A 423,245-nucleotide genomic window follows, 5' to 3' on the forward strand; every position below is an offset into this window, starting at 1 on the left:
TACCTAGCCATTTTAAAAATTTTCGCATATTTTCGGGTAACCTCGCTTTTATTCATCATCGTTCGGCTTTTAAAAGCATACCCTTCCTGCAAGTTATCTGTCAATTCGCGTCGTTTTGTTCCAGGGGCTTTGTTCGTACTGGTTATACCTTATCTTCAGGGTTATTTGGTGTCGATTTCACAGCTTGAAGGTCGTCTGGATACCAAGGGTTCAAATGGACAAGCACCTCATATACCCGCGGCTCCTGCTTCATGACGGCCCGCTTGATCAGCCGGATAATATCGTGTCCTTGCTGAATCGTCAGAGAAGCATCCACTGAAGCACGGATGTCCACGATAATATAATGACCGTGCTCGCGGGCACGAATGCGGTCAATACGCTGAACCTCGGCTACACTCAGTGCGGCTGCTGCGTAGCTTTCAATTTCCTCAGTTGCAATCGCCTTCTCCATCAGCACATCTATGGACTCGCGTCCCATTTCCCAAGCCAGTTTCAGAACCAGCAATGCCACTACGAATCCCGCAATGGGGTCACCGTAAGATAAAATCGAAATATCCCAATGTTCCCCGATCAGTCCTAATCCGATCCCCAATACAGCGGCTCCAGAGGCATATACATCAGCGAGATGATCCTTTGCCGTCGCAATAAGACCCTGACTATTGGCCGCTCTGCCAATACGAATCGTGTAGATATACAGCCACTGCTTCCAGAGCAGGGAAATAATGGCCGCCACCAATGCCAATATATGCTCCTGTGGCATCGGTTTGAACAGCGCAGCAATGGAGTGATAGCCGATAAATATACCTGCCCCGAACAATATGACTGCCACCACACTAGCACCAATGACTTCTGCCTTGCCGTGACCATAGGGATGATCCTCATCTGGCGGTTGGCTGGAAATTCTCATCGCTCCCAATGCCGTCGCAGAAGCAATCACGTCCCCGGCGTTATGCACACCATCGGCCACCAGCACCTTGCTGTTGAACATGAGCCCTGCGATTATTTTAATGCCAGTTAAAAGGATGTTGCTAATCAGGCTGACCCATGCCGAGACCATGGCACGCTTGCCCATATCCTGTTCCTGCATGATGTATAATCCCTCCAATTATCTTTTAAAAGGTATCTCTATCCGCTATTAGGTTATTTTAAGGCAGCTTTCATTGCTCTTTATCTTATGATCCTGTTCTTGCAGCGACATAGAAGAAGATTATAATAGCCCCGGAGGATGAGCCTCCCCGGGGCTATTATGATAACCATCACGGAGCATTCTATGAGAATACCCCTATTTTATCTACCGGACCGACCACGTCGGCCTCCTTGACCTTGTCCGCCACGTCCGCTGCTTTGGCCTGCTGAGCGGCCTTGGCCTCCGCGGGCAGAACCACCGCTGCTGCGATCATAGCCGCCGCGTCCGCTGCTTTGGCCTGCCGAGCGGCCTTGACCTCCGCGGGCGGAACCACCGCTACTGCGGTCATATCCGCCACGTCCGCCGCTTTGGCCTGCCGAGCGGCCTTGGCTTCCGCGGGCGGAACCGCCGCTGCTGCGGTCATATCCGCCGCGTTCACTGCTGCCGCGGTTGGAGCGGCGCTCGCCGCTTACGCCGTCACGACGACCGGACTGTTCGCGGCCGTTGCGGCGTCCGCCGCCAGCATCGTTGCCGCCAAAGGAGCGGCGGTCACTTCTGCCTGAGCGGTCGCTTCTCCCCTGCCGCTCAGCTGTATCGGGAGCAGGTCCACGCTGCCCGCGACCCTCACTGCTGGTGAACGTGACACCAGCAACTTTCTGGATGTTCCGAAGCTCAGGAACATCCCTTGGCGTGGCGAGCGTCACCGCAACGCCTTTGCCTCCGGCACGGCCGGTACGCCCGATGCGATGGATGTAGCTTTCAGCATCCTGCGGCATGTCATAGTTGAAGACATGCGTGACGCCTTCTACATCGAGGCCGCGTGCGGCTACATCCGTCGCTACGAGCAATTGAAGTTTCGCTTCACGGAACGCCTTCATTACTTGCTCCCGCTTGTTCTGGGACAAGTCCCCGTGCAGCTCACCGCTCTCGAACCCCATTTCCTGGAGCTCCTCATTCAGTTTAGCCGCCCGGCGCTTCGTACGGCAGAAAATAACTGCCAGATACGGACGATCTGTATTCAGTATATCCACCAGTGCCTGTTGCTTACCACGGTCTGTTGTTTGCACAACAACCTGACGTATTTGGCTCACTGGAACGGAAGAAGCAGATTTCACTTTGACATCTACGGGTTCGTTCATATAGACACGAGCCAGCTTGCGAATGCCGGCTGGCATCGTGGCCGAAAACAGCATCGTTTGTCTCCGGTAAGGAACCTCCTGAAGAATCGTCTCCACATCGTTCAAGAAGCCCATGTGCAACATTTGGTCAGCCTCATCCAGGACCAGCATTTTAATGCCGCCTAGATCGAGCGTGCCGCGTCTCAGGTGATCCAGCAGTCGCCCAGGTGTACCAATAATCAGTTGTGCGCCACCTTTTAGTTTACGAAGCTGACGCTCCACGTCCTGCCCTCCGTAAACAGCTAGTAGAGATAAACTCGGCTCCGCAGCAGCCAAGCATTTTGCTTCCTCTGTGATCTGGAGCGCCAATTCACGCGTAGGTGCAATTACGAGCGCCTGCGGGTGCCGCTTGTCCAAATTCAGCTTTTGTAAAATCGGCAGTAAAAACGCAAGCGTCTTCCCCGTTCCCGTATGTGCCTCGGCGATCACATCCTGACCTGCCATCAACAGCGGAATGGACTCCTGCTGTACAGGTGTTGGCGTTGAGATTCCCTGCTCTTTCAAGGCTTCTACCCAATGTTGCTCCACGCCTAATGCTGTAAAGTTCTTCAAGTGGTATTCACTTCCCTTATCTGTATTCAATATGTGTCACGTAAAATAGGTTCATATGCCATATGACATCTATCGTTCCATAGTTCAGAATTCCCATTTTTGCATCGGTCCTCATTCTCCCCTTTTCAGGAAGGGAGCATATCCGTTATCGTTGAATTTGTTCATGTAACTCAACATACGACCGCAAGGCGGCTCAGGCCGTTCTATAATGACTTTCCTAGTATACGCGAAGTTGAACTGGTTTCCAAACGATTTTAACGAATAACGCAAAAGGTGAATTCAATGACCATGTCATATATTATGGTAGGAGAATTGGTAATTCATAAATAAAGGATGGATGCTTGTGGTAAACAATCTGCATTATAATTTCATAATGACAGGTTCCTTATCGGAAAAGCACACTTTGTTTGCCGAAGAGTGCTTTTCTAACCTGTTCGATTGTTTCGAAACGCTCCTGAATATATCAGGAATCCGTAATACCCGTGTGTCTATCTATCAATCGAAGAAAGCCAAACACGGTAAGATTCATTGGGACAAGCAGGAACTGCTCCGCATTGTAACCGATGATGAATTAACTCCTTTGATGCTGGTTATCGAGGCTCCCAGTATCAAATCGTCTTATAACAAAGGGACAACGCCGGAAGTGTACATTCTTTTGTCCAATGACCCTATGGGTCAATCTCCCAACAATTGCGGGATGCTTGTTTCGATCCGTCAGGACGTTTATGAACGTATTGACCAAACAAGCGTCGAAGATGTTATGCTGCAGCTCAGCCAGTTAATAAAAGCAAACAAACTGTTACATAGCTCACGTAACTTTTATGCTGGCAGCAAGGCACGCGCCATTATGGATATTCTTCCATTTATGCTCGAAAAGGATACCCCGGATATGAGGCATGTTTTTCAATCGTGGACTCCATTCCCATTACCACACACTTAAACCATCCGTCATACCATTAACCCTAGGAGGCTGCAATTTATGCAAATTCAAGTTCACAACGTTGAAAAAAAAGAAAGCGAATATCTCATTCATTATCAAGCCGGCGGAGCACTGCCGTTCGTTCCGCATGATGTTGTCCTGATCCATGGCAAACAGTATTTTATAGGCACCATTTTGAAAGTAGAGCCCGAACAGGTCCTTATCCGTATCAATCCAGAATATGAAGACCAGCTGACAGGGTCCATCGGACTGGAACTGGCTTTCTCTCCTACCGTTTCTATTCAAGGTGCAGACCGCATTGTCGAAAAGCTCGGCTATTTTCCTCCCTTTCACTATGATCGAATCACGGCTGCCAATATGACAAAGGATCAGATTACGCTGACGATTGAGCTATCCCCCGCTAGCGTACTGCTCCCTAAATCACCGGATCTAGAGCCTTCGGCTGAGGCACCTGTAATCCCCGAAGCTCCAGCCCAGGACATTCCACGCTATGCAGTGACTTTTACATTTCTGGAAACTAAAGAGCATGTATTAAGCCCTGTAGAAACAGAAAATATCATTTTGCAACTTGACTTCCGTTATGAAGAGGCTGATATGGTCGTTGACATCGATGCCTTGTCGGGGCTGTCAGGCAGCTTTCTGTGCAGAGGCATCCGTGCAGAGATTACGGAACTTCATGAATAAACAAGAAGCCCGTGAGCTGTTGCGCTGTCATTCTTTTATTCATGATGATCTGGAGCATCCCAAAATGCGAAGCGGATTTTTAGGGATGCTTCGCCCCTTCCAGGGCGAACTGATCGAGGACAATTTTCATGAACTCATGACTATCATTGAAGTTCTGGCAGATGAGTTGGAGAAACCATCCATAGAACGAGAGTTGATTGCCGCACTGTGGGGGATTTGCCAATATACACGGGCATGGGCGTTGTATCCTGATGGTATGCTGCAGCGAAATCATCTGCTGACCGTAGAGCAGATTAGTACCCTTGATGATTGGATTGATACAATCTCCTATGCAGTTATGGTGCTGCTAGAGGGTGGCGGGACGGAAGAAGCTTTCTCGAACTACAGACAACGAGAGTAGGTAATACACAATGCCAAAAAGTAACCTGGCTAAGAAATGAGGGAAGCCTATGTCCATACAAACCGATGATGACGGAAAGACGTTCTTATCTATTTTCCCTACTCTATCGTATGAAGATCGATTAGTCTCATTACGCGAATTAACAGCAATCCCCCAGCCTGTGGAGGACACCATTGCATTCCTTTTGCAGCTTGTGCAGCAATCATCCGAGGATGATCTGCTTCGTATAGAAGCGCTGAAGGTCATCGGACTATATGCAGATCAGAGCCAGCAGCCGATGATCATGCGAGGAATTCGCGAACTGCTGTCCAAGCCTGCTGAAGATGATGATGTACGAAACGCAGCTTTACAAACTTTGGCGTGGATGCCTTGTTCAGAAGCAGAGCTACGTATAGCTTTGGACTTAATCCGCAGTGATACATATATCTTAGTCAAGGGGGCCGCTTTTGCACTGCTCCGCGCACATAAAGCCCACCCTTTCGCACAACAGGCGCTGAAGCAATTATTGCAACATGAGGAATTCGGCGCATCTGCCCAGCGTGAGCTGTCCACATAATCGACAACCAAAGGAGAATCACTCTACTTATGCGTGTAAGAATATTTATATTCATTTTGATTATCGGAGTTATTTGTGTGCCTGCCTATTTCATTATGAGCAGCTTTGGATTATTTCAAAATGAGAAGGTGCTTGTACATTACAAGCTTGCCCTTGAGGTAAAGGGTAAAAAATATGATGCCTGGCCTTTAATCAGCAGCTATACCGCGATAGATAAAAAGGGGGACCATCGTCAGCTCTACTATCAGGCGGAGGGCTCAGGCATAGAGTATCTGTTTCAACTTGCCTACGGAGAGTATGAACTCAAGCGCTCCAAAGAAAATCCTTTTCTGGATGGGGGAATCCACTATACCATGGACCATCCTGAGTATGTACGTGAGGAAAAACAGTATGAGAACGCCAACGACTATACGGAGTTAACCCATTATTACAACCAACAGGAACAGGTTATTTATACTTACAATCCTGAGGCCAGCCTCGACAAAACCTACGTGCGCTCCATCATCACCGCTGGAATGACTCGCACCACTGGTAATTCAAGTAGACCGGTGAAGGATGATTATATCAATATCAGTAAGCTGTTTAAGGACAAGCTGGGAGTAAATGTGAAGGTAGATGTGGATGAGGACAACAAAATCGTTACCCTGTCCATGTCATAATAAAACGAAAAAAAAGGAAGGCGCTACAAATGACAGAAACACACTATACTAAAATAGGCCCCGCATATTTGGAGGGTTGGGTTGTACCCGAAACCCCGGAGGCATGGGTTGAACAAGAATGGACAGGCAAGCTCCGTTCACAGGTCGGAAATACGAAATTTCACATTTTTTACTATGGAGAATTCATGGACGAGCTGATCGCTGTAACAGAGTTTGCGCCCCAGCTCATTATTGCAGAAGATGCAGTCACAGGTGAGCAGATCGTAATTTTTGATGGAGCTCGTCATGGTTACGATGCACTACTGTGTGAAGTATATACAGAAGAACAGCGGAACAATCGCACTCCCCTGCTACCTTATCTGGACGATGACGGTGAGGATACCTTTGAGGTGACTGTGACTGCTTTTTATAATGTTGATTGGGATGACGAGTTTGCAGATGATGTGGACGAGAACGGACAGCTGGAGCTGATCAGCGGCGAGCGGTGCGATTTTGAAGAGGCCAAGCGAAATGGTTTTGATGCGATTAGCATTACGATTACCAGCGCTAAAGGTCTAAAAACAGAGATCCTTCAGGAAGAGCTGGCCTGACGATGGTATTTAAAAGAATCAAACATCAGGAAGGCGATATTTTTGTTATCCCTCTGCATGACGGCCGATTTGCGGTATGTCAGGTGATCTGCGCACTATATGGTAGATTCAAAAAAGCGTTCTCCTTTGGTGTTCTATCCATAGGTCAGAATCAAGCCTACGAGGGTGAAGCTACATATCTCTCATTCACAGATTACCGGGGCAGATTCGAGGTCATATTCACCGCCACCCAAAATCTGACAAGGGGGATATGGCCCATTATCGATCATCGCCCTCTATCTGAGGAACAACAGCAGCTAAAATATTTTAATTGCGCGGGCCATCTGTATTACGGGGATGAATATGTACGCAACCTGGAACTAAAAGAATATAATCAATATCCTGTAATGGGCGTGGCTGGATATGAACTGGTACAGCAATATTTAGCCCAAGCATAAAGATAAAAAGAATAGCAACTTAAAGAGCCACCTTAAAGTTCGAAAACCAGGGTGGCTCTTTAACGATTTAAAAGGGTTCAAATGTATAAGGGAATGATGTACGATGTGTTCCCAAAATCGACTTTACGCGTTCAGCATCCAGCAGCGCTTCGACGAAGCTATACAAATCCGGAGCTGCATACCGAAAGTTGCCCCATGTGCGCAGATTAAAAGCATAAATCGGGAATTCACCCCATTCATCAGGCGATTGAATATCCCAGACCAGCAGGTCATTTTCTTCACTGAAAGCGAAGGGAACCGCATGCTCCAATAGTTCCGGGAAACCATCTGGCTCCAGTGCCGCTTTTTGTAAAACCTCCTCCGATTCCAGTAAATCATCAAACCAAGACCGCCAGTCATGGTAACGATGAAGCCATGAATCCGGGTGATCACCAAGAGGAATATGGATGCTCCATAGGCCGCATAACCGCCCGTAGCCGAGAGTTTTGACGTAATCTATATAGGAAGGCGGAAAGCCCCTGCCGTTTTCAAAACGATGCTCCATAAGAAATTCCTCATCATAGTAGGTCTGGAATTGTGGACGCTGCAAACCTGTAAAAATACTTATGTTCGCCCTCTCCTTTCGCGCATCTTTATTCACCTTTTCACTCTTAGGCACATTGAAAAGGCCTTTTTCAAGTGTTAAAATGGGAATAAGATGTATATTCTAAAAAAGAGTGAAGATGCGTCAACATCCTCACTCTTTGGCAACAGCCGCTTTTAAGGGCGGTGGCTGCAAGTTCACGGTATTCGAAATAGACCGGTTCCTACCACGGGCGGTCTATTTCTTTTTATGGAAGGAAAGAATCAGAATCACCAACGTTGCGAATTGAATCATCAACATTAAGGTGTCTTTAACCTCCACAGGCCTCACCTCCCTCACAGGAGACTAGCCGACCGCCCATCTAAGCCATTCTGTTGTTAAGGAATATTATAACATATGATATATAAAAAGTACGTTTTTACGCTCTTTTCGAAAAGGAGGAACGAACATGGAGCAAAAACGCTTCAAAGATGAATATGGATATAAATATGACTTTGCCGCCGTGATCTGGAGAGGGGAACAGGTAGCTGTCCACTGCCCTCGCTGTCAGGGCCAAGCTTTTATTTCTAAACCGAAGGAAGACTGTTATTACGTTGTTCGCTGCTCACATTGTTACTACACATTCCAGCAGCCAGAATCGTATAAATTCTATGCACGCGGCGTATGCAGCCATTGCGAGCGATATTTTAATATCGAACTTCATGATGACCGAACGGTTGCTCATAAAAATACGAATATACTCTGTCCGCACTGTGAGACACGTAATCAAGTTCCGGTACATCGTATGCAGTCACGTGAATGGCATACGGACGTGATCCAAAATGGAAAAGATCCCATTTTCCAGCTCCAGCTATATTTCCTTGATTATTATCGTGGGAAACCAGTGTGGGCTCTTAACCGGATACACCTAAATTATCTACTCTCCTATATCTCTGCCGAGTTGCGAGAAAAACCCACACCCGGTATGATGCGTACGGCTTCCCATTCCATTCCCAAGTACATTAAGGATGCCAAAAGTCGCCAGTCCATCTTAAAAATATTACAAAAGCTACAGCATAAACAAGCGTCTAAGGGAGAGCATTCCAAACATGAGTATACAAACTTTTAATAGCCTTGAAGCACTGGTCAAGACCGTCTGCCAAACCACCACCTACAATCTTGGCGGGAGATAGCGACTGTACAGGATGTCATTGAAGTGCTGCACCTCAATAGAGGGGAACCGGATATTCATCGCATCGCGCAGGGACTACGATATGATCTTGAATATGACGCTTTTATGGAATAAACTTCTCCAGTAACTCTTTCACCTCAGGGGCAGCCTGCTTCAGGCTGTTTCTTAGTTTCTTCGCGCCACCCCATATACGATAAACGAGCACCTCTTGTTTGTAGTCCTCCAGCTTCTCAAGTACATCTACTAACGTCTTCGCCTGCTCTACACTTTCAATGCCAGCAGATTTCAGTGGTTTGGCAGAATCATTCCCTGCCAGAAGAATCCTTGTCCACACGGGGATCGTATCGGGTGTCAGTCCATGTTCCTCAGCAAATACAGCAGCGTAACCGTCCTGAACCGACTGGTGCTCACTATCCACCAGTTTCATATAGCGATTCACCAATGAAAAATACTCCGTTTCTTTTAGACCTAATCCCATCACCACATAGGTTCCCGGCATCACCGACTTTTCCCCCGGTTCTACATCGTTGTACCACTTGAATTCTTCCATCACATTCTCGGCATATTCAGCAAGCAACGGGTGCAATGAGGGGTATTCAAGTGCATTGGCGAAAAAACGATGTAATGCAGATTTGGCCAACTTGGGTACGGGGAGATAGTTTTTCACTTTGCTTTTGAACTTCATGCCATATTCCCTGGTAAAGCCCTTCCGTAAAATATCACATAGATATACGAGTGCTTCTCTGTAGCTCTCTTCTTCCTCAGAACGAATCTGAACCTCCAGTGTCTGCAAAATATCATTCGCTTTACAGGTGACCCGTTCGCTTGTATATGACGCTGGAATTCTGCCTGATCCGTTCTTAAGCCACTGGGCTGCCTGATTTGAACCCAGTTGTGCTGCAATCTCCAAATAATTCTGCCTTGCATCGGCATCGGTCGAACCCACACGCATCGCGGTGAGCAGGAACATCTCCATGGCGGGGGCAGGAATATCTGAAGGAAGAATATCGGACTTTACCGTATACTCCAGCCCGTAGTTTTTTTCCCGATCTGCGTATTTGGCCAAAAATTCATCTTCAGCCCAATGCACTAAACCTCTACTCAGCTGATGCCTCCATGCTTCCTCCCGTTTGCGGCTGACCTTCACCTTTGCATCCATTCGATTCAGCAGCTCATTCACCCGCTGGGCGTCTATAGGGTACAAATGAGGATCAAGCAGATGCCTTACCAAGAAAAAATCGTCCTCTTCCTTCGGAATAGCTTTACTGGCAGGGTTCAGCTTGTGCTCCACAAACTGTTCGATCGAGGCTAACAGGTGCAGCCGCTTATCTTCGTTCAACAACGAGAATGTAAAATGACTAGCCTTATTCTCCAGGACCACTTCCAGATGAAAATCTAACCGATAACTAAAGAACATAGAACTGAATTCATCCGATTTAAATAACGCCTCTACCTTTTCCCTTAAAATAGGCATCCATTCATCCTGCACCTGTTGGAGTGTGACCCCCTCCGTAAAACCAGGAATATCCACATCTGGTCTACGATGATCCCAATCAAACGGTTCATAGGTATCCACCCATAATCCGTCTCTCTTACAGGTAACCTTTAAATAGTTATGAATCCCCTCGTGAAGAACACTTTTAGTCTGGAATTCGGCGATGCGCTTTTGCTCAGAAGCGTATGTCTGGTCAATCTCCTCCAAAATTGGATCGATGTAGGCTTGTACCCCTGATGTCATGCGATGTGATCCCCCTTTGTACCCTGACAAATTGTAGTTCTTACATAATTAAGATAGACTAATCTTTAACTATTTTATTTCCTGATTATAGCATATCTCTCATTTACATTTGGACTCCATCCCTATAGATTGAGTGCCGGAAAGCAGGTGTATTCTACATGTATTGGGTTTCCACACAATACACCCCAGTGGCTGCTGATGAACTGACAAGCTTCGAACATACCTATGGCATAACTTTGCCCACTCCCTATGCTTCATTTCTCACCCGCTACGGGCCAGGCACTTATTGCGGTCTGCTAGTGATTGAACGACCTGATCCCCTACTACTGCAAGCCTATGCGGAGTACGAACTGTGGTCACATGATGATAACTGTCCGATCACCGCGCAACAGCTCGGCGAGTGCGTGGTGATCGGCAGCTCCATAGATGGGGATTTCCTAGCGGTGCACCCTCAGGTCAAAGGTTTGCTTTGGCTACCGCGACATGCGGAGGTCATTACTAAGAAGCCATTCGATGTTCAGGCCCCATTTACAGATACACTGGAGGATATCCTACGGGATGAATTCGGAAGAATAGAGCCATTCCCTCGTTATTTCGAACCTATCAGTCTGGGTAGAGCCGCAACATTTCTGTTATTTAATCCACCGGAGACGGCGGAAGCTTACAGTTCAGCCATCCCGAACGATCAAGCCTTGCAAATAGCTCCAGCCTCTATACCAATATTGGCTCAGCGTTTTAAGCAGCATTTTGACTCAAATCTATGGATTGAAAACGAGCATATTTGCTTGGCCTTTCTTCAGTCTCTTGGCGGATACGTACGTTTCAATTATGCATATGGACGCGAAGTGGCGATCATTTATGAACCTAAAGCGATAGCCCTACATGATGAAATTCTATCATTCTTGCAAAAAGAACATTGCCAGGTTGTAGAGTAAGAGGAGGACAAATACAGATGACAGTACATTTTGCACATATCTTAGACAAGCTCGGAGGGATCGCTGATCGTCTGAGACAAGGTGGGATGCCTGACGTGGTATACCAATGGACGAAGGGGATTTCCGAAGAGGGACTGATTGAGCTGGAGGAACGGTTGCAGACCCCTTTGCCTGCCTCTTTGTCTGAATTAATAAAGCGGTGTGGCAGCTTACATTTGCTATGGTGCCTCCCTCAACACTGTATTGTAGCCGATGAAGCGGATTGTTCATATGAAAGCGGCAATGACCTTAAACAAGAACCGAATATCCTTGACGATATTACAGGAGAATTTGGCTGGAATCATGAGTATATAAGCTATTTTACATCCTATGGAGAAAACACCGACTCAGCAGCGGACGAACAACGATATCTAATTTTAAACTACAACGGTGCCGGTGATCCGATCCTGCTGGATAGAGCGACATCCGCAATAGAGCCAGCAGTGTTCTGTTATGAGCATGAGGTGGACCAGTTCACGCTGCTCGCAGAAAGTCTACCTGCCTATATAGAAACCATGCTTGCCTTGCACGGGTTATGGCTGTGGGATTGGTCTAACGTGTCAGACGAGCATGGTATTCAACTAGACAGCCCGCCGTTACGGTTGTGGCAGCGCTGGTTGGACACGTTCTGTACGATGAAGCTGGAGGATGCCCAGTCGCTGGAAACACTGATCCATTACACCACCATGCATGGCGTAGATCACCCAGCTGTACTCCATGCTTTTCAAGCCTATGATCCAAAGGATATTTTTCTTGCCTGGAAGCAGCGTATTCAGCATAATCCAGCGCCATTTGCTACATGGGCATTTTTTATTGGGGAGACCGCAGGGATTGGGGCTGCTGATTGGGTCCGCTCTTTATGGAAGCCGGACACGAACGCTGCGCAAGCCTGGAATCCGTCCGCTTCAATTAACATACACGCTGAGAGGGCATTTGTACCGACACGTGCCTATCTATCCGCCCGCTGTCTGCCCGAGCAGGAAGGATTGGAGAATGTTTATGATGATCTGATGCAGCCTACGGGGAAGGATGGCAAATTAGATGGATACACTGTTAGCGGGCAGTTACAGCATTTTCATTCACCACAGGTCATTGACTGGATGCGGGACAAGGTCAATCATCCGGTCGATGGCTGGGCAATCCTGTTCGCCTACTCCCGTCCTGCAGCTGAGCAGGTGATTGAATGGCTATCTGGTAGTGAGCTTCATCAGAAAATTGCAACCGAAGCGCTGGATATCATGATTCAGCGCGATCTGCTGCCCACTCTGGAAGCAGACGTTTGGGCTAGCATCTCAAACCTGCTTCATGCTTCTTTACAACTCGTGATGCTTAAAAAAGATAAACGTCGCATTGAAGCCGTGCTTGAACAGCTTTCAGATTTGAACCTTCGTTAACATCGGAATCGACGTATGCAGACTTGTATGTAAAGGGGTGTGAGGATAAAAAAATTAGCCGCTGCATCAGCGGCTTAATCCTCGAAAAAAAGTATCTATAGTAAATGAAATCAATTCATCATTTGATTTGGCCATAGGAAGCTCAAAATTCAGGAGGAGAGAAGTCAGTCCGTGCAACATACTCCATACGGATCTAGCGATCAGGTGCTCATCCCCTTGAATGATACACCCCTCCTCCATAGCAGCTTTGAGTCCGGTCTCAAGCAACTCAAACCCTTTAAAGCGCCCACTGTCTATGAGGCTAACCAAGCTTACAGATTCGAGGTCGCTGATAAACAGGATGTTGTAGTATTCCGGATTAGCCATGCCAAAACGGACATAAGCATCAGACACTGTTTTCAGGGAGTCCAGCGCATCCAATCCCGCAGCCTGTGCTTCCTCGGCACGCTGCTGAAGAGCCTTCAGGAACAAAGCATTCCCTTCTAGCAGCAGTTCACGGACAACCGCTTCCTTATTGGAGAAATAATGATAAATTGTTGTTGGTGAATATTCGATCTGATCCGCAATTTTACGCATGGAGACTTCAGCATACCCTTGATTCAAAAAGAGCGAGCGGGCAGCCTCAATGATTTTTCGGCGAATCTCACTGCTTTCACGTTCTCGGCGTTTGATATGTTTCATGAATAGATATACATGCCCTTTCTGCCTATCCCAATTTGGCGGCAATACGATCAGCTTCCATTATACCCGAGTTCATAGCTCCTTGAAACCCGCCCCCGGGCTGTGTCCAGGCCCCTACCAATGACAGACGGTTCACTGCTGATTTGTGCTTTAGTCTGTTTATACCAGACTGCCGGACTGTTTGTGCATAACCATAAACAGCTCCGCCGGGATTAGCGGTATAGCGCTGCATTGTGCGTGGTGTGCCCAACTCGGCCACCACCACCTTGCTGCTAAAACCAGGATATAGCTGTTCAAGACGCTCCAATATTTGCTGTGTCACTACTTCTTTTTTGGCTTTATATTCGGGCCTTGCGCTAGGCCAATTCTCCAATCTATCCAAAAAAGTTACGGCGATGACACCCTTCCCCGGTTCATTGAGCGTAGGGTCCAGAGCGTTATAATTAGTGAGCGTCCAGTTGCCTTTCGTATACTGGCCGCTCATCATGGCTTCATAATCCGTCTCCGAATCCGGCTCGTTACATAGGATTAAGTCTTCTTCGGTGATTCCAAGCTCGCGAGGCTCGCATGATAGTCCTAGGTATAGCTGAGTGAGAGATGTGCCAGTCTCTAGTTTGGTTACAGCCTCCAGCTCACGACGAGCAGCATTATGATTTTCCAGCAGACGACCATAGGTATGATGAGGACTGATACCTGACACAACCCAGTTGGCTTTATATACATCCCCCTTTTTCAGACGAACACCAGCTGCCTTACCGCGTTCAAGTATAATCTCAGACACCTGGCTGCGCAGGTGGACTTCTCCTCCAGCTGATTGAATAGCATCGACCAGCGCATTGGATAAAGCCTGTGCACCTCCCTGAATGTAATACGTTCCCTCCAAATGATAGCCAATCCAAGGAATGAAAAAATACAAGGCCGCCAGCCGCTTTGGAGGCAAACCATAATAAGCCCATAGGGCGGTGAAAAATTCCGTGAATCGGTCAGATAAGCCAAACTGACTTATAGCCTCCCAAGTGGTCATTTGCGTCCAGCGGAAGAAGGTGCCTGCTTTGAGCAGACCCACCATCTTATGCCAGGAAGTTAGGGAAGAATAAGCAGAGAAACCCGTTTCAAAACGGCGAATACCTGCGAAAAGCTTGTCGATGGCTGCTATCTCAGCAGGAAACATGTCTTTGAGAAGCTGCATATATTCCTCCACATCGGACGGGATATCAATAATCTGCCCTTCCCAGCGGATCGAGTAAGGGTGCTTTTTGCGGAGAGGAACGATTCGCTGGTCCACATCGCATTCCTTTAACATTCGACCGAAGCTGCCTTCTTCGAGTCCGCCAACGCCGTGCAAGGCGACGTCAAAGGTATATCCTTTTCTTGTAAATTCAGTAGCAAAGCCACCAGCCAAAATATGACTTTCAAATACAGCTGTCCTGTAACCTAGTGCAGAAAGTCTTGCTGCACAAGACAATCCACCCAGCCCTGCACCAATGACAATAACATCAAAATGGTTCATGATTTCATCTCCCTTGTTAACATCGTTATATAAGTTAACAGTGTTAAGTTAAGAAAATTATATACTACCGTATCCCTGTTGAGAAGGAAAATATTTTTATAAAACATTCGAAAATGTAGCGCTTTCACTTGTCAGATTCCAGGGAGGATGCTATTCTTCAAGTGGGATTGTTACTGAAAAGGCAAAACCCGAGTACACTTGTACCCGGAGTTTGCCTTTTTTTTGATTTGTATGAGTTCCACAGCATACAGTCAGGCATCCTGAGCATATAGTAAGCGCTTTAAAAAAACAACAAAGGAGATTATCTTATGCAAAAGAGACGTTTCGCCCTTGTTCTACTATCTTTCGTGTTCCTGCTTACGATCTTTTATCCATCCTCGAACTCTGCCGCAGCAGCAGCCGATGTTCCAGCACCACAGGCCACCCTGCTTACTGAGGTACAGCCTCTGGGTGAGGTTGTTTCAGCCGTTGTCCTGAAATACAGCACCAATATTGACGGAGCATCCCTGTCCACATCCAGCTTTCAGGTTCAATCTGTACTCAATGATGTATACACGGACAGAACCGTGACCGGTGTGTATACCAACGATACCGGTGCCATCACTAACCGCAGTACTCATGGCAAATATGTCGTGATCGAGCTGGATGCACAGGATAAAAACGCAAGCACCCTTACTTACGATTCAACAAGCGCAGTCAACCGCATCAATCCGTTGAACTATTACATTAGCCAAAAGAAGGATATTGCAACTTCAAAGAAAACAGTCGTTCCAGCCTCCGCACAGGCTATAAAAGCAACCGATAAAGTGACACCCATTGTAGACGATTTCCAAAAAAACACTTTTGAAAACAAAGCCGGCTTCAAACTCAACTATTTTACATTTGAACCTAAAGTAGAGCCCGGTAAAACCTACCCGTTGGTTGTATTCCTGCACGGAAACGGCGAACGCGGTGATGGAAACGGGGTTAACCTGCTAGCGAATGCTGGTGCAGTCACCTGGGCTTCTCCGGAGCAACAAGCCAAGCATCCCTCCTTCGTTATCGCTCCTCAAAGCCCGATTGACCTGGAGCATAAATTTATTTGGGCAGATGAACCGCGCAACAGCGCTGTTGCCGATTTGGTACGTGAAACGGCCCTGAAATATCCGATCGACACCAACCGCATCTATATCGTAGGTATTTCTCAAGGTGCCATGGGAACATGGAGATTGTTAGAAAAAAATCTTGATCTGTTCGCTGCTGGCGTACCTATTGCTGGTCTGACCAACTATGAAAAAGCGGTGAACATGTATGCCCCTGTTGACCCTGCACACGTTGAAGTATTGAAAAATGTTCCGATTTGGGCTTTTCATGCTGCAGACGATACGACAGTAAGTCCTAAGAACTCGGAAGAAATGGTTGCTGCCATTAAAGCACAGAACGGAAACCTCATTCACTTCACTGAATACGAAGCAGGGATGATCAAACCCACAGGACACTTCTCCTGGGTTCCGGCTTTACAAAATCCAGATATGATCGAATGGCTGTTTGCACAAAAGAAATAAAAAAAGACACTTGCCTCCCTGTGTACCACCATCAGGAAGGCAGGTGCAATATTAAAACGAGGAGACTAAAAATTTTGACACTGGTATTGCATTTGCAGTTAACTTGAAGCTTGTTACTTCGCGCGCTTCGCAGCTTTGATCGTTCTCAAAGCCCGCCTGCGCGTGATCTTATTCGGACTGCTGAGCTGTCTTCTGGCAGTAGCCACATCCGTTTTAGCCATGTGTAAAGCACCATCCTATTCACTTAGGCTCATATTGGGAGTCTGTGCCTCGATTAAGAAGTTACAAATCTCCCTTTCCCCATATGAAAGAAGCGTCGGGACAGCGAGCCCAACGCTTCTTTATGCTTAATAGCAACTTATACGGTGATTAATTAACCTTTCCGCCCTCTACAACCAATTGATCCGTAAAGCCTTCTCCGTAAACAGAGGTTAGTGTGTCCTTATAGGCTTTATGGACAAAATTTTCCTTACCCAGCGTAGCCAACTCGTTGTTGATCCAGTCCAGCAGTTCCTTATTTCCCTTCGCTACTGCGGGGGCGATCGTATCTTGACCACCGAAGGCTGGAATGCTTACGGTGAAGCCGGGATTGGCCTTGGCCCAAGCGATCAGCTCTGTATTATCATTCGCAATGGCGGCACCACGTTTGTCTTTGAGAGCTGAAAAGATTTCGGTGTACTGGTCGAATTTGAGCAGCTTGATGTCAGGATAATTTTTTGTGAAATAAGTTTCAGCCGTCGTTCCCTTGGCAACAATCAGCTTTTGATCCGAACCCTTCAATTGGTCGATCGTGGTGATTGGAGCGTTGTCGGGTGACGCAATACCAAAGGATAATTTCATATACGGGTTAGCAAAATCGACTTTTTCTTTACGCTCATCGGTCACAGTAAAGTTAGCCATGATGATATCTACCTTGTTCGACTCCAAATAGGCAACCCGGCTGGCGGCATCCACCAGAACGAATTCCACCTTGGACTCGTCGCCCAAGAGATCTTTGGCAAACCGTTTCGCAATATACACATCAAACCCCTGATTCTTCCCTTCAGAATCTACGTAGCCAAAAGGCGGCTTATCCGCGAAAACACCGATTCGAATCTTGCCATTCTTTTTAATGTCCTCAATTGAAGCAAATTTAGCCGAACCCGAACTACCATTGGTGTTTCCAGCTCCTGCACATCCCGCCAAACCGACGAGCAGCAAGCTCAAAGCCAGTAATAACGTTGTGAACTTCATTCCTTTTCTCATCTGTATTCATCCCCCTGTTTATATCGTTTCGTACTGAAATATATCCAGAAAGTGCTGGGCACGCTCTGTTTCCGGTTGGGTAAAAAATTGCTGTGGCGTGGTCATTTCACATATCTGTCCTTGATCCATAAAAACAATACGATCTCCTACCGACTTGGCAAATCCCATTTCATGCGTCACGATAATCATGGTCATCCCCTGCTGAGCTAGCTCTCGCATGACATCCAGCACCTCTCTGACCATTTCCGGGTCCAAGGATGCGGTGACCTCATCAAAAAGCATAATCTCAGGGTTCATACACAGAGCGCGCACAATTGCAATGCGTTGCTTTTGCCCGCCTGATAATTGTCGTGGATACGCATCCTTGCGGTCCAGCAGACCGACTCGCTCCAATAGCTGCTCCGCTTGCGCAAGCGCCTCCTGCCTGTTTCTCCGCTGAACTTTAAGCGGACCGAGCAATATATTTTCCAAGACCGTCATATGCGGAAACAGCTCATAGTTTTGGAACACCATTCCGATATGCTGCCGCACCTCACGCCAATTCACTTTTGTATCCGTCAGATCCTGTCCTCTGTAGCGGATATCTCCGCCCTGGACCGGCTCTAGACCATTAAGACATCTAAGGAGCGTGCTTTTTCCGCATCCCGAGGGACCGAGAATAACCACAACTTCCCCTTTCCTTACGTCCAGACTAATCTGCTGCAATACTTTTCGGTCGCCAAAGCTTTTTTCCAGTCCTCGAATTTCCAATAAAACCTCAACAGCCTCTCCCATGACACCACCCCATCCTGCTAATTTTGCCATCTACGTTCAAATCTTTTGGAAAGTCTGGATAACGGATAGCATACAAGAAAATACAATATAAAAATAAAACCATACACCCAAAAGGATGCCGAAGGCGCCTTAATTACACCAAGTTCAATAATCTGCTGCCCGACCTTGACCACTTCCACGACACCGATCAGCACCACAAGTGACGTGGTTTTGATCATGCGTGTCGCTAGATTAATAGAACCCGGGAGCATGCGGCGCACCGCCTGGGGAATAAGCACATGACGGTATAATTGCCAATAGGTCAGCCCCAATGTCTGCCCGGATTCCACCTGATGCTTGGGCAGTGATTCCAACGCACCTCGTACGATGTCGCCAATTTCCGCCGCTCCCCACAGACTGAATACGATTACTGCCGTCAACTCTCCGCTGATATCCACATTCAGTAAAGGCGTAAATCCAAAATACACGACATACAACCATACCAAAATCGGAATAATGCGGAATGTCTCCAAATAGAATCTCAGCACAAATCGAATCGGTCTTGATTTTAAGGTGCGCAGCAGACCCATCAGAATGCCTAGCAGCGTACCAATAATAATGGAAATTAATGCAATCTCCAGTGTAACGAGCAATCCCCCTAACAGACGCTCGAAATTCGATCCCTCAAACAGCACATTAATCCCCGAACTCAGCATATCGCACCTTCCTTTCCACCCACGTCAGCAGCATCGACAAAGGTAAAAGCAGCACGAGATATGCCAATACCAGCAGAATCAACGATTCTGTCGTTTTGTAGTACATGCCGATCAGGTCTTTGGCCACATTCATCAGATCCAATAAAGCAATGGCACCCACAATGGAGGTCTCCTTGAGTAGAAAGATCGCGTTCGCTCCCAAGGACGGAATACTAATGCTAAATGCTTGCGGCAAAATAACATATCTCGCCAGTTGTATTTTGGACAGTCCGAGGCTCAACCCGGATTCCGTTTGGGTTTTACTCACGGCTTCAATTCCACCGCGGAACGCCTCAGCCATATAGCCCCCGCCCAAAAAGGTCATCCCCACAATGGCACACGTCATTTCGCTCATGTGCAGACCAATTTTCGTAAACCCGTAATACAGAAAATATAACTGTACAAGCAGCGGCGTATTCCGGGAAAGCTCGATATAAGCTACAATGATTCCGCTAATTCCTTTCACCCTGTAATACAGCACAATGCTGCACAGCAAACCGACGACTAGTGAAAACAGAATAGCAAAAAAGGCAATCTTCAACGTCAGCCACATGGCTTCTCCATACAACGGCAAGCTTTCTACAATAAACTCCCAGTCTAAGTTCATATGTACATACCTTTCAATTTTCAATTATTCCTATGTACTTGCTATGCTTAATAACAACGATTGTATTCCTGTCAAATTATTACGTCAATACTTTGATGAAAATTTGTCATATTTATCTATGATTTAGAATGAAAACCGCTATTTCATTTCAGAAATAAATAAAAAAAGTCCGAAATGGAGGGTTTCCATTTCAGACTTTGCTTTGCACTATACGATTCATCATACGATCGGCTCTGTAACTACAGGACCGCCGAGCTTCTCTACAATTAAACGGCTTTCCTCATTTAACCCTTGCAGGGTAATAGATTTACCTGAGTTTCTGTATTTTTGCAGCACCTTGCCAATGGCAGTAACCGCCGAGTGATCCCACACATGTGAATGGCTGAAATCCACTACAACGCGCTCCGGATCATGTGCAGGCTCAAAATGATCGACAAAATGAGTCGTTGAAGCGAAAAACATCGGCCCCCTGACATGGTACACTTTGGCTTCATGATCTTCAGTCGCACTGATACGGATTTTAGCCATTTTCCAGCCAAAATGCAAAGCGCTCAACAGCACACCTACGATCACACCCTTGGACAAATCATGCGTAGCCACCACGATGATGACCGTGACCACCATAATAAACGTATCTGCTTTGGGAACCTTGGCGATGTTTCGGAGCGATTTCCAATCCACGGTTCCGATACACACCATGAACATGACTCCCACCAATGCGCCCATGGGCACTTCCTTTACAACCCCGCCAAGCACGAGCAGCAAGAAGGCCAAGAACACCCCTGCCGTGAAAGTCGACAGACGTCCTCTTCCCCCTGAGCTGACATTAATGACGGATTGTCCGATCATGGCACAGCCACCCATCCCCCCAAAAAAGCCATTTACAAAGTTGGCAATCCCTTGCCCGCGGGCTTCCCGGTTTTTATTGCTTTTCGTTTCGGTCATTTCATCCAAAATACTGGCTGTCAATAGTGATTCCAATAGTCCAACCAGCGCCATCGTAAAGGAATACGGCAGCAAAATCCGCAACGTGTGCCACGACCACTCAATTTGCGGCAAATGAAATGAAGGCAGCGAGCTGGTTAGCGTACCGATGTCTCCTACCGTTTTGACATTCAATCCAAATACATACGTAATGATCGTCATGATAATAATTGCAGTCAATGGAGCAGGAACGCTTTTCACAAATCTCGGTAAAATATACACAATGAGCAAAGTTCCTGCTACCATGGCGTACATGATCCAATTCGCTCCATGAAAGTGGGTAAGTTGCGCCATAAAGACGAGGATCGCCAGTGCATTTACAAACCCGGTCATGACCGGCTGTGAAATAAAGCTAATAAAGCGGCCTATTTTCAAAACACCCAGCAGCACCTGAATGACCCCAGCTAAAATGGTAGCTGCAAACAAATACTCCACGCCATAATCCTTGACCAGACCAACGACCACTACAGCTACAGCCCCGGTTGCTGCCGAGATCATCGCTGGCCGTCCGCCTGCAATAGAAATGACAATCGCCATCGAGATGGAGGCATACAGTCCGACCATGGGGTTGACACCTGCAATGATTGAGAAGGCAATCGCCTCTGGAATCAGCGCTAGCGCCACGGTCATGCCCGCAAGTATATCAGCCCGGATATTGCCGAACCATTGTTGTCTAAAATTCATACAGTTTCGTTCCAGCCTCCTATATTTACAGAGAACAGCATCTTGACCCGCAACCCGATATGGCTCTGGGCATCCGTCCAGCGGTCAATCGCCAAGGCTCTCCTATCATTCAGCTCGTCTCTCTCAAACGAACCCGCTCCGTTATATTCAGTCCATCATTATAACGCAAGGGATTCTTAGAGACGAATGATTTAAAGGGCTGTTTACAGAAAGAAAACCTCCATTTACTTAAAATATCACTCGTTTTCTTCATCTAATTCGTTTTCTTATATTTAAATTTTTTGTAATTTCAGCACAAGCTCCGCTAGGGATTCAGCAATCTCAGAGTCCGCTTGGTGTTGAAGCAAGCCCTCAAAATCAGGTAGCGCTTGCTTTAGTAGCCTACAACTATAGTCATAGTAGCTCCAAAAAGCCACCGGATCATAGCCGCGTGCTTCTTCCTCTTCCCACTCCAGTTCATCTTCTTCGGGGTCGCTGTCTGCTGGCCATAAATACTTCTCATCTAGCAGCCTAGTCAAGGATTCCACAGACTCCTGTGAGTCGGCTTGTAGATCTTCCATGTCTAATGCTTGAATAACCGTATGATACAACTCTAGCTCACTTAGTGTGATATCCTCCGGTCTTCTCGCATGCATATTCCGCAATAAGAATAGTAATGCCCACGGGGTAACCTGCCACAGTGTGCCTTGATGCTCTATCAGATCAGCGATGGCTGCATACTCCCCATTGGATATCAAATGCGGCAATTCCGTGCCTCTACTATAAGGAGTAGTCAGGCGGTGCCACGGTACATCTGCGATTTCAAGAGTATTCATTGAGGCAGTGTTTATTTTATGAGTGTCCATGACGCCTCCTTGTAGTCGGTATCTAGAATCTTCCTGATTTAAAAATAGAGTACAGTAAAAAGGCAACCATTAAGAGCGCTACGACAAAACCAATTTCAATCGCAGGCACGTTCCACAGCAAAGTCGCCTGATGATTTAGCGAAGAACCGATAATCAGCCCGACCATAATAATGCTGAACGCTAACAGCACAATACTGAATGACAGGCGATTGCTGATCTGATCCAGCTTGCGCAACAGCTGTTCCAGCTCGGGTACGGTAACTTCCAGTTTAAGCTTACCCTTGCTGATAATTGAGGTCAGATGCCTTGTCTGTCTCGGCAGCTCCATCAGCGTCTCCACCAGCTCAGCTGCACCACCCAACAGCTTGCCCCGAATACGACGACCACTGAAGCGTTCCTTCAGCAGCTTGTTACCAAAAGGCTCAGCTAATGCAATAATACTGAGGTCGGGGTCCAGATGCTCTACAACCCCCTCCAGGGTCAGCAGCGCCTTGCCAAGCAGCAGGACGTCCGATGGCAACCCAATTCGATGGCGCTGGGCTGCGCCAAACAGGTCGTTCAAAGCATCGCCAATGCTGACCTGTGAGAAAGGAACCTCCGAGTAATCTTCGCGTATCTTATCCAGATCGGCACGGAGCGCATTCAGATCGGTATCTGGTTCAACCAGCCCCAGTCGTTCGATGGCCCGTACCATGGCATCGGTATTTTTGCGCATCAGGGCGATTATGAGGGAAGCGAGGTGATTTTTCATTTCTTCGCTTAGCCTTCCCGCCATGCCAAAGTCCAGATACGCCAGACTTCCATTATTCAGGACAAGCAAATTCCCCGGATGGGGATCGGCATGAAAAAAGCCCTCTATAAAAATTTGATGCAGCATGCTGTTGACCAGCTGCTGCGCCAGTTCTTTCAAGTTATAACCACGGCCCAATAGCTCTTCACGACTACCCAAGTGAGTTCCCTCCAGAAACTCCATGGTCAGTACACGTGAGGAGGTATGGTCCCAGTATATTTTCGGAATATAGATATGTGGGTCCTGCTCAAATTGGAGCGCAATCTTCTCTGTGTTACGGGCTTCATGGTTGTAATCCAGCTCCTTAATGAGCGATCTCCCCAGCTCCTCCACCATCTGGCGAAGCTGATAACGCTCCACCCATTCCCAGCGCTTGGCTGCCATTGCGGTCAATTCCCGTAAAATGTCCAAATCCCGCCGGATGATGCGATTAACGCCTGGACGCTGGATTTTAATGGCGACCATTTCGCCGCTGTGCAGCTTGCCCAGGTGCACTTGCCCGATCGAGGCAGCCGCCAGCGGAACATCGTCAAAACGAACCAGCATGTTCTCTAATGACGTGTCCAACTCCTGCTCCAGAATGCCACGGGCCGTGTCAGGCGAAAAAGGCGGTACCTGGTCCTGAAGCTTAACCAGCTCACGAATAATAGGCTCTGGCAGCAGGTCAGCACGTGTGCTGGCCAACTGTCCAAGCTTGATGAATGCAGGTCCCAGATCCTCCAGCACAAGCCGAATCCGTTCACCCAGCGTTTTGGCTTCGGGGGTTTCTCTCGTCAGCCACTTGCGGGGCAGGGATAGCAGCTGGAACAGTCCCATTTCTTCCACCATATAACCAAAGCCATGACGCGCCAGCGCCATGGCAATTTCCCGGTAACGACCGGCATGCTTCATGCGAACGGCCATTTTAATCCAACCGGTTCGCTTCTTCAGCGTCACTCGAACCCGTAAGCGCCGCCTTTTCTTTTTCCAGCTCCGCTACCTGTTTTTCCAACAATGCCACACGTTGCTCCAAACTTGTGACATCATTTTCGGTAGGTACTTCCAGCTCCTGCAAAATGCGGCTAACCTGCTCGCGGATCATGGTTTTGAATTGTCCCTGTTCCTCTGCCCCTCGTTCGATCAGACGATCGACCAGCGCTTTGGATTCCGAGGGTGCAAGTTCTCCCCGATTTACAAGCTCCTCAACAGCTTTCTCCACCTTTTCTTTGCTGACAACGGTGAGGCCCCACCCCAATGAGATGGCTTTTTTGAACAAATCGCTCATAATATACCCTCCCCTACCTGTGATTACCTATAGTATAACCTGAAAAGGGGAGCCGCATAAAGCTCGCGACTCCCCTCTCCCAATGGATGGAATAGTTATGAATATGATTAGGCTTAACCCGGAAAACGTCCGGCCCATTTAGCAGCCTGAAGCAACAGCTTGCGGTATCCCTCATGCTGGAAACTTGGCTGATTATGTCCAGGCATCAAGTAGACGACCCGGCCCAGACCATAGGACAACGCCCATGCAGCCGGCCACCACTGGCCTTCGTGTTCGTATTCCATCAACAGTGTCTTTTCAGTGAATGGATCAAAATCAAAACGATATGGCTCCTCTTGAATCTCGAACGGCTCAATTCCTTCCATAATCGGATGATCCGGCTCCGTTACCTTGAAGGAAAGCAGCTCCGCTGCCGGATGCCGCAGGAAACGTGCTCCCATGAGCTGTGCGATTTCGTACCGTCCTTGCAATGTGATTCCGTTATGCAGCACAAGCAACCCACCTCCGCCGCTGACATAGGACAGCAGTCCTGCTGTTTGCTGAGGAGACAGAACCTCCTTGCGGCTGTCACAATACGAGATGCACAGATCGAATGAGGCTAAATTTTCCTTAAGCAGCATTTTACGATTCTCACTGCATTGTACCGTCATCGAATCTTGTAAAATATGGCTAATCTCTTCGTCCACCCCTTGTAGCGGGTGAAACTCCGGATACGAATAATCTCCTAGCAGCAATGCTTTTCTTTTTTCCATCAAAAATCCTCCTTGCCTGACTTGTATATAAGGACTTTAAAGGCGGCCCCGATTTCTTGTTTGTGGGGGCAAAACGCTCTGAAAAATCCGTTTGGCCCTCATCTATTTTCCATAACACCGCCATCATTGTCCGAGCTACGGCATATATAAATAATTCTACAAACGGCCTATTAAATCCTTTAGCAGAAGATTATAGCATATATGTTCGCTCTGAATACACTTGTTCAAAATTTTCTAAACGTGACGCTGGCGATTCGGCCCGTTTATGGTATACTCGTAAGAAAAAAAGTGCGTCCAAGCATCTTTTATCATAAAGGACCGCTTTTGTAAGAATTCTATGCTTGCGGTTATAGAATTGTTAAGAATTTCTTTTAAGCTTATACATTCTATAAATCTTAAAACACTGGGGAGGTTGCATGAATGAAAAGGACTGGAATGACCCGGCCCTTGGACAGCTTGGGACGAATTGTGCTTCCTAAAGAGTTGCGCATGACGATGGAGATTGACATCGGCGATCCATTAGAGTTTTTTATTGAAGACCAAACACTCATGCTCCGTAAGTACAAATCAACCAATTGCATATTCTGCGGTTCCGTTGATACCAACACCTATTTTAAAGACCAGTTTATCTGCGATGCATGTGCTACCTCAATGAAAACGGAAGATTTAATTCCGGTCACAGCGACTGAAACCGAGTCACCTCCATTGAAGCAAAATATGCATATGAAAAAGATTTACCAGCGCACGGATGTTATTTTGGAGAAAATGAGAGAGCTGATGGAAGAACATCCGGCATCTTCACAAAAACAGCTTGCTTCCATGCTTGGTGTGAGTCAGGGAAGGATTTCCCAGCTGAAAAAGCTTATGTAGATGAATCGTCCAAAAAACAATGTATACGCTTCCATGTTATGTAAAATCTGATTCTCTTATACTTAGAACAGCCGGACCCTTATGGGGACCCGGCTTTTTTGTGTTTTAGTGGTACGCTCGGCATTTTTCAACCCAGCGTGCTGCTGCCTTGGGGAGAGAAGCGAGATGAATGTGTGTGTAGGCTGCCAAAAGGTTCCCTTTGGCAAAGCCTTCGCTCTGGAGTCCACGCATCCCTTTGGTTTGATAGGCAAAGGGATAGGGGGCAGCAGATTCATCATAGCTCATGACAGAATAATGAAATTCGTGTCCCCGAATCGTCTCTCCAGCCTCCAACAGCAAGCAATCTTGCAATGCAGTTGCTTCCCGGTATCCCAAAGCAGCCCGCTTCTCCTGCATGCGGACATCCGAAGGGATCACCCCAGCCATGTGGTAGGTGTGACCCGCCCGATCCGTAAGTGTCCGGGCCAGTACCATATAGCCACCGCACTCGGCGAATACAGGCATATCCCGGCTGACTGCAGCGCGAATATCTTCCAAAAAGCCTGTATTGGCAGCGATATCTGCCGCAAACTCCTCGGGAAAGCCGCCGCCCAAATATAACCCGTTGGCGCGCTCAGGAACGCGTTCCCCCGCCAGCGGACTAAAATAGACAATCTCTGCTCCCGCCTGACGCAGCAAATCCATATTTTCCGGGTAGTAAAAATTGAACGCCGCATCTCTGGCGACGGCAATGACAGGACGCTCCCCGGCCGCAGCTTCATACTCAGCTGTTGGATGCCGATCCGGAGAAAATAATCGGTGCTCTGGCAGGGTGAGCGGCGAAGCCGCATCCGCCAATGCCCGCAGTGCATCCAGATCCGTACCTGCGCGGATCAGCTCTGCCGCCCGTTGAAAAAGCGGCTCCAGCTCGCCGCGTTCTACAGCAGGCACCAGGCCCAGATGACGTTCAGGGATATCCAGCCCGTCATCGCGCTTTAACCAGCCGAGCACAGGGATGCCGCATTCCTGCTCGATCGCCTTTTTGACCATGCCGTAATGCCCCTGGCTACCGCAGCGATTTACGATTACGCCCGCAATGTGCAGCTTGGGCTCCAAGCGCTGAAAGCCGAGCACGATAGCGGCCGCGCTGCGTGCCATGCTGCGCACGTCGACGACCAGCAATACCGGGCTATCCGTCAGCATGGCAATTTCGGCAGTCGAACCAATATTGCTGAGCGGGTCCTTGCCGTCATACAACCCCATGACGCCTTCAATCACGGAGAGATCCGCGCCTTCGGATGCGCGGATAAAGGTTTCACGCACCGTATCTGGCGAGGTCATCCATGAATCGAGATTTCGGGAAGGCGTTCCGGTCGCGGCTGTATGATAGGTCGGATCAATATAATCCGGACCGCACTTAAACCCCTGCACTCGCAGGCCGCTGTCGGCGAACGCCTTCATCAGCCCGAGGGTCACCGTGGTTTTGCCCGCACCGCTTCCCGTACCGGCAACAACGATACGGCTTCTGCGCACTGGAGTAGACAGATCAGGCTGCTGTACAGTCTGCTTCATATCGTCATTCATAAGGCACCCGCGCCACAGACAACGTCATATTGCCGCTTTTTTTCTTCTCCAGCAGCCAATGGTCTGCACCGGAAGACAACAGGGCTGAGGGTTCGCTGACCCCATATGCCCCGGTGTATTTGAAGACGGTCTCTGATGGATTGGGAAGCTGCACCGTATTCAGCTCTGACGGAGTGTAGGTCACCAGCTCCCAGCCGTATTTGGCGCAGAGGGCAAGCAAGCCCTCTTCATCCTTTTTCAGATCAATCGTGGCCATATTCCGTACGCTTTTCACAGACAAGCGCAGCTCTTGCAAGGTGTCCAGCACACCTGTCTCCAGCTCCTCCAATGCAGTTCCCCGATTGCAGCCAATACCAAGCACCAAGCTTTTGGGACGGTACAGCACGCCATTTGCAAGAAACCTCTCCTCTTCCTCAGGCTCCAGCAAGCGGTCACTTACGACTAACGCGGCGTTGAACGGCTCATGTGCCGCTTCCGCCATTGAGGCATATACCTTGATATGCGCAGGTACAGGCTTGTCATAACGCCACCAGTTCCGTTCGCCCGTCTCTTGTATGAATGCAACAGGCTCCTCATTCACAACAGCGGCGCTCACAGGCGTGGCCTTGTCGAAGCTATCGACCACCCAGCCCAATTCCCGGCCCAACATATCCACCGGAATCGTGCCCTGCACGTCCGATGCGGTCGTGATTACCGGACGTGCACCCAGTACAGCGGCTACATGACGGGTTAATTCATTCGCGCCGCCTAAATGCCCAGACAGTACGCTGATGACATGTTCTCCGCGATCGTCAATGACGACCACGGCTGGGTCTACCTTTTTATCCACCAAAATCGGTGCAATCATACGAACCACCGCACCCAGGGAAATAAATAAAATAATACCGTTATACTGTTTGAATAAATCCGGCAAGATTAGCTTGACCGAACCTTCGAACAATTGAATGCCGCGCTCCTGTTCGTCGCCACGTTCAAACTTGGACATGTAATACACGTCCGTACCCGGAAAGCTGGCTCCCAAATTGCGGACCATTTCGACTCCATGCTTCGTGATCGCCACAGCGGCAAATGGATTACTCACCAGGCTTCACTCCCTTCCGGTAGCCATGGGTGAACGACTTGTCATACAGCTTGGAACGATGCGCGTCCTTGTCCACCAGCCCGGGGTCGAGCGCCCAGCCTGCCAAAATCATGGCATGCATCGTAATACCCGCTGCGCGCAGATCGGCTGGCAATTGGGCAAGCGTCGTGCGCACGATCTTTTGGTCCGGCCAGGTTGCGCGCTGCACAACTGCTACAGGCGTGTCCTCGCTCCAGCCGGCCGCCAGAAACTCAACGACCACCTTCTTCGCCAGCGTTGCGCTAAGGAACAGCGCCACTGTACAGTGGTGGGATGCCAGATCACGCAGCTTTTCTCGATCCGGTACAGGTGTACGGCCTTCGGCACGCGTCAGAATAACCGTCTGCGTCAGATCAGGCACAGTTAGCTCTGTACCCAGCACAGCCGCAGAAGCAAAGACCGAGCTGACGCCTGGTATGATTTCATAGGCTACGCCGCGCTGCTTCAGCAGCACCATTTGCTCCAAAATCGCACCATACACTGCCGGATCACCTGTATGTACACGGGCTACACTGCGTCCAGCCTGCACAGCCTCGCTCATAATCTCAACCTGCCGTTCCAAATCCATGCCTGAGCTTTGCAGTACCTGTGCCTCGGGCTTGGCAGTAGCAATCAGCTCGTCGTTCACCAGTGAATCCGTGTACAACACCACATCAGCTGTGCGTAGAATCCGGGAGCCTTTGACCGTAATCAACTCCGGGTCGCCGGGGCCTGCTCCTACGATATATACCTTTGGCTCCAACGTCATTTGCTCACCACCATTAAACTCAAATATTCAAGCTCCTGTCCGCGCAGTTCACGGGCGTTGCGCCATACCATTTCATAAGGAGACGTGACTTTGGTAATGACAGAGGCACAATCCCCAAGCTTGAGCTCGTCCAGCACATCCAAAATCAAATCCAGCACCTTGGCAACCTTGATAAACACGACTGTATCGTGACTCTCAATGGCCCGCTTCATCGCTTCTCGATCCTCCGTAGCCGGAATAATACCGACCTGCTGGTCTCCGTCTGCCAAAGGTAATTCCAGCGCCGCCGCTGCTCCCAATACAGAAGAGATGCCCGGAATAGATACAATCGGCACCTCGGGATGAAGATCCTTCATCAGACGTGCCAAGTGAATAAAGGTACTGTACAGATTGGGATCTCCTTCTGTGACAAAAGCTACATCCTTCCCTTGACTCAGAGCCTCCCAGCAAGCAACCACCGTTTTGTTCCACTCCCGCTCCAGTACAACCGGGTCCTTGGTCATTGGAAAAATGAGCCCCAGCATCTCCTTTTCCTCCGGGTTCACGTATAATTCCACAATTTCGTGGGCATACGATTTGCCTCCCCGGCGCTTCTTCGGATAAGCCACAACTGCACATTCCTGAATCATCCGGTACGCCTTGACCGTGATCAGCTCGGGATCACCCGGCCCCACGCCTACGCCGTAAAGTGTTCCTATTCCCGCCGTATTCATGCTGTCTCTCCCCCTCTTGATTACCAGCTTACTCCCCTGCTGCTCCGTCAGCCACGTCTACCGGCGGCTGTCCTGTAATGACATATATCGGATTGAGTCCGTCAAAACGAGTCATATTCAAAATCGGCTTGCTACGCGCTGTTTGCAGTAACGTCACCGAGGTTTCGAGTCCTGCGGCTTGCATCGCCTTCATACCGTCATGCAGCGTCTCAATGGTTGCAGCATTTACTACAATTCGCCCGTCCTTACGCAGACGGGAAGCGCACAGACGGATCAGTTCTGCCAGTTCTCCTCCGCTCCCGCCGATAAACACGGCATCCGGGTCTGGCAACTCATCCAATCCGGCAGGCGCTTTGGCATGAATCACTGGAAAATCAGTGCGAAATTTGATCTTGTTCGCTTCCACATTGGCGAGATCGCCTTCATTCTTCTCAATGGCGAACACTTGCCCGTACTTGGCCAGCCGCGCACATTCCACAGCTACAGAACCCGAGCCTGCGCCGATATCCCATACGGTGCTTCGCTCGGTCAATCGCAGCTCGGACAAGCTGAATACACGCACTTCACGCTTCGTGATCAGCCCTTTTTCCGGCTTGCGCTGGTGAAATTCAGCATCCTCAAAACCAAATCCCCGGCGGGTTGCTGGCACGTCTTCTCCCTTGCGACGGCGCAAAACAACCACGTTCAGGGGTTGGAATGTCCCCTGCGCCATCTCTTCCAGCGTATAATGCCGATACACCTCATCCGGTCCTCCCAAATGCTCACCGACAAAGGCATCATATTCCGTCATGCCAAAATGCAGCAGATAAGCGGCAACCGCGGCGGGATGATTACGATCATCCGTCAGCAACGCGATCTTGTTCTGCCCATCGATCCGTTGCGCTAAACCAGTCATCGGACGACCATGTACACTTTCCAGCACCGCATCCTGCCAGCTGTCACCGAGACGTGCAAACGCCAGTTGAACCGAACTGAGATGGGGTAAAATATCCAGGTGTTCAGCCCCCAGCTTGGCAGACAAATAGCCTGCAATTCCAAAAAAAAGCGGATCGCCTGACGCAAGCACGACAATATCCTTGTGCTCACGCAACCGTCCCAATTCTTCTACCACGGCGGATAAGCCGCTCTTTAATGTTCGTTTTTCTCCTGTAGCTGCCTTGAAAAAAGCTAGCTGGCGCTCGCCACCGACCAGCAGGTCAGCACGCTCAATTTGTTCCAGCGTTTCCTGCGACAGACCTGCCGCTCCATTTTCTCCGATACCAATGACACGGATCACTCTACTCACCAACTCTCGCCCTCCCCAGCACGTTCCCTTTCAGCGTTACCAGTACCATTTCCACGGTGATTCCACCACCTGCATGCTCCAGGCAATGCTGACATCCATAGGTACATAACTTTTCAAAAAAGCTCAGCGCATTCGCTTCGGTCATCATATCCGCCACCTGCGTAGCTGTATTCGCCTCAGCCACTGCCACTGCAAGCGACTCGTCCACCCCTGCTTCACGCGCAACCCTGGCCAAAAATCCAAAGTCTACTGGAGCACTCTTGGAGTGAACCATCATGACACCCTGAGCAACCTTTGACAGCTTGCCAGGCATACCGACGAGAATAATCTTTTTCATTCCCAATCGTTTGCCATGCTTGACTGCAAAGCCGACAAAATCCCCCATCTGAATAAAAGCTTCTTCCGTTAACTGGTCATACATTTGCATCGCATATTTTTCACTGCTGCCGCCTGTGGTCAGGACAATTTCCTCGCAGTTCATCGCTTGGGCAACCGATATAGCCTGCACCACGCTGGCTTTATACGCTGACGTGGAAAACGGAACGACCACACCGCGTGTACCCAGGATGGAAATCCCCCCAAGAATGCCAAGCCGTCCGTTCAGTGTTTTCTTGGCGATTTCTTCGCCGTCCGGCACACTAATGACGACCCGGACCCCTTTGGCCGATCCATGCTCCTCAAGCACGCCTGAGACGGCCTCCATAATCATCCGACGCGGCACCGGATTGATCGCTGCTTCCCCGACAGGCACAGGCAGGCCGGGCTTCGTTACCCGTCCGACGCCGACGCCGCCATCCAGCTCAATACCCGGCTCCTCGCGCCAGCTAACAGAGGCGCTAATTTTCGCCTGATGCGTGGCATCCGGGTCGTCGCCACCGTCCTTGATCGTCGTGCAGGAAGCCTCGTCCGCGTCCAACACAGGCTCGATCAGCTCAAACGCATGATCGAAGCCCGCAGGCAGCGATATCACCGCTTCCTTCGGCGGTATGCCCGTAATGAGCAGTTGCACCGCTCCTTTGGCTACTGCAGCCGCACAAGCCCCCGTCGTAAAGCCTGACCGCATCGGCTTGTCCGGCGCGGGAGCTTCACCACTTTTCATCCGTTTGGGTTTGCTGGCGGACGCCGCTTCCTTTTCCATGCCAATTCCTCCTTAACCTCTGCTGCTGATCATGTCTAATTTCATTTCATGATACAGCAAACGAACAACCGCATCTAGCGGACAGCCATTAAGGAGATGGCATTCAATGCCGCTACCACAATCGTACTGCCACCCTTGCGTCCAATATTCGTGATGAACGGAATATCCAGCTTGCGCAGCTCGTCCTTGGATTCTGCCGCCGATACAAAACCTACGGGCATGCCAATCACCAGTCCGGGTTTAGCCGCTCCTTCTTTCACCAGACGAATCAGCTCCAGCAACGCTGTCGGCGCATTCCCGATCGCATAGATCCCACCTTCGCTGGCCTGAATCGCTTTGCGCATTGAAATAATGGCACGTGTCGTGTTTAGCCTTTTGGCTTCTTCCATCACGTCCGGGTCAGATATGTACACATGAACATCCCCGCCAAATTGACGGATGCGATCCTTGCTCAGCCCTGCCTGAATCATTTGCACATCTGCCACCACCGGCTGCCCTGCGCGAATAGCTGCAATTCCGGCTTCGATTGCTTTGGGATGGAATACCATGCTGCGCCCCAGCTCAAAATCAGCAGATGCATGAATGACACGCTGTACAACGGGATATTGCTCTGCTGTAAATGGATGCTCTCCCAATTCTTCTGTGATCATCGCGAAGCTTTTACCCTCAATCTCCTGCGGCTGCACCGTTAGCGGCTTAAAGTCTGTTTTAAAATCCATGGTATCGACCTACTCCTTATGGAAAATTAGTTTAGGAAAAATAACTGCTCGTGCAATGAAATACCAGATACTTCTATTAAAACGCGTATTTTAAGATGACTATATTTTAGATACATGCCAGCAGTTGTTCTGGAGTAACTGAACTTGCAGGGCTTTGACTCAACTCAAATTGAAGTCTTCCCTGTGGCTGTACGAAGGGCGTTAATTACTCCGTCGAAATGATCAAATACCGTACCAAACTCTACTTCCGGTCTGGAAATCAAAATGACGTGAATACCCAGGTCCAAAGCAGACTGAACCTTCTCATCCACTGCTCCGGTGCGTCCGCTCTCCTTGGTGACCATCACGGTCGTAGCAAAGTGCTTGTACAATGCTTCGTTCATCTCACGCGAAAAGGGTCCCTGCATGGCAATAATATTTTTTTGCTCCATCCCCAGCTCTCCGCATTTCTCCATATTATCGAGGCGCGGCAGCATACGTGCAACCAGACGAATGTCCGGATCTCCAAGCAAATGCTTGGTGAACGTGCCAAGCGTCTTACTGCCCGTTGTAAGCATGACAGAGCCTTTGAGTTGCTTAGCAATTAATGCCGCCTCTTCATAGGAAGGAACGATATGGAGCAACGGATGATTGTCATACACCAGTCCCGTCCGCTCGTAGCGGATATAAGGAACTCCAGACTCGCGAGCAGCAGTCATCGCATTCGCATGTGCTTCCTCTGCAAAAGGGTGGCTGGCATCAACAACAGCCTGCATCCCCTTCTCCCGAATCATTGCCCCCATTTCATCGGCTGTCATTCGGCCTGTACGCACGTCCAGTCCTGCTTCGGACAAACTGGCCGCCGCGCTTTCGGTTACGACTGAGGTCAATATGTTAAAGCCCATGTCACGAATTTGCAGCGCCAATTCCCGTGCATCGCTCGTTCCACACAGCATGAAAATCATGAGCCTTTCACCTGCCCAGCTACGTTCACTACAGAAGTCGTATGATCATGGTCATGCTCTTCATGGTCGTGAGCATGCCTATGCTCATGATCGTGCGCGTGGTGATGTGTATGGTGCTCGTGATGATGATCATGCTCATGTGTATGATGATGGTGATCATGATCGTGATGGTGGTGGTGATCATGCTCATGCTCATGATGATGATCGTGGTCATGGTCGTGGTGATGATGGTGATGCTCCTGTGCTTCCAGACGGAACTGGCAGTTATCACAATTAGCCGTAACCTTACCGAACAAACCTTCGTTAGCCCGCTCTAGCACCAGCTCAACCAATTGAGGATGGAAACCAAAATATCCGCCCATTTCCACCTGTAATGCAGGGTGAGCCTCAGCAAATTCCTGGGTCATTTCTTCGATGCGCTTAATCAGCACACCCGTGAACAGAAAATACGGAAGCACGATAATCTTTTTGGCACCCAGTCGTACGCAACGCTCCAGACCGTCTGGAAAAGAAGGTTGCGTCACGCCGATAAAGCTGCTTTCTACCCACGTATAAGAAAGCTTCTCCCACAGCATACGGGTGATTTTGAAAAAGTCACTGTTTGCATCTGGATCGCTACTTCCGCGTCCTAATACAAGTACTGCTGTTTCTTCGTTGGATACCTCGGCAGATGCCTCGACCGCGCTATGCATCCCCGCAGGAATTGCAACCGGACGGGTCTCTTTCAAGCGATCCAGCAGTATGCTAACGATTTTCTCGTGAACGCCAATCGGGCGTCCGTATACAAATTCCACCTGCGGATATTTTGCCTTTGCCCGATCAATAGCCATCGGAATATCAATTTTGGCGTGCACTGCGGCGAACAAAATAATCGGAATAAGAACGACACGCGTCGCCCCTTTCTCCACACACGCCTGCACTCCTTCGCCAATACTGGGCCGTGCCAACTCTAGAAAACAGGTTTCTACACACGTACCTGGCGCCCGATCTGCTACCGCCTGTGCAAATTCCAGTAGTTCCTGATTGCCCTCTGGGTCCCGACTTCCATGTCCAACCAACAATATTGCATCCACTGCTGTTTGTTCCTCCTCATTTATAGGGATAGCCTACAGACGCCCTATTTTATATATATGCTTGTATCCGGTTCATCAAGCCTACCAACCGACTAATCACCACAAACCGCGTTCACTTCTACTGTTGCCGGCGCATCTTCATGCCGGAAACCGGCAACGATGCCTACACGTTTGAAAAATTTATGAAAACGCTCGTTCGGATGCCCTTTTTCTTTGTATTCAGCGATAATATTCTCCACGATGTCCGTAATCTGGTCACCCGGAATCCCTTCCGCTACAGGCTGAGCGGCATGAGCATTGCGACCAAACTTTTTGCCGCCGAGAAAAAGATCGTATCCTCCCTTGCGATAGACGATTCCGATATCCTCCAGCACTGCTCCATAGCAAGCCATGCCGCATCCGTTCAAGGCAATACTCGTTTCCTTGGGCGCCTGTAATCCACCAAGTACAACCTGTAGATGCTCAGCCACAGGCACAGCGTCATCTTTCTCCATATTGCAGAAGTCGCACGCCTTCACCTTAAACACATCGCCGATCGGCATGACAATGAATCGCTCATCCCGTAGCCGTCCGACTAGTTCCTCGGGGTCTGTGCACGGCACGCGCAGCACGATTTGATGATCTGGCGTGTATTCCAGCTCACCATCATCACCCGCTACGTCAGCGAGCAGTGCCATCTGCCGAGCGGTGAACTTCTTGTTTCCCACACCAGGGGAAACACCTACCTCAAACAGCGCAGGCTTGCCAAAGCCGCCTGGCGCTTTCCCAGCCGCAGCCCCTGCTCCGGCCTCTGCTGACGTTCCGGCGGCGCTCACGACAGCAGGCGCTTGCCCGCTCCAGCGAGCGTTGGCCTCGCCTGGCAGCTTGCCACCGACAGCAAGGCGGCCGAGCGCCTCTGCGGCCAGTGATGCCCCGGTTTGCTTCGCAGGCGTAGCCTGCACGGCAGCCATCGCTTGCGGGCGTGTCTGCGTGGCAACCGCAGCGCCGCTTGCGGAGGGCCCGGTGGGCGCAGTCAGTGCTGCGCCCACCTGCGGTGTATCCAGCGCGCGATCCTCTTGCGCGCCCAGCGACCACGGCTCTGCTTCCGTACGAAGTCTCTGATGCGGCTTAAGCGCTTGCTCAGTCGTATCCAACGTGTATTTGCGCTGATAGCCGCGCGGAGTCACGATTAAGCCGTCATACACTGTCGTTGAGGAATTGCCGATGATTACGGTCGTCAGCATCCCAATATCATGGTTCAGCATATCTTCCAGCGTCGTTACAATAACCTGCTGACGTTCACGATAAGCACTCTTTACCAACCCAACCGGAGTCTGCGGATCACGGTAACGGAGCAAAATGGACTGCGTCTCCACGATCTGGCGGGTACGCCGGCCACTGCGCGGGTTGTATAATGCAATTACAAAATCAGCCGAAGCCGCAGCTTCTACACGCTTCACGATCGTTTCCCACGGGGTCAGATGATCACTCAGACTGATCGTGCAAGCATCATGCATCACCGGCGCCCCCAACAATGAAGCACAGGATTGGATAGCCGAGATCCCCGGCACGACTTCTACCTCAACTCCGTCCTCGCGGCGCCAGCCTTTTTGCATCAGCACTTCGTACACCAGCCCTGCCATGCCATAGACCCCCGCATCTCCACTGGAAATGACGGCTACCTTCTTGCCCATCTCTGCTTGGCGAACCGCCTCTTGTGCACGGCTCACTTCCTCTGTCATCCCTGTGCGTACAATCTCCTGACCATTTAGCAACGGACGGATCAAATCAACATAGGTGTTGTAGCCGATAATGACCTCACTTTCAGCCAGCGCATCCAACGCCCGTTTTGTGATATGTTCCATATCTCCTGGTCCAAATCCAATCACCAGCAATTTTCCTAATGGGCTCATCGTGCTCCTCCTATTCATCCTTTTCAGGGCAGCTATACTAACTAATTCATTAATTTATGAACATCTATAACTCGAAAAACCCCATCCTGCCCGGATGGGGTTCCTATGTACGTATCTCTCTCATCAGACGAAACAGCGTAAGAAGACAGTTCTTGTCTCCCTCCAACCTGCCGTTGTTTTCCATCTGTTTTGTTTACGCTTCAAACGCTGCTGCACGTTCATATCCACGCAAACCTGTAACCAACATGGAAAAAGCAACGTGTGCCTGATTTCCTGATTTTCGTACACCCATCCTCTCCGCGAAGGTTAACGGTGCATACAGATCAAGGTAGGTCTCCTGGCTTGGCATCAACGGATTCTTTCGTCTTCCCCGTTTTGTACGAGTGACCATTTTAAAAGAATCCTCTTCCTTACAGTGGCGGGACCGCTCGGGATTTGCACCCGATTCCCTGTTACCCTTTGCTCAATCGCAAAGGCACCTTGTCTGTCCGCTATTTGATTATGGGTCTTATCATAACCTTGCCTCAATCAGTTGTGCAAGCACGAAAAAAGCTTTATTTTAAGTTCTCTGCTTTATTTTTTAACATATGCAGCAATTCGTCCGGGTCCGCAGAGATACTCAGTAGCGCTGGATGATCAGCTCCGGTAAACCCTTCCTGAACGCTATGACGTACCATTTCTACCAACGGGTCAAAATATCCATTTACATTTAGCAGCCCAATAGGCTTGTGGTGAATACCAATTTGCGCCCAGCACAATACCTCGAACAGCTCCTCAAAGGTTCCCAAGCCACCCGGAAGGGCTATAAATGCATCGGCCATCTCGCTCATTGCCGCCTTACGTTCATGCATGCTTGCTACCTCAATAAACTCGGTAACTCCCCGATGTACGATCTCTGCATCAAATAACAGGGTCGGCATAATACCGGTGACCTGACCGTCACCCGCCAGCAGTCCATCCGCCACCTCACCCATCAGCCCTCTGCTGGAGCCACCATAGATCAGACGGATATGCTGGCGAGCCATGGCTTCCCCCAGCTTGCCTGCCGCCTCTACATATACCGATGAATGTCCAGGTCTGGACCCGGCAAATACACAAATAGAATTCATTAACGTCTCAGCTCCTGTCCTCAAGTATCATGCATCGAAACTTATTCATTATATTAGACAAATATTTTCGCTATAACAAAAAACTTTATCGATGCATGTCCAACAAAAAAAGATAAAGACCTCGCAGGCCCTTATCTTTATTTTACGCTGGATTCGTAAATATAAGTTCATTTTCAGCTTACAGCACTATCGTTGTCTAACTCATTTCAAATGACCATTCACGCTCTTCAAGCCGTAGCCATGCACCGAGTCACTATGCTCAAAATATTTGCCCAGCTCCACCATCATCGCGCCCATGCGCTCTTCAGTTGGGAACACAATTCGTTCAATTCCCTCTTCCAAAATGGATTGTGCGGTCACTTTGCCTACCGATACAGCAATGACATCTTCACGAAAAGCTTCCAGCAAATCTTCAATTCGGTTGTGCTCTCTGGCATATTGGGCCAAAAAACGGATTTGCGGGCCACTCGTGAACGTGACAGCATCAATCTTACGCTGGATCACATCGTCCAGCAATGCCTGCAATTTTGCTTCTTCAGGTGGGATATGCTTATAAGGAAGTACTTGGCGAGTCACTGCCCCCTGCTCATTCAGCCACTCTACCAACCGGGGGGCCGGATCTCCATGCAGTTGCAGCAGCACTTCCTTCCCCTTCAGATCATAAGGGACAAAGGCTCGTGTCAGCCCGATCAAACTTCCGTCCTCGTCCCGTACTGCTGGCGTAAAGCCACGCTTTTTGAGTCCATTGACCGTCTTGTAGCCTCGTGCCGCAATGTTGGAGGATTGCAGCAGCTCTATAATTTGCTCAGCCACGCCCATGTCCTCCGCCATATCGAACAGAGCGTCCAGTCCCATACCTGTCGTAAAGATGTACCAGTCCGGAGGGTTCTTCACCCACGATACAACAGCGTTGCGCAGCTCGATGTCATCCAGAAAAACCGTGCCCTGGGCTGGGCGCTCTACCGGCTCTCCTCCCATCTTCATAACTAACAGCGCCATTTCTTCTGCTTTACGGGGACCGGCAAGAGCGACTCTCTTACCTGTCATGCGTTGTGCCATGCTGTTGCCTCCCTTGTAGAAGTCGTATTTCTTTCTACCAAGTATACAATTAGAGAGACAAAAGACAAATAAGAATTACTTTTCCGCTAAATACAGTAAACTTATAATTGGGCGTGTCCTGTTTCACTTCCCTGCGGGCCTTCTTTCTGTTCACTTCTATCCCTCTCCCTGGTGGATGATGACTTATCGTTATCGTTCCCTTTAGATTTGGGTCGAAGCAGCATCCATAACACCAAGGGCATGAATACAAAGAAAATGACCATCACCGCAGTCCATTCCCGGCTGAAATCATAAATTTGTACTGTGTTGGAAAACAACATAAACGAACAGACATAACCTAACAAACCTACGGGCCATACCATCAGACTCCCCCAGGCATGAGTAAACATACGCTTGATCGCGAGACTGGTAACGTACAGGTCAACTCCAATCTTTATAAGAAAGGTTGGTACGGTCAACGCTGCTACGAATAAGTCGAATCGATCCAGAAAATCGGTTAGCTGCAACTGACGTACCAGTTCATACGATGGATAAAACAGCCGTGACAAGATAGGCACACCAATTACCAACTCCGACAGCAATACCAACAAGATCATATAGACAGTTCCGGTCAAATGCCCAAACCACGCACTACGCCCATTATAGCTCTTTCCCGGGAGGACAAAGGGAACGATCATGATATCGACCATATATCCCATCATACGCCAGCTACCCTTAATCACTCCCTCTACTTCCGGATGTAAATAGGGTCTCAACATTGAAAAATCCATATTACGGCCGAAAAAAAGCGGCATAGTCAGCAGTGTCACAATCAATAACGGGACAAAAATCTCCGCCATATTGACCATGGTGCTTATTCCGCCTTTAGCCATAAATACCAGAGTCAACAACAAAATAAGAGAAGTGATCACAATCGGAGTCAGCGGCAAAAGCACCACCTCTACCAGATCGGTAATAATCCTCAAATCCCGCGCAAAAATGATGAGGAATAAAATAAGGTAGATCGCAAGCAGCGCACGCCCCAGCACAGGGTGAGAGCTTACCATCGCCTGCATCAAATCCTGATCAGGGAAACGGCGTTTGAGTTTCAACATCGCCCAGATCGGCAAGCATAGCACGATAGCCGCAATTACACAGGTCCAGTAGGCATGCTGGTTCGCGTAATCTGCTGCCTGCGCCGGAGCATGTATAAGGGTTATTCCGCTCTCCATCAATACACCAAGCAGCACAATTTGTCTGGTTGTGAACTGTTTCATGCAGGTACATCCTCCTTTTGCCCGCAGGCATCCATTACACGATTTACAACGTAGAGGGGAGCCACATATCAATGAAACGAGCCACCCATGTAGCCACATAAATACTGCTCTTTGTCGATGTGCCGTAAATCCAGATACCAATGCTAATAACATACAATACGCGGGAGACCCAGCGATTGACGGCGGGTGCATTGCTAATACTTTTACGGTCAACCAGATACATAAAGAGCATAGCCAGCAATAAAGGCCATAGAAATACTTTATTCATTCTGGATTCGCTCCTTTTTGTACCCGAACGGTTTGGTGACCGCGCCGATATTCTCAATATGCACGACCGGATCTATGGTGATTTCCACCTTGGGATAGAGTTGATCCCATTGAGGTTTAATCCGTTTCCATTCCTCCGGGTGACTTGTAATAATAGCCCTGCCCAAGCCAAGTACATCTGAATGATACTTTTGCTGAATCACATGGACAGCCGCTCCCAGTTCCCTCTTGATCTCCTCAACTGTCTGCTGCTCCAACCACTTCAAATTCTCTTCGTTGGAAATATCAAAATCCGTCTCATTTTCCTTCACATTCCCATTGCAGTCCAGTCGAACGGTCATTGCAATCTCATTCCCCTGAATATGGGGTTTAATATTGACTCTATTTTCAATGAGATGGACAGATATGTAACCTTTACCCTTGGGAGGAGTGACAAATATCTCTGTCTCCTTGGCTTGCTCCATACCCAACAGCAGAAAGCGACTGAGGTGGTTATCAATAATCCCTGTTACCCTATCTTGGCGAAAGACAGCCAGTCCATCGATCTGAATATTTGTCTTCCTGTCTTTAAGGCTAGCTGGTCCATTCTTCACCAGAGACATTACTGGTACCACTGGATCAATGCCATCCAGCAGAATGGAATTCATCAGCAGCTTCACGGAACGAGGTTCTTTCATATAGGAAAAGTTGAGCTCACGTATCATTTCCGCTGGATATTGCTCAATCGGAGCATCTGCCTGAAGCATCTCCATCGCTGATCCCTTCGTGATAACAATCAGAGAAGACAGACGGTTTTGTGGAATACGTGCAATAACATCCATCATTTTGCTAATTCCCTCTCGTGCCAACGCCTCGCCGAACAGCAGCACCCGTCGATGAGAGTAATTCAGCGTCCGCGATACCTCCCGCTGTTCCTCGGCGATTGCCCCCCGAAAGCTCGGGCCTGTTTTGGACTCTAGATAGTATGACTTCGTACCTCTGGTACCTCCCCCTCCTCCTGTGCTGCCCGAAGAACCGAGCTGTCCAGGCAGAGCAATTTGCATCGTGATCCGGTATTGGTCACCTTCCTTATCCAATCCAGTACCCATGACAAAGGCCACATCATTCACTTCACGGCGATCCCAACATCCTCCCAGAAGAACAGAACAAAGCAGCAGACAACAGAGCACAGCCACTTTACGCATTTGTTGTGTATTTGATGTGGGCTTCATCACCATCCCTCCTCGGTTTCAGGCGATCCATTCATCTTTTTCTTCTCTCGTTTGTTGTTGTCCCTACCAATCCAGGAAGGACGTTTGACCATTTTCCACCAAGGCGCACGGACGATGATATCCTTCTGATCCGTATGGTTATACGGGCTATACCCACTCATATAAGGAACGCCAAACGATGTTAGCTTGGTTAAGTGCGTAGCAATCAGTGTTGTCGCAATAATGATGCCAAACAATCCAAATAAACCGGCCATCAGCATGATTGGAAACCGCAGCAGACGAACCGTGATCGCGAAATTAAAACGCGGTATGGTAAACGACGCAATACCTGTGAGCGACACAACAATGACTATGGGCGCCGATACGATCCCAGCCTGTACTGCGGCCTGCCCAATAACGAGCGCGCCGAGGATACTGACGGCCTGACCGACCGTTTTGGGGAGACGAATCCCTGCTTCCCGCAATGCTTCAAAAGAAACCTCCATCATCAACGCTTCCACCAGAGCCGGAAAAGGGATGGATTCACGAGCCGCCGCAATACTCAATATGAGTGTCGTCGGTAGCATATCCTGATGATAGGTCGTCACCGCTACATATAATGCGGGCAGAAAAAGAGCCATGAAGAGAAAAAGAAAACGAATCCAGCGCACCATATTACTGATGAAAAAGCGCTCGTAATAATCTTCGCTCGCTTGCATCATCTGCCACATCGTGACTGGTCCTATCAGGGCAAAAGGCGTTCCATCCACAAAAATGGCAAAACGTCCTTCCAGTAATTGCGCGGTGACGGTATCCGGACGTTCCGTGTATTCCATTTGCGGAAACGGCGAGAACGGATGATCTTCAATCAACTCCTCGATATATCCAGTCTCCAGAACACCATCGATTTTAATATCGCTGAGGCGTTTTTTAACATCCTCCACCATCTTCGGATCTATAATCCCTTCGATATAGGTAAGGACAACGCTCGTTTGCGTTTCTTTTCCGATGGTCATGCTGTACATTTTGAGCTTGGAGGTCTTCAACTTGAATCGCAGCAGTGCCGTATTCACGCGAAGTGTCTCAGTGAAGCCCTCACGCGGTCCGCGAATAACCGCTTCCGTCTGCGGTTCCTCCACGCCACGGCGGACGCCCCCCTTGGCACTGAAAATATACGCACGAGCCGTGCCGTCTACGAACAGAGCGGCATTGCCATCCAGAATCGCTGCTGATACCATCTTCCATTCGTCCATCGTTTTGGTCTGGGACATGGATATACGAGTCTCATCCAGCGGCTCCAATTTGCCGTTGACTTCAGGGTCCTTGAGCATCATGCCCAAGATGACGGGCCGCAGGATATGATCCTGCAAATCCTCTGATTTTACCGTACCTTCGAAATAGGCCAATAGCCCTTTTCGCTCAGGAGAAATCATGAGCTCTCGGTAGACAATATCAGAGCATTCCTTGAAAATATCACGCAATGCAACCAAATTGTCTTCCAGACTGCTGCGCAGCGGCTCTTCCATCCATGAAGACTCAGGCTGCCCTTGGGGTACACGAGAATTTCGTGGTTTGCGATTAGCGGCTGGAATCGCTCTCCGGCTCCACGGTAACTTTGGCAACTTGGGAAAGCGTCCTTTCTTCATTCTTATTCCTCCCTTTACGAATGAACCGAACACGTAACATGACCTATAGGATGTACCAGCCTGCAAAGGATTATGTATCCAATGCGCTCATCATCTTGAATGCATAACAAAAAGACCCTGCAATGATGCAGAGCCTCTGAAAGCTGATTATAATTCGGACATGAGTGATTAAAAGAATAATTAGTCTCCCCAATAGTCCTCGGGATGGTATTCAATTTTAGAACCGGCTTCGAACGTAAGCTCACCGAGCTGACCATGATACTGCACACTTTCCGGGGTCACGTAATACCAGTGCTTTACTACGGGTCCACCATCTGCCGGCGTTACAAAACGAAAAACGTTCAGTTCCTCGCTGAATCGCACAATCGCCTCTGCCGCCTCGCGCGGCAACTCTTGAAGCGTGAAGCAAAACACGCCGTCTGCCAATTCCAAATGACAATCGAAATGCTGCCTACGGCTGTCAGCAAAGCTGCGCCCTGTAACGGCATGCTTGATCAGCCATGTTTCCTGCTGCGCCATTGTGCGCACCTCCTTTTAGGGCAAATCAATCAGCATATAAAAGACAGCATCCTCTGCTATCAATGATAGCTTCGGTTCTTCCTCTATACGAGCAGAATCGCGCCCTTGCAGAATATGTTCACCATTCACTCGCAGCGAGCCCTCAATGACGAACAAGAACACGCGCCGACCCTCGGCCTGTGTGAATTCGACTTGTTCCTCTGGTTGAAGCTTGCTTAAATAAATCGTTAAATCCTGATTGATTGCAGCTATTTCGCCCTCCGTGCCTGGTACACGCTTTCCAGCAACGACAGGCAGAAGCTGACCGGGAAGACGCTCAGGGTTGAACGCCGTAGTCTCATAGGACGGTTCCAGTCCTCTTGTATGCGGGCTAAACCACAATTGCAGCAGATTGACATCCTCGGTTTGCGAAGCATTGTGCTCCGTATGAATGATGCCATGGCCTGCTGACATTCGCTGGATGCCTCCAAAACGGGTCACCGCCACATGCCCACGGTTGTCTTCATGGCGCAACTCCCCAGACAGCACAATGGAGACAATCTCCATATCACTGTGCGGATGCGCTCCAAAGCCCCGACCTGGTGCAATGACATCGTCATTGCAGACACGCATAGGACCAAACGCTGTATTGTTCTCATCCTGATACTCCGCGAATGAAAAGCTGTGACTCCCCCGCAGCCATCCCTTATCGAAGCTGAACCGGGAAGACGCCGGATATATTGTAAACATAATAGCCCTCCTTCAGGATGAACAATGAGATCCAAATCCCTCTCATTGTACCTGAGCCCAAGCGATAAAGCTACGTTTCTGTCTGAGTGGTAATCTCATCTATAAAAGACTGCAAGGTACTGGTCACGAAGGCCTCCTTACGGCGGATAAACACCGTTGTCACTTCATTGTAAGGCTCTGGGATGGCATGACCGCACACCAGACCTTGAGCCACCAGCCCGCTGATCGAGGATTCGGGAAAAACGGTCATTCCAATGCCTGCCGCTACACTGCCGATAATCGTCTCAAATGTCCCAAACTCCATGATCCGCTTGGGGATAATTCCTTCCATTTTGAGCCAGGTCTCCAGTCTTCCCCGATATCCGCAGCCTTTTTTATATACCAGGAGCGGACGAGTTGCAAAATCGTCCACGGAAAAGTCATCTCCTTGAGATACAAGCACCAGCTTTTCCTGAAAGACATCAAACTGTTCAATGAGCGGATGCTTGACCGGTCCGGTCACAAAGGCTCCATCCAGTCGCATTTCTGCAACCTCCTGCACCAGTGATTCCGTAACCCCCGCCTTGAGAGACAATTCGACATCCGGATACTTGCTGTAGTAAGCATGTAAAATGGCCGGAAGAGCAATGACAGTCTCCACGATACCAATCTCAAGTACCCCTGAAGGTGCAGAGGTGTTCTGAAACGCATGCTTCATTTCCTCAAATTGCGATAAAATGCTTTTCGTATATTGCAGCAGGCGCTTACCCTCGGCATTGAGGATCATCCCCCGCTTATGTCTATAAAATAAAGGGGTTTTCAGTTCCTTTTCCAGTAGCTTGATTCTGGCCGTTACATTGGACTGGACGTAGCTAAGCTCGGCTGCAGCCTTGCTGACACTGCCATGTGCAGCCACCGTCTGGAAGATGTTTAAATCGTTCAGATCCACTACTGTTCCTCCTTATCGTGAAAGGGCAAGGGCCAAAAAATTGACGCACCTTGTCACTTATCATCATTTTAAATGATCATAATGTTTATTTTCAATCATTTTACCAACAGATTCCTATCCTTTATGATGTGTCCATAAGATATGTCCGCTGAGACCGGCAAGGAGGAGCTTTTGTACACCATGAACAAACAGATCATGACCGGATCTTTATTATGCCTGATCGCCAGTATGTCCTGGGGGGCCATGTTTCCGGTGTCGCACATCGCATTACAGCATATTAATCCACTGTATTTTTCATTTTTACGCTATTTCTCGGTTACACTCATATTAGTTGTGCTATTGTGGCTCAAAGAGGGACGGACAGCATTTCGCTTTGAGGGCAAGGGCAAGGTATTGTTGTTCTTTGGAACTATGGGATTTACCATTTATAATATGGCTGTTTTCCAGGGACAACACGCGATGGGGGCGGCAGGCACCCTTGTAGCCTCCATTATGGAAGTGTTAATGCCGATGATTTCCATTGCAATGGTGTGGATCATGACCCGTAAAATGCCTCCAAAATATACACTAGTCAGCATGGTGATTGCGCTGGCTGGAGCCTTACTGGTAATCACGAACGGCAAATGGACCTTTTTCACACTTGCCGGACAACATTTGCTGGCACTGCTGCTTATTTTTGTAGGCGTCGTCGGATGGGTCGTCTATTCCATGGGAGGCAGTCATTTTGCTGGATGGTCTACTCTTCGATATTCAACCTTGACCTGTCTGCTTGGAACTCTGGTTTCTTTCGTTGTCGTGACATGTGCCTCTGTTTTTGACTGGATTACGGTGCCGGATTGGCAGCACGTATGGTCAGTCAAATACGAAATGAGCTTTATGATCCTGCTTCCAGGGCTAGCGGCCTTACTTAGCTGGAATGCCGGAATCCGCAAGCTGTCTCCACTGAACGGAATTCTATTTATTAATTTTGTACCGATTACCACACTGGTACTTATGTATTTCCAAGGTTATGTCATTAGCCATTATGAACTGTACGGCACGGTATTGGTCATCTTCGCGCTGATTTTGAACAATATGTTTCAGAGAAGCTCTCTGCGTACATCCAACAGCTCACGGGGTGTCCGTTTTCGTCTGAATCGTCGCAAGTCATTCAATAGTGACTTCTAACCCTGCGAACCAAAGTGATGATAAACATCAAAAAAGCGTCTGGATACGGAATAACCTCCGATATCCAGGCGCTTTTTATCATTTATGATTTTTCTTCAATCTGGAAACGTCCAACCAGTTCGCGTAGCTCTTCTGCCATCTGGCTCAGGTCTGCGGTGGATGAAGCAATTTCCTCTATGGAAGCAAGCTGTTGCTCAGCCGCTGCTGAGATCGACTCGGTGTTGCTCGCCGCCTCGTCCGAAATATGGGAAATGTCGCTCATAATATCCACGACACCTACGGTCCCCCGTGCCATTTCCTGAGTCACTCCGGTAATGTCATGGATATGCCCCATCGCGCGTTCGACAGCCTGACTGATTTCCGCAAACGAGTGCTCGGACGTGGTTACCGAATTAATACCTTCGGATACCCGTGCCCGTGCTTGTTGCATCGCACCCAGCGCATGGTTCATATCCACCTGCATCGCTTCAATGCGCTCCGAGATCAAGGTAGCTGATTTGGCAGATTCCTCAGCCAGCTTGCGTACTTCTGTAGCAACCACGGCAAATCCTTTGCCATGATCCCCAGCGCGTGCGGCCTCAATAGATGCATTCAGTGCCAACAGATTGGTCTGTTTGGCGATACCAGATATAACACTGATAATATTCACGATTTCACCAGAACGCTCACTCAGGGAGTCCATAGCGTGTCCAAGATCATGAACAGTCTCGTCGATATCATGCATTTTCTGTACAGCCTGCGTAGCAGCCTTGCTGCCTTCCTGTGCCGACTCGGCATTCATTTTCACATGTTCAGATACACCCACCATGCGCTCAGACACATCCGCTGCTTGCTGAGCCAGTCCCTCCATACTCACAGAGCCATGCTTGACGCTTTGCAGCTGACGTTCGCTGCCTACAGCTACTTCTTGAATAGCAATTGTGACATGCTCAATGGCTTGGGTCGTCTGATCTGCACCCGCAGCAAGCTCCTCTGCCGAAGAACTTACCCGGTCTGTCGTTTCACGCACGCTTCGAATCATCGTGCGCAAACTGTCCACCATGGTTTGAAAGTGAGCAGATAGTTCGCCTACCTCATCTGTTTTTCCTGTTTCCAAATCGCCCGTCAAATCTCCTTCACTGATTCGTTCTGCTGATTTTTGCAACTTACGAATCGGAACCAGAACCGAACGGGTAATCAGGAAAATCGCGATAAGCGCAATCACCAGCGAGGCAGCCAGCACGAAAATCGTTACATAACGCATGGCAGCGGTGGCATCGCTAATCTCGGATACATAGAAAGTACCTGCAATTTTCCAGCCGGTATCCTTATTCGTTACATAAGTTAAATATTTTTCGCGACCTTCATACATATAGTTAAAGCTCCCGCTTGGCGCAGTGTACAGCCTGTCAAGCGAATTATCCTGAGGTAATGAACCCGCTTTAGCCGTAGGATGGACTACGAATTTCTTCGTGTGATCCAGAATGACGATATACCCCTCCTGGCCCACTTTGATGGAGGCCAGTTTACGTACACTTTCCAGATTCAAAGAGATCCCGATCACGCCAGACTGGTCGGCAAGCGTCCGAGATACGATAACTACAGGAATACCTGATGAATTGATGATTACAGGGGTGATCGCTACCTTGCCCGGTTGCTTCATCGCTTCGATGTACCATGGTCGTGTGCGAGGATCAAATGTGCCTTCATCCTTTTTGGGCACTCCACGGATCATCAGCCCTTTCGGTGTTCCCACGAAAATATCCTTCGCGTCTTCGTGCAAGCCTATGTATTGGATCAGCTTGGGCTGAATCAAGGGACTGTTTGGCCCATCAATCATCGAACCGTCGAGACGTTCCGCCAAATATCCCACATCTTGAATTTTACTGGCGATTGCATATTCAATCACAGAGTTAGCCGTCGTTACCCCCTGATTTGCACTGCTGTGCAGCTGTTTCTCCATCGCATTATACGATGATTTATAAGTCGCAGCGGAAATGCTTAAACTCGGAATTAGCAGAACAAGTAAAAAACCTAAAATCAACTTGTTCCTGAGTGTCCATATGGTCTTTCTCTTTCGCGTTATTGCCATGTATCTTTTTTCCCCTTTGCTCAAAAAGCGATATTATTTCATTACATTCCATGAAAGTTATATCGGCAGAAAGTAGCAAATCATTTACAAGGAATTTTCATAAAGGAGCAAAACAAATACCGCGTCCTATGCTACTAAGGACGCGGTTAAATGAATATTTAGACCTGTACGTTACTATTTTCAGCCTTTTTACGGCCAAAAAACTGATCCACTGCCAGAAAACGCCCACCGACAAGGGCTTGTTGAAGACTGGTGAACAGAATCAGCAGATCAAATTCAATTGAGCCAAAAGGCTGTCCTTTTTTAGCAGTGAGCAATACGCCAATCATTACAATGGTCAATGCTACTCCAGCCAATCGTGTTCCGATACCCAGAACGAGTGCAACCCCCCCGACTAGCTCAACTGTAGCGACCACTGGAGCCATCCAGCCAGGGAGTCCAATGCTCTGGAAGAAGCCGGAGGTTCCGTCTAGTCCCTGAAATTTTTGTGCACCGTGAACGATAAAAATAACCCCTGTAAAGATTCGTACCAATAATAGTCCAATATTCGCAAGCGTTTGATTCATATAAGCTCATCTCCTTTAAGTTGTGTACAGATTAGGTAATTACACTACTATATGTAGTGTAATGCATATGAAGAATCGGCAGCGCAGAAGGCGCCACCCTTTAAGATAACTTTTGGCCAAACTAGATTAATGCCAGTGTAAACATAAGTGTCAGCATAATTAGTACATAGCCTGAAAACATAATGGAACGCCAAGGCATTCGAATGATCGGCTCTTGCTGAGGATCAAGAATGCGTGAAATCCGATAATTAATGGACGTTTCTGCAAAAGAGGAACAAGTAGCGGAGTTTACCAGACGGGCGTTCGCAGGTGTCATACTCAGAAGCTTGAGCAATGCGCTCCCAATCCCAACCGGTGAACCGGCTCGTTGAATCGCTTCGTTATCTGCCAAGATTTCACGGGCCGTCTTGTATTGGCTAGTAATATGACGTAGCACCGGCAAGTAAAACAATTGTGTAGCACACATTTGCAGGAACCAGGTCTTCAATGGATCATAATGCTTCATATGATACGCTTCATGGTATATGACTGCCTCTTCCTCATGCTTGTCGAGTACCGACAACAACGCAGAGGATAATACAATGCGTGGCTTCCATAATCCCATAGTGAAGGCAGCAGGTTTGGCATAATCAATGACCCAAATCCGGTCGGTCCCGAGTTCACGATATCGTTCACCCAGTTCTTCGGTCAGCGGTAGATCACGCATTCGATGCAATTTACGGAAAGCCGCCCTGGTAGCCATACACTGTCTGACCGCTTCTCCTCCGGCGATACCGAAGGTAACCAAAACTAGCCCGCTGAGTGCATCCACCATGTAGCCGATTCCGTAGTGCTGCAACAAACTTCTGCAAATTTGAAACACGTTAAAATTCAATTTCCAGCCGAAAACATGCTGCCCGGCATACATGCCCATTTGTACAAGGGCGAAACTCGAAATCAAGGCGCCTGCTGTAAACAGTAATTTAGAACGTGTTTTCCACATCGTCTACATATCCTTTTTCCATTGTTTAATTTTTTGTTCCAAACGTTCGATCAGAACCGGATCCGCTACCTCCAGAGCATCAATCATATGATTGACAGCAAGCGGACCAAATTCATCTACCAACTCGTGACTCAGTTCTTTGGATTGCTCATCCATAAACTCTTCCCTGCTTAACACAGGACGGTATAAGGACGTTCTGCCACGTATACTTTTACTCAAAATCCCCTTTCCTACTAAACGGTTCATCACCGTCATCACCGTATTGAAGTTAAAGTCCCGATCCCCCTCCAATGCGGTCTGCACTTCTTTGATACTCCGATCCGAAGTGGACCATAAAATATCCATGATTTTGGCTTCCAGCGGTCCGAAAAATCGGTTAAGCCCGGTTTCGCCAGCTTTAAAATTCAGTCGTTTCATAAGAAGCACCTCACACTACTGATTGTAGTGTATATATCCTGATAAAGTCAACCATCACACCTGGTGTCAGCTTCAGAGACTATATACAAACCGCCGAATGGTCTACATCCGGCGGAAATTCATCAATGTTCATAACCTTCGTTTAATCTGCCAATCTGTATCCTACACCTCTTACGGTAGCAATATATTCGGGCTCTGCAGGCCGATCGTCCAGCTTTTTGCGCAAGCTTTTGACATGCACATCCACAACATTGCTGCCGCCAACAAAATCGGTTTCCCAGATATCATGCATCATCTGCTCCCGGGAGATCACTTTTCCTTGAGCATCTATCAGCTTCAACAGTAAATCGTATTCTGTTTTGGTCAGATTCAATGGATTCTCTTCCTTATATACCAACATTTTATCACGGTCAATCCAGATGTCCTTGAACACTGTACGACGGCTGGTTTGCGCTGCCTGACGGGAAACCACTGGATGACACACAATCATCCGTTCAATATCATGCACCATTTGGCTGGATGCCAGCGGCCATATCAGCACCTCTTCCGAAGGAAGCAGCTCATTCGCGTGTACAGACATCCGATCCTGAACCACATACATGACTGGTGTGTCCTTCATATACTCATGTTCAAGGTCATTGCGAATATTCAGCAATTCACTCCGTGGATCGGTGGCGGTCAAATCGTAAATCAAGAGATCGCTCCCCAAATGACGCTGTACTTCAGGCTCCCAGCGATGGAAGACCAGCACGTCAAAACACGCATCTGACAACGTACGCACCACACCATGAACTACACCCGGTACGGAGCTAATCAAAATGATGCGGCGTGTCGTCGGACAATACAGGGGTTCATTCGAAGGGACGGTCTGCACCGCAGTTGTAGACGGGGCAGACAGCAGCGATGTCCAACTGCCCTTCACGCGTCTAGGCATGTCAGCAACCTTAATGCGATTTGTTACTTGATTCGCTTGCTTTGGCATTCCTTACACACTCCTCCGAATACGACATGGGCATGGGCAATGGTATATCCCGTTTCATGCGCAACCGTATCAATCCAATCGTGTGGGACTTCACTCATCACTTCATCTACCCGTCCACATACCTGACAAATAATATGCTGATGATCGTCCATCCGGCCGTCATAACGACTAGCGGCTTCCCCGAGTTTCAACTCACGGATTAATTCTTTATCCGTTAAATAACGTAGTGAATTATAGACCGTTCCATAGGCCAAATTATATCCGCGCTCCATCAACCGATTCATAACATCGGCAGCAGTAGGGTGATCGTGGGCTTCACGGACCACATCATACACTGCTTGGCGCTGCGAAGTTAAATTTAAAGTTCTCATATCGCATCTCCCTTAACCAGTACAGATTATATTTATTCTAAGCTTATAATCACATTAAAAATTAATTTAGAATAAGTATAAATCTTAATTTATTTCAAGTCAATGGCATCGGATAAATCGAGCCGCTTTGCAACACAATGTATACAGGAGTACATGCTTAGCTTGTTTATAATTGGAGGGATATTTTATGAAGATATTGTGGATATTTACGCTTTTCATGCTGCTCATGCTCGGAACAAGTATATCGATAAAATGGCTTTTCGGTGCGCGTCATCCTTGGGAGCCTATTTCATTGGCTTTTCGCACGATGCGACCATCAGAATATATCGTCCTGGCAGGAATGCTTATCGTGTTCTTTATATATGTGGGAAAAAAGCCAATAGGAAACGCATTTAGCTTCCTGTTCTCACAATGGTCACGTTTCCTCAAAGTTTCTACTACTTCCTCTGCTTCTTCGCAAGAGAGCCAGCAGAAAGAACAAACAAGGGATAACGTAAACAAGCAATAAATGAAAGAACAAGGACACTTTAAAAAGCTCTCCGATGATCCACCGATGTTTTTTTGTCGGCAAGACGATGACTCAAGAGACATTTTCCTCTCCTTTTTTATTCCGGGTCTTTCTCAGCCACGACACGATTAGCAACAAGATAGGAAAAAATACGGCAAATATCGGAAACAGCCATTTTAGCACTAACTCGCCTGTTTGAAGGTGATCTTGATAGTTCAGTGCCATCAATACACAAGAGACTAACATGATCAGACCAAATGGCAGGATCAATTTATGGTAAGGTATTCTCATTACATCTTCTGCGGCTTTAACCGCGGCATAATAGAAGATGAAAATTTTAAAAAAATCAAAAATAATAACGCTCATCACGCCGATGACATCGATTCTATCGATAAAATCAGATATTTCGACCTTGCTGATCATCGACAGTAGCGGGTAAGTCGCCCGTTTGAACACATCCTCTCCCAGTGCAAGCACATTGGACAGTGTAACCATAGACAGGAGCAGCCCTCCGAACAATATAGCAGAGACCCCTACCCCGTTGGCACGATAGTTCTTTTTTAATGTGGGGAGAATCATCGCAAACGTAACCATCTCGCCGTACGGTAGCATCACGGCTTGCGAATAAACAACTTGCCATATCGGCTGCCAGCCATGCTCTGCTATGGGCAATATATTGCCCATATCTACAATGCCTGCCAACAAAATTAATATATTCGTAGCCAGGCCCAGCAGCAGTAGCAAAATCAACATGATGATGGCCGTCCGGCCTGCAACCTCAATTCCCAAATACATCACATACATGACAAGTCCAATCATTAAGGCACAAATGACTGTCAACGGCGTATGCTGAAGTGTCCGGTCGGCAATCAGGATCCCCGTGTCCCGAAGATCCCGCGCTCCGCCGTAAAGAAAAAACACGATATATATAAAAGCAAGCACGCTCCCTGCTTTCTTGCCCAAAAGAGCTCTGCAGTACTGTGTCATGAGCAAGTTGGGAAAGCGTCGGTGAAGGCTGCCATAGCATACAAAAAGCATTGCTCCCAAAACCGTGGAAATGAGGATGGCGATCCATGCATCCTTGCCCGCATTCCTTCCGGGAATAGACATCATAGATGTGCCCATCTCAAACAACACCATAAGAGAGATCATCTCTTTTGCACCTATCTGTACCTTTTTTTTCATAGCCTTCCCTCCTCGTTCTATTTTTCACTAATCTGGTTCCCCCTTGGAATATGGGTTAGTACGCGACTGAGTGTGTTTCAGTATAGAAGTCACTTGAATACGAACGGTACTTTCCGCAAAATAACGGCTCCAATCGGGAGAAAGCTTCTTCCATTGTTGGGGATGGCTCCTCTCCAGCGCGAGGCCAAAGCCTATTACATCGCTGCGAGTACGCTGAATGTCCCTGACTGTTGAAGCGATCACTTTCTTTGTCTCCTCTGACCATTGCTCCTGCAGTCTTTTCATCGCCTCCGGACTCTGTAAGTTAATCGAGCACTCAGCCTCCTGTACTGCCCCGGTCTGTTTTAAGCTAATCACAAAAATAGGCTCTCCTTGCTCCATCCGAGTGTGTATATTGGTTGCAGAAAACAAGGTTTCGATGCCAATGTTTTCCTTATTCTTACCACAGCTCAGTGTTGTTTCGGCACTTTTCACCTTGTTGTTGATCATAGACAGTCCAATGGCCTGGTCATCGTCCAACCAACGGACAAGCCGATCCTTTTTAAACACCCCCATTCCGTTAATATGAACAATAGCTTTCGGTAAAATATTGTCCACATTGCTCTTGCTTGGGGCCTGCTCCAAATTCCCATTGACCCCTATGCCCGTCAGCACAGGACCGCCACCCTTATGAGACATGCTGCGAATGACATCGTCGATAGTTACCGCGTAATCCCCGGCATACAAACGCTCCGATGTTTCCAGCTTTCCTGAAATATCATTGGCAGGAATACGGCCGATCGCGGTCATGATTGCCAGTACATCCTTCCCAGTATTACCACGTGCCACCAGCATTTTCACCGGCAGTCGGATTTCTGTAGACCTTTCCAGAAAATCTATCGTATCGCCGATTCCAGCCCGCGCCAGCTTTTCACCAATAACGACCAGTTTGGTATGCGCCAAAGAAATGACCCGTGGAACCCTTTGTGAGGCTCTGCGGAGCGCTTGAAACAGACTTCTCCCCCTTTCCCGATACAAAACGACTGGGGTAGCTCCTCTCGCTTTGGCCCCGGCGATTTCATCTGCCACGATCACCTGCAGGGAAACCTCATAATCCGACTCCCCATCTGAATCAATACTTATAGCCGATACTACTGCTCTTTGGTTCAACTCCACAGAATCCCAGCAACCGGATAACAATGGAGTGAACAGTAGCAAGACCAGACACAGCCCCCCTATTCTTCTCTTAAACGTTACTGCGCTTTGTTCATTCCTCTTCCCCTGATACACCCTGATTGCCCCCCTCCTGCATCGGTGTGGTTTTATCAGAAGGGGAAATCCCGCTTCCATCCTTCATTCGTTTCTCATTATTAGACGTAATGCTTTTAGGGCGTTTCTTCATCATCCAGAATGGGAGTCGCAATACGGCATCCTTTTGACTCTCCAGCACAAAAGGACTGAAAGGCGCCATGTAGGGCACCCCGAACGAACTCAGACTGTTCATATGAGCAATTAGTGCAATCAACCCCAATGTAATGCCGTATAGGCCCATGGACGCAGACAGTATCATGAAAATAAATCGGCACAATCTCCCGGCTACTGCCATGTTATAGGCTGGGATTGCGAAACTAGCTATCCCTGTCAGGGCTACTACAATCGTGAGCAGCGGGGTGACAATTCCGGCTTCCACGGCCGCTTGTCCCAACACAAGCGCTCCTATAACGGATACCGTTTGACCACCCGCACGGGGCATTCGAATACCCGCCTCACGCAAAATCTCAAAGGTGACCTCCAGAATTAGCGCCTCTAGAAATGCCGGAAAAGGAACGGATTCCCGCTGAGCCAATATGCTGATCAGCAATGGAGTCGGTATCATTTCATAATGATACGTTGTTAAGGCAATGTAGAGAGAAGGCCCCAGAATAAGAATAATGAAGCTGATATATCTAATGAGGCGAACCACCGTCGCCATATCGTAACGCTCTTCATAATCCGAAGAATTCTGAAAAAATTGGGCAAATATTGTGGGCATCACCAATACAAACGGATTTCCGTCTATAATGAGCGCCACTCGGCCCTCCATAATATTGCTGCTGATGGTATCGGGTCTTTCCGTGTTAAAGATCGTCGGAAATGGAGTGAAATGATTTTCCTGTATCATCTCCTCAACCATGCCGGACTCAAAAATTGCGTCAATATTGATGCTTTCTACCCGTTTACGAACCTCATCTACGACGCGTGGATTTGCAATATTCTTCATGTACAGCATGGCCACATTTGTAAGGGACGTGCTTCCCACTTGGAACATCTCAAGTGTAAGATCGGAGCTTTTAATCCGGCGCCGAACCAGAGAAATATTCGTGAACAGGGATTCCACAAACCCCTCTTTTGGTCCTCTGACGACTGTCTGGGTGGTTGGCTCACTGACCGCGCGTGTCTCTCCTCCACGCGTACCGCACGCAATCGCTTTTTCACAGCCTTCTAATAGGATGATCGTGTCCCCCATTAGTAGTTGTTTCATCATGGAACTCCAATCATCGCAATCCTTCACTTCTCCCAGCGCAAGCGCATGACTCTGTATTTTTGTGTACAGCGCTTCTGCGCTCTCGACCTCAGCAGCCACTTCAGCAGATGGGCTGCTAAGCATGGATTTCATGATGAGTTCATTCACCGTATCCGTCTTGGCCATACTATCCAGAAACACAATAGCGGCCGGTACATCCGCCCTGAGGCCCACTTTAAAGCGGCGAATCAGAAAGTCCGGGCTATCTGACGTCAATTCCTTAATTTGCTGCAAGTTGGTTTCCAAACAAGCCTCTATTTTTAAAAAGCGCGGAGAATTTCCATTCTTCTTATCCACACCCGATTTTCTATTATGTTTGCGATAGGGATAGCGAATCATGAGCAAACCTCATCTCCAAAATGGTAGCCGCACACTACCTATTTCCTAATTATTGTATCTTTTGAGTATGCTCAATCTCTTCCTGGTTATGCACCACGTACGTAATCGAAACGTTACAAGTCAACCCAACGTAATAAATTCCAATAAATTTTTTTGTTTTTTTAAGCCTAATGTCAGTTCTTTTTGATAAAATGAAGGAATATGCCTCTCGGGAGGGTTATCATCTTGTTCAGTACGTTCTTTGTAAATACCTGTATCCTAGTCACCTTTTTGTACATAACCGGTCTTATTTCGCAGAGGTATAAAATCCGTCTACACACCTTAACGCGAAAGGTGCATTGGATTGGAGGCGCTCTTTTTGGGTGCTACGGCATTGTCATCATGTACTACTCTATTCCAGTAGGTTTTAATACCATTGCTGATCTTCGTCATCTGGCTATCGTAGCTACCGCAACCTATATTGGCGGCCCAGCTGCGCTTATGGCAACGCTTTTTATATGTGTAGGCAGACTCTTGCTGTTTGGTATCAACAATCAATCCATCGTAGGCGCTGTTTTTATGCTGCTTGCCGGTCTGGGGTGCGCTATACTGTCACATTTGTCCTGGTCACGTTTGCCCAAGCTGATTATGATGAACATTTTTGCTTTGGGCTTTATATTTTGTTCCCTCATGGTTAATTTGAGAGATCTTGACGATGTTCTGCATGTTTATCCACTCCAGTTCTTCATTTCGATGGTTGGTGGATGCCTTCTGTACCTCATTGCTGAGTCCATCAATACATCCAATGAGCTATTACTCCGCCTGGAGCGTACCTCCTATACAGACCATCTCACCAATTTAAGCAACCGAAGGCAGCTTGAATTTTCATTGGAGGAGGAGCTTCCTCAAGCACGTCAACGGCATGAGCACTTATCTGTACTGGTGTTGGATATTGACCACTTCAAGGAAGTAAATGATACCTACGGACATGCTGCAGGCGATGCCGTGCTGCGTCAGCTTGGGCAGATTTTAATGGAAAAGTGCCGTGCTAATGATGTAGTCACCCGCAGCGGGGGAGAGGAATTCACCGTACTTTTGCCAAATTGCGCTTTTCGGCAAGCGCTACGCATAGCTAATCAGATTCTTAGTGGAGTAAATCAGTATGAATTTGTTTTGGCGGACGGGCTCATCCTTAGGGTTACAGTGTCCATCGGGGTGACCACCTTCCCTGGTACAGGAGAAGATATATCCGGAGCGGCCCTGCTGGAACAGGCAGACAAAGCACTATATGAAGCTAAAAAAGCAGGACGTAACCGGGTTTGCTCATATGAAATATAATTTGAGGCAGACCCTTACACAGAAATAGCCGATACAACCCTCTTTCGAGCGTTGTATCGGCTATTATCCTTTTAAACGAAAACATATTAATCACTTTTGGAAGAGGACTTTACATTCTGATCGTCAGTATGACTGCAATTTCCCAACACGAGTGATGTACGCTTGGCGAGCGAGGCAAGCGTATAAGATTCCCATACCTCCAGCATGCGTCGTTCGCTCTCAGCTAAAATTTCGGATACGGCCGTCGCCAACTCCTCACAAAAGGGGTTGGTCTCCGGTTCATGCATCATACCCGGGAAAATGGGATCACATATTTCAATGGCGTGGTATATGTCGGCAAGTGTAATATGATCCGCTGAACGGGTAAGCACATAGCCTCCCTCGCGCCCTTCACGTGCTGCAATCAAATTGGCCTGCACAAGCCGCGTCAGCACCCTGCGCACCAAAGTAACTTCGCAATCAATGGAGCGGGCAATGGAACCACTGGCACAAAGCTCGCCGTGTTTTTCCAAATAGACAAGCGCCTTTACCGCAATTCCAAGCCATTTGGGCGTTGCGGTGCGTAGTCTTTTTTCACTATTCAAATGAGATGACACCCCTAAGCTGTATGAACTTCGTTGAATGCATTGTACGTGATGTCACATATAAGTTCAAGCCTGAAAGCCGGAACCCTCTGGATTGCTAGCACCCAAAGTAAAATGACCTAATCGCACTTCCCCACGGAGCGAAAGATACACATCACGGATACCGGAGACTGATGGTAACCCTTCGGAGAACGTCACCCATGCTTGTGCTCCTCCTGTATTGCCCACGTTCATACGTGCTACGGCTTGGCTGTCCAGTGTATCCAAATGCAGCTCGATTGCTGCATCACGGCTGTTGCCTGACACGCGGCACTGAAGCTCAGCCACACTCACTGTATTCATGTCTACGCCATGAAAGGCGATCCAGCCGGGACGTTGCGGTGAACGGGGACGTACACAGGCCTCCTTTTGCTCCTTGCTTTCATCCAGCAGGATATTGAAGCAATCATCAAAGTTTTCAGCTCGGGTCCTTGATCCGGCTTGTCGCGGTGGAATGACTTCACCCCGGACATACACAGAATGCTCCAATCGAATATCCGCGGAGGAGGCACCTGCCAGCAGGGTATATTCGCCTGATTCCACGCAATAGCAATCCCGTGTAACATCCCAAATCGCCCAATCTTTCACCCGAACTGTAAAAGAAACCGTTCGTGTCTCACCGGGTTCAAGGCGGATGCGCTCAAAACCGCACAAGGTCTTCAATGGGCGCTTTACGCGCGAGGCTTCAGAGCGTACATATAGCTGTACAACCTCTTCGCCAGCAGATTCGCCCCGGTTCGTCACATCTACCCACACCTGGAGAGTATCCGCAGCGTCAAGCGCGGCCATAGATTTAACGTTATCCTTATGAGCATCTGTATGCAGATTGCTATATTCAAAGGGCGAGTACGTTAGTCCGTGTCCAAATGGATACAGCGGTTCACCTTCAAAATATTGATAGGTTCGACCGCTGCGAATGATATCATAATCCTTGATATCACCCAATTGATCCTCGCTTTGAACCCAGGTCATGTTCAGACGCCCTGCTGGTGCGTAATCTCCAAACAATACATCCGCTATGGCTGTACCATGTTCCTGTCCCGCATGAGATGTGTATACGATCGCTGGAATATGCTCTTGAAGCCAAGGAATCGCAAATGGATAGCTACCCGTCAAAACCACAATCGTATTCGGATTGACGCGATATACTTCCTCGATAAGTCGTTGCTGGGATGCTGCCAGTTCCAAGCCTGGGCGATCATTCTCTTCCTTTCCGTTAATGAGCGGATGATTTCCAACGAATACAATCGCTGTATCTGCCGCTTGCGCAGCGGCTATCGCTTCCGCTAAACCATCCGATACCGTCTCTATATGGAAAGTCGTATGGTTTGAGTCTGTAGCGCCAGATGCAGGAGATGCGGACTCCATCACCTTTAACGAGCCTTCCACACCTGCGCTCACAGGCTTGCCGTTCCATGTAGTCCACAGATATGCTCCTTGCTCCACTGGAGTCAGTCCAAAGACCTCTTTGACATACCAGCCATACGCTTCATTCGCTGTCACGCGGAGCGTCTCCTCATCGCTCGTCACATAGGTACCCAGATGTTCATCATTCAGCGTCACACTGCCATACCCCCAATCCGTCATAGTCAATACGGTTGGCTCTTGATCCTGGGACAGGCACATGTCGCCGGAAGAATTGACTGTTAACTTCGCGCCGTCAGTCGCCGCCGTTAAGGTCACACGGTCTCTCGCATCGGAGTACACGACGCGATCCTTCGCGCTCTCACTTTCCAGCTTGGCGCAGATCGCCTCCAGCGGTGTAACCCGGTAAGGTAGCGTACCTGAATACCAATCGCGATATACCTCATTGGCATGTATACCAATGACCGCTACTTTGCCGCACCGGGCAGGGTTCAATGGCAAAAGTTTCCACTCATTTTTGAGGAGTACGATCTGCTCCCTCGCTGCACGCAACGACAATGCACGGGCTTGCTCTGTCATTAAAGCCTCCTCCCCGATGGAGGCATAGGGATTGTCAGCCGCTGGGTCAAATTCGCCCAAACGAAAACGAACACGGAACGTATGGAACAATGCACGATCCAAATCCTCTTCTTGTAGCGATCCTTGCTGCAAAGCTTCTCGAATCGCCTGCTTGGAGAGCTCCGCATCATCCGTAATGCTGTCAATTCCTGCGCGAATGGATTCAGCCACGCCTGGCGTGTGGGAGTCGTAATATTGATGGTCATTTGCAATCCCCATGACATCACCCGCATCACTTACAACAAAGCCGTTCATCCCCCATTCGCCCCTGACAATATCGTTAACACCGTGGTATAACGTAGCAGGCGTCCCGTTAATCAAGTTGTAGGAAGTCATCATCGATTGGGCTCCGCCTTCCCTGAAAGGCTTCTCGAAAGCTCTCAGATAATACTCTCGCAGGTTCCGTGGGTCTATGCTGGAGGAGCCGACTCCCCGGTCCACTTCATTGTTGTTACCGAGAAAATGTTTTAGTGTCGCGACCGCTTTCAAATATACTGGATGATCACCCTGTATTCCCTTGACTAGCTCCTTCGACAATTCACCCGTCAAATACGGATCTTCTCCGTAGGCTTCCTCATTCCGTCCCCATCTTGGGTCACGTTCCATATCCACTGTAGGCGCCCACAGAGTCAGGCCGTTCAATTTCGGATCACGACGATAGTAGACACGCGCCTCATCTGCAATAACAGAGCCGATTTGACGCATTAACTCCGTATCCCACGTACACGCCAACCCTACAGGCTGAGGAAAGGAAGTTGCCTCCCCCAACCAGGCGATCCCGTGTGCCGCTTCCGTACCGTGCTTGTAGGCTGCAACCCCCAAACGTTCAATAGCCGGCTGGTACTGTAGCATGGATTCAATCTTTTCCTCTAAGGTTAGTCGCGACACGAGATCCCGTACACGCTCGTCCAGGTGAATTTTCGGATTTTGAAATAAATATTCGATACCCGTTGTTTCATGACTCAAATCCGCCATCTCCTTAACTTAATTATGATACTAATAAGTCCTTTTATGAAAGCGTTTTAATATATAATAGCGAAAAAGGAGTACACCGGCAACAATACCGAAATCATCCTAAATTGGATGAAAGGTAAAACGCAGCATAAAGAAAAAAATTGCATTTTCCCTTTCATATGTAAAGCTAAAAATAATATTTTTTGGTATAATCAGGATATCTCATTGAAGGAGGAAGCGCTGATGAAAAATACGGGAATGACACGGCCTCTAGACCAGTTGGGGCGAATCGTACTGCCTAAGGAAATGCGCACCACAATGGACATCAATATCGGGGATTCGCTTGAATTCTTCGTAGATGAAGAAGGATTTGTATTAAGGAAATACACAGGAGTTTCCTGCAAATTTTGCGGCGCAGTGGATCATTTAACTTATTTTCGGGACAGCTTTATTTGCGCTGATTGCATCCAGTTATTAAAGAGCGATGAACATGTCCACGCTACAGGCAATGATGCCCTCCAGGCTCAAGAGCATACAAAACCGCCCCAAACGAGCACAACCTGGCAACCTAAGCAATCCAGAGTGCAGCAAGGTGAAATGGTAAAAAAGCTCCGCAAGCTGATTCAGGAACATCCGGATCTGCCACAAAAAGCGTATGCAGAAATGCTCGATATTTCCCAAGGCCGGGTATCCCAACTGAAAAAGCTGCTCTGAACCTTCTAAAAATTGATATTCCAATATTATATACTATGTACTTGCAAGCCTACTTATTTCGTCGCAATGGCGGTGGCCAGGTATAGAGTAAGGCGCATATCTGTGGATGTGTCCCTTATTCTATACCTGGCCTTTTTATGCCTTCCGCTTCTATCAATGTGACAATAGTCACATACTCTCAATGTTTACGTATATACAATATATAGATCGAAACAATTGGTTATCACTAGATATCATCAATATGTTGTTTTTGTGAAAAATATATATTTTTTACTATATGGAGGGTTTTACGATGAAGGTGCTGGAAGAACATCAATTATACGACATCGGCGAGCGGGTCATTGGGGCACAAGATCTGGACATGCTGCGGGAGAATGCAAATTTAAATGGAGAATCATTTAGCGGCAAAATGAGCAAGCTCGGCTCGGAATATGCCAAATGGTATGCGCGTCTGCGTGTGCTTCCATCTGAATTGAGGGATGCCATCGACCAAGGGTATGTATATGTTCACGATTTGGACCAATATGCGCTCGGAACTACAAATTGTATCTTCATCCCTTTTGGTCGTTTACTGCAAGACGGTTTTAATACAGGCAATGGCTCCGTGCGCACACCGCAAACGATTATGTCTGCGATGGCACTGGTCGCCATCATATTCCAGTCTCAGCAAAACAGCCAATTCGGTGGTGTCTCTGCCAATAAAATAGATTGGGACCTTGCCCCATACGTTGCCCGTTCCTTCCGCAAGCACCTGCGCAAGGGACTCCGACTGTTCGAGGAAGAAATAGACTCCAGTTGGTCTGATGACGAACTGCATTTAGCCAATACCCATCTGCAAGAAGTCTGTCCTCGTTCGTATTCATTCGCCTGTGAGGAAACGGAAACAGAAACCCGGCAGGCTGCTGAATCGCTCATTCATAACCTGAACACTATGAGCAGTCGGGCAGGGGGGCAAATTCCGTTCACTTCACTGAATTACGGGATGTGTACGTCTGCTGAAGGCCGGCTTGTTTCGCAATCTCTGCTGGAAGCCACAATTCGCGGACTCGGAAGCGGGGAAACTCCTATTTTTCCACAGCATATTTTCCAATGTAAAGAGGGAGTCAACCAGGCAGAGGGCGATGTCAACTACGATCTGTTCTTAAAGGCGGTCGAGTGCTCCAGTAAGCGGATGTATCCCAATTTTGTGAATGTGGATGCTACCTTCAACCTGCCTTATTACCGCGCAGATGACCCGGATACCATCATTGCCACGATGGGCTGCCGTACCCGCACCATTTCTGACCGTTTCGGTAGAAACCGTCAGAGCGGCAAAGGCAATCTCTCATTTAATACCATTAATCTGGTGCGGCTTGGGATTGAATATGGCATTTGTACAGGCAAACGTCTGACACCTGACCGGGATCGCTTTGATGCAAAATTAGAAGAAGTTATGCGAATTGCAGTAGACGGTCTAATCCATCGCTATCATATCCAGACCAGCCAGCCAGCCAAAGCTTCGGACTTTATGATGCGCGAAGGGGTATGGGAAGGCGGAGAAAAACTGGAACCTGATGAGAAGGTAGGAAGTCTCCTAAAGCACGGTACACTTTCGATTGGTTTTATTGGGCTGGCTGAGTGCATGAAAGCATTATATGGAAAACATCACGGGGAAGATGATGCTGTATACCGTGAAGCACAGCGAATCATCACTTCCATGCGCATGTATTGTGATCGAATGAGTGAACACTATAATCTAAATATTACATTGTTCGCGACACCTGCCGAAGGTCTGTCGGGCAAGTTCACATTGCTCGATCAACGTGACTTCGGAATTATCCCTGAGGTCAATGACCGGGAATATTACACGAATTCCTTCCACATTCCGGTGTATTACAAGCTCCCTGCTGCTCGTAAAATCAGCCTGGAGGCTCCGTTCCATACTCTATGTAATGCTGGTGCAATTTCATACATCGAGCTGGACGGTAATGCGCGGAATAACCCGGATGCGTTTCTTAAAATTGTTCAGTACGCGCTGCATCAGAACATCGGCTACTTCTCCATCAACCATCCGGTGGATCGTTGTACGGAATGCGGCTATGAAGGAATTATCGGGACAAGCTGTCCTCAATGCGGCACAGATGAGGAACACACGCACTTTCAGCGTTTGCGTCGGGTAACCGGATATCTGACAGGAGATTATACGGTTCGTTTCAATGCTGCCAAGCAAGCCGAAGTTCGCGATCGGGTGAAGCATAAGTGAATTTGTGCGGCTATATTCTGGAATCTCTAAATGAAGGATACGGCCTGCGCACCGTTGTATTCATTAGCGGTTGCCGCCATGCCTGTCCTGGTTGCTTTAACCCAGCTTCATGGAGCTTTCGCGCAGGGGAGCCATTCACGTCCGAACGTCAACAGGAGGTCATCCGTGATATCATGGATAACCCGTTGTTGGATGGACTGACTCTCTGCGGGGGAGACCCTTTTTTCTCAGCAGCAGAATGTTCGCAATTTGTGCGTGACTTCCGCACAGCTTGTCCGGACCGAACTGTATGGGCCTACACGGGCTTTGTTTACGAGGAGCTGCTCCTGGATCAGGAACGACAGGAGCTAGCTCTTTTGTGTGATGTGATTGTGGACGGTCGTTTTGTTGAACAGCAAAAAGACCTGACCCTCCCCTTTCGGGGCAGTCGTAATCAGCGTCTGGTAGATGTGAAAGCCAGTGTACAAGCAGGTTACACCGTTTCATTAGCTTAGAGGCGAAGTGCTACTTAACAAGATGCCCTATAATGCAAAAAGGACAAGCTTCCACGATGAGTTGGGCTTGTCTTTTTTTGATATATCTAACTGATTCCACACTCATTTCGATTACGGTTTCTATTGCACATCCCGTGAGTTTCACTTATGATGGTGAGCAAGTATACGAGTGCATAATTATTCGTCATACCTAATCGCATAGCTTGGAAATAGGTGTCTGTTCTAATCCAGCTCAGACTTAAAAGGGAAGCCGGTGCAAATCCGGGACGGTCCCGCCACTGTAAACGGGGAATGTTCAGCTGCTTAACACCCACTGGTCCACAGACCGGGAAGGGATGCTGAACGTCATGATCCGTAAGTCAGGAGACCTGCCTATTTTAACAACATCGCAGTACCTACGGAAGATAGGGAGGTGTTAAGAGCAGTCGCCGTATTTTTGAATTTTAATCACGGAGGCATTCTTTCCCCTACTTATTTTTAGCTTTGGGGACGGAATGCCTTTTTTGGTACGTAAAAATAAACTGGCTACGCCTTAGGAGGAAACAATACATGTCTATTAATGAACAGCCTTCATTGTCCGGTTTAAGCAGTAGTAATCTGGGTTATCCGCGTATCGGCGGAAATCGGGAATGGAAGAAAGCACTGGAACGCTTCTGGCAGGGCAGTATTGACGAAAGCGAACTGCATCGTGAGATGAAGAGATTGCGTCTGGAGCATCTGAGCAAACAGCGCGACAAAGGCATTGACCGCATTCCTGTCGGCGATTTCTCCTATTACGATCACATGCTGGATACATCCGTGATGTTCGGTCTCGTACCCGAACGGTTCAATTATCGTCCCGTAGGTCCGGTTCCTCTGTCCGTGTATTTCGGGATCGCACGTGGGCAAAAAGGGGCTGCCGCCAGTGAAATGACTAAGTGGATGAATACGAATTACCATTACATCGTTCCCGAATTGGCAAACGTGGCTCCGGTGCTGACTGAAAATAAACCCTTACTGGCTTATCGTGAAGCAAAGCAAGAGTTAGGCATTGACGGTAAACCAGTTCTTATCGGTCCCTATTCATTTGTTGTTTTATCTAAAGGTTATAATCGTAAGGATCTAGGCGCTATTATACGAACCTTCCTGCCTTTATACGCCCAAGTTCTGTCAGAACTAGCCGCTGAAGGCGTCCAATGGGTTCAAATCGATGAACCTGTCCTTACCACCTCATTCCCGGTAGAGGATCTGGAGATAATTCAGGAGGTCTATGAAGCTTTGACCCAAGCTGCACCCTCCTTGAATATCATGCTGCAAACCTACTTTGGTAGCCTGGATCATTATGAGCGCCTGACTAAACTTCCGGTACAGGGGCTGGGTCTTGATTTTGTATACGATGATGGTGAAAATCTTCAGCATATATCACGGCATGGCTTCCCCAAAGGCAAAACGCTGGGTGCTGGTGTCATTGACGGTCGCAATATATGGCGCAGCGACCTGAATGCCGTGGCTGCACTGTTGAGCCAGTTAGCAGAACAGATCCCCGCCACACAGCTTATCGTGCAGCCATCGTGCAGTCTGCTGCATGTACCGGTCAGTCTGGATGCAGAGCACAAGCTGGACCGAGAGTTGGTGCATGCACTAGCCTTTGCTGATGAAAAGCTAGAGGAAATCGCGATCTTGACGGCTGCACTTGGCAAGCACGATCCCTCTGCACTTGCCATGCTTGAGCAAAGTGCAGAGGCGGTAGCCCGCTTCAACAGCTCAGCGGCAAGGGTACAGACAGCTGCCGATCTGGCCGACCTGCTGGCAAAAGAGCCCCTGTCACGCAGCGTTCCTTTCGCCGAGCGTCGTGTAATTCAGCAAAACAAGCTGAAGCTGCCCCCACTGCCTACGACGACCATCGGCAGCTTCCCGCAAACGGCCGAGATCCGCAAGGCCCGTCTGCACTATCGCAAAGGTGAATGGTCTGCCGAGCAATATCGGACGTTTATCCAACAGCAGATTAAGGAATGGATTGATATTCAAGAGGACATTGGCATTGATGTGCTTGTACATGGGGAATTTGAGCGGACTGACATGGTAGAGTTTTTTGGCGAAAAGCTCAAAGGCTTTGCTTTTACACAGAACGGATGGGTGCAATCCTACGGCTCCCGCTGTGTCAAACCGCCAATTATTTACGGAGATGTGTCGTTCGATCAACCTATGACCGTGGAGGAGACGGCATTTGCCCAATCGTTAACCTCCAAGCCAGTTAAAGGAATGCTTACAGGTCCTGTGACCATTCTAAACTGGTCCTTCGAGCGCAATGATATTCCACGCAGGCAAGTTGCTTTGCAGTTGGCACTGGCATTACGGGCCGAAGTAGAGGCACTCGAACAAGCGGGCATCCGCATGATTCAAGTAGATGAACCCGCAATTCGAGAAGGGCTTCCGTTAAAAAAAGAGCAACAGCAAGCCTATCTGGATTGGGCGGTTCAAGCCTTCCTTGTGACCACGGCCACCGCTCAGCCTGCGACCCAAATCCATACGCACATGTGCTATTCCGAATTCCAGGAGATGATCCAATCCATTTCAGACATGGATGCCGACGTAATCTCTATTGAAACCTCTCGTAGCCACGGTGAACTGATTGTTAGCTTTGAGGATCAGATTTACGACAAGGGCATCGGTCTGGGTGTATACGATATTCACAGTCCGCGCATCCCTGATGTATCAGAAATGCTAGGCATGATCCAGCGCGCCTTGCGTGTGCTGCCGTCGGATTTGTTCTGGGTTAATCCAGACTGTGGTCTGAAAACCCGCACCAAAGAAGAATCTGTTGCCGCATTGCGGCAAATGGTACAGGCCGCTCAAGCAGCCCGAGCCACGCTGTCTGTATCCAACTAATATTATTTTCGTATCTATTCACGCCATCCTGTTCTGTTAACCATATCCTCTTCCCTCTTCCGGTCTTACTATTCAAGACCAGAAGAGGGACTTATTCCAAGTCATATAATGTATATGCACCTTGAATACGATTGACTTTCATCTGTTTCAGGTGTACGCCTAAGCCATGTTCTCGATCCCATGAACAGCTAAAATTCAAATATAGCTCATCCTGTTCTGATGAGTCGGAAATCAGCATAGATACGGGCTGTATTCGATCCGACAATTGCTCAGATCGTTCCACATAAGGCGCATATTCATTAGGGTCCTCTCCCCATAAGCTGTATGCCTTCCGATACTTTTCCACGATGCCTACATAATAATGGTGTATGGACTCCAACACTTGAGGATGAATGACTGACGAGCATGCCATATACTTCTCCCATGTCTTTTTCTGAAGCTCCGTAGGTTCTTCTATAGCCTGTGCCTGTTCTTCAGAGTCAGCTCCCACGATAAATTCGACTTCTATCTCCGATGGCTGCCCGCAAAAATCAAGATGTACCCTACCACGCAGTACAACCTCCTCCGACACATCCCAAGCCTCATCATCCTGTTCCAGTTCTCTGTACCAGTGTTTCCAGCCCATCCTTTATCCACCTCTTTGTTTTAGGTAATCTTTAACTCTATTGAATCCTTTACAATTTATCATTTTAATGAATGAAATTAAAGCAACATCCGGTTATTGGGCCCTGTCGAAATCGAGTAATTTCCAAATAAGACTACTTTATTCTACAAGATTCGCTATCCATGTAAGCCTTCAAGAAAGAAAATCAGCCCATTTGGACTCGAAGTTTTATTATTAAAAATTTAGTACCTTGCATTAATCAGTACATGATGTTAAATTATACCTGTCTATTGTTCTATAATTAGTACCCGTGACAAATTAAGCACAAACACACGTTTCTTCCCCTTATTCCGATCGACACCTATGAATTATGATTACATCAGGAAGGGAGCATCGCTCGTGAATGTGAACATCCAATTCAAAAAAGGGGTACTGGAACTATGCGTTCTAGTTCTAATTGGACGTAGAGACCGCTATGGCTACGAGTTGGCTCAAGCCGTCTCCCGTCATATTGAAGTAGCAGAAGGAGCCCTATATCCACTGCTCCGCCGCCTGGTATCCGAAGGATACTGCACAACGTATTTACAGGAATCGACCGAGGGTCCCCCCCGTAAATATTATCGGCTGACCGATACCGGTAGCCATTATACAAAAATGCTGATACGGGAATGGAATGATTTTGTCCATCATGTCGCAAGCCTACTGGAGGAAGGACATTCCGATGAATAGAAAACAGTTTCTTACAGAGGTGGAGCAGCGTCTTTCTCCTCTCCCTGCAGAGGTACGCCGTGAACTACTTAGTGATTTGAGCCAGCATTTTGACTACGGCTTGGTCAATGGACAAAGCGAAACCGAGATTGCTCATCAGCTAGGTAATCCAGAGGATATTGCCCAAGAAGCATTGAAAGAAGTTACCAATGTAGACTGGAACGTTTCTCCTCCACTTCGCCAAGGTAGCTTCGCACGCAATCTTTTTACGTTCTTAGGGCTGCTGTTTCTTAATTTGTTGATCTCCATCCCAATGATGGCTACCCTATGGGCAGTATGGGCTTCATTGACCATAGTAGCGGTCACTTTCGTTGCAGCCCCTCTTCTCGCCGTCACGGATTATGTGCTTAACAGCACCTTTTACCCGACTAAATTCTTTTTCTCCATCACGTTAACGGGTATGGGGCTATTGCTGTTGCCTGGAGTACGTTATCTCCTGCTCCTTATGGTAAAAGGCACAGTTCAATACTGGAAATGGAATCAGATTACCCTGAGGGGAGCTTACTAACAACATGAATAAAAAGTGGTTTATTGCAGCAGGTCTGTGCATTGTCATCGGTGCAGCCGGCATGGTGGCCTACGGTGCCCCATGGAGTCAACAAGTCATGATGATTAACAAAGAATGGACGTTTACACGTGGTCAGCTTCAAAACCTGAAAGTGGACAGTTCTGATGATGTCTCTATTTTGTTTACTCCTGGCTCTGGTGACCAAGGTACAATACGCATTAGTGGAGAAGTTCAGACAAAAGTCGCCGACCAAATTCATAATGCCCAAATTGAGAACGGTAAGCTTACCATTCAATCGGAGCCGGCCCCTTCCTTGTCATTCTTTTCGATCACTCCTGATTTGGATCAGACGATAACTGTAGAGATGCCTTCTGGGGAAGCCCTAGCTGATCTTCAGATAGATGCACATTCAGGAAATGTAAAGCTCCAAGATGCCTCTGTGAAGAATACTTCTATCGCTGCTACCTCAGGTACTGCCGAAATCACAAACCTCCGAAGTTCCCATCTGCTCGCTAATCTAACATCTGGCAACTTTATAGCCAATCAGCTTACAGCAGATATGGAGCTAAAGCTTACTTCAGGAGATGTCACTCTCCGCGACTATAGCGGTAACGGCCATCTTTCCCTAACCTCAGGCCATTCTAATATTACACAAAGCACCGCATCCAACCTGGAAGTGAATTCTGATTCCGGTGACGTAAATATTAAGCAGGCTCCCGATTTTAAAGGTGTCTATAATGTTCACTCTGACTCTGGAAGCATAAGTACGCCCGAATCTGTCCCCGGCGCCGTGAGCGTAATCAAGGTCGAAACCACTTCAGGCGATATTCATATTTCCAAATAGAGGGCGGTTACACGATGCCTCATCGGGTCAAAGTTTGGTTCGAGGGGTTCAACCTAGTATAATGAAACCATGTGCTCAGATGCACAACTACATTATATTTAATAAGGAGGAGACTGGATGGAACTTAAGAATAAGACAGCCATTATTACAGGAGCCAGCAAAGGAATTGGTAAGGCAATTGCCGAAACCTTGGCCAAGGAAGGCGTTAATCTGGGGTTAATCTCTCGCACATTGAGCGACCTGCAAAAGCTGCAGGATTCACTGGGGAGTACATACGGCGTAAAAGTGGTGAGTGCTGTTGCAGATATATCGGATCGAGCACAGGCCGCTGCCGCTGTAGCTTCACTGGAGCACGAGCTGGGTGCCGTTGATATTTTGATCAACAATGCAGGCATCGCTACCTTCGGCACAGTCGCAGATATGGACCCTGAAGAGTGGGAACGTATTATTCGCGTAAACCTGATGGGAACCTATTATGTTACACACGCTGCTCTTCCAAGCATGCTAGCTCAACAGAGCGGAAACATTATTAACATTTCCTCCACAGCAGGGGAACGAGGGTTTGCAACAGGCTCGGCCTATTGCGCATCCAAGTTTGCTTTGATGGGCTTCACGGAAGCACTGATGCAGGAAGTTCGCAAATCCAACATTCGTGTCACCGCGCTGACGCCAAGCACGGTCAATACAGAGTTGGCGGCAAACGCGGGATTGCCTATTGGTGACGAGGACCGCATGCTTCAGCCGCAGGATTTGGCCGACCTGACCTTAGCTGCATTGAAGTTGCCCCCACGAGTTCAATTAAAAGTAGCCGGTATTTGGACAACCAACCCACAGTAATTCGACATGACATCTTAGATCCATTGGCTGTATCAAGCTCCGGCAGACGTAATTGTTCGTCATGCCGGAGCTTTGTTTTAGCATAGCTATACCAAAACAAACTGTAATATAAGCGCTTTGTACTTCCAGCATACATAACATACATTTCCTACAACCATAAGCGCATTCCAAGAAAGGGGAAAAATGATGAAGAACACAGGAATGACACGACCATTAGACCATTTGGGACGCATTGTGCTACCCAAAGAACTGCGCACATCTATGAATATTAATATTGGAGATGCCCTTGATTTTTTTATTACACCAGAGGGACTGATGATTCGCAAGTATACGGGGGTTTCTTGTTACTTTTGTGGTGCCGTTGATCATTTAAGCTATTTCAGAGATCATCTGATCTGCAAGAGTTGTATTGAAAACCTGAAGAGCGACAATCCTTCCAGCCATTTGAGTGAAGAACATCCTGCCCAGCCGAAGAAAAGAAGGAGCTACAGAAACCAGAATGAGCTCCTGAATAAACTAAAGCAGCTCATGGAGGAGCACCCTAATGTATCCCAAAAAGACTTAGCTGAAATGCTGGAATTGTCTCAAGGGCGCGTGTCACAGCTTAAAAAGCTACTTCTTTAAATATTCCGTCCATCTCATTTGTTCTAAATAATAAAAAAGAGCCTGACGGCTCTGGAATCATTCATATTATGCAATGTCAGACTGCTCCATAACCGGGACTCGATAGGCAAGCAGTGACTCGTCTATTACGGCAGAAATAAACGTCGCTTCTATTTCAGGCACCAGTCGAAGCGCATAGTTCCATGCGTTTTCCTCAATTTGCAGCGCTAGCCGTTGCCGGGTCCCGATGCTGTTCTCTTGCTCCATCGCATCGGAGAGACCCTCTAATTCAGTATCGGCGGCGTGCCCGATCTCATGCGCAAGCACAACCGTAAAATACTCCTCAACACGATCCGCGCTGCCGAACATCTGTAAGCATTGTGTTTCAATAACATCCGTATACATGGTAATGGTGTGAGCATGCATGGCATATTTGCCCCCAATCAGTCGTCCACCAGGAAAACGTTTCTCCAGCTTGACTGTTACGCCTATAGCAGCTCGTTCCAAAAGCTCAGCGACAATGCGCTCTGCCTGATTTCTCTCCAACTTAGCTTCGCTCCTCAAACCAAGATATATAAAGTTATATTTACGATAAAACTTATGAAATTATGAGTGTGCTCATACAATACACAGTACGATATTATACCTTTTTACAAAGGAGAATACCATGCCAGAAGATTATTATATAGGTTGGGGAACGCTTGCCCTGATTAATGCCGGCTTGGCACAGACCAAAAATCGGAGCGGGATTAACTGGTTTGCGCTCTCACTACTGATAGGACCAATCGCGACCCTATTGATCGTTGTATGGGATAAACCGGAGTCCTGATCCAGCAATCAGTCCCCCGTTAGATTATGAAGAATGAAAAGGGCATCCTTGCGGCTTTTGTGCCAGCGCTGTTTCTATTGATGTATTAGCCTGTCTTGTCATATATGGCTTTTCCTGAACTCCGAAATTCGGTTTCACAAGCCGATTATCGTAAGAACTATGAAAAATATGCGTGGTTGCTGGGGATAATGGTGGGATCAGCCACGTCCAATTACCTGTCAGCGCACGACCAGCCTCGGCTTCCCGTTCCTCAAATAATTTGAATTGTGCTGCTGCGGTATGATGGTCAACAATGCTAACCCCCGCCTTTTTAAAAGAATGCAGCACAGCAATGTTTAGCTCCACCAGCGCCCGATCACGCCATAGCGTTGTTTCACTCGTCGTATCCAGTCCCATCAGTTTTGCCACTTGTGGCAGCATATTATATCGGAAGGGATCCGCAAAATTACGGGCCCCGATTTCCGTTTCCATATACCAGCCGTTAAATGGAGCTGCTGTATAGACGATACCGCCAATCTCCAGCGTCATATCCGAAATCATAGGCACAGCATACCAACGTAATCCCAGAGAGGTTATACTTGAGAGTTCCGGATGCTCAATAGGCACCTCCATCACCAAATGCTCAGGAATATCAAAGAGCTCAGGAGGCTGCCCCCCCACTTCGACAACCAGTGGCAATACATCGAAAGCAGTCATCGCTCCTTGCCACCCCATTCCCCTACAAGCATTGGTAAAATCGACTGAGATTGGATCTCCGATGATCCCTTGATCCGTTTCATAGCCAGCGTAGCGAATAAGCTGATGGTTCCAAATACGAATATTCGGCTGTCCCGGCTGGGAGGCGTGAAATACAGTAAGCGTAGGCTTAATTTTACCGCCGTTCGTTCCTATACGGATATGCTCCAATAGCTCGTGAACGATTTGCGTCGCGTCTGATGCTCCACGTGCATCCCTAACTAAGAGCTTGTCCCAAAACAAGCGACCGATACAACGATTACTATTCCGCCAAGCCATAAGTGCCCCGTGCTTTAACTCTTCGTAAGTATGCTCGTACGTTCCAGTAGTCTCTATGTCATGACGAATATCAAGGAGCCGGGCCTCCGCATCATCGCGGCCTCGGCCCAGCTCCTCATAACATGCATATATAAACTGCTCTGCTTCTTGCAAAAGCTGTTGTTTCCCTTCCATAACTACACCCCATCCCGGTAGCCCGCTTGCTCACGAGCCTGTGGTCTTCCATGCTTCTTCGTCATTATACTCCAGTAGCAGGCTGGAACCAACGGGATGTATATCTTGTTCACCTGATCTCCATATTCGTGGAAATGGCCCCCAGAAGCTTATCCCAAATATGCGGTAAGCATCCAGATATGTTTATCGACCTCTTCTCTCAAGCCATTCAGAAGATCCTCTGTCGCTTTATCCTGTGCCGCTTCTGCTGCTTCCATACCATTCGCCAGTTCAACAGTAATTGTTTTAAAATCAGCTATAACGGACTTCACCATATCATCAGCTGTCTGCTCGCCTGCGGACTCCTGAATAGCTGACAGTTGCAAATGCTCTTTCAAGGTTGCAGCAGGGCGACCACCGATCGCCAACAAACGCTCAGCAATGGTATCCAGATTAGCTGTTGCTTCATTATAAAGCTCCTCGAATTTGGCATGCAGTGTGAAGAAATTAGGTCCTTTCACATACCAGTGAAAATAATGCAGCTTCGTGTACAGTACAGACCAGGTAGCCACGTGACGGTTCAAAGCCTTGTGCAGTTCTTGAATAGCCTCTTGTGTAGGTGCGTTCGTATGATTTAATGTACTCATGTGTAAAATCCCCTCTCGTTATCATTCATAATATAGTTGGAGTGATGCTTGGATACTCGCTAGCCGTAGTGTCTGATTTTCTTCCAAATCCCATGCGTGAACTAAAAAATATTTAGCAATTAATTTAGACTTAATCTAAATCCTGTTTTAATTATAACACTATCTATCTGTTTTGCAAGGCTTTATTATGGTTAAATTATGAAGATTGCATGAATTGATTGTCAGGCAATGCTCTATACCAATCGGAGCTGAACTCAATAGCCTAACCAAGACAAAAAAGAGCCACCCCACAGAGGGATGGCTCTACTATTATTCTTGTATTTCCGAAGGGTTCACAATCAAGGATACAACCTTGCCTGCGTTTACATCAATCAAACCGTGATCGGTAATTTTTAAAGCCGGACTAACTGGCAAAGAATGAGTACTCAGCGACATGATTGGATTGTAATGACGATATCCCAGCGACAGCAAGGCTGAACGCAGCTCCTTCACATGGGCAGCCACCATTTCCAGCGGTCCCTCTGTCAAAATTCCACCCACCGTTAACGGTAAATGGGACAGCACCTTGCCATTTTCAACTACGCAAAAGCCCCCTTGGCTCGATAAAACCGTATTCGCGGCCAATATCATATCTTGCTTGTTATGTCCCACGACCAACAGGTTATGATTATCGTGCGAATAGGTGGTAGCCACCGCCCCGCGTTTAATCGTATCTCCCCCGATCAAACCGTAAGCACGGTTGCCGTTCTTGCCATACCGCTCAAACGTAGCGATGAGTCCATATTCACCATGTTCCCACACCAGTTCACCCTGCTCTACTTGAGCAGGTGCAATTCGTTCGCTTGTAAAAGTTGATCCATCCTTAACCATCATAATTCGGCATGAATGTGTGCCATCAGCTACATCCAGCTTCACAGTAAAATCCTGCTCTGTAAGCGGATTAAGCTTTACACTTTGATAAAAGTGTTCGGGGAAACGGCATTTTACCTGTGCCTGATGGTACTCCTCAAATTTATCAAATACCTTATGACCATCCTTATAGACCTGCTCTACCTCAAACTGCTCCAGATCCGATAACAGTACAAAGTCGGCTATTTTCCCTGGCGCGATTGTCCCGCGGTCATGCATGCGCATCCGTGCGGCAGGAGTAAATGTAGCTGCATAAATCGCATCCTCAGGCTTCATACCCATTCCGATCGCTTTACTTACAATATGGTTCAGATGCCCTCGCTCTACGAAGGAATCCGGCATTACATCATCCGTTACGAAGCAAAAATGTTGTGCCACGTTCTCCTGAATGAGATAGTCCATTACCTCAGGAGTCATGGATTTTTCCTGGATTTCAATAAACATCCCGGCGGCCATCCTTGCCTTCATACCTTCAATACTCTGGTGGGTATGGTCTGAGCCTATTCCTGCATAGATCAACTGATGCAGATCCAGATCAAGCAACTGCGGCGTATGGCCTTCAATAATAAGTTCCGGGTAGTGCTCACGAACATGACGTAAGATGCGGTTCGTCTTGCTTTCCGGATCACGAATGACATCCACATAGTTCATAATTTCACCCAGGCAGATCATCTCACCCGTCTGCAACAAAGCATCGATCTCAGGGATATCAATCTCGCCCCCTGAGGTTTCCAAAGGCGTTGCCGGAACAGAGCTAGGAATCCCGTAAAACATATCAGCCACGCAGTCCTTGCTGGCCTCCATCATTTCCTGAATGCCTTCCAATCCGAACACATTCGCCATTTCATGCGGTTCCGGTACAATGGTCGTGACCCCATTGCGAATGAGCCCATAGGAAAAGGTTGCTGGGGTCACCATTGTGCTTTCGATATGCAAATGGATGTCGATCAGGCCGGGAATCATATATTTCCCGTGCCCTTCGACAATTTCAGCAGCCTCAAAAGATTCCAGACCACGCTGACCGATATACATAAACTTGCCGTCAAGTATAGCCACATTGCCTTCCTCGAACGTCTTGTAGTAACTATTGTACACCTTAACTTGTAAAATCATTTTGTCTGCACGCATGATGTATCTCCTTCATCGAACCCGCTGATTATTGGACCAGCACCATTTTATCTGCCGGAAAATGCAAGGTAACCCGTTGACCACTCAAGTAAGGCGTATCCATTTCCTGATTAGCCGTAAAGTTCCCCTTCGCCGTCTCTACCACATACTGATAGCTACGCCCCAGGTAAGTACTTACCTTAATAATACCGGGAAGCTCATTTTCCCCTGTCTCGTTGCCTTCTGTTCGAATGACCAAATCATCCGGGCGAATAGCCCCTTGACGAGCACCCGCTTGGACTGTGCCCTGATTACGCACTACACTGAACGAAAGGTCGCCTGTATTCAGTCGAATACGTTCTCCTTCTTCCGTACGCTCGTCAAAGTTTAGAAAATTATTAAACCCGATAAAACGGGCAACAAATTCGGTCGCCGGATATTTAAAAATGGTCGATGGAGCATCTAATTGCTCGATGTTCCCCTTATTCATAATCGCAACCTGGTCAGAAATCGAAAAACACTCCTCTTGGTCGTGCGATACATACACGGTGGTGATGCCCAATTCCTGTTGAATACGGCGGATTTCTACACGCATATTCACACGCAGGTTAGCATCCAGGTTACTCAAAGGTTCATCAAACAACAGCAGATCAGGCTCAATTACAAGCGCTCGCGCAATCGCGACACGTTGACGCTGCCCGCCAGATAATTCGCCGGGGAAACGCTTTTCGAATCCCCCCAGGCTAACCGTATCCAGCATAGTCATAACACGTCGTTTTACATCATCTTCTTTTACTTTACGTAACCGCAAACCAAAAGCAACATTATCAAAAACCGACAAATGCGGGAAAAGGGCATAACTTTGAAATACAAAACCGAAGTTCCGTTTGTTCACTGGAACCCGGGTATAATCTTTATCACCAAACAAAAATGTTCCCTGTTTAGCTTCGAGAAATCCTGCAATAAGACGAAGCGTAGTCGTTTTGCCACAACCACTCGGTCCGAGCAACGAGAGCAATTGTCCTCGTTCGAGCTGCAAATCGAAATCCTGCAAGATCAGTTGGTTGTCATAAGCGACCGAAACGCGATCCAGAGTAAGCAGTGCCATAAGGTTGAAGCCTCCATTACCTTTTAGTGAAGTAAGACAGTCCCATCAGTCGTTCGATCAAGAACATCAGGATACCCGTTAAAATCATCAGCATAACCGAAATCGCTGCAATCGTCGGATCAAAATAATTTTCGACGTAAGTCAGCATTTGAATAGGCAGGGTGCTGAAGCCCGGTCCTGTCATGAAGACGGAAATGTCGACATTGTTGAATGATTCCAGAAAGGCAATCAGGATAGCCGCAATAATACCTGAGCGGATGTTGGGTAGAACTACCTTGAAAAAGGTTTCCAACCGTCCAGCTCCCAGACTAAGCGCTGCTTCCTCAATCGCAAAATCAAAGTTAGACAAGCTGGATGCAATGACCCTTATAATGAACGGCAACATAATCACCGTATGTCCGATCAAAAGTCCAGCGTATACTGGCAAATGATACACAATAATCAGATAGCGCAGCAGTGTAAAACCAAGCACAATACCTGGTATAAGCAACGGGGAAAGGAACAAGGCATTCAGTGCATCCTTTCCACGAAACGAAAACCGACTAAGCGCATAAGCGGCTGGCATACCGATAAGCAGCGCCAAGATATTGCCCAGCAGAGAGACGACAATCGACGTTTTGAAGGTGGACATAAACAAATCCACTTCAAAAATATTTTCATACCAGCGCAAGGAAAAGCCCTGCGGAGGAAATTTTAATACCGTGCCCGGCTCGAAAGAAGTGACCGATATGATCAACAGCGGACCGAGCAGAAAGATGAAGACCAGCAGGCTAAAGAAGCCTAGTCCATAATGTTTCTCCCGCATATCCACCTACCCCTTCGGATTGAGTTTATGGGCCGCCTTATTTAAGAGACCGACCACGATAAATGTAATAGCAATCATAATTGTTGCGATAACAGAAGCTAAAAACCAATCGTTAAGCGTCATTGCATTTTGATACAAAAATGTGGCGATAACCCGCTGTTTTCCTCCCAGCAATGCTGGGGTCGTATAAGCTGTCAGGCTGCCCACGAAAACAAGAATGCTTCCAATGATCAGACCTGGAACAGACAGCGGGAATACAATTTTACGGAATGCGCTGAATTTGGAGGCTCCAAGACTCTGAGCAGCATGGACAAGATCACCGTCGATATTTTCAAGCACACCAATCAGTGAAATAATCATCAGCGGTAAAAACAAATGAACCAGACCAATAATCATCGCTGCCGGAGTGTACAAAATATTCAGCGGCTCATCCACGAGTCCTAAGCTGATTAACACGTTGTTTAATAACCCCTTGCGACCCAAAATGACCATCCAGCTGAATGACCGGACTACAGGACTCGTCAATAAGGGGAAGATAGCCAGCGCGAGCAAAATCCCTTTACGACGCGGGGCCTTTTGTGAAATATAATAAGCTGTCGGAAAACCGAGCAATACGCATACGAGGGTCGTTACGACACTGACCTCCAGCGTAGTCAGCAATATTTTCAAAAAATAAGGGTCCTTGAAGAAATGGAGATAGCCTTCTAAGGTGAATGAGCTGTCCTGTACGAAAGTCGAACCGATCGTCAACACAATCGGAATGACCATGAACACCGCCAGAAAGAGCAGACCTGGCAGCAGCAGCCAATACAAGTATGTTTTCTTCATGGGTAGCTCCTTGCGGTTATCAAAATGTTATTCCTTGTTCAGCACCTGGATAAACAGCTCCAGAAAAGCTTCACTGTCCACCTGTTCGCACACATTCATATTGGGACTATGATTGAGGCGGTTCTGCACATCGCCTACCGTTTGTCCGTCACATATGCGACTGGAGGTTTCCACATCGACATATAACAGCGAGGTATCTACTAATCTCGAATTCAGCGCGACCCCAACAGCAAGCGGATCATGAAGCGCACACGCTTTTACCCCGTTGCGTTCTTCATAACGCTTGGTATAAATAGCCGTGCTTTCAGCTACATAATCGCGAATCTCTGGGCGAGTCAGACGAGCAACATGATCGGCAGTCAGCAGCGCCTTGCGTGTTACATCCAGACCGACCTGTATCAATCGGCCAAATCCCGCGTGAAATACGATCCGTGCGGCTTCAGGATCAGCATACATGTTGTACTCCGCTACAGGTGTAATATTGCCGCACCCGTGAATAACACCGCCCATAAAAATAACTTCATGGACGTGATCCGTCAGATCAGGACGCTTCAGCAGCGCCAACGCCAGATTGGTGAGCGGCCCGGTGCAAATGAGCGTCACTTCTCCGGGATGAGCCATCACGGTATCAATGATGATATCCGGTGCAAAACCCTCGGATGCAGAGATGGCTGGGATTACTCCACTCAATGCGCCTCCAATACCGTCTTCTCCATGAACACGGTGCTCGTGCAATCCTTTACGTATTAATGGAGCCTCTGCCCCTGGATAGACCGGGATATCCGGTCTATCCAGCAAGTTGAGGATTTTGCAAGTATTCAATGTTGCTTGTTTAAGTGAAACATTACCGCATACCGTAGTAATCGCCTGAATATCCAGCTGACCACTTTTGGCCGCAAGTAAAATACCCAACGCATCATCAATGCCTGTATCTACATCTAATATGATCTTTTTCATTATTGTGTAACTTCCCGGTTCCAGCGATCTGTCCATGCCTTGATATGATCATTGACGAATTTCATATCCAGCTTGGTCAGCTTGTTCACTACATCTGTACCGTACGTAATTCCTTGAGTATCCGCACCGGATAGTACTACCTGCGTGTTCACCGGAGAATCAACTTTTGCCTTGGCGGATTTTTCTTGAACTTCCTTGCTCAGCTGCCAGTTGATAAATTCCTCAGCCAGCTCCTTCTGGTCGGAGCCTTTCACTACATTAATCGTGTTCATAACTGCATAAGCACCCTCACTAGGAGCTACGAATTTCGCCCCTGGCACGGCAGCCTGCAAATCTTTGAAATACATTTCCATAATCGGACCGCCTGCAATTTCCTGCTGACTAAACATGTTCACGAATTCGGACGTTTTACTATAAAACTTAACGATATTCGGGCTCAGCTCTTTCAGTTTTCCGAAGGCTTGGTCTTCATTAAATTCCTTGCTACCCGCTACTTTGGAAGCCGCATCTACCATCATCGGTCCAGCAGTTGCCGTAATATTCGGCAGAGTCACATTTCCTTTGAATTCAGGACCCCACAGGTCGGCCCAGGAGGTCACGTTCTTTTTCACCAGCTCCGGATTATAGGCAATACCGAGGCGTCCGACTGTATAAGCAGGGCCATATTCCTCACCCAGCGGTGCTTTGGCAATATCGTAAATTTGGTTCAGGTTCGGCACCTTACTGCGATCCAATTTCTCAAATAACCCTTGTTGAATTCCCTGTTGGGCATAATAATCAGACAGATAAATCAGATCGACGTCAGTGCTGCCTTGGCTGATTTTGTTCAACCGTTCGGCATTATTTCCGATTTCTACAACAATATCAACGTTATGTGCCTTTTCAAATGGCTCGTACACTTCTTTATTAAAGAAGTCCTCGGAGAAGCCCCATGTGGAAATAACTAGTTTCTTTTTTCCATCAGCTGAGCCATCTTTACCAGCTGTCTGGCCACCAGTAGCATTGCTGCCGCAACCTGCCAGTACCACAGATGCCAAGGTCACAGCCATAAATCCTTTAAACCACTTTTTCATATGAAACTCCCCCTATTTTTTATTCTGCACACCTTATAACACAAAAAAGAAAAGTACTCTTGTAAAACAAGAATACTTTTCTTCGTAAACAAAGAATAAGTTGATCCCGCTGTGCGTTATAACAGGTTCTCCCCTCAGATAGATCCGAAGCGAAAAGCCGAATATCCAATTTTATTAGGATTCTTTCAGTATGATGTTCGTAATGGCCCACTGCGTTGCTGAATCATAGTCGCGCAGTAAAGCTTCTATATCGAGCTCCATATCCTCAATCAGCTTCTCGCGAAGTCTCTTCTTATACAGCATGGACATTCGGAAATCCACTTCCAGCTTCAAGCCGGGGGCTTCCACTTCCAATGCCGCCGAGCGTGGAGAACGCCGGTGCTTCGCTACAAAGGTAACAATGTTGTTCTCAACGGTGGCCCGCAACAGCGTGGTCCCGAAGCCGAACAGTTCCTTTGAAACTTCATTGTAAATCTGGCACATCCGCTTTTTGCTTTCATTACTGTCGAGCAGCGTCATGAACCCACCCTCATCAGCATATTACGTACAATCAATCTTTTAACACGATAGATTATACATAAATATATGATAAATAGCAAACAAAAATCCCTAATTCAATAACATATGTCGCGAAAAAACGAACAATATGTCGAAGTTTGTAGCTTTGCGGCATTTTTATACTCACTGATCTCAAAAATCTCGGTTTAGATCCATCCTACCAAAGAGCCGATAACAACGAAAGGAAACAAATCACTATTACCATTGATCAGATCAAACTTACATTAACTGTAGACCGTACAACAATGCTCCAAAATATCAGCAACCTCAACCTGTAGCCCCAAAGGATGCTATCATTGCCATTTCGGGGGAGATAATTTTCTCTACTATAAATTTTTTCTACTATAATATGTAGGTTTAATGTAAACACATTAAACCGTACCCCGCAGAACTCTCCTAGCGGTTGTACGGTTCATTTAAGTTATGTAGCTGACCACAGCAGCATAATGTTAGCTATGATATATGCCTGTCACCATTGTGCTGCCCGCTTGCGTCTCTCCTCACGCCGATCAGCTTCTTCCATTTTGCGAATATAACGCTTTAACTGCTCTTTATGATCGTCCAATTCCTGCAGGCGTACAGTTGTCCCTTGGAGAAACGCCTCCATTTTACGTGTTAATTCAGCAGCCGATTCACCTCGCCAGTCTTGCAGACGACCATATATGTTTTTCATCTGCTGCTCCTGATGCTGAAGTCTTTGCTTTAGCTGCTCGCACTGCTGTACAGCCCTCCGCAGATCCCCCAGGCTCAAAGATATTCTGCTCATCTCTTTCGCCTCCCGTTGTGTTCTTCCAGCTGCTCTTATTATTGATCGGCCATCGTAAATTCCTGGCCCTTGCGATCAATATACTCGGCTATTTCTGTAATCGATTCCTGATACCAGCGATTAATTCGATCCAGTGTCACCGTTGCACTATGCGCAAGCGGGGTCAAAGACTGACTCTCACTTGTTCCGATATGAGCCTGAAATAACTGAATGGACGCTCGGGTATCACTAGAAAATCCATGCAAGCTAGAACGCATCTGATTAGCTGCATGCTTTAGCTCCTCGGGTGTTAATTGAATTGTGCCCCCATTTTTGTTGCCCACAAAATAAGCCCCACCATGAACGCGGCCATTTTGTTGGCCTGCTCCCATCAAATTCACACCTAGCCCATGAGCAGCAAACTGTCCAAGGGCACCCCATTGTCCACCGTAGCGTTCAACCAGATCGCCCATGACTTGCTTGAGCTCTGCCTGCGCAGCCAGCATCTGCTCGTACGCCTCCACCCGCGGATTACCTTCTACCAACTGTCCGTCCATGGTGTACAGCGGATTGCTGATACTGCCGTTTTCATCAAATGTGAAATGATCCATGCTATGCGTCGCTTCACCCAATACCGAATTATAGAACTTGGTAATTGCATCTTGCTGCATCATAGGCAACGTAATTGGGACATAAACAATGGGAGTCCATTTGGGTCCCAAAAAAAAGTTGGCCCACTTATTTTCTCTTTCGATCGGCAACGAAACAGGAATTGTGATTTTGGCTTCATTAGCCGTCTTATAATCATTATTTATAAAGTAGGTTGTACCCACATGTGGTTTTGCATCTTTAACCCCTGAACCGATGGTATCCTTCGGATTGACATAGGCAACATTCGTCTTTTGAAAATCGCCGTTTTCCACCTTCTTTTGAAGATCATCCGATAAAAGATGGACAATGCTTGGTGCATTATAACTGACCGAAGACAGCCCGTTCCGTACCGCCACATATTCTGCCTCCGCTCCTCCCAGAGAATGGCCTGTGGTAGATATTTCAGCAGAGGGGTATTCCTTTTTTACGGCATCATATAGATTTTGGGCTTGTGTGAATTGATTATTCTGGTACTTTTCCTCATATTGAAGAAATGCACTTTGTACTTGTGGTGGGAGTTTAGCCACTTCTGCCTTATTATTTTCATAATAATGATGGGCTTCTTCCAACGTTTTTGCGCGTCCTCCGACGACATCGCTGATGTCCGTCCCCCAGTCCATCGCCACGCTCCACTTGGGTCGATCTGGAGGTTCTGTCCCTCTATAACCGATGATTACCTGATTGGTTTTTTCGTTATGGAACACAGTCGCATCGAATCCAGAACCGTTAGTGTCATGTAATAGTTTATCGTCCAACTTAACAGCTTTCCAACCAGGTATGCTTTCACTCTCATAAGCCTTTACATCATTACTTCGCAAATATACTCTTTCTGCTATGTGCCAATAAGTCTCATCTGTGATATATTGCATCTTTTCCCCACCTTGTTTAATTGACCTATATATTATAAAGTTATAAAAAGTTATTACTACCAAAAAAGGAGAAAGATAATATGAAAAAGAAAATCGGGGTTTATACCCTTATTCTAGTTTCCATCCTTGTAGGAGTTTTCTATTACATACAGTACACATCAAATGCAGAAAAAAAAGAACTTGTCCAAACTATCGCCCTGCCTCTTGGGAAAGAATATATTAAACAATACTATAGCGCAGACTTCATTTTGAAAGATTATGAATTCAATGGCCCTTATGTTAATTCTACGGTTTTCCTTTATGGATATATAAAGGGGCATGAGGGTCAAACAGTCTCCATCACCTATGACTATAAAAAAAAGGAAATCATAGATGTGAGTGGCCCCGGTTGGTTCATTGATAGCCGGAATCCCGAAAAGAACACTCCTTAATTATGGAAATTAAAGTATTTTCACAAAAAAGCGTCTGTCATCAATCTCTATAAGGGAATACATTTTTCCAATCTAAGGAAGTAAAATCATTATAATACCTCCCATTTACTTGGGGTATAGTTAAAAGTAAAAATAAGTATAAAGTCGTTGGTTACTGCATTTCTGGTCGCGGTTCATACCTAATAACGATTAGGACTTTGTAACTGTATGTTAGAAGAAATTTGCATATATGAACACAATTTTTAGACGTTGTACCGAGCTGATCCTTGTATTAAATAAATGAGCTATCCTACTGTTAACATAATAAAAAGCAATAATGTTCTGAGTTTATAGTAAGGAGATACTAAGGAGAAGAATTCAACTTGAAGAAGAGAAAGGTTTGGGAAAGCATCTTTATAGTAGTTTCAATCCTTGTAGGAATCTTTTATTACATGCAATATACAGAGGATGTACAAAAAGAAGAGTACGTCCAATCTGGTATACCTATTGGAAAAGAATATATTAAGAAGTATTATAATGCCGAGTTTATATACAAAAATTACGATTTTATTGGCGGCTATGTTAACTCTACCGTTTATCTTCGTGGCTACATAAAAGGGCATGAAGACCAGATAATCTCAATAAATTACGACTATAAGAAAAAAAGGTGCTCTACGTGACTGGACCGGAGTGGTTCATTGACAGTCGGAACCCTAGAAAAAATTCAGATTATTGAATCACAATTGTGAATAAGGCTCCTAAGGAGCCTTATTCACTCGTTGCCTGACTTATTAACGTTTTTCACTTTGAGCTAGAGGCTGATTTACATAAATAAAGGGATATTCGCCTTTGCTTATTTTACGTTTCCATTCTTGGACTATATCTTCCTGGGTCGGCGCTTTCTCATTTACAATTGCTCCTGTAACTACTTTAGCCATGCTTTCCCCTTCTCTTGGTGGTTTTATTTACTGCGTCTTTATCTTTTCTCCAGTCATTTTAATGTTACCGTCCATCTCGACTAAACTTGTTTTACATTTTAACCCGATGGCATCTTTTGCTGTGACTTGAATTGTGTTCCCCGCATTGAATACCAAATTCCCATCAGCCTTAACACGGATGTCCTTTTTACTCCGCAATTCGATGCCGTGGTCATCCAACAGTCGAATGACCACTTCATCGTCGTTCCCCGTGATTAAAATTTCATTTTTCTCAAAAATAATAGCTTTGCGGTACTTGGTCATAAAGATCTTCGTGGACGGGTCCTGAATAAAGTCGCCCCCTTTGGATCTCTTGCGGATCGAGTGAGTTACAATGGCGTCCTTTTCTTTAGCGGTCGGAAAGTATATGTCTACAAAGTCAAATAGCTCCGGCATGCAGTACCATCCTGTATTCCCTTCCGATGTATAAAATGTAGCCGTTGGGAAAGCATAGGTTTCCTTGACGTTCGACTTGACCTTATCCATTTCGTAAAAGAAAACCTTCACGTGGTCCTGCTCGATTCCAATAACCTTCGATTTTAACGAGATGCCACGAATACTTTCATTTACCATCAAATCCTGCTTCATTCCATCCAATGTAGTCAGTACATATTCATGCCACAAGGCGCTATGGCGTATAAACGCAACCGATTGCAGCACGTATAATGCTTTCCCTTTAAATTTAACCTCCGCCCCAATTTGCAGCAGGACATCTCTAGCCCCTGTCGTTTGTACTTTATAATATAAAAGGTTGTCATCCTTGCTGGCTCCTGGTTTGGTTTTTCTGGTCATGGAGTAGTTATACTGCCTAAGCTCACCCTGATTGACACCATCCGGTAATCCAAAATAAAACTGAGGTTTTTCACCAACCGGATCAGGTATTAGTCCCCAACCGAGCCGAGACGCTATACGTTTCAGAAACAACCAGTCCGTCTCATCAAATTGCATCGTAAATTCCTGTAAAAGTTGATCCTTCAAGCGGCTCGTACAATTGGCTTTGGGATAGGATTTGAGCACGTGTTCAAGCAATGCTTGCAGCTTCATCTTTACATTTTGAAAAGATTGTCTATGCGGTATTTCATCCATCTGGCTTGTATAAGATAGAGCTTCGACAACCAAATGAGCTACATTGGATACCATCTTGATTCTGAACTGCGTGACTGGCCCTCGAAATAGCACACTCTGGTTATGATCGTCATTCATATAAGAAACAACTAACTTCGCCCCTGCTTCCATATGATCTGTATATTCTTCCATTTGAGCACCCGTTAACACACCTGTCAAAATGACCTTCACATGCTCATTCATTTTCTGTACAACTTTAACTTTCGGATTTTTAAGAGATAAAACTGTTACATTATACTTGATGATTGGATATCCCATGTTACCGCTCCTCTTTGTCGGTTAGTTTACGTTTATCCGTTGTTTGCTTACGTATTGAATGACATCCTTGATGGTTTGATTATGTCCCTGATCGTTAAGAGTCTCATCTAATGCAGGAATTGTGGTAAAAGTTTTATTTTTTTTCTGAAAATAAATGTCCGCTATAAGGAATGGTTTTGCACCATCTGGTCCAGTGCCCGTTTCATAATAAGCAATAATGATAATGTCTTTTAAACCATCCTTATTTACATCCCTAAAGGCTACCGCTTCTATGCCCTCATCAGCATACCACCATTCATTTCCATACATATCTGGAAATGAATACACAACTCGCTCCTGGTCATCTAATAGAAAAAAGTAGTTTTTGGGGATTTCATCTTTCTTTGCTTGAGTTGATACAAACCGTACTTTCCCAAAGCCTTCGAAAGTAGTTTGAAAAGACTGCGACTCTTCAATTTCATATTGGTCGGTATTCAACTTTTCACCGCCAACTGTGGAAACAGACTGATCCTTAACAGAACTTAGCTCACTCCATAGTTCCTCATCCTGCCTGATATTCTCTGGAATTTGTGTCAAACGAATTTCATACTCCGCATGGTCCCCTACCACATGTGCCATAGGCACACTCATCCCCAATGAATCATTTGTGAAATAACTAAACGATTCCATTTCTACTTCCGCAAGCGAACCTTTGGTTACATCCGCATTTGCTAACAATTGAATCAAATCATCTTTTGTGAAATCACCAATTAACCCTTGTTGCTCCGGCTGAACAGCTGTAATCTCTCCGCTTTTTATAAGCTCAATAAAAGGTTTCTCGACTTTTATCAGATCTCTCAATCTTATTCTTGAAACCTGCTTCATATCCAGGTTCGTGGTATAAAACATATGAGTAGGATAGGCTGCGTCCTTCATATAATGAATACCCGTATATCGAACACTCAAGAATCGTTCACTTTGTCGTTTGATCTCATAATCAATTTCGACATGGACTCCGGCATTGGAATCCGCATAGTTTTGTAATCCTTCTAAAGCATCAGCCTTAAGAATTTGGTTTAAGGATTTCTGCTTTGCAATATTCTTGAGTTTTGTAATTTGAGGGTATTTAATCACGATCCCATTTTTTGAATATTCCTTTTGAATGAGTTCATAACTTTGCCGTTCACTATAAGTATTTAAGGCGGTGCTATATTCGGAATCAATACGGACTTCTCCACTTTTGGAGAACTCAATGATAAGGTTTTGTTCAGAGTCATCACTGTTTATTAAGAAACCATCGCCGTGGTCTAAAACTCCGATACTCATGCTATCATGTTGTCGATTCTCTAAAATAAACTCATCTATATCCTCGTTCAATTCCCACGCATCCGGAAGCTTTATCTTATCTGTTACTATTTCTTTCTGTGTCCATTTTTCCCCGGAGAATTTCCACAACGCAACAAATACGGGATCTGGATGATATATTGAAACATATCCCCCTAACAACAGCTGTATTCCCTTGTCTGAATCCCGAACCACGAAGTCTGTAGTCAATTCTGGCCCGCCATCCTCAATCATCTGGGCATGTACAAGTCGTTTCGTACTCCACCACTGAATAAATGTGTATTTATCTCCGATCGTACCTGTCACCGTTTTAGGTGCTCTATAATTCATAACCCTAACGTTTAGCTGCCCGCTTTTTAACGGAAACGATTTTGTTAAGATAGTGAGATTATTATCGAACTTTTCTACTAATTCTTCATCCTTCATCTCTACACTTTCAGGCTCATTTAACAACGAACTAAGTTCCTGTGTGAACTCCTCAAGCTTTTTTTGTCTGGTATCAGAATCCTTATTTTCATCGTTGACTATATGGAGTTTTTTCACTAGCGTGTCCAGCTTTTTCGAATAGGAAATCGTTTTATCGTCATTTTGGAGAGAATGCGCATGATTTGTTTCAGTTGCTGGAGAATCCTGTACCTTCATGCACCCATTCAGCACCACACAGGAAATGAATAATAACAGGACGCAAGAAGTTCGGCAGTACTTCAAGTAATTCATGCTGGATATCACACTTTCTACAATTTATCGTTCATCTCTATACTCATAATCTTCCACTTGCCTGATTGCTTTTCTAACGTAAAAACAAGTCCCTTGTCTTTTTTCTCTTCACTTGAATTACTTCTTACTAAAAAGATCCGCTGATTAGCCTCATTAGCAATCTCTTTTATGTTCAGATCTAATCCCGTATAGTCCATAGCCGAAAAATCTATGATATCTTCAAAATGATTTTTCGGGCTTGCTGACAACGCAGTGAATTCCGCCATTTCAGGCAAGTGTATCAAGAAGCGATTCATAAGATAATAATCTTCCAAATAATTTTGGATAATATCTTTAGGAACCGTGGGATATACAAATTTTTTATTTTTATTTTCATATAGGACTTTTGTTTTTTCGGGTCCGGTGCTGTCGAATTTATGATATGTTATTATCGTATGTTGTTGAGTATCCTGAAAACGGTAGTAACTCACATCCTCATAAACACCATCTTTATTAATATCCTCCAGCTTCCTGATTCCTTGCCCTGTTGCTTCTGGATAATTGTAATTCAGACTGTTAATTCGATTATGATCCAAAGCAAAAATAGAGAAACCTTCGGCCTCATCCACTTCGCTAGTGGAATATACTACGATAAACTTTTGTTCTGTTTGATCCAGCTTCATGATCTTCATGTCTGTATTAAGATGGGCAACTATAATTGGGTCCTCTAATTTACCAATGATGTGATAGCCAGCATCCTCCCGGACTACAAATACGTTGTCAATCACCCCTTTTTCTAACCCAAAAGCAAGCACGTATTCCGGCTTTCCATCAAGGTCCAAATCTTCTCTTAGCATTTTCTGAAGCTGCTCATTTGGGGGTTGGATTTCCTTTATAAACTGATCTAATGTGTTAGAATCTGCGACGTAATTTCCATTTCTTTTATTTTTCGGATTTACATTATTGCTAATTCGATCTTGTTTTTGAGCAGCAGACTCTGGCTCAGTCTCAACTTTTTGCCCTATCACTTGAGTGCTTGGTTTCGTGGGGGCAACTGCCTGCTGCTTCTCATTCGTAGATTTTTCGGAACATCCATTTAGTAGCAGGGCGATTAACATGATTAAAAGTAGTATTATATTTTGTTTTATAAAGTTCATTTCAAAAAAAGCTCCCTTTTCGCATTACCTATTGCACGTTTATCCGTTGTTTGCTTACGTATTGAATGACATTTTGAAGTGTTCGGTTATGTCCAGTTTGATTGATACTCTTATCCAATTCAGGGAGGGTAGTGTATGTGTTATCTTTTTTCTGAAAGTAAATCCCTGCGACAGGCAGTGTCTCTATTCCGTGTGCATTAACTCCGGTGATATAATCAGCAATAATAACAATATCCGTACGTCCATCCTGATTCAAATCCTTAAAACTTACTGCTTTGATCCTATCAATCATTTTACCGTTGTTACCATAAAATTCGGGAAATTCGTACAGGATCTTGTTTTCCACATTTTTGTCACTGTTAACTTCCAAAAAAAACTTTGCTTGAATCAGATCATTCGTATCCTCATCTTTTAAAGTGGATATAAACTTTACTTCTCCCCATCCATTAAGAGTGGTGGTAAATGATTGTTCTCTCTGAATAGTATATGGTTCTAGATCAGGGTCGGGCTGAGCATCCTCTTCTACGTAATCACCACTACGTTGCTGCTTAACAGATTTTTCCATGTTATATTCAATAAAAATATTATTTACTTTCTCTGTTTTAGTATCCCAATTAATACTCAAATGTTGGCCATCTTTGGAGTAAATTACATTACCATTCTTCACAATACTTGGTTGTCCGTAAAGTTGTAGTACTTCGCCAAGTGTATCACCAATCTTCAATCCTCTTTTTGTTTCAAACTTGGGATTTTCCAAGCTCACGGCTACTAGATAGCTTTCACCATCAACCTGTTCCTCCCCTTCAAATTCGATCTTAGATAGAACTACAAATCGAATTTCTGAATCTTCATAGTTAGGATAAGATAAGTTCCATCTTCTGTAGATTCCATTCCCACTAATATATCCTCGATTGAAGCTATCGTATCCCTCACTGTAACCCCACTTATGGATAAGTTCTTTAATATCCGTATTCTTATCAATCTTATGTGATCGATATGAGACTTCAAAGTCGTCGTCCTGAAGGGACTTTGGATCGGCAGATACAACATTTTTGGCTTTGTCTGTTCTTTTCTCTGGATAGTAGCTAGTGCTTTCTTGCTTTGCTTTAGCAGTAGCTGTTTTCCCATTGTTATAAGTATTGATGTCTGAAAGACTGCATGCGGTTACTCCTAAAGCCAAAAAAATCAATATAATAAAATAACCGTAACTTAGCTTGTACACTTCGTTTCCTCTTTTCGAGTTTTAACTTATCGTTCCCCCGTTACCGTCCACTCTCCATTTCCATGACCCCCACTATCTTGGGCATTTTGAAGTGCTTTGAAGGTAATAGCAGGAAGTTTTATACCTTCTGCGCTAGCAATATTTTGAGCTGTGCTTTTACTCATACTTGATAGATATAAGTCATAATTATCGGCCTCTTTATTACTTAGTTTGTTATAAATGGATCTTACATCCTCTCCCCATGTACCGTGACCGGCATACGGCCCATAATCTACTCTTTTCGAGTTCATTCTTACAATCGGTGTTTTCCAACTGCAGTATTGGTATATATCACCTTTACCTTTAATCCCCTCCAAATTGTTGTTTTTAACTACAACTCGTCTAAATTCCTCACCATAGTAAATATATCCCAATACTTTGCCAAATATTAAATTATGTGCCTTCACCAAATCCTTTGCATAATTAGTCTCGACACCATGCTGACCATCGGCTGCTCGATTTGTACTACTCGTATTGAAGCTTCCCGTCCCTTCCTGAATAATAATAGCTAACAAAAGACGTGGGTCAATCTGAATATGATACGTTTCTTGTATGCTTTTTGTAGCTTCCCACAAACTGTGCAGCTTTTCCTGATTCCATTTCTGCCTAGTAAATTTTTTTGAACTCTTTTTGAAATATTTCTCAGCTATAGAACTGCCGTTATACTGGAATTCAGCAGGTATCCATTTTCCAGCCGGAGTCTTTACATTCGTTTTTGTAGCTTCATCTTTCGATTCGGTGGTAACAGGTACTTCCGGTGGTGCTTTAGTACTCGTATCGATCAAACCTAGTTTCTCGCGAATAGCTCGTCCCGCTTTCTCAGCAGCTAACTTTTCCATGATATCTCCACTTGCCTCTGCAGTCATCCAACGAACGGTTTCTTTTTGCATTTGCTCTTGAGCCCATTTGGGGAACGTAGCCATTTCACGTAATTTGCTTCGCAGCCCCTCTGCCAACTTTTGCGCTTTACGCATACCAACCTCGTCACCATTGGCTTGAGCAATATACCAATCTTCTTTGTATTTACGCATCCAGGTCTGGGCCCAGTCGGGGTAATTTAGTTTTTGTTTTTTCTGTTCTGCTGCAAGATCAAATGTCTGTGCTTTCCTGTGTGCATTAGCAGTTGTTAAAGCTTTCAACATAGGAGTTGCACCAAACGTTGGCTCTTTCCATTTCATATGTCTTCTCCTTTGTTAGGAATGCTAGAAAAGTCGTAGATCAGATATACATGTATCCTGATATTTCGTTCCACGTTCAACCGATAAAATAGTAAGTTTAATAAATGAGGTATAAATGGGTTCTTTAAAATTCTGGCGTGCGTTAAATTCATTTAATACCAGAGAGGAACCGTCTGAGAATTGCAACTTTAGTTTCTGAACTCGATTGTTTTCCCGATAACTTTTTTCAGACTTAGCATATCCATTAATAATTTGGATGCCATTTACCTTTTGTAAAGAGCCCAGATCTAATACAATTGTTTCTCCTTCCGCGTTGCCCTTCACGCCTTCACACCATGCAGTAGCTTTATTCCCATCCACCAGATTTTTGGCATCATAAGACTGGCTACCTTCACTTGATAGAGTGGATGAAGCCTTGATTTGATGCACTTTTATTTCACTTTCATATTTAGAAAAGTCATTAGCGGTATAAAACCACTGCACAGGTGTTACCATATTTCCATCAATTGTAGTGATGGGTGCAGCCTTACTTTCAAAGCCTGTGTTTATATTCAGTTTATAATTGGACGGTGAGTCTAACTTTTCAAACCATAACTTCGACCCATCGCGAGACATTAAAGGTCGCTCCATCCCTTTGCCTAAAAAGCGCTTCTCTCCATTACTTACATTTAACAGGTACGTTTTAGTTACTGACATAGAATCAAAGGAATAGATTATTTTATCTTTCTGAACCCATTGGTTAACTATCGCCATACCAGAATCTATATGGATTTTCTTAAGGATTTTATAATTTGATATATCAAGAATGACAATATTCTGCTGGCTGTCGGTAAAACAAAATTGGGTACTATCCGGTGAAAATTGTCCTTGATAAATATCATCTATATCTATAGAACTTGCATCTAATTGAATAGCTGTTGATTGATTAGTTAACGTGTCATATATATACGCTCCATCCTTATCCTCATATAAATACTTAGTTAAATCAGGGGAAATTACTGGGCGGTTATAAGGTAGCCTGAATTCATTTGCTTTCTTACCCGAATCTAGATCATAAATCTGTATTATTAATTTCGCTTCTTCAAATAAATCTAATACGAATGCGATTTGACTCCCATCTTCTTGGATTCTCCCTACCTCTACATAGGAATTTCGATATTTCTCTTTATCCTTCTTTGACTGTAGGAGACTAACCAGTTTCTCGGCACTTAAGAACCGTTCGACTTTTGCCCCTTCCAGCTGAACTAAATATGTTACAGGATCTTCTTTGCCTTCTTCTTCCGTTAAAACCCACTCATTCTTTTCATTCTCTTTAGCAAGTTCCGCTTTATCACTTTTATTAGATAATGCCACCGTTTCTGAAACTACACCTTCCGTTTTCGAAGAAAAGGAATTGGGGCCTTTTGCAGAAGCATTACATGCTGATAATACTATTAAAAAAATAATGACTAATATGTTTTGGAATATCTTCACTTAGATCCTATCCCTCCGATCAAGAATAGCTAGGCCTTTTATAGGATTAGGTTTTTCGTTCAATGAATTTTTCACCACGCCTACTGAACTCAGAAATTTTATATACTCGTCTTTATGGATCGTTATACAAGCTGTCGAAGTCGGCCTACCTTTAGTATCCGTATTATAGCCTTTGTGTATATTTACCCCCTCTGCTATGGTATCCTTTTTTTGGTTTCCTTTGGTTGCCGGAACTGCTGCGCCATCCCGAATACGCAAAGCAGGATAGGAACGCTGATGCAATCCTCCTACAAACTCATACACTCCATCTTTAACCGTCTTATCCTTGCTCTCATAATCAGGAAGTGTGCTGGTATTTTTGCTTGTGTACTTAATCTCACCGTCTATCACCACAATAGCCATCGCTCCATACCGACCTTCTGGATGATCCAATTGTTTGTGACTATAAGAACCATCTCCTTCAAAGAAAAACACAAGGGGTGCGTTACGGTTCGAGGAAAATTTCTTTTTAATAATGCTGTTATTCGTGTAATCGTTTATTCTGTACAGAGCTCGAGCCTGATTACCTTTTATACCCTTACTACTTATATAGTTTTCAATCGTTTTCACCGCTACCAATCCATCTTTATAATCATTAGGATCAAGTGGCTTCGGTTCTTCCTTCGTTGGCTTTTCAGGAGTAGTCGGCGGCTTCTTGCCCGGCTCCGTTTTCGTTGTTTTCGTTGTTGTCGTTGGAACTGTTGGCGTTGCAGCCTTATTCACCTTAGGCCATGGAAGAATCCCATTGGCTACTTGATGCAGGTATACGGCCAGCACATCACGACCATATCCCTTATTTTCTAGGCCGTATTTTTTCGCAAAATCATGCAGCGCAGCGTTAAGCTCCTTATCCCAATCGCCTGTAGTTGGTAGCTTGTACGAGAAGCTGTCTGGATACTTCTTGGCAAGCTTGTTCAAATTATCTCTGGCAAGCAGGCTGTTCACACCATACTTGCTACGCAGGGCAGCCGCTTCCTTAGCAATAGCCTTTTGATCGGCGATGGTCAACTTATGGGCCGCATCTGCGTATTGTCCGGACAGCTCCTCCAGCCGATTCGCATCCTGATAGGATTTGGCTGAATGCCCACGAATCAGCTCGTTGATTAGCACGTTGTCACGCAGTTGGTTGGCGAGAAGATGCATCTGCTTTTGCTTGGTTTTATCGTTGGCGCTGTGCGCTTCCCACCACTGGGACGTGTATTCATGCATTTGCACTCTGGCCCAGGCAGGCATACGATCTATTTCTGCCACCTGTTGGCGCAATTGCTTGGCCTTAGCTGCTGCTTCCTTGGCTCCCTTTTTATCCCCTGCTGCCACGGCTTTGTAGTAGTCCGTTTTATATTGCAAAAGCAAATTCTGCACCCATTGCGGATACCCTTTTCCCTTCAATTCTTGAACCAGAGATTTATAGGCTTTCAGTTCGGCATCAGGCACCTGACTTTTCATAAACTTACTAGCCTTGATATGAAGTGTTCCATCGGTTCGGATATAGCTGGTTTTGCAAGTTAGAGATATTTCGCGCGTAGCGTTCATTTGTACTTTTTTGCCGTGCAGCACCAGGTCTGTATCGGCGTGAAAGGTGAGATCATGGTGACTATACACGTGAATACCGGATGCAGGGTTTAAGCGTACAAGTATTTTTTCTTTCTGGGTGGAGAGGGCTAATTCCTTATCATCGAATCTCGCCACTTTTTGTGTTTTGGTATGGAACAGCTTTCTTGACGGCTGGCTGATTTCATCTCCTTTGTAGTCTCTCTTACGTAGGGATTGAACTACACGAGCTTCCTTTTCATTGTTGGATGGAAAATACAAATGGACATGATCCCCCAGCTCAGGCATGCAATGCCAACCGATCCCATCACCGGTATACATGGTGGGATAAGAGAACCAGCACCCTCCGACTTTGGGCTGTATAGAATCCACGGACAAGTGAAGTTTAACGGATTCGTTTTCACTATTTAAATCAATAACTTTCCCTTCAATAGAGGTACCTTTAATAAACTGATTATGTATAACCTCCCTCGGAATACCCTCTTCTGGAACGAGAACATAGTCATAGGTCATAATACCTTGCTTCATCTCTGCATGAACCTGATCAATAACCCAATGCTTCCGTCGAAACAAGACTACATCTCCAAGTTCAAAACGTTTCGTATCCTCCACTTCAGCATATGTATACCGGGGGCCTGACTTTGTTTTTTGGAGGGAAAAGTTAATGCTGCGTAGTTCACCTTTCACCTGTTCTTTCGAGGTACCTAACCATAATCTCGGGTATACGGATGTAATCTCGGCAATCAACCCAGAGTGTAGATGAGAGGCCATTCTTTTCAGAAACTCCCAATCACTCTCCCCATACTGAATAGTAAAGCCGCCGAGCTTTTGATCGCTGTCTGTCAGGTCAATAAAATCGCCATGTGGATAGGTATCTATAAGTTCCCGAAACAATTGATAATACGTCAAGTTCCCGTTTTGAAAAGAACGATTTTTCCGTTGTCGATCCAGTATATATGTAAAAGAGGCCGCCTCTATGTACATGTGATATACACCATTTTTAAATCCAATGCTAATATTGGTGACGATTCCTTTAAAAATGCTCACTGTCCCTTGATCTTCATCTATCTCGTATACCTCTAGCACATCTTCATCATGCGCTAAACCATCATACTTAGCATGGTCCTCATCCGGTATGAGAGCAGTGATGTACACTTTGCCGTGCTCATTTACCTTCTGTGTCAATTGAATATCCAGTAGCCGGACGATTTCATACGGTGCATTTACTCTAATATTGCCATAAGTCAGCACAGTTCCAGCCAGTCCCATCTTCTTCCCCCCGTTTGCTCTTCACGTGATGCAAATCCTTGTAAGCTGCTAGCTATTCCTGCCCATCTGTCATGAATGAAATTTTGCCACACCACATGCATAAATTCGTAGAGCAGCTCATCAGGGCAGGAGATTGATCTACGTATACATCTCTTTTTCCATTCAACCAAGGCATAGATACACTCGGTTTGCAGGGCTGAGGAATGATTTTTCCAGAATTACCTTTGTTAGCAGAAGAAACAACAGGATTATGCATACTACGGCACATTCCGAAAGATGAGATATGCGTCTGCGGGTGAAAATCCTGAATATTTCCTTGCAACTTATCACCAATACTAATCCCTCTGTTAGCCGAAACACTAAACCTGCCCGAATGACTTCCATAGGTACACTGTATCTGTGCTCCATCCACTATATAGCTCTCACTCATTCTCGGATTCCCCTTTATATAAACGGACTCTCTGTTTCGACCTTATGTAATTTCATCCCTGTCAGATTAAACTTCAACATGCATTCAGCCACATCTAAATCTACAATGATATGCTGATCGGCATGCTGAACCCTGAAAATCTTATGATTCTCCAATGCATGTGCATCTAAGACGATTTTCCTTAATGTGCCGTCTCTATGATATTCACTAAGTGGTGATAAACACCTCAAGCTAGGCGGCTGAGTCAGCCAATACCTCGTTTGCTGCATTCGCTGCATATCGGCAAAAACAACCAGCTTCCAGCTTAACCCGGCTTGATATATATCAAATATCTCCTTTAGTTGTTCAGAAACGATGGGTACTGGATGCTCTATAAAATCAATATAGTCCGCATCGCCTGATACATAAAATTGCAAAATAGACTCTTCATCAGTACACGATGAGCTGTCTGCCCATTCCAATAGCTGCCTGCGATTCATTTCTATTGGATATGTATACTCTGTAATACGATTATCCTGTTGAATCATGTAGTACTCCATAAGCTGTTGAATACACCGCCTCACTGATTCCTTTATACTCCCCTATTCTTATTTCCAAATCGTTCTCGCATTTCAACGCCTCGAATTCAGGAAGTTGTACAGCCTGCTGCATAGCGTCCTTGGCTAATTTCAGAATATACTGATGAAATTCCCACGCAGCCTGAAGTACAAATCGCTCGACATCCGGCTGAATAACCTTATTCATATAAGGTTTTCGAAGCTGACTCAATTCATCCTCCAGTTCTGCCAACAGTCCGAACGCCCAGCCTGCATCATAGGTTCCACGATAAGGTAGAGGATCAAAGTACCAGTTCGCACCATAGACCTCAATGACATAGTTATAAATGCGCTCCCTTAGATACGTGCGCCTCATAGAATAGGTAATGTATCCAATTGTTGTCTTGTGCGCTTCTGCAGAATTGGCTTGTAAGCAAATCGATTGAAAAGATTGGATAAAAGAGAAGATAAGTTCCTCTTTTCTATGCTCATACAAGACCGCTACCTGACGTAATTTCTCATGCAACATATCTTCTGCATAGGTCTTATGGAAGTGATCTAGGGCTTCCCGTCTATTCATAATCCCACCTCTGAACCTATTATATAGAATATTTACATGATATTACTGGTTCCATCCTCCTATTTTATTACACAATTTTCATATCATGAGATTACATATGAATTTATGAAAACAGAATGAAAACAATCATAGTTTTTCGTGAATGTGTAATAATACAAACAAAAACCTTCCCTGAAAGGCTAGCATTCGGCCTACGACATGAAGTTTTGTGCAAACGAATAGGTAATTGGAAGTAGTTAGACTCAGGTTTATAACGAAATAATGATGTATAATTAAGGATACGCTCCAACAATACATTCAGAGAAACAGGAATGGGGTACACAAACTATTAGAGTTTTGATCACCACCACTTTGCATCAAGATTGGAGACATATGACTACTTCACCTACAGGTTTTTATAATAGTATTCAAGAGGCTACCACGCATGTCATTGATGTGTTGAGTGATATTTTACATGTTAATACCATTTTTATTGCCGCTAATGACGGGGTTACCAATGTAATTGTAGATTCATTTAACCGGGAAGAAGTGCTGGTTCGTAATGGAGAGGAGCTTCCTTTTGAGCTTAGCTATTGCAGTCTGGTGCTGAACCATTCCGCGGATCACCTCACCATTTCGGAAACGTCTACTCATCCGCAAACACGTGATTTAGATGTGACTAAAACCATTGGAAATCACTCATTTACGGGAATACCCATACGTATGAAAAATGGCCAGGGGTATGGAACCATTTGTATTTTGGATGCGCCATCTGCACAATTGACTGAAACAGAAATGAAGGCTCTCAAGGCTATGGCTGTATTTCTGGGTTATGTGGTTGAACTGGAAAAAGACAAGATCGATGCAGAAGCTTCTTCCATGAGCAAGCTGGATTTGATTTCTTCCCTGAGTAACAAAATTCGTTTTTCGCTCACTGAAATATGGGGAGCTACGGATCTAATGATGACCACGGAGTTAACAGAGGAACAACAGCAATATATGAGTATTATGGAAGCAAGCAGTCGCTCGCTCATGATGCTGTTAAATAATATTTTGGATTACAGCAAAATTGAATCCGGGCAAGTCGATGATATTGAAGATCCATTTGATCTGAGAATGATGATGGAAAATGTGTTGAGCTTGTACACAGAAGTAGCTGCGCAACGGAATCTGGAATTGAGGTTGGATTGGAATCTTGCCAGCTCGCCTATTTTTATCGGGGATGAGGCTAAAATTCGCCGTATGCTGATTAATTTGGTAGATAATGCAGTGAAATTTACAAGCACGGGATCAGTCACCTTATCTGCAAATACCCAGTCCGTGACCGATGCGCCTGAGGCTAAATTGGAAGTAAGGGTAAAGGATACGGGGATTGGTATATCTCCAAATCAACTAAAAATGTGGCTGGAGCATGACTTCGGGCCCTCTCCCTCCTATGGTAATCCCGGCTTGGGTTGGCAGATTATTAAACAGTTGTTGAAACGAATGAATGGTACAATGACAGGGGTTAGCGAACCTGGTAGCGGGACGGAGATCAAGCTCCAGTTCACTCTGAAAATATACCAGGAGTCAGCCTGAAACAGCAGTAGGTTTGCAATCATATGGGGCGCAGATTATAGTAATAAAGCCCGTGACGGATAACGTCACGGGCTTTAGCTATGAATACATACTAAACAGTATGATCACTTTAGGCCACACGCCTGTAAGCCATTGGACTTAATAACGTTTGGGAGCAGCCAGCTTGGCCAAATCCGCCATATACGTAAAGAAGGCTTCCGGGTCTGTATCATATACCAGGTTCACGGGGCGTCCATCCGCCTGTTCCACCGTTCTGCCCTGACTTGGGCCTTCTGCAATAACGCTGCAATGCACCGTCTTTTTCTTGACAATGTCCGGGCGTCCTACAGATGCAGTGGTCAGTACATCCCACAGGTAATAGGTTGAGTTTGTCTCGCTATACACGAGCGGAGGACATCCTGCGTAGCAATTGCCCAGGAAATCAATGCCCTCATATCGGCGCTCGGCAGCCCAACGATTGCGTACTGCTGGGGTTAAAGGCACTTTGCTTGTGCTTTCCAACGCCACCAGATCAATGGTGATGCCGCTTTGCCATACCCGATAGGCCGCTTCCGGGTCCCAGAACACATTCCACTCTGCGGTACCGTCATGCTCCGGCTCCTCTACATTCCCTTTTTCAAAGGTGCCGCCCATCCATACCAGCTTTTCAATCTTGGCTTCAATATCCGGTGCTTCATCCAGCGCACGAGCAAGGTCGGTTAGCGGTCCAGTGAATAGCAACAACGTTTTGCCTTCAGCTCCGCGTACCTTTTCGATCAGATGCTGATGAGCTGGCAGAGATGAAAGCGGCGCTTCCATTCGTCCTGATTCATTCAGCACGGGTAATGCATCTACATAAAAGGAGTGTAAACGCCAAGCGGCAGGAAACGGATTTTTACCGCGTGAATTAGACTTGGCGACTTCAACAGGGCCTTTAGATTGTCCAAAACGATCAATAATTTTGCGGCTGGCATCCGTCGCTGGCTCCAGGTAACCATCTGCTGGGATAACCGATACTCCGGTCAAATGAACCTGCTCCATCTGAAGCAGCATAAACAGGGATACTAGATCATCCACTCCACCATCATGATTAAAATAAACGTTTGTCTGACTCATCTGTCTCTTCCTTCCTTTATCCCCGTAAAACAGGCTTGTTCTTATCGGCAACCATCCTTCATTATGCCTGATCGCTCTACAGGAGTAAATGTGCGATAGCGCCTGGATGAGGGATTTTTTTGTTGGCTCCATGCTTAATAAAGGTAGAAATGTGTGTAATAACAGGGTAGAATCATAGGTCATAATCGGAATCGTATGAAGGAGAGATGCATATGACAGCCCGAACCCTAGAAGAGTTGGAACAGATCCGCAAAGAGTGCAAATCCATGGTAATGAAAAGAGCGGCAGCTTCAGGAGGAGCTGTATTGGTCCCAATTCCGGGGGCTGACGTTCTTGCTGATGTCGGCATTTTGATGCAGCTACTGCCTGCCATTAATGAAAAATTCGGATTATCCGAGCAGCAGCTGGATGGTCTGGATGCGGAAACCAAGTCGATGGTGTATGGCTTTATCACTTCAGCCGGCAGCAAGCTGATCGGGCGACTCATCACCCGAGAAGCGATCGTGAAGATTTTGCAGAAAATGGGCATTCGAATCGCCACCAAGCAGGTCAGCAAGTTTGTCCCCCTACTGGGACAGGGACTAGCCGCAGCGATTGGTTTTACTGCGATGCGGACTATTGGCAATCGGCATGTCGATGATTGCTACGAAGTGGCCAAACGTCTGCTGGAGCAGCAAACAGCCGCAGATACGGCACGTAACTGGACGGTACCACAGCAACCTCTAGAACCCGTAGGAGTTAACCATTTGCCAAATCAGAATCTGGACGCAGCGATTCCGCTACTACCGGCTTCCCATAAAGATTAAACTTTCAGATTTAGTATTCTTCCACTTCTCAGCACGGGGTAACACAGGTCAGAACGCTCCTGTATCTCCGTGCTTTTAGCCATCCACCTTGGCCCCATAAGAACGTGCCACTGCTACGGCCTGCTCGATATCCAGCTTGGCTCCGGTGATGTTCAGATCTTTAAAATTGACGCCATCCATCTTTGCACCGCGCAGGTCTGTTCCTTGAAGATGGGCTTTGTGCAGCCTGACCTGGGTAAGATCCGCCTCCCGCAAATCTGCCTTTTCCAGATTGCACTCAGATAAGTCCGCTTCTTTGAATCGTATTTTTCGCAAATCCTGTTTTCTTAAATCTGCATGACGTAAGTTCGTATAAGACCAGTCTCCGCCCGTAATCGTAATCCCATCCATATTGGCTCCCGCAAAATCTGAACCTACCAGCTTGCAGTTATCAAACCGAACCACAAACAGGTTCGCGCTGGTGAATAGACAATTGGTAAACGCCGACTCCTTGTAGTGAGATGCATTCAGGATAGCCCCAGTAAAATCACAGTCCACAAAGGTACAGCCTTCTACAAGAGACTCATTCATCTCTACACCCCGAAAGCGACATCGGGTAAACTCGCAATTCCTCCACTCGCCTTCTCTGGCATCCATCGCGCCAAAATCACGGGCTTCATAAACCTCATCTGTATAAAAGAACATATTCCGTCTCCTATTCCTTATTCCCGACACCAGGAATTCAGCATTTCGGCAACGACCGCTCAAAACCATTTTTCATTTTTCCAAGTAAGCCCTTCATCATCTTATGATCCTGTGGCGTAAACTCGGACATACACGACTGGATGAGCTTCGTATAATAAGGGACTATTTTGCTTAACAACTCTCGTCCTGTCTCTTTTAATCCAACAGTCACCATCCGTCCGTCACTCTCGTGGGCCACGCGTTCTATCATTCCATCTCGCTCTAGACCGTCGATCAATCCCGTCATGGTCCCGCGCGTGACATCCGCTTTTTCCGCTAACTCCGATGGTGTCATGCGATGCGGCGCATGGCAATGCAACAGGCTAAGAACGATAATCCGACCCTGAGAAGCCCCCAACTTGGTCAGATCTGTATCCATCTCTCTGAAAATACCGTTAGCCAAGCGCGCAAATGTCACAAAAGTCTCTATATTATCTACTTCGGCATCCTCATGTCCAAAGCTACGCAGCACCCCGCGTATGGAGTCATTATGAAAATTAAAATTCATAGTCCATCCATTCCTTCCTTAATCCCGCTTGTTCCGCCAAACGGTAGCTTTTCCATTCATCTGGCAACAAAGAAGCATAGGGTTCCTTGGCAAAACGATCATCTACCAGGACCAGCAGCCCTTCGTCATGCTCTGTGCGAATAAGTCTGCCACCTGCCTGAAGAACCTTATTCATCCCCGGATATACATACGCATAGTTAAAACCATTCCGTCCCTGTTCCGAAAAATAATCACGCAGCACATCCCGCTCCGCTCCAATTTGCGGCAAGCCGACGCCGACGACCACTACCCCATTTAAGCGATCACCTGGTAAATCGACACCTTCAGCAAACACACCACCCAATACGGCAAAGCCAAGCAGAGTACGCTCCTGCCCAGGCTGGAAAGCTTCTAGGAACTGATCCCGCTCCGGTTCGGTCATGCCTGGGCTTTGTACCAGCGTATCTGCAGACACGCCCCGAAGCATGAACTCCTCATATACCTCTCGCAAATACGGATAAGACGGGAAAAACACAAGGACGTTCCCTTTCCGCTCCGCCACCAATCCAGCCAGCATATCCGCAATCGCCCCTTTGGAACGCTCACGGTCCCGATAACGGATGGAGAGCGGCAACAGACGTACATCCCATTGCTCCTGATGAAAAGGGGAAGGGACCTGTAATGTATAGTCTTCCTCGCTTGCTCCGAGCATGTCCCGATAATAAGCAAGCGGTGTCAACGTTGCGGAAAAATAAATAGCCGAGCGGTAATTCTTTACAGCTTGTCCCAGCAAGTGTGAAGGATCGAGGCAGAACAGTTTGACCCTCACCTCACTGCGACCTGCTTCAATATAAGTGACGTAACGCTCATCGTATAAAGCAGCCATTCGCAGCATATTTTGGGCGGTGAAATACGTATCCAGAAGCAATGCATATGCCGTCCCCTCACTGCTTGCACGGCTTGTACTGCTCCCTGTCACCAGTTCGCGTTCAGCGGCTTCCACAAAAGGCACCAACAGTTCCAGCACCTCTTGCGGTGCTGTTGATTCCACTGCTTTCCCTGTATCTGCATGCAGCTTGCGCAGCGTAATCATCTGTGCGTTCACTGCACTCGCAGCTGCAGCAATCTCCGGGTTTAGCGACTTAAATTCTCTTTTCAGTTCCAAAAAAGAAGATTTCAGGATTTCCGCCGAAAACATGTCCCGGCCGCGTTCCACCAGATTGTGTGCCTCATCCACCAGTACAACACCTTTTCGTTTGTGCTCCTCCAGCAATCTTTTCAGAGAAATCCGTGGATCAAAAACATAATTATAATCACTGATTATACCATCCGAGGCATACGCCACATCTAGCGAAAACTCGAAGGGGCATACCTTATGCTTGCGCGCATAATGCTCAAGCACCGTCCGCGTCATTAGCGTCTCATTCGCCAAAATATCGGACACCGCACCGTTGATCCGGTCGTAGTAACCCTCGCACATGCTGCATACCCCAGCATCACAATCATGTTCATCCTTAAAGCAAATTTTATCCTTTGCAGTTAGCGTCACTACATGCATATGCAGCCCCTGGGTCTGCATTCGGGCATATGCCTCTTCAGCTGCTGCGCGAGTCGTGGTACGAGCCGTTACATAATATACTCGCCTAGCCAGCCCTTCGCCAATCGCCTTAATCGCAGGAAATAAGGTGGATACCGTTTTACCGATACCGGTGGGCGCTTTGGCAAATAGGTTGACACCTTCGGCAATCGTCTTATACACCGAGCCCGCTAAAGTTCGCTGACCTGAACGATACGTGTCAAAGGGAAAATCCAACCTAGCAATACTGGCATCCCTCTTCTCCGCATGCGCTCTCAGCAGGAATGCATATGGTGCATAACCAGCAATCATTTCCTCAGTATAAGCTTCCAACTCTGCAAAGGATAACATCCGTCTAAAGCGACAAATATGTTCACTGTGTGCCTGTACATAAGTAAGTTGAACCTGCATGGAATGATGCTGCTCCTCACGAGCAATCATATAGGCATACAGAAATGCTTGCGCCCAGTGCACAGGCTGACCGTCTCCCTGAATATCTTCGAGGGGCTGAGAGATCGATTTAATTTCATCCACCGTCCATACACCATCCAGCTCAATCAATCCGTCACAGCGGCCCTCAATGACAAATAATTCACCTTCATATGAAATTTCTGTACGCAAATGTACCTCTTTGCGATCATGCTCCTTGTAACTCTTCTGGATAGCCTGATGCACGCGAGTTCCTTCCTGCATACTGCTATTCGAGCGAAAACCGCTCTGAATGCTGCCACTCCGATGCACATATTCCACAAGTGGACGCACCGAAATGTGAATTGGTTCCTTCATACGATCACCCGTTCCGGTCATAGTCCTTACACTGTACCACGTAGATCAACGAAACGTAAGGGACATAAGAATCGTTTGTGGTCGATGGGTATTCATTCACATCTACTTTCTACCGAAATATAGAAACGAGGCCTTTTACTTTATTCCCAACGATACTACAACTCACATTACAGCATAAAGGACAGGGATATGTTAAAAGAATTAATTAACAATTTTGCGTTATTAACGAGCTTCTTATTCTTCGGAAATTTATTTTCCCGGAAATATGAACGTTACCTGACAAATCATGCACTCATTCATCAGATATTAAACGGTTTAATGCTGGGCGTGTTTGGCATCCTGTTAATGATGACCGGTTTATGGATCCGTGGGCATTTTGTGGTTGATCTGCGCCAATTGGCGATTATCATATCTGTTTATATAGGAGGATCGGTATCCGGTCTGCTGACCACCCTGATCGTCATCCTGTATCGTATTTACATCACAGGGGGATGGACGGATATTACTCTGACTGTTACGGTTAATTGCTTCATGACACTAGTCCTTTCACTTATCTTTATTCGAGAAAAAAAGCTAGCACTCGGCAAATGGATGTCAGCCGTGCTTGGGGCTGTTGTTGTGTCGCTGTTATCCGCTTTTTACGTGGATAATTCCCCCAACCTAGAATCTATGATCATAGTCACAACTGTGAAGATTCTTGGCGGCTTGTTCACTTATTTTATGATGTCCCATATCAAAAAAACAGAACGGGCTATTCATCTGCTGGAAGAGGCCGCGAACCGCGATCATTTAACCGGGCTATACAGTCCGCGTGCTTTTGATGCGCTGTTCGAAGAGGTACTTCATGCTTCCAAGACTACAAAAAAACCCTTTGGACTCGTAATGCTAGATATTGACCACTTTAAAGAAATTAATGATACGTATGGCCATTTGAACGGAGACGCCGTCTTAAGCCAACTGGGAATTCTGTTAAATCGGGAATCTACAACAAGAGCATATCCCTCCCGTAAAGGCGGAGAGGAATTCGCAATTCTACTCGGAGATTGTGATACCGAAAAGGCGGCAAGCTTTGCCGAGAAGATTCGAAAAGCTGTGGAAAATGAATGTTTTCTCTTGAATGACGGAACTATACTCTCCTTAACCGTATCCATCGGGGCAGGCAGCTCTCCTGTTATTGCATCGAGGCGTTTATTGGAAAAAGCAGACGAGGCATTGTATGAAGCCAAACGATCAGGACGCAATCGGGTAGAACTGGCAAAACCATAATTATTAGTCGCTAAATGTCAGGAAAGCTGGATTAATGTTAATAAAAAGTGGTAAAATGGAAATAACATCGTTATCAAAAAAACTTCTGCCGCTAGTGGAGACATGCCTTACAATCGACATGGGGGGTGGGCTTTGTGAACCTCGAACAATTGGAAAAACTCATGGAAAAAGAGCGTCGTGAACTGAATCGCATGGCTGACTTACACGGATTAAAAGATGAACGTGTATTGGACAAATCCTCCAGGCTTGACCGTATTATGGACAAGTACCTTCACACCAAGCGCGCAATAAACCAAACACACTCCTAAAAGCAAGCTACATCGCTGCCCCTCAGGGCAGCTTTTTTATGATCTAAGCTGCATCCGTCCTTCTCATCGACGACTCCCGCCATATTCTGTCCGCAACAATCGCTGTGTGAAGGATATCCACTCTCTGGCCGCAAAGGACAGATACCGATCGTTTCGCCAGATCATCCCCAAATGCCAAGGAATGACAGGATCAACGAGCGGAAGAATACGCAAACGTTCGGAATCCAGATCCCGGCATATCGCCTCAGGCAATAACGCTACTCCCAGGTTGGCGGCAACCATCTCGCTGATCAAATCCCATTGAGAACTTTCGTAGACTACGCGCGGCTGAAAGCCAGCACGAACACATTCGGCAATGATACGGTCATGCAGCGTAAAATCCTCACGGAACAGCACAAATGCCTCCTCTGCTAACGCAGATAGCGGCACCTCCTTGCACTCAGCTAATGCATGCGTAGGGTGAACGAGCAAATTCAGCTTTTCCTCCACAAATAGAAATGTCTCGAACATATCTCCAACCGGAGGCAGCACAATTACGCCGATATCCAGTGCTCCAGCTTCTACGTCTTGCTCCACTTTTTTAGCCCCATCCTCGAACAATTGAATAGTCACATCGGGAAAAGCCTTATGAAATTCACCAATGACACGCGGAAAAAAGCTAGACCCGACCATAGGAGGCAAGCCGATGCGGATATGTCCTTTTTTCAGATTCATCAAATCACTCAGTTCCGAGGACAGGCTCTGAAAGGACTTTACAATCGCTTGTGCCTGAAGCTCAATGACCTTGCCCGCATCCGTCAGTACGATTCTTTTTCCAATGCGATCAAACAAAGTAACTCCCAATTCTTCTTCCAGGCTTTTAATCGTCTTACTAATCGTCGGCTGAGTAATGAACATGCTCTGGGCTGCCTTCGTAAAGCTGCGCAACCGCGCGACTTCCAGAAAATATTGCAAATGTCGGATATCCAAAGCTACACCTTCTTCCATAGATAAACGGAATGGACTTCATTCTTTATATGCATTTTACTCATGAAAGCTTGTGATGTAAAATTTCATTACAGTTTGAAAATAACGGATCTCAAAGATAGGAGACTTTATATATGAAAAGCTTCATACGCGGTGTCCTTCAGATCGCCGTCCTGATGGCCTTTTCGCTCATCCTGAACGCGCTGGTCTCCTGGCTCCACCTGCCTATACCTGGTAGTATCGTCGGTATGCTAATTCTCTTTGTTCTGCTGCAAACGGGTGTGGTTCGACTAAGCTGGATCGAGGTCGGCGCAAACTGGTTGCTGGCCGAACTGCTATTATTCTTTATTCCCTCCGCTGTTGGTGTTATGAATTATTGGCCGATGCTGGAACACGATGGCATGAGTATTATGCTGGTCGTACTGCTCGGCACCTTCCTGGTGATGGCCTGCACAGGTATGATCGCCAGTCTGCTTGGTAAACGAAAGGAGCATAAATCATCATGACCGGTCTTCTATGTATTGTATTGACACTCGCTATTTACTGGATGGCCAAACGCATGTACCGTACACTGCCCAAGGTGTATATGTCCCCATTGCTCATTACACCTGTTGTTATTATTTTGATTTTGACACTGACGGGTGTGAATTACCGTTCTTATAATTCAGGCGCTCAGTTGCTATCCATGCTGCTACAACCAGCTACGATTGCATTTGCTGTCCCTTTGTACCGATATTTCCCTGTGTTAAAGAAACACGCAGCCCAAATCGTGCTGAGCGTGTTGTCTGGATCTGTCGTAGCCGTGCTGTCCTCCATGGCGCTCGCCAAGTGGATGCATCTGGATTCCTCGCTGCTGAGCAGCCTGATTCCTCGCTCCATTACGACGCCTATAGCGATGAATGTATCGCAAACGATTGGCGGTAATCCGACAGTCACGGCTGTATTCGTTATTCTGACCGGATTGAGCGGTCTTATTATCGGTCCGATGACCGTCAAGCTATTCCGTATCGAAAATGAAGTTTCACGCGGGGTATTGCTCGGCACCGGCGCTCATGGTACAGGTACCTCCAAAGCATTCGAATTCAGTTCGCTGACAGGTACCATCTCCAGCATCTCGATGGTGCTCGCCGCTCTCTTTACCTTAGCGGCTGCGCCGTTCCTGTTCCACTTGATGCTGTAAGCCATCTGTATAACAAAGAAGCAGCGATTCTCTTATGAATAGAGAATCGCTGCTTTTGTTTTGTAGGCCCTTTTTATTTAAAGCAGTGATGCTATATCAGATGGCTTTAACGGCGCCAGGTTCGGCCTCTACCTCTACAGGTGTCACCGCTTCATACAGGTAAGCATCCAGCTCAGTCGTATATTGGCGTTCTTGCTCAGGGCTCCAGCCTGCATGTTCGGACATCAATGCAACGGCAGCTTCCTTCCAACGCTTCACCTCGTCAATCTGAAAGAACAGCGCTCCAGTTCGGCGTATGAAAAAGTCAGACGGTGTCACTGTCATTTCCTGTTCCATCGCGTACAGGAGCGGAACACGTACTTCCACAGGCAGCGCCGCTTCCGTCTCGGTGGCGTTCTTCATGCTCCGTGTCGCTATGGCAAACAGTCGCTCCACGTTAGAACCATAGCGAACAGCCCATGCTCTGGCGGTTTCCGGCGATAGGCCGAGCGCGGCGCCCGCTACGGCTTGCTTGCTCACAAAAGCGCCCCAGCCCGCCGAGCCGCCTACACTGCCGCCCGAAATCGGGATCTGTCTCGTGCGGCATGCCCGAAAGCTCTGCCCATGCAAGCGGCCCAGCTCCCGTACCGCACGATCCACGACGAGTTCGGACATTTTCCGGTAGCCCGTCAGCTTGCCGCCTGCAATCGTGATCAGCCCTGAACGGGATTCCCAAATTTCGTCCTTGCGTGAAATTTCTGAAGGGCTTTTACCGTCTTCATAAATAAGCGGGCGTACCCCTGCCCAACTGGATTCCACGTCTGTAACCGTCAGCTTCACATCCGGGAACATCCCGTTGATCGCCTGAAGCACATACGCCCGGTCTTCGGCAGTCATCCGAGGATGCGCTGTATCTCCCTCATACACCGTGTCGGTTGTACCTGCATAGGTTTTTCCGTCACGCGGGATCGCGAATACCATGCGCCCATCCGGTGTATCGAAATACACTGCCTGTTGAAGCGGGAATCGCTCACCATCGAATACCAGATGGATCCCCTTTGTCAGGCGAAGCACCTTGCCTTCTTTGGAGCGATCCATTTCCCGCAACGTATCTACCCAAGGCCCGGCAGCGTTAATGACCAGCGAAGCGCTGATTTCGTATGGTTTCCCCGTTACCCGATCGGTTACACTGGCGCCGCTTATTCGTCCGCTGTCATACAGCAGCTTGTCAGCCTTGGCATAGTTCACAGCCAGCGCCCCTCGTGTAACGGCTTCCTTCATCACCTCAATCGTCAGGCGAGCATCGTCTGTGCGGTACTCCACATAGCTGCCGCTTCCCTTCAGCCCTTTTCTCTTCAGCAAAGGCTCGCGCTCCAGCGTAGCCTGAATGTCCAGCATGCGGCGGCGCTCACTACGCTTCACGCCAGCGAGAAAATCATACACTAGCAGCCCGACAGAAGTGGTAAACGCATTAAATGTGCCCCCCTGGTGAAAAGGAAGCAGCATACGCTCCGGAATGGTCACATGAGGACCATTTTCAAATACGATAGCTCGCTCCTTCCCGACCTCGGCTACCATCTTCACTTCAAATTGCTTCAAATAACGAAGACCGCCATGCACCAGCTTGGTAGAACGACTGGATGTGCCTGCTGCAAAATCCTGCATTTCCACCAGCGCTGTCTTCAAACCACGATCCGCCGCATCCAGCGCAATTCCCGCTCCTGTAATGCCGCCGCCAATAATTAAAATATCAAAATGCTCACGCCCCATACGTTCTAAAACAGCCGTTCTCTCCTGTGCAGCAAATCCTCGTTCTCCCATCATCTATCCCTCCAATTTCGTACATGTCTGCTATGCAATCTGACGCCTGGGATCATCAAAAGGTACAAAAAAAGACCACGAACATCGCTGCGGCGGATGCCGAGCGGTCCATGGTCTCTCCAAGTCTCCTGACGAGTATTAACTTATTGATATCGTAGCATACACAGTACACGATGAAAAGGGAAATATGCCTGCGTTTATTGCAGGTCGTTCCCCACGCCAAGCCAAAGGTCGCGCTCCTTGCTTATTATGTAGGTAGCCCACATGATTCAAAAAAATTATCGCTTATAGTGCTCAAACAGTTGTTTATTGGAGGTCGTAACTGCTGCAGCACCCGCTGCCAACGCTGCCTCCACATCCCCAGGGGTACGAATAAGTCCACCAGCCAAAATAGGAATCCCCGTGCGTTCACTGACCTCTGCGATCATCGGCGGTACAACACCGGGCAGCACCTCAATATAATCAGGGCGCGTTTTTTCCACCAGTGCGTAGCTTTTTTCTAGCGCAATCGTATCCAGCAGGAACACTCGTTGTACAGCAAGAATTCCCTTTTTTTTAGCGGTTGCAATCACCCCGGAACGGGTTGAGATAATCCCAAATGGCTTAATCTCCTGACACAAATACTCAGCGGCATACTCGTCATTTTTCAAACCTTGCACCAGGTCGGCATGCAGAAGCATCTGCTTGTTGCGGCTCCTTGCCATCTGATACAGGTTGCGCAGTTGCGCTACATGCGTATCCAGAAAAACAGCATACTCATAAGAGCTGTCCAAAATATCCTCCAACTGCTTCATATGCTTAGCTGCAGGTAAAATGCGTTGTCCCTGAAATGGCATGGATATCCCCCTTGGGCCGAATGTCATTTGAAACTCGTTCAAATTTTATATTATCACTCTGTTCGACGAACGTGAAGCGGTTTCAATGGGGATATGTATAAAGGCTGCTCTCCCTGCTTTTAGCATCTGCGGGAGAAGACAGCCTTATCCGTCAGAGGACTCGATCAGATCACAAGGTGGGATCCTAGAATTGTTTTATACGAGACTAGCCCTCAAACCCTTGGCGCAGCCACGAGGTAGCCAGCATGATCGCACCGCGCTTAGCTGCGGTTTCCGACAATGGGTTGAGCATCACAAAGTCATGGATGATGCCCTGAAAGCGTACAGCGGTCACATCTACCCCTGCTTCACGCAGCTTGTTCGCATAGGCTTCACCTTCATCCCGCAGCACATCGGCCTCGCCTGTAATAACCAGCGCACGCGGTAGCCCTTTGAGCTGGTCCATAGTGGCACGTAACGGGGACGCCGTGATTTGTGCTCGTTCGTTGGGATCCGTCGTATATTGATCCCAGAACCATTGCATCCCTTCACGGCTCAGGAAATACCCTGTGGCGAACTCATGATATGATTCCGTATCAAAAGAAGCATCCGTCACCGGATAGAATAACAACTGCTGCCGAATAGCAGGACCACTGCGTTCTTTGGCCAGCAAAGTGACAGCTGCCGTCATGTTACCACCGACACTATCTCCGGCGATCGTCAACGTGTCGGGCTTCAGCCCATGCTCGCGCCCATGCTGTGCTACCCATTGAACGACCGCGTAAATCTCCTCAATCGCCGTCGGATATTTGGCTTCAGGTGACAAGCTGTATTCCGGGAATACAACGGCTGCCTGTGAGCCTACCGCCAGTTCACGAATCAGTCGGTCATGCGTATGAGCGTTACCGAATACCCAGCCTGCTCCATGGATATAGACGATGACCGGGAGATCACCTGTCACCTGTTGCGGACGAACAATTCTAACCTTCACCTCACCGCCAGGACCACCTGGAATCGACAGATCCTCTAGGTCTGCCGCAGGTTTATCTGCTGGACCGGATTGAACCTCATTGACCGTTTCACGTCCTTTTTCAGGTCCCAAATCATACAAGAACGGAGGCTTGGCATTATCGTCTGCGAATTTTTGCGCTGCGGGCTCCAGCTGTACCTTTTTACTCATATCGTTTCACTCTTCCTTTCTTATCTGCGTTCTATATCGTTCCAATATGCTTTAAATGTACTCATTGCGTTCACCTTATATTTAAACGAGTTCCTCTCTTTCCAATCGGAGGACCTTATTTTGCCCAACAGAAGAGCTTGACTTTTATTTTATATTGTAACTATAATAGTTACATATTTAAGTTCAAGGATGAACACGCAGTTAAAGAAGTGAATTTCTAAATCATATTTATAGGAGGATATACTATTATGAAAATTGCAGTTATTGGTGCAGGCGGTAAAGCGGGAAGTAACATCGCAAAAGAAGCATTAGACAGAGGCCATGAAGTCACCGCCATCGTGCGTGACCCGGCTAAAGTAACGGACAAGCGTGCTGCTGTAGTACAAAAGGACGTTTTTGATCTGAAAACAGATGATCTGAAGGGTTTTGACGTTGTTGTTAATGCTTTTGCCGCTCCATTCGGACAAGAGCATCTGCATGTAGATGCAGGTAATGTACTGATTGAGGCTCTCCGCCATGTGTCCGGTACTCGCCTGATTGTCGTAGGTGGTGCAGGTAGCTTGTTTACGGATGAGTCCCAGACACTCTTGGTCAAGGATACTCCTGGTTTCCCTGATTTTGTATATCCAACGGCTCATAACCAAGGAAAAAATCTGGACATTCTACGCGGTACCAGCGACCTGAACTGGACGTTCATTAGTCCCTCCGCGGAATTCGCTCTCGGCAAACGTACAGGCTCTTACCAAGTGGGCAAGGACACACTGCTGGTTAATTCCAAAGGTGCAAGCTATGTCAGCTATGAGGATTATGCTGTTGCCGTAGTAGACGAAATTGAAAAACCACAACATCTGAATCAACGCTTCACTGTCGTATCCGAGTCCTAATTCTGCAGCTGAACCAAACATTCCAACATAAAAAGACCCTTCTGGTTCACTTTCCATCCTGCTTGGAAAATGATCCTGAAGGGTCTTACTGTAGGTCTAGTCCGTCCAATCTTCTACTTTTCAACTTGAATTACAGTCTTCCGATCACTAAAGCATAGCTTAAGAACTGGAGGTGCAGCCAACGTCGTCAAAATAACGGCAATGATAACTGATGTAAAATACTGCTGTACCAGCAGACCCGTCTGCAACCCGGTGGTTAAGCCAATGCTGACAAAAAATACAGGCACAAAGATGGAATAGGCGATGGGCTCCACCTTTTCTTCTACAACCTGCTTAAAGCTTGTTTGCGAAATGGCAATCCCGGCAGCAAAAGCTCCGATAATACCCGCCATACCCATCAAATCTGCAAAATACGCAAAACCGAAGCAAATAACCAAAGCAGCCGTAATCACAGCTTCTGTCACTTTGAGAGGGGCAAGTATTTTCATAATCCATGGAACAACGAACCAGCCACCCAGAATAGCTACCACGAAGAAGATCAGCTTCTTGCCAACAAGAAGTCCCAGCGAGGTTTGCCCACCCATGCCGAATATACTCATCACTACCGCAAGCAGCACTACGACAAGCACATCATCCAGTACGGCTGCGCCCAAAATGGTCGAACCTTCTCGAGTATTCAGCTTGTTCATATCCTTGAGCACCTGCACCGTAATGCTTACGGGAGTAGCACTCAAGACAATCCCCAGAAACCATCCTTCAAATCCAAAGGCTTCACCAACTCCAAAACCACAGAGCAACGGCAAAATATGTGTCTGACCTGAAAAGAACAACGCACAAATAAAAAGGGGAACCCGAAATATAGCACAGGTTCCCCTAAAAAAGACATAAAGGAGCCTTGGTGATAGGCTCCTCGGGTAGTTCATCTATTCATTTGATGTTGTCGGCCATACTTGCACAAACAAGTAATTTTATCTTTTAATTATATCTTTTCTGCAAGCCCATGTAAACGTATGGTGTCAACTTTCTGCTTTTTCTACATACCGTGCACAGTATTCATGATCCAACATGCTCATCAAAATGGAATCATGGTATTGATGATTGTAGAATAAAGCATCCCGCTGCACACCTTCACGCTTAAAGCCTACTTTTTCATAGCAGCGAATGGCTCGTTCATTAAAATCAAATACATTCAGCTCAATCCGATGCAGGTTACAAACACCGAACCCATAGCCCAGCATGAGTACAAGCGCTTCGGTGCCATAGCCTTTCCCCTGATTTCCTTGCTCATTGATCGCAATACGGATGTTGGCGCTGCGATTCAGGCTGTCCATATCTTGCAGCGCAATATCGCCGATGACACGATCATCCTCCTGAAGTGCAATGAGCAACAGCAGGCTGGAGGTATCCTGCCCTTTAGCTTCAATATAACGGGCAATTTGCTCCTTGGTAAAGCTTCGCTGTGTGCCCGTCAGCCTCCGTACTTCCTGATGGAACAATGTATTGTAGTATAACTCGGTGTCCTCCACGTTAATGGGACGCAGGTATACCCGTGATCCTTCAAGCAATCGTGCCACAGGCGTTACGGACGAAGAATTTTGAGTCAACTCGATCACTCCTATGCTAAAATATAAAAATTTAAATTTCTATAATGGAAGCAAACGATTACGCCAGGTCGGCATTTTGTTCAGCAGAAGGGATGGGATCAGCGAGAGACTCCCGCCAAATTACGGATTGAAGCAGTAGTCCTGCTAAGCCCAGGATTCCTACGGTCATGCCGATCCAGACAAAAGCCGTCCCCGCCCCTGCTATTCGGATCAATACTCCCCCGGCAAGCGGCGAAATAACCATGATCGCTCCAATGACGGTACTTTGAATACCGAAGACACGTCCCACCATATCAGCAGGGGTTTTGGCTTGTAATATGTAATTCTGGGTGATAATGTACAGCCCGTTCCCCACACCTAGCATAGCCCCGATCGCAAGCAGTACGGGGAGTCCTGTCCCGGGTTGCGCCCAGCCTAAAGCGGCAATCGCTCCGCCAACCAGCACATACCCTCCGCCGAGTCCCCAGCCTGCGCTTACACGATTCAGGTGATTCAGCACAAGCATACAGCCGACTGCGCCAGCACCTATAGCTGAAACCAGCCAACCGAGCAGCGATTCGTTGCCCGGGGCGAGCACGCGCAGCAACGTAGGGAACTGGTAGTCGATCATAAGAATGGCGATCAAGCCGAACAGTCCGAATATGAGCGTGTGCAACAGCATTCGACTGCGCCAGAGGAATGCCCAGCCTTCCCGCCACTGGCTGATAAAACGAGATGCGCGAGCAGGCTCTGCCTGCATCTTGGCATCATCAGCCTCATGCGCTGTAAGCGATGCCGACTTTCCTGGCTGCTCGTCAGCAAGCGCTTGCTGGTCCGGGCTGGCCAGCGCCGGACCGATGCCACGCAGCGGCAAGAGCAGCAGGCCGGAGCAGAGACGCAGCAGTGCATTCAAGATGATGCATGCTTGCGGGGACAGCACAGCCAAGGTCATGGCGCCCAGCAAGGGCCCCGCGACTTTGGAGGCCTGATTGACCAGTCCGTTCAGTGAGGTTGCACGGAAAAGGTCGCTACTGGCGACTACTGTACGGGTCAAGCCTTGCTGTGACGGCATTTGGAATACACCAGCCGCTGCGCGCAAACCGAGCAAAGGCAACAGCCACGCCGGACCTGGGACGGCGAGAATCGCCAGCGTCAGTAAGGCGATAGCTGCATCGCAGATGATCATCAGCCGCGCCTTCTGTACCCGGTCGGCTAACGTACCTGCAATAGAACCGAGCAGCAGACCCGGCAGGGCCATGACTACCGGAATCAGCGCAATCAGCATGGGGTCGGCTTCCCAGCGGTAAGCAACCAGCACCTGAATGGCGATAGCATCAAACCAATCGCCAAAGGAAGCAGCCGTATGGGCCGCAAACATCCGCCGAAAACGACCATTACGCCAAATACTGGGCGTGGATTGCAACTCTTTCTCTTCCTTCATTTCTATTCACCCTGCTCTCATTTTCTGCTTCATTAGCAATAAGAACATTCTAGCGGGTCTTTATCAGAGGAAAATCAGACAGCTAAAAAAAGTCAGGCCACAGAAAGGATCTGCTCCAGCCAGCGCTTTAGCGCCGAACGATGCAGTGTCAAACAATTGTCCCGGTCAAGCTGATCGTATTGAGCCGCATACTTCTCTTCCAGCATGGGATATGGGCCGCAAAGCTTCAAGAAACTGCGAATTTGACTAACCGCTTTGATTTTTAGCAGTTCCTGTTTCGCCATATCAAGAGTGCCCAGTCCCTCATCCATGAGCCGCTCAGCGTTGTCCACATCTCCAGTACGCAACAGCATAAGTCCACGCAGCATGCGATAACGGCCCAGTTCGCGCAAATACGGAGCCACCGACAGCATGCCTTCCAGACGATCAGACAGTTCAGCAACCTTTTCCATATGATTGGCAACCAGATGCATGTACATCTCCATCAGCGCAACCGGCATCACAAATTTATCGAGATCATCCCGCTCCATGATCATGAAGGTCAATGGCAGGCCTTCCTGTGCGCGTTCTGGTTGTCCATGTTCCACATAAGCCTCCAGAATATTGAGGATGCGCAATTCCCGCTCTTGGTCACTGGACAGCAATCCGCTGGTGAACGCACGTTCACAAAGGGCTAACCCGTGATCCGTAACCGCTGCTGTGCCTGTATATAGCAGCAGCATCCAATACAAACGGTCTGCGGGTGCAAAATCCTCTCGCTTTAAAAACCAAGACACATCCGCCTGCACAAAACGGATATACATTTGATAATAGGCCGACATTTGGAAACCCAGCTGTTCCTGCTGTTCAGCTAGTGCTACGATGGAATCTCCCTGCCCCAACAGGTGATACTTTCGGAAAAGTCCATGAACGGCGTCCTGCACTTCCTGATCGTGCAAAGAAGGATGATTCCGTGGTTGTATGTCAGTCAGGGTCAAGCTGTAGCCATACCCTCTAACCGTATGAATACGAAGTCCAGTCCATGCCTTAAGTTTTTTGCGCAATCTGTAGATATGATCATCCACGGTACGCTCCACTGGATATTCCAGCGGCCACACACGATCCAGCAGTTGTTCCCGGGTGAACACCTGATTCCGGTTATCGTATAGGAAGCGCAGCAACGCAAACTCTTTAGCCAACAACATAACACGATCTGCATTATAGACCACGCTATAGCCATCTGCATCAAATTGCAGCCTGATCATCCACCTCGCCTCCGACATATCGTTTCTTGGCTGCACCCAGGCCTATAAACATAAGCAGCACACTCAGGCACAAGAGTAAAAGCAGCGGAATTGTCCAGCCCTGTGTCGCATCATGCAAATAACCGAATAGTGTCGGTCCTGTCGCTGCCAGCAAATAACCAAAGGATTGCGCCATACCTGACAGTTCTGCGGCCTGCTGCGGTGTCCGGGTCCGCAAATTAAAGAACATCATGACTAGCGGGAAAGCAAAACCACCTGCTATTCCAATACAAATAACCCAAACCACACTCCACTGTGTAGCCCCGAGCAGAAATCCACCCAGACCGATAAAATAGAGCACTGCCATAATCAGAACCAATAGCCGCTGATCCTTCACTCGCGCCGCCCAAATAGGAACAATAAAAGTAAATGGCATTTGTGAAAATTGCAGCACAGACAGCATCCATCCCGCAGTCTCTGAATCCATTCCCTGTCCGCTCATCATTTCGGGAAACCAGGCAGCAGGAACATAGAAGAGAGCAGATTGCAGCCCCATGAACAGCGTCACCTTCCATGCCAAAGACGATTTATACACATTCACCGTTCGGGCGGATACTACCGCTTGATTAGCTGTTCGGCGCACCTTAAGAAGCTGGGGCACCCAGAGTAAAATACCTACGACGCCAATAATCGCCCAGATCCCTAAAGCACCACGCCAGCCCATTCCTCCATTCAGAGCCAGCGGTATACTCAGACCGGATGCTGTTGCAGCGACCACATTCATGGATACGGAATATACGCCGGTCATCAGGCCGCTATTGCGAGGGAACTCTTCTTTGATCAAGCTGGGCAGCAAAACATTGCACACAGCAATAGCCAGTCCCAGCATCGCAGTCCCGACAAATAATGCAGTCACCCCCAACGTCGAGCGCACCACAATACCTGCGGTCAACAGCAGCAAGGCTGCAAAAATAACAAGCGGCGACCCGAAGCGGCGCGACAGTTGGGCTACAAAAGGCGACAACAGTGCAAAAGCAAGCAGCGGTAATGTCGTTAACAGACCACTTAGTGTATTTGAAATATGCAAAGAATCCTTAATCAAACCGATAAGAGGTCCTACCGAAGTAATCGAGGCGCGCAGATTGGCACCTACCAGGATGATCCCTACGGCTAGCAGCCAAGGACCGGCATGCCACAAAGATTTGTATAGCAAGGCTCGTTGGTGTTGCTGTGAACTCATCTCTCCATTCTCCAATCTATCTGTGTTATGCTCAAAGGCTCCAACCAAGTGTAACGGCTGGAGCCTAGGCAATTTTTTATCTCATTAAATTATAAAGGCATTCGTGCCATATGCATAGGACGGAATCGACATGGCATCCCAAATCTTCATGTACAGCTTAACGCTTCATCATGCAAAAAAACTGCCTAAAAGGACGAATTCCTTTTGAGGCAGCTTTCAGTCCATGACTTATATGTGGTCAGCGCTGCTTAACGTACCAGCCAGCCGCCATCCACCGCCAAGATATGACCGTTCATGTAGTCCGAACCCTGACTGGCGAGGAAAACAACAACCCCCATCAGATCAGACGGATCGCCCCAACGACCCGCAGGAATACGCGACAAGATTTCTTGATTGCGGTTTTCATCCGCACGAATTGGAGCGGTATTCGCCGTAGCAATGTAACCAGGAGCAATCGCGTTAATCTGAATGTTATGAACCGCCAGCTCGTTTGCGAATGCCTTGGTCAAGCCAGCTACTGCATGCTTGCTTGCTGTATAAGGCGGAACGAACTTGCCGCCCTGGAAAGCAAGCATAGAAGCGACATTGATAATCTTCCCGCTTTTTTGCTCTACCATTATCTTCGCCACTTCTTGGCTCAAATGGTATACAGCATTCAGGTTGATTTCCATAACAGCGTCCCAATCTTCGTCTTTATACTCCAGCAGAGGAGCGCGGCGAATCGTACCCGCATTATTGACAAGGATATCAATTTTGCCAAATTCCTTGATGCACTCTTCTACAAGCTTTTTAAGGGATGCTTTTTCAGTTAGGTCGGCTTGGTGAAAGGCAAACTTCACACCCGTCGGCTCCAGCAGACGTCTTGTTTCTTCATAATCATCATTGTTAGCTACAATGAACAGGTTTGCGCCTGCTTTGGCCAAAGCTACGGAGTATCCTTGACCCAAACCAGTGTTGCCTCCTGTTACAATCGCTGTTTTACCTTTGAGACTGAAAAAATCCAATGAAAAATGGTCCAGACCCATGCCTACGCCTCCATCACACATTAGTATAAAACCTATATTTTCTGAAGCCTACAACGCTGCACGTACTTCTTTATATTTAGCTACATAACGGGCTGCATTTTCTGTGATCAAGTCGTAGCGACCTTCCTTGGCTGGAGCCGTCAAATTGCCTCCAATTCCCACGGCCACACATCCGTTACGCAGCCAGGTTTCCATATTGTCCAGATCAACGCCACCGGTTGGCATAATCTGTACGTGAGGCATTGGCCCTCTAACAGCCTTAACAAAGTCCGCACCCATCGTATTGCCCGGGAACAGCTTCACGACATCACTACCCAATTTCATGGCTTCCTTGATCTCGTTCAGCGTCATACAGCCTGGCATATAAGGAATCGCGTACAAATTGCATAGCTTCGCTGTTTCCTCTTCAAAAGCAGGACTCACGACAAACTCTGCTCCGGCCAGAATAGCAATTCTCGCCGTCAGTGACTCCAGTACAGTTCCTGCACCAATAACTGCCCGGTCCTTAAATTCGTCTTTCAATCTTCGAATGACCTGATCCGCATCCGGTGTCGTGAACGTAAGCTCAATATTATCCAAGCCGCCTTCAATACAGGCTTTGGACATTTGATACGCTTCCTCTGCCGTGTTTCCCCGAATGACTGCAACAACACCAACCGAAGTGATATGTTCCAAAACTTTCTTTTTCGTCATGTTCCTGATCCTTTCCACGAATGGGATGGCCATGGTTCCTCAGCCGCTTGCAGGTCTACGCTCCAATGCAAAAACCGGATTAACGCAGCTCGCTCATGGCTACCTGATCCATGTCTTTATATGTTTTATTTTCACCGGCCATGCCCCAAATGAAGGTATAGCTGCCTGTAGCCGCACCGCAATGGATAGACCAAGGCGGAGAAATAACGGCTTCATCATTTTTCATGACCAGATGGCGCGTTTCGTTCGGCTCACCCATTAGGTGGAACATTCTCGCGTTTTCATCCAGCTCAAAGTAGAAATACACTTCCATGCGACGGTCATGAACATGGGTCGGCATGGAGTTCCACACACTGCCGTTCTCTAGTGTGGTCATACCCATAACCAATTGGCAGCTTTGAATGCCTTCATCATGGATAAAGCGGCGTAACATACGGTTATTGGCTGTTTCTTGCGAACCCAGACTTTCAGACGGCACATCAGCAAAAGACTGCTTTGTCGTCGGGTACGTGGTATGGGCCAAGGCTGAAACGATATAAAATTTCGCCGGCTTTCCACTGGAATCGCTTTCAAAGATCAACTCCTTGGCACCTTTACCTACGTAGAGGCAGTCTTTTATGGCCAGCTCGTAAGTTTCACCATCCACCTTGACCGTACCGCTGCCGCCGACATTAAAAACACCCAGTTCACGACGCTCCAAGAAAGTTTCCGCTTTGATTTGATCGCTGCCTTCCAGTGCAACAGATTTATTCACGGGATGAATGCCCCCGATAATAACACGATCTTCATGCGTATAGACCAGCTTTACTTCCTCAGGTACAAAAAGCTCCTGGATCAGATAGTGCTGACGCAACTCTTCAGTTGTAAAATGCTTGGCATGTTCGGGATGAGTTGAATAACGCATTTCCATAAAAACATTCCTCCTGTTTAGATAAATTTTTTTATCAACGGAATCATTATAAAAGCGGTTTCTAACTCTACTTCTTAGCTAGAATTGTAATAATTATCTAAGATGGTGTCAACCCAAAACTTCATCATTCCTAGGAAAAGCCTTAATATTCGCGATTTTTTACATGTTTTTTACCTTTTGATAAACAAGGACATATTTTTTTATCTATTTTATCCAAAAAGTTTTTAGCAAATATATCAACTTACTCATTGTGAAAAACCGATTTATGTGATAATTTCATTTTATTCAGGCGGTGCATACGCTTACAGATTTAGTTTACTAAACATAAGGAGGAATTCAAATGACCGCAACATTGGATGCTGTTACCTTTGGAGAACCTATGGCCATGTTTTACGCCAATGAAGCAGGCTCTCTGGATGAGGTGCGTTCATTTACCAAAGCGCTGGCTGGGGCGGAGACGAATGTTTCGGCTGGTTTGTCGCGTTTGGGACTAAGAGCAGGACTCGTGACCAAACTCGGGGAGGATACATTCGGCAGGTTCATTGCCGATGCACTGCGTCAGGAGAAGATCGACACTCAAAATGTCATGTTTACCAAAGACCGCTCTACCGGGATGCTGATTAAGTCTAAAGTTACCAGCGGCGATCCTGAGGTCGAATATTTTCGCAAGCATTCCGCCGCTTCCACACTGAGCATCGCTGATTTTAACGAAGCTTACTTTGCCGAGGCTCGCCACTTGCACTTTACAGGTATTTCTGTCGCACTTTCCCCTGAATGCCGCGACTTCGCCCGCCATGCAAAGCAGTTTATGAAAAAGGCAGACAAAACCGTATCCTTTGATCCTAACCTCAGACCTAAATTATGGGCTGACACGCAAACGATGGTGAAGGCAATTAACGAAGCGTCCGAGGGTTGTGACTGGCTGCTGCCAGGCATCCATGAAGGTAAAATATTAACAGGCTATACTTCGCCTGAAGATATCGCTTCGTTCTACCTCGATCGCGGCACCTCGCTGGTGATCATCAAGCTGGGAACCGAAGGCGCCTATTACAAATCCGCAGATGCGGAGGGGTATGTCAAGCGTTTCCGGGTTGATCATGTCGTAGATACCGTCGGCGCAGGCGACGGCTTTGCCGCAGGTGTGATTAGTGCGCTGCTGGAGGGCTTACCCCTGGCTGAAGCGGTCAAGCGCGGGAATGCACTTGGTGCGCTGGCTGTCATGTCAGCCGGAGATATGGACGGCTATCCGACACGAGCCGAACTGGAATCCTTTTTGCTCAGCGCCAGCACGAATTAGACCGGGTTTATTCCCCGCATAACCTTTACCGCTATTAGCGCAAAGTCAACAAGGCCGAATTCAATGTCAGCCTTAACTTCCAATAGCCCGTGTTCGCATTTGTGTACCTGAGCAGCATACGCATACTCAGATCGCACAATGGAATACGGGCTTTTTTTATAATAGATGTCAGAATGCCGTCTACAGCGTTTTGATGGATTCTCCGCGATGGATATCCGGCACAAATCGGTAAATAATCGGCACTGACTCGCCGCCTTCTTCAATGCTGGACAGCAGCGTTTTTGCCGCCTGCCTCCCCATATCCGCAATCGGTTGTGTAATGGTCGTAATCGGCGGATTATAAATATGGGCAAATTCCGCGTCGTCAATCCCGATAACGGACAGCTCTGCCGGAATACGAATGCGGCGGGCATTCACATACTTCAACACCTCAGCCAACACAATATCATTTCCGGCCAACAGCGCAGTCGGCGGCTCTGGCAGTTGAAACAGTTCTTTCAGCGTCTGCTGGATTTCTTCTCTCGGTACACTGTGCATATATTCATCACGAGAAGGCAAGCCATGCTCCTCCAGCGCCTTCTTGTATCCGCTGAGCCGCTCCACTCGGGGAGTAATCCGATTCAGGCCAAGGGGCAAGGTAATCAGCGCAATTCGCTCATGCTTGTGAGCCACAAGCTCCTGAATCGCCAGCTTAACCGCCATTTCGTTATCCAGCAGCAGACTGCGCGTATTGACACCGTCCACCAAACGGTCCAAAAACACCAATGGATATTTCTCACGAATGAGTTGGTTGTAAATGTCTGCATGCTTGCCTGTCGGGAAGATGATCAAGCCGTCCACTTGACGGGCCTTGAGCATCTCAATATACTGGCTTTCCTTATCAGGATTTTCATCGGCGTTGCAAATGATCACCTGAATGCCAAAGCGCTGCAATTCCTCCTCAATCGCACGGATAGATTGGATCGACAGCGTATAGTCAATGTTGGCTACAATAACTCCCACCATAAATGTCCGGTTTTGCTTCAAGCTGCGGGCCAGCCCGTTAGGCTGATAGTTCAACTCTTGAATAACCTCCGCAATCCGGTCTTTGGTCTGGTCACTCATATATTTATATCGTTTGTTCAGAAATTGCGAGACCGTGCTTTTAGACACTCCCGCCCTCTGGGCAACATCTTCAATCGTCGGCTTCTTCATCGGTACACTCCTTGTCTTTCATGTACTGCGTTAGTGCAACAAAAGTATATCTTTTTTTTAGTAAATTTACCACACTTCTATTTATGAATGCCATTATGATATGTTTCGAGCTTACTTGTACAGCAACATTTCCGCCTATTCCGTTTTCCATATATCATTTTTGATTTTCTACTATTTCTTCTCTATGCAGCAAAAAGAGGCAGCTCAAGATGTTCTCTTGAACTGCCTCCACGTATATAACTCTATCGAAAGGCCAGGTTCCAGCTAACGCAACGCTAAATAACTGCTTGGGTTAGTGTGCCGGAACAGGCGTTGCAGACTGATCTGGTGTATCGTGCTCGACCAGTGAATGCTTTTCCCATAACCGACTTCTCCAGCGGGCATACATGATGACAGCACGAGTCCACTCATCAGCAGCAATCGCCAGCCACACGCCAGCGAGTCCCATATCCAGCTTGAACACCAGCAGATAGCCGAGAGGCAAGCTCATACAGACCATGGAGATCAACCCCATATAGACCGGGAACTTGGCATCTCCAGCAGCACGCAATGAGTTAATGATGACGATATTCGTCGTCCGTCCAGTTTCCAGCAGAATGCTAAGTAAAATAACCTGCGCACCCAAACGAATAATTTCAGGGTTCTCCGTAAACAAACCGAGCAAGGGAACACGGAAAAAGATAACCACCGCATCAATAATCACAGTCACGAGTAGCGCCCATTTCACACTGTTCAATACACGTTTATAAGCCGTATCCTTCTCTCTGGCTCCCACGAGCCTTCCCACTACGATAGCCGTTCCCATACCGACGGCCATACTGAACAAGTAGATATAGCTCGAAATATTATTCGCATACTGGCGTGTTGCCATCGCTTCTGCACCCAGATAAGTCACGTACAGTGTGAATATGAGCTGACATGACTGATACATAATAGACTCCAGTGCGGATGGTACACCGATGCGCAATATTTTGGAAATGAACTTTTTGGACAAGTGAACGTAATATTTCCACTCGACACGCACCTCAGTGACCCGGTACATCAGCCAGAAGAAAATTAAGAGACAAATAAAGCGGCTACCGACTGTAGAAATAGCAGCACCTTCTACACCAAGTGCAGGCATGCCCCAATGCCCCAAAATCAAAACATAGTTGCCGACCACGTGGATCACGTTCATAAAAACCGATACATACATCGTTTCTTTGGTAAAGCCGTGCGTACGAATAGTCGCCGCCAGCGAGTTAATCAATGCCTGAAGGAAAATGGCCCCCCCGACGATACTCATATAGGATTCTGCGTAAGTCAGAATATCCCCCTGGACATTCAGCCATTGCAACATATGAGTACCGAACACAAGAAAAGTTACGCTAAGCAAAAGACCTACCATTAAATTCAAAGTAATGGCCGTACCCGTCACCTGGGCCGCTTCGACTAGTTTCTTAGAACCGATATATTGAGCTACGACGATAGCAGCGCCGTTGCCGATAACCTCCAGTACAAGGATGGCAATTGAAATAATTTGATTGGATGCGCCCACACCCGACACTGCATTATCCGATACAGAGCTGAGCATGAATGTATCGACGCTTCCCATTAACATAAACAGGAACAATTCAAGGAAAATAGGCCATGTCAAACGGAACAAATTCAGTTCCTTGGCTTCGGACAATACCGAACCCTTTTTTAGTGCTCTAGTTGTCATTCATTCACCTTTCTTCATAGAATATTTAATGATCAAAGGGTATGTTAGCACAGTCATTCTGAAAATACATCCCGTTTACGTAAAATGATTTGAAAAATACGTAAGAATTCATTTATCACCTTCTTTATATTTGATTATCGAACTTTATTGAAACAAGTTGTTGCAAGAATATAGCCATAATCGGTCCGCTCGATGTCTTGATGAGCTTAAGGTTATAATAGGATACGAGCTTGTGAGCATTGCCGCTGACAGGCTGTGCAGATTGTTGTATGCTTTCTAAGCATAATTTGTAAATTAGAAATGGAACATATAGGCCATTCATAGGCTTAAACGGTAATAAAGGAGGCTTTTATAGATGACTCAGTCATTTCAAGCCCTTGTCGTCGATCAGACACAGGACGATGAAGTTCAAGCAGAGGTACGTTCTTTGGAAGCTGCCAGTTTGCCTGCTGGAGAGGTATTGATTCGTGTCGCTTATTCCAGCATCAATTATAAAGACGGGCTTGCCGCCCGCAAGGATGGCAATATTGTCAAAGCCTATCCATTCGTACCCGGCATAGATTGCTCGGGAACCGTTGTTTCATCCGAGGATAGCCGCTTTAGCGAAGGACAAGCGGTGCTCGTTACTGGCTACGGGCTGGGTGTGTCTCAATTCGGAGGATTCAGCCAATATGCTCGGGTGCCTGCGGACTGGGTAGTTCCGCTTCCAGACGGACTCACGCTGAGAGAGGCGATGATTTTCGGGACAGCCGGATTCACCGCAGCCCTGTCGTTATATCGGCTGGAGCAAAACGGCGTTGCGCCGGATAAGGGCAAAGTACTCGTCACCGGTGCGACGGGTGGTGTAGGCGGTGCAGCCATTGCTTTGCTGCACAAGCGGGGCTATCATGTCGTGGCCAGTAGCGGCAAGGCCGAATCGCATGATTACCTCAAGGCGCTTGGGGCAGCCGAGGTTATTTCGCGTGAGGAGGTTTACGACGGTACCGAAAGCATCCGTCCGCTAGGCAAGCAGCTGTGGCAAGCGGCTGTTGACCCTGTAGGCGGAAAGCCGCTCGCTTCGCTGCTCAGCCAGATCGCCTACAATGGCTCGGTTGCCGTGAGCGGCCTGACGGCAGGCACCAAGCTGCCTACGACAGTGCTGCCGTTTATTTTGCGCGGCGTAAATCTGCTGGGCATAGACTCTGTCTTCTGCCCCTATGACACCCGCGCAGCGATTTGGAAGCACCTTGGCAGTGATTGGAAGCCGGAACAGCTGGAGCGGCTCGTTGAGCGCGAAATCGGCTTGGCTGATCTGCCAAGCGCGCTCGAAGACATCCTCGCCGCCCGTTCGCAGGGTAGAACGATTGTACGGCTGGCTGATTGAGCGGAAGGTTGTCCGCAAGCTATCCGTTGTCGTTTTTTTGCAAAAAGAAGTGTTCATTCCGTAGGGTCTAACGATCTAGCAATAAAACCTATAAGAAGCCTGTAAATCTGTAGTTATGAGATTTACAGGCTTCTTTTTTTGTGTGATACGCTTCTTTTTTACGTGTGATACATTGGAGAGAAAGTGAAATACACTCAGATGCGAGCCATCTCTTTTTCACATCCGAATGAACCTTTTGGAGACTCCAGTTGTTATATAGGTAAACTGCACGAGAAAGGAGAGCCATCCTTGGAGAGTAATCGGGAACTGTTTGATCTGTATCAACGGGATGTATACCGAACCTGCTACTACATGGTCCATAACACCTCGGATGCAGAGGATTTAACGCAGGAAGTGTTTATCATCCTGTTTCGTAGCAATCGTGAGCACATCGAGCAACTGAAAGCCTGGATTATGAAAATCACGGTCAATCATTGTCTGAACCATCTTAAACGCCAAAAAAGCCTGCATTTGAAAGTATCGGCCAATCCTCATCTTTTTACTGGGACAGAAAATAAGCCTGTGGACAGGCAGGTGGAGGATCGCGAGTCGGCGGAGGAATGGGCGGTTTATATGAACCGCCTTCCGGCCAAAATCCGCGCTGTGCTGACACTTCGCTATATGCACGATTTCACACTGGCGGAAATATCCAAGTTGCTGGAAATTCCGCTGGGAACCGTCAAATCCAGGACACACAAAGGGCTAAAGTTAATGGAGCAAATACTGCGGGAGGCTGGCGCACAGATTCCCACGATGGAAGGAGAGAACTATGAACAACGTAGAAAAGGCATTGAAGCGTAAGTTAAATGACGATTCTGCATTGGCTTATCCTAACTTTGATGAGATGTGGAATCGGATGGAACAGGCAGGACATACAGTTCCAACGCTAACCGACGTTTCCGATTCATTTACTCCACACCGGCATAGAAATTGGCGGAAAGTAGCTATCGCCGCCTCGCTAAGTGCACTTCTCGTTGCCGTTCCCGTCTATGCCGCCATCCATTATAACTGGGGCAATCTGCTGTACGGAAGAAGTGGAATTGAGACGGCGTTAGCTCAAAACCTGGGGCAACCGTTGGAACAGTCTGTCACCAAAGACGGAATAAAGCTGACGTTGCATACCGCTATTGTCGATGAGAACCGGACCGTGATTCTGTACAGTCTGGAGGTCGGAAAACGCGCAGACAACGAGTTTTGGAATGTTAAAGGTGTATCACTTAAAAATGCTGCGGGAAAAAGTAGCGCAGGAGAGTATAGCTTCCAGCAATGGGATGAGAAAAACCAACGCTATAACGGCTACTTTGAAAGTGATTGGACACCGCAGCAAGAAACAGAGAACGTGCGGCTGACCGTAGATCATATGGAGCTCACCAGCGTTCAAGAACTGGATTTGCCGCTCGATATCACATCGCCTCAAAAACAAACTTTCAAGCTGGATCGTAACGGCTTACAAGATATGAAGATACAGGTGTTCGAGCAAGGAAAAGATAAACTGATGTTGGCATCAGCGATTACTTTTGATTCGTCTATACCAAAGGAATGGGATAATCCGCAAATTATCGCCTACAAAGATGGGAAGCCTGTGAAGCCTCAATCTGGAGGGACTTTTGGTACACCGGGTGAGAACGGAGAATACACGGCTCAGCAGTATTTTACTAAAGGCGATATACCAAAAGGGCAGACCAGTTTCAAGCTGCAATATGCACAAACGGAGAAAAGTACACATGAGCCCCTAAACTTTGACTTACAGTTAAGCAAGAAGAAAATGGAGAGCGGTACAATAAAAAGTGTGCTGAATACTCCATTAGAGAATGGCAACCCGAATTTTATGCTGGAACAAATGATTGTTACACCGACACAAATCCGTGTCACGATCAGAAGTGAAAAGAAATTCGCCATGTTACCTTATCAAAAGTATTTTCTTTCTGTGAATGGCACAATATTAGAGGGTAATCGCTGGTCTTCACCTGATCAGGACCACGATCTGAATACGATCCGTTTTGAACGGCCGGCCAACATTGTGATTAACCGGGATACTCCCATTACTTTTACCGGCAAATACAAGGTCACGACCCATTCGGATGACAAAACACCTCAGCATTTAACTGATATTTCAGAGCAAAAGCAGACACTAACGACGCAAATCGGGGGCTATCCTGTAAAGTGGACCTACTACAAGCAAGGATCGGACTTATTTGTGGAAACTGAAAGCGAGGATGCTCACTTTGGGGGGATCAACCAGACACATATTGGTCTGGGGAAGGAACGAATGATTGGCAAGCCGATCACAGCCAACTTTGCCGGAGATGGCAATAACAAAGCAGTGGATGTCTACAAAAACTTCAAGGAAAAGGAAGCTTCTATTTATATGTTCTACTATACAACAGACGACCCGAAAGCCGAGACGACCGTACCCTTGCAGCCTTTGACTAACAATAGCAAAACATCCAAATAGACAAAGCTATAAAAAGAAGGTTCTCTATACCTGTGTGATTAACGGTATAGGGAACCCCTTTTTATTGGTCTAATGAACCCCTGTCTGCGGCGAAGCTGTGATATCCCCACCTTACTTTACAGAGCCTTGCGTAACACCATTGATAATCCATTTTTGTGCAATCAGGTAGACAATAATCATTGGCAGCAAAGCCATCAGGTACGAGGCAAAGGCCAGATTAAAGTCGGTATTGAACTGCCCCTGAAATACATACTGAACGAGCGGCAATGTATATTGCTCCGCATCGCTAATAATAATGAGCGGCAGCAAAAAGTCATTATATGTGGACAGACAAGTGAGAATCCCCACCGTAGCACTAATCGGCGCCATCAGCGGGAATATAATGCGCCAAAATGTCCCCCATGTCGTCGCACCATCTACCGTGGCCGCCTCTTCCAAGGCTACCGGAATGGAGCGAATATAACCCACATACACGAAGACATTAAACGCCAAGCCATATACCGTATGCAGCACAATGAGGCCCACCAGATTGGTCATATGAAGTCCCGAGGCCAGCTTCACAATCGGCAGCATGATGATCGGAAACGGAATAAACATAGCGCTCACAAAGTAAAAATATAACCCCTTGAAGAAACGCCGCTGCATATTGCGGGCAATGGCGTAAGCAACCATGGAATTGGTGAGCAAAGTGAGTACGACCGTCGAGGTCGTCACCATCACACTGTTCCGAAAAGCGCTGAAGAAATGGGTCATTTCCACTGCACGACTAAAATTCTCCCAATGCAGCTCCGTTGGAAAGGCAAAGGCGGAATGCGCCATCTGCTCAGGACTTTTAAGTGCAATCGTCACCGTCATATAAAGGGGAAACAGGATAAATATTGTCCCCAGCGCAACCAGAATCAGCACAGGCCAGTTAGTACGTCTGCTTGTTTTCATCAGTTATCCATCTCCCTTCTCTGGAGGAATCGCAGCTGTAAGATGGAAATGATCGCGATCACAATAAAGTAAATCACTGAGTTAGCCGATTGATAGGCAAATTCCCCGCCTCTAAAGCCTCCAGTGTATATCAGATGGGAAATCGACTGCGTGGCCCGACCCGGTCCACCGTTCGTCAAAGCCACGATCTGATCGAATACCATCAGGGAATTTTTCATCGCCAATACCATATTGATCGTAAAAAACGGAGCAATCAACGGAAAGGTAATGCTCCAGAATTCACGCCATTTACCTGCACCGTCCAGATTGGACGCCTCATACAGACTGGTCGGGATCGTTTGCAGCCCTGCCAGATAAAGAATCGTATTAAAGGCAATGCCCTGCCATACGGCTACGATGACCACCCCCACCCAAGCTAACTGCTCACTTCCCAGGATGTTTGTCGATAATGAACCGATGCCCAAATTCTGTCCCCAAATCGTAAACACGTTCGAGAACAGGTAATTAAATATGTAACCTACGATCAACACACTCAATATATTAGGCAAGAAATAAATTCCGCGAAAAAAATTGCGAAAACGTATTTTAACGTTTAGCCCCATGGCTATCAGCAAGCTGAGAATATTAATCGCAATGGTAACCACAATCGCAAATTTGAAAGTAAACCAGTATGCGTTACCCACATTGTCATCCTGAAACAAATTAATGTAGTTCTTAAATCCGACAAAGTCATACTGATGGCCGAATCCATTCCAATTGGTAAGCGAATAATACAATCCCTGCAGGGCAGGCAAGGTTAAAAACAGAAAAAACAATAGCACTGCCGGCACCGTCATCCAGTAAAAAGTCGTTAGTCGCTTATTCATGTCTCATCCTCCTCTCCTATCGGCGGTTAGCTACCTTGTTCCATTCCCGGTCGAGCTTGGTCAGATAGGCGTCGATGTCTCCGTTTTGCAGGAAGGCCTGCACAATAGAATTCAATTGGACCGCTTTGGGAATATAGTGATCGGCGAAATCAATGACACGGCCTGACTTAAAATACGGCAGCAGCTCTGCCACACTCGGGTCATCCTGCGTGACCCCCTTCACTGCTGAAAACAACGTTTGCTCCGTAATGTATTGCTTGCTGTTCTCTGGCTTCAATAGGAAGGCAATAAACTCTTCAGCCTCCTTTTTATGCGGGGTGCTTTCTGAAACGGCTAAAAGCGTGTCTATACCAGACACCAGCTTGACCGCCTTTGCGTCATTCCCCGTGGGTAACGGGAAAAATCCGAGATCCACTTTCGGGTTGGCTTTGCGAATTTCAGATATAGCCCACGAGCCCTGAATGTACATCAGTGCCTGCCCGTTAGCGAAAGCACGGTTACCGTCAGCATAGTTTTTGCCAAAATTATCACTATGTCCGTATTTCAGCAGCTCCAGCTGCTTTTCCGCAACCTCGTGGTACTTATCCTGAAAAGTGACCTGATTCTCACGCCGTTGCAGAAAAAAATCAATACCCACCAAGTTCGGACCCAGGGCATTAAGAGGGAGATTCGTTTGCCAATCATCTTTATATGTAAAATAAAACGGGATTTTGCCGGCAGCCTTGATCTTTTGCGCCATTGCGATCAATTCATCCCACGTTTTGGGCACCTGTAATCCCATTTCCTTAAAAAGTGTTTTGTTATACATCACACCGTTCGCATTCGCAGCATAAGGAATTCCATACACAGGATCGACTCCGGTCACATCCTTAAGCATTTTGAGATAAATCGGGTCTACTGTACGTGGTAATTCCGTATTCGCTAGATCCGCAAAAATACCGCTCTGCGCCAAAATGGAGTAAGTATCGGTCGCCCCAAGCCCCACAATGTCAGGTACATCGTTTTTGACCACCCGGGTCAATAACACCGTCTCAGCCTCTGGCGGATTAACCTGTGTCACTTCAATACCAGGATGCTCCCGATTGAATTGTGCAATCAGCTTGTCAAATGAACCCTTGGCTTCCGGCTTATTTTGAAAAAACTCAATTTGCACTTTGCCTGAATCGTCACTTTTATTGCATGCGCTTACAATAATTGCTAGCACCAGGATTGCCGCTACTGTAGATAGCCTTTTGATCCCATTCCACATGCTTATACCTCCTTTTCTACTATGTCAATCTATGCGGGACTAGACAATTAATACCCGTCCCTTGCAGAAAAGAAACGATACACCGTATTTCAACCCTCAACGTCCGTATAAAAAAAAGATCCAGCTAACCTCCGAATGGTTGCTTGGATCTTTTCTATTTGTATAGTACCAACTATAAAATTTATATTAAAAAACTCGTTTTTGCCACCGTACACAACTAATAATAATGCACACGACCAACATTCCCCCTGTACACATCCAAAATTCAAATGAGTTGTCAATCCTTAGAGCAAGCAATATTTCGCGAAACGGGTCCATTAACATAATAAGCGGTCTAGACAATTTAAAGAGGTATACAGATAAAACCAGAATTGATAGATAAGCAAACAGGGGTCGAGATACAAATAAGCATACAGCGCTGCTCAACATGAGCTTCACCAAGCACACCATAAGCAGTATAAGATAAAATGTGAGTATGTAGGTTATGGCATCAGACAAGGTAGAAGGTGTTGATGCACCATATTTCAAGAAAGTAGCGCTATGCGGGAAAAGAAACCATCCTGCAAGCACACTTATAAACAAACCTGTCCCAACGAAAATGACTGTTGTGATCGATAGTGCGAGCATCTTGGCAAGCCAGAACCATAAACGACGATACGGACGCAACATGTAAAGCCTATACGCCCCTGAATAAAGATCACCACTCAACTGATCCACATATAGGATAGGTAACATCGCCAAAGTTAGAAATAAAGCAACCTCACTCATCATTAGCCATGGCAGGTTTAAATTATTGACGAGCATGCTTCCTTCGCCAAAACGGAAGATCTTTGTTCCCGTCATTTTATAGCTCCATATAATCGCTACAATTATTAAAATATAGGCTACGTACAACGAACAAGTGGACTTCCGCTTCCAAATTCGTTCCATTTCACTGTGCCAGATTCCCAGCATCAAGCAATCCCCCTAACACAAATAATCATTGGCTACAAAGCGGCGATATGCACCCCATGTAAACAAAACAAGATATACACTTACAACGGTAATGATGGCCCCATTCACAGATAAACTTCCGATTAAAGAATTATTCAATCCCGTATGCTGCAGATATGGAATAATCATAAATGCGACCACATCATATAGGTATGGAATATGAGAAACAAAGGATGCCAATTTTAGATACAGCGGATCAAATAACAGAGAAGCCAAATTGTATACCATGCAAATACCGATAGCATATGTAACACTCTTGCTATACATAGCAAAAAAGCAATACAAGGAACTTATAGCTAATAGAGAAGCAAGCGCCCAACCGTAGTATTCAAGTATTTGCAGTCGCTGTAATATGGATAGACTCGCGTCACTTAAATGATATGAATATCTCCATATCTCAGCGATTACTTGTGATGAAATCGCAAATACAAGGAGAAGAAACAAGATAGAACTATTCAGAACTAGCAGCTTACTCCAAAAAATCTGACCGCGAGTAAACCGACGCATAAATAATAGCCGCAGCCGTCCACTTTGAAATTCCTCAGTAAACACAGCAGCAGCTAAAGCAGCCACAGCACTGTTGCAAAATAAATATAAATTCTCCTGCAGACTGGTGAGTATAAAATTCTGGTGTAGCACCTCTATTGGGACATTCCGAGTACGCAAATAATATAATCCTGTCGAGTAGGCTAGCACAGGTGTACATAAAACCATAAGCCAGAACCACTTCCGCTTCCACAATCGTTCAAATTCACTTTGTATCAATCGCTTCATAGTCCCATTAACCCCATAAAGGCTTCCTCCAGACGTTGGCCTTCCTTTAACAGATGATCAGCAGGTCCCTGCCAAACTAGCCTGCCCTCTTTAATCACGATAAGTTCATCGCACATCTGTTGCAATTCGTCCAGCAGATGACTGGAGATGAAAAAGGCATAATTCGCAGAATCACGCAAAGCAAGCACAATATCTCGCAATTCTCTCATCCCCATGGGATCAAGACCATTAGACGGTTCATCCAGCAACAAAAGCTCAGGAGAACCCAGCATGGACTGTGCAATACCTAGTCTTTGCTTCATCCCAAGCGAATAGGTTTTTACCTTGTCGTCGCCCCGCGTTTCTAATCTCACCTTTGTAAGCAATTCCTCGATATGTGCCTCCCGATCTGAGGATGCAATTTCAGGGTGCAATCGTGACAAATTACGCAGAACCTGCCTGCCTGTCATATAATCAAAAAAGACTGGCGATTCAATAATGGCCCCCACCTTGGACAGTGCCTTTTCCCGATCCGTGCGTACATCATATGAAGCTATCTGTACAGAGCCGCTGGTCGGCTGCATTAATCCAGTCATAATACGCATCATCGTTGTTTTGCCCGCTCCATTGGGTCCGATGAATCCATAAATCTTCCCTTTCTGAAGCTTGAATGAAATGTCATTCAGTAAATGTCTTTTCCCCATTTTTTTTGTTACCTGATTGACCTCCAGTAAGAAGTCCGACATATCGTTTCCTCCATCCCATGATTGATAGGTATGATTACGAATAAGTATAAAGTCTATTTAATAATGATTAATATCGCTTGCATAAAGTAGAAAATATCACAAGTTGCGAAATGTAAACAAATTACTTTCTATGTAAAATAAAAATATAACCATTTATTAATATCAATTTATTTAAATATATGGTTATTATATTTTCACGCGCTCATTGATCTTTACCATATAAAAATAGCCCATCAGTAGGCGCGCTACCTCAGGGCTATCGGACTAATAAAACATATATCTTTCCTTTGTCAAGCTGAAAGGAAGAATCGTGATGTTCATCACAATGCTTCAATATTAGAAAAACATTTTACACCTGCTGTTTCAGAACAAAAATTGATGGCTGTTCTGCACATAGCGGTGCATTGCCATGCCAAACTTGTTACTTGAGGTTCTACTGAACCTTTAGACTTGTTAATTTGTACATCCAAATCAAAAATATTGTTTTCCATTTTTCCCAAACTCCTCTCAATATTCATCTTTAATAATAAATTCAATGATTTTGTGTAATCTAAGAAGCTAATTATATGAAAGATATATCTCAAAAGATCGTCACCTATCGAAACATCCTCATATGCCATTTTCTTTATATGGTTAGCACTTTATTAGGCATTATGCTGAAAAAAAATCCTGCAAATAACTAACCAGAACTTCTTGTATCGAGTATAAAGAAATATATGCTAATACATAATTATATATAGCTTAAATTATGTATATTCAAAACCTATTTGGTGACTAACTTATTGTGAATTCAAGGTTGGAAGATATACTTCAATATTCAAGATGCATAAAAGGTATTATCAACGAATATCAAGCTTAATTAGCAAGAGCAACATGCAGACTCCAGTGCTTCGAATCCAATAAAAGCGATGATGAGTCCTTTTGGTATGCCTTCGGACGTATCAACAAATAGTCGAACAATTTCCCGAACTTACAGAATTCGATTACGTATCCGCATAAAAACAAACGGCGATCCCAACCGCTGTCGAAAAATAATTCCCTAGATCAAATTAAGTTTTAGAACCACACCATGACCAGATCGTTATTGCAAGAAATCTTCATATATGACAATGCGAAAAATCTTATGTGTGATCTTAGTTGACATTATAAAAATTTATGTAACAGGAATTATTCACTTCTTACAAATAAAACAATATCACATGTTGCAAAATGTAAATATTTTACCTTATATGTAAACATAAATAATAAAAAATTATTATAATGCATTAATTTAAATATATGGTTGTTATATTTTCACGCTTTCATTAATCTTTACCATAAAAAAATAGCCCCTCAGCAGACGCGCTACCTCAGGGCTATCCTTACAAAATATACGTTTGCCTATCTTCAGCAACCAGCCTACCACTTACTCTAGTTCAATCCACTCGCCGAGCAACGTGTCCAGCTCCGCTTGCAGCTGCTCGCGCGCATCCCACAGCTCCGTCATGCGTGCTGTGTCGCTGCTCGTGCCGAGCAGGTCCAACTCGGCATCTGTCGCCGCCAATGCAGCTTCCTTGGCGGCAATCGCCCGCTCCAAGCGCTCGCTGGAGACAGCGGCCGAGCGGGATGGCTTCGCGGCTTTCGCACCGCGTGCCTCGTCCCCGGCATCGGACGCCCCCAAGCGACCACCCGACCCGGAGCGAGCACGGCTCGCACCGGCTTCAGTGGTCACTCCTGGTCGCGCAGCCGTCCCTGCGCCATTGCTGGCTGCATCGGCAGACGCAGCCAGACCCGAGCCCGAGCCGCCGCCAGATGCGGCTTTACCTGCAGATGCCGAGCGTACGCCGGCATCCCCTTCTCGCTGCAAGCGAGCGTTTTCCAGCTCACGCTTCTTCGCGCGGTATTCATCGAAGCCGCCCAGATAGGAGGCTAGCTTTCCAGCCTCCAGCTCCCAAACGCGCCCAGCCAGCTTGTTCACAAAGTAGCGGTCATGGGATATCGCCAGCACCGTTCCCGTGTAGGTGTCCAGCGTTTCCTCCAAGGCCTCGCGAGAGTCGATGTCCAGATGGTTCGTCGGCTCATCCAGCACCAGCAAATTCGGCTTTTTCATGACCAGCAGCGCCAGCCTTAGGCGGGACCACTCTCCACCGGACAGCATGCTCACAGGCTTAAATACATCCGCGCCGTAAAATAAATACTTCGCCAGCTGTCCGCGCGCCTCGCCTTCTTCCAGTCCTGCTTCCTCCTTAAAATAAGCAAGCACCGTCGCCCGGCTATCCCGTTCTCTCTCTTGTTGCGCCAAATATCCGTACTCGACGCGCGCGCCCCATTGGACCGTGCCTGTATCTGCGCTTTCCTGACCAAGCAACAGCTTGAGCAGCGTCGTTTTACCTGCGCCGTTATCGCCTAACAAAGCTACCTTTTCACCGAATTCTAGGCTACCCGTAGCCCCGTTTAATATCTGACGTTCTCCATAGGCTTTGGCGATTTCTTCAAACTGAAGCACCCGGCGACCGGAACGATCCTCCAGTTTTAAGTTAAACTCCGCTCCCTGCGGGTCCAGTACAGGCCGCTTCACCAGTTCCATGCGCTCCAGCGCCTTGCGGATTGAGGCTGCCTTTTTGAAGAACTTTTCGTTGTCGCCATTGCGCCCCCACTCTTCCAAACGCCGAATGGCCTCCTTCATCTTTTTGATCCGCTTTTGCTGTTCCTTATAATCCTCAAATTGCAGCAGCAGACGTTCTTCCTTTTCCTTAACGTAGCCGCTGTAATTCGTATAGTACGTAAAGGCCTCGCCATCCTCCAGTTCGATCATCTTGCCAGCAACTCGATCCAGAAAATAGCGGTCATGGGATACAACCACACAGGCCCCGGTGTAGCTCTGCAAAAATTGCTCTAGCCATTCCAGCCCTTTCAAATCCAGATGGTTGGTTGGCTCATCCAGTAGCAGCAAATCCGGCCGTCCAATGAGCTGTGATGCCAGCGCTATTTTAGTTTTCTCTCCGCCCGAGAGTGAACCGAATTTGCGCGTATACATAGCTTTCGGAATACGCAGCCCATCCGCTACCTGATCTATATTGGCATCCATTTCATAGCCGCCGTTACGCTCAAACCGCTCCTGGAGGGAAGCGTACGTTTGCAGCAGCTTTTCCAACATCGCCGGGTTCGCTGCCACAATCGGATCTGACATTTCCCGTTCGAGCGTGCTCATCTGATTACGGCAATCCTTCAGCTCACGATAGGCGTAAGCCAGTGTTTCGTATACGGTGAAGTTTTCAAACTCCGCCGGGATTTGCGGCAAGTAGCCGATTTTCGTATCTTTGGCAATGACAAGCTGCCCTTCATCCGGGCGGGACAAACGTGCAATCAGGCGTAAAAGGGTGGTTTTACCGCTTCCGTTGCGACCAATGAGCCCCACCTTTTCTCCCTTATGGATATCAAACGTTACACCATCTATAATCAGATTGGCAGCGTGGTATTTTTTCAATTGTTGACCGTTTACAATATACATGTTCAGGCTCTCCTTTATTTAGGAAGACCCTTACCCAGGTAACACAAAAAGAGCCGCAGGAGCAAGCCCGCGACTCTTCGGAAGATACAGCAATCCGTTCGAGCTAAGGTAGGCGTCTTCTCGCGATGTTTACAACCGTATGATTAAAATTGGACAGACTTCTCCCGTTGTATGGAAAAGCATGAACAATGCCAGCCATAGCAATCGGCAGCTGGCTAATACGGTTGTTCAGCATCTCGTGATTCACCTACCTCACCCCCTTCTTCATAATTGGAAGTAGTATAACATGTTTTTTTGAATAGTAAAAGGGAGAAATATCCTACTAGGCTATGAGACGGAGTGGTGTCCTCTGACTGTCTGCGATGTCCCCGCTCTCGTAATCGAAAATACGCCGCAGACAAAAGCAACAATCACAAATGCCCCGCCCACCCAGGCGTTCGTGGCCACAGAAGTACTATTCTCAATCACTACCCCTCCCAAGGCAGAGCCGAGGGCGATCCCGACCTGGAGTGCGGAGAAATTAAAGCTTTGCTGAATACTGCCTGATTCGGGTGCATTTTCAATAAGATAACTTTGCATTGGGGGCGACAAGGCCCAGCTCAGGATTCCCCAGACGATCAGAAGCGGTACAAACACATACATCGAGTGAATCGAGAACGGCAGCAGGAACATCACAGCGATAAACACACCTACGACAATGAGAATGCTTTTCGCTGTGCCGAATCGATCGGCCAAAGAGCCGCCAATAAAGCCGCCGCTCACTGCCGCCAAGCCAAAGACAAAATAGGCTACACTCACCCACGAAGCGTTCAAGCCCATCAGGTTTTCCAAAAACGGAGTGAAGTACGCATACAACGTGTAGTGCCCCGCCAGTGTCAGCGTAGTGACCAGATGGGCACTAATCACTTTAACATTTTTCAAAGACTTCAATTGCTCACGCATAGGCACAACATGCTCTGTCGGAATCCGTTCCATAAACATGTTCATAATAATCATAGAAACTACGGTCAACAAGGCAATGATCAGAAAAAGCACCCGCCAGCCAAACGCATTTCCAATCAGCACCCCGGCTGGAATGCCGAGCACGATGGAGGAACTTACCCCCATGGAGATCACACCAAGAACGCGGGCTTGATAAGCTTTGGACACCACTTTGACTGCAATGGTTAGTGACAATGTTACAATCAATGACCCACTTGCAGCAGTAACAATACGGGATACAAACAACACAGCATAATTCGGACTCCAAAAAGCCAGCAGACTTCCTATAATAAAGATGAACATCGACCATAAGTACAGTCGTTTTCGTTCAATTTTGGCAGTCAACGCTAACAAAGTCGGCCCGGCAATAGCATACACGAGCGCATAGATCATGATAAGCTGCCCTGCTGTACTTACAGAGACGTTCAAATCCTGTGCAATCTGGGGCAGCACGCCACCGATAATTAACTCCACCAGACCTACCGTAAAGGTCGCAATGGTTAAAATAACTACTTTGAAGTTCATTACATTAGCTCCTTTGCTGTCATGTAAATCCCTCGTATTACGCAAAAAAATCCTGACCACAAGAAATGTACAAGACGTACACTTTTTGTAATCAGGATTTATCGGTTCCTGGTAGAGACCCTCAAACCATATTATTGAGGTTATACAAATGGGGCATTCATTTATTACGCTTCACGAAGGTTATAGCTATTACTATAAAGGAGCCTTTAGCTAAGTTCAACCCCTACAGCCGCAAAAATTCGCTCATGGCACGATCCGACAAATAGGGTAAATACTCATGACCATATTCGTGATACACAAGCAATTCCTTGTCCGATACGATTTTATTGTACACTGCAAACTGTGTGGAAGGTGGGCAAACCACATCCGATAGCCCTGTCACGAATAGCACCCGCCCCCGAATACGGTCTGCTAAATGTTGAATGTCGATGTAGCCTAAGCGGTGAAACACTTCGCTCTCACGTACATGATTGGGATCAAACCAGCGAAAATAATAAACCAGTTCCTCATAGGCCGATGTCGTGGCATCCAGTGCCCAGGCTCTTTTATAATCCGACAGGAACGGATATACCGGCACAGCCACCCGAACACGCGGCTCCAATGCAGCGCAGGCAACCGTCAAAGCTCCGCCTTGGGAGCAGCCAAATGCACCGATCCGTTCAGGGTCCACCTGCTCCATAGACATTAAAATGCGCACTGTCTGTACCGTATCCAAAAATACATTGCGGTAATATAGTCGATCCGGGTCCGGGTCGTCAATCCCGCGGATAATATGACCACGAACCGTCGTTCCCTGAACCTGCAAATTGTCCTCAGACAATCCGCCTTGCCCTCGGCAATCCATAGCCAGCACAGTGAATCCGTGTGCCGCATAGCTTACCTTGTCGAACCAGTCGCCACTATCGCAGGAATACCCATGGAACATCGCCAAGGCTGGACCTTGTTCAGTAAGATGCTTGGGACATGCCAACTTCCCATGGACCCTCGCCCCGCCCACTCCAGTAAAATACAGATGGTAACACTCCACCAGCGGAGAGACAAAATCGGCAGGCTCCAGTGTATATTCCAGTGGCTGTCGTTCCAGCTCCTGTAGCGCCCGTTCCCAGTACATATCAAAATCCTGCGGCTTTGGATTACTTCCCATGTACGATTGTAGCTGCTGTAAAGACATATCCTCCGGCATGTAAATTTCCTCCTACATCCGGCCGGACTCACGGTCATCTGCGACTACTTCATCTGTTGCGATGACATACTTCATAATGTCAGCTACCGTCGTGTATGCGATACCTACATACGTATCAGCGGCTCCATAATAAATTGCAATTCTTCCGGTGTCTGCATCATGCAGCGTAGCACACGGGAACACCACATTCGGCACAAAACCTCGCTCTTCGTACCATTCCTCCGGAGTCAACACGAAGTTGGAGGAACGATATTTAACTTTGGACGGATCATCCAAATCAAGAACGGCTACGCCCATGCTGTATACCAGCCCATTGCATGTGCCTGTCACCCCGTGGTAGAACATCAGCCAGCCTTCGGTCGTCTCAATCGGTGCAGGTCCGCCGCCAATCTTCACCGATTGCCACCAGCCCTGACCGCCCTTGCTCATTACATGACGGTGCTTGCCCCAATACACCAAGTCAGGACTTTCGCTCAGGAAAATATCCCCGAACGGCGTATGACCACTGTCACTCGGACGGGATAGCAACATAAAGTTTCCATTTAGCTTGCGAGGTAACAGCACTCCGTTGCGATTAAACGGCAAGAACGGATTTTCCAATCGTACAAAGCTTTTGAAATCCTTCGTTTGTGCGATCCCCAGCGCTGCACCATAAAAATCTGTACACCAGATGATATAATACGTGTCTTCTACTCGAACCAGACGCGGATCGTAAGCATAATTAGGCTGATAATCATTCCCTTCCTCATCAACCAAATGCAAACGTTCCGTTTCAATATCCCAAGACAACCCGTCGTCACTCCAACCCAAGTGTAAATGTGGGCGTCCATTAATCGTCTCAGCTCGGAACACTCCTACAAACCGTCCCTCATACGGTGCTACTGCACTGTTGAAAATACGGGCAATCCCAGGCACAGGATTCCGACCAATGACTGGGTTTTCAGTATGTCTCCATACCGGAGCCTCGCTGCCTTCCGGCTTATCCTGCCACGGCATTTTCGACAGGCTGTCTCCTACAATTCGTACATTACCTACATTCAAATCCACATTCAATTTATTCATATTTGACTCTCCTCTCACCTAGACACTTCATTTTATTTTTTCTATTTCACTGAGCCCTGTGCAAATCCGTTATAGATATATTTTTGTAGTGATAAAAATGCAACCAGCGTCGGAATAATGGCAATAATGATGCCCGCGCTAATGACCTCCCATTGCGATCCATAGGGCCCTTTAAACTTAAACAGTGCCGTCGATATCACCTGAAGGCTTGTTTTGGGCATATACAGGAACGGGGTATAGAAGTCATTGTAGATATTAACGCCCTTGATAATAATTACTGTCACAATGGCAGGCTTCAGCAACGGCAAAATAATGCGCCAGTAGATGGTCAAATAGGAAGCCCCATCTAGCATGGCCGACTCATCCAGCGCCACCGCGATAGATTCCAGAAACTGAAGAAAAATATACACGGCAATAATATCAGTTCCCAAATACAGTAAAATAGCTGCCCAAGGCGTGTTAAACAGTTCCAGCTTGTTAATGATCTGGAAGGTCGATACCTGTGTCGTCACCCCCGGAATGAGCGTAGCGAGCAAGAACGCACCCAACATAAGACTCTTACCTTTAAATTTAAAACGATTCAAAATATACGCGATCATGGAGCCAGTCAGCGTAGCCCCGATGATGGAGATCAGCAATATAAAGGCCGTGTTCACAAATCCGGTTAGCATATTGCCATCCACAAAGGCTTTGGCATAGTTCGCCCAGTTCAACCAGTTGACCGGGGGAGTCAGAGGACTGGTTGCCGCATATTCAGCCTTCGTCTTCAAAGATGCAAACAAAATCACAACAATCGGCAGCAGAGCAATGAACGCACCTAGTAATAGCGCGGCGTATTTGATGCTGTTGGCCAGTATTCTTTTCAGCTTATACATGATTAGTCCTCCTCTCCCCGAATCAGCAAGCGCTGAAGCAGCGTAACAGCAACGACGATCAACAGCAAAACAACTGCCATTGCCGAGGCCAAACCAACCTTGCTGTACTTAAATGCCACATCAATCGTCTGAATGACGAACGTTTTGCTGCCATTGGAGCCGCCGGTCATAATGTAAGGAATATCGAATGCACTGATCGCGCCGCTAATCGCCAAAATCAGGTTTAGCTGCAAAATCCGCTTGATGGTCGGCAAAATAATAGAGCAGAACTGATGCCAGCGGTTGGCTCCGTCGATATCAGCTGCTTCATACAGATCACTGGATATGGAGGAAATCGCACCTAGAAACACAATAAAGTTAAAGCCCATGTATCTCCAGATCGACGTACCTGCCAGCGAAATATTAATAATCTCCGGGTTGCCCAGCCACAGCTTGACATACGATCCCAAGCCCACTGCCTGAAGTAGTGTGTCAAGGGTGCCGTCTGGCTTAAAAAAGAATAGAAAAATAAAACCAATCGCCACCCCATTCATCAGGGAAGGGAAGAACAAAATGCCTTTAAAGAAATTTTTAAACCAGGTTTGAAAGCTGAGAATGGTTGCAAAATAAAGAGCCAGACCCATCTGTACAAACGTGGCTACAAAGTAATACAGACTGACCTTAAACACCGAGAAATACTCGGGGTCGGTAAAAATTTTAATATAGTTTTCAAAGCCCACATATTCCAGACGCTTACTATAGCCGTTCCAGTCCGAAAAGCTGTATTTAAACATATTGATCACCGGCAAGTATGCAAAAGTGACCAGCAGCGCCAGCGGAATAAACGAAAAGGCAACAATAATCGCTAATCTTTGTTTGGAGTAACTGAGATTCGAAAATTTAAACATGCTGCACCTCCTGGCTATCCGTCATCGACTGTCATATCAATCTTTTCTTATGATCAGTTCGGATGGCTATTTCGCTTCCTTGGCTGCCACCTCAGCACGCGCCTTCACCCATGCATCGTTCAGATCCTTCATAATGTTGTCGTACGATTCCGGGCGGTTACCCACCGCTGCCTCAATAATGCGTTTCTTGAAATCAGGCTGCCACAAGCCGATTTCTCCTGTTTTATCGATTTTATCGACAATTCCTTCCTGCCCCTTCGGAGACGGAGTGAGAGGCTCAAAAACAACTCCCTCTTTCTCATACTGCTTCAAAATGGCAGGCATTTCGGCACCTTTCAGTGGACTAATGCTGCCTGCCTGCTCTACGGCGTAGTTGGATTTTTCGGTAAACCAATCCACCCAGGCACGGGCCGCCTCTTTATTTTCACTGTTTACGTTAATACCGAGGTTAAAATCACCTGCCAATGGTACAAGTACCTTGGAAGCATTCGTCGGGAAAGGCATAAAACCGATATCATCCTTGTTAGGAGCTACGTTTTTAATCTGATCAATCGCCCAAGAGCCGAGGACCATCGTACCGATTTTGCCTTGAGCGAGATCCGCCTTGGAGGTCTCCCAATCCGTAGTCGTTGGATCTTTTTCAATCAGGCCATTTTTCGCTGCATCGTATAGAACCTTGTACAGCTCATAGTGAGGCTGGCCCTTCGTGAAATTATCATCTGTAGTCGGTTGTGTGACATTCACGTATTCCTTCGTACCTGCCACTGTGGCCAGACTGGACTCCCACTGAGTCAGTGCCCAGCCAGAGGCATAGTTCGTAAACAGCGGTACTGCCTTGGTTTTGTCTTTAATTTGCTGTAACGCTTTCAGGAATTGATCTGGTGTTTTCGGAATTTCTGTGATTCCTGCTTCCTTGAACACTTTTTTGTTATAAATCACGCCAGAGTAAACCATCGCAATTGGGATACCGTAGCTGTTACCATTCACTGTACGTTCTTCAATGCCGGTATACTTGTTTTTCATTTCGTCATAAGTACCTAGTGGCTCGAAAAAGTTAGGCAACTCTTCGATTGGTATGCTGCCAGGAATCAGCAACACATCTCCGTAATCCCGGGTTCCCATCCGAATTTTAATTTGTCCATCATAATCGGCCAATGCCTGAAAATTGACCTTCACGTTCGGATAAAGTTTGTTAAATTCCTTGGCATAATCCTGAAATACGGTATCCACAATATCTGTCCGCTGTGTGATCACCGTAATTTCCCCTTCCGGACCCTTCGGATCAGAACCGGCAGCTGGCGTTTCCTTCTTTGAGCTACAGCCAGTAAACAGCCCCGCTACCAATAGCACGGATAGCAATGACATCAAAACCTTGGACAACTTCATGAGACGACCCCTCCTGTTGTTTTTGAATAAGGTTATCGTTAAACTAACAAAATCATTCTATTATGTTAGCGCTTACTGTGTCAATTACAATATTTTTTCGTAAAAAAACATCTGTATATTATGTTAAAACACAAATTTAGTATGGTTGACAGTTTATAAATACATAGATAATATACCTTTTGTAAGGTTAACGATAAACTAATAATTTCATTTTCCGAAGGAGGCTTTGTCTCTTGGAAACACTAGTGCACGAAATTAGACAGGAATGGCAGGAGCACATACTCCCATTCTGGCTAGGCCTGAAAGATGAAGAACATGGCGGATATTATGGCGAGGTAGACGTGGATCTGCACACCCATAAACAAGCGGACAAAGGTGGCATCGCCACTGCGCGGCTGCTCTGGTCTTTCTCAGCAGCAGCCCGTGTAACAGGGGAACGTGCCTATGCAGATGCGGCACGACATGCTTTCACTTTCCTGCGAGATCACCTGCTTGACCCATTACATGGGGGAATATACTGGATGGTGAACTACAATGGGCAACCTGTGGATACGTGTAAGCATGTTTACGCGCAGGCATTTGCCATCTATGCGCTGGCAGAATATGCACGAGCTACGGATGACCCGAATGCATTGCCACTGGCAATGGAACTATTTCACCTTGTGGAGCAAAAGGGGTATGATCCTGCTCTACAAGCATACGGTGAGCAATATGATCGATCTTGGAACGCACAGCCCAATGAACTGCTTAGTGAAAATGGAGTCACCGCGCATATTACTATGAATACGCATATCCATGTTTTGGAAGCGTATACCCAATTGCTGCGCGCTCAGCCAAACGACGAGGTCCAGGCTGCACTGAGGAACGTGCTGGATATTTTATACCAGCGTGTTTACGATGCTTTCGCTCGGCGGTTGGGAGTATTTTTCGATCGCGAATGGCGCTCACTGCTTGATCTGACCTCATATGGTCACGACATCGAAGCCAGCTGGCTGATGGAGGACGCTATGAATGTGCTGAATTATCATCCATCCAAGTATGTGAATATGGTGCTGGATATTGCCAGCGCTGTAGCTGAGCAGGCTATTCAGCCAGACGGATCGCTTATCAACGAGCGTGAGGGAGAGCGGGTAGATACTTCACGTATTTGGTGGGTACAGGCCGAGGCAATGGTTGGCTTTTATAATGCGTTTCAACGGACACAAGATGAAAAATATTTGCAGATTGTACGAAATCTATGGACTTATACCCGACAATATATCATCGATCCACGCGCCGGAGGCGAATGGTTCTGGTCAGTTCAAGCCGATGGTAAGCCTGATGCGAGAGAGATTGCAGGCCCTTGGAAGTGCCCATATCATAACAGCCGATTTTGCATTGAAATGCTGGAAAGGATGGAAAAACAATGATTCATAGCAAATACGACGAGCTGCTAGCGCAGCAAGAAGAACTGCTTACACGCCCCAATGAGGTTAAAACCTCCTTTTACAATGGTATCTACGAACGCTACCTCTATCCGGTGCTCACACGTCATCATGTTCCCATTCACTGGCGGTTTGATCTGGATGCCCAAGCCAACCCCTTTTTTATGGAGCGACTGGGTGTAAATGCAGCATTGAACCCTGGAGCGATCTATCATGAAGGAAAATACATTCTTGTTTCGCGCACCGAGGGGCTGGACCGAAAGTCGTTTTTTGCCTTGGCAGAGAGCGATAACGGTATTGATCAGTTTCGGTTCATTGACGCTCCCTTAGTGTGGGATGATATCGACCCGGAAGAAACCAACATGTACGATATGCGGCTGGTGAAGCATGAGGACGGCTGGATTTACGGGATTTATTGTTCGGAAAGAAAGGACCCTGACGCGCCACTCCATGATACCTCAAGTGCTGTCGCTCAGGCCGGACTGGTCCGCACTCGTGATCTTCGCACATGGACTCGGCTTCCCAACATCACTACCCAGTCTCCGCAGCAACGCAACGTGGTCCTGCACCCTGAATTTGTGAACGGTCAATATGCCTTCTATACTCGTCCCCAAGATGGGTTTATTTCCACTGGCTCAGGCGGAGGAATCGCGTTTGGTCTCTGCAAGGATATTACACAGCCCGTCATTGAGCATGAGACAGTCATTGATGAGCGTTGCTATCATACGGTATACGAAGTCAAGAACGGGCAGGGCCCTGCCCCGATCAAAACGAGTCGCGGCTGGATTCATATCGCTCACGGGGTACGCAATACAGCTGCCGGGCTGCGATATGTGCTGTATACCTTTGCCACCAGTCTGGAGGACCCTACGCGCGTCATCGCCAAGCCCGGCGGGCATTTTCTGGCTCCTTATGATGAGGAACGCGTGGGTGATGTTTCGAATGTTATTTTTTGCAATGGAGCCGTCGTTAATGAACGAGATGAAGTCTTCATATACTACGCATCCAGTGATACCCGTATCCACGTAGCGACAACCACCATCGCCCGACTGGAAGACTACACCTTCAATACACCGTCCGATCCATTGCGTTCTCTCGGCAGCGCCGCTGTCCGCCGTGAGTTGATCCATCGCAATGAAGCGTTATTGCAAGCACGTACCCGTCCTTCCCAGCAGATCTAAGCCCGTAAGCTTTATCATGATTACGGAACCATGTATACTATCCATAGAACAACTGTTACCCGCAGGCTAATTGTTGTTCTATGGGCAGCTATGCTGCCAATCCTTGTATCTATACAAAGCAGCTGCACGGCTAAGCTCATTGAATTTTCTACAAGCGGATAAGCTATTCATATTCACCTCAGCATTTTGCAACCAATTATTTGGATGTGGGCAAAGTGCTTATCTTTTTAAAATTGGAAGGCGGAACAGGAATGAAGAGCAACGTAACGATGCGGGATATTGCAGATAAGCTGGGAATAAGCAGCGTGACCGTGTCGAAGGCGCTCAATGACAAGGATGGGGTTAGCGAGGAGTTAAAGGAACGCATTAAGACACTCGCAGGCGAAATGGGATATCGTTTCAATACCGTTGCCAAGTCCATGAAGGAGGGGCTCACCTATAACATTGGTGTGGTCATCCCTGAACGTTTTACCGGTCCTGGCCAATCGTTTTACCTGCACATTTATCAGCAAATTTCACGGGCACTGGAGCCATACGGCTACTACGGTATCCTTCACATCCTCCATCGCGAGGACGAAGAACAGCTTAATCTGCCACGTATCTATTACGATCGTAAGGTGGACGGCTTTATTCTTCTGGGACAAGTGAGCAAGCCATATATTGAACTGGTACAAACCATGGACCAGCCTAAAATGTTTCTCGATTTTTATGATGAGCATGCCGATATCGACTCGGTGGTGACAGATAATTTTTACGGAGCCTACGAACTGACTAACTATTTGATCGCACAGGGGCACCGGGATATTGCTTATGTGGGGAATATCTATTCCACCAGCAGTATTCAGGATCGTTTCCTCGGCTACTATAAATCCTTGCTGGAGCACAGGCTGCCCCTCCGTAACGAGTGGGTACTCAGTGACCGGGACGACGAAGGATCTTATGTTGAAATGGAGCTTCCTCAGCCTCTACCGACTGCCTTTGTATGCAACTGCGATCAGGTCGCTCACAATCTGGTGCACAAGCTGATGGGTCTGGGATACCGCGTACCTGAGGACTGCTCCGTGGTCGGCTTCGATAACGATGTATACGCCACTCTTATTGTTCCGCAACTGACCACCGTCGGCGTAGACATTGAGCAAATGGCACGTACAGCGGTGGACTCAATGATGAAAAAAATAAGCCATCCCGGCAGTCGTTTTGGCAGAGTCCTTGTACAGGGTCATATTGTATATCGTGATTCTGTGCAGTCCCTTGAGAGGTCATGATCCGTGAATATTCCACAATCAAAAACCGCTCTGCATATCGCTGGAGCGGCTTTTGACGTTTATAAAATTTGCAGCGTGATCATCGGGTTTGCCCTTCAATTAAGAGCGCTGAGCGACAAAGGAATTACCCGCCCGATTGAGAATCGGCAGCATCCGCATTTCCTGCCCCATCGAAGCTTGGCACAGTGGACAAGCCGGCTCGCTCAAAAAGGTGAAATCCGTTCTCATCCATCCGTTGCAACCCTCGTTGGTACACGACCAAATAGCCGTATTTTCCTCTGGAATGACTTCCGGGGCCTGGCGTCTATACATGTATATCCCCCCTCGGTTGTTATAGGGGAACATCCCCTGTCGGCATACTGTTAATTCCCTCCTGTGCGGGTATTAATATGCTCCAACCTGCGAAAAATATGCGTATTTTACCAAAATTCTTATTTGCGGATAGCCTTGGTCCAGAAGCCGCCGTGAAATTGCTTCGGCTCCACCGTAATGACAAAAGCCTTGGGGTCCAACTCCAGAATGGATTGATACAGCTTGTTCTGGTTTTTCCGCTTGGCCAAAATTTCCATCACCAGTCGTTCTCCATCACGTCCACTGCCCAGCCAGGCTGTAACGCCGTAGCCTTTGTCCCGCAGTGCATTGGCTATTCCTCCATTAGTCTCATTGCTGATCACCTTTACGGTGACATAACCAAGCGCTATTTTTTCCTCAATCCATGCCCCAATAAGAATACCCAATGCGTAGCCTATAGCGTATACCGCCAAACTTGCCACATGATCCAGATACTTAAGCACGACATTCAAGCCCAATACATAGACCGTAACTTCCACGGTGCTAATAAGCGCAGCAATGTACTTCTGTCCTTTCAGCGTCAAAATCATGCGCAGTGTATACGCCGATACATAGATGAGTTGAATCACGAGAATAAACAATAAAATCTTGAGCATATGCTCACTCCCCATTTCACGATCTAATTAACCCCATATCCAACATTATACCCCTGCCTGCGATCTACAGCCTAACGTTTCGTATTACCCTCGCTCGGGTAATGACTAACTACAGCATGCTGAATGAGAGTTTGATTATATAGAGGAGGGCTAGACCATGAAGGATAACGGAATCAGCGATAAAATCAAAGGTAACGTCAATAAAGCTAAAGGCGAAATCAAGGATCAAATCGGGAACGCTACGGATAATAAGTCCCTGCAAGTCGAAGGTAAATTGGATAAAGCCAAAGGTCATCTTCAGGAAACAGCAGGCAAGCTGAAGGACCATAAATAATTCAACTTTTGAGACTTTAACGGACTTTCCTACGAACAAGTTTCGCTGTCTTGTGCAGCGGACTTGTTTTATTTTGTTCGGATACTTTTGGAAAAATATTTACGCAAACAGGGCAACTTTTGCAGTCGCTTTTGCGTCTAACTAGTATAGGCATAACCAATAACAACTCTTCCAACCTGTTGGATTTTGCATGTATTAATGTTACTCTAGTCTATGTATCACGCTATAATTCTTAAATAAAGGGGTAGACCGACGAATGAAATCATTGAAGTCCATGAAGAAACCAGTCATCATCACTGCCGTATCGGCCTTGGCCATCTCCGGGGCTCTGTTCAGCCAATCTACATATGCTGCACAAGTAACTAAGCCGATCCAAGCAGTATATAACAATATTAAAATTATCTACAACGGAACCGAGGTTCCTGCTGATGCTAAAACAGAACCATTTCTGCTGGATGGCGTGACGTATATCCCGTTGAAGCTGGCAGGTACAGCGCTGGATAAAAAAGTAACATGGGATGGCACCAACAAACGCGTGGTCATTGCTGACAACGGTGTTCCTATTGATCAATCTACAGTTACAGCATTGAATAACCAAATTTCAACCCTGACGCAGGAACTGAACACAGCGAAAGCAGCGAACACAACGAAAGATGCTACCATTGCTCAATTGCAAAAAGACAACCAGACGCTGAAAGATGAAGCGAGCAAAAATAGTTCAAGCACCTTGAAAGATCTACAAAAGCAACTGAACAAGGATTACAGTGATTCCTACAACACGAACTCGGATATCACACTGGATGGTAACAAAAGCGATATTGACGTGACCATCGAAATGACCAAGTCCAGATGGGATGACCTGTCCGACAGCAGAAAGGAAAGCTACCTGGAGGACATCGTTAAGGACATTTTGAAAGAGTACAAAGATGCCGATATTGACGGCACAGTGAAGAACTCCAGTAATAGAGATAAATTGGCGACCTTTTCAACCAACAGCAGAGGCGATGTAACGATTAAGAAAGTGGCTTCTTCTCTGGATACTAGTAGTATCCAACGTTCTTTGACTGACAAATACGGTAACTATGCAGGTGTTGGCTTTGACTTCACCGTAAGAGGCGACAGCAGTGAAGCTAACGTAGATGTATATGTAAAAACTGATGCTTGGAACAACACACTTACTAATACGCAAAGAAACTCCCTAATAGAGAACGTCCTTTATGAGCTTAAGAATAGAAACTCGGTATCTCGAGTAGTGGGTAAAATTAAGTCCAGCGAAAACAGCAACACGATAACTTCGTTCTGAAATCATACTTTTCAAAAAAAGCGACAGAGGCCTTACGGCCTTTGTCGCTTTTTTTGATGTACAACCATTATGAATTCAATTATTGAATCAGCCTGCCTACGGAAGTGATATACTTTATATAATCATTATCAGCATCAATTGTATCGATATTCATTGTATAAACCAAATGACCAGGGCTGGTTATTTTGACTTTGTGAAATGAACCAGGTTTAGAATAAGGGTCTACAGTATAGGTCTCTTTGCTATACACAATCATAGGATTGAAGTCAACTTTCTTGAAGACGGGCGATAATCCATTCTTATACGTAGCATAAATATTTAATACGCCCTGCTTTTGATCCCAGTCAAAGGAAGTAAGACCAAATGCATTCGCATCAATGACTTTGGCCAAGTCTTGTCCCTCGAACCTCATAAGAACTGGGCTTTCCGTAAAACTGTCATGCCTTATCTTCAATAAGCCCCGCTTGGAATCCCACTCCATCTTCGTATCTGTATCTTTCAACAAAATGGATACTGGCAAAAACATCACGTTGCTTTTCATGATGGGGACTGTGTCCATTGTCATCAGCTCACCGTTAACCGATATTTCAGGTGAATCGATTATAGTCGTTACATTACGCCCCAAAATATCAACAGAAGCGGTTTTGCTCGCTGCATTGTAAGTTACTTTACCACCCATTAGCTGCTTGAAGCGGTATAAGCAATCTCCCCTTCGTATCCACAAAAGGTGAGGCAGGATAGGTGTATAAAACGTAATGGTCATTGACCTTCAAGTGTATGGGGGTCTGAGCTTGAGCTGATGTTGAATTCGAGTGTACAGTAGCAATACTAAATAAAACCATAAGGCATACGAACAACCTGATTTTCATAATATCCTCCTTTGTTCATAAACAGCTCAAAGATACAACTGTTTTGTTTATAACTAACGTACCTCCAACAAGACATATAGTCAACCAAAATTTATAATCCCTACCTAATTATAGAATATTACACCTTCCATACAATCATTTAATTCATAAATACATTAATGATATTTATAAATATAAAATTATTTAATGCTGAAAGCAGAATATATCACTGTATTCCAATTAGAAAGGGGAAAATGTATATGATGAGAAGTTTTGTTAAGCGTAGAGTCAGGTCGAGCATTGCACTAGCATTCACTTTATTATTAGCAATCGCAAGGCGTACCATCAGGCACAATGGATGCCGCGGCAGCGGTGCCGAAACAGAACAATAAGCAGGATGTGCCCACCTTCTCTAATGTATCGGTTCATGATCCTTCGATTGTCAAAGACTGTGACACTTATTATGTATTTGGGTCGCATATCACCGCAGCAAAGTCCAAAGATCTCACACATTGGTCCTCTTATACAAACGGTTACAAGACGCCTGGGAATACTCTTTACAGAGATTTATCATTTAAGATTATCTATGAATGCGTAAACATCGCTAGTGTCAAAGAATGAGAAAAGAGAGCGCTAAACAGCGCTCTCTTTCAATAATTCATATAAAATGTAATGAATATTAATAGGCCAAAGCAAAAAGTCCTTTGATGTGGGACAAGTAACGGATGTTACTGCCTTCTTTCATCAAAGTAGCTACAGCGCCTTTCAGTTGGGTGCCATTCGCGCCTACAGTACCGATCGCGTCTGTTCTTCCCAAGCTGCCCAGTGTACCGGAGAATACTGGTGTGAATTGTTCCATTTTCGCTCCATTAAAGTAAGCAAAAAGGTTGTAACCCACGGTTTCGCCCATTTGCCAAGCCAACTGTGCAGTTGGAGGGTATGGACGCTCGCCTTCACTTGGGAACACTACTGCGCTGTCGCCAGCGAGGAAGATATCTTCGTGAGAAGTCGATTGCAATGCGCCATTCACCGTTGCGCGACCGCGGTTTACTTCGATACCGGATGCGCCAACCAGTGCGTTACCTTGTACGCCGCCCGTCCAGATCAGTGTGTTCGTTTTGATTGAACGTCCGTCTTTCAGGAGAACTTCGTCAGCTTTCATTTCTGTAATCGGAACACCCGCTACGATTTGAACGCCACGTTTCTCAAGGCTTGTTACTGCACGATCAACCAGTGGTTGAGGGAAGCCTGCCAAAATAGATGGTCCAGCTTCTACGCAATACAAGCTGATATCTTCGTAGTTGATGCCCTTTTCACGGCACACTGCAGGCAGTTTGTCGGCATATTCGCCCACCAGCTCAACGCCTGTCAGACCGCCGCCACCGATAACGATGGTAGCATCCGCTTTGTTACCGGATTGCTTGTAAGCATCCAGACGAGCTTCCACATGTGCACGGATGCGATTGGCTTCTGCCACTGATTTCAGTGTGAAGCTATGCTCTTGCAGCCCCGGAATACCGAAATATGCCGTTTCACTGCCCAGGGAAATAACGAGAGCGTCATAGCTCAATGTAGCACCACTGGCCAGGGTTACTTTCTTATCGTCCGGTTTGATTTCGGAAACCGTATCCACTTTCAGGATAATATCCTTGTTACGCAGCAGTTTTTCCAAAGGAAGCGCCACAGCTTTTTCGGCAATCGTACCTGCAGCCAAACGGTGCAGTTCCGTAATAATTTGGTGCGACGCAAAGCGGTTTACCACTGTAATGGTTGCTTGGCTAGCGTCCATATGCTGGCGTGCTGTAAGAGCGGCCAGCAAGCCGCCGTATCCGCCGCCCAAGATCAAAATTTGCTTCGACATGTCCATCCTCCGTTCTCGATCAGGTAATTATTTGCTTTCGCGTTGGCGCTCATTCAGAATATCCAGGAAAGCCTGGCTGAAACGCAGCGTTTTTTGTACATTAGGATCTTTAAGCATTTTGAGCAGGCCAAACAGACCTACACTGCCATCCGTAGTTTGTACACGGTCATTTGCTTCAATTGCAGCAGAAGCCAATCCTTTAGCTGAATCTGTAACAGGCTTCACAAACTCACCCATGGAGTTTTTCATATCTCCGATAAAGACAGGGTCAGTTGCCAGACTGCGTGCTACATCATAAGCATCGGTCATAAAAGTAACCATTTCAGTCAACTTTGGCAGATTCTCTACCAGTACGGTCAGCGATTGCTGAACCTCCGGTTTCATCAATTGGTCCAATACATCCCGAGACTCTTTGGTAGCTTCTTGTGTTACGGCCACCTCTTGTTGGTTTTCAGACATGCGTGAACGTCCTCCTTTACTGTGAAAATAGAAGTCCATTCCTTTCTCGTAACCTGTATCATAAACTCTAGCAATAAAACGTTAATGAATTCGCCCTTAAACATGCAAGAAGCACAGCTTAAACTGGCCTATACCCTAAAGGGCAAGACTGGTGATCGCAGATGCCAATTGTATATTGCCTGGACGTTATTCTGTTGTTGTTACTGCTGCGGAATATCTCACGAAGCGCTCCCTCGTGACTACAACAGGACGAAACGGAACCCTATACCTCTATATTACACCTTTCACAACCCAATCGTCGAAGAAATTTTAAATTTGCACAAATTTCTGCAATTTTTTTATTGTTATTTTAGATAAAAATTAGAATAAGCACGATTTTTGTCTAAGTTTACCTTAATAAAGAGGGTATTTTGTACTAGAAATGGATAATAGAGAGAGTGAGTTTGGTCGATTTCCTAAGAATCGGTCTTGGTGTGCAAGGTGTCCTCAGAAGCCTCGGGGTTCTCGGGAGCAGCGGGAGGCTCGAAATCATTAGAATTCGGTAGCGGTACGCCAGACTCGATGAATTCCTCTACATCACGGGCAGCTTTAACTTGATTGCACTCGTTGCAGGCACATACACAATTTACCGGCGTGGTATGCCCACCTTTAGCCCGAGGAAGTAAATGATCAATTGTGTCGCCATAGCCTCCGCAAAAAAAGCAGGTATAGCGGTCACGTTTAAGCACATATTGGCGGAATTCCTTGTTGCTATAAAGCCTGCGGACCGTGTACGGATTTACAATCACCGCCATGCGTTCTCTGACCAAAGTCATCGCCAGATCAAGCTCGATCTCCTGATACCAGCGTCTCCCTTGGTCCGTTTTGCCCCTTAGCCGAATCAGGCCGTTGCGATTAAGTCGCAATGCATGGGTATCCGCAGGCTTCAGTCTGCTAAGCAAGTGACGGACTCGCTGCCGATGGCGCTCGCGTGCTTTGTCCGTGATGGGCTTTCTGCGAGGCCGCTCAGACTCCATAGAAGCCAGCCCGGACGCCTCCAAAGGATGCGCAGATGTATCTGCTTCAAGGCTACGCCGTCCCGCGGGAGCAACCGGGGGCTTCGTGCCCTCTTGGGAAGGAGCGGACGTAACCGCTCGTTCTTGCGGGGCTAACCCCCGGCAGGAACGGCAAGGACCACGCCGGGAATAAGGACCCGCCCGGCGACCGGTTCTACGCTGAAAATCCGTTAATGGCTTTATCTCCTGACAATACGTACATTTTTTCATCAGCGGTTCTTTTGCTTCATCCTTATTCTGCTGTGGATTTTTCACGTCTATCTCTCCTTCCCTCTCTTGTTCAAGTTTCATGGTTTGCCTGAAATCCGATCTATTGCTAAGTTACACTTATTTTAACGTTTTCACGTTTTCTTTTCTAGGTATTGAGTCGGTCTGGTCACTCCAGGTATAACAAATTTTAATGATTTAGCATACGTTATACAACGATCCATGTCCTGCATCCACATCATATTAGCCATCAGACGTTTAGCCCCCCTCACTTGGTGGGTAACTTGTTATATATGAAGGAGGGACGCATATGAAAAGGAACCATACGATGATGCAATTTTTCGAGTGGAATGTCGAAGCTGACGGTTCTCACTGGAAAAAGCTCGCTCGCCTGGCACCGGAACTGAAGGCCAAAGGAATTGACGCGATATGGATTCCACCTGTCACCAAAGGCCAATCGCCCGAGGATACGGGTTACGGCGTCTATGACCTTTATGATCTGGGCGAATTTGACCAAAAAGGTGCAGTACGCACCAAATACGGCACCAAGGAAGACCTGCTGGAAGCTGTAGCGGCCTGTGTTCGCCACGGTGTTGCCGTCTACGTCGATCTGGTCATGAACCATAAGGCTGGTGCGGATGAGACCGAGGTATTCAAGGTTGTCGAGGTCAACCCGGATAACCGCAACGAGGTCATTTCTGAGCCCTTTGATATCGAAGGCTGGACTAAATTTACATTTCCCGGCCGACAAGGTCAGTATTCCACATTTCAATGGAATTTCGAACATTTTAACGGAACGGATTACGATGCAAGTCAGGACCGGACAGGAATCTATCGCATTTTAGGCAAAAATAAAAACTGGAGCGATCATGTAGATGATGAATTCGGCAATTATGATTATTTAATGTTCGCCAATATTGACTATAATCATCAGGATGTGCGCAAGGAAATGATTCGCTGGGGCAAATGGCTGGTGGACACCCTGCAATGCAATGGATTCCGTCTGGATGCCATCAAGCATATCAATCATGAATTTGTACGGGAGTTTGCCACAGAAATGATTAAAAAGCGTGGGCAGGATTTCTATATGGTAGGCGAGTTTTGGAAACCGGATCTGGAGTCGTGTCAAAAGTTTCTGGATACCATTGATTATAAAATTGACCTGTTCGACGTATCCCTCCACTACAAACTACATAGCGCTTCCTTGGGTGGTAAGGATTTCGATTTAAGCACCATTTTCGAGGATACGCTGGTTCATACCCATCCCCTGAACTCGGTTACTTTTGTCGATAATCATGATTCCCAGCCGCACGAAGCGCTCGAATCTTGGGTGGAGGACTGGTTCAAGCCCAGTGCCTATGCACTCATCCTACTGCGCAAAGATGGTTATCCTTGCGTATTCTACGGGGATTACTACGGTATCCGGGGACAAACGCCTGTGAAAGGCAAGCAGGCTGAGCTAGACCCACTCCTATATGCGCGGTACCACAAAGCCTATGGTGAGCAAAAAGATTATTTTGATGATCCCCATACGATTGGATGGGTTCGTCAGGGTGTCCCTGAACTGCACGGCTCCGGATGTGCCGTGGTGATTACCAACGCAGGTGACGGGGAAAAGCGAATGTTTGTGGGTAAAAAACGTGCCGGGGAGAAATGGATCGATTTGACCGGACATCACGATCATACCGTACAAATCGAACAGGATGGCTACGGCATATTTCCCGTTCGTGCCGGCAGTGTATCGGTATGGGCACTTCCTACTGAGGAAGACAGCCTGGATGCAGAGGATACTGCTGCGAACACTTAATGTGTATCAACAACAAAGAGGACAGGATGCAAGCAAGCGTCCTGTCCTCTTTGTTGTATGGGAAGTCATTCCGTCACCTTGCTTTGGTTGGCCACCGCCTGTTTCTTTGCCTCTACATGACTCGGATCACCAAGATAGAAGCGCCGGATAGGATCGATATGATCATCCAGCTCATACACCAGTGGAATGCCTGTGGGAATGTTCAAATCCAGCAGCGAAGTCTCATCCAGATTTTCCATATACTTGATCAAGGCCCTTAAGGTATTACCGTGTGCAGAAATAATAACCCGGTCCTTTTTAAGAATCAACGGCACAATCCGTTGCTTCCAAAACTCACCGACCCGATGCACAGTATCTTCCAGACTCTCCCCGAGCGGCAGCTCCTCCGGCTTGATATGGCGATAGCGCTCTTCCCGATGTGGACTCCGTTCATCCTGCGCGTCCAACATAGGAGGTCGCACGGTCAGGCTACGCCGCCAAATATGAACCTGTTCCTCGCCATATTGGACGGCCGAATCCAGCTTGCTAAGTCCCTGAAGAGCACCGTAGTGGCGTTCATTCAGCTTCCATGACTTCTGCACAGGTATCCACAGATGATCCAACTCATCCAAGATATGATACAACGTGCGGATTGAACGTTTTAGCACAGAAGCAAATGCCAAATCAAACGTATACCCAGCCTCCTTGAGGATACGTCCTGCCTCGATGGCTTCATGAGTTCCCTTTTCAGTCAGATCGACATCCGTCCAGCCTGTAAACAGGTTTTGTTGGTTATACACACTTTCTCCATGCCTCACCAGCACCACTTGATACATTTATTTCACTCCTCCCCTGTCTATCCTCTATGTTTACCCAACTTCTATGTATTTAACGTAAAATGCATTTTTTAAACCGCTTCTTTTATACAAAAAAGGACGACATTCAGCCGTCCTTCTGTTCTCGCCCTACTTAATTATATGAAGTCATTGCAGACCTTAGTCTCTCTCGCTAAATTTGGCTAACAAATCCAATATTCGTACATATAGCCACACTAAAGTTACCAGTAATGCAAAAGAGCCATACCATTCCATATATTTGGGTGCGCCTTGATCAGCTTGTTCCTCAATGTAATTAAAATCTACGAGCAGATTCAAAGCGGCTATGATGACGACAAATAAACTAATGCCAATACCCACCCAGCCCGTTTCATGGATATACGGAACATTCATACCGAAAAAATTCAAAATAAAGTCAACCAACGTCACCAGAAAAATCGCCATCGTACATAGGACAACAAATGAGATAAAGCCACGTGTCACCTTGATGATTCGTTGTGTATACATAAAGAGCATCAAGAACAAGATACCCACAGTCAGCAAAATGGCATTAACTACAATTCCAGGGTACTCATATTCCATAAAAGCAGAAACGCCACCTAAAGCAAAGCCACTCAGAATCGCATATACAGGTGCAAGTAATGGAGCCGTTTTTGGAAAAAAGGATATCGCAAGTGCTATGCCTGCCATCCCAAAAAGGCCTGCCGTCATCAACGATAGCACCTCTATGGTTCCTTGATAGGTCATATACCAGGTAATACTGGCAGAGACGATGAGCAGGACTAGCAGAAGCAACGTTTTGTTCACCGTTCCTCCGATAGTCATACGTTGTTCGCTAGCTTCTCTTTCATCTTCACGCAAAAAGATGTCATCACGTAAAACCGGGTTGCTAAAGCTCATACAGGGTACTCCTTTTCGATGTGTTATTTACGATGCCATATGTATATATCGGTACAACCTGAAAAAAGTTTCAGAAAATTTCCAAACAATAAAAAAAACCCTAACCTTGCCTTTCGGCAAAGCTAGAGTTAGAGGGTCAAGTCGTTACAGATTAAAAATCAGCAGTAGCAATTTGGATGGTACCTGTTACTGCTCCAGCTGGAGTAGCTTGGAGAGCGGCTACCAGCAGCAAGGCAACTTCTAACGTAAGACTATTGCCCGCCGGAATAGTATAAGTGATCACAGGAGCGTTAACACGGGTAACCACAAGATTCACCGGATTGGCACCGAAATTATTCACGGTAATTGTAGCATTATTACCGCCTCTCAGGTTTTCAAAAAAAGATTCACCTACACCAGCAGCAAGATTGTAAATTTGCGAAGGTAAAAGGATTGCCATAGAACTCACCTCCCTTGCTTTTGATAGTGTATTCTATGCTTCAAATCTATGAACGTAACGTTAAGTGACTCAGTAATAAGGCACAATTTAAAAGATTCGTAGATTAAAGTATCCTATATATGTTAAAAGGAATCTACGGAATACTCCTTTTTAGATCATGGAAGTCTCAGATGGTATATCATATTTTAAGTCTAATCATGATAAAATACATACCATAATAGAAAAGGTCCAAGGAGGATAACCACATGAAACAGGAACTGATTGACCGCCTGACTACCTATGTTCAGGTAGATACCCAATCCGACGAGAGCAGTCACACTTGCCCCACTACACCCGGCCAGCTCACATTGGGCAACCTTCTGGTAGACGAACTAAAAGCCATCGGCATGACAGACGTAACCATTGATGAACATGGTTATGTGATGGCAACTCTCCCCTCCAATACGGATAAGGAGGTTCCCGTCATTGGTTTTCTGGCCCACCTCGATACGGCTACCGAGCTCACTGGAGCAGGAGTGAAACCACAGTTGACGGAAAACTATGACGGGGGCGATATCACACTGAATGCCTCGCTTGGTGTAGTCCTTTCCCCACGTGAGTTTCCCGAATTGACTCAATATAAAGGCCATACCCTGATCACAACAGATGGTACCACCCTACTTGGTGCAGACAATAAAGCTGGCATCGCAGAAATCATGACAGCGATCCACTATCTGATAGATCATCCAGAAATTAAACATGGCAAAATTCGCGTTGCTTTTACACCAGACGAAGAGATTGGAAGAGGACCAGAACGCTTTGATGTAGCCGCTTTTGGCGCTGAATATGCTTATACAGTAGACGGTGGACCACTTGGAGAGCTGGAATATGAGAGCTTCAATGCCTCAGCTGCTCATGTTACCATTCACGGTGTGAACGTGCACCCCGGTACGGCAAAAAACAAAATGATCCACGCGGCCAAAATCGCTATGGAGCTGCACAGCAGATTACCTGCGAATGAAGCGCCGGAATATACAGACGGGTATGATGGATTCTATCATCTGTCGGAGTTTACAGGCACAGCAGAACAAGCCAAACTGCACTATATCATCCGTGATTTTGATCGTAAGAGCTTTGAGAACCGGAAAGCTTATTTGACGAATATCGTAAAAGAGCTCCAGGCTGCCTATGGAGAAAACCGGATTACGCTGGAGCTGAGAGACCAGTACTACAACATGAAAGAGAAAATCGAGCCTGTCAAGCATATCGTCGATATCGCTCATGAAGCAATGACGAAGCTGAATATTGAGCCCATTGTTAAGCCCATTCGTGGAGGTACAGACGGTTCACAGCTGTCCTATATGGGACTGCCTACACCGAATATTTTTACAGGTGGGGAGAACTACCACGGTAAGTACGAGTATGTGTCAGTGGACAACATGGTGCTTGCTACCAAGGTGATTGTAGAGATTGCACAATTGTTCGAGCAGCGCGGCAAGTAAACCGCTTATACACACAGCACTGACACGTTCAGATTAAATACGAAGGCATATCGTTTCGATGTGAAACGATATGCCTTTTTTTCTGAAATGTCCATTTTTCTTGAAACATTCGATACCTTTGTAACTTTTATCCGTCTTTAGACCGACAATAATATAGGACTATAAAAAATATACTTAGTAAAGAAAGGTAGGTCCTCCACTTGAATACAATAGATGCATTAATTGCTGCCATCCCCTATATACAACAGATTATGCGGGAGAAGGTTACCCTTGCCCTCTTCGACCGCACTCACGTTCTGGCTTATAGCCAATCGGAGGGTATGGACCTTGGCTTTGAAACAGGCTCAGAGCTGCTTGAGGGCTACAAAAATTTCACCATGCTTAAAAATGGACATGAGGCCAGCTTGACTCACATTCCGGCTGAAGTACTGGGATATCCTCTTGATATGATCAGTATTCCTGTGTTTGACGATAAAGGAGAAGTCATTGCGGCTTTTGCCGCCTCCTATAATTTGACCAATAAAAATCAACTGGATCAAATCGTATCTGAAAACCGCTCCGTTACCGAGCAGCTCATTGAGATGGTGCAGCAAGTAACAGCGCATTCGCAGGAGTTACAAGCTACCAGTGAACACATTTTGAAGAACACCCAATTTGCCGTACAAAACTCGGGTAAAATCAATCAGGTTGCTGTATTCATCAAGGAAATTTCCGATCAAACCAACCTGCTTGGACTCAATGCCGCGATTGAAGCCGCACGTGTCGGAGAAGCAGGAGCCGGCTTCGGTGTCGTTGCTCAAGAAGTACGCAAGCTATCTGTAGAGTCCAAAAAAGCGACGGTCGATATTGAGGGAGCTCTAAAGGATGTACAGAACTCCATTCGTCAAATGGAGCAGGAAATAGAGCAAATTGTTGCTTCCTCTCAAGAGCAGGCGACTCTGGTAAGCACTTTTACCGAGGTCATGGAGCGTATGCAAAAGACGAGCGAAACGATGCAGTATCTAGCCGATAACCTGACTTCCTATATTGTAAAATAAATAAATGATGTATTAGCATGAGAAAGGGGAGCCCACTGATCCGCAAATTGCGTAAAAGTGTGCTCCCCTTATTTACAAAATCCCTACTGGGTCAGACGATCGAAACCCGAAACTCAAACAACACTAAGAAACGCTCAGACCATAGTTATCGAGGTTAATGCCTTTTTCATGATGAAGCGCCCTTAATAAAATGGTTTGATATTGCTCTTGCTGTGACGGTGTTGCCTCATCTCGAAAAGTCTCGAACAGTGCAACCAGTGTCCTGAAATCAGCATCCGTTTCTACACCAACAGAGAACTTCAGAGAAACAAGAATATAATTCAAAGCAACGATGTGCTGCTTCTTTTTTAGATGGTAAATAGCTAATTGGCTGACCAGTTTTAAATAATATACTCGGTTTGCTCTATCTTCATAACCTTCAAATATCTCAATATCATCGGCAAACTCGTTCAGCAGGTCGTCAATATCCCAATTATTCAAGTTAGCGGCTTCGGCAATACCCACCATTCCTGGTAATAGCTCCTCGTCATTGTCGTGAAGAAACTGAACATATTCCGATAAAAGCTCCCTCTTCCCCAAAAGTAAATCAATCGAATATAAATTGGCCTTGGCGAGAAAACGGAATCTTTCTACTTCTTCGTGACCGCTTTGATCCAGCCCCATAAACCAGCCCATTTCGCTATACTTCATAATATAATCTCTGGCTTTCTCATACTGGCCTATATTCTGATAATAAATCGATTTCGCCAGATAGCTGTAAGCATAATAAAATACCAGCGGGTGTTTGGTGTCCAATGTTTCGTACTTGCCGTCCGCAGCATTTCTCAGTTGGGTGTGATACAGGCTTTCAGCCAACGAATGCATATAATCCGCAACCTTGTTTGCTTCATCCCAATCATTATGTGTGTAGCTGATTCTAAACAACTCACAAGCTTTATCAAGTTCGTGGTTGTCCGACAACAAATAAATAGCTCCCCTATGATTCAGGACCTCTTCCACTAGACTCCGCCTCCCTATCCTGAAAATTACGGTCACCCCTAGCCTAGTGGCTATTCTTCAGGGTAGTTATGCTGTTAGCTTCCCTTTTTACATACCAGTATATTGCAAATATAGTCAAAACCTAACTTGAAGTCAATTCAATTATCTGTACATTCATTCTTTTGCAACCTGACATGGATGTGTACACTTACTGGTCACGAATAGATGCATTTTATTATCGGAATAATGTTAAAGAGGACAAAATGTTGGCTCTCTTATGAGCGGTTTTTATGATCTATAGTATCGTCAGGGTAACTACGTTACGAATTAGTGCGTACTTTTCAACCGAATACCTGGGCCTTACAATCAAACCTGTGCACGAAAGCAAAGTTATAGAGTACAGCCCAACAAAAGCATGTACCTGTTCATCCAAATACAATTCACTTAAGGAGTGAAGTTAATAACATGGAACTTCAATTGGCTTTAGACTTAGTAGATATCCCGCAAGGGATTGCATTGGTAAAAGAAGTGGAATCGTATATTGATATCGTAGAAATCGGTACGCCGATTGTCATCAATGAAGGACTTCATGCTGTAAAAGCAATGAAAGAGGCATTTCCCAATCTAAAGGTGCTGGCTGACCTGAAGGTTATGGACGCAGGGGGCTATGAAGTGCTGAAAGCTTCCGAGGCTGGTGCAGATATCGTTACGATTTTGGCTGTAGCTGAAGATGCAACGATTAAAGGTGCAGTAGAAGAAGCTAAAAAACAAGGCGGCAAAAAAATCCTGGTGGACATGATCGGTGTTAAAAATCTGGAGCAACGTGCGAAAGAAATCGATGCTTTAGGTGTTGACTACATCTGTGTGCATACTGGCTACGATCTGCAAGCGGAAGGACAAAGTCCATTCGAAGCATTGCAAACCGTCAAAAAAGTCGTAAAAAACTCCAAAACAGCCGTAGCTGGCGGTATCAAGCTGAGCACATTGTCCAAAGTAGTACAAGCTCAACCGGATCTGGTTATCGTAGGCGGCGGGATTACTGGCGAAGACGACAAAAAGGCTGTAGCTTCGCAAATGCAACAGCTCATCAAACAAGGTTAATCCCCATGGAAACCTCTCAATATTTATCCGAGGTTATCAAGGAACTGCAATTCGTTCCGCAGCTAATTAGCGATAACGAATCAGAACAGCTGATCCACTCCATCGCTGCTGCGAATAAGGTATTCGTAGCAGGGGCGGGGCGATCAGGGTTCATGATGCGCTCGCTGGCCATGCGGCTCATGCATATGGGAATTCGAGCTTACGTAGTTGGGGAAACCGTAACCCCTGGTTTGACTGAGGGCGATCTGTTGATGATCGGTTCAGGCTCTGGTGAAACCAAAAGTCTGGTCTCCATGGCAGACAAAGCAAAGAAGCTCGGGGCCTCACTGGCGCTGCTTACCACTTCGCCCGAGTCCAGCATCGGCAAACTGGCTGATATCATCGTCAAGCTGCCCGGTGCACCTAAAGACCCATCCAACAAGGATTACCAGACGATTCAGCCTATGGGCTCGCTATTTGAGCAAACCCTGCTGCTGTATGGTGATGCATTGGTGCTCAGAACGATGAAGCTGCGCAAGCTGACCTCCGAATCCATGTTTAGTCAACACGCTAACTTGGAATAAAACTGCTTTTATCTTTACGATACAAAGACAGGCTGTACATACGTGTCCGAGCATGTATGTACAGCCTGTTTTTGTGTTAAATGAGGTAAAAGCTTAGCTTTGTACTTCTCTGTCTCACATCCTTTATTCGTTACTCTCTGCCGGCAGCGGCGGCACTTTGGATGGGTCAACCAGCGCCCAATATGCATATTTGGCCTTTAACCGTTCATCGAACAGCAGCGGCTTATCCAGCCGGGCAATCGGGAACGTACTGAGCCATGTATTGCCATCATCCGTTCCCCAAATCGTCACATTGCTGATATGCTCCTGCTGTCTTGTAAACATATCAAATAGTGCTTGATAACGATAAGCCTGACGAATCAGCATGGCTTCAGGGATCGTTTCGTAGCGATCCGTATCATTGGAGTAGAGGCCCATATCCAGTTCCGTAATCTGATTATCCAGCCCAAGTGAAGCAAACTTTTCGATGGATTGCTCGATTTCGGCAATAGCAGGAAACTCCAGGCGGATATGTGTTTGGTGACCTACGCCGTCAATCGGGACGCCTTTGGCCAGCAGGTCACGCACCAGATTGTACAGAAAATCCCGCTTCTTCGGTTCATGGGTATTGTAATCGTTGATGAACAACCGCGCATTCGGACCCGCCACTTCCCTTGTGACACGGAACGCTTTTTCAATATATTCGGTACCTGTAATCTGGTACCACTTGCTGCGGCGCATCCCATCCGGCTGGTCAGGATCAATGACCTCATTCACCACATCCCAATCGGTAATGACTTTTTTATACCGAGCGGCAACAGCACGAATATGCGTCTCCAGGCGGTCCAGCAAAAGCTTTTTATTCTCAGCAGTTGGTGTCATCGGCTGTCCATTTTTGTCCTTAAACATCCAATCCCCGGTCTGGTTATGCCACACCAAGGTATGGAAACGAATTTCCAGACCATGTTGTCTGGCAAATTGCACAATTTGGTCTGCTTCCTCCCAATGGAACTGCCCCTCGGATGGTTGCAAGGAGGCAGGCTTCATCGCATTCCCTGCTACGACGCTGTTAAAATGCTTCTGTACCAGTTCTCCGTAAGCTCCCTCAGTCTGAAAAGCCTCAATCGCTGTGCCGATGCTAAACTGTCCCTGATATAATCCGTGCAAAGAGGGAATGTCCTTTTCAATCGCCAGCGGCGGCACCAGGGACAATTCGAAATCATCCATATAAAAGGAAGACGTTCCTTCTGGCGATTCCAGGTACATAGAAACGGCATCTGCATCATGTGCGAATGTATACGTACCAGACAAATGGATCCATCCTCCTGTCGCGATCGTCGTATCACCTACAACCGTTTCATATGCACTTTGTCCTTGATGATCACGCTGTACGCTGAGCCTCACCTTGGCAGGCTGCTCTCCCGACACCAGCTTCACCCAGGCACTGACCGTATATCGGCTGCCCTTTTGCATCGTGGTCGTCACGTCCAGCTTGGGGCCGGCATATGCCTTTTGTCTGCCCGTTGTCAGCAGACTGTACGAGCCGGTCCGTGCATCAGCATTCGAGACCTGCACGGTCTCGGCTCCCAAGCGGGATACCCATCCTTGGGCTGTACCATCTTCAAACCCAGATACGATCCCACTTGTAGGATTCGTCCGTGTTACTGATACCTGCCTAATTTCCACCTCATCCACATAGTAGGCCTGAGCGGGATTCGAGTTCTCCACATACAGCTTCAATGCATTCATCTCCCCGGTAAAAGTATATCTCCCCCGGAGTTTGATCCACGATGTGCCTGCTGTCTCCGCCTGAGCTACGGTCTTCCATGTTGTAGTCCCGCCTGTTTGCTGCTGCTCTATCGTGAACTTAAGCACGCTTGGAATCGCGGCATTGCCATCCAGTTTCACATATCCGCTAATTTCATATTCCAAATCTGGCAGTAGCAGCGGCTTCACATCCAGTTCTGCCCCGTTCCAGGCCGCCGTACGGGCGGTTGCCTTCAGACTGTGTGTGCCGCCATATGCCGCTTCCGTGACGGATGCAATTTGGGTATAAGCTCCCCGTGGCTTCCAGCCGTCGCTGTTTCCTTGCTCAAATCCATACGTTTTAACGGTCATTCCCGCCGATCGCACCGTGTCCGAAAAAGACGGGAAAGGCTCCATAGACGGAGCTGCCTTCGCTACAGACGACCCCCACCATCCGATAGGCGATAACAACAGCACTCCAGCCAGCACCAGACAAAAAGGCGTATACCAACCTGACCGCAAAGCAATCCCTCCTGCACTCCAATTTTCAAATTCATATTTGGCACCCTTGGATTCCAGTTGCTTGCGGATTAAAAATGGCTCCTAAAAAAAATGTAAAATATCTACTATCCTTTCACGCCTCCCAGGGTCATACCCTTCACAAAGTATTTTTGTAAAAACGGATAGACTAAAATAATAGGCACTGAGGCGACAATCGTCATTGTGGCACGAATAGAGGTTGGCGTAACTGCCTTCGCCAGATTTTCTGACCCTGAAAACTGGCTGGCATAATCCTGAGCGTTAACAGACGTATTGGAATTTTGCAAAATTTTCATCAGCTCATATTGGAGCGTGCTCCACTGCTCATACGACGAATTGTACAAAAATACATCGAACCAGGAATTCCATTGCGAGACCGCCGTGAACAACGACACCGTTGCCAGCACCGGCACACACAGGGGCAGAACGATACGCATAAAAGTAGCAAACTCCCCGGCCCCGTCAATACGCGCCGACTCTAAAATCCCCTCTGGCAAGCCCTCAATAAAGGAGCGAATGACTATGACGTTAAACACCCCGATTAACCCCGGTACGATGTACACCCAGAAGGTTCCCAGCATCCCAAGCTCACGAATCAAGAGAAAATTGGGGATCAAGCCACCGCTAAAATACATCGTCAAAATAAAAGCAATCGAGACAAATTTGCGCAGCACATATTCCGGCCGGCTAATCGTATACGCCACCATTGCGCAGCAAAACACCGAGGTCACTGTACCGGCGACCGTACGTAATACAGAAATCAACGTAGCATGGAAAATCGTCGCTTCCTTGAATACAAATTCATAATTGCTCCACGTGAATTCCCGCGGCCACAAGTAAATCCCACCCCGAATCGAGTCATTCGCTTCATTTAACGAAACCGCCAGCGTATTTAAAAATGGATACAGCGTGAACACCATCAGGCACAGCATAAACACGACATTACACGCATCGAAAATCCGATCCGAGGGCGCCCGAAATCGCCCGTGTATGGTCTTCCCTTTGCCCATGACTTCCTCTCCTTTCTAAAAAGTAGTCTAGCCCAGCACTTAAATCCATTGATTATTCTTAGCTTGTTGGTGCCGTTACTTGGAACAGTCATTTTGAGTGTTTATATCAGTGACAATTGGAGTGAATTACGTGGATTATTATTAGTAATATAGAAAGTCATATTTTAGCTGTTTGATGAGGTCTTGTTGAGGTCCGCGAAGCGGCCTGTTAAAAATCCACCGACCTTCCCTGTAGAATGCATGAGCACGCGTCATCACCACCACTAGTCCAGTCCTAAAAAACAAGCGATAGCGAAGCTGAGCCACCATCATGACGCAGTTATTACAAGGAAGCGCGAGTCACGCGCCTTTCTTAAGCTCTTCCCTGCCACTACCCTCAGTTCTTAAAAAAGTGACTTTACAGCGAAGCGACGACGCCCCCTCCCAGAAAAACTCACTCCTTTTTCAGAACAACCTCTCCTCCCCTAACCGCTTCGCAATATGATTGGCACTAAACAACAATATAAAGCTAACCACTGTTTTGAACATTCCAGCAGCAATGGAAAGTGAGAAATTGCCCATCTGAATACCATATTTCAGTACGAAAATATCTAAATTTTCCGAGTAATCCACGTTCATGCCATTGCCCAGCAAATATTGTGGTTCAAAGCCTGATTCCAGCAGATTACCAATGTTCATAATAAGCAGGATGATAAATACCGGCTTTAATCCCGGCAAGGTCACATGCCAAATCCGCTGAAACCGCCCTGCTCCGTCCATCTCGGCCGCTTCATACTGCGAGGGATCAATCGTGGTCATCGCGGCCAAATAAATGATGGTATTCCAGCCAACATTTTTCCATACCTCCGACGCACCGAGAATGCCCCAAAAGTAGCTTCCCTCACCCAACCAGAGAATAGGTTCCTTAATGAGTCCAAGCCACATCAGCACCTCATTGACAATGCCGCCGTCCGCTGATAGCGCCGTACTAATAATGCTGGCCGCAACTACCCATGAAATAAAATGTGGCAAGTAGCTGATCGTCTGCACCACCCGCTTGAACACAATCTGACGAAGCTCATTCAGCAAAATTGCTAGGGTTATAGCGGTGACAAAGCCCAGCACCAGATTAATAAAGCTCATCGCCAGCGTATTGCGCATCACCCGCAGAAAGTGCTCATCCTGAAATAGAAAACGGAAATGCTTTAATCCAACCCATTGCTGATCAAGCAGCCTGCGGGCAGGCTTAAAATCCTGGAAGGCAATCGTCCAGCCCCAAAGAGGTAAATATTTAAAAATAAACAGCCAGATTAAAAAAGGGACGGACATCCATACGAGTGCACGCTGCTGGTTCAGCTTGTGTATAAATCCCCTAAAGCCGGTTCGCCGTGAGGACGGCAAATAGCCCGAGGAGGTCGTAACGGGTGGCGGTGACGTGTAGCTCATAGCTGCTTCCTCCTTTATTTTTTCCCGACCGTCTTGATTTTTTTGGCAACCTCCTTCGTGATCAGCTCCTCAAAAGCCTTCACATCCAGCTTGTTAAACTCGGTGGTGTATTCAATCCAAATGGCATCGAACTGTGCCGGTGCAGACAGCACCAAGCGCGGAAAATATTTGCGCTGCAGGTCTCCTTTCTTTTGCTGGAAGATCTGCGCAGGCGAGCCTTGGGCAACCTGAATGCTCCAGGCTGGGAACCATGGACGCTCGTCAGGTGCAGAAAACATCTGCGAGAAAGACTCTACACCGTTCGCTTTAAGTAGCTTTTTATCACCTTCGGTATATGACATCCGCGCAACCTCAGGCTGCCGTCCGGGGCTAGCCGAGTTGCCGTCGGGTAAGGAAGAACCGTTACCGTACCGCGGCCAGCTGTATTCAAAATATTTGAATCCAAATGAGTCACGGAACGCATCCTCACCTGTCTTCTTAATTTGCTCCTTGGTCCGATAAAAGCGCCCTTTTTTATCTACATCATAGGTTTCACCTTTGATCCCCCAGTTGGATAATATCTGATTTTCGTCGGTTAGCAGATTGTTGAAAAATTTGATGATACGTACCGGGTCCTTGGCACTGACCGTAATTCCAATGCCTCGGTTATTAACAAATGACGACGGATCAAGATACTGATCCTTTATATTCCTGTCGTATACAACAGGCAGCCCTACATATTCCAGATCATCATTACCGGAACGCTTGGAAGCCTCCTGCAGGTTATTTAGAGCCTGCCCTGCCTGCCAGCGGTAATCGAAAAAGCCCAGCACCTTACCCGAGGTCAGCTTTGCCAAATATTGATCGTAATTGTCTACAAAGGAGGATTTATCGAACAGGCCCTCTGCGTTAAGCTGATTCAGTTCCTTCAGATACCGCTTCGTGATTTCTTTATCTCCATAATCCGTCGCCTGGTGTGTTTTCATATCAATAATCGTGCCGCCATCGTTGGGATAGCCTGCCAGATGCATCGGCGCATTCGTAAGCGCATAAAACCTATCCTGCGTGGTTAACGCCAAGTACCCGGTTAATCCCTCGTCGGCATGCTTTTTCGCATAGTTCCGAATCAGAGCCAAGTACTCATCTAACGTTTTTATTTTTGGATATCCCGCCTCCTTCAACACTCTGCGCTGTATCCAAAAAGCTCCCTGCTCTATGTTAGGAGCAGACAAATAATTACCGACCACCGCACTGAACGGCAGGAAATAGATATTCCCATCCTCCGCTTTCATCAGGTTGTAGTACGGTCCGTATACACGCTTGATATTGGGTCCATATTTATCGATCAAATCATTCAGGGGAATAAAAGCCCCGGCATCCAGCAATTTATCAATCGTGCCATCTGGTACAATCACGTCTGGGTAATCATTACTGGCAATAAACGTGCCAATCTTCGTATTCGAATCCCCTACCAAATGCTCCAGCTTCCAGTTCACGCCTGTCTGATCTTCCAATATTTTTCCGATCCGCGTTTCATTGGTATTAACGTCCCTTCCCGCCGTGGCATTAAAATACGTGAATGTGACCTTCTCCTTGCTATCTCCCGACGCAGGTTCCTTACCCGAGCTCCCTGAGCAAGCAGTGATCATAGATGCCATCATAACCATTACCAGACTGATGATTCCAAACCTTTTGCTTGTCATGTCAGACCTTCCCCTTTCGGCCTATTTTGTCGATGGTGTGTGAATATCGTACGGACGTCCCTTGAGCAGCGGGTTTCTCGTACACCTTAAATTGTAAGCACTTTCATTTTATAAAATGCCGTTAGTTCTGTTCACCTGTCAATCTAAAGGTGTTGCTTAGGAAACTATAGGTCCCGATCCGCAGGAATCATGATACGAATCTCCGTCCCCTCGCCGGGTGCACTGCGAATGATAAGCTTAAAGCGGTTCCCGTAGTAAAGTTTTAGACGATAGATGACATTTTGCAGACCTATACGCTCACCCATTTCCTCCTGCCTTTGCATGTAATCATATAAACGCTGCACCTGTTCCGCAGACATACCCACCCCATTATCCCGAACCGTTAGAATAAGTTGTCCTTCCTCATGCCCGAAAAGGATCTCAATGCGTCCCCCATGCTTTAGCGGCTCAATGCCGTGGATGCTTGCATTTTCAACTAGCGTCAGCACGACCATCTTGGGAATCAGATGGTCCAAGTCTTCAGAGCTTGCCTGTACCTCATACTTTATTCGCTCACCAAAGCGATATTGTTGGATTTCCAGAAAACATCGGATCAACTCGAGCTCTTCCTGCAAAGTAACCCGATCCTTGTTCCAAACCAGCGAATTGCGAAAAATCCGCGCCATATTATGGATAATGCGAGCTGTCTCATCCTCATGCTTTATCAGGCTTCGCATGCGGATCGTCTCCAGCGCATTGAACAGAAAATGTGGATTGATCTGGCAGTGAAGTGCGTTCAACTGGGCATGTCTACGCTGAATCTCCAGATTTTTTCGCTGAATATCGGCCACATAGACATCGTTAATCAGTCGTTTGATTCTCAGTGTCATCCGATTAAATTCACCTGTAAGCTGTCCAATTTCATCACTGGACTCCGTACCGGGAATAAGTTCAAAATGTTGATTTTTCACCTTTTTCACATGTTTCAGAATGCGACGAAGCCGCACGTTCAGCGAACGTGTAATCCAGATAATGATCAAGGTGGGCAGCAGCATATTCACGCAGGTTAACAAGAGCGCAAAATTGCGAGGTTCCTGCATTTCATACAGCACTTCATCCCTTGATACTGCGGCCACAATGCTCCAGCCGTTCAGATTATTCGTAAGCACATAGCTGGTCTTGAACTCCATGGTGTTCTCGTTCATCTTGAGGGTACTATAGGCCACGCTTTTATGGTTTATATCAACCTTGGGATCATTTGTGTATTCGATTTCTCCCCGTTCATTAAGCAGGAAGAGACTTCCCTGTAAATTCAGATTATTGAAAATCTCCCGAATGGACGACATTCGCAGCTCTATTTTTAGTATTTTTTCACGACCACTTGGGGAATAAAAATAGTTCATCCGTCGAATCAGGCTGAAGGGATGTATCTGCTCGTCAGTACTTTCATCGGCACTGTCATCGGTACGGACAAATATAGGCTTGGACTGGCGTCCAGGCGGGATTTTGGTATACCATGGGAAGCTTTTGACCCTCTCATCTATAAAGCTAATTCCCCCGGAATTCAGCAGCGTTGAATTATCAGTGTAGATCGTAATTCCACCTACAGAATGGTACACAGGGCTGTAAGTACTGTTTAAGATACGACGCAAATAAGTGTCATAAACAGCAATATAGTCAGCAGGGTGGGAATATGTTTCTTCCAACACCTCATTGAGTCGATAATCGGTATAAAAGATAGACGAGATTTCCATCGCATCTTCAAATTCCCGATAAAATTCAATTTTTGTTTGTTCCAGCGCGCGCGTAATATCCTGAATTCGCTGTTCCTTCACATTTTGCGAGGTAACATGGTAAAAGATCAGGTTAGTCAGCACTATAGGTGTAAAAACACAGAGGAAATAAAGCAGCAGCATTTTATCCCGCAGCCGTATATGATCCAGGATAGTTATCAGCCTCTTCATTCGTCGTTCCTCTCTGGATCGTGCCCAGCATTCAGGCTATTGCGGTATTCACTTGGCGTGACGTGCGCCGTCTTTTCAAACTGAGTCACAAAATAATCTGAACTGCCGAAGCCCACGCGCTCCGCAATTTCATAAATACGCAGATCCGTCTGCCGCAGCAGACGTTTCGCCTCCTGAATACGCAGTTTCAGCAGGAATTCGTTAAAGTACACACCGTATGTTTTTCTAAACAATTGACCGAGGTATACCGGATTCATGTAAAAGCGAGCCGCAATGCTTTTCAGACTTATATTCTCGGCAGCATGCTGCTCAATGTAAGCACGGATGTGCTGGATTCCTCCTTGCTGACATTCCTTGCGCAGAGTTCCAATATATTTCCCACTTTCCTCGGCAAAGGCTGTAAACAATCGCTGCAATTCACCCAACGACAGATTCATATCCTGCCAGTTGATCATCGGTTCCAGCGACTGAAGTAAACGCTCATTTCCCTGCATGTTTTGAATAACCCGCACAATACTAATAACGCATTGATGCAGACTCATTTTCATAGCCTCAGGAGCATAATACTCTTCCCGAAAGCTGCTAAATAAATGACCTACGGTCGCACGCAGCTCTTCTAGTTGGAATTCCTCGACCTGCTCTGTCAAGCTATCCAGTATGTCCTGATGAATGTTTTTATAATGAAGGGGCGGCATTTCATCCTGCAAATAGACAACAATACCGCTATGATCATGAATGTATTTGTGGAGCACGGCTTCCTTTGCACTGGCATAGGACTGCTGGATATCCCGCAACTGATTCACAGGACTTCCCGCATACACGAACACCCGACTTCCCATCCGGTCTTTTAGTGACTCCATCCCCTCAATCTCTTGCTGTAGCGCTTTCATAAAATTTTCTAGCTTGGCTTCAAAACTCGCTAAAAAGAAGTCAGGCACGATAAGTCCAACCCGATTACGATGCTCATGGACATAGAGAGGGTACTTGCCGTCCATTAAACGATGAAGCGCTCGCTCTATAAGCTCCCTGAATTGGAAAAGCGATAGCATGACACCATCGTCACCAGAGCGCCAAGGATGCTGATCATTCAGCTCGACGAGTACATAGTATATATACGTGGCTTCTCCAAGCCGCAGCTGCTGCTCCCAATGTGTCACCACTGCATCATCCACTTGATTCATCAACATCATCTCTAACAGCCCGCCTGTACGGTGGTTCTGATATCGCTGCTCGTTCTGTTGTTCACGATGCAATCTTTCACTCAGCTTGCGCAGTGTAGCCGAAAACTGCCCATCATCAACTGGCTTGAGAATAAAGTCATGAACTCCATAGCGAAGTGCCTGCTGCGCATAAGTAAAATCACTGTAGCCACTCATGATAATAAAAGCAGGATGTTGGGTACTCCGTTCGAGTACAGAACGAATCAGCTCTAATCCATCCAGCACTGGCATACGAATATCGGTGATGATCAGATCCGGATGAAGACGACTGGTTAGCTCCAGTGCATCCTCACCGTTATCAGCTTCTCCCACGATTTCAAAGCCACAGGTTTCCCAATCGACAAGTTGAATCAGCCCTTTGCGGGTGAATATTTCATCATCCACCACAATGGCACGATGCAGCTTCATAATCTGCCTCCTCCTTTCGATGAAACACCAATTTATTTGAGTTGACTACTTCGCGAGCCTTGTACGATATCCCAGCTGGAGAAAAATGGCCTTTAAAACGTATTGTGGCACTTCGGAAGCCGTTTGTACAGACGGGATTTCATCATAAGGTTGTTGAAAAGCGTGAATGCCGTAGCCTGGTGTAGCTTGTAGATGAACAGGCATCGGGCTTGCCACAGGCACAGTAATCCTGATAGACGGGGATGTGGAGCCTATTTCGGGGTGTGATTCTCCAATACAAAAGCCGCCTGGTCATTTAAACCAAGCGGCTTTTGTATGTTTGGAGTTTAGAGTTTAGACTAAGATTTCTCTACTTGCATTTTTTATATATTTTTTGCATAACTTTCACTTGGTGTTTTGGTCAATACCACATGTAGGCTAGAGTTTACCTCCCCACCACTGCGATAGGAAAAGTGCTCATCTCCGGTAATATGGATCATATCCCCTTGAACAACTTCTGTTTCTTCCCCATTCACAGTGACAACACCGGTGCCTTCAAGAACGAGCAAATATACATTTGCTCCTGGATGATTATGTGTTGGCAGTTCAGCATGAGGAGTAAAGTTGAGAATAAAAATGACATTGTCGGCTTCCTTATGCACAATTCGTTTTGTAAATGCAGCTTCTTTATATTCCTGAAATTGAACGAGGTTTACTTTTTCCATTGAGTTCACTCTCCTATTTGAAAATCAGACTGTGTCTATTATTGAACAATAGAACCATCCCCCTTCTTGTGATTGCAATCACAAAACGAAATTTAAGGCATAAATATTTTGAAATATTCAAAAATTTGATTTCAATCATCTTTTTCATCATCACAACCAACTAGAATCGAATTGTATTAGACAAACCAAAACAACAGGAGGTCATTCCTATGAAACCAGGATTCAAGCTGGCAAAGGATATTTATTGGGTAGGGAAAATCGATAATCGTGAGGTACCCTTTCACCGTCTTACATTATCTAAGGGTACAACCTATAACGCATACTTATTAAAAACTGGAAAACCAACCGTCGTGGATACCGTAGATATGGCGTTTGGTAGAGAATTTGCCGAAGCTGTAGCCGAATTGATCGATCCATTGGATATTGAATATATAATCATCAATCACACAGAACCCGATCACTCTGGCGGATTAGCAGCACTTGCTTCCAAGGCAACAAACGCCACCATTGTCTGCACTGAGATTGCCGTTCCGGAAATTCAGCAGATGTATAAGCTCCAGCATCGGAACTTCCTCGTCATCAAGGACGGGGATCAACTGGATATTGGAGGCAAGACACTGCTGTTCAAGGAAACGCCTTACCTCCATACAGAGGAAACCATGATTACGTATTGCGTGGAAGATAAAATCTTGTTCCCTTGCGATATTTTCAGCACACACGTGGCTGTAGAGCATCTATTTGCCGATGAGGCCGGTTTTGATATCACCGAGGACTTTATCGGATACTATCAGGCTATTATTCATCCACATCGCAGATATGTGCGTACATTGATCGAAGCTGTATCTGACTTGGATATTGAAATGATCGCCCCTTCCCACGGTTTCGCGATCCGACATGATATTGCCAAATTTATTGATTTGTATGCATCCATGAGCAACGAAAGCAAGGAGGATAAGAAAGTAGCGATTGTTTATGCCACCTTAAAAAATAATACTAAAAAAATGGCAAACATTCTGAAAGACTGCTTTTTGGAAAACCAAATCCAAGTGGAGCTATGGGATGTAGATAAGGCGGATGAAACCGAAATATTAAATAGTATTGCCTCAGCGGATGCTGTTTTCGTCGGTAGCTCGACCAAATATGCCGACATGACAGGTAAATTGGAGGATCTGCTGCAACAAATGCAAAAAATGAATCTGGAAGGTAAGCTTGCTGCTGCCTTTGGTTCCTACGGCTGGAGTGGTGAAGCCATTGAAGTCGTGCAGGATTACTTGAACGGTACTAATATGAAAGTCCAAAGCACTTCAGATGTAATTAAATCAACCGGTATGACCCATGTGGAATTCCCGGTACGCATTCGCTTCTCTCCTACAGAAGATGAAAAAGTGAAAAAAATAACAAATGCCGCTGAATTTGTCTCAGATCTGCTGCTTAGTGCTATTTGAGCACAGAAAGTTTAGAAAGAAATAGGAGAGATGCCGAATGGATAACCAACATTACGTTATTATTGGAGGCGGCGTAGCCGCTGTCAACGCGGCAAAAGCGATTAGAGATCATGATGAGCTAGCCGAAATTTCGATCTACGGGGAAGAATCCTCCCTTCCGTATAACAGAGTCAAGCTTTCCAAGGCACTATTCACTGACTTGCACAGCGACAAAATCCTGATCAAAAAGGAAAAATGGTTTGCCAGTCAACGAATTCATGTCTATTCAAGCATCAAGGTTACTGCGATACATGCAGCCGATTCCACCATCGAAACAGTTAACGGTCAAATCGTTGCTTATGACAAGCTGCTGCTGTGTACAGGAGCCCACAACCGTAAGCTTGTGCTGGACGGGGCTTCACTAAGGAACGTTCACAATATTCGTTTTAGACAAGATGCCGACAGCCTTAAGGCGAAGCTACAAAAGGATGACCGGATATGTATCATCGGCGGCGGTATTCAAGGCGTGGAGACCGCCTGGTCCTTTCAGCAAGCAGGATATGCCGTAACCATTCTGGAAGCTTCGCAACGGCTTATGCCCCGCCAGCTAGACGAAAAGGCCTCCGCTATTTTGACCCGCCGAGTCATCGAACAAGGCACCCAGGTACGCCTTGGCCAAGGCGTAAAGCGTATTATAGGCACGGAGCATGTAGAGAGCGTTGAGCTACAAGACGGCGCTGTTATTCCCTGCGAGCATGTCGTGTATTCTATCGGCATTGTGCCTAATACGGAGCTTGCGCGCCAAACCGGCCTTGATATTGGGCAAGGTATTTTGGTGAACGCACAGATGGAGACCAGCTACGCCAATATTTATGCGGCAGGTGATGTGGCCGAGTTCCACAATAGAGTGGATGGATTGTGGGAAAGTGCTATGGAGCAAGGGAAAATTGCTGGCACGAATATGGCGGGCGTTTCCGCAGCTTACCAGCGTCCCATCTCTGTCACCCTGTCCAACAGCTATGAATGCCCCTTGTTTTCCATCGGTCTGGTAGATGAGCAGGAATGCGACACCAGCCTGACCCGTGAAAATCAAGTTTCTTATACACGTATGTTCATACAAAACGGCTCTATCTGCGGCGTGATTGGCTTCGGTGATGCTCTTGCTTCACTTCCATTTAAAGCAGCCATTGTCCAAGGACTCAGTCCAGATGCACCAGAGCTTACAAAAATTTTAGATGACAAGGAGAACTAAAGATGAAAAAATATGTATGTCAACCCTGTGGATACGTTTATGACCCTGCTATGGGTGACCCAGATGAAGACGTTATGCCAGGTACAGCGTTCGAAGAGCTTCCGGAAGATTGGGTTTGTCCAGTCTGTGGTGAGGATCAGGGCCATTTTGCCCCTATAGATGATACAGAATAATAAGAGTACGCTATACTTTTTAGTTTCCGGTTGATGAATGGAGTGAATGAATGTGAATGAGATGTCCTGCCCCTGCCAGTGCGAACAGGAGCCCTGTGCCCGCAAAGTGCCTATCTTTTCCTCTTTGTCCTGCGAAGATTTGTGCAAGGTTAGCTCCATGATCCGGCACCGCAAATATCAGAAAGGCGAGGCCTTGATTGTCGAGGAACAGGCTTCCGATACGTTGTACATTATTAAAAGCGGACACGTCAAGCTTTTGAAAATGACCCCTCAGGGAAAAGAGCAAATTCTGCACATTCTGACAACTGGCGATTTTTTTGGTGAGTTGAACATATTTAATAGCGACGAGCTGAGCAATTTTAGTGCATATGCCCTAAAGGATACGGATATTTGTATGCTCACCAAGGATGATATGGAGGAGTTGATCCGCAACAATCCAGATATCTCCTTGAGGCTGCTTAAAACGATTACCAAACGCTTGGCACATACTGAAAACCTGGCTCAAAGCCTGGCTACCAAAGACCCGGAAATCCGTATCGCCTACATGATTCTCGAACTCGGACATAAATACGGCAAGCCGAACGGCTCCTATATTAAAATAAATCTCCCCCTTTCACGCGAAGAGATGGCTAATTATGTGGGTGTCACACGTGAAACCATCAGCCGCAAATTCGGCAAATTTGAACAGTTGGGGATTATTCATACCAAGGGTACACGAGAGCTTACCATCTGCGATGTACAGAAACTGAACGAATATATGGATTGAAGTATAACAGCTTACTCTTTATAAATAAGCAAATGGAGAGGAATAGATATGGCGGCTTCCGAAACAAAGGCAAGGTATGGAATCTGGCCAAGGAAACGTCTCGGGAGAAGGAATTGGCGGAAATTGATTCGAGACAAGGTCGTTCCTTTGGTGGACAAGTATGGTGCTAATCTCGACGAGGTGCTTGAACAAGCCATCTTGACTGGATGGTTTTTGCCACAGCCGAATCCCATGGAATTCTATGTGCTGGATGTTCTGGATTTGGTGGTTGATTTCGGATCCTCGGAACAGGTAGCCGCATGTGCACACCGATACATCCGTCATTTATCGGAGGAAATGCAGGACACCTTCAGGAAAGATTATGAAGCCTATCAAAGGGATGAACAGGCTGCAAGCACGATAGCATTCCGCAAGTTGATCCCTCTTATGGTGGAGAGAAACATTTCCTTGCCGCAGTGAAAAAATATTGGCGGGCTCGTATATATAGCAGGAGCAACTGGATCAGCTATAAGGAAGTCCGGCGGCTATGGGCCACTTCTTGTGCCCAACGGAAAATGAATGTGAATTAAGGGCGATCACCTGTGCGGTGACCGCCCATCACTCATTCTGCGGATAAAAAAGCTATATTTGTGGCCTTGGGAAGCGCAGCCTGAGCTGTAGCCGGCCTGGAGCAATCCCACACCACTTTGACCAAATACCCAAACAACAGCACGTTTAGCAATGATGTCACACACAAAATAATACCGTAATGATCCTGAGCATTAGAGCTATAGAAAATATCAAAGGTGTTCAGGAAAATCGTAAGACTGAATCCACCCGCGAGCCACAAAAATCTGCGATCCCGCAAATACAAGTACGCCAGTACAGCTAACGCCGCCGCAGGGAACAAGTATCGTTCATGCATGCTGGAGGCGAAGGTAAATACACCTGCAATGAGTACCAGTGCAGCAGCTGCCGCAAATTGTGGTTTCCGACTGCGGATATACATCCACCCTGTAAACAGAGTCACCAGCACAATACAGATCATGCCCCACGTATGGTAACTGAACAGAAACAGCGTGGTAGTGTCCTGCGTATAATTGCCACCAATGAGTGCAAAGAAATTATACGCGTTCACCGAAGCATATGGATACTCTCCAACCGTTCCCTTGTATAGATCAAGCAGCCATAGCGGCTTCTGCCCCCACGAAAATGGCAATATGACCAGAATGGTTGTCACAACGGCGCCGCCAATGGATAACAGCCAAGGCTGTATTTTGCGCTGTCTCAGCAGTTCGAAGAACAGAACCGGCCCATAAATAATGCCCTGTGGCTTCATCAGTACCGCTATCGTAAATAGTACAGCGGACCAGCCGATTCGGTTTTCCACCAACAGCACAATCATACCCACAATCAGCATGGTAAAGAAAGAATCTACCTGTCCCCAGAAGGCCGAATTGATAAATATAGCCGGGTTAAATACGTAGAATATAGCCAATCCGAGGCTCACTCCATAGCCGACCCGTTTGCTTGCCAACCGGTACAGCATGTACGCTGTCACGATATCGGCTAATATATTTGGAAGCCGCAGCAATACGGACATATAAGGGCTAAAAGCATCCGTAGTACCGATTTTACCGATCACATATAAGATATAAATATAGAACGGTGGATAATCACTGGAACCATTCGTGTAAAAGCCTGACAAGCTATCCGCTGCGGTCGTAGCCCAGTTTCGGAACAGCATTAAATCCATGTGGCCCGAGATCCATGGGGTGATCGCCATTCTTAAAAAGAACCCTGCACCCAACACGGTCCACAGCATCAGTCCCCGGTTACGTTCCCCGAGCTTCCATTCTTGAGCCCGAAAACGGTATGTAATAAAGACAAATGCACCGAAGAACAAAGCGGCGAAAATCGCCAGCGGAGTTGCATAAGCAGATGAAGAATTTCCATTTCTTCCACCACCCATACCACCGCCAGGACCTCCCATGCCCATTCCAGCTCCGTTACCAGACATGCGACCGGGACCTCTGTGCTGTCCGTCTCTAGCAACACCGTTGCCGTCCGTTGCAGACGTATCATTCCCGGCCTTTGTACCTTGGTCACCCGATATGGATGGGTTTTCAGTAGTGGAGTTGGTCGTCTGGCCTGTCGTCCCCTGGTTCTTGCTGTCAGCAAAGCTGTTCGCCCCATCCGTAGATGCTGAGGACGAATTTTGTTGACCTTGTCCTACACTTCCTGTTCTACGGTTCCCCGCAGTCTGACCGTCAGAGGAACGTTGCCCCGGCCCTCCCATACCTCCGCCTGGTCCTCCTTCGAACCCGCCGGATGAACCTTGCCTAACTACCACAGACTGAGATGCGGAACTGCCTGAATAACTCCATAACGATACGATACTAACGGCAGCACACAATATGAGACTAAATAGAAGTATGTATTTCAGACCGTTCACTTTCCAAACGTTCAAATCCGATGCACCTCTCTTTATTTCTATTTTCCTCATATTGTATCTGCCTTAGCTTAGGACTTTGTGAGTTCTGGCTGAATGTTAGCTGAAAACGGAATCATTACACTGAACACTGCTGCTCCATCTCCATAATCGCGCTTTCTAGCTGAGATTGTGGGTGCTTCAGCATGTTGCCATGGCCGACTGCTAATAAAGAAGGGCTGAAAGACGCCAGCTTTTTGGCGCTTTTCAGCGAAACATCCTTGTCCCAGGTAGCCAGTGCCGGAAAAGGAAACAGTGGCTTGAGCTTTCCCGCCACCGCGACACCACCTCGAATCTGGAAGGCATCGCCTGCAATTAACGCACGGGTACGGGTATCCAAAAATGCCATCGAGCCCGGCGTATGTCCCGGTGCGCTGATCGCCAGCAGCGAACCCACGTTATCCCCATCCTCTAGTAAAATGTCAGGCTGGGTAAGGATATTTTTTGGCACGCTGCCCCGAATAGGAGTGTCCGGTTCGCCTGCCTCCAACGATACATCCCCCTTCAGAAGCCGAGCATCCCGCCTTGAGATGAATACTTTCGCCTCAGGATATCTTGCCTTCAATTTATCCAAAGCACCTACATGATCTCCATGCGCATGGGTAAGTACAATTCGTATAATCGGCTGCCCAATCCGCTCCGCAGCCTGTTCAATACCCTTAGCACTGTATGGCAATCCGGCATCAATCAGAGTAAGCCCCTCCTTTTCCTCCACCAAATAACAGTTCACCGGGAACAACCGAGGCATAAACGTCAATTGATACAGGTGCTGCACCTGAACGATACGCATTTTGTCTCATCTCCTTGTTTTCATTTAAACTAATACTATTAGTATTATAATTAATATAATTAGTCAAAATCAAACTTTTTTCGTATATACCCGCGGAAACGTTATACAAAAGGCAAAAGGCAGACCCGGAATCCTACCTCTGGGTCTGCCTTTATTCATATTATGCATATACCGTTCAGTCATCAGCTTTACCGAATGGCCTCAGCGATAGGCGTACTGCCGGACACCAAATCAATCGCACGACGATACGTTTGCTTTTCCTCCAGAACTGCTACCACCGTTGCCGCTACATCCTCTCGTGGGATGGTATGGCTGGTGAGATCTCCAATGGTATCAACCTTGCCAGTACCAGCATCATCTGTCAGCCCGCCTGGACGAAGAATCGTGTAATCCAGATTGCTCGCTTCCAGCAAGCGATCTGCATAATGCTTTGCCACGTAATATGGCTTAATCGACTCAGGCCATTGCTCCCTGTTCTCTGCGTGTAGAGCGCTGACCATAATGAAGCGCCGGATACCCGCTTGCTCAGCGGCTTCCATCGCCTTGACTGCTCCGTCAAGATCGATGAGCAGCGTTTTATCCGCTCCTGTGTTGCCGCCGGAGCCTGCCGTGAACACGACAGCATCGCTGCCTTGTATAGCTGCGGCAATTTCACCTACCGTCCCTTCAAGGTCAGCTACTACCGTTTCTGCTCCCAAACGTTCAAGCGCTTCCGCCTGATCCGATTTGCGGATCAACGCCTTTACGCGATGTGGTCCATGTTGCCCCAGTAGGCGAACGAGATGTTTGCCTACTTTTCCATTGGCACCAATCACCAGTACGTTCACTCAAATCCCTCCTGATATTCACAGTCTCTCGTCTACAGTAGACTGATATATTTTACCCTTTGAGTCCAGAAGGCAATCGTATGGCTAAATCAGGTTGAATTCAGTTTTTATCTGAAGGCTCTCCCTCTCGCTTTTGCTGCAACACACGAAGACCTGCGCAAAAGGTGTCCATCATCACTTCAATACTCTGATCCACATCTACAGGTAAACCAAAACCGCCCTTTGGTTCAAGCGAGGCAAAACCATGAAGAAGACTGCGGAATCCCCTCGCTGCATGAATGCAATCTGCTTCGTTGAAGCCGTAGCCACTGGATAGCACGGTAATGACGAGCTCCGCTACGCGATCTGCAGCGTGTCTCAGCTCGATATCATTTCGGTCGGTTGCATACAGCATCGCTTCATACAAACCAGGCCGCTCGCGCGCATACTGCATATACGCACTCCCCATAGCAGTCAGCGCATCTTCGCCTGCTCGGCCTACGGCTGCGCTCATCAATGCTTCCTCTAATTTTCCGAGGCTATGTAATGCCAGCACTTGACGTAATCCGTTCAACCCATTTACGTGGTTGTACAAGGATGGGGGGCGAATATGCAGCTTTTGCGCCAACGTAGTGAGCGTGACATCTCCCATCCCCCGTTCATTGGCAATATCCTCGGCAGCCGCCAGGATATCTTGTAGCTTTAGTCCATTTCTAGGTGACATCATCCTGTCCCCTTTCGTTGAATTCCTATGTAAGGTCATTTTTATATACATATACAAACTAAATTCTTATTCTATCTTAACTAATCATGTTAGTTTATACAAAGAAAGTACCGTTTGCAAACAGCTCCATATCCCAGCCCTTTTTTAGAAGAAGAGCCTGTAGGATATTACTGGTATAATACAAAGAGATGATAAAGCCGATCTGATATTTTTTCCGATTCCCTGCAAAGGAGCTAGCTATATCTATGGAGCCCAAGCCATTTCCAGCTATTGAGTTTAACCATGTCACCAAATATTTCACCGGGTCGGGACAACAACGTGCTGTCCTGAACGGAATTACGGCAAAAGTCTCTCGCGGAAAAATCACGACCCTGGTCGGTCCGTCAGGGTCTGGCAAAAGCACGCTGCTTTCACTGTGCAATCTTTTGCTAACATCGGATGAAGGAGAAATCAGCATCCTTGGTAAGCCTATAACCGAGTGGGAGATCCCTGAACTGAGACGAAAGGTAGCATTGGTTTTCCAAGATGCCCCCATGCTTCAGGGTACGGTCCTCTACAACCTCCAGACCGTAGAGCGGCTACATGGTAAGGTACTGGAAGATCCAGTTGGCCTGTTAGAGCGCGTAGGACTCACTCGTGACCTGCTGGAGCAGAAGGCGCAAGAGCTGTCCGGCGGACAAAGACAGCGCCTGGCCCTGGCGCGGACGCTCGCGAATCGCCCGGATATTTTACTACTGGATGAGATTACTTCCGCACTGGACCCCGCCTCAGTCAAAGAGGTTGAGGAACTGCTGCTTCAAATGAACAAAGAAGAGGGAACAACGATGATCTGGATTACGCACCATATGGAACAAGCCCGCAGGGTAGGTCACGAGACATGGCTGATGATCGACGGAAGACTGGTTGAACAAGCGGATACAGAGGCGTTTTTTAACGCTCCACAGCATAGTGAAACCCGCAAGTTTGTAGCAGGAGAATGGCTATGACGATTGTTGCTTTGATTCTTTCTCTGGGTTTTGTATTTATTGCCATCGTCATGTCCAAGTCCTTCAAACTCGGTCTGGACCGAGACATTATTATTGCTACGATCAGAGCATCCGTTCAGCTACTGGCGATTGGATATGTGCTGCATTTGATTTTTGGGATGCAAAGCTACGGATTTATCGTATTATTCATTCTGCTGATGATCACTGTAGCTTCTCAAAATGTTGCACGCAAAGGACGTTTTATCCCCCGTCTCATGTGGAAGTCATTTCTGACGTTGCTATGTGTGGAAATCGTAACACAGGCATTCCTGATTGGCCTGCACATCATTCCGGCGACAGCCCGGTATATGATTACGATTAGCGGGATGATCATCGGCAGCTCCATGATTTTGTCCAGCCTGCTGGTATCACGGCTCAAGTCGGAAGTCCTGCTGCGCAAGCCTGAAATCATGCTCATTCTCGCTCTGGGGGGAACACCTCGACAAGCCATCTTCCCTATACTGAAGAATTGCATACGTTCCAGTATGATTCCCACCATTGAGGGTCAGAAAACACTCGGGCTTGTTCAGCTTCCCGGCATGATGACCGGACAAATCATCGCAGGCGCCAATCCGATTGTCGCCGTGCGTTTGCAATTGCTCATCGTATTCACGACTATGACCTCTGCCATTTTGACCAGCGTGCTGCTCAGCCTGTTCATTTACCCGACATTATTTACCCGCCAGCAACAACTGCGCACAGAGTCATGGGAAGTCTGATAGAGACGGGTATACCCAGTTATTTACCAACCATTTTCCATTTATCAAAATAAAATAGACATGTTTAATTCCTGACACGAGGGTTAATAGATACACGTAGACGCTTTACTAAAATTCGATGAGGAGTGATTGAACATGGCTAACAACAACCAAAATGGCAAAATGAGTCGCGAAGAGGCAGGACGTTTAGGTGGAGAAGCTACTGCTAAAAATCACGACAAAGAATTTTACCAAGAGATCGGCGAAAAAGGTGGCGAGGCCACTGCTAAAAGTCATGGCAAAGACTTCTATCAGGAGATTGGTGAAAAAGGCGGCGAAGCCACTTCCAAAAACCATGGCAAGGAGTTCTATCAGGAAATCGGTCGCAAGGGCGGTGAAGCCCGTGGCAATTCAGACCAAAGTGATAGCGACGGGAAAATGAGCAGGGAAGAAGCAGGCCGTAAAGGCGGCGAAGCTCGCGCCCGTCAGCGTAAAAATAACTAACGATAGACCAAAAATATGCTGTCGGTGCGATTGCAATGTAAGGCACAGACTGCATACGGTTATGAAGTATAGTGAATGTTTATGTTATAAAAGCCTATCTGCCGGTGTTCCGGTAGGTAGGCTTTTTGTGTGAAAACTACTTTCATCATCCGACCATACATCTTACAATATACATATACAGGATAAATAACCAATCATACATATTTTATTGCGGATGAAAGAACGGAATAATGTAGATTCTTTTTCTTATGTCACCTGACTTATACATGAATTATGGGGGTGCACGAATGTTGATTACAAAGAATAAAATAGCTGCATCTATTTTAAGTGTTATATTTTTTTCACTGATTTTTAGCTGGCTTTATTTTTATTCAGGAATTCACCATGCTGAAACTGCCAAATTAGTTAAAATTACAGACGATTACTTAGTTGTACAGAGAGATGCTTCTAACGGAGGCGGATATAAAGAATTATATATTTCCTCACAGTCTATAATCCCTCCTCTGGTTGTAGGAAAACAATATTATTTTGTGTCTGATCAAAAGTACTTTCAACACCCATATATCTGTTATGTAGAGGAGTAAACAGAACAAAACAAAAGTGTTGTTCATGCAACTCAAGTCAAATATTCCTGCATTCCGGCTGTTAAGATGGAGTCGAAAGGAGGGAACCCTCGTGTACGAATGGAACGAAATGGTCCAGCTTATGATTGATTGGATTGATAATAATCTTACCTCAGCGCCATCGTTGTTGAGAATGTCCGACCAGCTAGGCTATTCACCTTATTACTGTACAAAGCAATTTCATTCTCTGACAGGAATGACGTTAAGGGATTATGTATGGATGCGCAGGATTAGCCGGGCAGCCCTTGAACTCCGGGACAGCAATGTCCGCATCCTCGATGTTGCCGTAAAGTATGGGTTTTCTTCACAGGAAGCTTTTACACGAGCATTTGTAAAAGCGTTCGAGGTATCCCCGGCTGTATACCGGAAGAACCCCCGGCCTATTCCATTAGCCATTCGCGCTGAGGTGTTCTCTCCTTACCATTACCATTTGAAGGAGCGGGATAAGATGGTTAAGGAGCATTTACAAGAAGCTGAAGTCAAAATCGAGCATATACCAGCACACAAATTTATTGGGATCTGGGATATCTCTTCTCGAAACTACGGTGATTTCTGGAGAAACGGTCATAATTGTGATGAAATTTGCGGAACTCTGGAAAGCATGTCTCACCTTAAGCTTCCCGGACAATTGGGTCAAACCGCAGGTTGGTTCTATCAGCATGGTCAAAAGGGTTATCTGTATGGAATACCGGTTGCTGCTGACTACACTGGAGAGATTCCAGCAGGTATGGAGTGCCGAAACATCCCCGAATCAGATTATCTGGTGTTTTTCCATCCACCCTTTAACTATTTAAAAAACAATGGAGATGTTATGAGAGTGGTGGAGGAAAAAGCCTGGAACTTCGACCCACACAGTATGGGGTATGAATGGGATGAGGAAACGAAGCAGGATTATCAACGGCATTTCCCTGAAGGATACGGCTACGCAGTGTTACGTCCTGTGAAAAAAGTGTAATAAAAAAATCCCTAGAAGCCGCCACGATCTCAGGATGCTGGTAATCGTCTCTCGGCTTCTTTTTTAAAAGGAAAGGTGTAGACCATGAAGTCCTTTCGCTTTTGGTTGTTCCTAGTCTCATGTATAGTTATCGCTATAAATATTACGGGATATGACAACTATAATATACTTTTGGCTATGATTAGCCCGTTGGTTTGGATGCATGAATCTTTTCAATTTGTGCGAAAAGCACATATCCCCATAGCCCTTGTGTACTTCATTACAATAAGTTTCTGGTATCTCATAGGATATATTATCGATCGTTTGATTAAGAAATTGAAAAAATAATTACTTGAAATGATCTTCTAAATCATCATCTACCTTCTCAGGCTCATACTCGACTGTTTTATAGTCAGGTGAAGAAGGAATCATATTGACCACAACATTCCTCATTTGTAGCTTGTACATTCCTTCTTCAAAAGCAAGAATATGCTTAATAGGAGGTAACTCCATATCCTCATACTTCGTGATCGAAGAAACAACAATCTTGGAAGGATTAGAATCATCCACAGACAGGATACGATAATCAATCGGTGCCCCTTGGGCTTCTAAAAAGTCAAGCCGTGCCCGCTCTGTTTTAAAACGATAATCATCAGACAGTGAAAGCATCTTATCGTAGTCGCGATTCATAGAAGCGTTCATATATTCTGAAAATGTAGAGACAGCAGCCTCTTTGGGCTTATCAGGAAGTTTAGGAGGTCTTATCCTCTCCAAAACCAGTAGCCATTACGATCAAAGTCCCTCCAAGGACAACTAAACAAGCCCACTTTTTATGTAGTGCAATTTTCAATTAATAAAACCTCCCTCATTGTAAATTTCACCGTTCACTTTCAGTCCTACACAGAGATGCTGCTTATCAGAATAAGTCAATTTTTGCTTAGATGCTAGTTGATAATGTTTATATGTATAGTCTCGTTTCTTAAAGTACTATCTACGGTCGCGCCCATAGCCTCTGAAACCCATCTGAGAGGCACCATCACACGATTAGGTGAGACTGGCATAACAGGCGCATTAGGCATTATTTTTTCTATATCATTTACATAAGCTACTTTACTTCCGATAGTTAGACGTACAATTTCACCATGATCTGAAAGGATTGTAACCTCCTGCTTTTCTCTATTCCAGCTTACACTTTCGCCCAAACTCTCGGATACAAATCGAATAGGAACATATGTTGTATTGGTTGCTCGTTCGATATAAGGGTTTGCATCAGATATGACTTCAACATTGTTTACTGTAAGGACAAGATTGTACAAATATTTAGGAAGTGCAGCATTGGCTCGATCTACGATTACAAAGAAAATCACAGCAAAGCATATGGTATGGACTGCTTTCTTCAACGTATGATATCTCCTTTTTAAGTAAAAACAAATTTATAAAACTCATTGAAACTTGAAAATTCTGTGGAATAGACCATGCAAATAGCCAGCATATCACAAGAATGTATACCTTGACTAAAATCCTACCATACCCACCAAGTACTTCCAAGTTCATCCACGGACATGCGGGTCTGATTTGGGGTAATACCAGCATCGTTGTCACCAAGTGCAATCTTATGGGTATGTTGGAAATTAATTAATAACATCGTTGTACTCGTTTTGCGCTTCGGTAATGGCGAGCTTTGAATACACCTTTCTAAAGCCACGTTGAACAAAATGCCGTATTTATGACTTGGGTAGGTTCAATTTGAGAGTATTGTTGTTTGTGATTTAGATAACATAAAGTTAACCTTATTCATAAATAATGTTAATTTTATGTCATTCATCGCTTCAATTGCTCTGATATAATTTCTGCTAGGTAGATGAGTGCCGTTTTTTGCTTTCAGCATGTGGATCAGATAAGCCTACAACGGTTACGCGAGGTGCGAGCGAGCCTCCCAGTACACAAGTAACAACCCAACCGGAACAAAATACTGAGGCAAAACTGATAAAAGCATCGGAAAATAAAGAAAAAGTATCGCCCCATTTGTTATACACAGCAGTGAGGATTACTCGCTGTATGGAAGTAGCTTTTAGTACATGGTGATATAAAAACGATGGAACAGGAGATTTTAATCCATACGGGGATTAATTCAGTTAGCAAGCGAGTAAACATGCGAAAACATAACTTTATAGTAGGAGTGTGAGACATGAAAAAAACATTATTGGCTTGTATTATGATAATGTTGATGCTGGCATCTGCTTGTGGAAATGTTGAAACAACGTCAAATCCAAATACCTCCAGTGAGCCTAAACCTGAAACGAAAGAGTCTATTATTCCAAAAAACACATCCGAAAATTGTACTGTAGAACGTAAAAGTTTGGATAGTGAAACTGAGAAATATTTCTATGGAACTTGGAAAGTTGAGAAGCTTTTAGGATTTGCAAATTCATATAATGATGCTTCTGAATATCCAACAGGGCAAAAATTTATTGGAGATGAAATTATAATTAAAAAAGACTTTTTTTCATCAAAAGGGCATAAAAATTATAGTAATTATCAATATGAATTAAAAAATCCATTATATGAGATTACAGCGACATGCCATAACTCTGACTCTTTTTATAGATTATATAAAATAGATATCCCAGACTTAAATATAAATGATGTAGTAAAAGCAATAGATATAAGTGACCCTTCTACAAAACTTAGCATACCTGTAAGTGTAAGTTTTTTTGTTGTTAATAACGATAGGCTGATCTTGTTATCAGAAGCAACTATTTTTGAGCTTAAAAAAATGACTGATTAAATGAATTAAGGTTATGTAATAAGTTCTGTGATAATAGAATTGAAAATATCCTGGACGGTAAGCATATCCTATAAGCGATTCTGAAAATGCCTGTGAATATAATTTTTTTAAAACAAGAAAGGTCAGCCTTTATGCTGACCTTTCTTGTTTATATCGTAAAACGATTAAACTATAGTGTATATACTGGATATTTATGGGCATACTTTCTACCTTTACAAAATAAAGTTGCTTCTTCATTTCTTCTTTTTTGTAAATTTCTATCATATGAAAATGCTTTGCTGACTAATTTTGAACAAGTATCAATTTGACTTTGTGAAAGTGGACCAACAAAAGTTGGATATATATGCGCATTGGCAAGCATAGCTTTTACATCATTGGTTTTTAGCACCCCAGGACCTGCATTAAAAGTGAGCGAAACAAGTGCATCAAACTGAGATTGTGAAAATTTATGACCGCTAGGAAGTACCAAGTTATTTACTGCCGCTACAGCACTTGCAGTATCATCAGCAAAAAAAGTATTTGCTTTAGACTGAGAAATTGGTGAAGTATAACCTAGATTTAAAGATTTTGATAGAGCATCCGCTTGTGCTTGGGTTAGAAGAGAATCATTTGGATTACCTGTTGTATTTTTAGTATATACTTTAGTCTTTGTTATCAAATGTCCCCAACCAACAGTTGGGTAACCATAAGGATCTCCATAAAATTTCAAGGAAAATCCCTCATGTTTTTTGATCAGGTTTGCTCCATCTGTGCCTAAAGAGAAATTTGCCATAATAATCACTCCTGAAATTAATATTAGTTGAAGAACAATAGGGAGGAATCATAGACAGAGCACCATTCCCAAGTTTTCTGCAATGCCGTATTGTCTTCACATATATATAAAGAGAAATGAGTCTCTTTTTTTACAACCACTCTCCAAATTTTATTTCAATTCACTAATATCAAAAGTTTGTATAACCTCAATCATTTTGACATAGAGTTCCTGTTTTAAATCATCTCGATGATCGGCGGGTACTTGTCGCAAGGAGGCTTTGATCTTTGGTGTAAAAGATTCTAGGATATGTAATGTTGCCTCCTGATTGTGGTGGTGCTGTGCTTGTACTAAAAGTTCGGCCAACATTAAATCACCGCTTTACGTTTTTTTGTATTTCATTCTTCAAGCCATTAATGGCATCGCTTAGATCAGATATTTTTTTTTCAAAACGAATAAGTAGATACAAAGTAATTGCAATCGGGAAGCCTAAATTAGCAATATAAGCAGCAATGTCACCCTCCGTCATAATTTATCCCCCTTCCGTTATTAAGCTGCGCAATTTAGTTAGAGCTTTTAAGCGGTGTTTCGAGACATTTTGTTGGGATACTCCCAATATTCTGGCTATTTCCTTGTCATTTAGTGCTTGTACGTAAGCAAAAGATAAAATCTGTTGTTGTTGTGCTGAGAGGGATTCATAAGCTTGGTAAAGCGAGTGATCCGTAATGTGATCTTTTAAATTTGGTGGCACAGATTCTGAATCATGAACAGAAAGTAAGACAGATTCTAGGTTTTCATCGTTGTCTAAAGCCAGCGGGAATCGGCTGTCCTTCACTCGTCTCTTTTTGTCATAATTGATAGAGTTATAGTGAATAAGATTGGCCATATACTTGATAAAACGACGATTTACCTCATCATCCTTATTCAATATAAGCCCCCCCTTCTTTATGAAGAGATTGTTCCTACTTAATAAAGAGAAATAAAACCGTGTTTTTACAACCAATTCCCAAAATCAAGAACAAATGTTCCTCTTTTTATTATTAATAGAACCAAGGTCAAAGTCGTATCTAGGTAGATCAGGGAAGGCATGGAGGCGTCACGTCCGCTCTGCGTTGTTGCGCTCCCATCAAGCAGCCATGCATAAAGGCAGCAAAAAAAGAACTGGCATACGGTACGCCAGTTCTTGAAATAGAAGACACCAAAAAGGGTAAACCTCCTAACCAGTCCAACACTTTGTAAGTGTGTATTGGACTGGTGGATATGCACACGTCAGCTTCCAGCAATTAGCTCAGCGTATAACCGCCATCTGGGAACAGCACGTTTATTCAGATGAGCTTTCAGGAGCTACGCTCTTACGGTAGGATGTCGGCGACTGACCGGACCAGCGTTTAAATTGCCTGCTAAAATGTGCAATATCTCCATAGCCGAGCAGTTCAGCAATTTGCTGCACCGACCATTGCGGATCAGCCAGCAGCAGCTTGGCCTCATGCAAAACAAGCTCGGAGAGATACACTCGCGGAGATACGCCAAAAACACTACGGAATACACGATTGCAATGGGACACGCTAATACCAAGTTCGGATGAAATTCCCTCAATCCCATCCTGTTTTTCCGCCGAGCCTGCCTGCCTATAAGGCTGATTGACCCTGCCCTGAAGTCGACTGGCAATCTGATGGGCAAGCTCTGCCTGCACATATCCACGCCCTGGTAGATGAGCAGCTTCACTGGATACTGCCTCCCACAGCGTTGCGAACAGTTCAAATACAGCAGATTGAATCCGCATACGCTTTGCCACCGAATCACCACTTATCCCCATGTCTTCAAGCGCGGAAAGGTCAAGCAGCTTACTCAGCGCTGGCCCCATCTGCTTCGCCACCGCGCCATCAGCTGGAAAAAGCACTTGCTCCAAACGACTCAGGAGCGAAAGAAACAATTTATCATCAATGTCGAAATGCATGCAAAAATACGTAAACCCCTGCCCGCTACTGCGGCTGGAGTGGACCATTCCCGGGCGCAAAAGCATCAGATCACCCTGTCGCTGAATAAAGCTGTGACCATCCACAACCATGACCTGCTCTCCCGCAAGCACGATATTAATTTCATATTGCGGATGTTCATGTGGTGGATAATTCCAGTCTCTTCTGACACTTCGTGTATGGATGGCAAATAGATTGACCGTAGTCCGCACATCGGGAAAAAAGAATTCCTCTCCGGCGACCGTAAGGTCTGGATCATGGGGACGCTTCGGTAAACGTGGTGACGACATGTTTTCCCTCCTGGCTCATTTACATCGCTATCTCCAGTATATCGCTTTCAGCACGATTTGGATAAATAGTTGAGCGATTTGACAATGGTTCCTCGGCACATGTCATGCTAGGCTCTAATTGAAGCTAATCAACGTTACATTTTATCATGAAAGGGGTTTCAATAGATGTCGAAAAACATATTTTATAACACGCAGCATGCACCTATCGGTTCATTTTCCAGCTTTACACTGGGGTTTAAGGGGAATCGCGGCGGACTTGGCCTGGAGCTAGGCAAACCTGCTGATGAAAATGTATACATCGGACTACAATCCAGGGATGGCGGATCGTATGAGGCGCTTCCTTTTTTCGCATCCATACAGGATGAAAGTACTCGCTACGATGTGGAGAAAAAGGATAAAAAAACAGAGCCTTTGCTCGTTGCCTTTGCCGACCAAGACATCACCCGTGAGCTAAAAGCAGGAACCGATACATGGCAGGCAGGTGATTTGACGTTCCGGCTGTACTCTCCCGTTCGCCCGGTGCCCGAACCGGGAATTGCGGGCATAGATGAGCTACGGGCAGCATTGGTTCCGGCAGTATTTGCCGAGCTGACGATCGATAATACACAGGGCACTGCTGCACGAAGAGCCTTTTTCGGCTATCAAGGCAGTGATCCGTATAGCGGCATACGCATTATAGGGGAAGACCCACGCAGAGACACTATGGATTCTCCTCCATTGGAGGAAAGACTCACAGGTATCGGTCAAGGACGAAGCACAGCTATTGTGACCAACAGCAGCGAGGCGGTACCTGCCAGCGGATTTGCAATGGAGAAGCTGCTTGGGGAAACCATGGCCGATAACTTATCCTTTGGCCTGGGCACAACAGGTGCGCTCCTGATGGACGTTCCCGCAGGGGAAAAGCGCACGTATACCTTCGCCATATGCTTTTATCGCGGCGGCATTGTGACAACAGGCATCGAAGCATCATATTACTATACCCGGCTGTTCAAGGATATTGAAGATGTGGGAAGCTATGCGTTGAAGCATTTTAACGACCTGACCGCAGCCTGTGTTCAGGGGAATGACTGGATCGAATCAGCCAGCCTGAGCCCAGATCAGGAGTTTATGCTCGCTCAGGCGATCCACAGCTATTACGGCAGCACCCAATTGCTCAGTCAGCAAGAGGATGGCGAACCGATCTGGATCGTGAACGAAGGCGAGTACCGGATGATGAATACACTCGATCTGACGGCGGATCAGCTTTATTATGAATTGATTTTGAATCCATGGACGGTACGCAACGAGCTGGAGTGGTTTGTCCAAAGGTATAGCTATCGGGATGAGGTACGTTTCCCGGGAGAGGAACATACCCATCCAGGGGGGATCACGTTTACCCATGATATGGGCGTGGCTAATGTGTTCTCCCGGCAGGGGTACTCCTGTTATGAGCTGGCAGGGATTGACGACTGTTTCTCTTATATGAGCCACGAGGAATTGGTAAACTGGCTTTGCTGCGCCACGGTATATATCGAGCAGACACAGGATCAGTCATTTACGGCACGTATGCTGCCTGTCTTGTGCGACTGCTTCGAAAGCATGCTGCGGCGAGATCATCCAGATCCGGCCCAACGAAACGGCTTAATGGGCCTGGACAGCTCAAGAACCCGGGGAGGTGCAGAAATTACAACTTACGATAGTCTGGATGTATCCTTGGGTCAGTCCCGCAATAACATTTATTTAGGCAGCAAATGCTGGGCGGTATATGTTGCGCTGGAAAAGATATTTGCCTCAAAAGGGCTTAGCTCCCTTTCGCAGGAAGCCGGCTCACAGGCAGACAAATGCGCAGCGTCGATTACCGCTCACATGACAGACAAAGGCTATATTCCTGCAGTCATTAAGGAAGGCAACGATTCGCAGATTATTCCTGCCATTGAGGGATTGATCTTCCCTTATTTTACAGGATGTGAAGATGCGCTTAAGCCTGATGGGCGGTTCAGTGGATATATCCAGGCACTTCGGCGCCATTTGCAAACCGTACTCGTACCGGGGGTTTGTCTATTTGAGGACGGAGGCTGGAAGTTATCCTCGACCAGTAACAACTCCTGGTTAAGCAAAATTTATCTGTCACAGTTTATTGCTCGTGAGCTGCTGGAGCTGCCTTGGCAGGAAACGGGGCAAGCGGCTGATGCAGCCCATGTCTCATGGCTCCTGCATCCTGAAGAATCCTATTGGTGCTGGAGCGACCAAATGCTCTCCGGTATTGCCCACGGCAGCAAATATTACCCACGCGGAGTTACCGCTATTTTGTGGCTGTATGAAGGCAAAGGGAATCGACTGACTCTCCCCCAGCATATGAGTCAAGATGAGAAGCAACATGCCTGAAACGAACGAACCCTCACTTGCGCAAAGGAGGTCCAAATCAAATATGAGCAAGCGTATGGATATGCCAAAAGAGAGCGGCTATGACGCCTGGCTTCACTACCGCCGTGATCGCCATGTGAAACAGATGCCTGCTTGGTGTAGAGTCATCGTGGTTCATGAAACAGATGATGAAGTGCTTCAGACGGCTGCGAGCGAGCTCCAGCAAGGTTTGGCCTCCATGTTCGGACAGCAGCCGAAGATAAGTACCGTTCCTGCCCATGAACCCTTTGTTGCGCTGGGTACGTTCCAGGATCACCCATGCGTAGCAGAACGTTTTAGCGCAGAGGAACAGGCAGAAGTGAGCGCAGAAGGCTACCGGATTCGCGGGGTAGAGGTGTCGGAGCTTGCAGGTTTAACTGGGCAAGATCACGCTGATATCAAAGGACGGTGCGTTACAGTCGCGGGCCAAACCTCCAAAGGGGTATTGTACGGGGTCTTTCATTTGCTGCGCTATCTGCAAGGCGGACTAGACGGCAAGCTGAAGTCCACTGCCAAACAATCATTGCATGCTCCCATTCTAGACCTATTGTCTAATCCAGCTAATCCCATTCGTATGATCAATCACTGGGATAACATGGATGGGAGCGTTGAACGTGGATATGCTGGGGCGTCTATTTTCTACAACAACAATGCCTTTACTACAAATATGGAGCGCCTCCGAGACTATGCCCGTCTACTCGCTTCTGTAGGCATTCAGGCGCTGTCCATTAATAATGTGAATGTCCATCAGGTGGAAACCGAGCTGATTACGGATCGGTTTTTACCCGATGTGGCCAAGGTAGCTGCCATCTTTCGCGCCTATGGTATCCAAATCTACTTGAGCATTAACTACGCCAGCCCCATTCAGCTTGGCGGGTTAACCACAGCCGATCCTCTAGACCCCGATGTCGCTGAATGGTGGCAGACCAAGGCCCGGGAGATTTACGCAGCCGTTCCCGATCTGGGTGGTTTTGTGGTCAAGGCCGACTCTGAAAATCGGCCCGGGCCCTTCAGCTATGGACGCCATCACGCCGATGGAGCCAATATGCTGGCGGATGCGCTACGGCCCTATGGTGGACGTGTGATTTGGCGTTGCTTTGTCTACGACTGCAAACAGGACTGGCGTGACCGCAAGACGGATCGGGCTCGCGCAGCCTTCGACCATTTCAAACCGCTGGATGGACTGTTCCGGGATAATGTCATTTTACAGATTAAAAATGGCCCTATGGATTTTCAGGTGCGCGAGCCTGTCTCCCCCCTGTTCGGCGCGCTGGAAGCCACTCAGGTACTGCTGGAATTTCAAATTGCGCAGGAGTATACCGGACAACAAAAGCATCTATGCTACCTGGTTCCGCAATGGAAGGAAGTGCTCGACTTTGACACCTATGCACAGGGAAAAGGCTCTACCATCAAGCGCATCGTGAGTGGCGCTTTGCATAACAGCAGCAATTCCAACTCCCATCGTGGCAAGGCTATTGTCCATGCAAACAGCGGTAGCCTTCAGGAAAAGCCAACGCATCATATTCCTAAACCCACGAACTTTGGAATAGCCGCTGTTTCTAATATTGGTGCAGACACCAATTGGACCGGACATTTGCTCGCCCAATCCAACCTTTACGGCTACGGCCGATTGGCATGGGACCCGGATCTATCCGCAGATGAAATCGCGGATGAATGGGTTCGGCTGACATTCAGCGGCCAAGGTAAGGATAACGGTGATACCGAGTTGATTCCTACCATTAAGCAAATGTTGCTCGATTCATGGAATATCTACGAGTCCTACACTGCTCCTCTCGGAGTCGGCTGGATGGTCAGTCCCAATCACCACTATGGGCCAGATGTAGATGGATATGAATATTCGATGTGGGGCACCTACCATTTTGCCGATTGCTGGGGAATCGGGGTAGATCGCACGACTGCGACGGGAACAGGCTATGCAGGACATTATTTTCCTCCTGTTGCCGGGATCTACGAATCTATAGACAGCTGTCCAGATGAGCTGCTCTTATTTTTTCACCATGTCCCTTATACGCATGTGCTCCACTCCGGACAAACGGTCATACAGCACATTTATGATACTCACTTTGAAGGTGCAGAACGTGCGGCACATCTTCATGCAACATGGATTAGTCTGCGAGAGCAACTACATGAGACAATCTACGAACAGGTGCTGACACGGCTTGAACATCAGGCTGAGCACGCCGAGGAATGGCGGGATCGAATCAATACGTATTTTTATCGCAAAAGCGGGATTCCTGACGAAAAAAATCGCCCTATCTATTAAGCAGGTAGTTCATGTTTGCTTGTATACACACCGGGATTTGCCTTCCCTATTATAGCAATCCATAAAAGACACACGTCTTACTCAGACCCGTGTCTTTTTTTGCATGGCCTAATTTATGCACACGGTTGCTAACGAAAAATGTCATATTTGTCCACCTTTAATGTGCAATAAATTCTTCTATTTTGTGCAACCGCTTGCTTTATACTATTTTTGTAGACGTTTACAAAATGTTGTCGAATTAGACTATGCTTTGGGGAGGATGATCGGTTTGACCTTATATCGAAGTCTATGGAAAAAAGGGTGTATGCTTCTACTAAGCCTTGTGCTGTCTCTGACCGCCTTCATTGGCTCACCCTCTAATACGGCGAGCGCTGCGGTTGCAGAGGATTTTCAGGCTTCCGTCATGGGACCGCTGGCGAAAATTAACGACTGGGGTTCCTTCAAAAAACAGCTACAAACATTGAAAAACAATGGCGTGTATGCCATCACTACTGACGTCTGGTGGGGCTATGTAGAAAGCGCAGGAGATAACCAGTTCGATTGGAGCTACTACAAGACCTATGCAAATGCCGTGAAAGAAGCGGGGCTGAAGTGGGTCCCTATCATCTCAACGCATAAGTGTGGAGGAAATGTGGGAGATGACTGCAACATCCCACTGCCAAGCTGGCTGTCGAGCAAAGGCAGTGCAGATGAAATGCAGTTCAAGGACGAAAAAGGCTATTCCAATAGCGAAGCCCTTTCCCCATTGTGGAGCGGAACCGGTAAACAATATGACGAACTGTATGCCTCATTCGCTGAAAACTTTGCCGGGTATAAAAGTATCATTCCCAAAATTTATTTGAGCGGCGGTCCTTCTGGGGAACTGCGCTATCCGTCCTACTATCCAGCAGCAGGGTGGAGCTACCCGGGACGAGGCAAGTTCCAAGCTTATACTGAAACAGCCAAAAATGCATTCCGCACAGCTATGAATGACAAGTACGGATCATTGGACAAGATTAATGCTGCTTGGGGCACCAAACTTACCAGCCTTAGCCAAATCAATCCACCGACCGACGGGGATGGATTTTACACGAATGGCGGGTATAATTCCGTGTATGGAAAGGATTTTCTGTCGTGGTACCAAAGCGTACTTGAGAAGCATCTAGGTGTCATCGGGGCAGCTGCCCATAAAAACTTCGATTCTGTGTTCGGTGTCCGGATCGGGGCCAAAGTTTCCGGTTTGCACTGGCAAATGAACAATCCTGCCATGCCGCACAGCACAGAACAAGCGGGTGGATATTATGATTACAACCGTCTCATTCAGAAATTCAAGGATGCCGATCTAGACTTGACATTTACTTGCCTAGAGATGAGTGACAGTGGCACAGCACCGAATTATTCGTTGCCGTCCACCCTGGTTGATACCGTCTCCTCCATCGCGAATGCCAAGGGTGTTCGCCTGAATGGTGAAAATGCACTCCCGACAGGCGGCAGCGGCTTCCAAAAAATCGAGGAGAAAATCACGAAGTTCGGTTATCACGGGTTTACGTTATTACGCATCAACAATCTCGTCAACAATGACGGCTCACCAACCGGTGAGTTGAGTGGATTCAAACAATATATCATCAGCAAAGCCAAGCCTGACAACAATGGCGGTACAGGCAACAAAGTAACGATATACTATAAAAAAGGCTTCAACTCGCCTTACATTCACTATCGTCCGGCTGGCGGTAACTGGACTGCTGCACCCGGTGTGAAAATGCAGGATGCCGAAATTAGCGGCTATGCTAAAATTACTGTCGACATCGGTTCTGCTTCCCAATTGGAAGCCGCTTTTAATGACGGCAATAACAACTGGGACAGCAACAACACCAAAAACTACTCGTTCAGCACGGGCACTTCTACGTACACGCCTGGTAATAGCGGCAACGCAGGAACAATCACTTCAGGCGCTCCATCGGGCGCGAATCCTGGGGATGGCGGCGGTACAACTAACAAAGTAACGGTATACTACAAAAAAGGCTTCAACTCACCTTACATTCACTACCGTCCGACTGGAGGTAACTGGACTGCTGTGCCTGGCGTGAAGATGCAAGACGCCGAGATTAGCGGCTATGCTAAAATTACCGTCGATATCGGCACTGCCTCCCAATTGGAAGCTGCTTTTAATGACGGCAATAACAACTGGGACAGCAATAACACTAAAAACTACTCTTTCAGCACTGGAACTTCTACCTACACACCCGGCTTGAACGGAGCTGCAGGATCTATCCGAACAGGGGCACCTTCAGGAAGTACGATCAGCGTAGTGGCTTCCACCTACGCAACCAACCTCAACGAAGTGGCGGGACCTATCCAAACCGAAAAACTTTCGGGTGTATCCTTAAACGTAAGCACTTCTACCTATACACCCAACGTTAACGGAGTTGAAGTAACTGCTCAAACGGAGGCGCTTTCGAGCGCCTTCACCTCTATAGATCCGGGTACCCTCTCCAAGCCCACTCCCCTTGGCACAGACTGGAGCAAACAAAGCATTTATTTTATCATGACAGACCGTTTCAGCAACGGGGATACATCTAACGATAACTATGGTGGCTTCAATTCCAACAACAACGATCAACGCAAGTGGCATGGTGGCGATTTTCAAGGTATTATTAACAAACTCGACTACATTAAAAATATGGGATTTACCGCGATCTGGATTACACCGGTAACGATGCAAAAAAGTGAATACGCTTACCACGGCTATCATACGTATGATTTTTATGCGGTTGACGGACATCTCGGAACAATGGACAAGCTCCAAGAGCTGGTTCGCAAGGCACATGACAAAAATATCGCTGTGATGCTGGACGTAGTCGTGAATCATACGGGTGATTTCCAGCCAGGGAACGGCTTTGCCAAAGCTCCTTTTGACAAAGCAGACTGGTATCATCACAATGGTGACATTACAGGAGGGGACTACGACTCCAACAACCAATGGAAAATCGAAAACGGTGATGTAGCTGGACTGGATGACTTAAATCATGAAAACCCTGCTACCGCCAACGAGCTTAAAAACTGGATCAAATGGCTGCTTAATGAGACAGGCATCGATGGACTGCGGTTGGATACCGCCAAGCATGTACCAAAAGGTTTTCTAAAGGATTTTGACCAAGCCGCCAATACCTTCACTATGGGCGAAATTTTCCATGGCGACCCTGCTTATGTGGGGGATTACACCCGGTATCTCGATGCCGCACTAGATTTTCCGATGTATTATACAATCAAGGACGTGTTCGGACACGATCAATCCATGAGAAAAATCAAGGAACGCTATTCCGATGATCGTTACTATCGCGATGCCCAGACCAACGGTGTATTTATCGACAATCATGATGTAAAACGTTTCCTGAATGACGCCTCCGGCAAGCCGGGTGCTAACTATGACAAATGGCCACAGCTCAAAACTGCTTTGGGCTTTACTCTGACATCACGCGGAATTCCAATCATCTATCAAGGCACTGAGCAAGGCTTTAATGGCGGAGATGACCCCGGCAATCGGGAGAATATGGTTTTCAACTCCAACCATGACTTGTATCAGTACATTGCTAAGCTGAATAATGTGCGCAATAACCACCCTGCTCTGCAAAACGGCGGCCAAAAGGAAAAATGGGTGGACGACTCCTTTTACAGTTTTCAGCGCTCTAAAAACGGTGACGAGGCCATCGTATTTATCAACAACTCCTGGAATAGCCAAACCCGCACGATTGGCAACTTCGATAATCTGTCCAACGGAACTCGCCTGACCAACCAGCTAAGCAATGACTCCGTTCAGATTAACAACGGTTCGATCACTGTGACTCTTGCTCCAAAGGAAGTTAAAATTTTCACCAAGTAAACAGCGTTATTCAGTTACATTGGTTATTCAGATGTGCTAAAATAAATGATAGAAGGATATACTAAAAAAAGAGCAAGGATGCTGGTAACATCCCTACTCTTGGCAACAGCCGCTTTGAAGAGCGGTCGGCTGTTCAAAGGCGATCTACAGAAATAGACCGTTTTCCCCTTGAGCAGGGCGGTCTATTTCTTTTTGTTTTGGTTCAGCGCAATAACAATGGTAACGATTAATCCGATCAACGCTACTAGTAGCGTGCCGAACATCATCATTAATGTCAGAGCATCCTTAACCTCCACAGGCATCACCTCCCTTCCGGGAGACTTAGCCGACCGCCCACCTAAGCCATTCTGTTGTTACTGGAATTATAGCACGTAAATCCGTCCTTAAGCGACAACATTTTACATACTTATCCAGCCAATCTTATGCAAACACTCATCGTCTTTTTCTGCTTACACACTCTACTTTGTCTCTATACGGGTATAGCTTCTTAACGCCAATAAAAGCCCCAGCACAAAAATGAAACAAGTACTGATGATTCCTCCAGGAACATTCGTAAATGTTCTGCCCAGTGTGCCGTGTGGAGAAAACAATAACGGCACGGTCCATGGATAAAAGGTATTTCCAGGTGTATTAACCAAAACAAAATTTAAACACATAACGGTACACATCCCCATAATGGCGGGCACAAATTTTTTCCATCGTATAGCGAAGAACGTAATGATCGGGACGAGCATAGCGTGCATAATAATCATTTTAGTGAAGATTCCAAGCTGATATATAATGATTTCAAAGGTTAGTGGTCTGTCCGTAATTAACATACCCAATAGCGCAGATAGCCCAAATGCCAACAGAAGGCTAACAGCGATGTACATATAAATAACAAGCAGCTTGCTGAAGTAAAGACGATTCCGGCGAACCGGGCTTGTAAACAGGGCCATATGGGTCCTCTCTTGATATTCTCTCGCATAGATATAGCAGGTCAAAATATAATAGCTCATATACCCAGTCAGAAAATTAATAAGAGTAACAATACTCATAAAATAGTCATTCCAACCATCACGATCTATCGAATACTTGGGACTACCCGTGTAACTACAAAATTCCACCACAATGGTTAATACTAAAATCATTACACTCAACAAAAGAATCTTAGTTCTTTTCAGCTTCAAGCACTCTGCTTTAAACAGGGCAAACATAGCAAACCTCCTTTGAAAAGCTCTCTCCATCTAGCCCCTTCTTTGATATGCCCATAGGGATAAAAACAATCCAAGAAGAAAGGTTACAGATAAACTCAACCACGCAATGGGAATATTGACGTGTCTAACCGTGCTCCCTTCATTGGGAGATAAGAGATAGGGCACAATCCACGGGTACCATTCACTTTTGCACAAAAAACTCAAAAATATAGCAGTACAAACTAAGAGCACAACTACCATGATGCTTTTCCAACGTATAGCAAAAAAAGAGGCGATCGGAATCAACATTGCATGCATCACACACATTTTGGAAAATACTTGAATCTGGTATACCCAGATAGTCATCGTTAAAGGTCGATCTGTAATGAGCATACCTAATAATACAGATAAAAACAGAACGAAAAACAAGGATATAATAATAAATGCATACACAACGGCCAATTTACTGAAATAGAATTTAACTCTAGTAACAGGCGTAGTAAACATAAATAGATGTGTGTTTTCCTGATACTCTCTTGCAAAAATATGACCGGTTAATATGTAGTAGCTAATAAATCCGGCTGCAATATTGACTAAGAAAACAATATTTGTAAAATAGTAGACCCAACCCAGTCTATCAATTGAATACCTATAAAAAATAGCACTCAAAGCGAATTCCAGCAGTACAACAGCCAGCAATATAATATAGCTTAACAAGAAGGCTTTAGAGCCTTTAAGCTTAATAAGTTCTGCTCTAATCACGTCGCCCACCCTCTCCTGAAATGAGAGTCAGAAAGTACTCTTCTAGCGTCTGCTTTGTGGTATGTATCTCATAGACTGAAAACTGATGATCTATTAACTGTCTATTTAAGGTGGCTGTATTTTCAATCGGACTATGAATTCTTAGTTGTTGTGAGGATAACACCTGAGATTGTAGCTGCTCTATATGTTTTTGTAGAAATGTTTGTGCTGCATCTGCATCGTCTACCTTTAGATCTGTATATTGCTCAAAACCTTCCTCTAACTGACTCAGTCGATCTTCCGCTAACAGTTTTCCATTATGTATAATCCCGATGTGTGTAGCTAACTGCTGGATTTCGCTCAAAATGTGACTGGAAATAAGAATGGTTTTCCCTTCTTCCTCGCACAATCGCTTCAATAGCTGACGAATTTCCTTAATTCCAGATGGGTCCAGTCCGTTCGTCGGCTCATCCAATATAAGCAACTCAGGGTCATGAACAAGCGCTCTTGCAATCCCTAATCGTTGCTTCATTCCCAGAGAAAAATCTTTGAACTTCTTTTTTCCGGTGTGCTCTAATCCCACCGTAGTTAAGGTTCGTTCAATTCTCCCATCATCCTTCACCCCCATATACGTACAGCAGATTCTAAGATTATCGCGAGCACTCAGGTTTTCGTATAAACCAGGCGTTTCGATGATCGTGCCAATCTTAGAAAAGATAAACGGATAGTTTTGCTCCAACCGCTCGCCAAATAAAAAAACCTCTCCACTTGTAGGCTCAATCAGCCTCATCAGCATGCGGATGGTTGTCGTCTTGCCAGCCCCATTTTCGCCTAGAAAACCGTAGATACTGCCGCGTTCTACATGTAAGGAAATATCGTCTACAGCTATCGACATCCCAAACTGTTTGCGAAGCTTTTTCGTTTCGATAACATACTCCATTTCTTTTATCCTCCTATACACGCCAAATACAATTATTATACAAATTACATCATCCACAAAATGTAAGAACGATCACATTTATTCATTTATCAATCATTATCCTGCTAAAAACAAAACAGGCACCCGACGAAGCGTACACTTCGTTACAGGTGCCTGTTTATATATAAACAACGTGGGATTACTTAGGCCTCAGTAGCCACGTTGATATTGTTCAGGTACAGAGGGCTTTTCGCCGCGCAGCGCTACCGCTGCATGAATCGCCCAATACGGATCGCGCAGCAGTCCGCGTCCCACAGCGACCAGATCGGCATCCTCATTGCCGATTACAGACTGCGCCAAGGCTGGGTCATCCAGTACGCCAACGGCGATTACTGGGATGTTTAGTGCCTCGCGGATTTGACGAGCAAACGGCACTTGGTAGCCAGGATAGTTGCCTGGCTTTCTGGCTCCAGCCGGGCCTTCTCCGCCCGAGCTGACATGGATCACGTCTACGCCTGCCGCCTGATATGCACGGCTCAGCTCTATGGCATGATCCACATCGTATCCACCATCTACGTATTCCACCGCGCTGATGCGGAAGATTAACGGCATACCCGCAGGCATTTCCTTGCGTACAGCCTGAATAACCTCAACGCCGAAACGGGATAAATCCTTACCATACTCGTCATCCCGCTTGTTCGTAACTGGAGAATGGAATTGGTGAATTAGATAACCATGTGCACCGTGAAGCTCAATCGTATCCACGCCTGCTTGAACCGCCCGCCGGGCGGCGTCTGCAAATTTTTGCACCATGCCATGCACTTCCTCCGTGGTCAGTGCGCGTGGCTGCTTATAATTTGCATCCGGGTAGGCGATGGCCGAAGGAGCCACCGGCTCTGCTGCATCCTCAGCTTTACGGCCTGCATGAGCAATCTGAATGCCTACCTTGGCTCCGTGCGCATGAATACCGTCAACCAGCTTCTTATAAGCTGGGACATGCTCGTCTGACCACAGTCCCAAGTCATAATCTGTAATCCGTCCGTCCGGTTCTACGTCCGTCATTTCTATAATAATCAGACCCGTGCCTCCGATAGCTCTGCTCAGGTAGTGAACATGATGCCAATCATTCGGAATTCCATCCTTGGCCGTCACCGAGTATTGGCACATGGGGGCCATGACCACACGATTTTTTAACTCCAAGTCTTTGATTGCATACGGTGTAAACAACGAAGTTTTCAAAACGCTCATCTCCTTTTTCATCTCTAACACATAACTAGAAATACACTCCAAATTACACGGTCTATTATAAGCACAATCGGCACAGTCCAAACGAAACAAAGAGATTCCCCAACCGGAGTATCCCTCGTATTTGTACCGTGCAGTCATTATGTATACGTAATGTTGTTAGTTATATTGCACACAATCTATTATCCACAACTCAATAACTTTTTGCAAGTAAATATTTAAATATTATTAAATATTTTTTTGTCTGCATTTTTGACGGCTCTTAGCAATAACACAAAAAGACGCCCGTAAGGGCGCCTCTGTGAAAACCAATCTTATTGTGCCGAACCTAACTGCGTCCATGCCTTCTCAATCTCTGCAACCGCCTGATCCTTGTTCATGTTACCACTGATATAAGCCTGCATCAGTTCACCAAATTTTTGGTGGAATGTGTCCAGCGAGTAGTTCACAGACAAATCACCGGATTTGGATGTTTTCAAAATACTTTCCATTTCCTTAGGCATTTCCAGATCAGGAAGCGGCGCATCCTTAATTGGAGGAATTACCTTCGCTACTTGGGAGAACCAGTTCTTACCGTATTCTGAAGTGTACAGCCAGTTGAAGAATTCAATGGTTTCCTTGGATACTTCGGAATCCTTGTTGATACGCAGTGCCTGATCGGCACCCGTAATGATGACCGATTGATCCGCTTTGTCACTTACCGGATATCCCATAATGCCAATCTTGAGATCCGGATTAATTTTCTTGATCGCTTCCTCATCCCATGCACCTTTGCCCGTCATAAACGCAGCTTTACCAGAGGCAAAATCACTCACTTCTGCATTGCTATCCCGTTCCAGCGGCTTATCTGTACCATGTTTCACCGTCAGATCAATGAAACTAAAGAAGTTGTTGTACAGCAATGGGTAGTTCTTGATTTTCGCTTTACCTGCAATAAAATCATCAACAAGCTGCTTCGGCTCTACCCCGGCATCCTGCGCTGCAGCATCAACATAGTGTTGGAAAATGTGCTTCCATACCCACCACTCTTTATAGGCATTAGCAAATGGAGTAATGCCCTTCGCCTCTAGCTTGGTAACGGCATCCTGCATCTCCGCAACTGTCTTCGGCGGGGAGGTTATTCCAGCCTTGGTAAGCAAATCTTTGTTGTAAATTAACGCAAACAGGTTTCCCTTGACTGGCAATCCCAGCACTTTGCCGTCACTGGAAGTCATATTCGCCCGGACGGCATCCGTCATGGCTGCTGCCAGCGGTTCATTGGTGAGATCCGCGCTATAATCAGCATAGGTGTCGATGTCGCCTCCAGCCGTGGTCTGGAACACATCCGGTGTACTGCCTGAAGCTATTTTTGACTTAAGAATCGTGTTGTAGTCTGCCTGCATGATCTCCAAATTGATCTTCACATTAGGCTTGACCTTTTTATACTCCTCAATATACGCGTTAAAAGCATCAGTATACTCCGGTGAGGCTGTAAACATGTTTATTGTAACCGTTTTCAAATCTTCTTTGCCGCCAGTGCTTTCTTTAGCCGCGTCTGTGCCGCCGCTGCTTCCGCATCCGCTCAACAAACCGACCGTCAAAAGCAAACTGCCGGATAACGCCATCATCTTCTTTAACATGGATACTCCCCCATCTGTTTGTGATCAACGTCCATGCGCTCATTCTAAAAAATATAGCCTCATTTAAAAAGGCAGATTAGTGAAGCGTTAAGGGTAAAAAAGTGGTTTATTGCAAGCTCACGCGATACTCCGACGGTGACACCTGATAATAATTGCGAAAAGCCTTGCTGAAATAGTTTTTATCCTTGTACCCGAGCATATCGGAGATTTCCTGAATTTTCAGGCTGGAATCACCCAATAGCTCCTTCGCCTTGTCCATTCTGACCTTCTGTACATATTCGTGAATGCCGTAACCAAATTGCTGCTTGAACAACTTCATCAGATATTCCCGGCTCAAAAAGTAGGTTTCAGCAAAAAACGAGATTTTGATATCTTCAAAATAGTAGCGGTCAATGTACCTTTTGATCTCTGTAATATCAAAGGGCTGGTTTCCCGCTTGAACATGTTGGACCCCAGCAATGTAAAGCTCCAGCATCCGGTGTAATCTCTGACTGTAGTCGGCAAAGCTCGTAAAATCAGCAGACAAATCGCCTTCAACCACGCGCCCCAGTTCCCCAAAGGTTCCCTCCTGATTAGACGCGGACACAGGCGTACTCAGCTCAATTGCTGCTTCTCTTAGTAAAAAATGAAACTCTCGCATCAATCGATCCGCATCCTGTAAACGGAAAGCAGGGCCTGATGCCAATTGTTTCAACAGATCGCTCAGCAGCACTTTTGCCCGGTTGGCCTGACCGGTCTGAGCGTCCTTTTGAATCGACAACAGCCGATCCGTCCATGTCATTTCCTCTGATAAACCTATTTGTCGAGGCACCGTATGGAGTATAGATTCCCCCTCCAGCTTCAACACATCCGTGCTGTGAATGAGCATCTTGGCATCCCTATAAGCAGAAGCCAGCTCCACTACGTCAGTACAGAGCTTGCCCACTCCGGCCGCTACCACCATACTGAACAGCCCGTGCAGGTTCGCAACTGCCTTCTGGGCCACTTGTGCCAATAGGAGAGGCATATGTTCTTCTTGTCCTGGCGCCAGGGTACAGACCGAAACGATCTCGCGTTCCCGTCGCGGATGGGAGAAGCTAAAACAACGCAATCGTTCATCTGATGTCTGCGCTAATACATTAGTTATAGCAAAATCCATCAGTTCAACATCGCCATGAAAGCGCGTTCTGCGGATCTCATTCCTGTTCAGCAGCTTCAGCACAATGACTCCAAAGCGGTTTTCCGGCCGATCCGCTCCAATTAAAGGGAGTAACGCGGTATTCGCCTGCCTTTTAAAACTACCATCCAAAATGGATACATACAGCTTCTCTTTCAGCTTTGGCAGTGACATATTTAGCGTAATGCTCTGGCTAATGAACTCGTCCTTGCTTTGCTTGCGGCTTTCCAGAATGTCCACCGCCTTGCGCAGTGCCTGATTCAGATCTTGGCGGTTGATAGGTTTGAGCAGGTAATCTACCACCCGCGATTGAATCGCTTGTCGCGTAAATTCAAAGTCGTTGTAGCCACTAATGACAATGATCAGTAGATGAGGATGTGCCTTTTCGATCACACGAAGAAATTCAATGCCGTTCATCTCCGGCATTTTCATATCCACCATCACGATATCGATAGGGTGCTGACCGAGTAGCTCCATTCCCAACCTTCCATTCGTCGCCTCATAAATATGTTCGACACCCAGATGATCCCAGTCTCCAACAATACGAATGGCTTCACGTAGCGGTTCTTCATCATCAATAATTAGTACGTTATACATGGCTGACTCCTCCCCGGGGAATTTGCATTCTCATTTCCGTTCCCGTTTCATCCGTGAGTATGAATAATCCCGCCTGATCTCCATACAAAAGCTTCAACCGTGTGTTCAGATTTTTCAAGCCAATATGCTCGCTCTCCCGCTCCTCCCATTTTTCATGGAACGAATCGAGCACCATTTTCAGCTTGTCCTCTGAAATCCCAGGTCCGTTGTCCCTGACTGCAATTGTAGCGTCTGTAGTACCCGATTCGGCCGAAATGACGATCAGAATGTCACTTGATACTTTCTCCAGCGCATGTTTAATAGAGTTCTCTACCAATGTTTGCACGGATAGTCTCGGAATCGGCAGCTCCATCAGCGTATCCTCCCATACCACCTCGACTTGGAGTCTCGCCCCAAATCTTGCCTTTTGCAGACCTATATACCGTTCAATATGCTTGAGTTCCTCGCGGGCAGCTACGATATCCTTGCCATTGATGGAATACCGCAGAGTTTGGGCCAATGCATCTACCATATCCGCCATGTCGAACATCTTCCGCTTTAGTGCCTGTGTGGATATGGCTTGTAAGGCATTGTACAGAAAATGGGGATTAATTTCAGCCTCCAGCGCCTTGAGTATGGCATTCTTTTCGACCAGCTTCATGCGGTAGCGCTCATTAATAAGTTCTTCGGTTCTTTGGACCATTTCGTTAAAATGCAGCGACAAATATGCAATCTCATCATTCCCCTTCACAGGAGCCCTTGCCCCAAAATCCCCGGTACTAAACCGTTTCATCTGGGTAGATAGCTTATGTAAAGGTCGGGTAATGGCGTTCGAGGTCAATGTCACTAAAATAATAGATACACCTAAAAATAAAGCTCCGATGACATAGCTCCAATTCCGCGTGGTCGTAGCCGCTTCATAAATTTGGCGGTACGGTATGGGCTTGATGAGCTGCCACCCGTTCTTTTCACCAGCATCATAAATGACCAAATACTCCTGATTGCCACTGCGATCTGACCACGTTACTCGCCCGTTTCCTTCCTCTCCAATCTGAGCCAATACTCCAGAATCACGCATTCGTTCATACAACGGAAGGCTATTCACATAAAAGGAAACCCGTTTAGGGCTGAGCAGCATCAGTTGGTCCCCCTCACCCAGTGGGACATTCTGCATGATTTCATCAATAGCGCTTGTATTGTAATAGAAGGACAACACTGCCTGCGGGTGACGGGATGCAATCGATCTCAGCACTCGATGGTAAGCCATAAAGCTGGCTTGTGGCGCCACATAGCCCATATCAGAGCGGGACCCGACAAAGGATTGAAAAGCTTCGTTAGTGGTACTGGCCATCGCCTCTTTATACCAAGGAAGCTTGGGAATATCCGTGTTTATTCCTTTGCGTACTGTAATATTGTACGTTTCCCTAGTCACCACGTAGTATTGATGCCGGTCCGCCACATACAAATAGATCGCTTCCAGATCATTGCGGGAATAGAACATGTTGCGCAGGTAATTCTCAATGACCATTCGTGCAGCATAATCCTGATTCTCATTGGCAATCGCGTTCATGATATCGTTATAGCGAAGCTGCGGAAGAGCCAGCTGCTGCATCCCCTCCAGGTAATCCTCCAAATTCTGATTGACCAGCAGCAGATTATTTGTTGTGCTGGCGATGCTATGATTAACCGACTCCTTTTCAATCATCTGATAGGAAATAATCGTGAGTGAGCCCACCACCAGGATAATCACCGAGGTAAACAACAGAATGAGCTTGTTCACTAATTTTTGTGTCATCCGCCTCCACATGGATTGAAGAAATGTTCCTACATGCCCTGACATCATGATAATCGCCCCTTTTGAAAGCGTACACATTTTTACCCTCAACTGTTTTCTTAAATCCATTGGTCCGGCCCTAGGGGCTGTCCTATACTTTCATTATATCTTAAACAGCCTGGAGCGAAAGACCGGAAAATGCTGAGAAAAAGAGGTGCGTTATGCTGAGAAAAAGGGGAACACGAGGCGACAAGGGCAGTAAGCTAGAATTTGGTTTATTCACACTGCCCGTAATCTTGTGCATTACAATTGCATTTTATATTCCGTTTTTGATGACGATACGCTATTCCCTGACCAAGTGGAACGGCATATCCAAACATCCGAAATTCGTAGGTCTGGATAACTTCAAGCAAATCTTGCTCGGAGATGCTAACTTTGCACATGCAGCCTGGTTTACGGTTAAATATGCCATTCTATACATTGTATTAGTAAATGTGCTGGCTATTTTGCTGGCGCTCGTCCTCGACATGAAGCTCAAAAGCTCGGCTTGGCTACGCGCGGCTTTCTTTATTCCTTATATCCTCAGCCTCGTCATTGTCGGCTTTATATGGAAATTCATCTTTATGCAAGGCTTCGAGTCACTGGGACACAGTACAGGCTGGGGTATCTTCCAGCTCAGTTGGCTAGGCGAGGAAGGGCTCGCGTTTATTTCCATTCTGGCGGTATCCATTTGGCAATCTATTGGCTTTTACATGGTCATTTATATCGCAGGCTTGCAATCGGTGCCTGAGGATCTAAAAGAGGCTGCCATCGTGGACGGAGCAGGGCCGATTCGGAGATTTTTCAGTATTATTTTACCGATGCTCGCACCTTCGATTACGATCTCGGTCTTCATGGCACTGACCAACTCGATCAAAGTGTTCGATGTTATTTTATCTCTGACTGGCGGTGGGCCGGGAGGCACGACATACAGTATTGCGTATGATATTTACCGAGATACGTTCCAGAACAATCTGTATGGCTACGGAACAGCCAAAGCCCTGATCTTATTCGTTGCAGTGCTGGTCATTACGATTATTCAATTGTCTATTTTCAAACGCAGGGAGGTTGAAGCCTGATGCAACGCAGCCGTACGGCACGTATTTTGCTGGAAGCGGGCATGATTGTATTATCACTGTTATTTTTGTACCCGCTGTTTCTCGCCATTAACAATTCGTTCAAAAGCTTTGCTGAGGTCATGACCGACGTCATTGCACTGCCCAAGCAGCTTTCGCTGGATAACTATGTATACGTATGGAAGTTCATTGACTATCCGCGCTTATTTCTGAATAACACGATCATTACCTTGCTCGGGCTGGCAGGCATCGTGCTGATATCCTCCATTGCTGCCTATAAGCTGGCACGGACGAAAAGCAAGTGGAGCTCCGCCATTTACATGCTGTGCATCATGCCAATGCTGATTCCATTCCAGTCTATTATGCTGACCGTCCTGCGACTGGCAAAAGACTTGAATTTGGCAGACAGCACTTGGGGACTTGGCCTGCTGTACTGGGGTTTCGGAGCCCCGCTGGCAGTGTTTATCTATCACGGCTTCGTGAAAGGCATTCCAGTCGAGATTGACGAAAGCGCCAAGATCGACGGAGCCTCAGGCTTTCGGCTTTTCTTTTCCGTCATCTTTCCGTTGTTGAAATCGGTCACCGCCACCATTGTTATTATCGACGTGATGTGGATATGGAACGATTTCCTGCTTCCGCTGCTCATGGTCAACGGTTCACCTAGCACCAAAACGCTTACCCTGGCCGCCTATACCTTCGTCGGGCAGTATACATCTGACTGGCAATATGCCATGACCGCGATGGTAATGGCTGTGCTGCCCTCCATTATCGTATTTATCTTTCTGCAAAAATACATTGTTAAAGGCGTAGTGGCCGGGGCCGTCAAAGGCTGAGGCAACTACACCCTTACAGATGACCCAAAGAAGACTTGCGTAAACTTTACGCAAGTCCTCTTATCTTCGTGATGCTAAGCTCGCATTACGGCACTATTTATGCTTAACCCATTGGGCGTTATCGATCGGCCAAAAAACCACATCCGCACGTCCAACAATATCCTTGATGGAAACAAAACCAATAGCACGGCTATCCCTACTATTATTGCGGTGGTCACCCATCACAAAGATATACCCCTCAGGAACCTTAGATTCGGTAATGGTCCCATTGGGAAAGTCCACATTATTATATAATTCTCCCTTGGCATGAGCATCTTGGATAGCTTTTTGAATGTATGGCTCCTCTACTTTCTTACCGTTCACATAAAGATGATCACCTTGATACTGAATGGTATCTCCAGCCACTCCAATAACACGCTTAATAAAGTCTTTTTGTTCCTTCCTCACATGGAATACCACAACCTCACTTGGCTTGGGATCACGAAAATCGTAAATCATCTTATTCACGACCACCCGTTCATCTGTCTTGAAGTTCGGTTCCATAGATGCTCCCTCGACAATAAACGGCGCAAACAATAACCAACGTATAATGAACACGAGCACAATAGCTACAACAATTGCTTTGAGCCAATCCATCATCTCATGTTTCACTCGCGGTTGCTTTTCGTGTAATGCTTCGGAAACTGAATTCGTCAAATGCTTCCCATTCTCCATGCACTAAATCCACCCTTTCTCACGGTTTTATTTCTATTATATGTATTATGTTTAAGTATAATCAAATTTTGCCAGTCTAGCGAAACCATATTTTTAGTTGAAACAAAAGTGTGAACTTTTTTTCACATTAGCAAAAAAGCAATAAAAAACTGTTGATGCAAACGTTAACATATATTACACTGTGCATATACTTCTTAGAGCGTTTTGGACTTATGATAGGTCAATCTGTTCCCTCGGGAGGTGTCCTGCCTTTTAATGGAATGACAGCATGAGCCGCTTTTATATGTGCTATCTTCTTTTAAAATATGAGCTCAAATAAGGAGGAATTTACATGTTTAAACGGAATGATCGTCCAAAAAACGGATTTAACGCTTTAAGACTCGGTGTTTCTTTTGTTTTTGCTTCTTCTTGCCTTCTTGGAACCGCCTACGCAGATGTCCCATCCAATAACCTTCCCTCTTCCACACTTACAGAGGAGGCAGCCAGTGCAACCAATCCAGCAGCTGTTTCTACCACGTTAGCGGCAGGTGATTTGTATGTGGCTCCAAATGGTAACGTGTCCAATCCAGGCACCATTTCTAGTCCTACCACCCTCGAAGCAGCACTGACACAAATTGCCCCTGGTAAAACGATCTATCTGCGTGGTGGTAACTACGCCTACTCCTCAACGATTACAATTCAGCGTGGAAATAACGGCAGTAACGGCTCACTCAAAGGGTTAGTCGCTTACGGCAGTGAAAAGCCCGTACTTGATTTCTCTGCTCAGGCCTTTGGTTCAGCCAATCGGGGACTTCAGCTTAACGGAGACTTCTGGCTTGTCAAAGGTCTTGAGGTTAAAGGTGCCGGAGATAACGGTATCTATATCGGCGGCAGCAATAACCGGATTGAAAACGTCGAGACTCACCACAATCGGGATACCGGGCTCCAGCTTGGACGTTACTCCCCTAACGCCTCCAACAATGAGTGGCCTTCAAACAATTTGATTTTGAATTCCTACTCTCACGACAACGCCGATCCTGATAATGGCGAGGATGCCGATGGCTTTGCAGCCAAACTGACTGTAGGACCAGGCAACGTGTTCGATAACTGCTTGGCAGCGTACAACGTAGACGATGGCTGGGATCTGTACAGCAAAACGGAAACAGGACCTATCGGTGCCGTAACCATTTTGAACAGTGTGGCCCATCACAACGGGCAAACCTCTGACGGAACGTCTACTGCGAACAGTGACGGCAACGGCTTTAAGCTGGGTGGAGACAAGATCAAAGTCAACCACATTGTCAAAAACAGTATTGCTTTCCAAAACAAAAAGCATGGATTCACCTACAACAGCAACCCTGGCACAATTACGTTGACCAATAATACGTCGTGGGACAATGGACAAAGCAATTTCGCCTTTGACAAGGGTGAACACGTGTTCATTAACAATCTCTCTTTCGAGGGAACAGCAAGTGACAAAACAAGTGGTACAGATCAGGATAACTCCAACGTCTGGTGGAAAAACAAAAAATCGACGAATGCCAAAGGCCTCGCAGCCAGTGCAGATGACTTTGTGAGTCTCGTACCTTCCATTACTCGAAATACAGACGGTTCCATCCAGCTTGGTGATTTCCTTAAGCTGGCCAAAGGAAGCGATCTGATTGGTTCGGGTACTCCGAGCGGAAATATAGGGGCGCGGTAATAGCTCCAACTCATCAGGACGCCTGGCCCATCTACCAACCTAGACCATTCTGCATAATATAGCGACCGGTGATTGTCCTCATAACCAGACAAAATATGAGGTGAACGGATCATGGAACGGAAAATCACACTGAAACATACACTTGCCTATGGAAGCGGTAACATGCTGGGAAGTGGTGCACTTGCTATTAGTGGTGCATGGTTAATGTACTTTTATACAACCTTCTGCGGACTATCTCCTGTTCAGGCCGCAGCCATCTTCTCTGTTGCCAGCATCATAGATGCGGTCAGCAATCCGATCATGGGCTTTATCAGCGATAACTTTCACCGAACCCGCTTAGGCCGTAAATTCGGCAGACGCCGTTTTTTCATCATGTTGGGAATCCCGCTGATGCTCGTGTATCCGATGCTTTGGATAGATGGGCTGGGCTTCTGGTACTACCTGAGTACGTACGTGCTGTTTGAACTGGTGTACACCTCTGTCATGGTGCCGTATGAAGCACTAGCGTCCGAGATGACCCGAGACTTCGGCGCACGCTCCAGATTGACTGGATGGAAGGCCATGTTCGGTAAAATTGCCAATTTTGCCGCTGCTTTTATCCCTGGTCGCTTTATTGCTGCTTACGGCAAAGACTCTCCATTGCCGTTCTTGTATACGGGTCTCGTTTTTGCAGCAATCCTACTGATTGCCATGGCATTCTTGTACAAAAACTCCTGGGAACGACCAAGCGAGGAACTGCAAAAGGAACTGGAAGGTGAAGCTCCGCTTTCCTTTATAGATTCCATGAAAAAGTTGTTTGTCGACATTTCCTCTACTTTCCGGGTCAAGACATTTCGTCATCATCTCGGGATGTACCTGGGCGGCTTTTCGGCAGAGTGGCTATTTACTTCAGCTTTTACGTACTTTATTGTGTTCTCCTTGTTCCAAAGCTCTGAAATGGTATCCAATCTGAACAGCTTTAACTCTGTCATTCAATTGATCTCTACCTATTTCTTTATCCAATTCTGTGTGCGTAAAGGGTTTCGTATGCCTTTCATCGCCGCACTTGTCGTCGTTTGCTTTAGCGTAGCCGGTTATGGCCTGCTCTATCTCACAGGAGCCTCTAATACAATGATATGGCTATATGTCATCACCCTGTTCATGGGGCTTGGTACAGGTGGCGTCTACTACATCCCTTGGAACCAATACACGTTCCTTGCCGATGTGGACGAAGCATTGACTGGTCGTCGCCGGGAAGGTATTTATGCGGGGATGATGACTTTTGCCGGAAAAATGGTACGGGCCGTAGTCGTCTTTATTCTCGGCTGGGTGTTGCAGCACTTTGGCTTTGTATCCGGAGCTGAAAGTCAGCCAGTCTCTGCTCAGCACGCTATCTTTTATGTACTCGTGGTGGGTACAATCGCCCTCGCGATCATCGGTATGATGGCTTCTGTGGTGATGAAGCTGGATATTGACAGCCACAAGAAGCTAATCGCGGAGATTGACCGCCTCAAAAATGGTGGCTCCATGAAATCAGCGAAGCCGGAAGCTCGCAAAGTGTTCGAACAGCTGACAGGTTTCAGCTACGACCGGTGCTGGGGCAACAATAACGTGGGCTTCAAGAACAAACCCGTTGATCCCAAGACACATACTCCATCTATGTAAACAGCAATAACAATTACAGATTAAACTTTACTGAAGAGGTGACTGTATCATGGCAAATTCAACATCGCAACCAACAACCAATCCTACAAAAACAGGTTCCTGGGCTGTACGTATGAGCGAGTCCGTGCTTAAGCGGAGTCCTGAATTTTTTGAAAAATGGGAATATGACCATGGTGTGATTTACAGAGGTCTGGAGTGGGTTGGCGAACTGACAGGTGATCCCAAATATATGGAATATATTAAAAAACATATGGATCACTTTGTGGATGAAAATGGCGTGATTCAGCGTTATAAAGTAGATGAATACAATATTGACCACGTGAATAACGGCAAGCTGCTCTTCTCTTTGTATCGTGCCACAGAGGATGAACGTTATAAAAAGGCAGCCTTCCAATTACGCAGTCAGCTGGAAAAACATCCTCGCACCAGCGAGGGCGCATTCTGGCATAAACAAATTTATCCGTATCAAATTTGGCTTGACGGCTTGTACATGGGTGCCCCGTTTTATGCTGAATTTATCCGCGAATTTGGAGACCCGTCAGAATTTGACGATGTGACCCTGCAATTCAAGCTATGCTACAAGCATACACGTGATCCTGAAACGGGTCTGCTCTATCATGCTTGGGATGAGAAGCGGGAACAGCATTGGTGCAACCCGGAAACAGGCTGTTCCAAAAATTTCTGGGGCCGCTCCATGGGCTGGTTTGTCATGGCACTCGTCGACGTGCTGGACTACATCCCGGAAGATCATGCAGATCGTCCCGTCTTGATCGATATGCTGAACGAAACACTGGAGGCCTTGCTGAAGGTGCGTGATAAAGAAAGCGGCGTCTTTTATCAGGTGCTCAACCTAGGCCATGTGAAAGGCAACTATCTGGAAGCATCTGCTTCCTGCATGATTCTGTACGCTATGGCTAAAGGTGTTCGCAAAGGTTATCTGCCTGAGCATTATCGCCAAGAAGCAGAAATCATCCGTAAAGGCATTATTGATGAATTTATCACGATTACTGAAGAAGGACTGGTGAATCTGAACAAAACAGTGCAAGTAAGCGGTCTGGGGGGTAAAGATCGCCGGGATGGTACCTTCGCTTATTATATTAGCGAGCCAATTATAACTAATGACCCCAAAGGGATTGGCGCCTTCATTCAGGCGATGGGTGAAGCAGAACGCATCTAAATGATGCGGACTATATACTTTAGATAGCACAAAGGACGGTGGCGATGTGCCCCCGTCCTTTTCTCATATATATTCTACTTCATAACCTTAAATTCATATCCCTGTTTCTTCAGATATTCTATAATTTGCGGCAATGCTTTGGCTGTCTCTTCTTTACCATAAGTGTCATGCATGAGTATAATAGCTTTTTCCCGGCCTTTGACTGACCTCATAAACTGGTTGATTAGTGCGGGTGCCTTCTTGGACCTTCCCTCTGCATCCTTCGTTAATACATTCCAATCTACTTGATGATAATCCTTTTCAAGTAAAATCTTATCCAGAGCAGCCATTCCCTGTGGATCTCTTCTGTTCCATGTCATGTGTCCCCCGGGGAATCGGATCATTCTGGTGGAGAATTCGGGTCCTAGTATTTTTTTTAGAACCTGATTGTTCCGCTCGATCTCCTGCATCACATGATCCGTGTTTACTCGTCTGTTCGGATATAAATACTTGTAATTATGTGAGTACGTATGGTTTCCTATCGCATGACCCTCTTTGACAATTCTTTTGATAAGATTCCTGGTATGCTCATTTTCATTGGCTTCTTTACCTACAATAAAAAAGGTTGCCTTGACCTTCTGCTTTTTCAGAATGTCCAATATTTGAGGTGTGACCGTCACGGATGGGCCGTCATCAAAGGATAAGTAGGCCACTTTTTTACCATCAGCTCCATCAGGCATCTGTCCTAGCATTTGCTGTTTTAAATATTTCTCGACGAAGGCACCATCTTCTACACCGGGATCATTTTTTGGAGGGACCACTTTATCCTTTGCCCCTACGCCAGCTTTGGCATTGGAAGAGTCCTTGGATACAGCATCTGTTTTTTTAGCAAGCTCCTGTGTCGGTGCGTGTGATTTGCTATCCGTAACCTTTATCGCGATAAAAGTAATACAACCTGCCACAAATAATACAATAGCAATCAGCATCAGCCTTCTTCTGTTCCTCTTCAAGCGATGCTCTCTTGTTCTGCTATGTGAATAACCCTTTTCCATTAGATTATGTACCTCCACACTAAAATAAGAAAAACCACCAGAGCAGGGTGAAAGCGCACCTTAGAACGAGCATTGGAAAAACTCTGAGGTTTAGCCGATGAAAGTTTAAGGATGCACTTCAACCAGGGGATGAACAACCTACTCCCGGTGGTTTCTTATCTTGCATTAGCATAATTTATAAATATCATTGCGGTTTATCAAGATTGCTTCGTTAGGGCCTGAGCCAGCAAAGATGCATAGGCTTTCGCACCCTTAGGTTTTAAATGTACTCCATCATGCTCAAAATATGAGTCTTTACCGGAACTTGCTGTATACCAGTCAATCATTGTAATTCGCGGATCTTGGGATGCAGCCTCGGCAAGATGCTTGTTTACAATGCTCTCCCAGGGCCTAGGCACACGGGTATTCACAAGTATAATACGCTTTGCATCCTTCAGGCTGGCGAGCAGATCAGATAACTGGTCTTTGGTAAAAGCGCCGTTCGTGCCCAGTTCAATAATCACCGTCTTGCCTAGCTGGCCGTTCTGTCTCAATTGCTCCAGCACAGCAGGTGCTTCCGTCATTTGACGGCCGATCCGTCCATCCACAACAGCCCCCGGGAAGTATTCCTGAATGTACGACTGTACATCGAGCATAACGGAGTCTCCAATGGCGGTCACGCTTGAGCCATCCCCTGTTACAGGCGTATCTGGTTTGGACTCCTTCGACTGTGTCGTAGCAGCCTCCGTAGTACTAGTCTTGACTGCCGTGTTTTTAGGCATCTCGGCTTGGGACGGAGGCTTACTGTCCTTAGCTCCTTGAGGTGTAGTGGCTATAGGCTCCTTGGAAGCAACGGACACCGTTCCGTGAAGCGGCGGCATCGCCTTTGCCTTGGCAATTGGCTTCTCATCACTGGCTGCTGCCTGCAATGTCGCATCAGGAGATGCCGCGTACAGGTGAACGGTACCTACACCAATTCCTATACACAGCATTGCTGTTGTCGTTGTAGGCACCCATCTCCACCGCGCTTGTTGCCGAACCGCTGAGCGAATTCCCGCCATCCAGTGCCGGAATCCTTCGCGCCGAATCGGTTCCTCCATATATTTATACGAGAGAGAAGCCAGCAGTACGGTAGCTAGCAATTGTAAAAAGATACGCAGCACATGCACACCATCGGTATCCACCTGAGGTGTCGTTAGCGTGATAACCGGAACATGCCATAGATACAGTCCGTAGGAACGGGCCCCGATCCAGCGCAGCGGCTTGCGTCCAAGCAGACGACCGAGATGGCTCACCGGGTGTGCCAATGCTGCGATCACAATAGCAGTGACCACTGCAATCCCCAGCAAGCCACCACGGTACAGAGACGGGTCGTATTCATTCGAGGCCCACGCCCAGTGACACAGCAGCAGTAAGCTAACTGCACCGACGCCATCGAGAAGCAAGCGCGCCTTGGCAGAAGCATGCTCTTTCAGCTTGCCACTTGGCCATACTAAGGCCAGTGCCGCACCAATCAGCAGAGCGAAGCCGCGTGTATCGGTGCCATAATATACCCGGCTCGGATCACTTCCTGGTACGTAAATCACGGCCATCAGGAGCGCCGAGATTAACGCCAGACAAGTCACCCATCCGGCCAGTACAATACGCTTGGGCATGTACTTCAGCCCAAGCGCCAGCAGTAATGGCCACAGGATATAAAACTGCTCCTCCACTGCCAGCGACCACAGATGTCCAAGCGGAGAAGGAGGGCCGAAACTTTCAAAATACGAAACCTGGTGGAAAATAAACCACCAATTGCTCATATACACCAATGCGGCAGGTACATCTCCGCGCAAGGCTGTAAGCCGTGACGGATCGAAAAGCAACGAGCACAGGACAATGGCAGCCACAACTGTCAGCATGGCAGGCAGCAACCTTCTGGCACGACGCACCCAGAAATCTTTCATTTTAAAACTATGATATGTATCCCACTGACTGACCAAAATATCTGTGATCAGATATCCAGACAAAGTAAAAAATATGCCTACACCCAGCAACCCACCCGGCAACCAATCCGGATTCAAATGATACACAATGACTGCGATGACCGCCAGCGCTCTTAACCCATCCAAACCTGGCATATAACGACGTTGTGGCGACAACCGATTAGACTTCATTTCAGCCGCCGTCCTTCTTGCAAATTCCAACTTCCTGTCTGTTTCAATGCTCTTCTGCCCTTTCCCTCTCCTGCACATCGTCTGTCGATGCCCTGTAGCCTTTTCATTCATTATATAAAACTTCATAATCGCAATGATTTCATTGAAGTTAAAATTAATGACAATGTTTTTATTATATCATTCCTTTCCACACTTAGGTAACCACTGATAGATATACAAAAAAAGGCATCTCTTCCCTTAGGAAGAAAATACCTTTTCAAGTTCGTATCTATTAAAATTTGATGATCCCTGAAGTATGAAGGAAGACCAACAACATCAGGATCGGTGCAACATACCGAAGACCGAACAACCATACACGGAACCAGAGAGGTTTGAGGTTGGCATGTTCGCCAGCGGTTTTCCAATAGTACCCTGTGAATATAACAATCAGCAAGCCACCGAGCGGCAAGAAAATGTTGGATGCTGTGAAGTCAACAAAGTCAAAGAAGGATTTACCCCCCACCTTTAACTCTGGAACTAACCCCATAGACAACGCAGAAGGAACGCCCAGCAACAGACACAGGATTGAAACGATAAGAACCGAGCGAACCCGGCTCCAACGGAACCGTTCCATAACATAGGCCACAGGTACCTCCAGCAGGGATACCATCGATCCTAATGCTGCAACTGCCAGTAATACGAAGAACAAACCACCGAAGAAAGCTCCGAAAGGCATGGCAGAGAACGCAGCCGGCAAAGCAATAAAGACCAAAGACGGTCCTTGGGCAGGGTTAATACCAAAGGAGAAGGTTGTAGGGAAAATGATCATACCTGCGATAAACGCATAGATTAAATCCCCGCCACCAACTGCCAGCATGGCTCCACCCAGCGATTGTCGACGATCCACATAAGCACCATATGTGACCATAATCCCCATCCCCAGTGAGAGGGAGAAGAAAGCATGTCCCAAAGCAACCAATGCAGACTCAATACTCAGCTTAGAAAAGTCGGGATTCAAAAAGAAGGATACACCCGCACCAGAACCTGGCAGCATGAGAGCGTTAATCATCAACACGAGCAGCAGGATAACCTTAGCAGGAATCAGAATTTTATTGAACTTCTCAATTCCGTTCGATACCCCTAGGGTAACTACGACTGCTGTAAATGCAAAAACAATTAACAACCACACCAACGGTGCATAGCCAGATGAAAAAGAAGCGAACTGTCCAGCAAAATCATGATTTGAAAACAGACTTCCGCTAAATGCTTCTACAGCATAATGCAGTGTCCATCCCCCTACAATGGCATAAAACGACAAAATAACAAACGGCACGATAACAAACATAATGCTCATCTTGCCCCAAATTGGATGTCCGCCTACTTTCACCATTGCAGAGGCAGCACTTCCTCGACCTGCACGTCCAAGCGCAAGCTCTGCTAAAAGTACAGGTAAACCAACAAGCAACAGGCAGACAATAAACAACAAGAAAAACGCAGCTCCGCCATATTGTCCGGTAATATACGGAAACTTCCAGATGTTACCTAACCCTGCCGCGCTCCCGATCGCTGCCAGTATGAATCCAGCCGACGAGAAGCGTTCATTTTTATCAGACAGGTTATTCTGCCCCTTGCCCAAATTCATTGTATCCCCTCATTCTCTCTACTTACGCATAAACTTGAGCATGCGTACATAAATAATTTTTTCTCATTATAGCGTAAGTAGGATGCAAGGTCATGCATAAATTTTCACTATTTCCGGATTTATTTTCATAATGCTTGATATCTACACAATACTACAAAAAACTACATTTTTTCTTCCGTATCCTTCTTTGTAATGGTCTCTCCCATACGATTGGATACCTTTTGGTAAATATATGAAATGGCCAGCAATACAACCCCAAAGGAGAAATAGGCTACAATTGTACTTCCCGACGTTAGCAGGTGTAGATCGTACAAAAGCAGCTTACCCGTCGATAGCAGGGTCAAGCCCAACCCAAACCGGCGGATATAGACCACTCGTTTGAGGAAGCCGTATACAATATACAAAATAGCCAGCAGCAGATACACCAGACTGAACGCAAGGCCCGCGTCTCCCAGATGGAACTGAACCCCGAGAAAGGCGGTAATGATCCCCAGCAAATATACACCCATAATGACCGGATACATCTCATTACTTCTATAGTGCCGGGTCATCAGTGCGTTTAGGAAATCCCTGCTGCTGAAGAATACTAGTGCATTAAAGGCTGTTAGTACAACCAATGCTACATAATCCGCAGTCGTATTTTGTGCGTAATCTTCATGCAAGGTAGGAATCGTTACGGTAACTACCAGTGCCAGCACGTAGCCTATGACATACAACGCCAGACTATAGTATTTAATCACCCGATCGTAGAGTAGCTTCACTTTAGGCAGGAAATAAGCAAGTACCAGTGATACGCAGGTGAACAGCAATACCTTGTACAAGGTGTAATGTGCAAATTCATCGGATACGACGATGTTATACCAATGCGCAGCTTCATACAAAAGGTAGAAGTACACATTCACCAAAGTTGCATACTTAAAACCTTGCATGATATGCATTTCGTACAAACGATTGTTTTTGAAAGCATTCGGCCGGCTAAATTCAATCGCATAGAAGACAGTAACGATCAACATTCCCAGTGTAATGAGCGTATATTTGAGCCCAAAATAATCCGTCTCAAAGCCTGACAAGAGATATATAGGGAAATCGATGAAAAAGAATGCGCCCAGACACAGTGCTAGAATACCCCAGCCTGCACGTTCCAATTCTTTTAAGCGATAACGATGTCCACATAATGTGAGAAGTACTGCCTCGATTAACCAGCCCATGGACAACCATCTGACTCCAAACTGGAACGGAATCATGAGAATAGCAAAGGTCAGTGAAGTCGCATAAAATAGAACTTTGGTTTGTTTCTCCTCTGGAATATATCGACGAACCCATTGGCCCAAGCCCCCATACACCAGGCAAAAGACGAGTGCCAGCAAGCCTTTGTAATCATCCAGACCTGCATCGCCGAATAGAGAATACAGAACGGAACAGCTCACGACTGTATTCAGAGCCAGCAGGGAGAAATCCAGCCAGGATAGTTTTGTTTTGAATCGGAACGGCACCCACAGTGTCATCCCGAGATACATTGCAAATGTAATGATTGCATACAGCATGCTGGCTATGGTGCTGTCTGATAACCATGCGAGAACAACCATTAATGGGGTATTAAGCAGAAAGCTGATATATTGCACGATGACCCACCGTTTGCGGAAGGATACGAGTAGAATCAGCAAGTTCAGCAGAAATAGATAGCCCATCGCGATGTACACGGCGTTTCCTTCCAGCCCGTTTGCTGCCATATAGGAGAATAACGGGAGATAGCCCCCTACTAAACCAAAAGAACATATTGTTCGAGATTCATATCTTAATGACAACAGCACAGCAGTGACCGTAACGAGAACGGACAAGCCTATGCCTGTATACATTCCTATGATTTCTAGCAAAAAGTAGCTATAAAAAATGGACCCGTACAATACAGAAATACCGCCGCCCAAAATACCGAGCGCAAAGGTCTGCTTCTGCTTGCGATACAACCACTCGCCGCCGCCCAGCATCAGTGCTCCTAGCAAAAAGAAGGCTACGCCCTTCATATTTCCGGTAAACCAGTTCGAGTATGAGTATTTAAAAGCGGCCCCCACACCCAAGATAATGAGCAAAATCCCGAGCTTGTTGATCCAGTTCAATCCCAGCATCATTTCAAACTGGTTCTGCTTCATACGCTTCTGCATTGTTTCTTCGCTAATCTCTTCTTCTTCGAGCTGCTGGAAATCGTTTGCCGTCTGATGAAGCAACTTGTGCTCGGCCTCCTGGAACCGCCTGCGCTGCTCCATGATCCGATCACGAATCTCCTCTGAGAATAGTCGCAGTCTAGCGACGATCTCGTCCTGATCTTCTTTAAGCTCATGAGTGGTTTGCTGAATAAGCTGGTCCACCCGGTTTTTAGCCCCATATTCAATGGATGTCAGCCGATTTTCCCCTTCTATCGTTCTAGAAGCAAAATAGGTCTCCAGCTTTTCCCGCGAAATGCGAATCATATTCGCCTTTTCGCTCAGCATTTGCTCCGTCAGCGCAGTACGCAGTTTACCATTTTCCTGCTCAATATGTCGTACCCGCTCTTCCAGCTGACCGCAGCGGGCCTGATAATCCTCGAACTTTTTTCGCAGCACCTCACTCTCCAGAATGATATCTGAAGCTTCGTAATCTGCAATTAATGTTTGATACTCCTTGAGCAGCTTGTTCTGTTCTTGGCGGATCGTATGTAAACGATCTTTAAAATCCTCCATGTTCTCCTCCATTGCTGTCGTTTGGTAATCATTACATTTTACATGAAATTAAAATAGCATTATAGAGACTATAGCCCATTTTGAACGCTGAATTGAAGCAATTACTTAAATATTCTTCCAGTTCCATCATTGCAGATGAAGTAGAATGGATATACATAAGAAATAAAGCCTACCTTTCCCCTTCGCAAACATGAAACCCAAATTATTTACAGTGTGTATTTATTTTTTATTGGAAGGATCATGTTGAAAAGCGGAAGTAATCCAGTTTGCAGACTCGCGCTCTTGATTAACTTGCCAAAAATCCGTATACTAACAAAAAAGCAAACGATATTGTGCCTGTGAAGAGCATCCAACTCGGAGGCGTTTACGCCAAGGATTATACGTTAGTGTACGAAATGGCGATATATTCCTAAGTAAACCGGACCCGCCCGTTAAAGCGGAGCAAAGTGGATTGGAGAGTCATGACATCTGTCATGCTGTCCGGTCAATTTGGGTGGCACCGCGAGATCAAAGCGCTCCTCGTCCCATGTGGATGAAGGCGCTTTTTGTATTTTTATCCGAAAGGGAGTGCGGTGTCATGTTAGATATCAAATGGATTAGAGAGCATCAAGAACAGGTTCAAAGAGCAGCAGACGACAAAGGAATACAGGTATCGGTCGCGGACCTGTTGACCCTGGATGATCGGAGAAAACAGCTGCTTCAGGAAGTGGAACAGCTTCGTCAGACGCGCAATCAGTGTAGTCAGGATATTGGGGCGCTAATTCAGACCGGGAAAAATGAACAGGCGGTTGAGGCCAAGCGTCAGGTCAAGGAAATTAACGGACGGCTAGATCTTCTGGAGGCACCGCAACAGGAAGTAGAGCAACAGTTTCAACAGCTCTTGCTTCTGATGCCTAATATCGTATCGCCAGATACGCCGCGAGGCCAATCAGATCAAGATAATGTAGAACTGGAACGGATCGGGACGATACCCGACTTCGGATTTGAACCCAAGGATCATATGACGCTCGGTCAGCTTCACAACCTGATCGACGTGCCTCGCGGTGTCAAAACAGCCGGTACCCGTAACTACTATCTGACGGGAGCTGGGGTCGCTTTGCACCGGGCTGTGCAGCAGCTTGCTGTTGATCTGCTGACCGAACGAGGATTTCAGCTGTTGGACGTTCCATTAATGGTACGCTCGGAGGCAATGCGCAGCACGGGCTTTTTCCCGCTCGGGCTGGATCAGACATACCGCATCGCAGGAGAGGATCAATGGCTTGTAGGCACCTCGGAAGTTCCGCTGGTCGCGTATTACAGTGGCGAAACTGTGGACGTTACGGACCCGATTCGACTGGCAGCCGTATCCATATGCTTCCGCAACGAGGTCGGCTCGGCCGGAAGGGACGTACACGGACTGTATCGTGTACACCAGTTCGCCAAGGTGGAGCAGGTCATCATCTGCGAAGCAAGCCTAGACGCTTCAGAGCAGATGTTTCAGGAGATTACGCATAATGCAGAAGATCTGCTTCAACTGCTGGAGCTGCCTTACCGTAAGATGGCTGTCTGTACAGGCGATATGTCGCAGAAAACCTACAAGCAGGTGGACATTGAGACATGGATGCCTAGCCGACAAGCTTATGGAGAGACGCACTCGTCGTCCCAGCTGCTTGATTTTCAGGCGCGTCGTTCCAACATCCGGTATCGTAATGCGGACGGCAAGCTACAATATTGTTACACACTCAACAATACAGCGGTCGCTTCGCCCCGGATTTTGATCCCATTGCTGGAGCATCACCAACAAGAGGATGGTTCGATCCGTATTCCAACAGCTTTACGCCCGTATATGCCGCAGCATATAGAATTTTTGTGTCCCCCTACTTTATAAAAGCATGAGTACACTAAGAAGAATTAGTAGCTAGTGAGTAGCGTCCAATGAATAGGATTTCCCATTGTAATCATTGCAAAAAGAAAGACGAAGGATAGCTTTCCTTCGTCTTTTTAAATATTTTATTGTGCATCTGCTTCCCATGCGGCTGCAGGGCCAAAAAATTCGTAGTGGATATCCGATACAGGGATATTCCACTCCTTCAACAGCCCGTATACGGACTGCATGAATCCCTGAGGACCACAGAAGTAATACTGAGCGTTACGTTCCGGTACCACGGATTGCAGCCAGGCCAGATCCAGATGTCCTTCCTTATGAAAGGCCTGAGCTAGCCGATCCTGCTCCGTTGGTCTGCTGTAGCACCACCGAACTGCGGCCTGTGCATGTGTAGCGACTAGCTCTTCCACCTCATTACGCAGAGCATGGTTATCTCCGCTGACTGCTGCGTGGACAAAAGTGACCGGCCGATCCGGAGCAGTCTCTACCAGGGAAGCCAGCATGCTGACCATCGGGGTGAGCCCGACTCCACCGCTGATCAATACAACAGGTCTGCGATCTGTCCGATCCAGCGTAAAATCACCTGCCGGTGCAGATACTAATAGTACATCGCCTTCCTGCACGTGCTCATGCAGATACACAGATACTTTGCCCGCTGGACGAGACCCTACAGCATCCTCTCGTTTTACGGATATCCGGTAGTAAGGTTGTCCTGGTGCACTAGAAAGGCTATATTGACGGATATGGGTATTATGTTCACCCGGAATCTCCATCTTCAAGCTGATATATTGCCCAGGCTCGAATGCAGGCAGCACCTGTCCATCCTGCGGCACCAGGTAAAAGGACGTAATTTGGTTGCTTTCCTTAACCTTTTTTTGTACAACAAAGTTCTTAAAGTCTGACCAACCTCCCTGCTGCTGTTCAGCCTTCTTATACATTTCCGCTTCCACATCTATAAACACACTCGCGATCACACCATAGGCCTCGGCCCATGCGTTGATGATCTCATCTGTTGCCGCATCCCCCAGCACATCCTTGATCGCAGCGAGCAGATATTTTCCGACGATCGGATAATGCTCTGGCTTAATTCCCAAACTGCGATGTTTATGTGCAATCTGACGAACCACTGGAAGGATTTCCTCCAGACGGTCAATGTGCTGTGCAGCCGCATATACAGCATTGGCCAGCGCACCCTGTTGACGTCCTTGCTTTTGATTAGCGTGATTGAATATATTGAGAAGCTCAGGATGAGCCTCAAACATTAACTGGTAAAACCGCTTGGTAATTGTAGTCCCATGTACCTCCAAAACAGGTACAGTCGATTTGATCGTTGCAATGGTTTGCTCACTTAGCATTGTTGTATCCCTCTTCTCTCCAAAATAATGATGAACAAAAGGTGTTACAACATAGCTCCCTTTTGTTAACCCTCAATAAAAGCAAGTATACCCACATAAAGTAACCCTTTATGTGATTCCAGTCACTTTAAATTTGAAATAATGTGAACATGTCAATGACAAAACGCACAATCATATACATTTTCGGTATAGATAATAGCACATTTACAAGTAAGAAAAGAAGGAAGGCTCCCTTTAAATTATTCGATACTATCCCCTCTTTCATTCAGTGCCGAATCCAATTTCTGATTGGAAAGACTTCAATTTATTCCACTTGTAAACGTTTCCAACTAGGATAAAATCGTAGTTGAGGTGCCGGACAAGCTGTTCGGGCCATCCTATTTATATGGGAGGCAGATGATATCGTGAAGTGGATGTATAGCAAATGGCTAGGCATATGGGTATGCCTTATTCTCATGTCTGTGGGTACAGGGCTTCAACCTGATACTGCACAGGCTAGTGCGACAGATGTGACCCAAGCAACCTACGGGGCCGAGGCTAACCAGGCAGTGAATGTTTTGGACGCTACGCATACTGAACTATCTTTGAGCACAACAGCAAGCACTGCCATTACGAACGGAACGAATTGGAAAGATACCGCAGGCAACCCGATTCAGGCGAATAGCGGTAATATCCTGAAAGTAGGCTCCACTTATTATTGGTACGGCGAGCATGCCGAAAACTGGAAGTTTGAAAAAGTGAACGTATATACCTCGACCGATTTGAAAAATTGGTCCTTCCGCAGCAGCATTCTCACCAAAAATTCCGCCCCTGAGCTGAATTCAAGCAAGATCGAGCGTCCCAAAGTCATTTACAACAAATCCACCGGTAAATATGTATTATGGGCACACTATGAAAATGGCACGGACTACTCACTCGGTCGCGTAGCTGTCGCTACCAGTGATACACCCGACGGGAATTTTACCTACCAAGGCAGCTTCCGTCCACTGAATTACGAGTCCCGTGATATGACAGTGTTCACAGATACCGACGGTAGCGGCTACCTCATTACAGCTTCCCGTAAAAATGGCGGCGCCAACGATACGATGGCGATCTTCAAGCTGACAGCTGATTATACGGGCGTGCAGTCGTTCGTTGGCTGGATTTTTGAGAATGGTTATCGTGAAGCGCCTGCTGTTGTGAAAAAGAACGACACCTACTACCTGTTCACCTCGCAAGCATCCGGCTGGTATCCCAATCAGGGCGCCTATGCAACCGCCAGCTCTATGACTGGGAGCTGGTCTGCTTTGTCGCCCTTCGGTGATCCAGCGGCTTATGGATCGCAAATCCACTCCATTGCCACGATTACAGGCAGCGCAGGAACCAGCTACATCTATATGGGTGACCGCTGGAACCCGCTCAATCTGAGCGACCACAAATTTATTTGGTTGCCACTGACCTTGAATGATGCTAATAAAACAGCAACTCTCAATTGGTACAGTAGTTGGGATCTAGATGCCGCCACAGGCAAGGTCATCCTGCCGTCTCTTGTGAATCACGCGCAAGGCAAAACGGCGACTGCCAGCTCAGCCGCATCCGCTTCTCCAGCTTCACTGGCGAACGATGGCAATCCCCAAACCTCATGGAAAGCTACATCTGCATCCTGGCCTGCATGGTGGCAGGTCGATTTGGGCAGCACCAAGACGATTAGCGAAGTGGATATTTCATGGTTTATGTACAAAGGATCTGAAGCATATTATAAGTATAAAATCGAATATAGCGCGGATGGTGCTAATTATTCCACCATTGACCGCACAAGCAATACCGCATATGGCTTTACCAGTGACAAAGTTAACTTCCAAGCCCGTTACGTGCGCATCAATCTTGTAAATGCGGTTTTATTTAACAATCCAAACAACTGGTACACCCCAACGGTCCATGAAGTCAGATTGCTTGGTCATTAACTTGCTTCATTAAAAAAGAACAGGCAGGAGAATCCCATATTAGATAGGCTTCTTCTGCCATGTTTGCTTTACCACCTGTTTCGTACTCATTCGCTCAACGTATCCGATTTACTGTGGTAAACACAAATTTATCATACCGATGCCGTGAGAATGAGTATTCAAACGGTATACCCGTATCCAGATAACCTACCTGCTCAATTTCTAAAACCGGATCATCCGCACCACAATCCAAATGTTCCCAATCTAGCTCGGTCGACTTGGACGCACGGATGGTACGATGTGAACTGACAATATTAAGGCCCAACTCCTCCTTAATATGTTTGTACACTGAGCCGTGCAACACCTGCTCGGTAATACCGCTGATCAGCTTGGTAGGCATGTATGTGCGCTCTATCACATACGGCTCGCCTTCTACAATACGCAGACGGACTACATGATACACAGGAGAATTGGCATCAATAAATAGATGCGCCGCTACCTCTTCAGATGGAAATTGAACGTCAAAGGCTATGATTTTACTTTTGATTTCTTTCCCGCGCAGTACGTTAGTCAGCCCCAGCATTTCATTCACAACGACATTAACCGGACCATTGTAGACCGATTTGACGATAAAGGTTCCGTGTCCTCTTTTACGATTCAACAGCCCTTCCGACACCAACGTATCCAATGCCCTCTTAATCGTCATCCGACTTACCCGGAACTCACTGGCCAGTGAAATTTCGTCGGGGATCGGATCATCACTGCTATAGGTCTTATCTATAATGCGCTTCTTGACCTCTTGTGCAATCCGTTGGTATTTATTCATCTGTCTACCACCTGTACTAAAATTTGTTTTATGTCAGCATTTTACCAAAAATATCGGTAGCGCTGGTTCTTTTGGTTCTGCAGGCGGGGACATCGAGGTATTATGGTATAAGTAAGTATACCGAACAATATACTTTCTCACCAGCAGTATACAGGGTAACTTGGCTTGGTGATAAAAAAAGGTGGTCCAGAGGACCACCCACCACCTTAGAATCCGTTATTTTCGATCACTTGTTTGAACCAGTGCCCACTCTGTTTAACGGATCTTTTGCCTTCGTTCTGAAGGTCGACAGATACGAAGCCATAACGATTTTTATAAGCGTTCGTCCAGGACCAGTTGTCCATAAATGTCCATAAGTGATAGCCTTTCACATTGGAGCCTTCTGAGATGGCCCGTTGGACCCATTTGAGATGCTCACGGATAAAATCAATGCGATAGTCATCATGGATCATGCCGTTCTCATCCCTGAATTTTTCCTCGCCTTGAACACCCATTCCATTTTCTGAAATGAAGCATTCAATGTTTCCGTAATTTTCTCTGACATTGGTCAGAATGTCGTAAATGCCCTTCTCATAAATCTCCCAGCCTCGCATCTCATTCATCTTACGACCAGGCATGGCGTAATAATCGAAGAATCGTTCCGGCACAAAAGGTGCATCTGGATTCGGCAGACTTTCGCGAGCCTTGACTCTGCGCGGCTGATAATAGTTAATCCCCAGCAGGTCCACAGTGCCCTGACGTATAATCTCCCGATCTCCGTCTTCCATGGTTGGAACGAATCCCTCTTGGCGTAACAACTCCACGAGCAAAGGATTAAATTCTCCCGTCACAGATGGGTCTAAAAAGGAACGGTTAAAGAACGCATCGCATATTTCAGCAGCCTGCACGTCTGCCGGGTGCTGACTACGCGGATAAGTTGGCGTGAGGTTCAAAATAATACCAATTTCCCCCTTATAGCCTCCCTCTCTGTATGCCTTAATGGCACTCGCGCTCGATAACAGGGTATGATATCCCACCTGTACAGCTTTCCCGAAATCCACCTCATTTGGATAGTGAAAATCGTACAGATAGCCGCCTTCCACCGGGACAATCGGCTCGTTATGTGTAAACCATTTGGCTACACGATCTCCGAATAGTTCAAAACAAGTGTTAGTGTAATCCACGTAAGCTTCGACCGTCTCCCGGTTTACCCAGCCTCCTTTTTCCTGTAAAGCCATCGGCAAATCAAAATGATACAGATTCACAAACGGCTCAATCCCTGCCTGATTCAACTCTGCAATGACGTCATTATAGAATTGAACCGCCTTCTGGTTCAATTCACCTCTTCCTGCCGGAAACAGGCGTGACCAGGAAATGGAGAACCGGAAGGAGTTATGACCAAGCTCTTTCATGAGTGCAATATCTTCTTTGTAACGAGTATAGAAGCGGGATGTATCGCCAGGTCCCACCCCGTCATAAAAACGGTTTGGCTCCTGCTCAAACCAATAATCCCAGATGTTCGGTCCTTTGCCGTCTCCCTCCACGGTTCCTTCTGTCTGGGTAGCTGAGGCTGATGAGCCCCACCAGAAGTCGGATGGAAAACGGTATTGAATGGCTTGCTGCTCGATATCTTTCATTTCGGTATGATTCACAGCTCTACTCCTCTCTCTTTTCCAATGAACAAACCGCTAACCCAGCAGCTCATTCACTTTACATTCCAACAGTTTGATCCTTACCTGCAATGGCTGCTTGGTTAAGCTCCTCTTCCTGCTCTCTACGGACGTTCATCCGATCAATAAATTTCAGGAATGGGAACCAAATGACAAAAACGACAGCCATATTAAACAACTGCAGTACGCCTCCCATTAGAGATCCCGTAGCCATCATTCCACTAAAGAACAACGGCATCGTCCAAGGAACCTGTATTCCGTTAGGCGGCGGTACAAGCCCGGTGGACATCGCGAAGTAAGTAATCAGCGTAACGATCATTGGAGCAATGACCCATGGGACAAAAATAAGCGGATTCATCACAACCGGCAAACCGAAAATGACGGGTTCATTGACATTGAATAGACCTGGTCCAATGGCCAACTTACTGACCTGCTTCAATTGCTTGCTCTTTAGAAAGATCAGAATCGTGAGCACGACTGCCAGTGTCATACCTGTACCACCGATACCTACGGTATAAATATCCACAAACTGCTTGGTGATAATATGCGGCAGTTCTGCTCCTTTGGAGTACGCTTCGTAGTTTTCAAGTGCCAGCGTATTCCAGATCGGTTCCATGACTGAGTTGATAATAATCTGACCATGAAGCCCAAAGAACCATAAAAGCTGAACAAAGAAAATAGCAATTAATGTAGGTATAATACCACTGCCCAAATGCACCAGAGGTGCCTGTACAGCATGATAAATCAGATCATGCAGGTTATTATGAAGAGTCAGTGTAACTACAATATTAACGATCAAAAATATGCCCAATGTGATACACGCCGGAAGCAAAGCGGCAAACGATTTGGCAACAGCTGGCGGAACGCCTGGAGGCATTTTGATAACAATGTTCCGCTGTGTCACTCTTCGGTAAATTTCAGCAGCTATAAAAGCTACGATCATGCCAAGGAACATGCCTTTGGCCCCAATCCGATCCAAAGGAATGACACCAGCAATCGTGGCACCGTTTTCTTGTGTCAGCACAAACGGGGTGAGCATCAAGAAGCTGACCAACGCGATCATGCCGCCGAATATGGGCTCGACCTTATAACTTCGGGATAAATAATAGCCGATCCCAACAACCACGAATAAGGTCATGATGTTCAGGGTGGCACTCGGCGCAATGTTCAGCAGACTGTTAAAAGTCGCATAATTACCGTCGCCCATCCAACCTTTTAGAAACGGCAGATTGATAATAACGACAATGATGGAGCCAAAAACTGTTAATGGAAATGACAACATAAATGCATCACGCAGTACAGTAAGATAGCGGTTGTTGTTCAGTTTACCGGCAATAGGTATCAGTATCCGGCTTAATTTTTCAAACAAAGCCTATTCCTCCCCGCGAAGTGACTTGCATCCATAGGGTTGCAAGCATTTCATGTCCCAAAATTCACAATTTTACAGGTCCTGCTATAAACTTCTGGATTTGAACAGCTCCAGCAGTTCCTTAACCAGATCCTTCATGGTAACCGTGGACATCAGATGATCCTCGGCATGCATCAGAAGGAGCGAGAAGGGAGTTTGAGTACCTCCCGCTTCCTTCTTAACCATTTGAAAATGGATATCATGTGCAGCACGTAAATCTTGCTTGGCTTCTTTGAGCAGTTCGTCCGCGCCTTCTACATTTTCATTTCGGTATTCAGTCAGTGCTTGAATTACTTTACTGCGAGCGCTTCCACTATGAAGAATAAGTTGGAAACTAATTTGCTCTTCCGTCAATTCAGCTATATTAACTTTATCCATTTTTGCGTTCCACCAGCTTCATGGCTTGTTCGTAGGCTTTCTTACCGTCAACCATTCCGTAGGCCATCATGTCGATCACTTCTACATGAATCCCATATGGAGCTGCTTCCTTTTCCAGTTGTCCTTTAAGAAAACTCATTTGCGGGCCAATCAATACCGCGTCAGCCTTAGCCATATCCTCTGCCGCCTGATCTTGACCTACTGCCCAAATTTCAGCCTCATCTCCAATGGATTTAGCATATTCCTGCATCTTGGTAACCAGCAAACTTGTAGACATACCTGAGCTGCACGCCAGTAAAATTTTCTTCATGATTATTCCTCCCCTTCAAGGTCTTATTGGATATTAAGTAATAGAAAACGTTTACAGCGTAATTATAAATCCATACTTTTGATTTGTCTATACATTTAATTTATATGTATAGGCTTTTTTAAAAAAATGACACTTTTTCTTCTTTTTTTCTTGAACATGAGCGTGATCTGTTATCTTTAATCTCTCAATACTAATCATTTTCACTATGAAGGTTATGCCTGATGATATGTTATGGAATTCTAAAAAATGTTAACATGAACTTAACGGTGCGAGAGCCGAGCCCCCCGTACCCAAAAGAATAGCTGAGGTGAGTAGAGATGAGTAGAGATGAGAAGAGTCAAAGTAAAACCAAGCAAGAGTTGGACCGGATCGTGTTCATCGGTCGCACGTTTGAAGAGTACGTACAAATGTTCAATTTGCACATTTCTGAACTTGTAGGTAAAAAAATTTTGGACTGTCCTGCAGGCGCATGTTCGTTCACCGCTCTGGGCTGCAAAGCCTCGCTGAACGTCACCGCAAGCGATATCGCCTACGATCACAAGGTTGACGATCTACAACGAAAAGGTCAACTGGATATTACCCATGCAATGGAAACACTAGAACGTGCAAAAGATAATTATGTTTGGAGCTATTATGGAGATGTGCAAGAGCTTAGCGAGCAGCGCCGTCAAGCACTCCAGGATTGCACACAGGATATGAGGAAGCATCCAGAACGCTACGTTTCTGCGATGCTTCCGGAGCTTCCCTTTGGGGATGAACAGTTTAACATCGTGCTGTCCGCCCATTTTCTGTTTATGTATAGTGATCGACTTGACTATGAGTTTCATAAAAATACGATACACGAGCTACTACGAGTGGCCTCAGAGGAAGTCCGTATTTTTCCACTGACCGATTTAACGGATACTCGTTACGAACTGCTAGATCGATTGATTCTTGAGCTGGAAGCGGAAGGCTTACGAGTGACGGAGGTCAAAGTCCCGTACGAGTTTATGCGTAACGGCAACTCGCTGTTGCGTATCCGAAAGATATAGGACAGCTTTAGAGCTTTCACACTGAAAATTAGAAAAATTTAGAATACCAAGAAACATTCCTATATTTTTTTCGTCTATATTATGGAAGACCTTACGTATGAGGGCAGAATTTTCGAAAGCCTGAAGTTAAAATCAACTCACAAAGGAGCTTATGCATGTTAAAAAAGTTAGGATTAGCTGCATTAATTCTGGTGACTAGCCTCTCCATTACGGGAACAGGCTGGGCCGCATCCAGTGCAACAACCATTGAGGTTTCCAAAAGTCCACTGGATTACAACATTGCTCGCCCGCTCAGCGATGGTGCTTTTCATGATGGCTTATTGGCTGCCGAAACATCTGCTGGAAGCCTTGTGTATTACAATACCAAAGGAGCAAAAGCTTTCTCTCTTCCTGCCGAGATCAAGCCTGTTGGTGAGGATTTTCATGAGCAGCGCGCTGTAGTTAAAAATACAAAAACCAATCTCTATGGATACATTAATACCAAAGGAACACTGGTTATTCCTTGCCAATATGCCGAAGCTCATTCGTTTAGCGAAGGCAAAGCCAAGGTCACCATAGCGGACACCAAAGAAAATGCCATTATAGATCGAACAGGAAAAATCCTTTCTCATTTTAAAATAGATGGGGATTCGGAATATGTACTTACAGACGGCCTGGCTCTTGCCTATGCCCCTAACACTGGGAAGATTGGTTTTGTGAATACTTCCGGTCAAGTAGCAATTCCTTATCAATACAAATACAGCCGTAGTTTCTCGAATGGCCTTGCTATTATTCAGAATAGCAAGGGTCTGTACGGTTATATCAATACGGCAGGGAAAGAAGTCATTCCGCCTCAATATCAATCCGGTGGGGACTTCTCGGAAGGATTGGCTCCAGTCCAAAATGCCAAGGGTAAATGGGGATTCATCAATAAACAGGGGAAAGTCGTGATTCCCTTTAAATTTATGGATGCACAGGATTTTAGTGAAGGCTTAGCCAGTGTGAAAAATGCGAAAAATGAGGTTGGATTTATTGATAAAACTGGAGCATTGGTCATTAAATATCAACAAAAATATGATGTTGCATCTCCATTCAAGGAAGGCATTGCTTTAGTCGGTAAACAAACAAACTCATCTGTCTCAGACGGAAAATTCGGTTACATCAATCGCCAAGGCCAATTGCTAACTAAACTTGAATACAGATCTGAATCTTCTTCCTTCTCTAATGGCTATGCAGTTGCTTTTATCAAACCAGGCAAAGCCTTCATTGTATCTAAGCATTCTGTTTCAAAATAAAAAAAGACCCTGGAAGCAGATCCACACCATCTGCCTCCAGGGTCTTTTAGATTGCCAATATTTTAAATCCTCTTAGTCGTGTGTGTAGAATTTCACTCCAGGCAGATCAGCTGCCACCCAAGAATAATTAATAGTATTGCTGTTGTAATTTTTGGTCCCCGCCTGAGCAATCTGTACTTCCTTCAAGATCGTGATGGATGAACCCTTCGGTCTGACGACCACGACATGACCATGCCCATCTGCTTTTTTGATCCCGATCGTAGGATACCCGAGATTTGCTCTATTTTGAGCATCCTGAAAGGTTACAGAGGACCAGCCCGGTGCCTTTTTGTTCAGTAAATCATCAGCCATTTGGTTGGCTAAGCCACTCGGCAAGGGTGCCGACATCGCAGACATGACATCTTGCGCGAAAATATTGCATTTCGTTCCACCTACCGGTGAATACTTTTTGTTCGTTTCCACCTTAAAACCGTCGATTACAGATGCGTATGTGCTTGCACTTCTAGCCATTGAAAATTCCCCCTGATTATAAGTTGTAGAGGAAATGACGGAGTCGCTTGAACATCTGAATGGCTTCACATTCAATTGATGTTGGCTTCGATTCCCTCTCAACTATTAGGGTGATTTTCGGCTTACTTTAACAACGCAATATCACAGAAAATAAACTATATTTTTATAATGTATACCCCTTATTGTTTAATCAGCGCTTAGCTGAAGGCTTTCATCACTGATTAAGGTTGGAACGATAAGCTCAGGAGTAGTCGCTGGCTTAGCCTGTGTAAAATAGTCTGTAATCCCTACCATTAAAGCAATGCCGATAAACAGCACAATCCATTTATGATTCTTTTTCATCATCTGTGCCTCTCATTCTTCACTGCGTCCATTCAGCCACTTGAACCAGTGGAGCAAATGTCTGAATCGGTATTCGTGCTGGGAAGCGTACGTCCATACCTCCGGCTCTTCACCCGGTTCCCTCCAGACGAGCATGGAAAAGTGACCTTCTTTCTCGCTTGCAACCGATAGCAGCGAAAGACGATCATCCCCAAATCGGTAAGGTGCCGATTCCACCCAGTAATTTCGCATATCGCTGATCCAGCTGCGAAACTGCTCAGTAGCTGCGATCCGTAGCACTTCATTAGGAAGAAGCAAGTGCTCATGGATGTCCTTCCAATCCCCGGCATATTGGTACCGCGCTGCTAACATTGGACTGAGTGGTCTGGACTTGCCTAGAGCCAACGTTGGCATACTGGTGACGGGAACGACTGGTCCAATACGCTGGATAGCACAAGCACGGGCTTCCTCCTCACTCATTCCGTAGGACATAGCCTCTACGAGAAAATCGTTCCGTCTTACACCAAATTGATGTCGGTAGTGTGACATTTCAACCTGTAGCTCTAGTGCCATACCTTGTAACGTATCTGTTCCAATCATTCCCCAAACACCTCTCATTTTAAAATATAGTCGTGCAATTCTCGTTGCGCTCGATACGTAGCCCAATTGAATTCTGGCCAATCTGATTCTTCTCTCGTCATGCTCGTAAAGCGGGCTTGTAAAAACTCATCCAGCGTTCCATGTTCCTTGCGGCTAAAATCAATCAGCAGCGGAATCGCATCTGCTGATAGCTCACTCAAATATTCCTTGTCTATCACCGATGTTGTGCGATACCGTTCCAGATTATTTTCAGCTATCCGTACATCCATGCCCACATAATTAACGACAACATAGGCGATCAGAGCGAGTACAATATAATATTTTGCCAGCGGAAGCTGACGGACATGAATACGCACGGCTGCAATGAGCAGCAACAAGCCTAGAAAAATCATAAACGCGTGTACCAGATAGCGGGTATACGTATAGCCGTATGCTTCTTCGTACATGACCAGTCGGGTATATCCTGAGTACAGCATCACACCCGAACAACCTACGAGTAGGTACAGCAGGCCGCTGTTCAATGTTTGTGCTATCCCTGAGCCAAATTCAGTCCACTTCAATACACTGATCATCAGCACAAAGTTGATACCTGTGACCATTACCAGCTCTCCGAACCCTCTTCTCGCATATTCGGCATACGAGGTTCCTTCTGGCAAAGCACCCTCCCATGCGCCAAACAGATATCCAAACTGCAGCACGACGAACACAACATACACCAGGTTCATAGCAATCAGCACTGTAGCCGTAATGACAGGATCAAACTTGATCGCGACTGGCTCGTGGTAAGGTACTGTGGATGATGGCTGAACCTCTCTCTCCGTTTTCCGCGGAGCAGGCTGTACGAATCCCCACAAGTAACAGAAGAAGCAGAAGGTGAAAAAGCAGGCCCAGATTAGCCGCAGCATGCCACTTCCAAAGGACAGCGTACCGATCCACTCAGGTATGCCGGATAACAAATTTCTGAACATCCCATCTGCCGAAGCCAGTAAAGATATGATGATGAACAGCAGGGGCAAGGCGATAAGCAAACCGATCGTCACTTTACCTAACACACGTTTACGCTCGTCTTTTACATTCCGAAAGGCTGCCGTTTTGGCCATCCGAAACGGAGTCACGATATGACGAAAGTTTTGATAAAACCAATGGCTTAGCGCCTGACCGATAATCCCCGGTTCTGACCATCCATGCCTGTTCTCCCCAAACAGCAGCACCATATGTATGCTAATCAGAGCAGGTATAGCCAGGGCATTTAGCACATAAAAGACCAGGTTATTGAACAGCACATATGTCAATGCCAGCATGAAAATGATCACAAATAGCAAAAAATTTATCCATGAACTTGGCTGGAAACGATCTCGATTAAAGGCATACATATAAGCATAAAATACAGCAACAAAAATAGGCATAGACACGCCCAGCCCATGTCCGTAGAACAGATATTGATGAACCAGTGCCAACACAATGGCGCCAGCAAAGGCGGACAACAACGACGGTTTTGGCAAAGACGTTCCACTCAACTTGTCATGCATGGTAAATACCTCCACAACTATGCTTTATAACCCTTATTGTAGATGATAAAATAAGAAGATAAAGAGAAATTAATCGAAATAAAATTTCCTATTTTATAAAAGCGGGTGCGCTTTTAATCAAGCATAGGGGAAACGGAGCATGCCTGAATGAAACTTCACGCCCAATTTTTACAACTTCACTCACATGCAGCTGACGACAGAGACGAGAACCATACGATAGAGACTACGCTGGATGAGTTGGCGGCTATTTTTGACTGCACCCACCGCAATGCCTTAATGATCGTTCAGAAAATGGAGCAGCACGACTGGATCCAGTGGACTCCCCGCCGAGGCAGAGGCCGCCGTTCCAGTCTGCGCTTCCTCATTCAGCCGGAAGACATTGCCGTGCAATCCATGATGCAAGCCATAGACCGCCATGATATCAAACGCGCGCTGGATGAAATTCGAGTTCACTCGCGGTCCTCCACCATGCAGGAGCATTTACAAGGCTGGCTGCTGAATTATTTCGGGCATCATGCGGAGGTTCGTAGTGATCAGCAGCAGATCGACACGCTGCGTCTGCCTATCCGTCAACAGCTCTATACGCTGGACCCGTTGTATTTGAACTGGCTTGCCGAGTCCTTCGTATCCAGCCATGTCTTTGACGGGCTGGCCCGCCGGGCGAACGAGAGCGGTGAAATTTTGCCGGGACTGTCCCATGCTTGGGAGGTGGATATCACTCGTACGCAGTGGACCTTTTTCCTGCGTAAAGAAGTGCTGTTTCATAACGGCAAAATACTGACCGCAGAAGACGTCGTCTATACCTTTGAGCGATTGAGTCGAGCGCCGGGAAGGAGACTGTACCATTTTATTGTGCGGCAAATTCAGCACGTTCAGGCGTTAAGTCCGACAATGGTACGTTTCATACTAAAGGAGCCGAACGAGCTATTTCTATCCTTCCTGTGTACCAGCCGGGCTGCGATTGTGCCGCGTGAACTTAATCAGGTGGGTGAAGCCGCCTTTGGCGTCCGTCCTATCGGTACGGGGGCTTTCAAGGTCACGGAAATGAACGAAAGCCTGTGTATACTGGAGGCTTTTGCTCCTTATTTTCAAGGCCGTGCTCATCTAGATCGGGTAGAAATCGTCCAACTCCCGTGGGCGACTAAGCTGGAATCGTCGGAAATGGAGGATACCGCTTCTTCTTTTCACATTATCCATAATCCTATACTGGCAAGAGACACAGATACCGCATGGAGTCAGATTCACTCGGCGGCTTCGGTACGCAAGTTTATCACATGTAACACATACAAGGATGGACCACTGCGCAACCCGGAAATACGTGCTCGCATTGTAGCATGTCTGGATCCTCGCCCCCTTCCTTCAGCAGGGGATTCATCTAACGCCAACGACGCATTCGAACCACTGGCGACGCTGCAAATTGCCACCATTCCCGAGTATAGAGCAGATGCGGAACGGGTTGCGGCCCAGCTCAAATCCTGTGGATATACCTGTAGCATCGTGGCCGCACCCATGAATGAATTCAAAAGCTCATCTATTCGGATGGAATCAGACTTGATCATCTTCTCTCTGTTTCGGGATCGTGATGAGCAACTGCGCCTGTTTGATCTGTATCTCAATGTATCCGGGCATGTGGAGCCGCACAGCCGTGTGGATATCGAAAGACTGCTGCGCGAAATTGCACGGGAAGCCGATCATACCGTGAGGGCACAGCAATTTGAGCATATCGAAACTCGGCTCATGGATGAGCACCAATTGCATATTTTATATGAAAAGCCCGTTCAGACGGCCTATCTTCCTTCTGTGCGCGGCGTATCTTTTAACAGCCAAGGCTGGGTCGATTTGCGTCATGTCTGGTTTCCACCTGCCCAACCTCCGACTCCGCATTCTTAACGGCAACAGTCCCCTTCAGATGCGTGTCCACATCAAAAAAGGTATCCTCTTTTTCATAAGAGAATACCTTTTTTAACGTTATCTAGACCTTCTAACCCAATGTTTCAGAGGATGACAATGCCCATCCCCCCAAACCATGACTTTGGACATCGCTAGGGTCCTCCGTAGGAGGGGCAACGGGCGGAAAATTCAATAGGATAAAAACATTAAATGCGAGCAGAGAAAAAACGATCTTTTTTATCATGGATGTACTCTACCTCTCCAAGTAAGTTTCTATACTCCTCTTTGTCCTCAGAAGTGGCAGTATGCCGATACTTTTCAAATAGTCCTACACATTTGATGGTGACAGGATTACCATTGAGCACGACGGAATAGGAAAGGCTTTCGAGTAAGAATTTCATACCCTTGGAATACCGATGTTTGTTGAGATCATAACAAGCCATCTCAGCCAAAAATCGTGCATAAAGATCTGCTGACATTTGCTCTGTATAAGTGCCTACGTTGGTATGCTGATCTGCAAATGCCTCAATTTGTTTCTCAAAGTGTTGCAGTACATGATCTACATTAAAATCATAACGGTTGGCTGCTACCATTATTTTATGTAACCCGACCAGAATTTCACCCTCATTTTTTTCCAAATAATCTACGTACTGCGGAATCACATCCAGACTGCCAGACATCAACTGATACAAATACCTATTGGCCTCAGCCCAGTTGCTACAAAGAGCCTTCAAATGCCGGGCTTCTTCTGTATCCTCTTGCACCCAGCTCAAATCAGAATATAGAGATACATATTCCAGCGCCTTCTGGTAATCCCCGCGCTCATCCCACACCCCGGCACGCAGCACGTAAGAATATACGATATACATAAACAAAGGACCCCTAGGTTCCTTGCCACGCTCTGATTTTTTGGTGTTTCCGTATTTTTGCTCGTATTGTACTTTGGCTTTTTGAGCCATTTTTTCAGCAAACCATTCTACTTTATCCCAACGCCGCAAGGAGGCATACGTATTAGCCAAGTCTCTTAGGGCATCCAATTGGTCTGCCTCACCCAACCGCTCCACAAAGCTTTCAAAATGTGTGGCTGCCCATAAATTTTCATCCTGGTCATCGCCAATGGCAATCGTAAATAAACGGTATTGGCAAAGCGCCAACCGCTCCGAATGTTGATACTTCTCGCTTTCCGCCACATTTTTATAAATAATGGCTGCCGCCTCGAACCTGCCTTCGCTGAATAATTCCTCCGCTGTCTCAAACAAAGCCGGGGCGTATATGAGATAATCCATCATAAACTCCACGACTTGCTTAATACAATCCAGTTTGTTCAGCTCTGCACAGCGATGCAAAAAGGGACGAACCCTTCGCCAATTCGGCGCCGTATTCCGTATAAATTCATCAATGTAGAGCTCATAGAGGCTCCCCTCTTCAAGCCCCATGCCCGCAGCAATTCGGTCCAGCAGCAGCATGGCAATCGGCCGGTTGCCGTTAATAATGGCACTGATCGTACCTGCATTAATACCTGTGTTCTCCCCAAACTTACTAATCGTAATTCCTTCTCGTCTGATATACTGCTCCAGCTCTGCGCGAATAGTGGTTGTTTCCTTCAATTCAGGCACCCCCAGGGATAACTTGCATGTTTTCAATTCAAAAAAAGAAAATTCCCGTGAATATTGCCTTAATTATACAAAAGAAAGCCTACTTAGCCAACCGCCCAAGTACATTTATATCAAAAAATTCAATAATTCTCCGAATTATCGTATACTACAGGAGGTAAGCTGAACGGCTACAACCAATCGGTCGCAGGAAAGGATACAACAAATGGATAATACCACCACAACAGAACAACAAATTGCACAATGGATGGTCGCGCAGATCCGTGAAGTGGGCACTCTAAAACAAGAAGATGCCATTGCATATGTACGCTCTGAATACGGAGAGCAGTATGTGTTTATAAGCGAGCATGGTCATGTATCTTTGGAAAAAGAAGTAAAAAAGGCATTTCGCAAGCTACATGGCGGCCGAATTGCCTGGGATCGTGATGCATTTCTCTGGGCCTGGACTTAACAAGCAAAAGCATCTGCAATAGGCAGATGTTTTTTGATGATTTAACCATATATCCTCTGGAGTCGGCTAATTTCCTCCTTCACAAACTGTCGGAGTGTTGCAGGCTCCACGATTTCACCCCGGCCGACCCATTCCATAGCATCGCGGCAGGCCGCTTCGTAGCTATACATGTTGACAGTCAAAATGAAGTGACTGCCTTCCTGTACAGACTGGATAATTTCCATTCTTTTCGATAGAATTCCAGCTTGCTTCCTAGTTGTCCGGATCAGAACAGGATAGTATTCTTTTTCTCTACAAAGCTGCATAAAAGCGCTTTCTTGACTTGTCCAATAATATTCCAGTGAAAAATCCTCAGGAACCTCAAAGACTTCAGCAGACGGCTGAACCTCCATAATTCGCTCACACTTAAAGGTCCGAATCTCCTGCCCGACTTCACAAAAGGCAATCAGATACCAATCTCCTTTTTTCACCACAAGCCCATAGGGATGTACATGGCGAGAAGTGCAAGAGCCGTCAGGCTTCTCATATTGAATTGTTACTTTATAAGACCTCCACACTGCGGCCCTCACGGCTTCCAGGCAAGGAATCCCGACACGTTCCGTCCACCACGGTGTATCATCAAAATAAAACCGCGCTTTGGCTTTTTGAATATCAGACTGATAGGGGTCCGGCATCGTCTGTTCCAGTTTGAGCAGCGTATTTTTCAACCTCAAACCCGATTCCGTGGACCCGCCTGTATAAATGCCCATCCCCGTTAAATACAACTGAATGACGTCCCCGCCATTCAAGTTTTTCAGGTTCGCCGTATAACCCTCCATTAAATAAATTCCGCCCTTCGGACCGGATGCGGTAACAATCGGAACTCCAGCTTCAGCCAGCAGGTCGATATCTCTGTAAATGGAGCGTACAGAGGTTTCCAGTGCCAACGCCAATTCCTTGGCCTTCATTCTCCCTCTAGATTCGATACATAATAAAATCGCGATTAAACGATGCAGTCTCACAATCATACCTCCACAATAGATGGTTAACCTGAAATGAAAAGTTGATGCAAAGATTGTTGACACCCTGTTGGCAGTATTAGGTGTGTAGCATAGAAGTAGAGGGGTGTAACGGATGATGAATATTGGAATTTTAGGGACGGGATTCGGCGCGTATCATGCCTCATTGTTAAACAACCATCCCACGGTAAATAGACTCATTGTATTTGGAAGGAACGAAACCAAGCTGCAAAAATTGAAAGAGGAGCTAAACGTAGCGGAATGTCTGATTCCATTGGAGTCGGCCGTAGCAAGCACTGGAAATGGACATTGAGATCAAAAATAGGTTAGAGCAGACTCGGCGTTAGCCGGTATGTAGCTGGTATCTACGGAAGTCAGCTTCCTATAAGGAAGCTGTATCCGCAGGCAGGGACACTTCGTCCGCGTAGTTCGTTGCCATAATCTTGGCTACCCCGGCCGGATCAGTCGTCTGACCCAACGCCCACATCATTTTCGTCACCAGCGCTTCTGTTGTCATGTCATACCCTGGAATAACACCCTTTTCCAGTACCTTCTGTCCGACCTCATAAATCGTCAGATCCCCGCCCTCATAAGGACATTGAGTGGTGACGACAATACTCATACCATCCTTCATCAGCTCTTCGATTTTACTAATCAGGCTTCTTTCTTTAAAAGGCACGCCCCCCATGCCAAAGCCCTCAATGACGATACCTTTATAGCCCAAGCTCTGAATAGCATCGAAAATCGCCGGATTCGTGCCCGGAATCAGCCTGAGCAGAAATACCTCAGAAGCATACCTGTCATTGTAGGGGTGAAGAACAGCACCACGATTTGCAAATACGCCCTCCGTATAGACCACCTTGCCGTTCTCCACGAGGCCGATGTACGGATAGTTAATACTCTCAAAAGCGTTATAGCTGCGTGTTCTGATTTTCGAGCTGCGGCTGCCGTTGATAATTTTGCCATTAAACACGACAAAAACCCCTGCCACCTCGCCACATGCGGTCAGGAATGAGTCGATTACATTTTTTTTGGAATCACTGTGCTCCGCCAAAATAGAAACCTGCGAACCTGTCACAACGACGGGTTTGTCTACAGTGCCCAACATGAAGCTCAGGGCTGAAGCCGTGTAAGCCATCGTATCCGTGCCATGGGCGATAACAATACCGTCGTATTGATCGAGCGAACGATGTACCATCCGAGCGATGGAGGCCCAATCCTCTGGTTGTGTATTGGTGCTATCAATGCTCATCAGATTGCAGGCATCAATCTCGCAAATTTCCTGAAGCTCCGGAATTTCAGCCAAAATATTTTCAGCCGATTGGGTCGGAGTCAGGCCGTTTTCCTGATAAGAAGAGGAGATTGTTCCTCCGGTATTAATGAACAGAACCTTTTTCATATGCCAATGTTCCTTCCCGATTACAACTTCACTTTATTGTTCTTAGAATTTATCATGAATAAGGGTGATTAGCTACTTTGCTAAAGAAAAGAATTTTGAAAGTAAGGCTAAAAAAGCACGACAGACAAGCGCCGGCTTTCCCATCTCCCGCAACTTGTCTAGCGTGCTTTTTACGATAGCTGCAATGAATCTACAGCACTGTACATACCTTTAACCCGTTCACGTACTTTTATGACAATGCTGGTTGCTCCTGTAACGTTCTTTGCCCCAAAGCTTTGCCCAGGAATTGCCGTGTCCGTTCTTCCTTCGGATGATTGAAAAACTGCTCCACCGGCCCCTGTTCTACGATCGTACCATGCTCCATCAGCACGACCCGGTCGGCTACATCCCTCGCAAAACCAAGCTCATGCGTGACAATAATCATCGTATTGCCTTCACTCGCCACCTTTTGAATCACGGACAGCACTTCATCCACCAGCTCAGGATCAAGCGAGGATGTCGGCTCATCGAACAACAATACCTGTGGATTCAGCGCTAAAGCCCGGGCAATCGCCACACGCTGCTGCTGTCCGCCCGAAAGCTGGGCAGGATAATAGGTCATACGATCCTTTAACCCGACCTTTTCCAAAATGCCTTCACTGATCTCCCTCGCCTGCTTGCGATCCATCTTTTTCACGCTAGTCAGACCAATCATCACATTATGGAGTGCGTTCAAATTTTTAAACAGCTGATATTGCTGAAATACCATTGCCGTTGCCATCCGCAGTCCGAGAATGTCCTTTTTTCCAGCCTTGGCCGCGTCTACCTTCAGACCGTCAATTTCAATGATCCCGCTAGTCGGCTGTTCCAGAAAATTAATGCTGCGCAGCAGTGTGGACTTCCCCGATCCGCTTGGCCCCAGGATGACTACAACTTCTCCCTTGCCTACCGTCAGGTCTATGCCCTTTAACACATGATGCTGCCCAAAATGCTTATGAATTTGATGAAGTTGAATCATGCCCTTACTCACTTCTTTCGTATATTCGAATACGCTTTTCCAGCACAACAAGCCCGCGCTCAATAATGATGCACACCAGCCAGTAGATCAAAGACACCGCAACATAGACCTCGAAAAAAGCTAACGCTCGCGCGCCCATAATTTTAGCCTGTCCCATCATATCGACGACACCAATCATAAAAATAAAGGACGTATCCTTCACTGTGCTGATCAGCGTGTTTCCCAAATTGGGCAAAGCCACCGTTAGCGCCTGCGGCAATACAATTTTGAGCATAATCTGTGTTTGGCTCATGCCGATCGAATTGGCAGCCTCAAATTGTCCACGATCGACCGAATGAATCGCTGACCGGAACGTTTCCGACAAATATCCTCCCAGGTTCAACGAAAATGAAAGCAACGCAAACAGCTCGGGCGGAATGACGTAGACATTGAATTGCTGTAAAAATCCATACTCACTCTGAAAATAATACAAAAACTTCGGTATTCCGTAATATACGAGAAACAACTGCACAATGAGCGGTGTTCCCCGGATATACGAGACATACAACGTAGACAATGGTGCCAAGACAGGCACCTTATATATCCGGATTAAGGCCGTAGCTAATCCAATGATCGCACCCAGCAGCATGGAGACAAATGCAATCCATAATGTAACGGGGAGATACTCCACGATCTGGGGAAGGCTTTTCAGCATATAATCTAGGTCAAACAGCTTTTCCATAGGAACCCCACTTTACCCTTTACATTGTGATTATTGAGGAATGAATTCTCCACCTGTCCATTGTTCAGACAACTTTTTCAGTGTTCCGTCGGCTTTAAGCTCTTTAATAATCGGGTCGATTTTAGCTTTTAGCTCCTCACCCTGCTTATCCTTTTTGAACACCAGGTTAATGTTATCGCTTTGTACCGGCTCGCCCACAGCTTCCACCTGCAAGCCTTCCTTCTTGATCGTTGCTGCCGCCATCACTGGGTCATTCACATAAGCATCCACTCGGCCATTTTGCACGTCTTGAAGGTTATCGGATGAAGTGCCTGTATCATTATATTTCAAAATAATTTTGTTCCCGTGCTTCGCATTATACTGTTCCAGCAACTGCGTATAGGAATCGCCCACCGAGGCGGCTACCTTCTTACCTTCCAAATCCTTGAGGGAGTGGATATCCGTTCTACCCTTTTTCACAATAATAACCGACTGAGCGGAGAAATAGGACTCATCCGAGAACAGATACTTCTTCTCACGTTCAGGATTTTTGGCAACTTCATCTGCGATGATCTGAACTTTATTCGCATCCAGCGCAAGGAATATTGCATCCCAGCCCGAAGGTACAAATTCAATCTTATAGCCGTCCAGCTTCTTGTCGATTTCCTTAATAACTTCCACATCGTATCCAGTCAGCTCATTTTTATCATTCGTAAAGGCAAACGGCGGGTAGTCATTTTGTGTCCCTACATAGAGTACCTTATCCCCCGATGCCGCTTCCTTCGAGGAGCATCCACTCAAGGCACCTGTTAATAACACAAGAGATAGGCCAATCGCTGCTACCCAAGCAGATTTCTTCATAAGTGACATCCCCTTTTAAAATCCAAGTAATTTACTATGATTTTATATTATAACGAGTTATTTAAATAATACAACAGCTAATTTCATTTCGAATGTCTAACCAGACGCTGTACAAAAAGAACCCCTTCCGGGACAGTTGCTATCCATGAAGCGGAAGACGGTCTGCTGGATGTACCAACGTTTGAAACAGCATTCGCGTGTATTCATGCTGCAAACAGTCTTCATCCCATTCTTTGAATATTTCCACGATCTCTCCCTGAACCATAACGGCCACACGATCACAGAACGTGCGGGTAGATTGAAGATCATGGGTGATAAAAAGATAGGACAGCTGACGTTCGAGCTGCATTCTTTTGAGCATGTCCAGCACAGAAGACTGGGTTGTCACATCCAGATTGGCCACGGATTCATCGAACAGAATAATTTCGGGTTCAACCGCCAGCGCTCGAGCAATGCATACCCGCTGTTTTTGCCCACCACTCAGCTGTGTGGGGTATTTCCCCAGACTGTCAGCCTCCAACCCTACCGATTCCAACAGGCAAAGGCAGATATCCAGTGCCCTTACTTTTCGCTCAGGGAAATAGTTACGGATGGGTTCCATTAAAATATCTTGAATGGTCATATGGGGATGCAGTGAGGAGGCCGAGTCCTGCGCAACCAACTGAATTCGTCTGTACAGATGAATATCTCTCATCCTTCTGTTATGTATGGGCTGATGATCCAGCCAGATTTCCCCCGAGGTCAACGACTCCAGACCCAGGATACACTGTGCCAGCGTGCTTTTGCCACTTCCGCTTTCTCCAACCAATCCCAGGCATTCTCCCTGTCGTAACTCCAGACTCACTTTCTTTATAGCCTGCTGCTCACCCTGTCCCGCGTGGAACCAGCCTTTTCTTCGTCTGCGGACAGGGTAAGCTTTGGTGACGTTTTTCAATTCCAGCATTACGGTTGCACCCTTCCTTCCGGGGTCATCTCCAGCACCCGATCTGCTATACGGCTTATCCCTTGGCGATCATGCGAAATCAACAAAATCGTAAGATCGAAATCTGTTCTCAACTGTAACAGCAATGCCAGAACTTTGTCGCGGTTGATTATATCCAGCGCTGTAGTAGGCTCGTCGGCAATAAAGAGACGCGGACCAGAGCTTAACATAGCAGCCAGCAGGACCCTTTGGCACATACCTCCGCTTAGTTCAAAAGGATAAGATGACAGAATATGCTCGGGGTCGGCAAAACCGACCTTGCGGAGCAGAGAATGCAAATAAGCTTCCTGCTCTGGAGTAGTGCGGCCTACAGCCAGCTCCGTGGCACGGTTTAGCACCTGCCGCATCCGTGACCTTACGCCCTGTGATTGGGGCTGCTGCGAGACAGTGTGGGACGGGGCAGCACCAGCTTGCCCCCGCTCCCTCTGGGCGTGCACCAGGCGCCGCCCGTGCAGTCTAAGCGTATCCGTCAGCTGCGCGCGGACGGTACGGATCGGATTCAGCCCGCTCAGCGATTGCTGGATGAGCAAGGCAATATCCTCACGGCGCAGTCTTTGCCAGCGCTGTTCATGGAACGGGATAATGTCCTCCCCGTTATAGTAGATACATCCTTGCGTAACACCAACCCCTGGGTCCAGCATACCCGCGATTGCGTGTGCGGTCAGGCTCTTACCGCATCCACTTGGTCCAGTCAGGGCTACAATTTCCCCTGCGTATACGGAAAAGTTCACATTTCGTAGTAGCGGCTTGTCTTCACTTGTTCTTACACCTGTGCGGCAAATTCCCAAATGTTCCACGTGTAACAACGGTTTTTGCATGTACGCTTGCTCTATCGTGTTCTTCCGCCCCGTCGCTGGTCGCTTATCCACTATTTCGCTGCCTCCTTTTCCGAAAAATGGTCACCCAGAAGCTGGCAGGCAAGCACAAACAGCATAATCGCCAAGCCCGGGAAGATCATAACATGCGGGGCCACCTGAAAATACGAGGTTGCATCATGCAACATCACACCCCACTCTGGCTTGGGCGGCTGTACGCCCAGTCCGAGAAAGGAGAGTCCGGCAATCATTAACACCACGCGTCCGATATCCCATACCGCATAAACCAACATTTGCGGCCATACTTGTGGCAATACATAACGTCTCAATATGCGCACATGTGAATTGCCGGACAAACGTGCATATCGTACATAGTCCTCCTGGCAGGCTTTTTGAACCAAACTACGAATAAATCGGACATATCCCGCCCATCGGACTGCAATAATCGCTAAGGTCATGTTGACGAAACCTGGTCCCAAAATACCCACAATCGCCACACTTAAAATAATATCGGGAAAAGCCAGTACGCCGTCGATCCCCCGCATAATCAGCTGATCCACGCGTCCGCGCACATAACCTATGAGTAAGCCTATGGGCAGACTGATGAACAGAGTAGCTACCGTAATCGCACATGCGATTAACACGCTCGTTCGAATCCCGTAAATGAGCCGTGACAGCACATCCCGACCCAGATGGTCCGTACCAAAAGGATATTTCCGGCTAGGTGGTGCCAAACGGTTCAGAAGGTCCACATGCAGAGGATCATGAGGAGCAGCCCATGGAGCCAGCACTCCGAGCAGCACAATCAAGCCAAACAGCGCGCCCCCTGCCAGCAAGCTTCCTCTACAGGAAAGCCGTATCTTTTTCATTTGCAGCTTCCCCCTTAACGCAAACGCAGCCTCGGATCTATCATTGTCTGGACCACATCCACCAAACATTGAACACCTACAATTAAAAATGCAGCAAACATAACATATCCCTGAATAACCGGGTAATCCCGCTGCGTAATCGCATCTATAAAATACTTGCCCAACCCTGGCCATGAAAAAATGGTCTCTACGATGACGTTACCTGCCAGCATAAATGATAGATTCGTACCCAACAGCGTAATCATGGGCAGCATAGCATGTTTAAATAGCTCAAAAAAGAGAATATGCATACGGGAAAAACCCCGAGCCCTCGCTGCCTTCACAAAGTTCCGATCACCCAGCTCCAGCATTTGAGCACGCAATACACGAGCTTGCACCGTTCCCAATCCTGCACCCAGCGTCAGCGCCGGGAGTACTAAATGCGTCCAGTCCTCTCTTCCCATCGATGGGAGCCAGCCCAGGTGAACGGAAAATAGATAGATTAGTAGAAAACCAAGCCAAAATGAAGGGATCGACGATCCCAGCAAGGCGAACAGCCTGCCCAGACGGTCCAGTGGACCGCTCACCTTTAACGAGGCGGCCAGCCCCATTCCAAGCGTAAGCACCGTCATGACGGCAAAACCAGCCAAAGCTAGCTCCACCGTAGCAGGCAGTCTGCTCCACAGTTCGTTGAGCACCGACTCCTTGGATACATACGAGGTTCCCCATTGTCCCGTAAACACATCCCTCAGCCAGTTCACATATTGAATATGAAGCGGCTCATTCAAGCCCAGTTCTTCCCGCAGCGCCGTTAAGGCCTCCTCTGAAGCAGGAACATTATGCGCGGTGAGCAAAATGGTAGCAGAGTCACCAGGGGCCAGCCTCATCAGCACAAAAGTCAGCGTGGATACAATGAATACAATGATGGGCAGCTGCGCTACACGTTCCAGTATAAGACGGATCATAGGATACGTAGCCCGTTATTCCGCAATATCGGATTGCGCTGTAATGTAGTAATACTCGATCGGATGCGGCGTAAAGCCCTCTACTCCTTTTTTCACGCCAAACACATTGTCAGGGTGCACAATGAACGACTGCGGCAAATCTGTATTGATTATATTCAGCGCTTGCAGTGTTACCGCATCTCGCTGTGCGGTATCCTTTGCCAACTTCAGGCTGTGAAGAATATTCTCCAGCGGTTTGGAAGCATAGCGGCTTACATTAGATTTACTTGTAGAGGAATAGAACATGTCCATAAAATACTGCGGCTCCCCTGTATGGGCCGTGAGCATGCTGTACATAGCAAAATCCCAATCGTTTTTGGTCAATGCCTCATCGATATTTTCCACCTTGCGAATCTTGACCTGGATTCCCTCATTCAGCAATTGGCTCTGGATTACCTCAGCCATAACGGATAGCTCCGGACGCTGAGGGAAAGTCAGCAGTGTAACCTCGAATGGCTTGCCCTGCTTGGACCATGTGCCTTGGGCATCCTTCTGCCAGCCATCCTTGGTTAACAGCTGCTTCGCCGTTCCGTCTAGCGCTTTACGCTCAATCTTACCGAAGGGAAGAATACTTGAAAACGGGCTGCTTGCTTCCGTACCGAAGCCTCTCATCACGGCGCTCACAATGGATGCGCGCGGAATCAGACTGTCTACCACCTTACGGTTGGTCACATCCTTGAATATAGGCGATTCCATGTTGTATACAATCATATGGGTACGCAAGGACGGAGCCGACAGCACTTGTAGCTTATCGTCCTTTTTCAGTACCTCCGCATTATCTACCGGAATATCCGTCGCTACATCTACCTCACCGGATTGCAGCGCCATCAGGCGCGAATTACCGTCTGTAATGAATTTCATCGTTGCTTCAGCCAATCGAGCCTTTTCATCCCAATATCCGTCATAACGCTCCACGACCAGGGACTGATCCTTGTTGAAGGCTTTGATTTTAAAGGCACCTGTCATCGCAGGATAGCTCTGCTCATCTTTCATGGATGCTACGTCCAGCACGATCGTTGAGGGATCAGCCAGATTGGATGCCAGCGCTGCATTTGGCTGATTTGTTGTAATTTTTAGCGTCAACGGCCCGCTGGCCTCAATGGACTTCACATCAAGTAAATCCTTCGCTAGATGGCTTTTCTCAATAGAGCGCAGCAAAGATGCTTTTACACTTGCTGCATCCATCCTTTTTCCGTCATGAAAAGTGACTTTATCCTGTAAGCTGAACGACCACACGTTGGGACTGTCCTGCTTCCATTCCTTGGCTAGCCAAGCCACAGGCTCCAGCTTTTCATTCAAACGGACCAGCGTCTCACCGGCACCAGAACGCATCACATCCCAGCTATTGTCCCCGTGCGGATCAACCCCTGATGGTTTCCACGTATACGCCATCACCAGCTTTTTATCTGATGGAGTCTGTTGTGCAGAAGAGTTCTGACCCTTGCCCGACCGATCCTCCGTCTTGGTGGGTGTGCCACATCCTGATAGAGCCATAACTGTCAGCAGCAGCATCAAGCCTGTACATATAAACCACAAACGCCTGTTACGATTGCTTATCATTCCACATCTCCCCCTCTATCTGGTTAAATCCTATAAACCTACGTAAAACGCGAAAAAAGCATTCCCGACCACTTGAGCAGCAGTCAGAAATGCTTTCATTATAAAATGTCAAAACTCACCTCAAAGCCAACTCCAAAAAACATAGAAGGGAGTGGATCGGTTTCAGACATTCCGTATGTAGCACGTCTAACCACCTTCCCAGCATCCCGTGGGTCTAACAGTGATGTCAAAACAGGCAGGTCTCCTGACTCCAGGCTCATCTTTCAGGCCTTCCCGGTCCTTCACAGTTCCAGTGGCTGTTCTGAAAGCTCCAGCAGTACCCTGCTGATGCCTGTATACAGTGGCGGGTCCGTGTCGGAATCTACCGAACTTCCCTTTTAAGTGAACACGTTCAACAACCATCTACTTCGTCTCAACGAAACCCCGTACATAGAGTTGTCCGGCTCGCACCTGTTTTCTTCCTCTATTCCTTTTTATTACGATTTAGGATTATCTTATTTTGTTGCTACTGGCTTGTCAACAAATGCAGCGCAATAATTTAAATTTGAATAATATAGTGTGAATCAAAACCATGGCTATTCATTGCTTGTCCATAATTGAAGGTATGTCTCAACGTTGTGTGCACGCAATTCACGTGCTAAAATTAGGTATAGAGATAACCACCGTATCCGTATACTAAAAAGAGCCTTCGCCGCGCCAACGACAAAGACTCTTAGGACTTGAAAGGCTGTGGATCACCACCACGGTGCGCTGCATAACTGAATGTTAATGCGAACGAAACCCACCGTTAGGGGCCAACCTAATTACGCGGTGGGTTTTCGCTTGTTCCGAAATTTCCGACGCAGCCAGCGATAAAGCTTACGAATACTAAACACCAGGCTTAGTAACGTAACCACCCAACGCAGTACATCCTCAATCCCCCATTTTCATACAGAAAGAGGGTTTTATCAATAACTTCATGCTGCTTAATAGATAAACTGTTATGGATAACTCCATGCCAAACAGCCAGAAAAGAGGCTGCGTCCTCTCTCCGGCTGTTTTTATCTATTTCCTATTCGTCAAACCTTCTGTGGAACTTCCGAAACATTTACACCTTGGGCTGACTCTCTTTGTTTTCTCGTCAAAACGATGTTCAAGACAATTGCCATAATCGAGCCCGATACGATGCCGTTTTGCAGCAGCATTTTGGCAAAGCTCGGCAGCTGGTCAAACATTTGTGGCAGAACGGCAGAGCCTAGACCTACAGCAATGCTGCATGCTGCGATCAACAGGTTGCTTTCCTTCCGCAGATCTACTTCTGACAAAATGGACATGCCTGATGCAGCAACTGAGCCAAACATGACGATCATCGCCCCGCCCAGCACAGCGTTAGGAATCACTGTCGTCAAGGCAGCCAGCTTAGGCAGCAAACCAAGGACGACCATGATACCACCCGCAGCAAAAATAACGTTACGCGATTTGACGCGAGTCAACGAGATCAGACCCACATTTTGCGAGAAGGCCGTGTAAGGGAACGCATTAAAAATACCGCCCAGCATAATCGCAAGCCCTTCCGAACGAAGTCCATTGACGATTTGCTTTTGCTCTACCTTTTGATCAATCGCCTTACCCACTGCCAGATAAACCCCCGTAGATTCGACCATGCTGACAATATTCACGATAATCATCGTACATACTGCCATAATGCTAAACTCCGGTTTGCCAAAATAAAACGGCTGCGCAACACTCACCCATGAAGCGTCTGCTACGGCAGCAAAATGCACCATTCCCATCGCATAGGCAACTACAGTACCCGCGAACAGACCAATAAGTACGGAGATCGAACGTAAAAAGCCCTTGGCTACTCGATTGACAAGTAGAATCACCAGTAGTGTAACCAGCGCCAGCAGCAAATTACGCGGCTGTCCAAAATCCGCGCTGCCCTGGCCGCCTGCTACATTGTTCATCGCCACCGGAATAAGGGATAGACCGATAATCGTAACGACCGAGCCAGTAACCACCGTTGGGAAAAAGCGTAACAGCTTGCCATATAGCGGTGCCGCAAGCACCACAAATATACCGGACAAAATGATGGCACCGTACGCTGTCGCCAGATTTGAGGTCGACGCAATCGCGATAATGGGTCCTACGGCCGTAAACGTACAGCCTAAAATGACAGGAAGTCTGCTACCGAAAAAACGTGTACCCATAATCTGTAGTAACGTAGCAATCCCGCAAGTGAACAGATCAGCCGCCACTAGATAAGCCATCTGGGCTGGCGTCAGGTGCAGCGCTCCCCCTACAATCAGAGGAACGGCAATGGCTCCAGCGTACATCGCCATGACATGCTGGAAGCCCAGCGCAAATAATTTTTGTTTACTTAGCATCCGACATTCTCCTTAACAGGGGGAATCACCGCGCCAGCTTCCTCTATAAAATGAACCTCGCCTGGTGCCATGGAACCGATACGCGCAAGAGAACGTACGGCAATGCCTCTTTGCTCCAACAATCCACGGCCTTCCTGAAAGCTCTTTTCAATTACACAGCCAACTCCGGCCAGTTCTGCTCCAGCCTCCTTCACAATATCCGTAAGTCCGACTAATGCTGCACCAGTAGCCAGGAAGTCATCTACAATCAGCACATGATCGCTAGCATCAAGATACTTTTGGGAAATGCTCACCTGATAGGTTTCCTGACGAGTAAATGAGTGAACTTCTGCGAAGTATACCTGTTCATTCAGCGTGATTGCCTTCTTTTTCTTCGCATAAATGAACGGTACCCCCAAGGCAATAGCCGTAGCCATCGCAAATTGAATACCGCTAGCTTCAATGGTAAGCACCTTGGTAATCGGGGCACTGCCGAACAGGCGTGCAAACTCCTTGCCAATTTCCAGTGCTAACGCTGTATCCACCTGATGATTCAGAAAAGAATCTACCTTTAGCACCGTGTCGGATAAAATCTGTCCTTCTTGACGAATACGTTCTTCCAAAGCTTTCATTATGCGAATATCGCTCCTCTGTACTTTAAAATAGAATAAAACCTGCCAAAATCAAAAAAGGACAAGCTCCCTTGAGTTGTTTCTCAAGTGAAGCCTGTCCTTGGGGTCGTAATCCCTGACGGATTGGCGCACAAATAAAATGCCCGCATTCATCCGAAGCTGATGCGCTATCACTCATAGTCGGATGATTACAGTGGTCATCCGGTAGAAACTTTTGGGCCATATCCCCAATATTATACGAGTCATATGAAATTGATATCTTGTATACTACACCCTCTGGCGGGCGGTTTCAAGACTATTTTTCATACAAACAGCGGCATTTGGGGAACCTTCCACAATTTGAGTATCGCAGCGGCACACCGATTCCTGTTCGAGGTATATATATAATAGAAAGCAAATATCAAAATACAAAAAACAATATAAAACAACATCTAATTTTACTTTTATTTTTAAATTCAAAAAGAAAACAAAAAATAATATTTCCGTTTATGTTGACTACACAGACAAACGGAAGTAGTATGGAGTTAGTTAAGAAATAAAAGGCAGACTTTCAGGCTGCCAGGACTTCATCCATGCAAGGAGATTGGATATGAACAACTATCTTGCTGTTGATATTGGAGCTTCAAGCGGAAGACTCGTAAGTGCCACTCTAGAAGGTGAACAAATTCACTTGCAAGAGCTTCATCGGTTCAACAACTCCTTTACTGAAAGGAACGGACACGATTACTGGAATATCGATAATCTTTTTGATGAAATCATCCAAGGACTACGAAAGGCTAAGCAAAACGGAATTGACTCCTGTACGCTCGGGATTGATACATGGGCTGTAGATTACGTCCTACTTAATAAGGAAGGCCGCCGCATCCATGAGGTGTACGCTTACCGCGATGCCCGCACACTGCATGCCTCCGACAAGCTGCACCAGCTCATGAGCCGAGAAGACGTATATGAAAAAACGGGCATCCAGGAACTAAATTTTAATACCCTGTATCAATTGTTCGTTCATGATCGGGAACAACTCGCTCATGCAGATAAAATATTGATGGTTCCCGAGAATTTGATGAGGATCTACTCTCTCTGCTCCAGCTTCGGCGCGATCAATTTTCGGAGCTGGCTGAGCCTGGACGCGTTCTGGGCCCCATCCTGCCGGAGCTTATTCAGCAATACGATCTTCCAGACTGCCAGCTCATTCTTGTGCCTACGCACGATACTGCCTCGGCAGTTGCTGGTGTTCCATCACCGCGGGAGGAATCCTGGGCCTATATTAGTAGCGGAACATGGTCGCTACTGGGTATGGAACGTTCCCACCCCTTGAATACCAAGACAGCCATGCAGGCGAACTACACCAATGAGTGGGGCGCTTACGGCACGTACCGTTTTTTGAAAAACATTATGGGCTTATGGATAATTCAGGAGGTTCGAAGAGAAGGAGATTCTGCACATAGCTTTGCCGAATTGGCCCAACTGGCTTCAGCAGAGACGCCGTTTGTCAGTCTTGTCCTCTGCAATCAGTCCTCATTTTTAAATCCAGACAGTATGACCCTTGAGATTCAAAGATTCTGTGAAGAGACCGGGCAGCCTATCCCGCGCACACCTGGCTCGCCCGCCCGCTGTATTTTTGACAGTCTGGCCTTAAGCTACCGGGATGCCTTATATGAGCTACAACGTTTAACAGACGAAACGATTACCAGGCTGCACATTGTCGGCGGAGGCGCTAACAACGAATTACTATGTCAGCTAACAGCCGACCTTTTAGAAATTGAGGTTCAGGCAGGACCTTCCGAATCGACGGCTATCGGCAATATTGCCGTGCAATTAATCAGCTCTGGTGCTCTTGAAGATCTAAAAGCTGCTGGTCGGACCATAGCCAACTCCTTCCCGACTCGGCTATTTGAGCCGCAACCCGTGCAAGGCATGGAAACGCTTCTGGATCGCTGGGAATGCCTCAAGATACAAACAACATCCCCTACTCACATATCTCAATAAAGGAGTAAAGTCATGAACGAAGCCATTGAAGCGAGTTATAACGAAGCGAAAAAGCTGTATGCCCGCCACGGTATTCAGGTGGATGACGTTTTACGGAAGCTTTCACAAATCAAAATCTCACTACACTGCTGGCAGGGAGACGATGTGCAAGGTTTCCTGTTCAAAGATAAACAGCTTAGCGGGGGCATTGCCGTAACAGGCAGCTACCCGGGTAGAGCAAGCACGCCTGCTGAGCTGCGCCAGGATTTAGAAAAAGCCTTATCGCTCATCCCTGGCAAACACAAGGTCAATCTGCACGCGATCTATGCCGATACCACAGAACAAGTAGATTTGGATCAACTGGAGCCACGCCATTTTCAGAACTGGGTAGACTGGGCCAAACAGCATGGGCTTGGACTTGATTTTAATCCGACCCTGTTCTCTCATCCCAAAGCGGAGGATGGCTTCACACTGAGCCACAAGGACTCGGATATTCGCAATTTCTGGATCACACACTGTAAAAAATCGCGTAGGATTGCAGAACACTTCGGTAAAGAACTCGGTCAGCCGTGTGTCACAAACCACTGGATGCCAGATGGTTATAAGGATACTCCCGTGGACCGTCTGGCTCCAAGAGAACGTCTGCGGGACGCCCTGGACGAGATTTTTAGCGAGGAAATTAGTGAAGATTACAACATCGATGCGGTTGAAAGTAAACTGTTCGGCATCGGTTCGGAAAGCTATGTCGTCGGCTCTCATGAGTTTTATATGGGTTACGCCCTGACACGGGGTAAATCTATCTGTCTCGATTCCGGCCACTTCCACCCGACGGAGGTCATTTCGAACAAATTGTCCTCTGTGCTGATGTTCACCAATCAATTATTGCTCCATGTCAGCAGACCTGTCCGTTGGGATAGCGATCATGTTGTGACGATGGACGACGAATTGCTGGACATTGCCCGTGAGCTGGTTCGCGGCGAGCTGCTTTCCCGCACTCATATCGGTCTTGATTTCTTCGATGGCAGTATTAACCACGTAGCTGCTTGGGTCATCGGCACACGCAACACCATCAAAGCGTTGCTTCGCGCCATGTTAGAACCGATTGAAGAATTGAAAAAAGCTGAAGAGGAAAGAGACTTCACGACACGCCTTGCCCTGGTCGAAGAGTTTAAATCCTATCCGTTTGGGGCTGTATGGGATTACTATTGCGCTCGAAATGGCGTTCCCGTTCGTGAGGAATGGCTAACCGAAGCTAAGAACTACGAACAACAGGTCCTGCTGAAACGGTAACTACTGCATTGATCAGCTTATATTCATATTATTCTAAGGGAGAGATTATCCATGACTACTGTGTTGGAAAACCAAAAAGAACGAAAATCAGGACTGGATATCCCATTTGTTCGCGAGATGGCGGAAATTACGCAAAACATGTGGAAATTCGGCTGGGATGAACGCAACGGAGGCAATGTAAGTTATATTTTGGACGAAGCTGAGGTTGCCAAATATATAGATATCGATCATGTTATCCGTACCATTAAACCTGCTTTCCCAGTGAATGAACTGGCAGGCAAATATTTTATCGTTACTGGATCAGGAAAATACTTTAAGAACGTCATTGCCGATCCGGAAGCTAATCTGGGTGTTCTGCGTGTCTCTCAGGATGGGGAACAATTGGAACTCCTGTGGGGCCTCAAGTATGACGCGGTTCCTACCAGCGAATTGCCATCTCATTTTATGAGCCACATTGAGCGCTTGAAGGTCGATCCTAACCATCGGGTTGTGATCCATAATCATGCCACCCATGTCATTGCCATGACCTTCATTCATAGTCTGGACGAAAACCAGTTCACCAAAACGCTGTGGGAAATGTGTACCGAATGTATCGTAGTCTTTCCAGACGGTATCGGTGTAATCCCTTGGATGGTGCCAGGCTCCAGCGAAATCGGCCGCGAAACAGCAAAAAAAATGAAAGATCACCATGCGGTATTGTGGCCTCATCACGGCATTTTTGGAACAGGCAGCTCCATTGATGAAGCGTTTGGTCTGATTGAAACGATTGAAAAAGCAGCACAAATATATATGCTGATTGCTCAGCACGATATCAAGCAACGGATTACAGATCAGGAATTGGCCGATCTGGCTAAAGCCTTTAATGTTACTCCAAAAGAAGGAATCCTGAACGTATAGACATAGGCTAATCGTGCAGCTCAGGATTCTATAAGGCTTCACGGCTCATCCCAAACTAGCCATGGAGCCTTAATTATACATATCAGAATGTCGCTGGATTCGTTTGTTTCATCGATGACTCGATCTGACAGCAGGTTTAAGCAATCTCCTCTAGAGATCATTTTAAATTTATAACCCTAAATTCCAATGAATTAACTTGTAATTGTACCTTCCTTTATATACAATAAAATCAAAATCCCCTTATCTCCACCAAAGGAGAGGTGACAATGATGAGAAGAACCAAGAACGAGGATCACTTCGACATCGTGGAAGACCATTATTTCACAACAACCGAACTGGAAAAATCGAGCGCCATTTGGCCGGTCAGACTGGGTATGGATATTTCGAAAACAAGCTGTCATGTCGGCCCTAAGGCTGTCCCTTATTTTTATTTTATTTTTGTACTCGAAGGTCAGGCTGAGTTCATTTATAAGGAAAAGAGTTATCGTGTCCAAAAGTCCGATCTATTCTGTTTTTTTCCGCAGCTTGTTCATGAATACTACACTGATCAAGAGCACCCGTTGCAGAAGGTATGGATCGCCTTTGAGGGACCCAAATCTCTGGCGCTGCTGGAGCGGATCGGGATTGACCCCTCTAAGCCATTTATAGCTAACGCATTAAGCGAGGAGATCCTCGAACTGATCTCCAACCTATTTTCCATCGTCAACGACCACAGCAAAGAGGGCAGCGATCTTGCCCGCTTAATTACACTGCACCAGATTTTCGAGGAGTTGTCCCGCAACAAATCTAGCGTGCTGCGCAACTTTGTGTGCTCTGATTATTGGCTCCAGCAGGGGAAGGATTACATCGAAATGCATTATTGTGAACGTGTTACGATTGAGCAAATTGCCGAGCATGTAGGTGTGGATCGTGCGCATTTTTCACGTAAATTTCATTCCACTTTCCTCATCTCCCCCGCCAAGTATTTGCAAACCCTCAAGATTAACGAAGCCAAAAGATTGCTGGAACAGACCACATACAACTTGTCGATCATTGCCCAATCCATCGGTTATACCGATATATCCACCTTTTCCAAGGCATTTAAGAAAACAGCAGGAATCCCACCCCGAGAGTATCGCTTCCTTCATCAGTCCCAGCAAGAGATCCGCACTGCCAACGCTTAGTTGAAATCCCATTAAAGTTATAAGAGAACCACCATATACGGCGGCTCTCTTTTTTATGACCTGATCCTAATTTGTACTTGGTTCTGAGCCCTTTCAACGATATAATAAGCATCAAACCAACAGGAAAGGTACGTGAATTCCATGCTGCGATTCAACGCCATACGTACAGGTTATCTGCTGGGCATCTCACTGATACTGGCTGCAATTATTTATTTCTTCGCCTCTAATTGGGGTGGACTAGATCGGACAGTCAAAATTGTGCTAGCTGTTGCGCTTATTGTTTTGTTTTACGGCTTGTCTTTCGTATTTGCACGTATACGTGCTGTTCCCGGGCAACAAGCCTTTCTGTCCAATATATTTCTGTTAGCAGGCTGTGTGGCCTTCGGTGTTTCCATCGCACTACTCGGTCAAATCTACAATTCCCATGCGGATAGCTACGTGTTGTTTGTCATTTGGTCGGTGCCGGCTTTACTGCTTAGCGCCATCACCCGCTACAATCCTTTTTATATGCTATCTTATGTGTTGATTCATCTGGGTGTATGGCTTTATTTTTATCCAACGATGCAAAGTACGACTTATACCCAACTGGAATCGTTGTCCATCGCTGGACTGTTCGCAGTGGTCAATCTGGTGCTATTTCTATTGACATTCCTTCATCGTATACGTTCTGCTCCATTACTATATATGAGCTTTACCGTTCTCCATATAGCTATGTTGGCGATGACCAACTCCTTTGCATTCGATGGATATGGCCTGATCATGAATATACCGCATATCGCTGTGATTGCTTTAGGATTCTATATATTTATCAAGGTGCGGCTGAATAAAACGCTCCTGACCTTAAATGCATTGGCGCTCTCTGCTTTTGCTGTCTTTAAGTTTATAGAGCTTGCAGAAGCGTACTCTTCATCTCTGTTCTTTGTTTTCGGTTTGATTTTTGTGGCATTGCTACTGACGGGTAACGTATGGTTTTTCCGTTATTTAAATCGCTTGGGAAAACCGTCTCCGGAGGCTGGAGAAATACCCAATGAGAACAAAGAAGAGATCGCGAAATCCGATGCGCAGACAACTGTCTCCGAAGACCGCAGTAGTGAATGGATCAGCAAAACAGTATCCCGTGTCATCAAAGTGGTTGGAGTATTAATTGGAAGTATCTCTCTCATCGGACTGATTATGATTAGTACGAACGTAAACCATACCGAATATGTACTGCTGAGCGTGTCCTTGTTGCTGATGATTACGATGATTGCCATACCGGAATCCAAATTGGATTCTGTAGTCCGTTATACACTGCTAACCATCAGCTATATTACAGGCCTTGCGGCCATTGTATGGTCGGATCAGACGCTGCTCTCGGTATTATTTCTGGTCGTTTCCATCGCCGGATGGCTTCGCTCCAAGGGGAAAAGACAGCGATTTTTTGCTTATACTTTTGTGAACCTGAATATAGCAACTGTTTTATTTAAACAGTATCAAGAATGGGATGGTTGGAACTGGACCTATAAGTTCATCATCTTCACCCTGTTCGTTCTCAATGCCGTGTTATATGGAATAAGCCACTTTAAACCCAAGACAGAGTTAAAAGGGCATCTTCGGGATAGCTCATTATTTTTTAGCTTATTGTTCCTGTTGTGGACGACGTTCTTCGAGGATGTCATTCCACACTCTTATATGTCCATTAATATTTTTTATTTTGTTATCGTTACTTGGATGGTCTTTACCTTTATCCGTCACAAACAAAAATCGGAGGCCATTACAAGCATCATATTCTGGTTTATTTTTATCGGCTTCAAATACTATGATTTATTGTGGACGCTGCTGTATAAATCTTTTACACTGGCGCTGCTGGGCATCATTGTGCTCGGAATTACCTGGTGGTTCGATCGACGAATGGCCCATAGCGGCAAAGCAGCATTCGATGCCGACCACCGCAGCTTTAGCTTCATGCGCTTAAGCCCGTTACTCATTGCCATCGTCATCGTGCTACAGCTGGGGATTATCGGCTATCAGACGGCGAGGAGTGAAACCCTGCTCGCCACAGGTGCCTCCGTTAAGCTCAAACTGGCTCCTATAGACCCGCGTTCCCTGTTGCAAGGGGATTATGTAGCACTGAATTACGATATCTCTACCCCTCCTTCCAAGAATCCTCTTCAGGAGGATTGGAACCGAGGCAAGGTTAAAGTCGTTCTCACCCCAGATCGTCAAGGGGTATACATCGCTGATCGTCTGTATCAAGATGGTGAGAAACTTGCCCCTCATGAGCTTGTTCTCAATGGGCAATGGAATGGTTCTCGTATTCTGTACGGTATTGAGAATTATTTCATTCCTGAAGGAACCGGACGTACTGTTGAACAGAACGCTCATTACGCCTATATTCGGGTCAGCCGCAATGGAGACGCGTTGCTGGAACGTCTGACGGAAAGCTGATCTGGATTAGCGAAGGGGTAGAGAGGTAGAGGTAGTGAACGAAGCGGGGCTTTAAAAATTTACTCGTACAAAAAGCAGGCTGAACCAGGCCGCTCCATGGCTGGAGCATAACTCGGTTCAGCCTGCTTTTTCTTTTGTAACAATAGAGGAAAACTCCTTAGGGATAACCTTCTCCAAAAGTTTATCCTCGTTTATACCCCTCTCGACCATGCCACGATTTCTTTAATATCCTGCGGCTGAGTCCGACAACAGCCACCAATTATACGTGCCCCTGCTTCATACCATTGACGGGCACTCTGTCCGAACGTTTCTGTACAAGTATGGCCATGCCATGTCTTGGTGAGCGGATCATATTCCTCCCCGAGATTGGGATATACCACCACCGGCTTATCCGTATGGCTGTGTATTTCGTGAATAAGGGATGGAATAAATTTGGGCAACGTACAATTGATCCCTATCGCAGCCACCTGCTCGTGCTCATTCAGCCACTTTGCACATGCGGCGGCAGACTCGCCATTACTGATGTGCTGCTCATCCTTTGCACTAAAGCTGATCCAGGCATACGTGCCGGGGAATTCCTTCAGCAAGCGGGCAATGGCCTTGGCTTCCACCAGACAAGGTATCGTTTCACAAGCTAAAATGTCCACCCCAGCCTCAATCAGAGCTTTCATGCGCGGCCTGTGAAACTCCATAAGCTGCTCCTCGCTTAGCTTATAATCGCCTCGATACTCTGACCCATCAGCGAGAAACGCCCCATAGGGTCCGACAGAAGCCGCAACCAGCGGCTTGGGACGATGCTGCTGACTTGCAGTAGCCGTCATATCGGTCCAAAACTCATCTCGTGCCTGTACAGCAATCTGCACCGATGACTGAATTAGCTTCAACGCCTCATTTTCGCTCAATCCGCGCTCAACATAGCCTTCCACGGTGGCCTGATAGCTCGCCGTAATCGCACAGTCTGCCCCAGCCTCAAAGTAGTCTCGATGGACACGCTTGATTGACTCCGGATGTTCGTGGAGTATTTTGGCGGACCATAAGCTATCGTTCAGATCATGCCCATGACGTTCCAGTTCAGTCGCCATTGCGCCGTCCAGCACGATTAGCTGAAATTCGTCCAGTATACGTTGTATCGGATTCATGCGGCCCCTCCTGCTTGTCTCTTCCCATTTTACCCACTGTCTAGGTTGGAATTAATTTTTTATATTATAGCATGTCGTATTATCAAAATGCTGGTTAATCACAAAATTACGAATGAGAAGCAAAGATATAATCAAGGAAATAACAATAACTAAAACAACCAAAATAATAATCATAAATTGTAGCGAAACTTTGAATTGTCGTCTCGGTTTCAACTTACCTTTTAACCGCACCCTATCACCCAATTTCTATATCAAGCTCTCCATTGGGAAGAAGAGCCTATCTATGCCCCTATAATTCCTTTTTATTCGACATTGTTTGACAATTTCCTTCTTATTTTGTAGGCTTTACGCGCCTCATCGACAATGAACACAGCCTTTACAGAAATAAAACTTTATGCTGAATAAGGAAAGATCAAATCTCCATAATAAGGACGTATACCTAACGAAAGGGAGGATCACGGATGATTGACAATCTCGAAAGTAATTACGACTGCGCTCACGCAGGACAAGACCTTCATCAGCTCAAACAGGAGCTTGCCGCGCTCCAGGCACAAGGGGCCAACGACCAGGCATCCAAGGAAGCCATTCATCGGCTGGAGAATCAAATTTCGTTCATACTGAACAAATGCGATATTAACCACTAGTTGCGTTTGCTGTTTAGTCAAATAAAAAAACAAAACCGGCTTGCCTTTAAAGACAAGCCGGTTTTGTATGCTCAAGTTTATGCACAAATAAGTACAAACTTCACAAAATTCCTCGTATCTCATCCAACGACTGTACCTTTTCCTGCTGCATCCATTGTTCAAGCCCATATACCAACTCTGCCCCTGCATGTAAATGGACAAAATTATACGTACCCACCTGAATGGCGGCGGCCCCTGCCATCGTGAATTCAATAATGTCCTCCACTGAGCTGATCCCGCCCATCCCGATCACGGGAATCGATACCGCCTGCGCTACCTGGTGAACCATACGCAAGGCAATCGGCTTGATTGCCGGGCCGGAAAGACCTGCATACGTGTTGGCGAAAACACTGCGCCGCCGACGTATATCTATTTTCATTGCAGAAAAGGTATTGATCAGCGAAACGCCGTCGGCGCCTTCTTCCTCGCACATCACCGCCATTTGCGTGATGTTCTCCGCATTCGGCGACAGCTTGACGATCAGCGGAAGCGCCGTCACATTGCGGACCTGCCGCACAACTTCCCGTGCTACCTCTGTCTGGATACCAAATTGCATTCCACCCTGCTTCACATTGGGGCATGAAATGTTCAATTCCAGCATATCAACGCCTCTGCGGCTCATTGTACGGCGTTTTTGTGCATTTTCCGTAATCATAGCTACGGCCTGAACGTATTCCTCCAGATTGGAACCACCGACGTTGGCAATAATAGCCGTGTTCCAGCGAGTCATGTCATCCAGCTCATCCTTCAAAAAGGCCGCCACGCCCGGATTTTCCAATCCTACACTATTCAGCATACCGGATGCTGTCTCATGTATTCGTGATCCCGTATTACCTGCCTTCGGATGAAGGGTTAGTCCCTTGCCGACAATGCCGCCGAGTAGTTCGGGAGAATAGAACTCCGCAAACTCACGCCCAAATCCAAATGTACCCGATGCCATGATAATTGGATTTTTGAACGGTACACCCGCAATATTACACGCCATGGAGATCATCGAACTCCACCTCCTCCACCGGGAATACAGGCCCTTCCTTACATACCCTCCGATTGCCTCCGCGGGTACGCATGGTGCAGCCCAAACATGCGCCAATACCGCAGGCCATGTGTCTTTCTGTTGAAATATATAAACGGGAAGATGTACCCGCCGTTTTGAGTGCGAGTGCTTCCAACATCGGAGTTGGCCCGCAGGAGAACATATTCGCATAAAGAGCCGGATCGACCTCTTCGACGATGCTTCCTCCTACCTTGACCTGCACAGATGCCGCCGCAGCCTCAAACGCTTCAACCCCGAAGGCATGCTGTGCAAACCCCAGATACACGTGTGCTTGCGGGTAATATTTTGCAGCTAATAACAAAGGAGCTGTACCCATGCCACCGCCGATCAAAGCCAAACTGCCCTCAACCTGCGGAAATCCATTTCCGAATGGTCCATCCAACTGAATCTCCTGACCAGGCTGTAACTGGGAGAATAGTTTGGTTCCCTCTCCAACGACCCGGTATAAAAAGGAAATACTCTCTTCGCCGATATCATAAATGCTGATGGGTCTGGGCAGCAGTGGATAACCTGTCCCGCTGCGCAGCATGTAAAACTGCCCCATCTCCCCTTTAAATTTGCCCTCTATTTTCATTACATAGATGCCCGGAACGAGCGCCACATTTGAAATTATGTTCGCCATATAACCCCTCCACTAACCACTCACTATAACGCAAAAACAGCAACTGTTACGTGACTATTTTCACATTTATAGACGGCGTTTCATTCTATGGCTCATCCATAAAAAAGCGTACTCCTGTTAGAGAGTACGCTTGTGTGTTTAACTAATCGCTTCGCGCTCCGCATTGCGGCTACCGCCCGCATCCTTGCGAATTTGCTTACTACGCAGCTGTCCGCAGGCCGCATCAATGTCGACTCCATGCTCTAGTCGAACACTACAGCTAATGCCTTGCTTTTTCAGCACATCATAGAAGCCAGTGATGGACTCCGACTCACTCCGCTGATATTGGCTATGCTCATCCACCGGATTGTACGGAATCAGGTTTACATTGGCCAGATTACGACGATGGCCCACCAGCTCAGCCAGTTCAAGCGCATGCTCCTTACCGTCATTCACATCCTTCAGCAAGATGTATTCCAGCGTAATCCGGCGCTTCGTTTTGTCCAAATAATAATCAATCGCCTGCATGAGCTTCTCAATCGGAATCGCCCGGTTGATCTTCATAATGCGAGTACGAATCTCATTATTAGGAGCATGAAGCGATATTGCCAGATTAACGTGTAGATCGGAATCTGCAAATTCAATGATTTTATCGGCAAGGCCACTGGTGGACACAGTAATATGCCGCGGCCCAATCGCCAGCCCTTTGTGATCCTTAATGACCCGAATGAAATCGGACAGGTTCACAAAGTTATCAAACGGTTCGCCGATACCCATGACTACAACGTGACTGACTTGGTCGCCCGGACGTTCCTTGTCTAGATACAGCTGCACCTTCATAATTTGCTCTACGATTTCACCGCTGGAAAGGTCACGACTCTTCTTTAACAATCCGCTCGCACAGAAGCTGCATCCAATGTTGCAGCCCACCTGCGTCGTCACACATACGGATAGTCCAAATTTATGCCGCATTAATACCGTTTCAATTAAATTACCATCCTGCAAGCGGAACAAAAACTTGACCGTCCCGTCTGCTGACTGTTGCTTCACGTGTTCTTCCAGAGTTTCAATAGAGAAGTGCTCTGCCAACAAGCCAGTACAATTCTCATGCACCTCTGTCATTGCCGCAAAATCAGTGACCCGTTTCCGGTACAATGCGTCCCATACCTGTAATGCCCGAGATTTTTTATGTCCATGCTCCATGAGCCATGCTGTCAATTGGTCTAGCGTTAATCCATAAATGGATTCCTTTTTCATGTTCGATCCTCTTTTCACAAACGTTAAAATTCGTATTTCTATATATAAATCCTAGCTATCACGACTCGTCTCAACTATCATTGCATCATAGCATGTTTGAGCGCTCTGCGCTATTCAAACACTTCTTGTATTGTCCCAAATTTTAATTATGAACACAAGGGGGCAGGCTGACGATCCTGTTCAACAAAAGCACGCAAAGACAGGATGACGGACACCGTGAATGATATGATTACAACCAAGGAAGGTGATGTGGTTGGAATGGTTGCTTCGGATCAAGAACGCACTCGACCTCATGGAAGAGAGAATGCAGCAGCCCCTCGATATTGATGAAATTGCAAAGGTGGCCTACTCGTCGCCCTTTCATTTTCAACGGATGTTTTATATGCTGACTGGCGTTACGATAGCAGAATATGTGCGTAAACGTCGATTGACCCTGGCTGCTCAGGAATTGAGTTTATCTACCACCAAGGTACTGGATGTTGCGTTCAAATACGGATATGATTCCCCCGAATCTTTTTCTAAAGCGTTCCGAAAGGTACACGGTATTTCTCCCTCTGAGGCCAGAAACCCGGGGGTGAACCTGAAGGCCTTTCCGCGCATCACCTTCCATCTATCGCTGAAGGGAGATCAGGAAATGGATTATAAAATTGTAGAGAAGGCGGCCTTTACGGTCATTGGCAAATCCATTCAAGTCACCACTAAGAACGGTGAAAATCTTCGGGAAATCCCAAAATTCTGGGATCAGCTTAACGCAGATGGCACCTCAGATCGCATTCATGCCTTGGGGACAGGCGACGATATACTCGGTATCTGTCTGGACATGAAGCATGGTGAGGAAACGTTTAGCTACTTCATCGCCGCAGAGGGCAGTGAAGATGTGGCAGCCTCGAACGGATTAGAAGCCAGAACCATTCCGGCTGCAACCTGGGCTGTGTTTACATCCATCGGTCCTATGCCTCACACGATCCAGAAGGTATGGCAAAGAATTTTCCAGGAATGGTTCCCTGCCAGCAACTATGAACATTCAGGCGGTCCCGAGCTGGAGGTATATACCATGGGGAATGCTCATGCTGAGGACTACCGAAGTGAAGTATGGATTCCAGTTACGAAAAAATAAACAAACGAACCGGCTGCCTATTGCAGTCGGTTTGATATTGTGTGCTCAGGACAATTGCCCAAGTTCCTGCTTTAATACGGAATATAGCCTTGAGCTTGCCAGCTTCAACGGTGCCTCAGTTGCTTTACACAGAAGACCAAAGGTCATATCAATCAAGCTGCCGCTTAATGGCCTCACTGCTGTTCCTTCCGGAACAGGATCGACTAGAATTTGTGGCACAAGAGCAATCCCTAATTCACATTCCACATAGGATTTTAGAGCCGTCATGCTGCCAATTTCCATCGTGTCTAACGTGGTTATTCCATATTCCCTCATGACCATTTCAAGTTTGCGCCGATAAGGACAAATGGACGACGTAATAAGCAGGCGATGCCCTTGCAAATCTGCGGGTCCAATGTACTCCTTTTCTGCAAGAGGGTGACGTTCAGGCATCAAGACTACAAAATTCTCCTTAAATAAAGGTTCAAAATATAGCTCTGAGCCCAAATCGGGAGCGGAGCATAATGCGATGTCTACGTCCCCTTGGAGAATACGCTCGCTTAATGTAGGGGTATTTCCGAACTCTACAGAAACCCGAATATGAGGATAATGGGTTAAGAATCGTTTTAAAATTTCGGGGAGCCGGTAACTGGCGGTCGGTTCGGTCACTCCTATACGAATGTCCCCTGCGGTTCCCCTTTGCAAGTTCTCCATATTTTCCTGCAATTGCTCCATGTCTTTTACAATATGCAAACTTTGCTCGTACAACATCCTGCCCGCTTCAGTTAACTTTATTTTCTTGCCCCGTTCAATCAGTTGAACTCCCAGATCGGATTCCAGCTTCTGTATTTGCATCGTCACAGTGGATTGTGCATAATTCAACGCTTCCGCTGCACGCATAAAACTTCCGTAATTCACAATCATCTGAAATGTTTTGAGTGCTTTAATATCCATTCTCTACTCCCATATCACTTGCTTAATTCAGGTTTATTGAATTATAAGTTCATTTAATTCAATTATACAAAATATAATATACCCTCTACAATGATCCATATTAGACCATATTATGTTTCTCATATAAAACTAACGAGTTGGATAAGGAGCGGTATACATGGATTTATATCAAAAAGTAGCCCTGGTTACAGGTGGCGGTACAGGAATTGGGAGAGCGGTATGCATGCAGTTGGCGGGCCGAAAGGCTACAGTTGTCATCAACTATTCCCGTTCTAAAGACGATGCAGAGGAAACCGTACGTATGATACTGGAACAGGGAGGACGTGCAATTGCATTACAGGCAGATGTTTCCCAGGATGAGGAAGTTCGAGCAATGGTCGAGCAGATTGTTCAGCAATACGGAACAGTTGATGTATTGGTGAATAACGCCAGCATTACACATCATATTCCGATGGACGATCTAGAGTCCGTTACAGAAGAGGTGTGGAATGATCTCTTGGCTGTCAATGTGAAAGGCATGTTTTACTGTGCCAGAGCCGTAGCTCCTTATATGAAACATCGTCAACAAGGAGCTATCGTCAATCTGGGAAGTATAGCTGGACAAACAGGATTAGGTTCCTCGCTCCCCTATGCAGTATCCAAAGCAGCCGTCCACGGGCTGACCAAATCGTTAGCACGATCACTAGCACCTGATATTCGAGTCAATTGCATCGTGCCAGGCGCGGTGGCGACCAGATGGTGGGCAGGTAGAGAAGAACAAATGAAACAATTGGCTCCCCATCTGCTGTTGCAGCGCATTTCCACACCTGAGGATATTGCCAGCATGGTCTGCTCTGCCCTGGAACAGGAAGCCATGACAGGCCAGATCATTACGGTAGACAGCGGACAGACGCTATAAGAATGTTAAGCTTCTAGACAAAAACAGGCATCGTTTATCTCAACGATGCCTTGAAGGTTTGCAATCCTATTCCTCAATGGTCTGCTTTTAAATCCAAGCCAAACCTCTTCAACTCAATAAAAACACCTTCCAGTCGCTTCCCTTTCTCCGTTAACGAATATTCAACACGCGGGGGAACCTCGGGATAAACCTTTCTTTCTAACAGACCGTTGTCTTCAAGTTCCTTTAGGCGTAGAGAAAGCGTCTTGGGACTAATTCCTTGCATGGATTTCTGAAGCTGGCTAAATCTCAGTGTTCCTTCAATCAGCAGGTCACGAATAATTAAAAAGGTCCATTTGGTTCCGATCAAATCAAGCGTTTGGGCAATAGGGCACGGCTGGCCTGGTATTCCTTTCGTCAATTCAATAGGTTCTGGGACATGCATAGGAACTCCCCCCACAAAAAAATCTCCTAAACCCAATGGTATCACAATAGTTCCTTTTAGGAAACTATATGAATTAAATATCACTACTTCCCTAAATGAACTTACTACATATACAATATCGACGTAGCCAATAACGTTTTCTCTACTACAAGGAGGTGAAGAGTTGAAAAATATATTAATCATTAATGGTCACCAAAAGTATGACTCTTCTGAAGGGAATCTAAACCAAACTTTGATGGACCATATGGTGCGTCTCTTAAGTGAAGAGAACAAAGTCAAGACAACAGTTGTTCAGAATGGTTATACCATCAGCGAGGAACAAGAAAAGTTTGTCTGGGCCGACGTGGTCATTTACCAAACACCTATCTATTGGTTCAGTGTTCCTGGATTATTAAAGACTTATATGGATGAGGTCTATGCTTACGGTGTATTCTTCACAGGTTCTCGCAAATATGGGAGCGGAGGTTTATTAACCCACAAGAAATATATGTTCTCGACAACCTGGAATGCCCCAGAAAAAGCTTTTAATGATCCAACTCAATTTTTTAAAGGCAATAGCCTAGAGGCTGCACTCTGTCATTTGCATTCTGCACATGCATTTCTCGGTATGGAGCCTTTAAAAAGCTTCGCATGCTACGATGTCGTTAAAAACCCAAATATACCTCAATTTATGACTGATCTTGCTGCTCATCTGAAAGCCGTATTCCATGAGTAACACATCCAGCTAAACATTAGGAGGAATTCCAATTGCAAAACCAAAAAATTGTGATTATAGGTGGAAGTTCAGGTATTGGTTTAGAAACAGCTAAGCAAGTCATTTCACTAGGAGCAGAAGTGGTAATCGCCAGCCGCTCCGAAGATAAATTGCACAAGGCCAAAGAAATGCTGGGCCCTCGTGCAACAATCTATGTACTGGACACGACAGATGAGCAACAGGTAAAGTCTTTCTTCGAAAAAGTGGGCACCTATGACCATCTTATTGTTAGCGCGGCAGAAACATCCGGCGGGTCATTCCTTCAATCAGAAACAACTGCAGCCCGCCAACTCTTCGAAAATAAATTCTGGGGCCAGTACTATGCAGCTAAATATGGGGCTTCCCAACTCTCAAACCAAGGCTCCATTACCTTATTTTCAGGAGTGGTGGCATACAAACCTATGATCGGCTCCTCAGCGCTTGGGGCTGTGAATGCAGCGGTTTCGAATCTTGGTCAGACTTTGGCGTTAGAGCTTGCTCCTGTTCGCGTGAATGTCGTCTCCCCTGGCATTATTGATACACCTTCCCGCAGCAAAATGCCTGAAAATGCGCGCAATCAGTTCTATAATACAGTGGCGAATAAGCTCCCTGTGAACCGAGTCGGACTTGCGGAGGATGTAGCACGAGGTGTACTTTATTTGATTGAAAATCAGTTTGTGACCGGGACAATCCTCCATGTGGATGGCGGACATATTTTAACCTAAAAGCTTCGTCCATGATCGGTTAGTCGTACAGCAAAAAACGAAGAACGCTCCTCGCATCTTTGCTTGGGCGTTCTCCTTCTTTTCTTATCCATGAATAGTTTAAAACACTTTATACTAATGATGATGAATACGGCGTTTATTTCTCAAAATAGTGCGAATCATCTTATGATTCGGGAGCTGCCTGAATAACATATGCCCGGGATGCGGATTGGCCTCGATAATCCAGATTTGACCGCTCTTCTCAATAGCAAGATCGATGCCCAGCTCGCGAACCGGATGATTTTTGTCAATCGTGTCAGCAATAATTCTGGAAAGCTCGATGACCTGGTCCAAAATCTCTTTCATTTTCGCTCTGTCGTTTTTGAAAACCCTTAAAAGCACTTTGGACAACGGCGCCGCATGCCCCCCCTTCCTATAATTAGTAACGACTTTCTGAGGTGCAGCGACACGGCCGGTTATCCCTGAGATCACCCATTCCGATTCCGGTTTCTGCATATACACTCTGGCATCAAAAATGGAACCTTTGTACTTGGCTAACTTGAGTCCTTGCTGTACCAAATAACGACGATGAGGTTTCCGGTATCTTCTAATGGCTCTTCTTACAGCGTGGGACCTAACGATTCTGCGACTGGAGCCACAACGAACCTCATATCTCCTCCCTATCTTTTTTGCGCGTATGATGCCGGTTCCTCCACTCCCATAATTAGGCTTGATGAAGACCGTACGGTAGGTTTCCAGCATCCGTAAAGTCCTTGCATTCGTAATCCAGCGGGTTTCGGGCAAGTGCGAGCATAAAATGGGATGTTGTCGCATTTCCTTGTATTGAATCATCTTTCCAATGGGCACGAATATCCCTCGATTCTGTTGGGTTTTTGCACACACTACATGAATATGCATCTATATTCTATCTTGGTAACGGCGAATGCCACAGTTTGCTATGAAGAGGCAAATCTCCTACTCTAGCAGTCCCCTTAATTTAATTTTTAAAAAAAAGAGTATCAAATGACAAAAATGAATATTTGTCATTTGATACTCTTTGTGTTATCCTCACTTCAGGGAGGTGACTCACACGGTAAACCAACCGTGTCTCTATGGAAAAACCCTCAGACATTTTGACCAAGGAACAGATTCTCATTGCGACAGAAGACACTCTTAGGCGATTTGGTGTAGCCAAAAGCTCCGTGACCGATGTTGCTAAAGTATTGGGAGTAAGTCATGGCACCATTTACCGACACTTTAAAAGCAAAGCCGAGCTTCTTGAAGGTGTGACCGAAAAATGGCTAAATGAAAAGATTATCGATCCATTAACGGAGATATGTCAGGATTCATCTGTGCTGGGAATACCACATTTAAAACAATATATACAGACCCTGATCGAACTCAAGCAGTATTATGCCCGCGATGACGAGGAAATGTTCGAGATGTATACCCGTGTCACCGAGCAAGCGGCGGATTTAATCGACCAGCATATCTCCCACATTGTGAGCCAGCTCGCTGACATTATTGTGCGTGGGGGCATCACAACGGATCAGCCGGCCCAATTGGCACGTACGCTTTTTCATGCCACAGCTCGTTTTCATCATCCCGCACATGCTTACGAATGGAAAAGTCCGGCGACTCAGCGGGAGTTTTTGGAAGTGTGGATGCTTTTAGAAAAAGGGATATCTTAAACTATATAGAAAGAAGGTCAAACACATATGAAGCATTTGGATGGGAAAGTAGCCATGATCACCGGCTCCTCCAGAGGAATTGGACGTGCCATTGCCGAGCAGCTGGCTGATTTGGGTGCTAATGTAGTCGTCAATTATGCCAGCAGTGCGGACATTGCTAAAGAAGTAGTGGCCGGCATTGTTCAAAAAGGCGGAAAGGCCATAGCTCTCCACGCTGATCTGAGCAAGATGAGCGATATTGAAGCCTTATTTACAAATACGATTGCCGAATTTGGCAAAGTGGATATCCTGGTTAACAACGCTGGGCTGATGATTACCAAACCTCTGGCTGAGGTGACCGAAGCTGATTTTGACCAGCAGTTTGCACTGAATGTAAAGGGTACCTTCTTTGCCTGTCAGCAAGCGATGAAATACATGGAGAACTACGGAAGAATCGTGAACCTGTCCACGTCCGTGATTGGACAAATGTTTCCGGCCTATAGCGTGTATGCGGGTACAAAAGGCGCGGTGGAGCAATTTACCCGTCAGCTAGCCAAGGAGTTCGGAAGCAGACAAATTACGATCAACGCCGTGGCTCCCGGTCCTGTTAACACAGAGCTTTTTCAAGCAGGAAAAACAGAGCAGCAAATCGAAGGCATGAAGAAAATGAATGCTATGGGCCGTCTCGGTGAACCGGAGGATATCGCTGATGTGATTGAGTTTCTGGTCAGCGCTAAATCGCAATGGGTCACCGGGCAGACCATCCGCGTCAATGGCGGGTTCATCTAAAAGCTGGAATACATGAAATGGAGGCTATACACGTTCATGATATTACACAAAGGCGAGACTTTATTTCGACAAGGGGAAACTGGCCCTTTATATCACTTAAAGAGCGGCTTGTTAAAAATTATCCGAGTCCATGAGGACGGCTCACAAATTTTAGTTAATGTAATTGTGCCCGATGAAATCATCCCGCATCACTCTCTCATCAGTCCCAATCCCTATTATGGTACCGCGATGGCGCTGGTCACCTCAGAGATTGAGGTTCTGTCGCAAAAGGAATGGTACCTGAAGCTGGAGCAAGATCCGGCCCAATGCCGAGCCATCGCTTTGCAGCTACAGGATAAGCTGCGTATGATGCAGCAACGAATTGACCAGCTCACGGAGGTATCGCCTGCCGAGAAGCTTCGGAAGCTCCAACGCTGGTTCCACTCCTACATCGCACCCGCTACGTTAACAGACGTGCTGACGCAGGAGGAAATCGGGCAGTTCATCGGGCTGCGCCGAGAGACGATTAACCGGCTATTGCGTGCTTCAAGCGCTCCATCTGCGAAAGATGGTGACGATAATGCATCTCGATGAGTCTAAACCACTCTCCCGCATTCAACGCACCAAATCCAGGATGAGGGGAAGTAGACGACCCTGTTGATTTCTCAACGGTTGGCTCAATCTCTCTCATTTTACGGATCACCACGTTCAATCCTTCTGCAATCTCTTCTTTGCTCGTCGGTTGAGGGGGAGTATACTGCGGAGATGGTGGGACTTGAATACGTATGGGTGGATAGCTTCCCAAGTTAAATGCGGTTGTGCCCGCCTCCGTTTTAGTCCCTTTTTCCCCATTAGACTGTAGACAAAGCTCTATGTTCCTAAGATGCATATAAAGAGCAGAGTTCACCAAATGAAGATACATTTGTCCAAGCGACCATTGTCCCTCCTGCGGTGTGTACTGCAATTGCTCTAGGGTAAAGCTGTCCAATTCAAGAAGATAGTGCTGTGCCGTTTCTTCAAAACGCTGTAATGTTTCGCTTGTATTCATATAGTAAATGCCCCTCTCTATCAAAGTAGCTTTACTATACAAGAACGCTACTGACAGCATTATGTCAGTAGCATTTCAACATTTTTTCTACTTCTGTTCGGACACGCTCGCGAAGCGATTCAGGCTCCAGCACCACCACATCTGCGCCCCAACCAAGTATCCATGATAGTAGTTCCTCTGGGTGCCTAACACGGAGAAATACATGGATTCCATCCTCACGCTCCTCTATGGACTCCATATAAAAATGGTTCGCTTCCTTCAATTTATCTATAATATCCGAACGGGCCTTTAGATGAACATTGATGTGGCGGTCATCGACTTGCTTATAATCCTGCAAATTAAAATCAACAGGCAACTGATAACTATCCTCTAGCATGATCAGATCGTTCATACGCGACAAACGGAAATGGCGCAGCTGCTGCCGCAATTCGCATTGTCCAATCAAAACCCACGAACCATGAAGCAGAACCAGACCATAAGGGGCGACCACACGCACACTTTGGCGATTCCCGTCAGCCTCTGGCATTTTTTTGGAGTAGCCAAACCGAACCTTCCGTTTATCCAATACAGCAATACGCAGTATCTCCAAATAGGCTTTCTCTGTATGGTTTGTTCCTTTACCCTCCGCCAGCAGTCTGATCGTTGTCCGCACCTGAGAAACTTCCCTGCGAACGCTCTCTGGTAAAATAGCTTCAATTTTCCTGCGTGAAGCTTGTGCCTTCATGCCATAGTCTGTATCAAATTTTTGTTCGACGAAATCTGTCCCGATTAGCAGTGCCACAGCTTCTTCTGCAGTAAAGCTTACAGGTGGCAGGAAGTACCCCTCCATCAGGGAATATCCAATACCCGGTGCCCCCACAATCGGTACGCCAGATTCGCTTAGCGCCTGAATATCCCGATAGATCGTTCTTACACTCGTTTCGAAGATCGCCGCTAAATCCTCGGCCCGTAAAATATCCTTACGCTGCAACTCTAGCAAGATGGCCAGCAAGCGGTCGGTTTTATTCACACTACATCGCTCCGTCTTTAATAGGATCTAAAATGCACGAATATAAAAAAGCAATAAGGGCAGTGCACCACTGCGGCTTATTGCTCTTTTTTCATAAAACGTAGTCGCTTCTCTTTACTTATAATACACTTTTTCAACGTTATATTTAGCCTTTTGCGAATTGATGATGTAGGTTTCATAAATTTCACGATCTACCGCATCTTCCACAATACAGACCTCAATAATTGCTACTTCGTTCCGATAAGCCTTGATCGGAGAGACGTTATCTTCAAAATGCTTTTTGATTCTGGGTCTGAGCTTTCTTGCTTTACCAACGAACAGCAATTCCTCCTGTGCGTTGTAGAACATAAAGATACCCGCTTTATCTCTAGGGATCAGATGGAAATCTGTAAAGCCATAAATGTGGCTAAGCTCAGGGTTAGCCTGTTTGGTAATTGTGATATCCGGAATTGGGATCGTTATATTAATCACTGTGTCACTTCCTCATTCTATATAGGTGTAAATATTACCACAAAGATGAAGTTAACACCATTCCATAACATTATAGAGTGTCCCCCGGGACAGGTTTCGTCGTTCTTCCCGCCATTCCTTCGAGCGCCCAGACAAGCCCCCCCACAGCAAGGGTGGAGACGACCGCTATAATTGCTGTTCCGCCGACATGCAGCAGCAACACGGGAACCCACAGCAGTCCAAGTATCCGATGGATGGTTCGCATCCACTTGTTACGTACCTTATTAATATAGAAGCCGTACCCGGAGATAGCCAGTATAATGGAAAAAGCCGCCAGTCCGGAAAAGGTTTTGTGATCTTGAAATTTAGTAATCAGGAAATAGGCACCGTGAACAGCAATAAGAATCAAGGTCGCCCAACCCAGCAGTTTATGCAAGGAATGAAACAACTTCCCGGCTTTTCTAACCAACATTGACGGTGATCTCAGCTTCTTCTTAAACCAGAACCAACAGAAAGATGCCGCTCCAAGGAACACAGAGATCGTACCTAAGGTATTAAATATTTCTCCATTGCCCCCACCACCTTTTCCGCCGGGACGTCCGCCCATGTGCTCTGGTAGATTGCCGCCTCCCGGAGGTCGCATGCCAGGCTTGCCACCGGAAACCGAGGACATGTAGTAATAGTAGATTACGAGTAGAGCCGCTACCGTAACTGCGATGATTGCCGGAATCCAAACCTTCTTTTTCATTTTCGTTTTCATTAATTATGCATCCTCCCCGGGAAAATTGCCTTGATTGTACCCGGTCAAGCTGAAAACAAGATTAAAGCTGGCTGAAAGTATCCCTTTTTGGGGTATATAAAATCTTACAATGATAACAATATATATAAATTGTTATCAAAGAGGTGTTGAAAAATGAAACAAGATGAAAATCATGCCACCTTTCCACAATTTCCAGAATCATATTGGTTAGCTTCAACGGATATCCCCAGTTTTCCCAAGCCTAGTGAAGATATTCAGGTGGATGTTGCCATTGTAGGTGCGGGGATCACTGGTATCACCACTGCTTATTTACTTTCAAAAAAAGGGCTAAACGTCGCGGTCGTCGACGCAGGGCGGATACTTCATGGAACAACGGGCCATACAACTGCCAAAATTACCGCACAACATGATTTGATCTATAGCGAGTTTCTCTCCCATTTTGGTAAGGAGAAAACCAGGCTCTATTACGAAGCCAACCGCGATGCTCTGCAATTTATCAGACAAACGGTAGAAGAGTATCATATCGATTGTCAATTTACAGAAGAAGACGCCTACGTTTATACATGTGCAGATACGCATGTAGAAAAAATCGCCGACGAATATAAAGCATACAAGGAACTTGGCATCCCAGGAAGGTATGTCGAACAAACGCCTCTACCCTTTTCAACTAAAGCAGCTATTATGATGGAAAATCAAGCTCAGTTTAATCCTGTTCCTTTCTTAAGGTATCTGGCTAATCAAGTCATTCAGCAAGGCGGAAAAATTTATGAGCAGACCACCGTTGCTGGTGTGGAGCAAGGAAACCCGGCCACCCTTAATACCAGCGACGGATATAAAATAACCTGCAACCATGTCGTTTCCTCCTCTCATTTTCCGTTCAATGATCCAAACGCTCTTTATTTTGCGCGATTGCATGCCGAGCGCTCTTATGTATTAGCCGTCAAGACCGACAGAACCTATCCGGGCGGTATGTACCTAAGTGCAGAAACTCCAAAACGTTCGCTTCGCTCCGTCCTAATAAAGGGTGAACCGATGGTCATCATCGGTGGCGAAGGCCACAAAACGGGCCAGGGAATCTGCACATTTCAGTACTACGAAGCATTAGAAAAGTTCGCAGAGCAAACATTTGGGTTAAAGGAAATCGTCTATCGCTGGTCGGCCCAAGACTTGTACACGCTAGACAAGCTCCCTTATATTGGGCAGGAACTATCCGATGTTTCTAACATCCTCGTTGCTACGGGCTATAAAAAATGGGGGATGACGACAAGTGTCGCGGCAGCTTTATTAAATACGGATCTGATAACCAGAAAGGAAAGCCCGTACCGGGATCTTTTCACCCCCTCAAGATTTCATGCAGACCCTGACATTAAAACATTTGTAACCCAAAATGCGAATGTAGCGAAGCACTTGATTGCCGGGAAGCTGGAAATTAGCTATAAAAAAGCCGAAGAGCTCCAGCAAGACGAAGGGGCAGTCATCCGGGTAAACGGCAAAAGGGCGGGCGCATATCGAGACCCACAAGGAACATTACACCTGGTGGACACTACGTGCACCCATATGGGCTGCGAAGTCGAATGGAACGAGGCGGAAAGAACATGGGATTGCCCTTGTCATGGCTCACGCTATTCATATCAAGGTGAAGTCATTGAAGGGCCGGCTAAAAAAGCACTTGGCAAGGTTGAGTCCGAATAGCACGACCCTTTCTGAATAAACCTAGTTATGCTGGACAATATACCTTTCAGAGTCATAAAAGTAAGGTGATCCTATGATAAGCCAAGTCCAAATCAAAGCTATTGATATGCATGAGCAAATTTCAACGTACATGATTGAACGTGGCTGGTATCACCCATGGAACGTAAACGAGCAGCTATCGATGGATCTGCAAAATATCAACACTGCATTACAAGCTCCAGTTTTTTTGTAACAGGATGCCGTGGGCATTATACGAAGCACGTCTTTGCTTATCTATGAAAACGACAAAGCCGTCCTTCACGCCAATTGGTGTAAAGACGGCTTTGTGAGTTATATCATGATCCTATTATTCGGCTTGCCAATTTGGCATCCGCTCTGCCGGGTAACGAAGGCCTGCGGCCATGCCTTTGGGGATGATGGCGTTAATCGTCTCCATTTCTTCTGTGGACAAGTCTACATCAACTGCTCCTGCATTTTCCTCTAAATACTTAACCCGTTTGGTGCCAGGAATCGGTACAATTCCCTCTTGCGCAAGCAGCCAGGCCAAAGCCAGTTGAGAAGGTTTGACCCCTTTTTGAGCAGCTAGGTCCTTAACATGCTGCACCAGATCCAGATTCTTTTGGAAATTTTCAGGCTGAAAACGCGGCACAGTGCGACGGAAATCATCTTCTGCGAAATCATCAAACTTCTGAATTTGTCCGCTCAAAAAGCCGCGGCCAAGTGGACTGTAGGCCACAAATTCGATGCCCAGCTCCTTACATGTCGGTATAACCTCATCTTCCGCTTCCCTGCTCCATAAGGAGTATTCCGTTTGCAGTGCTGTAATCGGATGTACCTTGTGAGCGCGTCTGATCAGTGCAGGAGACGCTTCAGATAGCCCCAGATAGCGGACTTTTCCCGCTTGGACCAGATCACTCATCGCCCCTACCGTTTCTTCGATAGGTACATTGGGGTCGACACGGTGTTGGTAGTATAAATCAATCACATCTACGCCCAATCTTTGCAGGCTGCGATCACATGCCTGTTTTACATATTCGGGACGGCCGCTTACCCCCATAAATGCACCATCTTCCCCGCGCATAATCGAAAACTTGGTAGCTAACACCACTTCATCACGCCGGCTGCGCAGAACTTGGCTAATCAGTTCTTCATTTTTTCCCACACCGTAGGTGTCGGCAGTATCCCAAAAGTTGATTCCCAGCTCCAACGCACGATGAAGCGTTTTGATTGATTCCTGATCATCCAACTCACCATAATACTCGGACATTCCCATGCAGCCCAGCCCTAGAGCAGATACTTGAAGGTCGCTGTTACCCAGTTGTTTCTTTTTCAATTCTATCACTCCTAAATTGTCAGAATAGTTACGTATTTCCTAATCACCACGTTACATCCCGTATGTTACTACTTAAAGTTAACTTCAAGTCAAGTGGGATTTCGACATGCTGTTTTCATTTTGTAATTATGTATGAACAGAAGCGCTTCATAGCTTCTGAAAGAAGGTAAAGAAATTCATTTACAGTGCTAAGGCCTCTTCTGTAATCTTTTTGATATCAATGGATGATGGCGTCTCTTCCTTAACCATATCTGGCAGGATATGTTCCAAAAAATATTCGACGCATTTTAATTTAATATTTTTGATTTTTACAAGCGCATTGCGATACATCACGACAAATTCCTTTTCGGTATTCCCTCGCTGAAGCTCGGCAAACGCTTCATACACCTGATCCATTTTATCCGCAACCTCTAGAATTAAGCCTTCAACCGAATCATCTTTACCCTCTCTTAACTGTTTGCGGAAAATCGCTTTAAAATCCTCTGGAATATTCTCTTCAATAAAATACTCAATCATGCCTTCTTCGACCTGCTGGATTAATAGCCGCAGTTCCTTGGAGGAATGCTTCACAGGCGTTTTAATGTCTCCAATAAAAATCTCCCCGTAATCGTGACTGCTGGTAATCTCGTATAGCTTTTTCCAGTCAATTCGGACACCGTTTCTCTCTTCAATATCAGCCAGCGTTTTGGCATATTGTACTACTTTCCAAGAATGAGCCGATACACTATGTTCCTCGAATTTAAACTTGCCCGGACAACGAATAATTCTTTCCAACTCATTAAGCGATCGAAAATAGGTGTGAATCCCCATCCATACATCCATCCTTTAAACGTTATGAGATTGCAGATACACACCAACTATAAACCTCAACTATTAACAGCAGATTATCGCAACATCAAGTTGAATCGATCACATATAGCACATACACAAATTTTGCTATACACTTTATATAAAAATGTAAAAAGTGGTGAAATCATTGTTCAAAATCTTGCTGATTGAAGATGATCAAACTTTGTTCCATGAAATCAAGGACAGGTTAACTCAATGGGCCTATGATGTGTATGGAATCCAGGATTTTAGTAAAGTCATTCAAGAATTCACAACGATAAAGCCTGATCTGGTCGTGATTGATATCCAGTTGCCGAAATTTGATGGCTTCCATTGGTGTCGAATGATTCGATCTCACTCTAACGTCCCGATTATCTTCTTATCATCGCGCGATCATCCTACGGATATAGTGATGTCAATGCAGCTTGGGGCGGATGATTTTATCCAAAAGCCCTTCCATTTTGATGTACTGATTGCCAAATTACAGGCGACACTTCGCCGCGTATACAATTACAATACAGAGCCCACTTCCCTCAAAACCTGGTGTGGTGCCACAGTCGATTACGAAAAGAATATCGTGACCCATGAGGCAGGTTCCATCGAATTAACCAAGAATGAAATTTATATATTAAAGCTGCTGATTGAGCAAAAGAACAAAATTGTCTCCCGGGAGGAGTTAATTAAAAGCCTATGGGATGATGAACGCTTTGTCAGCGACAACACCCTGACTGTCAACTTGAATCGCCTGCGGAAAAAGCTGGATGAGCTGGATTTGGGCCGTTTCATTGAAACGAAGGTGGGACAAGGCTATATGGCCATCGAAGAGGCACCTGCCTATGATTAGAGCATACTTGAAAGAAAGGCGGAGCTGGATTGCATTATTTGTATGCCAACAAATGCTGATCCTTCTCATCGCTTATGTGGATGCGGCAATCCCGTTGACGCCGATCCTGTATGTCGTTTTCTTATCTATGTTGGTTTTTTCGGTTTTTCTAATCGTCCGCTATCCCAAGGAAACCAAGTTCTATCGGGCCCTGGAGGGATGGGAGGGTTCCCTCGAATTAACCGGCATGGGCGAACCTGAGAGTCCGTTTGAGCGAATTATTGAACACAAAATAATCCATCAGACCGAACGATTACAACAGATCATCTCGCAAAATCAATTGACCCTCGAACATGAAAAAGATGAGCTGTTATCCTGGATTCATGAGGTAAAAACACCTTTAACCGCCATGCATCTGATGATTGAGCGACTGGAGGACAAATCTCTTAAGGCTCAGCTAACCTATGAATGGCTGCGAATTCATTTATTGCTGGACCAACAGTTGCATCAGAAGCGCATATCTTTTATTGAAAACGATTTGTATATTGAGCAAATAGATCTTAAATCTCTCGTTTTTAAAGAAATCAAAGCATTACAGTCATGGTGCATCCAAAAGGGGATCGGTTTTGACATCCTGCTTGAGCAAATGGAAGTGCTGAGTGATGCCAAATGGCTGGCTTTTATCATCAGGCAGCTCTTAACCAATGCCATCAAATATAGCGATGCCAGTGATATTATCATTCACAGCTATGAACAGGGAGACCGAATACAGCTTGAGGTTCAAGACTTTGGGCGCGGAATTGATCCGAAGGATATACCTCGCATTTTCGAGAAAGGTTTTACATCCACAACCCAACACTCTGATCATACTTCAACAGGCATGGGGTTATATTTAGCGAAAAAGGCAGCACAATCCTTGCTCATACATATAGATGTGCACTCCAAACCGAACACGGGTACTACCTTCACTTTAATTTTTCCCAAACGAAATGATTTTGTAAGTATGCTGAGCATGTGACAGAGATGTCACATGCTTTTATGTATTGTTCGCCGATTCAAAGGAAAAACATCAGCGCGGTTTTTATAATAAGGCTACAAGAACAATAAGGAGTGCATGAAGTGAATATTTTAGAAGCCCACAAAATTCATAAAACCTATGGTAATAAGCTAAATATGCAGGAGGTTTTGAAGGGAATAGATATCGTCATTGAAGAAGGGGAATTTGTCAGTATTATGGGAGCCTCTGGCTCAGGTAAAACCACATTGCTAAATGTCCTTTCCTCCATTGATAAAGTAAGCCACGGTTCCATTAAAATCAATGACATCGAAATGACGAAAATGAAAGAAAAGCAACTGGCTGAATTCCGCAAACAGCATTTAGGCTTTATTTTTCAAGAGTATAATCTGCTGGATACGCTCACCGTGAAGGAGAATATCCTTTTGCCCCTATCTATCACTAAAACGCCTAAAAAAGAGGCTAACCGAAGATTTCAGGAAGTCGCTACAGAACTGGGGATTTATGAGCTCAAGGACAAATATCCCAATGAAATCTCGGGCGGACAGAAACAGCGTACATCTGCGGCTAGAGCGTTTATCCATGAGCCTACGATTATTTTCGCCGATGAACCTACGGGGGCGCTGGATTCAAAGTCGGCTTCCGATCTATTAAACAAGCTAGGTCAGCTGAACCGAAAGCGCAAGGCCACGATTATTATGGTCACGCATGATCCTGTCGCAGCCAGCCATTGTAGCCGCGTCATATTTATTAAGGATGGGCAAGTATATACCCAGCTTCATAAAGGCATGCAGGAAAGACAAAGCTTCTTCCAGGATATCATGAAAACTCAAGCGGTCTTAGGTGGGGTTCAACATGAACATTAATGTACTCATTCTAAAAAATCTGAAAAAAAACCTGAGCAATTATTATCTCTATGTTTTTGCTCTCATTTTCAGTGTTGCGCTCTATTTCGCTTTCGTCACCATACAGTACGATCCCTCCATGGACGAAGTGAAGGGCTCTATTAAAGGTGCAGCTTCCATACGGGCAGCCAACGTTTTACTGGTTGCTATTGTCTGCATTTTCCTGATGTATGCCAATAATATTTTTATAAAGAGACGAAGCAAAGAAATTGGCTTATTTCAATTAATCGGGATGACAAAAAGCAAAATCTTTCGCATTTTAAGTGCTGAAAACTTAATTTTATACTTTGGTTCTCTTTTCGTTGGAATTGGAATTGGATTTTCTTTTTCCAAATTAGTGATCATGATCTTATTTAAGACGACAGGCGTCGAAGCCATTGCCACTCTATATTTCTCTATCCAAGCACTGACCCAAACACTCATCGTTTTTGTTGCCATCTACTTGCTGATCATGGTCATGAATTACTCTTTTATCAAAAGACAAAGTATTTTATCTTTGTTCCGAGTAACCTCAACTACCGAAGGGAAAATCAAGAAAATAACGATTTTTGAGATGGTCATCGGGATCATGGGCATCTCGCTTATCGCTTTGGGATATTATGTTTCCTCCAGATTATTTGGTGGTGACTTTACCTCCTTAAATGAACTATTTATGGCGATGGTATTTATTTTAGGTTCTGTCATCATCGGAACACTTCTTTTTTATAAAGGGTCCATCCGCTTTATTTCCAATATGATCAGAAAAAGCAAAGGCGGCTACTTAAACATTCATGAGGTACTGTCTCTCTCATCTATCATGTTCCGCATGAAATCTAATGCTTTGTTGCTGACCATTATTACAACCGTATCTGCACTCGCCATTGGGTTGCTCTCCTTAAGCTATATTGCCTATTATTCTGCCGATCAAGCAGCTGAGGAGAATGTACCTTCCCATTTTGCGATGACGAACATACCAGATGCAGAGAAATTCAAGACTTTACTTCATGAGCATGATATAAAGTATCGAGAAAAGAAAATTGAAGTGATTCAAGTCAGTGTAAACGCAGCGCAAATCATGGAGACTCCGCCGAAAGATCTAAATGTCGGTGCGGATTCCACGATACTGCCTGTCATTAGCGATCAATCTGTGGAGGATACGGATGTATCTCCAGGACAGACGATTTTAACAGGCTATAATGATTTTTTACAGAAATTTATGTCCTTGAAAAATTTTGGTCCCCTGGATTTGAAGGGAAAAACAGAAGTTATACATCAACAATATGTAGGTCTAAAAAGGGATTATGTCATTCCTTACTATTTTACAGTCGGAGGACTACCCACTGCCATTGTAGACGAAACCATCTTTGAGCGGTTAAAGAAAGACGTAAATCCTAAGATTCAGAAGAAGTCATCCCTATATATCGGAATTGATATATTAAATGCAGCACAGATCAAAGAGGCCGATCGCCTGTTTGCAGCTGCGAATTTTAACGATCAACAAACATCACAGCTTGAAATGAGCAGCAATCAGAAGAGCAATATGGGAGTGATCATGTTTGTAGTTGGCTTTTTGGGACTTACTTTTCTTATTACATCAGGCTGCATCCTTTATTTTAAGCAAATGGATGAGAGCGAAGACGAAAAGTCCAATTATACTGTGTTGAGAAAGTTGGGGTTCACCCAGAGCGACCTGCTGCGAGGCATTAAAATCAAACAACTCTTTAACTTCGGCATTCCGTTAGTGATCGGTCTATCACACAGCTATTTCGCCGTCCAATCTGGCTGGTTCATGTTTGGAACCGAAGTTTGGATGCCTATGATCATCGTAATGGTGCTATACACTGCCTTATACTCCATTTTCGGGGTGCTATCCATTCTGTATTATAAAAAGGTCATTAAATCCGCATTATAATCGACCAAAATTCAAAATGTCCCCTGGCAAAAGTGCCAGGGGCTTTTCCAAGTATTTGAGCATTTTCGTTCCTGCGTGTACAATAAAATAACTATCATCGTAACCCCAAAGGGGGAGAGCTTATATTATTATTCATCATCAATGGCATCGGCATGGCAGCAAATATTATACTCGGTTCCTCTGTAGGGGTGGCTATAATCGTAGGCATCGTCTTTTTCCTGATCGGCTTTCCTGAGTTTAAAAAATCGCCAAAGCTCACGAACAAGGCTAAAAAAGACATCACTTATATTATGTCAACACTATTAACGCTTGTGATATTCGTAGTTATCGTTTCTTGGAATATTCATACTTCAGGTGACCTGTTTCTTGAAGGTCCGCTAACACCGCAGATGAAGCTTCACTGGGGGCAAAAGGTATTGATTCTAGGATTGGCAGAAGGTCTATGGGCTGTCATTAGTCTAAAATGGCTGTTGCCCTTCTTTTTTGATCCACTGGACCTCAGTAAGAAGCAAATCCTCGTTTTAGTGAGCGGGATTGCATTTAGTGTGGTTTCAGGGATCTATGCCGTGCTTGAAGCAAGCTAACGCAAAGGCGCAAATCCCTCTACTTGCTTCAGAATCTGCTCAATTTTTGCGCAAGTCTCCGATTGCAGCGTCACCTCGACTGCTTTCACATTTTCCTCGATCTGTGCTGGTTTAGTAGCCCCAATCAGTGCAGCGCTGATCCCCGGTTCTCTCAAAATCCAGGCAAGCGCAAGTTGTGACAGGGTGACACCCAAGTCCTTTGCCAGCTGATCCAGTTCCTGAACACAGCTCAGGATGGTGTCGTTCATGTAACTGCTGATGACGTTATTGACAGACGCATCAGCTCCGCGGCTGCCCGTCGGCATAGGCTGTCCCGGCTTGTATTTACCCGTGAGGATGCCTTGGGCCAGCGGCGAAAATACAATCTGACCGATGCCTACCTGCTCGGATACGGGAAGTACCTCATGTTCGATATAACGCTCGAACATATTATAGATCGGCTGATTGGCAATCAGCGGGCGCAGATTCAGCCTTTTCCCAATGCCATAGGCATCCGTGAGCTGGGCGGCACTCCATTCACTGACCGCAGCATACAAGATCTTACCTTGAGCCTGAAGATCATCTAGCGCCCGCAGTGTCTCTTCCAACGGAGTTTCTGGATCATAACGATGGCAGAAGTAAATGTCGATATAATCCGTGCCGAGGCGCTTTAGACTCGCCTCACATTGCTCCATAATGTGCTTGCGAGACAATCCCCTGTCATTGGGACCGGAATCCATAGGAAAGTACACCTTGGTAGAAAGCACATAGCTCTCTCTGCGATAAGGCTTCAATGCCGCTCCCATAGCCTTCTCACCTTTTCCACGGTTATACGCGTTTGCGGTATCAAAGAAATTGATGCCAAGTTCAAAAGCTTTGGCAATACAGGTATGAGCAGCTTCCTGCTCGGCGGCTGTACCGTACGTTAGCCAACTTCCCAACCCGATTTCACTAATTTTAAGACCGCTATTGCCGACATTTCTATATTTCATATCTACTCCTTCTTTCATAAGAAGTTTACATTGATATATTTTAGCATGTAAACCCTTTCATTAAAACAAATAATAAGGGTCTGACTTCATTACTGCTAAGCCTCTATTTATGGTGAAGTTGGTTACCTCATTTGGCTTTTCCGCATTGTAAACGCTGATAAAGCTGTGATAAAATATAGTTAAGAAGAACACAATAAATAAAGAGCAAGGATGCTTGAACAGCCTTGCTCTTTAGCAACAGCCGCTTTTAAGGGCGGTCGGCTATGGATTTAGATCAGTGAAGAAATAGACCGTTTACCTTGTCCGAGGGCGGTCTATTTCTTTTTGTTTTGGTTCAACGCAATAACAATTGTGACGATAATCCAATTAACGCAATAACCAGCGTCCGAACATCATCATTAATGTCAGAGCATCTTTAACCTCCACAGGCATCACCTTCCTTTGCAGGAGATTAGCCGACCGCCCATCTAAGCCATTCTGTTGTTAAGTAATATTAACCATATGGATATGTTATCAGTAATAATAAAACTCTCTTAAATCCCATTCGGAAAAAGCGCATCATATGCAGGACAAGGCAGTTTGTCGAGAAACTCCTGAAGCTGCTTCGGCTTATTTTTGTAAATATCCTTTAAGGACGTTCCGTTATAAATATTACCGATGACCACTGGATGACATAGTTCACAGATTAGGATATCACCGTTCCCATGAAGATGAAGCTGCTTCTTACCGTCAACACAGTTGGAAAAATAAACACCTGGCTGCTCCTTGAACCCCAGCGCCTCAGCAAAACGGTCCATACAGGTGAAATACAGCACGGTATCGTCCTTTTTATGTGCGATGAGGTCATGCACGGAACGGATGAGTGCCGCCTTGGTGGAGATAGCGTTCCAGTTTGTATGATCCATCACGATGCTGTTTTGGATTTCATGGATGCGCACACCGAGTTCGTAGACTTTTTTACTGATCGCTGGCATGTTGTTCTGCGTCTCTTCAAAAAGCAAAGTCTCCAGCACTGTTTCCAGCTTGGCTTCGGTACACAACCGAATATTTTGCACGATTTTCTCATACATACGAGGGTGAACATGATAATAGGCTGCATATTTATCGGCATCCGTGAAGTTGAAAGAGATATGAATATTGGAAAGTCCCGCGTCACGCAACTTCTCAATTCGTTCAGGGCTGAGCAAACTCGCATTGGTATTGAGCTGGGTAGCAATTCCCTTGCTCGTACAGTGAGCCACGATGTCCAGACAATCCTCATACTTCAGGGTTACTTCACCCCCGGACAGTCGCACACGCTTTAACGTTGGAATATCATCAATGATACCTATGACCTCTTTGCTGCTGATACATTGTCCATCGTTCCGCTGATATGCACAGCAGTAATCACACTTGAAGTTGCAATTAGAGGTAACCCCGACTTCCAGCCCCTCCAGCTCATAGATACCCGGCTTCTCCAGTTCAAGTGCTTTATATTTATTCTCTATACTCACTTTCTTATTGTCCTCCCGATCTCAGGCTTGTGTCTTGAATTCCCTTGAGATTATACAGAATGGAAGCAGTTCAGAGATATGACATTGGTAACGGTAGGAGTATAAGAGCAGAAAATGACTATCTAAACCATCATAATAAAGGTCATCCTTCACATTTATGTGCAAAGGACGACCTTTATTAGATAAACGGATTATTTTATAATTCCAGATAATTTGATATGAATTTTCGAAGTTCAAGATCATATAATTTATGTAGGTTAATATTGTGTCTTTGATCCTAGGCTTCTTAAACTAATTAATAAACATTCACAGTCATTGATCCTTTTACATTCCCTTTTACCCGCACTCGATAATCTTTACCGTCCATATGCTCCCAATGTAGATAAGAGGTACTACCCACATCAGCTGTTTTAGTCATACTATTGCTTCCATACCATCCTCCAGCCCAAGAGTCATAATACTCCATTCCTAAATCATAAGTTGAATTACTACCAGTATTCCTAGAGCTTGTTGAAATAACCTGAATACTCTCGCCATTGCTCACTGGAATATTACGTGGAATTTGATAATGAGTAGTTACTTCATAATTTGCGGACCATTTGAACCCTGTACTTGAAGGTTGCACAGACTGTAAAGTTTTTTCATCATGGAGTGGAGCATTATAAAAAGTGGAATAGCCATTTTCAGGCCCGTATTGCTGATCTAGTTGCTTTTCATAGTCCGACTCAGCAAAGGCTGCTGACGGAATGAGCACACTCCCTAAAAGAGTTGCTACCAGTACCTTTTTCAAAGCTCTATTCACTAACATAATATCATCCTTTAAATTGTTTTTTTGATCACATATGTTATAATACATAGAATATACCAAAAAGGAAGGTGAAATATGGTAAAAAAAGTTATATTCTGTCTTATTGCTGCTATACTACCTGTAGGATTACTCTCTGGATGTGGTCACCCCCCGTCTGTTGATAATCAAGTACCTGCTACTACCAAGCAAATAAAAAAAGAGGACCCCAAAAATGTGGAGGTTTTCCAACCTGTTAAAGATTACTTGGAAGCCATAAAAAAGAAAGATAGCGACAAAGCCCTTAGTCTACTCTCTAACAAATCGTCAATTCCTCTAGAAGAATTCCGTCAATCGGTTAAAGCAAGCTCAGTATCTTCTTTCACCATTGTTGACAGTAAAAAAATGTCTAATGACACCTATAAAGTCCTTACTCATGTAATACAAAAAGGTGAAGAATACGATATGGTTTTTCTATCCAAAAACACAGATGGCCTGTGGCTAGTAGAATTAAATACAGATAAGTCAAAGGATAATTTAACTTTTGATTAGGCATTACTTCTAGCACACAATCCCCTCCACAATTGTGATCAATATGTGAACTGGGCATAGTTCTCATTTCCAAATCCATACTGAGTATATCTGTTGGTAATGGAGGCGGAAAAATTATGAACAAAAGAATGAATCTGCTGATGTTCAGCGGCGATTATGATAAAGCAATGGCTGGGCTGATTTTGGCCAATACAGCTCGGGAGCTGGATGTCGAGGTTACGATGTTTTTTGCGTTCTGGGGATTATCATTGGTTCGTGATCCTGATAAAATGACGCTAGAGGACAAGACCCTTTACGAGAAACTGATGGATTTGATGACTCCCAAAGGGCCTGAATCCATGCCGCTGTCCCATATGAATTTTAGCGGTCTGGGCAAGCTGATGCTGACGGAAATGCTGGAAGACAATGAGGCACCGAAGCTGATTCATTTCCTGAAAGGAGCCCGGAAGAAAAACGTCAAATTTTATGCCTGCAAGCTATCGGTGGATATTATGGGCTTTAAACCGGAAGAATTCATACCTGAACTGGAAATTATCGAGGCCAAAACGTATCTGAAGGATGCGCTCGAATCGGATATGCAGCTTTTTATCTAATATATACTCATGCCTTATCCTACTGTTGGATAAGGCTTTTTATTTTGACTAAATGATGACATTCGCCCATTTTTTTTAACCTATTCTGGCCTATCTACGTACCCTAAGAAGACAGAACGACTTGGGAGGCGCCGTATGCTCATGGCTCGAATCGGAAGTAATAACTGTAGGTATCAGCCTTCTAACGAGGCTCATTTCCAAAAGTATCGCGAAAATACAATCGGTTATCACCAGACCTTTGAAACTCCATATGGGCTTAAACAGCTGATTTATGCGGATTGGGCAGCCAGCGGTCGCCTGTATGGACCCATCGAGTCGAAAATAGCTTATGAATTAGGTCCATTCGTGGCGAACACGCATACGGAGTCTAATTTGACAGGCACTTTGATGACCCAAGCCTATGAAAAGGCGAAACAAATCATTAAGAACCACGTTCATGCCAACGAACATGATATCATCCTATTCGCCGGGTCGGGGATGACAGGTGCGGTGAACAAGCTTCAGCGACTATTAGGATTGAAGATACATGAAAAATTAACCTCCCTCTACCCCATCACCGAAAAAGAACGCCCCGTTATTTTCGTTACTCACATGGAGCATCATTCCAATCATATTTCCTGGGCAGAAACCATGGGAGAGGTGGTGTGTATCCCTCCGGGTGCTGATGGAATGGTTGATCCAGCTCATCTTGAACGACTGCTGCTTCAATTTAGGCATCGCCCGGTCAAGATTGGTGCTTTTACCGCCTGCTCCAATGTTACAGGCTTCGAAGTGCCGATTCACCAGCTATCCCGCAAAATGCATGAACATGGCGGCGTATGCTTTGTTGATTTTTCAGCAAGCGCACCTTATACGGAAATCGACATGCATCCTACAGATCCCCTTGAGAAACTGGACGGGATTGTATTTTCTCCTCACAAGTTTCTTGGTGGCCCCGGCACAAGCGGCGTTCTCATCATGGATTCGCGGCTGTGTCTCAATTATGCTCCCGATCAGCCCGGAGGCGGCACGGTAAGTTGGACCAATCCCTGGGGGGGATACGAGTATAAAAATAGTATTGAAGCCCGTGAGGATGGAGGGACACCCCCTTTTTTACAGGCTGTTCGAACCGCATTCTGTATTCAGTTGAAGGAACAAATGGGATACAACCGCATATCGGAGCGTAAAAAGGAGCTGACCTCATTATTGCTAAAAAGCTTGAGCACCATACCCGGTCTGCACATTTTGGGGGGAAGCAGCCAAGATCGGCTGGGAATCGTTTCTTTTGTTATCGGCCATATCCACTATAACCTGATTGTAAAACTGCTAAATGACCGGTTTGGCATTCAGGTCCGAGGTGGCTGTTCATGTGCTGGCCCCTATGGACATTATTTGCTCGGTATCGACCAGCAAGCATCTAAGCAAATGACAGACCTGATCCATACGGGAGACTTATCACGGAAACCAGGCTGGGTGCGTCTATCGCTCCATCCCATGATGACGAATCAGGAGGTCTCCTATATGGTCTCCGCCATACGGGCTATCGTGGAAAACATTAGGGTCTGGCAAAAAGATTATACCTATCAACCGCAATCAAACGAATGGCAATCTATGAATGAACATAACAAAATAGACATCGGCAAATGGTTCAATTTTAGTGATTAAAAGACTTCTGTCCGTTCCCCTCTCTCAAAATCCTCATAGGATACACTGTAAGATTACTATATGAGGAAAGAAGTGACGACAATGGGTCTTAATTTTCGTAACAGTACTAATGCCGCTATCTATATTGCTTACGCTTATCCAAACTTCAGCTGCAGTCCTGTTAACTATGCCAAGATTGGCTGGTATCGTGTAGATCCTGGGCAGACAATAGAGGTTTGGAGTGGATATGCCGGAGGTAATACGTTCTATTACTATGCCGAAAGTAGCTTTGGACGCACATGGTCAGGCTCCTATTTTACCCAGCTTCCTAGCCAAGCCTTCCATTGGTGTTGGAACGTAGGATGTACAACCTGTAGAAATTTAGGTATGCGGCGGATTCCTGTAAGTTCAATCTACGCAAGTTACACCATCAACCTGATTACCAGCTCTAGCCAAAGCGCACCTCAAGCTGGGAATATCCGCTTAGCCTTGCCTTCCAAACAAAGCACAAAAGGCTCCTTAATCGTAAGAATACCTAGAAAGGCTAAAAAACTAAAACAAGGAAAACCTTTATCATCCAAGCGTGTTGCCGTACCCACAAAGCTGAGAAAGAAATGATGTAGAATTCCAAAAAGGCAATATGGCAGGAGATCTAAAGCAGAACTATTTTTTATATTAAAAGGAGCGACCTTATCGCTTATGGTCTGCTCCTTTCTCTTTTCTCTATGCTGAGTTCAATCCGCTTATTTGCTCTCGGATTCCCACTTGGTTATCTCCTCACGAACCCGTGGCGCTACCTCGGTTCCCAATAGCTCAATAGCTCTCATGACATCATCATGCGGCATCGTGCCGACAGGTACGTGCAACAGAAAACGTGTAATGCCTACTTGCTTACGGAGGTGAATAATTTTATTAGCAACCGTATCGGGATCGCCTACATACAATGCCCCTTCAAAGCTACGCGCAGCATCGAAGCTGGAACGAGTGTAAGGTCCCCACCCGCGTTCACGCCCAAGCACATTCATGCTCTGCTGCGTGGAGGGGAAAAACTTTTCCGCTGCAAGCCCGGTCGTTTCCGCGATAAAACCATGGGAGTGGGACGCAACCGGAAGCAGCGATGCATCATGACCTGCGTGCTTAGCTGCCTTTTTGTACAATTCCACCAAGGGTGCAAACTGCATCGGGCTGCCTCCAATAATAGCAAGCACCAACGGCAATCCAAGCAAGCCCGCACGAACCACAGATTCCTGATTACCTCCACTTCCGATCCATACTGGCAAAGGATTTTGCACCGGACGCGGATATACGCCTAAATTGTTAATTGCGGGCCGATGTCCGCCTTTCCAGGTGACTTTCTCAGATTCCCGTATTTTCAATAAAAGTTCCAGCTTTTCATCAAACAACTCATCGTAGTTGTCGAGGTCATATCCAAACAACGGGAACGATTCGATAAAAGAACCCCGACCTGCCATAATCTCAGCTCGTCCATTCGAAATACCGTCCAGTGTAGCAAAGTCCTGAAACACACGCACCGGGTCATCCGATGAAAGCACCGTCACCGCACTGGTTAGGCGAATTCGCTGGGTCTGTGCCGCCGCCGCAGCCAGTATAACCGCCGGAGCAGATGCGGCATAATCTTTACGATGATGCTCCCCCACACCGTACACATCCAGCCCTACCTGATCAGCGAGCACAATTTCCTCGACCACTTCACGTATCCGTTGTGCGTGACTGATGGCCTCACCGGTTTGGGGATCCGGCGTTGTTTCTACAAATGTACTTATACCTATTTCCACTTATCCTACCCCCTATTGTATGTTTCGTTTCGTTCACATTCGGTCGTTGTTGAAACAAATCATTTTAAAAACCGATATCTTTATATTGAACCTTTTTCGCATCTTTTTCAAGCTCTCCTTTTCCAAGTCTGAAAATCAGGCGAGAAAAGTGCCAAGATTCGCCGCAGGAAAAAATTTCTCTTTGTCGAATATGGTATGGAATAAAGAAGATGGCTATCCCCACACCATGAAAACAACAAGGAGGCACTTACACTATGGCTTTTGTTATTAATAATTTAAAGGATAACAGCAATGTTGCCATCACTGATCAATTAGGTGGATTCACGGTACTGGAATACATAACAGATTTGAGCTGCACCTCGGTTGCGGAGGCGAAAGACAATTACTATATGAGCAAAAGTAACATGCGTCGCAAGCAGCTCATGATTGAAATCAACAACAGTGAGATTATGATGAAGGCAGGAGCGATGCAATATACTGTGGGCAACATGGAAATGACTACGGGTATAAAAGGTGTCGGAGGCTTAATGCGAAACTTGGTGTCCGGTGCTGTGACAGGGACAGGTGCCATTAAGCCGCACTATAGAGGCACAGGTACCATCATGCTGGAGCCTACCTACCAATATATTTGGCTTATTGATGTCGATCATGATGACATTGCCATCGAAGACGGATTGTTTTTAGCTTGCGATACCACGCTGGACATATCCGTCGTTGCACGCAGTAATCTTTCTTCTGCTGCACTGGGCGGAGAAGGGTTATTTAATTTAAGCGCCCGTGGAAAAGGAGTGCTGGCACTTCAAGCGCCGATCCCTTCTGATGAAGCAGTCGTTATCGAATTGCAAAATGATGTGCTCAAGGTGGATGGCAACTTTGCCCTTATGTGGTCCAACACCCTACAGTTCACCGTCGAAAAATCAGGGAAAACCAAAATGGGCTCGGCCGCTTCCGGCGAAGGGCTGGTTAATGTATACAGGGGAACCGGAACCGTATGGCTAGCACCATTGTGACACCTCTGTGGGTCTGAGCGTTGGAAATCCAATAACGCCAAATGCTAATAAAAAAGGAGAAGCCGAGGGCCTCTCCTTTTTTATCTTCATGAAGCTGAACAGTTGGAACTGAACAGTTTCTCTGCTGTACACTTTAATTCTTTTTAACAAACTCAGATTTTAGCTTCATTGCTCCAAAACCATCAATTTTGCAATCAATATCGTGGTCGCCTTCTACCAGACGGATGTTTTTCACTTTGGTGCCAATTTTTAGGACGGAAGAGCTTCCCTTCACTTTAAGGTCTTTAATGACGGTTACAGAGTCGCCATCCTTCAGAATGTTACCATTCGCATCTTTGACGACTTTTACATCTTCGCTGCTATCAGCGTCTGACTCGGCAGACCACTCATGAGCGCATTCCGGACAAATGAACAGACTGCGGTCCTCATAAGTATATTCTGAATTACACTCGGGACAATTTGGTAAATTAGACATCGTATTATGTACCCCATTCATTTTCAAATTCTACTGCTGTGCTCATCTTCTTTAAATAGATCAAGCTTGCCTCCAAGCCTACCTTGGAGTTTCAGTTCCATACAAGTATATTGGATAATCAACAATGATGCCACTCATGAATATAACTAAAAGGATGCCAACCTTTCTAGGCAGCATCCGTTTTTAAGATTCGTTTATTATGCTTGGATTTGCTTGATCAGTTCACTAATTCCTTGCTTAAGCGGCGTCAGCGGACGTTTCAACAGCTTCTCGAAGTCATTGCTTACGACATCCAAGGCTCCTTCGCGAATCGCTTGTTGAATGCCGACCACAATAGGGATGGCACCTTCCGGGACTCCCGCACCGAGCATAACCTCGGCATACGCTGCATCGTCCACCTGCTGTACAGGAACGTCTTTACCCAGAACCTCAGCAAGTATCGCTGCCAACTCTTCTTGAGTTATCGGCTTACCAGAAAGCTCGTAGATTGTATTCTCATGCCCTTCGCCAGACAACACGGCCGCAGCCGCTTGCGCATAATCGGCGCGGGCAGCCCAACCCACTTTACCGGACCCTGCCGAAGTTAGCCATGGAGCTCCCGCAAGTACAGATTGGATCGTGCCTGCTTCATTCTCAAGGTACCAGTTATTACGCAAGAAGGAGTAAGGAATACCCGACTCGCGAATGAATTCCTCCGTAATACGATGTACGGGTGCAAGGAATAGAGTGCTGTCAGCGGCATTGGCCGCACTAGTATACGCGATGAAGCCTACTCCCGCACGCACAGCAGCATCAACAGCTGCTTTATGCTGACGGATTCTAGTATCATTATCCCCGTCTGCAGATATAATCAACAGCCGATCTACACCGGCAAATGCTTGATCGAGCGTTTCCGGTTTATCAAAATCGCCATGACGAACGTCAACGCCACGATTACGTAACTCTTCTGCCTTTTCCGGATTTCTTACGCTAACAATAAGATCTTTTGCCGGGATAGATGCAAGCAATGTATCTACCACAATGGAACCCAGCTGCCCTGTTGCTCCTGTTAATGCGATTTTCATACGAAATCCTCCATTCAGTATTTTATTTACTTTTATATAGTAACTAAAAATATGATACATGTCTAATTTAGAGTCTAAAGGTATGCTTTTCGGGTAAGGGTTGGTAACCTTGGTAACCCAAACCCTTCCTAAAGAGAGGAATATGTATATGAAGAATGCTATGGTCATTGTAAATCCCTCTTCCGGCAAAGAAGAATCCCTCCAACATGTCAGAAACGTAGAAGACATTCTATATAAGCAAGGATACGCCGTTACAATCAAAGAGACGGGACAAAAACTTGATGCCACCCGTTTTTGCATCACTGCATGTCAGGAGGCTTATGATCTTGTCGTTTCCCTTGGTGGAGATGGTACGCTTCACGAAACCATTAACGGTTTCATGGATCAAGATCATCGTCCAAAACTGGGGGTCATCCCTCTTGGGACCGTCAATGATTTTGCACGTGCCTTACAAATTCCACTAAGTCCCGAACTGGCAACCCATGCACTCACTTCTACTCGCGTGAAAGCCGTGGATATGGGACTCTTAAACAGACAGATGTTTGCCAATGTTGTTGCCACTGGCTCGCTTGCCGAATCGCTATCCGCTGTGTCGTCAGACGATAAATCCATGTTTGGCACATTGGCCTACTTTAAAGAAGGCATGAAAGAACTGATCAACCATCCTGCCCACCCGCTTATCGTCCGCTACGATGACAAGACCTGGGAAGGCGAATCCCCACTCTTTCTTGCTGCCTTAACCAACTCAGTTGGCGGATTCGAGAAACTGGCGCCCGGGGCTGCCGTTGATGATGGCCTACTTCACTGCTTTATTTTCAAAAGCCTCAATATATTGAACACAATGACAGCCGGCATATCCTTATTTTTAGGCAACCTGAAGGATCATAAAGATGTCGTTTACTTTACCGCAAAGCATGTAAGTGTCCGTTCCGCAGCATCGGTCAGTACGAATGTAGATGGTGAGGAAGGACCATCTTTGCCTATCGAGCTGGGTATTATACCGCGTCATATCGAGGTGATTGTACCTGAGGAGACCTAAGTAATACAGTGCCCGTCTCAGACCCTAAGGCTTACACTCGCTCCGTTTTCCTCATAGATTAAATAGGTACGTTGTACATATATTTTTGCCGACTTGGGATTATAGTTGTCATGCTCTTCAGCTTAAGCTGGGTAAATCGTTGATTTGCATTCTGCTTCTCACCGTTTTCATCTTGGTTAGCTGGGGTAAGTACTACTGTACCGTAAGCAGCCCTTATCCTAGAAAACAATCTTGAGGAGGCGTTAGAGATGTCAGAGCACAATCATGTTGTAAATAAGGAAGGCGAAGTGGCCTTGAACAAGGTGGATGACGCACTAAATCGGATAGATGACAGCAAAAAGGATGACATTTTGGGCAGCTTTGATTCATTCAAAAGTTATTTGAGCGACAAAATTGAAATGGCTCAAAAAATCGGATTGAATGAAGAAGTAATGGCAAAAGCAGCGGAGAAGATCGCGGGATATCTGGCAGCCAAGGAAGAACCGCGAAACAGCGAAGAGAAGCTCCTTCAGGAATTATGGAAGGTAGGAGACAAAGAGCAGCAGCACGCGCTTGCTCATATGCTAGTACGCGTAGCTCAATCCTCTTAGGAATAGATAATGTATGAAAAATGATATCTTACTATAAAAGAGCAGTCTGTCCTCATCCAAGGATAGACTGCTCTTGCGTTTACTATCGTTGAAGCGCGTTCCAAATTCTGCGAACCCCTTCGCGTATCTCGCTTTCATGTAGATGTCCATAGCCCATGAGCAGCCGGTTCCCTTCAAGCTGTACCGCAAACACATTTTGGCTACGGAGACAATTCAGTAAATCCTCTCGGAACAGAAACTGAAACTCTGCTACTAAATGTAGACCCGCCGCTCGGCCGCACACTCTGTACTGCCCTGCAAAGTGCTGCTCAAGGCTATTGATCAGCACTTGACGACGCTTGGCATATACTTTCTTCATCTTATGTATATGATTATGAAGGAGTCGCTTCCTGATATACCGACTCAACACAATTTGCTCCAGGCTCGCCGTCTGGTAATCTGCCAGTTGCTTCAAACGGATAAAATCAGCAACTCGTGATGGTGGAAGAACAATATAACCGATCCGCAAGGCAGGAAACAAGATTTTACTAAACGTCCCAACGTATAGTACCCGTTCCGGGTCCAGACTTTGCAAGGAGTGAACAGGTCCGCCATCATATCGGAATTCACTGTCATAATCATCCTCGAGCAGCAGGCACCCTGTCCGGGCTGCATACTGAATCAGCTCGATCCTTCTCTGGATTGGCAGGATGCCTCCCAAAGGGAACTGGTGCGAAGGTGTCAGATATGCCAGTTTGGGGCACCCTTTTTGCGGTAAATCGGCTGTTAGCATTCCCAAATCATCCACAGGCATGCTTCGTAGAGTTGCCCCTGTAGCCGACAAAATCCTTCTCAAATCTTCGTTCGTCGGTTCCTCGACCAGAACCTCGTCGCCCACGGTCAGCAGCAGACGGGTGACCAACTGAATCGCTTGCACTGCTCCGCTCGTGATTACAATATGTTCTGGTCTTGCTTTCACTCCTCTGGTATGAACCAAATAGTCGGCCAGTTCCCTTCGTAGCTCCAGTTCTCCAGCAGGGTCGCCATAACCCAATGCGAGATCAGGAGCCTCTTTGCATACGCTCTGAAGCAAATCGGCCCATGATTTGCGTGGGAACAAATCCAGTGCAGGAAGGCCTGTCCGGAAGGAAATGGTCGACTGCTCATTTGAGCATAGAGCATTCATTGCAGGCTCTGGCATTTCAACAGGCGGTGTGGATACGTAACCCGGAAGAACAGCCCCCTCGGCTACATAGGTGCCTGAACCCGGGCGTGCAATGGCTAAACCTTCAGCCAGCAGCATTTCATAAGCTTCGAGAATAACATTACGGGAGACATTCAGCTGTAAGGCCAGTACCCGAGTCGAAGGAAGCTTATATCCTGCCCGCAGTTCTCCGGTTAAAATTTGATCCCTTATGGCCTGATACACCTGACGCAGCATCGGAACTGTCATATTTTTATCGATAGAGATCCACATAGGCTGCCTCCTCAAGCGGTACTGTCAAAAACCTGTTCAATTGGATCTACAAGTGCCCAATTTCTATTGCTACAGTATATATCAATATCTGTACAAGAGGTGACATGAAATGAACAAGCCTACCTTTTCGACTTACATGGAATTAGTGGTTGCAACCTTTATCGTTGGCAGTTCTGTGGTAGTAGGTAAACTGGTCGTAATGCAGCTGCCTGTCTTTTTATCGCAATCAGCCAGTCTAGCCGTTGCCCTTCTATTCTTAGTGCCCATAGTGTTCATTAAGAAAACCTCATTTAGGATCAGTAGACGAGATGCACTAATTTTGTTCATTCAAGCCTTGATCGGCATGTTTCTCTTCCGGGTTCTGATGCTATACGGGCTGGCCTACTCCTCTGCTTCCGAAAGTGGAATTCTAACAAGTTTGACCCCTGCTATCGTGGCCCTTCTTTCATATGTACTGCTGAGAGAAAAAATTTCGCTGCGTCCCAGACTCGGCATTGCCTGTTCGCTGCTCGGTGTTTTGGCACTGCAAGTGCCTCATCTAGCAGCACTCCGGTTTAATACCCCCAATGCAACCTCATTTATTGGCATGTTGCTTGTTCTGTTTGCTGTGTTCGGGGAAGCGGCACTAACGGTATTACGCAAAATGCTATCCAGCGATGTCTCTTCCCTGCTTGGAACCATGTACATAACACTCTTTTCAATGCTTATGTTTATGGCATGTTCTTTCGGGGAAGCCCGACAGTTCGATTTTAAACAAGTTAGTACAGGGGAGATTGGACTTGTCTTGTATTACGGTATCTTTGTCACAGCATTATCCTACGTTTTATGGTTCCGGGGCGTCTCAAGGGTACCGGCTAGTACGGCCGCTGTATACACGGGATGTATTCCCGTTAGTACACTGCTGTTGTCCTATATCATCCTCCGTGAATCTTTCTCATTTGCTCATCTGGCAGGTACAGGCTTTATCTTCCTTGGTATCCTGCTCATGTCACACCATAAACGCCGCTGACTCTCGTAACGCCGTTCTTAAAAAAGAGGCTCCCTACTGTAACTTCGGGAACCCCCTGTTCTTAACGCATAGTATTAATGTACCTGACCCAACAATTCATATGCATCTTCCTTTGTAGTAACCGCCAGAAGCGCCTCTCTAAAACGATCATCCATCAGTTTACGGGACAGCATTTGCAGCACCTTGAGATGTGCATTATCCTTGCTATTACGCGGAACAGCAATCATGAAGATCAGTTTCGCTTCACTTCCGTCCAGGCTTTTCCAGTCTACTCCGCTCCGCTTCACTCCAAAGACCACGCTTGGCTTCAGAACAGCTTCCGATTTGCCGTGAGGGATGGCAATATTCATTCCAATGCCTGTCGAACTTTCCTTCTCTCGATCCAATATGGCCTGTTTAAAATCACCGGCGGAACTTACGGCTCCAGTTCTCTCAAGGGTTCCGATCATTTCATCAATCACGGCATCCTGGGTCGCTCCTTCCAGGTCCAGATTAATCAGATCCATCGTTACTATATCCGTCAACTTCTCAATGTGAATCGCTTGCGAAGATACTTCCGGCTCGCTATTTACAGTTGGTGAAACTGATGGGGCGGCGGCAGTTGTAGTCATCGTAGATTGTTCCGTTACTGCCGCAGAATTTTCAGATATCGCCTCTCCGGCAACAACCGGATTGGCCGTTGTAATATCTCTTTTCAACAGGCTCACCAGAAGAACCGAGACAGCTGCGCCGACAATAACGGCGATGAAGAACATCAACACATGGTCCACCGCACCAAGGACGGCTACAATCGGTCCACCATGTGCTACCTTATCTCCTACATTCCCAAGCATCGCAATGACCGAACCGACCATGGACCCTGCCATGATGCTGGGAATAACCCGCAATGGATCTTGCGCTGCGAAAGGAATTGCCCCTTCAGTAATACCGAATAGCCCCATTGTGAATGTCGCCTTCCCAGCTTCACGTTCCGCCGGTGCAAATTTACGTTTGTTGATCATTGCTGCAAGCCCCATGCTAATCGGTGGAATACAAATGGCAACGGCGATCGGCCCCATAATTTCGTAATTCCCTTCACCAATCATAGCCGAGCCGAATAAAAATGCTACTTTATTGACCGGACCCCCCATATCGAAGGAGATCATCGCTCCTAAAATCAGTGCCAATAGAATTGAACTTGTACCTTGCATACCTGCAAGCCAACCTGTTAAGGCTTCAAACAAATGTGCGACTGGAGAACCGATTATAAAGACAAAGATTAATCCTACAATTAAAGATGACAACACAGGGATAATGATAATAGGCATTATCGGCTGTAACGCTCGCCCAACCTTCAATTTCCGAATACCCAGTGCAACATAACCCGCCAGGAAACCAGCGATAATTCCGCCAATAAATCCCGCTCCCGCTTCACTTCCATAAAAACTGCCATTCGCAGCAATGAATCCGCCAACCATACCAGGTGCAAGCCCCGGTCTATCCGCAATACTCATCGCAATGAATCCAGCCAGGATGGGTATCATAAAGGTAAACGAAGCCGAACCGATATTCTGAACGGTCTTCCAAAATGAACCGTCCGGTATTACCAAACCGCCTGGTGTCTTCTCACCGCCAATCGTCAACGCAATGGCAATAAGCAAACCCCCGATGACGATGAAAGGCACCATATAGGATACACCATTCATTAAGTGGCGGTAGATAGGATTTTGCTTCGGTTTGTTCTCCTGCGAGCTAGCATCGGAGACACGTGACTCTGCCTGGTACACAGGCACATTCCCCTTCATCACCCGCTGGATCAATTCTTCCGGACGACGAATCCCATCCTGTACTCCGACGACCAGCAGTTTCTTGCCGACGAAGCGATCTTTGACCACCGTCTTATCCGCTGCAATAATAATGCCATCCGCTTCACGGATTTCCTGCTCAGTTAGTTGATTCTCCACTCCAATGGAGCCTTGTGTCTCAACCTTCATCTCGATACCCAGCTTAGCTGCTGCCTTTTGCAAATTCTCAGCTGCCATATACGTATGTGCAATTCCGTTAGGACATGAGGTAATCGCTAAGATCTTCATAGTCATTCCCCTTCTCTCTGATGTTTCCGCTTACATTCATAGTATAACCGCCTTTTTTGAGGTTATCGGGCGAACTTTTTACCGGAACTTTCGGAAAAACAGAATAATAACGGCAAAAAAACAGGACTTATCTGTAAGTCCTGTTCCAAAATAATGCTTTAAATTTAGTTTATCCCTTTAGCTTTCCTAACAGTCTCATTGCATCGGTCTCCTTAGATAAGGCATGAACTAGAGCTGGCTGCTCACTGATTAGGGACAATTCCTTAAATAACCGCCGCATTTCTTCCCGCCCATCCTGTTTTACCGCAAGCAAGAACACAAGCCCCACCTTCTCGGTTCCCCAAATAAGTGGTTTCTTTAAGGTAGCGATTACAATGGAGGATTGTCTTATCCACTCAGAGCCGCCATGCGGGATGGCTATGCCTCCTCCAATCGTCGTAGCTGACATTTTCTCTCGCGCCAATACACTGTCCACATAACCTGTCTCCACATATCCCTTGTCCTCCAGTATTTGCGCCAGCTTGGAAATCAATTGTTCTGGACGCTGCACTTCTTGCTGAGGAAAGACTAAAAAGGGTGTTGTGTACTTAAAAAACACAGATTCATCTGCCGCTCTAGATTCCGGCTCATCCAGTCGTCTGATTACTTGCTCCAGTTGGCGCTCATCCTTGGCATCCAGTAATGGAGAGACCAAAATGTGGGGAACGCTCAGCTCTGGGAGAGCCACGGTTGTAATGATGAGATCCACCTCCTGGGTTGCCAGATAATCCTTGACTTCTGCCTTCGAAAGGGTCGTCTCCACATGTACAGCCGGAAACTTACGCTCAACCTTTGTGCGAAGCAACTGAGACATACCGATGCCCATGTGACACACGATGATGGCCCTCTGAGGATGGCTCTCCTTCTGGTGAAGCCGCTCCACAGAAGCCTGAAAATGTAGCGTTAAATAAGCCGCTTCCTCCTCAGGGAACGATAACCCGATCAAATTCCCTACCTCTTCCAGCGTAATAATAACCCGATCGAACATGTAAGGGTACATCTTCTTGATCTCAGCCAGCATAGGATTGGACACCGTCAACCCATACTGAAGCCGATTCAGGGTCGTATATAAATGGACTTGCAGTCCTTTCAGCAACATCTTATCCCTGGAAAAGTCAATCATATTCAGCTCTGACATCCGCCGGATTAGCTGCTCAATCATTTTAGGCAAAAGCGGGTGACTATCGGCCAGATCGCTATACTTCCCCTGTCTATCCTCTTGCTGATAGCGGAATTTTCCGCCCAGCAAATGCAGCGTTAGATAGGCCGTTTCTTCCTTGGAAAAAGGTACGGAAAACAGCTTTTGCAGCTGCTGTAAAAACGAAGTTGCCCATGTAAATTCAACTTTCTCCTGCAAAAAGACAAGGTCTTGCTCGGAGAGAGAGATAGGTTGCCCCAGCTTGGTTCGTTTGACCATTAAGAGAATATGGAGCATTAAACCCTCAAAAGTTTCGTCCGTAAAGCTGAGTCCGTGATGTTTTTGAAATGCTTTTAATTCATGACTAATGGTCGCAATCTCGTGCGGCTCAAACTGCTTGCGCATCATCTGTCCCGTTAACTCAGGACTATCAATCAGCTGGTTCATCCGCGCCAAAGCGATCCGCTTGTTTTTCTCTGTGCCTTGGATGGTCAAGCCTACGCGCTGCTTGGTGACCAAGGCAAGATCAAAGCTGTGCAGCCAGTCATCTATCTTTTCCATATCTCTGCGAATCACCGTTTTGTTCACATAATACTGGGAGGCCAAATCTTGTATAGTTACAGGCTTGGCATCCATCAAGAGCCTATAGGCGAGATGCAGCATCCTCTCCTCATCCGATTTATGCTGGGCTGTACGATCGCCTGCATACAATCGGTGGAATAAATCAGCCTGCTCCGCTTCACTAATCTCCAAATAAATGCCGCGCCCCGGTCTTCTCACCAGATTGGCATGGGAGTGCTTGACCAGATATTCTTCAATTACTTTTAGATCATTTCGGATCGTCTTTTCAGAGCAATCCGTTTGATCAGCCAAATCCTGCACTAACCAGAGTCGGTTCGATTCAGTTAACAACTTGCGGAAAATTTCTACTTGCCTTTGGTTCATTCCAATCTCCCATCTTCCAACATAAAGAATGTTCAGGCACATCGGGTTATATTTTATTAGCTTTATATTAGCTTATCGATATACTAATTGTAACCCTACAGCAACATACGAGTATATAATAAGACAATCCCAATATACTGGATTTTCAGTAGGAAGAACAGTGATCACCTATTTGAGATGCAATGAAGTCAGCATGGAACAGGACGATTTCGCGGCACGTTTTTTCGGTCCAGAGGGCAATTCACGAAAACACTCTTTCCTTGCCATGGATGGAGATCAGCCGATCGGCTTAATTCTCGGCGGTATTCGGCAGTTTGACGGGTACAAGACCATGCGTTGTGGCACGCTGTGCATCGCTCCGACTTACCGTGGTCAGGGTATTAGCGACAAGCTACTGGAATTGCATAAGCAAACAGCCATCGCCGAGAACTGCCAGCAGCTATGGCTCGAAGTCATTACAGATAATCATCGGTTTCTCCCGCTCCCTCATCCTCGTACATTGTTAAAGAGCTTGTGTTCGACGATAACGATTGATATATTCTGATTTAAGCAGTGCGCACATGTAAAGATCATCATATTTCCCGCACGTAAATTCATACTGAGACAGAATTCCTTCCTGCCGAAAGCCTGCTTTTTCAAGCAAACGCAAGGATTGTGTATTCTCCGGCTCTACTAGTGCCTGAATGCGGTTCAAGAAGAGGGTATTAAACCCATAATCGATTACTGCTGTAAGTACCTCTGACATTAATCCTTGGCCCCAATAGGCTCTGGACAATTCATAACCCATTTCTGCTCGGTGATGGCGTTGATCCCAGTTATGAAATCCGCAGGAACCGATGATTTTACCTTCCTTCGTTTGAAGAGCCCAGCGGATTCCCTGATCTGTCTCAAAAATCCGATCATACCAACGGATCTCATCCAGTGCCTCCTCTTCAGACTCAAATGGGCTCAGCCCGTAGAACTTCATCACCTGCTCATCTGAAAAGTATTCCAACATGTCCTTGCTGTCCGTTGCTACCATTTTTCGTAATACAAGGCGTTCGGTTGTTATAACCGGAAACTCATGTTTCACATTCTCACCACCCGTCCCCTTGTTAACCTTTCCCAGATTCTCTTGCATGCCTACACCTCCTAAGTTCAATATTCGATTATCATTGCTTGCTTCTTCTAATTATAAAGTAAATGAAAGAATGCCTCTAAAGGAATATTTATATTTAGTTCCTTGTTTATAAAATGTTTTCCTAAACATGGATGATGAAATGACCGTTATATAAGGAGGATGTTTTTAAATTATGGATTATTAAAATGAGGTGTATGATTTGGAAGACCAGCACTTACCACAGACTTCACAGGCAACAGCAAGAGAGAGGTACATTCGGCATGGGCAAAATTATGGAGAAACAAACAGAATGGCCGAAATATCAAAAACCTACGGTTCGTCTATTTTGTTTAGACGTTGGGGAGCAACCCTTTTTGATTTCATATTTTTTGTAATCGGGTATTTTTGTTTCTTTATCTCCGTCATTCAAATAACAGACAGATGGCTGTTGCCCTTAGCAATTGCCACCCGTTGCATTCTGATTATAGCTTTCTTCTGCTATTATTTGCTTTTGGAGGGTTTCACAGGCTATACGCTTGGCAAATTCGTTTTTCGTATCAAGGCGGTTAACGGAGAAGGAAAGCCTCCTGGTTTTCTTAAATCACTCATTCGCACGCTACTCAGGTTAATAGACACCAATCCGTTGCTAATGGGTTCCCTACCTGCTGGTATCAGCGTGTTAGTGACTGCATCAAGACAACGAATTGGTGATTTAGCTGCAGGTACATATGTCGTAAAGGTACGGGATTTAGAGCCGATTAGCAAAAAGGCAATGAGATGGTCGCTCTTCATATTTTTTACCGCCATGGTGATCTTGGGAGCTTCGTTTGTAAATGCCGCTTTTATCCTGGAAAACCACTACAGTCTCCCTGAAGCTCCAGTAACCAAGCAGGAGCAAAGCTATGTAAGTAAAGATGGGCGATTTCAGATTTCAGCCCCGTTAGATTGGTCAACAAACCCGGACCAGGAAGAACAAGAAGGTATTGCGATATTCAATCCGTACATTCAGAAGTCTGTTATCGTACTCTCCAGTTCAAAAGAGAAATTAGGTAATGTGACGCTCCAGTACTACACAGAGAAAGTTCAAAACAACATGACTAAAATGTTTAATCTCTCTACAGTAGGGCCTTCATCCAACACCACGATTCAAGGATATCCGGCCATTGAGTTCACAATTAAAGGACAGAAGGATGTAAACCATTATGTCACTCATGTAGCCATTATTGAGACTGAAAATAATTTCTACAAGATCATCGCGTATACACCTGCATCAAAATATAGCCGTTTGAAGAAAGAACTTCATGATATTACCTATAGCTTCCGTGAGGTTCGCCCTTAGACAGTGTGACGGCTGATGAAAGAATGAGACACAAAAGACAGGTGCTCCTGGATTGGAGCCCTGTTTTTTGCGTACAACTATTCTTCACAACTATGATAAAATAGGCTGACATGTTCGGCGTCCTGCTTTATTATGTTGTTCAGATGCACAATAAATTGGAAGCCCTTTCAAATATGAAATGCAGTAAAACACCTTACATCATGAGCTAAAGGAGGAATCCTGATTTGTTTCCGCTCTCCGAAAGACAAGCCCAAGACATCGTAGACAAAATGATGAAGGATATTCCGTACAACATTAATATTATGAATGAACAAGGCATCATTATTGGCAGCGGCGAGCGTGAACGAGTTGGAACTATTCACCAAGGAGCTGTTCAGGCGCTCGAAACCGGGAAAATGATTGAAGTATGGCAGGATAGGCACTATGAGAAAAAGGGAACCAATGAACCGATTGTTATCCATCATGAGCTAGTCGGTGTCATTGGTATTTCAGGCAATCCCGACGAAGTGCGTCCTTTTTGCAATATTGTTAAAACTACGGTGTCTCTCCTGATTGAACAGCGTATTTCCCTGGAACATCTGGCCCACGAGGCTAACCGCAAAAAATCTGTACTGGAGATGCTGCTAAATCATCAGGGAGCCTACACCCAAAAAATAAAAAAAGAAGCTGCTCAATATCACATTGATTTGCTTCTCAAAACTTCGGCCGTATATATAAAGCATCTTCCTTCTGATCCTGCTCATTTAGCTGAATTGTCCAATATATTCATGAAGCATCCATCCTTTCGTATGGAGGAAGGCAGCTATCTTATCCTGATGCAAAATCAGGAACCGACCGCCAAGCTGCTGGAACCCCTTGTACGCAGCCATCCTGATGTGCTGATTGCCATCAGCAGACAAGAGCATAGTATTGCAGATGTTTATATGCAAGCCAAGTCCGCTATGAATGTTGTACTGGCACTGCGCCTACCTGTGCAGATCGTTTCTTTTGCAGAGGTTGAATTTCTCGTCAAATTAAGCCAAACCAACCTGACCAACACGATCAGTCTAGTCAGCAAGCTGGAAGATACCGGGGATTTGCTGGATACGCTGCGAAGCTTTATTAATCATAATGGCAGTGTCTCCTTTACCGCAGATGAATTAAACATTCACCGAAATACACTGCAATATCGCCTGAAGCGCATCCATACCTTAACTGGCAAAGATCCTCGCAATCTCCTTCAGCTTTTTGAGCTTACACACGGACTATTGGCGCTGTATCAATGAACTGCCGTGGCACGTCATATCACGCTGTGATAGTTTTCGCTCGCCGTCACTTCCGAGTTTCTCATACCCAATCTCATTGGCTAAAGAAACCGGGATTACAGGCGAGCGCTCGTATTATATCTTTTTAGTATGATGCCACTTATAATCCTCACCAATCAATTCGTTCATTTCTCACTGAATTGAAGTACTCTTGCAATATTTTCGCACGTACGCTCTACATTTTGCGGCCCTTCGGCCAGCAACTTACCCAGCTCCGAGGCTCCAGGTACGATGCCAAACACCGCATCGATCCCTTCCTTGTATAGCGTGTCGATCCCTTCCCCGATATAACCTGCAATCGCAATGACCTTTTTGCCGGATTCTTTAGCTGCCTGAGCTACTCCATATGGAGTTTTACCGAATTTGGTCTGAAAATCAATACCGCCTTCTCCCGTCAAAACAATGTCAGCCGTGGCTAGCTTCTGCTTTAAGCCCGTGTATTCAATCACGATTTCAATGCCCTTTTGCAGCGTCGCCTGAGTAAAAATCAATAGGCCTGCACCCAATCCGCCTGCTGCACCCGCGCCTGGGAGATCACGCACATCCTTGCCTAGTTGCTGCTTCACCACATCTGCATAATGGGCGAGATTGGCATCCAATTGCTGCACCATTTCCGGCGTTGCACCTTTTTGTGGGCCAAATACACGGGAAGCCCCATGCTCTCCGCACAGCGGATTTGTCACATCACAGGCTACAATCAATTGCACCTGCTGCAAGCGGTCGTCCAGGGATGAAATATCAATACTAGCCAGCTCGCCCAGGCTGCCGCCGCCACGTGGAAGAGTACTCCCTGCTGCATCCAGAAATTTAGCCCCTAGCGCTTCTGCCATACCTGTACCGCCATCATTCGTCGCGCTTCCGCCAATGCCAATGATAATTTTCCGAATCCCCTGGTTCAGACACTCACGGATTAACTCTCCCGTGCCGTAGGTTGTTGTCTTTAACGGGTTTTTATTGTCCTGATTGACCAGATGGATTCCGCTAGCAGATGCCATCTCAATTGCCGCAGTGGTGCCGTCTCCGAGCAAGCCATATGCAGCAGTTACAGGTTCTCCAAGCGGCCCAGTCACCTCCATGTAACGAAGCTGTCCGCCTGTTGCATCCACCAGTGACTGTACTGTTCCCTCACCGCCGTCAGCCATCGGAACGTGGACATAATGGGCTGTCGGATAGACCTTGCGCAGTCCCTTTTCCATTGCAATACACACTTCTTTAGCCGTCATGCTCTCTTTAAAAGAGTCCGGTGCTAGTACAAATGTCTTCTCTCTCATTGTGTCACCCCATCGTGAATATTAAAGTAAGAATCCATACAATATTGTGGCTACAATCGCCATGGTTCCGCCCACAATAGCTTCATAGGGGATCAGTCCCATCCGCTGTTTAATGCTCATTTTCATACTGTCTGCTGTAACGTGAAAATAGTTGCCCTGTGGTAGGGAATCGATGACGGTAGCTCCTGTATGCACCATTACAGCGGCAGCTAACGGGGCTGTCCCCATGTTCAAAATGGCTTCACCAAACGAGCCAGTCGCCAATATAACGCCCGTCGAGGTCGATGCTGTGGCTGCCGCCATCAGAATGCCTGCAAGCGGTGCCAAAAATGTGCCAGAAACTCCCGAAGCTTCAATCAAACCAACTACCTGAGCAGATAAATTAGAGGCAGAGATCAGACCCGCAATCCCGCCCGCACCGATCAAGATGAGCACGGTTGCCGTCATTTTATTCAAACCGGAAGCTGAATACTTCAAAATATTGCGCCCTTGTCCCATGGCCAGCATACCGACAATCCCGGCGATTGGCAAAATGTACATCGCGTCGACCTTGAAATTCGACAGGGCTTCAATGCCAGAGATAGAGCCAATCGGATTAATCATCAGCAAAATAACAGCTACCAATGGAGCTACAATCGCTCGTCCCAATGCCGGGTACTTCGACGTATCGACATCACTGTCCATCGTATCCTGGTCGGACACCTTCACACCTTTGTTTTTCAACATAGACGCCACCAGAACAGTCATGATTAATCCGCATATCGCAGGCACCACACCCGCCAACATCACGTGGCTTAAATCCAGATTAAACCCGCGCGCCGCCGCAATCGTATTGGGATTTGGGGAAATAATGTTCCCCGCCTTTCCGCCGCCAGACAAGGCCAGCAGGAGAGCCAGCTTGGAAATCCCCATTTTGTTCCCAACCGACAAAGCGATAGGTGCCACAATTAGCACTGCGACGGGAATAAATACGCCTACTGCTGTAATAATCATCGTCGCTAACGCCAGTGCAAGGATCGCTTTACTGCCACCAAACTTCTTTACGATAGCCTGCGCAATCGTCTCCGCTGCCCCAGACTCCATCATCACGCCTGCCAATACACCTGCCGCGAGCACACGAATGACCGTCCCCATTACACTTTGCGTACCACTAATCAACACGCTGATCGTCTGCTCCAGATTAGCTCCGCCCAATAAAGCGCCTACAATTGCTCCCAAAAATAAAGCGTAAACCGGATTCAGCTTTCTCAATATCAAAATAATTGCAATAGCCAGCCCTGCCAGAGCCCCTATCCAACTGATCGTTAACCCTTCCATCTGTCTAACCCCCCGGGCAATTTTTGATTACGCTTTCATTATATCGACTGCAGCGTGTGAATTATATTGAAGAACAGACGAAATTGATTGTGCATTTGCACAAAAAAAACCGAACTAGCTTACAAAAACAATTTAATGAATACGCTTGCAAATTTAAAATTTTAGATTATAATACTTGTATACAAGTATACTTGATTAATGAGAAGGTGAATTTATGGATCAATCTAGTGATTTCCTATATCCCTCCAAATGGCTTTTAAAAGCCTCTACTGGTGATCGTGTAGCATCTGAGCTTAGAATGCGTATTATTTCCGGCTCGGTTGAAAGCGGTACCATACTATCTGAAAATAAATTAGCTGCTGATTTTGCTGTAAGTCGCTCACCCATTCGTGAAGCGTTAAAAATACTGGCATCCGAGAATATCATCCGCTTGGAAAGAATGGGCGCCGTTGTTATGGGTCTATCGGAAAAAGAAATAGAAGAAATTTATGATGTACGTCTACTCATAGAATCCTTCGTATTTGAACGTCTTATAAAGATGGACACGAATGATTTAGCAAAGGAACTTAGTAAAATACTCGAAATGATGAAGGTCGCGGTCAAATATAGCGATGCCGATGAATTTTCATATCAAGATGTCTTGTTCCATGAAACGATTATTCGTGCAGTTAATCATTCATACATCCTGATGATCTGGAATAATTTAAAGCCCGTGATGGAAAGCCTTATCCTGTTGTCGATGCGTATGCGCTTCAAAGAAAAGTATGAAGACTTTGCACGAATAGTAAAAAATCACGAGCTTTATATTGAAGCAATCCAGGCAAAAGATAGAGATCTTATGATTAAGTCTTTACACAAAAATTTTGATGATGTTCAAGGTAAAGTAGAAGACTTATGGATGTCCCAACAACTGCTGTCCAAAGGAGTCGTGCCACAAAATGACTAACTACATGTTAGGTATAGATATCGGAACCACCAGTACAAAAGCTGTTTTATTTAGTGAAAAAGGCGAAGTTATCCAACAAGAAAATATCGGGTACCCGCTTTATACACCAGATATAGCGACAGCTGAACAAAATCCCGAGGAGATTTTTCAAGCAGTCCTACAAGCGACTTCGAATATCATGAAACATCACTCACAAAAAAAGCTATCGTTTGTTTCATTTAGCAGTGCCATGCATAGTGTCATTGCCATGAATGAACATGATCAACCACTTACGCCTTGTATCACTTGGGCAGATAATCGCAGCGAAGCATGGGCACATCATATAAAGGATGAGTTGAATGGCCAAGAGGTCTATAGACGAACAGGAACACCCATTCACCCCATGTCACCTTTAACGAAAATAGCCTGGATTGTGAACGACCTTCCTGCAATCGCTATCAAGGCTAAAAAGTATATCGGGATTAAAGAATATATTTTCAAAAAGCTCTTTGATCTATATGTTGTTGACTATTCCCTGGCTTCAGCGATGGGTATGATGAATCTCGAAAAGCTGGATTGGGATGAAGAAGCCTTAAAAATTGCGGGTATAACCCCTTCTCAATTGTCTGAGCTCGTGCCCACAACCAAAATATTTACCGACTGTAACTCAGATTTAGCAGAAGAGATGGGGATCGACCCACAAACACCATTTGTCATTGGAGCCAGCGATGGAGTTCTCTCTAATCTAGGTGTTAATGCGATACAAAAAGGCGAAGTTGCCGTCACCATTGGGACAAGCGGCGCCATACGAACCATTATAGACAAGCCGCAAACGGACGAAAAAGGAAGAATATTTTGTTATGCCTTAACGGAAAAGCACTGGGTCATTGGCGGACCGGTAAACAATGGCGGGATGGTTCTTCGCTGGATTCGTGACGAGCTTGCCTCATCTGAAGTAGAAACAGCGAAACGACTAGGCATTGATCCCTATGATGTACTGACCAAGATTGCCGAACGTGTAAGACCAGGATCTGATGGGCTGTTATTTCACCCCTACCTTGCTGGTGAACGTGCGCCATTGTGGAATCCAGACGTACGTGGCTCATTTTTCGGTTTAACGATGTCACATAAAAAAGAACATATGATCCGCGCAGCTCTAGAAGGAGTCATTTACAATTTGTACACCGTATTTTTGGCCTTAACCGAATGCATGGACGGTCCCGTGACCCGAATTCAAGCTACAGGAGGCTTCGCAAGGTCAGCTGTTTGGCGGCAAATGATGTCGGATATCTTCTCATCTGAGGTCGTCGTTCCAGAAAGCTACGAAAGTTCTTGTCTAGGAGCATGTATTCTGGGCATGTATGCCACCGGGAAAATCCAGTCATTTGAAGTTGTCTCTGAAATGATTGGCAGTACCAACAAACATGCACCCAAAGAAGAAGCAACCAAGGAGTACAAGAAGCTGCTGCCGATTTTTATTAACATGTCCAGAGTATTAGAAGAGGATTATAAACGAATTGCCAATTATCAAAGAAGCTTAATTAAACACTAAAAGGATAAACACAGGAGGTAATTACAATGCCATTAGTCGTTGTAGCGATTGGAATTTTAGCATTACTCGTTTTAATTATGGGCTTCAAATTAAACACCTTTATCTCCTTAATCATTGTATCGTTCGGCGTGGCCTTAGCACTTGGAATGCCATTAGAGGAAATTGTCAAAACCATTGAAGCCGGATTAGGCGGAACACTGGGTCACTTAGCGTTAATTTTTGGACTTGGAGCGATGTTAGGGAAGTTGATCGCGGATTCCGGGGGTGCCCAAAAAATTGCCATGACCCTCGTTGACAAATTTGGTGAAAAAAATATTCAATGGGCTGTCGTAGCAGCTTCATTCATTATCGGGATAGCGTTATTTTTTGAAGTAGGATTAGTATTGTTGATTCCCATCGTGTTTGCCATTTCAAAAGAACTAAAGGTTTCTATCTTATATCTTGGTATTCCGATGGTCGCTGCTTTATCTGTAACACACGGCTTCTTACCGCCACATCCAGGACCAACCGTGATTGCTGGTGAGTATGGCGCGAACCTTGGTGAGGTTTTACTTTATGGCTTCATTATCTCTGTTCCAACCGTTATTTTGGCGGGACCTGTATTTACGAAGCTTGCCAAAAAACTCGTGCCTGCTTCATTTACGAAAGCCGGTAATATCGCCTCTTTAGGTGAGCAAAAGGTATTTAAGCCCGAGGAAACCCCTGGATTTGGAATCAGTGTATTTACTGCAATGCTTCCTGTTATTTTAATGTCGGTTGCTACAATTATTACTTTGCTTCAAAAAACAATGGGATTTGAGGATAACAGTTTACTGGCAGCAATCCGTTTTATTGGGGATGCATCCACTTCCATGCTGATTTCCTTATTGGTTGCCGTTTATACCATGGGACTAGCAAGAAAAATTCCAATCAAAGATGTAATGGCCTCCTGCACAACTGCTATTACTCATATTGGGATGATGCTCTTGATCATTGGGGGAGGCGGGGCGTTCAAACAAGTACTGATTAATGGCGGTGTAGGTGACTATGTAGCCCATTTATTCAACGGAACCACATTATCACCCATTCTGCTGGCCTGGATCATCGCTGCAATCTTACGTATTTCTTTAGGTTCTGCAACTGTGGCAGCTTTAACAACCTCTGGTTTAGTGATTCCGATGCTAGGACAATCTGACGTTAATCTTGCTTTGGTTGTGCTTGCTACGGGAGCAGGTAGTTTAATAGCTTCACATGTTAACGATGCCGGGTTCTGGATGTTTAAAGAGTACTTTGGTCTAAGCATGAAAGAAACCTTTGCCACCTGGACTTTGCTTGAGACCATCATTTCTGTAGCCGGATTAGGATTCATCTTAATTCTAAGTTTATTCGTATAAACCATGATTTCTGGGCGGTAACTCCCCTACTTATCTTTCTTAGAATCCTCTAAGTCTGTAAGTGAGGAGCTACCGCCTTTTTACGAACTGGAGTGATATTAAATTATTTCATTTTTGGACGATTGAACTGGTTGCTTCTGTTATTCCTTTGGCCTCACCATGTCCTGCACCAAATAGGTTTAATACCACCACGCCAATAACAATTAAAGCAATCCCTACGATACTACCCGTGTTGATTTTCTCCTTCCAAATCATTACTGAAATCACGGTTGTAGCAACAGCCCCTACCCCTGACCAGATGGCATAAGTCATATTAAGAGGAAGTGTCTTGAGGGTTAGTGAAATAAAGAAGAAAGAGACTACAAACGCGACAATCGTGAATAAAGTCGGATACAATCGCGTAAAACCTTCTGAAGCTTTAAGCATTGAAGTACCAATAAGCTCAGTAGCAATAGAGATTGCCAAGAAAAGATAAGCCATCATTCATTCTCCTTTATATACGTCTTTAATTCTTCTATAATTTTTTGCTTCAGTTCTTCATTGGGAAGAGCGAGTCCGAACATTTCGGCAAACCACAAACCGTCGATAGCTAATCGGACGATCGTAGAACGAACCGGATTTAATTCGTCGTTTTCGATTTTATTTTGGATATTCGAATACTCATCTTGAAGCCGCTTGAGCATGTGAGGGTTCGTAAATTGTGCTGCTGAAAGGGCGGTAAATAAGTCATTGGTATCCTGATCGCCTCCCATTTAACTATACCGTCCAGACGGTTTTATTCCAAGTGAATTTAAAGTTATGGGTTAGGTATGTAAGCCTAATTGCTTGGATTAGATTTTGATACGTTTAAGCTAAATAAAAAGAAGCCTTGGGCGTGTAACATTTCAGCCAAGACTTCTTCAAATAAACAACTACCCAGCTCGGATATTTAGCAAAAGTCCGCATCTGTTGGGTTTTAAGTGCCACCTATAGCTTATCTCTTCAGATACTGTCTCAGCCATTGGAGCGCAGGACGTTCCGTGCCGTTAGAGTTCAGCAGATGTGTACCATCTTTCCAAGTTTGTCCTTGGATATACCCCCAAAGCGTAACTCCCTTCACTGAGGGGTTTTGCCAAAGGACTGGAAACTTCTCTTTGTATCTGGCAAGTTGAGTATTATCATCCCCAGTTATATCCAGTTCCGACACATAGATCGGTAACCCGGTCGCCGACAGCTTATTTAGTACAGTATTCATCGTGTTGACTGAGACGTTGTCCATACTGAAATGGTGGCATTGAATGCCAATACCGTCAATCAGGCCTCTACTCTTGAGCTGATTAATAATATTGACATATTGGTCGGCTAAAGAAGGGTCGTTGATAATACCATAATCATTTATATGCAGTTTGGCATTCGGGAAAGCTTGTCTAGCCTGTTGAAACGACCATATGACCCAATCCCATCCGGTCGACCCGTCACCACCAATGGCATTGCGGTAGGACGGCTTCTGATGCAGCGGCTCATTCACCACATCTACAAACGCCGCATTCGGATAGCGCTGACCTGCTGCTTTAATCCACTGAGTCACTTCTGCTTTCTGATCAGCAGCCGACAGTCCTTTAACCCATCCTGGCTCCTGGGCACCCCATACCAACGTATGGAACTTGAACGGGAAACCATTGCTACGGGCATAATTGTAGGCGGTATCCGCCTGCGACCAGTTCATGTTGTTACGACTGCCTTCAACCGATTCCCACTTAGTCGAGTTCTCCGGCGTCACTTGATTCCAGTATGTCCCGTAACTAGGAGGGACACTGCCCGCAATGATATTCCCCAGAAATTTGCTTCCATTTGCCAGGCCAGCATCAGCCTGGTTGACCAGAACAGATGATAACAACACACCCGCCAGCGCCAAACTGCTCACCAGCTTGCCCACTTTCATTCTTAACATAAAATCTCCTCCTCACACGTATAATTTGATAATACTCTTCCTCAATAATTTAAGCGCTTACATTTCCAATTATAAGAATGAATAGTTGTTTTCTGCTACATGTGAAAGTATAGATTTTACCCGAAAAATCTTACATCATTGCAGAACAGCCACAACACGAATCCCAAACAACTCTGAAACGATAACAAAAGGCTGCTGCGAAAAGTGATATACTCCCTTCACAGTAGCAGGTTTTATTATTCAACCTGTCTATCTTCTTGGGAGCATATCACCTGAAGAACGCTCCTTAATTATTTAAGGATTAAGCGCTCTTGCAATCGCGTCTACATAACTTTGGCTGGCGCGTTGACTTACTTCTGCTTGAGGAACCATCCCTTCAAAATTGTGGAATGTGCCGGGATACAGATGAAATTCGACGTCAACGCCCGCTTGAGCAAGGCGTGCCACATATTCGATCGTCTCATCTCGGAATAGATCGAGCTGCCCTACGCACGTGTAGGTCGGCGGCAGACCAGCCAAGCTTTCTGCTCTCGACGGCACCGCATATGGGGAAACCTCGCTATCTTCGGTACGATTACCCAAGTACATGTTCCAGGCCGTCAAGTTGTTCTTCCGGCTCCATGGTGCATTATCGGCCGTAATTTCATGACTCGATGCCGTAACATTGCGGTCGTCGATCATCGGATATAGCGGCATTTGGAAGATAAGGGCCGGTCCGCCTTTGTCACGAGCCATTAAAGCAAGTGCTGCAGTTAGACCGCCACCCCCGCTTGCACCAGCAATCGCGACCCGGTCCAAGTCGATGCCCAGCAGCTCAGCTTCATCGGTCATCCACGTCAAAGCGGCATAACAGTCATCGATGGCAGCTGGGTAGGGGTGCTCGGGAGCAAGTCGATAATCGACCGATACGACGACGCAATTAGCCGCCTGCACGAAGCGTTCGCACAAAGCATCGTCCATATCAGGATGCCCCATTACATAGCCTCCCCCGTGAATCCACAGCATGGCCGGAAGCTTAACGTCAGTTCTCTGGGCAGGTTCGTAGATTTTGACTAATATCTCGCCTGCAACGCTCGGAATCATCCGGCTTGTCGTGCGCACGTGTTCCGACTGCTCAATAGGCGGACTCGACAAATAACTTCTGCTCAGTTCTAAATTCTCCTCCAGTTGAAAACCGGGAAATTGTGTCATTACTGACCTTAATTCTGGTAACAAACGACTTTCAAAATCCATGCGAATCACTCCTATGTTAGGTTTTTTATAGTCTTTTTTCCGTCTCCGCTTCCCACTCGGCTATTTCCTTCCGCACTCGCGGTGCTACCTCTGTTCCAAGTAGCTCAATGGCTCTCATCACCTCGGCATGCGGCATCGTGCTTAACGGAACATACAGCATAAAGCGTGTAACACCAACATGCTTGCGAAGATGAATGATCTTCTGAGCAACCGTCTCGGGATCGCCAACATACAGCGCACCTTCAAAGCTGCGCGCGGCATCATAGCTAGAACGATCATAATGCGCCCAGCCTCGCTCCCTACCCAATCTATTCATACCTGCCATCGTAGAGGGGAAATATGTATCTGCCGCTCGCTCATTATTCTCTCCGACAAATCCTATCGAGTGCGACCCAACCCTAAGCTGCGATTCATCATGACCAGCGTGCGCTGCTGCCTTCTTATAAAGCTGGACAAGCGGTGCAAAATTTATCGGGTTCCCTCCAATGATCGCCAACATCAAGGGCAGTCCTAACAGACCTGCACGAATAGCAGAATCCTGCCTCCCCCCGCTACCTACCCATATTGGTAAAGGATTCTGAACTGGCCGGGGATACACGCCCAAATTGTTAATGGCTGGCCGATGACCGCCCTTCCAGATTACTTTTTCGGAATCGCGTATTTTAAGGAGAAGTTCCAAATGTTGTTCAAACAGCTCATCATAGTCATCCAAGTCATAGCCGAACAGAGGAAAAGACTCAATAAAAGAACCCCGACCCGCCATAATCTCGGCACGTCCATTTGAAATACCATCCAGCGTAGCAAAGTCTTGAAAAACGCGCACCGGATCAGCTGAAGAAAGCACCGTCACTGCACTGGTTAGCCGAATCCGTTGCGTCTGCGCTGCAGCCGCAGACAGCACCATTGCTGGTGAAGATGCCGAATAATCCTTTCGATGATGCTCACCTACACCAAACACATCAAGTCCCACTTGATCAGCAAGGATAATTTCCTCGACAACTTCACGCAACCGCTGTGCGTGACTTATCACTTCGCCTGTCTGAACATCAGGCTTTGTCTCTACAAACGAGGTAATACCTATCTCCACGGTCCATCTCTCCCGTTCTAATAGCTTTCTTTGTGTGCCAATTGAATAACAATAAAATATCATACCAATCGGTAAGTTATTTATCTCAGTAAATATAACTCACAAAAAAGAATACTGTCAACAATCATAGTAAATCCACTTTGATTATTCTTTCATATTCACTCCCCTTTTCGGGAAAGGCCAACCTTCATTTGACAATTTCAAGGACTAATCATAAGATAATAACGTACCAATTGGTAATCAAATAAATGCCACTGAACATTATAATCAGATACATGGAGCCATTAAGAATAAAATCATGAGTAACGAGAGGTATTGTTATGGGACGAATCCGCGAATTTGACGAAGAGAAAGTTTTAGATGCAGCTATGCAAATATTTTGGGAAAAGGGATATGAAGCCACCTCATTAAGTGATTTGACCTCCAGAATGGAAATTCAACGCCCCAGTATATATTCCACTTTTGGAGGCAAAAAAGAATTGTTCGAAGCCGCGCTACGCAAATACACGATGTCCCGTGCTTCTCTGATCCGAACCAAACTTCAAAGCATGCCATCTGTAAAAGAAGCATTTCGTACTTTTTTTGAGGGTGTGGTTGAAGAGGAGTATGCGGAAAATCCTAGAAGAGGATGCTTTTGCATTAATACAATGGTTGAACTTGCTCCCCATGATGAGAAGTTTGAAATTCTTACAAGGGAGCATCAAATGTACCTAGCGGTCATTTTTCAAGAAACCATTGAACGAGGTATACAATCAGGTGAGCTTGAGATCGGACTAGATGCGAAGGCTGTATCACAGGCATTAGTTGTATCGTTAATTGGTCTGACCGTCATGATAAAGTCTCGTCCAGAGCGATCATTTATTGATAATACAATAGAAGTAACACTGACACTGCTTAAGTAATTTGGAATGGATTCATTTTAGCGGATAGCAATCTCTATACGACAGTTTAAAGGGCACCCAGTTGGGTGCCCTTTGTGTGTGTAACACATGTTTTCACATATGCCGAGCTAAAAACATGCGTTGCAATTGCGGATAAGTATGGAGGTTTTATTAATGTCCGCGATGTTTTTCTTTCGCCTTTTTCTCCTTTAATTCCCTGATTCGTGCCTTCGTGGATTCCTTTTGCTGTTTAGAGTAGGCCTGCTTCTCCAGCTTGCGCTTTTCATACTCTAACTTTAGAGCCTCTTGTGCGTAGGAGGAGACGCCCTTCCTTCTTAATTCACAAGCTGCCTGCCTTGCTAGCCGTTTCGGGTTGGCCTTCGTTTCAGACGACTTTATAGCCACCTCTTGTGAGAGCCGACTAATAAGTTCCCCCATCTCCTCACGGATAAACTGGAGAATTTGCTCGTCCTTAGGCTCTGTACCAAAAATGTACCTGGCTGCCTTCAATTTTCCTTGGTCCTGCTCCTCCACGACTCCAACCCAATACTGTCCATCATGATAAACCGTAAGCTTCATTTGAATCCCCCTCATTTTAAATCGAAACGATGGACATCCCGAGGGGGGAAGGTCACTGACACGGCACTCTTGCAATTATAGAGTCGTCCATGCGCCTGGACTACCAACCAGACTGTGTTTTTTCGTCTCAGAAAAAGTATAGTTGCCTTACTGGAAAACAGCAAGTTAATCGCTGATATGTATTAGAGTGTAGCTGGAATAGAGTATACTGGTTGAGTATAAGTTCGATACACGATGACATGATATATGTAATGGTACTTAAATACAGTGCAGAAGAGGTCGAGAATGAGTCAGAAGCATTTTGCAGATTACCCATTAAGTGAAGAAATTGTGAGGGCTCTGAATAGCCTGGGCTATGAGACGCCAACAGAAATTCAAACGGAGGTTATTCCCGTTGTCCTTGAGAAGAAGGATCTCGTGGCTAAATCGCAAACAGGCAGCGGCAAAACAGCAGCATATGGTATTCCACTTTGTGAGCTAGTAGATTGGAATGAGAATAAACCCCAAGCTTTAATCCTCACACCAACCCGTGAACTCGCATTACAGGTTACTGAGGACATCACGAATATTGGACGCTTTAAGCGGATAAAAGCAACGCCTCTTTATGGGAAACATCCCTTTCATATACAAAAGGCCGAGCTAAAACAAAGGACACATGTGGCTGTAGGTACGCCCGGACGTGTACTAGATCATATTGAACGAGGCACACTCTCCTTAAATCGAATTGCCTATCTCGTGATTGATGAAGCTGACGAGATGCTGAATATGGGCTTTATCGAGCAGGTTCAGTCGATTATTCAGGCGCTGCCTAGTGACCGGGTTACGATGTTGTTTTCCGCTACTTTTCCCGAGGATGTAGCCAAACTGTCACGTAAATATATGAACGATCCTGTGAAAATTGAGATTAAGGCCACAGGTGTAACCACAGCCACGATTGATCACTCTCTTATCCAGGTGCGGGAGGCGGACAAGCTGGCTCTGCTACAGGATCTGCTCGTTGTTGAGAACCCTGACAGCTGCATCATTTTCTGCCGTACGCAGGAGCATGTAGATACACTATTCAGAGCATTGGCTGGCCTCGAATATCCATGTGATCGCATTCATGGCGGCATGGAGCAGGATGAGCGATTTGAGGTAATGAACGCATTCAGAAGGGGACAATTCCGTTACTTAATCGCAACTGATGTAGCTGCTAGAGGTATTGATATCACGAATATCACCCATGTCATCAACTACGATATTCCCCTTGAAAAGGAAAGCTATGTTCATCGTACAGGGCGCACAGGACGTGCTGGCAAAACAGGGAAAGCCATTACTCTAATCACTCCTAAAGATAGTAAACGATTAGCTGATATCGAAGCATATATCGGATTTGCAATTCCGCAAGTAAAGGCCCCCTCAGAAGAGGCTGTTGATCTACGCAGAAAAGATTTTGAGCGGAAACTACATGTGAAAACTGTACTCAAAAACGACAAACGCGAGCAATTAAACCAACAGATTATGAAGCTCAATTTTAACGGCGGTAAGAAAAAGAAACTTAGAGCTGTCGACTTTGTGGGTACCATCGCTAAGCTTGACGGGGTAACGGCAGATGATATCGGGATCATTACGATTCTGGATAATGTGACAGATGTTGAGATTCTGAATGGCAAGGGCCCACTGGTGCTTGAGATTATGAAGAATACAACCGTAAAGGGCAAGCTGTTAAAGGTACGAAAAGGGCATAAGTAGAAGGTACGCTGTATAAAAAAGAGTGAGGCAATCCCGTTCAGTACGGCCGATGGTTTTCGTAAGCTATACAGGCGGGATGGCCGAGTTCATCTCTTGCTCCTCTAATTCATCTTTCCATTTATCGATATTATTAATCATTTTGAATTTCTCTTTTAACTGAGTAACATCTTCAACTGGCACATAGCTGTCCAAGTTCATATGGAAGCCCAAAACATCCTGTTTGTGATCATACATCTCTTCTAGAACACCTATGATTGTGGAAAGTCTAGATTTAAAAGACAGCTTACAATCATCTTCGTCTTTGAGTATATATAGATTTTCTACCCCACTAAAAAAGGAGTTCCCTTCGAAATATAGCTTGTTACAGGTCATATGGGCCTGCATTAATGGTTCGTATATTTGCCAATCTGCTTCTCGCATAGCGGTTCTGAGCGATATATGTGCTCCACTAATGTAATAATAATCTCGATAAAAGCACATTGAACAAGAGGCCTTCATTATTTTAATTTTTGAATCTACAGCAGGATACCCTAACACAAATCCTTCAGCTAATAGTTTCTTGGAGAAGTAATCCAACGATTTTACAAATAATTGGTACCCAAGCTCCTTACCTTCCTCATCGTCTTTATGACAGCAATAATGAATAATATCTTCTTTCACTTGTTTACTTTCATATTGATATCCCATTCCAGCCTCTAAATGATCAATATGAATTTCAACTCCTGCAAATAAGTCATTTAAACTTGTTATTCTGGAATGATTGCCTTTTAAATTTATATTCAAATCAGCAGTACATTCTCTATAGAGTATACAGGTGTCTTTGATATCCAGTTTAATGTCTTGTCTTTTCATAAAATCAATGATTCTCTTGAAATGTAAGTAATCATTCCCTATAAAAATTATTTTATTATATTGAATAGCTCCATCATCAGACTGATTAAAATGAACAGCAATACAAACGTCCTCATCATGTTCTATTAATCTTTTAATACTTTCAATAATCATATTTAGTAGCGCTTTTTCTTGAGGAAACGGCAACGTTAATCCCATGTGTTTCGATTCCAAGTTAGGCAGCAGATTTATTCGATTCTTAAGATGAAGCATCAGATTATCAAAATTATATTTCTTAGCATTTTCATTCATTAGAAACTGTGTCCTCTCCTATTTATTTATGAAATGGGCCTACTATTACTGGAATATCTTAATTTCATTTTACCATCCCCTCACTTCCACAATATACCTTTAACTCTATAAAACTAACCACGTGGGTGATAATTGTTCTGCTTTATCGTATTCTCTTAAAGAGTTGATAGAACAATTAAAAAATTTTTAGACAAGGTGTCCCTTTCAGTCATCTTCATTTGTTATACAGATATAGTTTTCTTTTTGATCAGAGGGGGTGCCTACATCTTTGAATGAAGAAATCGAATACAGAATCAAACGAGTTCAAGCTGGCGAGATCCAGGATTACGCCTACATTGTAAAGGAGTATCAGCGTCAGATTTTTGTGTACTGCTGGAGGCTATTAGGAAATGAGCAAGAGGCCGAAGAGGCTGTGCAGGATATTTTCGTCAATGCCTTTGAGAAAATCAGCAGGTACAAGCTGACAGTAGGCTTTTCCTCCTGGCTGTATAAACTGGCCTATCATCACTGCATGAACCTGATTCGCAAGAAGAATCTACAGCGCAAATTTAAACTTACCCTGTTCACCTCAACTAACATGACTTCAGACAGTGCTGCGCAGGTTATGGAACGTCAGCTTTTCAGTGAACCGCTGAGCCGGGCGTTGGACCAACTGAGCGCGGAGGAGCGTAACCTACTGGTGCTGCGCATTTTTGAAGAGAGAACGTTTGGAGAAATCGGGGAAATCATTAACAAAAGCGAGGAAGCTATCAAGAAAAAATACGGCAGAACAAAAACAAAGCTCAAAAAAATAATGGAGCCCCTAAAGGAGGATCACAAATGCGTGAGTTACAAAACAGAACTCAAAAACAAAGCCTGAAATACACCGATCTGCAAGACAGGGGATTCAAAAACATGGACAAGCTAACCGAGCCAGAGAATGCCTTAAAAATCCAGGCTTTTGACGTCTCTGACAAAGTAATGGAACAGGTCTACCAAAAGGCGACGCCCAAAAAGGGGAATATAGGAAAAATCCATTTCCAGCCTCGCATCACCGTCCCTATCATGATTTTGCTTTTTGTAGTAGGGGCCTCTGTGACCGGTTACGCAGCTTCACAATATCTTGAATTCCGCAACAGTAAGGGCGACGTTGTATTAAATACCGCCAAAACACCTGCCGAAACGGACGCCTCCAAAACGTATACCTCCACCTACGCACGGTGGAACGAAAAGGTGAAGAACCGTTTGCAACCAGGAGAGTATGCCGCTTATTACGTCAAGGACGATTCTATGAATCAAAACAACCTATCTAATCCGGTCCTGTTTGCGTACAAACCAGCTGAGCTTTCAAGCTTCAACAGCTTACAAGCTGAAATCAAGCGGACTGAGGCTCCATTATTCAGCACCCCCACTCGTCTACCAGATGGCTACAAGTTCAATTTCGGATACATATATCCAGTCGCGGCATATCCTGGGATGATGGATAAAAAGGAATATCGAGCTTTAACCGATAAACTGATGCAACAGGCCAAAGCTGCACCGAAGGGTGAAAATCTGTTTATTCAAAAGCTGAACTGGGACAAGGCAGACTCCTCCTTTGCCCGCTATGCGAGAGGCAACGACTATGTTAACATTACCGTCAGCAAATACACTCCTGAAGTCACGAAGACGACCATCATGCAAAATGAACAGGATTCGGCTGAGCAATTGACAATCAAAGGAACCAAGGTCTATTACATCAGGGCAAACGAAGCAAGCAAGCCCTTGGAAGCAGGAAAAAACCGACTGGGATGGCTTGATGAAAAAAGACATGTACACTACAACATATCCGATAACCAGGACAGCCCGCTGACTAGGGAAGATTTAGTTAGAATAGCTGAAGATTTGCTTAATGCTTCATCGTAATAGATGTCATAGAAAGGTTTTGAAGAGAGGCTATCCTGTACTAAGGACGGTCTCTCTTTGAACAATCGTTTTCGTACCTATTTCTCCCGTAGCATCACTGGGTATACCACAATCTTTTAACTTCTATTAATTCTTGACCGTTGAACTTCATTCTGTATATATCTGGTTTGGATGTGTGTAGTAGAAAATTCAAATCATACTGCTTGTCATAATACCCCATCATCAAAGTCATAACAGCTCCATGAGTGCCTAATGCAACTTTCCGTCCTTGATAGGTTTTTAACAATTCTTTTAGAACTGCTATGCTTCGGTTCTGACAAGCCGTATTAGACTCTCCCCCATCTAAAGCAAAGTCTGGATTAGAAAAAGACTTATCTAACAAAGGAAATAATTCCGCATCGGGCATTCGGTGGTCTTCATTCAAAAAGATCCTTTCTTTAAGATCCTCGAATACCAAAACTTCTTGTCCTGAACGCCGAGCCAGCTCTTGAATGGTCAGAATTGCTCGTTGATATGGACTCGAAACGAAAACCTCGATCCCTTCTCCCTTCAATAATTCAGTTATTCGATAAGCATCTGATTTACCTTTATCCGTTAAACCTCTTGTTCTTTCATTTCCTTCCGTCTTTGGTGACTCGCCATGTCTCACCATATAAATGAAAGTTTCCAAAATTGCCTCCTTAAAGAATAGAGTATTGTTTGCAGCTCCTTAAACCGCTCACTGGATACAATTTTAGAGCAAATCATTCTGCATGGCCAACCCAGCCTGATTCGCAATTGAGCTAACCGCCCCCTATAACTCATTACTTTATAATTTTCACCGCACTGACCGTAACAGTAACTTTTTAGTGGCATTCTGCACCATCACTTCAAGTCGGATGAATAGTCATTACCACGGAAGCTGATCATCCATATAGTAGAATCCGCCTGTTGGACCCTCCTCAGGCAGGGTTGCCAGCCGGACCGCCGTTTTTGCTCCATCCTCCACCGACAGCTCCGCCTTTTCCCCGCCCATCTGCGTTTTGACTAAGCCAGGGTGTACGGAGTTGACCTTCAAATGCGTCCCACTGTTTTTTTGCGCCCAGTAGGCTGTCAGCATATTTAAAGCTGCTTTAGATGCCGCATAAGCCGGGGTAGCAAGCCGCTGCACCCGTTCATTGGTCAACTGAAACTGAATCGAGCCTATAGCGCTGCTTTGGTTGACGATTCTGCCTGCTTTGCTCTTTAACAGTAACGGCAACAATGCTTCTGTAATCAAATAGGGTGCGAACGTGTTCACCTCAAAAGTATCTCTGAAAGCATCCCCGTCATAACCCGCTTTTTCTGCCAAAATGCCCGCATTGTTAACCAATATGTCCAGCCTTCCGTAAGTATCTTCGATGAATTGGGCCAATTCCGCAATATGTGCCGAATTCGTCACCTCAAGCTTTACACCGACTGCCTGAATGCCTTCTTGCAACAGTCCGGCGGCTGCTTCATCTGCTGCTGTTTTCGTGCGTGCAGCGACCAATACCGTTATCCCTTGCTGCCCCAGTTGTCTAGCAACCTCCAGTCCGATTCCTTTGCTTGCTCCGGTAATTAATGCGATTTTATTTGTCATAATTCATTTTCTCCTCGATTTTTATTTATTGATTGTGATCAAATCAGATGTTTGGATATGACGCACGGTCGCCAGATGCTGAACATATGCAGCCTGGCTCGCGGTAATCTGCTCATCCGTCACATGGTTCGCATTATGGATAGCAAAAGGCGGCAGATAGTGGGCACTCACATAGTTAGCCAGCGCCTCCATCGGCTTCGCGATATCCCGAATCGTGAACAGGTTGTAGCCGCCGGGCTGATACGAGGCGGCGGTTCCTGCTGTCGAGATGGCGATGCCGATTTCCTTACCTTTCAAATGCTCCCCGTCGGGACCAAACGCCCAGCCAAATGCCAACACTTCATCGAACCACTGCTTCAACAAAGACGGCGTACTATACCAATAGAGCGGGTACTGGAAAATGATTCGATCATGGCTGTCCAGCAGAGCCTGTTCATGGGTAATATTAATCTGATGATCAGGATAGGCTTCATACAGCACATGTACGGTCGTTTCAGGCTGCTGCCTCATGGTTTCCGTCCAGGCCCGATTAACTCGGGAACTTTGCAAATCCGGGTGGGCAACGATGATTAATGTTTTCATACTAACTCTCCTTTGTTATTTCAAAGTTTATGAGAACGATCGTTCTAAAATTATGAAAAAAATTTGTTTTCGGTTATCGTCTATGTCTCTAAAATGCGTAGATTTAACTCAGCAATCCGTTGCAGCTTTTCTTTTGGAACGGAAGTCCGCACCATAACCCTAAGCCCCGCTAAGGCATTTTGCAGATACTCAGCCAACTCCTTCACTTCGTACTGCTGTGTAAATTCGCCGTTTTGCTGTCCCCACGTTACGATTTCTGCAAGCATTTTCTCCGATTTTGCAAAGGCCTTCGTCGCTATCTCGTCAATGTCCTCATCCCGAATCGCTAATTCAACAGCCGAATTCACGAACATGCAGCCAGGCGGTACGTCCTCTTCACCGTTAATGATGGAGTCAAAAATGAACTGAAGTGCCTGCTTAGCCGTCCGAGATTGCTTGATGCCTGCTGCCCACCTACCGTTAATGCGCTCTCCGAATCGGTCCATCACTTTGAGGAACAAGGTGTGCTTGTCGGTAAAGGTATCATAGATACTTCTTCGATGAATCCCCATATGTTCAACAAGATCATTCATCGAGGTTTTCTCATACCCCTGCTCCCAGAACAGCTTCATGGCCTTTTCCAGAACAGCGTTTTCTTCAAATTCTTTGCTCCTGGCCATTCTATCTACCCCCTGACCATTTGGAATATGTCTGGATTAAATGGATCGACCTTTTGGAAACGATCGTTCTATATTGGTCACCACATATGTTTTTCTTCTCTGTCTGGCTTTATCCTAACATATCGGGAACGATCGGTAAAGAATTATTTTTCTCTCTTTATTGCCCGTCCATAGTTACTATAATCACCATCGCACACACTAATAAACACCGAAGCATTACATAGGATTTGCACTCGAAGGCAAGCATATTAGCGGTGGGGAGATCCCCACCGCTTCAGATTGTTACTTATGCGACTTGAATACGTATCGTAAGATTACTGTGCAATTTATTACAATAATTTGAATGATCGAGTTACTAGCCATGTAAAATTAATGATGCAGCGGTTCTTTTTCGCCCAGACCCAGCACCTCTGTAGTGGTATTATAAATTTCTTGGTAAAGCTCTGGGTTTTCAGCTAGTGACAACCCATAAGAAGGGATCATCTCTTTTATTTTCGGTTCCCACTCTTCCATATGCTGTGGGAAGCATTTTTCTAATACTTCCAGCATAACGTGCACAGCAGTGGAAGCACCCGGAGAAGCACCGAGCAATGCAGCTACCGAGCCGTCAGCCGAACTCACCACTTCCGTACCAAATTGAAGGGTTCCTTTACCGCCCTCCGTATCTTTGATCACTTGCACACGTTGGCCGGCCACCACGATCTCCCAGTCCTCGATTTTAGCGTTTGGAATAAACTCACGTAATTCTTCCAACCGTTTTTCATTCGATAGCATCACTTGCTGGATCAGGTATTTGGTCAATGCCATTTCTTTGGCCCCTGCCGCCAACATCGTGATGAGGTTATTGGGCTTTACGGAACCAATCAGGTCCAGGTTTGAACCCGTTTTCAAGAACTTTGGCGAAAAGCCGGCAAAAGGTCCAAACAGCAATGCTTTTTGGTTACCGATATATCTTGTATCCAGATGCGGAACAGACATGGGAGGAGCCCCAACCTTAGCTTTACCGTATACTTTCGCATGATGCTGGGCAACCAATTTAGGATTGTTACATACCATAAATAGCCCACTTACCGGGAAGCCTCCGATATATTTGGACTCAGGAATGCCTGTTTTTTGCAGTAAAGGCAGACTTCCACCCCCACCACCAATAAAGACAAATTTGGCATGATGATATTCAATTTTACCGTTATCCAGATTATGCACTTTGACTTTCCACGAGCCATCGCTCGCACGTTTAATATCCTTTACACTATGCTTGTATCTAATCTCTACATTTTTACTTTTTAAATGGTCAAACAATATGCGTGTTAAAGCACCAAAGTTAACATCTGTTCCAGAGTCAATTTTAGTGGCCGCGATCGGTTCATTCAATGTACGGCCTTCCATAATTAGCGGAATCCATTCCTTCAGCTTTTCAGGGTCATCGGAGAATTCCATGCCTTGAAAAAGAGAAACACCTGAAAGCGCTTTAAAGCGTTTTTTTAAAAAAGATACGTTTTTTTCACCCATTACCAAACTCATATGGGGTATTGGCCTGATAAAGTCCTGTGGATTACGAATCAAATTACTGTTGACAAGAAAAGACCAAAACTGTCTTGAGAGCTGAAACTGTTCGTTGATATTAACCGCTTTACGAATATCTACAGATCCGTCCGCTTTTTCGGAAGTATAGTTCAGCTCGCATAGTGCAGCATGACCCGTGCCTGCATTATTCCATTCGTTAGAGCTTTCTTCTCCTGCACTTGCCAGTTTCTCAAACACTTTAATTTCCCATTCCGGTGCTAACTCTTTCAGCAATGATCCCAGAGTCGCGCTCATGACCCCGGCACCAATTAAGATAACGTCTGTATTTTTCTGAATACTATTCATAAAAACCTTCCTTATCTCTTATATTTGCAAAAAAGAGCAGGCCCTCCTGCTTAACTGATTCAAGAAGCAAGGCTCCACTCAGGAACATACCTTTTCTATCTCCATTATAACTTAAATATAATCATTTAAAAATTATATCTACTTTTATCTGATAATTATAAATCATTTCTGCTAAAAAGAGAGATTTTTCTTTGTGGAAATAAGAATTGAACTCCGTTTTTTATAAGAAACATAGCTGATTTTGTTACACCTGTGGATTACAGCTTCCCAATAATCAAATCAACAGTTTATGTATATGAATAAATTGAAATGGTTATGTAGGATTTCAAGAATAAACATGTGATTCATCTAGGGCCTGTACGCCAACTGTACAATACGTAGAAATCAAGTAAAATAAGAGACGAAGATACGAATTAACGGGTGAAGAAAGGAATATCCTTGGACCCCTGCTGCCCCCAGCCCGAAAATAATAAGGAGCACTTCCGCCCAAGGATTGACAAGCCATCGAACGCTCGCTTGGAGGATTAACCACCAAATCCATGCCTTGGTGGAACGCTGGGCTATCCGCTATGTTTTATGCCTTTAAATATGAGGGAGCGAATTAATTTAAGAGGCAGAATCCGCGATGATTCTGTCATCCTTGCAGAAATGGGGACTAAAGTGCTATGAGGAGAATAGTAGTTCGTGGAAATACGTATTTATGGAATTATAGAACGGTCAGAGATATTTACTGTAGATCCAAGTTGACTATTATTTCTGAAAATAAAGATATAAAATTTATAGTTCAGTTTACTACTAAAGATACAATTGTCACTGGTAGCCCTTTGAATGAGGGATTACGAGTGATGAAAGAGGGTAAACAATATTTTATTAATCTTAACCAACCTAAGTATGTTGCTGAAGTGTTGCAGTATATACTTGGTATGGAGTTAGATGTGACCGTGAAGAAAGTACATGAGCTAAATGGTAATAGCTTGTTGGTTCGTATGGGGTATCAGGATGCGACAGGGCTTTTGATATGAACTAAGCCCAGTCTACATCCAGAACCTGCTGTCATTTATAATAAGGTTCCGTATACACCAACTGCTTTCTCTCTGAATCCCAGCGCCATGCCAGATCACCTTGCAGCCACAAGCCGCCATACCACTCGTCTATTCCCTTCATCTTCGCCCAGTCCTGTGCCCCTGCCGCTATATTTCTCCCTACTTCCGTTATTGCCACAACGCATTGGTCAAAGGATGGAGTTGTTTTCTTTTGACGATCAGGAAATGAGTGGGGCCCTTGAATCTCTAACAGTGCATATGGTTGTTGGGACATATTCCTTAAACGATACCAAAATTCCAAATCCCCCATGCCTAGACCACTTAGCTGGTTCCCAATCTGCTTAAACAGCCCTTGCGGAGTATTTACTCCTTGCTGAACGAGTTCTAAGGTTGTCTGTTCTACGATGCCCAGCCCATTCATGGTAGAAGGTAGACGAGATAGGTGCAGTTCAAGTGCCGCATGAGCAAAAGGCAGGGCAGATGTGTCTTCGTGCAAAATGTCAATATGCCGCACTATATCCGGAGAGGCGTAGGCTTCCCAGATTTTTTTGCCCGTCTCAAGCTCCTGTTGACCGATCTGCTGCCACGTGCCTGACAATTTTTCTAATTGCTTCGTTGTAAGCTGTCCCAAGCCCCTAAACGGCTCAATGCCTGGATAGTTGCCGATACACAGCAGGCTCAGTTTGGTTTCGCCTAGGGTCTGCGTTGAAAACCAGTGCAACAAGTAGCTTAGCATCAGCTGGTCGAACAAATCGTGCTCGAACCATAGCACGACTTCATCATATTTATGAAAGTTATGCAAAATCTGCTCCTGGGCCTTGCAATTGGACACGTAGTCTTCCTCTGAGATTCCGAGAACCCTCTCCAAATATTCCACTCTAGCCGCTCTAGATAAGGGCTCGCTCATTTCAAGGAAAACTGGACCTACTGGATACACTTCTCTCCAGACCAAGATATCTCCGCCAACGTTTCCTTTCTTCAGCTTGTCACCAACATGGTCTCCGTTGACTACATGTAGCACCGAATCTCCTCCTTCATAGATATCGTTGAACATGGACACAAAGTCGGTGACAAGTAGTGAAGCTCTCAGCTTATTGCGAGCATCGAACAACCGTTTTTTCAGCACGGATGGAGATAGACTTAAATAGCCTGATATTTCACCGATTGAATACCCTTGAAAATAGTACAGCTGAACCGCCAGTTTTAACTTGTCAGATAAACCCTCGACGGATTGATGAAGCTTTTGGTGCCATTCTCTTCTTTCAGCGATAAGCTCCACATCAAACTTCTCTACATCCATGACTATAGTTTCGTCCAACGGCATCATCATGGGCTTCTTGCGGCGCAGAAGACGATGACATTGACGTTCAACAATGGTCTTGAACCATCCAGGGAACGCCTCTGCTTCCTGTAATTTATGGAGGTTGGAAAAAGCCTCAGCGAACGCCTCCTGAACCGTATCCTCTACCAGACTCCAGTCCCCTAGCCTCGTATATGCTACTGAAAAAGCCATCCCACTGAAATGCTGCACGATCTGCTCCCATGCATTTTGATCGCCTAGCTGAGCTTCTTCAATCCAATGCTGCACCTCTTGCACCTCCTCTGTATGCAAATTCTATATATAAGTGCCGGTATGGCTACAAATGGTTACCTCGTTTCCCAGAATTATAGATACTTCATCATGATGCTCGAAACAGTCCGTTGTTGATTCTCCCAATCATAATCGGAGTTATCCAGTATAAAAGATTGAAAAGGAAGTTGTTCAATAATACGCAATTCTAGCTCTCGCCGATGCTCAAGGAACTGAATATATCCTTCGTACCCGTGCAGCCCCTTATTCTTTCCATAATCCTGTTCCGTATGGTACCAAATCACAAAATCCAGCCATTCTTGAGACCTCATCGTTTTGACTCGCTCAATCGTCTCACGGATGTTAGGTTGCTTCAAATAAAACAAAATTGGATTTAGGTCCTGAATTTGCTCCGCTATCTGTAATACATGCTGAACAAATCGATCATTTCCTGCATCGTGTCGAGCGAGTAACGCGCACCCCGGATTCTGTAAAAAACAGCATTCAAGTATAATTAGGTTTTCTTTTTTTCGCTGATCTTTAGCAAAAGAACTCCAGCGTTGAACCATCAACTCGCAATATTTTTGTACAGGTATTCCGTCGTAAATTTCATAACGCCGGATTTTCTCATACAGACTAAAGGGAATTGCATTTTGAGCTGATTGCTGCGCAAGTGCATATGCGATTAATGAGTCATTCCCGTTCAAATATACAAACGGGTTAATGTAATGAAACACATCGGAATAGCTAGACCGGAGTCTATCAAGTTCTTCGTTCGGCACACATGCAACCGATTCATAATCAGCAGGGTGTTGTAAGTTCCCTTCTAAAAATAATTCCGATTCTATTTGATGTGTGTTTAACATGTCATGTATGTATCTAGATAATGTGGATTTGCCAGAGCCAGGTATCCCTTCAACGATAACCAATTTCGGTTTCGTAGACGGTAAATTTGCCATAGTATCACATCCTTATGAATTAAAAATCCTTTGATAAACAATAAAAAGCATTGGGTCTTGAGGACTGACCCAATGCTTTTATCGATGAACTATAATTATTTAATAATTACGTATTCCAGGTTAACCAGTTTTGCATAGGTAACAATTTGGTCTGTGGTTAGATTCAAGGAAACCACGGTATGGTGACCGCCGCCGTTCTCAATCCATGCCTTAACTCCGTCTTGGAAGTTGGGCTTCACGTTCCATAGTACACGGGCCACCGGAAGTTTGGGAGCAGGAACTGTAGGTTCAAATGCAGTAACCTCATTGATCAGCAGCTTATAATGGGTGCCAAAGTCAGCCATGGAAACAACTACGCCGTCCCCTGCCTTACCGTCAAACACCAGACGGGCTGGATCTTCACGATCGCCGATACCTAACGGAGAAACAATGATTTTAGGCTTGTTGCTTGCCAACGTTGGGTCAACTTCAAGCATATGGGATTGAAGGATCGATTCCTGACCCGCTGTTAATTCATAGGTGTAGTCTTCCATAAAGCCAGTGGATTGGTTATGGCTCATGACTTTAAGCAGACGATCGAGCGCTGCAGTCTTCCAGTCTCCTTCACCCGCGAAGCCATACCCTTGTGCCATCAAACGTTGAACGGCAAGACCAGGAAGCTGTTTCATACCATAAAGGTCTTCAAAGTTCGTAGTGAAGGCAGTGTATCCACCATGATCCAGGAATCGCTTAATAGCAATTTCATAGCTTGCTTGCACTTTTACGCTGGATTCCCAAGCTTCCTTGCTGTAAGTACCATAATCAAATTCATAGAGTTTGGCGTATTCCGCGAACAAAGCATCAATTTCTTCTTCCTTCACAGCATTGACGTACTGAACAAGGTCGCCAATTCCAAAGTAGTCAACAGTCCATCCAAATTGGATTTGGGCTTCAACCTTATCGCCTTCCGTAACACCAACGTTACGCATGTTGTCGCCGAAACGGGCAACTTTGATATTGAAGCTTTCGTTATAAGCAACCGCTACATCCATCCACTCTGCGATTTGCTTTTGCACTTCTGCGCGTTCCCAGTAACCTACAACCACTTTATTCTGTTTCTTCAGACGAGCATTGATAAATCCATATTCACGGTCACCATGAGCTGCCTGATTGAGGTTCATGAAGTCCATATCAATCGTAGCCCAAGGAATGCTTTCATTGTACTGTGTAGCCAAATGAAGCAGCGGCTTTTGCAGCAATTTAGTACCACGAATCCACATTTTTGCAGGTGAGAAGGTATGCATCCACGTGATGACACCAGCAACCTCGTCGCGATAGTTGACTTCTTTCATAAGGCTGGTAATTTTGTCTGCACTAACTGCCAGATCCTGCAATACGAGCGGATAAGGCAGAACGCCGCTCTTATTTAGGGCATCGGTCATTTCTTGTGCGTGTGCTTTGACTTCTGCTAATGCTTCTTCTCCATACAGATGTTGTGAACCTACGACAAACCAGAACTGTTTTGTACCTACTGTTGACATAACATTCATCCTCTTTTCTTCATTTAATTAGTTTAGTTGGTCTTATTTTTGGCCGTAGTAAGCGTCTTTCCCATGTTTGCGTAAATAGTGTTTATCCAGAATGCGCTGCGGCAATTCTTCGGCAAAATGATTTAATTCCCGTGCGAATAAATTCATTTTTGAAACTTCTTCCAACACAACGCTATTCATAACTGCGGATTTCGCATCCTTGCCCCAGGTGAAAGGAGCATGACCCTTAAGCAGGACACCCGGCACTGCTAAAATATCCAGTCCGCGCTGCTCAAAGGTTTCGATGATGACACGGCCCGTTTCGGCTTCGTAACCACGATTAATCTCCTCTTGTGTCAGGAAACGAGCGCAGGGAACAGAGCCATAGAAGGTGTCTGCATGAGTAGTTCCCATTACAGGTACATCCAGGCCTGCTTGAGCCCAGACGGTTGCCCAAGTCGAATGCGTGTGCACGATACCGCCGATCTCTGCGTAGTGCTTGTAAAGCACGGCATGAGTCGGTGTATCCGATGAAGGTCTCATCTCTCCTTCAACAACATTGCCATCAAAATCAACAACTACCATATCGCTAGGTTTCATCGTGTCATAGCTAACCCCGCTCGGTTTAATAACGAATAAGCTGCGTTCACGATCAACCGCGCTGACGTTACCCCAGGTGTATTTCACGAGTCCATGTTTAGGCAAATCCAGATTGGCTTGAAATACTTCTTCTTTCAGCTGCTCTAACACGTCAATTCCTCCAGTTTTCCACTAGATTATCTACAGCAGCCTGCTCAATCGCCAGGCCTTGTGTGTAGCGTTCTAAGAATGTTTCGAATCCCTTAACATCGGAACCGTCAGGATGAATTTCTTGTCCCTCAACATCTCTGAATACTTTTTGGTCGAGGAAGTCTTCCAGACTTTCTTGTTGATCCTTGTTCATCATGTAAGAAGCCAGAATAGCCATCCCCCACGCTCCGCCTTCTCCGGCTGTTGCCATCACAGATACCGGAACATCCATGGCTGCCGCAACAATTTTTTGTCCGACGATAGGGGTTTTAAATAAACCACCGTGAGCCAGAATACTGTCAATTGCGACATTTTCCTTCTTCGTCAAAATATCCATCCCGATTTTCAAAGCAGCAAATGCTGTGAACAGATGAGTGCGCATAAAATTGGCCAAATTGAAACGGCTTTCAGGAGAGCGAACAAACAATGGCCGACCTTTCTCTATGCCGGTGATATTCTCTCCTGACAAATAGCCGTAGCTAAGTAAGCCGCCGCCATCTGGATCTGCCTCCAAAGCCTTGTTCAGCAAGACACTGAATAATTGGTTCGGATCTGCCTTTTGCCCCATGGCCTCATAGAATTCACGGAACAAGCCCAGCCAAGCATTGAGATCACTTGAGCAGTTATTGGCATGAACCATTCCGACCGGATTCCCGTTCGGTGTAGTCACCAGATCAATTTCCGGATATACCGCCGAAAGATCCTTCTCTAATACAATCATGGCAAAAACTGAGGTTCCCACAGAGACGTTGCCAGTACGTTTTCTCACACTATTCGTAGCGACCATCCCTGTTCCCGCATCACCTTCTGGAGGGCAAAGTGGAATGCCAGGTTGTAAATCCCCTGATTTATCTAAGATTTTGGCTCCAGTAGCGGTTAGTACACCTGCCTGCTCGCCAGAGATATAAACTTTAGGAATAATGTCTTGTAACTTCCAATCGTAGCCTTTGGCTGCAATGAGTTCATCAAACTGCCTAACCATCGACTCGTTATAATCATGCGTAGTCTCGTCAATTGGGAAGATACCGGAAGCATCTCCAATACCAATCGCCTTATCGCCAGTCAGCAGCCAGTGAATATATCCAGCCAACGTCGTCATAAAATCAATATGAGGAACATGCTGCTCTTCGTTCAATATCGCTTGATACAGATGAGCAATACTCCATCGCTCAGGAATGTTGAATTGGAATTTATCAGTTAAAGCTTTTGCTGCAGCACCGGTTGTCGCATTCCGCCAAGTCCGGAACGGAACAAGCAACTCACCTTTGCTGTCAAAAGCCATATAGCCGTGCATCATTGCAGAGAATCCTATAGAACCAACCGTATGAAGGGTGACTCCATATTTTTGCTCAACCTCTTGCTTCATTTCACGATAAGCCTCTTGCAGACCCGTAATAATACTCTCTAAGTTGTACGTCCAATAGCCATCTACCAAGAGGTTTTCCCACTCATAGCTTCCAGATGCGATTGTTTCAAAACGATGATCAATCAGCACTGCCTTGATACGTGTGGATCCAAATTCGATACCAAGTGAGGTTTTTCCCTTAGTAATCGCTTGTTTAATGTCTTGATCCATGCTCACGTTACTCCTCTCTCTGAACAACTGTTATAACCGCAATAATGAAAGAATGCGCTTTCTTTTATTTACAGCCTTAGTATATTTTTTGTGCGTACATTTGTCAACACAGAAACATATTTATACTTACAAATAATTAAAGAAGCCGAGTATTTCTCTATTTTCTTTTTAGTATTTATACATACAGGACAATAGATTATAATAAGCTCATATTTATGCTAAAATATGTACATACAAATATTGTGGATTCGTTAATTAGTATTAGAACAACTTGGAAAGAAGGATTAAAGTGAAACCAAAGTATCAGGTCATCCTTGAGGATATAAAAAGCAACATTCTTTCAGGGGCATACAGCGTAGGAGAACAAATTCCAACGGAATTCGCTTTGCAGGATAAGTATAAAGTTAGTCGCCAGACGGTTCGAAAGGCTATTCTGGAACTATCGAACGAGGGTTTTTTAAGAAGTGAAAAAGGATCTGGCACCTATGTCAGCAACCAATTTCGATCAAAAACCGGTGGCAATTCCAGTAATAAAACCATCGGAGTCATCACGACCTACATCTCTGACTACATCTTCCCCTCGATTATTCGCGGGATTGAGGCCAGATTAAATGAAGATAATTATTCATTACTATTAGCGAGTACCAATAATGATGTCGCACAGGAAAAGAAAGCCTTGGAGATGATGCTGTCCTTTGGTGTCGATGGTTTGATCATCGAGCCTACAAAAAGCAATCTATATAATCCCAATATCGCTTACTACCTGACATTCAAGGAACAGGATGTTCCATTCATTATGATTAATGCTTATTACGAAGAGTTGGAAGTTCCTTACTTCTGCCTCGATGACGTACAATCCAGCTATCTGGCAACCAAAGAATTGATCGCTAATGGACACACACAGATTGGCATTATTGCCAAAATGGACGATTTACAAGGAAAGTATCGGATGAAAGGCTATATCAAAGCACTCGGAGAAGCCAAATTACGTTTTCACCCAGAACAAGTGCTGTCATTCTATACGGAGACAAAGCAGGACCTGTCCACCAACTTGAAGAAATTCCTGACCGAACAAAGAGACGAGTTAACGGCAATTGTCTGCTATAACGACGAGGTCGGATTAGAAGTTGTACATGTATGCAGGCAGCTTGGTATATCGGTTCCCGAAGATTTGTCTATTATTGGCCAAGACAATTCCTATATATCCAAAAATGCGAACATCAAACTCACGACATTGACACATCCACAGGAGCAAATGGGCCGTGATGCCGCCGATTGGGTTATTAAGAAACTGCAAGGGAAGAAGGATCTGAGCAACCAAACCTATTATCAGCCCGTGTTAATTGAGGGAGAGACAGTAAAGAAGAAACTGAATTGAAGGGGTTCATAGCCCCTTTAAACCTACCTAGTGCCTAATTATCATATGACACTTTGAAGTAGTTTGGTATGGTGGGTGACGAAATGTAACTTGTTGGTATGACAAGTCTTTTGCCATACTCGGTTTTGCCGGATGCTATAAGGCAAAAATACATTTCAAGGAGAAATCATTCATGGAAAAAATGATTTACACCATTCTCGCGGTTCTACTATTATCTACTACGATAACTACCGCATGTATGGCACCCAACGGCGCGTCAGTTGCCGCACCCGTTAACGTACCAGTTGCATCTGAAAGGGCTAGCTTGGAGGGACCGCGAGATGCCAAGGAACTAGAAGCTTTTGCAGATGGTGTTTTTGCGAACAAGATGAAGAAGTTTAATACCGTAGGTTCTAATTTTGTAGTCGTCGCAGGTGGGAAAGTGATGCTAAGCAAAGGTTACGGTTATGCCGACAAGGAGAAAAAAATTCCTGTTGATAAAAATACCGTTTTCCAAATTGCCTCTGTTACAAAGTCATTCACTGCATTGGCAGCTATGCAGTTGGTCGATAAGGGGAAAATGGATTTAAAACACGATGTCCAAGAGTATTTAGGAGGAATAAAGATTCCGAATAAAACAGGAAAAAAACTGACGATGTTTGATCTACTTACATATTCAAGTGGATTTGATGAACCAGACATTCTCATGGAAATGCATCCAGAATACGCGTACAGATATTTTCCAATGAAGAAGTACATTGAGTCAAATATGCCAACTGTTGTTAGGCCTCCAGGAGAAGCGTACACCTATGACAATTTTGGTTTCATGCTAGCGGGATATGCAGTAGCAAACGTAACGGGCATGTCGTATGCCAAATATATGGAAAAAAATATTTTCAAACCATTAGGCATGAATTCGACAAGTGTGCGGTTTACCCCCCAATTATTAAGCAGAATGGCTGCTCACTATGGACCAAAAGGTGAACTGATACCCTTGGACGGGTTTAAACCAACGGAAAAACCTGAAGGCGGTATCGTTTCAACCGCAGATGACATGGCCAAGTACCTCATTATGCACCTGAACAAAGGCAAGTACAAAGGTAAAGAAGTGGTGAGTCCAAAGAGCATAGAGCAAATGCACACATACCAGTTATTCCCTGACAAGGAGTTCCCGGTTACAACAATTGGATTCGAAGGCTACTTCAAAGAGAAGATGAATAATCAGCATGTGATTCTAAAAGGAGGAAATGTTACAGGGCATTCTTCCTTGATTGTTATTCTGCCTGAGAAGAATACAGCGATGTACATGTCCTACAATAACGACTCCATGATGAGTCTTGACGTGTATGAAGAATTTATGAATCATTATTATCCGAGAAAATCGGAAGTTCCAAAGTCAACCTACGTGACAATAAGTAAGCAGCAGGCCCAGGACTACGTGGGATTATACCAAAACACGCGTGTCGCTGCCTTAAGGACGAAGGTTTCGTATTCGGATGGGAAATTAATAATGGAGAAAGGAACTTCAGGCAAACATACACTAAAAATGATTCACCCTTTATTATTTGAAGATGAATCAGGTAATAAATTGACGTTTAATAAAAATAAAACAGGCCATATTGCATATTTGTATTACATGCAGCTCCCAGACCTCGTTGCTTATGCGCAAAAAATAAACATTAATTCACCGTTTTCTGATGTTCCTGCGGATAGTAAATATATTTCGTATATAAACAACCTTAATGCTTTAAAAGTCATGAGCGGAAAGTCAGCCAACCTCTTCAATCCGAAAGGAACAATGACTCAGAGAGAATTCTCAGAAGTGCTGCTGCGCGCCCACGGGTGGTATAAACAACCTTACATGATTGAACCGAATAAGAAGCAGATGATGGTCGGAATACGTAATTATCAGCCTAATTCTCCTATTACAAGACAAATGGCGGCGGTAATGATCCAGAACCTAAAACAGGTTGAGCCTGGAACTAAGGTTAAATTGAGTGGCGAAACGGATGCTTGGGCAGTTAAAGCAGTCACAGCTCTGGTTTCCCAAGGTATCATGGACCCGGATACCAAGATCAATGTAGACGGCACCATAAACTTCCGCTCCAAACAGCTTTTGAAGCGTCAAGAAGCCAGTGCCTTGTTGGATCAAGCATTTAATTACTATACGTTGCCAATCAGTCACTAATTCAAAAGATTAAATAGAAAAAGTAAAATAATACTCCTTATATACAAAAACGCTACTGACAACGGAACGTCAGTAGCATTTTACATTTTTTCGGCTTCCTCGTAAATTCGACCTCGGAATGTTCAGGCTCTGCCACGCCACAATTAAATCAAGGGTGAGCTCGCAGGTGCCTATGTATTATTGTATATGGTACACTCGTGTTGATTCCATTAACTAAACTCCTAAAACGATAGATCATCTTTTAACCAACATATAGTGAGGGGGGGAAATAATGAAAAGTCACTTAAGAAATATTACGGTCGACGGTTATGCATTCGTTTATTGGTATACAGGCGGGTCCCGCTTCATCTTAAACTTATCTCCGAAAGAGAATAAAAACATCAAAATCACGTTGATTTTCAAGGCAGACCCTCCTGAAGAAGAGCCTCACACTTCTTGGTCCTTTTATGACATTTCAGCACAAAATAATGGAATGGACGTTGTCATCCATCTGGGTAAACCCAAGCATATCGCTGAAATCATCTCTTACTTGATGGCAAATCGACCAAAGCTTTGGATCCAGGGAAAACCTCAAGTTCTGGATCATGCTTGGGATTTACTAAAAGAAATGGGCTATTCCAAGTTCAATCCAATTTGGATTAGACAGTGGTAGTCGTAATGGTTTGTGAGCTAGCCCCCTTCGACTACTCAAAAGGGGCTTAAAATCCGCAGGTATACGATTATTCGTTATTCGGCGTGGCCGGACTGGCCTGGGGCATCAAGCCTTTAACGGCGCCGATAAACGGGCGAATGGACTTGATCATACCGTAGCCCATCCTCACAACTGGGACAACTTTTTGGATCATGCCGAACAGCCGCAGGCCGCCGCTGAGCATACTGCCAAGCCCTCCTGCTCCCGCAGTGGCACCGCCAAGCCCGCCCAGGCCGCCGAACAACGAGCCCATCATCGGCAGGAATGCAGATACCTTGGCGTCCGGCTTGCGGGAGCGCGAACGACCAGACGGTTTACGTGCACCGCTTTTCCGGTTATCCAGACGGGCGCTCGGGGCATGCGAACTGGCTCTGCGTTTGAGAGATCGGGAGTCTTGCTTCCTGGAAGGAGCACGTGGAGGAGCTCCAGCATTGGCAAGTACCAGCCCGCTGCGATTAACGTCGGTAATGTAGCCGACGTAAGTCTCTCCGCTGTGCAGGGTGACACAGACCGGACGGCCTTGAAACTTCTTAGCCCGTGCACGCATCTCTTTCGATTGTGCCATGGAAGTTCACCTCGCTCACTGATTATAATTCAGTTTACGCCAGGGGCGGGCTGCCTGCTTGTGCGAATGGGGCATACGCACGCCGAAAATCGTTTGACGGGCTCGTCGTCATCGGGGCTTTAGCCTGATAACAGCACCTTATCCAGACATACAATGCAATATTGAATTGTCAACAGAAAACTGGACAACTATTATGAGGGAATCTTTCTGACCTACACCGGCACGAGGTATTCCAGTGTACCATGGATACGCTGATGTTCGAACCGTTGACAAATCACTAGTTGCCAAGCTAACTGCTTTCTACTCTCAGATGTAGATAGCTGACTATTCAATCCACAAATTACGATTTACATAATATGAAAATTATGGTAACCTATATTTGTATACGATTATATTAATCTGAGCATTGCTTTGATTCTTGAGCATGGGTGCTGCGGGTAGGGGGGAGGGGAAGGTCACTCAGTTTTGAAAGGGGTTACAAATCAATAGTAGCAAGGAGAATAGCTTCTGAGAGAGTAACAGAACAGAGTGAATCAGCGTTCACTCCAAACTATCAAGGCCAATAGAATTCACAAATCAAGGAGGAAAAGTACAATGAAGAAAGCCTTAACTCGCATTTTAAGTCTGGCTTTGGTGACTACGTTGCTGGTGCCGACAATGTCCTATGCTGCATCCGAAACACAAGATCAAGACCAGAGCAATTCTGCTGTCGCAGCCGCCAGCGGATCCGTAATTCCGGCTCCGCGGGGATATGATGCTTACCGCCAAAATATCCCGCACGGAAACGTGCAGCAGATTTCCTACTATTCCACAACAGTAGGCAATTCTAGGAACGCGATGGTGTATACGCCTCCGGGCTATACACCTTCGAAAACCTATAACGTCCTCTACTTGCTGCATGGTATTGGTGGGGATCAGAATGAATGGCTCAATGGTATGAATCCGAGAAATATCCTCGACAACCTCTACTCCGAGAACAAACTGGAGCCAATGATTGTGGTATTCCCGAACGGCCGCGCAATGAAAGATGATCGTCCGATAGGCGATATTTATGCTCCGGACAAGGTAGCCGCCTTCGAAAGGTTTGAGTTCGATCTGATCAATGACCTTATTCCTTACATTGATTCCCATTATCCGGTGTATAAAGATCGGCAGCATCGCGCGCTGGCAGGCTTGTCGATGGGAGGCGGACAAACGCTGAACTTCGGATTAACCCATCTGGATAAATTCTCTTGGATTGGCGCGTTCTCATCCGCTCCTAATACGAAGTCGGCATCGCAGCTTATCACCAATCCGTCTCAGGTTGCCAGCCAACTGAAACTGCTGTGGCTGTCATGCGGCTCTTCGGACAATTTACTGGGGGTCAGCCAAAATTTCCATAATAGCTTGAACACCATGAATATTCCGCACATGTGGTATCTGGATGTGGGCGGACATGAAGGGAAAGTTTGGAGCAGCGGGCTGTATCAATTTTCGCAACGTATCTTTAAGTAAATAAAACTATAGCGATTGCGCGTTTCTTACGTAGCATAAAGCCCATGGGATTGTACAATAAGTCCCTAAAAGGAAAGCTGGACAAAAAACGTGAGTTTTCCGTCCAGCTTTTTTGCGTATCTACTTTGCAGGAATCCAAACAGCATCTTACAACTCCCCCTTGAGAAACTTAATGAGGTGCATTTCAAGGCTACGCTAGGAACTCTGTAAAGTTGCATGAATCCGCATAGACCTGGTGCTCCACGTCATAACCGCCTATCAGGCCTTTTTCTTCGGATTTCTTAAATGCGAATGCCCCTACTCAGCTGCTTCTGCCAGCCATGCTTGCATAGCCGGAGACTCTGCCCGATTCAAACGCAGGGCGATTTCAGTATTGGTCTCATCTGGCGGCATGACCTCGACAAGAACGCATACAGACTCTCGTGGTTGATTCAAGGTAAACACGCCTTCATCGTCGAGCATTTTCATCGCCAGTTCCATAGCCTTCAGCCTCAAATCATATTCACGATTCCATTCGTCTACCTCAAGCTCCGCAATGGAAGGGCGTTCCATAAACAGTTGTTTAACATTATCGAAGTCCTCATCTCTAAAACAACAATAGGGTGAATCGGCATAGGACCATTTGATGAGTTCCGCAATCGTTGATCCCGGCGTGTCGCTTTCGTCTCCTTGCCTGACCGCTTCCCTCTCCAAGGCCTCCCATGACCAGGCGGAGATGCTTGGCGCATGTCCCTCTCCAGTCGTAAATAGCGTGCAGTAATAGTAACGTTCGCCATTTTCAAAAAGAGCGCGAAAGGACGTCCTAGCCACATCGGCCATCTCTGCCGCCAACGTCTCTATCTCTTGCGTCCATTTCATGACTATCGCCCCTTACCCCTATAAAATATACATCTAATTCCCATTATAAAGATTGTCCATTTTAAATCTACCTACCCCTTACCCTATCCTGGAGATTTGCGTGATTCACTCCTTCGTTATGTTGCATAAGACGACCTTTCAGCCGTTCATATTCATTAGATTCTTTTTCCTTTCAAGTATAGGAGATGGGGACGAAGGCCAATCTAAAACTATCTGTTATGCAAGGAGCTCAGCACATGACGTATGGTGAAATTCTATTTCGTACAGCAACGTCCTTCGTTGCTCTACTCGTTTTAACGCGTCTGCTCGGTAAAAAACAAGTCGGACATCTAACGTTTTTCAATTATGTAACAGGGATTACCTTCGGCTCCACCACTGCTGAGATTATCGTCAACAGACACATCACGCTGCTGCAAGGAATATCTAGCTTGGTCTTATGGTCATTCTTGGCGTTCATCATCGCATTGATCGGATTGCGCTCCGTCAAAGCTCGTGAGATTCTCGACGGCCAGCCTACGATTCTCATCAAGAAAGGGGAAATTTTGGAGAAGGCGTTGGCTAAACAGCACCTCAACATCGACGATTTAAGCATGTTGCTTCGGAACAAGGATGTCTTCTCACCCGAAGAAGTGGAATTCGCAATTTTGGAACCTGACGGTAAACTCAGTGTGTTGAGAAAAGAAGAACTACTGCCTGCAACGAAAAAAGATATAAAAGCAACCCTTACGCCTATTCAAGGAATCCCGACGGAGCTTATCGTTGATGGAAAAATCGTAGAAAAAAATCTTATAAAAATGGATGTCTCCGTTGCCTGGCTCAACCAACAATTAAAGAAAGCCAGCATTCATTCCGTGGATCAAGTATTCTACGCAGAGCTCCAATTGGACGGGACGCTGTATATCGACAAATACCAGGACTCCCCCCCATAAAACGATATCCGGTATCAACTACCTGAGTTCTATTACGGAATACGGCATAAGCCTGTCTCCGATTTTAGAAACCTTACATCAATGGGGAGTGGCCCATATCGAGCAAAAGCAGCTCATAAGGAATAATGAGCAAACAGAGACGGACTAGCGTTCAACATTACGCTAGTCCGTTTCTTACTACACCGAGTCACGCCCATAGTGAGGATTTGCGTCTTTTGCTCAGTGTTTGGAGATATCAGGGGTGTAGGTGTGGGTTATTTTTTCCCTACTATTATTGAAATCCGTCCTTCAGCCAAGTGCTGGCTAATGCAATTGCACCGCGGGCGGCTAATGTATCCGCCAAAACATTCAGCATGACGAAATCATGAATGATTCCTTGATAACGCACCGTCGTGACGTCCACACCAGCCTCCCGAAGCTTATTCCCATAGGCCTCACCTTCATCTCGAAGAACATCGGCTTCAGCCGTGATGATGAGTGCTGGCGGGAGATCGCGAAGCTGATCGATGGACGCTCTTAGAGGAGAGGTATAGATTTCATTCAGCTCTTCCGGTTTGTTGATATACTGTTCCCAGAACCACGCCATCCCGTCACGGCGCAGGAAGTATCCTTCAGCAAATTCATGATACGAGCCCGTATCCATTCCGGCATCTGTAACCGGGTAGAACAGCAGCTGTCGCTGGATCTCGGGGCCTTTTCTTTCCTTAGCGATCAACGTGATGGCCGCTGTCATATTGCCCCCGACGCTATCACCCCCGATGGAGATATGGTCTGAATTCAGGCCATAATCCTTGCCGGAGGAAGAGATCCATTGCAGGGTAGCGTAGATCTCTTCAAGGGCTGTCGGATATTTGGCTTCGGGAGACAAGCTGTAATTGGGAAATACGATGGCGGATCCGCTTCTGATCGCCAGCTCGCGAATCAGCCGATCATGGGTATGGGCATTGCCGAACACCCATCCCGCGCCGTGAATGTACAAAACAGTGTTAAGCAATTGTCCGGCCATGTTCTTCGGGCGCAGGATCCGAACGGACACTTGACCGCTCGGCCCGCCTGGGATGTTGAGCTCCTCTATATCTACATCCGGTTTCTTGACATCTCCCGATTGGACTTCGTCTACCGTAACTCTTCCCTTCTCTGGCCCAAGATGGAATAAGTAGGGCGGATTCGCAGTATCCTCAACGAATTGTTGTGCAGCAGGCTCAAGAATAATCTTTTTAGTCATGTGTATCATTCTCCTCTATCGTTATATATATTTTATAAAATTAAATTTTGCAAAACCATTTTGGGTAAAAAAAAAGGGTTACAATTTGCGCAGCTCCCAGAGAATATCCTCCGGCTCCATCCTCTTGGTAAAGTCAGGATTCACGTATGTAGAGCGGATAAAGGAGTATTCGTCAATCATGAACGTTCCCGTCACCGGAAGCAGCCAATGATCCGTCCCATTGTACTCGTGAAGATCAATATTATGGCTTAAATACATGCTCTTCAGATAGTCGGGCACTTCATACAACAGGTTATATTTGGTGGCAACGATTCCCTTAGGGTCACTGAGAACCTTAAAGGACAATTCTGCTTTCTCTTGATCAGACAGCGTATAATCCGGCAATTGCGGACTGACTGCGATAAGCTGAGCACCTAGCGCCTGAATTTCGGGGAGAATCTCCTGGTATGCTCTTAGTTGTCGATTGCAGTAAGGGCACCAGCCTCCTCTGTAAAAGGTAAGGACAACAGGACCTTTCGCCAATTCGTCAGCCAAATTGATTTGGTTTCCAAGTGAATCTGACAATTCAAAGTCCTTGGCTTTCTCCCCAACTGGTAGTCCTGTCGCCTTGCCTTCCTCTTGAAGTTGCTGGATGACACGTTGGTGTATAGCCTGCACTTCAAACGGGTTTGCTGCAGTGACCTTCTCTAACGCTGAAGTTAAGGTCGTTATTGGCATGGTCACACCTCCAATGAATTATTTGCCGCTGGTCTGAATGACTTTGTCCGCTAATACTTTGATGGCTTTGTTTAATTCCGACACTTCCTGGGTGGACATGCCGCTGGCTGATAGGAGCGCGGATGGAATACAATCGGCTTCGCCCTTAAGGGCCAACCCTTTCTCTGTGAGCAGGACCAAGACGACCCTCTCATCTTCCGTCGATCGTACTCTCTGAATCAGTCCGTTCGCTTCCATCCGTTTCAGCAGCGGCGTCAAGGTGCCTGAATCAAGGTCTAACTGTTCTCCTAGTTCTTTGACCGTCCGCCCGTCGCTTTCCCAGAGGGATAGCAACACAAGATACTGAGGATAAGTAATTCCCATCTGTTCCAATAGCGGTCGATACAACCGAGAAATGGCCCGGGAGCAAGCATATAAAGAAAAGCAAAGGTGTTCGTTAAGTTGCAGCATGTGAGGTCAACCCCTATTTAATATTGTGCACAATTTAATTATGCAAAATGTTTTTAAACTGTCAATCACTTATTTTTGATCGGGAGGATTTATTCAACATTCAGCTTGGGGCAGTTGAGGGACCCAATCAATTTTGACAAATAAAGTGAGAGAGTGGTAGATTCTTTTTAAACTAATTCTTTAATTTGGGTGGGCCTATGAGGAGAAAATTACAGATTTACATATCGTCTACTTACTATGATCTTATTGAGGAAAGACATACCGCTGTTGAAGCCATACTTCAAGCCGGTCATATCCCTGCGGGAATCGAGCAATTTTTCAAGGAAAGTCCAATGAAAATTAGAAAGAGATGGATCGACGAGTCCGATATATATGTCCTGATTCTCGGAGGATTCTATGGTCTAACACTTCCTGATGAATCCAAGAGCTATATCCATTGGGAGTATGAGTATGCCGGAGAAGCGGGCAAACCTAGATTTGCTTTTGTTGTCACAGATGAAGCATTAAGACAAAAGCCATACGACTTCGCAGCAATTGAATACTATCAGAAGTTTCAAGAGTTTAAGCAATCAGTCATGGAACAAATCCCTATCTATTATGTTGAAGATGTACGGCACATTAAAATGGTGCTTCGTGATCAATTGCCGGAGTATGCAGCAAGAGACGATTTGTATGGCTGGGTTTCCGGCAAGGATGTCCCGGATGTTCAAAAGCTGTTGGAAGAGAATGCAAGATTAAAGGCAGAGTTGGAGAAAAAGAAATGAAAAAGGGCCTGGCACGACCAGCCCCTTTCCTATAATATTCTCGTCAATCTATGTCCTGCTTGAGTTGAAGCTCCTTCCACTTCTCCTTCAAAACTTTTAAATCTTCTACAAAAAGCCTAAGTAGATTGGGTCGTCTTCTTACTGCAAACGGGTGATAGGTGAAGCTGATGGGCATACCCTGTAACTCATACCAGCTGCCTCGTAACTCCTTGACACTGGCACCTTCCTTATTAGTGAATATGGCTTCCGCTACGACATTACCAAATCCAAAGGAGCTGCTGTACTTTTCTTTTGCAACTTTTGCGCCATCTGCTTTACACCATCCCCGCTCATGACATAAGCCTTTCTCATCAGCTTATTTCTATGTAGGGACACCTGTCCTAGTAACGGCAACTGCCCAGTTTAAATCGTAAAAGCAGCACATTAATAGATGTACTACTCACGATAATTTCTTAGTTGCTTAGTTTCCTAATAGATCAATCAAGGTTCTAATTCAAGGTGCATCTTGGCTTCCGCCTCAGCCCATGGCACCGAGTAACCCGCCCCCTTGGCGCAAAAGATGGAGGAGGAGGTATACAGTGGGTCTGCCTCTTTGCGGTAGCCCATCCGTTCTATGACTTCCTCCGTATTATGGCAGCGGTCGTAGCCGCTGAACACGCAGCGAATACTGCCTCGTCCATGCGTAAAGGATGCAAATTCGGCGCTGTAGTTCATGAAAGTCGACACAGGCACCCTGCCCGTGACCACCGCTTGCGTTCCGATTGTCTGCGGCGGATTAAAAATACCTGAAGCACGCTGAATATCAGACAGTACTCTGCCCATTTCATCGATAGCGACCTTGATTTTGAAATCGTAATAGGGCTCCAACAGCACGTTCTCCGCCTTCTCCAGACCCTGCCGTAGTGCTCGAAAGGCAGCCTCACGAAAATCACCGCCATGGGTATGTTCTTTATGCGCGCGGCCCCTCAGTAACGTAATGTTCACATCGGTGACCGGCATGCCGGTCAGCAGTCCGTGATGCTCGCGTTCATAGAGATGATTCCGAATCAGATTCTGATAGCTGATATTCAGTTCATCGGCATGACATCTGCTATCGAACGTGATGCCGCTGCCCCTTTTTCCCGGTTCAAGCAGCAGATGCACTTCCGCATAATGCCTGAGCGGTTCAAAGTGGCCGTACCCTTTTACAGCCGATTGAATCGTTTCCTTATACAAGATTTCCGGTTGCCCAAAAGAGATAGCAAAGCCAAACCTCTCTCTAACAAGCTGATCCAGCACTTCCAGTTGAATCAATCCCATGACGCGGATAGAAATCTCCTGCAATTTCTCATCCCAAACGACGTTCAGAGACGGCTCCTCCGCCTCCAGCGTGCGAAAAGCACCGAGTACCTTCTGTACATGTATCGAATTGTCGAATACTACCTTCGATTGTAACGTCGGCTCTGAACCGTAAGCTAACTTGTCTGATATCGACCCCAGGCCTTGTCCAGCCTCGGCGGCGGACAATCCAGCAACCGCAAACAAATCGCCGGCTTCCACTTGTTCCATCGGCTGCGATTTAAGGCCGTTAAACATGAAGAGCCGCGTAACTTTTTCGTCATATTGAACGCCGCCACTCTCATAACTAAGCTGTTCTCTCACCTTTAACCGACCACCGAGCGCCTTAATGAACGTGAGTCTCGCTCCACCTGCATCGTGCCGAATTTTATAAACCCGTCCCTGGAACGAAGCATTCTCGTCATAAGTGGCTGTCGTCAGCAGATGCAGCTGATCCAGAAATTCAATGACGCCCGTATCCTGAAGCGCAGAGCCGTAAGCACAGGGGAAGAGAAGGCCCGCCGCTATCATCCTCTGCAAGGCCTCCAGCCAGAAGCCAGCGTCCTCTCTCCCCTCCAGGAATGCTTCCAGCAAGGCTTCGTCTCGCTCCGCCATGGCCTCTCGCAGCGGCTCACCGACTATGCCGTCAGCGAAGCTCTGTGTAATGCAGCATACTTCCCCCGTCAACTGCTGGCGGATATCTGCCTCGGTTCTGCCAGCATCCGCACCGATCCGATCCGTCTTGTTGATAAAGAAGAACGTCGGAATCTGATGCTTGCGCAGCAGCTGCCAGACCGTCTCCGTATGACCCTGGACACCTTCGACTGCGCTTACAATCAGGATGGCATAATCAATGACCTGAATCGCCCGCTCCATCTCCGGGGAGAAATCGACGTGTCCGGGCGTGTCTATCAAATAATAACGGTCTCCTTTATATTCTATTACTGCCTGATCTGCGAACACCGTAATACCCCTTGCCCGCTCAATATCGTGGCTGTCCAGAAACGCATCCTGATGATCCACCCGCCCCCGGGACCGGATACTGTTCGTATGGTACAGCAGCTGTTCCGCAAAAGTTGTTTTACCTGCATCCACATGGGCGAACAGGCAATCGTTAGTCGCTTCATAGAATCCCACTTTCAACGCTTCTTGTTGATACCGCTCATTTTATTAAAGCATAGAAATCGGGAGAGTGGGTAGGAACACTCCAATTAGAATCGGAGAAGATTGGGCTTATCTGACTGTGATAAATGATAACGAATTACCTCGTTCGGCTGATTAGTAACGGTGCTGGGATGCGTAAAAGCGTTCAATCATTTGCTTCGTTTCGTTTGGAGTTCTCAATTGAACTGCCTTTCCGTTGTCATCAAAGGTAAAATGCCCCCTAAATGCTTCCGGCATATCTTGATACTGTTTCTCGACTTGTTGAAGTGCTTTTTCAAAACAGGAATATCCGTATTTTTTAATCAGTAGAGGCAACCCGAAGGCAGATCTTAAGAACTCATATTCTTGGTAGTTATAGGGGGTAGTCTCCGGCCTCTTTATCAAGATCTTAAGGAAATGCTGCATGACCTTTTCGATCTCTTCTTCTGGCGCATACTGTGCTAATCCATGGATCGCGAGCAGTCTCATGTCCAAATATCGTTCTTTTTTATAGGCTTTCTCAAAGAAATCCTTCAGTTCCAAATTCCCGCACCGGATTAAACCATACAGAATCTTATTTCGCAGGGCAATATTCTTCATTTTAAAATACAGCTGTACTATCAAACCTACTTCATCTGTTGTTAAAAACTCATAGGCTACATCACTTATTGCGCATATAAACTTAGGATCATTCTCCCGAAGAGGGGCAGTCGTTAGGTACTTAATCGATTCCTTGTCAAGCTGTTGATTATCATTTGCCATCTCTATCATCCTTTCTTCTAAACCATATCAAGCCGCTTAAAATACTACATGCCACGCATGGCCCTCTTGAAAATAGTACTCACATAAACTAGAACGCGCTTTCAATCTATGAATAGGCTTAAAAATTTGGTAGACTCTTCATATGAATGCCTGAAGTCAAAGACTGTGCCGAGCGCATTCGCTTCGTATTCCCGCCTGATCATGGAGAAGAATTTACAGATCATATCATTTGGGCAATAGGCTATTTAATCGGCAATACCAGACGCCATCATTTTTGATGAAAGCCAACAAACGATCATTGGCTAAAATTCCTTAATCTAATCCAATCGAATAGAACAGGAGAGATCGCTTTGCAGCTCTCAGATTCCACTTATTCCGCAATTAGGGTTCTATGTACACAAGGCGATGACTTAGTGAAGGTAGGCGATCTTGATGCCGCCAAGCAAAATTATATTGCCGCCCTCCGTTTATTGCCTGAAAATCATCAAGAATGGGAGGCCGCTACCTGGATATATGTAGCTATTGGGGATGTCCACTATCGTATGAAGAATTACGATAAGGCCTTCAAGTGCTTTTTTAATGCCGTACAGTGTCCGAAGGGGTTGGGTAATCCGTATATTCACCTTCGGCTTGGGCAGTTATATTATGAACAGGAAAACTTTGAAAAGGCGGCTGACGAGTTAACCCGGGCTTACATGGGCGCCGGTATTGGAATTTTTATGGAAGACGACCCAAAATATCTTGAGTTTTTGGAGACAAACATAGAGATTTGAAATTTCAGGCTACGCAAGAGCTGATTACGATATTTTTAAATTTTTTACCTTCAAACCATTCTATAATATTATTTTCGAAGCTCTTTGCAAGGCGCTGTCAACAGCGGCTGGCGTCATTTCTAACGATTTCTGCAATCTGTTTGGAGTCATGAATAAAAGGACAGTTAAGGCTGGTCAATGTGCCCTAACTGTCTTTTTACTAACTAAACCAAACTGTTACTGAAAAACCACCAACTAAGTATGTTATGTTCGTTTTTAGTAAGGTTGGCGGAGGCGTGGGGAGTCAGCCCCCTTGTGATACGGTTCAGCGTAATGGGATCATCGGCAAAAATGCGTTGTGATTTAGGTATTTCTTACCTACAAAGTCATGCATGAGTCCCGCCGAAATAAAACTTGATCTGATGCAATCATGCAGATTTTAAAACGTACTATATACATTTTCGCATTCAATCGCAGTCGGTTCATAAAAACAATGTTTCTTCCATCGACCTACAAACGGCTGATTATACCAAGTTGGCGGACATGGTCCGGGGTTTTCATACGATCCTGGGCGGAAGTACCATAGCGAGTATTTGGCTGGCCAATTCCGTTCCCCATTCACAACCCGTTGTGCCAGACGGCGTTCTCTATCTCTTGCTCTTTGATAGTACATACCATGTTGTAGCGCTTCGAACGCATGCGGCTGGTTAATCATTTCGGGAATTGTCCGGATTCCTTTAAAATCGGAACAATTCGCTCTTATTCGGTTAATGCCAACAGCTCCAACAAGGAGCATGCCCATTTCGCCTTCGGCCTCAGCCTCAGCTCGAAGCAACCTTGCCAACATATCGATATCCTGTTGCCTGGATTTTACAACTGCCATTTGCTCACCTCATTTGATTTCTAGACTCATCATATTTTAGGCTAAGCAGATGTGTTACTCTGGCTAAATAAATAGAAAACGATATTAAACAGCCCATTTCACTGAACCTTAGCCCATTAGTTGAGTGAAAGTGGTAAAATTCCCCTCAAAATATGTGATACGGCTCACCGTATCGGGTCTAACGGCAAATAAAAAGGGTCTCTTTACAGTGTCTCGCTTAAACAACCACTTTAGAGCAATCCTGTGAGTCATTAATCCGAACGATGAGACGACCGTTACGTTTGGCTAGGTCCATGCGCTGACGATTTTAGCCATATCCCCAACTCACCCACTTGAATTTTTTTACAAATTGGAATCATAGTAACATCACGATGTTCGTTCATTATTCCATCCCGCTAAAGAAAGGTCACCTGCCAAAATGGAATAACTTCAACGGACGTGGCAAATGCTGAATTATCGATTAACCGCAGAAAGAAGTTTTCTCATTCTTTCAATTGTTGGAGTATCCAAAGGAATATTAACTGTAACCTGGAGGTCAACGGAGTCCATAGCCTGGAAGGAAAGATGACCAAAACGAAGGGAACCGACAACAGGATGATTAAGCAGCTTTTCACCTTCCGGCACATTTATAACTTGATGCAACGGCCACCATTCCCGGAACTCCTTACTTTGCTGGTGCAGGTCCTCAATAAGCTCTCCCCACCAAGGATCCCCGACTGTATTTGCATAGTTGGCCCGAAACTGGGCTAACCGATGTTTGGCGTTCGCTTCCCAACTGTCACCCAGCATCCGCTTCGCATTATTCGTAGTGAATAGGCGCCATATCGAATTTCTGTCTCTTGCCGACATTGCTTCGTAATCTCCAAAAACAAGAATCGCGGCCTGGTTCCAGGCTACGACATCCCACCTTGAATTTACCACAAAGGCAGGGCTTTCCCCCTGTCTGTCCAAAAAATCCTGCAGTAGCTGGCTTACCTTGTTCTGTGGCGCTTGATTACTCGGAGGTAAGTGTCCTGCAGCGAGCAAGAAGAGATGTTTTCGCTCAATGTCGTTCATTCGCAGCGCACGGGACAAGCTATCAAGCACCTGGATGGATACCTGAATGTCTCTACCCTGCTCCAACCATGTATACCAATCCACACTGATACCAGCGAGTATGGCAACCTCTGCCCTTCTAAGACCAGGTGTCCGCCGTCTTTCACCGGAAGGCAAACCTACCAGCTCCGGAGTCAGACGGGCCCGTTGGGTACGGAGAAATTCAGCTAATTCTCCGGTCTTTTCGCGTTCCTCCTGCATTTCATCTCATCCCTCCAGTATTTCTTTGTATTCTGGGAGTAACGCTCCTAGGTTAATTCCCTCTCTCGTTATTCTATATTATCGATTATATACTGATGTAGTCATCATTTTTTTACAAGATAAGGTTAGGAGGAGATTCTATATGAATCAACTAAATGGCAATCATTTGAAGGGTGAGGAACGAGCACCGTTATTGGATTGGAACAAGACTTCTCTGGTCGTCATTGACCTCCAAAAATGGATTAGCAGTCAGTATGCTCCTTATTCTGCCGAGATGGTCATTGCAAATTCAGCTAAGCTGGCCAATCTTTTTCGTAACAAGGGGGCTTTTGTGAATCTTGTACACGTATCCAGTAAAGACTTCAAGGATATACCTTCTCCCAAGCTCGATACCACGGTACCTAGACTGAACCTGATAGAGGGCTGGGATGAATTTGTTCCCGAGCTCGGAGTGACCGAGACAGACCATATCATCTCCAAAAAACAATGGGGGGCTTTCCATGGAACAGACCTTGATCTGCAGCTGCGCCGCCGAAATATTGATACGATCGTTTTATGCGGTATATCCTCAGGTATCGGAGTCGATACAACCGCAAGAGAGGCATTTCAGCACGGCTATCAACTTATTTTTGCAATTGACGCCATGACCGGGTTCACCAAGGCCGAACATGAGCATGTACGGGACGTTATTTTTCCGAGGATTGGCCGGATTCGCACAACAGAAGAGATCCTAGAAGGGATTTAGGTTCGTTTTAAAGGGAAACCTGATTGTGTCTAAAATCAAAAAATGCTTTTAAAAATATGGTTGGCTATGGCTAGCCATATTTTCTGCCATTTATTCACCAAGTTCATACCAACCTACTCCGTCACAGTATGAGGTCGAGTGTGAAGCGAAATTGCATCATTTGTGATAGGGTTCTCCGCACTTTCTGTAACGGCAAGTTTTTTGTCTCTCTTATTCCTCGGGGTTATCGAGCTGCACGGCGGACATGACAAGAATTTGATCCGATAATTAAAAAAGCCTTCGATATGAGGACTTCATTTGGGCAATGTTCTTGTCACCTGACTTTCGGCGCCGCAATAATCAAAAACTCTGTCAGTACTGACAGAGTTTTTGATACACCTCATAAACTGCGAGCACCTGCTCCACAAAGCCTTTCTCGGCACTTTCAATCCATTTGTTAAAAGCCATGTGAAAAATTCCAACCGCAAATCGTGCGGCAAGCTCTGACAGCTCGCTATCATATTTGACAGACAAGACGTTTGTGACAGACTCAATCAGCGCCTGGCTTTTTAGCAGCTCACGCTCCTGCAAATCAGGGTTACTTTGAATAATTTGATTCCGCGCCAGCACCCTCTCCCGCTCGCCATCAAAAAAACTAAAAACCGAGGCAAAGCCATCAACCGCAAGCTTCAGCGGCTTTTGCTCGACGTCAAAATGGTCCGTGATAAAAGCCGCGACTTGCTGCCCCATCTCATTTCTTGTGTCGAAAAGCACGTCAGACTTGTCCTTGAATTGCCGGAAAAAGGTTCTCTCCGTCACACCTACAAGGCTTGCAATCTCTTGCACCGTCGTATTTTCATAGCCTTTTTCCATAAATAATTTCGTGGCCGCCGCCTGCAGTTTCTCTTTACTATTCATTTTACCATTCCTATTTTTGTAATTTTTTTACAATTTATCAAAAAGGTCAGTAACTGACATTTTTTCTTGACAACAGTATTCAGCAAGCGCATAATGATCTCCAATGTCAGTCACTGACATCACTTTATCAAAAAGAAGGAGAGAACACAATGAAAATCACAGTTCTCGGCTCACTCGGCAATATCAATCGTGTCTACCTTCCACGCCTCATCGCAGATGGTCACGATGTCACCGTCATCACAAGCTCCAAAGATCGGATCGCCGACATCAAGGCGCTCGGCGCCAAGGCTGCTGTCGGCTCAAACCGTGACGTCGACTTCCTCACCAAGGCTTTCACAGGCAGCGACGTCGTTTACCTCATGATTTCTGGCATCAATTTTGCCACTGGCACGGATATGTGGCAGACCGCCATCGAGCTTTCTGAAGATTACAAGACTGCCGTTCTAAACTCAGGCGTGAAAAACGTCATCAACCTCAGCTCAGTCGGCGCTGACAACCCCAACGCCGGCATCCTTTACAGCTATCATTTTGCAGAAGACGCGCTCAACTCGCTCGAGGGCGTGAACGTTGTTCATATCCGCCCTGTCGGCTTTTACAGCAATCTTTTTGCCGACATGCAAAGCCTCAAAGCCCAGCGAATCCTCTTCAGTCCAATTTCAGCCGACATCCCGCAAGGGTGGGTCAGCCCAGTTGATATCGCGGACGTCGCTTACGCTCTCATTTCTCACACCCCAGCGGGAAAAAGCACGAAATTCGTAGTAAGCGATTGGGCCACAAGCAACGACTGGCTAAATGCTCTTGCTGAAAATGATATCGAATCCAAATTCCAACAAATTCCCGTCGAAGCTCTCGCTGAAAATATGAAGAAAATCGGCTTCCATGAAAATACCGCCAACGGCTTCGCCCAATTGTACCGCGCGGGTGAAAACGCCGACGAATTCTACGCCAGCCTCCGTGCCACCGACTACCACCTCGGCAAAGTCAAGATTGGAGACTTTGCAAAGGTTTTTGCAGATGTATATAAAAAATCAGTTTAAACCATTTTGGAGACTGTTTAAGGAAGAAAACGCGCCATAGCGCGTTTTTCCTTTCGTTAACAGCTAATTTTTATTTTGGATTACAAACCGTTCTTAATACCTCCACAAAAACTTGCCCTTATTTATGGTACGGTTCACCCCGATTAATCTTCACCGCCCGATAAATCTGTTCCACCAGTACCAATCGCATCAGCTGATGTGGCAAGGTCATTCTTCCGAAGCTCAGCTTCTGCTGGGCACGGCGGAGAACTTCGTCAGAGAGACCATGACTGCCACCAATGACAAAGACAACATGGCTTGTACCGTAGGTGCCGAGCTTGTCCAATTCCTCAGCAAGTTCTTCCGAGCTCCACAGTTTGCCATCGATGGCGAGTACAATGACGTGTGCCTCACTTTTCACATGAGCAAGGATACGCTCTCCTTCCCGTTCCTTAACCTGTCGAACTTCCGCCTCGCTCAGTGTGTCAGGAGCCTTTTCATCCGCTACCTCGATCATTTGGAACTTGATGTATGGCCCTAGCCGTTTAGCGTATTCCTGAATGCCCATAACCAAATATTTCTCTTTTAACTTCCCCACACCTATAAGCTGAATAAACAAATTCCATACCCCTATCTATGTCGAATGATAATGTAAAATCGCATTTACGATCCTCAACTTAAAAACATACCTGTAACATAGTTATTTTAGCACCTGAAACGCCTCTTACCTATCTATTTCCTCGCCGTTACGAGCCTATCCCCTTTTCAGATCATAGCGGATCATTCATTTACACTCTTCACAATGAAATGCCTATCCGTTTCGTATTCATCAAGACACTGCATTAGCATCTGTCGATATTCGCTGATTTGCTCCGCTGTCGCTGACTCCCGTAATGATTCGAACAATGCTATACATTTCTTGCAATTACGATCATTACCCGACTGATCAGCTAGTTGCATCGCCCGCACAGTAAGTCCCACTGCATCCTGTAATCTGCCGTACTTCCGATAGTACAAAGCCAAATGATAGCAGTAGCTATAATAGTAAGATATGTTCTCTGCGTCTTCATAACTCTCAAATTCATCAATCTGCTCAGCAAACGTATGTAAAATATCCGCCACATCCAAATGATACCTAAGCGCTGCCTGTAATATGGTATTCAGCCCTGGTAATATTTCCTCTAGATTATCCTGCAAAAAGGCTACGTATTCCTCGACCAGCTCTATATTTCCAGACAAAATATCCACTGCATATAAATTAGTTTTGGCTAGAAACCTGAATTCCTCAACAACCTGATTGTTTTCTTTCTCTAAATCCTCCATCCACCCTAGCTCAGCATACTTATAAATGCACTCCCTTGCCTGCTCATATGCACCCTGGTGCTGGTGAGCCATTCCGCACATCAGGTGACTGATCCCAAAATAATATACCAACGGGCGTTCTAAATTCACATGCGGGATGGGTAATTTCATTGCTTTATGATACTGCCGTTCCTCGTAGATATGCTGGACACATTGATACAAGATATCCGCCGTCTCCATCACCTTTTTCCAATTTTCAAAAGCTACAGCCATCTCCAACATTTCAACAATGATGTCCGGTTTGAGTGATTTCAGGATAGAAGTTTCCAAGAGTAGTCTCTCCTCATATTCCCATTTACATCCAATTGTATAGAAAGTGAAAAAGGCGGTCAATATAAAAAGTACTTAAGAGTACAGTTTTTTGTTATTTTATTTTGCATAAAATGGTCTGTAACCATATTCTCTCCTCTTCTAACCTTAAGTGGAGGTGATCACATGAGTTTACCAGAAAGTGTCGGAAATCGGATACGGGAGCTAAGAAAGGCTAAAGGATGGACACAGGAACAACTGGCAGAAGCAGCAGGACTCCATTACAGTTATATTGGCGGAGTTGAACGTGGAGATCGAAATATTTCATTGGAGACGTTGGAAAAAATAATTCTAGCGTTAAAGGTTCCACCCTTTGAACTTTTCCAATTCGATGAAAATACAGATCGAAAACAAATCATAAATGAACTTATGTTACTCATAAATTCAAGAGAAACAACAGAGCTCGAAATTCTTACTACTATTACTAAAAACATTGTTGGTTTAGTTGAATTACAGCAAAAAAAGCATTAAACTATTCCATTCTATCTGACTTTTACACTTCATCTTCCATAAGCTTGATATGAGGTGGTAATATGACAAAATTACGGAATTCGGTTGGAGAAAGAATTAGAGCAATTCGGAAGGCTAAGGGATTAACACAGCAACAACTTGCGGAGCTTTCAGGATTAGATGATGCATATATCGGATCACTAGAGCGTGGCGAAAGGAACTTTTCAATTGATACTCTGGAGAAAGTGCTAACCGCCTTAAACGTGTCTATCAGTGAGTTGATGTTTTCCAAAGAACATATGACTACAGACGAAATGATTCGGCAAGAGGCGATAGATGAGTTTGTTGCGCTCACCAGCAGATTGAATGAAGAACAAATCGAGATTCTTAGACGTGTTAGTAAAGAAGTTTCACGCGCGTTCAACTAAGTCACTCCACCCAAAAAAGCCTTGAATAAAACCAAAAAAGAGCACCACACAGGTGCCCTTCAAACCTTTTATATAAAAACTCACGCATACAACATAAAAAAGCTCACTTCATGTCCCAGTTGCTTCAGATAATTATAGATCTGCGAGCGGTGATGGAACACATGGGTCACGGTTTCAATCTGCCATTGAACCTGTAAATGCCCATGCTCCATATAAAAGGCCTTCGTCGAACGATTCAGATAATCTTCTTCGCTAATCGAAAGAATGTAAGCCTTATAAGTCTCGAAATTCTGCCTGAAAGTCGCAGCCAAGCGCTCAGGATCTTCCACCCCGGACAGGCTCTTTTCAATCTCTCCTACTTCTGCCTCGGACTTCTCCTGCATAATCGCAAGATCCGAAGCCGGAATAAGCACAAAATGGTGCACTAACTCCAGCAGCGAGCGGAAATTGTCCTGTGGGCGAAAGTCCCAATCCTCTGGACGTATTTTACGAATTAAGGCTTCCCCCGTCCGTACCCCAGTCTCCAGCTCATTCAGCAGATGATCGCGAACTTGTAGCGTTCCACTCATATCCACATCTCTCCTTTGCCTTTTTCTTCATATTTTGAGTATAGCCGAGGGCTCCGAACGTGTATTGTAAAAATCGGACAACCTCCGAAAGTCCTTAGCCGCTGTAAGCGGGGAAGCTCCATAAAATCTGCGAAAATCACGGATCAGATGCGCTTGGTCAAAAAAGCTGTGCTTCAATGCCAACTCCATCGAATCGACAGAACCAACACTCTGAATACTGTGCAGAACACTCTGGAAGCGGACGACTTCACTGAACTTCTTGGGGCTAATCCCGATCCATTGCCCAAATTTACGGTTGAGCTGTCTTTCACTGATCGCCTCACGCTCCGCAAGCTCCTTGACACCCACACTCCCACCGCTCATAAAGATGCGATGCAGCAGGTTTTTCATCAGGTCACAATCGCTTATCCTACGACTTAGTAGAAGTTGGTTGAGATACTGATCCATTATGCGCACCCGTTCATTAAAGTCTCGTGCCCCCAAAATACGCTCACCTATGATCTCGACATTTTCAGGCCATATCTCTTCCAAGCAATAATTACTGCCTGTAAACAAATGAGTCGGCATCCCATGAAAATAATGTGCTCCACCGGGGAAAAACCGCACTGCAAAAATACGTGTTCCGGACCCTGCTTGTCTGGTAGACACGAACGGATGTGTAAACGTCCCGCAGTATGAGAGTTCCTGACGCTTACTCACCGGGTCGTATTCTAATAGAATATCCGTACAACCATCAGGTAATACCCGGTCCACTGCCTCTACTTCCTCCAGCCAGCCTAATGAAGCTGTGTCTCTACCCGATACTGTCATATTCCCTCCAGGGATTTCTCTAGTAGCCGGGCCAGACTCCCAATAACAGGCTACGTAAGCTCTCAGCGCAGCAGACGGGTTATGTTCAATATAATATGTAGAGGGATCACTTCCATTGACTTGAAGCGGACGGAACAGTGAATGCAGCAAAGGGTCCATCCATCGTTCACTCCTGTCTCAGTACGTGGTGGGGATAAATACAAAAAGGACGTTTCTCCCCGAAACGCCCGTGCTTGTTGTTTAGACGACCAAAAATTCTGCTTTATTCTCACATTCCTTGCACTTCACTGGAGGGTCCCAATCCGAAAATTTCGTTTCTTTGAGATCGACGACATCCGGTGCATCCTCGTATTCATCGACGAACATATCAATTGCCAGTTCCACATGCTCTTTACATACCACGTACATTCCGTTGCATCCCTTTCCGTTTGAAGCTCTTCCTGTTGTAGGTGTGTCAAAACTGCCTTCTTTTGTTCTACCACACTTGACGCAGAAAGGAAAGGGCTTGCCCGCTATCCCTGACGTTGGGTCTTAAAAATGAGAAAATTACTGACGTTCAGATCTTCACGGAAATGGGGATATTTCTCCAACATGTCAGCAGACGGCTTCGGTTCGATCATTCCTTCTCTAGTGATCTCATTCACTTGAAGAAAGGCTCTCCTGTTCAGGATACCCAGGTCACTTTAAACCTGAATGGCAACCAGTTGAAGTCACTCCATGCCGGCAGTAAGCAACTGAAACAGGACACCGACTACACGCTGAGTGGAGACACGTTAACCTTCAAAGCCAGCTTGCTCACCAGTCTAATTACCTCTGGTAAATATGGCGAGAATGCTGTAATGACCGCCAAGTTTACTAAGGGGGCAGATTGGAATTTTAGAGTCGTCGTGTATGATACACCAAAATTAAGTACTGTCGAAGGGACTACGCAAGCCTTTACTATTCCAACAGACTTCCGTGGTAGCCAGCTTGCGACGATGGAAGCCGTGTATACGAATGGTGGCAATGCTGGTCCACAGGACTGGACACCTTATAAAGAGTTTGGTAATACGTTTGCCCCTGCCTATGATACCCATGGCATCAAGCTACTGCCTGAATTCTTCAACAGTGTGAAGGATGGTGAAGTCACGTTGAAGTTCCACTTCTGGAGCGGAGATGTAGTGACATACAAGATCACCAAGAGCGGAACCCGTGTGACGGGAACAGCATCTTAATCTAAGCCACAGCATAAATCAAAAAAGGCGTTCCCGGAAATGAGCCGGAGAGCGCCTTCTTTATAGTTAAGTATACCATTCAACTTTAGCCTTCCGGCTTATCTGTTAATTTTAACGTCACCGACTCTTCCTTGCCGGCCCGGTAAAAGGTCACTTTCAGCTCATCGCCAATCTTCTTGTTATCGTACAGATAGCGACGCAAATCAAGCGTAGAGTTAATCGGTTCACTGTCAAACGCTGTAATCACATCGTTCAACTTCAAGCCGCTCTCCTTGGCAGGACCATGAGCCTCCAGAACAACGGCACCATTTTTTACACTGTCAGGCAGCTTGAGTTCCTTGCGCTGAGTTTCATCGAGCGGTGCATATTCATTATTGAGATCTACGGTGTACACTCCCAGATAAGGGCGGGTGATCTTGCCGTCCTCAACCAGTTCATTCACCGTCTTCATTACCTCATTGGCGGGAATGGCGAAGCCCAGTCCTTCCACACCTGTATCGGCGATTTTCATCGTATTGATGCCAATCACACGTCCGTCCAGATCGACCAGCGCGCCGCCGCTGTTTCCTTCATTAATCGCCGCATCGGTCTGAATTACATGCTGCTCCCAGTCATATACACCGTCCTGATTGATGGAAATGGGAATGATGCGATTCGTATAGCTCACAATACCGGAGGTCAGCGTGTCTCCCAATCCGAGCGGGTTGCCAATCGCAATGACCGTCTCGCCCAGACGAAGCTTGCTGGAGTCCCCGATATCCGCTACTGTGCTAATGCCTTTATCATCAACGGCCAGTACGGCGATATCACTAATGCGATCCTTTCCGACCAGCTTCGCCTCTTTTCTCACACCATCTACGGTTACAATATCCAGATCATCCGATCCTTCGATGACATGGTTGTTCGTCATAATAAAGGCTTTGCCTGAGCTCACCCGGAAAATGACGCCCGATCCAAGCGCTGATTGTTCCGTACTGTGACCGTCTTCCCCTTTCAAGTTTACGATGCTGACGACAGCTGGGCGTACCTTGGCTGCCGCTTGCACAATCCGGTCATACGGATCGCCCGCTGCTTGCCGCAAGGGATAATGACTTGCTCCGGTTACTGCTGTAGTGGAGGGCAGACCTGTAATAAAGCTGAACAGCAGCACGGCAACCACTGCACTAACCGCACCGCTAATGACAGCAGCCTGCACCGGGCTTACCCGGTGATTCCTGTGCGGCCAACGTCCCCGTCCTCCACGACGTGCTTTAAATGCTGTTTTTTTAGCCGCACGCGTGGAGACCTTCGTTGAATAAAAATCATCTTCAAACAAGCCCATGCTAATCCTCTCCCCTTCGTTGTCATGCACCGACACTCACTAAAAAATTAGGGCTATTCGGGCTTGCGCCAACCTATGCTACAGAGAACCTGCTCCGTTGAACATCACAAATGGATTGAATATCCCCTACCATCGGAATCCAGCTACTCATCGTTTCGGCCTACTTATTAATCACCACAAATGGCACTTTCCTAAGCAACCAAATCTCATAAATTAGCATACACGCCGAATTTAACTCCGAATAGAGGGAAAAAGAGGAATGATTTCCAAACCAATGGACTACAATAGTAACAAGTCTTCTATTCTATTACAAAATGATCGTCTCATAGAGACGTTCTGGCTTGTTCCCGTCCGCTTAAAGCAGCCTATACTTTCGATGAGAGCCTTCCTACAGAAAGCTTTCTGTTGTTAGCTTTATTGTATCACAGCACTCGGCAAAACCACAGACAGAACCAAGCTTATTGCAGGCCATTTTAAAAATATTTTTACAGGAGGAATATATGATGAATTCCCATCGTTCCGCTATGGATGAAGTGCGCATGGCAGCCAAACTTGCGGATTTGAAAGACGAGCACTACCGTAATACACTGGCGCTAAGTACATTGATTGAACTACTGGTAGATAAAGGCATAGTAACCCGTGAAGAGGTTGAGCGCAAAGCCGCCGAACTGGACAGCTTTATGGCTCACTTACCTTATCCCAAGGTGTAGGACGATCATAATACGTATCACACAATCGAAACTCACTATCCTTGTAAAAACAGCCGCGGTCTTCCATCGCACCGCGTACGGTCATCTTCGCAAGTTCCATCATATTGTGGTCGCGGCTCAAATGCGCCAGGTACGTTCGCTTTGTCCGTCCGGTCAACAGCTCGCTAAGAATCGCACCTGCCATCTCATTGGATAAGTGACCGATATCGCTGAGAATACGGCGTTTGATGTTCCAAGGATACCGGCCCATCCGCAGCATTTCTACATCATGATTAGCCTCCAGCACCAATACATCTGCATCTGATATTGCTTGTTTTACCTTATCGCTGACATAGCCGAGATCAGTCGCTACGCTAAGCTTCTCTGACCCATCATAAAAGCTGTATCCTACGGGCTCAGCCGCATCATGGGAGATGCCAAATGACTCTACACGCAATGATTCAAATTCCCGTGTTGCACCTGTCTCCAATATTCTGCGATTATCATCCGCGATTTGTCCAACAGCATTGCTGATGGCAGACCATGTCTTCTCGTTAGCATATATAGGTAAATTATATTTACGCGCCATGGCGCCTAGTCCTTTAACATGATCGGAATGCTCATGCGTCACCAAAATACCATCCAATTCTTCTCCGCTCAAATCGCGTTCTTTCAGCAGCTCGTCAATACGCTTTGCGCTGAGACCTGCGTCAATGAGCAATGTCGTGTCTTCGTTCCGCACAACGGTAGCGTTGCCGGTCGAACCGCTCGACAGCACGGTAAAAGAAATCCCCATATCTGTTCAAGACCCTTCTGTATGTTCTGTCTTTGGACTGATGACATCTCCGTTCATCTGCACATAATACACACCTTTTCCATTGTCCAGCATAAACCGCCACACCGGAGCAGCCACCTGACTATCAGAGTTAAAGGTTTGTCCGTAATATCCAAGCCGAATATCCTTCACTACAGAGTCACGCGGCAAATAGCCGTCGATTAGCCTGGCCAAGGCTTTGGACGCAGGCAGCATTTTCTTTGCTTCATCCGAAGGCTGAAGCTCCACCTCAATTTTGCGATATCCTGTAATTTTCTGATTGCTGTAAAACAGGGCCAGCTTCACATTAAAGAGCGGCCACTTGCCCTGTACCAACGGATGCAGTACAAAAGCATCTGCCTGTCCGGGCACGAGCTCCTCCTGAACATCCAACGGATCATACTGATAGTTATCGATATCCTTGATTTGCAACTCCAGTGCTTCCACTAGTGCATCATGCGTGAATACCAGCTTGCTGTCTACCGGTCTCAGCAGCTGCACAAGGTCACCTTTCTCTCCACTATGGACGTAGGTATAAGAAAGCTTGGGCAGCTGCGGGGTATCTCCGGGAATCGGAGCCAGCACCTGAATGCTTTTCTCTTCCATTAAACGCTGCGTGTTTTCATCCAGTGAAGTAAAATCCAGATTCGGTCCGGCCGTTTCCTGCGCATCGTGCCACAGTTGATAACCCAATACCACATTGAGCAGCAAAAATGTACAGATCAGTACGTTTTTAGCGCGGCTCCAATCCATTCCCGTTCCCCCTTCCTGTCATCTCTTTGTCTCTTGATCTGACTTCGTTGATGTTGTATTGGATGCTGTCGTTACAGGAACAGCATGAATCTCTGCTACAGAACCATCGCTGAACGCAACACGCCACTCAGGGACAAGCTTCAACCCGTCATTGATCAGCTCCGGTTGATATACAGGAGCCAAATCTCTAATCGTCTTGCCTTCGCCCACCGTTTGCAGTTGTTTCTCCAAGACCTCGCCACCGGGCAGCAATACTTTCTTCGACGATTGCTCGCCGCCCTTGAGGTACAGCAACGAACGGTCATAGACAGATGCCGTTTCCTGCTGGATCTGCAATGAAATCGTACCAAACCGGAACGATGGCGTGTCCAGCACCGGATAAGCACCATAATACTGCTGGAACATCACACTCGTGCGATTTTCATCGCTGCTTCTCAATTTCATCTGATATGAAGCATCCCAGCCGCCATGCTGGTTCACAAAATCAACTGCGGCCAACACGTCCCTAATCGGGCTGCTTCCATCCGCACCCGGTGCACTGGGATCGGTATAGCTCATCCAACGTTGATCCTGCTTGATCTGTAGGCTACGCTTGCTATCTGTATAAATCTGGGAACCGTCTTTTTCCTGAATATTGCGCGTAATCCCCGGATCAAAAAATAAATTCCGCTGCATCTGTTCCGTCGTAAACAACCCGGCATATACGACAGGCTGTACAGTCTCCAGGTCATTCACGGGAATGTAGTACTGATTATTCACCAGCTTGTACAACGGAGCATTTTTCCCAAAATTCACGTGCTGCCGAATGTCTTCTACCGTCATATCGAACTGGTTCGCCTCATACACCACATCGCCTCTGGCACTGAAAAAGAGCGCATGCGGCTTGGCATTCTTTTCGTCGATATAGATCCAGATGCGGTTAATGGTTTCTCCCTGAAATACCGAATCCGGCGTCAGACGCATGACCCGTTCCAATAACGAAACCGGAACTCCGCCTGAAAATGATAGTTCAATCCCCTCATTCTCGCTGCGAATCCGTGCCCAGTCCGCTGACTGGATACTCCGACGTTGGAAATTATTAAAACTCCGGCTTTCCAGCCGTCTATAAATTAAATCGTAAAAAGTAACCCCTGGATAAAAAACGGTATGTTTCTTCTCACCTTGATGAATTAGCATCCTATCAGGGAATACAAGGTTTTCAATCTTTTTCTCCTGCCCCATGCTTTCAGTTTTAACATAGTTCGTTTCTGAAGTGAGTACAGAATCACTGCCCGGAAGACGATAGATCAAAAAATAAGTCTGAACCAGGCTGGAAGCTACCAGCAAAACAAGCGTCCAGGACTTCAAACGTTCCTTCACTGTGCTTCCCTCCCTTCACCCGGCATAGGCAGCGTAAAGGTCGTACACGTTCCCTGTCCATATTCAGACTCCAGGAAAATCTGGCCTCCATGGGCCTTTACAATTTCCCGGGCAATCGACAGGCCCAGTCCCGTGCCACCCATATTGCGCGATCTCGCCTTGTCTACACGATAAAACCGTTCAAAAATCCGGTCCAGATCTTTTTTCGGAATGCCAATTCCAGTATCCTGTACCGAAATAGCCAGCATGCCCTCATTGTTGCGGCGGGCTTCAATCCGAATACTTCCACCTTCTGGCGTATATTTCAATGCATTGGACATCAAATTGTCCAGCACCTGATCAATCTGATCGCGGTCGATCACGACCTTGCCAATCCCTCGCTCTACAAACATGCCTGAGCGAATGTGCTTTTCTTTCATTTGAAACGAAAACCGATCCGCAACCTCGTCCAGCATCTCCATCACATCGGCAGGCTGCATCCGCAAAGGCGCTTCATTGGAATCGAGCCGCGATAGATGCAGCAAATCTGTAACCAGCCGGATCATACGCTCCGTCTCGTTGCGGATCACACCCACAAAACGCTCCGCAAGCTGCGGCTCAGTCAGCGCGCCTTCATCCAGCGCTTCCGCATAGCTGCGGATCGTCGTCAGCGGTGTGCGCAGCTCATGGGATACATTGGCTACGAATTCCCGCCGCGTCGTCTCCATCTCCTCCTGCTCTGTCACGTCCTGGAGCACGGCAATCGTGCCGGTAATACCAAATTCGCGCCGATGAATCGGCGTAAAGGTCACGCGGATGACGATGGGTTCATCCTGACCTGCCGGCTCCAGCTGCAAGAGCGTAGAAGCGGACGAGCCGCTGTACAGGGCCTCGGTTTCCTCGGGATCGATCCCTAGCAGCACCGCGATGTGTCTGCCGGTCATTTCATTCTCGTTCACGCCCAGCATAGCGCTGGCCCGGCGATTGACCAGAATGACCCGGCCATGATCGTCGGTAGCGACCACACCGTCGCTCATATTGGTCAAGATGGAGGAGAGCTTCTCCTTCTCCTCCTCATTCTGCGACAGTGCCTCACGTAGACGTCCTGTCATATAGTTAAAGGCCACGCTCAGCCTGCCGATCTCATCTTCGCCAAACACTGGCATCTGCTGGTCAAATTTGCCCTCTGCGACCTCCGTTGCATGCCGTGTCATCACTTTGATCGGATGCGTAATTGTGTGGGCCAGCACCACGCCCAGCACAGCCGTCAGTGCGAGCGCAATCAGCATACCCGAGAGAAACACATTGTTAATGCGTTTCATCGTATCGTACAGCTCAGCCATGGAAGCAGCGATGTACACTGCGCCGACGATTTTGCCTTGGCTGATGACAGGCTTGGCGACGACTTTCTTGCGGACGTTATCTTCGTCCACCATATACTCCTCGTTATCGCGGATTCCTTGAAGTGCGCGGCTAACCACGGTCTGCGTATTTTTACGTCCGACATAGTCAGCATGAGAGCCTTGAGAAGTAATCAGTACTTTGCCACTGGCATCCAGCACCTGAATTTCCGCACCGCTGAAATCAAACAAATTATTTACACGTGCACGCAGACTTTCAACACTGTCTTCTTCCATTTTGCCGTCACTTCCGCTCAGATCCTGCTCCGCCAGCACGGACAGCATCTCTGCCCGTGCTTGCAAATCCTGCGTAAAATTACTCGTCAAAGAGTTCTTCATCGAGCTGACAAAATAGACTCCAATCAATTGCATAGCCACCAAAATCAGCAGCACATAGATAATAATCAGCTTGGCATGAATGGTGCGAAAAAAAGACAGCCATCTCATGCCCGCAGGCCACCTTTGCCCCCGCTCACGATATACCCGAGGCCACGTCGTGTCAGGATGGTCTCCGGCTTGCTCGGGTTTTCCTCAATCTTCTCGCGCAACCGCCGGATCGTCACGTCTACCGTCCGCACATCCCCGTAGTATTCAAACCCCCATACCGCTTGAAGCAAATGCTCGCGAGTCATGACCTTACCTGCATTTTTCGCCATATAATATAGAAGCTCATACTCGCGGTGCGTCAGATCAAGGGGTGTTCCGTTTTTATAAGCTGTATACATATCCGTATCAAAAAAGAGATCGCCTACGCGCAGCCCCTGCTTATCCTCCTGTGGGCGGCTTTCCGGTGTGCCTGTCACACCGCGTTGCTGTCTACGCATTTGTGCCTTCACCCGTGCCAGCAATTCACGTGTGCTGAATGGCTTCGTTACATAATCGTCTGCTCCCAGCTCCAGCCCTAGCACTTTATCGATTTCCCCGTCCTTGGCAGTCAGCATAATAATTGGCGTCTGAAGCTGGTGTCCACGCACCTCGCGGCATACGTCCATACCGTCCATCCCCGGCAACATCAGGTCCAGTAAAATCAGGTCTGGCTGTTGCTTAACCGCGATATCCACCGCGCTGATCCCATCGAAGGCGCAAATCACCTGGTAGCCCTCTTTTTCCAAATTAAATTTCAAAATATCAGCGATAGGCTGTTCATCATCCACTACTAGAATCGTCCCCTGCATACAGCGTTCACCTCTTCTCACGGATCATCATCTATCATTAACTTTCGTTTGTTAGCGCACATAAGATGCTTATTCTATTCTATCATACCCGTACGCTATTCCATTACTTTTCCAGACCCTTTTCTTTACGCAGAAAAAACCATGTCTGCACATGGCTGTTAAGCATGCAGAAAACATGGCCTTTCTCCTTGATCCCATGATCATGTAAATCCCGTGTATATACAGAGATCCTATCTTAAATACGTCATCGGATTTTGTGGTGTATTATTTTTGCGAATCTCAAAGTGAACATGTGTGCCTGTGGAACGTCCGGTGCTTCCCATGATACCAATCGCTTCACCTTGCTGAACAACCTGTCCCACATGAACACCAATACTGCTCAAATGCCCGTATACTGTTTGATAGCCGTTGCCATGGTCAATCATAATGACATTACCGTAGCCATTCTGCTGACCGGCAAATGACACGACACCTTCATCTGAAGCTTGAATCGTATGATTGCCGACCAGGTCAACACCTTCATGCATACGTCCCCAGCGTCCTCCGAAGCTGCTCGTCATGACTGCACCCGCAGTCGGCCAGGCAAACTGACCCGAGCCTTCCCCCTCGACCTTCGTTCCTCTTAGAACCACCTCGGTAACAGACGGCTGTAATACCTTTTGACCGAGCCATTCCTCTTGTATAACTTCACCGTTCTCTTTGGTCAAACGATAGTCCATCTCTTTAAGACCTGCTTGTCCCGGTCTAACGACTTTCGTAGCCCCTGCCTTCAATTCATCGCTCTGGCGAATCTCTACCTCAGGCTCGATGGCAATCTGCTCGACGACCTTTTCTACCGTTCGTACCGTGACAGGTACCTTCGGAGCCGTGACCTTCAACTCGTCCCCAATTTGCAAATACAACTCACGCAGACCGGGATTGTTCTGCTTAATCTCCCAAGCCGTCGTATCGAACTTGGTAGCAATCGACGACAATGAATCGCCTTCCTGCACCGTATAGGTTGTAGGAGCTTCACGCCCTTCGGTCAACACCTTAACCGCTTCTTCCTCCGTCAGCACCTTGTTGGGATCTGCTTTTACTGGCTCATATGCAATTTTTTCACGGATACTGGCAGACTCCAGCCATGCCTTAGGCGCCTTAGTACTTGCGCTAGCATGACTACTACCCACGGATGTTTTGCGAACCAGCCCCTTGATGCCTGTAGCCGTACCTTCACCCGCAGGTATGTATTTCTTCTGCACCTTCTTTAAAGCAGCTTGTGCAGTCGCTTTATCCTTTACAATGCCAACCGTCTGTCCGTTGACCTTCACTTCTACTCCTTTGGCATAAGCAGTCAGCATACCATCCAGCTTCTTCAGCGTGGCTGCGCTGTCGACATCCGCCTTATATGCTTTTTCCGTGCTCGTCGTTACCGCACTCGTATTGAGCACCATTTCCACGCCAGGATACTTGTCTTTATACTGTTTGCTCTTCGTTGTGTATAACTGCTTAAGCTGCTGCTCATTCAGGATACTGCCGACCTCAACGCCTTTAACATACACTTTATAATAAGGAACTGTATTGGCACCAACATATTGATTACTGGCAAAAATAAGACCGCCAACAATTACAATGCCGCCTGCCGTCCAATTCAACCATCTTTTCCGTCCGTTCCACCATGTTGCTATTTTGCCTGCTTTGCTAGCAGAATTGCTTTCAACACTTGGATTTTCATTCCTGTGGTCTGGTGATAACTTTCCCTTAGAAACCTCCATGGTTCTCTCCCTCTCAGCATATCTTATCTCTATAAAATGCGTTCATTTTTGTCGGTTTACACGATAAAAGTAGCCATTTTGCAGGCTTATCTATGATAATAGTCGCTATCTAACATTGCATAGTTACGTAAAAGGTTTCAAAAATTTAACCTTTTCACAACACAGTTTACTTTAACATAGCTTTTACAAAGAATTCAACTACACCCCAATTACTTCCTTGGACGCAAAAAAATCCGCGCCTGGCGCGGATTCTACAGTCCTGTTTTGAGCATTAACACTGCCCATACATTCTTGTGTTTTATTCATGCATTATTTAAGCATACCCATCAGCTTGTTATATTCCTCTTTGGTCAAATACTTCGCAAGCACCTGCTGAATATCTTGCAGCTCCTGCTCGGTAAGACCACCTTCCATCGCGGCTGATATTTTTTGCATCTCTTCCGGTGGCAGTTTATTCATGAGAATTGTAAAAATCTCCTGCTTCTGGTCCGCCGGCAAATTGTTCTTCTTCTCCATCAGATGGTCGGGCGTAATGACCAAATCATGACCCTCGATACTCGTTTCAGGTGTAGCTGTTCCTTCTGCCTGCTGACGCGACTCACCGCTTGGTGTTCCCCCCGACGCGGCCCCCTTCTGAGAGCCCTTGTCATGGGATGCGCTACCTGTCTCACTTCCGTTTTCTTCTAAGCCCTGTCCCATGACAGGCAAAGCATTATCAGGCGGCGTTACACTTCCAGAGTCACTCCCTGTCGTCTTGCTCTTCCTTGTACCTGTACTTTGATCAGTACCAGTGCTACCTTTTAGCCAGCCAAGTCCCCATATCGGCTGTTGATCCAGCTGAATGTTGAATTGCCGCAACAGCGATTGAACATAAGCATTCACGACCACACCGGTCACTGCCAGTGTCAGCGCGCTGACCAACACCACGGTCATCCCTTTTTTGAGCAGCCATCCAAGCCACCTCATATCCCGTTACCCCCTTAATACGCAACTTGCCATGTTGTATCTCATGAAGTGCATATAAACCAGTATTGACGAGATATGACGATTTTTAACCCTTGGAATATGTAAAACTAGCACAGACACATCTATATGAAAAAAGGAGAGAAAGGCATTAGTCGCCTCTCTCTCCTTGATTGAGCAGGAATCACTATATGATTGAACAGGCATAACGCCCTCATAGAATCCTACGGATGTTTTACAAATAAATCGGAAGCACTTGGTTCGTTTGATCGCGGTTACGGCCAACCGAGAAGATAGCAATTGGGATGCCCGTCAACTCAGATACACGTTGTACATAATGGCGGGTAGTCTCTGGTAGCTCCTCCAATGTTTTCACGCCAGTAATGTCCTCGCTCCAGCCTGGCATTTCTTCATATACCGCCTCGCACTCTGCCAGCATTTTCAAGCTTGCTGGGTAATGCGTAATGATCTCGCCACGGTATTTGTAGCCTGTGCAGATTTTGACTGTTTTCAGGCCTGTCAATACGTCCAACGAGTTCAGGGACAGACCCGTTAATCCGCTAACACGACGGGCATGGCGCACAACAACGCTGTCAAACCAGCCTACGCGGCGTGGACGACCTGTAACCGTACCGTACTCATGACCTGTTTCACGAATATAATCGCCGATTTCATCATGCAGCTCGGTTGGGAAGGGTCCATCACCTACACGGGTTGTGTACGATTTAGCTACCCCGATCACTTGTTGAATCTTGGACGGTCCCACGCCGGAACCGATACAAACGCCCCCAGCCGACGGGTTAGAGGACGTAACGTATGGATACGTACCTTGGTCGATATCGAGCATAACGCCTTGTGCACCCTCAAACAATACCTTACGATTCGCGTCGATTGCATCGTTCAGCACAACAGATGTATCTGCTACATAAGGACGGATAAACTCAGCATACTCCAGATACTGTTTCAATATTTCTTCAACATCCAGCGGCTCGCCACCGTATACTTGTTCAATCACTTGATTCTTTTCCTTCGTCAGATGGCGCAGCTTTTTCTCGAACTCCTCCGCATCCAGCAAATCAGCAATTCGGATACCGTTACGTGCAGCTTTATCCATATAAGCAGGGCCGATCCCTTTGCGAGTCGTACCAATTTTGTTAGGACCTTTGCGGTCTTCTTCCAGTACGTCCAGCGTCATATGGTAAGGCATAATGACATGTGCGCGGTCACTAATGACCAGATTTTTTGTGGAAAAACCATTATCATGAATATAAGTAATTTCTTCAATAAGAGCGGCTGGATTCACTACCATGCCGTTGCCAATAACACACTTTTTATCTTCATAAAAAACGCCGGATGGAATCAGGCTCAGCTTATACTTTTTACCGTCAATGAGAATCGTATGACCAGCATTGTTTCCGCCTTGGTAACGGGCCACCACTTCAGCGCTTTCCGCCAGATAGTCCGTGATTTTACCTTTGCCTTCGTCTCCCCATTGTGTCCCCACAACGACTACAGTTGACATATTTCATTCCTCCGTGGAGTGCCCACAGACACTCTGATTTTGAGCTGACGCGCTAACGCATATCTGGCTTCAACCACCTCAGCGGACAGATATGGGGCGTTCTCGGACAGCAGGAAAAAACGTCCGTCGCAGACATTCCGCAAGTTCGGAAGGTCCCGGGCGTAATGATCTCCCACTGCGTTGAAGCAGCACTATAAGTGTACCAGTACCATTTTTTAAAGTCAAATAAAAAGCGAACATTATATTACATGAAAATAGTATTGTTCGTAATTGAGAGTTTTCAATCATGCTTTGAAAATATATGAATCCTATAAAAAAGACTCTCTCGAAATCGCAATATCCGCGTCGAAAGAGCCTTTTCTAATTATAATAATATATTAACCTGCGAACGCATCCGAATGGGCACGCTCGTAATTAGCGAATTTATTATAATTTTTGAGAAATACCAATTCTACCGTACCGACCGGGCCGTTACGCTGCTTGGCAATGATAATTTCAATAATATTTTTCTTTTCCGTTTCCTGATTATAATAATCATCCCGGTACAGAAACGCAACGATGTCAGCATCCTGCTCGATGGAACCCGATTCCCGCAAGTCACTCATCATCGGCCGCTTATCTTGACGCTGCTCTACACCCCGGCTCAGCTGAGAAAGGGCTATTACAGGCACTTCAAGCTCACGGGCGATTTGCTTCAATGTCCGCGAAATTTCGGATACCTCCTGCTGCCGGTTCTCGCCCGCTTTACCGCGTCCGTGAATGAGCTGCAAGTAATCGATCACGATCATGCCCAGTCCCTTTTCCGCCTTGAGACGGCGGCACTTGGCACGGATATCAGCCACAGTGACACCAGGCGTATCATCGATATAGATTTCCGCCTCCGACAAGGCTGCAATGCCCATGGTTAGCTTCGCCCAATCTTCGTCGCCTTTGAATTCACCTGTCCGCATAACGTTCGCGTCCAGGTTCGCCTCGGCACAGATCATCCGCTGTACGAGCTGAGCCGCCGACATCTCAAGACTGAAGATGGCAACGGTCTCTTTAGCCCGTACTGCAACGTTTTGTGCGATATTCAGGGCGAATGCTGTTTTACCTACAGATGGACGGGCAGCCACAATGATCAGGTCATTGCGCTGGAAACCTGCTGTCATCTTGTCCAAGTCAACGAATCCGGATGGAATCCCGGTGGTGTTGCCCTTGTTTTGATGCAACATTTCGACACGGTCGAACACTTCCATCACGACATCGCGGATGGCGATGAAACCACTGCCGGAGCGACCATTGGAGATTTCCATGATCTTGCGCTCGGCATCGCTCAGCATACCGGCCACATCTTCGCCGTTGCTATAGCCTTCACTTACAATTTGTGTAGCTGTGCGAATCAAGCGACGAAGCATCGCTTTTTCCTCAATGATCTGGGCATAGTAATCCACGTTAGCCGCTGTCGGCACCCCATGAGCTAGCTTCGCCAGATAACTGACACCGCCGATATCCTCCAACTGACCTTTGTCTTGGATTTTCGAGGTCAGCGTAACCAAGTCAATCGGTTGCCCGGATTCACCCAGCTCAATCATTGCTTCGTAAATCATCTGATGAGCTTTATCGTAAAAGTCCTCGGTCTGCACGCGCTCCATTGCGGTAATCAGTGCTTCAGACTGGAGCAAAATAGACCCGATAACCGCCTGTTCAGCCTCCAGATTTTGCGGAGGAATCCGATCAAAAAATTCGCCGCCCATAATTATTCTTCAGTCACCTGTACTTTCAGCGTAGCCTTGACCTCAGGATGAAGCTTGACGGTCATTTGAGTCACGCCGAGCGTACGGATCGGTTCTTCCAGCTCGATTTTGCGTTTATCCAGTTTGATACCCGTTTTAGCAACAGCCTCTGCGATTTGCTTGCTTGTAATCGCGCCGAACAGCCGTCCGCCTTCTCCAGCCTTTGCTTTCAGCTGAATTGTAGTCTCTTCCAGCTTTTTGCCAAGTACTTGTGCTTCTTCCTTTTCCTCTTGCTTGCGTTTTTCCTCAGCAGCATTTTGGTTTTCCAGCGTCTTCATATTCCCTTCCGTTGCTGGACGGGCAATACCACGCGGCAACAGGAAATTCGCTGCATAACCGTCGGATACTTCCTTAACCTGCCCCTTTTTACCTTGGCCCTTCATATCTTTAATGAATATTACCTTCATTCAAATAACCCCTCTTCCCCATCAATTTCGGCCAGTACGTCGACCACTCTGCGCCTCGCTTCCTCCAGCGAGCAATCCAGCTGAACCGCCGCATTCGTCAGATGTCCTCCGCCGCCTAGCCGTTCCATGACGACCTGTACGTTCATGCGCCCGAGTGAACGGGCACTGATCCCCACCAGGCCGTCAGGACGTTCGCTAACCACAAAGGAGGCCAGTACGTCCGTCATATTGAGTAATGAATCCGCCACCTGAGCAATCAGGAGTTGCGGTATTTTTTGTCCAGGCTCGGTCACCGCTATGGCGATATGCCCATATATCATTTTAGCATGCTTAATAATTTCCGCCTTAGCAATATATTCATCCAGGTCCTCTTTTAACATGCGCTGGATCATGACTGTATCTGCTCCGCTACGTCTTAAGAAGCCAGCGGCCTCGAACGTACGTGAGCCTGTATGCAGGGAGAAATGCTTGGTATCGACCGTAATCCCCGCCAGCAGTGATGTTGCCTCCAACGGTGTCAGCTGGACCTTCTCATGAATATACTGCAACAGCTCGGTCACCAGTTCACAGGCCGATGACGCATAGGGTTCCAAATAGATCAGAACAGAGTCATTAATAAATTCCTCGCCTCGACGATGATGATCCACAACCACCACCCGGCTGGCCGTCTGCACCAGACGCGGCTCAATCGTCATTGAGGCCTTGTGCGTATCCACCACAACCAGCAGGCTGTGCTCGGTCATCATCTGAAGCGACTGCTCTGGTGTCAGGAGTGCTTGCGACAGCTTCTCATCCTTGTTTACCTGTTCCATCATTCGGTCAATAGACGGATTGGATTTGTCCAGTACGATATGTGCTTCTACATTGTAAAGCGCCGCTGCCTTCCACACGCCGATAGCCGCTCCTAATGCGTCCATGTCCGGTATTTTGTGTCCCATGATCAGCACGCGGTCGCTCTCCTGCATCAGATCACGCAGCGCATGTGCAATGACTCGGGCCCGCACCCTGGTACGCTTCTCGACAGCATTGGACTTGCCTCCGTAAAAGGACAGGCGCTGCCCCGCTTTCACTGCTGCCTGATCTCCCCCACGTCCAAGCGCCATATCCAGACTGGATTGGGCCAGCTCGCCCAGCTCCTTGATACTCTCTGCGCCGAAAGACAAACCAATGCTCAATGTCATGGGTACTTTCAAATCCGCCGTCATTTCCCTTACCGTATCCAGAATGACAAATCGGCTCTGCTCCAGCTCTTGGAGTGCTTTATGATTCAGCATAATAAGATAACGCTCGGATGACAACCGGCGCAAATAAATATTGTACTGATTGGCCCAGGACGTAATCTCGCTGGAAACCTTCGCTATGAGCGCGGTGCGCTGCTGATCGTCCATTCCCTGAGCAGCCTCGTCCATATTATCGAGCATGACGATGCCAAGCGCCAAACGCTCGTTCTCATACTGCTTGCGCAGTACCGCGAGTTCTGTTACTTCATACAAATATATCAGACGCTCATCGGGCACGATTAGAAACTGATAATAACGCTCATCATGCTGTAATTCCACCTTTAGTTCACGAGCAGGCTCTTTCGTTTCCTTCTTAGTGCTTAGAGCATTGGCGAGTTGAGGAAACAAATCTTGAAGGGGCTCACCAATCAACGATTGCTCCTCGAACATCTCACTGGCAAAGCGATTGTGCCATTCTACCGTTCGATTTTCACTGTATAAAATGATACCGAACGGCAGTGTACTAATCGCTTCCCCTTCCACCCGCTTGATTCGGAAGGAAAGGCCGCTGATATATTGATTCAGTTCCCGACGAAAATCCAGCTCCGTCTTCAGCATCAGTCCGCCGAGCAAGAATGATAGCAGCAGTCCTATCACACCCAGTTCCCAGTTGTACATGGAAATACATATGACAAGCACCAGCAGCAGTAAAAACGCCCAGACCGTCTGATAGCCGTGCCAGCGTTTTTGTAGAAATTTAGGCATGACTATTCACCCTATTTCTTTGATCTTGTAATAGCTTCGCGCAGCGGAAAGGCCAAATCAATAATACCTATAATGCGGAGCGGCTGGAACACCAGAACGACGAGCGACAGCAGCAACGCAATCACCGGGCTCTTTTTACGGCTATGCGTCCAGAAGTATACAAAACCAATTGTCTGGATAATAAAACATGCATGGATAAGCGGCAGCATACTAATGGAAACCGTTTGAATCCAGCTGCTATCGGAAGAATCCGCTATCCATCCAATTACAATTGCCAGCAGATAGTACCAGATCAGCGTGCGCGGTAGCATCCACTCGCGAGCAGGCTTCATTTTACGTACTGGCACACCGAGACTGCTCAATGCCGGACGTGCCAAAGCATGTGTGATTACTGCCAGTATGAACGAGCTGACGATCATCACATAGGGTACCTTACCAATCAGCATTGTACCGAGTTTCTGCGTATCTCCCGCTGTCCAGTTCATATTCGCAAACATCGGATTCGCCCCCAAAATCTGCTGTACAATACTGGCCGATAGCTCAGCCTGATCACGAAGCGACTGGGACAGGTCAAACCCGTAGGAATACGTAGCGATAAACAGTACAAACAACAACTCGGCTAAAATAATACCCGTTCCGGTCATCAACGCCTGAAAAGCAGATCCTCCCTTTTTATATACCCGTCCCATTAATATAGAGGGAACTAGAAAATAAATCGCAGGAAGCAGCGAATACACATCGAGTAGCGCTATAATTAAAAGCACCGGTATGACGTGAGCTAGAAATCCTTTGAAAGGCAGCGATGAAAACAATACAGCGCCAGGCACAATCAGGAAAAATACAGCAATGATTCTAAATGGTGTCAATAAAGTCAGCAGCAGCAGCAAATAAATAACGCTCCATGCTACAGTGGCCAAGCGGAATTTCAACGTTTTCACCTCTTACGCATATGTTCTTCCAGTGCGGATATGTCCTGATACCAATCCTCCAGCTGGTGTCCTTCTTTTCTGTGCTTTCTTAGCTTGTCGATGAGTAGATCATCCAATTCACGGTAAGACACTCCAAGACGCCTTCCCAGAATATAACTGCTCATCACCAGGCTGGCCAAACAATCACCAATACGGACTGTACTACCTTCCCACATCGCCTTAAACAGACGGGAGACTTGGTCAAGCACCTCTGTTTTAAGCCATTCAATAACCTTGGCTCGTTTAACTACATCCATTTCTTTAGGCATATGATGAAGAGTCACACCCCTCTGAAAAAGCTTTATTCTCCATTATAGCATATCCTATTCTGAAAATAACTGTTACCCCATAGGGTAAATAGTTATTTTCAGAGCAGCTTTGCTGCTTATTATAAGCCTCTGCCGACATCGTTACCCTATAGAATAACAGCAGGCTTCAGTGCAGCTTTGCTGCTGCATTCTGCTCCTGCAAGCCACGCTATTCGCAGCCATACGCCGATCTTAAGATGAAGTATTAAGCGATTCCTTGGACACAAACTTTTCACAATACTCAATGATTTGGCTGCGACGCACAATACCGATAAACCGCTCCATATCATCCACAACAGGCACAAAGTTTTGCACCTTCGCCAAATTAATCAGATCCTCCATATTTGCATCAATGGATACGGGTTTCATCGAAACCCGCAGTGGGACGTCCTTGAGCATAAACTTAGAAGCGTTTTCAAAGGTGATTTTCCCCTCAGACTCCTTCATATGCCATAAGAGGTCACCCTCTGTAACTGTACCCTTATATCTACCTTCCTTATCTAAAATAGGAACCGCAGTAAAACGGTGATACTCCATTCGTTCCAAAGTTTGCCGTAAAGTAGCATCCGCCGTTACACAAGCAACCTCCTGTTTGGGAAGCAAGAAAAAAGCGATATTCATGAGAAACGAATCCCCCTCAAAATCAAATATAAATCCATTGATTACTCACTGAATGTCCTGCTTGTTGGGTAGCCTCAGCGTCTGCGGGGTTGTATCAGAGTCCAGCCAGTTCGCAATTATAAGTCTGGCATATTCAAGTTCCTGTTCATTAGCCCGGTCATAGTACAGGCCCTTTTTCTTGAACCCTTCCCCCGTAATCGTAAAACTTGAAATTTGTGGATTACCTTGTAAAATAGCTTGCTTGCCAAGCCCAGTAATAAAGGCCGGTTCCATATCCGTTGTAAAATTGGCCCCCATAATATCGAGCAGCTCCGGAATCTTGGTGATTCCGTCGATATTCAGCAACCTATCCGCCATAGCGTTCAAAAAAATCTGCTGACGTTTCGTACGGTTGAAGTCGCTATCTTCCCGATACCTAACATAATACATGGCTTCTTCACCATTATAAAGCGGCTTGCCCGCCTCAATACGAAACTTGATATGCAGCGGGTTTTTATTTTCGATGGGCTGATCGATAGGAAGTACGACTCCACCCACTGCATTCACGGCATCCTGAATACCCTGGAAGTTGATCGTAGCATAATAATCGATCTTATGCTGCATCAGCTTCTCTACGGTAGCCATGGACATTTCTTCTCCTCCGAACGCATAAGCATGCCCCAACTTATCAAAATCATCCTCGCCATCTCGATTGGAATCATGTCCGGCAATCTGTACATACGTATCTCTTGGAATGGAAACCAAAAGCACACGCGATTCTGCTGGCCGTACAGCAGCATATATCACCGTATCGGACCGACCACGTGCCTTTTCGTTTGGCCTTTGATCCGTTCCCAGCAATAACACCGAAAAAGGCTCCTTCTGGTAAGCCACAGTCTCTTGTGGCTGTTGTTCCACGGATTGACGAGGCTGGTAGGATTTCTCCAGCTTGCTTTCCAGCGTCGGTGAAACAAACCAGTCAAAAGCCACGAGCGTCAGCTGTTTGCGGAATAGATAGCCTCCCATTGCAACCAAAAGCAAGACAATACATGAAATATATAGAGCGGTAAACCTTTTTTTCTTTTGGGGCTTTCCACGGGTCCTTCTCTTATGTCTTCTCTCCATCATGGCTTCCTTCCTTCTTTCCTCTACAAATCCCATCTCTTCTTTAAACCGGAATGGTCCCTCATGAAGCGGAAACTTCCTCTCAAAGCATAAAAGGTCTGCCACCTTGTTGTCAAAAGTGCCATGGCGTGGTCAGTTCCCCAAATTCATAACAAAAAAGGCCTCGCCCTCACGGTCAAAGCCTTCATTAATATATATAAGTATTCTATGTAGCTTTCTTTCAAAGTTATTTTTAGTTTAATGTGAAGCTAGTTTCACCAAATTTTGTAATCGCATCGGAAAAGAAGCGGACAGAGAAAAACCATAATCGAACAGCTTCCTTGTCTGTGCAAAACGCTCTTCCTTGCTCGGTGCACCCAGCACTACAGCAACTAACCGCTTACCATGCTGCTCAGCTGTACCAGTGAAACAGTACCCAGCATCGCTTGTGTACCCTGCTTTCAATCCATCCGTTCCCGCATAAGAGTAGGGTCCAGCCAAGGAAGGCAGCATCCAGTTCGTATTACTGATGTAAATCCCCTTATCTTTCAATTCCATCTGCGTACGGCTGGACGTTCTGAGAATCTCAGGATGTGACGTAATCAAGTAAGAAGCCAGTTTTGCAGTGTCGCTTGCCGTCATTTTCGTTTCTCCGCGAATATCCTTAGGATGGTTCGGTCCCAGCTCACTCTGACCTGCCCCAGAGGCATTACTAAAGCGACTATCAGGCGATAATCCAATTTGAGCAGCTTTTTCATTCATACGCTTCACAAAAGCAGATTCACTCCCTGCTGAACGCTCTGCCAGCGCCACAGCGGCGTCATTCGCCGAATACACAACCATACTTTGAAACAGCTCAGATACAGTCATTCTTTCGCCATACCGGAGGGATAGATTAACGCCACCCACCGTACTGGCATAACGACTAATTCGCACCTCATCATTCCAGCCTAGCCGTCCAGCTCGGATATCTTCCAGTACCAATAGCTCGGTCATGAGCTTGGACATATTTGCGGAGGGCATGGGCTTATCACCATTCACATCCATCAGTAACTCTCCGGTGTGCATGTCCATCAGCACTGCAGCCTCTGCATCGACATTCGGCTTTCCATTCAACAAGCGGGGCCCAAGTGTAATAAAAATCAATATAATAAGTACCGGGACGACAATAGCCCAACGTAACCAATGTTTTTTCATCATCGTAATAACCTCCATATCTTATTAGACGATGAAAAATCCATTTTGTCTGCAATTTTTCGAAAAAAAGATACAATTTTTTTACCTTTTTTTATTTCACGACAAAATATCCGCCAAACCCTGCACAGGATGACGGATATTTTGCTCCTTAAGTATGCTGTATTAGGCAAAATGACAGGCTACAAAATGCTGATCGCCCGCATCCCGATATAACGGAGCCTCTGTTTTACAGCGGGCTTCCGCCATAGGACAGCGTGTATGAAACTTGCAGCCTGACGGTGGATTAGCCGGAGACGGGATGTCCCCTTTTAACACAATCCGCTGTCTTTTGATTGTCGGATCTGGAATGGGCACTGCGGATAGCAATGCCTTGGTGTATGGGTGAAGCGGATTGCTGAACAGCTCTTCCTTGGAGGCCAACTCTACCATTGAGCCTAGATACATCACACCAATCCGGCTACACAGATGCTCGACTACACTCAGATCATGCGAGATGAACAGATATGTTAGTTGGCGCTCTTGCTGCAAATCGCTTAACAGGTTAATGATCTGAGCCTGAATCGACACATCCAGCGCAGATACCGGTTCGTCAGCCACAATAAAATCAGGATTCAAAATCAAAGCCCGAGCAATCCCAATCCGCTGCCGCTGACCGCCGGAGAACTCATGCGGATAACGATCATAGTGATACGAGGACAGTCCGCAAATGTTCAGTGTTTCGTTGACCTTCCGCCGCAGCTCACTACGGTCAATCAACCCGTGATCGAGCAAGGCCTCTCCGATCGCTTCCCCCACCTTAATTCTCGGATTTAGTGAGCTAAAGGGGTCCTGAAAGACGATTTGCAGCTTCGGACGAAGCGCACGAATTTGCTCCTTGTTTAACGCATGCAAATCTTCGCCCTTGTACCGTACCGATCCCTCCGTCTTATCCATCAATCTGAGAATCGTGCGTCCAATCGTACTTTTACCGCAGCCCGATTCCCCTACCAGACCAAAGGACTCACCCTTATGAATATGAAAGGATACATCATCAACTGCCTTTACATGTCCGACTGTACGCTGAAAAACCCCACCTGTGATTGGGAAATACTTTTTCAGCCCTTCCACTTGAATCAAAGGCTCGCTCATATCCGTTGCCCTCCTTCTTTCTCATATAGCCAGCAGGCAACCTTATGACCATTCTCCTTTTCATTCAAGGGAGGAGCCTGATCCTTGCATATTTGCATACAATGTGCACACCGGTCATGAAAATGGCAGTTTTCGCCCAGCTCAATGGGGTTGGGCACCTGTCCCGGGATGGAATACAGCCGATCCATTTTCTGATTAATGACAGGCTTAGCCTTTAATAGTCCCTGAGTATAGGGATGCTGCGGATTTTTGAACAGTTCAATGACAGGTGCCTCTTCAATGACGTTCCCGGCATACATAACGACCACATAATCCGCCATTTCTGCCACGACACCGAGATCATGTGTAATCAGCATAATGGACGTTTTAAGCTTATCCTTTAAATCCCGCATCAAATCAAGAATCTGTGCCTGAATCGTCACATCCAGAGCCGTTGTCGGTTCATCCGCAATCAACAGCTTCGGATTACAACTTAAGGCAATAGCAATCATAATCCGTTGGCGCATACCGCCACTCAGCTCATGAGGATAGGAATGGAATATTTCCTCCGATCGCGAAATGCCCACCAAATTTATCAGTTCAATTGCCCGGGCGCGTGCTTCTTTTTTACTCATTAATGTATGCATCAGCAATGGCTCCGTAATCTGTTCCCCAATCGTAAGCACTGGATTCAGTGAGGACATCGGTTCCTGAAAAATAATCGAAATGTCATTGCCGCGAATTTGCTGCATTTGACCTTTATTGAGTTTCAAGAGGTCTTTGCCCTCAAACCAGATTTGTCCGTCTGAGGTGTGGGGAGAATCAATCAACCGCATCATCGTCATCGCAGTTACACTCTTACCACAACCAGATTCTCCTACCACACAGAGCGTTTCACCCTCACGAATTTTAAAACTGACGTCATTGACCGCTTTGACAGTTCCGTTAGAGGTATGAAAGTGGGTTTTCAGGTTACGAAATTCAATCAAAGCATTTTCCATAAACGTTCGTCTCCTACTTCTTCATTTTAGGGTCCAGCGCGTCACGCAAACCGTCGCCAATCAGATTGATCGCTACAACGGTAATCAGAATACACATTCCCGGTGGTACCCATATCCAGGGCCGTTTGCGGAAGTCAATCAGGTTATTCGCAGCTGATATCATATTCCCCCACGAAGGTGTGGGCGGTACAACGCCAATCCCCAAGTAACTGAGCGCAGACTCTGTAATAATCGCACCTGCCACTCCAAGCGTAGCCGTAACAATAATAGTAGGAATCGTGTTTGGCAGCAGATGTCGGAATATTTTGCGGCGGTCTCTCAAGCCCAGCGCTTCTGTCGCCTGCATGAACTCCTGTTCACGCAGCGTAAGAATCTGCCCCCTGACCAAACGGGACAAGCTCGTCCAACTCAGGACTCCGATAATTAGCATCAGAAAATAGATACGGTTCGATGGATCAACTTTCAAATCCGACAGAACAGCACCTAAAATAATAAGCAACGGCAATGTAGGCAGCGCCATAAAAATATCAGCGATCCGCATAATGACCGTATCCACGCCTTTTCGATAAAACCCTGCCAGTGCACCCAATGTTGCCCCGATCATGACCGAAATAAAGGTAGCGACCAGCCCGACTGTCAAAGAAATACGACCAGCCAGCATCGTACGCAGTAAAATATCTCTACCAAACTTATCCGTACCAAGCCAGTACTTCGCATTAGGGGATAAGTTTTTGTCAGATAGCTTGTAATCATCTAAATGATAAGGTGAAATTATGGGCCCAAATGCACAAATGATGACCATCAGAATTAATATAATGAGACCTGCCAAAGCAAGACGATTCTGGCTAAAACGGCGAACGGCGATTCTCCATGGAGACGCTTCAGGACGGATCGCCGCCTTTTGATTCGTTTCAATCGTGACTGTTTCTGCGGACAATAGTATCCCTCCTATTTCAAGCGAATTCTTGGATCGGCCATGCCATACAATACATCAGAAAGTAAATTACCGAGGAGCGTGAGAATGGCCAGAAAAATCGTGAAGCCCAGCATAAACGGATAATCCCGCATACTAATAGACTCTAGATAAACCTGCCCCACACCCGGCCAAACAAATACCTTTTCCAGGATCATTGCCCCACCAAATAAGGCTGGAAGCTCAAATCCGAGCAATGTGATTGCTGGAATCAGAGCATTGCGCAGTGCATGCTTGAAAATAACCGTCCGCTCCTTCAAGCCCTTGGCGCGTGCGGTACGGATATAATCCTGCCGGATGACCTCCAACATGCCTGTACGGAAATAACGAGTCAGGCTTCCTGTACTCAGCATCGTAAGTACGAGTGTCGGTAGGAACATATGCTTGAGCACATCCACCATGTAAGCCCATGAGCCTGCTTCCACCCCTGCTGTGGTCATGCCTCCGACGGGAAGAATCCCCCACTCAAGAGCAAATATTTTAATGACTAATAGACCAATAAAAAATGAAGGCAACGACATACATAAGAAAATAAATAACGTGACAAACTTATCGAATAAGGAATATTGGAACTTAGCTGAAAATACTCCTGCAACAACAGCAATGAGCCAGCTAAAAATAAGACTAAAGAAAGCGATAATAAACGAGTTCCATACATAATTGCTGATGACCTTCGTTACCGGCTGCTTATGCTGTAGTGAATCCCCCATATTTCCCTTTAACATATTACCGGCCCATATAAAATAACGCTGGTATTCCGGCTTATCCAGCCCGTAGATATGTCGTAGCTGCTGCGCCTTCTCGGCGGTCATATTCGGGTTCTGCTTGGCTGTAATATAATCACCCGGCACCATGGCTGAAATCGCAAAAACGATAATGGATATGCCAATAAGTGTGGGGATGAGTTGCAGCAGTCTTCGAATAATGTACTGCTTCATATTCATTCCTCCAGACGAATAAAGTGATATGCCCAGCTCGTGAGAGCTGAGCATACGATTGGCAACCCTTATTGAGCGATTTGAGCGTTATGCAGAGTGAACTCAAAATCTTTGTATGGTGTAATTTCTAAGCCGGATATACGTCCATTAACAGGCCACATATCTCTGCGTTGGTACAAAAAGATCGTCGGCAAATCTTTGTTCAGCTCCTGATAGAGCTGTTTGTAAATCAATTTGCGTTTCTCTTGATCCAGTTCATGCTTACCAGCAAGCGTTAACTCATCGACCTTTTTATTCGAGTAGCCGATATCATTTTGTGCACCATTCGTAATAAAAGTCGTTGTATCAGGGTCTGGGGTTAAGCCCCAAGCTGCAAAGAACATATCAAATTTACCTGTATCCTTCTTATCCATGATGGCATTGAAATCTAAAGTTTCAGAACTCAGCTTGATGCCCAGCTCCTTATAGTTATTGGACATGATCGGCAGCAAGGCCTCTACTACTGGATTATCGGCAGTCGCAGAGAAGTTAATGGTCAGCTTTTCTCCATCCTTTTCACGAATTCCGTCAGCACCGACCTTCCAACCTGCTTCATCCAACAAGGCCTTCGCCTTCGCTGTATCAAATTCATATTTGTTGATGCCTTCATCCGTATAAGACCACGATTCTGTAGATTGTGGAATGTTAATAACATTCGCATATGGGCCATACACACCCTGCACAATCTCCTTGCGGTTTAAGCCAATTGTTAAAGCCTGACGTACTTTAGGGTCCTGAAATTTCTTTTCCTTGTGGTTAAACGCAATATATCCATAGCCGTTCGTTGGCATAATATTCACGTTCAAAAAGCCCAGAGCCTTTAATTCCTCTACATTGTCTTCCGTAACTGTGATGTTATCCATGTCCGTCTCGCCTGTTTGTAGCATAGACAGGTTCGTTTCTTCTGTTGTTGTTTTAAAAATAACTGATTTCACCTTTGGTGCGCCCTTGAAGTAGTTTGGATTGGCTTCAAGAACGACTTGCTGACCCGGGGAGAAGCTTTTCAGCACATATTGCCCGGAGCCGATTGGTTTATTATTAAGCGCCTTGATGCTGTCCAAGCTACCTTTTTTGTATCCTTTTCCGTAATAAGCTTCTGGCATGAAGTATTGCTCACCCAGAAAATCCTTCGTATACGCTGTTGCTTCTGTAACAGTGACCTCTACTGTGTTATCATCAATAACTTTGATCCCCGAGATATCATTCGCTTTGCCATCGTGATATTCCTTACCGCCTTTAATCTTAAAAGACAATACATCGGTTTCCCCATCATAATTCGGATCATGCAGCACTTTGAGTACAAAAGCGTAATCTTTTACGGTTACTGGAGTACCGTCACTATACTTCACGCCTGGTTTCAGATGGAATGTGTACTTTAGACCATCCGGCGATACATCAACCTTCTCAGCCAAACTATTTTCATATGTACCATCTGCCTTCACCTGTAAAAAGGAATCAAATACTGTTCTAACCACAAATAAATCATAAGTTGTTTGCCAGAAAAGTGGATTAAATACCCCTTTAGGTGATGTCATACCTACTACAATGTTATCTTTCCGATTTGTTGCTCCTGGAGGATTTTGCGACATATCCGTCGCTTGAATAACCCCCTCTGTAACTGGTGCGCCGCCTTCATTTCCCTCTGTTTTATTATCCGCGTTGCCTTGCTGCGGCTGTGCCTCATTAGCACCTCCACTACATCCTGCAAACAGAACACCAACGATCGTAAGCACCATAAGCAAAGAAACCCATCTCTTCGTTTGCACCATTCTGTTACTCCCCCTTAGTCGGTTCTTTATTTAACAGCCTGTCTCATTCCTGCGGTAATTCGTTAAAGCTTGAGGTTTGAAAATGAAGTGGACACATCCTCCTTACTGTTTCGAATGATAGCGTAAACACATGTTTTAGACCCTTGGTCAATTTTGTGCACCGACAACCATTGCATTTTTATTAAGATTTATCTTAAGTGTAAAATAATATCACGTCAATATCTTTTTTTGTGTAATGTAAAAATGCAAAATATCTATATATGTAAACTTTATGAATTTTTCTTGTGGGAAATGACATAAAACCGGATTTCATGTGATATAAAATAACATTTCTGCATGCAGAAATGTTTACTCTGGCGAGTCGGGGAGCTAGGAATTTCTATGCCACTAAATGGTGAAGTATACTTAATGGGTATACATGGATTGTATTATTAGTAAGTTACAATAGATGGTACTTGTTGTCAATATATAAAATCATAAAAAAAGATGCCTCCACGATTGGAGACATCTTTTCTTTCCACTCACTACTATTCAGTAGTGTAAGGAAGCAATGCGATTTGACGGGAACGTTTAATAGCGATTGTCAACATACGTTGATATTTTGCGCTTGTTCCAGTCACACGACGAGGAAGAATTTTTCCGCGTTCGCTGATGAATTTTTTAAGCAGGTCTGTATCTTTATAGTCAATGTGAGTAATTTTGTTCACAGTGAAGAAACATACTTTACGACGTTTGTTGCGACCACCACGACGAGCTGGTCTTTTGTTATCGTCTCCGCCTTCTCTTTGTCTGAAGCCCATTCTTTGTCAGTCCTTTCCCAATTAAAATGGTAGATCATCATCCGAAATATCGATCGGTTTTCCGTCATCGGAAAAAGGATCCTGATTGTTTCGCGAGTTATTATTCCCACGTCCACTATTGCTGTTACCGCCTCCGAAAGGAGACTCCTCACGCATACCTCCACCGCTATTGCCGCCACCGTTACCGCTATCGCGGTTAGATTCCAAGAAACGTACATTATCAGCAACAATTTCAGTCACGTATACACGTTTTCCTTCATTGTTCTCATAATTACGCACCTGTACACGGCCTTCAACAGCCGTCAAACGACCTTTGCGAAGATAGTTAGCACATGTTTCAGCAAGCTGACGCCAGGTTACGATCGGCAAGAAATCCGCTTCCCGTTCGCCGCCTTGACTTGTAAACGGACGGTCTACAGCCAGGGTGAACTGGGTTACTGCTACACCAGACGGTGTATAGCGCAGCTCCGGATCTTTGGTCAAACGACCGATCAGAATGACACGGTTCAACAATCCAATCCCCTCCTTTGAGCGTTGTTCATTACATAATCACGTACAATAATTAAGCTACGTCGTTCGTAATGAGATAACGAATTACTTCGTCAGAAATTTTCATGATACGCTCAAGCTCAGTAACAACAGCAGGTTCTGCTGTGAAGTTTACCAGAACGAAAGAACCATCACGGAATTTCTTGATCTCATACGCAAGACGGCGTTTAGTTACATCGTGATTCGTAATTTCGCCACCGCCGTTAGAGATGATACCTTGGAATTTGTCGACTGTCGCTTGAACAGCTTCTTGTTCAATGTCAGGACGAATAATGTACATCACTTCATATTTGCGCATTCTTTACACCTCCTTATGGACATAAGGCCCTCAATCTCAAGTTGAGAGCAAGGAACGAGCCTAAACTCGCACTAAAACAGTTTACCAAATTGAGCAACTGAATGCAACCAGCAATTTCGAACACAAAGCTAAAAACCGTTTCACACACTTGATACCATTGTTTTTATACATTTTTATATAACACCCAAAGTTTCCCGCATATAAAGGAAATTATTTTTGATTAACTACTATCTGCGTGCCTGTTTTCGCATCTTTCTGTTTAAGACAGCGCACAATAACCGTTGCAGTCCAAATTCATGATCTAAGGAGGCACAAACGTATGGGTGAAAAGACTGAGTTCGTACCCGGGGATAAGGTCCCAAACGACGGCGTATATATGGAGGTCGGAGAAAAAAGCTTTCATACTGAGATACAAAATCCGCAGCAAGTAACGTTGGAAAGAGGCGATTCTTTTCCGGAAACCACCAATCATAATCGCAAGTGGAAGAAAAAAACGAAAGCTCGTGTCCACTAATGTATATTTCCTCGGAATCCTGGCCATATTATGATTAGGCGATACAACAGAGAGGTGTGGTTCCGTTGGACAACGTAGCCGGACAAACTGTTAGGAGATCCATTCCGGGCATTAGAAGCGTTAGGTTTGTGTAGAAGGACACTGTCTTTTCAACACGGTATTGCTGGTCAGTACACCAAGTTTCAGATGTGATTGGACAGATCGTATCCTGTTAAAAAAGTATCGCCTACGATGGAGGACCTTTGTGGTCCTCCTTTGTTGCATTATCGGACTTTTTGCATATACTGGTAAAATGCAGATTAATTCAGCTCCTTCTGCTAGAATATATCCAAGTACAAAAGACCTACTATTTATGGAGGTTTAAACATGAGCTATTCTCGAATTTTGAAGTGGATATCAGGTATATTCGAATTGGTGCTTGCTGTACCGATTGTGGGAGGAGCTATTGTCTTGGGGACTGGCTACTCAGCTCTGGGGTTTATGCTGATCCTGCATGCAGTAACACTGATCCTGTCGTTACGCAATCAGGAAGCGATCTACGGTTCAGTCTGGGGAGTACTTACCTCCTTGCTAGCCTGGATCCCTTTTGTTGGCTGGGCTCTCCATTTGGTTGCAGCCATCCTTTTGATGATCTCTGGCTCAAAGAAAACAAAACGCTATCATTATCCACCTAACCAGCTATAACAAAAGAATGCTCCTAACGGCAATGATTTCTTTGCTGTTAGGAGCATTCTTTTGCTCTAACGACTTTTCTCATCCTTCAATAGACTCATCATCATTTAAATTCAATATTGCCCAATTCATTCTTCGAAGTGTTATGATTGTTTATTTCCATAAACCAAAAAATCCCCTACACCAGAAGATGTAAGAGATTGATTAAATTTATAAAGTTAGTGGCGGAAAGAGTGGGATTCGAACCCACGCACGCCTTGCGACGCCTAACTGATTTCGAGTCAGCCCCCTTGGACCTCTTGGGTACCTTTCCGCAGCAAGGATAATTATATCATCATTGCTATCATGACGCAAGCTGATTCTTGTCCATCATGATCCACCTTCTCCGCTCAAAGGGTTCCTGAATTTTGCTCGTCGGCACCAGACTTTGAGCGCAGTACCTTCTTCATATTCTTTTCGAACTTGGCACGTGGAATCAACACACTATGCTGGCATCCGACACATTTGATTCGAATATCCATCCCCATCCGGATAATCTCCATCTCGTTCGTTCCACATGGATGAGGCTTCTTCATCTGCACAATATCCCCTAGTTCAAACGACTTACGCTCCACCCTTCTCTCCCCCTTTTCTTCCTTGCTCATCGTCTTTTTCAAGGGTGATCGCCGTCTCCAGTGCGGCCTGACGATGTTCCTCGTCCTCCAGAGCCTTCTTGATATTATTCTGAATATCACGCTCTACGATAGCCCCGGTATTCGGCATACACTCCGCCACAACACGTACGATATACTCTGATGTAGTCATGGACTGAACGCCTAACACATCCGGCATATTGAGTATCTGTGCATTGGATTCCTCAATGCCTTGGATCGCCAGTTTGACCAAGCTGACGGCTTCCTCCAGACTACGTTCCACCTTCATCGGCACATCTACCACCGCCAACGCATTGGACATGGAGAAGTTCGTTACCGTCGTTATGGAGCCGTTAGGTAGAATATACACCTCGCCTTTCCAGCTCACCAGCCTGGTTGTACGCAGCCCAATCATTTCTACAGTCCCCTTGAAAGTTCCCGTCTGAATGACGTCTCCTACGGCAAATTGATCCTCGAATATAATAAAGAACCCGGTGATTACATCCTTAACCAAGCTCTGTGCCCCAAAACCTACAGCTAATCCAAGCACTCCAGCTCCAGCAATCAGAGGGCCCAAATTTATACCCATTTGCGATAACACCAGCATAATCAAAATAAAATTAAATACAATATTTGTTACATTTTTTAGCAGTTCCCCCACAGTCGTTAACCGTCTGGTATTCAATCGGAATCTGCCGTTATCTCCCTTTTGCTCCATCGACTTATCTATAATTTTATTAATAACTCGAATAAAGATACGTGTAATGATGAAAATAATTGCGATTTTCAAAATCACAAACAAAAAGGCTGACCACATCGCACTATCCGTAAGCCATTTCCATACAGCATCCTTCCAATGAATCGCCCCTTGTACTACGTCATCCGTGTCTAATTTATCGGTCAACCAATGTATAAAGGTCATGCTGTATTCCTCCTTAAACCAGGGAACTACTCTTTTTTGTTTCCCACATTCTATTTCCTATCTATATAAGCTTATCTCCTGACTTTAAACATACGGCTATGAACAATCTACCTTTCCCGAGTATAAAAGCACAAGTTTATCCATATACTAGCTACTATCTTGAGAATAATTGTTACCCGCAGGCCAAGTGTATTCCTAAAGGTAGGCGAGCACAACCTGCACACTCCATTACAGAACGAAAGGAAGATTCCATGACTCATCCATCTGACTTCATTCCGGGGCAAGAACCCCTAAGCTTAAAAATATCACACACTGACCCCGGGATCCAATCAGCCATCATCCATCGTTTGCTGTTCCATCTGCATCAAGCACGGAGTCTGCAAAACATCGTCATCATTTGCATCGGCACCGATCGTTCTACTGGAGATTGCCTTGGCCCACTCGTCGGTACCCAATTGTCACGCTACAAAAGCCCGCTGTTCAACCTGTATGGAACATTAGATGAGCCTGTACATGCTATGAACCTGCAAACGACGCTGAATGGCATCTATGACCGGTACGAACAGCCCTATATCATTGGTATAGACGCATGTCTTGGACAAACTTCCAGTGTTGGATGCATTCAGGTTGCAGAGGGTCCCCTCAAGCCTGGAGCAGGTGTAAATAAAGAATTACCGCCGGTCGGCGATATCCATTTGACTGGTATCGTTAACGTCGGCGGCTTCATGGAATACTTTGTGTTGCAAAATACGAGACTAAATTTGGTCATGAAATTATCAGATATCATAGCTAGTAGCTTATACTCGGCAATCAGGGAGTGGCATTACCGTTCTGTCCTGCTTGCTGCGCAAGAGTAATAGCTTCTTTCTCTTCAGGTGATAAGGAATACGAGGATTGTCCCGCTTCCAGAGGCTTAGCATACACATAAGAGCCATCCCGGTTATAAATACCGGTTAATACTATTCCGTTCTGATTATCGTCTACAATAGCCAGAGAGAAGCTCAAATCGCTCCCTCTTTCACCAAAGGCATTATAGCGTTTGATGCCTATATGTCCCTTCAGGCCAGTCAGTTTGCTGCGTAGTGATTTCATACTTGCACGGTGAGCTTCCTGCTCATCTTCAATCGTATCCATTTGAACCTTCAAATCAATCAGCAGCGTTTCCAAATTCTCGACTCCGCTGCCCGCCATCATGGTATCATACTTTCGCCGCATCTTCTTCAGCTTTGAGCCCTGGGCAATAATAACGATCAACAGGATGAGTAAAATAAGCACGATCCCTGCAACAATTCCAGCAAGCTGCTCCATGATTAGTCCATTCAATTCAGCCATATGTTTGTTTCTACCCCTCTACCTCAAAAATCATGTTACTGCTTTGCTTACCTTTTATTTTAAACGTTTGAGAACAGCGAGACAAATAACACAAGGCTATTAGTTTATCCATCAAAACCATTCTAATTCCTGCAATTGCAGACAAAGCAAAGACATATCTCACTTTCTATTTTACTCAAGGAGACATGTCCATATTTTTACAGACTACTGTAATAGCTCCAATAATCTTTCCAAATCCTGCTGGCTGTAATAATTCAATTCGATTTTGCCTTTATCTTTATTGTGCTTGATCTTCACCGTTGTTTTAAACCGCTCGCGCAGGGACTCTTCCATATGGTCAATATAGGGGTCCTTTTTTCGCACCTTCGTTTTAGCTTTTGTTTCTCCAGGTTTATGATCCAATTGCTGTACGGCTTCCTCAAGTTCGCGAACACTCCACTGTTGCTCAATGCATTGCATGGCCAGCTGTTTCACCATGTCCGGGTCTTTGAGTCCAACAATTGCTCTAGCGTGTCCCATAGACAATGTTCCACGTGAAACATGCTCTTTAACTTCCTCAGGCAATGCAAGCAAGCGAAGGAAATTGGCAATATGCGAACGGGATTTTCCCACCTTCATGGACAACTCTTCCTGAGTTAACGAAAATTGATCCATTAACCCCTGATAGGCTACGGCCACTTCCATTGCATTTAAGTTTTCACGCTGCAAATTCTCAATCAGGGCAATCTCCATTACCTGCTGATCTGTAAAATTGCGAACAACCACAGGTATGGTCGGATTCCCGCAGAATTGAGATGCCCGAAACCGCCTTTCCCCGGCTATAATCTCATATCCTCTTAAGACACTACGCGCAATAATAGGTTGGATCACACCGTGCTGACGAATAGATTCCGCTAATTCCTTAATGGACTCCTCATCAAACGTTTTTCGAGGTTGATATGGGTTTGCCCTCAACTGGCTGAGCGGAATGTCGACAACCTTATCCTCTTCACTGACTGTAAGGGAGGGAATAAGTGCATCCAATCCCTTTCCCAACCGTTTACTCATAAGATACCACTTCCTTTGCCAACTCAATATATACCTCTGCCCCACGGGATCGGGGATCATACGTAATAATGGACTGGCCATGTGATGGTGCTTCGCTGAGTCTCACGTTGCGTGGAATAATCGTCTGATAAACCTTGCTTTGAAAGTACTTTTTCACTTCTTCAATGACCTGAATACCCAAGTTCGTGCGGGCGTCAAACATAGTTAGCAACACACCTTCAATTTGCAATGAGGTGTTTAGATGTTTTTGTACCAATCGCACGGTATTCAACAATTGACTTAATCCTTCGAGCGCGTAATATTCACATTGAATTGGAATAATAACCGAATCGGAAGCCGTCAAGGAATTGAGCGTCAAAATACCCAGCGATGGAGGGCAATCTATTAATATATAATCGTAGTTATGCTTAACGAGTTGAAGCGATCTTTTTAATCTCAATTCGCGAGATATAGTTGGTACCATCTCGATTTCAGCACCTGCTAATTGAATGGTTGCCGGGATAATATCCAATCCCTCGACCTGTGTACTGACAATCGCTTCGCTAGGATCAACCTCATTAATGAGTACATCATAAATGCAATTTGCCACATCCGCCTTATTGATACCGACACCACTGGTTGTATTACCTTGCGGGTCGATATCCACGAGCAATACCCTTTTGCCGAGGGAAGCAAGTCCGGCGCCCAAATTCACGGAGGTAGTCGTTTTGCCTACCCCGCCCTTTTGATTGGCCACGGCTATTATTTTTGACACTTCATTCACCTCATAATTTAATCGGAATCCTGCTACGTTCCATGATTGCAAAAGTCTATGAAGACGTTACTTAGTCCTTAACCTAGGGATTAGGGCAATTCAAAATAGAATACGAGTATGCTGCGGTTTTATGTTGGCGTTAGACAGAAAAAGCGGCAATTGCTGCCGCCTGTACGCTTCATCCCTTACTTACGTTTGGGAATTTGAATGACAATCTCATAGTGATCCTCATGATCAGATTCCTTTGTTTTGATATCCAACCCTGAGCCAGACACCATATCAATGGATTGACGAATCGTATTCAGCGCAAGCCGGACATCCTTGGTAAAGGAAATCCGCTTTGATTTCTTAATCGTGGATACTTGTTTATAAAAGGCAACTCGTGCCTCTGTCTGCTTTACATTAAGTTCCTTAGCAATCACTTCATCTAAAACCTTGTACTGTAGTTCCTCGGTCTCTAACGACAATAATGCACGAGCATGACGCTCAGACACCTTTCGTTCCATTAGAGCCTCTTTCACTCTCTCCGGCAAATGAAGCAGCCGTATTTTATTAGCAATAGTGGATTGGCTTTTGCCAAGTCGCTGAGCGAGACTTTCCTGAGTAAGTTGATGCAGGTCAATCAGCTTTTGATAAGCTACAGCCTCTTCAATCGCTGTTAGACCCTCCCGCTGGAGGTTCTCAATCAACGCGATGGATGCAGCTTGTGAATCATTAAACTCACGAACAATGGCTGGAATCGTCTCCATACCCAGCTTGGTGACAGCTCTCCAACGACGTTCCCCTGCTATAATTTCATATTGTCCATTACGGAAACGAACGACAATCGGTTGAATTACACCATGCGTCTTAATAGTCTGGCATAGCTCATCAATCTTCTCGTCATCAAATATGGTACGGGGCTGATAAGGACTGCTGACAATATCCCGAACCGGAATTTGTTTTATTTCGTCCCCATTGGATCGCTCCGTCAAACCAAATAGCTTGGAAAATTGTTCTTTCATTCCGTATAATACCACCTAATTTCATAATAGCACCATACAAACAGCGCCTCGTGAAAAACAGTTCCTTACGGGGGATTGTAGACCCTTCTATATAAAATAGCGCCATAAGCGGGTACACTCCACGTTCTCCCCTGACATTTGTTGTCTCACTTCCCTATATGTATATCTGAAATCATGGGTACGGGAAGCAGCCAACTTACACTAAAACGATTATCTCTATTCTATCACTTTTCCAGTCATAATCCTATCTTCTCTACCAGCTTTTCGGAACGATAAAAGAATAAATTATGTGGAGGGTATTCGGCAAGTATCTTCTTAAGCAAAGAGTCTATAAACCATAAAAAAGTGAATGTTTCACGTGAAACATTCACTTTCTTTCACACATTTACACTAGCGGTGCCTTCAAAGGAGTACCTGGCTTACGCGGGTACTTCCTTGGTGTAGCTGCTCTTTTTTCAATAATAATCATATGTCTGGCTGCATCCTCAACAGGTAGCTGGAAGGCCTGAACATGCTTGATTTTCCCCTTCAATTCTTTCAAGCTGTAGGATGCTTCCCTGATTTCTTCCGTTGGATCGCTACCCTTCATCGCTGCAAAGTGGCCCCCCTCACGGACAAAAGGCAGGCAAAACTCATTCAATACTGCGAGACGGGCAACGGCTCGGGCAGTGACCAGATCATAACTATCGCGATACCCTGCTTTGCGTCCCAATTCCTCTGCCCTGCTGTGAATCAGTTCGACATTTTCCAGTCCTAACTGCTCTACAACATGTGCTAGGAATTGGATGCGCTTATTCAACGAGTCTACAATGGTCAATTGAATATGTGGAAAGCATATTTTCAAGGGGATACCAGGAAAACCTGCACCTGACCCAATGTCAGCCAAACTCTCCACATCATTTAACGGAACATAAAAGGCAAGTGAAAGAGAATCGTAAAAATGCTTGGTGTACACTGCATCTCGCTCAGTAATACCCGTCAGGTTCATTTTTTCATTCCATTCAACCAACACACGGTAATACGTTTCAAACTGCTCCAATTGACTATCATTAATCACAACACTATGCTCTGCGAGCCGCTGTTTGAACTGCTGTTGTATCGCGTCCATTATGATCCCCTCGCTGCCGTTACACGGTTATAGTGCTCCAGATAAACCAGCAAAATGGAAATGTCCGCAGGAGTTACACCGGAAATACGGGATGCCTGACCAATAGACATCGGACGGATCTTTTCAAGCTTCTGCTTGGCTTCAATGGCCAAGCCTTGAACTTCATTGTATGCAATATCCTCAGGCAGCTTCTTCTTCTCCATCTTTTGCAGACGTTCTACATGCATCAATTGCTTTTCAATATAGCCCGCATACTTAATTTGGATTTCCACCTGTTCTTGCTCTTCCTCAGTAAGGGCTACAGGTGAAGGTGAAATTTGTGCCACTTGTGCATAGCTGATCTCAGGTCGACGCAGCACTGTTAACAGATTACTGCCGTCCTGTATCGGTGCAGATCCACCTTGCTGCAACATCTCATTTACATCAACCGGACGAACCTTAGCTAAACGCAAACGCTCAATCTCTTGCTCTACCTTCTGTTTTTTATCCAAAAAGCGTTCATATCGTTCGTCTGTAATCAGACCAATTTCATGCCCAATCGGAGTCAATCGCAGATCCGCGTTATCATGCCGCAACAATAGACGGTATTCTGCACGGGATGTCAGCAAGCGATATGGCTCATTTGTCCCCTTCGTCACCAGATCGTCGATCAGAACCCCAATATAACCCTGGGAACGATCCAGTACGACCGGTTCTTTGCCCTGCACCTTGCGAGCTGCATTAATACCCGCCATAATTCCTTGACCCGCAGCTTCTTCATAACCAGATGTCCCGTTAATCTGGCCCGCTGTGAACAAGCCAGGTACCTTTTTCGTTTCCAAAGTAGGCCATAACTGAGTAGGAACCATGGCGTCATATTCAATAGCGTAACCATTACGCATCATTTCTACCTTTTCCATCCCTGGAATAGTACGCAGTACTGCTAATTGCACATCCTCTGGCAGGCTTGTCGACAAGCCTTGAACATAGTATTCGGATGTGTTTTTACCCTCAGGCTCCAAAAAGATTTGATGCTTCGGCTTATCACTGAAACGCACCACTTTATCTTCAATAGAAGGACAATAACGTGGTCCCGTTCCTTCGATCAGACCAGAGAACATCGGTGCACGATGCAAATTATCATTAATGATCTGATGTGTTTCCACTGAAGTATACGTTAACCAGCAAGGCAGCTGCTCATTATCCGAGGACTTCGTTTCATAGGAGAAGAACTTCGGCTGATCGTCACCTGGCTGTATTTCTGTTTTGCTAAAATCAATCGTATCCTTATGCACACGTGGTGGCGTTCCTGTTTTAAACCGAACCAGATCAAAACCTAGCTCTCTCAAATGTTCAGAAAGTCTCAACGAAGGCTGCTGATTGTTCGGACCACTCTCATACATCAGTTCACCCATAATGATTTTCCCACGCAGATAGGTGCCAGTCGTCAAGACAACTGCTTTACTGCGATACTCTGTGCCTGTCTTCGTAATCACACCCACGCATTGACCGTCTTCTATAATCAGCTCTTCAACCATACCTTGACGTAAGGTCAGATTCGGTTCCTTTTCCATCGTTTCCTTCATCGCATGCTGATAAGAAAACTTGTCAGCTTGTGCGCGCAAGGCATGTACGGCAGGACCCTTGCCAGTATTTAACATTCTCATTTGGATAAATGTCTTGTCGATATTCCGACCCATTTCTCCGCCCAATGCATCAATTTCCCGTACTACATGCCCCTTTGCAGGACCGCCAATAGATGGGTTGCAGGGCATGAATGCAATCATATCCAGGTTAATTGTGATCATCAATGTACGACAGCCCATACGTGCTGCTGCCAAGGCAGATTCCACGCCCGCATGGCCCGCACCGACGACAATCACATCATAGTCGCCTCCATGATATCCCATACCTCTCTTACCTCCTTATACATTCGAGTCTTCACCCCGAATATGCGCTTGTGTATCTATAACGATAGCAGGCTTTAACAGCCACGCTTGAATATCCTACTTGCTACTTGCCCAGACAGAACTGTGAAAATATTTGATCTATTAAGGCATCATGTGCAGTATCACCTACAATTTCGCCCAAATGCTCCCATGCCAGCCTTACATCAATCTGGATCATATCAATCGGAATAAATTGATCAGCCGCTTCATAAGCATCTACCAGCGATTGGCGCGCTTTCTTTAGCAGAGCAATATGCCGGACGTTGCTGACATATGTCATATCCGCCGATTCCAGCTTGCCGCTAAAGAATAAATTGGATATAGCCTGCTCCAACCGATCCGCTCCCTCATTTTCCTTCACAGACATCGGCACAATAAGCTCTTCAGGAACATAGCGCAGCAACAAATCCCGGTCTATTTGGGCCGGTAAGTCCATTTTATTCATAATGACAATCGCTTGTCTACCGCGGATTTGTTCCATTAATGCCATTTCATCCTCGTGCAGTGGTTCATTAGCATTAATGACGATGAGCAATAGATCTGCTTCACTCACTGCCGTCCTTGAACGCTCTACCCCGATCCGTTCCACGACATCCATCGTTTCACGAATTCCGGCTGTGTCCAGCAACTTAAGCGGAATATTATTAATCGTCACATACTCCTCAATAACATCACGGGTCGTACCCGGAATATCGGTTACAATCGCCCGTTCGCCCTGAGCCAGTGTATTTAACAGTGACGATTTGCCTACATTCGGCCTTCCGACAATCGCCGTAGTTAGCCCTTCACGCAAAATTTTTCCCTGCTCCGCTGTATGCAACAGCCGATCAATTTCCGCCATGACCTGACTGCTTTTATCCTTGATTAACTCAGACGTAAAGGATTCAACATCATGCTCAGGGTAATCAATATTTACCTCAATGTGAGCAAGTGTCTCTACCAAAATCTGACGCAAACGACGAATATTCTGGGACAGCTGCCCATCGACCTGTTTCAGAGCCATCGAAAAAGCCTTGTCCGATTTGGAACGAATTAAGTCAATAACACCCTCCGCTTGACTCAGGTCAATACGGCCATTCAAAAAAGCGCGTTTTGTAAATTCACCCGGCTCGGCCAGACGGATATTTTGCTGCAATAACAAATCCATCACCCGTTTAACGGCTACCACCCCGCCATGAGTGCTGATCTCTACCACATCTTCTGTTGTAAAAGAGCGTGGTGCCCGCATCACTGTAACTAAAACTTCCTCCACCTTCTCTTGGCTTTGAGGATCTATAATATGTCCATAGTGTACCGTGTGCGTTGGAGCCTTGCTTAAGGGCGTTTTGCTACGGAACAAAGACTCCACTTCCGTGACTGCTCCTGGACCGCTGACCCGCACAACGGCGATGCCGCCCTCGCCGACAGCCGTTGCAATGGCAGCTATGGTATCGCTCAGCATATCGTTTCAACCTCCTATCAAGTACAAACGGCATTGCCGTCCTTCATTCAGGACGGCCCCCCGTTTCAATGTAAAATATAAGAAAAAAGCAATGGCTTCTGCAGCTTGCAGAGAGCCATTGCGTCGGATTATTTCTTGGCAATGACAACGCGCCGATTAGGCTCGTCCCCCTTGCTGTATGTTCTAACCAGCGCATGCTGCTGGAGCTTGGCGTGAATCAGCTTTCGCTCCTGGGACGGCATTGGCTCCAGTACCACTTCCTTGCCGTAACGAACAGCCTGGTTCGCTAATCGTTCCGCCAAATCCTCCAGCGTTTTCCGCCGACGTGCACGAAATTGCTCTGCATCCAGCACAATTCGGATAAATTTATCCGAATGACGGTTAGCAACAATATTCGTCAAGTACTGCAATGCATCTAATGTCTGTCCTCTGCGGCCAATCAACATACCGAGCGATGGACCGGAGATATCGAGTGTACTTTCATCCTTGCGATGACGGACATCGACTTCAACGTTCAGTCCCATTCCCGCAGCTGTTTCACGGATGAAACGCACCGCCTCTTCATAAGGATCTACATGTCCTCCAAGTGCTTCCGTGTCCATCTGTACTTCCTGTGCAACAAGTCCAGCCTCTGATACAGCCTGTCCCATGCCAGAAGGTGCTTGAGCCGATACATGAGGTTCAGCCGTGTGTGTGGTTTCGGGAGACGGCTCAGAAAGCAGCGTAAGCTCCACCTTCGCCTTTTTGACCCCTAGCCACCCCAGGAATCCTTTTGACGGCTGTTCCAACACGTTTACGGTTACCCGTTCACGGCTTACTCCCAGCTGGGAGAGTCCTTGTCTTACAGCATCTTCAATGGTTTTTCCTGATGTCACGACTTTGGTCATCTCGACTTTTTAGCCCCCTTCGAGTTTTTGCCACCTTTTTTCTTATTATTGGAGGAACCTGTTTTCGTGAGACTGGCTGTTTTTACATTGGCCAATGCTGCTTCCTTATCATTATTCCGATAAAGGAAATAGTTTTGAACAATCGTGTAAATATTACTGAAGAACCAGTACAACGGCAATGCAGATGGGAAGTTATACGACATAAACAGAATCAACACCGGATAGACATACAGCAAAAATTGCATAGGTCCCTGCTGCGGCGTCGGATTCATTTTCATCATCATCCATGTTTGGACAAAGGTCGTAATCGCTGCTAAAATCGGCAGAATAAAGAAGTGATCCGGTTTACCTAACTGGAGCCACAAAAAGTCATGATCCCGCAATGCCGAGTTATAATAAATGGCATTATAAAGCGCGATAAAAATAGGCATCTGCACAAGCAAAGGCAGACAACCTGCCATCGGGTTAACCTTGTTTTCTTGAAACAATTTCATTGTTTCTTGCTGAACTCGCTCAGGTGTATCCTTGTATTTCGCTTGAATTTCTTTTAATTGTGGCTGAATAGCCTGCATTGCTCTGGAACTGCGTACTTGCTTGAGTGTAAGCGGCAAAATAATAGTACGCACGATGATCACCAGAATCAGTACGGCCAGGCCATATTCTCCTGAGAACCATTGGGCAAATGTATCCAGCGCATACGAAAACCAGTAAACGACATATCTTTGCCACCAAGATCCATTGGCCAAGTCTGCCGTCGTGTAAGAATTGTGAGCCGCCTGGGCACATCCGGACAGCACAGCAACAAGTGCCAATAAGGCAATCAGGAGGAACCATTTTCCCCGTTGAGTCTTCAAACGCGACACTTCATAACCCCTTTCTTAACCAATCCATTCCAACGTAAATCATACCATATCCCGTAGGACAAAGATACTGATTATCGGCGCGTAGACTTGAGCAGCGAGGCTTTGCGCAAAACGTGCAGCACGCTTTTCTCCAGCTCGTGATACGACAGGGTAACCGCACCCTTACGAACGATAAAAATCAGGTCAATCTGCTCCACCAATTCTTGCTCATGATGGCGTACGATTTCCTTAACGATTCTGCGCATCCGATTGCGGACAACTGCGTTGCCGATCTTCTTGCTAGCCGAAATTCCGACGCGGAACTGCTCTACCTCTCTGCGGCGGAACCAGTACACCACAAACTGATGGTTGGCAAAAGATTTGCCATGGCGGTATACGCGCCCAAAGTCCGCCCGGTTTCGTAGACGCAATTTTTTTTGCACGGCGCTTCTCCTTGCTCATCTCTTTTACACATATCGGTAAGGCCCCCCTTACCTCTTATATAGTAAGAAGTATGGACAACATTCCAACATGGTAATCTCGCTTATTTTATATCCGTTTTCAAAAACTTCATCTAATATAGAACAGGATGCAGGGCTTCTCCCTCTTTTCACACTACATTTCTACAATTAAAGGAAGCAAACCGATCCATAAATACTTTAATTATGAAAAAAAAGACCACCGTAGTGGTCTTTATGCACGCATTACGCACTCAATACTTTTCTACCTTTTTGGCGACGAGCTGCCAAAACTTTACGGCCATTCTTCGTGCTCATTCTTTTACGGAAGCCGTGAACTTTTTTACGTTTGCTGACATTCGGTCTGAAAGTCGGTCTCATTGTGCTGCACCTCCTTACAAGGAATACGTTTTATATGGAATATACCTAACATAGCAATCTCCACAAAAAACACCTTTGTACATTTAACCACAAATAGCGGTCAAAGTCAATGTACTTCTGAATCCTCTCCCTGTTTTTCATCTTCAAAAACCCTCGCCGTCTTCCCCCATCACTCACTCCACTTTTTTCTTTCCCTTTATTCCTTTTTTTTCGCCTCTCCTTCACAATCAATACTCATCAGCATTTACTGTAGATTTCATTCCTCATATATAACCGCTCTTTTAACTGCTCTTTTCTTCATTTATTCATTTCTGTATTTAAATCTACGCCGTTTTAGATCTCCCACCATCCGATTGGCCAAAAATAATGTCGGAAACGTTACCGGAAATTTTCAACACAAAAACAAGGCGCTGTGACCAAAAGGCAACAGTTGTTATACACAGATCCACAAAAAGAATGGAATTGTGATTTAAATGGTCATAACCTGTGCATAACATTTTAGAGTGAAAAAGAGTTATTGTCGAAAACTGAACAAATTATAAACAATATCTTGTGTTGTGAATAAAAATTGTACACAACAGATTGAATTTGTGGATAAATAACCACGAGTCATTGAAATACAAGGCTTCTTTTGCTATGATGATATTACTTTTGAATGTGAATATGTTGTTTTACCCTCCATATTATCAACACCCTGTGGATAAAGTTGTGAACAAGTTCAATTTATCCATCTTTTTATTTTTGTGCGGATTCGGGATTCTGGGGATATATTCTACATTTTTCATTTGATTTCGACATATTGCAGTCTCGTTTTGGCCTGCGGGATCAAGAGAACGGATCGTGCCGCACATTCCCTCCTGAGAAATATCGCCTTTCTTCTGCTGGTCAGCAGTGGAATTTCCATTATTATTTTTCAGGGCATTTTGTGCTGCGTTCTCTCACTACACTGCCGCGTGATTTAGGCGGCGGTATGTCTTTTTATGGCCTTCAACAATATTTTGGGGATTTTAGGCGTTTTGCCGAAGCGCCGAGAGCAGCTCTCTGCAGCTTAATTCGGCAAAATGTCAGGATTTAAAAGGAGTGACGTCTGTGGACAGCCATACCTCTGAACTATGGCAGCAAATTCTATCGATTATACAAACCAAGCTGAGTAAGCCGAGTTACGACACTTGGTTTAAGGCTACCAAGGCAGCGAAACTAAATGACCACTCCATTGTGATTTCTGCACCGACAACTTTTGCCGTGGAATGGCTTGAAAGCCGCTATACCAAGCTAGTCGGGGCAACGGTTTACGAGATTTTGGGCAAACATTTAGAGGTCAAGTTCGTTATTGAAGAGAACAAGCCGGCCGAGGTCGATCTTCAGCAACAACCTCAGCAGCAGCCGATCGTTCAAGAAGAAGCTGTGTCTCATATGCTGAATCCCAAATATACATTCGATACATTTGTTATTGGATCGGGGAACCGTTTTGCCCATGCGGCATCGCTGGCCGTCGCCGAGGCGCCGGCCAAAGCTTACAATCCGCTGTTCCTTTACGGTGGTGTAGGTCTGGGTAAAACGCATCTAATGCATGCTATCGGACACTATATTTTGGAGCACAATCCGACCAGCAAGGTCGTTTATTTATCATCAGAGAAGTTCACGAACGAATTCATTAATGCCATCCGGGACAACCGCGGAGAAAGTTTCCGGAATAAATATCGTAATATTGATATTTTGCTCATTGATGATATTCAATTCATCGCGGGCAAGGAATCGACGCAAGAGGAATTTTTCCATACGTTCAACGCGCTGCACGAGGAGCGCAAGCAGATTATAATCTCGAGCGATCGGCCACCTAAAGAAATCCCAACGCTAGAAGAACGGCTGCGCTCTCGCTTCGAGTGGGGACTTATTACCGATATTCAACCGCCGGATTTGGAGACGAGAATTGCTATTCTTCGAAAAAAGGCGCGGGCAGAAAACCTGGATATTCCTAATGAGGCCATGATGTATATCGCGAATCAAATTGATACAAACATCCGTGAGCTCGAAGGGGCACTGATTCGTGTTGTCGCCTATTCTTCCTTAACGAATCAGGATGTATCAAGCCATCTCGCGGCTGAGGCGTTAAAGGATATTATCCCATCCAGTCGTCCAAAAATGATCACGATTCAGGATATACAGCATCAAGTCGGGGAATTTTATAATCTACGGCTGGAAGATTTCAAAGCGCGTAAGCGGACGAAGGCTGTGGCTTTCCCACGACAGATTGCCATGTATCTTTCCCGTGAGCTAACCGACTATTCTTTGCCGAAAATCGGTGAAGCTTTCGGTGGACGTGACCATACGACTGTTATTCATGCGCACGAAAAAATCTCAAAATCCATTCAAGTGGATCAGGATCTATTTAAAGTTATCAACAACCTCATAGAGAAAATCAAAAATCCAACCTGAACAAGTTCAGAGCCTATACACAATTTATACACATGTGGATAGGCTTGATTTTATTAGGGTTACAGAGAGTTATCCACATATTCAGTGCGCCTATTACTATTACTAATATATTTTAAAGATATACATCACCTATATAAGGCCCGCGTCAACGCGTGCTTGAAGGATTAAAACCCGTAGGAGGAACTTATGAAGATTAGCATTCTGAAAAACGTTTTGAACGAGGCTATACAACATGTATCCAAAGCGATATCCAGTCGGACTACCATTCCAATTCTGAGTGGTATTAAGCTGGATGTGAATCACCAGGGCGTCACATTGACCGCAAGCGATACAGACATCTCCATTCAATCCTTTATTCCAATGGAGGATGGTGATCAGACGGTCGTTCAGGTCGAACAACCCGGTAGTGTAGTACTGCCAGCTAAATTCTTTGTCGAAATTATCAAAAAGTTGCCATCGCAGGAGATCCGTATGGAGGTAAAGGACCAATTCCAAACCTTTATCTCATCAGGTGCTACTGAGATTCAGATCGTTGGCTTGGACCCTGAGGAATTCCCGGTGCTTCCCAACATTGAAGAAAACCAAGTGATCTCTGTTCCAGGTGATTTGCTTAAAAATATGATTAAACAAACGGTATTCTCCATCTCTACTCATGAAACGACACCGATTTTGACTGGTGTATTGTGGAATCTGGCTGAAGGTGAATTGAAATTTGTCGCAACGGACCGCCACCGTCTTGCCACCCGCAGCGCTCATTTGGAGGGGACTGAAGGCTTACGTTTTAGCAATGTTGTTATTGCAGGCAAAACGCTCAATGAGCTGAGCAGAATTATTCCAGATCAAAATATGCTTGTGGATATCGTCGTAGCGGACAACCAGGTATTATTTAAGGTGGATCGCGTATTATTTTATTCCCGTATCTTGGATGGCACTTACCCTGATACTTCTAGAATTATTCCGACCTCCTACAAAACAGAACTGGTTGTGGACACAAAAAGTTTGAGCGAGTCTATTGACCGTGCTTATTTGCTGTCCCGTGAGGAAAAAACGAATATTGTAAAAATGCAATCGTTGGAAAATGGCGATCTAGAGATTTCCTCCAGCTCATCTGAGCTTGGCAAGGTGCGTGAGGAAGTAAATGTGTCTAAATTTGAGGGAGAGCCACTCAAAATCTCGTTCAACTCCAAATATATGCTCGACGTGCTGAAGGTAATTGACAGCGAGCAGCTGACGATTGCTTTTACCGGCATTATGAGCCCCATTATTTTAAAACCGGCAGACTCCAGCAATGCGCTGTACATCATCCTGCCATATCGCACAACCAACTAGCGTTACCTAACCGAGAACAAGCGAAAGGATGAATAGGCCTTGAAACCGATATCTATACAGACCGAATACATCAAGCTCGATCAATTTTTGAAATTAGCCGATTGTGTATCCACAGGAGGCATGGCTAAAGCCCTGCTGCAGGAAGGACAAGTCCGTGTTAATGGTGAACCGGAAGAACGCCGTGGAAGAAAATTGTACCCAGGTGATACCGTTGAAGTAGAGGACATTGGACGCTTCGAGGTTACGGCAGGAGCATGATCGCCTGAACGGCAAGGACTCCTTTTAGGTGCGGAATAATGAGGGGGACCCTATGTGTTTGTGAACAACATTGTTTTGCAGCAGTATCGGAACTATGAACAGTTGGAGCTGAATGATTTCGGACCCGTTAATTTGCTGATCGGACAAAATGCGCAAGGCAAAACGAATTTGGTTGAGGCAATTTTTGTACTGGCTTTAACGAAAAGTCACCGAACGTCCCGTGACAAGGAATTAATTTCTTTCGGGGCGACCTCCACTCATCTAGCAGCCGATGTGGATAAAAAATACGGAAAAATCAGATTGGATCTCTCGTTATCCACACAAGGCAAAAAAGCAAAGATCAACGGGCTGGAGCAGCGAAAGCTGAGCGATTTTATCGGTTCGTTAAACGTGGTTATGTTTGCGCCCGAGGATCTGGAAATCGTCAAAGGAACACCGGGGGTTCGCCGCCGGTTTCTTGACATGGAAATCGGACAGGTTGCGCCAGGATATTTGTATCATTTGCAGCAATATCAGAAAGTGTTGGTTCAGCGAAACAACCTGCTCAAGCAAGCCTGGGGGAAAGATATGACGTCGGTGCAGCTGATGCTGGAGGTATGGAATGAGCAACTTGTTGAGCATGGTGTTAAAATTGTAAAAAAGCGGAAACAATTTATAACAAAGCTACAAAAGTGGGCTCAGGCTATTCATGAAGGGATTGCAGGTGGAACAGAAGAGTTAAAATTAACCTATGTTCCCTCCTTCGGTGAGTCAGAGGAAGAAGATGAAGCTGTCTTATTGGAGCGATTTATGATAAAGTTATCCCAAATGAGGGAACAGGAAATCCGCCGTGGCATGACTTTGGCGGGACCCCATCGTGATGATTTAGCCTTTGCCATTAACGGCAGAGAAGTGCATACGTATGGTTCTCAAGGGCAGCAGCGGACGACGGCCCTGTCTTTGAAGCTGGCCGAAATAGAATTAATTCATGAGGAAATTGGGGAGTATCCTATCCTGCTGCTGGATGATGTGTTGTCCGAACTGGACCCCTATCGTCAGACTCAGCTAATCGAGACTTTCCAAAGCAAGGTACAGACCTTTATCACGGCAACCGGGATTGAGACGTTGAACGCAGAACGACTTAAGGGTGCCCATATTTATCACGTCCACGACGGGCATGTGGAACACTAAGGAGTGAGTGACCGCTATGTATATTCATCTGGGTGGAGAAAAGATCATCCGCTCGTCAGAGCTTGTGGCTATTTTCGATATCTCGATTGAAAAATCCTCTAAAATCTCCAAACAATACGTGAACCACGCCCAACAGCAAAAGCATGTCGAGATGATTGGCGAAGAGGAAGCCAAGTCCATCGTAGTAACTCAGAATACGGTGTATTATTCCCCCATCTCCTCAACAACACTCAAAAAGCGGGCAAACCAGTTTTTTGCCAATGCTTAACCATAGAAATCTATAGAAGTAGGTGAAAGGCATGTCTATGAATCAACCGTCTTATGATGCGGGCGAGATTCAGGTCCTTGAAGGCCTGGAGGCGGTTCGGAAACGTCCCGGGATGTATATTGGCTCCACGAGTGTCAAGGGGCTCCATCATCTGGTCTGGGAAGTTGTGGACAACAGCATTGACGAAGCGCTGGCGGGTTATTGTAACAGCATTCAAGTTGTCGTTCACGAAGATAACAGCATTACCGTTACAGATAACGGCCGCGGTATTCCGGTAAGTGAACACGCCAAAATGAAAAAATCGGCGCTGGAAGTCGTAATGACCGTGCTTCACGCAGGTGGTAAATTTGGAGGCGGAGGGTACAAGGTATCCGGTGGTCTGCACGGGGTTGGTGTATCCGTGGTGAACGCTCTCTCCAGTAAAATGATCGTCCGTGTTAAACGGGATGGACATGTATATGAGCAGGAATATCATCGTGGTGTTCCACAGTATGATGTCAGAGTCATCGGTGACACAGAAGAGACAGGTACCCAAACGACCTTCTATCCGGATGAACAGATTTTTACTGAAACGACCGTATATGACTATGATACGCTTCAGACGCGGATTCGTGAGCTAGCCTTCCTGAACAAAGGCATCGCAATCAGCCTGACTGATGAACGGACAGGCGCCAGCGATTCATTCCACTATGAGGGCGGAATCAGTGAATATGTGCAGTTTCTGAATCAAAAAAGGGAAGCCCTGCATGAACAACCGATTTATGTCGAAGGTTCACGTGATATGATTCAGGTCGAAGTTGCATTGCAATATAACGACAGCTATACCGAAAATATTTATTCTTTCGCCAACAATATCAACACCCATGAGGGCGGAACGCACGAATCAGGTTTCAAGAGTGCATTAACTCGGATTATTAACGATTATGCACGCAAAAATGGCTTGATTAAGGATAACAACGCCAATTTAACCGGTGATGATGTACGTGAAGGTTTGACAGCGATTATTTCCGTCAAGATCCCAGAACCACAGTTTGAGGGTCAGACGAAAACAAAGCTCGGCAACAGTGAAGTGCGGGGAATTGTCGAGTCTCTGTTCGCAGAGAAACTTCAGGAATTCCTAGAGGAAAATCCGGCTGTCTCCCGCCGTGTAGTCGATAAATCATTACAAGCAGCCCGTGCCCGGGAAGCAGCGCGCAAAGCGCGTGAGCTTACACGTCGTAAAAGTGCGCTGGAAATCAGCTCGCTCCCAGGTAAGCTGGCGGATTGCTCCTCCAAGGACGCTTCGATCAGTGAATTGTACATCGTCGAAGGTGACTCGGCAGGTGGATCTGCCAAGCAAGGGCGGGATCGTCACTTCCAAGCGATTTTGCCAATTCGCGGTAAGATTTTGAATGTGGAAAAAGCACGCTTGGACCGTATTCTATCCAGTGATGAAATACGCTCGATGGTTACAGCAATGGGTACAGGGATCGGGGATGATTTTGACATCGCCAAAGCTCGTTATCACAAGGTCATTATCATGACCGATGCCGATGTCGACGGTGCCCATATTCGTACATTGTTGCTGACGTTCTTCTATCGCTACATGCGTAAAATCATTGATGCGGGCTATATATACATTGCTCAGCCGCCACTATTTAAAATTGAGCGTAACAAAGTTGTGCGTTATGCGAACTCTGAGGCGGAACGTGACGAGATCATCAAGGAATTTGGAGAAAATGCCAAATATAATGTACAGCGCTATAAAGGTTTGGGCGAGATGAATGCGACCCAACTTTGGGAAACCACGATGGACCCTGAGAGCCGTACAATGCTACAGGTAACGGTCAGTGATGCGATGCTGGCGGATACGCTGTTCAATACCTTAATGGGTGACAACGTAGAACCACGTCGTGACTTTATCCAGGAACATGCAAAGTACGTGAAAAACCTAGATTTTTAATATATGCTATTCCATGAAGTAAGAGTTCACAAGGGGCGCCCCAATGGGCGTCCCTTTGCTTGTCATTAACCAGGCAGGATGGATTTGAAAATTTAAATTCAAAGTTTCAGGCTTTTTTCTTAGAGCGTACAGGTTTACCCGTAGATGCCGTATACCGGCCGTAGCCTACTGCATATCTGAATATTTTGTGATAGAGGCTTTTGTTTGGGAGGGAAGCGAACACTTTGATGGCTGGTCTAGTGTTGACCTCCAGAATCCACGGATAGTTTTGCTGATCCAATCCCACATCTAACCCAATTTCTCTTAAACGAGGGTATCTTTTTTGTAGCTGCCAGGCTACCCGCTCGCCCATTTTTGATAATTTTTGCTCCAGTCGTACGGCCTCCTTAACGTCCATGTATGGAGCTACTAGTTCATTAAAAAAGCGTGTTGTCCCGCCGCTGTGATGATTGGTGACGACTTTGTCAGGAGCAGCTACGCGTCCTACAATAAGCGTAGTTTCCCATTGGTGCCTCAAGTTCATCTGGGTTAACACCCTCAGATCGAAAGGACGGTTTTCATGATGAAGCAGGGGAATCCCGCGCTGTATCAAATATGGGCGTTTCTTTATACGAGAAGAAACCACCCTATGCAGCTCATCCAGACTTTCAAAGGTGAGGATATCTACTTCATAGCGCAGCACATACCAAGTTCTCTCCTCGATGATTCCCTCTTCTGTCGGCGGAAGCGGCTCTGTCTGCTTTTCTGCACGCATAACCCCTTTTCCATAAGTGCCATTATCCGGCTTAATATAGACAGTTCCATACACCGCCAACATTTCATTCAAGTGCTCAAACGTGTACAAACGTGTTTCCGGTATATATGCGGCCAATGCCGGATTGGGGAGAATGGCATTTGTTTTGGCCCACTTACTGGATACTCGCTGAATAGACAAGTATTCTCATCCTTTCTTTTTGAAATATGAGTCATGTAACTGGAATCCACATCCTTTAACAAAACAAGGGAAACTAAAGGACAAGCGCGTAAAACAATGATATAATAGAGAAATACGGCGTTTTTCGGAATTTTGCTAAGTAGAGCCCTGACCGTATACGTATTGTATGTGGTAAAGGCCCTTTGGGTGGGGGCTAATCCCCAGTTCAGGGGAATTTGTTATAATCAGGGCTTGTAAGATCTACAAGAAAATAGCAATCTGCCTATAAGGCAGAAGGGGAATGACGAGGGTTTTACGCTGTAAAGAGGGCAAATGTGTTTAATTGTGCTCTTTTTGTGAAAGTAATATAATTATACAGATGAGGATTTCAGCCAAAATCCTGCGCAAGGAGCGGAGTATATAGGCAGTGTCTTGTTGGGCTTTTCACATAGAGAGCGCTGTATTGAAGGATGAGAAGGAGGACCAGCATGGCGGATCAAAATAACTCGCAAATCATCAATAGGGATATCGGAGTGGAAATGCGCGAATCCTTTATGGATTATGCCATGAGTATTATTGTTAGCCGTGCCTTGCCTGATGTGCGGGACGGACTGAAGCCGGTACACCGTCGTATTCTGTACGCGATGTCCGAGCTAGGCATGTCGCCAGATAAGCCTTATAAAAAATCGGCAAGAATCGTCGGTGAAGTGATCGGTAAGTATCATCCTCATGGTGATACGGCTGTATATGACACGATGGTACGGATGGCGCAGGATTTCTCCTTGCGTTATATGTTGGTGGATGGACACGGTAACTTTGGCTCCGTGGACGGAGATATGGCAGCAGCCATGCGTTACACTGAAGCACGGCTGTCCAAGATTGCCATGGAGATGCTTCGTGATTTGAACAAAGAGACCGTTGATTTTATGCCGAACTACGATGGTGAAGAGAGCGAGCCTGTCGTATTGCCTGCACGTTATCCTAACTTGCTGGTTAACGGTGTCGGCGGGATTGCAGTTGGTATGGCAACCAATATTCCTCCGCATAACTTGGGAGAGGTTATCGATGGTGTACAAGCTCTGATCGAAAACCCTGACATTACGCCGATGGAACTTATGGATTACATTCAAGGTCCTGACTTTCCTACAGCAGGTTATATCTTAGGCCGCTCAGGCATTCGTCAAGCGTACCAAACTGGCCGCGGATCTGTGACCATGCGTGCGAAGACCACCATAGAGGAGATTGGCAATAAAGCACGGATTATCGTGCATGAGTTGCCTTACCAAGTGAATAAGGCGCGCCTAGTCGAGAAAATTGCTGAATTAGTACGTGACAAGCGTATTGAAGGCATTACAGATCTTCGAGACGAATCCGACCGTACGGGTATGCGTATCGTTATCGAGCTGCGTAGAGATGTGAACCCGAACGTCGTTCTGAACAATTTGTTTAAACATACGGCCATGCAGTCCAATTTCGGGATCAATATGCTGGCCATTGTAAACAATGAACCGAAGATTTTAAACCTGAAAGATGTCTTGTATTATTATCTCAAGCATCAGGTTGAGGTTATTCGTCGCCGGACAGAATTCGATCTGAAAAAGGCTGAAGCTAGAGCACACATCCTGGAAGGTTTGCGTATTGCTCTTGACCATCTGGACGAAGTTATTTCTTTGATTCGTTCTTCCCAAACTGCAGAAGCAGCTCGTGAAGGACTGATTGAGCGTTTCTCGCTGACTCTTGAGCAGGCCCAGGCTATTCTCGATATGCGTCTGCAACGCTTAACCGGTTTAGAACGTGAGAAGATCGAGAATGAATACAACGAGCTAATTCAAAAGATTATGGAATATCGTGAAATTTTGGCGAATGAGCATTTGGTGCTCAATATCATCAGCGAAGAGCTGAATGAGCTGAAAGGACGCTTTGCCGATGAACGTCGCACTGAAATTACAGTGGGTGAAGAAAGTATTCTGGATGAGGATCTCATTCCGCGTGAAGACGTTATTATTACTGTAACCCATACTGGATATATCAAACGCCTACCTGTTACTACGTATCGCAGTCAAAAACGCGGTGGTCGTGGTGTAGTAGGTATGGATACCAAAGATGAGGACTTCGTAGAGCATCTGTTCATTACGAATTCACATCATCATCTGTTATTCTTTACTGATAAGGGTAAGGTGTACCGAATTAAGGCCTATGAGATTCCAGATTTAAGCCGGACAGCTCGGGGAACACCAATTATTAACCTGATTCAGATTGAACAGGGTGAGTCGATCAATGCAGTAATTCCAATTGAGGAATTTGTGGAGGACAGTTATCTGTTCTTTGCGACCCAACATGGGATTATTAAGAAGACACCTCTTGATGACTATGCGAATATCCGCAAAGGTGGCCTGATTGCCATTAATTTGCGTGAAGATGACGCCCTGATCGAAGTGAAGCTGACTGATGGACAGCAGGAAATGATTATTGGTACAGCACAAGGCATGTCTATCCGTTTCCCTGAAAGTGATGTACGATCTATGGGGCGTAGCGCTACAGGAGTTAAAGGGATTAGTCTTGATGAAAGTGATGCTGTAATTGGCATGGATATCGTTGATACCAACCTGGATATTTTGATTGTAACAGCCAAGGGTTATGGCAAACGCACCCCTGCTGTGGATTATCGTATCCAGAGCCGTGGAGGCAAAGGGATCAAGACGATTAACGTTACCGACAAAAACGGTCCGGTTGTTGGCCTCAAGGTTGTAAAAGCCGAAGAGGATCTGATGATTATTACAGCTAGCGGCACCTTGATCCGGACTAGCATGGGGGAAATCTCCACGATGGGACGGAATACACAAGGGGTAAGGCTGATTAATATTCGTGATGATGATGCGGTTGCAACGGTTTGTCGGGCGAACAAGAATGAGGAGCAAGATGAACTGCTTGAGGATTTATTAGAGGACAGAGGAACTGGTGAAGAGCCAACTCTGTCATCTGCTGAACCAACTCTTGGAGATAATACAGAAGATACGGAAGGTAACGATCTAGCATCTTCTGAGGACGAATAATCCTTGAATATGGAAACAACATTGTTGTTTTAAAATTAGGGGAAGGGACTCTCTGACTATTTGGTCAGGAGAGTCTTTTTTCTTGTTCAGGCTGACGAATTCAAATTTAAATGGCATAAAATGAATGTACAGGATCATTCCCAAGTAATATAATGACATCATAACTGGCAGCTGGAGCAGCTGTTGTGAGAACAGAGAGGTTGACCATGACAACTGTACCCGTATCGGAATTAAAAGCAGGACTTAAATTACAAAGCGACGTATTTACTGAAATGGGCAGCTTGTTGCTACCGAAGGGACGCATCCTGCTACCACGTGACTTGGAGATTTTAGAGGCATTCCTGATTCAACAAGTAGAGGTAGGGACTGACGATCTTACAAAGTCCAGTAGTGAGCCTACCGCTGGTCGATCTGGAACAGATGAATCGCAGGAGGCTTCCTTGGAAGGGCGAGATGGATCTGAACAATTCCAGGTTGAATATGACAAAATGGTGATGCTCGTTAAAAGTGCGTTTCAGTCAGTGCTCGTCTCTAATTTATCTATATATGAGTTGCGGGGACAACTGGAGTCCTTACTGTCCCATATTCAACGTTATAATGTAATGACCTATACTCCGCCAGCTATGATCGAAGTGGACTATATTTTTCACAATGCTGTGCTAACCTCCCTTACCTCTTACTCCATTGCACAATGGATTGGGTTGCCTCAAAAGGATTGGATGCAGGTAGCTTTTGCTGGATTGCTGCATGATATAGGGAACGCTAAGATGGACCCGTCCATTCTGTACAAGCCCTCCCAACTAACGCGAGAAGAGCAAGAAGAGATACGTCTTCATACATCACTAGGATACCAAATGCTTAGAAATGTGAAGGCTATTAACGAAGGTGTGCGTTTGGCAGCTCTTCAGCATCATGAGAAAGTGGACGGTACTGGATATCCATTGCGTCTTAAAGGGGAGCAAATCCACATATACGCTAAGATTGTCGGGGTGGCTGATGTATTTCATGCCATGACTTTGGAGAAAACATATCGACCTGCCCAATCACCATATTTGGTTTTAGAGCAAATCAAATCAGAATCATTTGGAAAGCTGGACCCAAGTGTCGTGCAAGTCTTCATTCAAAAGTTAACACAGTTCAATAATGGGACCAAGGTACGTCTTAGTGATAACCGAACAGGGGAAATTATATTCGCTGATCGGGATCACCCGACTCGTCCGTTGATTCAAGTAGATGGGGAGATCATTAACTTGATGCTTCAAAGAGAGCTTTATATCGAGTGTATTGTTACTTAACTAAGGTTTTTTAAAAAAACAGTTGCACAATATAGTGAATATATGATATATTATTTCTTGTCGCTTCAAGTTGTGAAAAAGAGAGCGAAAAACACTTTTGAAAAAAAAGTGTTGACACAGAACTAGAAAACATGATAAACTATAAAAGTTGCTGAGGGGAACAAAAAACTCCGAAGCAAGCAAGAATGTTTGATCTTTGAAAACTGAACAACGAGTGAGTAAACTGATTTTGTTCGCAAAATCAAACATGAGATATTTTATCTCGTCAGTTTCAAATGAGCTAATCGCTCTTTCGATAAATCAACTTCGGTTGGTCTTTAATGGAGAGTTTGATCCTGGCTCAGGACGAACGCTGGCGGCGTGCCTAATACATGCAAGTCGAGCGGGGTTACTTAGAAGCTTGCTTCTAAGTAACCTAGCGGCGGACGGGTGAGTAACACGTAGGCAACCTGCCCACAAGACAGGGATAACTACCGGAAACGGTAGCTAATACCCGATACATCCTTTTCCTGCATGGGTGAAGGAGGAAAGGCGGAGCAATCTGTCACTTGTGGATGGGCCTGCGGCGCATTAGCTAGTTGGTGGGGTAA

Annotated in this window: 401 protein-coding genes, 1 tRNA gene, 1 rRNA gene, 7 pseudogenes and 5 riboswitches (1 of these 415 cut by a window edge); of the genes and pseudogenes, 139 read left to right on the forward strand and 271 right to left on the reverse strand. The window is 46.1% G+C overall.

Annotation, left to right across the window (positions count from 1 at the left end; all coding sequences use genetic code 11):
* The 3 genes from FKV70_RS08000 to FKV70_RS08010 form a co-directional block, all read right to left on the reverse strand.
* Positions 1-28, reverse strand: partial view of an LCP family protein gene (locus FKV70_RS08000; RefSeq protein ID WP_063213819.1) — the start only. It extends 986 nt beyond the left edge of the window; 28 of the gene's 1,014 nt are visible here — the first part of the coding sequence; the start codon lies at positions 26-28; its stop codon lies beyond the left edge, outside the window.
* Positions 29-142: 114 nt separating this feature from the next.
* Positions 143-1,087 carry a cation diffusion facilitator family transporter gene (locus FKV70_RS08005; RefSeq protein ID WP_064797754.1) on the reverse strand — a complete coding sequence of 315 codons (945 nt, stop codon included), beginning with the start codon at positions 1,085-1,087 and terminating at the stop codon, positions 143-145.
* A gap of 200 nt (positions 1,088-1,287) precedes the next feature.
* Complete coding sequence (locus tag FKV70_RS08010) at positions 1,288-2,856, reverse strand: DEAD/DEAH box helicase (RefSeq protein ID WP_142612471.1); 1,569 nt, start codon at positions 2,854-2,856, stop codon at positions 1,288-1,290.
* Between the two features lie 337 nt (positions 2,857-3,193).
* Here FKV70_RS08010 and FKV70_RS08015 point away from each other — a divergent pair, with 337 nt between their 5' ends.
* From FKV70_RS08015 to FKV70_RS08045, 7 genes are read left to right on the forward strand one after another with little or no spacing between them, the layout of a single operon-like run.
* Positions 3,194-3,796, forward strand: coding sequence for a hypothetical protein (locus FKV70_RS08015; RefSeq protein ID WP_244310685.1), 603 nt, complete (start codon positions 3,194-3,196; stop codon positions 3,794-3,796).
* Positions 3,797-3,835: 39 nt separating this feature from the next.
* Positions 3,836-4,480, forward strand: a complete 645-nt coding sequence (locus FKV70_RS08020) for an immunity 50 family protein (RefSeq protein WP_142612473.1) — start codon at positions 3,836-3,838, stop codon at positions 4,478-4,480.
* A complete protein-coding gene (locus tag FKV70_RS08025; protein WP_142612474.1) occupies positions 4,473-4,880 on the forward strand; it encodes a hypothetical protein in 408 nt (135 codons plus the stop codon). Before FKV70_RS08020 ends, FKV70_RS08025 begins: the two co-directional genes overlap by 8 nt.
* A 49-nt stretch (positions 4,881-4,929) precedes the next feature.
* Entirely contained in the window at positions 4,930-5,436 is a 507-nt protein-coding gene (locus FKV70_RS08030; protein ID WP_142612475.1) for a HEAT repeat domain-containing protein, read from the forward strand.
* A gap of 29 nt (positions 5,437-5,465) precedes the next feature.
* Positions 5,466-6,095 carry a hypothetical protein gene (locus FKV70_RS08035; protein WP_064797749.1) on the forward strand — a complete coding sequence of 210 codons (630 nt, stop codon included), beginning with the start codon at positions 5,466-5,468 and terminating at the stop codon, positions 6,093-6,095.
* A 29-nt stretch (positions 6,096-6,124) separates the two neighbouring features.
* Positions 6,125-6,685 (forward strand): hypothetical protein, encoded by a 561-nt coding sequence (locus tag FKV70_RS08040; RefSeq protein WP_063213811.1) that lies wholly within the window; start codon positions 6,125-6,127, stop codon positions 6,683-6,685.
* Positions 6,686-6,687: 2 nt separating this feature from the next.
* Positions 6,688-7,122 carry an immunity 26/phosphotriesterase HocA family protein gene (locus FKV70_RS08045; protein WP_142612476.1) on the forward strand — a complete coding sequence of 145 codons (435 nt, stop codon included), beginning with the start codon at positions 6,688-6,690 and terminating at the stop codon, positions 7,120-7,122.
* Positions 7,123-7,189: 67 nt separating this feature from the next.
* Here FKV70_RS08045 and FKV70_RS08050 read toward each other — a convergent pair whose 3' ends face one another.
* Positions 7,190-7,762 (reverse strand): SMI1/KNR4 family protein, encoded by a 573-nt coding sequence (locus tag FKV70_RS08050; RefSeq protein WP_244310686.1) that lies wholly within the window; start codon positions 7,760-7,762, stop codon positions 7,190-7,192.
* Between the two features lie 180 nt (positions 7,763-7,942).
* Positions 7,943-8,044: a putative holin-like toxin gene (locus tag FKV70_RS27095; protein ID WP_219728090.1), complete on the reverse strand. Its 102-nt coding sequence runs from the start codon at positions 8,042-8,044 to the stop codon at positions 7,943-7,945.
* Between the two features lie 109 nt (positions 8,045-8,153).
* On the opposite strand from FKV70_RS27095, the gene FKV70_RS08055 reads away from it, so the two are divergent.
* Complete coding sequence (locus FKV70_RS08055) at positions 8,154-8,813, forward strand: hypothetical protein (RefSeq protein ID WP_142612477.1); 660 nt, start codon at positions 8,154-8,156, stop codon at positions 8,811-8,813.
* A gap of 166 nt (positions 8,814-8,979) precedes the next feature.
* Here FKV70_RS08055 and FKV70_RS08065 read toward each other — a convergent pair whose 3' ends face one another.
* Positions 8,980-10,614: a DUF6138 family protein gene (locus tag FKV70_RS08065; protein ID WP_142612478.1), complete on the reverse strand. Its 1,635-nt coding sequence runs from the start codon at positions 10,612-10,614 to the stop codon at positions 8,980-8,982.
* 158 nt (positions 10,615-10,772) lie between these two features.
* Between FKV70_RS08065 and FKV70_RS08070 the strand changes: the two genes are divergently transcribed.
* Both FKV70_RS08070 and FKV70_RS08075 read left to right on the forward strand, forming a co-directional pair.
* Positions 10,773-11,549 (forward strand): SMI1/KNR4 family protein, encoded by a 777-nt coding sequence (locus FKV70_RS08070; RefSeq protein ID WP_142612479.1) that lies wholly within the window; start codon positions 10,773-10,775, stop codon positions 11,547-11,549.
* Between the two features lie 17 nt (positions 11,550-11,566).
* On the forward strand, positions 11,567-12,982 hold the full coding sequence (locus FKV70_RS08075; protein ID WP_142612480.1) for an SMI1/KNR4 family protein: 1,416 nt from the start codon (positions 11,567-11,569) through the stop codon (positions 12,980-12,982).
* A gap of 66 nt (positions 12,983-13,048) precedes the next feature.
* On the opposite strand, the gene FKV70_RS08080 is transcribed toward FKV70_RS08075, so the two are convergent.
* The gene (locus FKV70_RS08080) at positions 13,049-13,663 is read right to left on the reverse strand and encodes a TetR/AcrR family transcriptional regulator (RefSeq protein ID WP_142612481.1); all 615 of its coding nucleotides are present in this window, start codon (positions 13,661-13,663) and stop codon (positions 13,049-13,051) included.
* A 25-nt stretch (positions 13,664-13,688) separates the two neighbouring features.
* Entirely contained in the window at positions 13,689-15,173 is a 1,485-nt protein-coding gene (locus FKV70_RS08085; protein WP_142612482.1) for a phytoene desaturase family protein, read from the reverse strand.
* A 308-nt stretch (positions 15,174-15,481) separates the two neighbouring features.
* On the opposite strand from FKV70_RS08085, the gene FKV70_RS08090 reads away from it, so the two are divergent.
* On the forward strand, positions 15,482-16,717 hold the full coding sequence (locus FKV70_RS08090; protein ID WP_142612483.1) for a PHB depolymerase family esterase: 1,236 nt from the start codon (positions 15,482-15,484) through the stop codon (positions 16,715-16,717).
* A gap of 113 nt (positions 16,718-16,830) precedes the next feature.
* Here the strand turns inward: FKV70_RS08090 and FKV70_RS25865 are convergent, their stop codons facing one another.
* The 10 genes from FKV70_RS25865 to FKV70_RS08135 all read right to left on the reverse strand — a co-directional run bounded on the left by FKV70_RS25865 (position 16,831) and on the right by FKV70_RS08135 (position 25,396).
* Complete coding sequence (locus FKV70_RS25865) at positions 16,831-16,938, reverse strand: putative metal homeostasis protein (protein WP_158453606.1); 108 nt, start codon at positions 16,936-16,938, stop codon at positions 16,831-16,833.
* Between the two features lie 148 nt (positions 16,939-17,086).
* Positions 17,087-17,962 carry a cysteine ABC transporter substrate-binding protein gene (locus FKV70_RS08095; RefSeq protein WP_142612484.1) on the reverse strand — a complete coding sequence of 292 codons (876 nt, stop codon included), beginning with the start codon at positions 17,960-17,962 and terminating at the stop codon, positions 17,087-17,089.
* 18 nt (positions 17,963-17,980) lie between these two features.
* Positions 17,981-18,736, reverse strand: a complete 756-nt coding sequence (locus tag FKV70_RS08100; protein ID WP_064797739.1) for an amino acid ABC transporter ATP-binding protein — start codon at positions 18,734-18,736, stop codon at positions 17,981-17,983.
* 17 nt (positions 18,737-18,753) lie between these two features.
* Positions 18,754-19,431 (reverse strand): amino acid ABC transporter permease, encoded by a 678-nt coding sequence (locus FKV70_RS08105; protein WP_142612485.1) that lies wholly within the window; start codon positions 19,429-19,431, stop codon positions 18,754-18,756.
* On the reverse strand, positions 19,412-20,077 hold the full coding sequence (locus tag FKV70_RS08110) for an amino acid ABC transporter permease (RefSeq protein WP_013373509.1): 666 nt from the start codon (positions 20,075-20,077) through the stop codon (positions 19,412-19,414). The genes FKV70_RS08105 and FKV70_RS08110 overlap by 20 nt, the downstream gene beginning before the upstream one ends.
* 219 nt (positions 20,078-20,296) lie before the next feature.
* Positions 20,297-21,745, reverse strand: coding sequence for a SulP family inorganic anion transporter (locus FKV70_RS08115; protein WP_142612486.1), 1,449 nt, complete (start codon positions 21,743-21,745; stop codon positions 20,297-20,299).
* 272 nt (positions 21,746-22,017) lie between these two features.
* The gene (locus FKV70_RS08120; RefSeq protein WP_142612487.1) at positions 22,018-22,590 is read right to left on the reverse strand and encodes a hypothetical protein; all 573 of its coding nucleotides are present in this window, start codon (positions 22,588-22,590) and stop codon (positions 22,018-22,020) included.
* Positions 22,591-22,612: 22 nt separating this feature from the next.
* On the reverse strand, positions 22,613-24,283 hold the full coding sequence (locus FKV70_RS08125) for an ABC1 kinase family protein (protein ID WP_142612488.1): 1,671 nt from the start codon (positions 24,281-24,283) through the stop codon (positions 22,613-22,615).
* A 1-nt stretch (position 24,284) separates the two neighbouring features.
* Positions 24,285-24,644 (reverse strand): phasin family protein, encoded by a 360-nt coding sequence (locus FKV70_RS08130; RefSeq protein ID WP_063213796.1) that lies wholly within the window; start codon positions 24,642-24,644, stop codon positions 24,285-24,287.
* 113 nt (positions 24,645-24,757) lie between these two features.
* Positions 24,758-25,396 (reverse strand): ThuA domain-containing protein, encoded by a 639-nt coding sequence (locus FKV70_RS08135; protein WP_063213795.1) that lies wholly within the window; start codon positions 25,394-25,396, stop codon positions 24,758-24,760.
* Between the two features lie 420 nt (positions 25,397-25,816).
* On the opposite strand from FKV70_RS08135, the gene FKV70_RS08140 reads away from it, so the two are divergent.
* Positions 25,817-26,266 (forward strand): AbrB/MazE/SpoVT family DNA-binding domain-containing protein, encoded by a 450-nt coding sequence (locus FKV70_RS08140; RefSeq protein WP_063213794.1) that lies wholly within the window; start codon positions 25,817-25,819, stop codon positions 26,264-26,266.
* A gap of 105 nt (positions 26,267-26,371) precedes the next feature.
* On the opposite strand, the gene FKV70_RS08145 is transcribed toward FKV70_RS08140, so the two are convergent.
* The 20 genes from FKV70_RS08145 to FKV70_RS08235 form a co-directional block, all read right to left on the reverse strand.
* Positions 26,372-27,829 (reverse strand): cobyrinic acid a,c-diamide synthase CobB, encoded by a 1,458-nt coding sequence (locus tag FKV70_RS08145; RefSeq protein ID WP_142612489.1) that lies wholly within the window; start codon positions 27,827-27,829, stop codon positions 26,372-26,374.
* Positions 27,822-28,910, reverse strand: coding sequence for a cobalt-precorrin 5A hydrolase (locus FKV70_RS08150; protein ID WP_142612490.1), 1,089 nt, complete (start codon positions 28,908-28,910; stop codon positions 27,822-27,824). Before FKV70_RS08150 ends, FKV70_RS08145 begins: the two co-directional genes overlap by 8 nt.
* Entirely contained in the window at positions 28,903-29,697 is a 795-nt protein-coding gene (gene cobM, locus FKV70_RS08155) for a precorrin-4 C(11)-methyltransferase (protein ID WP_142612491.1), read from the reverse strand. Before cobM ends, FKV70_RS08150 begins: the two co-directional genes overlap by 8 nt.
* Positions 29,694-30,410, reverse strand: a complete 717-nt coding sequence (gene cobI / locus FKV70_RS08160; RefSeq protein WP_063213790.1) for a precorrin-2 C(20)-methyltransferase — start codon at positions 30,408-30,410, stop codon at positions 29,694-29,696. The genes cobM and cobI overlap by 4 nt, the downstream gene beginning before the upstream one ends.
* Positions 30,411-30,438: 28 nt before the next feature.
* Positions 30,439-31,695 carry a precorrin-6y C5,15-methyltransferase (decarboxylating) subunit CbiE gene (cbiE, locus tag FKV70_RS08165; protein ID WP_142612492.1) on the reverse strand — a complete coding sequence of 419 codons (1,257 nt, stop codon included), beginning with the start codon at positions 31,693-31,695 and terminating at the stop codon, positions 30,439-30,441.
* The gene (locus FKV70_RS08170; RefSeq protein ID WP_142612493.1) at positions 31,688-32,833 is read right to left on the reverse strand and encodes a cobalt-precorrin-5B (C(1))-methyltransferase; all 1,146 of its coding nucleotides are present in this window, start codon (positions 32,831-32,833) and stop codon (positions 31,688-31,690) included. The genes cbiE and FKV70_RS08170 overlap by 8 nt, the downstream gene beginning before the upstream one ends.
* A 74-nt stretch (positions 32,834-32,907) precedes the next feature.
* Entirely contained in the window at positions 32,908-33,552 is a 645-nt protein-coding gene (locus FKV70_RS08175) for a precorrin-8X methylmutase (protein WP_142612494.1), read from the reverse strand.
* Between the two features lie 164 nt (positions 33,553-33,716).
* Complete coding sequence (gene cobK / locus FKV70_RS08180; protein ID WP_142612495.1) at positions 33,717-34,496, reverse strand: precorrin-6A reductase; 780 nt, start codon at positions 34,494-34,496, stop codon at positions 33,717-33,719.
* On the reverse strand, positions 34,493-35,569 hold the full coding sequence (locus FKV70_RS08185; RefSeq protein ID WP_142612496.1) for a sirohydrochlorin chelatase: 1,077 nt from the start codon (positions 35,567-35,569) through the stop codon (positions 34,493-34,495). The genes cobK and FKV70_RS08185 overlap by 4 nt, the downstream gene beginning before the upstream one ends.
* A 92-nt stretch (positions 35,570-35,661) precedes the next feature.
* Positions 35,662-37,461, reverse strand: coding sequence for a precorrin-3B C(17)-methyltransferase (gene cobJ / locus FKV70_RS08190; protein WP_142612497.1), 1,800 nt, complete (start codon positions 37,459-37,461; stop codon positions 35,662-35,664).
* A gap of 193 nt (positions 37,462-37,654) precedes the next feature.
* The gene (locus FKV70_RS25870) at positions 37,655-37,813 is read right to left on the reverse strand and encodes a hypothetical protein (RefSeq protein WP_155762572.1); all 159 of its coding nucleotides are present in this window, start codon (positions 37,811-37,813) and stop codon (positions 37,655-37,657) included.
* A riboswitch (cobalamin riboswitch) is annotated at positions 37,772-37,958 on the reverse strand. (Overlaps the previous gene by 42 nt.)
* Before the next feature lie 57 nt (positions 37,959-38,015).
* Complete coding sequence (locus FKV70_RS08195; protein WP_064797725.1) at positions 38,016-38,570, reverse strand: LOG family protein; 555 nt, start codon at positions 38,568-38,570, stop codon at positions 38,016-38,018.
* 201 nt (positions 38,571-38,771) lie between these two features.
* Positions 38,772-39,629 (reverse strand): uroporphyrinogen-III synthase, encoded by an 858-nt coding sequence (locus FKV70_RS08200; protein ID WP_142612498.1) that lies wholly within the window; start codon positions 39,627-39,629, stop codon positions 38,772-38,774.
* Positions 39,630-39,730: 101 nt separating this feature from the next.
* Positions 39,731-40,885, reverse strand: a complete 1,155-nt coding sequence (locus tag FKV70_RS08205; protein WP_142612499.1) for a GerAB/ArcD/ProY family transporter — start codon at positions 40,883-40,885, stop codon at positions 39,731-39,733.
* 43 nt (positions 40,886-40,928) lie between these two features.
* On the reverse strand, positions 40,929-41,153 hold the full coding sequence (locus FKV70_RS08210; protein WP_142612500.1) for a hypothetical protein: 225 nt from the start codon (positions 41,151-41,153) through the stop codon (positions 40,929-40,931).
* The gene (locus FKV70_RS08215; RefSeq protein ID WP_142612501.1) at positions 41,146-42,363 is read right to left on the reverse strand and encodes a Ger(x)C family spore germination protein; all 1,218 of its coding nucleotides are present in this window, start codon (positions 42,361-42,363) and stop codon (positions 41,146-41,148) included. The genes FKV70_RS08210 and FKV70_RS08215 overlap by 8 nt, the downstream gene beginning before the upstream one ends.
* A complete protein-coding gene (locus tag FKV70_RS08220) occupies positions 42,363-43,988 on the reverse strand; it encodes a spore germination protein (RefSeq protein WP_142612502.1) in 1,626 nt (541 codons plus the stop codon). Before FKV70_RS08220 ends, FKV70_RS08215 begins: the two co-directional genes overlap by 1 nt.
* A gap of 180 nt (positions 43,989-44,168) precedes the next feature.
* On the reverse strand, positions 44,169-44,507 hold the full coding sequence (locus FKV70_RS08225; RefSeq protein WP_142612503.1) for a hypothetical protein: 339 nt from the start codon (positions 44,505-44,507) through the stop codon (positions 44,169-44,171).
* Positions 44,508-44,522: 15 nt separating this feature from the next.
* Complete coding sequence (locus tag FKV70_RS08230; protein ID WP_142612504.1) at positions 44,523-45,236, reverse strand: pirin family protein; 714 nt, start codon at positions 45,234-45,236, stop codon at positions 44,523-44,525.
* A 70-nt stretch (positions 45,237-45,306) separates the two neighbouring features.
* A complete protein-coding gene (locus tag FKV70_RS08235; RefSeq protein ID WP_142612505.1) occupies positions 45,307-46,164 on the reverse strand; it encodes a LysR family transcriptional regulator in 858 nt (285 codons plus the stop codon).
* A gap of 180 nt (positions 46,165-46,344) precedes the next feature.
* Here FKV70_RS08235 and FKV70_RS08240 point away from each other — a divergent pair, with 180 nt between their 5' ends.
* The gene (locus FKV70_RS08240; protein ID WP_244310687.1) at positions 46,345-47,331 is read left to right on the forward strand and encodes a DMT family transporter; all 987 of its coding nucleotides are present in this window, start codon (positions 46,345-46,347) and stop codon (positions 47,329-47,331) included.
* An 82-nt stretch (positions 47,332-47,413) separates the two neighbouring features.
* Here the strand turns inward: FKV70_RS08240 and FKV70_RS08245 are convergent, their stop codons facing one another.
* The 6 genes from FKV70_RS08245 to FKV70_RS08270 all read right to left on the reverse strand — a co-directional run bounded on the left by FKV70_RS08245 (position 47,414) and on the right by FKV70_RS08270 (position 52,720).
* Positions 47,414-49,402: a methyl-accepting chemotaxis protein gene (locus FKV70_RS08245; protein ID WP_142612507.1), complete on the reverse strand. Its 1,989-nt coding sequence runs from the start codon at positions 49,400-49,402 to the stop codon at positions 47,414-47,416.
* A 158-nt stretch (positions 49,403-49,560) separates the two neighbouring features.
* Positions 49,561-49,968 carry a DoxX family protein gene (locus FKV70_RS08250; RefSeq protein ID WP_142612508.1) on the reverse strand — a complete coding sequence of 136 codons (408 nt, stop codon included), beginning with the start codon at positions 49,966-49,968 and terminating at the stop codon, positions 49,561-49,563.
* Between the two features lie 121 nt (positions 49,969-50,089).
* Positions 50,090-50,950: a M56 family metallopeptidase gene (locus FKV70_RS08255; protein WP_142612509.1), complete on the reverse strand. Its 861-nt coding sequence runs from the start codon at positions 50,948-50,950 to the stop codon at positions 50,090-50,092.
* Positions 50,951-50,953: 3 nt separating this feature from the next.
* Positions 50,954-51,367, reverse strand: coding sequence for a BlaI/MecI/CopY family transcriptional regulator (locus tag FKV70_RS08260; RefSeq protein ID WP_142612510.1), 414 nt, complete (start codon positions 51,365-51,367; stop codon positions 50,954-50,956).
* A gap of 142 nt (positions 51,368-51,509) precedes the next feature.
* Complete coding sequence (locus tag FKV70_RS08265) at positions 51,510-52,349, reverse strand: winged helix-turn-helix domain-containing protein (protein WP_142612511.1); 840 nt, start codon at positions 52,347-52,349, stop codon at positions 51,510-51,512.
* Positions 52,325-52,720 carry a Fur family transcriptional regulator gene (locus tag FKV70_RS08270; RefSeq protein WP_013373543.1) on the reverse strand — a complete coding sequence of 132 codons (396 nt, stop codon included), beginning with the start codon at positions 52,718-52,720 and terminating at the stop codon, positions 52,325-52,327. The genes FKV70_RS08265 and FKV70_RS08270 overlap by 25 nt, the downstream gene beginning before the upstream one ends.
* Before the next feature lie 187 nt (positions 52,721-52,907).
* On the opposite strand from FKV70_RS08270, the gene FKV70_RS08275 reads away from it, so the two are divergent.
* The gene (locus FKV70_RS08275) at positions 52,908-53,228 is read left to right on the forward strand and encodes a YczF family membrane protein (RefSeq protein WP_142612512.1); all 321 of its coding nucleotides are present in this window, start codon (positions 52,908-52,910) and stop codon (positions 53,226-53,228) included.
* A gap of 72 nt (positions 53,229-53,300) precedes the next feature.
* Here the strand turns inward: FKV70_RS08275 and FKV70_RS08280 are convergent, their stop codons facing one another.
* From FKV70_RS08280 to FKV70_RS08290, 3 genes are read right to left on the reverse strand one after another with little or no spacing between them, the layout of a single operon-like run.
* Entirely contained in the window at positions 53,301-54,413 is a 1,113-nt protein-coding gene (locus tag FKV70_RS08280) for a GerAB/ArcD/ProY family transporter (protein ID WP_142612513.1), read from the reverse strand.
* 27 nt (positions 54,414-54,440) lie between these two features.
* On the reverse strand, positions 54,441-55,682 hold the full coding sequence (locus tag FKV70_RS08285; RefSeq protein ID WP_142612514.1) for a Ger(x)C family spore germination protein: 1,242 nt from the start codon (positions 55,680-55,682) through the stop codon (positions 54,441-54,443).
* Positions 55,660-57,294, reverse strand: a complete 1,635-nt coding sequence (locus FKV70_RS08290) for a spore germination protein (protein WP_142612515.1) — start codon at positions 57,292-57,294, stop codon at positions 55,660-55,662. Before FKV70_RS08290 ends, FKV70_RS08285 begins: the two co-directional genes overlap by 23 nt.
* 225 nt (positions 57,295-57,519) lie before the next feature.
* Here FKV70_RS08290 and FKV70_RS08295 point away from each other — a divergent pair, with 225 nt between their 5' ends.
* Entirely contained in the window at positions 57,520-58,611 is a 1,092-nt protein-coding gene (locus FKV70_RS08295; RefSeq protein WP_064797706.1) for a diguanylate cyclase, read from the forward strand.
* Positions 58,612-58,697: 86 nt separating this feature from the next.
* On the opposite strand, the gene FKV70_RS08300 is transcribed toward FKV70_RS08295, so the two are convergent.
* Positions 58,698-59,195: an Rrf2 family transcriptional regulator gene (locus FKV70_RS08300; RefSeq protein WP_142612516.1), complete on the reverse strand. Its 498-nt coding sequence runs from the start codon at positions 59,193-59,195 to the stop codon at positions 58,698-58,700.
* 66 nt (positions 59,196-59,261) lie between these two features.
* Positions 59,262-62,183: a glycoside hydrolase family 3 C-terminal domain-containing protein gene (locus FKV70_RS08305; protein ID WP_142612517.1), complete on the reverse strand. Its 2,922-nt coding sequence runs from the start codon at positions 62,181-62,183 to the stop codon at positions 59,262-59,264.
* Between the two features lie 231 nt (positions 62,184-62,414).
* Here FKV70_RS08305 and FKV70_RS08310 point away from each other — a divergent pair, with 231 nt between their 5' ends.
* From FKV70_RS08310 to metE, 4 genes are all read left to right on the forward strand, one after another.
* The gene (locus tag FKV70_RS08310) at positions 62,415-62,885 is read left to right on the forward strand and encodes an AbrB/MazE/SpoVT family DNA-binding domain-containing protein (protein ID WP_142612518.1); all 471 of its coding nucleotides are present in this window, start codon (positions 62,415-62,417) and stop codon (positions 62,883-62,885) included.
* Between the two features lie 292 nt (positions 62,886-63,177).
* Positions 63,178-65,127, forward strand: coding sequence for an anaerobic ribonucleoside triphosphate reductase (locus FKV70_RS08315; RefSeq protein WP_142612519.1), 1,950 nt, complete (start codon positions 63,178-63,180; stop codon positions 65,125-65,127).
* Positions 65,124-65,621 carry an anaerobic ribonucleoside-triphosphate reductase activating protein gene (gene nrdG / locus FKV70_RS08320; protein ID WP_142612520.1) on the forward strand — a complete coding sequence of 166 codons (498 nt, stop codon included), beginning with the start codon at positions 65,124-65,126 and terminating at the stop codon, positions 65,619-65,621. Before FKV70_RS08315 ends, nrdG begins: the two co-directional genes overlap by 4 nt.
* Before the next feature lie 194 nt (positions 65,622-65,815).
* Positions 65,816-66,011, forward strand: a riboswitch (cobalamin riboswitch).
* Between the two features lie 159 nt (positions 66,012-66,170).
* Complete coding sequence (metE, locus tag FKV70_RS08325; protein ID WP_142612521.1) at positions 66,171-68,489, forward strand: 5-methyltetrahydropteroyltriglutamate--homocysteine S-methyltransferase; 2,319 nt, start codon at positions 66,171-66,173, stop codon at positions 68,487-68,489.
* Positions 68,490-68,580: 91 nt separating this feature from the next.
* Here the strand turns inward: metE and FKV70_RS08330 are convergent, their stop codons facing one another.
* Complete coding sequence (locus FKV70_RS08330) at positions 68,581-69,114, reverse strand: DUF6985 domain-containing protein (RefSeq protein WP_142612522.1); 534 nt, start codon at positions 69,112-69,114, stop codon at positions 68,581-68,583.
* Positions 69,115-69,492: 378 nt separating this feature from the next.
* Between FKV70_RS08330 and FKV70_RS08335 the strand changes: the two genes are divergently transcribed.
* The 5 genes from FKV70_RS08335 (at position 69,493) to FKV70_RS08355 (ending at position 72,674) form a co-directional block, all read left to right on the forward strand.
* A complete protein-coding gene (locus FKV70_RS08335; RefSeq protein WP_142612523.1) occupies positions 69,493-69,822 on the forward strand; it encodes a PadR family transcriptional regulator in 330 nt (109 codons plus the stop codon).
* Positions 69,815-70,369 carry a DUF1700 domain-containing protein gene (locus FKV70_RS08340; protein WP_142612524.1) on the forward strand — a complete coding sequence of 185 codons (555 nt, stop codon included), beginning with the start codon at positions 69,815-69,817 and terminating at the stop codon, positions 70,367-70,369. Before FKV70_RS08335 ends, FKV70_RS08340 begins: the two co-directional genes overlap by 8 nt.
* Before the next feature lie 4 nt (positions 70,370-70,373).
* Complete coding sequence (locus FKV70_RS08345; RefSeq protein WP_142612525.1) at positions 70,374-71,213, forward strand: DUF4097 family beta strand repeat-containing protein; 840 nt, start codon at positions 70,374-70,376, stop codon at positions 71,211-71,213.
* A gap of 117 nt (positions 71,214-71,330) precedes the next feature.
* The gene (locus FKV70_RS08350; protein WP_063213750.1) at positions 71,331-72,050 is read left to right on the forward strand and encodes a 3-ketoacyl-ACP reductase; all 720 of its coding nucleotides are present in this window, start codon (positions 71,331-71,333) and stop codon (positions 72,048-72,050) included.
* Positions 72,051-72,236: 186 nt separating this feature from the next.
* Entirely contained in the window at positions 72,237-72,674 is a 438-nt protein-coding gene (locus FKV70_RS08355) for an AbrB/MazE/SpoVT family DNA-binding domain-containing protein (protein WP_063213749.1), read from the forward strand.
* Positions 72,675-72,740: 66 nt separating this feature from the next.
* Here the strand turns inward: FKV70_RS08355 and FKV70_RS08360 are convergent, their stop codons facing one another.
* Positions 72,741-73,199 carry a hypothetical protein gene (locus FKV70_RS08360; RefSeq protein WP_063213748.1) on the reverse strand — a complete coding sequence of 153 codons (459 nt, stop codon included), beginning with the start codon at positions 73,197-73,199 and terminating at the stop codon, positions 72,741-72,743.
* Between the two features lie 121 nt (positions 73,200-73,320).
* On the opposite strand from FKV70_RS08360, the gene FKV70_RS26075 reads away from it, so the two are divergent.
* A complete protein-coding gene (locus tag FKV70_RS26075) occupies positions 73,321-73,482 on the forward strand; it encodes a hypothetical protein (protein WP_167669717.1) in 162 nt (53 codons plus the stop codon).
* 24 nt (positions 73,483-73,506) lie between these two features.
* Here the strand turns inward: FKV70_RS26075 and FKV70_RS08365 are convergent, their stop codons facing one another.
* The 11 genes from FKV70_RS08365 to FKV70_RS08415 form a co-directional block, all read right to left on the reverse strand.
* A complete protein-coding gene (locus tag FKV70_RS08365) occupies positions 73,507-74,670 on the reverse strand; it encodes a nitric oxide synthase oxygenase (RefSeq protein WP_142612526.1) in 1,164 nt (387 codons plus the stop codon).
* A 149-nt stretch (positions 74,671-74,819) separates the two neighbouring features.
* A complete protein-coding gene (locus FKV70_RS08370; RefSeq protein ID WP_064797692.1) occupies positions 74,820-75,296 on the reverse strand; it encodes a Dps family protein in 477 nt (158 codons plus the stop codon).
* Between the two features lie 309 nt (positions 75,297-75,605).
* Complete coding sequence (locus tag FKV70_RS08375; protein WP_142612527.1) at positions 75,606-77,333, reverse strand: adenine deaminase C-terminal domain-containing protein; 1,728 nt, start codon at positions 77,331-77,333, stop codon at positions 75,606-75,608.
* A 28-nt stretch (positions 77,334-77,361) separates the two neighbouring features.
* Positions 77,362-78,420: an ABC transporter ATP-binding protein gene (locus FKV70_RS08380; protein WP_064797690.1), complete on the reverse strand. Its 1,059-nt coding sequence runs from the start codon at positions 78,418-78,420 to the stop codon at positions 77,362-77,364.
* A 16-nt stretch (positions 78,421-78,436) separates the two neighbouring features.
* On the reverse strand, positions 78,437-79,225 hold the full coding sequence (locus FKV70_RS08385; protein WP_013312456.1) for an ABC transporter permease: 789 nt from the start codon (positions 79,223-79,225) through the stop codon (positions 78,437-78,439).
* A 6-nt stretch (positions 79,226-79,231) separates the two neighbouring features.
* Complete coding sequence (locus FKV70_RS08390; RefSeq protein ID WP_142612528.1) at positions 79,232-80,053, reverse strand: ABC transporter permease; 822 nt, start codon at positions 80,051-80,053, stop codon at positions 79,232-79,234.
* A gap of 27 nt (positions 80,054-80,080) precedes the next feature.
* Positions 80,081-81,010, reverse strand: coding sequence for a nucleoside hydrolase (locus FKV70_RS08395; RefSeq protein ID WP_142612529.1), 930 nt, complete (start codon positions 81,008-81,010; stop codon positions 80,081-80,083).
* Positions 81,010-82,083: an ABC transporter substrate-binding protein gene (locus FKV70_RS08400; protein ID WP_063207041.1), complete on the reverse strand. Its 1,074-nt coding sequence runs from the start codon at positions 82,081-82,083 to the stop codon at positions 81,010-81,012. Before FKV70_RS08400 ends, FKV70_RS08395 begins: the two co-directional genes overlap by 1 nt.
* Before the next feature lie 174 nt (positions 82,084-82,257).
* Entirely contained in the window at positions 82,258-82,602 is a 345-nt protein-coding gene (locus FKV70_RS08405; protein WP_013373571.1) for a hypothetical protein, read from the reverse strand.
* Between the two features lie 508 nt (positions 82,603-83,110).
* Positions 83,111-83,407, reverse strand: coding sequence for a WXG100 family type VII secretion target (locus FKV70_RS08410; RefSeq protein ID WP_063207044.1), 297 nt, complete (start codon positions 83,405-83,407; stop codon positions 83,111-83,113).
* Between the two features lie 38 nt (positions 83,408-83,445).
* A complete protein-coding gene (locus tag FKV70_RS08415; protein WP_142612530.1) occupies positions 83,446-84,906 on the reverse strand; it encodes a lipase family protein in 1,461 nt (486 codons plus the stop codon).
* Between the two features lie 80 nt (positions 84,907-84,986).
* Here FKV70_RS08415 and FKV70_RS08420 point away from each other — a divergent pair, with 80 nt between their 5' ends.
* A complete protein-coding gene (locus tag FKV70_RS08420) occupies positions 84,987-85,337 on the forward strand; it encodes a hypothetical protein (protein WP_064797686.1) in 351 nt (116 codons plus the stop codon).
* A gap of 362 nt (positions 85,338-85,699) precedes the next feature.
* A complete protein-coding gene (locus FKV70_RS08425; RefSeq protein ID WP_244310688.1) occupies positions 85,700-85,996 on the forward strand; it encodes a hypothetical protein in 297 nt (98 codons plus the stop codon).
* Positions 85,997-86,107: 111 nt separating this feature from the next.
* Here the strand turns inward: FKV70_RS08425 and FKV70_RS26080 are convergent, their stop codons facing one another.
* Genes FKV70_RS26080 through FKV70_RS08475 form a run of 11 tightly spaced genes read right to left on the reverse strand, consistent with a single transcriptional unit; the run spans position 86,108 to position 99,169 of the window.
* Positions 86,108-86,254, reverse strand: coding sequence for a hypothetical protein (locus FKV70_RS26080; protein WP_167669718.1), 147 nt, complete (start codon positions 86,252-86,254; stop codon positions 86,108-86,110).
* Between the two features lie 27 nt (positions 86,255-86,281).
* Complete coding sequence (locus FKV70_RS08430; RefSeq protein WP_142612531.1) at positions 86,282-87,676, reverse strand: hypothetical protein; 1,395 nt, start codon at positions 87,674-87,676, stop codon at positions 86,282-86,284.
* A 21-nt stretch (positions 87,677-87,697) separates the two neighbouring features.
* A complete protein-coding gene (locus tag FKV70_RS08435) occupies positions 87,698-89,716 on the reverse strand; it encodes a DUF4163 domain-containing protein (RefSeq protein WP_142612532.1) in 2,019 nt (672 codons plus the stop codon).
* Between the two features lie 17 nt (positions 89,717-89,733).
* The gene (locus FKV70_RS08440) at positions 89,734-90,852 is read right to left on the reverse strand and encodes a hypothetical protein (protein ID WP_244310690.1); all 1,119 of its coding nucleotides are present in this window, start codon (positions 90,850-90,852) and stop codon (positions 89,734-89,736) included.
* A gap of 28 nt (positions 90,853-90,880) precedes the next feature.
* Positions 90,881-92,074, reverse strand: a complete 1,194-nt coding sequence (locus FKV70_RS08445; protein ID WP_142612533.1) for a hypothetical protein — start codon at positions 92,072-92,074, stop codon at positions 90,881-90,883.
* A 26-nt stretch (positions 92,075-92,100) separates the two neighbouring features.
* Positions 92,101-93,291: a hypothetical protein gene (locus FKV70_RS08450; protein WP_142612534.1), complete on the reverse strand. Its 1,191-nt coding sequence runs from the start codon at positions 93,289-93,291 to the stop codon at positions 92,101-92,103.
* A 24-nt stretch (positions 93,292-93,315) separates the two neighbouring features.
* Positions 93,316-94,764, reverse strand: coding sequence for a discoidin domain-containing protein (locus FKV70_RS08455; protein ID WP_142612535.1), 1,449 nt, complete (start codon positions 94,762-94,764; stop codon positions 93,316-93,318).
* Entirely contained in the window at positions 94,765-97,623 is a 2,859-nt protein-coding gene (locus FKV70_RS08460; RefSeq protein ID WP_142612536.1) for a phage baseplate assembly protein V, read from the reverse strand.
* A 52-nt stretch (positions 97,624-97,675) separates the two neighbouring features.
* The gene (locus tag FKV70_RS08465) at positions 97,676-98,053 is read right to left on the reverse strand and encodes a DUF4280 domain-containing protein (RefSeq protein WP_142612537.1); all 378 of its coding nucleotides are present in this window, start codon (positions 98,051-98,053) and stop codon (positions 97,676-97,678) included.
* Positions 98,054-98,067: 14 nt separating this feature from the next.
* A complete protein-coding gene (locus FKV70_RS08470; protein ID WP_142612538.1) occupies positions 98,068-98,580 on the reverse strand; it encodes a hypothetical protein in 513 nt (170 codons plus the stop codon).
* Positions 98,564-99,169: a hypothetical protein gene (locus FKV70_RS08475; protein ID WP_142612539.1), complete on the reverse strand. Its 606-nt coding sequence runs from the start codon at positions 99,167-99,169 to the stop codon at positions 98,564-98,566. Before FKV70_RS08475 ends, FKV70_RS08470 begins: the two co-directional genes overlap by 17 nt.
* Before the next feature lie 372 nt (positions 99,170-99,541).
* Here FKV70_RS08475 and FKV70_RS08480 point away from each other — a divergent pair, with 372 nt between their 5' ends.
* Positions 99,542-100,726: a sensor histidine kinase gene (locus tag FKV70_RS08480; RefSeq protein ID WP_142612540.1), complete on the forward strand. Its 1,185-nt coding sequence runs from the start codon at positions 99,542-99,544 to the stop codon at positions 100,724-100,726.
* 138 nt (positions 100,727-100,864) lie between these two features.
* On the opposite strand, the gene FKV70_RS08485 is transcribed toward FKV70_RS08480, so the two are convergent.
* Positions 100,865-101,821 (reverse strand): nucleoside hydrolase, encoded by a 957-nt coding sequence (locus FKV70_RS08485; RefSeq protein ID WP_063207086.1) that lies wholly within the window; start codon positions 101,819-101,821, stop codon positions 100,865-100,867.
* A gap of 212 nt (positions 101,822-102,033) precedes the next feature.
* On the opposite strand from FKV70_RS08485, the gene FKV70_RS08490 reads away from it, so the two are divergent.
* Positions 102,034-102,627, forward strand: coding sequence for a hypothetical protein (locus FKV70_RS08490; RefSeq protein ID WP_142612541.1), 594 nt, complete (start codon positions 102,034-102,036; stop codon positions 102,625-102,627).
* A 75-nt stretch (positions 102,628-102,702) separates the two neighbouring features.
* Here the strand turns inward: FKV70_RS08490 and FKV70_RS08495 are convergent, their stop codons facing one another.
* The 3 genes from FKV70_RS08495 to FKV70_RS08505 are packed head-to-tail and all read right to left on the reverse strand — an operon-like array spanning position 102,703 to position 106,220.
* The gene (locus tag FKV70_RS08495) at positions 102,703-103,311 is read right to left on the reverse strand and encodes a pentapeptide repeat-containing protein (RefSeq protein ID WP_142612542.1); all 609 of its coding nucleotides are present in this window, start codon (positions 103,309-103,311) and stop codon (positions 102,703-102,705) included.
* A gap of 37 nt (positions 103,312-103,348) precedes the next feature.
* Complete coding sequence (locus FKV70_RS08500) at positions 103,349-103,858, reverse strand: MarR family winged helix-turn-helix transcriptional regulator (RefSeq protein WP_142612543.1); 510 nt, start codon at positions 103,856-103,858, stop codon at positions 103,349-103,351.
* Positions 103,848-106,220, reverse strand: a complete 2,373-nt coding sequence (locus FKV70_RS08505) for a helicase C-terminal domain-containing protein (protein WP_142612544.1) — start codon at positions 106,218-106,220, stop codon at positions 103,848-103,850. The genes FKV70_RS08500 and FKV70_RS08505 overlap by 11 nt, the downstream gene beginning before the upstream one ends.
* Positions 106,221-106,388: 168 nt before the next feature.
* On the opposite strand from FKV70_RS08505, the gene FKV70_RS08510 reads away from it, so the two are divergent.
* Together FKV70_RS08510 and FKV70_RS08515 are read left to right on the forward strand one after the other, a co-directional pair.
* Positions 106,389-107,465, forward strand: coding sequence for a GGDEF domain-containing protein (locus tag FKV70_RS08510; RefSeq protein ID WP_142612545.1), 1,077 nt, complete (start codon positions 106,389-106,391; stop codon positions 107,463-107,465).
* Between the two features lie 134 nt (positions 107,466-107,599).
* Complete coding sequence (locus FKV70_RS08515) at positions 107,600-107,773, forward strand: aspartyl-phosphate phosphatase Spo0E family protein (RefSeq protein WP_013312483.1); 174 nt, start codon at positions 107,600-107,602, stop codon at positions 107,771-107,773.
* Between the two features lie 63 nt (positions 107,774-107,836).
* Here the strand turns inward: FKV70_RS08515 and cidR are convergent, their stop codons facing one another.
* Entirely contained in the window at positions 107,837-108,742 is a 906-nt protein-coding gene (gene cidR / locus FKV70_RS08520) for a cidABC operon transcriptional activator CidR (RefSeq protein ID WP_331709494.1), read from the reverse strand.
* Between the two features lie 131 nt (positions 108,743-108,873).
* Between cidR and FKV70_RS08525 the strand changes: the two genes are divergently transcribed.
* A complete protein-coding gene (locus FKV70_RS08525; protein ID WP_063207104.1) occupies positions 108,874-109,245 on the forward strand; it encodes a CidA/LrgA family protein in 372 nt (123 codons plus the stop codon).
* Positions 109,242-109,919, forward strand: a complete 678-nt coding sequence (locus FKV70_RS08530; RefSeq protein WP_063207107.1) for a CidB/LrgB family autolysis modulator — start codon at positions 109,242-109,244, stop codon at positions 109,917-109,919. The genes FKV70_RS08525 and FKV70_RS08530 overlap by 4 nt, the downstream gene beginning before the upstream one ends.
* Positions 109,920-110,015: 96 nt before the next feature.
* Here FKV70_RS08530 and FKV70_RS08535 read toward each other — a convergent pair whose 3' ends face one another.
* From FKV70_RS08535 to FKV70_RS08545, 3 genes are all read right to left on the reverse strand, one after another.
* Positions 110,016-111,719 (reverse strand): glycerol-3-phosphate dehydrogenase/oxidase, encoded by a 1,704-nt coding sequence (locus FKV70_RS08535; RefSeq protein WP_142612737.1) that lies wholly within the window; start codon positions 111,717-111,719, stop codon positions 110,016-110,018.
* A 278-nt stretch (positions 111,720-111,997) separates the two neighbouring features.
* Positions 111,998-112,555: a glycerol-3-phosphate responsive antiterminator gene (locus FKV70_RS08540; RefSeq protein ID WP_142612546.1), complete on the reverse strand. Its 558-nt coding sequence runs from the start codon at positions 112,553-112,555 to the stop codon at positions 111,998-112,000.
* Between the two features lie 205 nt (positions 112,556-112,760).
* A complete protein-coding gene (locus FKV70_RS08545; RefSeq protein WP_142612547.1) occupies positions 112,761-113,714 on the reverse strand; it encodes an alpha/beta hydrolase in 954 nt (317 codons plus the stop codon).
* Between the two features lie 248 nt (positions 113,715-113,962).
* Here FKV70_RS08545 and FKV70_RS08550 point away from each other — a divergent pair, with 248 nt between their 5' ends.
* Positions 113,963-114,598, forward strand: coding sequence for an NAD(P)-dependent oxidoreductase (locus FKV70_RS08550; protein ID WP_142612548.1), 636 nt, complete (start codon positions 113,963-113,965; stop codon positions 114,596-114,598).
* Positions 114,599-114,711: 113 nt separating this feature from the next.
* On the opposite strand, the gene FKV70_RS08555 is transcribed toward FKV70_RS08550, so the two are convergent.
* The 8 genes from FKV70_RS08555 to kduI form a co-directional block, all read right to left on the reverse strand.
* Positions 114,712-115,521 (reverse strand): cation:proton antiporter domain-containing protein, encoded by an 810-nt coding sequence (locus FKV70_RS08555; RefSeq protein ID WP_280115065.1) that lies wholly within the window; start codon positions 115,519-115,521, stop codon positions 114,712-114,714.
* A 93-nt stretch (positions 115,522-115,614) separates the two neighbouring features.
* Positions 115,615-116,202, reverse strand: coding sequence for a GNAT family N-acetyltransferase (locus FKV70_RS08560; protein ID WP_142612549.1), 588 nt, complete (start codon positions 116,200-116,202; stop codon positions 115,615-115,617).
* 58 nt (positions 116,203-116,260) lie between these two features.
* Positions 116,261-117,622 carry an MFS transporter gene (locus FKV70_RS08565; protein ID WP_142612550.1) on the reverse strand — a complete coding sequence of 454 codons (1,362 nt, stop codon included), beginning with the start codon at positions 117,620-117,622 and terminating at the stop codon, positions 116,261-116,263.
* Positions 117,623-117,714: 92 nt separating this feature from the next.
* Entirely contained in the window at positions 117,715-118,866 is a 1,152-nt protein-coding gene (locus FKV70_RS08570; RefSeq protein WP_142612551.1) for a winged helix-turn-helix domain-containing protein, read from the reverse strand.
* A complete protein-coding gene (locus FKV70_RS08575; protein ID WP_063207130.1) occupies positions 118,847-120,085 on the reverse strand; it encodes a CynX/NimT family MFS transporter in 1,239 nt (412 codons plus the stop codon). The genes FKV70_RS08570 and FKV70_RS08575 overlap by 20 nt, the downstream gene beginning before the upstream one ends.
* Before the next feature lie 248 nt (positions 120,086-120,333).
* Positions 120,334-121,110: a 2-dehydro-3-deoxy-D-gluconate 5-dehydrogenase KduD gene (kduD, locus tag FKV70_RS08580; RefSeq protein WP_013373613.1), complete on the reverse strand. Its 777-nt coding sequence runs from the start codon at positions 121,108-121,110 to the stop codon at positions 120,334-120,336.
* 48 nt (positions 121,111-121,158) lie between these two features.
* The gene (locus tag FKV70_RS08585) at positions 121,159-121,803 is read right to left on the reverse strand and encodes a bifunctional 2-keto-4-hydroxyglutarate aldolase/2-keto-3-deoxy-6-phosphogluconate aldolase (protein ID WP_063207133.1); all 645 of its coding nucleotides are present in this window, start codon (positions 121,801-121,803) and stop codon (positions 121,159-121,161) included.
* 79 nt (positions 121,804-121,882) lie between these two features.
* Positions 121,883-122,713 carry a 5-dehydro-4-deoxy-D-glucuronate isomerase gene (gene kduI, locus FKV70_RS08590; protein ID WP_142612552.1) on the reverse strand — a complete coding sequence of 277 codons (831 nt, stop codon included), beginning with the start codon at positions 122,711-122,713 and terminating at the stop codon, positions 121,883-121,885.
* Between the two features lie 340 nt (positions 122,714-123,053).
* Here kduI and FKV70_RS08595 point away from each other — a divergent pair, with 340 nt between their 5' ends.
* Complete coding sequence (locus FKV70_RS08595) at positions 123,054-124,010, forward strand: sugar kinase (RefSeq protein WP_142612553.1); 957 nt, start codon at positions 123,054-123,056, stop codon at positions 124,008-124,010.
* A 180-nt stretch (positions 124,011-124,190) separates the two neighbouring features.
* Here FKV70_RS08595 and FKV70_RS08600 read toward each other — a convergent pair whose 3' ends face one another.
* Both FKV70_RS08600 and FKV70_RS08605 read right to left on the reverse strand, forming a co-directional pair.
* Positions 124,191-125,204 carry a LacI family DNA-binding transcriptional regulator gene (locus tag FKV70_RS08600; RefSeq protein ID WP_063207143.1) on the reverse strand — a complete coding sequence of 338 codons (1,014 nt, stop codon included), beginning with the start codon at positions 125,202-125,204 and terminating at the stop codon, positions 124,191-124,193.
* Positions 125,205-125,496: 292 nt separating this feature from the next.
* Entirely contained in the window at positions 125,497-126,906 is a 1,410-nt protein-coding gene (locus tag FKV70_RS08605) for an MATE family efflux transporter (RefSeq protein WP_064797670.1), read from the reverse strand.
* A 355-nt stretch (positions 126,907-127,261) separates the two neighbouring features.
* On the opposite strand from FKV70_RS08605, the gene FKV70_RS08610 reads away from it, so the two are divergent.
* The 3 genes from FKV70_RS08610 to FKV70_RS08620 all read left to right on the forward strand — a co-directional run bounded on the left by FKV70_RS08610 (position 127,262) and on the right by FKV70_RS08620 (position 130,763).
* Complete coding sequence (locus tag FKV70_RS08610; protein ID WP_142612554.1) at positions 127,262-128,269, forward strand: acrylyl-CoA reductase family protein; 1,008 nt, start codon at positions 127,262-127,264, stop codon at positions 128,267-128,269.
* Positions 128,270-128,557: 288 nt separating this feature from the next.
* Positions 128,558-129,109, forward strand: coding sequence for an RNA polymerase sigma factor (locus FKV70_RS08615; protein WP_142612555.1), 552 nt, complete (start codon positions 128,558-128,560; stop codon positions 129,107-129,109).
* Positions 129,078-130,763: a DUF4179 domain-containing protein gene (locus FKV70_RS08620; RefSeq protein WP_142612556.1), complete on the forward strand. Its 1,686-nt coding sequence runs from the start codon at positions 129,078-129,080 to the stop codon at positions 130,761-130,763. Before FKV70_RS08615 ends, FKV70_RS08620 begins: the two co-directional genes overlap by 32 nt.
* A gap of 111 nt (positions 130,764-130,874) precedes the next feature.
* Here the strand turns inward: FKV70_RS08620 and FKV70_RS08625 are convergent, their stop codons facing one another.
* The 15 genes from FKV70_RS08625 to FKV70_RS08690 form a co-directional block, all read right to left on the reverse strand.
* Positions 130,875-131,699: a carbohydrate ABC transporter permease gene (locus tag FKV70_RS08625; RefSeq protein ID WP_063207158.1), complete on the reverse strand. Its 825-nt coding sequence runs from the start codon at positions 131,697-131,699 to the stop codon at positions 130,875-130,877.
* Positions 131,699-132,565 carry a carbohydrate ABC transporter permease gene (locus tag FKV70_RS08630; protein ID WP_142612557.1) on the reverse strand — a complete coding sequence of 289 codons (867 nt, stop codon included), beginning with the start codon at positions 132,563-132,565 and terminating at the stop codon, positions 131,699-131,701. The genes FKV70_RS08625 and FKV70_RS08630 overlap by 1 nt, the downstream gene beginning before the upstream one ends.
* Before the next feature lie 16 nt (positions 132,566-132,581).
* Positions 132,582-133,814, reverse strand: coding sequence for an ABC transporter substrate-binding protein (locus FKV70_RS08635; protein ID WP_142612558.1), 1,233 nt, complete (start codon positions 133,812-133,814; stop codon positions 132,582-132,584).
* 186 nt (positions 133,815-134,000) lie between these two features.
* Positions 134,001-134,768, reverse strand: coding sequence for an ABC transporter permease (locus tag FKV70_RS08640; protein WP_142612559.1), 768 nt, complete (start codon positions 134,766-134,768; stop codon positions 134,001-134,003).
* 12 nt (positions 134,769-134,780) lie between these two features.
* The gene (locus FKV70_RS08645; protein ID WP_142612560.1) at positions 134,781-135,581 is read right to left on the reverse strand and encodes an ABC transporter permease; all 801 of its coding nucleotides are present in this window, start codon (positions 135,579-135,581) and stop codon (positions 134,781-134,783) included.
* Positions 135,578-136,306, reverse strand: a complete 729-nt coding sequence (locus FKV70_RS08650; protein WP_142612561.1) for an ABC transporter ATP-binding protein — start codon at positions 136,304-136,306, stop codon at positions 135,578-135,580. Before FKV70_RS08650 ends, FKV70_RS08645 begins: the two co-directional genes overlap by 4 nt.
* A gap of 320 nt (positions 136,307-136,626) precedes the next feature.
* Complete coding sequence (locus FKV70_RS08655) at positions 136,627-136,797, reverse strand: FDLD family class I lanthipeptide (RefSeq protein ID WP_142612562.1); 171 nt, start codon at positions 136,795-136,797, stop codon at positions 136,627-136,629.
* A gap of 914 nt (positions 136,798-137,711) precedes the next feature.
* A complete protein-coding gene (gene abc-f / locus FKV70_RS08660; RefSeq protein WP_142612563.1) occupies positions 137,712-139,796 on the reverse strand; it encodes a ribosomal protection-like ABC-F family protein in 2,085 nt (694 codons plus the stop codon).
* Between the two features lie 103 nt (positions 139,797-139,899).
* Positions 139,900-140,043 (reverse strand): RAxF-45 family protein, encoded by a 144-nt coding sequence (locus FKV70_RS26085; protein WP_016822706.1) that lies wholly within the window; start codon positions 140,041-140,043, stop codon positions 139,900-139,902.
* Between the two features lie 80 nt (positions 140,044-140,123).
* The gene (locus FKV70_RS08665) at positions 140,124-141,302 is read right to left on the reverse strand and encodes an MFS transporter (RefSeq protein WP_142612564.1); all 1,179 of its coding nucleotides are present in this window, start codon (positions 141,300-141,302) and stop codon (positions 140,124-140,126) included.
* 68 nt (positions 141,303-141,370) lie between these two features.
* Positions 141,371-141,470: riboswitch (purine riboswitch) on the reverse strand.
* A gap of 55 nt (positions 141,471-141,525) precedes the next feature.
* Positions 141,526-142,485: an acetylxylan esterase gene (locus tag FKV70_RS08670; protein ID WP_142612565.1), complete on the reverse strand. Its 960-nt coding sequence runs from the start codon at positions 142,483-142,485 to the stop codon at positions 141,526-141,528.
* A 12-nt stretch (positions 142,486-142,497) separates the two neighbouring features.
* A complete protein-coding gene (locus tag FKV70_RS08675; RefSeq protein ID WP_142612566.1) occupies positions 142,498-143,547 on the reverse strand; it encodes a glycoside hydrolase family 130 protein in 1,050 nt (349 codons plus the stop codon).
* Between the two features lie 41 nt (positions 143,548-143,588).
* Positions 143,589-144,422: a carbohydrate ABC transporter permease gene (locus tag FKV70_RS08680; protein WP_064797658.1), complete on the reverse strand. Its 834-nt coding sequence runs from the start codon at positions 144,420-144,422 to the stop codon at positions 143,589-143,591.
* Positions 144,423-144,424: 2 nt separating this feature from the next.
* Positions 144,425-145,309 carry a carbohydrate ABC transporter permease gene (locus tag FKV70_RS08685; protein WP_142612567.1) on the reverse strand — a complete coding sequence of 295 codons (885 nt, stop codon included), beginning with the start codon at positions 145,307-145,309 and terminating at the stop codon, positions 144,425-144,427.
* A 66-nt stretch (positions 145,310-145,375) separates the two neighbouring features.
* On the reverse strand, positions 145,376-146,695 hold the full coding sequence (locus tag FKV70_RS08690) for an ABC transporter substrate-binding protein (protein WP_142612568.1): 1,320 nt from the start codon (positions 146,693-146,695) through the stop codon (positions 145,376-145,378).
* A gap of 233 nt (positions 146,696-146,928) precedes the next feature.
* Here FKV70_RS08690 and FKV70_RS08695 point away from each other — a divergent pair, with 233 nt between their 5' ends.
* The 3 genes from FKV70_RS08695 to FKV70_RS08705 all read left to right on the forward strand — a co-directional run bounded on the left by FKV70_RS08695 (position 146,929) and on the right by FKV70_RS08705 (position 150,565).
* Positions 146,929-148,104: an AGE family epimerase/isomerase gene (locus FKV70_RS08695; protein WP_142612569.1), complete on the forward strand. Its 1,176-nt coding sequence runs from the start codon at positions 146,929-146,931 to the stop codon at positions 148,102-148,104.
* Complete coding sequence (locus tag FKV70_RS08700; protein WP_142612570.1) at positions 148,101-149,300, forward strand: glycoside hydrolase family 130 protein; 1,200 nt, start codon at positions 148,101-148,103, stop codon at positions 149,298-149,300. Before FKV70_RS08695 ends, FKV70_RS08700 begins: the two co-directional genes overlap by 4 nt.
* A 251-nt stretch (positions 149,301-149,551) precedes the next feature.
* Positions 149,552-150,565 carry a substrate-binding domain-containing protein gene (locus FKV70_RS08705; RefSeq protein ID WP_064797820.1) on the forward strand — a complete coding sequence of 338 codons (1,014 nt, stop codon included), beginning with the start codon at positions 149,552-149,554 and terminating at the stop codon, positions 150,563-150,565.
* A 99-nt stretch (positions 150,566-150,664) separates the two neighbouring features.
* Here FKV70_RS08705 and FKV70_RS08710 read toward each other — a convergent pair whose 3' ends face one another.
* Together FKV70_RS08710 and FKV70_RS08715 are read right to left on the reverse strand one after the other, a co-directional pair.
* Positions 150,665-150,877, reverse strand: coding sequence for a cold-shock protein (locus FKV70_RS08710; protein ID WP_142612571.1), 213 nt, complete (start codon positions 150,875-150,877; stop codon positions 150,665-150,667).
* 119 nt (positions 150,878-150,996) lie between these two features.
* Complete coding sequence (locus FKV70_RS08715; RefSeq protein ID WP_063207209.1) at positions 150,997-151,512, reverse strand: DUF2179 domain-containing protein; 516 nt, start codon at positions 151,510-151,512, stop codon at positions 150,997-150,999.
* Between the two features lie 157 nt (positions 151,513-151,669).
* Between FKV70_RS08715 and FKV70_RS08720 the strand changes: the two genes are divergently transcribed.
* Together FKV70_RS08720 and FKV70_RS08725 are read left to right on the forward strand one after the other, a co-directional pair.
* Positions 151,670-151,846: a CsbD family protein gene (locus tag FKV70_RS08720; protein ID WP_064797652.1), complete on the forward strand. Its 177-nt coding sequence runs from the start codon at positions 151,670-151,672 to the stop codon at positions 151,844-151,846.
* A 256-nt stretch (positions 151,847-152,102) separates the two neighbouring features.
* On the forward strand, positions 152,103-153,149 hold the full coding sequence (locus FKV70_RS08725; RefSeq protein ID WP_142612572.1) for a stalk domain-containing protein: 1,047 nt from the start codon (positions 152,103-152,105) through the stop codon (positions 153,147-153,149).
* Positions 153,150-153,228: 79 nt separating this feature from the next.
* Here FKV70_RS08725 and FKV70_RS08730 read toward each other — a convergent pair whose 3' ends face one another.
* Positions 153,229-153,912, reverse strand: coding sequence for a stalk domain-containing protein (locus FKV70_RS08730; RefSeq protein WP_244310691.1), 684 nt, complete (start codon positions 153,910-153,912; stop codon positions 153,229-153,231).
* 345 nt (positions 153,913-154,257) lie between these two features.
* Between FKV70_RS08730 and FKV70_RS26885 the strand changes: the two are divergent.
* Positions 154,258-154,570, forward strand: a pseudogene (locus FKV70_RS26885) (LamG-like jellyroll fold domain-containing protein); the annotation flags it as partial.
* A 106-nt stretch (positions 154,571-154,676) separates the two neighbouring features.
* Here the strand turns inward: FKV70_RS26885 and FKV70_RS08740 are convergent.
* The 3 genes from FKV70_RS08740 to FKV70_RS08750 all read right to left on the reverse strand — a co-directional run bounded on the left by FKV70_RS08740 (position 154,677) and on the right by FKV70_RS08750 (position 157,627).
* A complete protein-coding gene (locus tag FKV70_RS08740; RefSeq protein ID WP_063207223.1) occupies positions 154,677-155,858 on the reverse strand; it encodes an NAD(P)/FAD-dependent oxidoreductase in 1,182 nt (393 codons plus the stop codon).
* Between the two features lie 27 nt (positions 155,859-155,885).
* A complete protein-coding gene (locus FKV70_RS08745; RefSeq protein ID WP_013373648.1) occupies positions 155,886-156,317 on the reverse strand; it encodes a DUF1641 domain-containing protein in 432 nt (143 codons plus the stop codon).
* A 455-nt stretch (positions 156,318-156,772) separates the two neighbouring features.
* Positions 156,773-157,627: an HNH endonuclease gene (locus tag FKV70_RS08750; protein WP_142612573.1), complete on the reverse strand. Its 855-nt coding sequence runs from the start codon at positions 157,625-157,627 to the stop codon at positions 156,773-156,775.
* 262 nt (positions 157,628-157,889) lie between these two features.
* On the opposite strand from FKV70_RS08750, the gene FKV70_RS08755 reads away from it, so the two are divergent.
* Positions 157,890-159,386, forward strand: a complete 1,497-nt coding sequence (locus tag FKV70_RS08755; RefSeq protein WP_142612574.1) for an alpha-amylase — start codon at positions 157,890-157,892, stop codon at positions 159,384-159,386.
* A 65-nt stretch (positions 159,387-159,451) separates the two neighbouring features.
* Here FKV70_RS08755 and gpmA read toward each other — a convergent pair whose 3' ends face one another.
* From gpmA to FKV70_RS08770, 3 genes are all read right to left on the reverse strand, one after another.
* Positions 159,452-160,201: a 2,3-diphosphoglycerate-dependent phosphoglycerate mutase gene (gpmA, locus tag FKV70_RS08760; protein ID WP_142612575.1), complete on the reverse strand. Its 750-nt coding sequence runs from the start codon at positions 160,199-160,201 to the stop codon at positions 159,452-159,454.
* A gap of 159 nt (positions 160,202-160,360) precedes the next feature.
* Positions 160,361-161,101 (reverse strand): Bax inhibitor-1/YccA family protein, encoded by a 741-nt coding sequence (locus FKV70_RS08765; protein WP_063207235.1) that lies wholly within the window; start codon positions 161,099-161,101, stop codon positions 160,361-160,363.
* A 151-nt stretch (positions 161,102-161,252) separates the two neighbouring features.
* A complete protein-coding gene (locus tag FKV70_RS08770) occupies positions 161,253-161,540 on the reverse strand; it encodes a hypothetical protein (protein ID WP_063207238.1) in 288 nt (95 codons plus the stop codon).
* A 245-nt stretch (positions 161,541-161,785) separates the two neighbouring features.
* Between FKV70_RS08770 and pepT the strand changes: the two genes are divergently transcribed.
* Positions 161,786-163,021, forward strand: a complete 1,236-nt coding sequence (gene pepT / locus FKV70_RS08775) for a peptidase T (protein ID WP_142612576.1) — start codon at positions 161,786-161,788, stop codon at positions 163,019-163,021.
* Positions 163,022-163,221: 200 nt separating this feature from the next.
* Entirely contained in the window at positions 163,222-164,058 is an 837-nt protein-coding gene (locus FKV70_RS08780; protein WP_142612577.1) for a methyl-accepting chemotaxis protein, read from the forward strand.
* A 123-nt stretch (positions 164,059-164,181) separates the two neighbouring features.
* Here the strand turns inward: FKV70_RS08780 and FKV70_RS08785 are convergent, their stop codons facing one another.
* Complete coding sequence (locus FKV70_RS08785) at positions 164,182-165,057, reverse strand: DNA-binding protein (RefSeq protein ID WP_142612578.1); 876 nt, start codon at positions 165,055-165,057, stop codon at positions 164,182-164,184.
* A gap of 444 nt (positions 165,058-165,501) precedes the next feature.
* On the opposite strand from FKV70_RS08785, the gene hxlA reads away from it, so the two are divergent.
* Both hxlA and hxlB read left to right on the forward strand, forming a co-directional pair.
* A complete protein-coding gene (hxlA, locus tag FKV70_RS08790) occupies positions 165,502-166,137 on the forward strand; it encodes a 3-hexulose-6-phosphate synthase (RefSeq protein ID WP_142612579.1) in 636 nt (211 codons plus the stop codon).
* A 5-nt stretch (positions 166,138-166,142) separates the two neighbouring features.
* Positions 166,143-166,700 carry a 6-phospho-3-hexuloisomerase gene (hxlB, locus tag FKV70_RS08795; RefSeq protein ID WP_142612580.1) on the forward strand — a complete coding sequence of 186 codons (558 nt, stop codon included), beginning with the start codon at positions 166,143-166,145 and terminating at the stop codon, positions 166,698-166,700.
* Between the two features lie 123 nt (positions 166,701-166,823).
* Here hxlB and FKV70_RS08800 read toward each other — a convergent pair whose 3' ends face one another.
* The 8 genes from FKV70_RS08800 to FKV70_RS08830 form a co-directional block, all read right to left on the reverse strand.
* On the reverse strand, positions 166,824-168,947 hold the full coding sequence (locus FKV70_RS08800) for an endo-1,4-beta-xylanase (protein WP_142612581.1): 2,124 nt from the start codon (positions 168,945-168,947) through the stop codon (positions 166,824-166,826).
* Positions 168,948-169,051: 104 nt separating this feature from the next.
* On the reverse strand, positions 169,052-169,975 hold the full coding sequence (locus tag FKV70_RS08805) for a carbohydrate ABC transporter permease (RefSeq protein WP_142612582.1): 924 nt from the start codon (positions 169,973-169,975) through the stop codon (positions 169,052-169,054).
* Positions 169,976-170,419: 444 nt separating this feature from the next.
* Positions 170,420-171,400, reverse strand: coding sequence for an ABC transporter permease (locus FKV70_RS08810; protein ID WP_063207262.1), 981 nt, complete (start codon positions 171,398-171,400; stop codon positions 170,420-170,422).
* A 14-nt stretch (positions 171,401-171,414) separates the two neighbouring features.
* Positions 171,415-173,082 carry an ABC transporter substrate-binding protein gene (locus FKV70_RS08815; protein ID WP_142612583.1) on the reverse strand — a complete coding sequence of 556 codons (1,668 nt, stop codon included), beginning with the start codon at positions 173,080-173,082 and terminating at the stop codon, positions 171,415-171,417.
* 164 nt (positions 173,083-173,246) lie between these two features.
* On the reverse strand, positions 173,247-175,025 hold the full coding sequence (locus FKV70_RS08820) for a sensor histidine kinase (protein ID WP_142612584.1): 1,779 nt from the start codon (positions 175,023-175,025) through the stop codon (positions 173,247-173,249).
* On the reverse strand, positions 175,022-176,653 hold the full coding sequence (locus tag FKV70_RS08825) for a response regulator (protein ID WP_142612585.1): 1,632 nt from the start codon (positions 176,651-176,653) through the stop codon (positions 175,022-175,024). The genes FKV70_RS08820 and FKV70_RS08825 overlap by 4 nt, the downstream gene beginning before the upstream one ends.
* A 45-nt stretch (positions 176,654-176,698) precedes the next feature.
* The gene (locus FKV70_RS25875; RefSeq protein ID WP_162305664.1) at positions 176,699-176,869 is read right to left on the reverse strand and encodes a hypothetical protein; all 171 of its coding nucleotides are present in this window, start codon (positions 176,867-176,869) and stop codon (positions 176,699-176,701) included.
* 146 nt (positions 176,870-177,015) lie between these two features.
* The gene (locus tag FKV70_RS08830; RefSeq protein WP_142612586.1) at positions 177,016-177,357 is read right to left on the reverse strand and encodes a cupin domain-containing protein; all 342 of its coding nucleotides are present in this window, start codon (positions 177,355-177,357) and stop codon (positions 177,016-177,018) included.
* A gap of 209 nt (positions 177,358-177,566) precedes the next feature.
* Here FKV70_RS08830 and FKV70_RS08835 point away from each other — a divergent pair, with 209 nt between their 5' ends.
* The 5 genes from FKV70_RS08835 to FKV70_RS08855 all read left to right on the forward strand — a co-directional run bounded on the left by FKV70_RS08835 (position 177,567) and on the right by FKV70_RS08855 (position 181,431).
* On the forward strand, positions 177,567-178,802 hold the full coding sequence (locus FKV70_RS08835) for an FprA family A-type flavoprotein (RefSeq protein WP_063207277.1): 1,236 nt from the start codon (positions 177,567-177,569) through the stop codon (positions 178,800-178,802).
* Between the two features lie 37 nt (positions 178,803-178,839).
* On the forward strand, positions 178,840-180,033 hold the full coding sequence (locus FKV70_RS08840; protein ID WP_142612587.1) for an NAD(P)/FAD-dependent oxidoreductase: 1,194 nt from the start codon (positions 178,840-178,842) through the stop codon (positions 180,031-180,033).
* Between the two features lie 2 nt (positions 180,034-180,035).
* The gene (gene rd, locus FKV70_RS08845; RefSeq protein ID WP_142612588.1) at positions 180,036-180,206 is read left to right on the forward strand and encodes a rubredoxin; all 171 of its coding nucleotides are present in this window, start codon (positions 180,036-180,038) and stop codon (positions 180,204-180,206) included.
* Positions 180,207-180,267: 61 nt separating this feature from the next.
* Complete coding sequence (locus FKV70_RS08850) at positions 180,268-180,972, forward strand: Crp/Fnr family transcriptional regulator (RefSeq protein ID WP_142612738.1); 705 nt, start codon at positions 180,268-180,270, stop codon at positions 180,970-180,972.
* Between the two features lie 48 nt (positions 180,973-181,020).
* Positions 181,021-181,431 carry a hypothetical protein gene (locus FKV70_RS08855; protein ID WP_244310692.1) on the forward strand — a complete coding sequence of 137 codons (411 nt, stop codon included), beginning with the start codon at positions 181,021-181,023 and terminating at the stop codon, positions 181,429-181,431.
* A 142-nt stretch (positions 181,432-181,573) separates the two neighbouring features.
* On the opposite strand, the gene FKV70_RS08860 is transcribed toward FKV70_RS08855, so the two are convergent.
* The 4 genes from FKV70_RS08860 to FKV70_RS08875 form a co-directional block, all read right to left on the reverse strand.
* Entirely contained in the window at positions 181,574-183,250 is a 1,677-nt protein-coding gene (locus FKV70_RS08860) for a glycosyltransferase 87 family protein (RefSeq protein ID WP_142612739.1), read from the reverse strand.
* A 271-nt stretch (positions 183,251-183,521) separates the two neighbouring features.
* Positions 183,522-184,232, reverse strand: a complete 711-nt coding sequence (locus FKV70_RS08865) for an MBL fold metallo-hydrolase (protein WP_063207292.1) — start codon at positions 184,230-184,232, stop codon at positions 183,522-183,524.
* A gap of 188 nt (positions 184,233-184,420) precedes the next feature.
* Positions 184,421-185,059: an SDR family oxidoreductase gene (locus FKV70_RS08870; protein WP_142612589.1), complete on the reverse strand. Its 639-nt coding sequence runs from the start codon at positions 185,057-185,059 to the stop codon at positions 184,421-184,423.
* Between the two features lie 100 nt (positions 185,060-185,159).
* Positions 185,160-185,762 carry a TetR/AcrR family transcriptional regulator gene (locus FKV70_RS08875; RefSeq protein WP_142612590.1) on the reverse strand — a complete coding sequence of 201 codons (603 nt, stop codon included), beginning with the start codon at positions 185,760-185,762 and terminating at the stop codon, positions 185,160-185,162.
* 245 nt (positions 185,763-186,007) lie between these two features.
* Between FKV70_RS08875 and FKV70_RS08880 the strand changes: the two genes are divergently transcribed.
* The 5 genes from FKV70_RS08880 (at position 186,008) to FKV70_RS08900 (ending at position 189,567) form a co-directional block, all read left to right on the forward strand.
* On the forward strand, positions 186,008-186,748 hold the full coding sequence (locus tag FKV70_RS08880; protein ID WP_142612591.1) for an ABC transporter ATP-binding protein: 741 nt from the start codon (positions 186,008-186,010) through the stop codon (positions 186,746-186,748).
* On the forward strand, positions 186,745-187,506 hold the full coding sequence (locus FKV70_RS08885; protein WP_142612592.1) for an ABC transporter permease: 762 nt from the start codon (positions 186,745-186,747) through the stop codon (positions 187,504-187,506). Before FKV70_RS08880 ends, FKV70_RS08885 begins: the two co-directional genes overlap by 4 nt.
* A 135-nt stretch (positions 187,507-187,641) precedes the next feature.
* Positions 187,642-187,989, forward strand: coding sequence for a KGG domain-containing protein (locus tag FKV70_RS08890; RefSeq protein ID WP_063207308.1), 348 nt, complete (start codon positions 187,642-187,644; stop codon positions 187,987-187,989).
* A 287-nt stretch (positions 187,990-188,276) separates the two neighbouring features.
* Entirely contained in the window at positions 188,277-188,573 is a 297-nt protein-coding gene (locus FKV70_RS08895; protein WP_063207311.1) for a hypothetical protein, read from the forward strand.
* Positions 188,574-188,664: 91 nt separating this feature from the next.
* Entirely contained in the window at positions 188,665-189,567 is a 903-nt protein-coding gene (locus FKV70_RS08900) for an AraC family transcriptional regulator (protein ID WP_142612593.1), read from the forward strand.
* Positions 189,568-189,894: 327 nt separating this feature from the next.
* Here the strand turns inward: FKV70_RS08900 and FKV70_RS08910 are convergent, their stop codons facing one another.
* Both FKV70_RS08910 and FKV70_RS08915 read right to left on the reverse strand, forming a co-directional pair.
* The gene (locus FKV70_RS08910) at positions 189,895-190,236 is read right to left on the reverse strand and encodes a hypothetical protein (protein WP_244310693.1); all 342 of its coding nucleotides are present in this window, start codon (positions 190,234-190,236) and stop codon (positions 189,895-189,897) included.
* Positions 190,237-190,490: 254 nt separating this feature from the next.
* Positions 190,491-190,946, reverse strand: coding sequence for a copper amine oxidase N-terminal domain-containing protein (locus FKV70_RS08915; RefSeq protein ID WP_244310694.1), 456 nt, complete (start codon positions 190,944-190,946; stop codon positions 190,491-190,493).
* 788 nt (positions 190,947-191,734) lie between these two features.
* Here FKV70_RS08915 and FKV70_RS08920 point away from each other — a divergent pair.
* Positions 191,735-192,334 carry a hypothetical protein gene (locus FKV70_RS08920; protein ID WP_142612595.1) on the forward strand — a complete coding sequence of 200 codons (600 nt, stop codon included), beginning with the start codon at positions 191,735-191,737 and terminating at the stop codon, positions 192,332-192,334.
* Between the two features lie 169 nt (positions 192,335-192,503).
* Here the strand turns inward: FKV70_RS08920 and FKV70_RS08925 are convergent, their stop codons facing one another.
* From FKV70_RS08925 to FKV70_RS08945, 5 genes are all read right to left on the reverse strand, one after another.
* Positions 192,504-193,106, reverse strand: a complete 603-nt coding sequence (locus FKV70_RS08925) for a lysozyme (RefSeq protein ID WP_142612596.1) — start codon at positions 193,104-193,106, stop codon at positions 192,504-192,506.
* A 150-nt stretch (positions 193,107-193,256) separates the two neighbouring features.
* On the reverse strand, positions 193,257-193,454 hold the full coding sequence (locus FKV70_RS08930) for a helix-turn-helix domain-containing protein (RefSeq protein WP_142612597.1): 198 nt from the start codon (positions 193,452-193,454) through the stop codon (positions 193,257-193,259).
* 4 nt (positions 193,455-193,458) lie between these two features.
* Positions 193,459-193,614 (reverse strand): YvrJ family protein, encoded by a 156-nt coding sequence (locus FKV70_RS08935; protein WP_142612598.1) that lies wholly within the window; start codon positions 193,612-193,614, stop codon positions 193,459-193,461.
* A gap of 3 nt (positions 193,615-193,617) precedes the next feature.
* Positions 193,618-194,013, reverse strand: coding sequence for a sigma-70 family RNA polymerase sigma factor (locus tag FKV70_RS08940; RefSeq protein ID WP_142612599.1), 396 nt, complete (start codon positions 194,011-194,013; stop codon positions 193,618-193,620).
* A 393-nt stretch (positions 194,014-194,406) separates the two neighbouring features.
* Positions 194,407-195,351, reverse strand: coding sequence for an AraC family transcriptional regulator (locus tag FKV70_RS08945; protein WP_142612600.1), 945 nt, complete (start codon positions 195,349-195,351; stop codon positions 194,407-194,409).
* Positions 195,352-195,516: 165 nt separating this feature from the next.
* Between FKV70_RS08945 and FKV70_RS08950 the strand changes: the two genes are divergently transcribed.
* The 3 genes from FKV70_RS08950 to FKV70_RS08960 all read left to right on the forward strand — a co-directional run bounded on the left by FKV70_RS08950 (position 195,517) and on the right by FKV70_RS08960 (position 203,876).
* Positions 195,517-197,715, forward strand: a complete 2,199-nt coding sequence (locus FKV70_RS08950) for a glycoside hydrolase family 52 protein (protein ID WP_142612601.1) — start codon at positions 195,517-195,519, stop codon at positions 197,713-197,715.
* 43 nt (positions 197,716-197,758) lie between these two features.
* Positions 197,759-200,017, forward strand: coding sequence for an alpha-glucuronidase family glycosyl hydrolase (locus tag FKV70_RS08955; protein WP_142612602.1), 2,259 nt, complete (start codon positions 197,759-197,761; stop codon positions 200,015-200,017).
* A 268-nt stretch (positions 200,018-200,285) separates the two neighbouring features.
* Entirely contained in the window at positions 200,286-203,876 is a 3,591-nt protein-coding gene (locus FKV70_RS08960) for a family 14 glycosylhydrolase (RefSeq protein ID WP_142612603.1), read from the forward strand.
* 182 nt (positions 203,877-204,058) lie between these two features.
* On the opposite strand, the gene FKV70_RS26505 is transcribed toward FKV70_RS08960, so the two are convergent.
* From FKV70_RS26505 to FKV70_RS08995, 8 genes are all read right to left on the reverse strand, one after another.
* Positions 204,059-204,172 carry a putative holin-like toxin gene (locus tag FKV70_RS26505; RefSeq protein ID WP_010347020.1) on the reverse strand — a complete coding sequence of 38 codons (114 nt, stop codon included), beginning with the start codon at positions 204,170-204,172 and terminating at the stop codon, positions 204,059-204,061.
* Positions 204,173-204,334: 162 nt separating this feature from the next.
* Positions 204,335-205,072 carry an ABC transporter permease gene (locus FKV70_RS08965; protein ID WP_142612604.1) on the reverse strand — a complete coding sequence of 246 codons (738 nt, stop codon included), beginning with the start codon at positions 205,070-205,072 and terminating at the stop codon, positions 204,335-204,337.
* A gap of 30 nt (positions 205,073-205,102) precedes the next feature.
* Positions 205,103-205,813 carry an ABC transporter permease gene (locus FKV70_RS08970; protein ID WP_142612605.1) on the reverse strand — a complete coding sequence of 237 codons (711 nt, stop codon included), beginning with the start codon at positions 205,811-205,813 and terminating at the stop codon, positions 205,103-205,105.
* Positions 205,806-206,732 carry an ABC transporter ATP-binding protein gene (locus FKV70_RS08975; protein WP_142612606.1) on the reverse strand — a complete coding sequence of 309 codons (927 nt, stop codon included), beginning with the start codon at positions 206,730-206,732 and terminating at the stop codon, positions 205,806-205,808. Before FKV70_RS08975 ends, FKV70_RS08970 begins: the two co-directional genes overlap by 8 nt.
* A gap of 189 nt (positions 206,733-206,921) precedes the next feature.
* Positions 206,922-207,950, reverse strand: coding sequence for an NADH:flavin oxidoreductase/NADH oxidase (locus FKV70_RS08980; protein ID WP_196771889.1), 1,029 nt, complete (start codon positions 207,948-207,950; stop codon positions 206,922-206,924).
* A gap of 320 nt (positions 207,951-208,270) precedes the next feature.
* Positions 208,271-209,575, reverse strand: a complete 1,305-nt coding sequence (locus FKV70_RS08985; RefSeq protein ID WP_063207327.1) for an ABC transporter substrate-binding protein — start codon at positions 209,573-209,575, stop codon at positions 208,271-208,273.
* A 106-nt stretch (positions 209,576-209,681) separates the two neighbouring features.
* Positions 209,682-211,328 carry a response regulator transcription factor gene (locus FKV70_RS08990; RefSeq protein ID WP_063207330.1) on the reverse strand — a complete coding sequence of 549 codons (1,647 nt, stop codon included), beginning with the start codon at positions 211,326-211,328 and terminating at the stop codon, positions 209,682-209,684.
* Positions 211,321-213,180: a sensor histidine kinase gene (locus FKV70_RS08995; protein WP_142612607.1), complete on the reverse strand. Its 1,860-nt coding sequence runs from the start codon at positions 213,178-213,180 to the stop codon at positions 211,321-211,323. Before FKV70_RS08995 ends, FKV70_RS08990 begins: the two co-directional genes overlap by 8 nt.
* Before the next feature lie 122 nt (positions 213,181-213,302).
* Between FKV70_RS08995 and FKV70_RS09000 the strand changes: the two genes are divergently transcribed.
* Both FKV70_RS09000 and FKV70_RS09005 read left to right on the forward strand, forming a co-directional pair.
* Positions 213,303-214,199, forward strand: a complete 897-nt coding sequence (locus FKV70_RS09000; RefSeq protein ID WP_081276861.1) for a carbohydrate ABC transporter permease — start codon at positions 213,303-213,305, stop codon at positions 214,197-214,199.
* Positions 214,199-215,029, forward strand: coding sequence for a carbohydrate ABC transporter permease (locus tag FKV70_RS09005; protein WP_142612608.1), 831 nt, complete (start codon positions 214,199-214,201; stop codon positions 215,027-215,029). The genes FKV70_RS09000 and FKV70_RS09005 overlap by 1 nt, the downstream gene beginning before the upstream one ends.
* A gap of 93 nt (positions 215,030-215,122) precedes the next feature.
* Here the strand turns inward: FKV70_RS09005 and lepB are convergent, their stop codons facing one another.
* Positions 215,123-215,743 (reverse strand): signal peptidase I, encoded by a 621-nt coding sequence (lepB, locus tag FKV70_RS09010; RefSeq protein WP_063207338.1) that lies wholly within the window; start codon positions 215,741-215,743, stop codon positions 215,123-215,125.
* A 331-nt stretch (positions 215,744-216,074) separates the two neighbouring features.
* Between lepB and FKV70_RS09015 the strand changes: the two genes are divergently transcribed.
* From FKV70_RS09015 to FKV70_RS09025, 3 genes are all read left to right on the forward strand, one after another.
* Complete coding sequence (locus FKV70_RS09015; protein WP_142612609.1) at positions 216,075-217,424, forward strand: right-handed parallel beta-helix repeat-containing protein; 1,350 nt, start codon at positions 216,075-216,077, stop codon at positions 217,422-217,424.
* A gap of 111 nt (positions 217,425-217,535) precedes the next feature.
* Complete coding sequence (locus FKV70_RS09020) at positions 217,536-219,068, forward strand: MFS transporter (RefSeq protein ID WP_142612610.1); 1,533 nt, start codon at positions 217,536-217,538, stop codon at positions 219,066-219,068.
* 49 nt (positions 219,069-219,117) lie between these two features.
* Positions 219,118-220,245, forward strand: coding sequence for a glycoside hydrolase family 88/105 protein (locus FKV70_RS09025; protein ID WP_142612611.1), 1,128 nt, complete (start codon positions 219,118-219,120; stop codon positions 220,243-220,245).
* A gap of 74 nt (positions 220,246-220,319) precedes the next feature.
* On the opposite strand, the gene FKV70_RS09030 is transcribed toward FKV70_RS09025, so the two are convergent.
* The 4 genes from FKV70_RS09030 to FKV70_RS09045 all read right to left on the reverse strand — a co-directional run bounded on the left by FKV70_RS09030 (position 220,320) and on the right by FKV70_RS09045 (position 227,746).
* On the reverse strand, positions 220,320-221,276 hold the full coding sequence (locus FKV70_RS09030; RefSeq protein ID WP_142612612.1) for a polysaccharide deacetylase family protein: 957 nt from the start codon (positions 221,274-221,276) through the stop codon (positions 220,320-220,322).
* Positions 221,277-221,473: 197 nt separating this feature from the next.
* Positions 221,474-223,411, reverse strand: coding sequence for an acyltransferase family protein (locus tag FKV70_RS09035; RefSeq protein ID WP_142612741.1), 1,938 nt, complete (start codon positions 223,409-223,411; stop codon positions 221,474-221,476).
* 271 nt (positions 223,412-223,682) lie between these two features.
* A complete protein-coding gene (locus FKV70_RS09040; RefSeq protein WP_063207353.1) occupies positions 223,683-225,032 on the reverse strand; it encodes a sodium-dependent transporter in 1,350 nt (449 codons plus the stop codon).
* Positions 225,033-225,193: 161 nt separating this feature from the next.
* Positions 225,194-227,746, reverse strand: coding sequence for a DUF2339 domain-containing protein (locus FKV70_RS09045; protein WP_142612613.1), 2,553 nt, complete (start codon positions 227,744-227,746; stop codon positions 225,194-225,196).
* Positions 227,747-228,323: 577 nt separating this feature from the next.
* Here FKV70_RS09045 and serS point away from each other — a divergent pair.
* Positions 228,324-229,613 carry a serine--tRNA ligase gene (gene serS / locus FKV70_RS09050; protein ID WP_142612614.1) on the forward strand — a complete coding sequence of 430 codons (1,290 nt, stop codon included), beginning with the start codon at positions 228,324-228,326 and terminating at the stop codon, positions 229,611-229,613.
* A gap of 122 nt (positions 229,614-229,735) precedes the next feature.
* On the opposite strand, the gene hmpA is transcribed toward serS, so the two are convergent.
* Complete coding sequence (gene hmpA / locus FKV70_RS09055; RefSeq protein ID WP_142612615.1) at positions 229,736-230,965, reverse strand: NO-inducible flavohemoprotein; 1,230 nt, start codon at positions 230,963-230,965, stop codon at positions 229,736-229,738.
* Positions 230,966-231,369: 404 nt separating this feature from the next.
* On the opposite strand from hmpA, the gene FKV70_RS09060 reads away from it, so the two are divergent.
* Complete coding sequence (locus FKV70_RS09060; RefSeq protein ID WP_142612616.1) at positions 231,370-232,908, forward strand: family 43 glycosylhydrolase; 1,539 nt, start codon at positions 231,370-231,372, stop codon at positions 232,906-232,908.
* A gap of 94 nt (positions 232,909-233,002) precedes the next feature.
* Here FKV70_RS09060 and FKV70_RS09065 read toward each other — a convergent pair whose 3' ends face one another.
* The 5 genes from FKV70_RS09065 to FKV70_RS09085 form a co-directional block, all read right to left on the reverse strand.
* Positions 233,003-233,713 carry a GntR family transcriptional regulator gene (locus FKV70_RS09065; protein WP_013373714.1) on the reverse strand — a complete coding sequence of 237 codons (711 nt, stop codon included), beginning with the start codon at positions 233,711-233,713 and terminating at the stop codon, positions 233,003-233,005.
* A 206-nt stretch (positions 233,714-233,919) separates the two neighbouring features.
* A complete protein-coding gene (locus FKV70_RS09070) occupies positions 233,920-235,329 on the reverse strand; it encodes a glycoside hydrolase family 1 protein (protein WP_142612742.1) in 1,410 nt (469 codons plus the stop codon).
* A gap of 73 nt (positions 235,330-235,402) precedes the next feature.
* Entirely contained in the window at positions 235,403-236,731 is a 1,329-nt protein-coding gene (celB, locus tag FKV70_RS09075) for a PTS cellobiose transporter subunit IIC (RefSeq protein WP_064797608.1), read from the reverse strand.
* An 84-nt stretch (positions 236,732-236,815) separates the two neighbouring features.
* Positions 236,816-237,148 (reverse strand): PTS sugar transporter subunit IIA, encoded by a 333-nt coding sequence (locus FKV70_RS09080; protein ID WP_058830993.1) that lies wholly within the window; start codon positions 237,146-237,148, stop codon positions 236,816-236,818.
* On the reverse strand, positions 237,141-237,458 hold the full coding sequence (locus tag FKV70_RS09085; RefSeq protein ID WP_063207371.1) for a PTS sugar transporter subunit IIB: 318 nt from the start codon (positions 237,456-237,458) through the stop codon (positions 237,141-237,143). The genes FKV70_RS09080 and FKV70_RS09085 overlap by 8 nt, the downstream gene beginning before the upstream one ends.
* A gap of 317 nt (positions 237,459-237,775) precedes the next feature.
* On the opposite strand from FKV70_RS09085, the gene FKV70_RS09090 reads away from it, so the two are divergent.
* Both FKV70_RS09090 and FKV70_RS09095 read left to right on the forward strand, forming a co-directional pair.
* The gene (locus FKV70_RS09090) at positions 237,776-238,489 is read left to right on the forward strand and encodes an SAM-dependent methyltransferase (protein ID WP_142612617.1); all 714 of its coding nucleotides are present in this window, start codon (positions 237,776-237,778) and stop codon (positions 238,487-238,489) included.
* Positions 238,490-238,644: 155 nt separating this feature from the next.
* Positions 238,645-239,763: a WG repeat-containing protein gene (locus FKV70_RS09095; RefSeq protein ID WP_142612618.1), complete on the forward strand. Its 1,119-nt coding sequence runs from the start codon at positions 238,645-238,647 to the stop codon at positions 239,761-239,763.
* Positions 239,764-239,835: 72 nt separating this feature from the next.
* On the opposite strand, the gene FKV70_RS09100 is transcribed toward FKV70_RS09095, so the two are convergent.
* The 4 genes from FKV70_RS09100 to FKV70_RS09110 form a co-directional block, all read right to left on the reverse strand.
* Complete coding sequence (locus FKV70_RS09100) at positions 239,836-240,273, reverse strand: hypothetical protein (RefSeq protein WP_142612619.1); 438 nt, start codon at positions 240,271-240,273, stop codon at positions 239,836-239,838.
* Between the two features lie 186 nt (positions 240,274-240,459).
* Entirely contained in the window at positions 240,460-240,618 is a 159-nt protein-coding gene (locus tag FKV70_RS26100) for a hypothetical protein (protein WP_167669719.1), read from the reverse strand.
* A gap of 9 nt (positions 240,619-240,627) precedes the next feature.
* Positions 240,628-241,194 (reverse strand): hypothetical protein, encoded by a 567-nt coding sequence (locus FKV70_RS09105; protein WP_142612620.1) that lies wholly within the window; start codon positions 241,192-241,194, stop codon positions 240,628-240,630.
* A gap of 14 nt (positions 241,195-241,208) precedes the next feature.
* Positions 241,209-242,723, reverse strand: coding sequence for a DUF4153 domain-containing protein (locus FKV70_RS09110; protein ID WP_142612621.1), 1,515 nt, complete (start codon positions 242,721-242,723; stop codon positions 241,209-241,211).
* Between the two features lie 147 nt (positions 242,724-242,870).
* Here FKV70_RS09110 and FKV70_RS09115 point away from each other — a divergent pair, with 147 nt between their 5' ends.
* Positions 242,871-244,613, forward strand: a complete 1,743-nt coding sequence (locus tag FKV70_RS09115) for an ABC transporter substrate-binding protein (protein WP_142612622.1) — start codon at positions 242,871-242,873, stop codon at positions 244,611-244,613.
* A 206-nt stretch (positions 244,614-244,819) separates the two neighbouring features.
* On the opposite strand, the gene FKV70_RS09120 is transcribed toward FKV70_RS09115, so the two are convergent.
* Positions 244,820-246,220, reverse strand: a complete 1,401-nt coding sequence (locus FKV70_RS09120; RefSeq protein WP_142612623.1) for a helix-turn-helix domain-containing protein — start codon at positions 246,218-246,220, stop codon at positions 244,820-244,822.
* Between the two features lie 211 nt (positions 246,221-246,431).
* Here FKV70_RS09120 and FKV70_RS09125 point away from each other — a divergent pair, with 211 nt between their 5' ends.
* Positions 246,432-246,677, forward strand: a complete 246-nt coding sequence (locus FKV70_RS09125; protein ID WP_063207394.1) for a DUF6953 family protein — start codon at positions 246,432-246,434, stop codon at positions 246,675-246,677.
* Between the two features lie 41 nt (positions 246,678-246,718).
* Here FKV70_RS09125 and FKV70_RS09130 read toward each other — a convergent pair whose 3' ends face one another.
* Positions 246,719-247,678: a helix-turn-helix transcriptional regulator gene (locus tag FKV70_RS09130; protein ID WP_142612624.1), complete on the reverse strand. Its 960-nt coding sequence runs from the start codon at positions 247,676-247,678 to the stop codon at positions 246,719-246,721.
* Positions 247,679-247,790: 112 nt separating this feature from the next.
* On the opposite strand from FKV70_RS09130, the pseudogene FKV70_RS09135 reads away from it, so the two are divergent.
* Positions 247,791-247,931: pseudogene (locus tag FKV70_RS09135) on the forward strand (gfo/Idh/MocA family oxidoreductase); the annotation flags it as partial.
* A gap of 126 nt (positions 247,932-248,057) precedes the next feature.
* On the opposite strand, the gene FKV70_RS09140 reads toward FKV70_RS09135, so the two are convergent.
* From FKV70_RS09140 to FKV70_RS09190, 12 genes are all read right to left on the reverse strand, one after another.
* Positions 248,058-249,074, reverse strand: coding sequence for an asparaginase (locus tag FKV70_RS09140; protein WP_142612625.1), 1,017 nt, complete (start codon positions 249,072-249,074; stop codon positions 248,058-248,060).
* 229 nt (positions 249,075-249,303) lie between these two features.
* Positions 249,304-250,071, reverse strand: coding sequence for an amino acid ABC transporter ATP-binding protein (locus tag FKV70_RS09145; protein WP_142612626.1), 768 nt, complete (start codon positions 250,069-250,071; stop codon positions 249,304-249,306).
* 4 nt (positions 250,072-250,075) lie between these two features.
* Entirely contained in the window at positions 250,076-250,792 is a 717-nt protein-coding gene (locus FKV70_RS09150; protein WP_063207403.1) for an amino acid ABC transporter permease, read from the reverse strand.
* A gap of 30 nt (positions 250,793-250,822) precedes the next feature.
* Positions 250,823-251,632 carry a transporter substrate-binding domain-containing protein gene (locus tag FKV70_RS09155; RefSeq protein WP_064797599.1) on the reverse strand — a complete coding sequence of 270 codons (810 nt, stop codon included), beginning with the start codon at positions 251,630-251,632 and terminating at the stop codon, positions 250,823-250,825.
* A gap of 139 nt (positions 251,633-251,771) precedes the next feature.
* Positions 251,772-252,575, reverse strand: a complete 804-nt coding sequence (locus FKV70_RS09160) for an ABC transporter ATP-binding protein (protein ID WP_142612627.1) — start codon at positions 252,573-252,575, stop codon at positions 251,772-251,774.
* Positions 252,575-253,483 carry an ABC transporter ATP-binding protein gene (locus tag FKV70_RS09165; RefSeq protein WP_142612628.1) on the reverse strand — a complete coding sequence of 303 codons (909 nt, stop codon included), beginning with the start codon at positions 253,481-253,483 and terminating at the stop codon, positions 252,575-252,577. Before FKV70_RS09165 ends, FKV70_RS09160 begins: the two co-directional genes overlap by 1 nt.
* Complete coding sequence (gene nikC, locus FKV70_RS09170; protein ID WP_142612629.1) at positions 253,483-254,298, reverse strand: nickel transporter permease; 816 nt, start codon at positions 254,296-254,298, stop codon at positions 253,483-253,485. The genes FKV70_RS09165 and nikC overlap by 1 nt, the downstream gene beginning before the upstream one ends.
* A 14-nt stretch (positions 254,299-254,312) precedes the next feature.
* On the reverse strand, positions 254,313-255,242 hold the full coding sequence (nikB, locus tag FKV70_RS09175) for a nickel ABC transporter permease (protein WP_142612630.1): 930 nt from the start codon (positions 255,240-255,242) through the stop codon (positions 254,313-254,315).
* Between the two features lie 15 nt (positions 255,243-255,257).
* Positions 255,258-256,841: an ABC transporter substrate-binding protein gene (locus FKV70_RS09180; RefSeq protein ID WP_142612631.1), complete on the reverse strand. Its 1,584-nt coding sequence runs from the start codon at positions 256,839-256,841 to the stop codon at positions 255,258-255,260.
* Positions 256,842-256,939: 98 nt separating this feature from the next.
* Entirely contained in the window at positions 256,940-257,101 is a 162-nt protein-coding gene (locus tag FKV70_RS25880) for a hypothetical protein (protein WP_155762570.1), read from the reverse strand.
* Positions 257,059-257,262, reverse strand: a riboswitch (cobalamin riboswitch). Its footprint overlaps the gene before it by 43 nt.
* A 637-nt stretch (positions 257,263-257,899) precedes the next feature.
* A complete protein-coding gene (locus FKV70_RS09185; RefSeq protein WP_142612632.1) occupies positions 257,900-259,207 on the reverse strand; it encodes a nucleobase:cation symporter-2 family protein in 1,308 nt (435 codons plus the stop codon).
* Complete coding sequence (locus tag FKV70_RS09190; protein ID WP_142612633.1) at positions 259,201-259,818, reverse strand: xanthine phosphoribosyltransferase; 618 nt, start codon at positions 259,816-259,818, stop codon at positions 259,201-259,203. The genes FKV70_RS09185 and FKV70_RS09190 overlap by 7 nt, the downstream gene beginning before the upstream one ends.
* Before the next feature lie 157 nt (positions 259,819-259,975).
* Positions 259,976-260,079: riboswitch (purine riboswitch) on the reverse strand.
* A gap of 328 nt (positions 260,080-260,407) precedes the next feature.
* Here FKV70_RS09190 and FKV70_RS09195 point away from each other — a divergent pair.
* The 5 genes and pseudogenes from FKV70_RS09195 to FKV70_RS09215 all read left to right on the forward strand — a co-directional run bounded on the left by FKV70_RS09195 (position 260,408) and on the right by FKV70_RS09215 (position 267,560).
* Positions 260,408-261,804: pseudogene (locus FKV70_RS09195) on the forward strand (rhamnulokinase).
* Positions 261,805-261,816: 12 nt separating this feature from the next.
* Complete coding sequence (rhaA, locus tag FKV70_RS09200) at positions 261,817-263,073, forward strand: L-rhamnose isomerase (protein ID WP_142612634.1); 1,257 nt, start codon at positions 261,817-261,819, stop codon at positions 263,071-263,073.
* A 51-nt stretch (positions 263,074-263,124) separates the two neighbouring features.
* The gene (rhaD, locus tag FKV70_RS09205) at positions 263,125-263,970 is read left to right on the forward strand and encodes a rhamnulose-1-phosphate aldolase (protein ID WP_142612635.1); all 846 of its coding nucleotides are present in this window, start codon (positions 263,125-263,127) and stop codon (positions 263,968-263,970) included.
* Positions 263,971-264,236: 266 nt separating this feature from the next.
* Positions 264,237-265,133, forward strand: a complete 897-nt coding sequence (locus tag FKV70_RS09210; protein WP_142612636.1) for an AraC family transcriptional regulator — start codon at positions 264,237-264,239, stop codon at positions 265,131-265,133.
* Positions 265,134-265,274: 141 nt separating this feature from the next.
* Positions 265,275-267,560 (forward strand): GDYXXLXY domain-containing protein, encoded by a 2,286-nt coding sequence (locus tag FKV70_RS09215; protein ID WP_208738399.1) that lies wholly within the window; start codon positions 265,275-265,277, stop codon positions 267,558-267,560.
* 191 nt (positions 267,561-267,751) lie between these two features.
* On the opposite strand, the gene mmuM is transcribed toward FKV70_RS09215, so the two are convergent.
* The gene (gene mmuM, locus FKV70_RS09220) at positions 267,752-268,699 is read right to left on the reverse strand and encodes a homocysteine S-methyltransferase (protein ID WP_142612638.1); all 948 of its coding nucleotides are present in this window, start codon (positions 268,697-268,699) and stop codon (positions 267,752-267,754) included.
* A 461-nt stretch (positions 268,700-269,160) separates the two neighbouring features.
* Between mmuM and FKV70_RS09230 the strand changes: the two genes are divergently transcribed.
* Entirely contained in the window at positions 269,161-269,343 is a 183-nt protein-coding gene (locus FKV70_RS09230; RefSeq protein ID WP_063207447.1) for a hypothetical protein, read from the forward strand.
* 100 nt (positions 269,344-269,443) lie between these two features.
* Here FKV70_RS09230 and FKV70_RS09235 read toward each other — a convergent pair whose 3' ends face one another.
* The 3 genes from FKV70_RS09235 to rlmN all read right to left on the reverse strand — a co-directional run bounded on the left by FKV70_RS09235 (position 269,444) and on the right by rlmN (position 272,294).
* The gene (locus FKV70_RS09235) at positions 269,444-270,376 is read right to left on the reverse strand and encodes a dihydroorotate dehydrogenase (RefSeq protein ID WP_142612640.1); all 933 of its coding nucleotides are present in this window, start codon (positions 270,374-270,376) and stop codon (positions 269,444-269,446) included.
* Complete coding sequence (locus FKV70_RS09240; RefSeq protein ID WP_142612641.1) at positions 270,357-271,058, reverse strand: dihydroorotate dehydrogenase electron transfer subunit; 702 nt, start codon at positions 271,056-271,058, stop codon at positions 270,357-270,359. Before FKV70_RS09240 ends, FKV70_RS09235 begins: the two co-directional genes overlap by 20 nt.
* A gap of 138 nt (positions 271,059-271,196) precedes the next feature.
* Positions 271,197-272,294 carry a dual-specificity RNA methyltransferase RlmN gene (gene rlmN / locus FKV70_RS09245; protein ID WP_142612642.1) on the reverse strand — a complete coding sequence of 366 codons (1,098 nt, stop codon included), beginning with the start codon at positions 272,292-272,294 and terminating at the stop codon, positions 271,197-271,199.
* Positions 272,295-272,541: 247 nt separating this feature from the next.
* On the opposite strand from rlmN, the gene FKV70_RS09250 reads away from it, so the two are divergent.
* Positions 272,542-273,411, forward strand: coding sequence for an AraC family transcriptional regulator (locus FKV70_RS09250; RefSeq protein ID WP_142612643.1), 870 nt, complete (start codon positions 272,542-272,544; stop codon positions 273,409-273,411).
* 45 nt (positions 273,412-273,456) lie between these two features.
* Here FKV70_RS09250 and FKV70_RS09255 read toward each other — a convergent pair whose 3' ends face one another.
* Positions 273,457-274,344, reverse strand: a complete 888-nt coding sequence (locus FKV70_RS09255; protein WP_142612644.1) for a LysR family transcriptional regulator — start codon at positions 274,342-274,344, stop codon at positions 273,457-273,459.
* Positions 274,345-274,501: 157 nt separating this feature from the next.
* On the opposite strand from FKV70_RS09255, the gene FKV70_RS09260 reads away from it, so the two are divergent.
* Positions 274,502-275,242, forward strand: a complete 741-nt coding sequence (locus tag FKV70_RS09260) for an SDR family NAD(P)-dependent oxidoreductase (RefSeq protein WP_142612645.1) — start codon at positions 274,502-274,504, stop codon at positions 275,240-275,242.
* A 73-nt stretch (positions 275,243-275,315) separates the two neighbouring features.
* On the opposite strand, the gene FKV70_RS09265 is transcribed toward FKV70_RS09260, so the two are convergent.
* Entirely contained in the window at positions 275,316-275,666 is a 351-nt protein-coding gene (locus FKV70_RS09265) for a winged helix-turn-helix transcriptional regulator (RefSeq protein ID WP_063207476.1), read from the reverse strand.
* Between the two features lie 163 nt (positions 275,667-275,829).
* On the opposite strand from FKV70_RS09265, the gene FKV70_RS09270 reads away from it, so the two are divergent.
* Together FKV70_RS09270 and FKV70_RS09275 are read left to right on the forward strand one after the other, a co-directional pair.
* Positions 275,830-276,381, forward strand: a complete 552-nt coding sequence (locus FKV70_RS09270; protein ID WP_142612646.1) for an NAD(P)H-dependent oxidoreductase — start codon at positions 275,830-275,832, stop codon at positions 276,379-276,381.
* A 32-nt stretch (positions 276,382-276,413) separates the two neighbouring features.
* Positions 276,414-277,124 carry an SDR family oxidoreductase gene (locus tag FKV70_RS09275; RefSeq protein WP_142612647.1) on the forward strand — a complete coding sequence of 237 codons (711 nt, stop codon included), beginning with the start codon at positions 276,414-276,416 and terminating at the stop codon, positions 277,122-277,124.
* 114 nt (positions 277,125-277,238) lie between these two features.
* Here FKV70_RS09275 and FKV70_RS09280 read toward each other — a convergent pair whose 3' ends face one another.
* The gene (locus FKV70_RS09280; RefSeq protein ID WP_244310695.1) at positions 277,239-277,970 is read right to left on the reverse strand and encodes a YheC/YheD family protein; all 732 of its coding nucleotides are present in this window, start codon (positions 277,968-277,970) and stop codon (positions 277,239-277,241) included.
* Positions 277,971-278,215: 245 nt separating this feature from the next.
* Here FKV70_RS09280 and FKV70_RS09285 point away from each other — a divergent pair, with 245 nt between their 5' ends.
* Genes FKV70_RS09285 through FKV70_RS09295 form a run of 3 tightly spaced genes read left to right on the forward strand, consistent with a single transcriptional unit; the run spans position 278,216 to position 280,135 of the window.
* On the forward strand, positions 278,216-278,794 hold the full coding sequence (locus FKV70_RS09285) for a TetR/AcrR family transcriptional regulator (protein ID WP_142612649.1): 579 nt from the start codon (positions 278,216-278,218) through the stop codon (positions 278,792-278,794).
* Positions 278,795-278,821: 27 nt separating this feature from the next.
* Entirely contained in the window at positions 278,822-279,562 is a 741-nt protein-coding gene (locus FKV70_RS09290; protein WP_142612650.1) for an SDR family oxidoreductase, read from the forward strand.
* Between the two features lie 36 nt (positions 279,563-279,598).
* Positions 279,599-280,135, forward strand: a complete 537-nt coding sequence (locus FKV70_RS09295; RefSeq protein WP_013373777.1) for a Crp/Fnr family transcriptional regulator — start codon at positions 279,599-279,601, stop codon at positions 280,133-280,135.
* Here the strand turns inward: FKV70_RS09295 and FKV70_RS09300 are convergent.
* The 4 genes from FKV70_RS09300 to FKV70_RS09315 form a co-directional block, all read right to left on the reverse strand.
* Positions 280,068-280,589, reverse strand: a complete 522-nt coding sequence (locus FKV70_RS09300; protein WP_064797576.1) for a DinB family protein — start codon at positions 280,587-280,589, stop codon at positions 280,068-280,070. The genes FKV70_RS09295 and FKV70_RS09300 overlap by 68 nt on opposite strands.
* 64 nt (positions 280,590-280,653) lie before the next feature.
* The gene (locus FKV70_RS09305) at positions 280,654-281,598 is read right to left on the reverse strand and encodes a helix-turn-helix transcriptional regulator (RefSeq protein WP_142612651.1); all 945 of its coding nucleotides are present in this window, start codon (positions 281,596-281,598) and stop codon (positions 280,654-280,656) included.
* Between the two features lie 114 nt (positions 281,599-281,712).
* Positions 281,713-282,069, reverse strand: coding sequence for a nucleotide excision repair endonuclease (locus FKV70_RS09310; RefSeq protein ID WP_142612652.1), 357 nt, complete (start codon positions 282,067-282,069; stop codon positions 281,713-281,715).
* 70 nt (positions 282,070-282,139) lie between these two features.
* A complete protein-coding gene (locus FKV70_RS09315) occupies positions 282,140-282,808 on the reverse strand; it encodes a hypothetical protein (RefSeq protein WP_142612653.1) in 669 nt (222 codons plus the stop codon).
* Between the two features lie 153 nt (positions 282,809-282,961).
* On the opposite strand from FKV70_RS09315, the gene FKV70_RS09320 reads away from it, so the two are divergent.
* Complete coding sequence (locus tag FKV70_RS09320; protein WP_142612654.1) at positions 282,962-284,500, forward strand: FAD-dependent oxidoreductase; 1,539 nt, start codon at positions 282,962-282,964, stop codon at positions 284,498-284,500.
* A gap of 73 nt (positions 284,501-284,573) precedes the next feature.
* Entirely contained in the window at positions 284,574-284,732 is a 159-nt protein-coding gene (locus tag FKV70_RS09325; protein ID WP_280115067.1) for a spore coat protein, read from the forward strand.
* Between the two features lie 114 nt (positions 284,733-284,846).
* Here FKV70_RS09325 and FKV70_RS09330 read toward each other — a convergent pair whose 3' ends face one another.
* Both FKV70_RS09330 and FKV70_RS09335 read right to left on the reverse strand, forming a co-directional pair.
* Positions 284,847-285,833, reverse strand: a complete 987-nt coding sequence (locus FKV70_RS09330; protein ID WP_142612655.1) for an aldo/keto reductase — start codon at positions 285,831-285,833, stop codon at positions 284,847-284,849.
* A 180-nt stretch (positions 285,834-286,013) separates the two neighbouring features.
* Positions 286,014-286,643 (reverse strand): YfbR-like 5'-deoxynucleotidase, encoded by a 630-nt coding sequence (locus FKV70_RS09335; protein ID WP_063207510.1) that lies wholly within the window; start codon positions 286,641-286,643, stop codon positions 286,014-286,016.
* Positions 286,644-286,809: 166 nt separating this feature from the next.
* Here FKV70_RS09335 and FKV70_RS09340 point away from each other — a divergent pair, with 166 nt between their 5' ends.
* The 5 genes from FKV70_RS09340 to FKV70_RS09365 all read left to right on the forward strand — a co-directional run bounded on the left by FKV70_RS09340 (position 286,810) and on the right by FKV70_RS09365 (position 291,879).
* A complete protein-coding gene (locus tag FKV70_RS09340) occupies positions 286,810-287,505 on the forward strand; it encodes a response regulator transcription factor (RefSeq protein ID WP_063207513.1) in 696 nt (231 codons plus the stop codon).
* Entirely contained in the window at positions 287,498-288,502 is a 1,005-nt protein-coding gene (locus FKV70_RS09345) for a sensor histidine kinase (RefSeq protein ID WP_142612656.1), read from the forward strand. The genes FKV70_RS09340 and FKV70_RS09345 overlap by 8 nt, the downstream gene beginning before the upstream one ends.
* 101 nt (positions 288,503-288,603) lie before the next feature.
* Complete coding sequence (locus FKV70_RS09350; RefSeq protein WP_142612657.1) at positions 288,604-289,365, forward strand: ABC transporter ATP-binding protein; 762 nt, start codon at positions 288,604-288,606, stop codon at positions 289,363-289,365.
* Positions 289,355-291,295 carry an ABC transporter permease gene (locus tag FKV70_RS09355; RefSeq protein WP_142612658.1) on the forward strand — a complete coding sequence of 647 codons (1,941 nt, stop codon included), beginning with the start codon at positions 289,355-289,357 and terminating at the stop codon, positions 291,293-291,295. The genes FKV70_RS09350 and FKV70_RS09355 overlap by 11 nt, the downstream gene beginning before the upstream one ends.
* A 188-nt stretch (positions 291,296-291,483) precedes the next feature.
* Positions 291,484-291,879, forward strand: a complete 396-nt coding sequence (locus tag FKV70_RS09365) for a hypothetical protein (RefSeq protein WP_142612659.1) — start codon at positions 291,484-291,486, stop codon at positions 291,877-291,879.
* Here FKV70_RS09365 and FKV70_RS09370 read toward each other — a convergent pair.
* The 3 genes from FKV70_RS09370 to FKV70_RS09380 all read right to left on the reverse strand — a co-directional run bounded on the left by FKV70_RS09370 (position 291,876) and on the right by FKV70_RS09380 (position 295,145).
* Positions 291,876-292,850, reverse strand: a complete 975-nt coding sequence (locus FKV70_RS09370; RefSeq protein WP_142612660.1) for an aldo/keto reductase family protein — start codon at positions 292,848-292,850, stop codon at positions 291,876-291,878. The genes FKV70_RS09365 and FKV70_RS09370 overlap by 4 nt on opposite strands.
* 533 nt (positions 292,851-293,383) lie before the next feature.
* Positions 293,384-294,343 carry a radical SAM protein gene (locus FKV70_RS09375; RefSeq protein ID WP_142612661.1) on the reverse strand — a complete coding sequence of 320 codons (960 nt, stop codon included), beginning with the start codon at positions 294,341-294,343 and terminating at the stop codon, positions 293,384-293,386.
* A 295-nt stretch (positions 294,344-294,638) separates the two neighbouring features.
* Complete coding sequence (locus FKV70_RS09380) at positions 294,639-295,145, reverse strand: hypothetical protein (protein WP_142612662.1); 507 nt, start codon at positions 295,143-295,145, stop codon at positions 294,639-294,641.
* 81 nt (positions 295,146-295,226) lie between these two features.
* On the opposite strand from FKV70_RS09380, the gene FKV70_RS09385 reads away from it, so the two are divergent.
* From FKV70_RS09385 to FKV70_RS09400, 4 genes are all read left to right on the forward strand, one after another.
* The gene (locus FKV70_RS09385) at positions 295,227-295,679 is read left to right on the forward strand and encodes a phosphoinositide-specific phospholipase C-related protein (RefSeq protein ID WP_142612663.1); all 453 of its coding nucleotides are present in this window, start codon (positions 295,227-295,229) and stop codon (positions 295,677-295,679) included.
* 116 nt (positions 295,680-295,795) lie between these two features.
* Positions 295,796-296,272, forward strand: coding sequence for a DsrE/DsrF/DrsH-like family protein (locus tag FKV70_RS09390; protein WP_063207532.1), 477 nt, complete (start codon positions 295,796-295,798; stop codon positions 296,270-296,272).
* 135 nt (positions 296,273-296,407) lie between these two features.
* Complete coding sequence (locus tag FKV70_RS09395; protein ID WP_142612664.1) at positions 296,408-297,916, forward strand: aminotransferase class V-fold PLP-dependent enzyme; 1,509 nt, start codon at positions 296,408-296,410, stop codon at positions 297,914-297,916.
* 81 nt (positions 297,917-297,997) lie between these two features.
* Positions 297,998-298,513, forward strand: a complete 516-nt coding sequence (locus FKV70_RS09400; RefSeq protein WP_142612743.1) for a DUF1036 domain-containing protein — start codon at positions 297,998-298,000, stop codon at positions 298,511-298,513.
* Positions 298,514-298,638: 125 nt separating this feature from the next.
* On the opposite strand, the gene FKV70_RS09405 is transcribed toward FKV70_RS09400, so the two are convergent.
* Positions 298,639-299,691: an LLM class flavin-dependent oxidoreductase gene (locus FKV70_RS09405; protein ID WP_142612665.1), complete on the reverse strand. Its 1,053-nt coding sequence runs from the start codon at positions 299,689-299,691 to the stop codon at positions 298,639-298,641.
* 254 nt (positions 299,692-299,945) lie between these two features.
* On the opposite strand from FKV70_RS09405, the gene FKV70_RS09410 reads away from it, so the two are divergent.
* The gene (locus FKV70_RS09410) at positions 299,946-300,701 is read left to right on the forward strand and encodes an AIM24 family protein (protein ID WP_142612666.1); all 756 of its coding nucleotides are present in this window, start codon (positions 299,946-299,948) and stop codon (positions 300,699-300,701) included.
* A 133-nt stretch (positions 300,702-300,834) separates the two neighbouring features.
* On the opposite strand, the gene FKV70_RS09415 is transcribed toward FKV70_RS09410, so the two are convergent.
* Positions 300,835-301,176, reverse strand: coding sequence for a zinc ribbon domain-containing protein YjdM (locus tag FKV70_RS09415; protein WP_142612667.1), 342 nt, complete (start codon positions 301,174-301,176; stop codon positions 300,835-300,837).
* Positions 301,177-301,373: 197 nt separating this feature from the next.
* Positions 301,374-302,240: an SDR family oxidoreductase gene (locus tag FKV70_RS09420; RefSeq protein ID WP_142612668.1), complete on the reverse strand. Its 867-nt coding sequence runs from the start codon at positions 302,238-302,240 to the stop codon at positions 301,374-301,376.
* A gap of 148 nt (positions 302,241-302,388) precedes the next feature.
* Here FKV70_RS09420 and FKV70_RS09425 point away from each other — a divergent pair, with 148 nt between their 5' ends.
* Both FKV70_RS09425 and FKV70_RS09430 read left to right on the forward strand, forming a co-directional pair.
* Positions 302,389-303,279, forward strand: coding sequence for a diacylglycerol/lipid kinase family protein (locus FKV70_RS09425; RefSeq protein ID WP_142612669.1), 891 nt, complete (start codon positions 302,389-302,391; stop codon positions 303,277-303,279).
* 248 nt (positions 303,280-303,527) lie between these two features.
* Positions 303,528-303,869, forward strand: coding sequence for a DUF3243 domain-containing protein (locus FKV70_RS09430; protein WP_063211821.1), 342 nt, complete (start codon positions 303,528-303,530; stop codon positions 303,867-303,869).
* Positions 303,870-303,951: 82 nt separating this feature from the next.
* Here FKV70_RS09430 and pdxR read toward each other — a convergent pair whose 3' ends face one another.
* Entirely contained in the window at positions 303,952-305,325 is a 1,374-nt protein-coding gene (gene pdxR / locus FKV70_RS09435; RefSeq protein WP_142612670.1) for a MocR-like pyridoxine biosynthesis transcription factor PdxR, read from the reverse strand.
* Positions 305,326-305,434: 109 nt separating this feature from the next.
* Between pdxR and FKV70_RS09440 the strand changes: the two genes are divergently transcribed.
* Entirely contained in the window at positions 305,435-306,334 is a 900-nt protein-coding gene (locus FKV70_RS09440; RefSeq protein ID WP_142612671.1) for a DMT family transporter, read from the forward strand.
* Between the two features lie 74 nt (positions 306,335-306,408).
* Here FKV70_RS09440 and FKV70_RS09445 read toward each other — a convergent pair whose 3' ends face one another.
* Positions 306,409-308,406 carry a PTS fructose transporter subunit IIABC gene (locus FKV70_RS09445; RefSeq protein WP_142612672.1) on the reverse strand — a complete coding sequence of 666 codons (1,998 nt, stop codon included), beginning with the start codon at positions 308,404-308,406 and terminating at the stop codon, positions 306,409-306,411.
* A 169-nt stretch (positions 308,407-308,575) separates the two neighbouring features.
* Positions 308,576-310,528: a BglG family transcription antiterminator gene (locus tag FKV70_RS09450; RefSeq protein WP_142612673.1), complete on the reverse strand. Its 1,953-nt coding sequence runs from the start codon at positions 310,526-310,528 to the stop codon at positions 308,576-308,578.
* Positions 310,529-310,688: 160 nt separating this feature from the next.
* Between FKV70_RS09450 and FKV70_RS09455 the strand changes: the two are divergent.
* Positions 310,689-311,000 (forward strand): annotated as a pseudogene (locus FKV70_RS09455) (GNAT family N-acetyltransferase); the annotation flags it as partial.
* Positions 311,001-311,030: 30 nt separating this feature from the next.
* Here the strand turns inward: FKV70_RS09455 and FKV70_RS09460 are convergent.
* Positions 311,031-311,600: a GNAT family N-acetyltransferase gene (locus tag FKV70_RS09460; RefSeq protein ID WP_142612744.1), complete on the reverse strand. Its 570-nt coding sequence runs from the start codon at positions 311,598-311,600 to the stop codon at positions 311,031-311,033.
* 247 nt (positions 311,601-311,847) lie between these two features.
* On the opposite strand from FKV70_RS09460, the gene FKV70_RS09465 reads away from it, so the two are divergent.
* Both FKV70_RS09465 and FKV70_RS09470 read left to right on the forward strand, forming a co-directional pair.
* Positions 311,848-312,966, forward strand: coding sequence for an RDD family protein (locus FKV70_RS09465; RefSeq protein ID WP_142612674.1), 1,119 nt, complete (start codon positions 311,848-311,850; stop codon positions 312,964-312,966).
* Positions 312,967-313,190: 224 nt separating this feature from the next.
* Positions 313,191-314,231, forward strand: coding sequence for a CdaR family transcriptional regulator (locus tag FKV70_RS09470; RefSeq protein WP_142612675.1), 1,041 nt, complete (start codon positions 313,191-313,193; stop codon positions 314,229-314,231).
* Between the two features lie 164 nt (positions 314,232-314,395).
* Here FKV70_RS09470 and FKV70_RS09475 read toward each other — a convergent pair whose 3' ends face one another.
* Entirely contained in the window at positions 314,396-315,541 is a 1,146-nt protein-coding gene (locus FKV70_RS09475) for a glycerate kinase family protein (protein ID WP_064797557.1), read from the reverse strand.
* A gap of 21 nt (positions 315,542-315,562) precedes the next feature.
* A complete protein-coding gene (locus FKV70_RS09480; RefSeq protein WP_142612676.1) occupies positions 315,563-316,858 on the reverse strand; it encodes a GntP family permease in 1,296 nt (431 codons plus the stop codon).
* Positions 316,859-317,072: 214 nt separating this feature from the next.
* Here FKV70_RS09480 and FKV70_RS09485 point away from each other — a divergent pair, with 214 nt between their 5' ends.
* The 3 genes from FKV70_RS09485 to FKV70_RS09495 are packed head-to-tail and all read left to right on the forward strand — an operon-like array spanning position 317,073 to position 320,708.
* Complete coding sequence (locus FKV70_RS09485; protein ID WP_142612677.1) at positions 317,073-317,804, forward strand: GntR family transcriptional regulator; 732 nt, start codon at positions 317,073-317,075, stop codon at positions 317,802-317,804.
* Positions 317,797-319,335 carry a gluconokinase gene (gene gntK, locus FKV70_RS09490; RefSeq protein WP_142612678.1) on the forward strand — a complete coding sequence of 513 codons (1,539 nt, stop codon included), beginning with the start codon at positions 317,797-317,799 and terminating at the stop codon, positions 319,333-319,335. Before FKV70_RS09485 ends, gntK begins: the two co-directional genes overlap by 8 nt.
* A gap of 26 nt (positions 319,336-319,361) precedes the next feature.
* A complete protein-coding gene (locus tag FKV70_RS09495) occupies positions 319,362-320,708 on the forward strand; it encodes a GntP family permease (protein ID WP_142612679.1) in 1,347 nt (448 codons plus the stop codon).
* 108 nt (positions 320,709-320,816) lie between these two features.
* Here the strand turns inward: FKV70_RS09495 and FKV70_RS09500 are convergent, their stop codons facing one another.
* The 5 genes from FKV70_RS09500 to FKV70_RS09520 all read right to left on the reverse strand — a co-directional run bounded on the left by FKV70_RS09500 (position 320,817) and on the right by FKV70_RS09520 (position 324,958).
* Entirely contained in the window at positions 320,817-321,188 is a 372-nt protein-coding gene (locus tag FKV70_RS09500) for a DMT family transporter (protein WP_142612680.1), read from the reverse strand.
* Positions 321,188-321,460, reverse strand: a complete 273-nt coding sequence (locus FKV70_RS09505) for a hypothetical protein (RefSeq protein ID WP_231116921.1) — start codon at positions 321,458-321,460, stop codon at positions 321,188-321,190. The genes FKV70_RS09500 and FKV70_RS09505 overlap by 1 nt, the downstream gene beginning before the upstream one ends.
* Before the next feature lie 221 nt (positions 321,461-321,681).
* Positions 321,682-322,638, reverse strand: a complete 957-nt coding sequence (locus FKV70_RS09510; protein WP_063211801.1) for an endo-1,4-beta-xylanase — start codon at positions 322,636-322,638, stop codon at positions 321,682-321,684.
* A 294-nt stretch (positions 322,639-322,932) separates the two neighbouring features.
* On the reverse strand, positions 322,933-323,871 hold the full coding sequence (locus tag FKV70_RS09515; RefSeq protein WP_142612681.1) for an alpha/beta hydrolase: 939 nt from the start codon (positions 323,869-323,871) through the stop codon (positions 322,933-322,935).
* Positions 323,872-323,896: 25 nt separating this feature from the next.
* Complete coding sequence (locus FKV70_RS09520) at positions 323,897-324,958, reverse strand: LLM class flavin-dependent oxidoreductase (RefSeq protein ID WP_142612682.1); 1,062 nt, start codon at positions 324,956-324,958, stop codon at positions 323,897-323,899.
* A gap of 320 nt (positions 324,959-325,278) precedes the next feature.
* Between FKV70_RS09520 and FKV70_RS09525 the strand changes: the two genes are divergently transcribed.
* The gene (locus FKV70_RS09525) at positions 325,279-325,860 is read left to right on the forward strand and encodes a TetR/AcrR family transcriptional regulator (protein ID WP_142612683.1); all 582 of its coding nucleotides are present in this window, start codon (positions 325,279-325,281) and stop codon (positions 325,858-325,860) included.
* Positions 325,861-326,010: 150 nt separating this feature from the next.
* Here the strand turns inward: FKV70_RS09525 and FKV70_RS09530 are convergent, their stop codons facing one another.
* Positions 326,011-326,418, reverse strand: coding sequence for a YjdF family protein (locus tag FKV70_RS09530; protein WP_142612684.1), 408 nt, complete (start codon positions 326,416-326,418; stop codon positions 326,011-326,013).
* 285 nt (positions 326,419-326,703) lie between these two features.
* On the opposite strand from FKV70_RS09530, the gene FKV70_RS09535 reads away from it, so the two are divergent.
* Positions 326,704-328,149, forward strand: a complete 1,446-nt coding sequence (locus FKV70_RS09535) for a DEAD/DEAH box helicase (RefSeq protein ID WP_142612685.1) — start codon at positions 326,704-326,706, stop codon at positions 328,147-328,149.
* 63 nt (positions 328,150-328,212) lie between these two features.
* On the opposite strand, the gene FKV70_RS09540 is transcribed toward FKV70_RS09535, so the two are convergent.
* Positions 328,213-329,292 (reverse strand): elongation factor G, encoded by a 1,080-nt coding sequence (locus tag FKV70_RS09540; RefSeq protein WP_167669720.1) that lies wholly within the window; start codon positions 329,290-329,292, stop codon positions 328,213-328,215.
* 268 nt (positions 329,293-329,560) lie between these two features.
* Between FKV70_RS09540 and FKV70_RS09545 the strand changes: the two genes are divergently transcribed.
* Together FKV70_RS09545 and FKV70_RS09550 are read left to right on the forward strand one after the other, a co-directional pair.
* Positions 329,561-330,151 (forward strand): RNA polymerase sigma factor, encoded by a 591-nt coding sequence (locus FKV70_RS09545; protein WP_142612686.1) that lies wholly within the window; start codon positions 329,561-329,563, stop codon positions 330,149-330,151.
* On the forward strand, positions 330,112-331,176 hold the full coding sequence (locus FKV70_RS09550) for a DUF4367 domain-containing protein (RefSeq protein ID WP_142612687.1): 1,065 nt from the start codon (positions 330,112-330,114) through the stop codon (positions 331,174-331,176). Before FKV70_RS09545 ends, FKV70_RS09550 begins: the two co-directional genes overlap by 40 nt.
* Positions 331,177-331,270: 94 nt before the next feature.
* On the opposite strand, the gene FKV70_RS09555 is transcribed toward FKV70_RS09550, so the two are convergent.
* The 5 genes from FKV70_RS09555 to FKV70_RS09575 form a co-directional block, all read right to left on the reverse strand.
* The gene (locus FKV70_RS09555; protein WP_142612688.1) at positions 331,271-331,846 is read right to left on the reverse strand and encodes a histidine phosphatase family protein; all 576 of its coding nucleotides are present in this window, start codon (positions 331,844-331,846) and stop codon (positions 331,271-331,273) included.
* A 219-nt stretch (positions 331,847-332,065) separates the two neighbouring features.
* Complete coding sequence (locus tag FKV70_RS09560) at positions 332,066-332,776, reverse strand: SDR family oxidoreductase (protein ID WP_142612689.1); 711 nt, start codon at positions 332,774-332,776, stop codon at positions 332,066-332,068.
* Between the two features lie 21 nt (positions 332,777-332,797).
* Positions 332,798-333,358: an NAD(P)H-dependent oxidoreductase gene (locus FKV70_RS09565; RefSeq protein ID WP_142612690.1), complete on the reverse strand. Its 561-nt coding sequence runs from the start codon at positions 333,356-333,358 to the stop codon at positions 332,798-332,800.
* Between the two features lie 80 nt (positions 333,359-333,438).
* The gene (locus FKV70_RS09570; protein ID WP_142612691.1) at positions 333,439-334,017 is read right to left on the reverse strand and encodes a TetR/AcrR family transcriptional regulator; all 579 of its coding nucleotides are present in this window, start codon (positions 334,015-334,017) and stop codon (positions 333,439-333,441) included.
* Positions 334,018-334,386: 369 nt separating this feature from the next.
* Positions 334,387-335,886, reverse strand: coding sequence for a malate:quinone oxidoreductase (locus FKV70_RS09575; RefSeq protein ID WP_142612692.1), 1,500 nt, complete (start codon positions 335,884-335,886; stop codon positions 334,387-334,389).
* A gap of 665 nt (positions 335,887-336,551) precedes the next feature.
* Between FKV70_RS09575 and FKV70_RS09580 the strand changes: the two genes are divergently transcribed.
* Positions 336,552-336,908, forward strand: a complete 357-nt coding sequence (locus FKV70_RS09580) for a hypothetical protein (protein WP_142612693.1) — start codon at positions 336,552-336,554, stop codon at positions 336,906-336,908.
* A 31-nt stretch (positions 336,909-336,939) separates the two neighbouring features.
* Here the strand turns inward: FKV70_RS09580 and FKV70_RS09585 are convergent, their stop codons facing one another.
* The 5 genes from FKV70_RS09585 to FKV70_RS09605 all read right to left on the reverse strand — a co-directional run bounded on the left by FKV70_RS09585 (position 336,940) and on the right by FKV70_RS09605 (position 343,331).
* Positions 336,940-338,517: a sigma-70 family RNA polymerase sigma factor gene (locus FKV70_RS09585; RefSeq protein WP_142612694.1), complete on the reverse strand. Its 1,578-nt coding sequence runs from the start codon at positions 338,515-338,517 to the stop codon at positions 336,940-336,942.
* Between the two features lie 77 nt (positions 338,518-338,594).
* Positions 338,595-339,458 carry a P-loop NTPase family protein gene (locus tag FKV70_RS09590; protein ID WP_142612695.1) on the reverse strand — a complete coding sequence of 288 codons (864 nt, stop codon included), beginning with the start codon at positions 339,456-339,458 and terminating at the stop codon, positions 338,595-338,597.
* A gap of 95 nt (positions 339,459-339,553) precedes the next feature.
* Entirely contained in the window at positions 339,554-340,978 is a 1,425-nt protein-coding gene (gene araA / locus FKV70_RS09595; protein WP_142612696.1) for an L-arabinose isomerase, read from the reverse strand.
* Positions 340,979-341,020: 42 nt separating this feature from the next.
* Complete coding sequence (locus tag FKV70_RS09600; RefSeq protein WP_142612697.1) at positions 341,021-341,716, reverse strand: L-ribulose-5-phosphate 4-epimerase; 696 nt, start codon at positions 341,714-341,716, stop codon at positions 341,021-341,023.
* A gap of 1 nt (position 341,717) precedes the next feature.
* Positions 341,718-343,331 carry a xylulokinase gene (locus FKV70_RS09605; RefSeq protein ID WP_142612698.1) on the reverse strand — a complete coding sequence of 538 codons (1,614 nt, stop codon included), beginning with the start codon at positions 343,329-343,331 and terminating at the stop codon, positions 341,718-341,720.
* Between the two features lie 289 nt (positions 343,332-343,620).
* Here FKV70_RS09605 and FKV70_RS09610 point away from each other — a divergent pair, with 289 nt between their 5' ends.
* From FKV70_RS09610 to FKV70_RS09620, 3 genes are all read left to right on the forward strand, one after another.
* Entirely contained in the window at positions 343,621-344,709 is a 1,089-nt protein-coding gene (locus FKV70_RS09610; RefSeq protein ID WP_142612699.1) for a GntR family transcriptional regulator, read from the forward strand.
* Between the two features lie 172 nt (positions 344,710-344,881).
* Complete coding sequence (locus tag FKV70_RS09615; RefSeq protein ID WP_142612700.1) at positions 344,882-346,876, forward strand: serine hydrolase domain-containing protein; 1,995 nt, start codon at positions 344,882-344,884, stop codon at positions 346,874-346,876.
* Positions 346,877-347,147: 271 nt separating this feature from the next.
* Complete coding sequence (locus FKV70_RS09620) at positions 347,148-347,528, forward strand: hypothetical protein (RefSeq protein ID WP_064797539.1); 381 nt, start codon at positions 347,148-347,150, stop codon at positions 347,526-347,528.
* 67 nt (positions 347,529-347,595) lie between these two features.
* On the opposite strand, the gene FKV70_RS09625 is transcribed toward FKV70_RS09620, so the two are convergent.
* On the reverse strand, positions 347,596-348,132 hold the full coding sequence (locus FKV70_RS09625; protein ID WP_142612701.1) for a hypothetical protein: 537 nt from the start codon (positions 348,130-348,132) through the stop codon (positions 347,596-347,598).
* 594 nt (positions 348,133-348,726) lie between these two features.
* On the opposite strand from FKV70_RS09625, the gene FKV70_RS09630 reads away from it, so the two are divergent.
* Positions 348,727-349,626 carry an alpha/beta hydrolase gene (locus FKV70_RS09630; RefSeq protein WP_142612702.1) on the forward strand — a complete coding sequence of 300 codons (900 nt, stop codon included), beginning with the start codon at positions 348,727-348,729 and terminating at the stop codon, positions 349,624-349,626.
* Between the two features lie 297 nt (positions 349,627-349,923).
* Here FKV70_RS09630 and FKV70_RS09635 read toward each other — a convergent pair whose 3' ends face one another.
* Positions 349,924-350,484 (reverse strand): DUF4303 domain-containing protein, encoded by a 561-nt coding sequence (locus tag FKV70_RS09635; RefSeq protein WP_142612703.1) that lies wholly within the window; start codon positions 350,482-350,484, stop codon positions 349,924-349,926.
* 236 nt (positions 350,485-350,720) lie between these two features.
* Here FKV70_RS09635 and FKV70_RS09640 point away from each other — a divergent pair, with 236 nt between their 5' ends.
* Positions 350,721-351,413: a YetF domain-containing protein gene (locus FKV70_RS09640; RefSeq protein ID WP_142612704.1), complete on the forward strand. Its 693-nt coding sequence runs from the start codon at positions 350,721-350,723 to the stop codon at positions 351,411-351,413.
* 271 nt (positions 351,414-351,684) lie between these two features.
* Here the strand turns inward: FKV70_RS09640 and FKV70_RS09650 are convergent, their stop codons facing one another.
* The 3 genes from FKV70_RS09650 to FKV70_RS09660 all read right to left on the reverse strand — a co-directional run bounded on the left by FKV70_RS09650 (position 351,685) and on the right by FKV70_RS09660 (position 353,805).
* Positions 351,685-352,638, reverse strand: a complete 954-nt coding sequence (locus tag FKV70_RS09650; protein ID WP_142612705.1) for an alpha/beta hydrolase — start codon at positions 352,636-352,638, stop codon at positions 351,685-351,687.
* Positions 352,639-352,716: 78 nt separating this feature from the next.
* Positions 352,717-353,355, reverse strand: coding sequence for a peroxiredoxin-like family protein (locus FKV70_RS09655; RefSeq protein ID WP_142612706.1), 639 nt, complete (start codon positions 353,353-353,355; stop codon positions 352,717-352,719).
* An 18-nt stretch (positions 353,356-353,373) separates the two neighbouring features.
* The gene (locus tag FKV70_RS09660; protein ID WP_142612707.1) at positions 353,374-353,805 is read right to left on the reverse strand and encodes a MarR family winged helix-turn-helix transcriptional regulator; all 432 of its coding nucleotides are present in this window, start codon (positions 353,803-353,805) and stop codon (positions 353,374-353,376) included.
* 197 nt (positions 353,806-354,002) lie between these two features.
* On the opposite strand from FKV70_RS09660, the gene FKV70_RS09665 reads away from it, so the two are divergent.
* Positions 354,003-354,569 carry a DUF4062 domain-containing protein gene (locus FKV70_RS09665; RefSeq protein WP_142612708.1) on the forward strand — a complete coding sequence of 189 codons (567 nt, stop codon included), beginning with the start codon at positions 354,003-354,005 and terminating at the stop codon, positions 354,567-354,569.
* A gap of 43 nt (positions 354,570-354,612) precedes the next feature.
* Here FKV70_RS09665 and FKV70_RS26510 read toward each other — a convergent pair.
* The 3 genes and pseudogenes from FKV70_RS26510 to FKV70_RS26515 all read right to left on the reverse strand — a co-directional run.
* Positions 354,613-354,840 (reverse strand): annotated as a pseudogene (locus FKV70_RS26510) (uracil-DNA glycosylase family protein); the annotation flags it as partial.
* Between the two features lie 209 nt (positions 354,841-355,049).
* Positions 355,050-357,023, reverse strand: coding sequence for an elongation factor G (locus FKV70_RS09675; protein WP_244310698.1), 1,974 nt, complete (start codon positions 357,021-357,023; stop codon positions 355,050-355,052).
* Between the two features lie 141 nt (positions 357,024-357,164).
* Positions 357,165-357,791, reverse strand: coding sequence for a hypothetical protein (locus FKV70_RS26515; RefSeq protein WP_244310699.1), 627 nt, complete (start codon positions 357,789-357,791; stop codon positions 357,165-357,167).
* 350 nt (positions 357,792-358,141) lie between these two features.
* On the opposite strand from FKV70_RS26515, the gene FKV70_RS09685 reads away from it, so the two are divergent.
* A complete protein-coding gene (locus FKV70_RS09685) occupies positions 358,142-358,564 on the forward strand; it encodes a tetratricopeptide repeat protein (protein ID WP_142612709.1) in 423 nt (140 codons plus the stop codon).
* Between the two features lie 418 nt (positions 358,565-358,982).
* Here the strand turns inward: FKV70_RS09685 and FKV70_RS09690 are convergent, their stop codons facing one another.
* Together FKV70_RS09690 and FKV70_RS09695 are read right to left on the reverse strand one after the other, a co-directional pair.
* Positions 358,983-359,426, reverse strand: a complete 444-nt coding sequence (locus FKV70_RS09690; protein ID WP_142612710.1) for a cell wall hydrolase — start codon at positions 359,424-359,426, stop codon at positions 358,983-358,985.
* A gap of 453 nt (positions 359,427-359,879) precedes the next feature.
* Positions 359,880-360,722: a helix-turn-helix transcriptional regulator gene (locus FKV70_RS09695; protein ID WP_142612711.1), complete on the reverse strand. Its 843-nt coding sequence runs from the start codon at positions 360,720-360,722 to the stop codon at positions 359,880-359,882.
* A 142-nt stretch (positions 360,723-360,864) separates the two neighbouring features.
* On the opposite strand from FKV70_RS09695, the gene FKV70_RS09700 reads away from it, so the two are divergent.
* Positions 360,865-361,467 (forward strand): isochorismatase family protein, encoded by a 603-nt coding sequence (locus FKV70_RS09700; RefSeq protein ID WP_063211750.1) that lies wholly within the window; start codon positions 360,865-360,867, stop codon positions 361,465-361,467.
* Between the two features lie 351 nt (positions 361,468-361,818).
* On the opposite strand, the gene FKV70_RS09705 is transcribed toward FKV70_RS09700, so the two are convergent.
* Positions 361,819-362,364, reverse strand: coding sequence for a TetR/AcrR family transcriptional regulator (locus tag FKV70_RS09705; RefSeq protein WP_142612712.1), 546 nt, complete (start codon positions 362,362-362,364; stop codon positions 361,819-361,821).
* 149 nt (positions 362,365-362,513) lie between these two features.
* On the opposite strand from FKV70_RS09705, the gene FKV70_RS09710 reads away from it, so the two are divergent.
* Positions 362,514-363,401: an NAD(P)H-binding protein gene (locus FKV70_RS09710; RefSeq protein WP_142612713.1), complete on the forward strand. Its 888-nt coding sequence runs from the start codon at positions 362,514-362,516 to the stop codon at positions 363,399-363,401.
* Positions 363,402-363,519: 118 nt separating this feature from the next.
* Here FKV70_RS09710 and rlmH read toward each other — a convergent pair whose 3' ends face one another.
* Both rlmH and FKV70_RS09720 read right to left on the reverse strand, forming a co-directional pair.
* Complete coding sequence (rlmH, locus tag FKV70_RS09715; RefSeq protein WP_013312768.1) at positions 363,520-363,999, reverse strand: 23S rRNA (pseudouridine(1915)-N(3))-methyltransferase RlmH; 480 nt, start codon at positions 363,997-363,999, stop codon at positions 363,520-363,522.
* A gap of 161 nt (positions 364,000-364,160) precedes the next feature.
* The gene (locus FKV70_RS09720; protein ID WP_142612714.1) at positions 364,161-365,012 is read right to left on the reverse strand and encodes a DNA-binding protein; all 852 of its coding nucleotides are present in this window, start codon (positions 365,010-365,012) and stop codon (positions 364,161-364,163) included.
* A gap of 165 nt (positions 365,013-365,177) precedes the next feature.
* Between FKV70_RS09720 and FKV70_RS09725 the strand changes: the two genes are divergently transcribed.
* A complete protein-coding gene (locus FKV70_RS09725; protein WP_142612715.1) occupies positions 365,178-365,522 on the forward strand; it encodes a helix-turn-helix domain-containing protein in 345 nt (114 codons plus the stop codon).
* A gap of 62 nt (positions 365,523-365,584) precedes the next feature.
* Entirely contained in the window at positions 365,585-365,929 is a 345-nt protein-coding gene (locus FKV70_RS09730) for a helix-turn-helix domain-containing protein (RefSeq protein ID WP_063211736.1), read from the forward strand.
* An 80-nt stretch (positions 365,930-366,009) separates the two neighbouring features.
* Here the strand turns inward: FKV70_RS09730 and FKV70_RS09735 are convergent, their stop codons facing one another.
* From FKV70_RS09735 to FKV70_RS26890, 4 genes and pseudogenes are all read right to left on the reverse strand, one after another.
* Positions 366,010-366,498 (reverse strand): DinB family protein, encoded by a 489-nt coding sequence (locus FKV70_RS09735; protein WP_142612716.1) that lies wholly within the window; start codon positions 366,496-366,498, stop codon positions 366,010-366,012.
* Between the two features lie 27 nt (positions 366,499-366,525).
* A complete protein-coding gene (locus FKV70_RS09740) occupies positions 366,526-367,467 on the reverse strand; it encodes an AraC family transcriptional regulator (RefSeq protein ID WP_142612717.1) in 942 nt (313 codons plus the stop codon).
* 81 nt (positions 367,468-367,548) lie between these two features.
* Positions 367,549-367,716 carry a CxxH/CxxC protein gene (locus FKV70_RS09745; RefSeq protein ID WP_007433184.1) on the reverse strand — a complete coding sequence of 56 codons (168 nt, stop codon included), beginning with the start codon at positions 367,714-367,716 and terminating at the stop codon, positions 367,549-367,551.
* A 104-nt stretch (positions 367,717-367,820) separates the two neighbouring features.
* Positions 367,821-367,934, reverse strand: a pseudogene (locus FKV70_RS26890) (SAM-dependent methyltransferase); the annotation flags it as partial.
* Between FKV70_RS26890 and FKV70_RS09755 the strand changes: the two are divergent.
* Positions 367,935-368,522: pseudogene (locus FKV70_RS09755) on the forward strand (X2-like carbohydrate binding domain-containing protein); the annotation flags it as partial. It abuts the pseudogene before it with no gap.
* Positions 368,523-368,607: 85 nt separating this feature from the next.
* Here FKV70_RS09755 and FKV70_RS09760 read toward each other — a convergent pair.
* Positions 368,608-369,843 carry a S1C family serine protease gene (locus FKV70_RS09760; protein WP_064797517.1) on the reverse strand — a complete coding sequence of 412 codons (1,236 nt, stop codon included), beginning with the start codon at positions 369,841-369,843 and terminating at the stop codon, positions 368,608-368,610.
* Between the two features lie 503 nt (positions 369,844-370,346).
* Between FKV70_RS09760 and FKV70_RS09765 the strand changes: the two genes are divergently transcribed.
* Positions 370,347-370,553 (forward strand): hypothetical protein, encoded by a 207-nt coding sequence (locus FKV70_RS09765; protein ID WP_013373883.1) that lies wholly within the window; start codon positions 370,347-370,349, stop codon positions 370,551-370,553.
* On the opposite strand, the gene FKV70_RS09770 is transcribed toward FKV70_RS09765, so the two are convergent.
* From FKV70_RS09770 to rpsF, 24 genes are all read right to left on the reverse strand, one after another.
* Positions 370,522-371,328 (reverse strand): MBL fold metallo-hydrolase, encoded by an 807-nt coding sequence (locus tag FKV70_RS09770; RefSeq protein WP_063211725.1) that lies wholly within the window; start codon positions 371,326-371,328, stop codon positions 370,522-370,524. The two genes, FKV70_RS09765 and FKV70_RS09770, sit on opposite strands and share 32 nt — an antisense overlap.
* Before the next feature lie 6 nt (positions 371,329-371,334).
* On the reverse strand, positions 371,335-372,099 hold the full coding sequence (yycI, locus tag FKV70_RS09775) for a two-component system regulatory protein YycI (RefSeq protein WP_063211723.1): 765 nt from the start codon (positions 372,097-372,099) through the stop codon (positions 371,335-371,337).
* A gap of 18 nt (positions 372,100-372,117) precedes the next feature.
* Entirely contained in the window at positions 372,118-373,458 is a 1,341-nt protein-coding gene (locus FKV70_RS09780; protein WP_142612718.1) for a YycH family regulatory protein, read from the reverse strand.
* A complete protein-coding gene (walK, locus tag FKV70_RS09785; protein ID WP_063211719.1) occupies positions 373,455-375,284 on the reverse strand; it encodes a cell wall metabolism sensor histidine kinase WalK in 1,830 nt (609 codons plus the stop codon). Before walK ends, FKV70_RS09780 begins: the two co-directional genes overlap by 4 nt.
* The gene (yycF, locus tag FKV70_RS09790) at positions 375,281-376,012 is read right to left on the reverse strand and encodes a response regulator YycF (RefSeq protein ID WP_142612719.1); all 732 of its coding nucleotides are present in this window, start codon (positions 376,010-376,012) and stop codon (positions 375,281-375,283) included. The genes walK and yycF overlap by 4 nt, the downstream gene beginning before the upstream one ends.
* Before the next feature lie 230 nt (positions 376,013-376,242).
* Positions 376,243-377,766, reverse strand: coding sequence for a M23 family metallopeptidase (locus tag FKV70_RS09795; RefSeq protein WP_142612720.1), 1,524 nt, complete (start codon positions 377,764-377,766; stop codon positions 376,243-376,245).
* Between the two features lie 309 nt (positions 377,767-378,075).
* On the reverse strand, positions 378,076-378,732 hold the full coding sequence (locus FKV70_RS09800) for a hypothetical protein (protein ID WP_142612721.1): 657 nt from the start codon (positions 378,730-378,732) through the stop codon (positions 378,076-378,078).
* A 232-nt stretch (positions 378,733-378,964) separates the two neighbouring features.
* Complete coding sequence (locus FKV70_RS09805; protein WP_142612722.1) at positions 378,965-380,251, reverse strand: adenylosuccinate synthase; 1,287 nt, start codon at positions 380,249-380,251, stop codon at positions 378,965-378,967.
* A 377-nt stretch (positions 380,252-380,628) separates the two neighbouring features.
* On the reverse strand, positions 380,629-381,987 hold the full coding sequence (dnaB, locus tag FKV70_RS09810; RefSeq protein ID WP_063211707.1) for a replicative DNA helicase: 1,359 nt from the start codon (positions 381,985-381,987) through the stop codon (positions 380,629-380,631).
* Between the two features lie 2 nt (positions 381,988-381,989).
* A complete protein-coding gene (rplI, locus tag FKV70_RS09815) occupies positions 381,990-382,433 on the reverse strand; it encodes a 50S ribosomal protein L9 (RefSeq protein WP_016822463.1) in 444 nt (147 codons plus the stop codon).
* Positions 382,430-384,418, reverse strand: a complete 1,989-nt coding sequence (locus tag FKV70_RS09820; protein WP_063211705.1) for a DHH family phosphoesterase — start codon at positions 384,416-384,418, stop codon at positions 382,430-382,432. Before FKV70_RS09820 ends, rplI begins: the two co-directional genes overlap by 4 nt.
* An 11-nt stretch (positions 384,419-384,429) precedes the next feature.
* Positions 384,430-385,347, reverse strand: coding sequence for a DUF2232 domain-containing protein (locus FKV70_RS09825; protein ID WP_063211703.1), 918 nt, complete (start codon positions 385,345-385,347; stop codon positions 384,430-384,432).
* Positions 385,348-385,352: 5 nt separating this feature from the next.
* Complete coding sequence (locus FKV70_RS09830; RefSeq protein WP_013373896.1) at positions 385,353-385,655, reverse strand: MazG-like family protein; 303 nt, start codon at positions 385,653-385,655, stop codon at positions 385,353-385,355.
* 231 nt (positions 385,656-385,886) lie between these two features.
* The gene (locus tag FKV70_RS09835) at positions 385,887-386,315 is read right to left on the reverse strand and encodes a CBS domain-containing protein (protein WP_063211699.1); all 429 of its coding nucleotides are present in this window, start codon (positions 386,313-386,315) and stop codon (positions 385,887-385,889) included.
* Between the two features lie 45 nt (positions 386,316-386,360).
* The gene (locus tag FKV70_RS09840; protein ID WP_142612723.1) at positions 386,361-387,422 is read right to left on the reverse strand and encodes an LCP family protein; all 1,062 of its coding nucleotides are present in this window, start codon (positions 387,420-387,422) and stop codon (positions 386,361-386,363) included.
* Between the two features lie 234 nt (positions 387,423-387,656).
* Positions 387,657-388,598, reverse strand: coding sequence for a D-alanyl-D-alanine carboxypeptidase family protein (locus tag FKV70_RS09845; protein WP_063211695.1), 942 nt, complete (start codon positions 388,596-388,598; stop codon positions 387,657-387,659).
* 159 nt (positions 388,599-388,757) lie between these two features.
* The gene (locus FKV70_RS09850; protein WP_063211693.1) at positions 388,758-389,723 is read right to left on the reverse strand and encodes an ABC transporter ATP-binding protein; all 966 of its coding nucleotides are present in this window, start codon (positions 389,721-389,723) and stop codon (positions 388,758-388,760) included.
* Positions 389,720-390,703 carry an ABC transporter ATP-binding protein gene (locus FKV70_RS09855; protein ID WP_040102459.1) on the reverse strand — a complete coding sequence of 328 codons (984 nt, stop codon included), beginning with the start codon at positions 390,701-390,703 and terminating at the stop codon, positions 389,720-389,722. The genes FKV70_RS09850 and FKV70_RS09855 overlap by 4 nt, the downstream gene beginning before the upstream one ends.
* A 13-nt stretch (positions 390,704-390,716) precedes the next feature.
* The gene (gene opp4C / locus FKV70_RS09860; protein WP_063211691.1) at positions 390,717-391,640 is read right to left on the reverse strand and encodes an oligopeptide ABC transporter permease; all 924 of its coding nucleotides are present in this window, start codon (positions 391,638-391,640) and stop codon (positions 390,717-390,719) included.
* Between the two features lie 11 nt (positions 391,641-391,651).
* Positions 391,652-392,614, reverse strand: coding sequence for an ABC transporter permease (locus tag FKV70_RS09865; RefSeq protein ID WP_063211689.1), 963 nt, complete (start codon positions 392,612-392,614; stop codon positions 391,652-391,654).
* Between the two features lie 68 nt (positions 392,615-392,682).
* Positions 392,683-394,422 carry an ABC transporter substrate-binding protein gene (locus FKV70_RS09870; RefSeq protein ID WP_142612724.1) on the reverse strand — a complete coding sequence of 580 codons (1,740 nt, stop codon included), beginning with the start codon at positions 394,420-394,422 and terminating at the stop codon, positions 392,683-392,685.
* A 527-nt stretch (positions 394,423-394,949) separates the two neighbouring features.
* Positions 394,950-395,222 carry a 30S ribosomal protein S18 gene (rpsR, locus tag FKV70_RS09875; protein ID WP_007433228.1) on the reverse strand — a complete coding sequence of 91 codons (273 nt, stop codon included), beginning with the start codon at positions 395,220-395,222 and terminating at the stop codon, positions 394,950-394,952.
* Between the two features lie 21 nt (positions 395,223-395,243).
* Entirely contained in the window at positions 395,244-395,735 is a 492-nt protein-coding gene (gene ssb, locus FKV70_RS09880) for a single-stranded DNA-binding protein (protein ID WP_010346813.1), read from the reverse strand.
* A gap of 49 nt (positions 395,736-395,784) precedes the next feature.
* On the reverse strand, positions 395,785-396,069 hold the full coding sequence (gene rpsF / locus FKV70_RS09885; RefSeq protein ID WP_007433230.1) for a 30S ribosomal protein S6: 285 nt from the start codon (positions 396,067-396,069) through the stop codon (positions 395,785-395,787).
* Positions 396,070-396,388: 319 nt separating this feature from the next.
* On the opposite strand from rpsF, the gene FKV70_RS09890 reads away from it, so the two are divergent.
* Complete coding sequence (locus tag FKV70_RS09890; RefSeq protein ID WP_063211684.1) at positions 396,389-396,583, forward strand: YjzC family protein; 195 nt, start codon at positions 396,389-396,391, stop codon at positions 396,581-396,583.
* Positions 396,584-396,949: 366 nt separating this feature from the next.
* Entirely contained in the window at positions 396,950-397,267 is a 318-nt protein-coding gene (locus FKV70_RS09895) for a hypothetical protein (protein WP_142612725.1), read from the forward strand.
* A gap of 210 nt (positions 397,268-397,477) precedes the next feature.
* Here the strand turns inward: FKV70_RS09895 and FKV70_RS09900 are convergent.
* The 3 genes from FKV70_RS09900 to FKV70_RS09910 all read right to left on the reverse strand — a co-directional run bounded on the left by FKV70_RS09900 (position 397,478) and on the right by FKV70_RS09910 (position 398,809).
* A tRNA-Ser gene (locus FKV70_RS09900) sits at positions 397,478-397,568 on the reverse strand.
* Positions 397,569-397,644: 76 nt separating this feature from the next.
* Positions 397,645-397,869 (reverse strand): DUF951 domain-containing protein, encoded by a 225-nt coding sequence (locus tag FKV70_RS09905; protein ID WP_063211680.1) that lies wholly within the window; start codon positions 397,867-397,869, stop codon positions 397,645-397,647.
* Complete coding sequence (locus FKV70_RS09910; protein WP_142612726.1) at positions 397,859-398,809, reverse strand: mechanosensitive ion channel family protein; 951 nt, start codon at positions 398,807-398,809, stop codon at positions 397,859-397,861. The genes FKV70_RS09905 and FKV70_RS09910 overlap by 11 nt, the downstream gene beginning before the upstream one ends.
* 251 nt (positions 398,810-399,060) lie before the next feature.
* Here FKV70_RS09910 and yyaC point away from each other — a divergent pair, with 251 nt between their 5' ends.
* Positions 399,061-399,666: a spore protease YyaC gene (gene yyaC, locus FKV70_RS09915; RefSeq protein WP_081276857.1), complete on the forward strand. Its 606-nt coding sequence runs from the start codon at positions 399,061-399,063 to the stop codon at positions 399,664-399,666.
* Here yyaC and FKV70_RS09920 read toward each other — a convergent pair.
* The 11 genes from FKV70_RS09920 to rpmH form a co-directional block, all read right to left on the reverse strand.
* On the reverse strand, positions 399,620-400,141 hold the full coding sequence (locus FKV70_RS09920; RefSeq protein ID WP_142612727.1) for a DUF4446 family protein: 522 nt from the start codon (positions 400,139-400,141) through the stop codon (positions 399,620-399,622). The genes yyaC and FKV70_RS09920 overlap by 47 nt on opposite strands.
* A 204-nt stretch (positions 400,142-400,345) precedes the next feature.
* A complete protein-coding gene (locus tag FKV70_RS09925; protein ID WP_063211674.1) occupies positions 400,346-401,188 on the reverse strand; it encodes a ParB/RepB/Spo0J family partition protein in 843 nt (280 codons plus the stop codon).
* Positions 401,181-401,942 carry a ParA family protein gene (locus FKV70_RS09930; protein WP_142612728.1) on the reverse strand — a complete coding sequence of 254 codons (762 nt, stop codon included), beginning with the start codon at positions 401,940-401,942 and terminating at the stop codon, positions 401,181-401,183. The genes FKV70_RS09925 and FKV70_RS09930 overlap by 8 nt, the downstream gene beginning before the upstream one ends.
* Positions 401,943-402,127: 185 nt before the next feature.
* The gene (gene noc, locus FKV70_RS09935; RefSeq protein WP_013373916.1) at positions 402,128-402,946 is read right to left on the reverse strand and encodes a nucleoid occlusion protein; all 819 of its coding nucleotides are present in this window, start codon (positions 402,944-402,946) and stop codon (positions 402,128-402,130) included.
* Between the two features lie 385 nt (positions 402,947-403,331).
* Positions 403,332-404,054, reverse strand: coding sequence for a 16S rRNA (guanine(527)-N(7))-methyltransferase RsmG (gene rsmG / locus FKV70_RS09940; RefSeq protein ID WP_064797498.1), 723 nt, complete (start codon positions 404,052-404,054; stop codon positions 403,332-403,334).
* Positions 404,054-405,943 carry a tRNA uridine-5-carboxymethylaminomethyl(34) synthesis enzyme MnmG gene (gene mnmG, locus FKV70_RS09945; protein WP_063211671.1) on the reverse strand — a complete coding sequence of 630 codons (1,890 nt, stop codon included), beginning with the start codon at positions 405,941-405,943 and terminating at the stop codon, positions 404,054-404,056. Before mnmG ends, rsmG begins: the two co-directional genes overlap by 1 nt.
* 103 nt (positions 405,944-406,046) lie before the next feature.
* Positions 406,047-407,423, reverse strand: a complete 1,377-nt coding sequence (gene mnmE, locus FKV70_RS09950) for a tRNA uridine-5-carboxymethylaminomethyl(34) synthesis GTPase MnmE (RefSeq protein ID WP_142612729.1) — start codon at positions 407,421-407,423, stop codon at positions 406,047-406,049.
* 128 nt (positions 407,424-407,551) lie between these two features.
* A complete protein-coding gene (gene jag, locus FKV70_RS09955; protein WP_142612730.1) occupies positions 407,552-408,310 on the reverse strand; it encodes an RNA-binding cell elongation regulator Jag/EloR in 759 nt (252 codons plus the stop codon).
* Positions 408,307-409,173, reverse strand: coding sequence for a YidC/Oxa1 family membrane protein insertase (locus FKV70_RS09960; RefSeq protein ID WP_142612731.1), 867 nt, complete (start codon positions 409,171-409,173; stop codon positions 408,307-408,309). The genes jag and FKV70_RS09960 overlap by 4 nt, the downstream gene beginning before the upstream one ends.
* Before the next feature lie 71 nt (positions 409,174-409,244).
* Complete coding sequence (gene rnpA, locus FKV70_RS09965) at positions 409,245-409,595, reverse strand: ribonuclease P protein component (protein WP_063211664.1); 351 nt, start codon at positions 409,593-409,595, stop codon at positions 409,245-409,247.
* Between the two features lie 261 nt (positions 409,596-409,856).
* Positions 409,857-409,991, reverse strand: coding sequence for a 50S ribosomal protein L34 (gene rpmH / locus FKV70_RS09970; RefSeq protein ID WP_007433250.1), 135 nt, complete (start codon positions 409,989-409,991; stop codon positions 409,857-409,859).
* 1,089 nt (positions 409,992-411,080) lie between these two features.
* Between rpmH and dnaA the strand changes: the two genes are divergently transcribed.
* The 6 genes from dnaA to gyrB all read left to right on the forward strand — a co-directional run bounded on the left by dnaA (position 411,081) and on the right by gyrB (position 417,394).
* On the forward strand, positions 411,081-412,427 hold the full coding sequence (gene dnaA / locus FKV70_RS09975; protein WP_019689098.1) for a chromosomal replication initiator protein DnaA: 1,347 nt from the start codon (positions 411,081-411,083) through the stop codon (positions 412,425-412,427).
* Between the two features lie 186 nt (positions 412,428-412,613).
* Positions 412,614-413,756 (forward strand): DNA polymerase III subunit beta, encoded by a 1,143-nt coding sequence (dnaN, locus tag FKV70_RS09980; RefSeq protein ID WP_063211662.1) that lies wholly within the window; start codon positions 412,614-412,616, stop codon positions 413,754-413,756.
* A gap of 39 nt (positions 413,757-413,795) precedes the next feature.
* The gene (gene yaaA / locus FKV70_RS09985) at positions 413,796-414,014 is read left to right on the forward strand and encodes a S4 domain-containing protein YaaA (RefSeq protein ID WP_016822440.1); all 219 of its coding nucleotides are present in this window, start codon (positions 413,796-413,798) and stop codon (positions 414,012-414,014) included.
* 54 nt (positions 414,015-414,068) lie between these two features.
* On the forward strand, positions 414,069-415,184 hold the full coding sequence (gene recF / locus FKV70_RS09990) for a DNA replication/repair protein RecF (protein ID WP_063211660.1): 1,116 nt from the start codon (positions 414,069-414,071) through the stop codon (positions 415,182-415,184).
* A gap of 16 nt (positions 415,185-415,200) precedes the next feature.
* Entirely contained in the window at positions 415,201-415,452 is a 252-nt protein-coding gene (gene remB / locus FKV70_RS09995; RefSeq protein WP_063211658.1) for an extracellular matrix regulator RemB, read from the forward strand.
* A 31-nt stretch (positions 415,453-415,483) separates the two neighbouring features.
* Positions 415,484-417,394 carry a DNA topoisomerase (ATP-hydrolyzing) subunit B gene (gyrB, locus tag FKV70_RS10000; protein ID WP_063211657.1) on the forward strand — a complete coding sequence of 637 codons (1,911 nt, stop codon included), beginning with the start codon at positions 415,484-415,486 and terminating at the stop codon, positions 417,392-417,394.
* Positions 417,395-417,500: 106 nt separating this feature from the next.
* Here gyrB and FKV70_RS10005 read toward each other — a convergent pair whose 3' ends face one another.
* Positions 417,501-418,328: a YheC/YheD family protein gene (locus FKV70_RS10005; RefSeq protein ID WP_063211655.1), complete on the reverse strand. Its 828-nt coding sequence runs from the start codon at positions 418,326-418,328 to the stop codon at positions 417,501-417,503.
* A 467-nt stretch (positions 418,329-418,795) separates the two neighbouring features.
* Here FKV70_RS10005 and gyrA point away from each other — a divergent pair, with 467 nt between their 5' ends.
* The 3 genes from gyrA to FKV70_RS10020 form a co-directional block, all read left to right on the forward strand.
* Complete coding sequence (gene gyrA / locus FKV70_RS10010) at positions 418,796-421,360, forward strand: DNA gyrase subunit A (RefSeq protein ID WP_142612732.1); 2,565 nt, start codon at positions 418,796-418,798, stop codon at positions 421,358-421,360.
* A 206-nt stretch (positions 421,361-421,566) separates the two neighbouring features.
* Complete coding sequence (locus FKV70_RS10015; RefSeq protein WP_142612748.1) at positions 421,567-422,655, forward strand: HD-GYP domain-containing protein; 1,089 nt, start codon at positions 421,567-421,569, stop codon at positions 422,653-422,655.
* 317 nt (positions 422,656-422,972) lie between these two features.
* Positions 422,973-423,245 (forward strand): 16S ribosomal RNA (locus tag FKV70_RS10020); the annotation flags it as partial.

Source organism: Paenibacillus ottowii (assembly GCF_006874425.1).
GTDB lineage: Bacteria > Bacillota > Bacilli > Paenibacillales > Paenibacillaceae > Paenibacillus > Paenibacillus ottowii.

Coding starts and splice junctions, on each gene's coding strand:
- FKV70_RS08005 (WP_064797754.1), bottom strand. CDS start 1,087: ATGCAGGAACAGGATATGGGCAAGCGTGCCATGGTCTCGGCATGGGTC.
- FKV70_RS08015 (WP_244310685.1), top strand. CDS start 3,194: ATGCTTGTGGTAAACAATCTGCATTATAATTTCATAATGACAGGTTCC.
- FKV70_RS08020 (WP_142612473.1), top strand. CDS start 3,836: ATGCAAATTCAAGTTCACAACGTTGAAAAAAAAGAAAGCGAATATCTC.
- FKV70_RS08025 (WP_142612474.1), top strand. CDS start 4,473: ATGAATAAACAAGAAGCCCGTGAGCTGTTGCGCTGTCATTCTTTTATT.
- FKV70_RS08030 (WP_142612475.1), top strand. CDS start 4,930: ATGTCCATACAAACCGATGATGACGGAAAGACGTTCTTATCTATTTTC.
- FKV70_RS08035 (WP_064797749.1), top strand. CDS start 5,466: ATGCGTGTAAGAATATTTATATTCATTTTGATTATCGGAGTTATTTGT.
- FKV70_RS08040 (WP_063213811.1), top strand. CDS start 6,125: ATGACAGAAACACACTATACTAAAATAGGCCCCGCATATTTGGAGGGT.
- FKV70_RS08045 (WP_142612476.1), top strand. CDS start 6,688: ATGGTATTTAAAAGAATCAAACATCAGGAAGGCGATATTTTTGTTATC.
- FKV70_RS08055 (WP_142612477.1), top strand. CDS start 8,154: ATGGAGCAAAAACGCTTCAAAGATGAATATGGATATAAATATGACTTT.
- FKV70_RS08065 (WP_142612478.1), bottom strand. CDS start 10,614: ATGACATCAGGGGTACAAGCCTACATCGATCCAATTTTGGAGGAGATT.
- FKV70_RS08070 (WP_142612479.1), top strand. CDS start 10,773: ATGTATTGGGTTTCCACACAATACACCCCAGTGGCTGCTGATGAACTG.
- FKV70_RS08075 (WP_142612480.1), top strand. CDS start 11,567: ATGACAGTACATTTTGCACATATCTTAGACAAGCTCGGAGGGATCGCT.
- FKV70_RS08080 (WP_142612481.1), bottom strand. CDS start 13,663: ATGAAACATATCAAACGCCGAGAACGTGAAAGCAGTGAGATTCGCCGA.
- FKV70_RS08085 (WP_142612482.1), bottom strand. CDS start 15,173: ATGAACCATTTTGATGTTATTGTCATTGGTGCAGGGCTGGGTGGATTG.
- FKV70_RS08090 (WP_142612483.1), top strand. CDS start 15,482: ATGCAAAAGAGACGTTTCGCCCTTGTTCTACTATCTTTCGTGTTCCTG.
- FKV70_RS25865 (WP_158453606.1), bottom strand. CDS start 16,938: ATGGCTAAAACGGATGTGGCTACTGCCAGAAGACAGCTCAGCAGTCCG.
- FKV70_RS08095 (WP_142612484.1), bottom strand. CDS start 17,962: ATGAGAAAAGGAATGAAGTTCACAACGTTATTACTGGCTTTGAGCTTG.
- FKV70_RS08100 (WP_064797739.1), bottom strand. CDS start 18,736: ATGGGAGAGGCTGTTGAGGTTTTATTGGAAATTCGAGGACTGGAAAAA.
- FKV70_RS08105 (WP_142612485.1), bottom strand. CDS start 19,431: ATGCTGAGTTCGGGGATTAATGTGCTGTTTGAGGGATCGAATTTCGAG.
- FKV70_RS08110 (WP_013373509.1), bottom strand. CDS start 20,077: ATGAACTTAGACTGGGAGTTTATTGTAGAAAGCTTGCCGTTGTATGGA.
- FKV70_RS08115 (WP_142612486.1), bottom strand. CDS start 21,745: ATGAATTTTAGACAACAATGGTTCGGCAATATCCGGGCTGATATACTT.
- FKV70_RS08120 (WP_142612487.1), bottom strand. CDS start 22,590: ATGGACACTCATAAAATAAACACTGCCTCAATGAATACTCTTGAAATC.
- FKV70_RS08125 (WP_142612488.1), bottom strand. CDS start 24,283: ATGGCCGTTCGCATGAAGCATGCCGGTCGTTACCGGGAAATTGCCATG.
- FKV70_RS08130 (WP_063213796.1), bottom strand. CDS start 24,644: ATGAGCGATTTGTTCAAAAAAGCCATCTCATTGGGGTGGGGCCTCACC.
- FKV70_RS08135 (WP_063213795.1), bottom strand. CDS start 25,396: ATGGAAAAAAGAAAAGCATTGCTGCTAGGAGATTATTCGTATCCGGAG.
- FKV70_RS08140 (WP_063213794.1), top strand. CDS start 25,817: ATGAAAAGGACTGGAATGACCCGGCCCTTGGACAGCTTGGGACGAATT.
- FKV70_RS08145 (WP_142612489.1), bottom strand. CDS start 27,829: ATGAATGACGATATGAAGCAGACTGTACAGCAGCCTGATCTGTCTACT.
- cobM (WP_142612491.1), bottom strand. CDS start 29,697: ATGACGTTGGAGCCAAAGGTATATATCGTAGGAGCAGGCCCCGGCGAC.
- cobI (WP_063213790.1), bottom strand. CDS start 30,410: ATGAATACGGCGGGAATAGGAACACTTTACGGCGTAGGCGTGGGGCCG.
- FKV70_RS08170 (WP_142612493.1), bottom strand. CDS start 32,833: ATGGAAAAGGAAGCGGCGTCCGCCAGCAAACCCAAACGGATGAAAAGT.
- FKV70_RS08175 (WP_142612494.1), bottom strand. CDS start 33,552: ATGGATTTTAAAACAGACTTTAAGCCGCTAACGGTGCAGCCGCAGGAG.
- cobK (WP_142612495.1), bottom strand. CDS start 34,496: ATGATTTTCATGCTGTGTGGAACGAGCGATGCACGGGAATTGGCGCTG.
- cobJ (WP_142612497.1), bottom strand. CDS start 37,461: ATGAGCCCATTAGGAAAATTGCTGGTGATTGGATTTGGACCAGGAGAT.
- FKV70_RS08195 (WP_064797725.1), bottom strand. CDS start 38,570: ATGAATTCTATTTGTGTATTTGCCGGGTCCAGACCTGGACATTCATCG.
- FKV70_RS08200 (WP_142612498.1), bottom strand. CDS start 39,629: ATGGCACAACGCATGACAGGTAAGAGAGTCGCTCTTGCCGGTCCCCGT.
- FKV70_RS08205 (WP_142612499.1), bottom strand. CDS start 40,885: ATGAAACAGTTCACAACCAGACAAATTGTGCTGCTTGGTGTATTGATG.
- FKV70_RS08210 (WP_142612500.1), bottom strand. CDS start 41,153: ATGAATAAAGTATTTCTATGGCCTTTATTGCTGGCTATGCTCTTTATG.
- FKV70_RS08215 (WP_142612501.1), bottom strand. CDS start 42,363: ATGAAGCCCACATCAAATACACAACAAATGCGTAAAGTGGCTGTGCTC.
- FKV70_RS08220 (WP_142612502.1), bottom strand. CDS start 43,988: ATGAAGAAAGGACGCTTTCCCAAGTTGCCAAAGTTACCGTGGAGCCGG.
- FKV70_RS08225 (WP_142612503.1), bottom strand. CDS start 44,507: ATGGCGCAGCAGGAAACATGGCTGATCAAGCATGCCGTTACAGGGCGC.
- FKV70_RS08230 (WP_142612504.1), bottom strand. CDS start 45,236: ATGTTTACAATATATCCGGCGTCTTCCCGGTTCAGCTTCGATAAGGGA.
- FKV70_RS08240 (WP_244310687.1), top strand. CDS start 46,345: ATGAACAAACAGATCATGACCGGATCTTTATTATGCCTGATCGCCAGT.
- FKV70_RS08245 (WP_142612507.1), bottom strand. CDS start 49,402: ATGGCAATAACGCGAAAGAGAAAGACCATATGGACACTCAGGAACAAG.
- FKV70_RS08250 (WP_142612508.1), bottom strand. CDS start 49,968: ATGAATCAAACGCTTGCGAATATTGGACTATTATTGGTACGAATCTTT.
- FKV70_RS08255 (WP_142612509.1), bottom strand. CDS start 50,950: ATGTGGAAAACACGTTCTAAATTACTGTTTACAGCAGGCGCCTTGATT.
- FKV70_RS08260 (WP_142612510.1), bottom strand. CDS start 51,367: ATGAAACGACTGAATTTTAAAGCTGGCGAAACCGGGCTTAACCGATTT.
- FKV70_RS08265 (WP_142612511.1), bottom strand. CDS start 52,349: ATGCCAAAGCAAGCGAATCAAGTAACAAATCGCATTAAGGTTGCTGAC.
- FKV70_RS08270 (WP_013373543.1), bottom strand. CDS start 52,720: ATGAGAACTTTAAATTTAACTTCGCAGCGCCAAGCAGTGTATGATGTG.
- FKV70_RS08275 (WP_142612512.1), top strand. CDS start 52,908: ATGAAGATATTGTGGATATTTACGCTTTTCATGCTGCTCATGCTCGGA.
- FKV70_RS08280 (WP_142612513.1), bottom strand. CDS start 54,413: ATGAAAAAAAAGGTACAGATAGGTGCAAAAGAGATGATCTCTCTTATG.
- FKV70_RS08290 (WP_142612515.1), bottom strand. CDS start 57,294: ATGATTCGCTATCCCTATCGCAAACATAATAGAAAATCGGGTGTGGAT.
- FKV70_RS08310 (WP_142612518.1), top strand. CDS start 62,415: ATGAAAAATACGGGAATGACACGGCCTCTAGACCAGTTGGGGCGAATC.
- FKV70_RS08315 (WP_142612519.1), top strand. CDS start 63,178: ATGAAGGTGCTGGAAGAACATCAATTATACGACATCGGCGAGCGGGTC.
- metE (WP_142612521.1), top strand. CDS start 66,171: ATGTCTATTAATGAACAGCCTTCATTGTCCGGTTTAAGCAGTAGTAAT.
- FKV70_RS08330 (WP_142612522.1), bottom strand. CDS start 69,114: ATGGGCTGGAAACACTGGTACAGAGAACTGGAACAGGATGATGAGGCT.
- FKV70_RS08340 (WP_142612524.1), top strand. CDS start 69,815: ATGAATAGAAAACAGTTTCTTACAGAGGTGGAGCAGCGTCTTTCTCCT.
- FKV70_RS08345 (WP_142612525.1), top strand. CDS start 70,374: ATGAATAAAAAGTGGTTTATTGCAGCAGGTCTGTGCATTGTCATCGGT.
- FKV70_RS08350 (WP_063213750.1), top strand. CDS start 71,331: ATGGAACTTAAGAATAAGACAGCCATTATTACAGGAGCCAGCAAAGGA.
- FKV70_RS08355 (WP_063213749.1), top strand. CDS start 72,237: ATGAAGAACACAGGAATGACACGACCATTAGACCATTTGGGACGCATT.
- FKV70_RS26075 (WP_167669717.1), top strand. CDS start 73,321: ATGCCAGAAGATTATTATATAGGTTGGGGAACGCTTGCCCTGATTAAT.
- FKV70_RS08365 (WP_142612526.1), bottom strand. CDS start 74,670: ATGGAAGGGAAACAACAGCTTTTGCAAGAAGCAGAGCAGTTTATATAT.
- FKV70_RS08370 (WP_064797692.1), bottom strand. CDS start 75,296: ATGAGTACATTAAATCATACGAACGCACCTACACAAGAGGCTATTCAA.
- FKV70_RS08375 (WP_142612527.1), bottom strand. CDS start 77,333: ATGCGTGCAGACAAAATGATTTTACAAGTTAAGGTGTACAATAGTTAC.
- FKV70_RS08380 (WP_064797690.1), bottom strand. CDS start 78,420: ATGGCACTGCTTACTCTGGATCGCGTTTCGGTCGCTTATGACAACCAA.
- FKV70_RS08385 (WP_013312456.1), bottom strand. CDS start 79,225: ATGCGGGAGAAACATTATGGACTAGGCTTCTTTAGCCTGCTGGTCTTC.
- FKV70_RS08390 (WP_142612528.1), bottom strand. CDS start 80,053: ATGAAGAAAACATACTTGTATTGGCTGCTGCTGCCAGGTCTGCTCTTT.
- FKV70_RS08395 (WP_142612529.1), bottom strand. CDS start 81,010: ATGAAAAAGATCATATTAGATGTAGATACAGGCATTGATGATGCGTTG.
- FKV70_RS08400 (WP_063207041.1), bottom strand. CDS start 82,083: ATGAAAAAGTGGTTTAAAGGATTTATGGCTGTGACCTTGGCATCTGTG.
- FKV70_RS08405 (WP_013373571.1), bottom strand. CDS start 82,602: ATGACGCTGCTCGACAGTAATGAAAGCAAAAAGCGGATGTGCCAGATT.
- FKV70_RS08410 (WP_063207044.1), bottom strand. CDS start 83,407: ATGAGCAGAATATCTTTGAGCCTGGGGGATCTGCGGAGGGCTGTACAG.
- FKV70_RS08415 (WP_142612530.1), bottom strand. CDS start 84,906: ATGCAATATATCACAGATGAGACTTATTGGCACATAGCAGAAAGAGTA.
- FKV70_RS08420 (WP_064797686.1), top strand. CDS start 84,987: ATGAAAAAGAAAATCGGGGTTTATACCCTTATTCTAGTTTCCATCCTT.
- FKV70_RS26080 (WP_167669718.1), bottom strand. CDS start 86,254: ATGGCTAAAGTAGTTACAGGAGCAATTGTAAATGAGAAAGCGCCGACC.
- FKV70_RS08430 (WP_142612531.1), bottom strand. CDS start 87,676: ATGGGATATCCAATCATCAAGTATAATGTAACAGTTTTATCTCTTAAA.
- FKV70_RS08435 (WP_142612532.1), bottom strand. CDS start 89,716: ATGAATTACTTGAAGTACTGCCGAACTTCTTGCGTCCTGTTATTATTC.
- FKV70_RS08440 (WP_244310690.1), bottom strand. CDS start 90,852: ATGAACTTTATAAAACAAAATATAATACTACTTTTAATCATGTTAATC.
- FKV70_RS08450 (WP_142612534.1), bottom strand. CDS start 93,291: ATGAAATGGAAAGAGCCAACGTTTGGTGCAACTCCTATGTTGAAAGCT.
- FKV70_RS08460 (WP_142612536.1), bottom strand. CDS start 97,623: ATGGGACTGGCTGGAACTGTGCTGACTTATGGCAATATTAGAGTAAAT.
- FKV70_RS08465 (WP_142612537.1), bottom strand. CDS start 98,053: ATGAGTGAGAGCTATATAGTGGATGGAGCACAGATACAGTGTACCTAT.
- FKV70_RS08470 (WP_142612538.1), bottom strand. CDS start 98,580: ATGATTCAACAGGATAATCGTATTACAGAGTATACATATCCAATAGAA.
- FKV70_RS08475 (WP_142612539.1), bottom strand. CDS start 99,169: ATGAATAGACGGGAAGCCCTAGATCACTTCCATAAGACCTATGCAGAA.
- FKV70_RS08480 (WP_142612540.1), top strand. CDS start 99,542: ATGACTACTTCACCTACAGGTTTTTATAATAGTATTCAAGAGGCTACC.
- FKV70_RS08485 (WP_063207086.1), bottom strand. CDS start 101,821: ATGAGTCAGACAAACGTTTATTTTAATCATGATGGTGGAGTGGATGAT.
- FKV70_RS08490 (WP_142612541.1), top strand. CDS start 102,034: ATGACAGCCCGAACCCTAGAAGAGTTGGAACAGATCCGCAAAGAGTGC.
- FKV70_RS08495 (WP_142612542.1), bottom strand. CDS start 103,311: ATGTTCTTTTATACAGATGAGGTTTATGAAGCCCGTGATTTTGGCGCG.
- FKV70_RS08500 (WP_142612543.1), bottom strand. CDS start 103,858: ATGAATTTTAATTTTCATAATGACTCCATACGCGGGGTGCTGCGTAGC.
- FKV70_RS08505 (WP_142612544.1), bottom strand. CDS start 106,220: ATGACCGGAACGGGTGATCGTATGAAGGAACCAATTCACATTTCGGTG.
- FKV70_RS08510 (WP_142612545.1), top strand. CDS start 106,389: ATGTTAAAAGAATTAATTAACAATTTTGCGTTATTAACGAGCTTCTTA.
- FKV70_RS08525 (WP_063207104.1), top strand. CDS start 108,874: ATGAAAAGCTTCATACGCGGTGTCCTTCAGATCGCCGTCCTGATGGCC.
- FKV70_RS08530 (WP_063207107.1), top strand. CDS start 109,242: ATGACCGGTCTTCTATGTATTGTATTGACACTCGCTATTTACTGGATG.
- FKV70_RS08535 (WP_142612737.1), bottom strand. CDS start 111,719: ATGGGAGAACGAGGATTTGCTGCACAGGAGAGAACGGCTGTTTTAGAA.
- FKV70_RS08540 (WP_142612546.1), bottom strand. CDS start 112,555: ATGCCATTTCAGGGACAACGCATTTTACCTGCAGCTAAGCATATGAAG.
- FKV70_RS08545 (WP_142612547.1), bottom strand. CDS start 113,714: ATGAGTAAAAAGGTACAGCTGGAGCCCGCAGCGCAAAAATTCGCAGAC.
- FKV70_RS08550 (WP_142612548.1), top strand. CDS start 113,963: ATGAAAATTGCAGTTATTGGTGCAGGCGGTAAAGCGGGAAGTAACATC.
- FKV70_RS08555 (WP_280115065.1), bottom strand. CDS start 115,521: ATGAACTACCCGAGGAGCCTATCACCAAGGCTCCTTTATGTCTTTTTT.
- FKV70_RS08565 (WP_142612550.1), bottom strand. CDS start 117,622: ATGAAGGAAGAGAAAGAGTTGCAATCCACGCCCAGTATTTGGCGTAAT.
- FKV70_RS08570 (WP_142612551.1), bottom strand. CDS start 118,866: ATGATCAGGCTGCAATTTGATGCAGATGGCTATAGCGTGGTCTATAAT.
- FKV70_RS08575 (WP_063207130.1), bottom strand. CDS start 120,085: ATGAGTTCACAGCAACACCAACGAGCCTTGCTATACAAATCTTTGTGG.
- kduD (WP_013373613.1), bottom strand. CDS start 121,110: ATGGGTCTGGACCATTTTTCATTGGATTTTTTCAGTCTCAAAGGTAAA.
- FKV70_RS08585 (WP_063207133.1), bottom strand. CDS start 121,803: ATGACGAAAAAGAAAGTTTTGGAACATATCACTTCGGTTGGTGTTGTT.
- kduI (WP_142612552.1), bottom strand. CDS start 122,713: ATGGAAATGCGTTATTCAACTCATCCCGAACATGCCAAGCATTTTACA.
- FKV70_RS08595 (WP_142612553.1), top strand. CDS start 123,054: ATGACCGCAACATTGGATGCTGTTACCTTTGGAGAACCTATGGCCATG.
- FKV70_RS08600 (WP_063207143.1), bottom strand. CDS start 125,204: ATGAAGAAGCCGACGATTGAAGATGTTGCCCAGAGGGCGGGAGTGTCT.
- FKV70_RS08605 (WP_064797670.1), bottom strand. CDS start 126,906: ATGACAACTAGAGCACTAAAAAAGGGTTCGGTATTGTCCGAAGCCAAG.
- FKV70_RS08610 (WP_142612554.1), top strand. CDS start 127,262: ATGACTCAGTCATTTCAAGCCCTTGTCGTCGATCAGACACAGGACGAT.
- FKV70_RS08620 (WP_142612556.1), top strand. CDS start 129,078: ATGAACAACGTAGAAAAGGCATTGAAGCGTAAGTTAAATGACGATTCT.
- FKV70_RS08625 (WP_063207158.1), bottom strand. CDS start 131,699: ATGAAAACAAGCAGACGTACTAACTGGCCTGTGCTGATTCTGGTTGCG.
- FKV70_RS08630 (WP_142612557.1), bottom strand. CDS start 132,565: ATGAATAAGCGACTAACGACTTTTTACTGGATGACGGTGCCGGCAGTG.
- FKV70_RS08635 (WP_142612558.1), bottom strand. CDS start 133,814: ATGTGGAATGGGATCAAAAGGCTATCTACAGTAGCGGCAATCCTGGTG.
- FKV70_RS08640 (WP_142612559.1), bottom strand. CDS start 134,768: ATGCTGGGAATCTGGCACAGTGAAATGGAACGAATTTGGAAGCGGAAG.
- FKV70_RS08645 (WP_142612560.1), bottom strand. CDS start 135,581: ATGAAGCGATTGATACAAAGTGAATTTGAACGATTGTGGAAGCGGAAG.
- FKV70_RS08650 (WP_142612561.1), bottom strand. CDS start 136,306: ATGTCGGACTTCTTACTGGAGGTCAATCAGGTAACAAAAAAAATGGGG.
- FKV70_RS08655 (WP_142612562.1), bottom strand. CDS start 136,797: ATGGAAAACAATATTTTTGATTTGGATGTACAAATTAACAAGTCTAAA.
- abc-f (WP_142612563.1), bottom strand. CDS start 139,796: ATGTATATTGTAAACGGTCAACAATTGAAAAAATACCACGCTGCCAAT.
- FKV70_RS08665 (WP_142612564.1), bottom strand. CDS start 141,302: ATGAACTTCAAAGTAGTTATTTTAACCATTGCGACCTTTACGGTAGGT.
- FKV70_RS08670 (WP_142612565.1), bottom strand. CDS start 142,485: ATGCCGGAGGATATGTCTTTACAGCAGCTACAATCGTACATGGGAAGT.
- FKV70_RS08675 (WP_142612566.1), bottom strand. CDS start 143,547: ATGAATAAATTGAATGTGGATTTGAATGTAGGTAATGTACGAATTGTA.
- FKV70_RS08680 (WP_064797658.1), bottom strand. CDS start 144,422: ATGTATAAGCTGAAAAGAATACTGGCCAACAGCATCAAATACGCCGCG.
- FKV70_RS08685 (WP_142612567.1), bottom strand. CDS start 145,309: ATGTTTAAATTTTCGAATCTCAGTTACTCCAAACAAAGATTAGCGATT.
- FKV70_RS08690 (WP_142612568.1), bottom strand. CDS start 146,695: ATGAAGTTGTCCAAGGTTTTGATGTCATTGCTATCCGTGCTATTGGTA.
- FKV70_RS08700 (WP_142612570.1), top strand. CDS start 148,101: ATGATTCATAGCAAATACGACGAGCTGCTAGCGCAGCAAGAAGAACTG.
- FKV70_RS08705 (WP_064797820.1), top strand. CDS start 149,552: ATGAAGAGCAACGTAACGATGCGGGATATTGCAGATAAGCTGGGAATA.
- FKV70_RS08710 (WP_142612571.1), bottom strand. CDS start 150,877: ATGTATAGACGCCAGGCCCCGGAAGTCATTCCAGAGGAAAATACGGCT.
- FKV70_RS08715 (WP_063207209.1), bottom strand. CDS start 151,512: ATGCTCAAGATTTTATTGTTTATTCTCGTGATTCAACTCATCTATGTA.
- FKV70_RS08720 (WP_064797652.1), top strand. CDS start 151,670: ATGAAGGATAACGGAATCAGCGATAAAATCAAAGGTAACGTCAATAAA.
- FKV70_RS08725 (WP_142612572.1), top strand. CDS start 152,103: ATGAAATCATTGAAGTCCATGAAGAAACCAGTCATCATCACTGCCGTA.
- FKV70_RS08730 (WP_244310691.1), bottom strand. CDS start 153,912: ATGACCATTACGTTTTATACACCTATCCTGCCTCACCTTTTGTGGATA.
- FKV70_RS08740 (WP_063207223.1), bottom strand. CDS start 155,858: ATGTCGAAGCAAATTTTGATCTTGGGCGGCGGATACGGCGGCTTGCTG.
- FKV70_RS08745 (WP_013373648.1), bottom strand. CDS start 156,317: ATGTCTGAAAACCAACAAGAGGTGGCCGTAACACAAGAAGCTACCAAA.
- FKV70_RS08755 (WP_142612574.1), top strand. CDS start 157,890: ATGAAAAGGAACCATACGATGATGCAATTTTTCGAGTGGAATGTCGAA.
- gpmA (WP_142612575.1), bottom strand. CDS start 160,201: ATGTATCAAGTGGTGCTGGTGAGGCATGGAGAAAGTGTGTATAACCAA.
- FKV70_RS08765 (WP_063207235.1), bottom strand. CDS start 161,101: ATGAGCTTTAGCAACCCGGTTTTACGTGATGACATCTTTTTGCGTGAA.
- FKV70_RS08770 (WP_063207238.1), bottom strand. CDS start 161,540: ATGGCAATCCTTTTACCTTCGCAAATTTACAATCTTGCTGCTGGTGTA.
- pepT (WP_142612576.1), top strand. CDS start 161,786: ATGAAACAGGAACTGATTGACCGCCTGACTACCTATGTTCAGGTAGAT.
- hxlA (WP_142612579.1), top strand. CDS start 165,502: ATGGAACTTCAATTGGCTTTAGACTTAGTAGATATCCCGCAAGGGATT.
- hxlB (WP_142612580.1), top strand. CDS start 166,143: ATGGAAACCTCTCAATATTTATCCGAGGTTATCAAGGAACTGCAATTC.
- FKV70_RS08805 (WP_142612582.1), bottom strand. CDS start 169,975: ATGGGCAAAGGGAAGACCATACACGGGCGATTTCGGGCGCCCTCGGAT.
- FKV70_RS08810 (WP_063207262.1), bottom strand. CDS start 171,400: ATGAGCTACACGTCACCGCCACCCGTTACGACCTCCTCGGGCTATTTG.
- FKV70_RS08815 (WP_142612583.1), bottom strand. CDS start 173,082: ATGACAAGCAAAAGGTTTGGAATCATCAGTCTGGTAATGGTTATGATG.
- FKV70_RS08820 (WP_142612584.1), bottom strand. CDS start 175,025: ATGAAGAGGCTGATAACTATCCTGGATCATATACGGCTGCGGGATAAA.
- FKV70_RS08825 (WP_142612585.1), bottom strand. CDS start 176,653: ATGAAGCTGCATCGTGCCATTGTGGTGGATGATGAAATATTCACCCGC.
- FKV70_RS08830 (WP_142612586.1), bottom strand. CDS start 177,357: ATGGAAAAAGTAAACCTCGTTCAATTTCAGGAATATAAAGAAGCTGCA.
- FKV70_RS08835 (WP_063207277.1), top strand. CDS start 177,567: ATGAAACCAGGATTCAAGCTGGCAAAGGATATTTATTGGGTAGGGAAA.
- FKV70_RS08840 (WP_142612587.1), top strand. CDS start 178,840: ATGGATAACCAACATTACGTTATTATTGGAGGCGGCGTAGCCGCTGTC.
- rd (WP_142612588.1), top strand. CDS start 180,036: ATGAAAAAATATGTATGTCAACCCTGTGGATACGTTTATGACCCTGCT.
- FKV70_RS08850 (WP_142612738.1), top strand. CDS start 180,268: ATGTCCTGCCCCTGCCAGTGCGAACAGGAGCCCTGTGCCCGCAAAGTG.
- FKV70_RS08855 (WP_244310692.1), top strand. CDS start 181,021: ATGGCGGCTTCCGAAACAAAGGCAAGGTATGGAATCTGGCCAAGGAAA.
- FKV70_RS08860 (WP_142612739.1), bottom strand. CDS start 183,250: ATGGGAGGGCCGGGGCAACGTTCCTCTGACGGTCAGACTGCGGGGAAC.
- FKV70_RS08865 (WP_063207292.1), bottom strand. CDS start 184,232: ATGCGTATCGTTCAGGTGCAGCACCTGTATCAATTGACGTTTATGCCT.
- FKV70_RS08875 (WP_142612590.1), bottom strand. CDS start 185,762: ATGTCACCTAGAAATGGACTAAAGCTACAAGATATCCTGGCGGCTGCC.
- FKV70_RS08880 (WP_142612591.1), top strand. CDS start 186,008: ATGGAGCCCAAGCCATTTCCAGCTATTGAGTTTAACCATGTCACCAAA.
- FKV70_RS08885 (WP_142612592.1), top strand. CDS start 186,745: ATGACGATTGTTGCTTTGATTCTTTCTCTGGGTTTTGTATTTATTGCC.
- FKV70_RS08890 (WP_063207308.1), top strand. CDS start 187,642: ATGGCTAACAACAACCAAAATGGCAAAATGAGTCGCGAAGAGGCAGGA.
- FKV70_RS08895 (WP_063207311.1), top strand. CDS start 188,277: ATGTTGATTACAAAGAATAAAATAGCTGCATCTATTTTAAGTGTTATA.
- FKV70_RS08910 (WP_244310693.1), bottom strand. CDS start 190,236: ATGAATCGCGACTACGATAAGATGCTTTCACTGTCTGATGATTATCGT.
- FKV70_RS08920 (WP_142612595.1), top strand. CDS start 191,735: ATGAAAAAAACATTATTGGCTTGTATTATGATAATGTTGATGCTGGCA.
- FKV70_RS08925 (WP_142612596.1), bottom strand. CDS start 193,106: ATGGCAAATTTCTCTTTAGGCACAGATGGAGCAAACCTGATCAAAAAA.
- FKV70_RS08930 (WP_142612597.1), bottom strand. CDS start 193,454: ATGTTGGCCGAACTTTTAGTACAAGCACAGCACCACCACAATCAGGAG.
- FKV70_RS08935 (WP_142612598.1), bottom strand. CDS start 193,614: ATGACGGAGGGTGACATTGCTGCTTATATTGCTAATTTAGGCTTCCCG.
- FKV70_RS08945 (WP_142612600.1), bottom strand. CDS start 195,351: ATGTCGTCACCACGTTTACCGAAGCGTCCCCATGATCCAGACCTTACG.
- FKV70_RS08950 (WP_142612601.1), top strand. CDS start 195,517: ATGTCGAAAAACATATTTTATAACACGCAGCATGCACCTATCGGTTCA.
- FKV70_RS08955 (WP_142612602.1), top strand. CDS start 197,759: ATGAGCAAGCGTATGGATATGCCAAAAGAGAGCGGCTATGACGCCTGG.
- FKV70_RS08965 (WP_142612604.1), bottom strand. CDS start 205,072: ATGTTTGCCCTGTTTAAAGCAGAGTGCTTGAAGCTGAAAAGAACTAAG.
- FKV70_RS08975 (WP_142612606.1), bottom strand. CDS start 206,732: ATGGAGTATGTTATCGAAACGAAAAAGCTTCGCAAACAGTTTGGGATG.
- FKV70_RS08985 (WP_063207327.1), bottom strand. CDS start 209,575: ATGTTAAAGAAGATGATGGCGTTATCCGGCAGTTTGCTTTTGACGGTC.
- FKV70_RS08990 (WP_063207330.1), bottom strand. CDS start 211,328: ATGTATAACGTACTAATTATTGATGATGAAGAACCGCTACGTGAAGCC.
- FKV70_RS08995 (WP_142612607.1), bottom strand. CDS start 213,180: ATGTGTACGCTTTCAAAAGGGGCGATTATCATGATGTCAGGGCATGTA.
- FKV70_RS09000 (WP_081276861.1), top strand. CDS start 213,303: ATGCTGAGAAAAAGGGGAACACGAGGCGACAAGGGCAGTAAGCTAGAA.
- FKV70_RS09005 (WP_142612608.1), top strand. CDS start 214,199: ATGCAACGCAGCCGTACGGCACGTATTTTGCTGGAAGCGGGCATGATT.
- lepB (WP_063207338.1), bottom strand. CDS start 215,743: ATGGAGAATGGGAAGCATTTGACGAATTCAGTTTCCGAAGCATTACAC.
- FKV70_RS09015 (WP_142612609.1), top strand. CDS start 216,075: ATGTTTAAACGGAATGATCGTCCAAAAAACGGATTTAACGCTTTAAGA.
- FKV70_RS09020 (WP_142612610.1), top strand. CDS start 217,536: ATGGAACGGAAAATCACACTGAAACATACACTTGCCTATGGAAGCGGT.
- FKV70_RS09025 (WP_142612611.1), top strand. CDS start 219,118: ATGGCAAATTCAACATCGCAACCAACAACCAATCCTACAAAAACAGGT.
- FKV70_RS09030 (WP_142612612.1), bottom strand. CDS start 221,276: ATGGAAAAGGGTTATTCACATAGCAGAACAAGAGAGCATCGCTTGAAG.
- FKV70_RS09035 (WP_142612741.1), bottom strand. CDS start 223,411: ATGAAGTCTAATCGGTTGTCGCCACAACGTCGTTATATGCCAGGTTTG.
- FKV70_RS09040 (WP_063207353.1), bottom strand. CDS start 225,032: ATGAATTTGGGCAAGGGGCAGAATAACCTGTCTGATAAAAATGAACGC.
- FKV70_RS09045 (WP_142612613.1), bottom strand. CDS start 227,746: ATGGAGGATTTTAAAGATCGTTTACATACGATCCGCCAAGAACAGAAC.
- serS (WP_142612614.1), top strand. CDS start 228,324: ATGTTAGATATCAAATGGATTAGAGAGCATCAAGAACAGGTTCAAAGA.
- hmpA (WP_142612615.1), bottom strand. CDS start 230,965: ATGCTAAGTGAGCAAACCATTGCAACGATCAAATCGACTGTACCTGTT.
- FKV70_RS09065 (WP_013373714.1), bottom strand. CDS start 233,713: ATGAATAAATACCAACGGATTGCACAAGAGGTCAAGAAGCGCATTATA.
- FKV70_RS09070 (WP_142612742.1), bottom strand. CDS start 235,329: ATGAAAGATATCGAGCAGCAAGCCATTCAATACCGTTTTCCATCCGAC.
- FKV70_RS09080 (WP_058830993.1), bottom strand. CDS start 237,148: ATGGATAAAGTTAATATAGCTGAATTGACGGAAGAGCAAATTAGTTTC.
- FKV70_RS09085 (WP_063207371.1), bottom strand. CDS start 237,458: ATGAAGAAAATTTTACTGGCGTGCAGCTCAGGTATGTCTACAAGTTTG.
- FKV70_RS09090 (WP_142612617.1), top strand. CDS start 237,776: ATGAGTAGAGATGAGAAGAGTCAAAGTAAAACCAAGCAAGAGTTGGAC.
- FKV70_RS09095 (WP_142612618.1), top strand. CDS start 238,645: ATGTTAAAAAAGTTAGGATTAGCTGCATTAATTCTGGTGACTAGCCTC.
- FKV70_RS09100 (WP_142612619.1), bottom strand. CDS start 240,273: ATGGCTAGAAGTGCAAGCACATACGCATCTGTAATCGACGGTTTTAAG.
- FKV70_RS26100 (WP_167669719.1), bottom strand. CDS start 240,618: ATGATGAAAAAGAATCATAAATGGATTGTGCTGTTTATCGGCATTGCT.
- FKV70_RS09105 (WP_142612620.1), bottom strand. CDS start 241,194: ATGATTGGAACAGATACGTTACAAGGTATGGCACTAGAGCTACAGGTT.
- FKV70_RS09110 (WP_142612621.1), bottom strand. CDS start 242,723: ATGCATGACAAGTTGAGTGGAACGTCTTTGCCAAAACCGTCGTTGTTG.
- FKV70_RS09115 (WP_142612622.1), top strand. CDS start 242,871: ATGAAACTTCACGCCCAATTTTTACAACTTCACTCACATGCAGCTGAC.
- FKV70_RS09125 (WP_063207394.1), top strand. CDS start 246,432: ATGGATAATACCACCACAACAGAACAACAAATTGCACAATGGATGGTC.
- FKV70_RS09140 (WP_142612625.1), bottom strand. CDS start 249,074: ATGAAAAAGGTTCTGTTCATTAATACCGGAGGAACAATCTCCTCTTCT.
- FKV70_RS09145 (WP_142612626.1), bottom strand. CDS start 250,071: ATGATTCAACTTCATCAAATTCATAAGCATTTTGGGCAGCATCATGTG.
- FKV70_RS09150 (WP_063207403.1), bottom strand. CDS start 250,792: ATGGAAAAGCTGTTTGACCTAGATTATATGCTGAAAAGCCTTCCCCAG.
- FKV70_RS09155 (WP_064797599.1), bottom strand. CDS start 251,632: ATGAAGAAATCTGCTTGGGTAGCAGCGATTGGCCTATCTCTTGTGTTA.
- FKV70_RS09160 (WP_142612627.1), bottom strand. CDS start 252,575: ATGCTGGAATTGAAAAACGTCACCAAAGCTTACCCTGTCCGCAGACGA.
- nikC (WP_142612629.1), bottom strand. CDS start 254,298: ATGAAAAAGATACGGCTTTCCTGTAGAGGAAGCTTGCTGGCAGGGGGC.
- nikB (WP_142612630.1), bottom strand. CDS start 255,242: ATGATCCGTCTTATACTGGAACGTGTAGCGCAGCTGCCCATCATTGTA.
- FKV70_RS09180 (WP_142612631.1), bottom strand. CDS start 256,841: ATGATAAGCAATCGTAACAGGCGTTTGTGGTTTATATGTACAGGCTTG.
- FKV70_RS25880 (WP_155762570.1), bottom strand. CDS start 257,101: ATGAGCCTGGAGTCAGGAGACCTGCCTGTTTTGACATCACTGTTAGAC.
- FKV70_RS09185 (WP_142612632.1), bottom strand. CDS start 259,207: ATGCTAAGTAAACAAAAATTATTTGCGCTGGGCTTCCAGCATGTCATG.
- FKV70_RS09190 (WP_142612633.1), bottom strand. CDS start 259,818: ATGAAAGCTTTGGAAGAACGTATTCGTCAAGAAGGACAGATTTTATCC.
- rhaA (WP_142612634.1), top strand. CDS start 261,817: ATGAACGAAGCCATTGAAGCGAGTTATAACGAAGCGAAAAAGCTGTAT.
- rhaD (WP_142612635.1), top strand. CDS start 263,125: ATGACTACTGTGTTGGAAAACCAAAAAGAACGAAAATCAGGACTGGAT.
- FKV70_RS09210 (WP_142612636.1), top strand. CDS start 264,237: ATGATGAGAAGAACCAAGAACGAGGATCACTTCGACATCGTGGAAGAC.
- FKV70_RS09215 (WP_208738399.1), top strand. CDS start 265,275: ATGCTGCGATTCAACGCCATACGTACAGGTTATCTGCTGGGCATCTCA.
- mmuM (WP_142612638.1), bottom strand. CDS start 268,699: ATGAATCCGATACAACGTATACTGGACGAATTTCAGCTAATCGTGCTG.
- FKV70_RS09230 (WP_063207447.1), top strand. CDS start 269,161: ATGATTGACAATCTCGAAAGTAATTACGACTGCGCTCACGCAGGACAA.
- FKV70_RS09235 (WP_142612640.1), bottom strand. CDS start 270,376: ATGATCTCCATGGCGTGTAATATTGCGGGTGTACCGTTCAAAAATCCA.
- FKV70_RS09240 (WP_142612641.1), bottom strand. CDS start 271,058: ATGGCGAACATAATTTCAAATGTGGCGCTCGTTCCGGGCATCTATGTA.
- rlmN (WP_142612642.1), bottom strand. CDS start 272,294: ATGAAAAAGGAATCCATTTATGGATTAACGCTAGACCAATTGACAGCA.
- FKV70_RS09250 (WP_142612643.1), top strand. CDS start 272,542: ATGTGGTTGGAATGGTTGCTTCGGATCAAGAACGCACTCGACCTCATG.
- FKV70_RS09255 (WP_142612644.1), bottom strand. CDS start 274,344: ATGGATATTAAAGCACTCAAAACATTTCAGATGATTGTGAATTACGGA.
- FKV70_RS09260 (WP_142612645.1), top strand. CDS start 274,502: ATGGATTTATATCAAAAAGTAGCCCTGGTTACAGGTGGCGGTACAGGA.
- FKV70_RS09265 (WP_063207476.1), bottom strand. CDS start 275,666: ATGCATGTCCCAGAACCTATTGAATTGACGAAAGGAATACCAGGCCAG.
- FKV70_RS09285 (WP_142612649.1), top strand. CDS start 278,216: ATGGAAAAACCCTCAGACATTTTGACCAAGGAACAGATTCTCATTGCG.
- FKV70_RS09290 (WP_142612650.1), top strand. CDS start 278,822: ATGAAGCATTTGGATGGGAAAGTAGCCATGATCACCGGCTCCTCCAGA.
- FKV70_RS09295 (WP_013373777.1), top strand. CDS start 279,599: ATGATATTACACAAAGGCGAGACTTTATTTCGACAAGGGGAAACTGGC.
- FKV70_RS09300 (WP_064797576.1), bottom strand. CDS start 280,589: ATGAATACAAGCGAAACATTACAGCGTTTTGAAGAAACGGCACAGCAC.
- FKV70_RS09315 (WP_142612653.1), bottom strand. CDS start 282,808: ATGAAAACGAAAATGAAAAAGAAGGTTTGGATTCCGGCAATCATCGCA.
- FKV70_RS09320 (WP_142612654.1), top strand. CDS start 282,962: ATGAAACAAGATGAAAATCATGCCACCTTTCCACAATTTCCAGAATCA.
- FKV70_RS09325 (WP_280115067.1), top strand. CDS start 284,574: ATGATAAGCCAAGTCCAAATCAAAGCTATTGATATGCATGAGCAAATT.
- FKV70_RS09335 (WP_063207510.1), bottom strand. CDS start 286,643: ATGGGGATTCACACCTATTTTCGATCGCTTAATGAGTTGGAAAGAATT.
- FKV70_RS09345 (WP_142612656.1), top strand. CDS start 287,498: ATGATTAGAGCATACTTGAAAGAAAGGCGGAGCTGGATTGCATTATTT.
- FKV70_RS09355 (WP_142612658.1), top strand. CDS start 289,355: ATGAACATTAATGTACTCATTCTAAAAAATCTGAAAAAAAACCTGAGC.
- FKV70_RS09370 (WP_142612660.1), bottom strand. CDS start 292,850: ATGAAATATAGAAATGTCGGCAATAGCGGTCTTAAAATTAGTGAAATC.
- FKV70_RS09385 (WP_142612663.1), top strand. CDS start 295,227: ATGGTAAAAAAAGTTATATTCTGTCTTATTGCTGCTATACTACCTGTA.
- FKV70_RS09390 (WP_063207532.1), top strand. CDS start 295,796: ATGAACAAAAGAATGAATCTGCTGATGTTCAGCGGCGATTATGATAAA.
- FKV70_RS09395 (WP_142612664.1), top strand. CDS start 296,408: ATGCTCATGGCTCGAATCGGAAGTAATAACTGTAGGTATCAGCCTTCT.
- FKV70_RS09400 (WP_142612743.1), top strand. CDS start 297,998: ATGGGTCTTAATTTTCGTAACAGTACTAATGCCGCTATCTATATTGCT.
- FKV70_RS09410 (WP_142612666.1), top strand. CDS start 299,946: ATGGCTTTTGTTATTAATAATTTAAAGGATAACAGCAATGTTGCCATC.
- FKV70_RS09415 (WP_142612667.1), bottom strand. CDS start 301,176: ATGTCTAATTTACCAAATTGTCCCGAGTGTAATTCAGAATATACTTAT.
- FKV70_RS09420 (WP_142612668.1), bottom strand. CDS start 302,240: ATGAAAATCGCATTAACAGGAGCAACAGGGCAGCTGGGTTCCATTGTG.
- FKV70_RS09425 (WP_142612669.1), top strand. CDS start 302,389: ATGAAGAATGCTATGGTCATTGTAAATCCCTCTTCCGGCAAAGAAGAA.
- FKV70_RS09430 (WP_063211821.1), top strand. CDS start 303,528: ATGTCAGAGCACAATCATGTTGTAAATAAGGAAGGCGAAGTGGCCTTG.
- pdxR (WP_142612670.1), bottom strand. CDS start 305,325: ATGTGGATCTCTATCGATAAAAATATGACAGTTCCGATGCTGCGTCAG.
- FKV70_RS09440 (WP_142612671.1), top strand. CDS start 305,435: ATGAACAAGCCTACCTTTTCGACTTACATGGAATTAGTGGTTGCAACC.
- FKV70_RS09445 (WP_142612672.1), bottom strand. CDS start 308,406: ATGAAGATCTTAGCGATTACCTCATGTCCTAACGGAATTGCACATACG.
- FKV70_RS09450 (WP_142612673.1), bottom strand. CDS start 310,528: ATGAACCAAAGGCAAGTAGAAATTTTCCGCAAGTTGTTAACTGAATCG.
- FKV70_RS09475 (WP_064797557.1), bottom strand. CDS start 315,541: ATGAGAGAGAAGACATTTGTACTAGCACCGGACTCTTTTAAAGAGAGC.
- FKV70_RS09480 (WP_142612676.1), bottom strand. CDS start 316,858: ATGGAAGGGTTAACGATCAGTTGGATAGGGGCTCTGGCAGGGCTGGCT.
- FKV70_RS09485 (WP_142612677.1), top strand. CDS start 317,073: ATGGATCAATCTAGTGATTTCCTATATCCCTCCAAATGGCTTTTAAAA.
- gntK (WP_142612678.1), top strand. CDS start 317,797: ATGACTAACTACATGTTAGGTATAGATATCGGAACCACCAGTACAAAA.
- FKV70_RS09495 (WP_142612679.1), top strand. CDS start 319,362: ATGCCATTAGTCGTTGTAGCGATTGGAATTTTAGCATTACTCGTTTTA.
- FKV70_RS09500 (WP_142612680.1), bottom strand. CDS start 321,188: ATGGCTTATCTTTTCTTGGCAATCTCTATTGCTACTGAGCTTATTGGT.
- FKV70_RS09505 (WP_231116921.1), bottom strand. CDS start 321,460: ATGGGAGGCGATCAGGATACCAATGACTTATTTACCGCCCTTTCAGCA.
- FKV70_RS09510 (WP_063211801.1), bottom strand. CDS start 322,638: ATGTTAAGAATGAAAGTGGGCAAGCTGGTGAGCAGTTTGGCGCTGGCG.
- FKV70_RS09515 (WP_142612681.1), bottom strand. CDS start 323,871: ATGGATTTTGAAAGTCGTTTGTTACCAGAATTAAGGTCAGTAATGACA.
- FKV70_RS09525 (WP_142612683.1), top strand. CDS start 325,279: ATGGGACGAATCCGCGAATTTGACGAAGAGAAAGTTTTAGATGCAGCT.
- FKV70_RS09530 (WP_142612684.1), bottom strand. CDS start 326,418: ATGAAGCTTACGGTTTATCATGATGGACAGTATTGGGTTGGAGTCGTG.
- FKV70_RS09535 (WP_142612685.1), top strand. CDS start 326,704: ATGAGTCAGAAGCATTTTGCAGATTACCCATTAAGTGAAGAAATTGTG.
- FKV70_RS09540 (WP_167669720.1), bottom strand. CDS start 329,292: ATGAATGAAAATGCTAAGAAATATAATTTTGATAATCTGATGCTTCAT.
- FKV70_RS09550 (WP_142612687.1), top strand. CDS start 330,112: ATGCGTGAGTTACAAAACAGAACTCAAAAACAAAGCCTGAAATACACC.
- FKV70_RS09560 (WP_142612689.1), bottom strand. CDS start 332,776: ATGACAAATAAAATCGCATTAATTACCGGAGCAAGCAAAGGAATCGGA.
- FKV70_RS09565 (WP_142612690.1), bottom strand. CDS start 333,358: ATGAAAACATTAATCATCGTTGCCCACCCGGATTTGCAAAGTTCCCGA.
- FKV70_RS09570 (WP_142612691.1), bottom strand. CDS start 334,017: ATGGCCAGGAGCAAAGAATTTGAAGAAAACGCTGTTCTGGAAAAGGCC.
- FKV70_RS09575 (WP_142612692.1), bottom strand. CDS start 335,886: ATGAATAGTATTCAGAAAAATACAGACGTTATCTTAATTGGTGCCGGG.
- FKV70_RS09580 (WP_142612693.1), top strand. CDS start 336,552: ATGAGGAGAATAGTAGTTCGTGGAAATACGTATTTATGGAATTATAGA.
- FKV70_RS09590 (WP_142612695.1), bottom strand. CDS start 339,458: ATGGCAAATTTACCGTCTACGAAACCGAAATTGGTTATCGTTGAAGGG.
- araA (WP_142612696.1), bottom strand. CDS start 340,978: ATGTCAACAGTAGGTACAAAACAGTTCTGGTTTGTCGTAGGTTCACAA.
- FKV70_RS09605 (WP_142612698.1), bottom strand. CDS start 343,331: ATGGATCAAGACATTAAACAAGCGATTACTAAGGGAAAAACCTCACTT.
- FKV70_RS09615 (WP_142612700.1), top strand. CDS start 344,882: ATGGAAAAAATGATTTACACCATTCTCGCGGTTCTACTATTATCTACT.
- FKV70_RS09620 (WP_064797539.1), top strand. CDS start 347,148: ATGAAAAGTCACTTAAGAAATATTACGGTCGACGGTTATGCATTCGTT.
- FKV70_RS09625 (WP_142612701.1), bottom strand. CDS start 348,132: ATGGCACAATCGAAAGAGATGCGTGCACGGGCTAAGAAGTTTCAAGGC.
- FKV70_RS09630 (WP_142612702.1), top strand. CDS start 348,727: ATGAAGAAAGCCTTAACTCGCATTTTAAGTCTGGCTTTGGTGACTACG.
- FKV70_RS09635 (WP_142612703.1), bottom strand. CDS start 350,484: ATGAAATGGACGCAAGAGATAGAGACGTTGGCGGCAGAGATGGCCGAT.
- FKV70_RS09640 (WP_142612704.1), top strand. CDS start 350,721: ATGACGTATGGTGAAATTCTATTTCGTACAGCAACGTCCTTCGTTGCT.
- FKV70_RS09650 (WP_142612705.1), bottom strand. CDS start 352,638: ATGACTAAAAAGATTATTCTTGAGCCTGCTGCACAACAATTCGTTGAG.
- FKV70_RS09655 (WP_142612706.1), bottom strand. CDS start 353,355: ATGCCAATAACGACCTTAACTTCAGCGTTAGAGAAGGTCACTGCAGCA.
- FKV70_RS09660 (WP_142612707.1), bottom strand. CDS start 353,805: ATGCTGCAACTTAACGAACACCTTTGCTTTTCTTTATATGCTTGCTCC.
- FKV70_RS09665 (WP_142612708.1), top strand. CDS start 354,003: ATGAGGAGAAAATTACAGATTTACATATCGTCTACTTACTATGATCTT.
- FKV70_RS26515 (WP_244310699.1), bottom strand. CDS start 357,791: ATGGCAAATGATAATCAACAGCTTGACAAGGAATCGATTAAGTACCTA.
- FKV70_RS09690 (WP_142612710.1), bottom strand. CDS start 359,426: ATGGCAGTTGTAAAATCCAGGCAACAGGATATCGATATGTTGGCAAGG.
- FKV70_RS09695 (WP_142612711.1), bottom strand. CDS start 360,722: ATGCAGGAGGAACGCGAAAAGACCGGAGAATTAGCTGAATTTCTCCGT.
- FKV70_RS09700 (WP_063211750.1), top strand. CDS start 360,865: ATGAATCAACTAAATGGCAATCATTTGAAGGGTGAGGAACGAGCACCG.
- FKV70_RS09705 (WP_142612712.1), bottom strand. CDS start 362,364: ATGAATAGTAAAGAGAAACTGCAGGCGGCGGCCACGAAATTATTTATG.
- FKV70_RS09710 (WP_142612713.1), top strand. CDS start 362,514: ATGAAAATCACAGTTCTCGGCTCACTCGGCAATATCAATCGTGTCTAC.
- FKV70_RS09725 (WP_142612715.1), top strand. CDS start 365,178: ATGAGTTTACCAGAAAGTGTCGGAAATCGGATACGGGAGCTAAGAAAG.
- FKV70_RS09730 (WP_063211736.1), top strand. CDS start 365,585: ATGACAAAATTACGGAATTCGGTTGGAGAAAGAATTAGAGCAATTCGG.
- FKV70_RS09735 (WP_142612716.1), bottom strand. CDS start 366,498: ATGAGTGGAACGCTACAAGTTCGCGATCATCTGCTGAATGAGCTGGAG.
- FKV70_RS09740 (WP_142612717.1), bottom strand. CDS start 367,467: ATGGACCCTTTGCTGCATTCACTGTTCCGTCCGCTTCAAGTCAATGGA.
- FKV70_RS09745 (WP_007433184.1), bottom strand. CDS start 367,716: ATGTACGTGGTATGTAAAGAGCATGTGGAACTGGCAATTGATATGTTC.
- FKV70_RS09760 (WP_064797517.1), bottom strand. CDS start 369,843: ATGGGCTTGTTTGAAGATGATTTTTATTCAACGAAGGTCTCCACGCGT.
- FKV70_RS09765 (WP_013373883.1), top strand. CDS start 370,347: ATGAATTCCCATCGTTCCGCTATGGATGAAGTGCGCATGGCAGCCAAA.
- FKV70_RS09770 (WP_063211725.1), bottom strand. CDS start 371,328: ATGGGGATTTCTTTTACCGTGCTGTCGAGCGGTTCGACCGGCAACGCT.
- yycI (WP_063211723.1), bottom strand. CDS start 372,099: ATGGATTGGAGCCGCGCTAAAAACGTACTGATCTGTACATTTTTGCTG.
- walK (WP_063211719.1), bottom strand. CDS start 375,284: ATGAGATGGCTGTCTTTTTTTCGCACCATTCATGCCAAGCTGATTATT.
- yycF (WP_142612719.1), bottom strand. CDS start 376,012: ATGCAGGGGACGATTCTAGTAGTGGATGATGAACAGCCTATCGCTGAT.
- FKV70_RS09795 (WP_142612720.1), bottom strand. CDS start 377,766: ATGGAGGTTTCTAAGGGAAAGTTATCACCAGACCACAGGAATGAAAAT.
- FKV70_RS09800 (WP_142612721.1), bottom strand. CDS start 378,732: ATGAGGTGGCTTGGATGGCTGCTCAAAAAAGGGATGACCGTGGTGTTG.
- FKV70_RS09805 (WP_142612722.1), bottom strand. CDS start 380,251: ATGTCAACTGTAGTCGTTGTGGGGACACAATGGGGAGACGAAGGCAAA.
- dnaB (WP_063211707.1), bottom strand. CDS start 381,987: ATGGGCGGCGAATTTTTTGATCGGATTCCTCCGCAAAATCTGGAGGCT.
- rplI (WP_016822463.1), bottom strand. CDS start 382,433: ATGAAGGTAATATTCATTAAAGATATGAAGGGCCAAGGTAAAAAGGGG.
- FKV70_RS09820 (WP_063211705.1), bottom strand. CDS start 384,418: ATGCCTAAATTTCTACAAAAACGCTGGCACGGCTATCAGACGGTCTGG.
- FKV70_RS09830 (WP_013373896.1), bottom strand. CDS start 385,655: ATGCCTAAAGAAATGGATGTAGTTAAACGAGCCAAGGTTATTGAATGG.
- FKV70_RS09835 (WP_063211699.1), bottom strand. CDS start 386,315: ATGAATATCGCTTTTTTCTTGCTTCCCAAACAGGAGGTTGCTTGTGTA.
- FKV70_RS09840 (WP_142612723.1), bottom strand. CDS start 387,422: ATGATGGAGAGAAGACATAAGAGAAGGACCCGTGGAAAGCCCCAAAAG.
- FKV70_RS09845 (WP_063211695.1), bottom strand. CDS start 388,598: ATGATGAAAAAACATTGGTTACGTTGGGCTATTGTCGTCCCGGTACTT.
- FKV70_RS09850 (WP_063211693.1), bottom strand. CDS start 389,723: ATGAGCGAGCCTTTGATTCAAGTGGAAGGGCTGAAAAAGTATTTCCCA.
- FKV70_RS09855 (WP_040102459.1), bottom strand. CDS start 390,703: ATGGAAAATGCTTTGATTGAATTTCGTAACCTGAAAACCCACTTTCAT.
- FKV70_RS09865 (WP_063211689.1), bottom strand. CDS start 392,614: ATGAAGCAGTACATTATTCGAAGACTGCTGCAACTCATCCCCACACTT.
- FKV70_RS09870 (WP_142612724.1), bottom strand. CDS start 394,422: ATGGTGCAAACGAAGAGATGGGTTTCTTTGCTTATGGTGCTTACGATC.
- rpsR (WP_007433228.1), bottom strand. CDS start 395,222: ATGGGCTTCAGACAAAGAGAAGGCGGAGACGATAACAAAAGACCAGCT.
- rpsF (WP_007433230.1), bottom strand. CDS start 396,069: ATGCGCAAATATGAAGTGATGTACATTATTCGTCCTGACATTGAACAA.
- FKV70_RS09890 (WP_063211684.1), top strand. CDS start 396,389: ATGGGTGAAAAGACTGAGTTCGTACCCGGGGATAAGGTCCCAAACGAC.
- FKV70_RS09895 (WP_142612725.1), top strand. CDS start 396,950: ATGAGCTATTCTCGAATTTTGAAGTGGATATCAGGTATATTCGAATTG.
- FKV70_RS09910 (WP_142612726.1), bottom strand. CDS start 398,809: ATGACCTTTATACATTGGTTGACCGATAAATTAGACACGGATGACGTA.
- yyaC (WP_081276857.1), top strand. CDS start 399,061: ATGACTCATCCATCTGACTTCATTCCGGGGCAAGAACCCCTAAGCTTA.
- FKV70_RS09920 (WP_142612727.1), bottom strand. CDS start 400,141: ATGGCTGAATTGAATGGACTAATCATGGAGCAGCTTGCTGGAATTGTT.
- FKV70_RS09925 (WP_063211674.1), bottom strand. CDS start 401,188: ATGAGTAAACGGTTGGGAAAGGGATTGGATGCACTTATTCCCTCCCTT.
- noc (WP_013373916.1), bottom strand. CDS start 402,946: ATGAAAGAACAATTTTCCAAGCTATTTGGTTTGACGGAGCGATCCAAT.
- rsmG (WP_064797498.1), bottom strand. CDS start 404,054: ATGGACGCGATACAACAGCAGTTCAAACAGCGGCTCGCAGAGCATAGT.
- mnmG (WP_063211671.1), bottom strand. CDS start 405,943: ATGGGATATCATGGAGGCGACTATGATGTGATTGTCGTCGGTGCGGGC.
- mnmE (WP_142612729.1), bottom strand. CDS start 407,423: ATGCTGAGCGATACCATAGCTGCCATTGCAACGGCTGTCGGCGAGGGC.
- jag (WP_142612730.1), bottom strand. CDS start 408,310: ATGACCAAAGTCGTGACATCAGGAAAAACCATTGAAGATGCTGTAAGA.
- rpmH (WP_007433250.1), bottom strand. CDS start 409,991: ATGAGACCGACTTTCAGACCGAATGTCAGCAAACGTAAAAAAGTTCAC.
- dnaN (WP_063211662.1), top strand. CDS start 412,614: ATGAAGATTAGCATTCTGAAAAACGTTTTGAACGAGGCTATACAACAT.
- remB (WP_063211658.1), top strand. CDS start 415,201: ATGTATATTCATCTGGGTGGAGAAAAGATCATCCGCTCGTCAGAGCTT.
- gyrB (WP_063211657.1), top strand. CDS start 415,484: ATGTCTATGAATCAACCGTCTTATGATGCGGGCGAGATTCAGGTCCTT.
- gyrA (WP_142612732.1), top strand. CDS start 418,796: ATGGCGGATCAAAATAACTCGCAAATCATCAATAGGGATATCGGAGTG.
- FKV70_RS10015 (WP_142612748.1), top strand. CDS start 421,567: ATGACAACTGTACCCGTATCGGAATTAAAAGCAGGACTTAAATTACAA.